Annotated in this window: 320 protein-coding genes, 4 tRNA genes, 2 pseudogenes and 1 riboswitch (1 of these 327 cut by a window edge); of the genes and pseudogenes, 181 read left to right on the top strand and 145 right to left on the bottom strand. The window is 70.4% G+C overall.

Features of this window, described 5'->3' with window-relative positions:
• From C4V41_RS29720 to C4V41_RS29675, 11 genes and pseudogenes are all read right to left on the bottom strand, one after another.
• Positions 1-407 (bottom strand): annotated as a pseudogene (locus tag C4V41_RS29720) (hypothetical protein); the annotation flags it as partial.
• Positions 408-885: 478 nt separating this feature from the next.
• A complete protein-coding gene (locus tag C4V41_RS29715; protein ID WP_103959238.1) occupies positions 886-2,469 on the bottom strand; it encodes a trypsin-like serine peptidase in 1,584 nt (527 codons plus the stop codon).
• A gap of 1,017 nt (positions 2,470-3,486) precedes the next feature.
• On the bottom strand, positions 3,487-3,669 hold the full coding sequence (locus tag C4V41_RS66185; RefSeq protein ID WP_407670073.1) for an HNH endonuclease: 183 nt from the start codon (positions 3,667-3,669) through the stop codon (positions 3,487-3,489).
• Positions 3,582-4,259, bottom strand: coding sequence for a group II intron reverse transcriptase/maturase (locus C4V41_RS29710; RefSeq protein WP_200824301.1), 678 nt, complete (start codon positions 4,257-4,259; stop codon positions 3,582-3,584). The genes C4V41_RS66185 and C4V41_RS29710 overlap by 88 nt, the downstream gene beginning before the upstream one ends.
• Positions 4,256-4,486, bottom strand: a complete 231-nt coding sequence (locus C4V41_RS66180) for a reverse transcriptase N-terminal domain-containing protein (RefSeq protein ID WP_407670072.1) — start codon at positions 4,484-4,486, stop codon at positions 4,256-4,258. Before C4V41_RS66180 ends, C4V41_RS29710 begins: the two co-directional genes overlap by 4 nt.
• 1,726 nt (positions 4,487-6,212) lie before the next feature.
• On the bottom strand, positions 6,213-6,719 hold the full coding sequence (locus tag C4V41_RS60895) for a hypothetical protein (RefSeq protein WP_146103823.1): 507 nt from the start codon (positions 6,717-6,719) through the stop codon (positions 6,213-6,215).
• A gap of 12 nt (positions 6,720-6,731) precedes the next feature.
• The gene (locus tag C4V41_RS29695) at positions 6,732-9,575 is read right to left on the bottom strand and encodes an RHS repeat-associated core domain-containing protein (RefSeq protein WP_146103822.1); all 2,844 of its coding nucleotides are present in this window, start codon (positions 9,573-9,575) and stop codon (positions 6,732-6,734) included.
• A gap of 303 nt (positions 9,576-9,878) precedes the next feature.
• Positions 9,879-10,316 carry a transposase gene (locus C4V41_RS29690; RefSeq protein ID WP_103959236.1) on the bottom strand — a complete coding sequence of 146 codons (438 nt, stop codon included), beginning with the start codon at positions 10,314-10,316 and terminating at the stop codon, positions 9,879-9,881.
• Positions 10,317-10,752: 436 nt separating this feature from the next.
• Positions 10,753-11,916: a trypsin-like serine peptidase gene (locus C4V41_RS29685; RefSeq protein ID WP_103959235.1), complete on the bottom strand. Its 1,164-nt coding sequence runs from the start codon at positions 11,914-11,916 to the stop codon at positions 10,753-10,755.
• Between the two features lie 197 nt (positions 11,917-12,113).
• Positions 12,114-13,205: a trypsin-like serine peptidase gene (locus C4V41_RS29680; RefSeq protein WP_103959234.1), complete on the bottom strand. Its 1,092-nt coding sequence runs from the start codon at positions 13,203-13,205 to the stop codon at positions 12,114-12,116.
• A 335-nt stretch (positions 13,206-13,540) separates the two neighbouring features.
• Positions 13,541-14,665 carry a trypsin-like serine peptidase gene (locus C4V41_RS29675; RefSeq protein ID WP_103959233.1) on the bottom strand — a complete coding sequence of 375 codons (1,125 nt, stop codon included), beginning with the start codon at positions 14,663-14,665 and terminating at the stop codon, positions 13,541-13,543.
• A 283-nt stretch (positions 14,666-14,948) separates the two neighbouring features.
• Here C4V41_RS29675 and C4V41_RS29670 point away from each other — a divergent pair, with 283 nt between their 5' ends.
• From C4V41_RS29670 to C4V41_RS29645, 6 genes are all read left to right on the top strand, one after another.
• Positions 14,949-16,385, top strand: a complete 1,437-nt coding sequence (locus C4V41_RS29670) for an acetyl-CoA synthetase (protein ID WP_103959232.1) — start codon at positions 14,949-14,951, stop codon at positions 16,383-16,385.
• A gap of 96 nt (positions 16,386-16,481) precedes the next feature.
• A complete protein-coding gene (locus C4V41_RS29665) occupies positions 16,482-16,748 on the top strand; it encodes a hypothetical protein (protein ID WP_146103821.1) in 267 nt (88 codons plus the stop codon).
• Positions 16,735-17,163 (top strand): type II toxin-antitoxin system VapC family toxin, encoded by a 429-nt coding sequence (locus C4V41_RS29660; protein WP_103959230.1) that lies wholly within the window; start codon positions 16,735-16,737, stop codon positions 17,161-17,163. Before C4V41_RS29665 ends, C4V41_RS29660 begins: the two co-directional genes overlap by 14 nt.
• Before the next feature lie 45 nt (positions 17,164-17,208).
• Complete coding sequence (locus C4V41_RS29655) at positions 17,209-18,090, top strand: hypothetical protein (protein ID WP_103959229.1); 882 nt, start codon at positions 17,209-17,211, stop codon at positions 18,088-18,090.
• 9 nt (positions 18,091-18,099) lie between these two features.
• Positions 18,100-19,056 carry a zinc-binding dehydrogenase gene (locus C4V41_RS29650; protein WP_103959228.1) on the top strand — a complete coding sequence of 319 codons (957 nt, stop codon included), beginning with the start codon at positions 18,100-18,102 and terminating at the stop codon, positions 19,054-19,056.
• Between the two features lie 76 nt (positions 19,057-19,132).
• On the top strand, positions 19,133-19,990 hold the full coding sequence (locus C4V41_RS29645; RefSeq protein WP_103959227.1) for an oxygenase MpaB family protein: 858 nt from the start codon (positions 19,133-19,135) through the stop codon (positions 19,988-19,990).
• A gap of 9 nt (positions 19,991-19,999) precedes the next feature.
• Here C4V41_RS29645 and C4V41_RS29640 read toward each other — a convergent pair whose 3' ends face one another.
• From C4V41_RS29640 to C4V41_RS29620, 5 genes are all read right to left on the bottom strand, one after another.
• Positions 20,000-20,737: a PadR family transcriptional regulator gene (locus C4V41_RS29640; RefSeq protein ID WP_103959226.1), complete on the bottom strand. Its 738-nt coding sequence runs from the start codon at positions 20,735-20,737 to the stop codon at positions 20,000-20,002.
• Positions 20,734-21,537, bottom strand: coding sequence for a DUF4097 family beta strand repeat-containing protein (locus C4V41_RS29635; protein WP_103959225.1), 804 nt, complete (start codon positions 21,535-21,537; stop codon positions 20,734-20,736). The genes C4V41_RS29640 and C4V41_RS29635 overlap by 4 nt, the downstream gene beginning before the upstream one ends.
• Positions 21,538-21,638: 101 nt before the next feature.
• Positions 21,639-21,818 carry a DUF6104 family protein gene (locus C4V41_RS29630; protein WP_103959224.1) on the bottom strand — a complete coding sequence of 60 codons (180 nt, stop codon included), beginning with the start codon at positions 21,816-21,818 and terminating at the stop codon, positions 21,639-21,641.
• Between the two features lie 104 nt (positions 21,819-21,922).
• Positions 21,923-25,564, bottom strand: a complete 3,642-nt coding sequence (locus C4V41_RS29625) for a multifunctional oxoglutarate decarboxylase/oxoglutarate dehydrogenase thiamine pyrophosphate-binding subunit/dihydrolipoyllysine-residue succinyltransferase subunit (protein WP_103959280.1) — start codon at positions 25,562-25,564, stop codon at positions 21,923-21,925.
• Between the two features lie 204 nt (positions 25,565-25,768).
• Positions 25,769-26,413: a B3/B4 domain-containing protein gene (locus C4V41_RS29620; RefSeq protein ID WP_103959223.1), complete on the bottom strand. Its 645-nt coding sequence runs from the start codon at positions 26,411-26,413 to the stop codon at positions 25,769-25,771.
• 73 nt (positions 26,414-26,486) lie between these two features.
• Here C4V41_RS29620 and C4V41_RS29615 point away from each other — a divergent pair, with 73 nt between their 5' ends.
• Both C4V41_RS29615 and C4V41_RS29610 read left to right on the top strand, forming a co-directional pair.
• On the top strand, positions 26,487-27,050 hold the full coding sequence (locus tag C4V41_RS29615; protein WP_103959222.1) for a winged helix-turn-helix domain-containing protein: 564 nt from the start codon (positions 26,487-26,489) through the stop codon (positions 27,048-27,050).
• A complete protein-coding gene (locus C4V41_RS29610; RefSeq protein ID WP_103959221.1) occupies positions 27,047-28,324 on the top strand; it encodes an MFS transporter in 1,278 nt (425 codons plus the stop codon). Before C4V41_RS29615 ends, C4V41_RS29610 begins: the two co-directional genes overlap by 4 nt.
• Here C4V41_RS29610 and C4V41_RS29605 read toward each other — a convergent pair.
• Positions 28,272-29,117 carry a glutathione S-transferase family protein gene (locus tag C4V41_RS29605; RefSeq protein WP_103959220.1) on the bottom strand — a complete coding sequence of 282 codons (846 nt, stop codon included), beginning with the start codon at positions 29,115-29,117 and terminating at the stop codon, positions 28,272-28,274. The genes C4V41_RS29610 and C4V41_RS29605 overlap by 53 nt on opposite strands.
• A 46-nt stretch (positions 29,118-29,163) precedes the next feature.
• On the opposite strand from C4V41_RS29605, the gene C4V41_RS29600 reads away from it, so the two are divergent.
• Together C4V41_RS29600 and C4V41_RS29595 are read left to right on the top strand one after the other, a co-directional pair.
• Positions 29,164-30,219 (top strand): MBL fold metallo-hydrolase, encoded by a 1,056-nt coding sequence (locus tag C4V41_RS29600; protein ID WP_103959219.1) that lies wholly within the window; start codon positions 29,164-29,166, stop codon positions 30,217-30,219.
• Positions 30,220-30,266: 47 nt separating this feature from the next.
• Positions 30,267-31,139 carry an SDR family oxidoreductase gene (locus tag C4V41_RS29595; protein WP_103959279.1) on the top strand — a complete coding sequence of 291 codons (873 nt, stop codon included), beginning with the start codon at positions 30,267-30,269 and terminating at the stop codon, positions 31,137-31,139.
• On the opposite strand, the gene C4V41_RS29590 is transcribed toward C4V41_RS29595, so the two are convergent.
• Complete coding sequence (locus C4V41_RS29590) at positions 31,045-31,593, bottom strand: alpha/beta hydrolase (protein WP_407670071.1); 549 nt, start codon at positions 31,591-31,593, stop codon at positions 31,045-31,047. The genes C4V41_RS29595 and C4V41_RS29590 overlap by 95 nt on opposite strands.
• A gap of 280 nt (positions 31,594-31,873) precedes the next feature.
• Here C4V41_RS29590 and C4V41_RS29585 point away from each other — a divergent pair, with 280 nt between their 5' ends.
• From C4V41_RS29585 to C4V41_RS29560, 6 genes are read left to right on the top strand one after another with little or no spacing between them, the layout of a single operon-like run.
• Positions 31,874-33,034: an ROK family transcriptional regulator gene (locus C4V41_RS29585; protein ID WP_103959217.1), complete on the top strand. Its 1,161-nt coding sequence runs from the start codon at positions 31,874-31,876 to the stop codon at positions 33,032-33,034.
• A 12-nt stretch (positions 33,035-33,046) separates the two neighbouring features.
• A complete protein-coding gene (locus tag C4V41_RS29580) occupies positions 33,047-34,531 on the top strand; it encodes a sugar ABC transporter ATP-binding protein (RefSeq protein ID WP_103959216.1) in 1,485 nt (494 codons plus the stop codon).
• Positions 34,531-35,538: an ABC transporter permease gene (locus C4V41_RS29575; protein WP_103959215.1), complete on the top strand. Its 1,008-nt coding sequence runs from the start codon at positions 34,531-34,533 to the stop codon at positions 35,536-35,538. The genes C4V41_RS29580 and C4V41_RS29575 overlap by 1 nt, the downstream gene beginning before the upstream one ends.
• Positions 35,535-36,581, top strand: a complete 1,047-nt coding sequence (locus C4V41_RS29570) for a substrate-binding domain-containing protein (RefSeq protein WP_103959214.1) — start codon at positions 35,535-35,537, stop codon at positions 36,579-36,581. Before C4V41_RS29575 ends, C4V41_RS29570 begins: the two co-directional genes overlap by 4 nt.
• 17 nt (positions 36,582-36,598) lie before the next feature.
• Positions 36,599-37,750 (top strand): Gfo/Idh/MocA family protein, encoded by a 1,152-nt coding sequence (locus C4V41_RS29565; protein WP_103959213.1) that lies wholly within the window; start codon positions 36,599-36,601, stop codon positions 37,748-37,750.
• Entirely contained in the window at positions 37,747-38,754 is a 1,008-nt protein-coding gene (locus C4V41_RS29560; protein WP_103959212.1) for a sugar phosphate isomerase/epimerase family protein, read from the top strand. The genes C4V41_RS29565 and C4V41_RS29560 overlap by 4 nt, the downstream gene beginning before the upstream one ends.
• Positions 38,755-39,177: 423 nt before the next feature.
• On the opposite strand, the gene C4V41_RS29555 is transcribed toward C4V41_RS29560, so the two are convergent.
• The 3 genes from C4V41_RS29555 to C4V41_RS29545 form a co-directional block, all read right to left on the bottom strand.
• Positions 39,178-39,924: a DUF1772 domain-containing protein gene (locus C4V41_RS29555; protein WP_103959211.1), complete on the bottom strand. Its 747-nt coding sequence runs from the start codon at positions 39,922-39,924 to the stop codon at positions 39,178-39,180.
• A 120-nt stretch (positions 39,925-40,044) separates the two neighbouring features.
• Positions 40,045-41,670 carry an FAD-dependent monooxygenase gene (locus tag C4V41_RS29550; RefSeq protein ID WP_146103820.1) on the bottom strand — a complete coding sequence of 542 codons (1,626 nt, stop codon included), beginning with the start codon at positions 41,668-41,670 and terminating at the stop codon, positions 40,045-40,047.
• An 83-nt stretch (positions 41,671-41,753) separates the two neighbouring features.
• Positions 41,754-42,371, bottom strand: coding sequence for a TetR/AcrR family transcriptional regulator (locus C4V41_RS29545; RefSeq protein ID WP_103959209.1), 618 nt, complete (start codon positions 42,369-42,371; stop codon positions 41,754-41,756).
• Between the two features lie 96 nt (positions 42,372-42,467).
• Here C4V41_RS29545 and C4V41_RS29540 point away from each other — a divergent pair, with 96 nt between their 5' ends.
• Positions 42,468-42,836, top strand: coding sequence for a DoxX family protein (locus tag C4V41_RS29540; protein WP_103959208.1), 369 nt, complete (start codon positions 42,468-42,470; stop codon positions 42,834-42,836).
• Positions 42,837-42,867: 31 nt separating this feature from the next.
• Here the strand turns inward: C4V41_RS29540 and C4V41_RS29535 are convergent, their stop codons facing one another.
• The 4 genes from C4V41_RS29535 to C4V41_RS29520 are packed head-to-tail and all read right to left on the bottom strand — an operon-like array spanning position 42,868 to position 47,081.
• Positions 42,868-45,285: a DUF7824 domain-containing protein gene (locus tag C4V41_RS29535; RefSeq protein WP_103959207.1), complete on the bottom strand. Its 2,418-nt coding sequence runs from the start codon at positions 45,283-45,285 to the stop codon at positions 42,868-42,870.
• Between the two features lie 43 nt (positions 45,286-45,328).
• Positions 45,329-46,414 carry a zinc-binding dehydrogenase gene (locus C4V41_RS29530; protein WP_103959206.1) on the bottom strand — a complete coding sequence of 362 codons (1,086 nt, stop codon included), beginning with the start codon at positions 46,412-46,414 and terminating at the stop codon, positions 45,329-45,331.
• Positions 46,415-46,440: 26 nt separating this feature from the next.
• On the bottom strand, positions 46,441-46,632 hold the full coding sequence (locus C4V41_RS29525) for a ferredoxin (RefSeq protein WP_103959205.1): 192 nt from the start codon (positions 46,630-46,632) through the stop codon (positions 46,441-46,443).
• Positions 46,629-47,081 (bottom strand): pyridoxamine 5'-phosphate oxidase family protein, encoded by a 453-nt coding sequence (locus C4V41_RS29520; protein WP_200824300.1) that lies wholly within the window; start codon positions 47,079-47,081, stop codon positions 46,629-46,631. Before C4V41_RS29520 ends, C4V41_RS29525 begins: the two co-directional genes overlap by 4 nt.
• A 74-nt stretch (positions 47,082-47,155) precedes the next feature.
• Between C4V41_RS29520 and C4V41_RS29515 the strand changes: the two genes are divergently transcribed.
• Positions 47,156-47,797 carry a class I SAM-dependent methyltransferase gene (locus tag C4V41_RS29515; RefSeq protein WP_103959203.1) on the top strand — a complete coding sequence of 214 codons (642 nt, stop codon included), beginning with the start codon at positions 47,156-47,158 and terminating at the stop codon, positions 47,795-47,797.
• Here the strand turns inward: C4V41_RS29515 and C4V41_RS29510 are convergent.
• The 4 genes from C4V41_RS29510 to C4V41_RS29495 form a co-directional block, all read right to left on the bottom strand.
• On the bottom strand, positions 47,794-48,789 hold the full coding sequence (locus C4V41_RS29510; RefSeq protein ID WP_235030448.1) for a DUF1702 family protein: 996 nt from the start codon (positions 48,787-48,789) through the stop codon (positions 47,794-47,796). The two genes, C4V41_RS29515 and C4V41_RS29510, sit on opposite strands and share 4 nt — an antisense overlap.
• A 116-nt stretch (positions 48,790-48,905) precedes the next feature.
• Positions 48,906-49,964 (bottom strand): glycoside hydrolase family 15 protein, encoded by a 1,059-nt coding sequence (locus tag C4V41_RS29505; RefSeq protein WP_103959201.1) that lies wholly within the window; start codon positions 49,962-49,964, stop codon positions 48,906-48,908.
• The gene (locus C4V41_RS29500) at positions 49,961-50,671 is read right to left on the bottom strand and encodes a class I SAM-dependent methyltransferase (RefSeq protein WP_200824299.1); all 711 of its coding nucleotides are present in this window, start codon (positions 50,669-50,671) and stop codon (positions 49,961-49,963) included. The genes C4V41_RS29505 and C4V41_RS29500 overlap by 4 nt, the downstream gene beginning before the upstream one ends.
• A gap of 3 nt (positions 50,672-50,674) precedes the next feature.
• Positions 50,675-51,937 carry a glycosyltransferase family 4 protein gene (locus C4V41_RS29495; protein WP_235030447.1) on the bottom strand — a complete coding sequence of 421 codons (1,263 nt, stop codon included), beginning with the start codon at positions 51,935-51,937 and terminating at the stop codon, positions 50,675-50,677.
• Between the two features lie 257 nt (positions 51,938-52,194).
• On the opposite strand from C4V41_RS29495, the gene C4V41_RS29490 reads away from it, so the two are divergent.
• Complete coding sequence (locus tag C4V41_RS29490; RefSeq protein WP_103959200.1) at positions 52,195-53,217, top strand: GDP-mannose 4,6-dehydratase; 1,023 nt, start codon at positions 52,195-52,197, stop codon at positions 53,215-53,217.
• Between the two features lie 230 nt (positions 53,218-53,447).
• A pseudogene (locus C4V41_RS66175) lies at positions 53,448-54,164 on the top strand (hypothetical protein); the annotation flags it as partial.
• Positions 54,165-54,754: 590 nt separating this feature from the next.
• Here the strand turns inward: C4V41_RS66175 and C4V41_RS29480 are convergent.
• The gene (locus C4V41_RS29480; protein ID WP_200824298.1) at positions 54,755-55,939 is read right to left on the bottom strand and encodes a cytochrome P450; all 1,185 of its coding nucleotides are present in this window, start codon (positions 55,937-55,939) and stop codon (positions 54,755-54,757) included.
• 1,596 nt (positions 55,940-57,535) lie between these two features.
• Between C4V41_RS29480 and C4V41_RS29470 the strand changes: the two genes are divergently transcribed.
• The 7 genes from C4V41_RS29470 to C4V41_RS29440 are packed head-to-tail and all read left to right on the top strand — an operon-like array spanning position 57,536 to position 64,860.
• Positions 57,536-58,381, top strand: a complete 846-nt coding sequence (locus C4V41_RS29470) for a fumarylacetoacetate hydrolase family protein (protein ID WP_103959197.1) — start codon at positions 57,536-57,538, stop codon at positions 58,379-58,381.
• Positions 58,378-59,685 carry an L-fuconate dehydratase gene (locus C4V41_RS29465; RefSeq protein WP_103959196.1) on the top strand — a complete coding sequence of 436 codons (1,308 nt, stop codon included), beginning with the start codon at positions 58,378-58,380 and terminating at the stop codon, positions 59,683-59,685. Before C4V41_RS29470 ends, C4V41_RS29465 begins: the two co-directional genes overlap by 4 nt.
• Positions 59,682-60,416, top strand: coding sequence for an SDR family NAD(P)-dependent oxidoreductase (locus tag C4V41_RS29460; RefSeq protein ID WP_103959195.1), 735 nt, complete (start codon positions 59,682-59,684; stop codon positions 60,414-60,416). The genes C4V41_RS29465 and C4V41_RS29460 overlap by 4 nt, the downstream gene beginning before the upstream one ends.
• Positions 60,417-60,431: 15 nt before the next feature.
• The gene (locus C4V41_RS29455; RefSeq protein WP_103959194.1) at positions 60,432-61,457 is read left to right on the top strand and encodes a sugar ABC transporter substrate-binding protein; all 1,026 of its coding nucleotides are present in this window, start codon (positions 60,432-60,434) and stop codon (positions 61,455-61,457) included.
• A complete protein-coding gene (locus C4V41_RS29450) occupies positions 61,458-62,936 on the top strand; it encodes a sugar ABC transporter ATP-binding protein (protein ID WP_103959193.1) in 1,479 nt (492 codons plus the stop codon).
• Positions 62,933-63,922, top strand: coding sequence for an ABC transporter permease (locus C4V41_RS29445; protein WP_235030446.1), 990 nt, complete (start codon positions 62,933-62,935; stop codon positions 63,920-63,922). The genes C4V41_RS29450 and C4V41_RS29445 overlap by 4 nt, the downstream gene beginning before the upstream one ends.
• Positions 63,922-64,860, top strand: a complete 939-nt coding sequence (locus tag C4V41_RS29440) for an aldo/keto reductase (RefSeq protein WP_103959192.1) — start codon at positions 63,922-63,924, stop codon at positions 64,858-64,860. The genes C4V41_RS29445 and C4V41_RS29440 overlap by 1 nt, the downstream gene beginning before the upstream one ends.
• Before the next feature lie 83 nt (positions 64,861-64,943).
• Here the strand turns inward: C4V41_RS29440 and C4V41_RS29435 are convergent, their stop codons facing one another.
• Genes C4V41_RS29435 through C4V41_RS29425 form a run of 3 tightly spaced genes read right to left on the bottom strand, consistent with a single transcriptional unit; the run spans position 64,944 to position 67,404 of the window.
• Positions 64,944-65,399 carry a GNAT family N-acetyltransferase gene (locus C4V41_RS29435; protein ID WP_103959191.1) on the bottom strand — a complete coding sequence of 152 codons (456 nt, stop codon included), beginning with the start codon at positions 65,397-65,399 and terminating at the stop codon, positions 64,944-64,946.
• Positions 65,400-65,429: 30 nt separating this feature from the next.
• Complete coding sequence (locus tag C4V41_RS29430) at positions 65,430-66,377, bottom strand: DNA polymerase ligase N-terminal domain-containing protein (protein ID WP_103959190.1); 948 nt, start codon at positions 66,375-66,377, stop codon at positions 65,430-65,432.
• A 10-nt stretch (positions 66,378-66,387) separates the two neighbouring features.
• Positions 66,388-67,404, bottom strand: coding sequence for a LacI family DNA-binding transcriptional regulator (locus C4V41_RS29425; RefSeq protein WP_103959189.1), 1,017 nt, complete (start codon positions 67,402-67,404; stop codon positions 66,388-66,390).
• An 81-nt stretch (positions 67,405-67,485) separates the two neighbouring features.
• Here C4V41_RS29425 and arfA point away from each other — a divergent pair, with 81 nt between their 5' ends.
• Positions 67,486-68,985 (top strand): arabinosylfuranosidase ArfA, encoded by a 1,500-nt coding sequence (gene arfA, locus C4V41_RS29420; protein ID WP_103959188.1) that lies wholly within the window; start codon positions 67,486-67,488, stop codon positions 68,983-68,985.
• Between the two features lie 220 nt (positions 68,986-69,205).
• On the opposite strand, the gene C4V41_RS29415 is transcribed toward arfA, so the two are convergent.
• The 5 genes from C4V41_RS29415 to C4V41_RS29395 all read right to left on the bottom strand — a co-directional run bounded on the left by C4V41_RS29415 (position 69,206) and on the right by C4V41_RS29395 (position 73,817).
• The gene (locus C4V41_RS29415; RefSeq protein ID WP_103959187.1) at positions 69,206-69,886 is read right to left on the bottom strand and encodes a FadR/GntR family transcriptional regulator; all 681 of its coding nucleotides are present in this window, start codon (positions 69,884-69,886) and stop codon (positions 69,206-69,208) included.
• Between the two features lie 25 nt (positions 69,887-69,911).
• Entirely contained in the window at positions 69,912-70,934 is a 1,023-nt protein-coding gene (locus C4V41_RS29410; protein WP_103959186.1) for an MBL fold metallo-hydrolase, read from the bottom strand.
• Between the two features lie 67 nt (positions 70,935-71,001).
• Positions 71,002-72,117 carry a steroid 3-ketoacyl-CoA thiolase gene (locus C4V41_RS29405; protein WP_103959185.1) on the bottom strand — a complete coding sequence of 372 codons (1,116 nt, stop codon included), beginning with the start codon at positions 72,115-72,117 and terminating at the stop codon, positions 71,002-71,004.
• Positions 72,118-72,159: 42 nt separating this feature from the next.
• On the bottom strand, positions 72,160-73,152 hold the full coding sequence (locus C4V41_RS29400; protein WP_103959184.1) for a sigma-70 family RNA polymerase sigma factor: 993 nt from the start codon (positions 73,150-73,152) through the stop codon (positions 72,160-72,162).
• A gap of 68 nt (positions 73,153-73,220) precedes the next feature.
• Positions 73,221-73,817, bottom strand: coding sequence for a TetR family transcriptional regulator (locus C4V41_RS29395; RefSeq protein WP_103959183.1), 597 nt, complete (start codon positions 73,815-73,817; stop codon positions 73,221-73,223).
• 241 nt (positions 73,818-74,058) lie between these two features.
• Here C4V41_RS29395 and C4V41_RS29390 point away from each other — a divergent pair, with 241 nt between their 5' ends.
• The 6 genes from C4V41_RS29390 to C4V41_RS29365 are packed head-to-tail and all read left to right on the top strand — an operon-like array spanning position 74,059 to position 80,248.
• Complete coding sequence (locus tag C4V41_RS29390) at positions 74,059-75,645, top strand: AMP-binding protein (RefSeq protein ID WP_103959182.1); 1,587 nt, start codon at positions 74,059-74,061, stop codon at positions 75,643-75,645.
• Between the two features lies 1 nt (position 75,646).
• A complete protein-coding gene (locus tag C4V41_RS29385) occupies positions 75,647-76,612 on the top strand; it encodes an acyl-CoA dehydrogenase family protein (protein WP_103959181.1) in 966 nt (321 codons plus the stop codon).
• Complete coding sequence (locus tag C4V41_RS29380) at positions 76,612-77,766, top strand: acyl-CoA dehydrogenase family protein (protein ID WP_103959180.1); 1,155 nt, start codon at positions 76,612-76,614, stop codon at positions 77,764-77,766. Before C4V41_RS29385 ends, C4V41_RS29380 begins: the two co-directional genes overlap by 1 nt.
• A complete protein-coding gene (locus C4V41_RS29375) occupies positions 77,763-78,695 on the top strand; it encodes a bifunctional MaoC family dehydratase N-terminal/OB-fold nucleic acid binding domain-containing protein (RefSeq protein ID WP_235030445.1) in 933 nt (310 codons plus the stop codon). Before C4V41_RS29380 ends, C4V41_RS29375 begins: the two co-directional genes overlap by 4 nt.
• Positions 78,695-79,078 carry a MaoC family dehydratase gene (locus C4V41_RS29370; protein ID WP_103959179.1) on the top strand — a complete coding sequence of 128 codons (384 nt, stop codon included), beginning with the start codon at positions 78,695-78,697 and terminating at the stop codon, positions 79,076-79,078. The genes C4V41_RS29375 and C4V41_RS29370 overlap by 1 nt, the downstream gene beginning before the upstream one ends.
• Before the next feature lie 3 nt (positions 79,079-79,081).
• Complete coding sequence (locus C4V41_RS29365) at positions 79,082-80,248, top strand: lipid-transfer protein (protein ID WP_103959178.1); 1,167 nt, start codon at positions 79,082-79,084, stop codon at positions 80,246-80,248.
• On the opposite strand, the gene C4V41_RS65415 is transcribed toward C4V41_RS29365, so the two are convergent.
• A complete protein-coding gene (locus tag C4V41_RS65415) occupies positions 80,245-80,370 on the bottom strand; it encodes a hypothetical protein (protein ID WP_268808681.1) in 126 nt (41 codons plus the stop codon). The genes C4V41_RS29365 and C4V41_RS65415 overlap by 4 nt on opposite strands.
• 106 nt (positions 80,371-80,476) lie before the next feature.
• Between C4V41_RS65415 and C4V41_RS29360 the strand changes: the two genes are divergently transcribed.
• The gene (locus C4V41_RS29360; RefSeq protein ID WP_103959177.1) at positions 80,477-81,358 is read left to right on the top strand and encodes a sigma-70 family RNA polymerase sigma factor; all 882 of its coding nucleotides are present in this window, start codon (positions 80,477-80,479) and stop codon (positions 81,356-81,358) included.
• A gap of 21 nt (positions 81,359-81,379) precedes the next feature.
• Here the strand turns inward: C4V41_RS29360 and C4V41_RS29355 are convergent, their stop codons facing one another.
• Entirely contained in the window at positions 81,380-83,047 is a 1,668-nt protein-coding gene (locus C4V41_RS29355) for an RNA polymerase sigma factor (protein ID WP_146103819.1), read from the bottom strand.
• 294 nt (positions 83,048-83,341) lie between these two features.
• On the opposite strand from C4V41_RS29355, the gene C4V41_RS29350 reads away from it, so the two are divergent.
• The 5 genes from C4V41_RS29350 to C4V41_RS29330 are packed head-to-tail and all read left to right on the top strand — an operon-like array spanning position 83,342 to position 87,292.
• The gene (locus C4V41_RS29350) at positions 83,342-84,397 is read left to right on the top strand and encodes an ABC transporter ATP-binding protein (RefSeq protein ID WP_103959175.1); all 1,056 of its coding nucleotides are present in this window, start codon (positions 83,342-83,344) and stop codon (positions 84,395-84,397) included.
• Entirely contained in the window at positions 84,390-85,070 is a 681-nt protein-coding gene (locus C4V41_RS29345) for an ABC transporter permease (protein ID WP_103959174.1), read from the top strand. The genes C4V41_RS29350 and C4V41_RS29345 overlap by 8 nt, the downstream gene beginning before the upstream one ends.
• 28 nt (positions 85,071-85,098) lie before the next feature.
• Positions 85,099-85,791 carry an ABC transporter permease gene (locus C4V41_RS29340; protein ID WP_103959173.1) on the top strand — a complete coding sequence of 231 codons (693 nt, stop codon included), beginning with the start codon at positions 85,099-85,101 and terminating at the stop codon, positions 85,789-85,791.
• Between the two features lie 39 nt (positions 85,792-85,830).
• On the top strand, positions 85,831-86,763 hold the full coding sequence (locus C4V41_RS29335; RefSeq protein WP_103959172.1) for an ABC transporter substrate-binding protein: 933 nt from the start codon (positions 85,831-85,833) through the stop codon (positions 86,761-86,763).
• 49 nt (positions 86,764-86,812) lie between these two features.
• Positions 86,813-87,292: a flavin reductase family protein gene (locus C4V41_RS29330; RefSeq protein WP_200824297.1), complete on the top strand. Its 480-nt coding sequence runs from the start codon at positions 86,813-86,815 to the stop codon at positions 87,290-87,292.
• A gap of 71 nt (positions 87,293-87,363) precedes the next feature.
• Here the strand turns inward: C4V41_RS29330 and sppA are convergent, their stop codons facing one another.
• On the bottom strand, positions 87,364-89,061 hold the full coding sequence (sppA, locus tag C4V41_RS29325) for a signal peptide peptidase SppA (RefSeq protein ID WP_103959171.1): 1,698 nt from the start codon (positions 89,059-89,061) through the stop codon (positions 87,364-87,366).
• A gap of 84 nt (positions 89,062-89,145) precedes the next feature.
• On the opposite strand from sppA, the gene C4V41_RS29320 reads away from it, so the two are divergent.
• Entirely contained in the window at positions 89,146-90,585 is a 1,440-nt protein-coding gene (locus C4V41_RS29320; protein WP_103959170.1) for an AAA family ATPase, read from the top strand.
• On the opposite strand, the gene C4V41_RS29315 is transcribed toward C4V41_RS29320, so the two are convergent.
• Positions 90,576-91,580, bottom strand: coding sequence for an NAD(P)-dependent alcohol dehydrogenase (locus tag C4V41_RS29315; RefSeq protein WP_103959169.1), 1,005 nt, complete (start codon positions 91,578-91,580; stop codon positions 90,576-90,578). The two genes, C4V41_RS29320 and C4V41_RS29315, sit on opposite strands and share 10 nt — an antisense overlap.
• A 156-nt stretch (positions 91,581-91,736) precedes the next feature.
• On the opposite strand from C4V41_RS29315, the gene C4V41_RS29310 reads away from it, so the two are divergent.
• Positions 91,737-92,462: a DUF2306 domain-containing protein gene (locus C4V41_RS29310; RefSeq protein WP_103959168.1), complete on the top strand. Its 726-nt coding sequence runs from the start codon at positions 91,737-91,739 to the stop codon at positions 92,460-92,462.
• Here the strand turns inward: C4V41_RS29310 and C4V41_RS29305 are convergent.
• The 7 genes from C4V41_RS29305 to C4V41_RS29275 form a co-directional block, all read right to left on the bottom strand.
• On the bottom strand, positions 92,352-93,038 hold the full coding sequence (locus C4V41_RS29305) for a response regulator (RefSeq protein WP_103959167.1): 687 nt from the start codon (positions 93,036-93,038) through the stop codon (positions 92,352-92,354). The genes C4V41_RS29310 and C4V41_RS29305 overlap by 111 nt on opposite strands.
• Positions 93,035-94,174 carry a sensor histidine kinase gene (locus C4V41_RS29300; protein ID WP_103959166.1) on the bottom strand — a complete coding sequence of 380 codons (1,140 nt, stop codon included), beginning with the start codon at positions 94,172-94,174 and terminating at the stop codon, positions 93,035-93,037. Before C4V41_RS29300 ends, C4V41_RS29305 begins: the two co-directional genes overlap by 4 nt.
• A gap of 83 nt (positions 94,175-94,257) precedes the next feature.
• Positions 94,258-95,613, bottom strand: coding sequence for a S8 family peptidase (locus C4V41_RS29295; RefSeq protein ID WP_103959165.1), 1,356 nt, complete (start codon positions 95,611-95,613; stop codon positions 94,258-94,260).
• Positions 95,614-95,790: 177 nt separating this feature from the next.
• On the bottom strand, positions 95,791-97,182 hold the full coding sequence (locus tag C4V41_RS29290; protein WP_160150421.1) for a S8 family peptidase: 1,392 nt from the start codon (positions 97,180-97,182) through the stop codon (positions 95,791-95,793).
• Between the two features lie 194 nt (positions 97,183-97,376).
• Positions 97,377-99,296 (bottom strand): S8 family peptidase, encoded by a 1,920-nt coding sequence (locus C4V41_RS29285; RefSeq protein WP_146103818.1) that lies wholly within the window; start codon positions 99,294-99,296, stop codon positions 97,377-97,379.
• A 97-nt stretch (positions 99,297-99,393) separates the two neighbouring features.
• On the bottom strand, positions 99,394-101,556 hold the full coding sequence (glgB, locus tag C4V41_RS29280; protein WP_103959162.1) for a 1,4-alpha-glucan branching protein GlgB: 2,163 nt from the start codon (positions 101,554-101,556) through the stop codon (positions 99,394-99,396).
• A 118-nt stretch (positions 101,557-101,674) separates the two neighbouring features.
• Positions 101,675-104,767 (bottom strand): BTAD domain-containing putative transcriptional regulator, encoded by a 3,093-nt coding sequence (locus tag C4V41_RS29275; RefSeq protein ID WP_103959161.1) that lies wholly within the window; start codon positions 104,765-104,767, stop codon positions 101,675-101,677.
• A gap of 86 nt (positions 104,768-104,853) precedes the next feature.
• Here C4V41_RS29275 and C4V41_RS29270 point away from each other — a divergent pair, with 86 nt between their 5' ends.
• Positions 104,854-105,705, top strand: a complete 852-nt coding sequence (locus C4V41_RS29270) for an NAD(P)-dependent oxidoreductase (protein ID WP_103959160.1) — start codon at positions 104,854-104,856, stop codon at positions 105,703-105,705.
• 45 nt (positions 105,706-105,750) lie between these two features.
• Here the strand turns inward: C4V41_RS29270 and C4V41_RS29265 are convergent, their stop codons facing one another.
• The 3 genes from C4V41_RS29265 to C4V41_RS29255 form a co-directional block, all read right to left on the bottom strand.
• Positions 105,751-107,082, bottom strand: coding sequence for a maltokinase N-terminal cap-like domain-containing protein (locus C4V41_RS29265; RefSeq protein ID WP_103959159.1), 1,332 nt, complete (start codon positions 107,080-107,082; stop codon positions 105,751-105,753).
• A gap of 3 nt (positions 107,083-107,085) precedes the next feature.
• Complete coding sequence (treS, locus tag C4V41_RS29260) at positions 107,086-108,786, bottom strand: maltose alpha-D-glucosyltransferase (protein WP_103959158.1); 1,701 nt, start codon at positions 108,784-108,786, stop codon at positions 107,086-107,088.
• Positions 108,787-108,857: 71 nt separating this feature from the next.
• A complete protein-coding gene (locus C4V41_RS29255) occupies positions 108,858-110,984 on the bottom strand; it encodes an alpha-1,4-glucan--maltose-1-phosphate maltosyltransferase (protein WP_103959157.1) in 2,127 nt (708 codons plus the stop codon).
• A 245-nt stretch (positions 110,985-111,229) separates the two neighbouring features.
• Here C4V41_RS29255 and glgP point away from each other — a divergent pair, with 245 nt between their 5' ends.
• Both glgP and C4V41_RS29245 read left to right on the top strand, forming a co-directional pair.
• Positions 111,230-113,812, top strand: a complete 2,583-nt coding sequence (gene glgP, locus C4V41_RS29250; protein WP_103959156.1) for an alpha-glucan family phosphorylase — start codon at positions 111,230-111,232, stop codon at positions 113,810-113,812.
• 60 nt (positions 113,813-113,872) lie between these two features.
• Positions 113,873-114,769: a MurR/RpiR family transcriptional regulator gene (locus tag C4V41_RS29245; RefSeq protein WP_103959155.1), complete on the top strand. Its 897-nt coding sequence runs from the start codon at positions 113,873-113,875 to the stop codon at positions 114,767-114,769.
• Here the strand turns inward: C4V41_RS29245 and C4V41_RS29240 are convergent.
• The 3 genes from C4V41_RS29240 to C4V41_RS29230 form a co-directional block, all read right to left on the bottom strand.
• Positions 114,732-116,648, bottom strand: a complete 1,917-nt coding sequence (locus C4V41_RS29240; RefSeq protein WP_103959154.1) for an N-acetylmuramoyl-L-alanine amidase — start codon at positions 116,646-116,648, stop codon at positions 114,732-114,734. The genes C4V41_RS29245 and C4V41_RS29240 overlap by 38 nt on opposite strands.
• A gap of 85 nt (positions 116,649-116,733) precedes the next feature.
• Positions 116,734-118,482, bottom strand: a complete 1,749-nt coding sequence (locus C4V41_RS29235; protein ID WP_103959153.1) for an ABC transporter ATP-binding protein — start codon at positions 118,480-118,482, stop codon at positions 116,734-116,736.
• Positions 118,479-120,257 (bottom strand): ABC transporter transmembrane domain-containing protein, encoded by a 1,779-nt coding sequence (locus tag C4V41_RS29230; protein WP_103959273.1) that lies wholly within the window; start codon positions 120,255-120,257, stop codon positions 118,479-118,481. Before C4V41_RS29230 ends, C4V41_RS29235 begins: the two co-directional genes overlap by 4 nt.
• A gap of 117 nt (positions 120,258-120,374) precedes the next feature.
• Between C4V41_RS29230 and C4V41_RS29225 the strand changes: the two genes are divergently transcribed.
• Positions 120,375-121,148 carry a class I SAM-dependent methyltransferase gene (locus C4V41_RS29225; protein ID WP_160150420.1) on the top strand — a complete coding sequence of 258 codons (774 nt, stop codon included), beginning with the start codon at positions 120,375-120,377 and terminating at the stop codon, positions 121,146-121,148.
• On the opposite strand, the gene C4V41_RS29220 is transcribed toward C4V41_RS29225, so the two are convergent.
• Complete coding sequence (locus C4V41_RS29220) at positions 121,132-122,109, bottom strand: zinc-binding dehydrogenase (RefSeq protein ID WP_103959151.1); 978 nt, start codon at positions 122,107-122,109, stop codon at positions 121,132-121,134. The two genes, C4V41_RS29225 and C4V41_RS29220, sit on opposite strands and share 17 nt — an antisense overlap.
• Before the next feature lie 61 nt (positions 122,110-122,170).
• Positions 122,171-123,112 carry a zinc-binding dehydrogenase gene (locus C4V41_RS29215; RefSeq protein WP_103959150.1) on the bottom strand — a complete coding sequence of 314 codons (942 nt, stop codon included), beginning with the start codon at positions 123,110-123,112 and terminating at the stop codon, positions 122,171-122,173.
• Between the two features lie 96 nt (positions 123,113-123,208).
• On the opposite strand from C4V41_RS29215, the gene C4V41_RS29210 reads away from it, so the two are divergent.
• The 6 genes from C4V41_RS29210 to C4V41_RS29185 all read left to right on the top strand — a co-directional run bounded on the left by C4V41_RS29210 (position 123,209) and on the right by C4V41_RS29185 (position 127,306).
• Positions 123,209-123,832, top strand: a complete 624-nt coding sequence (locus tag C4V41_RS29210; RefSeq protein WP_103959149.1) for a TetR/AcrR family transcriptional regulator — start codon at positions 123,209-123,211, stop codon at positions 123,830-123,832.
• A 124-nt stretch (positions 123,833-123,956) separates the two neighbouring features.
• On the top strand, positions 123,957-124,643 hold the full coding sequence (locus tag C4V41_RS29205) for a GntR family transcriptional regulator (protein WP_103959148.1): 687 nt from the start codon (positions 123,957-123,959) through the stop codon (positions 124,641-124,643).
• Entirely contained in the window at positions 124,640-125,434 is a 795-nt protein-coding gene (locus C4V41_RS29200; protein ID WP_103959147.1) for a hydroxypyruvate isomerase family protein, read from the top strand. Before C4V41_RS29205 ends, C4V41_RS29200 begins: the two co-directional genes overlap by 4 nt.
• A complete protein-coding gene (locus C4V41_RS29195; RefSeq protein ID WP_103959146.1) occupies positions 125,431-126,309 on the top strand; it encodes a 2-hydroxy-3-oxopropionate reductase in 879 nt (292 codons plus the stop codon). The genes C4V41_RS29200 and C4V41_RS29195 overlap by 4 nt, the downstream gene beginning before the upstream one ends.
• A 132-nt stretch (positions 126,310-126,441) precedes the next feature.
• Positions 126,442-127,062, top strand: coding sequence for an HNH endonuclease family protein (locus C4V41_RS29190; protein WP_200824295.1), 621 nt, complete (start codon positions 126,442-126,444; stop codon positions 127,060-127,062).
• Complete coding sequence (locus C4V41_RS29185; RefSeq protein WP_103959144.1) at positions 127,055-127,306, top strand: hypothetical protein; 252 nt, start codon at positions 127,055-127,057, stop codon at positions 127,304-127,306. Before C4V41_RS29190 ends, C4V41_RS29185 begins: the two co-directional genes overlap by 8 nt.
• 33 nt (positions 127,307-127,339) lie before the next feature.
• On the opposite strand, the gene C4V41_RS29180 is transcribed toward C4V41_RS29185, so the two are convergent.
• Positions 127,340-127,744: an SbtR family transcriptional regulator gene (locus C4V41_RS29180; RefSeq protein ID WP_327537476.1), complete on the bottom strand. Its 405-nt coding sequence runs from the start codon at positions 127,742-127,744 to the stop codon at positions 127,340-127,342.
• Positions 127,745-127,927: 183 nt separating this feature from the next.
• On the opposite strand from C4V41_RS29180, the gene C4V41_RS29175 reads away from it, so the two are divergent.
• On the top strand, positions 127,928-128,368 hold the full coding sequence (locus C4V41_RS29175; protein ID WP_103959142.1) for a PaaI family thioesterase: 441 nt from the start codon (positions 127,928-127,930) through the stop codon (positions 128,366-128,368).
• Positions 128,369-128,391: 23 nt separating this feature from the next.
• Here C4V41_RS29175 and C4V41_RS62050 read toward each other — a convergent pair whose 3' ends face one another.
• Positions 128,392-128,652 carry a hypothetical protein gene (locus C4V41_RS62050; protein ID WP_160150419.1) on the bottom strand — a complete coding sequence of 87 codons (261 nt, stop codon included), beginning with the start codon at positions 128,650-128,652 and terminating at the stop codon, positions 128,392-128,394.
• A gap of 490 nt (positions 128,653-129,142) precedes the next feature.
• The gene (locus C4V41_RS29170) at positions 129,143-129,553 is read right to left on the bottom strand and encodes a hypothetical protein (RefSeq protein ID WP_103959141.1); all 411 of its coding nucleotides are present in this window, start codon (positions 129,551-129,553) and stop codon (positions 129,143-129,145) included.
• An 85-nt stretch (positions 129,554-129,638) separates the two neighbouring features.
• Between C4V41_RS29170 and C4V41_RS29165 the strand changes: the two genes are divergently transcribed.
• Positions 129,639-130,334 carry a helix-turn-helix transcriptional regulator gene (locus C4V41_RS29165; RefSeq protein ID WP_103959140.1) on the top strand — a complete coding sequence of 232 codons (696 nt, stop codon included), beginning with the start codon at positions 129,639-129,641 and terminating at the stop codon, positions 130,332-130,334.
• Between the two features lies 1 nt (position 130,335).
• Here C4V41_RS29165 and C4V41_RS29160 read toward each other — a convergent pair whose 3' ends face one another.
• A complete protein-coding gene (locus tag C4V41_RS29160; RefSeq protein ID WP_103959139.1) occupies positions 130,336-130,620 on the bottom strand; it encodes a hypothetical protein in 285 nt (94 codons plus the stop codon).
• 89 nt (positions 130,621-130,709) lie between these two features.
• Between C4V41_RS29160 and C4V41_RS29155 the strand changes: the two genes are divergently transcribed.
• From C4V41_RS29155 to C4V41_RS29100, 12 genes are all read left to right on the top strand, one after another.
• Positions 130,710-131,483: an enoyl-CoA hydratase/isomerase family protein gene (locus C4V41_RS29155; RefSeq protein WP_103959138.1), complete on the top strand. Its 774-nt coding sequence runs from the start codon at positions 130,710-130,712 to the stop codon at positions 131,481-131,483.
• A 225-nt stretch (positions 131,484-131,708) separates the two neighbouring features.
• A complete protein-coding gene (locus C4V41_RS29150; RefSeq protein WP_103959137.1) occupies positions 131,709-132,047 on the top strand; it encodes a hypothetical protein in 339 nt (112 codons plus the stop codon).
• A complete protein-coding gene (locus C4V41_RS29145; protein ID WP_235030444.1) occupies positions 132,044-133,246 on the top strand; it encodes a DUF6395 domain-containing protein in 1,203 nt (400 codons plus the stop codon). The genes C4V41_RS29150 and C4V41_RS29145 overlap by 4 nt, the downstream gene beginning before the upstream one ends.
• Before the next feature lie 10 nt (positions 133,247-133,256).
• Positions 133,257-134,099 (top strand): M55 family metallopeptidase, encoded by an 843-nt coding sequence (locus C4V41_RS29140; protein ID WP_103959272.1) that lies wholly within the window; start codon positions 133,257-133,259, stop codon positions 134,097-134,099.
• A gap of 13 nt (positions 134,100-134,112) precedes the next feature.
• Positions 134,113-135,663 (top strand): flavin monoamine oxidase family protein, encoded by a 1,551-nt coding sequence (locus C4V41_RS29135; protein WP_235030443.1) that lies wholly within the window; start codon positions 134,113-134,115, stop codon positions 135,661-135,663.
• Positions 135,664-135,723: 60 nt separating this feature from the next.
• Complete coding sequence (locus C4V41_RS29130) at positions 135,724-136,236, top strand: YbaK/EbsC family protein (RefSeq protein ID WP_103959135.1); 513 nt, start codon at positions 135,724-135,726, stop codon at positions 136,234-136,236.
• 131 nt (positions 136,237-136,367) lie between these two features.
• On the top strand, positions 136,368-138,368 hold the full coding sequence (locus C4V41_RS63180) for a serine/threonine-protein kinase (RefSeq protein WP_200824294.1): 2,001 nt from the start codon (positions 136,368-136,370) through the stop codon (positions 138,366-138,368).
• Between the two features lie 16 nt (positions 138,369-138,384).
• Positions 138,385-140,187, top strand: coding sequence for a serine/threonine-protein kinase (locus C4V41_RS29120; protein ID WP_103959134.1), 1,803 nt, complete (start codon positions 138,385-138,387; stop codon positions 140,185-140,187).
• Positions 140,188-140,222: 35 nt separating this feature from the next.
• Positions 140,223-141,488, top strand: coding sequence for a serine/threonine-protein kinase (locus C4V41_RS29115; protein ID WP_103959133.1), 1,266 nt, complete (start codon positions 140,223-140,225; stop codon positions 141,486-141,488).
• Positions 141,489-141,683: 195 nt separating this feature from the next.
• Positions 141,684-142,463 (top strand): electron transfer flavoprotein subunit beta/FixA family protein, encoded by a 780-nt coding sequence (locus C4V41_RS29110; RefSeq protein WP_103959132.1) that lies wholly within the window; start codon positions 141,684-141,686, stop codon positions 142,461-142,463.
• 19 nt (positions 142,464-142,482) lie between these two features.
• Entirely contained in the window at positions 142,483-143,436 is a 954-nt protein-coding gene (locus C4V41_RS29105) for an electron transfer flavoprotein subunit alpha/FixB family protein (RefSeq protein ID WP_103959131.1), read from the top strand.
• 199 nt (positions 143,437-143,635) lie between these two features.
• The gene (locus C4V41_RS29100) at positions 143,636-144,496 is read left to right on the top strand and encodes a phosphotransferase (protein WP_103959130.1); all 861 of its coding nucleotides are present in this window, start codon (positions 143,636-143,638) and stop codon (positions 144,494-144,496) included.
• 85 nt (positions 144,497-144,581) lie between these two features.
• Here the strand turns inward: C4V41_RS29100 and C4V41_RS62045 are convergent, their stop codons facing one another.
• Positions 144,582-145,229 (bottom strand): hypothetical protein, encoded by a 648-nt coding sequence (locus C4V41_RS62045; RefSeq protein ID WP_160150418.1) that lies wholly within the window; start codon positions 145,227-145,229, stop codon positions 144,582-144,584.
• Positions 145,230-145,709: 480 nt separating this feature from the next.
• Here C4V41_RS62045 and C4V41_RS29090 point away from each other — a divergent pair, with 480 nt between their 5' ends.
• Entirely contained in the window at positions 145,710-146,606 is an 897-nt protein-coding gene (locus tag C4V41_RS29090) for an alpha/beta hydrolase (RefSeq protein ID WP_235030442.1), read from the top strand.
• Between the two features lie 24 nt (positions 146,607-146,630).
• Here C4V41_RS29090 and C4V41_RS29085 read toward each other — a convergent pair whose 3' ends face one another.
• From C4V41_RS29085 to C4V41_RS29055, 7 genes are all read right to left on the bottom strand, one after another.
• Positions 146,631-148,052: a sensor histidine kinase gene (locus tag C4V41_RS29085; protein ID WP_103959129.1), complete on the bottom strand. Its 1,422-nt coding sequence runs from the start codon at positions 148,050-148,052 to the stop codon at positions 146,631-146,633.
• On the bottom strand, positions 148,049-148,744 hold the full coding sequence (locus tag C4V41_RS29080; RefSeq protein WP_103959128.1) for a response regulator transcription factor: 696 nt from the start codon (positions 148,742-148,744) through the stop codon (positions 148,049-148,051). Before C4V41_RS29080 ends, C4V41_RS29085 begins: the two co-directional genes overlap by 4 nt.
• Before the next feature lie 28 nt (positions 148,745-148,772).
• The gene (locus tag C4V41_RS29075; protein ID WP_103959127.1) at positions 148,773-149,537 is read right to left on the bottom strand and encodes an ABC transporter permease; all 765 of its coding nucleotides are present in this window, start codon (positions 149,535-149,537) and stop codon (positions 148,773-148,775) included.
• On the bottom strand, positions 149,534-150,433 hold the full coding sequence (locus tag C4V41_RS29070; RefSeq protein WP_103959126.1) for an ABC transporter ATP-binding protein: 900 nt from the start codon (positions 150,431-150,433) through the stop codon (positions 149,534-149,536). The genes C4V41_RS29075 and C4V41_RS29070 overlap by 4 nt, the downstream gene beginning before the upstream one ends.
• Positions 150,434-150,552: 119 nt before the next feature.
• On the bottom strand, positions 150,553-151,047 hold the full coding sequence (locus tag C4V41_RS29065; RefSeq protein WP_103959125.1) for an HIT family protein: 495 nt from the start codon (positions 151,045-151,047) through the stop codon (positions 150,553-150,555).
• 16 nt (positions 151,048-151,063) lie between these two features.
• Positions 151,064-152,254 (bottom strand): MFS transporter, encoded by a 1,191-nt coding sequence (locus tag C4V41_RS29060; protein ID WP_103959124.1) that lies wholly within the window; start codon positions 152,252-152,254, stop codon positions 151,064-151,066.
• A 180-nt stretch (positions 152,255-152,434) separates the two neighbouring features.
• Complete coding sequence (locus C4V41_RS29055; RefSeq protein ID WP_103959123.1) at positions 152,435-152,947, bottom strand: TetR/AcrR family transcriptional regulator; 513 nt, start codon at positions 152,945-152,947, stop codon at positions 152,435-152,437.
• A gap of 53 nt (positions 152,948-153,000) precedes the next feature.
• Between C4V41_RS29055 and C4V41_RS29050 the strand changes: the two genes are divergently transcribed.
• On the top strand, positions 153,001-154,164 hold the full coding sequence (locus tag C4V41_RS29050) for a cysteine desulfurase family protein (RefSeq protein WP_103959122.1): 1,164 nt from the start codon (positions 153,001-153,003) through the stop codon (positions 154,162-154,164).
• 9 nt (positions 154,165-154,173) lie between these two features.
• Here the strand turns inward: C4V41_RS29050 and C4V41_RS29045 are convergent, their stop codons facing one another.
• Positions 154,174-155,253 carry a DUF695 domain-containing protein gene (locus tag C4V41_RS29045; protein ID WP_235030441.1) on the bottom strand — a complete coding sequence of 360 codons (1,080 nt, stop codon included), beginning with the start codon at positions 155,251-155,253 and terminating at the stop codon, positions 154,174-154,176.
• 39 nt (positions 155,254-155,292) lie between these two features.
• Here C4V41_RS29045 and mnmA point away from each other — a divergent pair, with 39 nt between their 5' ends.
• A complete protein-coding gene (gene mnmA, locus C4V41_RS29040) occupies positions 155,293-156,354 on the top strand; it encodes a tRNA 2-thiouridine(34) synthase MnmA (protein WP_200824292.1) in 1,062 nt (353 codons plus the stop codon).
• Positions 156,355-156,360: 6 nt separating this feature from the next.
• Here the strand turns inward: mnmA and C4V41_RS29035 are convergent, their stop codons facing one another.
• A complete protein-coding gene (locus C4V41_RS29035) occupies positions 156,361-156,993 on the bottom strand; it encodes an MBL fold metallo-hydrolase (RefSeq protein ID WP_103959120.1) in 633 nt (210 codons plus the stop codon).
• 23 nt (positions 156,994-157,016) lie between these two features.
• Here C4V41_RS29035 and C4V41_RS29030 point away from each other — a divergent pair, with 23 nt between their 5' ends.
• The 6 genes from C4V41_RS29030 to gatB all read left to right on the top strand — a co-directional run bounded on the left by C4V41_RS29030 (position 157,017) and on the right by gatB (position 166,109).
• The gene (locus C4V41_RS29030) at positions 157,017-157,997 is read left to right on the top strand and encodes a methionine synthase (protein WP_103959119.1); all 981 of its coding nucleotides are present in this window, start codon (positions 157,017-157,019) and stop codon (positions 157,995-157,997) included.
• Between the two features lie 64 nt (positions 157,998-158,061).
• On the top strand, positions 158,062-160,233 hold the full coding sequence (gene ligA / locus C4V41_RS29025) for an NAD-dependent DNA ligase LigA (RefSeq protein ID WP_103959118.1): 2,172 nt from the start codon (positions 158,062-158,064) through the stop codon (positions 160,231-160,233).
• Positions 160,234-160,440: 207 nt separating this feature from the next.
• Positions 160,441-162,513 (top strand): putative bifunctional diguanylate cyclase/phosphodiesterase, encoded by a 2,073-nt coding sequence (locus tag C4V41_RS29020; RefSeq protein ID WP_103959117.1) that lies wholly within the window; start codon positions 160,441-160,443, stop codon positions 162,511-162,513.
• Between the two features lie 188 nt (positions 162,514-162,701).
• Positions 162,702-163,001 carry an Asp-tRNA(Asn)/Glu-tRNA(Gln) amidotransferase subunit GatC gene (gene gatC, locus C4V41_RS29015; RefSeq protein WP_101787882.1) on the top strand — a complete coding sequence of 100 codons (300 nt, stop codon included), beginning with the start codon at positions 162,702-162,704 and terminating at the stop codon, positions 162,999-163,001.
• A complete protein-coding gene (gene gatA, locus C4V41_RS29010; protein ID WP_103959116.1) occupies positions 162,998-164,488 on the top strand; it encodes an Asp-tRNA(Asn)/Glu-tRNA(Gln) amidotransferase subunit GatA in 1,491 nt (496 codons plus the stop codon). The genes gatC and gatA overlap by 4 nt, the downstream gene beginning before the upstream one ends.
• Positions 164,489-164,603: 115 nt before the next feature.
• Positions 164,604-166,109, top strand: a complete 1,506-nt coding sequence (gatB, locus tag C4V41_RS29005; protein WP_103959115.1) for an Asp-tRNA(Asn)/Glu-tRNA(Gln) amidotransferase subunit GatB — start codon at positions 164,604-164,606, stop codon at positions 166,107-166,109.
• Between the two features lie 81 nt (positions 166,110-166,190).
• Here the strand turns inward: gatB and C4V41_RS29000 are convergent, their stop codons facing one another.
• The 3 genes from C4V41_RS29000 to C4V41_RS28990 are packed head-to-tail and all read right to left on the bottom strand — an operon-like array spanning position 166,191 to position 169,155.
• Positions 166,191-167,714 (bottom strand): tripartite tricarboxylate transporter permease, encoded by a 1,524-nt coding sequence (locus C4V41_RS29000; RefSeq protein ID WP_103959114.1) that lies wholly within the window; start codon positions 167,712-167,714, stop codon positions 166,191-166,193.
• A complete protein-coding gene (locus C4V41_RS28995) occupies positions 167,711-168,190 on the bottom strand; it encodes a tripartite tricarboxylate transporter TctB family protein (protein ID WP_103959113.1) in 480 nt (159 codons plus the stop codon). The genes C4V41_RS29000 and C4V41_RS28995 overlap by 4 nt, the downstream gene beginning before the upstream one ends.
• Positions 168,190-169,155 carry a tripartite tricarboxylate transporter substrate binding protein gene (locus tag C4V41_RS28990; protein ID WP_200824291.1) on the bottom strand — a complete coding sequence of 322 codons (966 nt, stop codon included), beginning with the start codon at positions 169,153-169,155 and terminating at the stop codon, positions 168,190-168,192. Before C4V41_RS28990 ends, C4V41_RS28995 begins: the two co-directional genes overlap by 1 nt.
• Positions 169,156-169,291: 136 nt before the next feature.
• On the opposite strand from C4V41_RS28990, the gene C4V41_RS28985 reads away from it, so the two are divergent.
• The 3 genes from C4V41_RS28985 (at position 169,292) to C4V41_RS28975 (ending at position 173,618) form a co-directional block, all read left to right on the top strand.
• Positions 169,292-170,863, top strand: coding sequence for a sensor histidine kinase (locus tag C4V41_RS28985; RefSeq protein ID WP_103959112.1), 1,572 nt, complete (start codon positions 169,292-169,294; stop codon positions 170,861-170,863).
• Entirely contained in the window at positions 170,860-171,516 is a 657-nt protein-coding gene (locus C4V41_RS28980) for a response regulator (RefSeq protein WP_103959111.1), read from the top strand. The genes C4V41_RS28985 and C4V41_RS28980 overlap by 4 nt, the downstream gene beginning before the upstream one ends.
• A 92-nt stretch (positions 171,517-171,608) precedes the next feature.
• Complete coding sequence (locus C4V41_RS28975) at positions 171,609-173,618, top strand: VanW family protein (RefSeq protein WP_103959110.1); 2,010 nt, start codon at positions 171,609-171,611, stop codon at positions 173,616-173,618.
• A 78-nt stretch (positions 173,619-173,696) separates the two neighbouring features.
• On the opposite strand, the gene C4V41_RS28970 is transcribed toward C4V41_RS28975, so the two are convergent.
• Entirely contained in the window at positions 173,697-174,740 is a 1,044-nt protein-coding gene (locus C4V41_RS28970; RefSeq protein WP_103959109.1) for a PQQ-dependent sugar dehydrogenase, read from the bottom strand.
• 38 nt (positions 174,741-174,778) lie between these two features.
• On the opposite strand from C4V41_RS28970, the gene C4V41_RS28965 reads away from it, so the two are divergent.
• The 12 genes from C4V41_RS28965 to map all read left to right on the top strand — a co-directional run bounded on the left by C4V41_RS28965 (position 174,779) and on the right by map (position 186,960).
• Positions 174,779-175,687, top strand: a complete 909-nt coding sequence (locus tag C4V41_RS28965; protein ID WP_103959108.1) for a 2-hydroxyacid dehydrogenase — start codon at positions 174,779-174,781, stop codon at positions 175,685-175,687.
• Between the two features lie 236 nt (positions 175,688-175,923).
• The gene (locus C4V41_RS28960; RefSeq protein WP_235030440.1) at positions 175,924-178,539 is read left to right on the top strand and encodes a putative bifunctional diguanylate cyclase/phosphodiesterase; all 2,616 of its coding nucleotides are present in this window, start codon (positions 175,924-175,926) and stop codon (positions 178,537-178,539) included.
• 204 nt (positions 178,540-178,743) lie between these two features.
• A complete protein-coding gene (locus C4V41_RS28955) occupies positions 178,744-180,483 on the top strand; it encodes an acetolactate synthase large subunit (protein ID WP_103959107.1) in 1,740 nt (579 codons plus the stop codon).
• The gene (gene ilvN / locus C4V41_RS28950; RefSeq protein WP_103959106.1) at positions 180,476-181,000 is read left to right on the top strand and encodes an acetolactate synthase small subunit; all 525 of its coding nucleotides are present in this window, start codon (positions 180,476-180,478) and stop codon (positions 180,998-181,000) included. The genes C4V41_RS28955 and ilvN overlap by 8 nt, the downstream gene beginning before the upstream one ends.
• Positions 181,001-181,023: 23 nt before the next feature.
• On the top strand, positions 181,024-182,007 hold the full coding sequence (gene ilvC / locus C4V41_RS28945) for a ketol-acid reductoisomerase (protein WP_103959266.1): 984 nt from the start codon (positions 181,024-181,026) through the stop codon (positions 182,005-182,007).
• A gap of 82 nt (positions 182,008-182,089) precedes the next feature.
• Entirely contained in the window at positions 182,090-182,662 is a 573-nt protein-coding gene (locus tag C4V41_RS28940) for a PadR family transcriptional regulator (protein WP_103959105.1), read from the top strand.
• A gap of 69 nt (positions 182,663-182,731) precedes the next feature.
• Positions 182,732-183,691, top strand: coding sequence for an NAD(P)-dependent alcohol dehydrogenase (locus tag C4V41_RS28935; RefSeq protein WP_103959104.1), 960 nt, complete (start codon positions 182,732-182,734; stop codon positions 183,689-183,691).
• Between the two features lie 45 nt (positions 183,692-183,736).
• Positions 183,737-184,549, top strand: a complete 813-nt coding sequence (locus tag C4V41_RS28930; RefSeq protein ID WP_103959103.1) for a class I SAM-dependent methyltransferase — start codon at positions 183,737-183,739, stop codon at positions 184,547-184,549.
• Positions 184,546-184,857 (top strand): HIT family protein, encoded by a 312-nt coding sequence (locus C4V41_RS28925; RefSeq protein WP_103959102.1) that lies wholly within the window; start codon positions 184,546-184,548, stop codon positions 184,855-184,857. Before C4V41_RS28930 ends, C4V41_RS28925 begins: the two co-directional genes overlap by 4 nt.
• A gap of 10 nt (positions 184,858-184,867) precedes the next feature.
• Positions 184,868-185,389: a PadR family transcriptional regulator gene (locus C4V41_RS28920; protein WP_103959101.1), complete on the top strand. Its 522-nt coding sequence runs from the start codon at positions 184,868-184,870 to the stop codon at positions 185,387-185,389.
• Positions 185,386-186,111 carry a siderophore-interacting protein gene (locus C4V41_RS28915; protein WP_103959100.1) on the top strand — a complete coding sequence of 242 codons (726 nt, stop codon included), beginning with the start codon at positions 185,386-185,388 and terminating at the stop codon, positions 186,109-186,111. The genes C4V41_RS28920 and C4V41_RS28915 overlap by 4 nt, the downstream gene beginning before the upstream one ends.
• An 81-nt stretch (positions 186,112-186,192) precedes the next feature.
• Positions 186,193-186,960: a type I methionyl aminopeptidase gene (gene map / locus C4V41_RS28910; protein ID WP_103959099.1), complete on the top strand. Its 768-nt coding sequence runs from the start codon at positions 186,193-186,195 to the stop codon at positions 186,958-186,960.
• Here map and C4V41_RS28905 read toward each other — a convergent pair.
• Positions 186,941-188,176: an acyltransferase family protein gene (locus C4V41_RS28905; RefSeq protein WP_103959098.1), complete on the bottom strand. Its 1,236-nt coding sequence runs from the start codon at positions 188,174-188,176 to the stop codon at positions 186,941-186,943. The two genes, map and C4V41_RS28905, sit on opposite strands and share 20 nt — an antisense overlap.
• Before the next feature lie 265 nt (positions 188,177-188,441).
• On the opposite strand from C4V41_RS28905, the gene C4V41_RS28900 reads away from it, so the two are divergent.
• Positions 188,442-188,672, top strand: coding sequence for a hypothetical protein (locus C4V41_RS28900; protein ID WP_103959097.1), 231 nt, complete (start codon positions 188,442-188,444; stop codon positions 188,670-188,672).
• A gap of 43 nt (positions 188,673-188,715) precedes the next feature.
• On the opposite strand, the gene C4V41_RS28895 is transcribed toward C4V41_RS28900, so the two are convergent.
• A complete protein-coding gene (locus C4V41_RS28895) occupies positions 188,716-189,645 on the bottom strand; it encodes an adenosine deaminase (RefSeq protein ID WP_103959096.1) in 930 nt (309 codons plus the stop codon).
• An 88-nt stretch (positions 189,646-189,733) separates the two neighbouring features.
• Here C4V41_RS28895 and C4V41_RS28890 point away from each other — a divergent pair, with 88 nt between their 5' ends.
• Positions 189,734-190,915: a PucR family transcriptional regulator gene (locus C4V41_RS28890; RefSeq protein ID WP_103959095.1), complete on the top strand. Its 1,182-nt coding sequence runs from the start codon at positions 189,734-189,736 to the stop codon at positions 190,913-190,915.
• Here C4V41_RS28890 and C4V41_RS28885 read toward each other — a convergent pair.
• Complete coding sequence (locus C4V41_RS28885; RefSeq protein ID WP_103959094.1) at positions 190,880-192,061, bottom strand: metal-dependent hydrolase family protein; 1,182 nt, start codon at positions 192,059-192,061, stop codon at positions 190,880-190,882. The genes C4V41_RS28890 and C4V41_RS28885 overlap by 36 nt on opposite strands.
• Positions 192,062-192,279: 218 nt before the next feature.
• Here C4V41_RS28885 and C4V41_RS28880 point away from each other — a divergent pair, with 218 nt between their 5' ends.
• Genes C4V41_RS28880 through C4V41_RS28860 form a run of 5 tightly spaced genes read left to right on the top strand, consistent with a single transcriptional unit; the run spans position 192,280 to position 196,559 of the window.
• On the top strand, positions 192,280-193,335 hold the full coding sequence (locus C4V41_RS28880; RefSeq protein WP_103959093.1) for an ABC transporter substrate-binding protein: 1,056 nt from the start codon (positions 192,280-192,282) through the stop codon (positions 193,333-193,335).
• Positions 193,332-194,084, top strand: coding sequence for an ABC transporter ATP-binding protein (locus C4V41_RS28875; protein ID WP_103959092.1), 753 nt, complete (start codon positions 193,332-193,334; stop codon positions 194,082-194,084). Before C4V41_RS28880 ends, C4V41_RS28875 begins: the two co-directional genes overlap by 4 nt.
• The gene (locus C4V41_RS28870) at positions 194,081-194,830 is read left to right on the top strand and encodes an ABC transporter permease (RefSeq protein ID WP_103959091.1); all 750 of its coding nucleotides are present in this window, start codon (positions 194,081-194,083) and stop codon (positions 194,828-194,830) included. The genes C4V41_RS28875 and C4V41_RS28870 overlap by 4 nt, the downstream gene beginning before the upstream one ends.
• On the top strand, positions 194,827-195,606 hold the full coding sequence (locus tag C4V41_RS28865) for an ABC transporter permease (RefSeq protein WP_103959090.1): 780 nt from the start codon (positions 194,827-194,829) through the stop codon (positions 195,604-195,606). The genes C4V41_RS28870 and C4V41_RS28865 overlap by 4 nt, the downstream gene beginning before the upstream one ends.
• 47 nt (positions 195,607-195,653) lie before the next feature.
• Positions 195,654-196,559 (top strand): hypothetical protein, encoded by a 906-nt coding sequence (locus C4V41_RS28860; protein ID WP_103959089.1) that lies wholly within the window; start codon positions 195,654-195,656, stop codon positions 196,557-196,559.
• 220 nt (positions 196,560-196,779) lie between these two features.
• On the opposite strand, the gene C4V41_RS28855 is transcribed toward C4V41_RS28860, so the two are convergent.
• The 3 genes from C4V41_RS28855 to C4V41_RS28845 all read right to left on the bottom strand — a co-directional run bounded on the left by C4V41_RS28855 (position 196,780) and on the right by C4V41_RS28845 (position 199,988).
• Positions 196,780-197,610: a CAP domain-containing protein gene (locus tag C4V41_RS28855; protein WP_200824288.1), complete on the bottom strand. Its 831-nt coding sequence runs from the start codon at positions 197,608-197,610 to the stop codon at positions 196,780-196,782.
• A 193-nt stretch (positions 197,611-197,803) separates the two neighbouring features.
• The gene (dacB, locus tag C4V41_RS28850) at positions 197,804-199,348 is read right to left on the bottom strand and encodes a D-alanyl-D-alanine carboxypeptidase/D-alanyl-D-alanine endopeptidase (protein ID WP_103959088.1); all 1,545 of its coding nucleotides are present in this window, start codon (positions 199,346-199,348) and stop codon (positions 197,804-197,806) included.
• A 91-nt stretch (positions 199,349-199,439) separates the two neighbouring features.
• Positions 199,440-199,988: a DUF1707 and FHA domain-containing protein gene (locus C4V41_RS28845; protein ID WP_103959087.1), complete on the bottom strand. Its 549-nt coding sequence runs from the start codon at positions 199,986-199,988 to the stop codon at positions 199,440-199,442.
• Positions 199,989-200,076: 88 nt separating this feature from the next.
• On the opposite strand from C4V41_RS28845, the gene C4V41_RS28840 reads away from it, so the two are divergent.
• From C4V41_RS28840 to C4V41_RS28830, 3 genes are read left to right on the top strand one after another with little or no spacing between them, the layout of a single operon-like run.
• Entirely contained in the window at positions 200,077-200,586 is a 510-nt protein-coding gene (locus tag C4V41_RS28840; protein WP_103959086.1) for a PadR family transcriptional regulator, read from the top strand.
• Entirely contained in the window at positions 200,583-201,263 is a 681-nt protein-coding gene (locus C4V41_RS28835) for an ABC transporter ATP-binding protein (protein WP_103959085.1), read from the top strand. Before C4V41_RS28840 ends, C4V41_RS28835 begins: the two co-directional genes overlap by 4 nt.
• Positions 201,260-203,809 carry an FtsX-like permease family protein gene (locus C4V41_RS28830; protein WP_103959084.1) on the top strand — a complete coding sequence of 850 codons (2,550 nt, stop codon included), beginning with the start codon at positions 201,260-201,262 and terminating at the stop codon, positions 203,807-203,809. Before C4V41_RS28835 ends, C4V41_RS28830 begins: the two co-directional genes overlap by 4 nt.
• Here the strand turns inward: C4V41_RS28830 and C4V41_RS28825 are convergent.
• Both C4V41_RS28825 and C4V41_RS28820 read right to left on the bottom strand, forming a co-directional pair.
• Positions 203,769-205,130 (bottom strand): MFS transporter, encoded by a 1,362-nt coding sequence (locus C4V41_RS28825; protein ID WP_103959083.1) that lies wholly within the window; start codon positions 205,128-205,130, stop codon positions 203,769-203,771. The genes C4V41_RS28830 and C4V41_RS28825 overlap by 41 nt on opposite strands.
• Before the next feature lie 61 nt (positions 205,131-205,191).
• Positions 205,192-206,046 (bottom strand): hypothetical protein, encoded by an 855-nt coding sequence (locus C4V41_RS28820; protein WP_103959082.1) that lies wholly within the window; start codon positions 206,044-206,046, stop codon positions 205,192-205,194.
• A gap of 241 nt (positions 206,047-206,287) precedes the next feature.
• On the opposite strand from C4V41_RS28820, the gene serA reads away from it, so the two are divergent.
• Positions 206,288-207,877, top strand: a complete 1,590-nt coding sequence (serA, locus tag C4V41_RS28815) for a phosphoglycerate dehydrogenase (protein ID WP_103959081.1) — start codon at positions 206,288-206,290, stop codon at positions 207,875-207,877.
• A 436-nt stretch (positions 207,878-208,313) separates the two neighbouring features.
• Here serA and C4V41_RS28810 read toward each other — a convergent pair whose 3' ends face one another.
• Both C4V41_RS28810 and C4V41_RS28805 read right to left on the bottom strand, forming a co-directional pair.
• Positions 208,314-209,120, bottom strand: a complete 807-nt coding sequence (locus tag C4V41_RS28810) for a class I SAM-dependent methyltransferase (protein WP_103959080.1) — start codon at positions 209,118-209,120, stop codon at positions 208,314-208,316.
• A 61-nt stretch (positions 209,121-209,181) separates the two neighbouring features.
• Positions 209,182-209,634, bottom strand: a complete 453-nt coding sequence (locus tag C4V41_RS28805) for a C40 family peptidase (RefSeq protein ID WP_103959079.1) — start codon at positions 209,632-209,634, stop codon at positions 209,182-209,184.
• Between the two features lie 129 nt (positions 209,635-209,763).
• Positions 209,764-209,905: riboswitch (cyclic di-AMP (ydaO/yuaA leader) on the bottom strand.
• Positions 209,906-210,004: 99 nt separating this feature from the next.
• Between C4V41_RS28805 and C4V41_RS28800 the strand changes: the two genes are divergently transcribed.
• From C4V41_RS28800 to cimA, 4 genes are all read left to right on the top strand, one after another.
• Positions 210,005-211,051: a 3-isopropylmalate dehydrogenase gene (locus C4V41_RS28800; protein WP_103959078.1), complete on the top strand. Its 1,047-nt coding sequence runs from the start codon at positions 210,005-210,007 to the stop codon at positions 211,049-211,051.
• 223 nt (positions 211,052-211,274) lie between these two features.
• Positions 211,275-212,372 carry a branched-chain amino acid aminotransferase gene (locus tag C4V41_RS28795; protein ID WP_103959077.1) on the top strand — a complete coding sequence of 366 codons (1,098 nt, stop codon included), beginning with the start codon at positions 211,275-211,277 and terminating at the stop codon, positions 212,370-212,372.
• Between the two features lie 103 nt (positions 212,373-212,475).
• The gene (locus C4V41_RS28790; protein WP_103959076.1) at positions 212,476-213,120 is read left to right on the top strand and encodes a DsbA family protein; all 645 of its coding nucleotides are present in this window, start codon (positions 212,476-212,478) and stop codon (positions 213,118-213,120) included.
• Between the two features lie 231 nt (positions 213,121-213,351).
• Complete coding sequence (gene cimA, locus C4V41_RS28785; protein WP_103959075.1) at positions 213,352-214,929, top strand: citramalate synthase; 1,578 nt, start codon at positions 213,352-213,354, stop codon at positions 214,927-214,929.
• 30 nt (positions 214,930-214,959) lie between these two features.
• On the opposite strand, the gene C4V41_RS28780 is transcribed toward cimA, so the two are convergent.
• Positions 214,960-216,552 carry a heparinase II/III domain-containing protein gene (locus tag C4V41_RS28780; RefSeq protein ID WP_103959074.1) on the bottom strand — a complete coding sequence of 531 codons (1,593 nt, stop codon included), beginning with the start codon at positions 216,550-216,552 and terminating at the stop codon, positions 214,960-214,962.
• Positions 216,553-216,754: 202 nt separating this feature from the next.
• On the opposite strand from C4V41_RS28780, the gene C4V41_RS28775 reads away from it, so the two are divergent.
• The gene (locus tag C4V41_RS28775; RefSeq protein WP_103959264.1) at positions 216,755-217,354 is read left to right on the top strand and encodes an HD domain-containing protein; all 600 of its coding nucleotides are present in this window, start codon (positions 216,755-216,757) and stop codon (positions 217,352-217,354) included.
• Between the two features lie 8 nt (positions 217,355-217,362).
• Here the strand turns inward: C4V41_RS28775 and C4V41_RS28770 are convergent, their stop codons facing one another.
• Both C4V41_RS28770 and C4V41_RS28765 read right to left on the bottom strand, forming a co-directional pair.
• Positions 217,363-218,580, bottom strand: a complete 1,218-nt coding sequence (locus tag C4V41_RS28770; RefSeq protein WP_103959073.1) for an MFS transporter — start codon at positions 218,578-218,580, stop codon at positions 217,363-217,365.
• 77 nt (positions 218,581-218,657) lie between these two features.
• Positions 218,658-218,996, bottom strand: coding sequence for an antibiotic biosynthesis monooxygenase family protein (locus C4V41_RS28765; protein WP_103959072.1), 339 nt, complete (start codon positions 218,994-218,996; stop codon positions 218,658-218,660).
• 127 nt (positions 218,997-219,123) lie between these two features.
• Here C4V41_RS28765 and C4V41_RS28760 point away from each other — a divergent pair, with 127 nt between their 5' ends.
• A complete protein-coding gene (locus C4V41_RS28760) occupies positions 219,124-219,900 on the top strand; it encodes a fumarylacetoacetate hydrolase family protein (RefSeq protein ID WP_103959071.1) in 777 nt (258 codons plus the stop codon).
• Positions 219,893-221,266 carry a glutamate--tRNA ligase gene (gltX, locus tag C4V41_RS28755; RefSeq protein WP_103959070.1) on the top strand — a complete coding sequence of 458 codons (1,374 nt, stop codon included), beginning with the start codon at positions 219,893-219,895 and terminating at the stop codon, positions 221,264-221,266. The genes C4V41_RS28760 and gltX overlap by 8 nt, the downstream gene beginning before the upstream one ends.
• Here the strand turns inward: gltX and C4V41_RS28750 are convergent.
• Positions 221,160-222,419, bottom strand: coding sequence for an MATE family efflux transporter (locus C4V41_RS28750; RefSeq protein WP_103959069.1), 1,260 nt, complete (start codon positions 222,417-222,419; stop codon positions 221,160-221,162). The two genes, gltX and C4V41_RS28750, sit on opposite strands and share 107 nt — an antisense overlap.
• A gap of 56 nt (positions 222,420-222,475) precedes the next feature.
• On the opposite strand from C4V41_RS28750, the gene C4V41_RS28745 reads away from it, so the two are divergent.
• Positions 222,476-223,021 (top strand): PadR family transcriptional regulator, encoded by a 546-nt coding sequence (locus C4V41_RS28745; protein WP_103959068.1) that lies wholly within the window; start codon positions 222,476-222,478, stop codon positions 223,019-223,021.
• Positions 223,022-223,061: 40 nt separating this feature from the next.
• Here the strand turns inward: C4V41_RS28745 and C4V41_RS28740 are convergent, their stop codons facing one another.
• Positions 223,062-225,032, bottom strand: coding sequence for a M3 family metallopeptidase (locus C4V41_RS28740; protein WP_103959067.1), 1,971 nt, complete (start codon positions 225,030-225,032; stop codon positions 223,062-223,064).
• 166 nt (positions 225,033-225,198) lie between these two features.
• Here C4V41_RS28740 and C4V41_RS28735 point away from each other — a divergent pair.
• Positions 225,199-225,270 (top strand) — tRNA-Gln (locus tag C4V41_RS28735).
• A 37-nt stretch (positions 225,271-225,307) separates the two neighbouring features.
• Here C4V41_RS28735 and C4V41_RS28730 read toward each other — a convergent pair.
• Complete coding sequence (locus tag C4V41_RS28730) at positions 225,308-226,234, bottom strand: alpha/beta fold hydrolase (RefSeq protein WP_103959066.1); 927 nt, start codon at positions 226,232-226,234, stop codon at positions 225,308-225,310.
• Positions 226,235-226,344: 110 nt separating this feature from the next.
• On the opposite strand from C4V41_RS28730, the gene C4V41_RS28725 reads away from it, so the two are divergent.
• The 5 genes from C4V41_RS28725 (at position 226,345) to C4V41_RS28705 (ending at position 229,152) form a co-directional block, all read left to right on the top strand.
• Complete coding sequence (locus tag C4V41_RS28725) at positions 226,345-227,646, top strand: sensor histidine kinase (protein ID WP_160150417.1); 1,302 nt, start codon at positions 226,345-226,347, stop codon at positions 227,644-227,646.
• Between the two features lie 22 nt (positions 227,647-227,668).
• Entirely contained in the window at positions 227,669-228,277 is a 609-nt protein-coding gene (locus C4V41_RS28720) for a response regulator (RefSeq protein WP_103959064.1), read from the top strand.
• Between the two features lie 48 nt (positions 228,278-228,325).
• Positions 228,326-228,904, top strand: coding sequence for a hypothetical protein (locus C4V41_RS28715; RefSeq protein ID WP_103959063.1), 579 nt, complete (start codon positions 228,326-228,328; stop codon positions 228,902-228,904).
• Positions 228,905-228,985: 81 nt separating this feature from the next.
• Positions 228,986-229,061: transfer RNA gene (locus tag C4V41_RS28710), tRNA-Glu, on the top strand.
• An 18-nt stretch (positions 229,062-229,079) separates the two neighbouring features.
• Positions 229,080-229,152 (top strand) — tRNA-Glu (locus tag C4V41_RS28705).
• A gap of 241 nt (positions 229,153-229,393) precedes the next feature.
• On the opposite strand, the gene C4V41_RS28700 is transcribed toward C4V41_RS28705, so the two are convergent.
• The gene (locus C4V41_RS28700; RefSeq protein ID WP_103959062.1) at positions 229,394-231,112 is read right to left on the bottom strand and encodes a hypothetical protein; all 1,719 of its coding nucleotides are present in this window, start codon (positions 231,110-231,112) and stop codon (positions 229,394-229,396) included.
• 58 nt (positions 231,113-231,170) lie between these two features.
• On the bottom strand, positions 231,171-231,887 hold the full coding sequence (locus C4V41_RS28695) for an IclR family transcriptional regulator (RefSeq protein ID WP_020543978.1): 717 nt from the start codon (positions 231,885-231,887) through the stop codon (positions 231,171-231,173).
• A gap of 62 nt (positions 231,888-231,949) precedes the next feature.
• On the opposite strand from C4V41_RS28695, the gene leuC reads away from it, so the two are divergent.
• The 4 genes from leuC to C4V41_RS28675 all read left to right on the top strand — a co-directional run bounded on the left by leuC (position 231,950) and on the right by C4V41_RS28675 (position 234,565).
• Positions 231,950-233,335 carry a 3-isopropylmalate dehydratase large subunit gene (gene leuC, locus C4V41_RS28690; protein WP_103959061.1) on the top strand — a complete coding sequence of 462 codons (1,386 nt, stop codon included), beginning with the start codon at positions 231,950-231,952 and terminating at the stop codon, positions 233,333-233,335.
• 13 nt (positions 233,336-233,348) lie between these two features.
• A complete protein-coding gene (leuD, locus tag C4V41_RS28685) occupies positions 233,349-233,936 on the top strand; it encodes a 3-isopropylmalate dehydratase small subunit (protein WP_103959060.1) in 588 nt (195 codons plus the stop codon).
• The gene (locus C4V41_RS28680) at positions 233,915-234,166 is read left to right on the top strand and encodes an SCO5555 family protein (protein ID WP_103959059.1); all 252 of its coding nucleotides are present in this window, start codon (positions 233,915-233,917) and stop codon (positions 234,164-234,166) included. The genes leuD and C4V41_RS28680 overlap by 22 nt, the downstream gene beginning before the upstream one ends.
• A 99-nt stretch (positions 234,167-234,265) precedes the next feature.
• Positions 234,266-234,565, top strand: coding sequence for an HU family DNA-binding protein (locus tag C4V41_RS28675; RefSeq protein ID WP_103959058.1), 300 nt, complete (start codon positions 234,266-234,268; stop codon positions 234,563-234,565).
• 47 nt (positions 234,566-234,612) lie between these two features.
• On the opposite strand, the gene C4V41_RS28670 is transcribed toward C4V41_RS28675, so the two are convergent.
• Entirely contained in the window at positions 234,613-234,819 is a 207-nt protein-coding gene (locus tag C4V41_RS28670; protein ID WP_103959057.1) for a hypothetical protein, read from the bottom strand.
• 54 nt (positions 234,820-234,873) lie between these two features.
• Between C4V41_RS28670 and C4V41_RS28665 the strand changes: the two genes are divergently transcribed.
• Positions 234,874-235,299 (top strand): MFS transporter, encoded by a 426-nt coding sequence (locus tag C4V41_RS28665; RefSeq protein WP_103959056.1) that lies wholly within the window; start codon positions 234,874-234,876, stop codon positions 235,297-235,299.
• Positions 235,300-235,302: 3 nt separating this feature from the next.
• Here C4V41_RS28665 and cofC read toward each other — a convergent pair whose 3' ends face one another.
• Entirely contained in the window at positions 235,303-235,938 is a 636-nt protein-coding gene (cofC, locus tag C4V41_RS28660) for a 2-phospho-L-lactate guanylyltransferase (protein ID WP_103959055.1), read from the bottom strand.
• A 188-nt stretch (positions 235,939-236,126) separates the two neighbouring features.
• Between cofC and C4V41_RS28655 the strand changes: the two genes are divergently transcribed.
• From C4V41_RS28655 to C4V41_RS28645, 3 genes are all read left to right on the top strand, one after another.
• Positions 236,127-236,729: a lysophospholipid acyltransferase family protein gene (locus C4V41_RS28655; RefSeq protein ID WP_235030439.1), complete on the top strand. Its 603-nt coding sequence runs from the start codon at positions 236,127-236,129 to the stop codon at positions 236,727-236,729.
• 4 nt (positions 236,730-236,733) lie between these two features.
• Positions 236,734-237,744, top strand: coding sequence for an NAD(P)H-dependent glycerol-3-phosphate dehydrogenase (locus tag C4V41_RS28650; RefSeq protein ID WP_103959054.1), 1,011 nt, complete (start codon positions 236,734-236,736; stop codon positions 237,742-237,744).
• Between the two features lie 64 nt (positions 237,745-237,808).
• The gene (locus C4V41_RS28645) at positions 237,809-238,903 is read left to right on the top strand and encodes a D-alanine--D-alanine ligase family protein (protein WP_103959053.1); all 1,095 of its coding nucleotides are present in this window, start codon (positions 237,809-237,811) and stop codon (positions 238,901-238,903) included.
• Between the two features lie 12 nt (positions 238,904-238,915).
• Here C4V41_RS28645 and C4V41_RS28640 read toward each other — a convergent pair whose 3' ends face one another.
• The gene (locus C4V41_RS28640; protein ID WP_103959052.1) at positions 238,916-239,335 is read right to left on the bottom strand and encodes a DUF3515 family protein; all 420 of its coding nucleotides are present in this window, start codon (positions 239,333-239,335) and stop codon (positions 238,916-238,918) included.
• A 13-nt stretch (positions 239,336-239,348) separates the two neighbouring features.
• Positions 239,349-239,582: an Lrp/AsnC family transcriptional regulator gene (locus C4V41_RS28635; protein WP_103959051.1), complete on the bottom strand. Its 234-nt coding sequence runs from the start codon at positions 239,580-239,582 to the stop codon at positions 239,349-239,351.
• A 68-nt stretch (positions 239,583-239,650) separates the two neighbouring features.
• Between C4V41_RS28635 and C4V41_RS28630 the strand changes: the two genes are divergently transcribed.
• The 3 genes from C4V41_RS28630 (at position 239,651) to thiD (ending at position 243,568) form a co-directional block, all read left to right on the top strand.
• Positions 239,651-240,598 carry a thiamine-phosphate kinase gene (locus C4V41_RS28630; RefSeq protein WP_103959262.1) on the top strand — a complete coding sequence of 316 codons (948 nt, stop codon included), beginning with the start codon at positions 239,651-239,653 and terminating at the stop codon, positions 240,596-240,598.
• An 836-nt stretch (positions 240,599-241,434) separates the two neighbouring features.
• Positions 241,435-242,757: a hypothetical protein gene (locus C4V41_RS62040; protein ID WP_160150416.1), complete on the top strand. Its 1,323-nt coding sequence runs from the start codon at positions 241,435-241,437 to the stop codon at positions 242,755-242,757.
• Between the two features lie 16 nt (positions 242,758-242,773).
• Complete coding sequence (gene thiD, locus C4V41_RS28615) at positions 242,774-243,568, top strand: bifunctional hydroxymethylpyrimidine kinase/phosphomethylpyrimidine kinase (RefSeq protein ID WP_103959049.1); 795 nt, start codon at positions 242,774-242,776, stop codon at positions 243,566-243,568.
• A 267-nt stretch (positions 243,569-243,835) separates the two neighbouring features.
• On the opposite strand, the gene rpmB is transcribed toward thiD, so the two are convergent.
• The gene (gene rpmB, locus C4V41_RS28610) at positions 243,836-244,021 is read right to left on the bottom strand and encodes a 50S ribosomal protein L28 (protein WP_103959048.1); all 186 of its coding nucleotides are present in this window, start codon (positions 244,019-244,021) and stop codon (positions 243,836-243,838) included.
• Between the two features lie 234 nt (positions 244,022-244,255).
• Here rpmB and C4V41_RS28605 point away from each other — a divergent pair, with 234 nt between their 5' ends.
• The 8 genes from C4V41_RS28605 (at position 244,256) to mutM (ending at position 252,357) form a co-directional block, all read left to right on the top strand.
• The gene (locus C4V41_RS28605) at positions 244,256-245,800 is read left to right on the top strand and encodes a DAK2 domain-containing protein (RefSeq protein WP_103959047.1); all 1,545 of its coding nucleotides are present in this window, start codon (positions 244,256-244,258) and stop codon (positions 245,798-245,800) included.
• A gap of 112 nt (positions 245,801-245,912) precedes the next feature.
• Positions 245,913-248,090, top strand: coding sequence for an ATP-dependent DNA helicase RecG (gene recG, locus C4V41_RS28600; RefSeq protein WP_103959046.1), 2,178 nt, complete (start codon positions 245,913-245,915; stop codon positions 248,088-248,090).
• 440 nt (positions 248,091-248,530) lie between these two features.
• A complete protein-coding gene (rsmD, locus tag C4V41_RS28595; RefSeq protein ID WP_103959045.1) occupies positions 248,531-249,097 on the top strand; it encodes a 16S rRNA (guanine(966)-N(2))-methyltransferase RsmD in 567 nt (188 codons plus the stop codon).
• Between the two features lie 14 nt (positions 249,098-249,111).
• Positions 249,112-249,588 (top strand): pantetheine-phosphate adenylyltransferase, encoded by a 477-nt coding sequence (coaD, locus tag C4V41_RS28590; RefSeq protein WP_103959044.1) that lies wholly within the window; start codon positions 249,112-249,114, stop codon positions 249,586-249,588.
• Between the two features lie 54 nt (positions 249,589-249,642).
• Positions 249,643-250,212, top strand: a complete 570-nt coding sequence (locus C4V41_RS28585) for a YceD family protein (RefSeq protein WP_103959043.1) — start codon at positions 249,643-249,645, stop codon at positions 250,210-250,212.
• Position 250,213: 1 nt separating this feature from the next.
• Positions 250,214-250,393, top strand: a complete 180-nt coding sequence (rpmF, locus tag C4V41_RS28580) for a 50S ribosomal protein L32 (RefSeq protein ID WP_033409409.1) — start codon at positions 250,214-250,216, stop codon at positions 250,391-250,393.
• A 258-nt stretch (positions 250,394-250,651) separates the two neighbouring features.
• Positions 250,652-251,371, top strand: coding sequence for a ribonuclease III (gene rnc, locus C4V41_RS28575; RefSeq protein WP_103959042.1), 720 nt, complete (start codon positions 250,652-250,654; stop codon positions 251,369-251,371).
• 140 nt (positions 251,372-251,511) lie between these two features.
• Positions 251,512-252,357, top strand: a complete 846-nt coding sequence (gene mutM, locus C4V41_RS28570) for a bifunctional DNA-formamidopyrimidine glycosylase/DNA-(apurinic or apyrimidinic site) lyase (protein ID WP_103959041.1) — start codon at positions 251,512-251,514, stop codon at positions 252,355-252,357.
• Here mutM and C4V41_RS28565 read toward each other — a convergent pair.
• On the bottom strand, positions 252,305-253,492 hold the full coding sequence (locus tag C4V41_RS28565) for an MFS transporter (protein WP_103959040.1): 1,188 nt from the start codon (positions 253,490-253,492) through the stop codon (positions 252,305-252,307). The genes mutM and C4V41_RS28565 overlap by 53 nt on opposite strands.
• Positions 253,493-253,584: 92 nt before the next feature.
• Here C4V41_RS28565 and C4V41_RS28560 point away from each other — a divergent pair, with 92 nt between their 5' ends.
• The 6 genes from C4V41_RS28560 to C4V41_RS28535 all read left to right on the top strand — a co-directional run bounded on the left by C4V41_RS28560 (position 253,585) and on the right by C4V41_RS28535 (position 262,224).
• A complete protein-coding gene (locus C4V41_RS28560) occupies positions 253,585-254,487 on the top strand; it encodes a LysR family transcriptional regulator (protein ID WP_103959039.1) in 903 nt (300 codons plus the stop codon).
• A gap of 12 nt (positions 254,488-254,499) precedes the next feature.
• Positions 254,500-254,778 carry an acylphosphatase gene (locus tag C4V41_RS28555; protein WP_103959038.1) on the top strand — a complete coding sequence of 93 codons (279 nt, stop codon included), beginning with the start codon at positions 254,500-254,502 and terminating at the stop codon, positions 254,776-254,778.
• A gap of 190 nt (positions 254,779-254,968) precedes the next feature.
• Positions 254,969-255,163: a hypothetical protein gene (locus tag C4V41_RS28550; protein ID WP_103959037.1), complete on the top strand. Its 195-nt coding sequence runs from the start codon at positions 254,969-254,971 to the stop codon at positions 255,161-255,163.
• Between the two features lie 176 nt (positions 255,164-255,339).
• Positions 255,340-259,023 (top strand): chromosome segregation protein SMC, encoded by a 3,684-nt coding sequence (gene smc, locus C4V41_RS28545; protein WP_103959036.1) that lies wholly within the window; start codon positions 255,340-255,342, stop codon positions 259,021-259,023.
• Positions 259,024-259,076: 53 nt separating this feature from the next.
• Positions 259,077-260,252: a signal recognition particle-docking protein FtsY gene (gene ftsY, locus C4V41_RS28540; RefSeq protein ID WP_103959035.1), complete on the top strand. Its 1,176-nt coding sequence runs from the start codon at positions 259,077-259,079 to the stop codon at positions 260,250-260,252.
• A gap of 295 nt (positions 260,253-260,547) precedes the next feature.
• The gene (locus tag C4V41_RS28535; protein ID WP_103959034.1) at positions 260,548-262,224 is read left to right on the top strand and encodes a tetratricopeptide repeat protein; all 1,677 of its coding nucleotides are present in this window, start codon (positions 260,548-260,550) and stop codon (positions 262,222-262,224) included.
• Positions 262,225-262,228: 4 nt separating this feature from the next.
• On the opposite strand, the gene C4V41_RS28530 is transcribed toward C4V41_RS28535, so the two are convergent.
• From C4V41_RS28530 to C4V41_RS28520, 3 genes are read right to left on the bottom strand one after another with little or no spacing between them, the layout of a single operon-like run.
• On the bottom strand, positions 262,229-263,032 hold the full coding sequence (locus C4V41_RS28530; RefSeq protein ID WP_160150415.1) for an ABC transporter ATP-binding protein: 804 nt from the start codon (positions 263,030-263,032) through the stop codon (positions 262,229-262,231).
• A complete protein-coding gene (locus C4V41_RS28525) occupies positions 263,029-264,072 on the bottom strand; it encodes a FecCD family ABC transporter permease (RefSeq protein WP_103959032.1) in 1,044 nt (347 codons plus the stop codon). The genes C4V41_RS28530 and C4V41_RS28525 overlap by 4 nt, the downstream gene beginning before the upstream one ends.
• Positions 264,072-265,106, bottom strand: coding sequence for a FecCD family ABC transporter permease (locus C4V41_RS28520; protein WP_235030437.1), 1,035 nt, complete (start codon positions 265,104-265,106; stop codon positions 264,072-264,074). Before C4V41_RS28520 ends, C4V41_RS28525 begins: the two co-directional genes overlap by 1 nt.
• Before the next feature lie 99 nt (positions 265,107-265,205).
• On the opposite strand from C4V41_RS28520, the gene C4V41_RS28515 reads away from it, so the two are divergent.
• A complete protein-coding gene (locus C4V41_RS28515) occupies positions 265,206-266,171 on the top strand; it encodes an ABC transporter substrate-binding protein (protein ID WP_103959030.1) in 966 nt (321 codons plus the stop codon).
• Between the two features lies 1 nt (position 266,172).
• Here the strand turns inward: C4V41_RS28515 and C4V41_RS28510 are convergent, their stop codons facing one another.
• Positions 266,173-267,246, bottom strand: coding sequence for a PLP-dependent cysteine synthase family protein (locus C4V41_RS28510; RefSeq protein ID WP_103959261.1), 1,074 nt, complete (start codon positions 267,244-267,246; stop codon positions 266,173-266,175).
• Between the two features lie 248 nt (positions 267,247-267,494).
• On the opposite strand from C4V41_RS28510, the gene C4V41_RS28505 reads away from it, so the two are divergent.
• On the top strand, positions 267,495-268,082 hold the full coding sequence (locus C4V41_RS28505) for a sigma-70 family RNA polymerase sigma factor (protein ID WP_200824284.1): 588 nt from the start codon (positions 267,495-267,497) through the stop codon (positions 268,080-268,082).
• Here C4V41_RS28505 and C4V41_RS28500 read toward each other — a convergent pair.
• Both C4V41_RS28500 and C4V41_RS28495 read right to left on the bottom strand, forming a co-directional pair.
• Positions 268,079-268,987 (bottom strand): sensor histidine kinase, encoded by a 909-nt coding sequence (locus tag C4V41_RS28500; RefSeq protein WP_160150414.1) that lies wholly within the window; start codon positions 268,985-268,987, stop codon positions 268,079-268,081. The two genes, C4V41_RS28505 and C4V41_RS28500, sit on opposite strands and share 4 nt — an antisense overlap.
• Positions 268,988-269,041: 54 nt before the next feature.
• Complete coding sequence (locus C4V41_RS28495; RefSeq protein ID WP_103959027.1) at positions 269,042-269,881, bottom strand: DMT family transporter; 840 nt, start codon at positions 269,879-269,881, stop codon at positions 269,042-269,044.
• Between the two features lie 89 nt (positions 269,882-269,970).
• Between C4V41_RS28495 and C4V41_RS28490 the strand changes: the two genes are divergently transcribed.
• From C4V41_RS28490 to C4V41_RS28475, 4 genes are all read left to right on the top strand, one after another.
• A complete protein-coding gene (locus tag C4V41_RS28490; RefSeq protein WP_103959026.1) occupies positions 269,971-270,546 on the top strand; it encodes a helix-turn-helix domain-containing protein in 576 nt (191 codons plus the stop codon).
• 216 nt (positions 270,547-270,762) lie between these two features.
• Entirely contained in the window at positions 270,763-271,068 is a 306-nt protein-coding gene (locus C4V41_RS28485; RefSeq protein ID WP_103959025.1) for a hypothetical protein, read from the top strand.
• 30 nt (positions 271,069-271,098) lie between these two features.
• Positions 271,099-271,893, top strand: coding sequence for a polysaccharide deacetylase family protein (locus C4V41_RS28480; protein WP_235030436.1), 795 nt, complete (start codon positions 271,099-271,101; stop codon positions 271,891-271,893).
• Positions 271,894-271,929: 36 nt separating this feature from the next.
• The gene (locus C4V41_RS28475; RefSeq protein WP_103959023.1) at positions 271,930-272,580 is read left to right on the top strand and encodes a DUF2461 domain-containing protein; all 651 of its coding nucleotides are present in this window, start codon (positions 271,930-271,932) and stop codon (positions 272,578-272,580) included.
• Between the two features lie 4 nt (positions 272,581-272,584).
• Here the strand turns inward: C4V41_RS28475 and C4V41_RS28470 are convergent, their stop codons facing one another.
• The 3 genes from C4V41_RS28470 to C4V41_RS28460 all read right to left on the bottom strand — a co-directional run bounded on the left by C4V41_RS28470 (position 272,585) and on the right by C4V41_RS28460 (position 277,540).
• On the bottom strand, positions 272,585-275,095 hold the full coding sequence (locus tag C4V41_RS28470) for a hypothetical protein (RefSeq protein ID WP_103959022.1): 2,511 nt from the start codon (positions 275,093-275,095) through the stop codon (positions 272,585-272,587).
• A 249-nt stretch (positions 275,096-275,344) separates the two neighbouring features.
• Complete coding sequence (typA, locus tag C4V41_RS28465) at positions 275,345-277,195, bottom strand: translational GTPase TypA (protein WP_103959021.1); 1,851 nt, start codon at positions 277,193-277,195, stop codon at positions 275,345-275,347.
• Positions 277,196-277,300: 105 nt separating this feature from the next.
• Positions 277,301-277,540, bottom strand: a complete 240-nt coding sequence (locus C4V41_RS28460; protein ID WP_103959020.1) for a hypothetical protein — start codon at positions 277,538-277,540, stop codon at positions 277,301-277,303.
• A gap of 240 nt (positions 277,541-277,780) precedes the next feature.
• Here C4V41_RS28460 and C4V41_RS28455 point away from each other — a divergent pair, with 240 nt between their 5' ends.
• The 5 genes from C4V41_RS28455 (at position 277,781) to C4V41_RS28435 (ending at position 284,778) form a co-directional block, all read left to right on the top strand.
• Entirely contained in the window at positions 277,781-278,503 is a 723-nt protein-coding gene (locus C4V41_RS28455) for an AMP-binding protein (protein WP_160150413.1), read from the top strand.
• A 52-nt stretch (positions 278,504-278,555) separates the two neighbouring features.
• Positions 278,556-281,015: an ATP-binding protein gene (locus tag C4V41_RS28450; RefSeq protein ID WP_146103814.1), complete on the top strand. Its 2,460-nt coding sequence runs from the start codon at positions 278,556-278,558 to the stop codon at positions 281,013-281,015.
• Between the two features lie 67 nt (positions 281,016-281,082).
• Complete coding sequence (locus C4V41_RS28445; RefSeq protein WP_160150412.1) at positions 281,083-281,451, top strand: AMP-binding protein; 369 nt, start codon at positions 281,083-281,085, stop codon at positions 281,449-281,451.
• Between the two features lie 134 nt (positions 281,452-281,585).
• A complete protein-coding gene (locus C4V41_RS28440; RefSeq protein WP_103959016.1) occupies positions 281,586-284,015 on the top strand; it encodes a LuxR C-terminal-related transcriptional regulator in 2,430 nt (809 codons plus the stop codon).
• A gap of 10 nt (positions 284,016-284,025) precedes the next feature.
• Entirely contained in the window at positions 284,026-284,778 is a 753-nt protein-coding gene (locus C4V41_RS28435; protein WP_235030435.1) for an alpha/beta hydrolase, read from the top strand.
• Between the two features lie 243 nt (positions 284,779-285,021).
• Here the strand turns inward: C4V41_RS28435 and C4V41_RS28430 are convergent, their stop codons facing one another.
• Positions 285,022-286,455, bottom strand: a complete 1,434-nt coding sequence (locus tag C4V41_RS28430) for an aldehyde dehydrogenase (protein WP_103959015.1) — start codon at positions 286,453-286,455, stop codon at positions 285,022-285,024.
• Positions 286,456-286,579: 124 nt separating this feature from the next.
• Positions 286,580-289,612, bottom strand: a complete 3,033-nt coding sequence (locus C4V41_RS28425; RefSeq protein ID WP_235030434.1) for a M14 family metallopeptidase — start codon at positions 289,610-289,612, stop codon at positions 286,580-286,582.
• A 204-nt stretch (positions 289,613-289,816) separates the two neighbouring features.
• Between C4V41_RS28425 and C4V41_RS28420 the strand changes: the two genes are divergently transcribed.
• Positions 289,817-290,713: a hypothetical protein gene (locus C4V41_RS28420; protein ID WP_103959014.1), complete on the top strand. Its 897-nt coding sequence runs from the start codon at positions 289,817-289,819 to the stop codon at positions 290,711-290,713.
• Here the strand turns inward: C4V41_RS28420 and C4V41_RS28415 are convergent.
• Positions 290,695-292,008, bottom strand: coding sequence for a GH1 family beta-glucosidase (locus tag C4V41_RS28415; protein ID WP_103959013.1), 1,314 nt, complete (start codon positions 292,006-292,008; stop codon positions 290,695-290,697). The genes C4V41_RS28420 and C4V41_RS28415 overlap by 19 nt on opposite strands.
• A 91-nt stretch (positions 292,009-292,099) precedes the next feature.
• Between C4V41_RS28415 and C4V41_RS28410 the strand changes: the two genes are divergently transcribed.
• On the top strand, positions 292,100-292,738 hold the full coding sequence (locus C4V41_RS28410; protein ID WP_103959012.1) for a TetR/AcrR family transcriptional regulator: 639 nt from the start codon (positions 292,100-292,102) through the stop codon (positions 292,736-292,738).
• A 323-nt stretch (positions 292,739-293,061) separates the two neighbouring features.
• Here the strand turns inward: C4V41_RS28410 and C4V41_RS28405 are convergent, their stop codons facing one another.
• Positions 293,062-293,985, bottom strand: coding sequence for an aldo/keto reductase (locus tag C4V41_RS28405; RefSeq protein WP_103959011.1), 924 nt, complete (start codon positions 293,983-293,985; stop codon positions 293,062-293,064).
• Positions 293,986-294,077: 92 nt separating this feature from the next.
• Between C4V41_RS28405 and C4V41_RS28400 the strand changes: the two genes are divergently transcribed.
• Entirely contained in the window at positions 294,078-294,437 is a 360-nt protein-coding gene (locus tag C4V41_RS28400) for a MerR family transcriptional regulator (RefSeq protein ID WP_103959010.1), read from the top strand.
• Positions 294,438-294,472: 35 nt separating this feature from the next.
• Entirely contained in the window at positions 294,473-295,930 is a 1,458-nt protein-coding gene (locus tag C4V41_RS28395; protein WP_235030433.1) for a penicillin-binding transpeptidase domain-containing protein, read from the top strand.
• 119 nt (positions 295,931-296,049) lie between these two features.
• Here C4V41_RS28395 and C4V41_RS28390 read toward each other — a convergent pair whose 3' ends face one another.
• Entirely contained in the window at positions 296,050-297,912 is a 1,863-nt protein-coding gene (locus tag C4V41_RS28390) for an ABC transporter ATP-binding protein (protein ID WP_103959009.1), read from the bottom strand.
• Positions 297,913-297,995: 83 nt separating this feature from the next.
• Here C4V41_RS28390 and C4V41_RS28385 point away from each other — a divergent pair, with 83 nt between their 5' ends.
• The 5 genes from C4V41_RS28385 (at position 297,996) to C4V41_RS28365 (ending at position 304,692) form a co-directional block, all read left to right on the top strand.
• Complete coding sequence (locus C4V41_RS28385; protein ID WP_103959008.1) at positions 297,996-300,350, top strand: ATP-binding protein; 2,355 nt, start codon at positions 297,996-297,998, stop codon at positions 300,348-300,350.
• Between the two features lie 338 nt (positions 300,351-300,688).
• Positions 300,689-301,462, top strand: a complete 774-nt coding sequence (locus C4V41_RS28380) for an AMP-binding protein (RefSeq protein ID WP_160150411.1) — start codon at positions 300,689-300,691, stop codon at positions 301,460-301,462.
• Positions 301,463-301,588: 126 nt separating this feature from the next.
• Positions 301,589-302,890 carry an ABC transporter substrate-binding protein gene (locus tag C4V41_RS28375; protein WP_103959006.1) on the top strand — a complete coding sequence of 434 codons (1,302 nt, stop codon included), beginning with the start codon at positions 301,589-301,591 and terminating at the stop codon, positions 302,888-302,890.
• A 57-nt stretch (positions 302,891-302,947) separates the two neighbouring features.
• Complete coding sequence (locus C4V41_RS28370; protein ID WP_103959005.1) at positions 302,948-303,835, top strand: carbohydrate ABC transporter permease; 888 nt, start codon at positions 302,948-302,950, stop codon at positions 303,833-303,835.
• A complete protein-coding gene (locus C4V41_RS28365) occupies positions 303,832-304,692 on the top strand; it encodes a carbohydrate ABC transporter permease (protein WP_103959004.1) in 861 nt (286 codons plus the stop codon). Before C4V41_RS28370 ends, C4V41_RS28365 begins: the two co-directional genes overlap by 4 nt.
• An 18-nt stretch (positions 304,693-304,710) precedes the next feature.
• Here the strand turns inward: C4V41_RS28365 and C4V41_RS28360 are convergent, their stop codons facing one another.
• From C4V41_RS28360 to C4V41_RS28320, 9 genes are all read right to left on the bottom strand, one after another.
• Positions 304,711-305,715: a 2-hydroxyacid dehydrogenase gene (locus C4V41_RS28360; RefSeq protein WP_103959003.1), complete on the bottom strand. Its 1,005-nt coding sequence runs from the start codon at positions 305,713-305,715 to the stop codon at positions 304,711-304,713.
• Positions 305,712-306,326, bottom strand: a complete 615-nt coding sequence (locus tag C4V41_RS28355) for a histidine phosphatase family protein (RefSeq protein ID WP_103959002.1) — start codon at positions 306,324-306,326, stop codon at positions 305,712-305,714. Before C4V41_RS28355 ends, C4V41_RS28360 begins: the two co-directional genes overlap by 4 nt.
• Positions 306,323-307,747 carry an FGGY-family carbohydrate kinase gene (locus C4V41_RS28350; protein WP_103959001.1) on the bottom strand — a complete coding sequence of 475 codons (1,425 nt, stop codon included), beginning with the start codon at positions 307,745-307,747 and terminating at the stop codon, positions 306,323-306,325. Before C4V41_RS28350 ends, C4V41_RS28355 begins: the two co-directional genes overlap by 4 nt.
• Positions 307,744-309,219 (bottom strand): FGGY-family carbohydrate kinase, encoded by a 1,476-nt coding sequence (locus tag C4V41_RS28345; RefSeq protein WP_103959000.1) that lies wholly within the window; start codon positions 309,217-309,219, stop codon positions 307,744-307,746. The genes C4V41_RS28350 and C4V41_RS28345 overlap by 4 nt, the downstream gene beginning before the upstream one ends.
• Positions 309,219-310,451, bottom strand: a complete 1,233-nt coding sequence (locus C4V41_RS28340) for a sugar ABC transporter permease (protein WP_103958999.1) — start codon at positions 310,449-310,451, stop codon at positions 309,219-309,221. The genes C4V41_RS28345 and C4V41_RS28340 overlap by 1 nt, the downstream gene beginning before the upstream one ends.
• Positions 310,448-311,206, bottom strand: coding sequence for an ATP-binding cassette domain-containing protein (locus C4V41_RS28335; RefSeq protein ID WP_103958998.1), 759 nt, complete (start codon positions 311,204-311,206; stop codon positions 310,448-310,450). Before C4V41_RS28335 ends, C4V41_RS28340 begins: the two co-directional genes overlap by 4 nt.
• Before the next feature lie 10 nt (positions 311,207-311,216).
• Positions 311,217-312,305, bottom strand: coding sequence for an ABC transporter substrate-binding protein (locus tag C4V41_RS28330; protein ID WP_200824282.1), 1,089 nt, complete (start codon positions 312,303-312,305; stop codon positions 311,217-311,219).
• 126 nt (positions 312,306-312,431) lie between these two features.
• Complete coding sequence (locus C4V41_RS28325) at positions 312,432-313,400, bottom strand: sugar-binding transcriptional regulator (protein WP_103958996.1); 969 nt, start codon at positions 313,398-313,400, stop codon at positions 312,432-312,434.
• Positions 313,401-313,467: 67 nt separating this feature from the next.
• The gene (locus tag C4V41_RS28320; protein ID WP_235030431.1) at positions 313,468-314,445 is read right to left on the bottom strand and encodes a winged helix-turn-helix domain-containing protein; all 978 of its coding nucleotides are present in this window, start codon (positions 314,443-314,445) and stop codon (positions 313,468-313,470) included.
• A 59-nt stretch (positions 314,446-314,504) separates the two neighbouring features.
• Here C4V41_RS28320 and C4V41_RS28315 point away from each other — a divergent pair, with 59 nt between their 5' ends.
• Positions 314,505-315,692, top strand: coding sequence for an MFS transporter (locus C4V41_RS28315; protein ID WP_235030430.1), 1,188 nt, complete (start codon positions 314,505-314,507; stop codon positions 315,690-315,692).
• Here the strand turns inward: C4V41_RS28315 and C4V41_RS28310 are convergent.
• Positions 315,663-316,667: a LacI family DNA-binding transcriptional regulator gene (locus C4V41_RS28310; protein WP_407670064.1), complete on the bottom strand. Its 1,005-nt coding sequence runs from the start codon at positions 316,665-316,667 to the stop codon at positions 315,663-315,665. The two genes, C4V41_RS28315 and C4V41_RS28310, sit on opposite strands and share 30 nt — an antisense overlap.
• A gap of 68 nt (positions 316,668-316,735) precedes the next feature.
• Here C4V41_RS28310 and C4V41_RS28305 point away from each other — a divergent pair, with 68 nt between their 5' ends.
• Both C4V41_RS28305 and C4V41_RS28300 read left to right on the top strand, forming a co-directional pair.
• A complete protein-coding gene (locus C4V41_RS28305) occupies positions 316,736-317,908 on the top strand; it encodes a CynX/NimT family MFS transporter (protein ID WP_103958993.1) in 1,173 nt (390 codons plus the stop codon).
• Positions 317,909-317,921: 13 nt separating this feature from the next.
• Positions 317,922-318,596: a (2Fe-2S)-binding protein gene (locus C4V41_RS28300; RefSeq protein WP_103958992.1), complete on the top strand. Its 675-nt coding sequence runs from the start codon at positions 317,922-317,924 to the stop codon at positions 318,594-318,596.
• On the opposite strand, the gene C4V41_RS28295 is transcribed toward C4V41_RS28300, so the two are convergent.
• Both C4V41_RS28295 and C4V41_RS28290 read right to left on the bottom strand, forming a co-directional pair.
• Positions 318,559-319,098: a cysteine dioxygenase gene (locus C4V41_RS28295; RefSeq protein WP_103958991.1), complete on the bottom strand. Its 540-nt coding sequence runs from the start codon at positions 319,096-319,098 to the stop codon at positions 318,559-318,561. The genes C4V41_RS28300 and C4V41_RS28295 overlap by 38 nt on opposite strands.
• Entirely contained in the window at positions 319,095-319,955 is an 861-nt protein-coding gene (locus C4V41_RS28290; protein WP_103958990.1) for an amidohydrolase family protein, read from the bottom strand. The genes C4V41_RS28295 and C4V41_RS28290 overlap by 4 nt, the downstream gene beginning before the upstream one ends.
• Positions 319,956-320,147: 192 nt before the next feature.
• Between C4V41_RS28290 and C4V41_RS28285 the strand changes: the two genes are divergently transcribed.
• A complete protein-coding gene (locus tag C4V41_RS28285; RefSeq protein ID WP_103958989.1) occupies positions 320,148-321,137 on the top strand; it encodes a LacI family DNA-binding transcriptional regulator in 990 nt (329 codons plus the stop codon).
• Positions 321,138-321,150: 13 nt separating this feature from the next.
• On the opposite strand, the gene C4V41_RS28280 is transcribed toward C4V41_RS28285, so the two are convergent.
• Together C4V41_RS28280 and C4V41_RS28275 are read right to left on the bottom strand one after the other, a co-directional pair.
• The gene (locus tag C4V41_RS28280) at positions 321,151-322,503 is read right to left on the bottom strand and encodes an aromatic amino acid ammonia-lyase (protein WP_160150410.1); all 1,353 of its coding nucleotides are present in this window, start codon (positions 322,501-322,503) and stop codon (positions 321,151-321,153) included.
• 7 nt (positions 322,504-322,510) lie between these two features.
• Entirely contained in the window at positions 322,511-322,891 is a 381-nt protein-coding gene (locus tag C4V41_RS28275; RefSeq protein WP_103958987.1) for a phage holin family protein, read from the bottom strand.
• A 119-nt stretch (positions 322,892-323,010) separates the two neighbouring features.
• Here C4V41_RS28275 and C4V41_RS28270 point away from each other — a divergent pair, with 119 nt between their 5' ends.
• Positions 323,011-323,286 (top strand): hypothetical protein, encoded by a 276-nt coding sequence (locus C4V41_RS28270; RefSeq protein ID WP_103958986.1) that lies wholly within the window; start codon positions 323,011-323,013, stop codon positions 323,284-323,286.
• Positions 323,287-323,310: 24 nt separating this feature from the next.
• Here the strand turns inward: C4V41_RS28270 and C4V41_RS28265 are convergent, their stop codons facing one another.
• Together C4V41_RS28265 and C4V41_RS28260 are read right to left on the bottom strand one after the other, a co-directional pair.
• Positions 323,311-324,087, bottom strand: coding sequence for an FAD:protein FMN transferase (locus C4V41_RS28265; RefSeq protein WP_103958985.1), 777 nt, complete (start codon positions 324,085-324,087; stop codon positions 323,311-323,313).
• A 49-nt stretch (positions 324,088-324,136) separates the two neighbouring features.
• A complete protein-coding gene (locus C4V41_RS28260) occupies positions 324,137-324,838 on the bottom strand; it encodes a ferredoxin reductase domain-containing protein (RefSeq protein WP_146103813.1) in 702 nt (233 codons plus the stop codon).
• 52 nt (positions 324,839-324,890) lie between these two features.
• Here C4V41_RS28260 and C4V41_RS28255 point away from each other — a divergent pair, with 52 nt between their 5' ends.
• The 3 genes from C4V41_RS28255 to C4V41_RS28245 all read left to right on the top strand — a co-directional run bounded on the left by C4V41_RS28255 (position 324,891) and on the right by C4V41_RS28245 (position 326,592).
• A complete protein-coding gene (locus C4V41_RS28255; RefSeq protein WP_103958983.1) occupies positions 324,891-325,283 on the top strand; it encodes an OsmC family protein in 393 nt (130 codons plus the stop codon).
• A 251-nt stretch (positions 325,284-325,534) separates the two neighbouring features.
• On the top strand, positions 325,535-326,461 hold the full coding sequence (locus tag C4V41_RS28250) for a nucleoside hydrolase (protein WP_200824281.1): 927 nt from the start codon (positions 325,535-325,537) through the stop codon (positions 326,459-326,461).
• A gap of 54 nt (positions 326,462-326,515) precedes the next feature.
• A tRNA-Lys gene (locus C4V41_RS28245) sits at positions 326,516-326,592 on the top strand.
• Positions 326,593-326,639: 47 nt separating this feature from the next.
• Here the strand turns inward: C4V41_RS28245 and C4V41_RS28240 are convergent.
• The 3 genes from C4V41_RS28240 to C4V41_RS28230 form a co-directional block, all read right to left on the bottom strand.
• Positions 326,640-326,972, bottom strand: coding sequence for a hypothetical protein (locus C4V41_RS28240; protein ID WP_200824280.1), 333 nt, complete (start codon positions 326,970-326,972; stop codon positions 326,640-326,642).
• A 69-nt stretch (positions 326,973-327,041) separates the two neighbouring features.
• Positions 327,042-327,470: a nucleoside deaminase gene (locus C4V41_RS28235; protein ID WP_103958981.1), complete on the bottom strand. Its 429-nt coding sequence runs from the start codon at positions 327,468-327,470 to the stop codon at positions 327,042-327,044.
• 11 nt (positions 327,471-327,481) lie between these two features.
• Complete coding sequence (locus tag C4V41_RS28230; RefSeq protein ID WP_103958980.1) at positions 327,482-328,342, bottom strand: DUF4429 domain-containing protein; 861 nt, start codon at positions 328,340-328,342, stop codon at positions 327,482-327,484.
• 62 nt (positions 328,343-328,404) lie between these two features.
• Between C4V41_RS28230 and C4V41_RS28225 the strand changes: the two genes are divergently transcribed.
• A complete protein-coding gene (locus C4V41_RS28225) occupies positions 328,405-328,986 on the top strand; it encodes an HD domain-containing protein (protein ID WP_103958979.1) in 582 nt (193 codons plus the stop codon).
• On the opposite strand, the gene C4V41_RS28220 is transcribed toward C4V41_RS28225, so the two are convergent.
• Positions 328,983-329,693 (bottom strand): FadR/GntR family transcriptional regulator, encoded by a 711-nt coding sequence (locus C4V41_RS28220; RefSeq protein ID WP_103958978.1) that lies wholly within the window; start codon positions 329,691-329,693, stop codon positions 328,983-328,985. The two genes, C4V41_RS28225 and C4V41_RS28220, sit on opposite strands and share 4 nt — an antisense overlap.
• Positions 329,694-329,829: 136 nt before the next feature.
• Here C4V41_RS28220 and C4V41_RS28215 point away from each other — a divergent pair, with 136 nt between their 5' ends.
• The 5 genes from C4V41_RS28215 to C4V41_RS28195 are packed head-to-tail and all read left to right on the top strand — an operon-like array spanning position 329,830 to position 336,262.
• Entirely contained in the window at positions 329,830-331,434 is a 1,605-nt protein-coding gene (locus C4V41_RS28215; RefSeq protein WP_235030428.1) for an ABC transporter substrate-binding protein, read from the top strand.
• Positions 331,431-332,390 (top strand): ABC transporter permease, encoded by a 960-nt coding sequence (locus C4V41_RS28210; RefSeq protein ID WP_103958976.1) that lies wholly within the window; start codon positions 331,431-331,433, stop codon positions 332,388-332,390. The genes C4V41_RS28215 and C4V41_RS28210 overlap by 4 nt, the downstream gene beginning before the upstream one ends.
• A complete protein-coding gene (locus tag C4V41_RS28205; RefSeq protein ID WP_103958975.1) occupies positions 332,387-334,324 on the top strand; it encodes a dipeptide/oligopeptide/nickel ABC transporter permease/ATP-binding protein in 1,938 nt (645 codons plus the stop codon). Before C4V41_RS28210 ends, C4V41_RS28205 begins: the two co-directional genes overlap by 4 nt.
• The gene (locus tag C4V41_RS28200) at positions 334,317-335,306 is read left to right on the top strand and encodes an oligopeptide/dipeptide ABC transporter ATP-binding protein (protein ID WP_103958974.1); all 990 of its coding nucleotides are present in this window, start codon (positions 334,317-334,319) and stop codon (positions 335,304-335,306) included. The genes C4V41_RS28205 and C4V41_RS28200 overlap by 8 nt, the downstream gene beginning before the upstream one ends.
• The gene (locus C4V41_RS28195) at positions 335,303-336,262 is read left to right on the top strand and encodes a dihydrodipicolinate synthase family protein (RefSeq protein ID WP_103958973.1); all 960 of its coding nucleotides are present in this window, start codon (positions 335,303-335,305) and stop codon (positions 336,260-336,262) included. The genes C4V41_RS28200 and C4V41_RS28195 overlap by 4 nt, the downstream gene beginning before the upstream one ends.
• On the opposite strand, the gene C4V41_RS28190 is transcribed toward C4V41_RS28195, so the two are convergent.
• Both C4V41_RS28190 and C4V41_RS28185 read right to left on the bottom strand, forming a co-directional pair.
• A complete protein-coding gene (locus C4V41_RS28190; RefSeq protein ID WP_103959255.1) occupies positions 336,263-336,520 on the bottom strand; it encodes a DUF1876 domain-containing protein in 258 nt (85 codons plus the stop codon).
• 52 nt (positions 336,521-336,572) lie between these two features.
• Positions 336,573-338,225, bottom strand: a complete 1,653-nt coding sequence (locus C4V41_RS28185; protein WP_103958972.1) for a catalase — start codon at positions 338,223-338,225, stop codon at positions 336,573-336,575.
• A 126-nt stretch (positions 338,226-338,351) separates the two neighbouring features.
• Here C4V41_RS28185 and C4V41_RS28180 point away from each other — a divergent pair, with 126 nt between their 5' ends.
• Entirely contained in the window at positions 338,352-339,005 is a 654-nt protein-coding gene (locus C4V41_RS28180; protein ID WP_200824279.1) for a hemerythrin domain-containing protein, read from the top strand.
• Here C4V41_RS28180 and C4V41_RS28175 read toward each other — a convergent pair.
• The 6 genes from C4V41_RS28175 to C4V41_RS28150 form a co-directional block, all read right to left on the bottom strand.
• Positions 339,002-340,036, bottom strand: a complete 1,035-nt coding sequence (locus tag C4V41_RS28175) for a hypothetical protein (protein ID WP_103958970.1) — start codon at positions 340,034-340,036, stop codon at positions 339,002-339,004. The two genes, C4V41_RS28180 and C4V41_RS28175, sit on opposite strands and share 4 nt — an antisense overlap.
• Before the next feature lie 200 nt (positions 340,037-340,236).
• The gene (locus C4V41_RS28170; protein ID WP_103958969.1) at positions 340,237-341,181 is read right to left on the bottom strand and encodes a sugar kinase; all 945 of its coding nucleotides are present in this window, start codon (positions 341,179-341,181) and stop codon (positions 340,237-340,239) included.
• Positions 341,178-341,933 (bottom strand): IclR family transcriptional regulator, encoded by a 756-nt coding sequence (locus C4V41_RS28165; protein ID WP_235030427.1) that lies wholly within the window; start codon positions 341,931-341,933, stop codon positions 341,178-341,180. The genes C4V41_RS28170 and C4V41_RS28165 overlap by 4 nt, the downstream gene beginning before the upstream one ends.
• Positions 341,934-341,988: 55 nt before the next feature.
• Positions 341,989-343,089 (bottom strand): winged helix DNA-binding domain-containing protein, encoded by a 1,101-nt coding sequence (locus C4V41_RS28160; RefSeq protein WP_103958967.1) that lies wholly within the window; start codon positions 343,087-343,089, stop codon positions 341,989-341,991.
• An 82-nt stretch (positions 343,090-343,171) separates the two neighbouring features.
• The gene (locus C4V41_RS28155) at positions 343,172-344,755 is read right to left on the bottom strand and encodes a clostripain-related cysteine peptidase (RefSeq protein WP_146103812.1); all 1,584 of its coding nucleotides are present in this window, start codon (positions 344,753-344,755) and stop codon (positions 343,172-343,174) included.
• On the bottom strand, positions 344,725-345,714 hold the full coding sequence (locus C4V41_RS28150) for a hypothetical protein (protein ID WP_103958965.1): 990 nt from the start codon (positions 345,712-345,714) through the stop codon (positions 344,725-344,727). The genes C4V41_RS28155 and C4V41_RS28150 overlap by 31 nt, the downstream gene beginning before the upstream one ends.
• A 211-nt stretch (positions 345,715-345,925) precedes the next feature.
• Here C4V41_RS28150 and C4V41_RS62035 point away from each other — a divergent pair, with 211 nt between their 5' ends.
• The 6 genes from C4V41_RS62035 to C4V41_RS28120 are packed head-to-tail and all read left to right on the top strand — an operon-like array spanning position 345,926 to position 356,564.
• Positions 345,926-348,700 carry a helix-turn-helix transcriptional regulator gene (locus tag C4V41_RS62035; protein WP_160150409.1) on the top strand — a complete coding sequence of 925 codons (2,775 nt, stop codon included), beginning with the start codon at positions 345,926-345,928 and terminating at the stop codon, positions 348,698-348,700.
• A 21-nt stretch (positions 348,701-348,721) separates the two neighbouring features.
• On the top strand, positions 348,722-351,919 hold the full coding sequence (locus C4V41_RS65410) for a BTAD domain-containing putative transcriptional regulator (protein WP_103958963.1): 3,198 nt from the start codon (positions 348,722-348,724) through the stop codon (positions 351,917-351,919).
• Positions 351,920-351,945: 26 nt separating this feature from the next.
• Positions 351,946-352,968: a LacI family DNA-binding transcriptional regulator gene (locus tag C4V41_RS28135; RefSeq protein WP_103958962.1), complete on the top strand. Its 1,023-nt coding sequence runs from the start codon at positions 351,946-351,948 to the stop codon at positions 352,966-352,968.
• A gap of 33 nt (positions 352,969-353,001) precedes the next feature.
• Positions 353,002-354,003: a hydroxyacid dehydrogenase gene (locus C4V41_RS28130; RefSeq protein ID WP_200824278.1), complete on the top strand. Its 1,002-nt coding sequence runs from the start codon at positions 353,002-353,004 to the stop codon at positions 354,001-354,003.
• Between the two features lie 39 nt (positions 354,004-354,042).
• A complete protein-coding gene (locus tag C4V41_RS64405) occupies positions 354,043-355,941 on the top strand; it encodes a serine/threonine-protein kinase (RefSeq protein ID WP_235030426.1) in 1,899 nt (632 codons plus the stop codon).
• A gap of 29 nt (positions 355,942-355,970) precedes the next feature.
• On the top strand, positions 355,971-356,564 hold the full coding sequence (locus tag C4V41_RS28120; protein ID WP_235030425.1) for a GNAT family N-acetyltransferase: 594 nt from the start codon (positions 355,971-355,973) through the stop codon (positions 356,562-356,564).
• 162 nt (positions 356,565-356,726) lie between these two features.
• On the opposite strand, the gene C4V41_RS28115 is transcribed toward C4V41_RS28120, so the two are convergent.
• The 4 genes from C4V41_RS28115 to C4V41_RS28100 all read right to left on the bottom strand — a co-directional run.
• A complete protein-coding gene (locus C4V41_RS28115; protein ID WP_103958960.1) occupies positions 356,727-357,383 on the bottom strand; it encodes a hemerythrin domain-containing protein in 657 nt (218 codons plus the stop codon).
• 59 nt (positions 357,384-357,442) lie between these two features.
• Positions 357,443-361,135, bottom strand: coding sequence for a protein kinase domain-containing protein (locus C4V41_RS65405; protein ID WP_103958959.1), 3,693 nt, complete (start codon positions 361,133-361,135; stop codon positions 357,443-357,445).
• A gap of 91 nt (positions 361,136-361,226) precedes the next feature.
• Complete coding sequence (locus tag C4V41_RS28105) at positions 361,227-361,781, bottom strand: GNAT family N-acetyltransferase (RefSeq protein ID WP_103958958.1); 555 nt, start codon at positions 361,779-361,781, stop codon at positions 361,227-361,229.
• Between the two features lie 12 nt (positions 361,782-361,793).
• Positions 361,794-362,069 carry the 3' portion of a shikimate kinase gene (locus C4V41_RS28100; RefSeq protein WP_235030424.1) on the bottom strand. The gene runs 234 nt beyond the window's last position, so only the last 276 of its 510 coding nucleotides appear in the window; its start codon lies beyond the right edge, outside the window — the gene reads right to left on this strand; the stop codon is at positions 361,794-361,796.

Genomic DNA, 362,069 nt, shown 5'->3' with positions numbered 1-362,069 from the left:
TACTGCGACTGGATCGAGGTGCCGGAGCACCAGTAGAGCTTGCCGTCACGGCCCTCGAAGAAGACCTTGCCGATGGTCTTCGGCAGGTTCACGTTCTGAACCTTGACGGTGACCTTCTTCTCCTCGCCGATGGGAGCGGTGGAGCCCGGCTTGGTGTCCGCGCTGTAGCCACCCCCACTCTTGATCTTGGAGACCTCGAGGGCGTCGGGGTTGAAGGCCACGGCGCCGCGGAGCGCCGCGTTGTTGGACTTGGTCCAGAAGTCCACGACCTCGGCGGCCTGCGCCGCGGTCTTGGCCAGCGGGTCGGTCGCAACGGTGTCGTCGGCCTGAGCGGTGCCAGCCAGGCCGGCGGCCAGCAGACCAGTGGCCAGAACGGCGCCACCGGCCGGGAGCAGAATGCGCTTCACGGTAACTCCAACTTCCTTGCGCTGTCGTGGAACGCCTCTTGCGTCCCATGCGTCAGTAAAGGGTTGACCGAAACCTACACCGGAGATCGACAACGCTGGACGCCACTTCGGACTGAAAAAACGCGATAAGACGGGCGTGATCGTTTCGTGATGTTTGGGAGAAGGCGTACGGGGGCTGGGCGAAGCTTCGATTGTCGCCGTTTGCCCTGATCAACATAAGGAAGTGGTTAATGGGGCAGGTGGGGCCGATAGGATGGGCCGAGCAAGCGCTTGGTATAGATGTGCCGTAGATCACATCGGCGCGATGGCACCGTCCGTGGATCTTGTGCGTCTAACGCCCGTACATTCGTAGGACGTTCGGTGTAATCGGCGGGACATGCCGGGAAAAGCTGAAGGGCCCGGCGGGATGCCGAGCCCTTCGCTCACCGTGAAACGTACGGTCTAGGACCGCGCGCTATCCTCCGTCGCTGTATTCGTCTTAGACGACCTTGCCGGACCACGCGGCCGCAGCGGCCTTGTAGACGGTGTTGGTCTCGCCGTCGAAGTAAGGCGAGGAGATGTAGTCAACGCGGCCGTTGCCGTCCTGGTCGTTGAAGGTGCTCGTGACACCGTTCACGTAGCCGAGACGCTTGGCGTTGCTGTACTTGGACAGCCACGGGCCACCGTCGGCGCCTTCGGTCATGGCGCACTTGAGGGCGACGTGCTCCTCGATCTTCTTGGCGGCGGAACCGACCAGCTTCTTCGTCGTGTTGCCGTAGCACCACTTCGGAGTCACGCCGGTGTAGTTCTTGTTGCCATCGGGGTGCGCGGCGGCCGGGTAGCCGAACGCGCGGATGGGCTTGCCGGTGGGCTGGTTCCAGGAGAAGCCCTGGCCGCCCACGTTGTCGCCCAGGCGACCGGCGTCCTTCACCGCGACGTCGCCGCCGGTGTAGATGAAGAACGAGTCGTGGTAGTACTTGGTCGTCTTGGAGACCTTGAACCACTGGACCACGTAGTACTGGCGCAGCCAGTAGTCGCCCAGGTCGTCCTTGAAGACCTTGCCCTTGACCTTGCCGGCGGCCTTGTCGTCGAGCAGCTGCTTGTACTGGGCCTCGGTGAGCGGCGTGCTCTTGACCGCGCCGCGGTCACCGTTCTTCCACTTGGCCGGGTCGGTGTTGGCGGCCGGAGCCTGGTTCCACTGGAGCTCGGTGACCTCGACCTTGTCGACGGTCGGAACGGCGTCCTTGAAGTTGCCGCCCGAAGCCTCCTCCGTGGTCTTGGTCTCGGCGCGGAAGCCGCCGTTGGGGCCGTACTTGTCGAGCCCCTCCTCGTACTGCTGCTCGGCGGTCTTGCCACCGGGGATGTCCTTGAGCTCGGTGCTCTTGACTTCCTTCTTGCCCTCGTACTTGTCGTACTCGGACTTGAGGACCTGCTTGCCCTCGACCTTGTTGGCGGTCACCGACACGCCGTTGTACACGGTCACGAACGCGTAGTCGCGGTCGTAGTCCTCGTACACGTCGAAGTCGTAGTGGGTGTACGCCGTCTTACCGACGTAGATGCCCCACGGGGACTTGCCCTGGTAGTAGCCCGGAACGAAGACCCACTTGCCCATGACATCGGTGTTGTTGGCCGTGTCGTACACGCAGTGGCCGGCCGTGGCGACCAGGTTGCGGTACTTGGACTGGATCGAAGTGGCGGAGCACCACTTCTTCTCGCCCTTGCTGTTGATGAAGAACACCTTGCCGATGGTCTTCGGCATGTTGACGTTCTGCGCCTTGGCGGTGGTCTTCTTCTCTTCGCCGATCGGAGCGGTCGAGCCCGGCTTGGTGTCCGAGCTGTAGCCGCCCTTGCTCTGCAGCTTGGCGACGTCAGCCTTGTCCCAGACGTTGGACTCGGTGGCGGCCTTGAGGGCGGCACCGTTGTTCTCCGCCCAGAAGTCGGCGATGGCCTTGGCGTTGGCCGCGCTCGCCGCCATGTTGTCCTTGGCGACGTCGCTGTCGGCCTGAGCGGTGCCGGCGAGGCCGGCAGCCAGAAGGCCGGTAGCCAGGATGGCGCCACCGGCGGGGATGAGGATGCGCTTCAAGGGAACTGCTCCTTGCTCTGTCGTGGGTCGCAACTCGCGTCCCATGCGTCAGTAAAGGGATGGCAAGGAACATAGCGTGCCGATCTCCGCAGGTGGAACCCGGTTTGGGCTTTCCGGAAGGCGCCGTTACCGCCGTGACCGTCCTGTTATCTGTCAGAGACGTTCGCGGCGCGTGATCGGGAAGTTACGTTTTCGCAGGGCAGGGATGGGTTGTTGCTGTCGGGGCCAAAGTGCCGTTAGAGGCCCGCCACATACCGTCACGGCGAAAACGTGACTTAGATCACAGGAACCGGATTGGGCTCTGATCCGTCTAAATCCGCCTGATCTTCACAGGAGATCTTCAGGTTCGGGTCTTGGGCGCTTTGAATCGGGAGATCGGGGTTCTTCAAAGTTAAGCGGTTGCGCCATGAGGTGCTGTGTTACGAGTGGAGGTGAGAGACCTCTGCCTTTGGCCTGTCGCAGCAGGTTGATGGAGTTGAGGGCAGCCTGATCCGGGTGGTGCCGGGGAGGGTGGGAGCAGCCCTGACCAAGCCGGGGCGTGTCAGCACTGCCAGATGGTGCGGGTCCGGCGAACGAGACGGAGAGGAGTTCGCGAGGAACCGGCGTTTCTGGCGGATCTGGGCCGGGTGCGGTGCGTACCCGTTCTGTGGGGCGGGGAACTCCCGGGATGGTCTCCGTTTGCTGTCCGGGAGGCCATGGGGAAGGACTGCGGCGTACCTGTGGCGATGCCGCTGGGACACAGTCGGGCTCCTCCTTCGTCGAGCGAAACGCAGTGAGGTAATCCCAGCAGGCAGATCGGGGCAATGAGGAGCAGTTCGTCACCGACGTGGAGGTGTCGTCGTTCCCCTGAGATGGGCGTGGAGTCCTCGATAGGAACGGATCGTTCACATACGGTCACCATCGAAGGACTCCAGTGAGGTGGGCCGTCGGCGAGGTGCCCATGGGGCGGGGTCCTTTTCCGACGGCCTCCTCCCGAACCCGCCGTGCGAGCTTTCCCCGCAACGGGCTCTCCAGTGATCATTCCGTGAGTGATGCGGGTGGGTATCGATGGATGTGGGCGTGGCAGAGACCGCAGACCACCAGGGTCTTGCGGCGTCGTTTTGCCATGATGTTCATCCAGTCGGGGCGGGGCGGTCCCGGCTTGCCGAGGTCGGTGAGCTTGTGGACGTGGTGGACCTGGGCTGGTTCACGTTTCCGCAGAGCTCGCGTCTGCCTGCAAGGAGACGCGTGATGAGTTCCTTGCGGCGGATCTGTCCCGGGCCGGGTGGACGGTCGATGAGGACCGCCATGCGCTGCCGCTTGAGTGGAATGCCGCCGAACCGTGCGACCAGTGGTTTCCTGCCGTTCCCTCGGTCGATGCTGACCTGTATGCAGGTGCGTGGCCCGTGGGGTGTCGGGATCTTGTCCCTGTAGCGGCGGGCCGTCTTCGACACCGTGGATCGGTGCTTGGCGGCCAGCGTTTTCAGCAGCGAGGTCTGCATGACCCAGCGCAATCGGTTGAGTCGGTGGACGTCGCCGGCCAGCAGGTAGTACTGGACGATGCCCCGGTACTGCGCACCGTAGGTGCTGATGATCGTGTGGTCGTCGAAATTCATCAGCTCGGTGCGCCGCTCGGGATTGCCGTGCTGGAGATAGGGGGCGCTTGCGGCCTTGATCACCGATTTGGGCACACGCAATCGAACGATGCCGTTGACCGCGCGGCGCCCGCGGGTGAGCCTTTGGTCACCGTGTTGGACGGTGATCTCATAACCGAGGAATTTCGCCGCGCCGGTTCGGGCGTGGGTGATCATTGTCTTGGCCTGGTTGAGTTCCAGTTTGAGGTCGTCGTGCAGGAACCTGGCCAGGCGTTGCTTGATCTCCTCGGCTTCGGCCTTGGGTCCGGTGAACCCGAGTTCGCACGAGAACGGAGCATCAGCTTCTGTAAGTTGCGGACCTTCTTCAGGTCCCCTGCCTCGCTCGCCGTGAAGATCCGCTGCCGCAGCCGCCGTACGTCGTCTCCGGCCTGCCGCCAATCCACGGCGTCCCAGTCCAGGACCTCGTCCTCAGGTCCGTTCACCACTGTGGTGTCCAACTTGTCCCTCGGTTCGGGCGTCTTCGGTCATCTGCTCTTCACAGGCTCACCCGACCCACGTCAGCTCCCTTTCGGGCCGGGCAGCAGCCCGTATCCGACCAGTTATGCGCGGACCATCCGGCGGAGGTGCCGGTCGTGCGGTCCCCGGTTTCCTGTCGCCTTTCGGCTGTCGGCGTTCGCTTCTTGGGTCGTCCTGCACCCGCTGGGGAATTGAGCCTTCCTCACGGTCGGCCGACCGGCGATCAGATCACCGGACCCCAACGGGGTTGTCATGTTGCGCATGAGCAAGCTGCGACCGGGCAGGGCGTCCTCTTTACCCCGGGGACGGTGGTGCGCTCCCGACCGGCGAATATCCCCCGGCCGGCACCCGCCGCTCTCCTGCGGCCAGTCCCTGCAACCCCGCTAAAACATCCCATCGGCGGGGGTAACCGTCACGAGGCGTCCACAAGGCTTCACCACATTCACCCATCACCCTGGCACGACCGGCTGCCGCACCGGAACCGGGGAGGCAGCGGTCAACTGCTCCCCGCCGGTCTTCTCCTCGCCCGCGATCCCTGGATGGAACAAGGGCCGCTTCGGCTTTTGCCCCCGGCTTCGCACCCCGCAGTTACCCGCGACGCACGCCGAGGCGGAGACAGGCCAACGCGCACTGGCCTGGGTACTACACCCTCGACATCAGCCGAGCCTCCAACGATGCCTCCCACTTGATCTCATGCACCCTCATGTCGCACGTACTCCATCGTCGCCACCAACATCGGCCGCATGTGGGGCATCGCCGGCTCCCACCACCCGCAATGGCTCGATGCCCTGGCCCGCGCCCACGCCGTCGTCGAAGACCGCGTCCGCGCCGGCAAAGCGATGGGCCTGCGCAACCTGCCCAGCAAGAACTGGACCGTCAACTCCGGCTGGATGCTGGCCGCCAACCTCGGCCACGACCTGGACTGCTGGCTACGCCTGCTCACCCTGCACGACCAAGCCGATCTGGCCCGCGCCGAACCCGACACCATGCGCTACCGGCCTGCCCGCCCGGCTGGCCGCCCACGCCCGCCGCCGCCATCTGCGCATCGAACGCACCTGGCCCTGGGCCCAGGCGTTCGTCCGGGCCTGGCAGCGCCTCACCGACCTGCCCGCTCTCGCCTGAAAGCCGAGCCCCGACCGCCAACGATCCAGGAAGGAGCCCCATCCGGGCCCGTGGAACCCGGCGTCCCCGCAGCGTCATGCGATGGCCCCGCCCCAACCGCACCGGGGACATTACGGGCGAACCGCGGAGTCGTTCACACAACTCAGCTCACTGAAGAATCGAGGCTAATCCCTGATAGGGCCGTCATCACCGAATGGCTGTTTCGCTCTACGACCACTGCGCCGCTTCCGACCTGCTGAACTCGAATGACTGGCCACCAACGTCGAGGCCTGATGGCCGAAGTCCTCGCCTTACTCCGCACCGGCATGACCAACGTCGGCTCCGAGGGCAGCAACCGCATCATCAAGACAACCGTGCGCGCCGCCCACGGCTTTCGCAGCCCAAAACCAGCGTCTATGGACCCCGCTGCACTACAACTTTGGCAGAGTTGCGGCTGCCTCAACCCCGCCTTGTTCTCAAAGAGCAGGATATTGAGGAAAACTGCATCATCATTCCCGACCCGGCGTGCCAACAGGTCGGGTTCGGCATGATTTAAACATCCGTTCGCCGTAGGCTTAAGGTAACTAGGGAGTCGGGGAAACGTGCAGTCGCCTTTGCTTGCCTTAAGGCTTTTTGTACTTTGTCTCCATGTAAAGAAAGCGAGTCTTCATCGGGTATCTCAAGCGAGAGTAAATGGTTCGGCCATTGCTTCGATTTCATTTGTATTACTGTAGAGGAAATCTCGGCTGTGGTCTCCCAGTTCTCTGACTGCAAGGCTCGAGATAGCTCAACGACGGCCTTGCTGGGATCAGCAGTATTTGATGCAATGATCAAATACTTTGTGACGATCACTGAATCGGACTCTGTGAATCGAGTCTCTGTTCGAGCGGTAACCGAACCGATCTCCTGGATCTGGAGAATCGCTCCCGGGTCTGTTTCTAGTGGCTTGGCTGCCCAAAACCATCCGACTGCTAGGCTCGCCGTGCCATAAAGAAAGCTAATGGCTGCGACGACGAGGGCTGTCGAGAGAGCCAGCGATCTGCCACTGATCTGTGACATCGTCCACCTCCTCTACTGCCATGAATTATAGTCCGACGCAGGTTCCTTGCAAGACGTGCTGCTCACGCAGTCCCAATACTCGTTCGCTGCGCTCCTTACCCAACCATATATGGCATTCCATCGCTTCTGTGCTTCTGCGGTAGGAGCTGGTCCGCCACTTCTCCATTTCGCAAAATCGGTTGGTTTAACGCCATAGGCTACAGCGGCTTCCCAGTCATTTATGTGTCGGGTTGTGTTTTCTTTCCCATTTCGATGCGGGCCGCCGGGAACTTTAATGGTCTTCTTCAAGTATCGCATATAAGCGGCAGCGAGTCGGACTGCCATCCGAGTGTCATGGTTTAGGATACCGCCGATTGCGCGATTGCTGAGATTCTTTCCCATATCCCCGTAGTACTCTTTCATCATCTCCCTGGCGGTGCCGATCTGCATTTGACCGATTCCCAAAGAAGTCCAGTCCTGCCAGCCTTCCTTTTCTCCGACAGCATCGCCCGGATATCCACCTGTTGGCTCCCAGTGCGACATCTCGTAAATGAGGACGGCTGCTAAGGCATTTCGGTCGATGCCGTGTTCTTTTGCCGCCTCGTTAATAATGGTTTTCAACTTGATGAGGCGCTTGTACTTGGTGTAATAGCCGTACCGCTGATCCGTCGAGGAATCCCTCGTTGTATAAGCGGCATAGTTCCGGCTTCCCGGCTTGATACCCTTTGACCGCTTGAGGGTTCCAGAATAATTTTCTTGACTCATAAGCTTGAAGCCAGCCAGCCGAGGATCGTTAGGATTTCTCCTTGCGGCGTTTTCCATAGCTTCGATGCTAGCTAGCCCTCCTGCTGCCACCCAGTTGAAGGCCAGGTCATCATTGGTCAGAAGCGGCGACCATTTTGTCATGTATTCGTTTTGGACCTTCTCGCTGGCGAACCAGAAGTTGGGCTGATCGACGAGTCGCCCGTTGGGCATGACCTTCCAGCCCAGCCTTGCCAGTTCGTCCTGTGAGAATCCAGGGTTCCATTCGATCTGCTGGATCCAGGTTGGGTCGATGACTTCAGCGCTATCGCAGGACCAGATGTCGCAAGCGATGGCGCCGCCTCCGATGTCTTCTCGGAATCCGCTTCCGCCACCGAACATGATGCCGTACTGAGCGTAAATCTCGCTCACGGATTTGCTGCCGACGCCTGGCGTGTAGGACGCGTTTCCGGCGATTGAGCCGCCGTTGATGACGGTGGCGTGGCCGGTGGGGTCGGTGCCGATGAGAGGGGAGGCGTTGGCGTAGGTGTAGCGGTTGGCCTGGACCGAGGGGTTCGGGTTCAGGGTTGCGGTATCGCGGCTGCTGAAGGTGCTGGTGTCCGGCTGGTACCAGCGGGCGTGCATGTTGACCTTGCCGGTGTCCGGGTCGGTGTATTCGCCTTGGTAACCGAGGTTTGTTTTGGTGCCGGTCTGGGCGATGGCGGTGCCGAAGGGGTCGTAGGCGGTAGAGGTCTGCAGGTTTGCGGTGAAGGTGGCAACCAGGTCGCCGTGCAGGTCACTGAGCGTTGCGGCCGCCGCACCCGCGCCTTCCTGGAGGCTGAGCAGGCCGCCGTTGATGTCGCGCGAGTACTTCGCCTGGACGGCGCCGCTGCTGTCGGTGATGGCGGCAAGGTCGTTGCCTAGGCCGGAGTAGGCGAAGGACTGCTTGGCGGTGCCGCGGATCCGGGTGGTCATCCGGCCGATCGCGTCGTAGCTGTAGAGGCTGTCGCCGTCGGCGATGAGCTGGTCGAAAGCGTTGAAGGTGTAGTTGGTGGTGGTGCCGGCCTTGGTCTGGGTGGCCAGGGTGCCACGTGGTGTGTAGGTGTAGTCGGTGCCGTCGCCTGAGGTCAGGCGGTTGCGCTCGTCGTAGGCGAACGTCTTGTTGCCGGCCTTGGTGCGGTTGCCGGAGGCGTCCCATTCATAGGCGGTCACTGCGCCACCGGGGGCGGTCCAAGAGGTGAGGCGGCCGGCGTGGTCGTAGCCGTAGGTGTTGGTGCCTGCGCCGGCGGTGCCGGCTGTGGTCTTGGTGGTGAGGTTGTTGTCCTTGTCCCAGCCATAGGTGATCTTGGCGAGTTGGGTGCCGGAGCCGTTCTGCAGGGTCTGGCCGGTGATCCGGTCCATGTTGTCGTAGTCGATGGTCTGGGTGCTGGCTTGGCCGCTGGTGGCGGTAATGGTCTTCAGGCGGCTGGCCGGGTCGTAGCCGTAGGTGAGGGTGCGGTTGGTGAGCGGGTCGGTGGTGGTTTCGAGGCGGTTGGCGCCGTCCCAGGTGAATGTCGCGGTGCCGGCGGCGTCGATGCGCTGGGCGAGATTACCGCCATCGTCGTAGCCGTAGGCGGTCTCCTGAGCGGTACCGCGGGAGATCTTCAGCGGCAGGCTGCGGTCGTTGTAGTCCACGGTCAGATCGCCGGCAGTGGTGAGGCGGCTTGCCAGGTCGTAGCCGAAAGCGCGCTCAGATGCTGCGGCGCCGCCACCCGCGCCGGTCTCCTTGGTGAGGCGGCCGAGGTGGTCGAAGGTGCGGTCGATGCGCACTTCGCCAGGCTGGATCGTGGCCTTCTGGTTGCCCGCCGCGTCGTAGATGTGGGTCCAGGTGCGGTCGGCCGCGTTGGGGTGGGCGGTCGTAGCCGGTTCGGTCACGGTTTCGGCCAGGCCGAGGCTGTTGTAGCTGGTCCAGGTGGCGTTACCGCGACCATCTGTGAGACGGGTACGGGTGCCGGTGGCGTCGTAGCCGAACGTGGTGGTGATCGACTCGCTGCCGGAGACCGGCTCGATGAGTGAGGTGGCGCGGTTCAGCGCGTCGAAGGTCTGCTTGGTGACATGTCCCTCAGGAGACGTGACGCTGGTCGGGTTTCCAGCCACGTCGAAGCCGTATCCGTAGGTTCGGAGCACCGTGGTGGCGCGGGGTGCGGGCAGCTTTAGAAGTCACCTAACGGGATGGTTGCGCACCCGCTATAGGGTAGCGATGCGGGGTATTTGAGTAGGCCGACGAGATAATGCGATGCGGTGGGCATGACGTGACTTTAAGGTATTTGCGAGCCCTCTGAGTCAGATGGTGGTGCGTGCAGGACCTTGAACCAAGGCCTTGCAGGCTGCGGCGCCGGAACCCTCGTTCTCGGTTCCGGCGCCGTTGGGTTGCGTTTTCGGGTCGGTGGTGCGGTGGCTCTAGTAGATCCGTGGCTGGACGGTATGGCCCAGGAGGGCCTGCAGGCTCGCCAGCACCGCGACGTCCTTGATCTGGAGTGCGAAGGGTGTTGGCGTGGTGCGATTCGCGGGGGATGCGCGGAGATGCATCCGGGCGGCACCGATGCTGACAGGGTCGTCGCCGAGTATGCGTCCGGCGTTCTCTCCGCCCGTCTGCAGTGCGATGGCCAGGGCCTGCCAGGTGCCGGTGGCGGCCCAGTGGCGGTGGCGTCTATATATGGTCACCCAGCAGCCGAACCTGTCGGGGAGTTCGCGCCAGCGCACCCCGGTTCTGGCCTGGTAGAGCATTCCATTGATCAGTGTCCGGTCGTCCGTATCGCGACCGGGACGCCTGCCGGCCGAGGGGAGCAGCGGCGCCACTCTTTCCCACTCGGCGTTCGTCAGATCACCACGATGCATGCGCTCATCGTGACAAGGTAACCACTGTCTGTCAGTAGTTCCAATAAAGATCTTCTTGGAGTCGCGATCGGACAGGCCGCTGGGCTCGGTCGTTGGCTAGGGATGCTGAGGGGAAAGTTCCTCTCGGGGCGCGGGAGGGCTGGGTGCCTCGCTCCAGGCGAAGCCCCCAGGAAGAACGTCCGAGCGACCAGCGAGGCCCACTTGGGGTGGGCATTCGTCGGCCCACCGTGTAGCCAGGCAACGGGCGGGCCATCAGGCGAGCGGAGCGAGCGGGCTTGTCATCGGGGTCGAAGGGGTGGAGCCCCTGGGGAGCGCTGTCTGAGCCTGTAATGGCGCGTAGCGCCCCCAAATGCGAAGTCCTTGCAGTGGGGGTGGGGAAGCCAGAAGGCGAGAGCCTCGGGCATCCCGAGGCCCTCGCCTGCTCCCCTGGGGAGGCTTACTTGTAGAGCTCGCCCCGCGGGCCGACGATCTTGCCGGACCAGACGTTCTTGGCCGCGTTGTAGACCGACGCCGTCTCACCGTCGAAGTACGGGGACGTGATGTAGTCGATGCGGTCGTTGCCGTCCTGGTCGGCGAAGGTGCTCGTCGTGCCGTTGACGTACCCGAGGCGCTTGCCGTTGTTGTAGTTCATGAGCCACGGCCCACCGTCATAGCCGGGGGTCACGGCGCACTTGAGGCCGATGTGCTCCTCGATCTTGAGCCAGGGGGCGCCGACCGCCTTGGCCGTGGTCTTGCCGTAGCAGTGCTTCGGGGTCACGCCGCTGTACGGCTTGTTGCCGTCGGGGTGCGGGGCCGACGGGTAGCCGAAGGCGCGGACCGTCTTGCCGGTGGCCTGGTTCCAGGCGAAGCCCTGGCCGCCGACGTTGTCGCCGAGCCGTCCCGCGTCCTTGGACAGCAGGATGTAGTGGCGGCCGCCCCACGAGCGCTTCGGGCCGGTGAAGCCCGCGTACTCACGAGGGGTGACGCGCTTGACGCCGTTCGAGGTGATGCCGTTGTAGACGGTGACGAACGCGTAGTCGCGGTCGTAGTCCTCGTAGGTGTCGAAGTCGTAGTGGGTGAAGGCCTGCTTGCCCACGTAGATGCCCCACGGAGCCTTGCCCTGGTAGTAGCCGGGGACGAAGACCCAGTTGTCCATGGTGGGGGAGTTGCTGTCCGTGTCGTACACGCAGTGGCCGGCGGTGGAGACCAGGTTGCGGTAGTTCGACTGGATCGCGGTGCCCGAGCACCAGCGGAACTTGCCGGAGCCGTCGACGAAGAAGACCTTGCCGATCGTCTTCGGGAGGTTGACGTTCTGCGCGCTGCCGCCGGACTTCGACTCGCCGGTCGGCGCGGTGGTGCCGGGGCGTCCGTCGGGGCTGTAACCGCCCTTGGAGACGACCTTCCTGACTTCTTTCGAGTCCCACGTGTACTGCGTCGCCTGACGCAGCGCGGCGCCGTTCGAGGCGAGCCAGAACGAGGCGACGGACACGGCCTGGGACGTGTTGCGGGCCATCGGGTCATTGGCGACGTCGCCGTCGGCCTGCGCCGTGCCGGACAGGCCGGTGGCGAGCAGACCGGTGGCCAGGACGGCTCCGCCGGCGGGAAGAAGGATTCGCTTCACAGTAACTCCAGGTTGCGCTGACATGAGGCGCCTCGTGCACCTCCAAAACTCAGCAAACGGACAGCCCGGAACTTACAGTGTTGACCATGTACGTGTGAATTTCGGGTAGATCATGTCAACGTTCCAAAGGGGCGCTGTGACCGTACCGAGATGTGAAAGCGGCTGATCACGCGCAGTGATCACCTGGTTGCTATGACTTACGTCACACTTGTGATCGTGGTGAGCGCTGCGGCGTGTCGGTAGATCTCGCCGGCCGTGGTGTCGAAGTACGGCGAGGACACCGCGTTGATGCGCGTGTTGGTGCCGGGGTTCCATGTCAGGCTGTTGACGCCGTTGAGGCTGCCGAGCCTGCTGGACTTGTTCCAGCCGATCACCCACGGGCCGCCGCTGGCGCCCTCGGTGAAGTCGCACGGCGTGAGTTCGACGCCCTTCTGCACGTCGCGGGCGGGGGCGACGGTGAACCGGGTGGTGCGCTCCGGGCACTCGCGCAGCGTCTTGCCGTCGAACGGGGTCGTGCGGTCGGGCTGCGCGCCCGCCGGATAGCCGTAGGCGGCCACCGTGTACGTCCCCGGCTTCTTGTTCAGCTCGATCCCGAGCCCGCCCACGTTGTCCTGGAGCCGGCCGACGTCCTTCATGACGAAGCCGCCGTCCCTGGCGACCCAGGTGAAACCGCGGTGCACGGTCACGAACGCGTAGTCGTAGTCGTAGTCGCCCTTGCCCGACCAGTCCTCGTGCAGGTTGATCGAGGCGCCCACGTAGATGCCCTCGGGCGTCTCACCGTTGGGGCCGGGGTTGGGGACGAAGATCCAGTATTCGGCGGCCTTGGCCTGGCGCGGGTCGTACGCGCAATGTCCGGCCGTGGCGACCACGCTGCGGTTCCTGGCCGCGACCGAGGCGGCGGAGCACCAGAACTCCTTGCCGCCGATCCGGAAGAAGACCTTGCCCATGGTGGCGGCCGTGGCGCCCTTGCGCGGCGGCACGGGGGCGACGCCCTGCGCGGCGGTCGCCCGCTTGATCGCGGCGACGGGCACGCCGGGCGCCGAGGTGGCGGCGGCCGACGAGGTCGGCGTGGCGGCACCGGGCGTGGCCGGGCTGTAGGTGTCGCTGTTCTTGAGGCGGTCGGGCTTCCAGTAGTCGGCGACCCGCTTGACGTCGCTGAGGGACTTGGTCAGCGGGATGGGGTAGACCTTGCTGGCGGGCGCGGCGTGGGCGATCCCCGTGAAGGCAGGCAGCACCAGCAGCGCGCCGCCGAGGGCGGCGGCCACGATGCGCCTGACGCGGGGGATCATGAAATGCCTTTCTAGGGGTTGTAAGGGTGGATTTTTCCAGATGTGCGGACTGTAATGCAGCTCGGATAGAGATTCGTTACCTAGTCAGGGTGCACGGTGAACTATAAGGATGCCGTCAGCCGCGCACTCCCGATACGCGCAAATGATCATTAGTCGCGCATGTTTCCGCAGGTCGGGGCTGGGTTCGGCGATCGTCCGTACGCGCAGAATTGCACGCATTCGACGGGCTTTCGGCGCGCTCCAAGTGGTGTACGCCACTCGCGCCGCCCATCCATTTGACCACTGGGGAAGGCCCCGGATCCCTGGGAGCCGGGGCCTCACCGGTGTCGGCTCGATCAGCGCTTGTTGCCGGTCCAGCGGTTGGCCGCGGCCTTGTAGACCTTGTAGGTGTCACCGTTGAAGTACGGCGACGAGATGTGGTCGAAGCGGTCGTTGCCGTCGGTGTCCCACGCGACGCTGTTGACGCCGACCAGATAGCCGGTGCGCGAGGCGCTCTTGTAGTTCCAGATGAACGGCCCGCCACTCGCGCCCGCGGTGAAGGAGCACTTGAAGCCGATGTGCTCCTGGAGGTTGTACTTCGCGGACTCCGGCATCGACTTGGTCTTGCCGTAGCAGAACTTCATCGTGCGGCCGGTGTACGGCCTGTCGCCGTCGGGGTGCTCGCCGGCCGGGTAGCCGAACGAGAACACGTTCAGCTTCGTGCTCCGGTTCCACGCGAAGCCCTGGCCGCCGACGTTGTCGCCGAGCCGGCCGACGTTCTTGACCGTCCAGCGCCAGTCGCGGTGGTCCTTCTTCCAGTCGACCTTGATGCCGTTGTAGACGTTGACGAACGCGTAGTCGAAGTCGTAGTCCTCCTTCACCACGAAATCGTCGTGGGCGTTGAAGGTCTTCGCCGCGTAGATGCCGTAGGGGGCCTTTCCGGTCCACGGCTTGTCGCCGTCCCAGTACGACGGAATGAAGATCCAGTTGTCGTAGAAGGTGTTCTTCTTGGTGTCGTAGACGCAGTGGGCGGAGGTCGCCACGAGGTTGCGGTACTTGCTCTGCACCGAACTCGCCGAGCAGTAACGCCAGTTTCTCCGCTCGCGCGGGTCCGTCCTCGGCAGCGTGAAGAACACGCGGCCGACCGTGTTCGGCAGATTGACGTGCTTGCTCTTCTTGGCCTTGGTCTTCTCCCCGCCGATCGGCGGAACGAGGCCGGCCGGTCCGTCGGGGGTGTCGTTGGTGGCCTTCTTGACGCCCTTGGTGGACATGTCGAGGCCGTCGTCGTAGTCGGTCGCCTGGGCGATGCGGTCCGGCGTCCAGAACTGGATCGCCTGCTCCGCGGGGGTCGCCGCGTTCTTGGAAACCACGTCGGGGGATGCCGTCGCGCTCGCCGCGGTGCCGCTGATGGTTCCCAGGGCCAGCCCGATGGCCACGAGGCCGGACAGTGGGATCGCGATGCGCCTTGCTCGGGAATACATGGAGCTCCTTTCGGCTTTCGGCGGCCCAGAGCGGGGTACTGCGCCCCGGTGGGCCAGGAAAACGATCGAAACGCTAATGAATGGCCCGATGTGGTGTCCGGTAAACGACGTGAAAAAGCATGAGCCGGTTCCGTTCCGTTATAGAAATAGCGAAATCGCATGTATGACTGATCGGCATCCGCGCAGGTGGGGGCCGTGTTCAAATTTCTCCGGCAACACCGGTAACGGCAATTATCAAACGCCACTTCTTATCAACCGAACGTTGTTCTGGTTAGATGGGTGCATGGATCCTCGCACCCCCTGCCTCATTGGCATCGCGCAACGCACCATTCGCGAGCAGCCCGGTCCTGAACCGCTCGATCTGTGGGAGGAGGTGGCGCGCGCGGCGGCGGCCGACGCGCGGCTTCCCGTCGAGCGGCTCGGCTCGATCCAGGTCGTCTACACCGACTCCTGGCAGTACGACTCGCCCGTCGGCCGCCTCGCCGAGCGCCTCGGGGCGACGCCGCGTCACCGCGCCTACTCCAAGGTCTCCGGTACGGCTCCGCAACTGCTCATCGGTGCCGCGGCGGCCGCGATCGCGGCGGGTGAGCTGGAGTCGGCGCTGGTCGTGGGGGCCGAGGCGCTGGCGACGCGGAGGGCGTACCGGATGGCGGGGGAGCACGTGCCGTGGAGCCACCCCGCCGTGCCCAAGCCGCCCTACGGGTGGGAGCGGCCGCCGCATCCCGCCGCGCTGGCCCATGGGCTGTTCCTGCCGGCGCACACCTATCCGATCATGGAGACGGCGCGGCGCGCCTCGCTCGGCGTCGGGGTCGAGGAGGAGATGCGCGAACGGGGCCGGATGATGGCGCCGATGACGGAGGTGGCGGCGGCGAACCCGTACGCGTGGCGCAGGACCGCCCGCACCCCGGACGAGCTCGTCAACGGCGACCGCTTCGTCGGCTGGCCCTACACCAGGAACACGGTGGCCGTGCTGGAGGTGGACCAGGCGGCGGCCGTCGTCCTGGCCTCCTCGCGGCTGGCCGACCGGCTGGGGGTGCCGCAGGAGGGGCGGGTGTACCTGCGCGGGTGGGCGTACGCGGAGGACACCTGGGAGGTGGCGGCGCGGCCGCGGCTCGGCTCGTCGCCGGCCATCGCCGCGGCGGCGGAGGGCGCCTTCAAACGGTCCGGGCTGGGGCTCGGCGACATGGACGCGCTGGACCTGTACAGCTGCTTCGCGATCGCGCTGCGGCAGGCGTGCGACGCCATCGGGCTCGACCCGCTGGACCGGCGCGGGCTCACGGTCACCGGCGGGCTGCCCTACGCGGGCGGGCCGGCCAGCGACTACGTGCTGCACTCGACGGCCACCATGGCGGGGCTGCTGCGGGCACAGTCGGGGCACGGGCTGGTGAGCGGGGTGGGGATGCACCTGACCAAGCACACGTACGCGGTGTGGTCGAGCGACCCGGGCGGCCGGCTGGGCAGCGCCGCGCCGGTGTTCGTCTCGGAGGAGGTGCCGCTGGTCGGGGCTTGTGAGGGGGTGGGGGTGGTCGCGGGGTACACGGTCGCGCACGGGCGGGACGGGGCGGCGGAGCGGGGGGTTCTTGTGGTCGAGGTGGCCGGAGGGCGGGCTTATGCGGTGGTGGAGGAGGGCGAGCTGCTGATCGACGCCGAGGGGCGGGAGTTGGTGGGGCAGGAGGTACGGGTGAGGTCGGATGGGAAGGTCAATGTGGCCACATGGTGAGGTAAAAACTGTGCGAACTCTGTGACTTCTTGACTACTCTCCGGTGTTGACATTTTTATGTCGGCGACGGACGCTGGAGTCATGCGGAGGACAACGGTGCGCATCGACGAGACGCTCCTCAACGAGGCGAAGGCGTACGCGGCCAAGAACGGACGCAGTCTCAACTCAGTCATGGAGGATGCCTTGCGACAACTACTCAACAGGTCCATGGAGGTGGCCGTGCGGCCCCGCGTGGAACTGATCACTTCTGCCGCTCACCCTGGGTTCCAGGCACAGGTTCAGGAGCGTCTCGACGCCGGGGAGAAGCTGGAGCACATCGCTGCGGACTTCGTCGACGAGGAGCTACGCGATGCTGCTTGCTGACGTCAATGTCCTGATCAACGCCTTCCGCCACGAGTCGATCGCCCACAGTCGTTGCCATGCCGTCATAGATGACATGGTGAACGGCGAGTCCGGCTACGCCGTGAGCGACTTCGTCATCAACGGCTTCATCCGAATGGTCACCAACCCGCGCGTGTACAAGGACCCCGACACTCTCGAACGAGCTCTGATCTTCGCCGACAGCTATCGTAACCAGCCGCACGCGACGGTGGTCACCGCCGAGGCGAGGCACTGGGAGATCTTCACCCGGTTGAGCCGGGAAGCCGATGCGACGGGCAAGCTCATCCCCGATGCCTATCTCGCCGCGCTCGCCATCGAGCACGGTTGTGAATTTGTGACCTGCGACAAGGATTTCGCCCGGTTCCGGGGCTTGCGCTGGCGGTCGCCGCTCAACTGAACTGGGTTCAAGGGCGCAAGCCGGCACTACTCGGCTAGGAACGTCGTGGCTGACCAGTTCGACGTCATCGAGGCAGGCGAGCGCGGCCGTCGCCGGTGGGTCGGGCTGGTGGTGGTTCTGGCGCTCCTGCTGATCCCCCTTGTCAGCCTGCTCACCAGTCGGGACCCCGAGCCGGAGTCGGCACCCGCGAGGCCGACTCCCGCGCCCATCGGGTCGCTGACCAGGCTCAACAACGCGCCCAACCTGCTCAACCCGCACGTCAAGGCCAAGAACGGCGACGAGGTCGTCAAGGTCGTGTTTCCGCACGGGGTGCGGGCCGAGGTGCGGTATCCGGCCGAGCTGGAGCTGGACGAGCTGGGAGTGCGGCCGTTCCAGGGGGCCTACATCGATGGGATCTATCGGCAGTTCGTGGCACCGTACGGGGGCGAGGTCGAGATCACCCGGGGCGGCAAGCCGATCAGGAACTACGCCTCCAACGTCAGCCTCTGGCCCCGTCAGGCGGGCAGCGGTTCCTATGGGCAGGTGCTGCTGTTCGAGTTCGGGAAGTGGCGGCTGGCGATGTACGACCGGGGGCTGGGCCTGACGTTCGAGCAGCGCGTCGACCTGGCGAAGAACCTGAAGGGCACCGTCACCAAGGACGGCTTCCTGGTGTTGTCGGCCGGTGGAAGGACGCGGCTCACCAAGCCGGGCGACGTCGGGGAGGGAGAGGCGATCGGGCCGCAGCTCTGGTTCGGCGGCGGGGCCGGCGAGATGATCGCGCTCGTGCCCACGCCCGACTGCAAGAAGTGGGCCGGGATGCCCGGGGTGATCGAAGGGCGCGGCCGGCCCGCCGACTCGGTGTGCCGGGACAACGTGCTGATCGCCGTCACCGGGCCCGCGGCGTTCCGGAGGGAAGCGCTCAAGAGCATCCGGGTGACCCTGAAGTAAGGTGCGGCCATGTTCGCCGTAACCGCCACACAGACAGATCCCGACAACCCTCTCGCCGGCCTGACGCTCGGCGAGCGTCCGGAGCCCAAGGTGCCGGACGGATGGACGACCGTCTCGGTGCGGGCGGCCGCGCTCAACCACCATGACCTGTGGACGCTCAAAGGCGTCGGCATCAGGCAGGACCGCCTGCCGATCGTGCTCGGCTGCGACGCCGCCGGGGTGGACGAGGACGGCAACGAGGTCATCGTGCACTCCGTGATCGGTACGGGCGCCGACGAGACGCTCGACCCCAAGCGCACCCTGCTGTCGGAGACGTACGACGGCACGTTCGCCGAACGTGTGGCCGTGCCGCGCCGCAACCTCGTGCCCAAGCCCGCCGCGCTCAGTTTCGAGCACGCCGCCTGCCTGCCGACGGCGTGGCTGACCGCGTACCGCATGCTGTTCGACAAGGCCGGGCTCCAGCCCGGCGCCACCGTGCTGGTGCAGGGCGCCGGCGGGGGCGTCGCCACCGCGCTCATCGCGCTCGGCCGGGCCGGCGGCTACCGGGTATGGGCGACCAGCCGCTCCGAGAGCAAGCGCGAACGAGCCCGGCGGCTCGGCGCCGACCAGGTCTTCGAGCCGGGCGCGCGGCTGCCCGAGCGGGTGGACGCGGTCATGGAGACCGTCGGACAGGCCACCTGGAGCCACTCGCTCAAGTCGCTCAAGCCGGGCGGGCGCGTCGTCGTCAGCGGTGCCACCAGCGGCGCGGTCCCGCCGGCCGACCTGAACCGGGTCTTCTTCCTGCAGTTGTCCGTGGTCGGGTCGACGATGGGGACGCGCGAGCAGCTCCAGCGGCTGGCCGTCTTCATGGAGCAGACGGGGGTACGGCCCGAGATCGACCGGGCGCTGCCGCTCGCGGACGCGCGGGACGGCTTCGCCGCCATGGCCGAAGGGGAGATCTTCGGAAAGGTCGTCTTTACCGGCTGAATAAGTGAAGGGTTACTTCTGGCGCACCCGGGTGATACAAGAAGAGTGGGGTTGTATCACCCGGGAGGTCGTCGTCATGAACGTTGAGCCCTTCGGCCCAGGTTCGATGCACTGGGACACCGCCGGCGAATACCGCAACCTGCTCGTGGCCGGGAGCGCGCTGATCCTGCAGACGATGCATCCGGCGGTCGGCGCGGCGGTCGCCGAGCACTCCACGTACAAGGCCGATCCCTGGGGGCGGCTCAACCGCACGCTCGCCTCCGTGCAGAAATGGGTGTACGGCGGCGCCGAGGGCCCGGCCGAGGGCGAGCGGCTGCGGCGGTTGCACAAGCCGATCAGCGGGGTGGACGAACAGGGCAGGCCCTACCACGCCCTGAACGGGGAGGCGTGGGCCTGGGTGCATCTGTCGTTGTTCGAGCGCTTCATCGCGCTCAACCGCTGTTTCGGCACCCCGTTCACCCGCGAGCAGGAGCGGCGGCTCTACGCCGAGTCACGTCAGCTCGGGGCGATCCTGCAGGTGCCGGAGCGGGAGCTGCCGGGCGACCTGGAGGCGTTCTGGGCCTATTTCGACCGCATGGTGGCCGACCGGCTGGAGGCGCACCCGACCGCGCTCGACGTGCTGTCCGTCATGCGCGGCACCCCGGCGCCGCCCGGACTACCGGCGCCGCTGCGCCGGTTGTGGGCACCGGTGGGGGTGGGGTCGGGGGAGTTCAACCACTTCGTCACCGTCGGCACCCTGCCGCCCGCCGTACGCGAGAAGCTGGGCCTGCGCTGGACGGCGCGGGAGGAGCGGCGGCTGCGGCACCTCGGGCACGCCGTCGCGATGCTGACACCGCGCCTGCCGGAGCGCCTGCGCTACATGCCCATCGCCTACCACGCCCGCAAGGCCGCCCGCAGCGCCCGCCGCCCCCAACGCCGGCTCCGTTCGGCCTGAGAGAGCCCGTCAGCGTTCGAGGATGTCGCGGATCCGGCGGCTCGCGTCGTCGAGGGCCGTCCGCAGCTCGGCGAGCTTCTCCGGAGTCAGCCGGGCCTCCGACGCCTCCTGGCGAGCCTCGGCCACGAAGTCGGCCAGGAGTTCGCCCAGCTCGGCGTCCAGCTCGGGCCGGTTGGGCGGCCCGCCGAGCGTGGCCCACACCTCCGACCAGATCCGCCGCCACTCCTTGCTGAGCCGCTCACCCTCGTCCTGCCAGTGGTAGGCGTGCTCCGACCACTGCCGCTTCTGCTGCTCGGTGAGCCGCTTGAGGTCTTCCTTCTGCTTCTTCCCGAAGCGCCGGGACTCCTCGCCGGTCTCCTTGCGGACGTCTTTGGCCATCCGCGTCAGCTCGTCGCGCAGTGACTTGACCGTGTCGCGCACATCCTCCTTGACCTCGCGGGCGATGTCGCGCACCGAGGCGGAGATCTCCTGCTCCAGGTCGTCGAGCTCGTCGAGCCGGGCGTTCAGCTCCTCGCGGCCCTTGTCGGTGATCGAGAACACCTTCTTGCCGTCGACCACCTCGTGGGTCACCAGGCCCTCCTCCTCCAGGCGGGCCAGACGCGGGTAGATCGTGCCGGGAGAGGGCGAGTAGACGCCGAGAAAACGATCCTGGAGCAGCCGGATGACCTCGTAGCCGTGGCGCGGGCTCTCCTCCAGCAACTTGAGCAGGTACAGCCGGAGCCGGCCGTGACCGAAGACAGGGCTCATTCCTTCTCTCCCTTGAGCAGCGCGACCTCACCGGAGACCGTGATGGCCGAGACCGAGGCCATGCCGCCACCCAGCCGCCCCGACATTGACTTGATGCCGGGGCCGCCGGCGTTGGACAGCTCGTCGAAGGCGCTGACGAGCCGTCCTGAGGTGGATCTGAGGCTGACGTCCGTCTCCACGTTCTCTGGGAGCCTGACCAGGATGTCACCCGAGACGCTGTTGAACGTCACATGACCCGTCGGCCGCAGCGTGAGATCGGCCGTGATGCGGCCGGAAATGGTGTTGGCCCGCAACCGGCGCGGGCTGCCGTCGGCCACGGTCAGGTCGCCGGAGACGCTCTTGAAGGCCAGGTCGCCGTCCATGGCGCGGCTCTCGACGGGGGCGGAGACGGTCGAAGCGCTCACGGAGCCGCTCACGCCGTCGAGCACGATCTCCCCGGACACGCTTCTGACCTGCGTCTCCTTCTCGAACCCGGCCACGACCGCGGGCGCCGAGACCACCCCGGCGTTGACCGCGCAGCCCTTGGGGACGGTGATCGTCAGCACCGTCCTGCGCCGGTCGCGCCGCAGCCAGCCGAGCACGCCGTCCCAGGTGAGGTCCTTGTAGGAGACGGTGAGCTCTCTGGCCTCCTCGTCGTACGTCACCAGCAGCGGCGAGGCGGACTCGATCTCGGCCACCTCCAGCGTGGGCGGCCCGTCGCTGGCCAGCACGTCGAGGCGGCCGGCGACGATGCGTACGTCGAGCGACGCCACATCCCCGAACGTGAGCTGCTCTGGCTCCTCGATCGTCCACTGCTGCATGCTTCCCCCGCCCTCCTGGCGACATGTTCCTCTATAAACACGATATGTCGTGATTAGTGAAAACTCAAGATGTATCGCGTTTCGCAAGGGGGTGGCGAGCGTTACTCGTCCTCGTCGTCGTCCAGGCGCGCCAGCCAGGTGGCCAGCCGCTCGATCGGGGTCTCGAACTCGGGGTTGAGATCGACGAACTCACGCAGCCGCTCGCCGAGCCAGAGCAGGCTGACCTCTTCCTCGCCCCGCCGCGAGACCAGCTCCTCGATCCCCCGATCGGTGAAGTACATCGTTTTCCCCTTCTCGCCGGGGCACCTCGCCCCGCCTGACTTTAGCCTGGTTGAAACAGCAGTGAGCCCCCGGCCAGGAGGCCGGGGGCTCACCGAAGAGAGGCTCAGCCGAAGATCTGGTGCAGGATCTCCTCGAGCTCCGTGTCGTGCGAGTTGTGCGACCCCGTCGCCGGGGAACTGTTAGGCGTGCGCGACACCCGGCGCAGCGGCCGCCCGCCCAGCATCTGCGGGTCCTCCGCCAGCTTGAGCGTCAGGTAGGGCCACGGCCCCATGTTGACCGGCTCGTCCTGGGCCCAGATCAGCTCCGCCTGGCCGCTGTAACGCGCCAGCTCGGTGGCCAATTCCTCGCCCGGGAACGGGTAGAGCCGTTCGAGCCGCACGATCGCGACGTCGTCACGGTTGTTCTTGTCGCGGTAGGCGGCCAGGTCGTAGTAGAGCCTGCCCGAGGTGAGCACGACCTTGGAGACCCTGTCCTGGGCGGCGGTGGTGTCACCGATGACGGGCTGGAAGGCCCCCGAGGTGAAGTCGACCGCCTTGGACGTGGCCGCCTTGTGCCGCAGCAGCGACTTGGGCGTGAAGACCACCAGCGGCTTGTGCCGCTCCGACTCCACCTGCCAGCGCAGCAGGTGGAAGTAGTTGGCCGGCGTGCTGGGCTGCGCGACCGTCATGTTGTCGAGCGCGCAGACCTGCAGGAACCGCTCGATGCGGGCCGAGGAGTGGTCGGGGCCCTGGCCCTCGAAACCGTGCGGCAGCAGCAGCACGACCGAGGACTTCTGGCCCCACTTCTGCTCGCCCGACGAGATGAACTCGTCGATGATCGTCTGAGCGCCGTTGACGAAGTCGCCGAACTGCGCCTCCCACGCGACCAGGGCGTCGGGCCGCACGACGCTGTAGCCGTACTCGAAGCCCAGCGCCGCGAACTCGCTGAGCAGCGAGTCGTAGACGTAGAACTTCGTGGTGCCCTGGTTGAACGTCTTGAGCGGCGTGTGGTCGGCGCCGGTCATCCGGTCCACCAGGACGGCGTGGCGCTGCGTGAACGTGCCGCGCCGGGAGTCCTGGCCGACCAGGCGCACCGGGTGGCCGTCCATGAGCAGCGAGCCGTAGGCCAGCGTCTCACCCATCGCCCAGTCGATCGCGTCCTGCTCGACCATCTGGCCACGGCGCTGCAGCACCGGCGCCAGGCGCGGGTGCGGCGTGAAGCCGTCGGGCAGGTTGAGCTGGGTGTCCACGATGCGCTTGAGCGTCTCGTGGGTGATCGCGGTCGGCGTGTCCTCGTGGGACCACTTGACGACCTCGGTGTGCGGCACCCGCATCGCACCCGCTTCGAGCGGCTTCTTCGCCGCCTCGCGGGTCTCGGTGAACGCCTGCTCCAGCTTGGCCTGGTAGTCGCGCAGCGCCTGCTCGGCCTCTTCGACCGTGATGTCGCCGCGGCCGATCAGGGCCTCGGTGTAGAGCTTGCGGGTCGAGCGCTTGGCGTCGATGAGGTCGTACATCAGCGGCTGGGTGAAGGCCGGGTTGTCGCCCTCGTTGTGACCGCGGCGGCGGTAGCAGATGAGGTCGATGACGATGTCCTTGCGGAACGCCTGGCGGTATTCGTAGGCCAGCTCGCCCACGCGGACCACGGCCTCGGGGTCGTCGCCGTTGACGTGGAAGATCGGCGCCTGGATCATCCGCGCCACGTCGGTCGCGTAGACCGAGGAGCGGGACGAGGCGGGCGAGGTCGTGAAGCCGACCTGGTTGTTGACCACCACGTGCACGGTGCCGCCGGTGCGGTAGCCGCGCAGCTGCGACAGGTTGAGCGTCTCGGCCACGACACCCTGGCCGGCGAAGGCCGCGTCACCGTGGATGAGGACGGGAAGGACCGTGAAGCCCTCCTCGCCGCGCTCCAGGAGGTCCTGCTTGGCGCGGACGACGCCCTCCAGCACCGGGTTGACCGCCTCCAGGTGGGAGGGGTTGGCCACCACGGACGCGGTGATCGTCTTGCCGCTCGGCGCGGTGAACTCGCCGGTCGCGCCGAGGTGGTATTTCACGTCGCCCGAGCCGTGCGCCGTGCGCGGGTCGATGTTGCCCTCGAACTCGCCGAAGATCTGGGCGTAGGACTTGCCCACGATGTTGGCCAGCACGTTGAGGCGGCCGCGGTGGGCCATGCCGATGACGACCTCGTCGAGGTCCTCGTCGGCGGCGTCGCTGATCACCGAGTCGAGCAGCGGGATCAGGGACTCGCCGCCCTCCAGCGAGAAGCGCTTCTGGCCGACGAACTTCGTCTGCAGGAACGTCTCGAACGCCTCGGCGGTGTTGAGCCGCGACAGGATGTTGAGCTGCTCGTCGCGCTCGGGCGACTTGTGCGGCTTCTCCACCCGCGCCTGGATCCAGGCCCGCTCCTCGGGGTTCTGGATGTGCATGTACTCGATGCCGATGGTGCGGCAGTAGGAGTCGCGCAGCACGCCCAGGATCTCGCGCAGCTTCATCAGCGGCCGGCCGCCGAAACCGCCGGTGGCGAACTCGCGCTCCAGGTCCCACAGCGTCAGGCCGTGCGACTGGATGTCGAGGTCGGGGTGCTTGCGCTGCTTGTATTCGAGCGGGTCGGTCTCGGCCATCAGGTGGCCGCGCACGCGGTAGGCGTGGATCAGCTCGATCACGCGAGCCGACTTCGCCACGTCGTCGTCGTGCGAGGCCGAGATGTCCTGGACCCAGCGGACCGGCTCGTACGGGATCCGCAGCGCCTCGAAGATCTCGTCGTAGAAGCCGTCCTCGCCGAGCAGCAACCGGTGGATCTGGCGCAGGAAGTCGCCCGACTGGGCGCCCTGAATGATCCGGTGGTCGTAGGTGCTGGTCAGCGTCATGACCTTGGAGACGGCCAGCCGCGAGAGCGTGTCCGGGGACGCGCCCTGGTATTCGGCCGGGTATTCCATCGCGCCGACGCCGATGATCGTGCCCTGACCGGGCATGAGGCGCGGCACCGAGTGCACGGTGCCGATCGTGCCGGGGTTGGTCAGCGAGATCGTGGTGCCGGAGAAGTCGTCGACGCCGAGCTTGCCCGCCCGCGCCTTGCGCACGACCTCCTCATAGGCGATCCAGAACTGCCGGAAGTCCATCTCCTCGGCGCCCTTGATGGAGGGCACGAGCAGCTGGCGCTCGCCGTTGCTCTTCTGGACGTCGATCGCCAGGCCGAAGCCCACGTGCTCGGGCTTGACCAGGGTCGGCTTGCCGTCGACCTCGGTGAAGGAGTAGTTCATCTCCGGCATCGCCCGCAGCGCCTTGACGATCGCGAAACCGATCAGGTGCGTGAAGGAGATCTTGCCGCCACGGCCCCGCTTGAGGTGATTGTTGATCACGATGCGGTTGTCGATGAGCAGCTTGGCCGGAATGGCCCGGACACTGGTCGCCGTCGGCACGGTCAGCGACAGGTCCATGTTGGCGGCCGTACGGGCCGCCGCGCCACGCAGCTTGACCTCTTCGGCGCCCTTGGGCACCGGCGTGGCCGGCTGCTTCGGCTTCTCGGCCGCGGGCGGCGCCTTTGGCGGCGCCTGCGGGGGTGCAGGGGGGGCGGTCACAGTGCCGTTCGCCGCCTCCCTGACCGGGGCCCGGCCCGGTCCGTAGTCAGGGTTGTAGTCAGCGAAGAAGTTCCACCAGGCCTTGTCGACAGACTCGGGATCTTGGAGGTACTTCTGGTACAGCTCGTCGACAAGCCACTCGTTCTGACCAAAGCTTGCCAGCGGGTTTGTCCGCGACGACTCAGACGACACGGCGGAAATCGCCCTCTTCCGCAGATCGGCGTTGATGTTAGAGAACCTGTCCAAGGCTACTCGCCCGGACTGGCAGCGCGCGCCGAAGGGCACGTGCCGCCTCGCACGATCCTCTCAGGAGCGCGCAAAGAGGTCACGCCCCCCTCGTCAATCCGGGTGGTGCAGCAATTATTACGCTTTGGTATCAACACTGCCGGAGCAGGTTTATTTCCCGCCGGACACCAGGCGACTGGCGATCCGCACCTCAGGGGACAACTCGGACAGGAGGTCGGCCAGCTCCTCGCCCGCCTGCTTCAGCTCCTCCAGCGACATCGGCTCCAGCCGCTCCAGAAGGAAGATCGCGTTGGTGGTCTCCTCGGTGAGGCGGGTGCGCACGACCTGGCGCCAGTTCCACCTGCGACAGGTGACGCCGACGTCGTCGCGCCAGATCACCTCGCCGGGCTCCGGCTGCCCGAGCGCCTCCTCCGACGGCTCGTCGCCGGCGGCCCTGACCAGCCGCGCGGGGCCGACGTAGCGGTCGAGGTCCTCGCCGCCGATGGGCAGCGCGTGCTTGACGCTGATCGAGTTGTACGCGTCCACCACCTGATTGATCTCCGGCAGCGGCATCCGCCGGGTGAGGGCGTCGACCGACGGCCTGGTGCGCTGCGGTTTGGCCCCGAACGCCTTGTACGCCTCCTTCCAGGCGTCGATCTTGTCCCCCTGGATCTCCTGCGCCGAGGCCTCGGCCAGCCACACGCGGGACCGGTCGTCCGTGGGCCCGTTGCGCAGGCCGTGGGCGGTCATGATCAGCACCGCGAAGTCGGGTCGCAGCGCGAAGACGGCGTCGTCCACCGAGATGTCGTCAAGCATTCCCCCAGTCTATTGAGGACCAATCCGCAAAATTCCCTTTGCAAAATTGCCTTTGCGGTCTACCGTGAGCAACATGGAGGAATACCGGATCGGCGATCCGCAGGTGCTCAAGGTGGTCGCCCACCCGCTGCGGGTCCGGCTGCTCGGCCTGCTGCGCACCGACGGCCCCGCGACCGCCAGCGAGCTGGGCAGGAAGGTGGGCGAGAGCTCCGGCTCGACCAGCTACCACCTGCGCATCCTGTTCAAGTACGGCTTCGTCGAGGAGGACTCCGAGCAGCGTGACGGCCGCGAACGCCGCTGGCGCTCCCGCTACCGCTACACCTCGTGGGACGCCGGCAAGCTGTCCGGCACCGGCGAGGGACGTGAGGCCGTCAAGATCATGCACCTGCGCCAGGCCGAGATGGTGGGCCGGGTGCTAGAGGAGTTCGACCTCGCCGACTGGCCGCGTGAGTGGGTGGAGGTCGCGGGGATGAGCGACGACCTGCTCGTGCTGCCGCCGGCCGCGCTGAAGGAGTTCGAGGAGCGGGCCGGGGAGCTGCTGCGCGACCTCGCCGCCCGCTACGCCGATCATCCCGACGCCAGGAAGGTGCACCTCTGGTACGGCGCCGTCCCGCGTTCACGGACGGAGGACTCATGACCGCGCGCTCCGCGTTACGGCGCTACATGCTCGTCAGCTTCCTGACCTGGCTGCCACCCGGCCTCATGATGGCCGCCATGGTCCTGTTGATGGCCGGGCGAGGTCTCGGCCTGGGTCAGATCGGCCTGGCGGTGACCGTGTTCTCGATCGTGACCATCGGCCTGGAGCTGCCCACCGGCGGGCTGGCCGACGTCGTGGGGCGGCGCGTGGTGCTGGCGGCCTCGGCCGCGTTCACCGTGGCGGGGCTCGTGCTGATGAGCGTGTCCACGACGTTCGCGATGTTCCTGATGAGCGGGATCCTGAAGGGCGTGGCCAGGGCACTGTCCAGCGGCCCGGCCGCCTCCTGGTACGTCGACACGCTCCACGACCTGGAGGGCCCCGGCGCCGACCTCAAGCCGGGCCTGGCCAGGGGCGGCGCGATGGAGTCCGTGGCCCTGTGCGGCGGCGTGCTGGCGGGCGGCGCCCTGCCGCTCCTGGTGTCGCCCTCGCTGATCTTCCCGCTGGCGGCGCCGCCCCTGGCGGGCGCGGTGGCGGCGGCGGTCCTGCTGGTCGTGGTGGTGTTCGCGCTGCCGGAGCCGCGGCACGCCCATCGCTCGCTGGCGAGCGTGCTGCGCGAGGTGCCGGCGACGGTGGCCGCGGGTGTGCGGCTGGCCACGGGCGGCGCCACGCTGCGCCGGCTCATGGCGGCCGCGGCGGCGTCGGGCGTGGTCCTGATCAGCATCGAGCTGCTCACCCCCGGCCGGCTGGCCGAGCTGGCGGGCACGGCCGAGCGCGGCAGCCTGGCCTACGCCGTGGTCGCGGCGCTGGGGTTCGCCGGCAGCGCGACCGGAAGCGCGCTCGCGCCCCGTGTGGCGCGTCTGGCCGGCGGCTCGGCCAGGGGAGCGATCGCGGGCACCGTGCTGACCGCGCTCTCCGTCGGGATGCTGGCCGCGACGTCGGAGCTGAACGGCCCGGCCGGGCTGGTGAGCGCCGGTCTGGCCTACGTCCTGCTGTTCGTCGGCGGCGCGGTGACGGGGCTGCTGTGCCTGGAGATGACCCACAAGGCGGTCACCGCCGCCGAGCGCACGACCGTCACCTCGACGAGCTCGCTCTCCCTGCAGGCCGGCGGGATCGTGGCCAACCTGACCCTCGGCACCCTGGCCGGCCAGGCGGGCCTTGCCGCCGCCTGGACGATCGCGGCCGTGGTGATGCTGTCGTCGGCCCTGCTGTTCGTGCGGATGCCTACAGGCTCCAGTCGAGCTCAGGTCCTACCGGCACGATCCGGCTCGGGTTGATGTTGGTCTGGGTGAGGTAGTAATGGCGCTTGATCTGGTCGAAGTCGGTGGTCTCGCGGAAGGCCGGGATGGCATAGAGACGGCGCGCGTACGCCCACAGGGCCGGATGGTCCGTGAGCCGCCGTACCGAACACTTGAAGTGCGCGTAGTAGACCGCGTCGAACCTGGCCAGGGTCGTGTAGAGGCGCACGTCACTGTCGGTGAGCGTGTCGAAGAGGAACTCCGACTCGGCCAGCCGCACCTCCAGGAGGCCGAGGGTGGTGAAGACGCGCGCCACCGCCTCCTCGTACACCTGCTGGTCGCGGGAGAAGCCCGCCTCGTAGACCGCGTTGTTGAGGCCGTGGTAGAGGCGGTCGTTCATGATGTCGATGTCGGGGCGCAGGCGTTCCGGATAGAGGTTGGGTGAGGTGCCCCACGACGTCTCCAGATCGAGGGTGATCCGGGGGAAGTCGTTGGTGACGATCCGTTCGTCCCTGGTGTCCCACACGCACGGCACGGTGTAGCGGCCCGTGTAGCCGGGGTCGGTCGCGTGGTAGAGCTCCGACAGGTATTCGGGGTCGCCGCCGGGGATCCGCCAGCCCTTCTCGTCGCGAATCGGGTCGACGATCGTGACGTCCAGCAGGTCTTCCAGGCCGAGGAGCGCCCGGACGATCAGTACGCGCTGTGCCCAAGGGCAGGCGTAGGAGGCGTAGACCCGGTAGCGGCCGGGTTCGGGAGGGCCGAGCCGCTCCGTGAAACGGTTCGGCTGGCGGACGAAGCGGCCATCGTCTGAGATCTCACGTCTCAGCTTCATGACCCCTAGTAGAACACGATTCTAGCCCGGAACTATATTCGGGTACGTGAACTTCGCAGTGACCCCGGCCAACGTGGCGCAGCGGGAGGCGTGGACCGGCGGAACGATCCCGGACGTCGAACGCGTACGCCCAGGGCTGTGGTCGATCCCGGTGCCCATCCCGATCAACCCCCTCCGTTACGTCCTCGTCTACGCCCTCGAACTCCCCGGCGGCGTGGCGATCATCGACGCCGGCTGGAACACCGACGAGGCGTACGACGCCCTCGTCGCCGGCCTGGGCGTGGCCGGGTACACGATCACCGACGTCAAGGGCGTCCTCGTCACCCACATCCACCCCGACCACTACGGCCTGGCCGGCCGCATCCGCGAGATGTCGGGCGCCTGGATCGCGCTGCACCCCGCCGACGCGCGCCTGGTCCGCGAGCGCTACGACGACGCGGCCATCGACTCCCTGATCGAACGGGAGCGCGCGCTGCTGCGCCGCTGCGGCGTCCCGCCGCTGACGCTGGACGAGCTGGCCGGGGCCTCGATGATGATCCGGCACATGGTCTCGATGGCCAAGCCCGACCTGCTGGTCGAGGACGGCGACGAGCTCGACCTGCCCGGCTGGGACCTGCGCGCGATCTGGACTCCCGGCCACTCGCCGGGGCACCTGTGCTTCGTCTCGCCCTCGCGCAAGGTGCTGTTCTCCGGCGACCACGTGCTGGCCAAGATCACGCCCATCGTGGCCGTGCACCCGCAGTCGGGGCCGAACCCGCTGGCCGACTACCTCGACTCGCTGGCCGCCGTACGCGGGCTGGAGGTGGAGGAGGTGCTGCCCGCGCACGAGTACCGGTTCCTGGAGCTGGCCGGGCGGGTGGATCGCGTGCTGGCCCACCACGACGAGCGGCTGGCGGAGATCGAGCAGGTCGTGGGCGCCGCCGACGGGGTCGACTGCTGGGCCGTGGCCACCCGGCTCACCTGGTCGCGGCCGTGGGAGAAGATCCAGCCGTTCATGCGGCGCTCGGCCAACAACGAGACGCTGGCGCACCTGGTCTGGCTGGAGGCCAAGGGACGGGTGCGCCGGGTCGTCGGCGAGCCCGACCTCTGGTACCCCGCCTGAGTTATCGTTGCCTCACTAGAATGTTGTTCTCCTTCGTGGGAGGTTCGATGCTTCGGTTCGATGACAGGGTCGCGATCATCACGGGGGCGGGGCACGGCCTCGGCAGGTCGCACGCGCTGCTGCTGGCCGAGCGGGGCGCCAAGGTCGTCGTCAACGACCTCGGGGGTGCGCTCGACGGCTCGGGCGCCTCGGCGGGGCCCGCCGCCGAGGTGGCCGACCTCATCACGAAGAACGGCGGCCAGGCCATCGCCAACGCCGACAACGTCGCCACGCCCGAGGGCGCCAGGGCCATCGTGCGGGCCGCCGCCGACGCGTTCGGCCGGGTGGACATCGTCGTCAACAACGCCGGCATCCTGCGGGACAAGTCGTTCGGCAAGATGACGGCGGAGGACTTCGACGGGGTGCTGGCGGTGCACGTACGCGGCTCCTACCTGGTCAGCCAGGCCGCCTACCCGTTCATGAAGGAGGCCGGCTACGGGCGCATCGTCAACACCTCCAGCCCGGCGGGCCTGTTCGGCAACTTCGGCCAGGCCAACTACTCCACCGCCAAGATGGGCCTCGTGGGCCTGACCAAGACGCTCGGCATCGAGGGGGCCCGCAACGGCATCAAGGCCAACGCCATCGCGCCCATCGCCTGGACCCGGATGACGGAGGCGCTGCTGCCGGCGGAGTTCGAGGCCAAGTTCACGCCGGAGCGGGTAAGCGCGCTGGTGGCCTACCTCGGGCACGAGTCGTGCGAGGCCAGCGGCGAGGTCTTCACCGTCGGGGGCGGGCGGGTGGCGCGGGTGTTCGTGGCGGAGGGGCCGGGCTGGAAGACCGACGACCTCACGCCCGAGGCGATCGCCGACAACTGGGAGACGGTGATGGCCGAGCAGCCTTACGTGCTGACGGCGTCCGACTCGATGAAGGCGATGCTCTAAGGCTTTTCGCTCCCACCGCCGGGCACACCACCTCGGCGGTGGGGACCTTCCTGTCCAGCAGGTACGCCTCCACCGCCTGATTGACGCAGCGCACGCCCGATCCGTACGCGGTGTGCGACCCGCCCTCGTACGTCACCAGGGCGGAGCCGGGAAAGCCGGACCGGAGCTGCGTGACCGCCACGTAGGGGACCACGGTGTCGCCGGTCGTGCCCACGATCATGATCGGCGAGGGCGGCCTGCGCGGACCGCTCAGCCACAGATCACCGGCGACCGTGTCCCAGCCCTGGCATTGGAGCTCGTTCCACGCCGCCCAGTTGCCGAAGATCGGCGCCTTCTTGCGGACCACCCTCGCCTGCGCCTCGACGAGCTCCGGCGTCGGCCGCGATGAGGTGTCGTTGCAGGTGATCGCTCTATAGGCGTCCCAGGAGAAGGCCCCGGACCGCTCGAGCGCCATGGCCGCCGCGTAGAGAGCCCGGCCGTCGCGGGCGAAAGCACCACCCGTGTGAGGGGAGAGCGGGGGCTGGCCCCACCACAGCAGAACGGAGACGATCGGGGTCGGCAGGACGACCAGGAGAGCACGACGGATCAAGGCAGGTTCCCCAGGCCGCAACAAGCACCGAAATGTGCCGAAATCTAAGCACAAACCGGTCTTTGTTCGATCTTCGGCGGAAGTTGGGCGAGTTTGGTCGATTCCCGCTCTTGATTTGCCGCATCGGTGATCTTACTGTTTCGACATGACCCCCCAGCCGGGCTCGGCCGGCGACGTGCTGACGCTGATCAGCGCGGGCTCGGCGACGACCCGTTCCGATCTGGCGAGGCTCACGGGCCTGGCCAGGTCCACGATCTCCCAGCGCGTCGACGCGCTGATCGAACGTGGCCTGGTCGAGGAGACCGAGAGCGGCGAGTCCACCGGTGGCCGGCCACCACGGCAGTTGCGCCTGCACACCGAGGACCACGCCTTCGCCGGCGTCGATCTGGGTGCCACGCACTGCCGGGTCGCCCTGATGGACATCTCCGGCAACGTGCTGGCCGAGTGCGAGGACGGGCTGCTGATCGGCGAGGGGCCCGAACAGGTGCTCGCGCACGTCAGCCAGCGGCTCGACCACCTGCTCGACCAGGTGGGACGGCCCCGGGTGGCGCTGCGCGCGGTGGGGATCGGGGTGCCGGGCCCGGTGGAGTTCGCCACCGGACGGCCGAACAATCCGCCGATCATGCCGGGCTGGAACGACTACCCCATCCCCGAATACTTCGGCGGCGGGGTCGAGGTCCTGGTCGACAACGACGTCAACGTCATGGCGCTGGGGGAGCACCGCAACGCCTTCCCCGGCACCAGCCACCTGCTGTTCGTCAAGGTCGGCACCGGCATCGGCTGCGGGATCATGGCCGAGGGCAAACTGCACAGGGGCGCCCAGGGTTCGGCCGGCGACATCGGGCACATCCGGGTCAGCGGCCACGAGGACGCCGGCTGCCGGTGTGGCAACAGCGCCTGCCTGGAGGCCGTGGCCGGCGGGGCCGCGATCGCGCGCCGGCTGACCGAGCTGGGCCTCGCGGCCGAGTCGGGGGCCGACGTCGTGGCGCTCGTACAGTCGGGCAACACCCAGGCGCTGCGGCTGGTCAGAGAGGCCGGCCGGCTCATCGGAGAGGTGCTGGCGAGCCTGGTCAACTTCTTCAACCCCGAGGTCATCGTCATCGGCGGCGCGTTGTCGCGGGTGCACGAACATCTGCTGGCCGGCATCAGGGAGACGGTCTACCGCCGGTCGCTGCCGCTGGCCACGCACCATCTGTCGATCACGCGGAGCCGTACCGGCATCAACGCGGCCGCGCTCGGCGCGGGGATCCTCGCGATCGAGCACTATCTGTCACCCGACAACATCAACCGCATCGTCAACGCCTGAAAGGGACTCCCGATGCTGGTCATGAAGGGCATCGTCAAGCAGTTCCCCGGCGTGCGCGCGCTCGACGGGGTCGATCTGGACGTACGGGCCGGCGAGGTGCACTGCCTGCTCGGCCAGAACGGCGCCGGCAAGTCCACCCTGATCAAGGTGCTGGCCGGAGTCCACCAACCGGACGAGGGCACGATCGTCTTCAACGAGACGGAAGTACGCCCGAACAGCCCCATCGACGCCATCAAGCTGGGTTTCGCCACCATCTACCAGGAACTGGACCTGGTCGACGGGCTCAGCGTGGCCGAGAACATCTTTCTCGGCCACGAGCACGCCCGCTTCGGCTTCGTCAACAGGGCGGCCGCCCGGCGCGCCGCCCGGGAGGTGCTGGAGCGCCTCGGTCACGGCGAGATCCGTCCGTCGATCGAGGTCGGACGGCTGTCGCCGGCCGCCAAGCAGGTGGTCTCGATGGCCCGCGCGCTCTCCCACGACGCGCGCCTGATCATCATGGACGAGCCGTCTGCCGCCCTCGCCCACGACGAGGTCGCCAACCTCTTCCGCATCATCCGCGAGCTCACCGCCCAGGGCGTGGCCGTCGTCTACATCTCGCATCGCCTGGAGGAGATCCGCGAGATCGGCGACCGCGTCACCGTACTGAAGGACGGCCGCACGGTCGCGGTCGGCCTGCCCGCCCGCGACACCCCCACCACCCAGATCGTCTCCCTCATGACCGGCAGGAACGTCGAGTACGTGTTCCCGCCCCGTGGCGGGCGCACGCTGGGCGAGGAGGTGCTCCGCGTCGAGGGGCTGAGCGCCAAGGGGGTCTTCGCCGACGTCTCGTTCTCCGTGCGGGCGGGCGAGATCGTGGGCCTGGCCGGCCTCGTCGGCTCGGGCCGCTCGGAGATCCTCGAAGCCGTGTACGGCGCCCGCCCGGCCACCGGCCGCGTCCTGCTCGACGGCAAGCCGGTACGCCGTGGCGTCGTCAGCACCGTCAGGCGCGGCATGGGCCTGGCCCCCGAGGAGCGCAAGGCCCAGGCCCTGCTCCTCGACCAGAGCATCACGGCCAACATCACGCTGGGCAGCCTGCCGGAGTTCGCCAGGTTCGGCTGGATCGACCGCAAGCGCGAACGCGACGAGGCCAGGCGGCTGTCGGAAATGCTGGACATCCGGCCACCCGACACCGAACGTCCGATCAGAAACCTTTCCGGGGGCAACCAGCAGAAGGCCGTCCTCGCCCGCTGGCTGCTCGGCAGCCGCAAGCTGCTCCTGCTCGACGAGCCCACCCGAGGGGTGGACGTCGGCGCCAGGGCCGAGCTCTACGCCGTGATCCACGACCTGGCCGAGCAGGGCATCGGCGTGCTGCTGGTCTCCAGCGAGGTGCCGGAGGTGCTCGGCCTGGCCGACCGGGTGCTGGTGCTGCGCGAGGGATCGGTCATTCACGAGGGCGACGCCACCGAGCTGGACGAGCACCGCGTACTCGACATGATCATGAATGGGAGGGCGGCGTGATGAGCGAGCCCACAACGGACCGGGCCGCGGGGAAGGCGGCCGCCCCGGCGCTGCCCGCGTTCCGAGGGGTCAGCGAGATGCGACATCTCGGGCTCCTCGGAGCGCTGGCGCTGCTGATCGTCGTCGGCCTGGTCACCCGTCCGGAGAACTTCGCCACCGCCTCCAACCTGGTCAGCATCCTGTCCCTGGCCGCCACCATCGGCGTGATCACGGTCGGGGCCACGTTCGTGATCATCGGCGGCGGCATCGACCTGTCGGTGGGCGCCGTCATGGCGCTGGCCTCGGTCTGGGCGACGACGCTGGCCACACAGTCGTACGGGCCGGTGGTGATGGTGATCTGCGCGATCCTCGTCGGCACCGGGGCGGGGCTGGTCAACGGGTTACTGATCTCGTACGGGCGGCTGGTGCCGTTCATCGCCACCCTGGCCATGCTCGTCGCCGCCCGCGGGCTGGCGCAGCGCATGTCCGACCGCAAGACGCAGCTCATCCAGAGCGAGAACTCCTCCCTCGTCGAGCTGTCCACCACGCGCCTGCTCGGCGTCCCGCTGCTGGTCTACATCTTCGCGCTGGTCGTGGTGCTCGGCTGGATCGTGCTCAACCGCACGACGTTCGGGCGGCGCACGTACGCGGTCGGCGGCAACCCCGAGGCGGCCCGGCTGGCCGGCATCGACGTACGCAAGCACACGATGCTGCTCTACGCGCTGTCGGGGCTGTGCTGCGGCATCGCGGCCGTCCTGATCATGGCCCGCACCACGACCGGTTCGTCCACCCACGGCGACCTGTACGAACTCGACGCCATCGCCGCCGTGATCATCGGCGGCACGCTCCTCACCGGGGGGCGTGGCACGATCGTGGGCTCGATCCTGGGCCTGCTGATCTTCACCCTCATCACCAACCTCTTCATTCTCAACGGGCTCAACACCAGCGACCAGCTGATCGCCAAGGGCCTGATCATCGTCGTCGCCGTCCTTCTCCAGCGGCGGAACCTGAAGGAGAGAGCACCATGAGTGACAACGTCGCGCGCAGGGGATTCCTCGTCGGCGGGGCCGTACTCTTAGCGGCTGGCTGCACCAGCAACGAGCCGGCGGCCGCACCGACGTCCGCGGCCGCGGCGCCCGCTCCGGCGCCCAGCGGCAACGACCAGCCGGGCACGAAGGTCGTGATCGGCTTCTCGGCGCCGGCCGCCGACCACGGCTGGATCGCGGCCATTGCCAAGAACGCCGAAAGCGCCGCGAAGCAGTACACCGACGTCGATTTCAAGCCCGTGGAGCCCACGAACGACATCAACCAGCAGATCTCCGCGGTCGAGTCGCTGATCGCGGCCAAGGTGAACGCGCTGGTCATCCTGCCCAACGACGGTCAGCAGCTCAACCAGGTCGCGCTGCAGGCCACCCAGGCGGGGATCCCGGTCATCAACCTCGACCGCATCTTCCCCGACAAGCTGGCGTACCGGACCTGGATCGGCGGCGACAACTACGGCATGGGCGTGGCCGCCGGCCACTACATCGGCAAGCAGCTCAAGGACAAGGACGTGTCGAACCCGGTGATCGTCGAGATCCAGGGCATCGCCACGCTGCCGCTGACACAGGACCGCAGCAAGGGCTTCGCCGACGCGCTGAAGACGTACGGATTCAGCGTGACGGCCAAGCAGGACGCCAAGTTCACCGTCGAGACCGGCAACCAGGTGGCCACGTCGCTGCTCCAGGCACACAAGAAGATCGACGCGCTCTGGAACCACGACGACGACCAGGGCGTCGGCGTGCTGGCCGCGATCAAGGAGGCCAGCAGGACCGAGTTCATCATGGTCGGCGGGGCCGGTTCGCTGAACGCGATGAAGGAGATCCAGTCCGGCTCCTCGGTGTTGAAGGCCACGGTCACCTACAGCCCGACCATGGCCTCCTCGGCGATCAAGCTCGCGCGTCTGATAGCACAGGGGAAGGGCATGAGCGATCTGGTGGAAAACCAGGTTCCCCAGTCGATCACGCTCGCGTCCGAGACCATTACCAAGGACAACGTCGAGAAGTACCTGGCGCTCGGCTTCGAATCCTGATCCTGATCGGGGGTTGCATGTCAGACAGAACCACCATCGGCGTGGGCATGGTCGGCTACGCCTTCATGGGCCGTGTCCACTCCCAAGCCTGGCGGAGCGTGGGGGCCTTCTTCGACCTGCCGGTGACACCGCGGATGGCGGTGCTCTCCGGCAGGTCGAAGGAGCGTACCGAAGCCGCCGCCGCGCAGCTCGGCTGGGCCGATATCGAGACGGACTGGAGAGAGCTGGTCAAGCGTGACGACGTGCAGATCGTCGACATCTGCACGCCTGGCGACTCCCACGCCGAGATCGCCATCGCCGCGCTGCAGGCCGGCAAACATGTGCTCTGCGAGAAACCGCTGGCCAACACCGTCGCCGAGGCTCAGGCCATGGTGGCGGCCGCGGCGGCGGCGCCGGGCAAGAGCATGGTGGCCTTCAACTACCGGCGGGTGCCCGCGATTGCGCTCGCCCGCCGGTACGTCGAAGAGGGACGACTCGGTGAGATCCGGCACGTACGCGCGCAGTACCTGCAGGACTGGATCGTCGACCCCGAGTTCCCGCTGGTCTGGCGGCTGCAGAAGGACAAGGCCGGAGCCGGCGCGCTCGGCGACATCGGCTCGCACATCGTGGACGCCGCCCAGTTCGTCACCGGGCAGAACGTGGTGGGCGTCTCGGCGCTGACCGAGACGTTCATCAAGGAACGTCCGCTGGCGTCCGAGTCGGCCGGCCTGGGCGCGACCGCGTCCGCCGAGAAGGGCACCGTCACCGTCGACGACGCGGCGCTGTTCATCGGCCGGCTGTCGGGCGGCGCGGTGGCCTCGTTCGAGGCCACCCGGTTCGCCAACGGGCGCAAGAACGCGATGCGCATCGAGATCAACGGCTCGCTCGGCAGCCTGGCGTTCGACTTCGAGGCCATGAACGAACTGTGGTTCAGCGCCAACGGCGGCGGATTCGAGCGGATCCTGGTCACCGAACCCGACCACCCGTACGTCGGCGCCTGGTGGCCACCCGGCCACGGTCTCGGCTACGAGCACACCTTCACCCACGAGATCAGGGACTTCCTGGAAGCGGTCGCCACCGGAGCCGACCCCACGCCGTCGTTCGCCGACGGGCTGCGCGTGCAGCGGGTGCTGGAGGCGGTCGAGCGCAGCGCGGCTGAGGGCAGCCGCTACACGAACGTGGAGGACTGATGCGACCGGTCACGCTGTTCACGGGACAGTGGGCGGACCTGCCCTTCGAGGAGGTCTGCCGGCTGGCGGCCGAATGGGGCTACGACGGCCTGGAGATCGCCTGCTCGGGCGACCACTTCGACGTCGCCCAGGCGGTGGCGGATCCGTCCTACGTGGATCAGAAGCGCGCCCAGCTCGACAAACACGGCCTGAAGGTGTGGACCATCTCCAACCACCTCGTCGGCCAGGCGGTCTGTGACCACCCGATCGACGAGCGCCACAAGGCCATCCTCCCGGCCCGCATCTGGGGCTCGGGCGACCCCGAGTCGGTACGCCAGGCGGCCGCCGAGGACATGAAGAACACCGCCCGCGCCGCGGCCCTGCTGGGCGTGGACACCGTGGTGGGCTTCACGGGCTCGTCGATCTGGCACACGGTGGCCATGTTCCCGCCGGTGCCCGCCTCGATGGTGGAGGCCGGCTACCAGGACTTCGCGGACCGGTGGAACCCGATCCTCGACGTCTTCGACGAGGTCGGCGTCCGCTTCGCCCACGAGATCCACCCGAGCGAGATCGCCTACGACTACCACACGACCGTGCGCACCCTGGAGGCCATCGGCCACCGGCCCGCGTTCGGCCTCAACTGGGACCCGTCCCACATGGTCTGGCAGGACCTGGACCCGGTGGCGTTCATCCTGGACTTCAAGGACCGCATCTACCACGTCGACTGCAAGGACACCCGCGTCCGCGTCGGCGACGGCCGCAAGGGCCGCCTGTCGTCGCACCTGCCGTGGGCGGACATGCGGCGGGGCTGGGACTTCGTCTCGACCGGGCGCGGCGACGTGCCCTGGGAAGACTGCTTCCGGGCGCTGAACTCGATCGGGTACGAAGGTCCGATCTCGATCGAGTGGGAGGACGCGGGCATGGACCGCCTCGACGGGGCCAAGGAGGCCCTGGGCTACATCCGCAAGCTCAACTCCATCACCCCACCCACCACCGCCTTCGACGCCGCCTTCTCCACCACGTAGCGGGGCCTGCACGCAGGGCCTTCCATCGATCAGCGCTTCGCGCACGAAGTTCCAGACAGCGCCTCCCAGGGGGCTCCGCCCCCCTCGCCCCCCCGAAGGGCGAGGTCCTCGCGACGGGGGGCGCTGGCGCGCCTATGAGCCTCGGGCCGCGTCCTGTGGGGGCCCGCCCCCGGCGATCGCGCACCCCGATGTGGGCCGGCGGGCGAAAAGCCGTCCAAAGACCTTTGGGAGTGTCGATTCGACGCCACGAGCCGGACTTCGAGGGGCCTCCCGGCATCCTGTGACCGGGGGCCGGACCGGCTGAGGGCGCCCCGTGAGCCCCCGCCGGACCGTGAGCGGCCTCGATCGGGCCTGGCCGTCACGTCGTCGCGCGGGACGAGGCCGACGTGATCGTGGCGCGCTGGATCGGGTCGTGCTGCGGGGTCAGTCGTCGAAGTGGTCCCATTCGTCCCACAGGTACCACTGCAGTTCGTGGTCCCACGGCTCCCAGTAGATCTCGTCGTAGGGCTCCCAGTCGCCGGGGTCGTGCAGGGCCGCGGTGGGTGTGGTGGTCTCCGCCAGGGCCGGGGCGGTGAACAGGGCCGTGGCCCCCAGGGCGAGCAGGGGTATGAGTCGGCGCACCTGCGTGTTCCTTTCCGTGAGGTGATCGCTACTAGCTGTAGCAGAGCGGGAAGGCGCCGGAGGTGGTGCCGCGCCGGGTCGGCGGCGGGTTCGGGTGGCCAGGATGACCAGGGCGAATGCGGTGAGGGCGGTGAGCGTCCGCAGGGTGTGGAAGGTCTCCCAACGCCGCAGGATGTCCTCGTACCCGGCCGTGGGGGTGGTGGTGGCCCAGCGCCGGATGTGGGCGTGCAGAGGGATGTTGCCGAAGACCGTGATCAGGAGTGTGGCCAGGGCCGACGAGGCCGCTCCGGCGGCCAGGCGGCGGGGCGTTCCGCCGGAGGTGAGGGCCAGGGCGATCGTGGACAGGATGGCCAGGGCCATCGCCGTCTGCATGACCGGCTCGTTGACCCGCATCATCGCCGTGTGGAACGTCAGGCGCACTTCGAGCGGCACGACGCCGAAGGTCGGGACGACGTTCGCCGCGCCGTACCCGAACGCGCCCGCGAGCAGCCCGGTGACCAGCGTCGCGAAGGCATGGAGAGAGGCGGGTGGCTTCCGAGTGGCTTTCATGAACTGAGATGGTCTCCCGCGCGGGGGGTCCCGGTCGTCATGTGAGGGAAGACATCTGCGCCTACGCCCCTGGGAGGTGTCTAAGACGAGCCTGCTCTCAACCGCCCCGGAAGAGGGATGTCACGGGCGGGCGCCCAAGGCGCGGAAGTAGTCGTTCACGGGTGTGAAGTCGACGCTGTCTCCGCGAAAGCCGACGTACTTGTCCGGGCGGATCAGGTACAGGCTGGGGCGGCGCACGCCGTAGCGGTTGTGCGCCTCGCTGCGCAGGTCGGCGAAGACCCCGTCCATAGGGTCGTGCGGCAGGTGGCCGCGGGTGATGACATGGACCTCGCCGTGCCCGGCCATCGCCTCGTGCGCGGAGGCCCGCCAGGCGGCCAGGGTGGCCGAGTCCGTCGTGTCCGCCGCGAACAGGACGAGATGGTGGCCCGGTGTCCGGAGGATGTGCCGGAGCGCCACCGGTCCCTCACGGGTCTCCATGTAGGCGTCCCGTACCAGCTCGCCGGCCTCCGGTCCGGCGCAGGCGACGTCGCTCCATGCCCTGGCTTGTGATTCGTGCCAGCGTTCGAAGACGAGGTCACTGTCGCGGTAATGGACGAGGTGCTCGCCGAAGGCGTTCGACAGCCGCTGCTGTACGGGATTGAGCCGGCCGAACAGGCGCAGCGCGTGCCGTCTGACTCTGCGGGCGACCAGCGTGCTGCCGGTGGCGGCCTTCGTGGTGGCCGAGGTCGCCTCGACCACGGATTTGACCACAGGCCATCGTTCGGCCTCATAACTGTCCAGGAGGGACTCCTCGGCACGCCCGGTGGCGACGAGCGCGAGTTTCCAGCCCAGGTTGTAGGCGTCCTGCATGCCCGTGTTCATGCCCTGGCCGCCCACCGGGCTGTGACTGTGCGCGGCGTCGCCGGCCAGGAGGACCCGGCCTTGCCGAAGGCGGTCGGCCAGGCTCTCACGGGCCACGAACGACGAACTCCACTGCAGATCGCGTACGTGAGAGTCCAGAGGGGTGCGTTCGGCGACGTAGGCGGCGAAGTCGTCCAGCCCTGGAGTCCGTGGCGGCCGGTCGTCCGGCGTGCTGGCCAGGATACGCCAGTAGCCCCCGACCATGGGGAAGACGGCCACGAGGCCGGACTTGCCGAAATAGACGTGGAAGCGGTCGCGCGTGAGCGGCCAGTCCGCGACGACGTCGCCCAGGATGAACCCTCGCTTGAGGTCGGTTCTCTTGCGGGTGATTCCCGCCGTCTCGCGTACGGTGCTATGGGCGCCGTCGGCGCCGATCAGCCAGCGGGTCTCGCACCGTTCGCCGTGTCCGTCCTCGTGGCCGAGTTCCACGCTGACGCTGTGCTCGCCGGCCTGCTGCCCGACCAGGCGGGTGCCCCATTCGATGGTTACTCCGAGTTCCTCGGCGCGCTCGCGCAGCAGCGCGACCGTCTGCCATTGCGGGATGCACAGGTCCAGCGGGAACGGGGAGTCAACGGCCGTCACGTCCATCTCGGCCAGGGCCGTGGTGCCTTGGTAGAAGTTCAGCGTGTGAAGGGCGACGCCTCGTTCGATGGCGGCTTGGGCCAGTCCGAGATCGTCCAGCATTTCCAGCGATCTCGCCACGATCGACACCGCTCGGCTCTCCCGGTGGTCGGCGCGCCCGGCGTCGATGATGCGGGGGATCACTCCCCGCCGTGCCAGGTCGATGGCCAGCACCAGGCCGGTCGGCCCCGCGCCGACGATGAGAATGTCCGCTTTCGTCGTCACAAGCTCTCCTATTTAGAACGAATGATCGTTCTCTTTAGAAGAGCACAGGTGGCCCGCGGCCGTCAAGAGCGAATGTTCGTTCTCTATTGGGTGGCTTGCGCGGGCGCCGACATCAGGGCTCGCATGCCGTTCCTGAAGGCCGTCGAATCCGCGTGGCCGTATACCGCGCGGCGCACCAGGAACCCGTCGACCAGGGCCATCAGGACATCGGCCACGTGCTCGGCGGGGACGTCGGCGGGAAGCAGCCCGCGCTGCTGATGCCGCGCCACGAGGCCACCGACCACGCCGCGGGCCTCCGCCATGACCTCCTTCAGTTTCGTGCGCAGCGACGGCGATCGCAGCGCCTCCGCCCAGACCTGGACCAGGAACTGGGCCGACTCCAGTGAGCCGGACAGCGGCGGGCGATCGACCGCCAGCACGAGATCGACGATGTTGTCCAGATCCGGCGGCCGCGCGCCGTCGTCCGCCTCGTCCGCCTCGAACGCCGACGCGAGCTCGGCGAGAGCCTCGGCGGCGGTCGCCGCGATGATGTCGTCCTTGCTCTTGAAGTAGCGGTAGACGGCCCCGGCCGACAGTTCGGCCTCGGTCAGCACGTCCTGCATGGACGTGGCGTGGAAGCCGTTGCGGATGAAGCGGCGCCGGGCGGCGTCCAGGATCTGGCGGCGGCGGGCTTCGAGGTGCTCCTTGGGCATGCGTGCCATGGGACCTCAACGTAGAACGAACATTCGTACTTGACAACTTCGCCGCTCCTCTCTTAGAAAAGGAATGTTCGTTCTCTTTCTGGGAAAGGTCGTCTCATGGCGTTCGCCGCCAACACATTGAGCGCTCTGGTCGCTCTCGTCTTTCTGCTCGCCGGCGCCCAGAAGGTCTTGCTTCGGGATCCCGTGACGGCCAACCTGCTCAGGCTCGGCGTTGGTTCGACGATGACCCGGGCGATCGGCGCCCTGGAGATCGCCGGCGCGCTCGGGCTCGCGGCCGGTCTCTGGCTCAGGCCGCTGGCCATCACGGCCGCGGCCGGTCTCACGTCGCTGCTGGTCGGCGCAGTGGGATTCCACCTCCGCGCCCGCGACTTCACGCACCGGCGCCACCGCTCCCACGCCGTGGCGCCCGTGGTGCTGGCCGCGGTCACCGGAACGACCACGGCCTTGTTGCTCGCGACTTCCTGAGCGGCGTGGCCGGCACCGACATGTGAGGGAACTACGCCTCTGGGCGTACCTGGCGCAGGAGGCGGCGGGACTCCTGGACGAGTCTGCTCGAACCGCCCCGGGCGGCGATCGCCGCCACGTCGGGGAGGTCGGCTCTGGCCCGGGTCAGCGTCGCCGCGGTGGTGGCGGTGGCCAGGAGGTCGGCGAGGCCGGCGCGGGGGCGATCGCCGTCGGCGGGCAGCAGGCCCGGCAGGAGCCACGTGATCAGCTCCCATACCGTCTCGTGCGCGCCGGCCTGGGCGGCTTCGGTGAGGACCGAGGCGGCGCGGTTGAGCTTGACGTAGCCGGCCTCCGTCAGCGTCGCCAGCGCCTCGGCCAGCTCCGCGATCGGGACCTGGTCGCGGGCGGTGAGGATGAGCAGCGTGTCGGTGGCGGCCGCCCTCCCGCCGGGGGTGATGTGGCTCATGCAGAAGGCGAGGGCCCAGGCCATGCCGTGCCCGATCGGCCCGTCGGCGTGTGCCAGTTCGGGCAGCAACTCGTAGCCGGTGCTGCTTGATTCCATGACGTACGGCAGTTGGCAGGCGAGGTGGAAGGCCAGGAGCTCACGGTGTGACGGTGTGACGAGCGATGTCCAGAGAAGGAAGGGGCGGCCGGGTTCGCTGGTGAACAGGGTGTGGAACGGCTCCGGCAGGGTGACGTCGAGGCCGAGGTCGCGCCACGGGAAGCCGCCGACGCCCTTGCGGGGGCGCCGCTCGTTGGTGACGTGGAAGTCGGGCAGCCCGCCGTCGCGCATCCAGGTGGCGCAGGTCCTGCCCGCCTCTGAGGTCAGCTTGTCCGCCCGGGCCAGGGTCTGGTCGTCGATCTCGCGGGGGAGCCGGAGCAGAGCCTGCGTGAGGTCGGCGGGTAGCGCCTCCAGGCCGGCGGCCTCCAGGCGGTCGAATCGGTCGAGGAGCACGGTGGGATCGACGTGGCCGGTGCCGCGTGTGGGCGTGGCGAGCAGGAGGGGGTAGGTGGTGCCTTCCTCGAAGGCGGTGGCCAGTTCGATCGCGCGATGTTCGTAGAGGTGATCGAACGTGTCGTCGACGACCAGGCGGCGGCGTTGTCTGCTGCGCGCGGGCGAGAAGAACGCCGCGAAGGCGCGTTGGAGGGCTGTGTACGGCGCCCATTGGGCATCGGAGACCTTGACGCCGGGGCGTAGGGCTTCACGCAGGGTCTCCGGCTCGCGGTGAGACCATTCGGCCAGCCCGGCCAGCACCCGTTCGAAGCCGTGGGCGTCGTGGCCTCGGAGGAGGGCGGACAGGTCGCGGGCGAGGTCGGCCGGGGAGGTGATGGGCGGGGGCATCTCCGGGGGCGGGGGCGCGGTCAGGGCCGGGGCGGTGGTCGTTTCGTCGGTGGGCACGTGGCCGTACGCGGTCGTGATCTGTTCGCGGAGCTCGGCGGGTAGGCCGGTGGCGCTCTGCCTGATCGCCTCGCGGGCGGGTTCGCCGGCTCGGGGGGCGAGCTTGACGGCCAGGCGGACGGCGCGGGTCTGCAGGGTGAGGGCGTCCTGCGTGAGGAGCGCGGACATGGCGCGTAACACGCCGTCCACCCGTTCAGGGCGTACGGACTCGCCGGCCCAGGAGATGGCCGCCCCCAGCAGCTTCTTCTCGCGCCGGAACGACAGTGCCTCCAGGGCCTCGACGAACGACGCGTCGTCCAGGCGTCCGGCGCCGTCCAGGAGCCGTAACCGTGCCAGGGCCAGGGCGGCCACCGCGCCGGGGGCGGAGGGTATGAGGCTTACGTAGTCCTTGGCGTGTGCGGCGGTTTCGTCGAGATCGGGGTCCAGGCGGTCGTGCAGGGTCGCCAGGGCGGTCAGGCCGGCCGGGCCGTCGCGCAGGAGCCGGCCGATGGCGCCGTCGATCACGGTGGTGCGGTCGAGCAGGCCGTTCTCGACGAGCTTGATGATCGTGCCGACCTGCCACTCGATGACCTCGCCGAGGCCGTCGATCTCGAACAGGGGGTCGCGGGCGGCCGTCAGTGGGCCGAGGGCGCGTAGCCAGCCGACCTTGAAGCCGTCGTCGCCGGGTGGTTCGATGCCGCTTTCGCGGACGAGTGCGGCGGCCACCTCCCAGTGCTCCAAGCCCGGCGGACGGACGCGGGCCGCGATGCGGCGGGCCGCGTCCTGCCGCCACTCCTTGGGGCGTCGCCGCAGCAGGGCGAGCACCTCGTCCGGGGCCGGCGCCCGGGTGAAGTCGCGTCTGAACAGCCACGCCGTCACCGCCGCCGGGCCGCTCATGCAGCCGGCGCCCGCGACCAGCAGCGGTGCGAACCGGTCTTGGTGGGTCCACCAGGGCGTCAGGCCGCGCAGGTAGCCGGGCAGCTCGGCGGCGACCGCCTGGCGGCCGGGCTCGTCGAGCCCGGCGACCAGGTCGTGGACGCCGGTCGTGTGGCCGGCCTCGATCAGGGGGAGCAGGTGGGCCCACGCGTTCATGCGGGAACCCTAGCCATGCCCGCCGACAAAGCGGCCCGAGCGGTCAGTCCATGAGGACGATCTGGCGGAGCACCTCGCCGCCCTTCAAAGCCTCCACGGCGTCGTTCAGGTCGGCCAGGCGGATGCGGGAGCTGATCATCGATTCGAGGTCCAGCTTGCCGGCCTTGTGGAGCTTGGCGAAGTAGGGGAAGTCGTGCCGGACGTCGGCTTCGCCGTACAGGCTGGACAGCAGGTTCTTGCCCTCGAACAGCAGGCTGAAGGCGGAGATCGACACCATGTCGTCCATCGCGCCCGCCCCGACCACGATGACGTCGCCGCCCTGGCGGGTGAGCTGCCAGGCGCTCTGGATCGTGGCGGACTTGCCGACCACCTCGAAGCCGTAGTCGAAGCCGGCGCCGCCGGTGAGCTCGTTGAGGGCGTCGGGGGTCTGCTCGGGCGTCACCGCGTGGGTCGCGCCGACCTTCTTGGCCAGCTCGTGCTTGGACTCCAGCGGGTCCACCGCGAGGATGGTCCTGGCGCCGGAGACGCGCGCGCCCTGGATGACCGACAGGCCGACGCCGCCGCAGCCGATCACCACGACCGTCGAGCCAGGGCGTACTTTGGCGGTGTTGATCGCGGCGCCCACGCCGGTCGTGATGCCGCAGCCGATCAGGGCGGCGGCCTCCCAGGACACGTCTTCGTCGATCTTGATCGCGCCCTGCCAGGGCACGATGATCTCTTCCGCCCAGGTGCCGCAGCCGGCCATCCCGAACACCGTCGATCCGTCCCCGAGCCGGAAGTTGCCCTTGGTGAAGCCCTCGATGACGTACTTCATGCACAGGTACGGCTGGCCCCCCACGCACAGCTCGCAGTCCTGGCAGGCCGGCCGCCAGTTGATGACGACGTGGTCGCCCGGCTTGACGGAGACGACCTGCTCGCCCACCTCGACGACCTCGCCGGCGCCCTCGTGGCCCAGGATGAGCGGCACGGGTTGCGGCAGCACGCCCGTCATGGCCGACAGGTCCGAGTGGCAGACGCCCGTCGCCCTGATCCGCACGCGCACGTCCGCCGGGCCGACGGGAGCCAGGGTGACGTCGTCGCGGATGTCGAGCTTGTCGTTGCCTACAGCGTGCAGGATCGCGGCGCGCATGTGGGGTTCCTCCTCGTGCCTGGGGGCTATTCCTCGAGGGAAAGGGCTGCTTTGGGACAGGACCTGACCGCGTGGCGGACGCGGTCCTGCTGGTCGGGCGGGGGTTCGGGCAGCAGAATGTGGAGCTGGTCGTCGTCGTCGAGTTCGAACACCTCGGGTGCGAGCCCCATGCACACGGCGTTGGCCTCGCAGACCAGCTCGTCCACCTTGACCTTCATGTGAGCCTCCTGTGGTCCCATGAGACCACTTTGGTGCGCTCGACGACGTACGCAACCCGCTTGAGACCGGTTTTCTCGACATAGGGGCGGAGCAGTTCGTCCGGTACGCCGGGAGTCATCCTGCGGGCGATCATCAGGCCGATGGCCATGACCTGGTCGCGGTCGTCCACCTGCCGCACTTTGCCGTACACCAGGACGCCCCGCAGCTCGTTGTAGTCCTCGCCGGCCTCGATCAGGCAGCTCACGCGAGGGTCGCGGGTCAGGTTGCGGGTCTTCTGCGCTTTGCCGTAGGTCCAGAAGGCGATGCGTCCCTCGTCCAGCCCGTAGAACATCGTCACCAGATGCGGCGTTCCGTCCGCGTTGATGGTGGCCAGCTGCAGCTTGCGTGAGCCCTCCAGGAACGCCGTGACCTCGTCGTCCGACATCGTGATGCGAGCGCGCTGATTCACGCTGCCAAGTAGAACAGGTTGCAGAACGGCCCGGCAAGAGTCCGCTGGAATGTTATTCGGTTCGGCTAGGGTTCATGCCTATGACGATGCCGTCAGAGCTGCTCTACGCAGCGAAGCACGCCAAGGGATTCATGCCGCCCGCCGAGGGTCTGGCCTTGTACGAGACGGCCTGCCGCTACGGCAAACTCGGCCCGATCTGCGAGATCGGCACCTACTGCGGCAAGTCCGCCATCTATCTCGGCGCCGCGGCCAGACAGGCCGGATCCGTGGTCGTCACGGTGGACCACCACCGGGGCTCCGAGGAGATCCAGCCGGGCTGGGCGCACCACGATCCGACGCTGGTGGACCCCCGGTTCGGCAAGATGGACTCGCTGCCGACGTTCCGCACCACGATCGCGGCCGCCGGGCTGGAAGAGGAGGTGATCGCGATCGTCGGGAGGTCGGAGCGGGTGGCCGGGCTCTGGAACAGGCCGCTGGGCATGCTGTTCATCGACGGCGGTCACTCCGAGGAGCCGGTGACGCGCGACTACGAGGGCTGGGCGCCGCACGTCATGACCGGCGGCGCGCTCGTCTTCCACGACGTCTATCCGGATCCGGCCACGGGCGGGCAGGCGCCGTACCACGTCTATCAGCGGGCGGTCGCGTCGGGCGCCTTCGGCGAGGTGGCCGTGGAGGGCTCACTGCGGGTTCTGGAACGCGTGGGACCAGGCATCTAGAGCCGGTGGCGGCGGGTCCAGGAGCGGCGGGTCTGTGACTGCCAGTTCTGGAAGTCCTCGTGCGTGTGCGCCTCGTGCCCGAGCGCGATGAGCGCCTGGTCCGTCCACGAGGCCGCCTCCTCGGGCTCGGCCCCCGCCAGGATCGGCACGGCCTGCGCCACGTGGTCGGGCAGTTCGCCCGACCGCAGCCGGGCGGTCACGGCGAACGCGCACCCCTGCGCCAGGTGCGCCCTGAACCCGTCCGCCCCCGCGTGTTCGGTCAGCCACCACAGCTCGTCGGCCTCGGCCCCGCCCGTGTACGTCGCCGCGAACCCGATCCCGCTCCACAGGTCCGCCCGCCGCCCCGCCGGATATCCACAGATGCGGGCGGCGGCGTCGTCGGGCGAGGCGCAGTCGTGATACCAGAGGAGCCGCCCCAGCCCCTGGTCGAACACCGCGCAGTGCGCCCGCGTCAGCAGATCGGGCATCGTGCGCTCGCCCACCATGCGATCGGCCCTGGCCAGGCTCCACTGGAACCCGAACCCGTCCACCGCCAGCCACCGCAGCAGCGGGTGCGCCCGCCGCGCGCCCCAGACCGGGCGCAGCCGCAGCAGCGCGTACCCGCGCCCGGCGCCGAGGTAGGCGGCGTGGCGGTGATGCTGGGCGGGGCCGGCAAGTAGCTCGTGAAGGCGCCGGCCCCGAGTCAGAGTGAGGAGATCGAGTACGGTGCAGGCGGCGGCCGCGCCTTCGTAGCCGAAGGGGCGCTGCGCTTCCGGAATCTCCTCGATCTTCTCCACTTCACGCGACATAGCCGCGTTGAAGCCGAAAACATACGACTTTTCGGCATTCGTGAAGACCGTCCGAGTAGCTCCGCCCCTGAGCCGGAACCTGCGCCGGCTCAGATCGGACTCCAGCGGATCCTTGGCCAGGAACCTCCGCAGCCCTCTCGCAGGTGACAGTGTCGGCTCAGTCCTGACCTGGTCCAAGAACGAAGTTGTTCCCGTGTCGCCCACGCTTCCCCCGAAGACGCCTCGTACGTCACTCAGAAGCTAGTAAGCGCCATGCGCCGGTCATCGGCGGCGCACCGGATTTCCCGGCAAAGAACCCGCAAAAGCCCTTGTGCGCCGGATCAGTGGCCTTCGGCCGAGGCGCGCAGCCCCGTGTCGGCGGCGCACCCGCACACGTCCGGGTCGAACACGGACGTACCCGCGAGATCCCTGAACAGCCCCGCCCCCGCCGAGAACCCGGACAGCGCGTCGGCCGCCAGAATCGTGGCGGCGGCGGTGTAGCCGGAGCGCTCGTGGGGGAAGTGCTTGCGGTTGGCGAACTGCCAGCCGGTCCAGTACGAGCCGTCCTCGTGCCGTAGGTGCTGCATGTCGGCGAACAGCGCGACGGCCCGCTCCCGGTCGCCCAGGGCGTCCAGCGCCAGCACCAGCTCGCACGTCTCGGCCCCCGTCACCCACGGCTGGTCGGACACGCAGCGGATGCCGAGCCCCGGCACCACGAACGTGGCCCACTCGCGTTCCAGCAGCTCGAACGCCTGCCGGCCGCGTACCGCGCCGCCGAGCACCGGGTAGTACCAGTCCATGGAGTAGCGGCTCTTGTCCGCGAACGCCTCGGGGTGCGACGTCAGCACGTGGGCCAGCCGGTCGGCGGCCAGCTCCCAGTGCGGCTGCGGGTCGCCCAGGTGCTCGGCCAGCAGCACGCCGCAGCGCAGGCCCTGGTGGATGGAGGAGCAGCCGGTGAGCAGCGCGTACGCCGAGGGCCTGCCCAGCGCGTCGCGCTCCCACACGATCTCGCCCCGCTCGGTCTGCAGCCCCGCCACGTAGTCGAGCGCGGCCTTGACCATCGGCCAGCTCTCCTCGGTGAAGCGCTGGTCGCCGGTGACGAGGTGGTGGTGCCAGATGCCGGCGGCGATGTAGGCGGCGTGGTTGGTCTCGCCGCCCAGTTCGGTGGGCACACCGTCGACCAGCTTCATCGGCCAGGAGCCGTCGGCGCGCTGGTGGCGGGCCAGCCAGGCGTAACCACGGCGCACCGGCTCACCGAGGCCCGCGACGGACATCGCCATCAGGCACTCGATGTGGTTCCAGGCGTCGACGTGCCCCTCCGGCCACGGCACGCCGCCGTCGTCCTGCTGGATCGCCGCGATGGACTCGGCCGTTCGTACGACCTCCTCGCGGGAGATCATGGCTTCTTGACGTACAGGACCACGCTCTTGCCGATGACCGGGTTGAGCAGGGCCTCGGCGATCCGGGTCGCGGCCGGGCGCTTCATGATGTCCCAGACCAGCAGCTCGTGGTACGCCTTCGCGAGCGGATGGTCGTCGTTGTTGACCCCCACCGCGCACTTGATCCACCAGTAGGGCGCGTGCAGGCCGTGAGCGTGGTGGTGCGGGCCGATCTCGAAGCCGATGGACTTCAGCTTGGCCGACAGCTCGGCCAGCGTGTAGATGCGGACGTGGCCGCCGGGAGCGGTGTGGTAGTCCTCGTCCAGGGCCCAGCAGATCCGCTCGGGCAGGAAGCTCGGCACGGTGATCGCCGCCGTGCCACCGGACTTGAGCACGCGGAAGAGCTCGCGCATGGCCGCCATGTCGTCGGGGATGTGCTCCAGCACCTCGGCCGCGATGACCCGGTCGAAGGTGCCGTCCTCGAACGGCATGTCCAGCGCCGTGCCCTGGACCGTCTCGCCGGTGGCGTCCGGCGGCACCTCGCCCGCCTTGTCCATCGCCGCGAACATGGCCGCCACGCTGTCCAGCTCCGCCTGGTCCATGTCGAACGCGGTCACGTTCCCGCCCCGGCGCAGCACCTCGAAGGCGTGCCTGCCGCCGCCGCAGCCCAGGTCGAGCACGCGAGTGCCGGGGCCCACGGGAAGGCGGGCGAAGTCCACGGTCAGCACTGGTCAGCCTCTCCTTTTATGGTTCTCGATGGCCTCGTGGTACGCCTCGACGGTCTTCTTGGCCACGACACGCCAGGTGTAGCGCTCCATGACGCGGTCGTATCCGGCCTTGCCCACGCGCTCGCGCTCCTCGGGGGAGTCGTGCAGGCGGCGCAGCACCGTGGCCAGCTCCTCGGCGTCGCCCGGCGGCACCTGTACGGCGGCGTCGCCCACGACCTCGGGCAGCGCGCCCGTACGGCTGGCGACCAGGGGCGTGCCGCAGGCCATGTGCTCGACGGCGGGCAGCGAGAAGCCCTCATAGAGCGAGGGCACGACGGAGATCTCCGAGGTGGCGATCAGCTCGCCCAGCTCGTCGTCGGAGATGCCGTGCACGAAACGCACGCGGTCCTGCAGGGACAGCTCCTGGACGAGCTGCTCGGTGGGGCCGCCGGGGGTGGGCTTGCTGACGACGGTGAGGTGCACGTCGCGTTCGGTGGCCAGCTTCGCCACGGCGCGCAGCAGCGTCGCGACGCCCTTCATGGGGGAGTCGGCGCTGGCCACGGCCACGATCGAGCCCCGGCGCTTCGGCTTGTCCGGGCGCGGGTGGAAGTAGCGGGTGTCCACGCCGAGCGGGATCAGGCGCATGTTGGCCTGGGGGACGTTGAAGTCGCGGTGGATGTCGGCCAGCGACGACTCGCTGACGGTCAGGATGGGGCTCAGGCGGGGCGCGACGCGGGACTGCATCTTCACGAACCCGTACCAGCGGCGCATGCTCAGCTTCTTGCCGCCCTTGGCGGCCTCCAGCTCGATGCGGCGGTCCACGCTGATGGGGTGGTGGATGGTGCCGACGACGGGGAACATCTTCTGGATGCCGAGGAGGCCGTACCCGAGGGTCTGGTTGTCCTGGACGACGTCGAAGTCGCCGACGCGCTTCTTGAGCTCGCGGTGGGCGCGCAGCGTGAACGTCAGCGGCTCGGGGAACCCGGCGGTCCACATCGTGCCGACTTCGAGCCAGTCGATCCAGTCGCGGTATTCGTGCAGCTTGGGCGTTCTGAACGGGTCTTCGTCGCGGTAGAGGTCGAGGCTGGGCACCTCGCGCAGGATGACGCCCTCGTCCAGCTCGGGATACGGCTGGCCGGAGAACACCTCGACGTGGTGACCGAGCGCGACCAGCTCGCGGCTGAGGTGGCGGAGATAGACCCCCTGGCCTCCGCAGGTGGGCTTGCTGCGGTAGGACAGCAGCGCGATCCGCAGCGTTCCGGACCCCCGCAGCGTTGGCTCCTGCACGGACACCCCTTTCTCCGCCGGTAGGGCCCTGAGCCGGGCGTGTACCGTGAAAGATGACCTTAGTCCGAGAAGGCTACCATTCGGTAGGTCGGCTGGAATTGTTCACAACGACCGCTAAAGGCCGTGCCAACTGCGACGTTGCTGCAACCGAGCGTGGTTCGGTGGAACGTGTTCTAGCTGGCGTGATGCCCTATCGAGGCGCTTAGCTGTACATTCCCGTCTCAAAGGGATGGGGTAAGCGATCGTTGGAGGACCCCTTGGCCAGGCGCGCTCTGATCACCGGCATCACCGGCCAGGACGGTTCCTATTTGGCGGAGCATCTGCTCGACCAGGGGTACGAGGTCTGGGGGCTGGCACGCGGCCAGGCGAACCCGCGCGTGTCCCGGATGCGGAAGCTGCTCGCGGACGTGCAGGTGGTGCGCGGGGACCTGCTGGACCAGGGGTCGCTCATCTCGGCTGTGGAGCGGGTGCAGCCGGACGAGGTGTACAACCTGGGGGCGATCTCGTTCGTGCCCATGTCGTGGGAGCAGGCGGAGCTCACGGCCGAGGTGACCGGGATGGGCGTGCTGCGGATGCTTGAGGCGATTCGCGTGTGCTCGGGCGTGTCGCGGGGTGGTGGAGGGTCGGCGTCAATCCGCTTTTATCAGGCTTCGTCCTCCGAGATGTTCGGTCAGGTGAGCGAGACGCCGCAGACCGAGCGCACCGCGTTCCATCCGCGCTCGCCGTACGGGGTGGCCAAGGCTTATGGGCACTTCCTCACGCAGAACTACCGGGAGTCGTACGGGATGTTCGCGGTGTCCGGAATCCTGTTCAACCACGAGTCGCCGCGCCGCGGGGCCGAGTTCGTCACCAGGAAGGTGTCGCTCGGGGTGGCCAGGATCAAGCTGGGGCTGGCCACGGAGCTGCGGCTGGGCAACCTGGAGGCGCGCCGCGACTGGGGGTTCGCGGGCGACTACGTCAAGGCCATGCACCTGATGCTGCGGGCGGCCAACCCCGAGGACTATGTGATCGGGACCGGGCGGATGAAGTCGGTCAGGGAGCTGGTGGAGGCGGCGTTCACGGCGGCGGGGCTGGACTGGGAGCAGTACGTCGTGACCGACCAGGCGCTGCACCGGCCGGCGGAGGTGGACCTGCTGTGCGCGGACCCGAAGAAGGCGCGGGTGCAGTTGGGCTGGGAACCTCGCGTCTCGTTCGACGAACTGGTCGCTCTGATGGTCGAAAGCGACCTCCGCCTCCTCTCCGAAGGCGGCGACCCCGATCAGGACAGCTCCTGGCCCTAAAACATCATCATCCGTTACGCGCTGCCGTGGCCTGCCACCCGCCGTCGCGGGCTCGCCTCTGTCCAGGGAAACGGCCTCTGACCGTTCAGTGGCGCACCACCGCTACGGGCGCACTGTTGGCCCCGCCGCGTGGTCTTGCCTTGACCCACCTCCTGTGGATAACCGGCCCCCATCCACAGAACCCCATTCGGCGCACCCCCGCTCCCCGCTACCGGCGCACCCTGAGCGGCATGACCCAGCACCCCCGCCCCACCCCACCCGCCACGACTGACGAGCATCATGGGCCCACCATGTCCACCGAGCCCTCGCCCCTGCTTTTGGTCGAGCGGGCCAGGCGGGTGACCCAAGGAGTTCTCCAGGCCGTCGTCTGCGGGCGGACGGCGGCGCACATGTGGGGCCTGGAGATCGGTGCCACCGCCGAGCCCGGCTGGCCCATCGAGCTGACCGCCCCAGCCCACCTGGCCCTCCCCAACTGCGTCACCTACCTGGCGCCACTTCCCCGCGACGACATCACCCTCCACCGAGGCATCCGCCTGACGACGAGGGAGCGCACCGCCCTCGACTGCGCTCGCCGGCTGCCGCGCCTGGAAGCCGTGGCGATCCTCGACCAGTTCGCCCGCCGGGGCGTCGACCTGGAGGCCCTGTGGCACCGCCCGCTCAACTCGTGGACCCTGCGCGACACTCTCAGCCTCGCCGACCGCGGAGCCGCCTCACCCAGGGAGAGCTGGCTCCGGGTCATCCTCGTCGAGGGCGGCCTGCCCAGACCCACCACCCAGATCCGGGTCGACCTGGGCGAAGACCGCTTCGCCTACCTCGACCTGGGCTGGGAGGAGTTCAAGGTCGCGGTCGAGTACGACGGCCAGGAACACCACACCTCGCCGGCGGACCGGCAACACGACGCCGACCGCCGAGACGAGCTCCGGCGAAAGGGCTGGCGCGTGATCGCCGTCCGCCGAGACGTCATCCCCGCCCAAACCGCCGACCTACTGGAGCACGTGGCGAACGCCTTGATCGAACGCGGCTGGCGCCCAGCCCCGGAAGTCACAAAACGCATCCTCACCCGCATCCGCGCCGCCCGCCGCAAATCCCGCCACCGCTTACCCACCCCCCGTTCGCGGCCCCGAACGGGACAGAACCGCAGGCCCACGCCGTTCGGTTTCAGCCCGTTCGGGCCCCACGTTGTCGGCTGGGCGGGCTTGTGCCGTTCGGACCGACGCCGTTCGGACCGACGCCGGCTCGGACCGACGCCGGCTCGGGCCGACGCCGGCTCGGGCCGACGCCGGTTCGGGCCGACACCGGTTCGAGTCCACGCTATTCGGGCCTGCGCCGTCCAGGATCACGCGGTCAGGATCACGCGGTCAGGACCACGCCGGTGGGGCTTGCCCGGCCCAGCGCAGTCCATGCCCAGCCCGTGCCCAGCTCAGCCCAGCCCGTGCCCAGCCCAGCCCGTGCCCAGCCCAGCCCAGCCCGTGCCCTGCCCAGCCTTTACTCGCCCCCTGCCCTGTCCGCTCGGGGCAGTGCCCGGTCCTCCCAGAGGTCAGCCGATGGTGATCGGTAGTTCCTTGATGCCGTTGATGAAGTTCGAGCGCAGTCGCCGGGCCGGGCCCGTTTGGCGGAGGCGGGGGTGGCGGCGGGCCAGTTGTTCGAAGAGGATGCGGAGTTCCAGTTTGGCCAGGTGGTTACCGAGACAGAAGTGGGCACCGCCGCCGCCGAAGCCGATGTGCGGGTTCGGGTCGCGGCCGATGTCGAAGACCTCGGCGTCCGGGAAGACCGTGGTGTCGCGGTTGGCGGAGGAGTAGAAGACCACGACCTTGTCGTCGGCCTTGATCTGCTGCCCGCCCAGCACCTGGTCGGTCGTCGACGTACGGCGGAACAGGTTGACCGGCGAGACCCAGCGGACGATCTCGTCAGAGGCCGTCTTCGCCATGGTCGGGTCGGCCACCAGGCGGTCCCACTGGTCCGGGTGCTCGAAGAGCGCGAGCATGCCGCCGGAGGCCGCGTTGCGGGTGGTCTCGTTGCCGGCCACCACCAGGAGGAGGACGAACAGGTCGAACTCGTTCTCGTCGAGGGTCTCGCCGTGCTCGTCCGGCTGCAGGAGCTTGGTGACGATGTCGTTCTTCGGGTTCGCCCTGCGCTGGGCGGCGAGCTGGTTGGCGTAGGCGTAGACCTCCATGGCGGCGTTCGAACCCTCTTCTGGGCTGGCCGAGTAGTCGGGGTCCTGGGCGCCGATCATGCGGTTCGACCAGTTGAACACCTTGTCGCGGTCGGACACGGGCGCGCCGAGCAGTTCGCAGATCACGTAGAGGGGGAGGGGTGCGGCGATCTCGGTGACGAAGTCGACCTCGCCGGTCAGCTTGTCGAGGAGGTCGTCGCAGATGTCGCGGATGTGCTGTTCGAGGGCCCCGATCGTGCGCGGGGTGAAGCCCCGGTTGACCAGGGAGCGCCGCCTCGTGTGCTCCGGCGGGTCCTGGTTGAGCATCATGAGGCGCTGCAGCGCGATCTGGTCCTCGCTCAGATCCTCGAAGAGGGCGAGCTTCTTGTGGGAGGAGAACAGGTCCGAGTGCCGGGACACGTGGACGACGTCCTCGTACCTGGAGACGGCCCAGAAGCCAGGCTCGCCCTCGTGCCAGTGGACGGGGCTGTTCGCGCGCAACCAGGCGAGCTGGTCGTGGGGTGGTCCAGCGGTCGCGTATAGGTCCCTGTCAACAAGGTCGATGTGCACGCGGGTCACCTCTTGATCAAGCGCTTGGTTAAATTGTATTGAAACGTGTTCTATTACGTCACTGTACGGTCGTCAAGGAGGGGAATGGATCGTTCCTGATAGTTGGGTCCAATGGGTGGGCTGCGGGCGTGCGGTGGTGGGTGGCGATAAACGCCGGTATGTGGCACTTGACGGCAATGAACCGCAGGTCAACGAGCCAACTCCACTTCGCTCACTCCACCCCGCCCGACTTCGGCCTGCTCGACGCCCCTCTGTCCGACGCCACTCTGTCCGGCCTCGGGTCGCCTCCCTTCGGGTCGCCTCCCTTCGGGTCGCCTCCCTTTGGGTCGCCTCCCTTCGGGTCTGCTCGGCTCCACTGGCTCGGCTCCACTGGCTCGGCTCCACTGGCTCGGCCTCGGCCTGCTCGACTCCGCCTCGCCCGACTTCGGCTGGCTCAACTCAGGTTTGCTCGACGCCACCCTGCTCGACGCCACCCCGCCCGACTTCGGCCTGTCCGGCCTCCGGCCCTCTGGCTCCGGCCCCCTGGCTCCGCCCTACTGGCTTCGGTCGGCCCGGCTCCGCCCTGTCCGACCTCGGCGTGCCCGGCTCCCCTCTGTCCGGCTCCCCTCTGTCCGACGCCCCTCTGTCTGGCGTCGGCCTGTCTGGCGTCGGCCTGTCTGGCGTCGGCCTGTCTGGCGTCGGCCTGTCTGGCGTCGGCCTGTCTGGCGTCGGCCTGTCCGGCCTCGGGCTGTCTGGCCTCCGGCCCTCTGGCTCTGTCCTACTGGCGTCGGCCGGCTTGGCTTCGGTCGGCTCGGCTCCGCCCCTGTCCGAGTTTGGCCTGTCCGGCCTCGGGCCTGCACGGCTCCCCTCTGTCCGACGCCCCTCTGTCTGGCGTCGGCCTGCTCGGCTTTAGGCCGTTCGGCCTCGCCTCGCCTCGCCTCGCCTCGCCTTGCCTGGCTTCGGCTCGCTCGGCTCAGGTCTGCTCAATTCTGGGCGCCGACGGTTTCCGTCCGGTCTGCCCGGCGCAGGGCCGACGCCGGGCCTCGGCTCCCATGGCCTGGCTCCGATGGTCCGGGGGTCGGGGCGCCTGGCTCCAATGGTCGGGTGCCGAGGTGCCGAGGTGCCGGGGTGTCGGGGTGTCGGGGTGGCGAGGTGCCGGGGTGGCGAGGTGCCGGGGTGGCGAGGTGCCGGGTGTTGGGGTGCTGGGTGTTGGGGTGCTGAGGTGGCGGGGTGCCGCAGTGCCAGGGTTGCGGGGGTTCGGGGGTCCGGGGTGGTGGGGTCCAAGGTGGCGAGGTGCCGAGGTGCGGGGGGCTTGGGGGGCTGGGTTCTGGGGAGGCGTGGGTGTTTGTGTGGGTGGGAGGGCTGGGGCTGCTGTGAAGGGTGCGGGGGAGATTCAGGGCGGGGGTTACGTCCGATGTATATGCGGGAAAAGTTTTGGCGGCGCCACCGTAGTGGTGGGGGCGGTTAATTGGGTTCACAGGGGGCGTACTTCGCTTATGGGGGTATTGCGAGGCGGCGGATCCGAGGTAAGCGCGTCGGCGGGCCTTGACACACTCCACCTGGGCGCACGAGCATCGGGAGACGAGACATCCGATGTATAAAGATGAAGGATGCGGTGTGAAGCTGCTGCGAGTAGGACCTGTCGGCCAGGAACGACCGGTGGTGCTGGATGATGCCGGTGACCTGCGCGACATCGGAGAGCCCGAGATCGACGGGGCTTTCCTCGCCTCCGGGGGAGTGGCGCGCGTCCGCGACGCGCTCCAGCGTGGTGCCCTGCCCGTGGTCGAGGCCGAAGGGGTGCGGATCGGGGCGCCGATCGCGCGGCCCGGGAAGATCGTGTGCATTGGCCTGAACTACAGCGATCACGCCGCCGAGTCTGGCGCCGAGGTGCCGGCCGAGCCCGTCGTGTTCATGAAGGCCGCCAACACCATGGTCGGCCCGTACGACGAGGTGCTCGTGCCCCGTAACAGCGTGAAGACCGACTGGGAGGTCGAGCTGGCCATCGTCATCGGCCAGGAGGCGCGCTACCTGGGCAGCCGGGAGGAGGCGCTCGGCGTGATCGCCGGGTACGCCATCTCCAATGACGTCTCCGAGCGGGAGTTCCAGCTTGAGCGGGGCGGTCAATGGGACAAGGGCAAGTCGTGTGAGACGTTCAACCCGCTCGGCCCGTGGCTGGTGACGGCGGACGAGGTGGGTGATCCGCAGAACCTGCCGCTGCGCCTCTGGGTGAACGGTGAGCTCCGCCAGGACGGTGACACCAAGAACATGATCTTCGATGTGGCGGAGATCGTGCGTTATCTGAGCCGGTTCATGGTGCTGGAGCCCGGTGACGTGATCAACACCGGCACCCCGGCCGGGGTCGCGATGGGCATGCCGGGGCAGCCCTACCTGCGTGCGGGTGACGTGGTGGAGCTGGAGATCGAAGGACTGGGCCGGCAGAAGCAGACGGTGGGGCAGGCATGACGCAAACGGGAGCGCCGGCGTACCGGATCGTCGGGATGGAGACGCACGACGTGCGTTTTCCGACCTCGCGGGAGCTCGACGGCTCCGACGCGATGAACCCCGACCCCGACTACTCGGCCGCCTACGTCGTGCTCAAGACCGACGACGGGCACGAGGGGCACGGGTTCGCGTTCACCATCGGGCGCGGGAACGACATCCAGACCGCGGCCATCAGCGCCCTTGAGTCTTACGTGCTCGGCAAGGACGTCGAGGACCTCGGCGCGCTCTACCGTGACATGGTCAACGACTCGCAACTGCGCTGGCTGGGGCCGGAGAAGGGCGTCATGCACATGGCGATCTCCGCCGTGGTCAACGCCCTGTGGGACCTCAAGGCCAAGCGGGCGGGCCAGCCGTTGTGGCGGTTGTTGTCCGAGATGTCGCCCGAGGAGATCGTCGATCTCATCGACTTCCGTTATCTGAGCGACGCGCTGACCAAGGACGAGGCCCTCCAGATCCTGAAGGCGGCAGAAGGGGGCAAGGCGGGGCGGATCGAGCAGCTCATCGAGAGCGGCTACCCCGCCTACACGACGTCGCCGGGCTGGCTCGGATACGACGACGAGAAGTTGCGGCGGCTCTGCAAGGAGGCCCTCGACCAGGGGTTCGGGCAGATCAAACTCAAGGTCGGCGCCGATCTGGAGGACGACAGGCGCCGGTTCAGGGTGGCCCGCGAGGTGTGCGGGGCCGACTTCCCGATCGCGATCGACGCCAACCAGCGCTGGGACGTCGGCTCGGGCATCGAGTGGATCAACGGGCTGCGGGAGTTCAACCCGCACTGGGTGGAGGAGCCGACCAGCCCCGACGACGTGCTCGGCCACGCCGCCATCGCCCGGGGCATCGCGCCCATCGCGGTGGCCACGGGTGAGCACGTACAGAACCGGATCGTGTTCAAGCAGCTCCTGCAGGCCGAGGCGATCTCGTACGTGCAGATCGACTCCGCCCGCGTCGGCGGCGTCAACGAGAACCTGGCGATCCTTCTGCTCGCGGCGAAGTTCGGCGTGCCGGTGTGCCCGCACGCGGGTGGCGTCGGGCTGTGCGAGCTGGTGCAGCACCTGTCGATGTTCGACTTCGTGGCGGTCACCGGGACGATGGAGGGACGGGTGATCGAGTACGTGGACCACCTCCACGAGCACTTCACCGACCCGGTCGTCATCAAGAACGGCCGCTACGTCGCCCCGTCCGCACCCGGCTTCAGCGCCGAGATGCACGCGGAGTCGATCGCCGCCCACACCTTCCCCGGCGGCGAGGTCTGGAAGGACGAGGCATGAGTCTGAAAGCGATCGTGACCGGCGGCGGATCCGGCATCGGCCTGGCGGCGGCCACCGCGCTCGCCCAGCGCGGCATGACCGTCGCCTGCCTCGACCTCAACCCGCCCGGCGAGCCCTTCATCGGCATCAAGGCCGACGTCACCGACGACGCGAGCGTGCGGGCGGCGGTGGCCGAGGCGGCCGAGCGGCTGGGCGGCATCGACGTGGTGGTCAACAACGCCGGCATCGGCGCGCAGGGCACCATCGAGGACAACCCGGACAGCGAGTGGCACAAGGTGTTCGACGTCAACGTGCTCGGGATGGTACGGGTCGCGCGGGCCGCGCTGCCGTACCTGCGGAGGTCCGAGCACGCCGCCATCGTGAACACGTGCTCGATCGCGGCCACCGCCGGGCTGCCGCAGCGGGCGCTCTACAGCACGACGAAGGGCGCGGTGCTGTCGCTGACGCTCGCCATGGCCGCGGACCACATCCGTGAGGGCATCCGGGTCAACTGCGTCAACCCGGGCACCGCGGACACCCCGTGGGTCGGCCGGCTGCTCGACTCGTCTGACGACCCCGAGGCGGAGCGGGCCGCGCTGAACGCCAGGCAGCCGATGGGCCGCCTGGTCAGCGCGGAGGAGGTCGCGGCGGCGATCGCCTACCTCGCGAGCCCCGAGGCCGGTGCGACCACCGGGACCGCGCTCGCGGTCGACGGTGGCATGCAGGGGCTCAGGCTCCGGCCAACCAATTAAGGAAGGTAACCCCCCATGAAGTTCGGACGGGCGGTCGCGGGAGCGGCCCTCTTAGCGGTCGTCACCGCGTGTGGCTCTGGAACGACGACGACGGAAGGAGGAAGCGGCGGCGGGAAGATCGGCATCGACCACCCGAGGGCCGACTCCGACTTCTGGAACTCCTACATCAAGTACGTCCCCCAGATGGCCGGCGAGCTCAAGGTGGACCTCATGCCCGCCACGAACTCGCAGAACGACGTGGCCAAGCTGGTCAACAACGTGCAGGCGCTGACCGGTCAGGGCGCCAAGGTGATCGTCATGGCCCCGCAGGACACCGGAGCCATCGCCAACACGCTGACGCAGCTTGAGAACAAGAAGATCCCCGTCGTCACCGTCGACACCCGTCCGGACAAGGGGAAGGTCTACATGGTCGTACGCGCCGACAACCGCGCGTACGGCACCAAGGCGTGCGAGTTCCTCGGCGAGAAACTCGGCGGCAAGGGCAAGGTCGTGCAGCTCCAGGGCGCGCTCAGCTCGATCAACGGCCGTGACAGGTCGGAGGCGTTCCTGGAGTGCATGAAGAGCAAGTTCCCCGGCGTCACGGTGTTCAGCGAGCCGACCGAGTGGGAGGGCAGCAAGGCGGCCTCCATGCTGCAGACCCGCCTGGAGCAGAACCCGGATATCAAGGGCATCTATATGCACGCCGGGGGCGTCCACCTGGCCCCGACGCTGCAGGTGCTCAAGCAGAAGGGCCTGCTGGTCCCGCCGAGCGACGACAAGCACGTCTTCGTGATCTCGAACGACGGCATCCCGCAGGAGTTCGAGGCGATCCGCAAGGGCGACATCGACGCCACGGTGTCGCAGCCGGCCGACCTGTACGCCAAGTACGCCCTCTTCTACGCCAAGGCCGCGGCGGAGGGCAAGACGTTCCAGGCGGGCCCCACCGATCACGACAGCACGATCATCCAGCTTCCGAACGGCCTGGAGGACCAGCTCCCCGCGCCCCTCGTGACCAAGGAGAACGTGGACGACAAGGCGCTCTGGGGCAACCAGGTCAAATAGATGAACCTTCACGTCGAAGCCAGAAACGTGGTCAAGCGCTTCGGCCCGACCACCGCGCTCAACGGCGCGGAGATCGCGATCGCCGAGGGCGAGACCCACGCGCTCGTCGGCAGGAACGGCGCGGGGAAGTCCACCCTGGTGTCGATCCTGACCGGGCTCCAGCGGCCGGACGAGGGCGAGGTGCGGTTCTCGGGAGAGGCGGCGCCCGCCCTCGCCGACCGCGACGCCTGGCGGCAGCGCGTCGCCTGCGTCTACCAGAAGTCCACGATCATCCCGGCGCTGACGGTCGCCGAGAACCTCTTTCTCAACCGGCAGTCGGCCGGGGGCACGATCAACTGGCGGGCGCTGCGGGCCAGGGCGCGTGAGGTGCTGGACACGTACGAGGTGGACGTGGACGCGCAGGCGCTGGCCGGCGACCTGAGCGTCGAGCAGCGCCAGCTCGTGGAGATCGCCCGCGCGCTGTCGTTCGGCACCAGGTTCATCATCCTCGACGAGCCGACCGCGCGGCTCGACGGCCCGGCCATCGAGCGGCTGTTCACCCGCATGCGGTCGCTGCGCGAGCAGGGCGTCACGATGATGTACATCTCCCACCATCTCGACGAGGTGTACGAGATCTGCCAGAGCGTCACGGTGTTCCGCGACGCCCGGCACATCGTCACCAGGCCGGTCGCCGACCTGCCGCACGACGAGCTGGTCGCCGCGATGACGGGGGAGGCCACGCAGGCGTACGAGTCCCGCTCCCGGACCCCCCGCGACGCGGTGGTGCTGTCGGGGGCGGGCCTCACACTGGCCGGTCGCTACGCAAATATCGATATTTCCGTTAAATCGGGCGAGGTCGTCGGCCTGGCGGGCTCCGCCAGCAGCGGCAAGGTCGGCCTGGCCGAGACCCTCGTCGGCCTGCGGAAGGCCGACCGGGGCACGGTCACCGTCAACGGCACCCGCGTCAGGCCCGGCGACGTGCCCGCCGCGATGCGGGCCGGACTCGGATTCGTCCCCGAGGACCGCCACCACGAGGGTTTCGTCCCGATGCTCTCGGTGGGCGAGAACGCCACGTTCCCGATCGCCCGCAAGCTCGGCCGGTACGGACTGGTCTTCCCGGCCAGACGCCGCACCAAGGCCGAAGAAATGATCAAAAATCTGGACATCAAGACGGAAGGGGCTGATCAGCCCGTCAGCGACCTGTCCGGGGGCAACGCGCAGAAGGTCGTCTTCGCCCGCGCGCTCGTCGACGACCCCACGGTGCTGGTCGTGATCAACCCGACCGCGGGCGTCGACGTCAAGGCCAAGCAGGCCCTGCTCGGCGCGGTGGAGGACGCGGTCGGGCGGGGAGCGGGGGCCGTGGTGGTCTCCGACGAGCTCGATGACCTGCGGATCTGCGACAGGGTGCTGGTGATGTTCCACGGCAGGGTCGTGAAGGACGTGCCCCGCGGCTGGACCGACCACGAGCTCGTGGCCGTGATGGAAGGCATAGAAGAGTGACCACATTGACGGCGCCCGCGCCCCGCATGCGCCTGGCCAGGTTCCGTGACCTGACGCTCGTGCCGGTGATCGTGATCCTGCTGGTCGTGGGCGCGTTCCTGGACCCGACCTTCCTGACGCCGGGCAACCTGACGAACGTGCTCCAGCAGCAGGCGGCGATCTCGCTGCTCGTCCTGGCCGAGGCGATGATCCTGATCGCCGGCAAGTTCGACCTCTCGCTGGAGTCCACGGTCGGCACCGCGCCCGCCATCGCGGTGATGCTGGTGATCCCGGTGGCGGCGGGCGGGTTCGGCATCGGGCTGCCCGGGGCGCTGGTGATCCCGTTCGCGCTGCTGATCGGGGCGGCCATCGGCGCGTTCAACGGCTTCCTGATCATCAGGTTCCAGCTCTCGGCGTTCATCGTCACGCTGGCCATGCTGATCATCGTGCACGGCTTCCTGCAGGGGCCGACCGAGGGCAAGACGCTGTTCGAGCTGCCCGAGTCGATCCTCTACCTGGGCAGCGCGCTGTGGCTGGGCCTGCCCGCCGCCATCTGGATCGCCGGCGTACTGTTCGCGGCCGGCATCTTCGGCCTCGGCTACCTCAGGCTCGGCCGCTCCCTCTACGCGATCGGCGGCAACACCGACGCCGCCCGCGCCGCCGGCATCCGGGTCGACCGCGTGCTCTACGGCGTGTTCATCATGGGCGGGACGCTGGCCGCGCTCGCCGGAATCCTGGAGACCGGACGCCTCGGGGCGATCGGCAACAACCAGGGCGTCGGCTGGATCTTCATGGTGTTCGCGGCGGCCGTCATCGGCGGCGTGAGCATGGACGGCGGCAAGGGCACGATCCTCGGCGCGCTCACCGGCGTCCTCGTCATCGGCCTGGTACAGAACATCCTCACCCTCATCGGCGTCTCCGGCTTCTGGCAACCGGTCATCTACGGCGGGATCATCCTCGTCGCACTGATGATCAGCCGAATAGCCGGCGGAAAGGCTCAAGACTGATGGAACGCATCCAACTGCCCCGCCACGGCTTCGGCGGCGCACCGATCGGCAACCTGTTCGAGGAGGTCGCGGAGGAACGGGCGCGCGCCACCATCGACGCCGCCTGGGACCAGGGCGTGCGCCTGTACGACACCGCGCCCCACTACGGCCTGGGCCTGTCCGAACGCCGGTTGGGCGCGGCGCTCACCGGCCGTTCCGGCTACGTGCTGTCCACGAAGGTCGGCCGCCTGCTGGTGCCCGCCTCCTCCGGCGGGGCGCGGGACGGCGAGGGCTTCGACGTGCCCGCCGACCTGGTGCGGCAGTGGGACTTCTCGCGCGACGGCGTACGCAGGTCGCTGGAGGAGTCCCTGGCCAGGCTCGGGCTGCCGGCCATCGACATCGCGCTCATCCACGACCCGGACGAGCACGTGGACCAGGCGATCGTCGAGGCGTACGCGGCGCTGGCCCAGGTGCGCGCCGAGGGCGGCGTGCGCGCGATCGGCGTCGGGATGAACCAGTGGCAGGTGCCGCTGCGCTTCATCCAGGAGACCGACATCGACGTGGTCATGCTCGCGGGCCGCTACACCCTGCTCGACCAGTCGGGCCTGCCGCTCCTGGACGAGTGCGTCAAGCGGGGCGTCCGGGTGCTGGCGGCCGGGGTCTTCAACAGCGGGCTGCTGGCCACGCCCGAGCCGGCGGGCACGTACAACTATGTGCCCGCGCCGGAACCGCTGCTGGAGAAGGCCCGGAGGATCGCGGGGGTCTGCGAGCGGCACGGCGTCTCGCTGCCGCAGGCCGCCATGGCCTTCCCGCTGCGCCACCCGGCGATCGCCACGGTCGTCATCGGCGCCCGCGCGCCCCAGGAGGTCACCACGAACGCCGCCCTGTGGTCCCGGCCGGTCCCGGACGAGCTGTGGGCGGAACTGGAGGCCGAGGGACTCCTGTCCGAGCGGGAGTAGGTGAGGCGGTCGGGCAGGCGTAGTGCGACGGCTCCGGCCGGGAGCAGGGCAGGCGTGGTGCGACGGCTCCGGCCGGGAGCGGGTCAGGCGGCCGGGCAGGCGTAGTGCGCCAGCCACAGGCCCGGGATCACCTCGGTCTGACCGGCCGGTACGAACCCGAGCCGCTCGTACAGCCTGCGCGCCGGCGTGTTGTCCCGCCCCGTGGACACCACCACCCGGCGCCCGGAGGCCCTGGCCATGACCTCCTTGACCAGGGCCCGCCCGATCCCGCGCCGCAGCGCCGCCGGATGCACGACGAGCCGGTTGAGGTCCACCTCACCGGCCGTCTCCTCCCACGCCACGGCCCCCACCAGCCGATCGTCCTCCATCGCTCCCAGCCAGAGCAGCGGCTGCGCGCGCAGCTCGGCGAGGCTCTCGTGCAGCGGCGGGATGCGGTCGTCACCGATGATCGCGGCCTCGACCGCGTAGGAGGCGCGCTGCAGGGCGAGCAACTCGCCCCCGAGCGGATCGCCGTCGGGTGAGATTCCAGTGATCAGCACGCCCTGAGTATCCCTCAGCCGGTGGAGCGGTCATGCGGGAATGAACAGCCACGCCTTCGACGACCCCGGCTCGTACGGCGAGTCCAGTCGTTTGGCCAGCACCCCCGGCAGCCCCTGCTCCCTGGCCGCCTGCCGGACCGGACCCGCCTCGCCGGGCCACGACGGTGCCGTCTGCCAGTGCGCGTTCGACAGCCCGAGCGCTTCCAGGGCCGCCCGTCGCGCCGTGTAGGGCTCCTCGACCAGGGAGCGGCCGTCGTCGTACAGGAGGTCGTAGAAGAGGAGAATCTCCGCGCCCCCGAGCGTCGCCAGCTCGCCGTCGAGCACCGCCGACCGGCTGCCGAACGACTCGGCCAGCTCGCGCAGCCACGGATGCTCCCTGGCCGCGTCCGTACGGCCGCCGTCGATGGGGACCAGCAGCCGCCGGCCGCCCCATGCGAACTCGAAGGCGTAGGCCGAGGGGTCCTTGGGGAGGCGGGCGCGTTCGGCCGGGAGCATCGGCTCCAGCGCCGGGAACGGGTCGCGGACCGCGTCGCCCATGCGGTGGATCATCCAGTTCTTGTCCCGCGTCCTGAACAGCACGAACCGGCCCGCGGACCGGTCGCCGCGCAGGACGAACTTGACCTCGCGATCCGACCACTTCTCCGTCTCGTACGTGCCGGTGTCCCAGATGGTCATGGTGCCGCCGCCGTACTCGCCCTTGGGGATCTCGCCGTGGAAGGTGAGGTACTCCATCGGGTGGTCCTCGGTGCGCACGGCCAGGTGATTGGTGCCGGGGTCGGCCGGCAGGCCCTTGGGGACGGCCCAGGAGACCAGGACGCCGTCGCGTTCCAGGCGCAGGTCCCAGTGCAGGGACCGCGCGTGGTGCTCCTGGATGACGAAGGCGTCGCCGCCGGGGGAGGCGGAGGGGGCGTCGGGGACGGGCTCAGGGGTACGTTTCGGGTCGCGTTTGCTCCGATATCGCTCAAGTTTGTCGGACACAGAACCGGTACTACCCGTTGGTGCTCTCCCGGATCACCAGCCGGTACGCCACATGAATCTCCCTGGCCTCCGCCTGCGAGCTCTTGGCCATGCGGTCGGCCAGCAGGTCGACGGCCTGGCGGGCGATCGCCTGCTTGTCGGGGGAGATGGTGGTGAGGGTCGGGGTGCCGTAGCGGCCGTCCTCGATGTCGTCGAAGCCCGCCAGCGCCACCTCCCCCGGCACGGAGTGGCCCCGCTCCAGCAGGGTACGCAGCGCGCCCAGCGCCAGCAGGTCGTTGAAGCAGAAGACCGCGTCCGGCATCGGCCCCGAGTCCAGCAGCGCGGCCATCGCGCGGGCCCCGTCCGCACGGTGGTACGCCTCCACGGGCACCACCAGCCGGTCGTCCCTGGGCAGCCCGGTCTCCTTCAGCGCCTGGCGATAGCCGGCCAGCCGCAGCCGGGACGTCTCCGCCACCGCGTCGTCCTGGGCCCCGATCGCGGCGATGCGGCGGCGGCCGAGCGAGGCCAGGTGCAGCGTGGCGTCCCTGGCGGCGGCCACGTTGTCCACCACGATGTGGTCGGCCGTCCCCCCGGACACCCGCTCGCCCAGCAGCACCATCGGCGTGTCGTCCACGCGCGCGGCCAGGTCGTCGGCCGTCAGGGCGAGCGGGCTGAAGATCAGGCCGTCGATCAGATGGGCGCGGAAGCCCTCGGCGACGAGCTGTTCGCGCTCCCGCGTGGCCCCGGTCTGGTCGATCAGCACGGTCAGCCCGCGCTCCTCCGCGCACGCGACCACGAAGTGGGCCAGCTCCGCGAAATAGGGGATGTCCAGTTCGGGGACCGCCAGGGCGATGATCCCGGTACGGCCCTGCCGCAGGTTCCTGGCCGACAGGTTGGGCCGGTAGTTGAGCTCCTTGATGGCCGCCTCGACCCGCGTACGCGTGGCCGGGGTTACGTGAACATAGCCGTTGACCACGTTGGAGACGGTCTTCACGGAGACGCCGGCCAGTCGGGCCACGTCCTTGAGGCCGACGCGAGATCTGTCCATGGCCACAAAGTGTATTAGTTGCTTTACAACGTTGAATACAACGATGTATAGATGGGCGAAGCCAATCAAGGAGGACTGTCCATGGGATCCGCCAAGCTCACCCTCGACCCCGCGTTCGAGGTCGGGCCGGTCGAACGGCGGCTGTTCGGATCGTTCGTCGAGCACATGGGGCGGTGCGTGTACACGGGCGTGTTCGAGCCCGGCCACCCCGAGGCCGACGGCGACGGGCTGCGCCGCGACGTCATCGAGCTGACGCGGGAGATGGGCGTCACCGCCGTGCGCTACCCGGGCGGCAACTTCGTCTCCAACTACGACTGGGAGGACGGCGTCGGACCGTCCGCCGACCGGCCCACCCGGCTCGACCTGGCCTGGCGGCAGATCGAGACGAACGCGTTCGGGCTCGGCGAGTTCATGACCTGGCTGCGCGAGGTGGACGCCGAGCCGGTGATGGCGGTCAACCTGGGTACGCGTGGCGTGCGGGCGGCTCGTGACCTGCTCGAATACACCAACTTCCCGGGCGGCACGCGCTGGTCGGATCTGCGGATCAAGCACGGGACGCGGGAGCCGTACGGCATCAAGGTCTGGTGCCTGGGCAACGAGATGGACGGTCCCTGGCAGATCGGCGGGAAGACCGCGGAGGAGTACGGCAGGCTCGCCCTGGAGACCGCCAAGGCCATGCGCCGGGTGGACCCGAGCATCGAGCTGGTGGCCTGCGGCAGCTCCAACCCGCACATGCCCACGTTCGGGTCCTGGGAGGCGACGGTGCTGGAGCACTGCTACGACCAGGTCGACTACATCTCCACGCACGCCTACTACGACGCCGTGGGCGGCGACCGGGCGAGCTTCCTGGCCTCGGCCGTGCAGATGGAGCGGCAGATCCACGACGTGATCTCCACCGCCGACCACGTGGCTGCCAAGCTCGGCAGTCGCAAGCGGCTCAAGCTCTCGTTCGACGAGTGGAACGTCTGGTCACAGAGCCTGTTCGGCGGCGAGCAGAGCCTCGACTGGGAGCAGGCGCCGCGCATCATCGAGGAGGACTACGACGTCGCGGGTGCGGCGGTGGTCGGCAGCCTGCTGATCACCCTGCTCAACAACGCCGACCGGGTGGGCATCGCCTGTCAGGCGCAGCTCGCCAATGTGATCGCTCCCATCCGTACCGAGCCGGGCGGCCCGGCCTGGCGGCAGACGATCTTCCACCCGTTCGCGCTCACGGCCGCCCACGCCCGCGGCCGGGTCCTGCGCGTCCAGGCCACGGCTCCGAACATGCCGACCGAGGAGTTCGGCGAGGTGCCCGTGCTGGCCGCCGCCGCGACGCTCGACGACGAGCGGCGGCTGTCGGTGTTCGCGGTGAACCGCGGGGACGAGCCGCTGCCGCTGGAGATCGACCTGCGCGGGCTGCCGAGGGGGACGGACATCTCCCACATCACGGTCGCCGACGCCGACACCGCCGCCCGCAACACCGAGCGGGAGCCGCGGCGCGTCGAGCCGCGCGCCCTCGACGGCGCGGTGATCGACGGTGACCGGCTCAAGGCCGTGCTGCCGCCGATCTCCTTCAACGTCCTCAAGGCGCAGCTCGGCTGACCTCTGACACTCCTTCCCGCCGCACTTCGGCGCGGTCCTTTCGAAGGGAAGGGGAGGCGGGGAGGCCGTAGGAGGGGAGGCCGGTTCGCCTTCGGCGGGCCGGCACGAGGCCGACCGGCACGAGGCCGACCGGTTCCAGAGGCCCGGCGGTCGCCGGGCCTCTGGCCGGTTCAGCGTTGGACGGCCTCTGGTGGTCGGTCCAGCGGCTGAAGGTCGCTGGTCAGTCCAGTTCCAGGGCTCTGCGCAGCCACGACTCCACGCCCGCCACGTGTACGGTCGCCCAGGCCCGCGCCACGTCGGCCTGCCGGGCGGCGATGGCCTCGTAGATCGCGGTGTGCTGCTCCCGCGTCTTCTCCATCGCCCCCTCCTGCGTGAGCCCCCGCCAGATGCGGGCCCGGGTGGTCGGGCCCGACAGGCTCTCGATGAACGAGCACAGCACGCTGTTGCCCGACCCCTGCGCGATCCGGTGGTGGAACTGCAGGTCGTTGGCCACCAGCTCCTCCACGGTGGGCCGCTCCGGCAGCGACTCCAGGATCACCCGCAGCGCGTCGATGTCCGCGTCGGTCATCAGCTCGGTCGCCATGGCGGTGGCGGCCGGCTCCAGGATGCGCCGGACCTCGAAGAACTGGATCACCGTGTCGTCGCGGTGCAGGTCGAGCACGAACGACATGGTGTCCAGCAGTAGCCGGGGCTCCAGGCTGGTGACATAGGTGCCGTCGCCCTGCCGGACGTCCAGCACGTTGATCAGCGACAACGCGCGTACGGCCTCCCGCAGCGAGTTGCGTGACAGGCCGAGTCGTTCGGCGAGGTCGGCCTCCTTTGGCAGCCGGTCCCCGGGGGCCAGCTCGCCGGAGACGATCATCTGCTTGATCTTGTCGATGGCCGCGTCGGTGACCGCCACGCTTCTCTCCCTAGACATCGGATGTCTAGGAGTCTAGAGCCTGAAAGCGAACGAGATCGACACCTGCGTGGCGGCGAATCGCGCCGCGGGCCTCCAGGGCGCGCAGGTGGGCCGCGGCCTCGCCGGCCGCCATGCCTCTCAGCACGGGGGACAAATCGTCCCATGGCTTGTTCCACGTCATCATCGCGGCGACCTCCCAGATGGTCAGCGGCTCGGGCCGCTGGGCCAGGAGGGCGCGCAGCCGTTCGAGCTTCTCCTCGTGATGGTGGCGGATCTGGGCGGCGCGCGCGGCCACATCGGGAAATATCCATTCATGGGCGGGCAGGGCGTCCAGCGGGCCCAACTCCTCGATCCGCTCCAGCGACTCCAGGAACTCGCCCAGCGGATCGACGTCGCTCCGGTCGTACGGATAGATCCCGATGTGCGGGGTGATGTCCGGCAGGACGTGGTCGCCGGTGAACAGCCGGTCGGCGTCCTCCAGGTGCAGGCAGATGTGGCCGGGCGTGTGTCCGGGGGTGTGCACGGCGCGCAGCTTGCGCCCCGGCAGGTCCACCAGGTCGCCGTCGCGCAGCTTGCGGTCCGGCAACGCCGGCGGAATGGGTCGCGAGCCCATCGCCTGCCTGGCCTCGCCCGGATCGGCGCCCGCCCGCCTCAGCATGTCGCTCTGGAAGTCGTCGTGCTGGTCGGCGGCGAAGTCGTTCATCAGCCTGACCAGCGCCGCGTCCTCCTCGTGCATGGCGATCCAGGCTCCGGACACGTCCCTGACCTGCCCGGCGAGCCCGGCGTGGTCGGGATGGAAATGAGTGACGACCACCCCGCTCACCGTGCTCACGTCGTGCCCGAGCGCCGCCAGCCCGCCGCTGAGCGCCTCCCAGGCGTCCGGATGGTTCCAGCCGGCGTCGACCAGCACAGGCCCCTTGGGCGACTCGACGGCGTAGACGATCGTGTATCCGAGCGGGTTGCCCGGGATCGGTACCGGCACGCTCCAAACCCCGCCGCCGAGGTCCTGCGGACGCTGCTCCGCGTACGGCCTGCGCCTGGTCTTCATGTAGCCCCCGATTTCGAGTGAGGTGTGCCGCGGGTAAGAGCGCCGCCCGCCGGGATCGAATACGTGTTCAGCCGATCCGTTCCAGAATCGTGGCCGTGGACAGCGCCCCGCCCGCGCACATCGTCACCAGCGCGGTGGCGGAGTCAGAGCGCTCCAGCTCGTGCAGCGCCGAGGTGATCAGCCGCGCGCCCGTGGCGCCCACGGGATGGCCGAGCGCGATCGCGCCGCCGTTGACGTTGACCCGGTCGAGGTCGGGCTCGTGCACGCTCGCCCACGACAGCACCACCGACGCGAACGCCTCGTTGACCTCGAATCTGTCCAGGTCGCCGATCGTCATGCCGGCCGCCGCCAGCACCCTGGCCGTCGCCTCCACGGGCCCGTCCAGGTGGTAGTACGGCTCCGCCCCGACCAGCGCCTGCGCCAGGATCCTGGCCCGGGGCCGCAGCCCGTGCCGCCGCGCCGCCGACTCGCTCATCACCAGCACGGCCGCGGCGCCGTCGGAGATCTGCGACGAGGTGCCGGCCGTGTGCAGGCCGTCGTTCAGCACCGGCTTGAGCCCGGCCAGGCCCTCGGCGGTGGTCTCGCGCAGCCCCTGGTCTTTGCGTACGTCGCCGACCGGCACGATCTCGCGCTCGAACCGCCCGTCGGCCCACGCCTTGGCCGCCAGCCGCTGGGACCGCGCCCCGAACCAGTCGAGCCGCTCTCGCGTCAGCCCGCGCCGCCGCGCGATCCGCTCGGCGGCGGTGAACTGGTCGGGCAGGTCGATGCTCCAGTCGTCCGGCCTGGGCTTGGCCGGGCGCACGTTGCTGCCCAGCGGCGCCCGGCTCATGACCTCGACCCCGCACCCGACGCCGGCCTCGATCACCCCCGCCGCGATCATGGCCGCCGCCAGGTGCACCGCCTGCTGCGAGGACCCGCACTGGGCGTCCACGGTGGTGACACCGGTCTGGTACGGCAGCCCGGCGTACAGCCACGAGTATCGCCCGACGTGCCCGCCCTGCTCGCCCGCCTGCGTCACGCACCCGGCGAACACCTGCTCCACGACCGCCGGATCGAGCCCGGAGCGCTCGACGAGCCCGGTCAGCGCCGTGGCCAGAACCTGTTGCGGTTTCAGCTCCGACAGCCGGCCGGCCCGCTTGCCGATCGGCGTGCGTACGGCTTCGACGATCACCGGTGTGCCCATGGTCGCCTCCAGAACGTTGCTCTGGCGCGACTGTAACGCGTTCTACTTTGCTGCGGAACCCTCCCAGGTCGCCGGAAGCTCGAACGTCTCGAACAGCTTCTCCTCGAAGAACATGCCGACATGGCTGATCTGCGTGCCGGAGAAGGTCAGCACCATCAGCGCGAACTGGCGATAGACCCCGTCGTCTCCCCGGAAGTAGACCGCGAAGGCGGGCTGCCCGTTCGCCGCGGTGGGCACCAGCTTGAGATCGCCGGGAGCCTCGGCCGGGCACTGCGTCCTGGTGAGCTCCGCGATCGTCTCGGGCCCCTGATACCAGCCCACGAACGGCGGCATCTCCCACACCGCGTCCTTGGTGAACAGGTGGACCAGGCCGTCGATGTCGTAGTTCTCGAAGGCCGCCACGTACCGGTCGAGTTGCTCCCGCTGCTCGTCCGACAGCGGTTCCACCGGGTCGTCGAGGCTCGGCGACACCTCGCTGAGCTGCGCGCGGGCCCGCTGCAGGATGCTGTTGACGGCCGCGACGGACGTGCCGACCGCCTCGGCCACCTCGGCGGCCTTCCACCTGAGCACGTCGCGCAGGATCAGCACCGCCCGCTGCCGGGGGGGCAGGTGCTGCAGCGCGGCGATGAGCGCGAGCCTGATGCTCTCGCGCTCGGTCACGATCGAGGCGGGGTCGTCGCCACCCGCGCCCGCCAGCGCGTCGGGCACCGGCTCCAGCCAGGGCACCTCGGTGTCCTGCACCAGGGGAGCGGTCGCCTCCAGGCTCGGCGCGCCCAGCCCGGTCGGCAACGGCCGCCGGCCGCGGCTGTCGAGCGCGGTCAGGCACGTGGTGGTGGCGATGCGGTAGAGCCACGTACGCAGCGAGGATCGCCCCTCGAACCCGTCGTAGGCCCGCCAGGCGCGCAGATAGGTCTCCTGGACTTGATCTTCGGCGTCGTGAACGGAGCCCATCATGCGATAGCAGTGCGCCAGTAGTTCGCGCCGCATCGGGTCAGCCAGCCGGAGGAAGTCCTCATTTGTCGGCTTGTCGGTCATACACCCCTGTATAGACTCCGCCACCGACAGATCGATGAGTTTTCTGCCACCCGCAGGACAATTCGTGGTCAGATATCGGCGAGCAGCCGCGCGGCGGCGGTCTCGATGCGGCGCTGGATCTGGTCATAGGTGCGCCGCCCGCGCAACATCTCCAGCAGTTCCTGCACCCACACGCTGGCCAGCGACCCGGCCAGGTCGAGTTGCTCCTCGCTCGCGTCGTCGACCGTCAGCCCGTCGGCCGAGACGCGCAGCAGCAGCCCCGTCATGCGGTCGCCGAACGGCGTCTGCACCTCGGCCATGATCAGCGACCGGATGAGGGCGTCGGCCAGCTCCGGCTCGCGCATGAGCCCCCGGGTCGCCCGCATCAGCACGTCGACCGCGCGGCTCGACGGGGTGGCGGCGCCGGGCGGGCGGCGCTCGATGCTGCTCTCCAGCAGATCGATCTCCTCGCCGACCACCGCCACGACCAGGTCCATCTTGGACGGAAAGTAGCGATAGAGCGTGCCGAGCGCCACGCCCGCGCGCTCGGCGACCGTGCGCATCTGCATGGCCTCGACCCCGCCGCGCGAGGCCAGCGCCGCCGCGGCCTGGACGATGCGCTTGCGGCGTTGGTGCTGGCTGCGCGTACGGACGCTGTGCCCGCCTGGCGCGGGGTGGTTGTCCATGGTCCCCTCGGTGTCGCTGGGGGGCGGGGGGATCGGCGCGTGCGTGCTACGCATAAGAACACGTTATCTGATTTCTCGATGACGCGGCTTGTTACTCACGGGTCACAAACCAGCCGTATTGGCCCATGTCTCCGGCGTTACACGCATAAATCATGACTAAGCCACTGGGCTCCCCACTGGACAGATATTAGAATCTGTTCTAGTTTGCGATTCGTCTGACCTAGCGCTTGCTGGAGGAGCGATGACCGCGGACACGCTCGCCTCCCTGCTCCTCGCGCGGGCCGAGGACGACCGCCCCGGGCTCGTGTTCGAGGACACGGTGTGGTCGTGGCGCGAGCACGTCGCGGCCTGCCGCTCCGCCGGGGCGTGGCTGTCCGCGCGCGGCACCGCCCTGCACGTGGGGGTGCTCGGCGAGAACGTTCCCGACCTGGTGTTCCTTTTGGGCGGCGCGGCGCTGGCGGGGCACGTGGTGGTCGCCCTCAACCCCACGCGCTCGATCGACGAGCTCGTCCACGACGCTCGCGCCACGGACGTGAGCCTCCTTCTGGCCGACGAGACCCACCTGGACGCCGCCCGGCGGGTGGCAGAGGCACTGGGCGTGGAGGTCCTGCCGCTCGCTCTGGAGCGGACGGCCCCCACCGCGCCCGAGCCACGGAAGCTCGTCATGCTGATCTTCACCTCGGGCACCTCCGGCCGCCCCCGCGCCGTGCGGATCACGCAGCGCAAGCTCGCCGTCCCCGGGACGAGCCTGGCGGCGCTGCTCACGCCGGACGACGTCGTCTACTGCTCGATGCCGCTGTTCCACTCCGGCGCCCTCATGGCCGCCTACGCCCCGGCCGTGGCCTCGGGGGCGGCGCTGGTGCTGCGCCGGCGGTTCTCGGCGTCGGGCCTGCTGCCCGACCTCAGACGGTACGGCTGCACGTACCTGCACTACGTCGGCAAGGCCCTCTCGTACGTCCTGGCCACCCCCGAACATCCGGACGACGCCCGCAACCCCCTGAAGATCGCGTTCGGGAACGAGGGCAGCGCGGTGGCGACCAGGAGGTTCGGGGAGCGGTTCGGCTGCCACGTGATCGACGCCTTCGGCTCCACCGAGACCGCCATCTCGCTCACCCCCGACCCCTCGGGACCGCCGGGATGCCTCGGCCGCCTGCCGGAGGGCGTCCGGATCCTCGACCCGGCCACCGGCCTGCCCTGCCCGCCCGGCCGCATCGAGCACGGCCGCCTGCTCAACCCGGAGGAGGCCGTCGGCGAGCTGGTCAACACCAGCGGGCTGGGGCTGTTCGACGGCTACTACAACGACCCGGAGGCGGACGCCGAGCGGATCAGGGACGGCGCGTTCTGGTCCGGCGACCTGGCCTACGCCGACCCCGCCGGGTACGTGTTCTTCGCCGGCCGGGGCACCGAACGCCTGCGCGTGGACGGCGAGAACCTGGCCGTCGCCCCCATCGAGGCCGCCCTGCGGGAGTTCGGCGGGGTGGTGGAGGCGGCGGTGTACCCGGTGCCCGACGCGGCGGCTGGTGACCAGGTCATGGCGGCGCTCGTGCTGGAGGGGGAGTTCGACCCGGCCGCGTTCACGGCGTTCCTGGCGTCCCGCCGCGATCTGGGCGCCAAAGCCATACCGCGATATATCCGCGTTTGTGGGGAGCTACCGCAAACGGCCTCGCACAAGGTCATCAAGCGGCACCTGGCCCGCGAGGCGTGGCGCACCGGCGACCCGGTCTGGTGGCGGACCCCCGCCGGGCTGCGGCCGTTGACGGGCGCGGACGTCAAGGGGATCGAGGAGGAGTTCGTACGGCACGGCAGGCACCACCTCTTGGAGACGTGAGATGGATTTCAACCTGGACGAAACCCAGCAGGACCTGCGGAAACTGGCGGCCGACGTCCTGACCAAAGAGGGCGGCGAGGAACGGCTCCGGCAGGCCGGGCTCCTGAGCGTGTGCGCCTCCGAGGAGGCGGGCGGCGCCGGGCTGGGGCCGGTCGAGATGGCCGTGGTGCTGCGGGAGGTGGGGGCGCGGGCGGCGCCGGTCGCGGCCCTGCCGACGCTGGTGAGCACGCTGACCCTGGCCCGCTATGGCACCCCTGACCAGCAGCGCCTGGAGTGCACGCTCGCGCTCCGCGAGCCCGGCCGCGCCCTGACCGAGGCCCCGCGGACGACCGCGACGCCCAAGGACGACGGATGGGTGTTGACCGGCCGCAAGGTCTCGGTGCCCCACCCGGGGACGGCGGTGCTGGTCACCGCCGACACCGGCCTGTTCCTGGTGGAGCGGGTGGCGGCGGCCCCCGAGTTCACCTCCACGGGCGAGCCCGCCGCCACGATCGTCCTGGACGGCACCCCGGCCGAGCGGATCGGAGGGCCCGAGGCGGTCACCGAGGCCCGGCGGCTGTTCACGGCCGCCGTCGCGGCCCAGGCGAGCGGGGTGCTGGCCGGCGCACTGGAGCTGACCACCGCCTACATCAAGCAGCGCAGGCAGTTCGGGCGGGCGCTGGCCGAGTTCCAGGCGGTGACCATGCAGATCGCCGACGTCTACATCGCCGGCCGGGCGCTGGACGTCGCCATGTGGTCGGCGGCCTGGCGGCTGGCCGAAGGGTTGCCGGCCGAGCAGGATCTGGCGCTGGCGGCGTACCACGTGGGTGAGGCCGTCAAGGCCCTCTACACCTGCCAGCACCTGCACGGCGGGCTCGGGCTCGACGTGACCTACCCGCTGCACCGCTACTTCGCGCAGGCCAAGCACCTGTCCCACCTGCTCGGCGGCGCCGACGCCCAGCTCGACCTGATCGGAGCGCTCGTCTGATGCTGATCGACCTCACCCCCGGCCAGCGCGCGCTCCGCGACGAGCTGCGCGAGTACTTCCAGGGCTGTCTCACCGACGAGGACCGCAGGAAGATCGCCGGGGATCCGTTCGGCGACGCGTACATGGAGCACTGCCGCCGCCTCGGCCGCGACGGCAAGCTCGGCCTCGGCTGGCCCAAGGAGTACGGCGGAGGCGGCTACGGCCCCCTGGAGCAGCAGATCTTCGCCAACGAGATCGCCCGCGCCGGCGTCCCGTACCCGATCATCACGGTGCAGACCGTCGGGCCCACCCTCATGCAGTACGGCACCAAGGAACAGAAGGAGCTCTTCCTGCCGCGCATCCTGGCCGGCGAGTGCCACTTCGCGATCGGCTACAGCGAGCCCGAGGCGGGCACCGACCTGGCCTCCCTGCGGACCACGGCGGTGCTCGACGGCGACCACTACGTCGTCAACGGCCAGAAGATCTTCACCAGCGGCGCCCACTACGCCCAGTACATCTGGCTGGCCGCCCGGACGAACCCCGAGGCCAAGAAGCACAAGGGCATCACCATGATGATCGCCTCCACGGAGGACCCCGGCTTCTCGTGGACCCCGATCGTCACCATGGACGGCCGCCACCACACGAACTCCACCTACTACTCCGACGTCCGCGTCCCCGTGAGCATGGTGGTCGGCGAGGTGGACCGTGGCTGGGACCTGATCGTCAACCAGCTCAACCACGAACGCGTCACGCTCGGCCCGGCCGGCAACCTCGGCGGCACCTACGACCGGTTCCTCGCCTGGGCCCGCCGCACCGGCCACATCGAGAACCCGGACGTACGGCGGGCGCTGGCCAGGGTGTGGGCGGCCTTCCGTACGAACGAACTGCTGAACTGGCAGGTGGCGGCCAACATGGACCTCGGCTGGCTGGGCGCCCCCGACGCGTCGGCCACCAAGATCTACGGCTCCGAGCGCATGCAGGAGGCCGGCCGCGTCGTCGGCGACGTCCTGGCCCGCTACGGCGACCCGTCCGACCCGGAGACCGCCGAGCTGCTCGAACGCGTGGACCACGGCGTGAAGGGCGCGGTGGTGCTGACGTTCGGCGGCGGGGTGAACGAGGTGCAGCGCGAGCTGATCGCCATGCTCGGCCTGAGCCTCCCGAGGCCGCCGCGATGACCGAGCCCTCCGCGATGACCGAGCCCTCCGCGATGACCGACGAAGAGCTGCACGAGCTGGCGGCCAAGCAGGTCGCGCTGGGCGAGATGCGCGGCGCCCCGGCCCCCGACCCCGTGAACGTCCCCATGATCAGGCACTGGCTGGACGCCATGGGCGACACGAACCCGGCCTACCTCGACCAGGGCGTGGCCCCGCCCGCGATGGCCCAGGTGTGGACCATGCAGGGCCTCCGCGCCCGGGGCAGAGAGCGTTCGCCGGTCGACGACCTCCTGAACGCGCTCGACGCCAACGGCTACACGGGCGTGGTGGCGACCAACTGCGAGCAGACCTACCACCGCTACGCGCGCGTCGGCGAGCGCCTGACCGCCGCCACCCGCTTGTCCGGCCTCACGGGCCCGAAGCGGACGGCGCTCGGCGTGGGCTTCTTCGCCACCTGGAACGTCACCTGGTACGACGAGGGCGACAAGCCGGTGGCCGAGATGCTCTTCCGGGTGCTGAAGTTCCGGCCGCCGGAGAAGAAGACGCTGCCGCCGTACCCGCTGCAGCCGGCGATCAACCAGGACACGGCGTACTTCTGGGAGGGCGTGAACCGGGGCGAGCTGCGCATCCAGTCCTGTGCCGACTGCGGCGAGCTGCGCCACCCGCCGGGCCCGCTGTGCCCCCACTGCCGCTCGGCCAACCGCTCCCACGTGGTCGCGAGCGGCGAGGGCACCCTCTTCAGCTACGTCGTCCACCACCACCCGCCGGTGCCCGGCCGTGAGACCCCGTTCGTGGTGGGCGTGGTGGAACTGCCGGAAGGCGTGCGGATCGTGGGGAACGTCGTGGACTGCCCGCCCGAGGAGGTCGGGATCGGGATGGCGTTGCGGGTGACGTACCAGCCCATGGACGACAAGTTGATCCTGCCGATGTGGATGCCGAGGGAGCCGTGATGAGCGAAGACGCGCTGCCGGAGCTGTCCATCGAGCTCACGCCCACCGTGGTCGTCTCCACGGCGCTGGCCACCATGGACTTCACCCCGGTGCACCACGACACCCAACTGGCCCGTGCCCAGGGGTCGAAGGACATCTTCCTCAACATCCTGACCACCATGGGCCTGGTCGAGCGCTATGTGACCGACTGGGCGGGCCCCGGGGCCGTCATCCGGTCGATCAACGTCAAGCTGGGCGTCCCCGCGTACGCGGGCGACCGCCTCAGCTTCAACGGGACCGTCGTGTCGCGCGAGGGCGGCCGGATCGCGGTCGAGGTGCGCGGCAAGGTGAGCCTGGGCGACCACGCCACCGGAACCGTGACCCTCACCCTTGAAGGAGAGTAAGGCGTGTCACTCCCGCGCACGGCCATCGCCGGCATCGGCGCCACCGAGTTCAGCAAGAAGTCAGGACGCTCCGAGCTGCGACTCGCCGCCGAGGCGGTGCTGGCGGCGCTGGACGACGCCGGACTGTCGCCCGGCGACGTGGACGGCATGGTCACCTACAGCCAGGACTCCAACCAGGAGATCGCCGTGGCCAGGGAGGCGGGCATCGGCGATCTGACGTTCTTCTCCAGGGTCGAGTACGGCGGCGGCGCGGCCTGCGGCACCGTCGCGCACGCGGCCATGGCCGTGGCCACCGGCATGGCGGACACGGTGGTCTGCTACCGCGCCTTCAACGAGCGCTCGGGCCGCCGCTTCGGCCAGCCGAACTCCCGGCTGACCGGCGAGCCCACCTCGCAGGGTCTGGAGATGAGCTGGCACGTGCCGTACGGGCTGATGACGCCCGCCGCCTGGGTGGCCATGTTCGCCCGGCGCTACATGCACGTCTACGACGCCACCTCCGAGGACTTCGGCCGGGTCGCGGTCGCCATGCGCAGGCACGCGGCCACCAACCCGGCCGCCTGGTTCTACCGGCGGCCCATCACGCTGGAGGAGCACCAGGCCTCCCGGTGGATCGTGGAGCCGCTGCACCTGCTCGACTGCTGCCAGGAGAGCGACGGCGCGGTGGCTCTGGTGGTGACCTCCGCCGAACGCGCCCGCGACCTGCGCAGATCACCCGCGGTGATCACAGCGGCGGCCCAGGGCTCGGCGTCCGGCCAGATGATGATGACCAGCTACTACCGCGATGACATGAGCGGACTGCCGGAGATGTCCGTCGTCGGCCGCCGCCTCTACGAGAGATCGAGGCTGACCCCCGCCGACATTCAGACGGCCATCCTGTACGACCACTTCACCCCGTTCGTCCTGGCCCAGTTGGAGGAGCTCGGCTTCTGCGGCCGCGGTGAGGCCCCCGGCTTCCTCAAGGACGGCGGTATCGAGCTGGACGGCCGCCTGCCCGTCAACCCGCACGGTGGCCAGCTCGGGGAGGCCTACATCCACGGCATGAACGGCATCGCCGAGGCCGTGCGCCAGATCAGGGGCACGGCCGCCAACCAGCTCACCGGCGTCACCAACGTCCTGGTGACGGCCGGCACCGGCGTGCCGACGAGCGGGCTGATCCTTTCGGCCGACTAGGGCTGCCAGGCGCCGGCCACCTGGCGGGTGGCGGCCTCGGTCAGGGCGCTCTTCTTCAGGCCACCGCCCTTGATCGGCCGCTGGAGCGCCTGCAACGCCCGCATGGCACCGGGCAGGACCATGCGGGCCGACCCATGCGTGCTTCCACCTTTTCCTGCATGAGATCGTCACATCGACCTGGTTCGTGAGGTCAGTGCTATGACGTGAGCCGACGAAGGAATGTGACAGATGGACGAGAACGAATCCCTGACCGGTGTCTTCGAGGCGCACCGCGGTCAGTTGCGCGCTGTCGCGTACCGGATGCTCGGCTCGGTGAGCGAGGCCGACGACGCGGTGCAGGAGGCGTGGATCAGGCTCGACCGCACCGACACGGGCGACGTGCGCAACATGGGCGGCTGGCTCACCACCGTCGTGGCCCGCATCTGTCTCAACATGCTGCGCTCCCGCCAGAGCCGGGGCGAGGAGCCGCTGGAGGAGCGGATGCCCGACCCGGTGGTCGGCGTCGCCGGCGGGGCCGATCCGGAGAACGAGACGCTCATGGCGGACTCGGTGGGGCTCGCGCTGCTGGTGGTGCTGCAGACGCTGGAGCCGACGGAGCGGCTGGCGTTCGTGCTGCACGACATGTTCGCCGTGCCCTTCGACGAGATCGCCCCCATCATCGACCGTACGCCGGCCGCCACCCGGCAGATCGCCAGCCGGGCCCGCCGCCGGGTGCGCGGCGCGGCCGTCGAGCCGGACACGGACCTGTCGCGGCAGTGGGAGGTCGTGGAGGCGTTCCTGGCGGCCTCCCGCGACGGTGACTTCGAGGCGCTGGTGGCGGTGCTGCACCCTGATGTCGTGCTCAGGACCGACTCCGGTCCCATGGCGTGGAGCGAGCTGCGCGGGGCGCTCACGGTGGCCAAGCAGGCGCTCATGTTCCGGCGGATGGCCGGGTTCGCGGCGCTGGTGCCGGTCAACGGCACGGCGGGCATGGTGAGCACGAAGGACGGACGGGTGCTGGCGGTCGGGGCGCTCACGGTCGCCGACGGCAGGATCGCGGCCATCGACATCCTGGCCGACCCGGCCCGCCTGGACCGGTACGACGCCGGGACCCTGACCGGCCGGGCATAGCGCGCCGGCCGGTCGGGCCCGTCAGCCGTTGAAGATCGGCATCGAGAAGAACACGATCATCGCGATCGCCACGCAGATCAGGAACCCGATCAGCTCCCAGGCCCAGTCGTAGTGGCGGTCCTTGCGGCGGCGTACTTTCTGGGGGCGCCGCGTCACCTCGGGGCGGCGCTTCGGCACGGGCCTGGCGCGCACCGGGCGCGGGGCCAGGAAGGAGTCGGTCGCCTGGCCCACCGGCTCGTCCGGCGGCTCCATGATGGCGATCTCGTCGTCCAGCTCCGGCAGCCGGTAGACCGGCTCGGCGGGCTTCGCCGGCTTCGCGGGCTTGGCCGGTTTCGCCGCCTTGGCGGGCTTGGGGGCCCTGGGCGGCTTGGGCGGCTGCGCGTAGCGGGGCCGGAACAGCGGCGCCGTCGACTCACGGGACGCCTGGGGCCGGGCCTCAGGGCGCGGCCGGACCGGGGACACCGGCGGTGGCTCGGGCCGCGGCTGATACGCGGCGGGGGCCTGGGGCGGGGGCGTCCGCGGCTGGAAGGCCCAGGACGTCTCCTGCTGAGGCTCGGAACGGGGGTCGGGGCGCGGCTCCGGCTCAGGGAACGGGCGGGGCGGGCCTCGGTGGACCAGGACGTCGCCCGTCATGTACGGGTCGGGCGCGTCGTAAGGCAGGATCACGTCGCCCGTCGCGAACGGCTCGGCCCCCGAAGGGTCCGGCTCGGACATGAAGAACGGCCGCTCCTGCGGCTTTCCAGAATCCTGGGGCTCCTCGTAGGACGGCGGAGCGCCCAGCGGAGCCTTGCGAGCGAATGGATCGGACCCGGATAAAGCGTCACTCAGTGGTACCGAGGAACCGAGCGGGTCCCTCCGCCTGGCGGCGGAGCCGAGCGGGTCTCTCAACGGCATGGACGAGTCCAGGTGGTCGCGGAATTTGGGCATCGGAGCCGTGGTCGCATCGTGAGGGGCGACCCGCGACGGGCTTGGCGGGGTCATGAGTTCGGCGGGGAAGATGACCGTGCTGGTGGCCGGGTCTGCCTCGGCCAGCGGCTGCGGCCAGATCGGCGGGCTGGGCCAGCGCGGCTTGACGAACAACGGCGCGGGAGGCGCCGTACGGGAACCCGCGAAGTGAATGCGCAGCGCGGCGGGCGGCTGCGGCCAGGGCAGGCGGCCGAGAACATCGCGCAGCGGCGCGATGCCCAGCGCGCCGTAGATGTCGGCCACCGGCTTGGGCACCCGGACGCCGGTCGAGGCCAGCTCCGTGCCCAGAGACTGCCTGAAGCGCTCGGCCGCCCCCACCAACAGCTCTTCGGCGGTGTCGGTGGCGACGTCGAGCACCCAGGCCAGCTCGGTCATGTCCAGCCCGCACACCGCGCACAGCATCAGCACCTCGCGCTGATGCGGCCGCAGGTCGCGCAGAGAGCGCTCGACGAGGGCCGTGGCGGGGTCGATCAGCGGATCGACGGCGGGGGGTGAGTAGACGATGTCGCGCCGGTGGATCTCGCGACGGGCGAACGCGTAGAGCGCGGCGCGGGGCGGCATGGCGGCGGGGACGCTGGTGAGCACGGTCACCAGGACGTCGGACGCTGAGCCGAGGTCGCCGAGCTGATCGGCGCAGTATGCGAACAGCGCGGCGGCGTAGTGGTCGTAGAGCCCTGCGATCACATCTGCGCGGGGACGCTGATCGGTGAGCGGCATTGACACGGGGCCGGATCCTCTTGCTCTGTGCGGACGCTGAGGGGGTGAGGGGTGAGCGTCAGGAGATTGTGGAGTGTCAGGTCAGGAGTTCGTGGGGCAATCATGCCAACTCACCTTGGTCCGGCGCACTACCAGATCCATATTTCATGTGAATCTCCCAGGTCAACTGAAGCGTTTAAGACAATCCCGGGGGGACAGGGCGGGATGAATCCCCGTAGTGTGTGCTGCACAGAGATCATGCGGCGGTCGTGGCACGGGGGCTGCGGCCCTGCCACGGAAGCCTGAAGCGAGAGTTCGCGCGTGATCACATTCGACGCTGTCACCAAACGCTATCCAGACGGAACCGTCGCCGTGGACCACCTCAGCCTTGAGGCGCCCACCGGCGAGATCACCGTGTTCGTCGGACCGTCCGGCTGCGGGAAGACGACGTCCCTGCGGATGATCAACCGCATGATCGACGCCACGGAAGGGCAGATCCTCCTGGACGGCAAGCCCGTCCAGGGCATCGATCCGCCGGCCCTGCGGCGCGGCATCGGCTACGTCATCCAGCAGGCCGGTCTCTTCCCGCACCGGAAGATCATCGACAACATCGCCACCGTGCCCTACCTGCTCGGCTGGGACAAGAAGAAGGCCCGCGACCGGGCCATGGAGCTGCTGGAGCGCGTCGGGCTCGACCCGGCCTTCGCGGGGCGTTACCCGTTCCAGCTCTCCGGCGGGCAGCAGCAGCGCGTGGGCGTGGCCAGGGCGCTGGCCGCCGACCCGCCCGTGCTGCTCATGGACGAGCCGTTCAGCGCCGTCGACCCGATCGTGCGGACGAGCCTGCAGGACGAGCTGCTCCGGCTGCAGAACGAGCTGAACAAGACCATCGTGTTCGTCACCCACGACATCGACGAGGCCATCAAGCTGGGCGACCGGGTGGCGGTGCTGCGGGTGGGCGGCAAGCTGGCGCAGCTCGCCGACCCCAAGACGCTGCTGGCCGAGCCGGCCGACGACTTCGTCAGGGAGTTCCTGGGGCACGACCGGGGGATCAGGCGGCTGCAGTTCGTCTCCACGGAGGGGCTGCGGCTGCGTACGGACCTGGTGGTCCGCGAGGGCTCGGGCGGCTCTTCCGAGCCGTGGCTGCTGGTGGCGGACGAGGGCGAGCGGCCCGTCGGCTGGCTGTCGCCGGAGCGGCCGGGGAAGCTGGAGCCGTACGGAACGTTCCTGCTGGGCCGTGACTCGATGCGCTCCGCCCTCGACGCGGCGCTGCTGTCGCCCTCCGGCTGCGCGGTGGCGGTGGACGAGGAGGGCAAGGTCGTCGGCGTGGCGACCCGGGAGGCCCTGGACGAGGCGCTGGCGGAGGCCGCAGATGGGTGATGGTCCCCCTTCCCTCTGGGAGTGGGTCGGGCGCAACTGGGACACCGGCCGGGTCGACAGCATCAGGAACCTGCTCACCGACCACCTGACGATGTCCCTGGTGCCGATCCTGGTCTCGCTGGTGATCGCGCTGCCGCTCGGCCTGGCCTGCGTGCGCTTCCGCTGGCTCTACCAGCCCACCTCCGGTCTGATGAACGTGATCTACGCGCTCCCGTCGCTGCCGGTCTTCATGCTGCTGATCTCGGTGACCGGGCTGTCGCAGACCACCGTGATCATCCCGCTGACCTTCTACGGCATGGCCGTGCTGATCCCGGCCGTGGTCGACGGCCTCAACTCGGTGCCCGACCACGTGCGTCAGTCGGCCGTCGCGATGGGGTTCACGCCGCTGCGCCGGCTGCTGGCCGTCGAGCTGCCGATCGCCGTGCCGGTGGTGCTGGCCGGGCTGCGGGTGGTCGCGGTCTCCAGCATCAGCCTGGTCAGCGTGGGTGCGCTGATCGGGCAGGGCGGGCTCGGCGGGCTGTTCACGCGGGCCTACCAGAACCCGTTCATGCCGCCGGTGGTCGTCGGCATCGTGCTGATCGTGGCGCTGGCGCTGATCGCCGACGGGCTGCTGGTCCTGGCGCAGCGCCTGCTCACCCCCTGGGTACGAGCGCGAAAGGGAGTGGCGTCATGACCGCGTACGCCGGCGGGGAGGCTGTGTCGTGGACTGGCTGACCTCGTTCTTCGCCTGGCTCGGCGAGTTCTTCGGCAACGGCGAGAACTGGTCGGGCCCGAGCGGCATCCCCGCGCGCCTGCTGGAACACCTGGAGTTCTCCGGGCTGGCGCTGCTGCTGGCCGTGCTGATCGCCGTGCCGCTGGGCCTGGCGATCGGCCACACGGGGCGCGGCGAGGTGCTGGTCGTCGTCACCGCGAACCTGGCCAGGGCGCTGCCCACGCTGGGGCTGCTGGTGATGTTCGTGCTGCTGCTGGGCACCGCCTCGATCTGGCCGGTGATCATTCCCCTGGTGCTGCTGTCGGTGCCGCCGATCCTGGTGAACACCTACGAGGGCATCAAGGCCGTCGATCCCGAGCTGCGCGACGCCGCGTACGGGATGGGCCTGCGCGGCGGGCAGGTGCTCGGGCGGGTGCTGGTGCCGGTTGCGCTGCCGCTGATCCTGCTCGGCTGCCGGTTGTCGGCGATCCAGGTCGTGGCCACGACGACGGTCGCCGCGTACACCGGGCTGGGCGGTCTCGGCCGGTATGTGATCGACGGTTTCGCCACGAAGGATTACGCGAGCGTTGTCGGGGGTTCTGTACTGATTGTGCTGTTCGCGCTGGTGGTGCAGATCTTGTTCACCCTGATCCAGAGGGTGACGGTCTCTCCGGGGGTGAGCCAGCGCCTCAAGGTCCGATAGTCTCCCGTATTACCTCCCGGCTTTGAAGGGAAATAGAAGATGAGACGCAAGTACGGCATCGCGGGGGCCTTCCTCACGGCGATGCTCGCGCTGGCCGCGTGCGGTGGCGGCGGCGGCACCACCGGGGGCAACCCGCTCGACACCACATCCGCGGTCCCCAGTGGTTCGGCTTCGGGCGGGGGCGGAGGCAAGGCCGTGATCGGCTCCTTCGACTTCGACGAGAGCGTGCTGCTCGCGTCGATCTACGCCCAGGCATTGGAGGCCAAGGGCGTACAGGTCGAGGAGAAGCCGCGCATCGGCAGCCGCGAGGCCGTCTACGACCAGGTCAAGGGCGGTGGGCTGACCATCGTGCCGGAGTACAACGGCAACCTGCTCGCCTTCATCGACCTGAAGGCCACCGCCGCGACCACGGAAGAGGTCAACGCGACGCTGAAGGAGAAGCTGCCGGCCGAGCTCGAAGTGCTCGACTCCTCGCCCGCCGAGGACAAGGACAGCCTGTCGGTCTCCAAGGACACCCAGACCAAGCAGTCGCTGACCTCGATCGAGGACCTGGCCAAGGTCTCCAAGACCATGGTCGTCGGCGGGCCGCCCGAGTTCAAGAAGCGGTGGGAGGCGCGGTTCAAGGAGGTCTACGGCCTGGAGTTCAAGGAGTGGAAGCCCACCGGGCCGACCACCGCCGACGCGCTCAAGGACGGCACGATCCAGGTCGGCAACGTGTTCACCACCGACCCGAAGATGACCGCCAACAACCTGGTGGCCCTGGAAGACCCCAAGAACATCTTCCCCGCCCAGAACGTGCTCCCGCTGCTGCACAAGGCGTCGGCGAACGACACGATCAGGACGACGCTCAACGGCGTCTCGGCGAAGCTGACCACCGAGTCGCTGCTGTCGATGATGCAGAAGATCTCCGTCAACAAGGACGAGCCCGCGGTCGTGGCCAAGGAATGGCTGACCAGCAACGGCTTGGGCTGATGGTGGAATCTCCGCTTTCCGCGAGGACCCCTTCCCGGGGGTTCTCGCGGTGAGCGAGTTCACGGAGGCGATGGCGCAGCTCGCGGCCGGCGTGGCGGTGGTGACCGTACGCGACGGGCGCGACGACCTCGGCACCACGGTGTCGGCGCTGATGTCCGTCTCCCTGGAGCCCCCGCTGGTGCTGGTCAGCCTGGCCAGCCGGGGCTACCTCAACGAGGTCCTGCTCCGGCAGGACCGCTGGGCGGCCTCCCTGCTGTCGTCGGGCCAGGCCGCCATCGCCAGCCGCTTCGCCACCGCGGGCCGGCCCAGCGCCCGCCTCCTGGTGGCCGGGGTTCCGCACCATCGGGGCGCGCGGACGGAGGCCCTGGTGGTGGAGGACGGGGTGGCCGCCATCGAGGCCGAGACCACCAAGGTGGTCCCGGCCGGCGATCACACCCTCTTCATCGCCACGGTCCTGTCCGTCGCGTACGTCAACCCGTCAGTCCAGCCTCTGGTACGACTCCGCGCCCGCTACCGCCCCATGGCCTAGCGTCGGTTTCGGTACGTGCTGAAGCGCCACATGCCCTTTTGGGCCGAAGCGCGGCGGAGCGGGAGACGGGCCTAGCGGATGGTGTACCACTCCGGCAGGATCAGCGGCCCGGCCGCGGGCAGTCCCAGCTCGGCCGACAGGCGCGCCAGCGGACCCCAGGAGTCCAGCCGGACCCGCGCCAGCGCGGCCGACTTGTCCTCGCTCGACTCCGGCCCGCGCAGGCGCTCCAGCGGGTTGAGCCGCGGAAAGGTGCGCACGGGCGCCTCGTCGCCCAGCCCGGCCCGCTTCCTGGCCAGCGCCAGCGCGTCCTCCAGGCCGCCCAGCTCGTCGACCAGGCCGTTGGCGTGGGCGTCGGCGCCGGTCCAGACGCGGCCGCGGGCCAGCTCGTGGGCCCGCTCCCTGGTCAGGTCGCGGCTGTCGGCGACCTTGCCCACGAAGTCATCGTAGATTCGGTCGAGCCAGGCGTTGATGCGCTCCCATTGTTCGGGGGAGAAGCTGCGGGACGTGGAAAACATCCCGGCATTAACCCCTTCAGCCACCAGTTCCGAATTTATCCCCAATTTGTCGAGCAATTCGGAAAAGACGGGCTTGCCGCCGTACACGCCGATGGAACCGGTCAGCGTGCCCGGCTGCGCCATGATCACATCGGCGGCCATCGACACGAAGTAGCCGCCGGAGGCCGCCAGGTCGCCCATGGAGACGATCACCGGCTTGACCTTGCGTGTCAGGACCACCTCGCGCCAGACCGTGTCGCTGGCGACGTACGAGCCGCCGGGGCTGTCGACCCGGAAGACGACGGCCTTGACGTGCTCGTCGCGCCGGGCCGCCCGGAGCGCGGCGCTGATCGTGTCGGAGCCCATGGCCCCGCCCCCGCCGAGCGGGCTCCGGCCGCTGCGACCCGACTTGATCATGCCAGCCCCGTGCACGAGCGCGACCGCGTCGGCCATCGGGTGCGGCAGCTTGCGCACGGCGGAGGCGCGGGCGTAGCGGGAGACGTACTGCAGGTGGGCGTCGCCGCCCGCGGACCCCTTGAGCTCGTCGTAGACCTCGTCCCGGTAGGCCAGCCTGTCGACCAGCCCGGCCTCCTTCGCCTCGGCGGCGGTGAACGGCCCCTGGTCGATCAGCTCCCGCACCTTGCCCGGATCCAGCCGGCGCCCGTCGGCGATGCCGGCGATCATCGTCTCGGTGACCGACTCCACGATGCGGCCCATGGACTCGCGGTGCGGCTCGGTCATGTGGTCCTGGGTGAAGGTGTTGACGGCGGTCTTGTACTCGTGCCGCTGCCCCGCCTCGAACCCCACCCCCAGCTTCGTCAGCGCCCCCTTGAGGAAGCGCTGCTCCAGCGCCACCCCGGTCAGCCCGACATCGCCACTCGGCTGCAGATAGACCCGCTCGAAGGCGGTGGCCAGGTAGTAGGGCACGGTGCCGCCGCCGAACTCGCCGAACGACTCGGCGAAAGCCACGGTGAGCTTCCCCGACGCCCGGAAGTGGATCACCGCCTGGCGCAACTCCTGCACCATGGCCAGCCCCAGCGGCTGCCCGCCGATCTTCACGACGAGCGCCTTGACCCGTGGGTCCTGCCTGGCCCGCTTGAGCCCCGACAGCACGTCGGCCAGGCGCGTCTTGCGCATGGACAGCAGGGCGGCGAGCGGATCCGCCGGCGGGCCCTCGGTGAGGCCCTCGGTGAGATCGAGCTCGAGTACCAGCGGGGCGGTGCGCCGCTGGCGAAGCTTACCGACGGTTTCGAAGATCGCCTTGCCTGCGTCCATAGAAGCCACCCTAAGCGACACAAATCGAAATGTGTGTAGGGGTATACAGCTAAGGTGTGTAGACCTTAGCTGTATAGTTCTACTATGAAATCCGTGGTCAAACCCACTCATGTCTTCGATCGTGACCGTGAGTGGGCGGGCCTGGTCCGGTTTGCGACCTCACCGAGCCCGGATGTGCGGCTCGGCGTCGTGAGCGGCAGGCGCAGACAGGGCAAGACCTTTCTGCTCGACGCGCTCGTCCGAGAGCTCGGCGGGTTCTTCTTCACCGCCACGGACGAGACGGAGAGCGAAGCGCTGGCCAGGTTCGGCCGGGCGCTGGCCGCACGGACCGGTGGCGGCCGCTACGCGTTCGCCAACTGGGACGAGGCGCTGGAGCGGCTGTACATCGACGTCCCCGAGGGGCTCATCGTGATCGACGAGTTCCCCTACCTGAGCAAGGCCTCCCCCTCGCTGCCCTCGCTGATCCAGTTCGCCCTCGATCCCCGCGGTTACGCGAGAGGCAAGAAGTCGCGCCTGCTGCTGTGCGGCTCGGCCATGGGAGTGATGGGCCGCCTGCTGGCGGGCAACGCCCCCTTGCGGGGGAGGGCGAGCCTGGAGCTGGTGGTCAAACCGCTGGACTACCGGGCCTCCGCCAGATTCTGGGGCATCGAGGATCCCCGCCTCGCGCTGCTGGTCCATTCCATCGTGGGGGGCACCCCGGCCTATCGGCGGGAGTTCGTGGCCGGCGACGCTCCGAACTCGTTGGACGACTTCGACGACTGGGTCCTGCGTACCGTGCTCAATCCGCAGATCCCGCTCTTCCGTGAGGCCCGATACCTGCTGGCGGAGGAGACGGACATTCGCGACACGGCCATCTACCACGCGGTGCTCGGCGCCATCGCTTCGGGGAACGCCACTCGCGGCGGCATCGCCAACCACATCGGCCGCAAGTCGCCGGACATCGGTCACCCCTTGGCGGTGCTGGAGGACTCGCAACTGATCGCCCGCGAGGCGGACGCGTTCAGGAAGGGCAAGTCCGTCTTCCACATCCGCGAGCCGCTGATCGTCTTCTACGAGGCGGTGATGCGCCGTGAGTGGACACGGCTGGAGCGCGGCATGCCCGAAGCCGCGTGGCACGACTCACGTGCCACGTTTCTGTCCCAGGTCGTCGGGCCCCACTTCGAGAGCGTCTGCAGGGAGTGGGCGATGTCCGCCGACGCCGAGGTGTTCGGCGAACTGCCCGGTGAGGTGGCGTCCGGTACGGTGGCCGACCCCCACAACCGGACACAGATCGAGGTGGACGTGGCGGTGCTCGCGCGGGAGGAGCATGGCCGGCCGCGGCGGGTGTTGTCCCTGGGAGAGGTCAAATGGGACAAGGTCATGGCCACCGGGCACGTGGAGCGGCTGCGGCGGGCCCGGGACCTGCTGTCGGTGAAGGGTTATGACACCAGCCGGACGGTGCTCGCCTGCTACAGCGGCGCCGGCTTCCAGGCGGACATCCCCGGGGACGTCCGGCTGGTCGGCATCGAGGAGCTCTACGCCTGAGAGGCCGGTCGGAAGGTGATGACGACCTTGCCCGCCGCGTGGCCTTCCTCCTGGTAGCGCATGGCCTCGGGCAGGTCCTCGAACGCGTACGTGCTGTCGATGACCGGGGTGAGCCGGCCGGCCTCGATGAGTTCGGTCAGGGCCAGCAGGTTGCGCCGGTTCTCCTTGCAGCCGATCACGTCGGCCAGCCGGATCTTCTGGGAGACGAACGGGGCCCTGGCCAAGGCGGCGAACACGGCGCCCGCCGGTTGGAGCCAGCGGCTGGGGGAGCCGCCGACCAGGACGTAGGCGCCCTTGCGCGTCAGGGCGCGGCGGCACTCCGCGAAGCGGCGGTCGCCCGCGACGTACAGGAGGACGTCGTAGCGGGAGCCGGTGCGGGTGAAGTCCTCCTTGGTGTAGTCGACGACCTCGTCCGCGCCGAGTGAGCGCATCAGGTCCAGGTTGCGGGTGCCGCACACGGCCGTGACGTGGGCCCCGTACGCCTTGGCGAGCTGGACGGCGAACGTGCCCACCCCGCCCGAGGCGCCGTTGACCAGCACTTTGTCGCCGGGGCGGACGCGGGCCTGGTCGCGCAGGGCGATCAGGGCGGTGTTGGCGGCCAGGGGCACCGCCGCGGCCTGCTCGAACGTCAGGTTCCCGGGTTTCGGGGCCAGCTCGGTCTCCGGGACGCAGGCGTACTCGCCGAAACCGCCGCCCTTGGGCATGGCGTACACCGCGTCGCCGGGGGAGAAGCGCGTCACGCCGTTGCCGACCGCCTCGACCTCGCCGGACAGGTCGGCGCCCAGGATCTTGATCTTGGGGCCGCGCAGGCCGGGGCCGCCGGCCATCAGGCGGGCGACGCGGGGCTCGCCGCGCATGAGATGCCAGTCCCAGGGCTGGACGGAGGTGGCACGCACCCGTACCAGCACCTCGCCGGGGCCGGGGGACGGCTTGGGGATGTCGGTGAGCTCCAGGGCGTCGGGTGAGCCGTACGAGCGTAGGACGAAGGCTTTCATGGTGTTCTCCTCCAGAGCGGCGGGGCTTCAGTTTGAGCGGGCTCCGGGCGGCGGCATAACAGCCGAAAGTACGACCTCTTGCCTGGCTTATCGGCTGGTGGAGGTCCGGCCGTTGTGCGGATGAGTCTTCAGCAAGGCGTCGGCACGATCGGCGGTATGAAGACGTGGGCAGGCCGGCTCGTACCGGCCGGGTTGATCGCGCTGAGCGCCGTCCCGCTGCTGGCCGGGGGCATCCGGCTGAACGAGCTGGCCGGGGGCGCGGAGGTCACGGCCGCGAACGCGCGGTTCTTCGCGGCGCCCCTTCCCGTGGTGGCGCACATCGCCGCCGTCACCCTCTACACCGTTCTGGGAGCCTTCCAGTTCGCGCCCCGGTTCCGGCGGCGCCGGCCGCGCTGGCATCGGGCCGCCGGGCGCGTGCTGGTCGCCGCCGGGCTGGTGACGGCGCTGTCGGGGATCTGGATGACGCTGTTCTCCGCCCTGCCCGCCGGGGACGACGGCCTGCTGACCGTGTTCCGGCTCGGGTTCGGGACGGCGATGGTGGTCTCGATCGTGCTGGGGTTCGTGGCGATCAGGCGCGGGGACGTGCGGCGGCATCGGGCCTGGATGACGCGGGCGTACGCGATCGGGCTGGGCGCCGGGTCGCAGTTCGTCGTCCAGCTCGTCTGGTACGTGGCCGCCGGCGCGCCGAACCACTTGGGGAGGGCGCTGCTCCTGGGGGCCGGGTGGACGGTCAACGTGGTGGTGGCCGAATGGATCATCCGCCGGCGGGGGTCAGGCTTTCAGCCGGTTGGTCTCGTAGGCCCACATGGCGATCTCGACCCGGTTCCTGACGCCCAGCTTGGTCATCAGGCTGGCGATGTGGCTCTTGACCGTGCTGAGTGAGATGTGCAGCTCGGCGGCGATCTCGCTGTTGGTCCGGCCGCGCGCCACGGTGGCGAGGATCTGCTCCTCCCGGTAGGTGAGGGACTCGATCGGCTGGGCCGGCGGCCCCGACGGGCCCGCGCCGGCGAAGGCGGACAGCAGCCGGGCGGTGATGCTCGGCGCGATCAGCGCGTCACCGTTGGCGGCGGCGCGGACGGCCTGGGCGAGCAGGTCCGGGCCCGCGTCCTTGAGCAGGAAGCCCCTGGCACCGGCCCGCAACGCGGCGTAGACGTACTCGTCGAGGTCGAACGTGGTGATCACGACGACGGCGATGGGCTGGTCGACGTCGGGGCCGGCGAGCCGGCGGGTGGCCTCGATGCCGTCGCAGCGCGGCATGCGGATGTCGAACAGGCACACGTCGGGCCGCAGGCGGCGGGCGAGCTCCACGGCCCGCTGCCCGTCGGCGGCCTCGCCGACGACCTCGATGCCCGGCTGGGCGTCGAGGATCATCCGCAGGCCGGTCCTCGCGATCTCCTGGTCGTCCGCGACGATCACCCGGATGCCGGTGTCGGTCGTCGAAAGGCCGGTGTCGGTCATGTGGTGACTCCCGTGCGGGGCAGTACGGCGGTTACGGTCCAGCCTCGGCCGGGGTTCGGGCCGGCCTCGCACGTGCCGCCGAGCAGGCCGGCGCGTTCGATCATGCCGATGAGCCCGTACCCGGGAATCGCGGCGGGGCGGGAGGCGGTGCTGTCGCCGTCGTCGCTCACCCGCAGGCGCACGGTGGTGTCGTCCGCGGCCACGCGGACCTCGATGCGGGTGGCGTGCCGGGCGTGCCGCCTGGCGTTGGTGACCGACTCCTGCGCGATGCGGTAGAGCGCGGCCCCGACCGTGGGCGGCAGGGCGGCGAGGTCGCCGGCGAGCTCGACGTCCACGGACGGCCCCTCGCGGCCCTGGACCGCGAGCTGTTCGAGGTCGGCGACGTGCGGGCTGGGTGCCAGCTCGGGGGGTTCGTCCCGGCGCAGGAGGCGGACCATGGCGCGCATCTCGGTGAGTGTGCGCGACGCCTCGGCCTCGATCACGCGCAGTGCCTCGACGGCGGCGTCGGGGCGCGTCACCGCGGTCGCGATGCCGGCCTGGGCGCGGATCGCCATCGCCGAGACGTGGTGGGCGACGGTGTCGTGCAGGTCGCGGGCGAGCTGTTCGCGTTCGAGCAGCTTGACCTGGTCGAGCTCGCGCATCCTGGCCCTGGCCCGGTAACGGAAGGTGCCGCCCAGGGCGATCGCCGCGAACACGACGGTGTACGCGCCGACGACGTCGGAGAGCACGAGGAGGCTGGAGAACGCCGCGACGAGCACCGCCCCGGCGATCAGCGCCACCCCGGCGGCCGCCTCCCGGCCGGATCCCCAGCGCGACAGCGAATAGAGGATCAGCAGCATGTACGCCAGCGAGCCCATCTCCGCCGGGTCGGCGCCCGTCGAAAGCTGGATCAGGCCGGTGACCACGACGGGGATGGTGAGGACGAGCAGCGGCCTGGTACGCCGCCACAACAGCGTCGGCAGCATGACCAGCGAATAGATCATCGACAACGGCCACCACTGGAGATCCTGCCGCAGGAACCCCTCCAGCAGGATGGCCGGCGTGAGCACGCCCACGAGCGCCCAGTCACGCCAGACCCGGCGAGGGGCGTCAGGGGGCCGGGGCTCGTCCCACACGGAGCGCAGAAGGCCGTGCACGTCATCATGGTACGAGGACAAGACCGACAAATGGAGCGGGCCCGCCCAGCGTCGCTGGACGGGCCCGATGCTAGCAGGACTTGCTAGAGGTTGCGGATCGCCGAACGGACGTCAATGCGCCGGTTCGTGACGTTGGCGCCGCCGCTCGGGTAGGTGATCACCTTGCCCGTGCTCTTCAGCGCGTTCACCAGCGTGTCCACCGTGGCGGTGGCGTTGCGCTGGTGCATCAGGGCGATGGCGCCCGCGACGTGCGGGGTGGCCATCGACGTGCCGTTCAGGGTCGCGTAGCCGTTGCCCGCGATGGCCGCGGTGATCGACACGCCCGGAGCGAACACGTCGAGCAGCGTGCCGCGGTTCGAGAAGGACGCCACCGCGTCCTGCTTGTCCGTGGCGCCCACGGCCACCGTGGTCGAGACACAGGCCGGCCAGGACACCCCGGCGGTGAAGCCGTTGTTGCCCGAGGCCACCACGGTCGCGGTGCCCTTGGCGATCAGCTTGTCGACCTCGGCCTTGAAGTCGGCGCCGTCGGTCGTGTCACAGTTGGTGCTGTACTGGCCGCCGCCCAGGCTCAGGTTCACCGAGGCGATGTTGAGCGTGTCGGCCAGGGACTCCACGTAGGCCATGCCGGCCAGGATCGAGGAGTCGTAGGCCAGGACGCAGACCGGACGGCCACCGCAGTAGAGCGTGTTCTCGAAGCGGCTGAACACCTGCACCGGAACGATCTTGGCCTGGGGCGCGACACCGTTGGCCGCGAAGTCGGCGGTTGCCTGGCCGGCCGCGATGCCCGCCACGTGGGTGCCGTGGTAGCACAGGCCGTACTGCGGCTGCGGCGCGTCCTCGGTGCAACCGGCCGTGTCGGAGCTGGCGGAGCCGGCGCCGATCTGGGCCTGAGTGCCGTTCGCGCACAGCGGCGTGGAACCGTCCAGCGGGTCGGCGGACGAGAAGCACGCCTCGCCCGTGATCCGAGTGCCGAAGGCGGGGTGGTCGCCGTCGATGCCGGTGTCCAGGATCGCGACCGCGGTGCCCGCGCCGGAGTAGCCCAGCTCCTGCACCTTGTCGGCGCCGATCAGGGGGACGCTCTGGACCAGGGTCGGCTCGTTGACCTTGTCCCTGCGGATCGAGACGACGTCCGACTCGGCGGCGATCTTCTCGAGCTCCGCCCGCGTGCCGCGGTAGACGAAGAAGTTCAGCTTGTCAGCCATCTCGGCGGACGGCTGCGCGACGACGTTCCTGCCCTGCTTGATCTCTTCCGCGCTCGTCTGCACGGACTTCACCTGAGCGGCTTCACGCACGCGGACGATGGCACGGTGCTCGCCGGTCGCCGTGATCGCGGGGTCGATCTTGGACTCGGGCTCGGCGGCGAGGGCGGGTGTGGCGATCAGCGCGGCCGACGTGGCGGCTAACGCGATGGCGCCGGCCAGCAGAGACGACAGTCTCAACCTGTTCCTCCGGTGATTCCAGGGGTTGGTGTCAGCAGAAGTGTAGTTATCGGACAACTGATGTCAGAGGGGGCAGAGTGGACCGTTATAACTTCTTGTTGTGGTAGGCGCCGTTATCGTTTCGTCATACGAAAGGCCGGGCCACCGGCCCGGCCTTTCAAGCGATCAGAGTGCTGGTCAAGTCCGTGGCGCCGGCGCGGCGCGGGTGGCGGTGGTGGCACGTTCCATGTCGATCCGCGCCGTGATCGTCGGCGTGCCGCCGGCGTCCACCTGGATGGGCCTGCCGGTGTCCCGCAGCCGCTGCAGGCTCTGCGCGACCGTGAAGTCCGGATACGCCTGCCGCATCAGCGCGAACGCCCCCGCCACGTGCGGCGCGGACATCGAGGTGCCGCTCTTCTCGCCATAGCCGTCGTCGGGCACCGAGGCGTTGATGCCCACCCCCGGCGCGAACAGGTCCAGCAGTGGCCCCCGGTTGGTGAACGAGGCCAGCGCGTCACTGTCGTCCGTGGCCCCCACCGTGACGGCCGTGGAGATGCAGGCGGGGGAGGAGACGCCGTTCTCGAAGCCGTTGTTGCCGGCCGCGACCACGGGAGCCACGCCCAGGCTCGCCAGCGTGTCGAACTCCGGCTTGACCGCCGCGGCGCTGGGGTCGGCGTCGCACGCCTCGACGAACGGGCCGCCGCCGCCCAGGCTCATGTTCACCGCCGCGACGTTGAACGTCCTGACGACCCGCGACACGTACTCCAGCGCCAGCTTCTGGTCGGAGGTGTAGCTGAGGAAGCAGGGCGCCCTGCTCCCGCCGATCGCGCACGTGAGCGGGTTGTCGATGCGGCTGAAGACCTGGATCGGCAGGATCCGGGCGGCGGGGGCGACGCCGTTCGCCGGCGCGCCCGTGGCCATCCTGCCCGCCGCGATGCCGGCCACGTGGGAGCCGTGCGAGCAGGCGTTCGCGGTGTTGACGACGCACTGCGCGGTCTCGGCGTCGGCCGCGCCCGCGCCCGTCTGGCTGGGCTGGTTGTTCGGGCAGAGCGAGACGCTGCCGTCGCTGGCGTCGGAGGAGGAGAAGCACGCCTCGTCCGCGATCCGGCCGCTGAAGAACGGATGGTCGCGGTCGATCCCCGTGTCGAGGACGGCGACCGTGGTGCCCGCACCGGTCCAGCCGGCCTGGTTGGCCTGGACGGAGCGGATCAGCGCGGTGCTGGCGTCGAGAAAGGGCATGCGCAGCTCGTCCTTGTAGACGGACTGGACGCGGGCGTCCTTCTTGAGCTTGTCCAGCGTCAGGCCGTCGACCTCGGCGACGAAGAAGTGCGGCGACTGCGCGGCCTCCAGCACCCGGGCCCCGTCGGAGGCCTGTTCGAGGTCGCTGGCCACATCCTGGACGTTCTGGCCTGGCTTGAGCTGGATGATCGAACGCACTCTGGTCTTCGCCGCGATCTCCGTGACGAGTGCGGGGCTGATGATCGGGTCGCCGGTGTCGGTGGTGTCGGCTTGGAGCGCCGGAGCCGCACTGAGCACGGCGGACGTCACGGCCAGCGTTGTGGCGCAGGCCAGGAGAGACCGTAGCCTCACATTTCCTCCCGGAGGCTGGAGCCGTGAAGCATCCATTGGGCTCCCGGCTTGCGTACAGCCGCATACATCCCCACGTGCGACAACTGTGATGTCAGTGACGTATGTGACCCAGGGAAACGTTGGAGGCTTTTTTACATTTAAGCGGCAGAAGAGAAAAGGCCGGTCGTGAGCGACCGGCCTTTTCGGATATTTAGCTATTTAACGGTCTTCAGGACGTTCTTCGTCGCCTTCTTCAGCGCCGCCGTGGAGGGCTTGCTGCTCATCCGCACCTTCTCGGCGGCGGTGAGCGTCGTGGTGCCGTTCGTGCCGCGCGCCCAGTTGAGCCAGCCCGTCAGCAGCGCGCTGTCGAGCTTCTTCTTGCCGGCCTTGCCGCCCTTCAGCACCCGGTACGCCGTACCCAGCGACGACGCCTTCGTCAGCTCGGGGAACACCTTGCTCGACTTGCTGATCAGCTTCAGGTAGCAGGTGAGCGTGGCGTCCGGGATCGTGCCGGTGCTGCGGTGGATCTCCACGGCCCACTTCTTGGCCGACAGCTTCTTGGCCTCCGTGCCGCGCGTGCAGACCGTGGCCGTGTTCGGGGTCGGCGACGGTGTCGGCGTCACGGTCACCGTGACCGTCACCGTGAGCGTGGGCAGCGGGACCGGGCTGGTGGACGACGTGGGCCGGGGGTCGGGGTCGGGCTCCGGGGTGGGGCCGCTGCCGTCGCCGGGGTCGGGCACGGGTTCGGTGTCGTCCGTCGGGTCCGGGTTCGGGACCTGCGTGATGGGCGGCTGCGGCGCCGCTCCGGCCAGGGCCGCCGCCAGGTCCAGGCGCGGCGTGGTGACCTGGGCGCCGTTGGCGTCGTACACGTACGGGCGGCCGGTGGTCTTGAGCGTGTTGACCAGGTCCGCCATCGGGGTGGTCGGCGAGGCCGCCTTCATCAGCGCCAGCGCGCCCGCCACGTGCGGCGTCGCCATCGAGGTGCCACTGTAGGTGGTCGTGGCGTTGTCCGGCACCGACGACACGATGTCCACGCCCGGCGCGAACAGGTCCACCAGCGCCCCGCGGTTGGAGAAGTCGGCCAGCCCGTCGGAGTTGTCGTTCGCCCCGACGGCCACCGCCGTGGAGATGCAGGCCGGGTACGACACCCCTTCGTAGAACTCGTTCCCCGCAGCGACCACGGTCGCGGTGCCCTTGGCCAGCAGGGCGTCGATCTTCGGCTTGAAGATCGCCGCGTCCGAGGTGGTGTCGCAGTCGTCCTCGAACAGCAGGCCGCCCAGGCTCAGGTTCACCGCGGCGACCGGCTGCTCCAGCGCGGTCACGTAGTCCATGGCCTGCCGCAGCGACGACTCGTACGCCAGCAGGCACGTCGGCTCGCCACAGGTGTCCTCGTCGTTGACCCGGCTGAACACCTGCACCGCCACGATGTTCGCGCCCGGCGCCACGCCTCCGCTGCCGGCCGCGATGCCCGCGACGTGGGTGCCGTGGTCGCACAGGTTCACGCCGCCCTCGACGCACTTGGCGGTGGTGGCGTCGGCGGCGTTGTCGCCGATCTGCTGCGGCCGGCCGTTCGCGCAGAGCGACTCGACGCCGGGCTCCACGGCGGAGAAGCACGCCTGGGCGATGATCCGGTTGCCGAACCACGGGTGGTCGGGGTCGATGCCGGTGTCGAGCACGGCCACGGCCTGCCCGGCGCCGGTGTGGTTGGCCGCGTGCGCCTTGTCGGCGCCGATCAGGGCGAGGTTGGGGCTGACGTCGGCGGGCGCGTACGTCCTGTCGCGGTGGATCGAGGAGACCCGCGGGTCCTCGGCCAGCTTGGCCAGCTCCTCCGCGGTGCCCTCCACGACCATGAACGACTGGCTCTGCGGCTGCAGCACCACGTCCACGCTCTCGGCGGCCGCCCGCCCCGCCACGGGGGCGTTCTGCGCGGGATCGGTCAGCTCGACGATGGCCCGCTCGGTGCCGCCGTCGACGCCTAAGCCCTCCTCGACCTTGGCCTGGGGGTCCCCGGTCGCCGGCGCGGTCTGGGACACGCTGGGCGAGGGGGTGGGCGTGGGATCGTCGGCGTGGGCCGGAGCCGATAACGGCAGCAGTAGCAGCGCGATCGAGCTCACGATCAGGGGGCGAAGTCGCACGCGTCCTCCGAGGGTGATGATCTCGGAGTTTAGGGCGATTTGCCCTATGCGCACAGGCCCCCTGGCCGTTTCTCACCGAACTTTCAGCGGGCGCACCTCAATCGTTCAGCGTGTTCCCCTCATGGGTGAGCCAGACGGCGCCGAGGGGCGGCACGCGCAGCGTCCCTGAATGGGGGAGCCCGTGCCACGGCTCGTCGCCGGCCTCGACCGTGCCCAGGTTGCCCACGCCGCTGCCCCAGTAGTCGTAGGCGTCGGTGTTGACGATCTCCGTCCAGTCGCCCGCGTAGGGGAGCCCGAGCCGGTAGTTCTCGTGCGGCCCGCCGCTGAAGTTGACCACGCACGCCACCGCCGACCCGTCATCGGCGTAGCGGACGAAGGAGAAGGTGTTGCCGGAGGCGTCGTCGGCGTCGATCCACCGGAACCCCTCGGGTTTGGCGTCCTGCTCCCACAGCGCGGGGGTCTCGCGGTAGACGCGGTTGAGGTCGCGTACGAGCCGCTGCACGCCCTGGTGACCGTCGAACTCCAGCACCCACCAGTCGAGCCCGCGCTCCTCCGACCACTCCGAGCCTTGGCCGAACTCGCCGCCCATGAACAGCAACTGCTTGCCCGGATGCGCCCACATGAACGCCAGCAACGCCCTGAGCTGCGCGAACCGCTGCCATTCGTCGCCCGGCATCTTGCCCAGCAGCGAGCCCTTGCCGTGCACGACCTCGTCGTGCGACAGGGGCAGCACGTAGTGCTCCGAGTACGCGTACAGCAGCGAGAACGTCATCTTGTGGTGGTGGTACTGCCGAAAGACCGGCTCGTGGCGCAGGTATTCGAGCGTGTCGTGCATCCAGCCCATGTTCCACTTGAACCCGAACCCGAGCCCGCCCAGGTGCACGGGCCGCGACACGCCCGGCCAGGCGGTCGACTCCTCGGCCACGGTCGAGATGCCGGGCGCCTCCCGGTAGCAGACGGAGTTCATCTCCTTGATGAACTCGACCGCGTCGAGGTTCTCCCTGCCGCCGTAGACGTTGGGCGTCCACTCGCCCTCGCGCCGCGAGTAGTCCAGGTAGAGCATCGAGGCCACCGCGTCCACCCGCAGCCCGTCGACGTGGAACTCGCGCAGCCAGTAGAGCGCGTTGGCGACCAGGAAGTTGCGCACCTCCCGGCGGCCGAAGTCGAAGACGTAGGTGCCCCAGTCGGGGTGCTCGCCCCTGGCCGGGTCGGCGTGTTCGTAGAGCGGCGTGCCGTCGAAGCGCGCCAGCGCCCAGTCGTCCATCGGGAAGTGGGCCGGCACCCAGTCGAGCACCACGCCGATGCCGCGCTGGTGCAGGCGGTCCACGAAGTGCCGGAACTCGTCGGGCGTGCCGAACCTGGCCGTCGGCGCGTAGTAGGAGGTCACCTGGTAGCCCCACGAGCCGCCGAACGGGTGCTCGGCCACCGGCAGCAGCTCGACGTGCGTGAACCCCATGTCGGCGACGTACTCGGAGAGCTGGTCGGCCAGCTCCAGATAGGACAGGCCCGGCCGCCACGACCCCAGGTGCACCTCGTAGGTGCTCATCGGCCCGCTCTGCGGCTGCCGCGTGGGCCGCTCGGCCATCCACGCGTCGTCGGCCCACGTGTAGTCGGACCGGTCCACCACGGAGGCCGTCAGCGGCGGCACCTCGGTCCGCCTGGCCATCGGGTCGGCCTTGTCGCGCCACACCCCGTCGGCGCCCAGGATCTGGTACTTGTACCGCTCGCCCGGCCCCAGCCCCGGCACGAACAGCTCCCACACCCCGGAACGGCCCAGCGAGCGCATCGGGTAGGCGGTGCCGTCCCAGTGGTTGAAGTCGCCGACGACCCTGATGCCGCGCGCGTTGGGCGCCCAGACGGAGAACGCGGTGCCGTCGACGTCCTGGTGCTCCATGACGCGGGCGCCGAGCGCCTCCCAGAGCCGTTCGTGGCGCCCCTCGCCGATGAGGTGCAGGTCCACTTCGCCGAGCGTGGGCCAGTGCCGATAGGGGTCGCGCAGCTCGTACGGCTCCGCGCCGGTGTACGTGACCCGCAGCGTGTAGTCGGGCACCTTGTCCAGCCCCGGGACCATGACCTCGAACACCCCGTGGGCCTGGTGCTTCATGTCGTGGGCGGTGCCGTCGTCGAGCACCACCCGCACCCGTTCGGCCATCGGGCGGAGCGTCCTGAAGACCACCCCGCCGGACACGGGGTGTGCTCCGAGCACGGAATGCGGATCGTGGTGCGCCCCACCCGCGAGGCGGTCGAGCTCTGTCCTCATCGGCATGCTCCCAACACTGCCCTATGGTGACCGTCCATCTCAGGCACTGCCCGCTTTCACCGAGACAATCACAGAAAGTGCAAAATCCCGGGTTCATCACAAGATGTTGCCGGGTGGCTTAACCGATCTTTGGCCCGATGTTGGCCTGCCGGAGGGCGTCGTCCAGGGAGAGGGCGGCGCCGCGCGACATGGCCGCCGCGAACCCGTCCCGTCCGCTCACTCTGGCCGTGATCCGGTCGACGTCGCCCCGTTCGCCGGGCGGCAGCGGCGCACCCACGGATTCCCTCAGGGCGGCGGCCTGGCCCAGCAGCAGCCCGGCCTCCTCATGCCGCCCCTCCAGGGCCCGCGCACCCGCCAGCCCCTCCAGCGCCAGCGCGATGGCCCGCGGATCACCGACCCTGCGGGCCGATGCCAAAGCCTCCGACTGCAGCTCCAGGGCCCCGGACGCGTCGCCGCGCTGCTCGGCGACGAACCCCAGCTCGGCCAGGATCAGCGCGGCGCCGGGATCACCCGCCACGTCCCTGACCCAGTCGAGCCACTCCCGCAGCCGCCGCTCGGCCTCCTCCAGCCGCCCCTGCCGCCGCGCCCCCAGCGCCAGGCCCAGCTCGGCGAACTCCTCGGCGGGACGGTTCGACTGGGCGACCGCCAGCCGTCTGGCCCGCTCGTGGTAGTCGTCGGCCCGCGCGTGGTCGCCGGTCAGCATGGCGATCCGGCCCAGCCGGGACAGCGCGTCGGACACCGCGCTCCACAGCCCGAGCTCCTCCGCCATCGCCAGCCCCTCCACCCGCAGGGCGGCGGCCCGCTCGTAGTCGCCGACGATCTCGGCCAGCGTGCTCAGGTTCTCCGAGGCCCGCATCTCGCCCCACCGGTCGCCGAGCTCCCTGAACAGCGCCAGCCCCTGCTCACCGTCCCGCCGCAGCGCCGCCAGGTCGCCGCGCATGGCCGCGTACCTGGCCAGGACGTTCAGCGCGGCCGCCGTGCCCCACCGGTCGCCCAGTTCCCTGAACGTGGCCAGCGCCGTCTCGACCAGCGCCCGGCTGGCCGACAGGTCGTCATAACCGAACAGGGCGAACCCGACGAACCACCGCGCCCTGGCCCGCTCCAGCGGCCCGTCAATGGCCTCGTACACCGTCGGGTCGGGAATCCGCGGCACCCCGGCCAGCATCCGAAGCCCGGCCGACCACGCCAGAGCCTGCCCCCGAGCCGACCTCTGCCCGGTGTCCTGGAGGGACAGGGCCGCCTCGAAGGCCCGCTGACCCTCGCCGAGCCTGCCGCGCAGCACCCAGTACCAGGCCATCGCGTTCACCAGCCGCAGCGCCTCGGCCGGGGCCTTCGCATGGATCGCCGTCTCCAGCGCCGCACGGAGGTTCGCGGCCTCGGCGTCCAGCAGGGCGAGCGCCTGCCGCTGCCCGGCTCCGCGCAGGGAAGGCTCCACCCGTTCGGCCAGGTCCGCGTAGTGGCGCAGGTGCCGCAGCCGCAGGCCGTCCAACTCGCCCGCCTCCGCCAGCCGCTCCTGACAGTAGACCGAGACCGACTCCAGCAACCGATAGCGCGGGCCGGGCGCCCGTACCACCAAGGAGCGGTCCACCAGGCGGGCCAGCGTGTCGAGCACGTCCACGCCCGCCTCCGCGCAGACCTCCTCGGCCGCCTCCAGCGTGCAGCCGTCGGCGTGGACGGCGAGTCGCCGCAGCACCACCCGCTCGTCCGCGCCGAGCAGCTCCCAGCTCCAGTCGATCATCGCCCGCAACGTCTGCTGCCTGGCCGGAGCCCCGCGCAGCCCGGAGGCGAGCAGCCGGAACCGGTCGTCCAGCCGGTCGGCGAGCTGGCGCGGGGTCAGCGCCCGCATCCTCGTGGCGGCCAGCTCCAGCGCGAGCGGAATGCCGTCCAGCCGCTCACAGATCTCCGCGACGGCGACGGCGGTGTCCCCGTCGGTGCGCGGTGGGAGATCGGCTCGCTTCGCGAACAGCTCCATCGCCGCCGCCCGGCCCAGCGGGGGGACGGTCCAGAGGCGCTCGCCCTCGATCCGCAGCGACTCCTGCCCGGTGGCCAGCACGCGCAGGCCCGGCGCGGCCCGCAGGAGCCGGGCGGTCAGTTCGGCGACCTGGTCCACCACGTGCTCGCAGTTGTCCAGCACCAGCAGCGTGCGCCCGGCCTGGAGCGCGGCGGGCAGCCGCGCCATGATGTCGGCGGGGACGTCGTCGCGCAGGCCCAGCACGCCCGCGATCACCTCGGCCACCTCCACCACCGGCGTCCCGGCCCGCAGGGCGGCCAGTTCCACCAGCCACACCCCGCCGTCGAAGCCCTCCAGCCCGGCCGCCGCGGCCAGCGCCAGCCGGGTCTTGCCCACGCCTCCGGGACCGGTGAGCGTGACGAGCCGGTCGGCGCGCAGCAGCGCGCGCACCTCGGTCACCGCCTCGTCCCGCCCGACCAGGCCGGTCAGCGGCGCGGGCAGGTTGGTGCGCGGCCGGGCGGGCGCGTCCAGGGCCGGGTCCTGCTCCAGGATCGCCTGGTGCAGCGCCGTCAGCTCGGGCCCCGGATCCAGCCCGAGCTCCTCGGCCAGCCGACGCCGCAGGTCCCCGTACGCGGCCAGCGCCTCGCTCTGCCGCCCCGACCGATAGAGAGCGCGTACGTACAGCGCCCGCAGCCGCTCCCGCAGCGGATGCCCGGCCACCAGCTCGGCCAGCTCGGCGGCGACCAGCCCGTGCTCGCCCAGCCCCAGCCGCGCGTCGGCCAGCTCCTCCGCCGCCACCAGCCGCTGCTCGTCCAGCCGGGCCACCGCCGCCCTGGCGAACGGCTCGTCGGCGAACTCCGCGTACGCGCCCCCGCGCCACAACCCCAGCGCCTCCCGCAGCAACGCGGCCCGCGCCCCGGGATCGTCGCTGCCCTGGGCCCGCCCGAGCAGCGCCTCGAACAGGTGCGCGTCCACGGACTCGGGCGCCACGCGCAGCACGTACCCGGGCGCCTGGTACACCACCAGCTCCCGCCCGCCCAGCACCCGGCGCAACTGCGACACCTTGACCCGCAGCGCGGCCAGGGCGTTCGCGGGCGGCCGGCCACCCCAGAGGTCCTCGATCAGCCGGTCGGCGGAGACGGGCCGCCCGGCGTGGATCAGCAGATCGGCGAGGAGCGCCCGGACCTTGACCTCGACCACCTGGACCGGCCGCCCGTCCGGCCCCCACACGGCCAGCGGCCCCAGCACCCCGAACCGCATCCGCCCCCCCATAAGCACGTCCGAATCAGACCATAACCGCCGCCCAGCAGGGTGAACGCATCACCTCATCCAGAAGGAATGCTGAAATGTCGGAAAACATTGCTGTGCTCGGCCTCGGACTCATGGGCACCGCCCTCGCCGAGAGCCTCCTGGCGGCCGGGCACCGCGTCACCGTGTGGAACCGTTCGCCCGCCAAGGCCGGCCCCCTGGTCGCCAAGGGCGCGACCCGCGCGGACACCCCCGCCCAGGCCGTCGCGGCGAACCCGCTGGTGATCGTCTGCCTGCTCGACTACCCGTCCTCGCGGGCGGTGCTGGAGGACGTGGAACTGGCGGGCAAGGTCGTCGCGAACCTCACCACCGGCCGGCCCGCCGAGGCCCGCGAGCTGGCGACCTGGGTGGCGGAGCGCGGCGGCGAATACCTGGACGGCGGCATCATGGCCGTGCCACAGATGATCGGCAGGCCGGGCGCGCTCATCCTCTACAGCGGCTCGGAGCGCTCCTTCGACCGGTACGAGCAGGCGTTCGCCGCCATGGCCGAGCCCCGTTTCACCGGCGCCGACCCCGGGATGGCGCCGCTGCTCGACCTGGCCATGCTGACCGGCATGTACGGCCAGATCGCCGGCTTCCTGGAGGCCGCCGCGCTGGTCACGTCGGCCAAGTATCCGCTCGGTGAGTTCACCTCGTCGCTGCTGGTCCCGTGGCTGAACGCGATGGCCGCCCTCCAGCCCGCGTGGGCCGAGAAGATCGAGTCAGGCGACCACGCCACCGAGGTCTCCAACCTGGAGGTCAACCGGGCGGGCATGGAGAACCTGGTGCGCGCCTTCCGCGAGCAGGGTGTCAAGCCGGACCTGCTGCTGCCCATGAAGACCGTCATCGACCAGCGCGCGGCCCGCGGGCTCGGCCACGAAGGACTGTCGGGCCTGGTCGAAGAGCTCTGAGAGAGCCGGGCCGGCCGGCGAGGCCGCTGGGCCTTCGACCGGCGCCTACACGGTACGCGGGCGGAACGCGGACAGCGGGATCCCGATCCAGGAGGGCCGGTTGCGGGCCTCGTAGACGACCTCGTACACGGCCTTGGACAGCTCGAACGCCCGCAGCAGCGCCGCGTCCGCCCGGGTGATCACGCCGCCGCCCTCCGCGTAGCCGTCGAGGAAGGCGGCGCGGTTGCGGTCGGCCCACTCCTGCGCGCGCGGCTCCAGCTCGTCGGCCCTGGAGTTGCCCACCAGCAGGTGCCTGGCCGCGTAGTCGAACGAGCGCAGCATCCCCGCCACGTCGCGCAGCGGCGACGACAGGGCCTTGCGCTCGGCCAGCGGCTGTCCCGGCTCGCCCTCGAAGTCCAGCACCACCCAGTCCATCGGCGTGCGCATCACCTGGCCCAGGTGGTAGTCGCCGTGAACCCGTTGCACAGGCACCTCGTGGGTGAGCAGCTCCACCTGGTGGTAAGCGTCCTCAACAGTGCTCACGTACTCCCGCAATTCGGGCACTTCGGCCACGGCCCGGCCCAGGCGGCGGCGGAAGCCCTCGGCCATGCGCTTGACCTCGTGGGGCTCGATGAGGCCCGTGGGGAAGGCGGCGGCCAGCTCGCGGTGCACCTGCGCGGTGGCGGTGCCGAGCCGCTCCGACTCGGCCGTGAAGTCGCCGCCCGCGTCGGTGGCGGACACGTCGGGCGGCAGGGCGTACAGGTCGCGGACGCTGGTCAGGGCGAGGTCCCAGCCGTCGTTGGCGTTCGACAGGTATTCCTGCATGATCGCGAGCGTCGTGTCCGTGCCGTCGAGGTCCGTCTCGATCCACCCGTACGGCTGCGCGATGTGGTGGGCGTTCCTGGCGGCCAGGGCGGTGACGACCTCCAGCTCGGGGTTGACCCCCGGGATGAGACGGCGGAACAGCTTGCAGATGTAGGCGTCCCCGTACACGAGCGAGGTGTTGGACTGCTCCGCGCCGAGCACGAGGCTGCGCGGCGAGGCGTCGATCTCGGCCCCGGGGACGTGGCGCATGCGCAGGCCGCTGCGGGTCTCGTCGTGGGCCATGCCGTCGAGCAGCCAGCCCGTACGGTCGGGGTCGTGGACGGCGTCGTAGAGGTGGACGTCGTCGATGGTGCCGATGAGGGCGTGTTTGAGACGGTCCGGCAGGTCGGTGCGCTCGCCCAGCAGGAGCTGGTAGCGCTCGCGCGAGCCCTCCTGCCAGACGGCGATGATCAGATGTCTCAGTCCGGGCGTCAGTTCGACGTCCGCGTCGATCGACAGCTCGTCGATCGGGCGCCCCTTGCCGCCGAACCAACGCTGGCGGCCGATCCATGCGACAAGGAGCTCGTCAAGCACGTCCTACTCCTCCTGGGTGATGGCCGGCGGGAGTGTGAACCAGTAGAACCCATGCCCTGGAAGCGTCAAAAGATACGGAAGTTCGCCAATTGCCGGAAATGGTACGCCGCCCATCGTCTCCACAGGGGAGACCCCGACGAATCTGCGCAGGTCAAGCTCGACCGGCTGAGGGAAGCGCGAGAGGTTGTTGACGCAGAGCATCCGGTCGTCGCCCAGCTCGCGTACGAACGCCAGCACGCTGGGGTTGGAGGAGTTGAGCTCTGCGTAACCGCCCAGCCCGAACACGGGGTGCCGCTTGCGGATCTCGATCATGCGGCGGGTCCAGTGCAGCAGCGAGCCCGCGTTCTTCTGCTGGGCCTCGACGTTGATGCCCTGGTAGCCGTAGATCGGGTCCATGATCACCGGCAGGTAGAGGCGGCCGGGGTCGCAGTCGGAGAACCCGGCGTTGCGGTCGGGGTCCCACTGCATGGGGGTGCGCACGCCGTCGCGGTCGCCGAGCCAGATGTTGTCGCCCATGCCGATCTCGTCGCCGTAGTAGAGCACCGGGGAGCCGGGCAGCGACAGGAGCAGGGCGGTGAACAGCTCGATCTGGTTGCGGTCGTTCTCCAGCAGGGGTGCCAGGCGGCGGCGGATGCCGACGTTGGCGCGCATGCGGGGGTCCTTGGCGTACTCGGTGTACATGTAGTCGCGTTCTTCGTCCGTGACCATTTCGAGCGTCAGCTCGTCGTGGTTGCGCAGGAAGATTCCCCACTGGCAGTGCTCCGGGATTTTCGGCGTCTGGGCCAGGATCTCGGAAATGGGGTAGCGCGATTCCCGGCGTACGGCCATGAAGATGCGGGGCATCAGCGGGAAATGGAAGGCCATGTGGCACTCGTCGCCGCCGCCGACGGGATCGCCGAAATACTCGACCACGTCGGACGGCCACTGGTTGGCCTCGGCGAGCAGCACCCGGTCCGGATAGAGGCGGTCCACGTCCGCCCTGATCCGCTTGAGGTATTCGTGCGTCCTCGGCAGGTTCTCGCAGTTGGTGCCCTCTTCCTCGAAGAGGTAGGGGACCGCGTCCAGCCGGAATCCGTCGATGCCCAGGTCCAGCCAGAACCGCAGCACCTCCAGCATGGCCTGCTGAACGTCCGGGTGCTCGTAGTTGAGGTCGGGCTGGTGGTGGAAGAAACGGTGCCAGTAGTACTGGCCGCGCACCGGGTCGTAGGTCCAGTTGGACGTCTCGGTGTCGATGAAGATGATCCGGGCGTCCTGATATTTCTCATCCGTCGACGACCACACGTAGAAGTCGCCGAACGGGCCCTCCGGATCGTGCCGCGACGCCTGGAACCAGGGGTGGGCGTCGCTGGTGTGGTTCATGACGAGGTCGGCGATGACACGCATGCCGCGTTTGTGCGCCTCGTCCACCAGCTTCACGAAGTCGCCGAGGTCTCCGAACTCGGGGAGGATCTTCATGAAGTCCGCGATGTCGTAGCCGCCGTCACGCAGGGGCGACTCGTACAGCGGCAGCAGCCAGAGGCAGTCCACCCCGAGCCACTGCAGGTAGTCGAGCTTGCTGATGAGGCCCTTGATGTCGCCGGTGCCGTCGCCGTTGGAGTCGGCGAAGCCCCTGATGAGGACCTCGTAGAACACCGCGCGCTTGTACCAGTAAGGATCGCGCGGCTTTTCCTCGTCAAAGGTGTTGGGAATGGGTGTGTAGCTCATGAGCCGCCCCTGAGGTGGCTCATGAAGGAGGCGCTTTCACACACGTTGAAGACTCCCCGCTGAATTCAGTTCTACCGTGGCGCGGCTCGGACGGTGAGGATATGGGCAGGCTGGATGTGGGGGTCGAGACGTACATAGTTGCGTTGCCTCCAGCGGTACGACTCGCCCGACAATTCGTCGTCGACGACGAACTCGGCGTTCCAGTCGAGGCCGATGGCGGGCAGGTCGAGATCTACCGTCGCCTCGTGGGTGTGGTGTGGATCCAGATTGATGACCGCCAGTACGACGTCGCCCATCCCGTGCCTTCGTGTGGCCGTGTCATAGGCGCCCGGAAGTCGTTTGGAGAAGCACACGATGTCCGGTTGGTCGACCCTGTGGAATCGTAGGTTACGCAATTCCTGCAGCGCCGGATGCGCTCTTCGGAACAAATTCAGGTGGGTGATGAAGGGAGCCAGGCTCCGGCCTTCGCGTTCGGCGGTAATCCAGTCACGAGGTTTGTACTGATATTTCTCGCTATCCAGGTATTCCTCGCTGCCCGGACGTACCGGTACGTTCTCCGCGAGCTCGTACCCGGAATAGACACCCCAGCTCGGCGCGGTCAGCGCGGCGAGCACGGCCCGGATCTTGAACGCCGGAACGCCGCCGTGCTGCAGGTACTCGTGCAGGATGTCCGGCGTGTTCACGAACAGGTTGGGCCGCAGGTAGCAGGAGGTCTCGTGGGAGAGCTCCGTGAGATAGGTCTCCACGTCGAACTTGGAGTTCTTCCACGTGAAGTACGTATACGACTGGTGGAAGCCCACCTTGGCCAGCATGCGCATCATGGCCGGCCGGGTGAACGCCTCCGACAGGAAGATCACGTCGGGATCGGTCTCGCGGATGTCGGCCAGCATCCGCTCCCAGAAGCCCACCGGCTTGGTGTGCGGGTTGTCCACCCGGAAGATCCGCACCCCGTGGGCCATCCAGTACCGGAGCACCCGCCTGACCTCGGCGTAGATCCCCTCGGGGTCCTTGTCGAAGTTGATCGGGTAGATGTCCTGATATTTCTTCGGCGGGTTCTCGGCGTACGCGATCGAGCCGTCGGCCCTGATCGTGAACCACTCGGGGTGCTCCTGCACCCAGGGGTGGTCGGGCGCGCACTGGAGCGCGAAGTCGAGGGCGATCTCCATGCCCAGCTCGCGGGTGCGGCCGACGAACTCGTCGAAGTCCTCGATCGTGCCCAGGTCGGGGTGCACGGCGTCGTGGCCGCCGTCCTCCGAGCCGATCGCCCACGGCGAGCCGGGCTCGTCCGGCTCCGGGCTGAGCGTGTTGTTGCGGCCTTTTCTGAACGTGGCGCCGATCGGGTGGATGGGCGGCAGGTAGACGACGTCGAAGCCCATCTTCGCGATGGCGGGCAGGCGTTTACCGGCTGTCTGGAAATTTCCGGACTTGGAGATGCCCAGCTCGTTGACGATCGCGCCTTCCGAGCGGGGGAAGAACTCGTACCAGGAGCCGTAGAGAGCCCTGCGCCGGTCGACCCTGATCTTGTGCGACTTGGACCTGGTGACCAGCTCGCGGAAGGGGTGCGCCTCCAGCAGGGCGGCGGTTTCGGGGAGCTGGGCGATCGACAGCCGCGCCCTGGGGTCCAGGGTCTCGTCACGCAGCGTGGCCGACACCGACAGCAGCGCCGCGCGGTGGCCACAGGCACTGTCGCCGTTGCCGTTCTGCTTCTTCTGCCCGTTGCCGTTCTTGGCGTGATCGGGCTTGGGCCGGCCGTTGGTCTTGGACTGTCCGTTGGTCTTGGGCTGGCCGTTGGCGCAGTCGGCCGTGCGCACGGCCTTGGCGGCCCGCTCGTACAGCCGGGCGCCCTCCTCGCACATGAGATCCACGTCCATGCCACGCGGAATCTTGATCTCGGCGTCGTGCAGCCACGTGTGGATCGGGTCGCTCCACGCCTCCACGCGGAACAGCCAGTCGCCTTCGGCCGGCAGACATACCTCGATCCCCCAGCGGTCGGTGCCGGGGGCGAGCTCGCGCATCGGTCTCAAGCGTCCGCGCTGCCCATCGGGCGCGGTGAGCACCACGCCCGCGGCCACGGCGTCGTGGCCCTCTCTGAAGACGGTCGCCGAGACCTCGAAGGTCTCGCCGGCGACCGCTTTGGCGGGCCACTGCCCGCAGTCGACGACGGGGGAGATGTCCGTGATGGGAATTCGTCCGATCATCGCATTCAAGAGGTTTGCGACGGCACTCCCGGTGCCGCCGGAGGCTTTCCCTGGCAGGAACGATCCTTGCATGTAAATTGTGGACAGCAGTGGATAGACCTCCCGTGTGTGTCTGTGGGAGAGGCCAACAATGAGGAAAGTTGCCCCAATAGTCCCTCTTCATGCTTGTTCCCGGAAGGGGTTTGAACGGGCTTGATGGGGGTGAAGGACTCAGAGGTCCCTCCTAGCCCGTAGGGTGCAGAAACGTGAGAGCTATCCGCCGTTTTACCGTCCGCACCGTCCTGCCCGCGGAGCTGGCCGCCCTCGGCGAGCTTGTCCACAATCTCCGCTGGTCCTGGCATCCGGAGACGATGGACCTCTTCGCGGAGGTCGACGCAGAGCTCTGGGAGCAGGTCGGCCACGATCCCGTGGCCCTGCTCGGGGCCGTCACGCCGGCCCGGCTCAATGAGCTGGCCGCCGACCGCCGATTCCTCCGCCGGCTCGCCGACGCGGCCGATGACCTGCGCGAATACATGACCTCACCGCGCTGGTACCAGACGCTGCCCGACGGGGCCCGGGCCATCGCGTACTTCTCCCCCGAATACGGCATCGCCGCCGCGCTGCCGCAGTATTCGGGCGGGCTCGGCATCCTCGCGGGCGACCACCTCAAAGCGGCCAGCGACCTCGGCGTGCCCATCCTCGCGGTGGGGCTGCTCTACCGGCACGGCTACTTCACTCAGTCGTTGTCGCCAGAGGGCTGGCAGCTCGAGCACTACCCGTCCCTCGACGCCGGCGGGCTGCCGCTGAGCCTGCTGAAGGACCCCGAGGGCACGCCCGTCAAGATCCGCCTGGCCCTGCCCGACGAGCGCGAGCTGCACGCGCAGGTGTGGGTGGCGCAGGTCGGCCGGGTGCCGCTGCTGCTGCTCGACTCCGACGTGGCCGAGAACGACACCGCCGCGAGAGACATCACCGACCGCCTCTACGGCGGCGGCACCGACCACCGGCTCCTGCAGGAGCTGCTGCTCGGCGTCGGCGGCGTCCGCGCGATCAGGGCCTACTGCAAGGCGACCGGCCACCCCGACCCCGAGGTCTTCCACACCAACGAGGGCCACGCCGGGTTCCTCGGCCTGGAGCGCATCAGAGAGCTGACCGAGGCGCGGCTGTCGTTCGACGAGGCGCTGGAGGCGGTGCGGGCGGGCACGGTGTTCACCACGCACACGCCCGTGCCCGCCGGGATCGACCGCTTCCCGGTGGACATGATCGAGCGCCAGTTCGGCGGCCCGCACGCCTGGCCGACCGTGCCGGTGGAGCGGATCCTCGCGCTGGGCGCGGAGTCCGACCCCGGCCGGTTCAACATGGCCGTCATGGGCATGCGGCTGGGCCAGCGCGTCAACGGCGTGTCCCAGTTGCACGGCCAGGTCAGCCGCGACATGTTCAAAGATCTTTGGCCCGGATTCGACCTGGCCGAGGTGCCGATCGGGTCGATCACCAACGGCGTGCACGCGCCCACCTGGGTCGGCAGGGAGCTCATGGAGCTGGCGGGGCGCGAGCTGCCCTCGCTGCTGGAGCGGGCCCGCGGCTGGGAGGGAATCCAGAAGATCTCCGACTCCGACATCTGGCAGATCAGGGGCATCCTGCGCCGGCGGCTGGTCGAAGGCGCCCGGATACGGCTGCGGAAGGCGTGGCGCGAACGCGGGGCCTCCGACGCCGAGCTCGGCTGGATCGACGACGCGCTCGACCCCGACGTGCTGACGATCGGGTTCGCCCGCCGGGTGCCGTCGTACAAGCGGCTCACGCTCATGCTGCGCGACGCCGAACGGCTGACCGAGCTGCTGCTCGACCCGGACAAGCCGGTCCAGATCGTGATCGCGGGCAAGGCGCACCCCGCCGACGAGGGCGGCAAGAAGCTGATCCAGCAGATCGTCAAGTTCGCCGACCAGGCGAACGTCCGGCACCGCATCGTGTTCCTGCCCGACTACGACATGTCGCTCGGGCAGCTCATGGTCCAGGGCTGCGACGTCTGGCTGAACAACCCGCTGCGCCCGCTGGAGGCGTCCGGCACGTCGGGGATGAAGTCCGCGCTCAACGGCGGGCTCAACCTGTCGATCCGCGACGGCTGGTGGGACGAGTGGTACGACGGCACCAACGGCTGGGCCATCCCCACCGCCGACGGCGTCACCAACCCCGACCGGCGCGACGACCTGGAGGCCGCCGCCCTCTACGACCTCATCGAGCACGAGGTCTCCGACCGGTTCTACGACCGGCCGGTGGACGGGCTGCCGCGGCGCTGGCTGGAGATGGTCAAGCACACGCTGGCCTCGCTCGGGCCCAAGGTGCTGGCCGGGCGCATGCTGCGCGACTACGTGGTCGACCTGTACAGCCCGGCCGCCGCCTCGGCCCGCGCGCTCTCCGCCGACTCCTACGCGCCGGCCAAGGCGTTCGCCGCGTGGCGGGTGCGGGTCACCAGGGCGTGGCCGGGGGTACGGGTCGAGCACGTCGAGGCGACGGGAGTGGGCGACACGCCCGAGGTCGGGGCCTCTATCGAGCTGCACGCCACCATCGCGCTGGGTGACCTGGAGCCCGACGACGTGCTGGTCGAGGCCGCGTACGGCAAGGTCGGGCCGCACGACGAGCTGACACGTCCCGCGTACGCGAAGCTGACCTCCGGATCGGTGGACGACGACGGGCGGGCCCACTACACCGGGGTGATCCCGCTCGACCGCACCGGGGCGTTCGGATACACGGTGCGGGTCATCCCGAACCACCCGCTGGTCGCCAATCCGGCCGAACTGGGGCTGATCGCCGTACCCGAGGAACCGGCCGGTATGACCAACGGCACATTGCGGTAGCTCCAAGACGGCGGGCCGGGCGCTGCTCGGCCGGACAAGGCAGGCGGCATAATCAGGACCGTGGACGAAAGCGGCAACGGCCTGCGGGCCGACACTCTGGTGGCCACGGTTCGCGGTGTGCTGCCGTCCTTGACGCCTGCCGCGCAGACCGTCGCCCGCCTCATCCTCGAGGACCCGGCGACGGTGGCCAGGAGCACCATCACGGAGCTCTCCGCCGCCTCAGGCACCAGCGAGGCGACGATCGTACGCACGGCGCGGCTGCTCGGTTTCGCCGGATATCCGCAGCTCAGGCTGGCCTTAGCGGCAGCCGCCGCGCAGCCCGACCGGCTGGTGCCCGGCGACCTGGCCCCGGACGACCCGCTGTCCGAGGTGATCCAGAAGGTGGCGCGGGCCGAGTCGGAGGCGATCAACGACACCGTCGCGCAGCTCACCTCCGAGCGGCTCGGCCTGGTGGTGGACGCCATCGTCGGGGCCCGGCGGATCGACGCCTACGGGGTCGGCGCCTCCGGGCTGGTCGCCGAGGACGTCGCGCAGAAGCTGCTGCGCATCGGGCTGTCCAGCCACGCCTTCCAGGACGCGCACCTGGCGCTGACCAGCGCTGTGCTGCTGAAGGAGGGCGACGTGGCGATCGGGATCAGCACGTCGGGCGAGACGCCCGACGTGATCGAGCCGCTGAGCCGGGCCAAGGAGGCGGGGGCGACCACGGTCGCCATCACCAACAACCCGCGCTCGTCCATCGCGGAGCTGGCCGAACACGTGCTGATCTCCGCCGGGCGCGAGACGGAGTTCCGTCCCGGCGCCCTGGCCAGCAGGATCAGCCAGCTCCTCGTCGTCGACTGCGTGTTCGTCGGCGTCGCCCAGCGCACGTTCGACTCCTCTCAGGAAGCCCTCGCGAGCACCAGGCGCGCCGTCAAGGAGTTCACACGTCGGACGTCACCAGCACGTCGTCAGCCTTGACGAACATGATCCGGTGGCCGAACTGGATCTGCAGATACTCGGTCTGACCGCGCACGACCTTGTGGTCGGCCAGGTTGAAGGTGACCGCGCGGTAATACTCGGTGGCCGCCTTGCCCGCGAGCGTGTACTTCTCGCCGGCCGAGAACGTGTACTGCAGCGGGGTCACCGCCTGGTACGGGATGCCCGGCGGGTACGCCGCCTGCTCCGGGTAGGCGCGGCCGTACACCGGGACGGTCGCCCTGCCCGGCTTCGGCGTGACCACGAGACCCTTCGACGGGATCGCCGTCGGCGCGCCGGCCGGGTTGTGGAACCACGCCTTCTGACCGAGGTACCAGATGGCCGTCCAGTCACCCTGGCGGCCGGCGAGGGCGAAGCGCTGGCCGGTGCTGGCGCGGGCGCTGTGGTCGTACACGCTGTAGAGCGATTCGCCCGTCGGGTGCTTGCCGATGTCCTTGACCAGCGGGGCGTCGGCGCGCGGCTCGGTGCGGAGCCAGACGGTGTGGGCGGGCAGCGGCGGGCAGGCCGCCTCCGGGTTCTTGCGGTCGCAGCCGTAGAAGTACGGCTTATTCGTGGCGAAGTCCGGCTTTATCATGACCGATCCGGCCCTGGCCCCGCCGAACGACTCCAGCGGCGCGCCCATCAGGTCGAAGTAGTGCGACCAGTCCCAGAACGGGCCCGGGTCCTCGTGCATGCCGCGCACGGTCGTCGGCAGCGTGCCCGGGACGTTGTCGTGGCCGATGATGTGGGCGCGGTCCAGCGGGACGTTGTGCCGCTGTGCCAGGTAGCGGACCAGGCGGGCCGAGGAGCGGTACATCGCCTCGGTGTACCAGGTGCCGCCCTCCGCCAGGAAGCCCTCATGCTCCAGGCCGATGGACTTGGCGTTGATGTACCAGTTGCCGGCCTGCCAGCCCACGTCCTTGGTCTTGATGTGCTGGGCGATGTGGCCGTCGGAGGAGCGGAGCGAGTAGTGCCAGCTCGCGCCGTAGTTGGGGTCCTGGTTGAGGCGGATGGAGGGCAGGAAATATCCCTCCATGTCGTGAATGATGATGTACTCGACCTTCTGGCTCTTCGGCCGGTCGGCCAGGTCGTAGTGGCCGTAGTCGTCCGGCGGCAGCTCCTGGTAGGCGGCCGGGATCCACTCGCACGAGATCGTCTCCGGGCACTCCACCCCGTCGGGGCGGGGTGGCGGACGGAGGCCGAGCTTGGCGAGCCAGGTCTCGGCCTTCTCGATGCCGGGTACGGCGGGCAGCGTGACCCGGTTCCCGTCGTCGGTCGTCCGGGCGATGCCCGTCTTGATCGTGGCGAAGACCTCGTCGGCGAAGAACTTGGCCGCACCGGCCTCGTCGGCGCCGGAGTACTTCGCGACGGCTCCGTACCACTGCCCGGGGTCGTCGCTCAGGGGCGCGCCCAGGCTCTTCTGGTAGTCGGCCAGCAGCGCCGCGCCGCCCCTGATGTTGGCGGCGTCGTTCGCGCGCAGCCGCTCGTGGCTCTCGCCGGTCAGCGACGCGGCGCGCTCCATGGTGCGCAGCGAGGCGGGGATCTCGGCGGGGGCCGGCTGGGCGGCCGGCGCGGGCTGCGGCCTGCTCTCGTCGCCGCGCGCGTCCTCCGTGTCCCCGTCGTGGTGGTTGGACGAGGTGAAGGCGGCGGCGTCGGTCAGGTGCATGGGCCCGAACCCGGCGTCGCTGGAGGGCTGCCCGGCGTGGGCGTCCCAGCGCGAGGTCAGGTAGGAGACGCCCAGCAGCACGCTGGCGGGCACCCGGAACTCCTTGGCGGCGGCGGCGAACGCCTGCTGCCGATCCGCGGGCCGCTCAGCGTGGGCTGCGCTTATATTGCTTAAGGGCAACAAGGCGACGATGGAGATCGCCAGTAGTCTGCGCATGAACCACTCCTCGGGGCTGGGGGCGCGTCGCAGCTCAGCGTCTCAACATTTTCCTTCGCAGGCGAGATCTTTGCGAAGATATTTTTCACTCCTTGACACCGTGCCAGGTGTGCCAGAGCGCCGCGTACGTGCCGTCCGCCGCGACCAGACTGTCATGCGTGCCCAGCTCCGTCAGCCGGCCGTCCTGCATCACCGCCACCCGGTCGGCGTCGTGGGCCGTCTGGAGCCGGTGCGCGATGGCGACGACGGTCCGGCCTTCCAGGACGGCGGCCAGGGCGCGCTCGGTGTGCCGGGCCGTGCTCGGGTCGAGCAGCGCGGTGGCCTCGTCGAGGATCAGCGTGTGGGGGTCGGCCAGCACGACGCGGGCCAGGGCGAGCTGCTGGGCCTGCGCGCCGTCCGGGCGGTGGGCGCCGTGGCCCAGGTCGGTGCCGAGACCGTCGGGGAGCTCGCCGACCCAGTCGGCACCTACGGCGGCCAGGGCCGCGCGCAGCTCCGCGTCGGTGGCTTCGGGGGCGGCGATGCGCAGATTGTCGCCTACGGTGCCGAGGAACACGTGGTGCTCCTGGGTGACCAGGATGACGCGCTCGCGCAGCCGGTCGGGGTCGAGGCCGGTCACGGGCACCCCGCCCACGGTGACGGAGCCGGTTCTGGGCGCGTCCATGCCCGCCAGCAGCCGGCCCAGCGTCGTCTTGCCCGCCCCTGACGGGCCGACGATCGCCAGGCGCTCGCCGGGACGGATGCTCAGGTCCACCCCGTGCAGCACGTCGGGGCCGCCGTCGTAGGCGTAGCGCACGCCGGCGACCTCCAGCCGGTCATCGGCCGGTACGGGCGGCGCCTCGGACGGGGCCGACCGCGGCGCCAGGGCCAGGCCCTCGACGCGGGCGAACGAGGCGGTGCTGCCCTGCAGGCGCTCCAGTTGTTCGAGAATCGTGTCCAGGGGCTGGGAGAGCTGGCGCAGGTAGAGGGCCGCGGCGACGACCGTGCCCAGCGTGACGGCGCTCGGGTCCCGCATCATCAGCGTGCCGCCCACCAGCAGGACGGCGACCACCGGCACGGAGTACGAGACGTCCACGATCGGGAACAGCACGCTGCGCAGGAACAGGGTGTGCAGCCGGGTGCGGCGGCACTCCTCGACCGCGTCGTGACAGCTCCTGAGCCGGCGGTGCTCCAGCCTGAGCGCCTCGACCGTGCGCGCGCCGCCGGTGGTGGCGGCCAGCTCCTCGGCCAGGGCTGAGTTGGCCGCGCCCTCCGCGAGGTACGCGGTGACCGCCCGGCGCAGGTACCAGCGGGAGGCGAACCAGATGCCGATGAGGCCGAGCAGGCCGCAGGCGCCGAGCAGGGGGTCGAGCACGAAGACCGCGCCCAGGATGAACAGGGCCTGGACGGCCGCGATGAGGACCTCCGGGCCGGCGTCGCGCAGCGTGACCCCCACCGCGGCCACGTCGGTGGTGCCGCGGGTGATCAGGTCGCCCGTACCGGCCCGCTCAACAGCCGAGACGGGCAGGGCGAGCGCGCGTTCGGTGAACTGCTCCCTGATACGGGCCAGGGTGCGCTCGCCGAAACGGTGGCCGACGTAGCTCGCGTAGCGGGACAGCAGGAGCCGGACCAGGGCGAAGACGAGCAGGGCCAGGGCCAGCCGGTCCACGGCGGCGACGCCCGCGCCCGACTTGACCTCGTCGATGATGCGGCCGAGCAGCCACGGTCCCGCCAGGCCCGCCGCGGCGGCCAGGGCGTTGAGCAGGATCATGACGGCGAAGGCGCGGCCGTCCAGGCGGATCAGCCGGAGCGCGGCGCGGCGGGTCCTGGCGGGCTCGGCCACCGGCAGGCTGGTCATCGGGCGGCCTCCTGAGGGGTGGGATCGTCCTGGTCGTCGTCTGTGCCGCGCGACACGAGCTCGCGGTAGCCCGGGTGGTCGCGCAGCAGGTCGTGGTGGTCGCCCGAGGCCGCGACGGTGCCGCCGACCAGGTAGTACACGGTGTCGGCCCGGCCCAGGACGAGGGGCGAGGTCGTGGTGACGACCGTGGTGCGGCCCGTCCTGGCGGCGGTCAGGCGGCTCGCGATGGTGGCCTCGGTGTGAGCGTCGACTGCGGAGGTGGGCTCGGCGGCCAGGAGGATCTCCGGGTCGGCCATCAGGGCCCGGGCCAGGCGCACGCGCTGCCGCTGGCCACCGGACAGGTTGCGGGCCTGCGGCGCGATGACCGAGTCCAGCCCGTCCGGCAGCGCCCGCACGATGTCCTCGGCCAGCGCGTCACGAACGGCCCGCGCGATCGCGGCGTCGAGGGAGTCGTCCCGGCGGCCACGGTCAGCGGCCGCGTCATCGCCGCCGGGGCTCCGGGCACCCGCGATCACGTCGCGGAGGGGGCCGGCGAACAGGTCGGCCTCGTTGTCGGCGACCAGGATCCGCTCGCGCAGGCGCGCCGGGTCGATGCCGGCCAGGGGGATCCCGCCCCAGGTGGCGGCCGACGCGGTGAAGCCGCCCAGCCGGTCGAGCACCGCCACCGCGTCCGCCGGCCGGGCGCTGACCAGCGCCGTCAGCCGTCCCGGTGCGATCTCGACGCCGGACTCCGGGTCGCGCAGGGGAGCGGGCGCGGCGGGAGCCGGGGCGTCCCCGCCGCCGGTCTCGGGCGTCAGGTTCAGGAGATGCACGACCCGGCGGGCGGCGACCAGGCCACGGCTGAGGTCGTAGCCGCCCTCGACGAAGAAGGAGACCGGCACCACCAGCACGGCCGCGTACCCGTACACCGCCACCAGCTCCCCGGTGGTGATGTCGCCCTGCGCGGCCATCCGCGCCGCCAGCCACGTCACCGCCCCCAGGAACAGCGTGGGCAGGCCCACCCCGAGCGCCTGGATCCAGCTCGTCACCGCGCCGACCCGATAGCCCTCGTCCCGGAGCTCCTGGGAGCCGCGCCGGTAGCGGCCGGCGTACACCTCCTTGCCGCCGATGCCGTTCAGCACCCGCAGCCCGCCCGCGATGTCGGCGAACCGCGCGGCGAGCGCGCCCTGCCGCGTCCGGTACGCCGTCTCGGCGCCGCTCAGCCGTCCCAGCAGCGGGCCGACGACGGCGACGAGCAGCGGCACCCCGAGCAGCACCACCACGGCGAGCAGCGGAGAGACCGACAGCAGCAGCCCGGCCACGACGATGTAGGCGAGGACCGCGCCGACGCCAGGGCCGGTGATGGTGAGCGTCTGGGCCATCATGGCGGCGTCGGAGAACCCGATCGTGACCACCTCGCCGGCCGTGACCCTGCGGGGCAGGGCCGCGCCGAGGCGGGTGGCCTGCAGGACCACGACCTGGACGGTACGGAACACGGCGTCCATCCGGACCCGCGTCATCGTCCGGTGCCGCATGATGGCCAGCCACGCGTTCAGCCCCCCGACCCCCAGCACCGCGCCGGCCCATCCGGCCAGCGCGGGCCAGTGCCCCGGCGCCAGCCCGTCGTCGATGGCCCGGGACAGGAAGTACGGCGGGAGCGTCAGGCACACCATCCAGGCGGTTCCCAGGAACGCCCCGGCCAGCACACGTCCGGGCTGGCTCGTGACCAGCCACCACATGTACCGCGCGGCGCTCCGACGATCAGGGGTTCCGGGATCAAAGATCCGATCCGTCATGTAATGCACCCTAGTGACCGTTCCTGGCGGTGTTCGGACCGGCCGGGGCGCCCGTGTCTGGACCGGCCGGGGCGCTCGTGTCTGGACCGGCCGGGGCGGTCGTGCGACGCTCAGGCGGTGCTGGACTACTACCGCGACCTGGCCACCGACTACCACTGGATCTTCCCCGACGAGATCGTGACCTTCCCCGGCGTGATCGGCGGCACCTCCGTCGAGAACGTCGAGCTGATCCAGGAGGCCGTGCGCGCCCTGCCGCCCGGCGCGGCCGTGCTCGACTGCGCGTGCGGCATCGGCACGGACGCCATGGCGCTGGCGCACGCGGGCTTCCAGGTGACGGCCACGGACGGCAGCCCCTCCATGGCGGCCGAGGCCAGGCGCCGGTTGCCGGCCGACGTGCAGGTGCTGGTCGCCCGCTGGGAGGAACTGCCGGTCGCGGGGCCGTACGAGCTGGTGCTGTGCCTGGGCAACTCCCTGGTGCACGCCGGCTCGCACGAGGCCATGGTGGCCGCGCTGTCCGGAATGCGACGGGTGCTGTCGCCCACGGGCACGCTGATCGTCGACTCCCGCAACTGGGAGCTGCTCTACCGCGAACGCCACCGCATCGTGACCAGTGAGCGACTGCGCGAGCGGGACGGCATGCGCTCCTGCTGGGTGTACGTCTGGAGCATCCCCGAGCGGTTCGGCGAGCCGTGCCTGGCCGAGATCGTGCTCCTTCTCGTGCGCCCGGACGGCGGCTTCACCCACCGGCGCTACCCCATCGAGTTCCAGCCGTTCACGCCCGCGCAGTTGAAGGACCGGCTCACCGAGGCCGGTTTCGAGATCACCGGCTCCTCCTACCACGCGGACCGGCAGCGGTACGCGTTCACCTGCCGGCCTACGGGACCAGGATGACCTTGCCCGTCGTCCGCCGGTCCTCCAGGGCGGCGTGCGCGTCCGCGGCCTGGGCCAGCGGGAACGTCTGCACGGCCGGCACCAGCCTGCCCTCGGCGGCCGCCGCCAGGGCCTTGACCTCGTACGCGGGCCGGTCCTCCGGCCGCCCGATCAGGATCATCAGGGCGTTGACCACGGTCAGGTTTCGCTGCTTGAGCGTCTCCGCGTCCGGCTCGGCGGGCTGCTGGGAGGCGTTGCCGATGCTGACGAACCGGCCGCCGTCGGCGAGCAGGTCGAACGCGGCCCGCGCCTTGCCGCCGCCCACGCCGTCGAGCACGGCGGTGACCTTGCGGCCGCCCAGCCGTTCGGCCAGGGCCCGCTCCCAGCCGGGCTCGTCGTAGTCGACGGCCAGGTCGGCGCCGAGTTCGCGGACGGCCGCCACCTTGGCGGGGCCGCCGGCGGCGCCGATCACCTGGGCGCCGAGGCCGCGGGCGTACTGGACGACCAGGCGGCCGACCCCGCCCGCGGCCGAGGTCACCAGGACGACGTCGGAGGAGGTCAGCTCGGCCACGTCCAGGAACGACAGGGCGGTGACGCCGGTGACGATCATGGCGACGGCCGTCTCGTAGCCCACGCCGGCGGGCAGCCGGTGCAGGGAGTCCACGTCGGCGACGGCGAGTTCGGCGTACCCGCCCGGCCGGCCGCCGGAGGTCACGACGCCGCGCCCGATCCAGGCGGGATCCACGCCGGGTCCCACGGCGTCCACCCGTCCGGCCACCTCGCCACCGAAGATCGACGGCAGCTCGGGCAGCGGCGGCAGCGTGTCACTCTTCACGCCCGCGCGCAGCCACGTCTCCACCAGGTGCACGCCGGCCGCCTTGACGGCGATGCGCACCTGGCCGGGGCCGGGCTCGGGGTCGGGGACGCTCTCGTAGCGCAGGTTCTCGGCGGGGCCGAAGGCGTGCAGGACGACGGCGTGCATGATGTTCTCCCAGGGGTCGCGGTCAACTCCTTCGAGCTTGCAACCTCAACTAAACTTGATGTCAAATCAGGTCCAGGACGGCCTTGCCGTGCAGGCGGCGTTCGCGCAGGGCGAGCACGGCCTCGTCGGCCTCCTTCCAGTCGCCCCGCCAGGAGATCCCCGGGTCGAGGTCGCCCGCGGCGACGCGCCCGGCGAGCCAGGTCAGGTCGGGGACGAGGTCCGTGCCGTCCAGCAGGTAGAAGGTGACGATCGAGCGCTCGTGCCGGCCGTTGTCGCCGAAGAGCGCGCCGAACGGGAACGTCTCCGGCTCACCCGTCCCGTGCCCGACGGCGACCAGCGTCCCGTACGGCGCCAGCCGCCCGAACGCCGCCACGAGCTGGGCGCCCCCGACGTTGTCCACCACTCCGTCCACTGGCCCGTCCACCGGCCCGTCCGCCAGCTCGGGGTGCGCGATCACCTCATGGGCGCCCAGTGCCCGCAGCGTCTCACCGTGCCGGTCCGGGTCACCGGTCGAGGCCAGGACGTGGGCGCCGCCGAGGCGCGCGAGCTGCACGGCGTACCGGCCGACGCCGCCGGTGGCCCCCGTCACCAGCACCCGCCTGCCCATCAGCGGCCCGATCCGGCGCAGCGCGCGCAGGGCGCTGGCGCCCGCCACCGGAATGGTGCTGATCGCCCCGGGATCGGCGCCCGCGGGGACGACGCCGAGCACGGCGGTGTTCACGGCCCGCAGCTCCGCCCAGGCGCCGTCCCAGCCGAGGGTGATCACCGGCGTCCCGGCGGGCGGGCCCGAGCCGTCGGCCGCCGCGCGCTCGACCACGCCCGCCGCGTCCCAGCCCGGCACCGTGCCGTCGGGAGCCTCCGCGACGAGGTGCATGACCTCGCCGAAGTTGAGCGACGTGGCGCTCACCCTGACCAGCGCCTGGTGCGGCGCGGGATCGGGATCGGGAGCCTCGCTCAGGCGGAGGCCGGAGGCGGTGGAGTGATCGACGAGCAGGGCACGCATGAGCGACACCTTTCAAGGAGGTAGTGGCTCCCTATTTATGCCACTGAGTGGCGAAAGCGTGCAAGTGGCGTTTGCCGCTGCGCTACGCTGATCGCCATGACCACAAGCTCACCGCTGCGCGAACGCAAGAAGCAGCGGACCCGGCAGGCGCTGATCGACACGGCCCTCGCCCTGTTCGGCGAGCGCGGCTTCGGCGGGGTCACCCTGGACGAGCTCTGTGACGAGGTGGAGGTGTCCAAGCGCACCTTCTTCCGCTATTTCGCCAGCAAGGAAGACGTCGCGATGGCGCCCCTCGAAGACATGTGGCGCGCCTTCCTCGAAGAGCTGAAGGAGGCGGAGGCCGACGGCCGGCGGCTGGTGGAGCTGATGGAGGCCAGCCTGCTGGCCGCGCTCGACCGGGTGGCCGACGAGGCGTGGGCGGGCCGGGCCCTGCTGAGCTATCGCCTCTCGGAGAGCGCCCCGTCGATCAACGCGCACAGCCTGCACTTCTGCGACAGCACCATGCGCGCGCTGCTGGAGGTCCTGCACGACCGGCTCGACCTGCCCGCCGACGCCCGCCCCCGCCTCGCGGGCGACATGCTGGTCGCCGCCTGGCACCACGCGCTCGACGGCTGGGCCCTCGGGCCGGGTGAGCCGGACAAACAGCAGCTCATCGCCCGGGTCCGCGACGCCATCGCCGCCCTTCCCGGCAGTCTCGCGCTGACCGCGAACCCCCGCTAATTAGCTCGCGACGTCGAGCCGCCGCCCGTTCCACGCCCTGTTTCGCTGTCATTGGCAAGTCCGCCGAGTATTGAGTGGACTAGTATACTTGTCTGACGATTTTGGCGATCTAGGGAGGAGTTCCGTGGACGGCCAGACCAGCTTTTCTCTCGGACCGTCATCTCTGACGGAGGCGCTCTACGAGTCCGTACGCAAGCGCATCGTCAACGGCGAGATCGCCCCAGGGGAGAAGCTCACCGAGATCCGCATCGCGAACGAATACAGTGTCGCCCGCCCGACCGCGAAGGCGTGCCTCGAACGGCTCACCGCCCTCGGGCTGCTACGCCGCACCACGCACAAGACCGCCGTCGTCCCGAAACTGGACGAGGAGGACATCCGCGACCTCTACTTCAGCCGTGAGACGGTCGAGCGCGCGGCCGTCGCGACGCTGGCCCGCACGGGCACGGTGCCCGTGGAGGCCGTGCGCGCGCAGGCGGCGATGAAGGCGGCGGCCGGCGACATGGCCTTCGCCAGCCAGGTCGAGGCCGACATCGCCTTCCACTCCGCGCTGGTCGCCGCCGTCGGCAGCCGCCGGCTGTCACGGATGCACGAGGTGATCCTCGGCGAGGTGCATCTCACGATGGGCCAGTTCCAGGCCCATCGCACCACACACCCGATGAACGTGGTGCACGAGCACGACGACATCCTCAAGGCCATCGGCGACGGCGACCCCGAGCGGGCCCAGCACCGTCTGGCCCACCATCTCGACCAGGCACAGAGCCGTCTGCTCGGCCAGCTCCGCCGCGAACGATCGGAAGAGGCCCCCACGTGACCAAGTGGACCGTCAACTGCTCCATCCTCTACACCGGCCTGCCCGTGCTCGAACGCCCGGCCGCGGCGGCGGCCGACGGGTTCACCGCCGTCGAGTTCTGGTGGCCGTGGCCGGTGGCGGTCCCCGCCGACCGTGACGTGGACGCGTTCGTGCGCGCGGTCGAGGAGGCGGGGGTCCGGCTCACCGGGCTCAACTTCTTCGCCGGTGACATGCCGGGCGGCGACCGCGGCCTGGTGTCGTGGCCCGGGCGGTCGGGCGAGCTGCTCGACAACATCCCCGTGGTCGCGGCCATCGGCGAACGCCTCGGCTGCCGGGCGTTCAACGCCCTCTACGGCAACCGGATCGAGGGCGTGGCCGCCGAGGAGCAGGACGACCTGGCCGCCGAGATGCTCGCGGCCTGCGCGCACGGTGTGCCGGGCACGGTGCTGATCGAGCCGGTCAGCGGCGCGCCCCGCTACCCCCTGCTGACCGCGGCCGACGCCGTGGCCGTGCTCGACCGGCTGGGTCACGTGCCCAATGTGGGGCTGCTGGCCGACTTCTACCACCTGGCGGTCAACGGCGACGACGTGGCCGCCGTCATCGAGCGGCACGCATCGCGCGTCGCTCACGTACAGATCGCCGACTCCCCGGGCAGGGGCGCCCCCGGTACGGGCGAGCTGCCGCTGCGGCAGTGGATCGACGACCTGCACGCCACCGGATATGACGGATATATCGGCCTCGAATACCGGTCGGAGGGCCCTGGCGCCTTCGACTGGCTGCCCCGGGCCGGCAGAGGAGGAATGTCCACGTGAGCACCATCGCCTTCATCGGCCTCGGCATCATGGGCGGCCCCATGGCCGTGCACCTGGTCAACGCCGGGCACACCGTGACCGGCTACAACCGCACGCCCGAGAAGGCCAAGCCGCTGGCGGCGGCCGGCGGCCGGGTGGCGGAGTCGATCGCCGGCGCCGTGCCGGGCGCGGAGGTCGTCGCGCTCATGGTGCCCGACTCCTCCGACGTCCAGGACGTGCTGACCGGTGACGACGGCGTGTTCGCGCACGCCGCCCCCGGCACGCTGATCATCGACTTCTCCTCGATCCGCCCCGACGTCACGCGCGAGCTGGCGGCGGAGGCATCCCGGCGCGGCCTGCGCTACCTCGACGCCCCCGTGTCGGGCGGGGAGGCGGGCGCCAGGAACGCGGCCCTGTCGATCATGGTGGGCGGCGACGGTGACGCCTTCGAGGCGGCCAGGCCCATTTTCGACGCGGTCGGCAAGACCGTGGTCCACGTCGGGCCGAGCGGCTCGGGGCAGACGGTCAAGGCCGCCAACCAGCTCATCGTGGCGGCGAACATCGAGGCGCTGGCCGAGGCCGTGGTGTTCCTGCGGGCGTACGGGGTCGATCTGGAGGCGGCGCTCGACGTGCTGGGCGGCGGCCTGGCCGGATCGGCCGTGCTGGCGCAGAAGCGCGCCAACATGCTGACCCACTCCTTCGAGCCCGGCTTCCGCGTCGAGCTGCACCACAAGGACATGGGCATCGTCACCTCGGCCGCCCGTGAGGCCGGTGTCGTGCTGCCGCTCGGCGCGCTGGTGGCCCAGCTCGTCGCGTCGGCGAACGCCACCGGCGACGGCGGGCTCGACCACTCGGCGCTGCTGCGCGGGGTGGAGCGCCTCTCCGGGACCGCGTAAACGGAGCTCCAATTCAGTCACTCCAAGTGACAGGACACGCCAGGGTCGATTACTCAGCGTGATTGCCGCTGTTAGTCGTTGGCCATGCTCTCATTGCGATCATGGCCTTCGTGCGCAGCGACGGCCGCGACCATGTCCTGCCTGGCCCTGGTTCCGGCCGCGAGCGCGACCGCCGTCTCCCCGGCGGAACTCCCGCCCGCCATGTCCGCCACGACCGCGTTCGTGCAGCTGCACGACCTGGTCGTCGCCGAACCACGCCCGATGACCGGCTACAGCCGGGCCCGCTTCTCGCACTGGTCCCAGCGCGGCCACGCCTGCGACACCCGCGAGCTGGTGCTGGAGCGCGACGGCACGGACGTCCAGCAGGACGAGCAGTGCCGCGCGATCTCGGGAACCTGGCACAGCGAGTACGACGGCAAGGACGTGGCCGACGCCTCCGCCCTCGACATCGACCACATGGTCCCGCTGGCCCAGGCGTGGCGCTCCGGCGCGAACACCTGGACCGACGCCCGGCGCAAGCAGTTCGCCAACGACATGGAGGGGCCGCAGCTCATCGCGGTCTCGGCCGCCTCGAACAGGTCGAAGGGCGACCAGTCGCCCGACCAGTGGCGGCCGCCGAGGCGCAACTACTGGTGCACCTACAGCCGGGCCTGGATCGACGTCAAGGCCCGCTACCAGCTCACGATCACCGAGGCCGAGCGGGACGCGCTGGAAAGGATGGTGCAGACCTGCAATGTCTCCGACGGTGAGTGACAGCAGCGTCGTCGCCGGTCCCGGCGGCGTGATGACGGCCGAGGCCGGCGTCGTCACCGGCGAGGTGACGGTGCGGACCGAGGTCGCGCACGACCGCGTGACGGTACGGATCCAGTACGTGGACGCCGACGAATGGTACGAGGTCGAGGGCAGCCCACTGGGCCCCGCCGACTCCGGGCCCCGGCTCCACCGGGAGATCGTCCAGGCCGTCCAACGCGGTCTGCCCGACGGCCTGAACACCTGAGAAGGAGGCCCCGGCACCCCGGGGCCTCCCGGCTCACACCCGCCTGATCAGCTCTTCGGCGGTCAGCGCCGTGCCCGGCGGCTCCGGCGCAGGATGGGCGCGCATGCCGGCCAGGACCAGCCGCACCGCGCGATCCCGCAGCTCCTCGCCCAGGCCGGCGGACAGCGTCGGCAGCCCCCTGACGAGCAGCCCGACGACCCCCAGCACATCACCCGAGCCCACGTCGGGACGGAGCGCGCCCTCCTTGTGAGCGGCGTCCACGATCCGGCCGAGCGCCTCCAGCAGGCGGGCACGTTTCGCGTCGATCTCCGGCGCCGGTGGCCCCGCCACCGCCTGCAGGACATCCAGCCGCAGCTCCGCGCAGTCGTGCGCGAACCGGCTGAGGGAGTCCCACGCCCATGTCTCTTCCGATCGCGCCTGCTCTGCCAGCGCGACCATGCGGTCCAATTCGTCGATGATCAGCTCCCGATTCTTGCTGGCGTCCGCTCTCACTTGGCCCGGCGCGCCCATACGGTCAGCCGCCTTCCCCTCGACATCGGTTCTCACAGCACCCTAACCAGAGATGTGCGGTCACCGGCTCGTCACGGGAAACTGTCGGTGGTGTCGCGTTCAATCGTCGTCATGGAAACCGAGACGCGCCAAGGCCCGTTCTGGGACACGATGGCGGGCCGGATCCCGCCGCCTCCGGCCGCCACGACGCTGGGCTGGGAGCTGCTGAGCATCGATCCCGAGCAGGGCACGATCGAGGTGGCGTTCCAGGCGGGTGAGAGCTTCGTCAACCCGGCCGGCGTGATCCAGGGCGGATTCCTGGCCGCGATGCTCGACGACACCCTGGGCCCCGCGCTGGTCGCGACGCTGCCGCCCGGCCGGTTCGCGCCCACGCTCGACCTGCACGTACAGTTCCTGCGCCCGGCCAGGCCGGGCCGGCTCGTGGGCCGGGGCAGGGTCGTGCGGCGCGGTCGCCAGGTGTGCTTCATGTCCGGCGAGCTGCTCGGCCCCGACGGGGAACCGGTGGCCGTCGCGACCGCGACGGCCCACATCCAGACGATCAAGTCGGACTGACGCGAGCACGGCGACCGGCATGATCACGCCCGGCCGACACGAGCGCGGCGACCGGCATGATCACGCCGGGCCGGCACGGCGTACGGCCGGCGCGGCAGCCCGAGCACCTGCACCAGTCCGGCGAGCACCCCCACCGGCACCGGCAGCGACGCCGCCGCGCCCGGCGGCAGCAGCCGGCCCAGTAAGACCGCGCCCGGCGAAGGCGAGGCTGGCGGCGACGACGGCGGGCTCACCATGCGGGCGCCGGACACCCGCGTGGGCCTGACGCCCGGCGCGCTCCACACCTACTTCCCCGACCGGGCCGCCATCCTGACGGCCCTCGCCGACCGGCTGCTCGGCGAAGCCGACCTGGGGTTGCTCGAAGACGAAAGCCGGCCGCCGGGTGAACGCATCGTGGCCTTCGCGCTCAACCTGCGCGAGATGCTGATGCGCCACCCGGCGGCTGTCCCCTCCATCCTCGGGGCGGCCTTCGGCGGGCCGGTGGCCCTGCGGGTGGGTGAGACGCTTCTGGCCGCGCTGCCCGACCCGCGCGCGTCGTACACGGTGATGGTGTTCGTGCTCGGCGCGATCGCGCTCGAAGTCGCCGAGGTGCACGGGCCGGTGCCGCCGGAGGCGGAGCGGATCGCCGCCCGCCGCGCCGCGCTCACGGTCGGTCGAGCGGGCCTTCCCGCGCACCCACGCCGCCGCCGCCTACGTCTCGACCGGCCAGTTCCGCTGGGGGCTGGAACGGGTCCTGGCGGGTCTGGCCTGAGGCTCTCGCGGGCGAGCGCGGGCCTAGCCGGTCTTCCGCGCGGTGGCCTGCGCTCCGGCGAGCCTGCCCAGCGCCAGGGCCCCGATCAGGAGGCCGAAGTCGCGCAGGGCGATGTCGTAGTGTCCCGGCAGGGTCAGCAGGTTGACGATGATCCCGGCCAGCCACAAGGCGACGACGTACGCGCCGATCCTGGGCGCGACCGCGACCAGCACGCCGGCCAGGATCTCGATCACGCCGACGATCCGCATGGCCATCACGGCGTCGCCGGGGACGATGTTGTTGATCCAGGGCGCGAGATAGATCGTCCAATCGACCATGAGATTGGTGAACTTGTCGAGCCCGAACAGGATCGGCGCGACCGTGAACGCGGTGCGGAGCAGCGCGAACGCTTGGTAGGAAGGGTTCTTCAGCTTGGTGGAAAGATCGGTGCTCATGGCACGGCTCCTAACGGATGTTATTTTGCACGTTAGAAAGCCGCCCCTGTAACGTCAAGAGTTCTATCCGTTAGAAAGGCCGATCGTGCGCGGATTCGAACAGAACATCACCGGCATCGGCGCTCTCGCCGAGCCCGTGCGCCTGGAGCTGTACCTGTTCGTGTGCGCCCAGCCCGGCCCTGTGAGCCGCGACCAGGCCGCGGAGGCCATCGGGATCGCCCGGCACAAGGCCAAGTTCCACCTCGACAAGATGGAGGCCGAGGGCCTGCTCGAAGCCGTCTACGCCCGGCTCAGCGGCAGGAAGGGCCCCGGCGCCGGGCGCAGCTCCAAGCTCTACCGGCGCGCGGCCCGCGAGTTCGCCGTCTCCCTGCCGAGCCGCGAATACCTGCTGGCCGGACGGCTGATGTCCGACGCCATCGCCGAGTCGGCCAGGACCGGCGAGCCCGTCATGGAGGCCCTGTACCGGGTGGCCGCCGAGCACGGCGCCACCATGGGCGAGGCCGCGATCGCCGCCGAGGGCCGCCCCGGCGACCCCGGGGCGGCCCTCGACCTGGCCGTCGGCGCGCTGGAGGAGCACGGCTACGAGCCGCGCGCCCTCGGCGACCGTACGATCATGGCCAACTGCCCCTTCCACGCCCTGGCGGAGGCGCAGACCGAGCTGGTCTGCCACATGAACCACGCGCTGATCTCCGGGCTGGTCGAGCGCCTGGCCCCGCCGAAGCTGGAGGCCAGGCTCGAACCGGGGGACAACCGCTGCTGCGTCAGCCTGGCCCTTCCCTGAATCAGCCCTGCCGGTCGAGGCGGAACGCGGGCTGGCCCGGTGAGCCCGGCTGCGCGTCCAGCGACTTGTCGTCGAGGATCGGCACCGCGTCCTCCGAGACGAACACCCGCACGTCCGCCTTCTCGACCACCTGGTCGCCCATTTGGGGCGTGTTCGCCAGCGTCACCTCCAGCGTCCCCGCCTCATCGGCCTTCGGCGCGATGCGCAGGCCCGCTTCGGCGGGTACGTCCTCGGTGACCAGCAGGTCGCGGATGGCGTCGACGGCGTTATCGGTCAATGTCAGCATGAAGATCCCTTTCTGTCCGTATATCACTCGCCTCCCCGACACCTCGGGCACCAAACACCTGGACCGGAGCGGGCTGTTAGGTTCGGGCCATGGGTGACTTTGTGAGCGTCGAGGTGGCCGACCAGATCGCCACGATCCGGATCGACCGTCCGAAGATGAACGCCATCAGCGGCCAGGTCCACCGGGAGATCGCCGAGGTGGCCGCCATCGTGGACGCCGACCCGCAGGTGCACGCGGTCATCCTGTACGGCGGCGCGCGGGTCTTCGCGGCCGGCGCCGACATCAAGGAGATGAGCGGCATGTCGTACGCCGACATGTCCCTCTATTGCGCCGCCCTCCAGGCCAGCCTCAACACGGTGGCCCGCATCGGCAAGCCGGTCATCGCCGCCATCACCGGCTACGCCCTGGGCGGCGGCTGCGAGCTCGCCCTGTGCGCCGACTTCCGGGTCGCGGGCGAGTCGGCCAAGCTGGGCCAGCCGGAGATCCAGCTCGGCGTCATCCCGGGCGCGGGCGGCACCCAGCGCCTGCCCCGGCTGATCGGCCCGGCCCGCGCCAAGGACCTCATCTTCAGCGGCCGCCACGTCGCCGCCGCCGAGGCGCTGGCGATGGGCCTGGTGGACCGCGTGGTGCCCGACGACCAGGTCTACACGGCCGCGCTCGAATGGGCGTCCACCTTCACCGGCGGCCCCGCGGTCGCCCTGCGCGCCGCCAAGCAGGCCGTCGACCAGGGCCTGGAGACCGACCTCGACACGGGCCTGGAGATCGAGCGCCTGCACTTCTCCGGCCTGTTCGCCACCGACGACGCCAAGGCCGGCATGCGGGCGTTCACGGACAAGACCAAGGCCACGTTCACCGGCCGCTGACCCGCCCCAAATCACCCCAGACGAACCGACCTGCCCGCCCCCACCCGCCGCAGCCGAACCGGCCTCGCAGCCTCCTTCTCGTCTTCAAAAGGACCGCGCCGAAGTGCGGCGGGACAGGACGAGAAGGGAAGTCCGGAAGAAGGGACGGGCGCCAGCAAAGTCAAGTCAACCCATTCGGTAAGGACCGTCCTAACCGCAATGGGTTTGCCACTATGGTGGCGTTTCATGATGCGCGTCCTGGTCCCCGCCCGGCTCAGAAAGGCCGTGCGTACGTGGTTCGACTCCCGCTACATTTCGATCACCGATCATCGCCAGGACATCAGGGACGCGCTCTGGGAGGTCCAGACCCTGCGGCGGGAGATGGCGACCCTGCACGGCGAGATGGAGCGACTCAAGAACGCCCGCCCCCCGGCCGTCGACAAGGCGAAGATCGACGACACCCACCGGCTCGCCCAGGAGACCGCCAAGGCCATGGACGGGGTGCTCCAGAACGAGGTCCTGGTCTGGCAGGCCATTGACGACCTGCGCGCCACCCGCCCAGGCCAGGGGCAATCGTGCGCGTGACCTGGACAGGCGCGAACCTCGCGTTCCGCCTCGACCCCGAGGACGAGATCACCGGCCATGCCTCCGACGAGCATCCGGTCAAGCTGGCCATCAACTCCTGCACCATCGGCGGGGTCCCCGGCGACGCCCACCCCGACCTGTTCGCCGTGGCGGCCTGGACGGTCGTGGCGCCCTGGACCAGGCGGCGGGTCACGTTCGACCGCGCCATCTCCGCCGACGTGGCGCAGGCCCTGCACGACGGCTGGGGGATCGAGGCCGGTCCTGTGGGCGCCGAGCCGCGCCCGGCGGGGAGCAGGCTCGCGATCTCCTACAGTGGCGGCGCCGACTCGGTGGCGGCGGCCACGATCTACCCGAACGCCCCGTTCGTACATTTCCGGCGGGTGGCCCACCCCCGGGTCCCCAACCGCTGGCCGCACTACCGCTCCGACGTGCTGGCCAAGCTCGCCGCCAAGACCGGCCGCGAGCTGACCACCGTCACCTCCGACCTGGAGTTCACGCTCGCCGAGCCGCGCCCCGGCTACCCGGAGCACCACGCGGTCGCGGCGGGCGCGCTGCTCCTCGCCGACCGGCTCGATCTCGGCGGCCTGGGCTTCGGCTACGAGCTCGGCTCCCGCTGGCTCGGCGGCGGCCGCTACCTGTGGCGCTACACCCCCGACAACCCCATGTGGGCCCCGCACGGCAGGTGGGGCCGGCTGTTCGCGGCGGCGGGCCTGCACATCGTGCTGCCCGTGGGCGGCGTCAGCGAGGCCGTCACCATGCGCCTGGCCCTCGACTCCGCACTCAAGGAGCAGGTGCGCTGGTGCCTGCGCGGCACCGACGGCCCCTGCCGTAACTGCGGCAAGTGCCTGTACAAGGAGCTCATCCAGGCCGCCGTCGAGCGCCGCCCGCTGAACACCCCCATCACCGCCGACCGCCCGGTAGCCCGCAAATACCTGAAGAAGCCGCCGTACGGGGGCCAGGAGATGATCCAGTACGGCCTCGCGCGCGTCCCCGGCATCGAGAACACGCTGTTCGGCCCGGTGCTCGGCTACTTCGACGACCTCACGGAGGAGTCGACGAGCTGGCTGGAGTACTGCTACCCCAGGGCGCTGGAGGAGATCCCCGCTCAATGGCGGGGCGAGGCGGCCGCGTACGTCGAGGCGAACGTCGGGATGATGACCCCGGACGAGGTACGGCGGGTGGAGACATGGGGCGCATGAGGAGGCCGTGGTGAAGGTTTACCTGTCGGTGGACATGGAGGGCGTGACGGGGCTGACCGACCCCGAGGAGATGCACGCCGGCAAACGCGGCTACGAGCGCGGCTGCGAGCTGATGACGGCCGACGCCAACGCCGCCGTCGATGGCGCGTTCGCGGCGGGCGCGACCTCCGTGCTGGTCAATGACGCCCACGGGTCCACGAAGAACCTCCGGATCGACCTGCTCGACCCCCGGGCCACCCTGATCAGGGGCCCCGGCAAGGCGCAGCGCATGGCGCAGGGGCTGGACGATTCGTTCCAGGCCGCGTGCTTCGTCGGTTACCACGCCCGCGCGGGCGTACCGCACGGCGTGCTGAACCACACCTGGATGGGCAAGGAGATCCAGAACGTCTACCTCAACGGCGAGCTGTGCGGTGAGACCAGGCTGGTCGCCGCGTGCGCCGGGTTCCACGGCGTGCCGGTCGCGGTGGTGACCGGGGATGAGGCCGTCGGCGACGAGGCGCGCGAGCTGCTCGGCGACGTCGAGACGGTGGCGGTGAAGAAGGGGATAGACAAGTTCTCGGCCGAGTTGCTGCCGCCGAGCGTGGCCCAGGAGCGCATCCGTGAGGCCACCACGCGGGCCCTTGGCCGGTTGAGCGACTTCACGCCTTATCGGGTGCCGGCGCCGTACACGCTGGGGGTGGAGTGGAACTCCACCGCGATCGCCGCCGCCGTCGCGCTGGTCCCCGGGGTGAAGGCGGCGGGCCCGCGGCACACGGAGTTCACCACGGATGATTTCCGCCAGATCATGGCGCTGTTCGGCATCTTCGCCACCATCGGCGGTCAGATCGCCTGCGGCAGCGGCCCGTACGGCTGAGTAGGGAGCGAAGGTGGACGGCGTGGCGCTGACCCGGCGGGGGTTGCTCGTCGGGATCGGGGCGGCGGGTGGCGCGGGGGCCATGTACGCCGCCATGGGCGCGCTCGGCCTGGCCCCCTCCGAGCAGGACAAGGGGTTCACGGCTCCGCGCACGGGCGACTTCACCTTGCGCGGCAAGGCGTCGGCCAAGGTCGTGATCCTGGGGGCGGGCGTCGCGGGGCTGACGGTGGCGTACGAGCTGGGCAAGGCCGGCTACGACTGCACGATCCTCGAAGCGCGGGCGAAGGCGGGCGGCCGCAACCTGACGTTGCGCGGCGGCGACCGCCTGGCCGAGCTGAACGGCCCCGCCCAGGACGTGAAGTTCGGCGAGGGCGTCTACTTCAACGCGGGCCCCGGCCGGATCGCCCCGTGGATGGTGACCCTCGACTACTGCCGCGAGCTGGGCGTACCGATCGAGACGTTCATCAACAACAACGCCGCCGCGTACGTCCACACCAACGGCCAGACGATGCGGGCCCGCACCGCCCGAGCCGACATGTACGGATATGTCGCCGAACTTCTCGCCAAAGCCACCAACCTCGGCGCCCTCGACAAGGCCATCACCAAGGACGACCAGGACCGCCTCCTGGAGTTCCTGCGGCGCTTCGGCGACCTCGGTCCCAAGCTGGAGTACGAAGGCTCCGACCGCCGCGGTTTCATGAAATATCCGGCCCTCGACACCGGCAGCCCCATCCCCGCCCCCGGCACCCTCCACCAGATCCTCGCCGCCGGCACCGGCCGCGCCATCACCAACGACTTCGGCTACGAGCAGGCCACCCCCATGTTCCAGCCAGTCGGCGGCATGGACGCGATCGTCACCAGGCTTGTCGAGGCCGTCGGCGCCGGCCGGATCACCACCGGCGCCAAGGTCACCAAGATCACCACCCTGGACGACGGCGTGGAGGTCGTCTGGACCGGCGGCAGCGTCAAGGCCGACTACTGCGTCGCCGCCCTCCCGCCGCACCTCCTCGCCAAGATCCCGAACAACCTCGGCGCCCCGGTCACCGCCGCGCTGAAGACCCCGGTCCCGGCGCCGGCCGGCAAGATCGGCTTAGAGTACGGCAAGCGCTGGTGGGAGCTGGAAGACCGCATCTACGGCGGCGTGACCGAGACCGACCTGGACATCACCCACATCTGGTACCCGTCGCACGGCTACCACTCCGAACGCGGCCTCCTCGTCGGCTACTACAACACCGAGCGCGACGCCGAACTCTACGGCGCCCTCACCCCCGAGGACCGGCGCCGCAGGGCCCTCACCCAGGGCAAGAAGATCCACGGCGAGAAATACCGCCAGAACCTCCTGTCCAGCACCTCGATCGCCTGGGAACGCCAGGAGCACATCCAGGGCGCCTGGGTGCGCTGGCCCTCCTTTGATTCGTCCTTCACTCTTCTGCAACGCCCCGCCGGAAGGGTCTACTTCGCGGGCGACTGGCTCACCCACCTGATCGCCTGGCAGGCGGGGGCCATGGAGTCCGCCCGCGGCGCCGTCACCCGGTTGCACCAGCGAGTCCTGCAGTCTCCGTGACGCCGCCCGCTACTCCCGGGACCGCAATAGGCTCCTGGGAGAAGCGATCGAGGAGATGGGATGACGTTGCACTGGGTGCCCGCGACCGAGCGGATCGACCTCCTGGCTGATCCGGTGGCGCACGTCGTGACGAATATGGGGGGTGTCGAGGTGACCGAGATCGACCCCGGCCTGGCCGACACGGCGGAGTTCTGCGAACGCTACGGCGTGACCCTCGATGAGTCCGCCAACTGCGTCGTCGTGGCGGCCAAGCGGGGCGGCGAGACGCGCTACGCCGCGTGCATGGTGCTCGCGACGATGAAGATCGATGTGAACGGCGTCGTGCGCAGGCACCTCGACGCCAGGAAGACGAGCTTCGCGCCCATGGCGGACGCGGTCGAGCTGACCGGCATGGAATACGGCGGCATCACGCCGCTGGGCCTGCCGGACGACTGGCCGATCCTCGTGGACACGCACGTCGCGGAGCATCCGAAGGTGGTGATCGGAAGTGGTGTGCGAAGGTCGAAGCTCGCCGTCTCCGGAGCCACGCTGGCCGGGCTGAAGAGGGCAGAGGTGCTCTCTCTCGCCGGCTGACCGAAATCGAAGCCGATTCGAGACCGTTGGATGGGAAACCGATGAGGCCGTTCTGGACGTTGTACGAGTGGGAATGTGGCCTCATGGTTCATCTCGTGGGCGGGGATTAAGCCGGTATGGTGCTTCATGCCATGAACGATGACCGACTAGGCCCTTACCGGCTGCTCAGGCGGCTCGGTGAAGGCGGGATGGGCGTTGTCCACCTTGCTGTCGACCCCCAGGGGCGGCAGGTGGCGGTCAAGGTCCTGCGCGGAGAGGTCGCCGGTGACGAGGTCGCCAGGCGGCGGCTTTCGCGCGAGGTCGAGACCATGCGCCGCGTGCGGAGCAAATTCATCGCCGAGGTGCTCGACGCCGATGTGACCGGTCATCGTCCGTACATCGTCACGCGTTACGTGCCCGGCCGTCCGCTCGACGAGATCGTCAAGGACGACGGGCCCCTCGACCTGCCGGCGCTGATCAAGGTCGCGCACGGGGTGGCGTCGGCGCTGGCCGTCGTGCACTCGGTGGGCGTGATCCACCGCGACCTCAAGCCCGGCAACGTGCTCATCCTCGACGGCGAGCCGGTGCTGATCGACTTCGGCATCGCGCAGGCCGTCGACGCGACCCGGCTCACGCAGACCGGCATGTTCATCGGCACGCCCGGCTACCTCGCGCCCGAGATCATCGAGGGCCAGGAGGCGGGCCCCGAGGTCGACATCCACGCCTGGGCGGGCACGCTGCTCTACGCCGGCACGGGCCAGCCGCCCTTCGGCAAGGGCACGCTGGAGATGATCTTCTACAACATCACCGCGGGCAAGGCCGACATCAGCGCGGCCCCCGCCGAGCTGCGGCCGCTGCTCAAGTCGGCGTTCCAGCGCAACCCGGCCAAGCGGCCCAAGGCGGCCGACCTGGCCGAGCAGACCGCCCGGATGCTGCCCAGGCCGCCGGCCGGCACGCCCGACGAGATCTCGACGGTGCCGCGCCCCGACGGGCCGCCGCCCTCCACCGAGTTCGCGGCCCCGCCACGGGTGACCGACAAGCCGTCCTATGACATCTCGACGCCGCCGGTGACGCCGAGGCGGCTGCTGGAGAACCAGGAGCCGCAGCCCGTCGCGCCGCCGCCGCAGCAGGACCAGCGGTTCGTCTCGCTCCTGCCCGACCAGCCCGACCCGTGGCCGACCCGCCGGGTGACGCAGGAGGAGCTGCGGCAGATCCAGCGTGAGTCGGGCGCCTATCCGCAGCAGCAGGCCCAGCCTCAGCCGCGGAGCAACGGGCCCGCGGCGCCGCGGCACGGTGAGACCGACGTGCCCACGAGGCGGGTGCGGCCTGACTCGCCCGACTACAACCGGCTGCACGCGCCGCCGCCGCACCCTGGGTCCGGGCCCAGCGCGGGCCGGATCGGCAACGGGCCCGACGGGGTCGAATACGGCCGGCCGAACCCGATTCCGGTGCAGCCGCCGCCGTACATCCCGGCGCAGCAGCACCACCAGCAGCTCGACCCGCGGACCAAGCGGGAGCCGTACATCCCGAGCGTGCAGCCGGGCAAGGTGCTGCAGCGGTCGCGGGCCTACGGCGTGGCGAGCTCGATGCTGCTGATCCTGATGATCGTGGCGGCCGTGATGGCGCCGGTGCTCGTGGCGGTCGTGGCGCTCCCGGTCGCGATCCTGCTGCGCGCCGCCGACATGGCACAGCCGCAGCTCACGGCCCGCCGGGCGGCGGGTGCGGCGGCGCTCGACGTGGTGCGCGTGTTCGCCCATCCGGCGGAGCTGGTCAAGTCGCTGGGCATCACGCTGGCGCTCGGCCTCTACGCGCTCATCCTCGGGCTGCCGGTCACGCTGCTGCTGACCGTGGTGGCCGGCATGAACCCGTCGTACGCCCTGGCCTGGGGCGCCGCGATCGCGCTCTGGACCGTCTGCGCAGGCCCCGGAGTGGAGGGACCTGGCAAACAAATGCGCAGAACGCTCTCATCGCTCGTACCCTCGAGAACAGCGGCGATGGTGATGGCGGGAGTTCTCGCGGCGGGTGCCGCGCTTTCGCTGATCCTCGCTTACGGCACGTTCGGGGACAATCCAAGGGGGGCCGTATGGACTCCGCTGAACGTCGATCCAGTGGTACAGCAGCTCGATGGGCTAGGGGGGAATTCCGGGGAATGACGCGGGGAAGGTGGCGATGAGCACCCAAGCACCAGAACGCCTCGGCCCTTATCGGCTGGTCAGGAAGATCGGTGAGGGCGGCATGGGGGTCGTCCACCTCGGTCTCGACGGTGAGGGCCGCGAGGTCGCCATCAAGGTCCTGCACCCCCATGTGGCCGCCGACCTGAAGGCGCGCGACCGGCTCACCCGCGAGGTCGAGACCATGCGCCGGGTACGCAGCCCGCACGTCGCCGAGGTGATCGACGCCGAGCTCGTGGGCGGTCAGCCGTACGTGGTGACCCGCTTCGCGCCCGGCCGCACCCTGGAGGAGACCGTCCTTTCCGAGGGCGCTCTGGAGGCCCGCGAGATCATCAGGCTGACCCAGGGGCTCTGCCAGGCGCTCGTGGCCATCCACGCGGCCGACGTGATCCACCGCGACTTCAAGCCGTCCAACGTCATGCTGGTCGACGGCGAGCCGCTGGTCATCGACTTCGGCATCGCCCACCTGGTGAACGCCACCCGGCTGACCCAGACCGGCATGTTCGTCGGCACGCCCGGCTATCTGGCGCCCGAGATCATCCGCGACTCCGAGATCACCCAGGCGGCCGACGTGCACGCGCTGGCCTCGACGGTGTTCTTCGCCGCGACCGGGGCGCCGCCGTTCGGCACGGGAACGTTCGAAGTCGTCTGCTTCAACATCATGGAAGGCCGGGCGCAGATCGACAAGGCGCCCGCGTGGCTGCGCGGCTGGCTCAGCCGGGCCCTGAACGTCGAGCCGTCGGCCCGGCCGGGCGCCCAGGAGCTGCTGCGGATGGCCAGGGCGCTCGATCCGTCGGTGACGACGTTCAACGAGACGGCCATCGACGGGCCGACGGGCACCAAGCGGCTGGGCAATCGGACGCGGGCCCTGGAGAACAACTACTCCGACCTGCTGCCGCCGGTCGAGTACGGCGCGCCCGCACCCGCGCCGGTGCGGCAGCCGCGCCGGGAGGAGCGGCCACGCCGGGAGGAGCGGCCGCCGCCGTATGTGCCGGCGCCGGTTTCCGCCAGGCCGCCGATGCCGCGTCCCGACCAGCGGGTGGCGGGCTATCCGGCGCCGCCGCCCACCTCGCCGTCGCAGGTCAGGCCGTACACTCCGCCGCCCGAGCCGCGCCAGTACACTCCGCCGGCCGAGCGGAAGAAATACCTGTTCGGCAGCCAGTTCGTCGGCCTGCTCCTGCTGGTCACGCTGGTGGCGGTGACCGTCATGATGCCGGTCATGGCGGGCGCGGTGGCCGTCGCGCTCGCGCTGGTGCTGCGCATCGGCGAATATCTCTTCGGCGACCTGGTCAAACGCCGCCAGGTACGCGGGAGCAGCGCCGCCGACCCGCTGCTGGCCCTGGTCGGCACGCCGTGGGCGCTGGTGAAGTCCGCGCTCGTAACGCTGGTCCACGTACCACTGGCGCTGCTGTTCGGCGTGTGCGTCTGGGGCGTGCTCCACTGGGCCGGGCAGATGAGCGTCAACGAGGCGGCCTCCTTCGGGGCGGGCGCCTTCGCCGCGGGCCTGTTCGTGCTGCCCGGCGGCGGCGCGCCGCGCAAGGCCGTCACCCGTACGCTCACCGGCGTGCTGCGCAGCCCTGGTGCGGCGCTGGTCGCGGTCGTGCTGGTGGGCACCGCGGCGCTGTTCGCGGTGATGTTCGCGCTGGGCCAGGACCCGGTGTGGTCGCCCTGGCGGGCGCCAGAGTCGGTGATCGACGATCTGGCGACCGACGCGAGACAGAGCACGGTCGGCCTGATCACCGGGTTGGTGGGCAGTCTGATGAACGGGCTCGGGCTGGGGTTCCTGAATCCCTGGGGCTGAGTGTCCCCGTCGTCGGCTAAGGGGAGAGATGAAGTATGAGCGAGCACCTCGGCCCATACGAGCTACTCTCCCGGCTCGGGGCCGGCGGATTCGGCGAGGTGCACCTGGCGCTGGACCCTGAGGGGCGCACGGTCGCGGTCAAGGTCCTGCACCCGCACGTGGCGGCCGACGGTGGCGCGCTGGCCCGGCTGGCGCGCGAGGTGGAGACCATGCGCATGGTCGGCGGGCCGCACGTGGCGGAGGTGCTGGACGCCTCGCTGCAGGGCACCAGGCCCTACCTGGTGACCCGCTACGTGCAGGGGCGCCCGCTCAGCGCCGTCCCCGTGCCCGTCGTCGAGCTGCGGCGGCTGGCCGCCGGTCTCGGCGACGCGCTGCTGGCCATGCACGAGTCCGGGGTGGTGCATCGCGACCTCAAGCCGGCCAACGTGATGATGACCGAGGGCGAGCCCGTGGTGATCGACTTCGGCATCGCCAGCGCGCTCGACTCGCTGTCCGTCACGGCCTCGGGCGCGGTGGTGGGCACGCCCGGCTATCTCGCTCCCGAGGTGCTCGAAGGGCGGGCCGCGGGGGTGGAGTCGGACGTGTTCTCGTTCGGGGCGACGCTGGCCTACGCGGCCACGGGGCGGCAGCCGTACGGGCAGGGGCCCGCGTCGGCGGTCGCCTATCGGGTCGTGCACCATCCGCCCGATCTGGAGGGCGTGCCGGAGTGGCTGGAGCCGTTGTTACGGGAGTGCCTGTCGACCGAACCGGGTGCGCGGCCGACGGCGGCGCAGATCTGCGCCAGGCTGGGCGTGGCGCCCGTGTCCCACGTACGCCGCGCCACCGTACGGCCTCAGGTGGCCGCGGACGTCCATGCCCGTGTTCGTGATCAGGCCCATGATCATGCCCATGTCCGAGCCGCCGCCGACGATATGAGCACCAGGGAGTGGCGGCCCGGCAGGGAGCAGCATCGGCGGTCGGTGGAGGCGTCCAGGGCCCGGCATCGGGAGAAGGTGCGCAGGCGCTGGCTGATCGGGTCCGGGCTGTTCGTGTCGCTGCTGGCGGCCGCCGCCAGGGTGCCTTTGCCCGAGGTCTCGTTGTTCCTGCTGGCGGCCTACTCGCTGGGGGTCGTCATCGACGCGGGGGTGGCGATGTTCTCGCGCAGCCCGTACCAGCGGAGCCGGTTGATCACGGACACGCTCTGCGTGGCCGGGGCGGTCGGGATCTGTTTCGGGCTGGCGGCGGCGTTCAGCACGTTCACGCTGGCGCTCTTCGCGGGTACGGCTCTGGTGGTGGGGGTCGTGTTCCTGCTGTCCGCGTAGGTGACCGAATAAAGTTCGGTATGGTGGTGGATGGGAGCGCGCCGGTTTGGGCGTAAGCTACCCATGGGTAACATAAGCGCGACAGACCCTCTGTCGGGAGCCCCGCGGGCACCTGGCAATCTGGACAGCATGCATTCGGCGCCCACCGCACCCGCGCGGGGGCGCACGCGAACTACGGGAGGTCGGCCACCGGCCATGAACATCGTCGTCTGCGTGAAGCAGGTCCCCGATACGGCGACCGAGCGCAAGCTGCGGTCCGATGACAACACGCTCGACCGCGCCGCCGCCGACGGCGTCGTCAACGAGCTCGACGAGTACGCGGTCGAGGAGGCGCTGAAGCTCAAGGAGGCCCACGGCGGTGAGGTGACCGTCCTCACCATGGGTCCCGGCAGGGCCACCGAGACGATCCGCAAGGCGCTGGCCATGGGCGCCGACAAGGCCGTCCACCTCAGCGACGACGCGCTGCACGGCTCCGACGCGCTCTCCACCTCGTACGCGATGGCGCAGGTGCTCAACAAGATCGGGTTCGACCTGGTCATCCTGGGCTCCGAGTCCACCGACGCGCGCACCGGCGTACTGGCCGCGATGCTGGCCGAGCGCCTCGGCACCCCGCAGCTCACGCTGGCCAACAAGGTCGAGGTCGAGGGCACCTCGATCAAGATCCAGCGGATCACCGACTACGGCTTCGACAAGGTCGAGGCCGCGCTGCCCGCCGTCGTGTCCGTGGTCGAGAAGATCAACGAGCCGCGCTACCCGTCCTTCAAGGGCATCATGGCGGCCAAGAAGAAGCCGGTCGAGACGCTGGCCATCGGCGACGCCTCCATCGACGCGTCCCAGGTGGGCCTGGCCGCCGCCTGGTCCGAGGTCGTCGACTTCGCCGCGGCCCCACCGCGCGCGGCCGGCACGATCGTCAAGGACGAGGGCGACGGTGGCGCGAACGCCGCCGACTACCTGGCGTCCAAGAAGTTCATCTGAGAACGGGGGTACTACGGAAATGTCGGAGATTCTCGTTCTCGTCGAGCAGGTCGAAGGCGAGGTCAAGAAGGTCACACTCGAACTGCTGACCCTGGCCCGCTCCCTCGGCTCGCCCGCGGCCGTCTGGGCCGGCCCCGGCCTCACCGCCGAGGCCAAGGCCAAGCTCACCGAATACGGCGCAGACAAGATCTACGTCGCCGCCTCCAGCGACATCGTGGACCACGTGGTCGCGCCCAAGGCCGAACTGCTCGCCCAGCTCGTCGCCGCCGCGTCCCCGGCCGCCGTCCTCGTGGCCGCCACGGCGGAGGGCAAGGAAGTCGCCGGCCGCCTGGCCGTCAAGACCGACTCCGGCGTCATCACCGACGCGGTGGGCCTCGGTGAGGGCTTCGTGGCCGACCAGTCCATCTTCGGTGGCGGCGTCAACGTGCACTCGAAGGTACGCAAGGGCACGCCCATCGTCGCCGTACGCCCCAACTCGACCGCCCCCGTGGCGTCGGCCGGGGCCGGGGCCGAGGAGGAGGTCTCGGTCACGCTGACCGACGCCGCCAAGGCCGCCCGCATCGTCGAGCGCGTCAAGCAGGAGAAGGGCGCCCGCCCCGAGCTGACGGAGGCCGCCATCGTGGTCTCCGGCGGTCGCGGCGTGGGCTCGGCCGAGAACTTCGTCATCATCGAAGGCCTGGCCGACGCTTTGGGCGCCGCGGTGGGCGCGTCACGCGCCGCCACGGACGCCGGCTGGTACCCCCACCAGTTCCAGGTGGGTCAGACGGGCAAGACGGTGTCGCCGCAGCTCTACATCGCGGCCGGCATCTCGGGGGCCATCCAGCACCGGGCGGGCATGCAGACGGCGAAGACGATCGTCGCCATCAACAAGGACCCTGAGGCTCCGATCTTCGAGCTGGCGGACTATGGCGTGGTGGGCGACCTCCACCAGGTGGTCCCGCAGCTGACCGAAGAGGTCAACAAGCGCAAGTAGCAGTCCTCGGAGCCCGGGGGTTTTCCGACCCCGGGCTCCCGTCGGGGCCTCAAACCCAGCTCAGCCCCGATTACGTCGTGCGGAAACCATCACCTGCCCACCGTTCACAGATGTCGCTGTGACAGGCGGCTTGGTATGGTGCCCCGATCGCACCGCCTGGAGAGCACGGCGGCGCTCAAGGGAGAGGGGTCATGCGACGATGCAGGCGTCAGAGGTCTCGCGTGCGGTGTCCGCGGCCATATCGACCGCCTCATCACTCGGCCTGACAGCCGACGACGCGATCGTTCTCAACAACTCGAACAAGCTCGCCCTCCGCCTGCTGCCCTGTGATGTCCTGGCCCGGGTGGCACCTGTGGCAGAGCAGGTCGCGCAGTTCGAAGTCGACCTCGCCCAGCGGCTCATCGAATCCGGATGCCCGATGGCCGCTCTCGAGCCCCGAGTGGAGCCACGCGTCCATGAGCGCGACGGCTTCGTGATCACGCTGTGGACCTACTACGAACCCGCGACACCACCTCAAGAGATCTCACCGGCTGACTACGCCCATGCGCTCGAGCGGTTGCACGCCGGCATGCGCAAGCTCGATGTCCCGACGCCGCACTACACGGATCGAGTCGAGGAGGCCCAGCAACTCGTGGCGAACCGCGACCTTACCCCGGAGCTCGCCGACGAGGACCGGGAACTGCTCGGTGACACGTTGCGAAACATGCGACGAGTGATCGGCGAGCGCGGCGCCTCCGAGCAACTGCTGCACGGCGAGCCGCACCCGGGCAACCTGCTCACCACGAAGAACGGGCCGCTGTTCATCGACCTTGAGACGTGTTGCCGCGGGCCTGTCGAATTCGACCTCGCCCACGCGCCCGAAGAGATCAGCGAGCACTATCCGGATGTCGATCAAGAGTTGCTGCGCGAGTGCCGGATCCTCATGCTGGCGATGATCACTGCGTGGCGCTGGGACCGAGGCGACCAACTCCCGGACGGGCGCAGGCTGGCCGCAGAGTGGCTCGGCCAGATCCGGGCAGAGCTCGATCGCCGGGCAATGGCTGATGGCGGGAGGTCGTAGCCGAGCCGGCCGCGAAAAGGCGAACTCACCTTCTGGCGCTCAGGTCAGTGTGTGGTCCGGGGTGTCCAGCCAGATCCGCCGGCCCTCAGGCGTGATCGTCATCCCGAATCGGTCCCGGCCGGGCTCGCCCCACGACACCCAGCGGAAGTAGGCGTCGGTGATCTCGTCCCACAGGGGCCCGGTTGGTGAGCGCTCGGGCGATCGCGTCGCGGAGGATGTCGCCCGGGGTGGTCACCTGGTCGGCCACCTCCCTGTACCGCCCGTACTGCAGGGGATCGTCGCGCCAGGCGCGCAGGGCGGCGAGGGTCGGCTCGCTGGTGTGCCGGCACGCGCGGTAGAGGCGCTCGGCGAGGTCGCTCGGCAGGCGAACGGAGATCCGCTCGGGCCAGGAGTGGCCGGCGGTTCCCAGCCATGGGCCCGACCGGGGCGCCGTCGGGGGCGGGGGCGGCCAGGAATGGTCCCATCCTCGGTCGGTGAGTTCGGCGCGTACGGCGTGCGTCATGAGGACGTCGATGGTGTCGCACAGTGCCCCTGCCTCGCGCAGTTCGCGCAGATGGGCGTGGGCCTCAGCTCGGATGGCGGCCCGTGTCTCGGCCGGCGCGCGTCCGGGGACCTTCCAGCGGGGGTCGGCCAGGAGGTGGCGCCGCTTCGCCTTCTCCTCGGTCATCCGGGCGGTGAGGCGCTCCCGTGTGCCCTGTGGGACGCCGGCGCTCATCCGGGTCACGTCTGCCATGATCCGATGATCGAGGCGAAGCTCAAATGCCGCAAATCGCGCACCGGTCGGCGGTTGACAAAGGGATCGTGGGGCGTTTGTAATGATCGGCGTGCCGTGTGACGCCAACCGGGAAGACGGGGGCGGGTGGGCGGCACCGTATTCAAGGGGATGATCGCCGTGGACTCACACGTCATAGGCCGCGCCTGAGCGCATAGCGCCCGCGCGTCACCCCTGAAGACCGGTCGCAGGCCGGTCGAGGACCCGTCAGCGCCGTTCCGGCCGACGGACATGTACGGATTCCGACGACTGAGGTCTGTCAACGGGCACGTACGGACTCCGACGGTTCGCCGACGGATACGTACGGACTCCGACGGACTCTGGCGTCCGATATCTGCCGCCATGGCGATCTTCGGGTGATGACGCGCGCCGATACGCCCGTAACTCACCAAACCGTAGCTTTCGCATGCCCGGTCACGCCCGGGCCGAAGGGATCATCTCTTGAACGTCACCCACCTCCCCGCCACCCCCCACGAACAGGACGCCGTCCGTACGCGGATGTCCGAGATCTTCTCCGACCCACCGGCGCTCCCGGCGGACGCCGGCCTTGACCCCGTCCTGCCGGAGACCGGTGAGGTCCCCGGCACCTGGGTCACCGCCGGCGGCCTGGCGATCGGCACGGGTGTCATCGTCTACGTGCACGGCGGCGGGTTCTCCTTCAGCAACCCGCCGATGGAACGGATCATGGCCTACCGCCTGTCCAAGGCCACCGGCCGGCCGGCGTTCGCCGTGGACTACCGGCTGGCGCCCGCCCACCCCTTCCCGGCCGCGATCGAGGACGTCGTGGCCGTCTACCGGAGCCTGCTCCGCCAAGGGGTACCGGCCGGGCGGATTCTGCTGGCCGGCGAGTCCGCCGGGGGCACGCTGATCCTGTCCGCGCTGCTGATGCTGGCCGAGGCCGGGGACCCCATGCCCGGGGGTGCCGTGTCGGTCTCGCCGGTCACCGACTTCGCCGCCGAGCCCGTCACCACCGGCGGGCGCGACTCGATCGACCCGTCGATCATGGGCTCGATCGCCACCCAGTACCTCGCCGGAGCCCGTCCCGACCAGGCGCCCCAGTCGCCCGTCTACGGCGACCTGTGCGGGCTCCCGCCGATCCTGCTGCCGGTCGGCGGCGACGAGGTGCTGCTCGGCGACGCCCGCCGCTTCGCCGAGGCCGCGGCGGCGGCCGGAACGCCGGTGGACCTCGACGTCTACGAGGGGATGCCGCACGCGTTCCACGCGGCCGTGCTGTTCGCCGAGGACGAGCACCTGCCCACCGCCAGGACGTTCCTGGGCCGGCTCACCGAGTGGGCCGCGAAGGGAGTCACCCTCAGCAGGGAGCCGGCCGGGTCTTAGCCGGAGCGGTGAAGCGGGCACCCGTCATTCGGGAAGGCTGGCGGTCGGAAGCCTGACCTCGAAGGACGTGCCCTGCCCCGGAGCGGAGCGCAGGTCCACGCGTCCCCCGTGCGCCGCGACGATGGACCGTACGATCGCCAGCCCCAGCCCCGCACCCCCGGTGGCCCGGGCCCGGGAGGAGTCGGGGCGGTAGAAGCGGTCGAACACCCGCTCCGCCTCCCCGGCCGTCAGCCCGGGCCCTTCGTCGGCGATGACCAGCACGGACTCGCCGCCGTCGGTCCCCACGCCGATTCGTACCGGGGTGCCGGCGGGGGTGTGGGCGATGGCGTTGCCGACCAGGTTGCTGACCACCTGCCGCAGCCGGTCCTCGTCCCCGAGCACGGGGGCGGTGGCGGCGGGGCCGTCGAAGGGGCCGGTGAAGGCGATGGGGCGGGACGGGTCGAGGGCGGTGAAGTCGTGGCGGGCGTCGGCGGCGAGGGTGCGCAGGTCCATCGGGGTGAGGTCGAGGCCGGGGCCGTCGCTCTCGTCCAGGCCGGCGAGCAGGAGCAGGTCGTCCACGAGCTTGGCCAGCCGGGCCGACTCCTGCTCGATGCGGGCCAGCGCGGGCGCGGCCTCCGTCCCGCCCATCCGGTACAGCTCGGAGAAGCCCTTGATGCCGAACAACGGGGTACGCAGCTCATGGCTGACGTCGGCGACGAACCTGCGCATGCGCGCCTCGGAGGCGGCCCTGGCCGCGACCCCCTGCTCGATCTGGGCGAGCATCTTGTTGAGGGAGAGGGCGAGGCTGCCGACCTCGGTGCCGGGGGTGGCCAGCTCGGGCACCCGCCTGGTCAGGTCGCCGTCCGCGATGGCCGCCGCCGTCTCCTCCACGCGGCGCAGCGGCGCGAGCCCGGCCCTGATCGCGAACCCGCCCGCCACCGCCAGCAGGGCGAGCAGGATCGTGCCGGCCACGAGGCAGGCCGCGCGCAGCCGGTCGACGGTCGAGTACATGCCCGCCAGCGACACCGCCGCGACCACGCCGGTCTGAGGGGTCCGCGCGGGCAGCGCGACCGCCCGCCACTCCTCGCCGTCCGCCCCCGGAACGGTGAACGGCCGCCCCGCGACGGCGGTGAGGTCGAGGCGCGGCAGGCGAGGTCCGGGCGGGTCGCCGAACTCGCGGGTCACGACGCCGTCGGAGCCGAGGTAGGCGGCATAGCCCTTCTGGATCAGGTCGAACTGGCCGGGCACGACGCCGGGCGTCTTCGCCTGCGCCGTCATCTTGGCCAGGAAGTCGGGCGGGATCGCCGCCAGGGCTCTGACCATGGGTTCGAGCTGCGCGTCCACGCGGGACAGGAGCTGGGACTCTAGCTGCCGCACCAGGACCGAGCTGATCACGGCCAGGCCGACGACCAGCAGCATGACCGTGATCGCCAGCAGCCGGGCGCGCAGGGACAGCCGGCGGATCATGATCGGGGCTTGCGCAGCAGGTAGCCGACGCCGTGGACGGTCTGGATCAGCGTGGGGTCGCCGAGCTTGCGGCGGAGATAGCTGACGTACGTGTCCACGATGCTCGTGTCACCGGCGAAGTCGTAACGCCACACGTGTTCCAGGATCTGCGACTTCGGCAGCACCCGGCCCGCGTTGAGCACCAGGTGGTGCAGGAGGCGGAACTCCGTGGGCGACAGGCGTACCGGATGTCCGGCCCTGGTCACCTGGTGGGCGTCGGGATCGACTTCGAGATCCCCGACGACCAGTGTGTGCTCGTCGGGGATCGCGCCCGTGCGGCGCAGGATGGCCCTGATGCGGGCCAGCAGCTCCTCCAGGTCGAACGGCTTGGTCACGTAGTCGTCGCCGCCGAGCCCGAGCCCGGTGATCTTGTCGGCCTTGGCGTCGCGCGCGGTCAGGAACAGGACGGGCACCGGGCCGGGACGCCCGCCGGCCCTGGGCAGGCCGCGCAGGCGGCGGATGACCTCGAACCCGTCGAGGTCGGGCAGCATGACGTCGAGCAGCACCAGGTCGGGCGGGTCGCGGCGGGCCGCCTCCAGCGCCTGGGCGCCGGTGTCGGCCGAGCTCACGGTGAAGCCCGCGAAGCGCAGGGTCGCCGACAGCAGCTCTTTGACGGTGGGCTCGTCGTCGACCACCAGCAGCCGTTCGCCCAAGTGAGGCACCTCCCGGTGTCGAGCCTAGTCAGGTGTCGCGGTTCTTGAACTGGACGAACGCTCCCACCAGCATGACCGCGACGAAGGCGATGAGCACCCCGAACGCCAGCACGGGCGGCAGCTCGGACGTGCCGGAGACCGCCTGGAAGGCCGCGGTGTTGGGCCAGTACGTGGACAGGATGTCGCGCAGGATGCCGGGGGCGGACGAGGCCAGGATGGGGATCAGGAGGAAGGCGGTGCTGATGTTCACGGCGGCGGCCGTACCGCGCAGGAGGAGGCCGAGCGTCAGCCCGAACAGCGCCAGCAGCGTGAACACGAGCGGCCCGAGCAGGAGTATGCGCAGGGCCTCGGGCGCGCCCGGCATGACGGACGGCGCCCCATGTGTCGCCAGCGTGATCTGACCGGCCGTGAACATCAGCCAGATCGCGGCCACGCTCACCGGCAGGGCGGTCAGCACGGTCATTATCGCCTTGGCGGCCACCAGGCGGCCGCGCCGGCCCACGGCGGCGACGCTGGCGCGCATCGTGCCGGAGCCGTACTCGGAGGAGGCCACCAGCGCGCCCAGCGCCGCGATCAGCAACTGGACGATGAACATCCCGCGCATGCCCTGGTCCAGCGGCTGGAAGTCCAGCCGTTCCTGCGGCGTGGCGGTGGCGTACTCGTTGGCGGCGGCGTTGCCGAACAGCCACCCGAACAGCCCCGCGACCGTGAAGGTCGCCACCGACAGCACCAGGGTGGCCCTGATGCTGCTGAACTTGGTCCACTCGGCTCTGAGCACTCCGGCGTCGATCATCGGGCCGCTCCGTACTCGACGGCGTCGCGGGTGAGCTCCATGAACGCCTCCTCCAGGGACGCGCGCCGCGGGGCCAGCTCATGCAGAGGTACGCCCTCCGCCGCGGCCAGCCGGCCCACGTCGGGCGCGGTCATGCCGCTGACCAGCAGCTCGCCCTCGTCGCCGAGCTTGACGTGGGCACCGGAGAGCTCCAGCCGGGCGGCGAAGGAGGTGGCCTCCGGCGTGCGTACCAAAACCACGGCCCCGGCCTCGGTGAACTCGGCGATCTCCGCCTCGGCGATGAGCCGGCCCTTGCCGATGACCACGAGGCGGTCCGCGGTCAGTGCCATCTCGCTCATCAGGTGGCTGGAGACCAGCACGGTACGGCCCTCGGTGGCCAGTTTCCTGATGAGCGTGCGGACCCACAGGACGCCCTCCGGATCGAGGCCGTTGACCGGCTCGTCCAGCAGCAGCACCGGCGGATCGCCGAGCAGCGCCGCGGCGATGCCCAGCCGCTGGCTCATGCCCAGCGAGAACCCGCCCGCCTTCCTGCCCGCCGCCTCCGACATCCCGACCAGGTGGAGCACCTCGTCCACGCGCGTGGACGGGATGCGGTTCGTCTGGGCCAGATAGAGCAGGTGCTTGTACGCGGTCCGCTGCGGGTGCACGGCCTGCGCCTCCAGCATCGAGCCGATGGTGCGCAGCGGGTGCGGCAGCTCGTGGTGCGCGCGGCCGTCGATCGTGGCCGTGCCCGCGGTGGGCAGGTCGAGGCCGAGGATCATCCGCATGGTCGTGGTCTTGCCGGCGCCGTTCGGGCCCAGGAAGCCGGTGACGAGGCCGGGCCGTACCGTGAAGGTGAGATCGTCGACGGCGAGTCGTTCGCCGTAGCGTTTGGTGAGTCCGGTCAGCTGGATCATGGGTCCAGCGTGGGGCGGCCGGTTGGAGGCGTTCTGAGGGGATCTGTGAGTTCTCTGTGAGCGCGGGCGCCGCCAGGTGGGGACCTGCGGCGCCGCCCGCGCCGATCCACAGAGAACTCTCAGAGGGCCACCCGGATGCGGGCCGCCATCTCCTCGGCCTGCTCCTGACTCCACGAGATCGTGCCGTTCTCGGACATGAGCGCGTAGAACTGCTGCTTCTCGTACGGGGTGCCCGGCGGCAGCGGGGCGACGTGCCAGTGCAGGTGGGAGTTGCCCTGCCGGCTCCCCAACGACAGCAGGTACGTGCGCTCCGACGGCACGACCGCCTCCACGGCCAGCGCCACCTTCCTGACCACGCGCATCAGGGCGAGGTAGTCGTCCTCGTCGAGATCGCGTACGGCGTGCTCGACATGCCGCTTCGGGCAGACCAGCACGTAACCGGGCACGGTGGGATAGTGCGTGAGAAAGGACAGGTGGTGATCGTCCTCATAGACGATCTGCTCGTGGGCGTAGGCCGGGTCTCCGGCGACGATGGCGCAGATGAAGCAGGGCCGCGACTTCACCAGCGCCTCATACGCCTGGATGTCGAAGGGGACGTTCCTTTCAAGATCCATATGGAGATCATGCCACTCAGGCGGCGGCCTCGGCGGGCTCGCGGACGGGGGGCAGGGTGCTGATCGCGGCCGGTTCGGCGCGCGGCAGCAGGCGGGCGGCGAGCGCGATCAGCACGCCCAGGACGACCGCGATCCCCAGTGCGGTACGCAGTGAGGTGGCGTCCGACAGGAAGCCGATGGCCACCGGCCCGAGCAGCAGGCCCGCGTACCCCATGGCGCCGGCCTGCGCGATCGCCGGCCCCGGGGTGTCGGTCGCCGTCCCCGCGAGCGACATCGTGAGCGGCGAGATCGTCGCCACTCCGAGCCCGACGAAGAACATCGCGGACAACGCCACCAGCGCCACCGGCGCCATCAGCACGACCGCGAAGAACGCGGCCGTGGCGGCGCCGGAGACGGTCAGCATGCCCCGCACGCCGAACCTGGTCCGCAACCGGTCACCGGTGAGCCTGGCGATCAGCATGCCGACCTCGAAGACCGGGTAGCCGAGCGCCGCCACCGCCTCGGGAGCGCCGAGCTCGTCGCGCATGTAGAGGCCGTTCCAGTCGGCGACCGTGCCCTCGACCATGAAGGCGAAGAACATGATGGCGCCGAGCAGGAACACGATCGGGGGCATGCGCCGCCTGGCCGCCGTCGCGGTGACGACCTCAGGGGGCTCGGGCAGGTACGTACGGCCGAGCGCCACCATGACCGGCAGCGAGACCAGGCCGATCAGCGCCACGTTGGCGGTGAACGGCAGGCCCACGGCGATCGCCAGGCTGCCCAGTGCGCCCGCCGAGATGGCGCCCACGCACCAGCCGGCGTGCATGCCGTTCATCAGCGGCCGCCCGTACGCCCGCTCGACGGCGGAGCCCTGGGCGTTCATGGCGACGTCAACGGCGCCGAAGGCCATGCCGAAGAGCGCCACGGCCACCAGCAGCAGCGGCAGGTCGGGGGCGAAGGCTACGCCGACGAGGGTGAGCGCCGTCAGTGGACCGCCCGCCCGCAGCACCGCCCTGCTGCCCACGCGGGCCATGATGCGGCGCATGGACTGCATGGTCACCAGCGCGCCCAGGCCCCACACCAGCAGGATCGTCCCGACCGTGGCCTCGGACAGGTCCAGCTTGTCGGTCAGGGCGGGGATGCGCACCGTCATCGTGCCCACCAGCAGGCCGGCCAGGATAAAGGTGAGGATCGCCCCGTAACGGGCACTCCTCAGCTCGCGGGTCATAAGTCCACACCTCACACAGGTTCATCATTTATGGGGATATTTCGGGCGTTGGTAGCGGCAGAGGTGCGCACACGCCAGGACCGCCCGCGCTTCAGCTCACGCGGGCAGACGTCGATGTTCGGCCGAAGCCAAGGGGAGTTCCCCGGCCGAAAGCCGGGGAAGGGTGGGGGAGCCGGAGGGTCAGGCGCTCGGTTTGATCAGTGCCCGGAGGCGGGTCTCCAGTGCCTGGAGGTCGCTCTCGGAGTTGAGCTCCGGGTCGTGGCTCGCCACGTCCCACAGCCCCTCACACGCCAGTCGCACGATCTGCGCCGCCAGCGGGTCCGGCTCTTCGGCCAGCCCTTCGCGATGCCATCGGGTCATCGCCTCGCGCAGCGGCGCGAGCAGGAAGAGGTTGCCCGACGCCCCCGTGACGACGGCCCATCGTCGCAACCGGCCCGACCGCACGGAGGTCAGCGTCGCTCCGAGATAGCGCTCGGTGTAGGTTTCTCCCGGCTGGGTGGCGAGAAGGTCGTCGAAGTCCTCGATCAGACGCTCCACCATGCCCTTGATCAGGGCTTCTTTGGAGCCGTAGTGATAGAGCAGGCCACCCTTGCTCACGCCCGCCCGGTCCGCCACGGCGGCCAGGGTGAGCGCGGCCGAACCCTGGTCGCAGAGGAGTTCCTCCGCCGCGTCCAAGAGCTCGTCCCTTCTCATGCCCCAACTGTACCGTCCGGACGGTACAGTCGCAAACGAGATACTCTGAGCGGGTGACCACTCCGTCGGCCTATCTCGATCATGCGGCGACCACCCCCATGCTGCCCGAAGCGATCGAGGCCATGACGGTGCAACTCGGCCGGGTCGGAAATGCTTCCTCCCTGCACGCGGCGGGTCGCCGGGTGCGCAGGGTGGTCGAGGAGTCGCGCGAGACGATCGCCGACGCGCTCGGCGCCCGGCCCAGCGAAGTGGTGTTCACCTCGGGCGGCACCGAGGCCGACAATCTCGCGATCAAGGGCCTCTACTGGGCGCGCCGGCCGCGCCGGCGCGTGCTGATCAGCTCGGTCGAGCACCACGCCGCGCTCGACCCGGCCCACTGGCTGGCCGGCAGCCAGGGCGCCGAGGTGGAGCTGCTGGCGGTCGACGGGCTCGGCCGGGTGCACCCCGACACGCTGCGGGCCGCCATCGAGCGCGACCCTGACGACGTGGCCATGGTCAGCGTCATGTGGGCCAACAACGAGGTCGGCACGATCCAGCCGATCAACGTGCTGGCCGCCATCGCCCACGACCACGGCATTCCGTTCCACACCGACGCGGTCCAGGCGCTCGGGCAACTGCCCGTGTCGTTCGCCGGGTCGGGGACCGACGCGCTCACGCTGACGGGGCACAAGGTCGGCGGCCCGATAGGGGCCGGGGCGCTGCTGCTGGCCAGGGGGCTGACGCCGGTCTCCGTGCAGCATGGCGGCGGCCAGGAGCGCGACGTGCGCTCGGGCACGCTCGACGCGCCCGCCATCGCGGGGCTCGCCGCCGCCGTCAGCACCGCCGTCCGCGAGCAGGAGGCCCTGGGCCGCCGCCTGACGGCGCTGCGCGACGAGCTCATCCAGCGGGTCCGCGCGGCGGTGCCCGACGTGGTGCTCAACGGCGACCCGGCCGACCGGCTGCCCGGCAACGCCCACTTCTCCTTCCCCGGCTGCGAAGGCGACGCGCTGCTCATGCTGCTCGACGCCAAGGGCGTGGAGTGCTCGACGGGCTCGGCCTGCTCGGCGGGCGTGTCGCAGCCGTCGCACGTGCTGCTGGCCATGGGCGCCGACGAGGCGGCGGCGCGGGGGTCGCTGAGGTTCACCCTGGGCCACACCTCGACGCGCGACGACGTGGACCGCCTGATGGAGGTCCTCCCCGCCGCCGTCGAACGCGCCCGCCGCGCCGGCCTGAGCTGATCCGCCGGGTCAGCTCAGGAACGGGGACACGGCGGTCCAGCCCGGGTCGGCGGAGACGTCGACCCGCGGCTCGCCCTCCTCCCAGCCCACGATCAGCTCCTTGGCGTGGATCGCGGCGTCGCCGGTCGGGTCGGCGTACACGTGGATGACCCGGTGCCCCTCCGTGCTCACGTGCGCGGCCAGCACGGCGTCGCCGCGCAGCTTGAGCAGCCGGGCGGCCAGGCGCTCCTCGAAGTCGCGCAGCGCCGCCAGCGAGTCGCCGACGGGCAGGCCGTTCTCGTCGCGGTGCGCGTACGGGAGTGTGATCGCGATGTGCTGGTCGAACAGCGGATGGTCCACCGGCCGCAGCGGATAGCGGGCCGTGGCGACCAGCGGCGCGCCACCGGCGGTCTGGCCTTCGAGCAGCAGCCACTCCTCCTCGGAGTGCCCGGCGGCCACGTCGGCGACCACGGCCGGCAGGTGCGCGGCGGCCACGGCGTCGATCGGCTGGAACGTGACCGCGGTGATTTCGCCCACCCACCGGGCCACGTCGTCCTCGCCGAGCAGCCAGTCGAGGGCCAGCAGCGTGGCCTCCATCCTGATGTCCTCGTCGAGGTCTTCGAAGATCGGATGGTAGGCGGCCACGTCGACTCTCGGCTGGTTGCGCGGCATGCGCAGGCCCAGCGTCAGCTTGTCGAGCGCGAACTCCAGCCCGCCCACGTCCAGCGTCAGGTCCATCGCCTGCGGGTTGGCCTGCCGCGACGGATGGAACTCCCACAGCAGGTCGGCGGGCGGCGCCGCGCCGGCCCAGCGGTGCGCGAGCGAGCGCAGCTCGGCGTCGCCCGCCGCCGTGACCACCAGGGCGTGGGCGGCGTTCCTGCCCGGCGCCACCTCCCAGACCAGCCCCGCGTCGATCGCGGCGACGGCGGGGGCGAGCCACTCCTCCAGCCCCTCGGCCTCGCCGGCGGCCACCAGCGAGTCGAGGCGCGGCCTGGTGTCCTGCCACCACGTCCAGAATCCGGCGATGGCCTCGTCCGGCCCGCCGGGCTCTTCCTCTGCTTCCTTGCGCCCGAATAGTCGCATGGCCGAATACTTCCAGACCCGGGCCATGGTCGCGCACTCCTGCGCGGACAGTACGCTGGAATGGTCATGGGATTGCGTGTGCTTGCCGCCATGTCGGGCGGCGTCGACTCCGCCGTGGCCGCCGCTCGGATCGCCGAGGCCGGTCACGAGGTCACTGGTGTCCACCTTGCCCTCTCCGCCAACCCCCAATCCCATCGCACGGGAGCCAGGGGCTGCTGCACGGTAGAGGACTCGCGGGACGCCCGCCGGGCCGCCGACGTGATCGGCATCCCCTTCTACATCTGGGACATGGCCGAGCGTTTCCAGCGCGACGTGGTCGAGGACTTCGTGGCCGAATACGCCGCGGGCCGCACGCCCAACCCGTGCCTGCGCTGCAACGAGAAGATCAAGTTCGCGGCGGTGCTCGACCGGGCGCTGGCCCTGGGCTTCGACGCGGTCGCCACCGGCCACCACGCCAAGCTGGTCGGCGGGGTGCTGTCCAGGAGCCCTGACCAGGGCAAGGACCAGTCCTACGTGCTCGGCGTGCTCACCCGCGAGCAGCTCGGCCACGCGATCTTCCCGCTGGGTGACTCGACCAAGGCCGAGGTGCGCGAGGAGGCCGCCAGGCGCGGCCTGACCGTCGCCGACAAGCCCGACAGCCACGACATCTGCTTCATCGCCGACGGCGACACGCGCGGCTTCCTGGCCGGGCGGCTCGGCGCGGCCGAGGGGCCCATCGTCGACCAGAGCGGCGACGTCGTGGGCAGCCACCAGGGCGCCCACGGGTTCACGGTGGGGCAGCGCAAGGGGCTGCGCATCGACCGCCCGGCCTCCGACGGCAGGCCGCGCTACGTGCTGTCGATCGAGCCGGTGTCCAACACGGTCACGGTCGGCCCGCGTTCGGCGCTGGAGGTCACCTCGATCACCTGCGTCCGGCCGGTCTGGAACGGGCCCTCGTCCCCGTCCGGTGACCTGACCGTGCAGCTCAGGGCGCATGGCGAGGTCTACGGGTGCCGCTACGACGAGACCGAGGGCGGGCTGCGCGTCGAGCTCGACCGCCCGGCCACCGGGGTGGCGGCGGGCCAGGCGGCCGTGCTCTACTCCGGCGCCACCGTGATCGGCTCGGCGACCATCGTCTCCGCCGCCTGAGGCTTTCTAAGCCAGGGTGGCCGACTCGCCGACCGTGAGCCTGCGGATGTCGGCGCCCTGCTTCTCCGCCTCCATCTTCAGCCAGTTGTCCACCAGGGACAGCCCGATGTCGCTGTAGAGAGCGTCATGAGTGGAAAAAGCCCGCGCCGGGCGGATCGTACGGAGATATTCCACCATTTCGCTGAGCTTCAGCCACGGCGCCCCGGTCGGCACCAGCAGCGTGTCCACCTCCGCCTCCGGCACCGTCAACGCGTCACCGGGGTAGAAGATCGCGTCATCGACCAGGAAACCGACGTTCTGGACGACAGGCACGTCGGGGTGGTTCTTGGCGTGCCACTCGCCGAACGCCTTCACCCGGAAACCGGCCGTCTCGAAGTCGTCGCCGTGCCGTACGACCTGCACCTTGCCCGGCACCTCGGTCAGCCCGGCGGCCACGCCCTCGCAGGTCCAGATCTCCAGCTCGGGTGAGGCGGCCTTCAGCAGGTCGACGTCCACGTGGTCGAAGTGCTCATGGGTGATGAGAACCGCGTCGGCGCCGTCGAGCACGGGCGACCTGGTGAACGTGCCCGGGTCGATGACGAGGACCTTGCCGTTCTTCTCCACGCGCACGCACGCGTGGTCGTATTTGGTGAGCTCCATTCGCCAGAGCCTACGCTTGCCCCATGTCAACGTGGGAAGCCACCGGGGTCGGGTCTCATCCGGGTGAGGATCATCTAGAGGCCATCAAGCTCGTGTTCGGGGAGGTGCCCGGGCTCCCCTACCTGCCCGAGCTGCCGGCCAGGGGCGTCGGGGCGGACATGGTGGGGCGGACGGCGGCGCTGCTCGTCGAGCTGCCCGTCGAGGTCCAGCCCTCGGGCTGGCGGCTGAGCGACCGGCCGGGGCGTGACCACCATCGGGCCGTCGAGCACCTGCGGCGTGATCTCGACGGGCTGGAGGAGATCGGTCACGACTACACGGGCCCCCTCAAGCTGCAGGTCTGCGGGCCGTGGACGCTGGCGAGCTCGATCGAGCTCAAATACGGGGACAAGATGCTCTCCGACCCGGGCGCCGTACGCGATCTGACCGCCTCGCTGGCCCAGGGCGTGGCCGACCACTGCGCCGAGGTGCGGCGGCGGCTGCCCGGGGTGACCGAGATCGTGCTGCAGCTCGACGAGCCCGGGCTGCCGGGGGTGCTGAACGGCACCGTGCCGACGGCCTCGGGGTTCGGGCGGCTGGCGGCGGTGGAGGAGTGGCGGGTCGAGGATTCGCTGCCGCTGTTCGGCCGGCCCGTGGTGCACTGCTGCGCGCCCGGGGTGCCCTTCGGCCTGCTGCGGCGGGCGGGGGCGCAGGGGGTGTCCGTGGACGCGGCCATGCTGCGGCGCAGGGACGAGGACGCGCTGGGGGAGCTGTTCGAGTCGGGGATGCCGCTGTTCATGGGCGTCGTGCCTGGCCGGGACACGCGGCTGCCGGACGCGAGCAGGATCGCCAGGCCCGCCGTGGAGCTGTGGCGGCGGCTCGGGTTCTCGCCCGACCGGCTGGCCTCCCAGGTCGTGCTGACGCCGGCCTGCGGGCTGGCCGGGGCGTCGCCGGCGTACGCGCGGGCGGCGCTGGCGGCCTGCGGGAAGGCCGCGCAGGTGCTCAGGGACGATCCGGCGAACGACTGAGACGTGTTCTCATCGGTGGTCGGCGGTAGCGTTTGCACAGGTTGTCGGACGGAAGGAGGCAGGCGTGACTGAGGTTGAGGGCGTGCCGGTGACCGCGCTCGAGCGGCATGCCGAGCTGAGCGAGCTGGTCGAGGACGCTCGCTGGAAGTATTACGTGCTCGACCAGCCCACGGTGAGCGACGCCCAGTTCGACGACTGGTTCAAGGAGCTGCTCGCGCTGGAGGAGGCGCATCCGTCGCTCCAGACGCCCGACTCGCCCACGCAGAAGGTGGGCGCGCCGGTTTCGGGCGACTTCGCGAAGGTTCAGCATCTGGCCAGGATGGAGAGCCTCGACAACGCCTTCGACGCCGACGGCATGGCCGCCTGGATGGTGCGGGCCGAGCGGCTGGCCGAGGGCGATCCGGGGCCCTACCTGTGCGAGTTGAAGATCGACGGGCTGGCGATCGCGCTGGTCTACCGCGACGGGAAGCTGGAGCGCGGCGCGACCCGGGGCGACGGGCGCACGGGTGACGACGTGACGGCCAACGTCCGGACGATCCAGGGCATCCCGCACCGGCTCACCGGCGACGACATCCCGAGCCTGGTCGAGGTGCGCGGCGAGGTCTACATCCCGGTCGAGGAGTTCCAGAAGCTCAACGAGCAGCTTGTCGAGCAGGGCAAGCCGCCGTTCGCCAACCCGCGCAACTCCGCGGCCGGCACCCTGCGGCAGAAGGATCCGCGCATCACGGCGCAGCGGCCGCTGCGGATGCTGGTGCACGGCATCGGCGTCTGGGAGGGCGCCGCCGAGCCGCGGGCGCAGTCGGAGGTCTACGACCGGCTGCGGGAGTTCGGGCTGCCGGTCAGCGACCTGTACAAGGTGGTGCCGGGGCAGGCGGAGATCAACGCGTTCATCGACCACTACCGGGTGCACCGGCACGACCCCGCCTATGAGATCGACGGGGTGGTGGTGAAGGTCGACGACTTCCGCACGCAGCGGGAGCTGGGGTCGACCTCGCGGGCGCCGCGGTGGGCGATCGCGTACAAGTATCCGCCGGAGGAGGTCAACACCAGGCTGCTCGACATCCAGGTGGGCGTCGGGCGGACCGGGCGGGTGACGCCGTACGGGGTGATGGAGCCGGTCGTGGTGGCGGGCTCGACGGTGGAGCGGGCCACGCTGCACAACGCCGCCATCGTGGTGAAGAAGGGCGTGTACATCGGCGACACGGTGGTGCTGCGCAAGGCGGGCGACGTCATCCCCGAGATCGTCGGGCCGGTCGCGGCGCTGCGCGACGGGTCCGAGCGCGAGTTCGTCATGCCCACCCACTGCCCGGAGTGCGGCACGGAGCTGGCGTACGAGCGGGAGGGCGACGCCGACCTGCGCTGCCCCAACGCGCGCGGCTGCCCCGCGCAGATCCGCGAGCGCATCTACTTCGCGGCCGGCCGGCGGGCGCTCGACATCGACGGGCTCGGCTACGTCGCGGCCACCGCGCTCACCCAGCCGCTCCCGCCCCAGCAGCCGGTGGTGCGCACCGAGGCCGACCTGTTCGACCTGACGCTGGAGCAGCTCATCCCGATCAAGTCGGTGGTCCGCGACAAGGACACCGGCCTGCCCAAGATCGACCCCAAGACGGGCGAGGAGAAGGTCGTCACCTTCTTCTCCAACATCGACGGCCAGCCCAGCCAGAACGCGCTGACCCTCCTCGACGAGCTGGCCCGGGCCAAGGAGGCGTCGCTGGCGCAGATCCTCGTCGCCCTGTCGATCCGCCATGTCGGCCCGCCCACCGCCCGCGACCTGGCCGACGCCCTGCGCTCCATCGAGGCCGTCATGAACGCCTCGGAGGAGGAGCTGGTCGCGGTCGAGGGCATCGGGCCCCGGGTGGCGGCCACGATCAAGGAGTGGTTCGAGGTCGACTGGCATCGGGAGATCATCGAGCGGTGGCGGGCCGCCGGGGTCCGGATGGAGGACGAGCCCGCGCCCGAGAAGGGGCCCCAGATTCTTGAAGGGCTGACGTTCGTGGTCACGGGCACCCTGGAGGGCTACACCCGTGACTCGGCGGCCGAGGCGCTGACCAGCAGGGGCGGCAAGGTGACGTCGTCGGTGTCGAAGAAGACCACGTTCCTGGTGGCGGGCGAGAACGCGGGGTCGAAATACGACAAGGCCGCGGATCTCGGCGTGCCCATCCTCGACGGGGCCGGTTTCGCGGTGCTGCTGGAGCAGGGCCCCGAGGCCGCCGCCGGGGCGGCGGTCACGCCCTAGCCTTCCTGTTCCCCTGGGGCCTGTCCGCTCGTCGCGGACGGGCCCTTTTTGTCGGGTACGCGGGTTCACAGCGTGCACGACTTGCTACCGAGGGTGCTTTTTGGGTATATGTCGGAAAGGAGAATTACGGACCGTACGCGCTTGGTTTCGCGAAGTGGGGTGAAGGTCGTACCCTCCCATAGTGACCTAATGGGGGTTCTGTTACCGATGACTGACCCAACCGACACCCGCGACACCGGCCCACGGGTCGGCACGCCGCTCTGGGCGTTCCTCGCGGGTATAACCGTGATCGGCTTCACCGCACTCGTGGTGGCCATGCTCAGGCTCGACGCGGTTCTGCTGGTCGAGATGGCCCGCACCCCGCTGTTCTGGGTGCTGGCCGTGCTGGTGATCCTGGGCGAGCTGCGGCCCGTGATGGTGTCCTCCGCGACCGCCGTGGGCGGCACCTATCCGTCCACCATGTTCACCTTCGCCGTGCTGCTGCACCTCGGGCTGCCCGTGGCCGTGCTCATGCAGGCCGTCGCGGTCACCATGAACGGCATCGTGACGCGCAGGTCCTGGCATCGGGTCATGTTCAACATCGCGCAGTCCACTCTCGCGCTGACCGCGGCGGCCGTGGTGCTGGGGACGTTCGGGATCGTGCCGAGCCCCGCCATGCCCTGGATGCCCACCGGGGCCCACCTGCTGCCGATCGCGCTGGCCGGCATCGCCTACTTCGCCACCAGGGCCACCCTCGTCTCCGGCGCCGTCGCGCTGCACGAGCGGCGCTCGATCATGCGCGTGATGAAGGTCACCGCGGGTCCGCAGAGCCTCGTCTACGCCGGGCTGCTGGGCCTGGCGCCCCTGGTCGTGGTGGTCATGAACCACTCGCCGGGGCTCGTACCCCTCTTCGTCGCACCCCTGGCCGCCGTCTACTTCACCGCCACGCTCTCCATGCGCCGCGACCACCAGGCCATGCACGACGAGCTGACCGGCCTGCCCAATCGCAAGATGCTCATCGTCAGCACCGAGGAGGCGCTGGCCGAGGCGCGCCAGGAGGAACGGGTCGGCCTGTTCCTGCTCGACCTCGACCGGTTCAAGGAGGTCAACGACACGATGGGCCACCCGGTGGGCGACCGGCTGCTGCAGATGGTCGCGCACCGGCTCACCCACTCCGTACGGCCCGGCGACGTGGTGGCGCGGCTGGGCGGCGACGAGTTCGCCGTGCTGCTCCCCTCGATCAGGGACGCCCACGCGGCCAGGGAGGTGGCGGCCCGGTTGCGGGCGGCGCTGACCGAGCCGGTGCGGCTGGAGGGCATGACCTTCGACATGGACGGGTCCGTCGGGATCGCGCTCTACCCGGACCACGCGCCCGACTTCGAACTGCTGCTGCAGCGGGCGGACGTGGCCATGTACCTGGCCAAGGAGGGGCGCACCGGGGTCGAGCTCTACCAGCCCGACAAGGACCGCAACTCCCCCGAACGCCTCAACCTCCTCGGCGACCTGCGCCGCGCCATCGACAACCGCGAGCTGCGCCTGCACTACCAGCCCAAGGTCAGCCTCGGCACCGGCACCGTGCAGGGGGTGGAGGCCCTGCTGCGCTGGCGCCATCCGGTACGCGGGCCGATCGCGCCGTCGGAGTTCGTGCCGCTGGCCGAGCAGTCGTACCTGATGCGGCAGTTGACCGCGTACGTGCTGGAGGCGGCGCTGGAGCAGGCCGCCCTGTGGTGGCACACCGGGCTGCGGGTGCAGATCTCGATCAACATCTCGGCCCGCGACCTGCTCGGCTCGGCGCTCCCGGAGCAGCTTGAGGTGGGCCTGGCCAGATACGGCCTGCCCCCCACCGCCATCCAACTGGAGGTCACCGAGCGCATCCTGACCGGCGACCAGGCCTACACCCAGGACACCATCAAGGCCCTGGCCACCCTCGGCGTCCCCCTGGCCCTCGACGACTTCGGCACCGGCTACTCCTCCCTGATCAGGCTCCAGCGCCTGGCGGTCTCCGAGGTCAAGATCGACGCCTCCTTCGTCCGCCGGATCGCCGAGTCGGAGGACGACGCCCGCATCGTCCGCTCCATCGTCGACCTGGTCCGCTCACTGGGGCTGCGCTCGGTGGCGGAGGGCGTGGAGTCGGACGAGGTCGCGATGCGGCTGGCGGAGATGGGCTGCGACGTGGGCCAGGGCTGGCTCTTCGGCCGCCCGCTGCCCGCCGCGGAGGCCACGATCTGGCTCCGGGACCACTCGGAGTCGGGGGACGAGGTCGAATTCGGCTACCAGCCCGAGGTCAGCCGCTCGGCGTAGCGTGACCGGACGCTCACAGAACTCCGCTTCCAGGAAATACGGTTCTCAGAAGCAGGGTGAGGGGATGTGCGTACGGTCGGGCTGGGTGATGTGTTGCGGGCGGGTTAACCGTTCGGGCCTGCTACGTCAAGCCCCCTAGGATGGCAGTGTCCACCAAGCACAACTCCACGAAACGGGTTCAACGACTCATGTCCGCCATAACCCGCGACGAGGTCGCACACCTGGCCCGGTTGTCCAGGCTGGCACTCACCGATGACGAGCTCGATCACTACGCCACCCAACTCGATGCGATCATCGAGTCGGTCGCGAAGGTGGCCGAGGTCGCCGCCGAGGACGTGCCGCCTTCGTCGCACGCGCTTCCGCTGACCAATGTCTTCCGTGCCGACGAGGTGCGCCAGTCCCTGACCCCCGAGCAGGCGCTCTCCGGAGCCCCCGCCGTCGAGGACGACCGCTTCCGGGTGCCGCGCATCCTCGGGGAGGAGGCATGAGTTTGATCCGTAAGACCGCCGCCGAGCTGGGGTCGATGATCGCCGGTGGCGAGGTGTCGGCCGCCGAGGTGGCCGAGGCGCATCTCGACCGCATGGCCGAGGTCGAGCCCAAGATCAAGGCGTTCCTGCACGTCGATCGCGAGACCACGCTGGAGCAGGCGCGGGCCGTCGACGCCCGGCTCAGGGCGGGTGAGCGGCTCGGGCCGCTGGCCGGCGTGCCGATCGCGCACAAGGACATCTTCACCACGCGCGACATGCCCACGACGGCCGCTTCCAAGATCCTCGAAGGATGGCGGCCGCCCTACGACGCGACCGTCACCGCGCGGCTGCGCGCGGCCGGGCTCGTCATCCTGGGCAAGACGAACCTCGACGAGTTCGCCATGGGCTCCTCCACCGAAAACTCCGCCTACCACGCGACCTGCAACCCGTGGGACCTGTCGCGGGTGCCCGGCGGCTCGTCGGGCGGCTCCAGCGCCGCCGTCGCCGCCTACGAGGCGCCGCTGTCCACGGGCACCGACACGGGTGGCTCGATCCGGCAGCCGGCCTCGGTCACCGGCATCGTGGGCATGAAGCCGACCTATGGTGGTTCGTCCCGCTACGGGCTGATCGCGTTCGCGAGCTCGCTCGACACGCCGGGGCCGTTCGCGCGCAACGTCCTCGACGCGGCGCTGCTGCACGAGGCCTTCTCCGGCTACGACCCGATGGACTCCACCTCCATCGACGCCCCCGTGCCGTCCGTGGTCGAGGCCGCCAAGAACCCCGACATCTCCGGCATGCGGATCGGCGTCGTCAAGGAGTTCGGCGGCGAGGGCTACCAGCCGGGCGTGCTGGCCCGCTACCACGAGGCCGTGCAACTGCTGGAGTCGCTCGGGGCCAAGGTCGTCGAGGTCTCCTGCCCGTCGTTCACGACGGCGCTGCCCGCCTACTACCTGATCGCGCCGTCGGAGGCCTCCTCCAACCTGGCGCGCTTCGACGCCATGCGCTACGGCCTGCGCGTCGGCGACGACGGCACCCGCAGCGCCGAGGAGGTCATGGCGCTGACCAGGGCGGCCGGCTTCGGTCCCGAGGTCAAGCGGCGCATCATGCTGGGCACGTACGCGCTGTCGAGCGGCTACTACGACGCCTACTACGGCCAGGCGCAGAAGGTGCGCACGGTCATCGCCCGCGAGTTCGAGGCCGCCTACCACCAGGTCGACGTCCTTGTTTCGCCGACGACGCCGACGACGGCGTTCCCGATCGGCGAGCGCGCGGACGACCCGATGGCGATGTACCTCGCCGACCTGTGCACCATCCCGTCCAACCTGGCGGGCAACGCCGCCATCTCGGTGCCGGTCGGCCTGGCCGACGAGGACGACCTGCCGGTCGGCCTGCAGATCATGGCCCCGGTCCTGGGCGACGACCGCTGCTACCGGGTGGGCGCGGCCGTGGAGCAGGCCCTGGAGAGCCGCTGGGGCGGCGGCCTGCTGTCCAAGGCGCCGGAGCTGTAGGAGCAGAGGGGAGCGGCGGCGTGCAGGTGCCGCCGTTCTCCGCCCCGGTCGGGACGTCCGCTGGATCGGCGTCCACAGGCCCTGAAACGCGAAGATCTGAACTAAGGACCTCACCATGACTGCCGGTACGCTCATGCCGTACGACGAAGCGCTCGATCGGTTCGAGCCGGTGCTCGGCCTCGAGACGCATGTCGAGCTGGGCACCAAGTCGAAGATGTTCTGCGGCTGCAAGACCGCCTTCGGCGCCCCGCCCAACTCGCAGGTCTGCCCGACCTGCCTGGCCTTCCCCGGGGCGTTGCCGGTGGCCAACGCCGCGGCCATCGAGTCGACGATCCGCATCGGCCTGGCGCTCAACTGCTCGATCGCCGAGTGGTGCCGGATGGCCCGGAAAAACTACTTCTATCCGGACATGCCGAAGAACTACCAGATCTCCCAGTACGACGAGCCGCTCTGCTTCGACGGCTACATCGACGTCGAGGTCAACGGCCAGACCGTGCGGATCGAGATCGAGCGGGTGCACCTGGAAGAAGACACCGGCAAGTCCACGCACATGGGTGGCGCGACCGGGCGGATCCACGGGGCCGACTACTCGATCGTCGACTACAACCGGGCCGGCATTCCGCTGGTCGAGATCGTGACCAAGCCCATCCCCGGCACCGACCGGCTCGCGCCCGAGGTGGCCAAGGCCTACGTGACCGAGCTGCGGGAGATCATGCGGTCGCTGGGCGTCTCCGACGTGCGGATGGAGGAGGGGTCGCTGCGGTGTGACGTCAACGTCTCGCTCATGCCGCGGGGCACCACCGAGTGGGGCACCCGTACGGAGACCAAGAACGTCAACTCCCTGCGCAGCGTCGAGCGGTCCGTACGAAGCGAGATCGAGCGCCAGGCGGCCATCCTGGCCCAGGGCGGCAAGATCTTCCAGGAGACCCGGCACTTCCACGAGGACACCGGCACCACCACGTCCGGCCGGTCCAAGGAGGAGGCGCAGGACTACCGCTACTTCCCCGAGCCTGACCTGGTGCCGATCGCGCCCGACACGGCGTGGGTGGCCGAGCTGAAGGCGGCCCTGCCCGAGCTGCCGTCGGTCAAGCGCAAGCGGCTGCAGGCCGAGTGGGGGCTGTCCGACCTCGACATGCAGGCCATGCACAACGCCGACGCGATCGACCTGGTCGAGGCCACGGTCGCGGCCGGCGCGCCGGCGGCCGACGCGCGCAAGTGGTGGATGGGCGAGCTGGCGCGGCGGGCCAACGAGACGGGCACGGCGCTGGCCGACCTGCCCATCACGCCCGAGCAGATCGCCAGGGTGACCGAGCTGGTGGCCTCCGGCGCGCTCAACGACAAGCTGGCGCGCGAGGTGCTGGAGGGCGTGCTGGCCGGCGAGGGCACGCCCGACGTGGTGGTCGAGCGGCGCGGGCTGCAGATCGTCAACGACGAGGGCGAGCTGTCGGCGATCATCGACCAGGTGCTGGCCGACAACGCCGACGCGGCCGAGAAGGTGCGCTCCGGGAAGATCGCCGCGGTGGGCGCCCTGGTGGGCGGCGTCATGCGGGCCAGCAAGGGCAAGGCCGACGCGGGCCGGGCCAGGCAGCTCATCCTGGAGAAGCTCGGCGTCACCGAATAACGTTCACGGCCCCGCCGATCCGGACATATCGGCGGGGCCGTGCCAAGAACCATTACCTTCGGTTCCCTCAAGCGGTTGCGGCTACTCCTCCCGCGGCGAACGTGACGAAGGCGTGACCCGACGCCTGGCCATGAGCTTCCTGAACAACGGCGTGAGCAGGGCCAGGAGCGCGAGCGCCAGCAGGACGGCGGCGATCGGGCTGCGGACGAGCACGCTCACGTCGCCCGCGCCGATGGCCAGCGCCCGGCGGAGCTGGATCTCCGCCATCGGGCCCAGGATCATGCCGATCACCGCGGGCGCGACGGGCAGGCCGAAACGCCGCATGGCGTAGCCGAGCAGGCCGAGCAGGTAGAGCACGAACAGGTCGACCACGGTGCCGTTCAGCGCGTAGACGCCGAGGGCGGCGAAGAGCACGATCCCGGAATACAGGTACGGCCGGGGCACCCGCAGCACCCTCGCCCACAGCGGGGCCAGCGGCAGGTTGAGCACCAGCAGCATCGCGTTGCCGATGAACAGCGACGCGATCATGCCCCACACCAGCGCCGGGTTGTGGTCGAAGAGCTGGGGGCCGGGCTGGAGGCCGTACTGCTGGAAGGCGGCCAGCAGGATCGCGGCCGTCGCCGACGTGGGCAGGCCCAGCGTGAGCAGCGGGACCAGGGTGCCGGCCGCCGAGGCGTTGTTGGCCGCCTCAGGACCCGCGACGCCCTCGATGGCCCCGTGACCGTACTCCTCCCGCGCCACACCGCGCGCCAGGCGCTTCTCGGCCGCGTACGACAGGAAGGTGGGGATCTCCGCCCCGCCGCCGGGCAGCGCGCCGAACGGGAAGCCCAGGGCGGTGCCGCGCAGCCAGGGGAACCAGGAGCGGCGCCAGTCCTCGCGGCCCATCCACGCCCGGCCGACGGGTACCACCTCGGGCGCCGCGTGGCGGAGCCGGGAGGCGACGTAGAGGGCCTCGCCGAGGGCGAAGAGGCCGACGGCGACGATCACCACGTCGATCCCGTCCAGCAACTGGGGGATGCCCAGCGTCAGGCGGGCCTGGCCGGTCTGCTGGTCGATGCCGACCAGGCCGATGACCAGGCCGAGGCCGAGCGAGGCCAGGCCGCGCACGATCGAGCGCGACATGACCGACGACACGGCCGTGAAGGCGAGGATCGCCAGGGCGAAGTAGTCCTCGGGGCCGAACGCGATCGCGAAGCCGACCACCGCCGGCGCGGCCACGACCAGGAGCCCGGTGGCGATGGTGCCGGCCACGAACGAGCCGATGGCGGCCGTGGCCAGCGCCTGGGCGGCCCGGCCCCGCCGCGCCATCTTGTTGCCCTCCAGCGCCGTGATCATCGACGAGGACTCGCCGGGCGTGTTGAGCAGGATGGAGGTGGTCGAGCCGCCGTACATGCCGCCGTAGTAGATCCCGGCGAACATGATGAACGCGCTGGCCGGCGGCACCGTGAACGTGATCGGCAGCAGCAGCGCCACGGTCATCGCGGGGCCGATGCCGGGCAGGACGCCGACCAGGGTGCCGAGGGTGACGCCGACGAGGGCGTACAGGAGGTTGACCGGGGTGAGCGCGGCGGCGAAACCGTCGATCAGCAACTGGAACGAGGTCATAGAGACAGCACCCCACCCGGCAGGGTCACGCCCAGGCCGTGCACGAACAGCACGTACGTCGCCACGCCCATGACCACCGCGATCCCGCCCGCGCGCAGCTTGTGCTCGGCGCCCAGCGCCACCGACAGGCCGAAGAACAGCAGGGTCGCGCCGACGATCCAGCCGAGCACGTTCAGGAGCGCCGCGAAGGCCAGGAAGATGCCGCTGACGAGCCCGACACTGCGCCAGTCGGTGGGCGCCTCGGTGTCCACGTCCTCGCTCTCCTCGGGGTCGCCATGGCCGCCGCGTACGACGTCCACCACGTAGAACAGGCCGATGAGCACCATGGCGCCGCCCACCAGCATGGGGAAGAAGCGCGGTCCGAGGCCGAGCTGGGAGGCCGCCGCGGAGACGTCGAGCGTCCCGATCACGACGAGCACGCCCAGCGCCAGCACCACGACCGCCAGCCCGAGCTCGGGCCGCCACCAGCGGGCCATCAGGAGACGAGCCCCATCTCAGCGATGATCGCCTTGACCCGGGTCTGCTCGGAGTTCAGGTAGTCGGCGAACTGCTGCCCGGTCTGGAAGGAGTCGATCCAGCCGTTCTTGGCCACCGCGTCCTTCCACGGCTGCGAGTCGTGCATCTTGGTGACCAGGTCGGTCAGCGACTTCTTGTCGGCGTCGGAGAGCCCGGCGGGGGCCACGAAGCCGCGCCAGTTGGCCAGCTCCACGTCCAGCCCGGCCTCCTTCAGCGTGGGGGCGTCCAGGTCGGGCAGCCGCTCGCCGGAGGTCACGCCCAGGGCGCGCAGCTTGCCGGACTTGACGTGCTCGGCGAACTCGCCGACGCCCGAGATGCCCGCGCTGACCTTGTTGCCGAGCAGCTCGTTGAGCGCCTCGCCGCCGCCGGAGTGGGCGATGTAGTTGACCTGCTTGGGGTCCACGCCCGCGGCCTTGGCCATCAGGCCGGCCACGATGTGGTCGGTGCCGCCCGCCGAGCCGCCCGAGATGGACACCTTCGCCGGGTCGGCCTTCCAGGCCGCCACCAGGTCGGCCAGCGACTTGTACGGCGACGCGGCCGGGACCACGACGATCTCGTACTCCTCGGTCAGCTTGGCGATCGGCGTGGTCTCGGCCAGCGTGACCTTGGACTTGTTCTGCTCGATGGCGCCCACCATGACCAGGCCCATGGTCATGAGCAGGTTGCCGTTGCCCTTTTCGCCGGCGAGCTGCGCCAGGCCGATGGTGCCGCCCGCGCCGGGCACGTTGAACACCTCGACCTTCCGCTTGGGGTCGGCCGTCTTGAGCGCCTGCTCGGCCGTACGGGAGGTCTGGTCCCAGCCGCCACCGGGCGCGGCCGGAGCCATGATGCGCAGCGAGGCGTTGGCGGTGCCGCCCGACTCGCCACAGCCCGTCAGCGCGCCGAGGGAGAGTGCCGCGAGGGCGGCGAATACGCGCAAGCGCATGATCACTCCAAGGGGGGATTTCACGTTTATGGAATTGGGATCGTGAAGTCCATCTCCGTCCGCGTCGAGCCTTTGCACGCTTGCCGTCGTAGTGGTCGTATTGGTCGCGACCTGGACGTGACCTCGATTTGTTTCCATGTGCAGCGTGAGACGGGTACGTGACGCCTCCCTCGGTACCCAGCTGTTCGTGTTCCAGATGGTGATCGTCCTGCTGGCCGTCGGAGGCACGGGAAGCGTGTGGGCCGACCACACGCGCGACCAGCTCGACTCGGCGTACGAGCAGCGGGCGCTGGCGATCGCGCAGTCGGTGGCCGGGCTGCCGCAGGTGCGCGAGGCGTTCAAGCTGACGCGCCCGGAGACCGTGCTGCAGCCGCTGGCCATGAGCGTGCAGCAGGAGACCGGCGCCGACTACGTCGTGATCGCCGACACCGACCAGAAGCGCTTCGCCCACCCGAACGCCGCCCTGATCGGCAAGCGCCTGTCCACCGACGGCACCTCGGTCCTGCGGACGGGCAGGAGCTGGGTCGGCACGGAGACCGGCACGATCGGCACCACGGTCAGGGGCAAGACCGCGATCCGCGACGAGTACGGCACCATCATCGGCCTCGTCTCCGTCGGCGTCCTGGAGACCACGGTCATCAGCCAGGTCTCCCGGGCACTGCCGCCGCTGATCTGGACCGCGCTGGCCGTGCTGCTGGCGGGGCTCGCGCTGGCGGCGCTGATCACCGCGCGGGTGCGCAGGCAGACGTTCGGCCTGGAGCCGCGCGAGATCGCCGCGCTGCTCGAACAGCGTGAGGGCGTGCTGCACGGCGTCAAGGAGGGCGTGCTCGCGCTCGACCTGGCCGGGCGGGTCACGCTGGTCAACGACGCCGCCCGCGAGCTGCTGGGGCACGTCGGTGAGGACCTCACCCAGATGCCGGTCTCCGAGCGGATGCGCGACGTGCTCAGCGGCGCCGACCCGGGCGAGGACCGCGTCGTGCTGCACGGCGACCGGGTGCTGGTGCTCAACCGCACCCCGGTCTCGGTACGCGGCCACCACCGCGGCTGGGTGGTCACCCTGCGGGACCGTACCGAGCTGGTCCGGCTGGCCCGCGAGCTCGACGACACCAGCAGCGCGACCGAGGCGCTGCGGGCCCAGGCGCACGAGTTCGCCAACCGCATGCACACCGTCGTCGGGCTGCTGGAGCTGGGCGAGCACGAGGCGGCCATCGGCTTCATCACCCGCACCACCAGTGGCGCCATCGCCACCGGCCTGCGCGAGCGCATTCAGGACCCCACGCTCGCCGCCCTGCTGCTGGCCAAGTCCGCCGAGGCGGCCGAGCGCGGGGCCCGGCTCGTGCTGTCGGAGGACTCATCGGTGCCCGGCGGCCTGCTCGGCGACCCGCAGGACGCGGTCCTGGTCGTCGGCAACCTGGTCGCCAACGCCATCGACGCCCTTGACGGCGCGGAGGGCACAATAGAGGTATCGGTACAGGCCGATGAGGACGGGCTGCGCGTGCGAGTCGGTGACTCGGGCCCCGGCATCGCCCCCGACCTGGTGGAAGAGGTCTTCAGGGAGGGCTTCACCACCAAGGCGGCTCACTCGGGCCCGCGCGGCCTGGGCCTGGCCCTGACCCGGCAGGCGTGCCTGCGCAGGGGCGGCTGGGTCCGCGTGGGCAACTCGGGCGGCGCCGTCTTCACGGCCCTGCTCCCCAGGGGGCGTTCATGATTCGCGTGGTCATCGTCGATGACGACTTCATGGTGGCCCGGATCCACAGTGGCTACGTGGCCAGGGTGCCCGGGTTCGAGGTCGTCGCCGTCGCGCACACCGGGGCCGACGCGCTCGCCGCCGTGGACGAGCTGCGGCCCGATCTCGTGCTGCTCGACATCTACCTGCCCGACATGTCGGGCCTGGATGTGCTCAATGCGCTCACCGGCGTGGACGTCCTCATGATCAGCGCCGCCCGCGACGTACCCACCGTCAGGGAGGCCATGCGCGGCGGCGCCGTCCACTACCTGATCAAGCCGTTCACCGCCGCCGCGCTGACCGAACGCCTGCAGCAGTACGCCGCCACCCGCAAACGCCTGACCGCCATCGGCCCCGAGGCCCGCCAGGACGACGTGGACCGCCTCTTCGGGACGCTCAAGATCGCCGCGCCCATGCCGAAAGGGTTGTCCGCGGCCACCTGCGCGCTGGTGGCCGATACCCTGCGGGAGGCGGGCCGAGACCTGTCGGCGGCCGAGGCGGCCGAGCTCACGGGCCTGTCGCGGGTGAGTGTCCGGCGCTATCTGGAATACCTGTGCACGGCGGGTCAGGCCGAGTTCCGGCCGCGCTATGGGACGGCCGGAAGGCCAGAACATCGCTACCGGTGGCTAGGTTGACACACTTCCGTAGCCATTTCCCGTGACATATGCGGATCCGCGTGCCTTACTGTTGCCTGAGACTTGGCTGCGGACCGGGAGGAGATTGAGGCGTGCGAAACGCCGGACCGATCGAATCACCGACCGACCCGTTCGCCTCGGTGCCATTACCCACGTCGGGCGTCTCCAAGAAGCCGCGCATCGAAGGGCTGCCCCCGGGCGTCTCCCGGGACATCTTCGGCCCTCCGGACAGGCAGGAACCCCGGCCGGCCCAAGGCCCGAGCGCCCCGGGCGGTCCTTCAGGCAATGGCGCGCTGCCTCCGGTCGCGCCCCCGGCGCAGCCGTGGCCGATGACGGGCAGAGACCCGTCGGTGTCACCCTCGCCGGTGTTCGGCCTGAACGGTCCGGCCGAGCGGCCGCCCCTCTACGAGCCCGAACCGCCCAGGCGGGGCCGTCTGCTGCCGGGCATCGTCGCGCTGGTGCTGCTGCTGGGGGCGCTGGCGTACGTGGTGCCGGCCGTCATGATGTCGGGATCGGTGCTGCGCGGCACGCACGTGGGCGGCGTCGACATCGGCGGCCTGACCGTGACGCAGGCGGCCGACAAGCTCCGCGCCGAGCTGGCCTCCAAGCTCAGCAAGCCGGTCACCGCCGACATCGGCGGCAAGAAGGAGACGATCCAGGCCGACGAGGCCGGGCTCGAACTGGACGTGGTCGGCACGATCGGCCAGGCCCCCAGCGGCTTTCCCAGCCCGATGGAAGTGTGGCGCGGCCTGACCGGCACGACCGAGCTCCCGCCCAAGATCAGTGTCGACTCCTCCCAGCTCACCAGGACCATCGAGGGCCTGGCGGAGGCGGCCGACAAGCCGGCGCACGAGGGCAAGGTGACCTTCACCGGGCTCCAGCCCAAGGCCCGCCAGCCCGAGGACGGCGTGCTGCTCGACCGGGAGGACGCCGTACGCCGCATCAGCGAGGCATTCCTTCAGGGCGGCGGCACCACGGTGGTGCTCACCGTCAGGCCCTCCAAGCCCGTCACCACCCCTGAGGCGGTCGAGACGGCGCTGGCCAAGGCCAAGGGGGCGGTCGCCGGGCCCATCACGCTGACCCTCGGCGACAAGCAGGCCCAGGTCACTCCGGCGATGATCGCGGCCAACCTGACGTTCAACTCCGACGGCGACGGCGGGCTCGCGCCCGAGTTCAACGCCAAGGCGGTGCTCGCCGGGCTGGAGAGCAGCCTGGTGGACGCCGCGCAGCAGCCGCGCGACGCCACGTACCAGATCGTGGACGGCAAGCCGGTCCTGGTGACCGCCCGTGCGGGGCGCGGAGTCAACGACAAGCTGCTGGCCAGGGACATGGAGAAGGTGTTCGACGGGAGCGGGAGCCGGACGATCCCGGTCCGGCTGGGCACCGTCGCGCCGGCCGTCGAGACCTCGCAGATCCAGGGGCTCGGCATCAAGGAAGAGGTGGGCGCGTTCACCACCTCGTTCGACCCCGGCCAGCCGCGGGTGAAGAACATCCAGCGGATGGCGCAGGAGATCGACGGATACGTGGTCAAGCCCGGCACGACGTTCTCCCTGAACGAGGTCGTCGGCGAGCGGACCGTCGAGGACGGCTACGTCGAGGCGGGGCAGATCGTCGGCGGCCGGATGGTGAACATCGTCGGCGGTGGCGGCTCCCAGTTCGCGACCACCCTGTACAACGCGGTGTTCTTCGGCGGGTTCGAGGACGTGGAGCACCAGCCGATGGACTACTACGCGCCGCGCTATCCGGCCGGGCGGGACGTGGCGCTGCTCTATCCGGACCTGGACCTGAAGTGGCGCAACGACTCCGAGTCCGGGGTGCTGATCAAGACGTCGTCCACCGAGACGTCGGTCACGGTCACGCTGTGGAGCACCAAGCGGTTCGACAAGATCGAGGCGGTCGAGTCGGAGCGGCGGGATCTCACCGACTTCCGGCGGGAGACCAGCTCGGCGGCCGGGTGCCTGCCGACGGTGGGGGAGCAGGGGTTCACGATCGATGTGACCCGGGTGTTCTTCAAGGATGGCAAGGTCGCGAAGAAGGACAAGAAGCTCACCACCAAATATCGGCCGCAGACCCAGATGACCTGCACCGCCGTCACCCGCTGAGGTCCTTTGAGGATCTCAGCGGGCGCCGTAGGGGGCTTCTGGAAACCCGGAGAACGACAGGGCCCTTCAGACGGGGCTTCAGGGGGTGACGGTCATGATGCGGTCGTCACCCTCGCGGGGTGAGCCTCTGCCGTCCTGGTTGCTGGTGCCGATCCACAGCGCGCCGTCAGGGGTCGCCGTGACCGCGCGGATGCGCCCGTAGCGGCCGGTGTAGTGGGCCACCGGGCGGCCGGCGGAGCCGTCGTCGCCCAGGGGCACCTGCCACAGGCGGGCGCCGCGCAGCGCGCCCACCCAGAGCGAGCCGTCCGCGTACGCCATCCCCGACGGCGACGCCTCGTCCGTGGACCAGGTCAGGATCGGGTTCACGAACCGCTGGTCGTCGCCGCGCCCCTCCACCACCGGCCACCCGTAGTTGGCGCCTGGCTCGATCCGGTTGACCTCGTCGAAGGAGTTGGCGCCGAACTCGGAGGCGTACAGGCGGCCGGCGGTGTCCCAGGCCAGGCCCTGGACGTTGCGGTGGCCGTAGCTGTAGACCAGCGTCCCGAACGGGTTGCCGGGCGCGGGCGCGCCGTCCATGGTCATGCGCAGGATCTTGCCCCCGAGCGAGTCGCGCTGCTGGGCCAGCTCGCGGTCGCCGGTCTCGCCCGTGGTGGCGTACAGGAAGCCGTCGGGCCCGAAGGCGAGCCTGCCGCCGTTGTGGATGCCGCCCTTCGGGATGCCCTGGACGAGCAGTTGCCGATCGGTGAGGGCGTCGCCCAGGAGCCGGTAGCGGACGATTCGGTTGTCCTCGGCGGCCGTGTGGTAAAGGAAAATTTGCTGATCCTTGACCGCGACCCCCATCAGGCCGCCCTCGCCGTCCGCCGCGACCCCCTCGATCGTGCCGATCCGGCGCACCTGGCCCGCCGGGCTCACCCGCAGCAGCCGGGCCGAGTCCCGCTCGGTGACCAGCGCGTCGCCGCCGGGCAGGAACGCGATCCCCCACGGCACGGACAAACCGGTCGCCACGTCCTCGGGGGCACTGGGGGCGGCCCCGGCTGGCACGGCGGCCGTCGGCAGCACCTCTCCGCCGCTGGAACACGCGGTGAGAGCGGCCATCAGCAAGATCGTCCAGAGTCTCCTCATGTGTTCCATACTTACCCTTCAGTCGTAAGGTTCTCGGCATGAAGATTTGGGTTCCGTCCGATTCGGTGGCCGATGTACTGTCCGACCTTCCTGGGGTTGAATGCACCGTCTATGACGGCACGTCCCCGATGCCGGACGGGGTCGAGGACGTCGAGGTGTGGATCCCGCCGCTGGTCACCGTGCCCGGCGTGCCGGAGACGCTGGCCAGGATGAGCTCGTTGCGGCTGGTGCAGACCGTGACGGCGGGGGTGGAGCCGTACCGGCCGCACATGCCCGGGAACGCGGTGCTCTGCAACGCGCGCGGCGTGCACGACGCCGGGACCGCCGAGTGGGCCGTCGGGGCGATGATCGCGGTGCTGCGGGAGTTTCCTGGGTTCACGGACGCGCAGCGCAGGGGCGAGTGGGCCTACCACCACACGGACGTGCTGGCCGACTCCACCGTGCTCATCGTCGGCTACGGCTCCATCGGCGCCGCGCTCGAACGGCGGCTCGAAGGCTTCGAGGTCGACGTCGTCCGCGTGGCCAGGAGCGCCCGCGACGGCGTGCACGGCATGGGCGAGCTGCCCAAGCTGCTGCCGGAGGCGGACGTCGTGGTGCTGCTCGTGCCCGCCACCGCCGACACCGCCGGGATGGTGGACGCCGCGTTCCTCGCGCGGATGAAGGACGGCGCCGTGCTCGTCAACGCCGCCAGGGGCGGGATCGTCGACACGGATTCGCTGATCGCGGAGCTCAAGAACGGTAGGCTACGCGCCGCACTGGATGTGACCGCGCCCGAGCCGCTGCCCGAGGGACACCCCCTTTGGAGCGCGCCAGGCGTGTTGATCACGCCGCACGTCGCGGGCAGCACCCCCGCGTCGGGGCGGCGCATGTTGCGCCTCATGAGGGCTCAGTTGGAGCGCTATTTGGCAGACGAAACGCTGGTCAACGTTATTACCGACTCGTACTGAGAGGATCCCGGAACGTGGCTGGTCCGTGACCTTCGGTGCGTACGGTTGCGTTTGCAGGGAGTTCCTGACTCACTGTCAAGGAGCTCTTGGCGGCAATTGGTCTGTCTGGTTATCAGATCGGTGACGACATCGGCGTTGTCACCACCCGCGCACCCACGACCGCACACACTGGCGAGGTGATCGACCGGACTTCGGCGGTCGCTGGTGCAGAGTTCGAGACGGGATGGGCAACGACTGTGATCCGCTGGCGTGATCCACGGGTGCCGCCGGTCGCCGCGGCGGCCGCAGGCGCGGTGGCGTTCGCCGCCGCCCTCATCGCGGAGCGTCCGGCCCTGCTCACCGGTGCGATCGCCGGAGGGCTCGCGGCGCTGGTCGCCGCCGGCTCCCTGCTGTTCGCCTCCGTGAAGAAGGCCGCGCATCGCCCGACGGCGATGGGCGCGCGCTGGATGGGCGGCGGCGCCGTGATCTGGGCCGCGGGCATGGCGCTGCGGCCGGTCGCCGAGAGCTTCGTGGTCAGCTTCGCCGACATGTTCGTCCTGCTCGGCACGGTCGTCACGGCCGCCGGCGCGTTGATCGCCGCCGACCGCAAGCTGCCGGCCAGAGTCGCCTTACGGCATATCACCGACGCCTACCTGTGCGCCGCCTCACTCTTCCTGATCGGCTGGGTGGTGGCGCTGCGGCACGTCTACGCCGAAAGCGCCGACCCGGCCGGATTCACCCTCGCCATGCTGCCGCCGATGATCACGCTGCTGGTGACCTGCGCCGTGATCCCGTCCGTGCTCACCAGCCGGGCGCCTTCCTGGCTGCTGGCCCTGGCGGGCGTGGGCGCGCTGGGCACCATGACCGTGGCGGGCCTGGGCGCGGCGGTGGCGCGGTTCGACGACGGCGACCCGCTGCTCTGGAGCGTCATGCTCGCGCCGGTCGCCCTCCTGATGCTGGCCGCCGTGCCCTGGGGGCCCCAGGCCAAGGGGGCGGGCCGCCCCGCGGTCGGGTCCGTGATCGGGCTGGTGCCGCTGGCGCTGGTCGCCGTGGCGGCGTGCACGCTGCCGTTCCGCCTGGCCGGCGGCCGTCCCGAGGAGCCGGTCACCGGCGTCGTCGTGGTCGCGGTCTCCGCGGTGCTGCTCCTGCTCGTCCGCCTGTTCGTGGTCTCGGCCTCCAACGTACGCCTGCGCGGCCTGGTCAAGCTGGGCCGCCGGCAGCTCATGGACCTGGCCGAGAGCACCGGCGACGTGGTGTTCACCTGCGACTACGAGGGCTTCGTCCGCGAGATCGGCGCCGGGGTCGAGGTCACCTACGGCTACCGCCCCGAGGAGCTGATCGGCGGGTCGATCTTCGACTACATCCACCCGGAGGACGTCCCCGGCATCCAGGCCGCCATGCGCGCGATGCACCTCGACGAGGAGGAGACCGCGCCCGGCGCCTGCCTGATCGCCTGCCGCGTGCGCGCGGCCGACGGCACCTGGCGTCCCACCGAGTCCGTCGCCACCCGCCACCTCGGCGGCGACGACCTCATGCTGGTGACGACCAGAGACGTCAGTGACGAGGAGGCGCTGCGCAACCAGGTCGCCCACCTGACCTTCCACGACGGCATCACCGGGCTGCCCAACCGCGCCTACTTCGAGGAGCGCACCCGCGAGGTGCTCTCGGGGCGCACGTCGGGCAACGTCGCGGTCATCTTCCTCGATCTCGACGGGTTCACCTCGGTCAACGACTCGGTCGGGCACGCCAGCGGCGACTACCTGCTCGGGCAGGCGGCCCGCAGGCTGCGCGGCGCCGTACGCGCCGAGGACACGCTGGCCCGGTGGGGCGGCGACGAGTTCGCCGTGCTCGTGGAGACCGGCGGTGAGGCGCAGATCGCGGTCGATCTGGCCGAGCGGCTGGTCGGCGCGGTCTCGCAGGAGCCGTTCCGGGTGGCCGACCGCGACGTGGCGCTGACCGCGAGCGTAGGTGTGGCCTTCGCCGAGGACGACATGCCGGCGGGCGACCTCATGCGCAACGCCGATGTGGCCATGGCGCGTTCCAAGGAGCTGGGCGGGCGGCGGGTCGAGGTGTTCGCCGCGCAGATGCACGCCGACGTGGTGCGCCGCCTGGAGCTGGCCGCCGACCTGCAGCGGGCGCTCATCGAGCAGCAGTTCGCGATCGAGTACCAGCCGGTGGTCGACCTGGCCACCTCGCGGGTGACCGCGGTCGAGGCGCTGGTGCGGTGGTGGCGCGGGTCGGTGTTCGTGCCGCCGGAGCAGTTCCTGGGCCCGGCCGAGGACACCGGGCTCATCGTGCCGCTGAGCGAGTGGATCCTGCGCGAGTCGTGCCGCGAGGTGGCCGCCTGGCGGGCCTCGTCCTGGGACATCGGCCTGTCGCTGAACCTGTCCGCGCGCCAGATCACCGCGCCCAGGTTCGTCGAGACCGTGGAGGAGGCGCTGGCCGAGAGCGGGCTGCCCGCCTCCGCGCTCACCCTTGAGGTGATCGAGGAGATGCTGGTCGAGGACGCCGAGGAGACCATCAAGCGGCTGTCCGAGCTGCGCGCCCTCGGGGTACGCCTGGCGATCGACGACTTCGGCACCGGCTACGCGTCGCTGGCGTTCCTCAGGCAGCTCCCCGTCGACATGATCAAGATCGACCCGTCGTTCGTGTCGGGGCTCGGCATGGACGACACGCTGACCCTGCTCACCCGCACCATCGTGCGGCTCGGGCACGACCTCGGGCTTATCGTGGTGGCCGAGGGGATCGAGCGGCCGGAACAGCTCGATCTGCTCAAGCAGATGGGCTGCACGAGGGGGCAGGGTTTCCTGGTGGCGCGGCCCATGGCGGCGCGCGGAGTCGACTCCCTGATGCGCACGAGTCTCACTGTTTGAGACTTGTGTCCACCAAGTTGACACTGGGGCGTTCAGAGCGGCTATGGTGTAAGCCATGCTTCGCAGTGAGATTCTCGTAGTACTTCGCCGGCGCGCAGGCCGATAGCGAAGCACGACGACCTGCGCGCCGCCCCAGACCCGCCACCTGGTGGGAAGGGGCCTTTTTTATGTCCTTAAGCGAGTAGCCACGCAAGGAACGAGCCGATGACCGAACGGATGACAGGTGCACAGGCCCTGGTGAGGGCCCTGGAGCATGTTGGAGTCGACACAGTGTTCGGGATCCCGGGCGGTGCCATTCTGCCGGCCTACGATCCTCTCTACGACTCGACCAAGGTCCGGCACGTGCTCGTACGGCACGAGCAGGGCGCGGGTCACGCGGCCGAGGGCTACGCGCAGGCCACGGGCAAGGTCGGGGTGTGCATGGCGACCAGCGGCCCGGGTGCGACCAACCTGGTGACGCCGATCGCCGACGCCTACATGGACTCGGTGCCGATCGTGGCCATCACCGGGCAGGTGCCCAGCGCGGCCATCGGCACGGACGCCTTTCAGGAAGCCGACATCTCCGGCATCACCATGCCGATCACGAAGCACAACTTCCTGATCACCGATCCCGCGGACATCCCCCGTACGATCATGGAGGCGTTCCACATCGCCTCCACCGGCCGCCCGGGCCCGGTCCTCGTGGACATCTCCAAGGACGCGCTGCAGTCCGAGACCACCTTCAGCTGGCCGCCGACCATGCAGCTCCCGGGCTACCGCCCGGTCACCAGGCCGCACAGCAAGCAGATCCGCGAGGCCGCCAAGCTCATCGCCGAGGCCAAGCGCCCCATCCTGTACGTCGGCGGCGGCGTCCACAAGGCCCGCGCCTCGGCCGAGCTGCTGCAGCTCGCCGAACTGACGAACATCCCCGTCGTCACCACCCTGATGGCGCGCGGCACGTTCCCCGACAGCCACCCCCAGCACATGGGCATGCCCGGGATGCACGGCAGCGTCTCGGCCGTCGGCTCGCTGCAGAAGTCGGACCTGATCATCGGCCTGGGCGTGCGGTTCGACGACCGGGTGACGGGCAATTTGTCATCCTTTGCGCCGTACGCGAAGATCGTTCACGCGGACATCGACCCGGCGGAGATCTCCAAGAACCGCCACGCCGACGTCCCGATCGTGGGCGACTGCAAGGAGGTCATCAGCGACCTCATCGCCGCCATCCAGGCCTCTGGCCAGCAGGGCGACTACGCCGACTGGTGGACGCAGCTCAACGGCTACCGCCAGACCTACCCGCTGGGCTACGAGGAGTTCGAGGACGGCTCGCTGGCCCCTCAGTACGTGATGCAGCGGCTGAGCGCCATCGCCGGCCCCGACGCCTACTACGTGGCCGGGGTCGGGCAGCACCAGATGTGGGCCTCGCAGTTCATCGACTACGAGCAGCCCGGCACGTTCATCAACTCCGGCGGCCTCGGCACGATGGGCTTCGCCGTCCCGGCCGCGATGGGCGCGAAGATGGGCCGTCCCGACGCCGTCGTGTGGGCCATCGACGGCGACGGCTGCTTCCAGATGACCAACCAGGAGCTGGCCACGTGCGCCCTTGAGGGTGTGCCGATCAAGATCGCCGTCATCAACAACGGTAATCTCGGCATGGTCCGCCAGTGGCAGACGCTCTTCTACGACCAGCGTTACTCCAACACGAACCTGCAGACGACGCGCCGGATCCCTGACTTCGTCAAACTGGCCGACGCCTATGGTTGTGTGGGCCTGCGATGTGAGCGGCCCGAGGACGTGGACGCCGTGATCAAGAAGGCCATGGAGATCAACGACGTTCCTGTCGTGGTCGACTTCGTCGTCCACCAGGACGCCATGGTCTGGCCCATGGTCGCGGCGGGCACCAGCAACGACGACATCAAGATCGCCCGTGACATGGCGCCGAAGTGGGAGAACGAGGATGAGTAGGCACACGCTGTCGGTGCTTGTCGAGAACAAGCCCGGTGTCCTGGCGCGCGTGTCGGCGCTGTTCAGCCGGCGGGGCTTCAACATCGACTCGCTGGCCGTCGGGCCCACCGAGCACGACGACATCTCCCGCATGACGATCGTGGTGAGTGTCGAGGAGCTACCGCTCGAACAGGTCACCAAGCAGCTCAACAAGCTGGTCAACGTGCTCAAGATCGTCGAGCTCGACCCGTCCCAGTCCGTGCAGCGCGAGCTGATGCTGATCAAGGTCAAGGCCGACTCCGAGAGCCGGTCGCACGTTCTGGAGCTCGTCCAGCTCTTCCGCGCCCGCTGCATCGACGTGGCGGCCGACGCCGTGACCATCGAGGTCACCGGCACTCCCGACAAGCTTGAGGCGTTCGTCAAGGTCCTTGAGCCGTTCGGGATCAAAGAACTCGTCCAATCGGGCATGGTGGCCATCGGCCGCGGCGCCCGCTCCATCACCGACCGGTCCCTCAGGGCACTGGACCGTACCGCCTGAAAGGTTTTGAGCAAGTGACCGAGATTTACTACGACGACCAGGCCGACCTGTCGATCATTCAGGGACGCCACGTGGCCGTGCTGGGGTACGGCAGCCAGGGCCACGCCCACGCGCTCTCCCTGCGTGACTCCGGCGTGGACGTGCGCGTCGGCCTGCCCGAGGGCTCCAAGAGCCGCGAGAAGGCCGAGAACGACGGCCTGCGCGTGGTCACCCCGGGCGAGGCCGTCGAGGAGGCCAACCTCACGATGATCCTGGCGCCGGACCACATCCAGCGTCACCTCTACTCCGAGCACGTGGCCCCCAACCTGGTCGAGGGCGACGCGCTGTTCTTCGGCCACGGCCTGAACATCCGCTACGGCCTCATCGAGGCCCCTGAGGGTGTCGACGTGTGCATGGTGGCCCCCAAGGGCCCCGGCCACCTCGTCCGCCGTCAGTTCGAGGCCGGGCGCGGCGTGCCGGTTCTCGTCGCCGTCGAGAAGGACGCCTCGGGCAAGGCGCTGGACCTGGCGCTCTCCTACGCCAAGGGCATCGGCGGCACCCGCGCCGGCGCGCTGCGCACCACGTTCAAGGAGGAGACCGAGACCGACCTGTTCGGTGAGCAGGCCGTGCTCTGCGGCGGTGTCTCCGAGCTGATCAAGGCCGGCTTCGACACCCTCATCGAGGCGGGCTACCAGCCCGAGGTCGCCTACTTCGAGTGCCTGCACGAGATGAAGCTCATCGTCGACCTCATGTACGAGGGCGGCATCTCGAAGATGTACTGGTCGGTCTCCGACACGGCCGAGTACGGCGGCTACACCCGTGGTCCGCGCATCATCAACGACGAGGCCCGCGCGGAGATGCGCCGCGTGCTGGCCGAGGTCCAGGACGGCACCTTCGCGCGCCAGCTCGTCGAGGAGTTCGACGGCGGCCAGAAGGAGTTCAGCCGCTACCGCGAGGAGCTGGCCGAGCAGCCGATCGAGAAGACGGGCGCCAAGCTCCGTCCGATGATGAGCTGGCTCAAGGCCTGAGCGTCTTCCCGCGAGGGACGGGGTTCGGCCCGTCCCTCGCGGTTTTTCCGCACAAACTAGTCAAACTTGAATAGGAGCGAAAGTGTCGGCGATCCGGTTGCTGGTCCTGGGCGCGGTGCGGCGGCATGGCCGGGCCCATGGCTATCAGGTGCGCAACGACCTGGAGTTCTGGGGCGCGGACGAGTGGTCGAACACCAAGCCGGGGTCGATCTACCACGCGCTCAAGCAGTTGGCGAAGCAGGGGCTGCTGCACGCGTACGAGACCGGGCCGAGCACGGCCGGGGGCCCGCCGCGCACCGAGTACGAGGTCACCGAGAAGGGCACGGCCGAGTATTTCTCGCTGCTGCGCGGCGCGCTGACCGCGCACGACAAGCTGGACCTGCTGTCGGCGGGCCTGGGCTTCATCGCCGACCTGACCAGGCAGGAGGCCCTCGACCTGCTGCGCCGGCGGGTCGCGAACCTGGAGGCGTGGCGGGCGGCGGCTGACCACGGGCGGAGCGACCTGGGGCACATCGGAGAGATCACGAACCTGTGGGTGCACTCGGCGGAGGCCGGCGCGGAGTGGACGCGGGGGCTGATCGGGCGGATCGAGGGCGGGGCGTACGCGTTCGCGGGTGAGGGCGGCGACCCCTTCCACGGGGTGCTCGCGGACTAGAGCCTCCGAGCATGGGATGCTACGCTTTTCATATGTCAGCATTTTCTTTCATATGTCAGAGGGGGCATCTTGAAGGCCAGCCGCTACCACGCGTACGGGCCGCCTGAGGTCATCCGGTTAGAAGAGACCGGCAAGCCCGAGGTGCGCGACGACGGGGTGCTGATCCGGGTCCGGGCGGCCTCGGTCAACCCGGGGGACTGGCACCTGCTGCGCGGGACGCCGTACGTCTTCCGGCTCGTGGCGGGGCTGACCCGGCCGAAGGTCCCCGGGCTGGGCAACGACCTGGCGGGGGAGGTCGAGGCGGTGGGCAAGGACGTCACGAGGTTCCAGCCGGGCGACGAGGTCTACGGCTGCGCGCCGGGCGCGTTCGCCGAATACGTCACCGTGGCCGAGACCGGGCCGCTGGCCAGGAAGCCGGCCGGGCTGACGTTCGAGCAGGCGGCGGCCGCGCCGACGTCGGCGCTCACCGCGCTGCAGGCCCTGCGCGACAAGGCCGGGGTCGGGGCGGGGTGGCGGGTGCTGGTCAACGGGGCGGCGGGCGGGATCGGCACGTTCGCGGTGCAGCTCGCCAAGGCGTACGGGGCCGAGGTGACGGGCGTGTGCAGCACCAGGAACGTGGAGCTGGTCCGCTCGCTCGGCGCCGACCACGTCGTCGACTACACCAAGGAGGACTTCACCCGCGCCGAGCGGCCCTATGACGTCATCCTCGACAACGTCGGCAACCGCTCCCTGGCGGACTGCAGACGCGCCCTCACCGCGACCGGGGCCTTCATCCCCAACAGCGGCTCCAGCGGCGTCATGGGCCGCATGCTCAAGGTGATGGTGGTGTCGAGGTTCACCCGCCAGAAGCTGATCACCTTCGTCGTACGCGAGAACGCCGCCGACCTCGACACCCTGCGCGACCTGTTCGAAGCGGGCAAGCTCACCCCGGTCATCGACCGGACCCATCCGCTGGCCGAGGTGCCGGAGGCCATCGGCCACCTCGAAGGCGGGCACGCCAGGGGCAAGGTCGTCATCACCGTCGGTTGAAAACCGATTGCCCCCGCGTGAGGCGAGTCGTGATCATGGGGTGCTGTGACGGACACCCGGCTCGTGCGGCGGCTCTTCGACGACCTCGCCTTCGAATACGACCAGCATCTCCCCTTCTTCGCGACCTACGGCCGCGAGCTCGTCGCCTGGTGCGGGTTACGGAAGGGGCAGAAGGTCCTGGACCTCGCGGCCGGGCGCGGCGCCATCACCGGCCCGGCGGCCAGGGCGGTCGGCGCCCAGGGTGAGGTGCTGGCGGTCGACAACGCGCCCAACATGCTGCGCGCACTCGTGGCCGACCTCGGTGACCTGCCACAGGTGTCCACCCGCGTCATGGACGTCCACGCGCTCGACCTGCCCGACGCCTCCTTCGACGTCGTGACCTGCGGATTCACGCTGCACTTCCTCGACGACCCGGCCCGGGTCCTCGCCGAGGCCCACCGCGTCCTGCGGCCCGGCGGCCTGCTGGCCTTCTCGGGGCCGGCGACGGGCCGCGCGCAGGCGCCGGCCGGCGAGGACGACGGGTGGGCCTTCTACGGCAGGCTCATGGCGGAGACGGGGCAGCGGACGAGCCGGTGCAACCCGTTCACCCCGCCGTCCCGGCCGCTACCGGAGCTGTGCGCGGAGGCCGGGTTCACCGGCGTCGAGGAGCACGACGCGCGGACGTGGTTCGCCTTCCGCGATCCGCAGCACCATTGGGACTGGAACATGTCGCACGGGTTCAGGGGGTTCGTCGAGTCGCTGGAGCCCGAGCTGGCCGAGGAGTTCAAGACCCGGATGTTCGAAGGGCTGGCCCGGTTGCACGCCGCCGGCGGCATCGTCGTCCAGTCCACCGTCGCCTTCACGAAGGTGTGGAAATGAGCTGCGTCTTCTGCCGGATCGTCCGGGGCGACGAGCCCGCGCAGGTCGTCCACGAGGACGAGCACACGGTCGCCTTCCTGAACCTCGTCCAGGCCACCAGGGGTCACACCCTGGTGGTCCCGCGCGCGCACCACCGCGACCTGGGGGACGTGCCGCTCGACGTGGCGGAGCGGGTCATGCGGACCTCGGCCGAGGTGGCCAGGCGGCTCACCGGCGCGCTGAAGGCGGCCGGTCGAGTCGCTCGCCGGGCTGGCGGAGATCATCCGCGCCTGGTGACCATATGTACTTTGCTATATCGTTCGATATAGCATCCGACTCATGATGAACGCGCGACGAAGCCCGGGCGGGCGCGGCCCCACAGGGCGCTTCTTCGGGCCGGGAGAGCTGCGCCTGGCCGTCCTCGCCCTGGTCGCCGAGCAGCCGGGGCATGGATACCAGGTCATGAGCCGCCTCGCCGACCGGTTCAACGGCACCTACGAGCCCAGCGCCGGCTCGATCTACCCGACCCTGCAACTGCTGGAGGACGAGGGCCTCGTCCGGGTCGAGCCCGAGGAGGGCCGCAAGGTCTACCACGTCACCGGCGAGGGCCGTCGCACGGCTGAGGAGCAGGCCGACGAGATCGAGCGGCTCTGGGGCCGCGCGGCCAGCAGGGGTGAGTGGGGCATGTTCCGCGAGCCCGAGGCCGCCGAGATCATCGGCCCCGCGCTGCGCCTGGTCAAGGCGGCGGTGAAGACGCTCGCCCACGCCCACGGGGACCCGCGGGTGGTCGAGCGGATCCAGGAGATCTTCGTGGCCGCCCGCCGCGAGATCGAGGAACTCGACCCGAAGGAGCGGCGATGACCCAGCGGACCGTGGCACGCAGGCTGTTCGACCGGATGTTCCTCACGGCGGAGGTCGTCGAGGTCGAGGAGATGGCCGTCGGCCTGCGCCGGATCAGGCTCGCCGGGGAGGCCCTGGCGGGCCTGAGGTGGACGCCCGGCCAGCACGTACGGCTGCTGTTTGGGCACGGCGGTCTGCTGGGCGGCGTCCTGCGCACCTACTCGATCTGGCACCACGACCCCGGCTGGGAGGCGATCGACCTGGTCGGCTACGACCACGGCGGCGACTCGCCCGGCGTCTCCTGGGTCAGGGCCGCCGCGCCCGGCCAGGAGGTCACCTTCATGCGCCCGGAGGGAGGCTTCGTGGTGCGGCCCGAGGCGGCCTACCACCTGTTCGCGGGCGAGGAGACGGCCTCGGTGGCGTTCGGGGCGATGCTGCGGGCGCTGCCGGCGGACGCGAGCGTGTACGGCGCGGTCGAGGCCGACCGGCCCGGCGGTCACCTGGACCTGCCCCGGGAACTGGTCAGGGTGTGCCGGGACGGCGCCTCGGCGGCGCGGTCGCAGGTGCTCGTGGACGCGGTCAGAGCGCTCGACCTGCCCGGCGAGCCCGGCGTGGCCTACCTGGCGGGGGAGGCGCGCACGATCCAGGCGATCCGCGCCCATCTGGTCGGCGAGCGCGGGTGGCACCGCAGGGACGTGCGGACGAAGCCCTTCTGGACGCCCGGGAGGAGAGGGATGGACTGAACCGGGTAGAGGGGCCCCCTTAGTCGACACGGCCATGATCCGTGATAATAATACCGGTATAGTTATCGACTAGGAGGGGCCGTGATCGAGCTCAAGTCAGCCGGTGAGATAGACGCGATGCGGGAGGCGGGCCGCATCGTGGCCGCCGTCCAGGCGGCGACGCGGGAGCGGGCCGCCGTGGGCGTGACGCTCAAGCAGTTGGACGAGGTGGCCAGGACGGTCATCGAGGAGGCGCGGGCGGGGGCGTCGTTCCTGGGCTATCACCCGTCGTTCGGGGCCATGCCGTACCCGGGCGTGATCTGCACCTCGGTGAACGGGGTCATGCTGCACGGGCTGCCGTCGCCGTACAGGCTGCGGGACGGCGACCTGATCAGCGTGGACTGCGCCGTCTTCGTCGACGGCTGGCACGCCGACGGCACCGTCAGCTTCGCGGTCGGCCACCCGCGCGAGGAGGACCTCAAGCTGATCAGGGCCGCCGAGGAGACCCTGGCCGCGGGCATCGAGGCGGCCAGGCCCGGCGGCCGGATGGGCGACATCGGCCACGCGATGTCCACGGTCGGGCGCGGCGCCGGCTACGGCATGCAGAACGACTTCGGCGGCCACGGCATCGGGCGGGCCATGCACGAGTCGCCGTTCGTGCCCAACGAGGCCCGCGCGGGGCGCGGGATGCGGCTGCGGCCCGGGCTGGTGATCGCGATCGAGCCCAGCCTGATGGCCGGGGGCGGCGACGGCTACTACATGGCCTCCGACGGCTGGTCGGTGTGCTCGGGCGACGGGAGCAGGAGCGTGCACGTCGAGCACACGGTGGCGATCACCGAGGACGGCCCGGTCATCCTGACCGTGCCGTAGGCTCGCGCATCCCGAACAGGAACCTGGTCACCCTGGTCCGGCGCACCAGCACGTCGTAGGCCGCCACGGTCAGGGCGAGCGAGAGCACGACGATCACCAGATATTCGACCAGGATCGGCGCTCGCCCGCCGACCACGAAGTAGGCGACGGCCACCACGATCGGCTGGTGCAGGATGTAGAGCGGGAGCACGGCGGCGGCCAGGTAGGTGGAGATCCGCCCGGGCGGCCTGGGTTCGAGTGATGGCTCGGATGATGGCCCGGCGGGGCGCGGGCGGTCGAGCAGGCCGAGGATCGCCACCAGCCAGCACCATCCGGCCAGGCCGTAGAGGGCCCGTACCCCGGCCGCGAGCGGGGTCAGGTCCGTGAACGCGTCCGCGCCGGGCGCGTCGCCCGCGATGATGAAACCGGGCACCCCCACCGCCATCAGCACGACGCCCGCGACGGCGGCGGGCAGCCGGTCGCGCCGCATCGCCGCGCGGAAGGCCCGGTCGGTGACGAAGAGGAAGCCGTACAGGAAGAAGATCAGGTACGCCCAGCGGCTCCAGCCGCCGAACGCCTCCTCCAGGCCCACCAGCGAGCAGACCAGCGCCACCGGCAGCCCGAGCAGCAGCAGCGCGCCCCGGGGCCGCGAGATCGCGGCCAGCCGGTCACGGAAGCGCCGCGCCCGGTCGCGCGGCACCCACCGCACGAGCGGCGCGAGCAGCAGCGAGAACGTGAGCAGCAGCACCACGAACCACAGGTGACCGGTCTCGAAGTATTCGCCCCGCAGGATGAACGGGAAGTCGCTCAGGTCCGGTCGCACCGCGAAGAACCTCGGCAGGAACTCCGGATAGGACTCGGTGTAGCCCGGATCGGCCCGCAGCCGCAGCCATTGGGGCACCGGGATGAGCGTCACCGTGGCGAACACCAGCGGCACGCCGAGCCGCAGCGACCGCTCCACGGCGAACCCGCCGGGCCCGCGCCGGCGCATCGAGTGCCAGGACCCCAGCCCGGCGATGAGGAACAGCAGCGGCATCGCCCAGATCACGCAGAGCGCGGCGATGATGAACGTGATCTCGGTCGTCTCCGCGTTCTTGACGTAGAAGTCGTCACGCGAGTCGAACACCAGCGACGCGTGGAAGAACACCAGCCCCACGACCACGAGAGCCCGCATCGCGTCCAGCTCGGGGCGCCGTTCTGGGGTGGTCTGTACGGAAGATCCGGTATGCGAGGTCATGATCTGCCTCCCCGTAATACGCACCAGTGTGACGCCGCGCGGGAGCGTGATCCATGGCAATGGACCGGTAAGGATCGAGGCGGCCGATTCTCCTGCCGGATGCACCTGATCGTCAAGTAGGACGATCTTCGTCCCCTGTTCCCCTTGGTGCTGTATTTCCGCAGGTAAAGAGCGAAAATATGGGTGTTTGTCGAACTTGGGCGGAGGGCAGATCTTCCTCCGATAGCTACGGAGAGTAGTCGAGAGTTATCAGAGGAGAATCGATATGAAGCGATCAGGGCTCATCCTGGCCGGACTCGTCGGCGGGATGGTCATGTTCGGTGGCTCCGCGCTCGCTGCGTCACCGGCGTACACCGGCATCCTGCCCGGCCCCAACCACGGTCACGACTCCGGCAAGGAGTTTGACTTCGGTGAGTGGAACAACTTCGGCGAGGACAACGACATCCTCGACCTCGACCTGCTGAACGAGCTCCTCAGCTCCGTTCTGAGCGGCTGACGAACGTCACTGAAGGGGCCTGCCCGTCGGGCAGGCCCCTTAACTATTGGTTCGCGTAGGCGAAGGACGCCTCGAAGGAGTTCTGGGCGATCCGGTCGAGCTGCGACTCGGTCATCCCCAACTCGTTCTTCACCGCCACGTAGTTGTCCTCCACGTAGCCGCCGAAGTAGGCCGGGTCGTCGGAGTTGACGGTCACGACCAGCCCTTCGTCCAGCATCGCGGGCAGGATGTGGTCGCGCAGCGACGGCACCGCCCGCAGCCGCACGTTCGACAGCGGGCACACGGTCAGCGGGATCCGCTCGGCCCGCAACCGGGCCACGAGCTGCGGATCCTCCATCGCCCTGATGCCGTGGTCGACCCGCTCGACGCGCAGGATGTCGAGCGCCTCCCACACGTAGTCGGGCCCGCCCTCCTCGCCCGCGTGCGCCACCCGGCGCAGCCCCTCCGCCGCGGCCATGTCGAAGACCCGCCGGAACAGCGACGGCGGATAGCCCACCTCGGCCGAGTCCAGCCCCACCCCGATGAACCGCTCCCGGTACGGCAGCGCCGCCCGCAGCACCTGCTCGGCATCCTCCGGCCCACGGTCGCGCAGGAAGCACAGGATCAGCGCGGCCGACAGGCCGGAGTCCTTCAGCGCCGCCGACAGCCCGCCGAACACCACGTCGAGCGGCACGCCCCTGCTCAGGTGGGCCTGCGGGTCGAAGAAGATCTCCGCGTGCCGCACCCCCTGCTCCGCGGCCCTGCGCAGGTAGGCGGCGGCCAGGTCGTAGAAGTCCTCCTCCGTGCGCAGCACGGCCATGTTCTCGTAGTAGACGTCCAGGAACGACTGCAGATTCGTGAAGGAGTAGCGCGCGCGGATGGCCTCCACGTCGAAGGTCGGCAGGTCGATCCGGTTACGCCTGGCCAGCTCGACGACGAGCTCGGGTTCCAGGGTGCCTTCGATGTGCAGATGGAGTTCCGCTTTAGGGCGCATGACATCGAGTAAACCCGACCCAGGAGGTTCGAGGTATCGTGCGAACCTCTGAATCTCAGGGCCTTGACCTGGCATAACATAAGATTTCATGAGGCTGGCGGAGCTGCTCGCACGCGACGACCTACGGCTGACGCTGGTGACCGGCGCCGAGTCGCTCGACCGCGAGATCCGGCGCGCGTACCCGACCGATCTGCCCGACCCCCGCCGCTACCTGCGCTCCGGCGACCTGGTGCTGACCAGCGGCGTCTGGTACGGCGAGCCGGCCGACTGCGAGCGCTTCGCCGACGCGCTGTGGGCCAGCGACGCCGCCGGCCTGGTCGTGGGACTGATCGTGCTCGGCGAGCTGCCGGCGGAGCTGGTCAAGGCGTGTGAGCGCAGGCGGCTGCCGCTGCTGCTGGCCGCCCCCGACCAGTCGTTCGGCACGATCACCGAGGTCGTCACCGCCGACGGGTTCGCCGCCGAGCAGCGACGGGGCGAACGGGTCAGGGCGCAGACCCTGCTCGACGTGCTGGGCCAGATCCCGCCCGGCGAGGTGTCGGCGCACCTGCGGCTGCTCGGCGCCGACCCCGGCCTGCCGACCGCGGCCATGGCGGTGGCGCGGACCGGCGGCCCCGAGCACGACCTGCCCGAGCTGCTGCACGAGGGCCTGGCGCGCAAGGGCCGTCACCTGATCGTCGGTGGCACGCCCGGCGAGGCGATCGTGCTGGTCAACGGCCGGGCCTCGCGCAAGAGCCTGGCCGACGAGCTGCGCGGGCTGATCGCGGAGCGGCCGGGGATGAGCATCGCGGCCGGGATCAGCGAGATGGCGGCCAGCGTCTCCCAGCTCGGCGAGGCCCTGGAGACGGCCAGGCGCGGCATGGAGTCCGCGCGCGGCGGCCCCGGGCCCGTGTCGATCATGTCGGTGGCCGACATCGACAGCTTCGACCTGCTGCTGGCCGCGCTGCCGGCGAGCGTGCGCAGGTCGTTCCGCGACCACCTGCTCGGGCCCGTGGCCGACTACGACGCGCGGCACGGCTCCGAGCTGCTGCGCACGCTCGACATCTTCCTGGAGACGTGCGGGTCCTGGCAGCGCACCGCCGACGAGCTCTACGTGCACGTCAACACCCTGCGCTACCGGATGCAGCGGATCGAGGAGCTCACCGGGCGGCGGATGACGTCGATGCGCGACCGCACGGACCTGTATCTCGCGCTGCGGTCAGGCGACGAGCCGCGCCCAGGGCAGGCGGCCCCGAGGTCAGGGCAGGTTGCCCGCGACGAGCCGGCCCCGTGACACCACGGCCACGATGTTCTCCGTGGCCAGGTCCTCGATGCGCTCCCACGGCCGGCCGCGCAGCACGATGAGGTCGGCGCCCAGACCGGGCGCGATCCGGCCCACGGGCATGCCGATCGAGTCGGCCGCGTCGGAGGTGGCCGCGCGCAGCGCCGACTCCGCGTCCATGCCGAGAATGCGCGTCATGTGCACCACCTCGGCGAGCTGGTCGCCGAACCGCACGTGGTGGCCGTTGGCGTCGGTGCCGAGCACGAACCGCACGCCCAGCGCCGCCGCCTGGGCGAGCAGCACGTCGCGGGTGGCGACCAGCTCGGCCGCCTTGGCCATGGCCTCCGGCGTGACCGGGACACGGCCGGCGGCGATGGCCTCGTTGATCAGCAGCGTCGGGGCCACGGGCGTGCCGCGGACGGCCAGTGCCTCGGCCAGGTCCCTGCTCATGAGCGTGCCGTGCTCGATGGAGTCCACGCCCTCCTCGACGGCCACCCGGATGCCGTCCTCGGAGTGGGCGTGCGAGGCGACCAGCATGCCGAGCGCGTGCGCCTCGTCCACGACGGCCCTGATCTCGTCGCGGGTGTAGTTGCGCCAGGCGTTCTTGTCGCCGATCGACAGCACGCCGCCGCTGGTGGTGATCTTGATGCCGTCCATGCCGGCGCGGGCCCACGTGCGCACCAGCTTGCGGCACTCGTCGGGCCCGTCGGCCGTCGGCTTCCTGCCGGGGAACGCCGGCGGCACGAACAGGTCGTTGTGCCCGGCGGTCATCCCGACGACGCCGTGCACCTGGAGGCGCGGCCCCGGCAGCACGCCGGCGTCGAAGGCCCGGCGCAGCGCGACCTGGGCCTCGTCGCCCGCCAGGTCGCGCAGGGTCGTTACGCCGTGCCGCATCGCCCGCTGGGCGTGGGCGGCGCCGTGCAGGACCTGCTCGTCCCTGGTGGTGACCAGCGGCCAGGTCGCGAAGTCGGGCGGGTCGCCTGGACCCGCGTAACCGACGAGGTGGACGTGCGTGTCCACCAGGCCGGGGAGCACGCACAGGTCGGTGTGAAGCTGCGCGGTGGCCGTGACCTCGGTGATCCGGTCGGGCTCCCAGCTCAGATCGACCGGGCCGCGATATTCGGTACCGTCCCAAAGGGGGATTCCGTCGAGTCTCATTTCAGGATCGACGCTACCGGAGCCTCTGGGCGGCTGGAGGGATCTACGGTCCTCGCGCGGCGCTCTCGTAGGGACCTACAGGGGTCGCCAGCGGTTTTCCCCGGTTCCCGGTTCGGTACGCACTTACCGGCCATGATGTCCTAAACCATCGTCACACGATGGTAATAATCGATAGATACCGTCCTGACCTGCATGTTCACGGCCGCTCAAGGAGAATTATGGCTACCTTCGACCGTCGCGCGTTCCTGCGGACAACAGGTCTGGCCGGTCTGGCGTTCGGTCTGGCCGCCTGTGGCGACAACGGCACCGCGTCCACGTCCACGTCGTCGCCGGGCGGCGGGTTCGGGTCGGTCAAGCTGCAGCTCTCCTGGAAGAAGAACGTCGAGTTCGCCGGCGAATACTTCGCCGACAGCAAGGGCTACTTCAAGGCGGCCGGGTTCACGCAGGTCGAGCTGCTGTCGGGCGGCGGCTCCGGCACCTCGGTCGAGTCGGGCCTGGCCACCGGCCGCTGCTGGGCGGGCCTGTCCGCGCCCACCATCACCGCCCCGGCCGTGCTGCAGGGCGCGCCGCTGAAGATCGTCGGCGCGACGTTCCAGAAGAACCCATTCGCGATCATCTCCCTGAACAAGAACCCGATCAAGGACGCCAAGGACCTCGTCGGTAAGAAGATCGGCGTCCAGGACTCCAACGAGCTGGTCTGGAACGCGCTGCTCAAGGCCAACGGGCTGGACGCGTCGAGCGTGACGCGGGTGCCGTTCCAGTCCGACCCGTCGATGCTCACCTCGGGACAGCTCGACGGGTACGTCGGCTTCGTCACCAGCGGGCCCGTACGGCTGCGGATGGGCGGCCACGACCCGGCGTACCTGCTGCTCGCCGACGCCGGCCTGCCGCTGGTCGCCGAGACGTTCACGGTCACGCAGGAGACCATCGACAACGAGCGCGACAAGCTCAAGGCGTTCCTGACCGCCGAGATCAAGGGCTGGAAGGACGCCATCGCCGATCCGGCCAAGTCCGCCGAGCTGGCCGCCACCGTCTACGGCAAGGACCAGAACCTCGACGTCAAGGAGCAGACGGAGGAGGCCAAGATGCAGAACGACCTCGTCGTCACCCCTGACGCCAAGGCCAACGGCCTGTTCACGATGACGCCCGAGCTGATCGCGCAGAACATCGAGTCGCTGGCCAAGGCCGGTCTGAACATCAAGGCCGAGCAGCTCTTCGACCTGACGATCCTGGACGAGATCTACAAGGCCGACCCGAGCCTGAAGCTGTCATGACCGGAATCGCCATCAGCGGGCTGAGCAAGACCTTCGGCAAGGGACTCACCGCCGTCGAAGGCGTGGATCTCCAGACGCCGAAGGGCTCGTTCCTGTCGCTGCTCGGCCCGTCCGGCTGCGGCAAGTCCACGGTGCTGCGCATTCTCGCCGGTCTGGAGCAGTCCACGACGGGCGAGATCCGGGTGAACGGCGAGACCCCAGAAGAGCTGCGCAGGAGCCACCACCTCGGCATCGCCTTCCAGGACTCGGCGCTGCTGGCCTGGCGCAGCGTCGCGGCCAACATCCGGCTGCCGCTGGAGGTGGCCGGGATCAGGCCGGAGCCCGGCGTGATCGACGACCTGATCAAGCTGGTCGGCCTCGAAGGCTTCGAGAAGGCCAGGCCCGCCGAGCTGTCCGGCGGCATGCGCCAGCGCGTGTCCATCGCCCGCGCGCTGGTGGTCAAGCCCAGCGTGCTGCTGCTGGACGAGCCGTTCGGCGCCCTGGACGACATGACCCGCCAGCGGCTCAACCTGGAGCTGCTGCGCATCTGGACGGAGAAGCCGGCCACGACGCTGATGGTCACGCACGGCATCAGCGAGGCCATCTTCCTGTCGGACGTGGTGGCCGTCATGAGCCCGCGCCCCGGCCGGATCGTCGAGCTGGTGGAGATCGGCCTGCCGCGCCCGCGTACCCCCGACATGATGCGCACGCCCGAGTTCCACGCCATCCACGACCACCTCAGCGACCTGCTGTTCGGGCACGGCGCATGAGGCGCGTCCAGGGGCTGCTCGGCGTCGTCGCCCTGTTCGGGCTCTGGTGGCTGCTGGCCGCGACGGTGTTCGCCGGCGGCGGCGCGGTGCCCACCCCCTGGGCGGTGCTCGCGTCCATGGGCGCGGACGGCTGGGCCTTCTACGGCCCCAACCTCTCGGCCACCCTGTCCGCCGGCGTCCAGGGTTTCCTCTGGGGCAACGGGCTCGCCATCGGTGTGGCCCTGCTGGTGCTGCTCGTGCCCAGGCTGGAGGCCGTCGCCACCCAGCTCGCGGTGATCAGCTACTGCATTCCGCTGCTCGCGATCGGCCCCATCGTGCTGGTCGTCTTCGGCGGCGACGCCACCGTGGTGTTCCTGGCCGCCATCTCGGTCTTCTTCACGACGCTCATCGGCGCCCTGCTCGGCCTGCGCTCCGCCGACCGGGCCGGCCTCGACCTCATCACCGTGTACGGCGGCGGCCGACTGGCCAGGCTCCGCTACGTACAGATCGTCTCCGCCCTGCCCAGCACGTTCGCCGGGCTGAAGATCTCGGCCCCGTCCGCGCTGCTCGGCGCGATCATCGGGGAATACCTCGGCAGCAACGACCAGGGACTCGGCGTCTCCCTGATGATCTCCCAGCAGCAGTTCCAGGTGCCGCGCACCTGGGGGCTCGCGCTCGTGGCCGGCCTCGTCGCCGGGCTCGGGTACGCGGTCGTCGCCCTCGTCGCCCGCCTGGTCACCCCCTGGTCGAGAGGCGAAACCCAGTGATCGGCCGTACCACCCTGCGGGTCGTCGGCCCTCTCGCGCCCTCCGTGGTCATCGTCGTGGCCGCGTGGTGGCTGGCGCTGGAGGCGTTCGGGATCAGCCCGCTCGTGGGCAAGCGCCCGCCGCAGGTCTGGGACTATCTGACCGCCTCGGAGGCCCACCGCGACGCCGTGTTCGGCGCGCTGGCCATCACGGTCAGGGACGCCGCCATCGGCTTCACCACCGGCATGGTCGGCGCGATGGTCGTGGCCGTCATGTTCGTGCTGTTCAGGACCGTCGAGCAGACGTTCATGCCGGTCGCCATGCTGCTGCGCTCGGTGCCGCTCGTGGTGATGACACCGCTGATCACGCTCGTCTTCGGCAGGGAGCTGCTGGGCGTGGCCGTCATCGGCGGCATCGTGGTGTTCTTCCCGGCCCTGGTCAACATCGCCTTCGGGCTGAGGTCCGCCTCGCCGCAGGCCACCGACCTGATCATGGCGTACGGCGGCAACCGGCTGACCGTGCTGCGCAAGGTGGCGGTGCCGACGGCGATGCCCGCGGTGTTCGCCTCGGCCCGGATCTCCGTGCCCGCCTCGATCATCGGCGCGCTGATCGCCGAGTGGCTGGCCACCGGGGAGGGCATCGGCGCGGAGATCCTGCGGGCGATCGGCGGGTTCCGCTATGACGAGGTGTGGGCGGACATCGTGGTGGTCACGGCCGTGTCCATCGTCGCGTACGCGGTCGTCGGCGTCGTCGAGTCGCTCGTCCTGGCCCGCTTCTCGGACCGTCCCCCCGGCTGAGGACGCTGAGTTGAGCCTGACACCGTGTCAGGCCGTTCAATGGCGGCATGCTCACCTACCAGGGTTCAGGACCCTACTGTTACGCCCATTCCCTGGCCATGCTGCTCGGGCCCGCCGCGCCGCCGGTCGCGGTGATCGAGACGCTGACGGGGTCGCCGTTCGGGATGCAGCTCGCCGGCGGCACCCGGCCGTACTTCGATCCCTACGCCTGGGATCCCGAGCTGGGGCTCGACGCCGCCATCGAGCTGCTCGGCCAGGAGTGCGAGCGCTCTTCCGGGGGTGCTCCCGGGGAGGCTCTGGAGCGGCTGCGGGCCGCCGTGGCGCGTGGTCCCGTGCTGGCCGGGCCGGTGGACATGGCGCTGCTGTCGTACACGCCGGGCGGGGCCGGTGACCACTACGTCGTGGTCCTCGCCGTGGAGGATGAGACCGTCGTCGTGCACGATCCGCACGGGCACCCCTTCGCCACGCTGCCGGTCGCGGACTTCCTGGCCGCCTGGCGGGGGGAGGCGGTGGAATACCTCACCACTCCATACGTGCTGCGGACCGGCTTCAGGCGGGTGCGGGAGACGTCCGTGCCCGAGGCGCTGCGCCGCTCGCTGCCCGCCGCCGCCCGCTGGCTGGACGGCCGGGACGACCTGCCGGTGCCGCCGGGGACGCTGGGCGGGGCCGCCGCGGCGCTGCGGCTGGCCGAGCTGGTCGAGGCCGGTCTCGACGAGGAGACGCGCGGGATGCTCGTGCACTTCGCGGTGCGGGTGGGCACCCGCCGGCTGGCCGACGCGGCCGGCTGCCTGGACTTCCTCGGCCTGACCGAGGCGGCCTCGGCCGCGGCCGGTCAGGCCCGCGTGCTGGGTGGGCTGCAACATCCGCTGGTCACGGGCGACGACACGGCCGCGGCGGCGGAACTGCGGCGGCTCGCCCCGGGCTACGACCGGCTGCGCGCGGCGCTGGGGTGACGCGGGCCCTGCCGCGGTGCCGGGTGACGCGGGTTCTGCCGTGGTGCCGGGTGACGCGGGCCCTGCCGTGGTGCTGGAGTGACGCGGACCCGGCCGCGGTCCTGTGTGCGGGGAGGCGCGGCCGGGTCCGCCCGGAGGGGAGCGTATGGGCGTGCGGTGGGAAACCGGCTCGGGGTGTGGCCGGTGAAGCCCGACGCTCCCTTGGTACGGGGGGAGTGCGCTAACGAGGGGTGCCGAAGTCCTGGGTCCAGGTCGGTCCCTTGGCGGCGTGCCCGACGCCGATGCGAGTGTAGGAGCAGTTCATGATGTTGGCCCGGTGACCGGGACTGTTGAGCCAGGCCCTGACCACGGAGGCGGCCGAGGGCTGGCCCTTGGCGATGTTCTCGCCGGCCGCGCGGAAGGCGAAGCCCGCCGCCCTGATGCGCTGGTCGAACGTGCGGCCGTCGCGCGACTCGTGCGAGAAGTAGTTGTTGGCCGCCATGTCAGCCGAGTGGCGTTCGGCGGCGAGGTGCAGCTTGGCGTCGTGGACGAGCGGGCGGCAGCCCTTGGCGAGCCTGGCCTGGTTGGTGAGCCGGACGACCGCGGTCTCGGGCGCGGAGGCGAATCCGGCGCCGGCCGACGCCGGGCGGCCGCACGACAGTCGTACCGGGCGTGACTGCTCGGCCCGGCCCTGCGAGTCGAGCGCGACCACGTAGTAGCGGCGCGCGGTGGGGGTGCAGCGCACTTTCGCGGTGAGCCGGGCGTTACTGACGACCTTGGAGCCGCTCTTGACGACGGGGTCGGTGCCGGACGCGGAGACCTTGATGCGCACCCTGAGCCGGGCCTGGTCCGAGCAGCCGGTCCGCGTCACGGTGCCGCGCACCACGCCGCCGGAGACGACCGGCCTGGCCGCGAGCACGCGGCACGCCTGCTGGACGGTGCCGGCTTGCTGGACGGTGCTCGCCTGCTCGGCGGCGGCGGTCAGGGTGGTGGCCGCCTGGGCGGTGGGCGCCGGGATGTTCAGGGTCGCCAGACAACCGAGACAGGCCCACGCCTGGAGCTGTTTGCGCATCCTGTCCTCCGATTCCGGGCTCGACACTGCGTCTCGAACCCGCATTCTGGCCCCCGCAAGTCGGCTATGTCCTGAAAAACCAACGGCTACCTGGAGCTCCAAGTAGCTGAATCGTAATCTGACCCGGCCTGAGCTCGGTAAACCATAACGGCCCCCTGGGCGTCAGGGGGCCGCCTGGTTCACGGGTGGGAGGTCAGCATTCGACAGGCTTCAACCAGGAACATTCCAGATCGCCCGCCTGCTCGGGGCTCCCGGCGCGGAGCCGGGAGACGTCGCCGGCCGCCGCGGTCCGCGAGAACTGGGCGAGGCGAACGGCGATCTTGTCCTCGATGTCCTTGGGCGAGCCCGACAGATACTGGTTCAGCATGATGGCGAAGATCAGCGGTTCACCGTCGGCGCTCGTGACGTAGCCGGACAGCGACGTGACACCGGTCAGCGAGCCGGTCTTGGCGTGCACGTTGTTCGCCGCGGGCGTGTTGCGCATCCGGCTGCGCAGGGTGCCGCCCACGAACCGGTCGGGGTTGCCGGCGATGGGCAGGGACTGGTACCAGGTGTCGTACCAGGGCTTGCTCCGTACGGCCGACAGGAGCTGCACGATCGAGCCCGGCGAGAAGCCGTCGCGGCGCGACAGCCCGGAGCCGTCCCGCATGTTGATCACCTGCACCCCGTTGGCCTTGGCGAAGTCGGTGCTGACCTTCAGGCCGGCCGACCAGCTGCCCTGGTTCGCGACCTTGCGGCCCATGGCCTTGGTGAGGATCTCGGCGTGGATGTTGTTGCTCAGCTTCATGAACGGCACCAGCAGCTCGCCCAGCGTCATCGACTCGTGCCTGGCCAGCTCCTTCGCCCCCGAGGGCGCGGCGCCCACGTCGGAAGGCCCGAGCACCTTGACGCCGTGCCTGGTCAGCGACGTGCGGAACAGCGAGGAGACGTAAGCGGTCGGGTCGTCGACGGCCACCCACTCCTGGTACGGGCCCGCCACCGTACCGGTGATCACCACCGTCCGCGTGCCGTGCTGCCGCTCGATGAGCACATCGGTCTGCGCGCCGACCGTGGCCCGATTGACGATCTTCAGGTAGCCGGTCTCCGGCGTCGTGGACACCTTGACCTTGTCACCGTCGGCCGCCACCGCCACGATCACCGAACCGGCGTCGTAGTCACGGTCGGGCGAGGCGGTCAGGGCCGAGATCGGCGCCGCGTAGTAGGCGGTCTCGTCGTCCCAGGACCAGTCGTTGCCCAGCCGCTGGGAGTCGAACCAGGTGTCGTCGGCCACCAGCCTCCCGGTGACGACCTTGATGCCCGCGGCGGCCACCTTGGCCGCCAGCGCGTCGTAGTCGCCGGCCAGCATGGTCGGGTCGCCGGTGCCGCGCAGCACCAGGTCGCCGGTCAGCACCGAGCCCACCTTGCGGCCGGTGTTCAGCACGGTGGTGGGGAAGCGGTAGTCGAGGCCGAGCGTCTCCGCCGCCGCGGCCGAGGTGAACAGCTTGGTGTTGGAGGCGGGGGTCAGGAGCTTGCCGGCGTCGGTGGCGTACAGCTCCTCGCCGGTCTGGGCGCTCTTGACCACGACGCCCGCCCTGGCGATCGTGAGCCGCGAGTCGCTGAGGATCTGGTTGATGTCCTGGTTGAGGTCGGCCACGCCCGTCGAGGGATCGAGCGCGATGGCGGGGGAGGAGGGACCGGACGCCCACGCGAGGGCCGCGACGAGCGCGCCCGCGACGAGGGAGGCTGAGGTGCGCCGCATGGGGTCTCCAGGTGACTGGGGGATCGCTTGTGAGCATGCGGCAGCCCAGAACACCTGTAATCCGCAAATATCCGTATTTATCGGGAAGGCGCTAGGTCGGCTGGCCCGCCGTCACCATGAAGCCGCAGTCCCCGAACGACACCTCGTCGCCCGACTTCACCCGGGCCGGCCCGACCAGCCGCCATCCGTTGAGCCGGGTGCCGTTGAGCGAGCCGAGATCCACCAGCATCCAGCCGCCGTCACCCTCGCGCCGCAGCTCGGCGTGCACCCGCGAGACCGTCAGGTCTGACAGCACGAGGTCGCAGGCCGAACCCCGGCCCACCACATAACGCAGCCGCTCGTCGCCGGGCAGGGCCAGCCGGGGCAGGCGCGGGCGCCGCCAGGCGGACTGCAGCCGGGTGGTGAACTCCGACACCGACGACACCGCGTCGGTGAGCCGCTGGCGGAGGGTGCTCCGCCGTGGCAGGTCGGCCACCAGCTCGTCGAGCTCGTGCTGGTTGCGCGCGCGCAGTGCCTGGTCGACCCGGCCCACGAAGGTGTCATGTGAGATCCGGCCCTCTACGGCGCGGTCCTTGAGCTCGTCGATCGCACGGTCACGTTCCCCATCTGAGGCGCGAAAGGGCGGATGCGTGGAGCTCATGTAGCGAGTATCGGCCCGAACCTCGCTCCGTGTCCAGAAAAGGGGGATCAGTTGCGAAGGGCATACTCGGTATGCATACTCAGTATCCATGTCGATCAGACACGGACTGCTCGCACTGCTGAGCAGCGGACCGCGGTACGGCTACCAGTTGCGGGTGGAATTCGAGTCGTCCACAGGGGCGACCTGGCCGCTGAACATCGGCCAGGTCTATACGACGCTCTCCCGCCTGGAGCGTGACGGCCTGGTCGCACCGGGTGGTGAGGACGACCAGGGTCGTGCGGTCTACACGATCACCGAGGCCGGTCGCGAGGAGTTGGGGCGATGGTTCAGCACCCCCGTCGCCCAGACCGACCGGCCTCGGGACGAGCTGGCCATCAAGATCGCGATGGCCGTGGCGGGGGAGGTGGACGTGGCCCGGGTCATCCAGACCCAGCGCGCGGCCACCATGCGCGCGCTGCAGGAGCTCACGAGGGCCAAACGGGCAGCTCCGGGGGAGCTCGCCCACCGGCTGGTCCTCGATTCATTGATCTTCAAGGCCGAGGCGGAGCAGCGCTGGCTGGACCACTGCGAGGCCGTTTCCAAGGAGAAGAAGTCATGACGGTGGTGAAGTTGCGGGAGGTCACCCGCGAGCACGGCCAGGCTCACGCGCTGCGCGGCGTGAGCCTGGAGGTCGCGGCGGGGGAACTGGTCGCGGTCATGGGCCCGTCGGGCTCGGGCAAGTCCACGCTGCTCAACCTGGCGGGCGGTCTCGACCGGCCCACCTCGGGCAGCGTGACGATCGACGGCGAGGACCTGGCCTCCGTCAAGGACCTGGCAGCGCTCAGGCGCGGCAGCGTCGGTTACGTCTTCCAGGATCTCAACCTGATCCCGTCCCTGACGGCCGCCGAGAACGTGATGCTGCCCAGGGAGCTCGACGGCGTACGGACCGGGCGGGCGCGCGCCGAGGCGCTGGCCGTCCTGACGGAGGTGGGCGCCGAGGAGATCGCCGACCGCTTCCCCGAGGAGCTGTCCGGCGGCCAGCGCCAGCGCGTGGCCATCGCCAGGGCGCTGATCGGCGAGCGGAAGCTGCTGCTGGCCGACGAGCCGACCGGCGCGCTCGACACGGCGACCGGCGACGAGATCCTGCAGTTGCTGCGCACGCGCTGCGACGACGGCGTGGCCGTGCTGCTGGTCACCCACGAGCCGCGCTACGCGGGCTGGGCCGACCGGGTGGTCTACCTGCGCGACGGCCTCATCGCGGAGTCGGGCGACGTGCGCCTGGAGAGCGCCAGATGAGCGCGTTCCGCGCCGCGCTGCGCCTCTCCCGCCGGGACAGCCTGCGGTCCAAGGGCCGCAGCGCGCTGATCATGGTCATGATCGGCCTGCCCGTCCTGGTCATCACGGCGATGCTCACGCTGAGCGCCACCACGAACCTGACATTACGCGAGCATCTGCCCGCCCAGGTGGGCTCGGTCGCCGACGCGGCCATCATGAGCCACATATACCGGACGCCCATCCGGCAGGACCCTTCCGGCTCGTACGGCGACCAGGACATGGTGCGCGAGCGGCCGCCCGCGTGGACGACCGCCGAGGTCACCAAGCTGGTCGGCGGCCGGCTGCTCCCGTTCTACGCGTGGTCCACCGAGGTCCGGCTGGCGGACGGCTTCGACCGGGTGGAGCTGCTGGAGATCGACCTGCGCGACCCGCTCACCAAGGGCCTGAGGACGCTCACCGAGGGCAGGCTTCCGGCCGCGGCGGGGGAGATCGCGGTCTCGCCCGCGCTGCTCGACCGCGGCGTACGGGTCGGCGACACGCTGAAGCTGAGCAGGCGCGGTGTCCCGAAGCGCGTGGTGGGCGTCGTCGAGCACCCGATCAGGCCGGGCTACATGGAGGTGGTGGGCCTGCTGGACGGGGTGCTGCCGAGCAAGACCGAGCCGCAGGGCAACGGCTGGCTCGCGCGCACCCCGGCCCCGGTGACCTGGGAGGACATGCGGCGGCTGAACCAGGCGGGACTCCGCGTGGCCTCCCGCGCCGTGATCGAGAGCCCGCGCGCACAGAAGGAGTACGACCGGAGCCCCAATCAGGACAACAAGTGGCGCTGGATGGCCATCACCGGGCTGCTCATCGTCACCGAGACGGTCCTGCTGGCCGGGCCCGCCTTCGCCGTCGGGCTGCGGCGGCGCAGGAGGGAGCTGGCCACCATCGCCGCGCAGGGCGGCTCGGCACGCCACCTCCGCGTGATCGTGCTGGCCGACGGCCTCGTTCTCGGCGGAGTGGCGGCCCTGGCCGGCGCCGTGCTCGGTGCCGGTGTGGGGCTGGCCGTGGTGTGGGTCGTGGCCCGGAACCTGGACTGGGGGTACAGCCCGGAGGTGCCATGGGCGCAGGCGCTCGGCGTCGCCGCGCTGGGCCTGCTCAGCGCGTTGGTGGCGGCCGTCGCGCCGGCGATCCAGGCCGCCCGGCAGAGCCCCGCCCAGGTGCTGGCGGGCCGGCCCGGCGAGGCGCGCGACCGCGCGGGCCGTCCGTTGCTCGGGATCGTGCTGGTGCCGGCCGGGGTGGGCCTGACGCTCTGGGTCTCGTACCGGAGCGAACTGGCCGTGGTGGCCGCGTCCACCGTGACCCTGTTCGGGCTGATCGCGCTGACACCCTGGCTCGTGGGCCGCACCGGGCGGCTGGCCGCGCGGCTGCCGCTGCCGGCGCGCCTGTCGGTCCGCGACGGCGCCCGCCACCGGGCACGTACGGCCTCGGCGGTGGCGGCCGTCATGGCGGCCACGATGGCCGCGGTCACCATGGGCCTCGGCTACAACAGCGAGTACGCCGAGCGCATGCGCGTCCACCGGAACGACGCCCCCGAGGGCACCTTGACCGTCAGGGCCACCGACATCGACGACCGGAGCTGGTCGGCGCTGCGCGCCGCGGTCGAGGAGCGGCTGCCGGGGGTGAGCCTGTCCGCTGGACAGGAGACCATCGGCGATGACGGGCGGAGCCTGGTGGCCGCGGTCGACACCTACGACGGGACCTGCTCCGGCAGGCGGTGCTCGGCCGAGGACGCGTTCTACTTCGACGTGCCGATCGGTGACGCCCGGTTGCTCGCCCTGTTCCAGAGGAGGCAGGATCCGCAGGCCGCGGCCGCACTCGCGGCGGGCAAGGCGGTGGTGTTCGACCCCCGGCTGATCAGGGACGGCAAGATCAGCGTGACCGTGGACCGGCTGGATGCCGGCAGAACCACCAGAGAGAAGCGGATCAGGGTGCCGGCCGTCCTGGCGACCCCGGCTGAGCCCAGGCAGGGCGGTGTCCTGCTGCCCCCCTCGGTCCTGACGGCGGCCGGGTACGAAGTGGCCGAGCGGCGGCTCTATGCCGCCTACGTCCCGGACGACGTGGAGCGCCTCGCCCGCGACCTGGCGAGTGTGAGCCCGCGCGCGGAGGTCACCCTGAACCGGGACGAAGCCGAGTTCCAGCTCGCCGTGTTCCTGGCGATGGCCCTGGTCGGTGCGCTGATCCTGGTGCTCGGCGGCACGTTCGCCGCCACCGGGCTGGCCGTCGCGGACATGCGCCGTGACCTCGACACCCTGTCGGCCGTGGGCGGCAGGCCGCTCACCCGCAGGCTCGTGGCGGCGGCCCAGGCCGCCTACATCGCGGGGCTCGGCGCGGTGACGGGCCTGGCCGGCGGCGCGGTCGCCGGCTCCGCCCTGGCCCAGACCATGCAGGGGATATCGTTCGAAGCCAGGGTCGCCGTGCCGTGGCTCTTCCTGGCCGCGCTGGTGCTGGGCCTGCCCCTGCTGGCGGCCCTGCTCGCGGGGTTGTTCACTCGGACGCGTCTGGTGCTGGCACGACGGGTGGGGTGAGGCGGTAGCGCAGCGTCATCAGCACGGAGGCGAAGATGATCAGCGCGGGGATCGTGGTCTGCCCGATGAGGACCGCGGTCACCGCGCTGTCCGGCTGCTCGACCGGCCGGCTCGGCTCCGACTCGATGAAGCCGCCCAGCGACAGGATGATCCCGAAGATCAGCGCCCCGAACGAGCTGACCCCGTTCTCGATGGCCGTCCACAGCCCGGTCAGCACGCCGGCCCGCCGTTTGCCCGTCTTCGCCGCGTCCACCGCGATCACGTCGGCCAGCATCGAGAACAGCAGTAGCTGAACCCCGGCGATCCCCACGCCGACCAGCAGGATCATCAGGTGGGCGTAGACGGAGCCGAAGATCGGGGTGGCCATGGTCGCCGCCGTGCCGCCGCCGAACAGCAGTGCGGCCAGCATCATCGCGCCGCGCTTGTCGAACCGCTTGGACAGCCACACCCACAGCGGCATCGTCAGCACCATCGGCCCGACCAGCGCGGCGAACAACGTCTGCGTGGCCTTGGGCGTGCCGATGGTGTAGGCGGCGAAGTACGGGGCCGCGGCCAGCATCATGCTGACCGCCAGCATCTGCGTGCAGGCCAGCGCGGTGATCCAGATGAACGCCGAGTTGCCCTTGATCGCGGCGAACTGCTCGCGCCACCCGCCCCGGTCCGCCTCGGGAGCGCCCGTCATGGGGGCGCGGGCGGTGCCGAAGAACGAGCCGAGCATCGAGACCAGCAGGATGGCCGCGATCGTCGCCGCCATCAGCCGGTAGCTGCCGAGCGTGCCATCATCGCCCTGGCTGGTGACGATGGCCGGCGCCAGCACGCCGCTGATCGCGGTGGCCGCGCCGATGAAGATCATCCGCCACTGCAGCAGCGACGTGCGCTCGTGGTAGTCGTGCGTCATCTCGCCCGGCATCGCCTTGTACGGCACCTCGAACAGCGCGTACGCCGTCGCCGTGGCCAGGAAGCACGCCCCCACGTAGAGAGCGGCGGGCACTCCCGTCAGCGGCGGCCCGGCGAACACCAGGAAGAACGCGATCGGCAGCGTGCAGGCCCCCGCCAGCAGCCAGGGGCGCCGCGGGCCCCAGCGCGACCGGGTCCGGTCCGACCAGCGACCCACCAGGGGGTTGACGATCAGGTCCCAGACCTTGGGCACGGTCACGACCACCCCGGCCAGCCACGCGGGCACGGCCATGAAGTTGGTCATGTAGTAGAGCAGGAGCAGCCCGGGCACGGCATTGACCGTGGAGGTGCAGAAGGAGCCCACTCCGTAGCCGAGGCGCACGCTTCTCGGGACGGTGGACGCGGTCACCGCCGGTGCGATCATGCCCCATATTGAAGCCGAGCGAGAGCTTGTTCGGTAGGGCCCACTTTCGCGGGCCCCGCCGTCAGTCGCTCACGTCGGCGCACACCACGTGAGCGCCGATCTCGACCATCCGCTGCTCGCTGCGTGAGTCGGCCACCCTCGCCATGAGGATGGGCGCCCCGGAGGCGGCGAACTGCGGCAGCCGGGCTCGTGTCAGCCGGTGCAGGTCGCGTACGACGTCCTCGGCCGCCGACATGTGCACCTTCACGTGCAGCATGATCCCCGGTGCCCCCGAAGCCGTGCGGGCCTCGGAGATCCAGACATGGTGCACGAGCGGGAAGTCCATCAGCAGGTACGCGATCGCCTGGCGCAGCGCCGGCAGGATCGGATGTGTACATCTCCGGTAACCCGGATCCACCTGCTGCATGGGCCCCGACAGGTGCGGCCTGGGCGCGGGCACCCACGGCAGCGCGGGCGCGTCCGTGCTCGGCGGCGCCACCTGGGCCAGCGCGGCACCGCGCGACACGGTGGCCATGGCGCCCGTCGCGTAGGCGGCCGGCACCGCCCCGCTCATGACGGGCGTCGGCCCCGTGCGCGTCGAGGTGATGAAGCGCTGGAGATCGCCGATGGGCACGGCCGCGGCGGCTGGTCCGGCCGCGTCGATGACGATCTCCCGCACTCCGGTGACACGCTGGATGTCCAGGATGGTGTCGGCGTCACATGCCGATAGGGAATGACTGCCGCGGTGCCTGGCATAGGTGGCAGGACCGGTGTACCCGAGCAGAACCCGGTCACCGGCTTGGGTCGTCCCAAGGACGACGGAACGATCTGGTCGCACTGCCACCAGGACTCCACCGTCGGCGAGAGCGCCCAGCAGGCGATGTGGAGTGCCATGCTGGGCGAGCACGTCGGCAAGCGCAGGATTCCCGATGCTCATATGACGAACCATAGGTAGTCGGCCACGGCTTATCAGGCTAATGGCGAATAAATCTCCCGATCAAGACAAAGAAGCGTACGACCTGAATGAGTTTCGGCCCCGGTGGGTACGGCAGTCCCGTCTCACATCGTGGGTGTCTCGTGAACGCGTTCACAAGCGGTGGATAGACTCTGTGGGACCGCCGGGGGGGATCCGTGGACGTGTCCCCCTCAAGCCCGCCGTGCCCTAAGGATCCACACCAGTGAACAAGCCCGTCGTTCTGGTCGCAGAGGAGCTGTCCGAGGCTGGCCTCGCCGTACTCGGCGCTGATTTCGAGGTCCGCCACACCGACGGCGCCGACCGTTCTCAGCTTCTGCCCGCTCTCGCCGAGGTGGACGCGCTGATCGTGCGCTCCGCCACGCAGGTCGACGCCGAGGCCATCGCCGCGGCGCCCAAGCTGCGCGTGGTCGCCCGCGCCGGTGTCGGACTCGACAACGTCGACGTCGACGCGGCCACCAAGGCCGGCGTGATGGTCGTCAACGCGCCGACCTCCAACATCACCAGCGCCGCCGAGCAGACCGTCGCCCTCATCCTGGCCAGCGCGCGCAACACGGCCCAGGCCCACTCCGCGCTGAAGAACGGGGAGTGGAAGCGCTCCAAGTACACCGGTGTCGAGCTCGACGAGAAGGTCATCGGCATCCTCGGCCTGGGCAAGATCGGGCAGCTCGTGGCCCAGCGGCTGCTGCCGTTCGGCGTCGAGCTGATCGCGTACGACCCCTACCTGCCGCCGGCCCGGGCCGCGCAGATGGGCGTCAAGCTGCTCAGCCTCGAAGAGGTCCTCAAGCAGGCCGACTTCATCACCGTGCACCTGCCGAAGTCCAAGGAGACCCTCGGGCTCATCGGTGACCGGGAGCTGCACCAGGTCAAGCCGAGCGTCCGCATCATCAACGTGGCCCGCGGCGGCATCGTCGACGAGAGCGCGCTCTACTCGGCGATCAAGGAGGGCCGGGTCGCGGGAGCCGGCCTGGACGTGTTCGCCAAGGAGCCGTGCACCGACAGCCCGCTGTTCGAGCTGGACGAGGTCGTCGTCACGCCGCACCTGGGCGCCTCCACGCACGAGGCCCAGGAGAAGGCCGGCACGCAGGTCGCGCGGAGCGTGAAGCTGGCGCTGGCGGGCGAGTTCGTGCCGGACGCCGTCAACGTCCAGGGCGGCGTGGTGGCCGAGGACGTCAAGCCGGGCCTGCCGCTGGCCGAGAAGCTGGGCCGGGTGTTCACCGCGCTGGCCGGCGAGGTCGCCACCAAGCTCGACGTCGAGGTGCGCGGCGAGATCGCGGCCCAGGACGTGCGGGTCATCGAGCTGGCCGCGCTCAAGGGCGTGTTCTCCGACGTGGTCGAGGAGCAGGTCACCTACGTCAACGCGCCGCTGCTCGCCAAGGACCGCGGCATCTCCGTCGAGCTGGTGACCAGCGCCGACAGCCCCGACTGGCGCAACGTGGTCACCGTGCGCGGCGTGCTCGCCGACGGCCGCACCGTCTCGGTCTCGGGCACGCTGTCCGGGCCCCGCCAGATCACGAAGATCGTCGAGGTCAACGGCTACGAGATGGAGATCGAGCCGACGGCTCACCTCTGCTTCTTCACCTACACCGACCGTCCCGGCATCGTCGGCGTGGTCGGCCGTCTCCTCGGTGAGCACTCCATCAACATCGCCTCGATGCAGGTGGCCCGCGACACCAAGGGTGGCAAGGCGCTCATCGCGCTGACCGTCGACTCCGCGATCCCGGCCGAGGTGGTCGAGCAGATCGGCGGCGAGATCGGCGCCGAGAGCGGCCGCACCGTGGACCTGGAGGACTGACCCTCTTCGCGGTCAAGGGCCGTCACCTCCTGGTGGCGGCCCTTTCGCATGTCTCACGATGCGAGATGCTAGGACATCCAACGAGATTCCTCGGGTACTGTGACGGGTAATGCGCCAGGTTCTCGTACTCATTACCTGCCGCGGCGGGGCCTGTTAGGGCAGGTCGACGACTCGCCGCGGTGAGCGGCGTCGTGTCGGCCATCAAGTCCCTTCCGTCCGGTCCGTGACCCGGACCACGAGATCAGGCCCGGTCGGATTCGCGACCGGAGTCCGGCTTTTCAGCGAGATGCGCCCGCGAGATGAGATGAGTCACATGTACGAGATGTACGCCTTCAACCGTGCCGAGGACCAGCAGGACGAGGCCGCCGAGGCCGTCCAGACCGCGCTGGACCGCCGCGACAACGGCGGCGCCCCTCAGAACTCCAGCCGGTAGCCCTCAGAACTCCAGCCGGTAAAAAGCCGCCGACCGCTTCATCCCCGGCAGCGCCTTGACGATCCAGGCCGACATGCGGTGCGTCATCGACAGGTCCGCGAACCCGTCGATCTCGAACGCGCTCACCGCCGACACGCACCGCAGCCGCGGATGGATCGCCTCCAGCTCGGCCGGGCCCTCGACGCCCCAATGAACCGTGGCCCCGGCCTTCTGGACGGGCTTGTTGAGCTTCTGCAGGCGTAGCCCGGTCCGGCTCAGCGCGTCGAACACGAACTGGCCGCCGGGGAAGCGCTCCACGACGGCCCGCAGGAGCTCCGGCCCCTTGGCCGGGTCGAGGTAGTAGAGCAGGCCCTCGGCGATCACCAGCACGGGAGCGTCGTCGGGCACCCGCTCCAGCCAGTCGAGGTCCGTGGCCGACGAGCCGATCATGGCGTAGCCGGGCCGTCCGGGGAACAACCGCTCGCGCAGCTCGATGACCTCGGGATAGTCCAGGTCGTACCAGCGGATCGAGGGCGGCGGGTCCATCCGGAAGACGCGCGTGTCGAGGCCGCAGCCGGGCTGCAGCACGATCGCCTCGGGATGGCGGTCCAGGAACTCGCCGGCCCACCTGTCCATGAACCGGGCTCTGAGCGCGACGGCGTTCGCGCTGCCCGGGGTGATGCCCGTCTTCGTGAAGTCGTGATCGATCCGGCCGATCACCTCGGAGGCCATGCGGTCGCCGAGGATGGGGTGCGGGGATTTCGCGTCGAGTGCCTTGCCGTACAAGGTGGCGAGGAGTGTCGCCTTCTCTTCGGTGAGCGTGAGCCGCATGCCCTCCACGCTACGTCCGAGGACCGCGAGCGGCCCGCGACGGGGGCCGCTCGCGGTGTTCTCAGAGGGTGGCGGTGGGCATGTTCGGTGCGGGGGCCCGGCGCTTGTCGAGAATTTCGGCCCAGCGGCGGACACCCGAGGGGTCGGGGCGGACGGCGCCCACGAAGGCGCTCCTGCGCCATTCGGAGAGCCGTTCCTCCTTGACCACGTCACCGCTGCGTGGCGCGTGCACCATGTGCCCCGGCTTGGAGATCATCCCGACGTGACCCAGGTTGCTGAAGAAGGCCAGGTCGCCGGGTTTGAGGTCATTCCAGGCGATCTTCTTCGAGAACGCCCCGTACTGCTGGCGGGCGGTGCGCGGCAGGTCGATCCCCGCCGCCTCGTATGCCCTGAGCATGAGCCCCGAGCAGTCGTACCCGCTCTTGCTGGCGCCGCCCCAGACGTACGGCGTGCCGCGCTTGTCCATCGCGTAGGCGAGGGCGGTCTTCCACGCGGGGGTGGGGAGGTTCGCCACCCGGGCACGTTTGACGTCGTGTCCCGTCAGGGTGATGGTGGATTCGTCGGTGGCTGCCTGAGCGGCCGGGGTGGCCAGGATGAGCCCGGCGGCACCCGCCGCCAGGATTGTGGCGATGCGAGACAGAAGCCTGTCCTTCCATGCGGCCGACCGGGTTAGCTGACGGGCTCGGGCCTGGAAGTCGGCCCTACGGCGATGCCGATTCGCCCCATGGGGGGAGGTGGGTCCCCGGCTCCACGCAACGGCTGCGTGGATTAGGCCCGACGGACTCTAACGAAACGGTCAAAATGCCGCAAACCGCACAAAAGTAGACGTCCGACAAGTGAGATGATGTGTTCGTCAGTCGAGACGAGCCGGTAAGGTACCGCCCATGGAGTCGCGTAACATCCGCCTGGCCGTCATCCCTGGAGATGGCATTGGCACCGAGGTCGTAGCCGAAGGACTCAAGGTCCTGGAGGCGGTGGGCACGAAGATCGAGCCCACGCACTACGACCTGGGCGCCGCCCGTTACCACCGTACCGGGGAGACGCTGCCCGACGCGGTCCTCGACGAGCTGCGCGGCTACGACGCGATTCTGCTCGGCGCCATCGGCGACCCCAGCGTGCCGCCCGGCATCCTTGAGCGCGACCTGCTGCTCCGGCTCCGGTTCGAGTTCGACCACTACGTCAACCTGCGCCCGGTCAAGCTGTTCCCCGGCGTCGAGACCCCGCTGGCCGACACGCCGAACGAGAACATCGACATGATCGTCGTGCGTGAGGGCACCGAGGGCCTCTACGCGGGCACCGGTGGCGTCATGCGGCGCGGCACGCCGCACGAGATCGCCACGCAGGAGTCGCTCAACACCGCCCACGGCGTCGAGCGCGTGGTGCGTTACGCGTTCGAGAAGGCCAAGACGCGGCCGCGCAAGAAGCTGACCCTCGTCCACAAGACCAACGTCCTCACCTACGCCGGTGACCTGTGGCAGCGCACGGTCAACCGCGTGGCCGAGGAATACCCCGAGGTCACGACCGACTACAGCCACATCGACGCGGCCTCGATGTTCTTCGTCAGCCAGCCCGAGCGGTTCGACGTCGTCGTCACCGACAACCTGTTCGGCGACATCATCACCGACCTCGGCGCGGCCATCGCGGGCGGCATCGGCCTGGCCGCGAGCGGCAACATCAACCCCGAGCGCACCACGCCGAGCATGTTCGAGCCGGTCCACGGCAGTGCCCCCGACATCGCCGGCCAGGGCAAGGCCGACCCCACCGCGACGATCCTGTCCGTCGCCATGCTCCTCGACCACCTCGGCCTGCGCACCGAGGCGGCCAAGGTGGAGCAGGCGGTGGCCGACGACATCGTGGAGCGCCTGACCGGCTGGGCCAGCCGTACCACTCACGAGATCGGTGACGACATCACCGCGCGAGTATCCGGCTAGGGCCGCCTAGCTCCGAACGCGCCTGGCGGTCCGAAGAGGACTGCCAGGCGCTTTTTCGCGTCCAAAAGGGCTAATCACCCCATTGGCCGATTGCCATCCCATATAGCGAGACAATAGGAAGTACGGACTGCCCCCGGGGCACGACCGCGGACCACAGCGGGTCCGCCGACAATGGGCAGATTCCGGTAGATTTCGGTAGATCGCAGAGAGAAGGACCGCCGTCATGACCATCGCTCAGAAGCTCAGCTTCGACGTGCAGCTATCCGACCACGCTCGCACCGCGGCCGAGCGGGAGCAGGTGCTGGCGAACCCCGGCTTCGGGCAGTCCTTCACGGATCACATGATCTCGATCGACTACACCGAGGGCGAGGGCTGGCACGACGCCCGGCTCCTGCCCTACGGGCCGCTCTCGCTCGACCCGGCGACCTCGGTCTTCCACTACGCGCAGGAGCTGTTCGAGGGCCTCAAGGCCTACCGGCAGGCCGACGGCTCGATCGTGACGTTCCGCCCGTACGAGAACGCCGCCCGCTTCAACCGCTCGGCGCTGCGCATGGCCATGCCGGAACTGCCCGAGGCGACGTTCGTCGACTCGCTCGAACTCCTCGTCGAGACCGACAAGGACTGGGTGCCCACGACCGAGGGCCACAGCCTCTACCTGCGCCCCTTCATGATCGCCACCCAGGCGGGGCTGGGCGTCAACTACCCGTCGAAGACCTACAAGTACATGGTCATCGCCTCGCCGGCGGCCTCCTACTTCACCGGCGGCATCAAGCCGGTCTCCGTCTGGCTGTCCACCGAGTACACGCGGGCCGCCCCTGGCGGCACCGGCTTCGCCAAGTGCGGCGGCAACTACGCGGCGGCGTTCGTGGCGCAGCGCCAGGCCGTCGAGAACGGCTGCGACCAGGTGGTGTGGCTGGACGCGGGCGAGCACAAGTACGTCGAGGAGATGGGCGGGATGAACCTGTTCTTCGTCTTCGGCGACAAGCTCGTCACCCCCGCGCTGACCGGCACGCTGCTGCCCGGCATCACCAGGGAGTCGATCCTGGAGCTGGCCGGCGACCTGGGCCTGGAGACCGAGGAGCGGCTCGTCTCGGTCGAGGAGTGGCAGTCCGCGAGCGAGTCGGGCGAGCTGACGGAGGTGTTCGCGTGCGGCACGGCGGCGGTGGTGACGCCCGTGGGCACGGTCAAGGGCGCCGACCGCTCCTGGACCGTCGCCGACGGCACCCCCGGCCCCGTGACCATGCGGGTGCGCGAGGAGCTGGTCGGCATCCAGTACGGCGCCCGCCCCGACGCCCACAACTGGATCCACAAGATCGTCTGACCGGACTCCCCCGTGTGGCGGCAGCCGAGGAGGAATGCCGCCATACGGGCATTGGTTGCGTTTCGGGTAGGGTCTGCGCGATCAATGAGGTGAGAGTGGGCTGATGATGAAGCGGTTGCTGGCGGTCGCGCTGGCGTGCGTGGCGGTCGCCGTACTCGGGGTGCTGGCGTTCTCCGAGCCGGGCACGTCCTTGGAAGGGGTGAAACTGGCCCGCCAGACGGACGGCTCCATGGTGCTGGCCGACCGGGGGAGCGACGCTCCCGTGCTGGACGTCTACGAGGACTTCGACTGTCCCATCTGCAAGGACATGCACTCCAAGGTCGACGCCACGATCCAGAAGCTGGCCAGGGAGGGCAAGGTCAAGGTCGTCTTCCACACCGTGACGATCTTCCGCGACGAGCCCATGCGTTCCAACTCCGTCCGCGCCGCCGCGGCCGCCCGCTGTGTGCCGGAGGCGAACTGGCTGGCGTTCAGGGACGCGGTGTACGCGATGCAGCCCGCCCCGCACGGCTCGGCCTCCGGGTTCACCGTCGAGGAGCTGAGCGCGGCCGCCAGGAAGGCCGGAGCGGCGGTGGACGCGTGCGTGGCGTCGCAGTCGTACGCCAAGGCACACCTCGAAGAGACCGCCAAGATCCCCCTGGAGGGCACCCCGACCGTGCTGCTCGACGGGCAGATGCTCGGCAACGAGGCGTTCGACCCCGCGGCGCTGGAGCGCGCCATCACGGGAGGCGACGGAGTCGAGGTGTAACCCCGGTGTCGAGGCCAGGTGTCCCACAAGATGAGACCCGTGTGCCAGATGGTGATTCCATGTGGCACACTGAGTGGCATCATGTTTAACAGTCTGCTCATTATCGGCAGGCGCGCTGGCTGACAAAGGACACCGCCAGCGCGCAGACCTCTCACGTCCGTGAGGGGTCTTTTTGTTTTCCCGAACTGTTTCCCGAGGACCTTCATCCTTCTTCCAGAGAGAAGAGAATTCATGGCCGACGACCGCTTCCACGTATACGACACGACTCTGCGAGATGGCGCACAGCAAGAGGGACTCAACCTCACGGTCGCCGACAAGCTCGCCGTCGCGCGTCACCTGGACGGCCTGGGCGTCGGCTTCATCGAAGGGGGCTGGCCGGGCGCCAACCCCAAGGACACAGAGTTCTTCAGGCGGGCTCGAACAGAGCTCGACCTGAAGCACGCGCAACTAGCCGCGTTCGGCGCGACCCGCCGGGCCGGTGTGCAGGCAGCCGACGACCCTCTGGTAGCCGCTTTGCGCGAATCCGGCGCGCCGGTCGTGACCCTTGTCGCCAAGAGCCACGACCGGCACGTGGAGCTGGCCCTCCGCACGACTCTCCAGGAGAACCTCGCGATGATCCGCGACACGGTCTCTCATCTTCGTGCGGAGGGGCAGCGAGTCTTCCTCGATGCCGAGCACTTCTTCGACGGTTACAAGTCCAACCCAGCCTACGCGCTGGAGGTCCTGCGGACCGCCGCCGAGGCCGGGGCCGACGTCATCGCCCTGTGCGACACGAACGGCGGCATGCTCCCCGACGAGCTCGCCGAGATCGTCCAGGAGGCCGTACGCACCAGCGCCCGCGTCGGCATCCACTGCCACGACGACACGGGCTGCGCCGTGGCCAACACGCTGGCGGCGGTCAAGGCCGGGGCCACACACGTCCAGGGCTGCGCCAACGGCTACGGCGAGCGCTCGGGCAACGCCAACCTCTTCACGGTCGTGGCCAACCTGCAGCTCAAGCGGGGCTTCGACCTGGTGCCGACGGGGGCGCTGGCCGACATGACCCGCATCGCGCACGCGATCACCGAGGTCACCAACGTCACCCCCAACTCCCACGCGCCCTACGTCGGCACGTCCGCCTTCGCCCACAAGGCCGGCCTGCACGCCAGCGCCATCAAGGTCGACCCCAACCTCTACCAGCACATCGACCCGGCGCAGGTGGGCAACGACATGCGCATGCTGGTCTCCGACATGGCCGGCCGGGCCTCGGTGGAGCTCAAGGGCCGCGAGCTGGGCTACGAGCTGACCCCCGAGCACACCAAGACGCTGGTCGAGCGGGTCAAGGACCTGGAGGCCAGGGGCTACACGTTCGAGGCCGCCGACGCCTCCTTCGAACTGCTGCTGCGCGACACCGTCCAGGGCGAGCGCAAGCGTCACTTCGAGGTCGAGTCCTGGCGCGTCATCGTGGAGCGCACGAAGGGCGGCGAGCTGGTCAGCGAGGCCACGGTCAAGCTGCACGCCAAGGGCGAGCGCATCGTGGCCACGGGCGAGGGCAACGGCCCCGTCAACGCCCTCGACAAGGCCGTCCGCCAGGCCCTGGAGCAGCTCTATCCCGAGCTGGCCAACCTGGAGCTGGTCGACTACAAGGTCCGCATCCTCGAAGGCACGCACGGCACGGACGCCATCACCCGCGTCCTCATCACCTCCAGCGACGACACGGCCGAGTGGGCCACGGTCGGCGTGGCCGAGAACATCATCGACGCCTCGTGGCAGGCCCTGGAGCAGGCGGTGACCTACGGCCTGCTGAAGGCCGGGCGCGACTGCTCGTAGGTCGTGGCTTGGAACAGGCCTCGTAGCGGCTTAGAACAAGTCGGCCGGGAAGGACACGCCCTCCACCGTGACCTTCCCGCCCGAGCACGTCACCTTGGGCGAGTCCGTCCCCGGCACGATCACCGTCAGCAGCGACTTGGCGGCCGGCGACACGACGACGTTGGTGGCCTGCTTCGCCAGATACGTGGGCGACACCCAGCCCAGCTTCCCGCCCCGCTCCACCCGCTGGCCGCCGACCCGGTCGCACGACGAGAGCTGCAGCAGGGTGACCTTGAACTTGCCGTCGCCCAGCACCACCTTGCCGCCGCCGCTGGAGATCACCTTGAACGACGGGGCGAAGCGCCACACGTTCTCGATCTTCTTTCCGCCCGACGCCGTGTCCAGCACCGCCATCAGGTCCTCGCCATGGTTGACCAGCACCGACCTGGTCCTGCTCACGCCGTACGCCTTGTCGGTCACCTGGAACGACTGCCGGTCCTTGCCGTAGTCCGTCTTGACGAGCCGGCTGGCGGTCCTCGGCTTGAACCGCGCGCCCACGACCGTCGGCACGTTGTGCGCCTCCGGCGAGAGCGTCCAGTAGCGGTAGGAGCTCTTCTCGTAGGAGTGGAACCCGCCGTCCACCAGGATGTCCCGGCCCCGCGCGAAATAGGTCACGCCCAGGTGGTCCTCGTGGCCGTGGAACTTCATCCCGGGCCCGAACCTGATCGAGTAGTACGCCGCCGAGTCCGGCTTGTCCCACGCCGTGCGGCCGAACACATAACCGGCCCGGTATGCCTTGACCTCGTCCTTCGGCGTCCCGGCGTCCATCTTGGGCTCGGTGTCGGCGCTGCCGTCGCCGATGGGCACCATGTAGCCGTTGGGCATGGTCGCGTGGGCGATGAAGTCCTTGAGCGCCTCGGTCCTGGCGGCGATCTCGCCGGGCACCTTGCGGCCGCACGCCTTCATGTTGGTCATCGCGACCTGTAGCCGGCCGTACACGTAGACCGCGTACCTCGGGGCCTGCTCCATCAGCGCGCCCTGCGCGTCGACGTCGAGCTTGACGGTGCCGGTCAGGCGGCGGGAGGCCAGGCTCGCCCAGTCCTCGCGGCCGTACCTGCAGCCGATGCCCATGAGCGCGATGTCCTGGTCGATGCCGTGGTTGTGGCCCTTCTTGTACAGGCGCGCGTCCGACAGCAGCTTGGCGTGCACGGCCAGGCTGTCCTTCAGCCAGCCCGCGTTGACGTGCCGGCTCAGGCAGAGCAGCGGCTGCGTGCGCAGCGAGACCGGGTGGTCCTTCCAGACATAGGGCCGCGTGCCGCGGGCGCCGTACCTGTTGGCGGACACCCAGTCCTGGGCGATCTCCGTGGCGCGGTCCAGATAACGCTTCTCGCCGGTGTTCTCGTACTCGACGACGAGAGTGCCCATCCAGCGCAGCGACTGGAAGACGAACTCCCAAGACCTGTTCTTGTACGGGCTCGCGTTCCAGTTGATCTTCTTGCCCAGCTGGTACGCCGGCAGCCCCACCAGCGAGATCTCGCCCTTCATCACGTCCGAGGCCGTCGGCGTGCCGGGCAGCCAGTCACCCTGGCACTCCGCGGTCCTGGTGACCTTGTCGTTGTCGAGGGCGTGCGCTGCGGGGCTCACGGATGCGCCGAGTGCGAGCGTGAGGCATAGAGGTATCGCGAGCCGGCGCACGCCAGTTCCTTTCGGGACAAAAGTTGAAGGCGGGACATGCTTTCGGAATCTCGATCAACTGGTCAAGTTGAGTTCCCGATTCGTTAGCGGGCCGATGCGGCACCGGCGCCCCGGCTGGCCAGGGGCGTACCGCCGGGACATGCTGGAGTCCGTGAGAATCGACGACCTCGTCATCCCGGACACACCCGCCTGCCGTGGCGCGCTCGAAGTGGCGGCCCAGTACCACTCGCCGTCCCTGCTGAACCACTCCGTCCGCGCCTACCTGTGGGCGGCCGCGTACGCCCAGGTCAACGCCATCGACTTCGACGCCGAGCTGCTCTACGTGTCGTCGATGCTGCACGACATCGGGCTGGTCGCGGAGTTCGACAGCCACACGGTGCCGTACGAGGAGGCGGGCGGCCACGTGGCCTGGGCCTTCTGCGCCGGGGCCGGCTGGTCGCCGGAGCGGCGGCAGCGGGCCTGTGAGGTGGTCGTCCGCCACATGTGGGAGGAGGTGCCGCTGGAGGAGGACGCGGAGGGGCACCTGCTGGAGCTGTCCACCGGCATGGACATCTCGGGCCGCAGGACGGACGAGATCCCCGCCGGCCTGCGGCAGGAGGTGCTGGAGCGACACCCCCGGCTGGAGATCGCCAAAGAGTTCGCCACGTGCGTGTCGGAGCAGGGCGCGCGCAAGCCGGAGAGCTTCGCCGGCCGGTTCGTCCGCGGCGGCATCCTCGACCGCATCGCGGGCAATCCGCTCGACCGGCTCTGAACCGGTCCTCAAGCGCCGGGCGCGGCCACGGCGCCGGGTGGCAGGCGGCGGGACAGGCGGAGCAGGGCGAGCGCGGCCAGACCCACCAGGACGGCCAGCGTCACCCACAACATCGCCGGCGCCGCGCCGAGGATCGCGGAGAACCCGGCGGGCGCGACGACCGCCGCCACCGCCCAGGTCTGCTGGTAGATCGCCAGGTAGCGGCCCCGGAGCGCGGGCGGTGCGGCGGCGGCCGCGAGGGCCCAGCCGGGCGTGGTGTGCGTCAGCTCGCCGAGGGTGAGGACGAGCGTGGCCACCAGCAGCCCGGCGACGCGGGCGGGCCCGGCGGGAAGCAGCGCCGTGGCGGCGTACGCGGCGCAGGCCAGCATCATGATCAGGCCGCTGAGCGCCATGGCGTGCGTACGGCGTGAGTGACGCTGCCACCGCCGCACCGGGAGCTGGCCCGCCGCCACGAGGACCGTGTTGATCGCGTACAGGACGCCCAGGAGCGCGGGCGAGACACCGAGCACCGTGACCGCGTACACCGGCATGGCGACCGGCAGGATCACGTGGATCAGCGTGTACGCCTGCTCCGCCACCACCAGGCCGACGAAGGGCCGGTCGGCGAACACCTCCCGGTAGCCTCCAGGCCGCCCGGGCGGAGCGGCCGGTGCCCGCCGGCCCGACAGCACCAGGCACGCGGTCGCCACGGCGAAGCTGGCCGCGTTCACCAGCGCGATGATCGCGAACCCCGTGGCGCCGGCGATGGATACCACCCCGGCCGACAGCAGGCCGCCCAGGCCGAAGGCGGCGTTCCTGGCGGTCGCGATCAGCGTGTACAGCCGGTCCCTGGCCGCGCCCTCCGCCAGGACGGAGATATAGCTGCCCGAGGCCGGGTAGTAGGCGCGGTCCCCGACGGCGACCACCGCGGCGACCGCGATCAGGGACACGAACCCGTCCACGAGGGGATAGGCGGCGAACGCCACCGCCCGCAGCACGTACGTGGCCATCAGGACACGGCGCGCGTCGAACCTGTCGATGAGGATCCCGGCCACCGGGTTGGCGGCCAGCCCCACGACCGCCGCCACGGTGACCCCCAGCCCGACGGTCGTCATGGGCAGGCCGGTCACCTCGTGGATGAACAGCAGGGTCAGGGGCAGGTAGAGCCCGTTGCCGAGCGCGTCGACGAACATCCCGACCAGAAAGGGACGCGCGCCCACCACGCGAGTGGTGGAGGTGGAGACCATCCGACCAGTGTCGTCAGGTGCCCCCGCCGCCAGATCGGCCGATGGTCGCAGGGCGAGATCGGCCCATGGTCCTAGGGCTACGCCTTGGGAGCGGCCGATTCGGCGACCTCGAAGGACCACACCTCGGAGCCCGTGGCCGCCGGTCCCTGGCCGTGCCCGTGACCCTGCGCGCCCTGGGCGGCCTGCGCGTGCCCGCGCTGGAAGGCCTGCCCCTGCTGCCACGTCTGGAAGTCCTCCTCGCTGCGCCAGCGGGTGTAGACGAGGTAGCGATCCGTGCCCTCGACCGGCCGCAGCAGCTCGAACCACTCGAACCCGTCGGCCGACTCCACCATCCCCGCCCGGTTGGCGAAGCGCCGTTCGAGCTCCTCGCGCATCTCGGCGGGCACGCTCAGGACGTTGATCTTCACGACGGACAACGGAGACCCCTCTCGTGTGGAAAGTGCGGGCTCCAGGCTAACGCGGCCACCGCCCGCCCCCCAGGTGCCGTCCACGCCACGCGAGAAATTGGGCGGACCCTTCCGGCGGCGGCGATAGCCTTGGCGGGTGCGTATTGCGAGGTTCTCCACAGGCGAAGGCGTCACGTTCGGCGTGGTCGAGGGCGGTCCCGGTGAGGAGTTCATCTCCGCGATCTCCGGCCACCCGTTCGGACAGGTCCAGTTCACCGGCGAACGTTTCCCGCTGTCCCAGGTGAAGCTGCTGGCCCCGATGCTGCCGAGCAAGGTCGTCGCCATCGGCAGAAACTACGCCGAGCACGCGGCCGAGCTGGGCAACGAGGTGCCCGACGAGCCGCTCATCTTCATGAAGCCGTCCACGACGGTGATCGGCCACGGCGAGCACATCGCCTATCCCACATCGCTGTCCGACCGCGTCGACTACGAGGGCGAGCTGGCCGTGGTGATCGGCAGGCTCTGCCGGGAGGTGCCGGTCGAGCGGGTCAAGGACGTCATCTTCGGCTACACCTGCGCCAACGACGTCACCGCCCGCGACCTGCAGAAGAAGGACGTGCAGTTCACCCGCGCCAAGGGGTTCGACACGTTCTGCCCGCTGGGGCCGTGGATCCAGACCGACCTCGACGCGAGCGATCTGGCGCTGACGACCACGGTCAACGGCGAGATCCGGCAGAGCGGACGCACGAGCCAGCTCGTCAACGACATCCCCGCGCTGGTGGCCTATGTCAGCGCGGTCATGACGCTGATCCCCGGCGATGTCATCCTGACCGGCACCCCGGCGGGCGTCGGCCCGCTCGAGATCGGTGACGAGGTCAGCGTCGGCATCGAAGGCATCGGCACACTCACGAACAAGGTGGTCTCCCGTGACTGACGTACGGGTGCGGTTCGCCCCGTCACCAACCGGCATGTTCCACGTGGGCAGCGCCCGCGCCGCGCTGTTCAACTGGGCGGTCGCCGAACGGTCCGAGGGGCGGTTCATCCTGCGCATCGAGGACACCGATGCCACCCGCAACCGGCCCGAGTGGACCGAGGGCATCATCTCGGCGCTCGACTGGATCGGCATCAACGGCACCAACCCGGTGTTCGAGGGCCCCTACTTCCAGTCGGCCTACGAGCCGCAGCACCGCGAGGCGGTGGCCAAGCTGCTGGCCGACGGCCTGGCCTACTACTGCGACTGCACCCGCGAGCAGGTCCAGGAGCGCACCGGCTCCAAGGAGAAGGGCTACGACGGCCACTGCCGCGAGCGCGGGCTCACCGCGGGCGCGGTCCGCTTCCGCACGCCCGACGACGGCGCCACGGTGGTCAACGACCTGGTGCGCGGCAAGGTGGAGTTCCCGAACAACGCGCAGGAAGACTTCGTGATCGCGCGCAGCGACGGGTCTCCCCTCTACGTGCTGGCCAACGCCGTCGACGACATCACGCAGGGCATCACGCACGTGGCGCGCGGGGAGGAGCACCTGCCCAACGCCGCCCGCCAGGAGCTGCTCTGGCCCGCGCTGGGCGCGACCCCGCCGGTCTGGGCGCACCTGCCGGTGATCGTCAACGAGCAGCGCAAGAAGCTGTCCAAGCGGCGCGACAAGGTGGCGCTGGAGGACTACCGCGCGGAGGGCTACCTTCCCGAGGCCATCGTCAACTACCTCATGCTGCTCGGCTGGGGCCCCGGCGAGGACCGCGAGATCCTGCCGTGGTCGGAGATGGTGCAGCTCTTCCGGTTCGAGGACGTCAACCCGTCCAACGCCTTCTTCGACGAGAAGAAGCTGCGGGCCTTCAACGGCGAATACATCCGGGCGCTGCCGCTGGAGACGTTCGAGGAGCGCTGCGCGCCCTACCTCGACGACTCCTGGGACCGCGAGCTGTTCAGCAAGGTCGCCGAGCTGGCCCAGACCCGCATCTCGGTGCTGTCGGAGATCCGGCAGAACGTCGACTTCCTCTTCCTCGAAGAGCCGGTCTTCGACCAGGCGTCCTGGGACAAGGCGATGAAGAACGCGCCCGAGGAGATCCTGACCGGCTTCCTGGAGCGCGTCGAGTCCGTCAACTGGGACCCCGAGTCGCTCAAGCAGGCTCTGGAGGAGGTCGGCACGGCCCACGGGCTCAAGCTCGGCAAGGCCCAGGCTCCGGTCCGCGTGGCGATCACCGGCCGGACGGTGGGCCTTCCGCTGTTCGAGTCGATCGAGGTGCTGGGCCGCGAGCGGGCTCAAGACCGCCTGCGCGCCGCACTGTCACGCCTGCGAGGCTGACGGCCGCCCCGGCGGCCATCGACAGCCACACCCCGGTCAGGCCGAGCCACGCGCTCAGCACGTACGCGAGGGGCAGTTGCACCGCGAAACCCGCCAGCGTGGCGGCGAGCAGGCGACTGCCCCTTCCGCTCGCCTGGAGCACCCCGCCGGCGGCGATCAGCCCGCCGAAGGGCACCAGGTAGAGCGTCATCCACCGCAGGAACTCCACGGCCACGGCCGGATCGCCGGTGAACAGCCCGGCGACCGGCGCGGCCACCACGTTGAGCACGATCGCGACCGCCGCGCCCGACCCGAGTCCGAGCAGCAGCGGCGACCCGGTGGCCTCGGCCCGGGCGGTACGGATCATCGCGGCCTGCCGTAGCGCGTAGAACGCCATCACCCCGGCCAGCATGATCTTCTGCCCGATCCCGTAGCCGGCCACCGCCGCCGTGCCGTACCCGGCCACGATCTCGACCAGCGCCATCCCCACCAGGGCACGAGCCAGGAAATCTCCGGATATCGGCAGCCCGGCCCTGACCACCTCACCGGTCACCAGGCGCCGGCCCGCCGGGGGCTCCTGGCCGCCCAGCCCGGTCACGGACCGCAGGGCGATCGCGAGCGTGATCGCCCGCGCGACCACCGTGGCCACCGCCGCCCCCTGCACGCCCATGTCGAGTCCGTAGATGAACACCGGGTCCAGCACGATCACCAGCCCGTTGCAGAGGAGCGCGTGGCGCATGGGCGACCTCGTGTCCCCCCGTCCTTTCAGGATCCCGTCCACGACGGTCTGGGCGAAGTAGACGGGCAGCCCGCCCAGCGAGACCAGCAGGAACCCGGCCGTCAGCGCGGGCGCGTCGGTGAACAGCGCCGCCAGCGGCTCACGCAGCAGCACCCCCGGCACGGCGATGGCGGCGGAGAGACCGAGCCACAGCAGCCGGCCCGTCCTGATCACAGGCCCCAGCGGCTCTCGCCCGTCGCGCCGCCCGACCAGCACGGTGACGCCCGTCGGCACGGCCAGGAACAGCCCGTACGCCAGGTATTCGACCGTCGTGCCCACCGTGACCGCCGCGATCGCCGCCTCGCCGAGGCCGGAGACCCAGAGCAGGTCGATCACGCCCACCGCGACCACGGCGGTGAGCAACTCCACGTAGATGGGCAGGGCCAGCCGGATCATGACAATACCTCGTTTCGATATATATCGTTTAGAGGTATAGCGTTACGATGCACCCCATGGCAAGCGGCGGTGACCTGACCCTCACCATCCTGGGATTCCTCAACGAGAGCCCGATGCACGGCTACGAGCTCAAGTCCCGCCTCGCCGCCCTGACCGGCCACCTGCGCCCGGTCAGCGACGGCGCGCTCTACCCGGCGATCTCCAGGCTGGAGGCGAAGGGCCTGCTCGAACGGCACGAGGAGGAGGGGGCGGCGGCCGCGCGCAGGCAGGTGCTGACGATCACCGCCGGCGGTCGCGAGGAGCTGCTACGCCGCCTGCGCGACCCGGCCGACCTCGACATCAGCGACCAGGCCCGGTTCTTCGCGCTCCTGGCGTTCCTGTCGGCGCTGCCCGACCCGGCCGACCAGGCGGCGGTGCTCGGTCGCAGGCTGGCCTTCCTGGAGGCGCCCGCGAGCTTCTTCCACGAGGGCGGCCGGCCGGTGCGGATCAAGGACGAGCCCGACCCGTACCGGCGCGGCATGCTCGTGGTCGCCCGGGCGTCGAGCCGGGCCGAGAAAGAATGGCTCCACCAGAGAATCGAGGAACTGAACGTCCCGCGATAGTCCACGTTCGCGCAGTGGGCCACCGAGCAGGCTGGAGACTTCAGATGAGGCCGCGCCGGGCGAGCAGCGGCTGGATGCTCGCCTCACGCCCCCGGAAGTTGCGGAAGGCGGTCAGCGGGTCGAGGCTGCCGCCGAGCGAGAGCAGCTCCCGCCGGAAGTGGTCACCGTTCGCCCTGGTGAGCCCGCCGTTCTCCTTGAACCACTCCACGCTCTCCGCGTCGAGCACCTCGCTCCAGATGTAGGAGTAGTAGCCGGCGCTGTAGCCGCCCGCGAAGATGTGCTGGAAGTAGTTGGTCCGGTAACGCGGCCTGACCGGCGGGAAGGCGATCTGGGCGGCCTCCAGCGCGGTGGCCTCGAACGCCTCGGGGTCGCTCACCGTCTCCCCGGGCGCCAGCTTGTGCCAGGACCAGTCGAGCAGCGTCGCGGCCAGATATTCGACGGTCTTGAAGCCCTGGTTGAACTTCTCGGCCGCCTGCAGCTTCTCCACCAGCTCGGCCGGCATCGGCTCGCCGGTCTCGTGGTGCTTGGCGTAGTTGGCCAGCACCTCGGGCCAGGTCACCCACATCTCGTTGACCTGCGACGGGTATTCGACGAAGTCACGCGGCACGCTGGTGCCGGACACGCGCGGGTAGCGCACCTGCGAGAACAGCCCGTGCAGCGCGTGGCCGAACTCGTGGAAGGCCGTGTTCACCTCGTCGTACGTCAGCAGCGTCGGCCCCGAGGCGGGCTTGGTGACGTTGAGGTTGTTCATCACGACCGGCCGCAGCGCGAACAGGAACGACTGGTCGACCAGGTTGTTCATCCACGCGCCGCCGCGCTTGCCCGCCCTGGCGTAGGGGTCGAGCACGAACAGCCCGAGCCGGGTCTCGTCCTCGTTGAACACCTCGAACACGGTCACGTCAGGGTGATATCCACCCAGATCGGGCCGCTCGGCGAAGGTGACGCCGTACAGCTTGGTGGCCGCGAAGAACACGCCGTCGCGGAAGACCCGGTTCAGCTCGAAGTACGGCCGCATCGCCGCGCCGTCGAAGTCGTAGCGGGCCTGCCGCACCTTCTCCGAGTAGTACGACCAGTCCCACGGCTCGATCGCGAACCCGGCCTGCTCGGCGAGCGCCTCGGCCTCCTTCTTCGCGTTGCGCACGGCGGGGCCGACGAGCTGGCCGAGCATCTCCTCGACCGCCTCGACGCTCTTGGCCGTCTGGTCGGCCACCGAGTAGGCGGCGTGGCTGGGGAACCCGAGCAGCGCCGCCCGCTCGGCCCGCAGCGCCGCCATCCTGGCCGCGCGCTCGAAGTTGCCCGGCGCCCGGCCCACGCTCAGCTCGTAGAGGCGGCGGCGTACGTCGCGGTCCGTGAGCTGCGCCAAGGCCGGCTGGGCGGTGTAGTTGAGCAGCGGCAGGACGTATGTGCCGTCGTCCTGGCGCAGCGAGTCGACCCTGGCCGCGTCGAGGCCGTCGAGCTCCTTCGGGTCGTGCACCACCAGCGCCGACTCGGTGGACGCCTTCAGCAGGCTCTGCGCGAACTCCGTCGAGAGCTTCGACAGCTCCTCGTTGAGCGCGCGCAGCCGGTCCTGCTCCGGCTCCGACAGGTCGGCGCCCGCCCTGATGAAGTCGTCCCGGTACTTCTCCAGCAGCCAGGACTCCTCGGGGCCCTCCGCGGTGACCTGCTTGATCCGGGCCCACAGCGCCCGGTTGAGCCGGATCGCGTCGTTGTGCCTGGTGAGCTGGGGAGAGATCTGTTTCTCGATCTCCATGACGCCGTCGCTCGAATTGGACGAGGCGATGCTGAAGAAGACCGTGGCCGTGCGGTCGAGGACCCGCCCCGACCGCTCGAGTCCGGCGATCGTGTTGTCGAACGTCGGCGGCTCGGTGCTGTTCGCGATCGCGTCGACCTCGGCCAGTTGCACGGCCATGCCGCGCTCGAACGCGGGCAGGTAGTGCTCCTCGCGGACGTCGGCGAAAGGCGGCAGCTCGTATGGCAGCTCGCTAGGGGCGAAGAACGGATTCTCGGCCAACGGTTGGGCTCCTCCACGTGGTGTTTTGTCCTCTTCAGCTTGGCACGGCCGGACGCCTGCCGGGGGTGGTGGAGGACCGGTTCGGCAATCGTTTTGGTCTTAGCCCCCGAGCTGGGCTATTCTTTCGGACGTCGCCAAGCGCACTCCGCGAAGGAGTCCAGGGCGGTGGGGTATGGTGTAATTGGCAGCACGACTGATTCTGGTTCAGTTAGTCTAGGTTCGAGTCCTGGTACCCCAGCATTGAGCGGATATCTCCCCCGGAGATGTCCGTTTTTTCATTTCGCCAGCCGGTGCAGAATTTCCGTGATCCGCGCATAGGCCTTGGCCGTCGGCGCGTGCGACGCCTCCACCGTGAAGACCCTGAACTTGTTGCCCGGCGTGGCCGCGTCCGCCTCCCTGATCATCCGGTCCTGCAGCGCGATCGGGAGCACCATGTCGCGCGAATGCCTGATGTACACCCGCGGCACCCGCCCCCACGCCTGCGCGCGCCCCCGGGCGTCGGCGCTCGACACCTGCAGGCTCTCGTCCGGCAGCAGCGAGTTCAGCATGGCGAGCAGCTCTCCGTCGGTCCCGTCGGCCATGTACGCCGCCTTGGCCGCCTTGAGGAACTTCTCGTCGTTCGTCCGCCAGTTGACCCGGATCGCCTTGAGCACCCGGGGGTCGCCGACCAGGCCCGACACGATGCTGGTCGCCAGGCTCGCCTTCCCCTCCGGGGTCTCCAGGTACGCGGCCGGCGAACTCAGCTTCGTACAGCAGTAGGCGGCGTCGTAGACCAGCAGATCGACCAGATCAGGCACGGCGTCGGCCACCTTCGTGATCGTCGATCCGCCCAGACTGCCGCCCACCAGGATCACCGGGCCGTGCTCGGCCGCGCGGCGCACGGCCTTCTCGGTGGCCTCGACATAGTCGTCCAGCGTCACGCCGGACACGGGGGAGGGGATCGTGGCCAGCTTCGCCAGGTCCTGCGGCGCCTGGTAGGCGCGGTGGAACTGCTCCTCGGGCCCGTGCCCCGGCAGGCCCACGCCCAGGGCGCGGTGGCCGCGCAACGTCAGCTCCGGATCGGCCGTGGCCACCCCGTTCGAGCCGGTCACGAAGAGGAAGGTGGTCACCTCCTTCCGCTTGGCGGCGAACGAGGTGGTGGCGGCCCCGGCGCCTGCGACGGCGGCGAGCTGGAAGGCGGTTCTGCGGGTCGGTTCGTTCATGCCTCGATGTTCGCCGAGGTCACGAAGGCGGCACATCGCCCGCCCGGCTGGAGATCCGGTCGATGGCGGGCATCCACCGATCGGTTGATGTCCGTGCCAGGCTTGGCTTCATGAGCTGGATCGACGGCCGCGAGCGCTGGGTCTTCGCGGCGTACGCGTACGGGCTGCTCGCGATCTCCTCGACGGCGGCCACGATCACCGGCACCCCGGCCTCCACCGGCCCGGCCGCGCCCCAGCCGGATGTGCCCAGCCCGGACCTGTCCTGGTCGGACATGTCATGGCCGGACGTGCCGTGGCCCGCGCTCGCCCTGGCCGCCGCCCTCTGGCTGGCGCCCGTCCCATGGCTGTACCCGCGCCGCGACACGCGCCGGGCGCTCGTCATCGGCCACTACCTGGCCCTGCTGGCCCTCGCCACGGCGCTGGCCGTTCAGAGCACCGCCTTCGTGGTGTTCGCCTCGGTCGGCTACCCGCTGGCCATCGCCATGCTCCCGGCCCGGCTGGTCATGGCCGGCGTGACCCTCACCGCCGTCGCCAGTGTGGCCTCCCAGGCGGGCCCGGGAGCCCAGGCCACCCTGTTCAGCGTGATCGCCGGCGTCGCCGGCCCCCTGGTCCTGGCCGGCTGGTACGTCGCCGCCGAACACGACAAACGCCGCCGCCTGGTCGAACGACTGCGCGCCGCCATGGACGAGAACGCCGACCTGCACGCCAGACTCCTCGACCAGGCCAGGAACGCCGGCGTCCAGGACGAACGACACCGCATGGCCGGCGAGATCCACGACACGCTGGCCCAGGACCTGGTCGCCCTGATCGGCCAACTCGACGCCGCCACCCGCACGGCCCAGCACGATGCCCAGCACGATGCCCAACGCGATGCCCAACGTGATCCCCGGAACGAACCTCTTCGGCTCCATCTCGACCGGGCGGCCGAGCTGGCCCGTCGTGGGCTGTCCGAGGTCCGCAGGTCGGTGCACGCGCTGCGCCCCGAACCCCTGGAGGACGCGCGGCTGCCGGAGGCGCTCGGCCGGATGGCCCGCTCCTGGGCCGACGCCGCGGGCGTGGACCTCCGGGTCGAGATCACCGGCACGCCCGTCGCACTGTCGGCCGACGTGGAGACCGCCCTGTTCCGGGTCGCCCAAGAGGCCCTGGCCAACGTCGCCAAACACGCCAGAGCCACCAGGACGGCCCTGACTCTCTCGTACACGGACGAAACCATCCTCCTCGACGTCCGAGACGACGGAACCGGTTTCGCCCCGCAGAAGCCCGCTGACGGCTTCGGGCTGGACGGCATGCGGCAACGGGTACGCGGCCTCGGCGGCACCCTGGACATCGAGTCGGCCCCCGGCCACGGCACGGCCATCGCCGCGGCCGTACCCGCGGTCCCGGCGGACGGCGGCGATCATGAGAGGCTGTGACCACGCCGACAGGGAGGGACCGATGCGGCTCCTGATCGCCGACGATCACCCGATCGTGCGCGACGGCCTGCGCGCGGCCCTCAGCGGCGAGCCCGGCCTGGAGGTCGTCGGCGAGGCGGCCGACGGGGAGGAGGCCGTGCGCCTGGCCGCCGAGCTCCGGCCCGACGTCATCCTCATGGACCTGCGCATGCCCGGCCTCGACGGGATGAGCGCCATCCGCCGCCTGCGCGGCACCGGGCCCCGGGTGCTGGTGCTGACCACGTTCGACACCGACGTCCTGCCCGCGCTGGAGGCGGGCGCCAGCGGCTACCTGCTGAAGGACGCCCCGGCGGAGGAACTGATCCGCGCCGTCCACGCCACCCACCGGGGCGAGACCGTCCTCGCCCCCGCCGTCGCCGGCCGCCTGGCCGAACACCTGCGCAGGCCCGCCAGAGGGCGGCTGAGCAAGCGCGAGCTGGAGGTGCTGCGCCTGGTGGCGGGGGGAGCGACCAACAGGCAGGCGGCGGCCGAGCTGTTCATCAGCGAGGCCAGCGTCAAGACGCACCTGCTGCACATCTACGCCAAACTCGACGTCCGCGACCGCGCCGCCGCCGTCGGCGAGGCCTACCGCCGCGGCCTCCTCGCCGAATGACCCCGCCCTGTGCTGATCTGGGCCATCGGGTAGAGTCCGGCCCCACTCATGGCTGAATTTCGTATTCGCGCGGGCACCTTCCCGCGCTTCCTCGCCCCGTTCATCGCCCCGCTCGTCCTGTTCTTCGCCGTCTGCCTCCTGCTCGGCGCGATCTTCACCGGCAGCACCCCGGGCGGCATCGCCGTCGGCGCGCTCGCGACCGCGGCCCTCGTCGCCGTGCTCGCCGCCAAATACCGCCGTCTGACCACCGGCACCGTCGCCCGCTTCTCCGCCGACGGCGTCGAGCTGACCGACTCGCACGGCTTCCGCGTCAATCTCCGCTGGCCCGACATCACCAGGATCGACGTCGTGGACACCCAGCTCGCCAATCCCCGCCGCGTCGGCCGTCCCGGCGGGGCGCGGGCGGGAGTGCGGCCGCTCCGCTCCGCCGGCCTCATCGGCTGGGGCGAGCGCGTCGTGCCGCCCAGGATTCCCGGCTGGATGCGGGAGCGCCTGTCCCGCGTCCCCGTCGACCCCGCCTCGGGGAGGCCGGAGGTGTCGATCCCGCTCGGGGAGTTCGATCCGCTGTGGGAACGCGGCCCGATGGGCGACTGGGTACGCCGCCACAGGCCCGATCTGATGGGCTGATAAGCGGTTTGGTGTGGTCTTCCGGGTGCGGTAGAGTTACCTGCGTTGCCGGGGAGGCCCGGCAAAACAGCTTGTGGACAGGGTCCCGTCGTCTAGTGGCCCAGGACGCCGCCCTCTCAAGGCGGTAGCGCCGGTTCGAATCCGGTCGGGACTACCACTGCCACAAGCTCGCGAAGGTCCCGTCGTCTAGTGGCCCAGGACGCCGCCCTCTCAAGGCGGTAGCGCCGGTTCGAATCCGGTCGGGACTACGTCTTCACCCATCGCTCCGGAGCTCACCGCCCGGAGCGTTTCGCTTTTCCGCCCCGAAACACGGCCCACGTAGCGCACGTAACGGCGCCCGGCCGGTGAACCGGAGGAGCGTTTCCCTGGACGGGGCCCGGCCCCGGTCGGCGGGTGGGGCCGGCCGCCTGTGAACGTAAAAGAGCGAAAGCCCGGCACCGTAGCGAAAAGAGAAGCCCCCGCCGAGCAGCGGCGGGGGCTTCCGTGGAGTCAGGCCGATCCGGCCGAACGGGCCTTGAACAGCGCCCGGCGGGCCGTCTTCGCGATCTGCTTGTCCGGGTGGACCTGCGAGATCAGATCCAGCAGCTCCTCCACATGCGCGTGCGGGATCTTCCAGATCACTTCCAGCAGGCTGTTCACCATGTCCGGCCCGATGTCGCGCAGGCTGCTCACGAACTCCGAACGCCCCAGCCCCGCCGAGATCGTCCACATGTCCAGGATCAGCCAGTGCGTGTCGTCCTGCGTGGGCTCCGGCGCGCCCTCGATGCCGAGCTGGCTCAGATGCGTGGCCGCGTACGGCCGCAGCGACGGCTGTTTGAGCGCCGCCTGCCAGGCCGGCGTGGCGGCGTCGCCCAGCGTGCCGACCACGCTCGCCGCCTGCACCCTGATCAGCGCGTCGCTCTCGTCTTCGGCCGCCGCCTCCAGCAGCTCCTCGGCCGCCTTGGCGGGCTCGCGGAGTCGCATCCAGGCCGCGAACTCCGCGTCGGCCTCCTCCTCGGGCAGCTCGGCGCTCAGCGCCAGCAGCTCGTGAGCGCTCATGGATTCGATCGCGGGCCTGGCGTCCACCTCGATGTCGGCGTCGTCGACCAGGTGGACGACGCCCTCGGTGCCGAGCGGCGTGAGGCTCAGGGTGCGGCCCTGGACCTCGACCATGCCGTAGCCGATCAGCCAGTCGATCGCGGGCGCCAGCGGGTCGCCCGCCGCCTCCCACGCGTCGCCGCCCAGCTCGTCGAGGTCGGCGGCCGCCTCGGACAGCTCCCGCGCCAGCTCGTCGAGATCGCGCGAGCCGCCCGCCAGCAGCAGCCGGACCAGCAGGCCCCGCGTCAGGCCCGCCAGGGCCATCGTGAGGTCCTCGTCGTCCAGCTCCGGGTCGCCGTAGTCGACCGAGTGCAGCCCGAGCATCCAGGCGTCGAGCACGTCCTCGTCGTCGTCGAACGGCCACTCCGCCGTGTCGTCCTGGACCGCCACCGTGCTGCCGTCGCCCGGTTCGAGGAACTCCAGGTCGACGGCCAGGTTCCAGATGTTCCACAACTGGGGTACGGCCTCGGCGATGGGACCGTCGGTCTCCGGCCTGGGCAGCCCGGTCGCGGTCAGCGCCTCCTCGACCTCGGCGTCGGTGAGCAGTGTGTCCTCGCCCACCCGCCGGCCCGAGCCCACCCACACGGCCAGGTCGCGCGCCTTGGCGATGAGCGGCACCTCGCGGGCGGCCGTGGCCAGCTCGGTGTCCGGCCGCAGCCGGATCGTGTCGAGCTCGGCCAGCTCGTCGGCGAACTGTTCGAAGTCGCCCAGGTCGCCGGTCTCATCCTCCTCGTCGTCGCCCTCGGAATCTTCGAGGAGTTCCTCCATGAGGTCGACGAACTCGTCCTCGACGTCGTCGAGTTCGGCCTGCAGATCGGCGAGGGAGTCGGAGCCCTGCGCCAGCCTGCCCGTCTGGGAGAGGAACGTCAGGTACGCGTCCACGGCCGGGAGCATCCCGTCCGCGGCGGCGTCGGGATCCTCCACGACCTTGGGCATGCGGTCGAGCAGCAGGTTGCGCAGGTCGGCACGCTTCCACGTGCCGAGATCCTGCGAGAAGGCGAGACGGTGCCACAGTGCGGCGGGCCCCACGAGCTCGGGGTCACTTCCGGGCGCGTTCGAACGCGCCCACAGGATGAACTCTTCGAGCAGGGGTCGCAGCTCAGTGGCGGCTACCTCGATGCGATCTGTCACGCACTCAGGCTAGTGCGCCGACGCGGCACTCGGCTCCCCAAATACATCCTTTTGCTGATCATGACGTGCGACGCATCGCCTCCGTGATGCGTTCCGCGGCCGCCATCACGGGTACGGCGTGGAGCCGCCCGGGGGCCCGCGTCAGCCGTTCGATGGGCCCGGAGACGGACACGGCCGCGATCACCTTGCCACCACTGCCCCTTATCGGCGCGGAGACGCTGGCCACCCCCTGCTCGCGTTCGCCCACGCTGTGCGCCCAGCCCCGGCGCCGCACCGACGCCAGGGTGGCGGCGGTGAACTTGGCGCCGCGCAACCCGCGGTGCAGCCGGTCGGGCTCCTCCCACGCCAGCAGGATCTGCGCCGCGGACCCCGCCGTCATCGGCAGCGCCGAACCGACGGGCACCGTGTCGCGCAAGCCGCTCGCCCGCTCCGCCGCCGCCACACAGACGCGCTCGTCGCCCTGGCGGCGGTAGAGTTGCGCACTCTCCCCGGTCAGGTCCCTCAACTGCATCAGGACGGGCGAGGCCACCGCCAGCAGCCGGTCCTCGCCGGCCGCGGTGGACAACTCGGACAGCCGTGGGCCCAAGACGAACCTGCCCTGTGTGTCGCGACTCACGATGCGGTGGTGCTCGAGAGCGACGGCAAGCCGGTGGGCAGTGGGTCGGGCCAGGCCGGTGGCCTGAACGAGCTGCGCCAGTGAAGCGGGTCCCGCTTCCAGCGCATTGAGTACCAGAACTGCCTTGTCCAGTACTCCGACTCCGCTAGAGTTGTCCATACACCGATACTGCAGTCTCGACATATGAGAAAGCAAGTCGGAGGAATCTCAAGGAGGAGATCATGGGCCGCACACTGGCCGAGAAGGTCTGGGAGCAACACGTAGTCCGGCGCGCCGAGGGCGAACCGGACCTGCTCTACATCGACCTGCACCTCATCCACGAGGTGACCAGCCCGCAGGCGTTCGACGGGCTCCGTCTCGCCGGCCGGAAGGTTCGGCGGCCCGACCTCACGATCGCGACCGAGGACCACAACGTCCCGACCGTGCTCGGCCCGATCTCCGACCCCGTGTCCAAGACGCAGGTCGAGACCCTCCGCAAGAACGCCGCCGAGTTCGGCATCAGGCTCCATCCGATGGGCGACGCCGGCCAGGGCGTGGTCCACATCATCGGCCCGCAGTTCGGCCTGACCCAGCCGGGCATGACGATCGTCTGCGGCGACTCCCACACCTCGACGCACGGCGCGTTCGGCGGCATCGCGTTCGGCATCGGCACCTCCGAGGTCGAGCACGTGCTGGCCACGCAGACGCTGCCCGCGTACCGGCCGAAGACGATGGCCATCGAGGTCTCCGGCGAGCTGCCCGCGGGCGTCACGGCCAAGGACCTGATCCTGGCGATCATCGCCAAGATCGGCACCGGCGGCGGCCAGGGCTACATCGTCGAATACCGTGGCGAGGCCGTGCGCAAGCTCTCCATGGAGGGCCGCATGACGGTCTGCAACATGTCGATCGAGGCGGGCGCCCGCGCCGGCATGATCGCGCCGGACGAGACCACGTTCGACTACCTGAAAGGCCGCCCGCACGCGCCGGAGGGCGAGGCGTGGGACCAGGCCGTCGAATACTGGAAGTCGCTGCGCAGCGACGACGACGCCGTGTTCGACAAGGTCGTGGAGATCGACGCCACGACCTTGACGCCGTTCGTGACGTGGGGCACCAACCCGGGCCAGGGCCTGCCGCTGGGCGAGACCGTCCCCGCCCCCGACTCCTTCGCCGACCCGGTCGAGCGCTCGGCCGCCGAGCGCGCCCTGGAGTACATGGGCCTGACCGCCGGCACGCCGCTGCGTGAGATCGAGGTGGACACCGTCTTCGTCGGCTCGTGCACCAACGGCCGCATCGAGGACCTGCGCTCGGCCGCCGAGATCCTGCGCGGCCGCCACGTCAAGACCCGCACGCTGATCGTGCCCGGCTCGATGCTGGTCAAGCTGCAGGCCGAGCAGGAGGGCCTGCACGAGGTGTTCAAGGCCGCGGGCGCCGAGTGGCGCGAGGCCGGCTGCTCGATGTGCCTGGGCATGAACCCCGACACCCTCGCGCCCGGCGAGCGCAGCGCCTCCACCTCCAACCGCAACTTCGAGGGCCGCCAGGGCAAGGGTGGCCGCACCCACCTGGTGTCGCCGCAGGTCGCCGCCGCGACCGCCGTCACCGGCCGCCTGACCGCCCCCGCAGACCTGTAAGGACACGAAACCGATGGACGCCTTCACCACCCACACCGGTACGGCGGTGCCGCTGCGCCGCAGCAACGTCGACACCGACCAGATCATCCCGGCCGTCTGGCTCAAGCAGGTCAGCCGCACCGGCTTCGAGAAGGGCCTGTTCGCCGCCTGGCGCGAGGACCCGACCTTCGTCCTCAACGACCCCTCCTACGAGGGCGGCTCGATCCTCGTCTCGGGTCCCGACTTCGGCACCGGCTCCTCCCGCGAGCACGCCGTATGGGCACTGCAGCAGTACGGCTTCCGCGTCGTGATCGCCGCCCGCTTCGGCGACATCTTCCGCAACAACTCCACCAAGATGGGCCTGCTCCCGGTCATCCTGCCCGGCGACGAGGTCGAGGCCCTGCAGGCCGCCGTCGAGGCCGACCCGAAGCTGGAGATCACCGTCGACCTGGCCGAACGCCAGGTCCGCTGGGCCGGCGAGACCGTCGCGTTCGAGATCGACGACTACACCCGCTGGCGGCTCATGGAGGGGCTCGACGACATCGGGCTGACCCTGCGTCACGCCGAGGATGTGGCCACGTACGAGAATGGTCGGCAGCCATGGCTGCCGACGACCGTCTAGAAGACGACGAACTGGCGCGGCGGTTGCGCGAGGCGCACCGCCGCGTCCGCCTGCTGCCCGCCACCGGAGACGCCGGCGAGAAGGAACGCGTCGCGCGCCGCTACCTCGCCATCTGCGATCTGGCCAAGCGGGATCCCGAAAGGGCGGCCGTCCGGCTGGAGGCGTTTCTGGAGGCCCTTGACCGGCCGCTCGACACGCCACGCGAGGGCGAAAACACGCACGGTGATTGAGTTCCCCCGCGATCCCGCCTACTTTCAAGCGCGTAAGGGGTTTCTACGTCGAAGTCGTGAGCTGGAACCCCGAGCCGTAACTGGGGGAGCAGGACTTTCATGAACAAGCGAGAACTCGTCGACGCCATCGCGGATCGGGTGGGCGACAGGAAGACGGGCACCGAGGCCGTAAATGCGGTCATCGAGGCCATCCAGAAGGCCGTCGCCGCCGGCGACAAGGTCTCGATCACAGGCTTCGGGGCGTTCGAGATGGTGCACAAGCCCGCCCGCACCGCCCGCAATCCGTCGACCGGCGCGGAAATCAACGTCGCGGAGAGCTGGGCGCCCAAGTTCCGGCCCGGTTCCGATTTCAAGGACCTGGTCAACGAGGGCGGCAAGAAAATAGGTAAGAAGAAGTAAATCCAGCGGACCAGCACGCCCGGGCCACGGCCCGGGCGTTCCGCATTTCAGGCGTCCGGCACGGGAAAGGTGGACAAGGTGATGTAGGTGATTTCCCCGCCGGACGCCACGAGATTGACCCGCTGACCCGAACGCAGCAGCCGCAGCGGGCCGGCGTCGAAGGCGGAGGTGCCGAACGCGAGGACGCTTCCGTCGTCGAGAAAGACGGTGCCCGAGCGCGTGGTCTCGTCGAAGCTGCGTACGGTCGCCTGCACGCGACCAGAGTAATCGGTTGCCGGCCGGCGCGGCGAGCACGCAGGATCACCGGCATGGGCCCGCGGGGCGATTTCCGGCGCTTCGTCTGGGCGAACGGCGTCACCCAGATCGGCACCCAGGTCACGATCGTCGCCCTGCCGCTGACCGCCGTGCTCACGCTGCACGCCGGCGCCCTCCAGCTCGGCCTGCTGTCCGCCGTCCAGACGGCCGCGTTCCTAGTGGTGGGGCTGCCCGCCGGGGTCTGGGTGGACCGGTGGCGGCGCCGTCCGATCCTGGTCTGGTCCGACCTGGTCAGGGGCGTGGCGCTGCTGAGCGTCCCGGCCGCCGCCTGGCAGGGGGCGCTGGGCCTGCCCCACCTGTACGCGGTCGCGCTGGTGCTGGGCGTGGGCAGCGTGTTCTTCGACATCGCCCAGATGAGCCTCGGCCTGTCCTACCTCGCCGTCGTCACCGCCCCCGCCATCAAGAGAACGACCGGATGAGGGTCAGGCGTCCGGCCACAGTTCGCGTACGACCGCCGCCGTGTGCGCGCCCAGCCCCAGCGCGATGGCCGCGCGCAGGTCGTCGGGCGTGTCCACGTCGCGCCTGACCGAGTCGATCCCCGGCACGCACAGCTCCTTCGCCCCACCGGCCAGGTGTTTGGCCCGCGACTCCCCGCCGAACCGCGGCGCGAACGGGACCCCCGGCCGTACCCCGTAAAAGGTCGTCCCCACGTCGAGCGCGTCCGGCACGAACGACTGGTCGAACTCGGCCGCGGCCGCCAGCGCCAGCCCCAGCTCGGCCGGCCGCAGCGCGGGCAGGTCGGCCTGCAGCGCCCCCACCGCGTCGCCGGGCGCCAGTCGCGTGGCGTGCGCGGCACCCGTACGCAGGGCGGTGTTCAGCCCGCGATCGGGGTCGGGCACCACGTCGGCGCCCAGCGCGCCCAGCGGCCCCGCGGCGGCGGGGTCGGCCGTGACCACGATCACCCGCGCGACCAGCGGGCAGCCCAGCGCCGCCGCCACCGTGTCACTCGCCACGGCGACGGCCAGCCTGGTGCGGTGCGGGCCCGTCGCGGCGGCCAGCCGCGTCTTCGCCGCGACCAGCGTCTTCACCGGAATGACCAGTGACCAGCGGTTGCTCATAGGCTTAAGCATCGCGCCTCGACATCCCAAGCGGCCAACCGGGAGACTTGGGGCGCAGCCCGCACCTGCTGGAGGAGACCATGAGCCGCCCCACGCGACCATCGCGTTTCTGGGAAACCCTGGCAGTAGTCATCGTGAAACCCCTGTCGCGGCTCCTGGTCAAGAGAGATTGGCGCAACGGGGATCGCATGCCCCGCACCGGCGGCGTGATCATCGCCGCCAACCATCTCTCCTGGGCCGACCCCATCCTGCTCACGCACTTCCTCTACAACAACGGCCGCTGGCCGGTCATTCTCGCCAAGTCCGCGCTGTTCAAGGTGCCCCTCCTGGGCAAGGCCGTGCGGGGGCTGCTGGCCATCCCCGTCGACCGCGACAGCAGCGAGGCCGCCAGGTCGCTGCGCGTCTCGGCGGAGCGGCTCGACGACGGCTGCGCGATCCTGTTCTACCCGGAGGGCACGTGCACCCGCGATCCAGGACTGTGGCCCATGGTGGGCAAGACGGGCGTGGCGCGGCTGGCGCTGGAGAGCGGCGCGCGGGTGATCCCGGTGGCACACTGGGGGGCTCAGGAGCTGCTGCCGTACGGAGAGAAGAAGCCCAGGCTGTTCCCCCGCAAGACGTTCCACGTGACCGTGGGGCCGCCGGTGGACCTGTCGAAATACGCGGGCAAGTCACCGCACGCCGACGTGCTGCGCGAGGCGACGGCCGACATCATGGCGGCGATCACCGCTCAGCTCGCCGAGCTCCGGGGCGAGAGGGCCCCGGAGACTCCCTACGATCCCGCTGGACGGTGATGGCATGACGAAGGTTGCCGTATTCGGTACGGGCATGTGGGGCACCACGTTCGCCATGATCCTGGCGGAGGCGGGCAACGAGGTCACGCTGTGGGGGCGCAGGCCGGAGCTGGTCGAGGCGATCGACCGCGACCACGTCAATCCCGACTACCTGCCCGACCTGCGACTTCCGGCCACGATGCGGGCCACGACCGACCCCGAGCGGGCGCTCCACGGGGCCGACTTCGTGGTGCTGGCCGTGCCGTCGCAGCAACTGCGGCCCAACCTGGCCGCCTGGCGCCCGTACATCCCCAAGGACGCCGTCCTGGTCAGCCTCATGAAGGGCGTCGAGCTGGGCACGACCAAACGGATGAGCGAGGTGATCCGCGAGGTGGCCGAGGTGCCCGAGGAGCGCGTCGCGGTCGTCTCCGGCCCCAACCTGGCCAAGGAGATCGCCCAGCGCCAGCCCGCCGCCACCGTGGTGGCCTGCACCGACGAGTCGGTCGCCGAGCGGCTCCAGGCGATCTGCCACCTGCCGCCGTGGTTCCGCCCGTACACCAACCCCGACGTGGTCGGGGTCGAGCTCGGCGGCGCCGTCAAGAACGTGATCGCGCTGGCCGTGGGTGTCTCCGCGGGCATGGGCATGGGCGACAACGTCAGCGCCATGCTCATCACCAGGGGGCTGGCCGAGATCTCCCGGCTGGGCGCCGCGCTCGGGGCCGACCCGCACACGTTCGCGGGGCTCGCCGGCATGGGCGACCTCGTGGCCACGTGTACGTCACCGCTGTCCCGCAACCGTACCTTCGGCGAGAACCTCGGCAGGGGCATGACCCTGGAGGAGGTCGTGGCCGCCACCAGGCAGACCGCCGAGGGCGTGAAATCCTGCGAGTCCGTCCTTGAGCTGGCCAGAAAGCACGACGTGGAGATGCCGATCACCGAGGTCGTCGTCGGGGTCGTCCACGACGGGGTGTCACCGGCCGAGGCGGGCATGTTGCTCATGTCCCGTTCCCCCAAACCGGAGCGTTACGGGCTGTGAGAATGACCCGGCTCCGGCGTGCTCGGCTCGCTGTGACCCGGACACCCCGGTAGATTCGGACACCATGAGCAAGCCACGCGTCGCCGTCGTTTTCGGAGGCCGCAATTCCGAGCATGCCGTGTCCCTGATGGGCGCGGGCAGCGTTCTGGATGCGATCGACAGGAGCAAGTACGAGGTGATCCCCATCGGGATCGCCCAGGACGGCAGGTGGGTGCTGGCCGCTTCCGACCAGCGGTACGCCATCGAGGCCGGCGAGCTGCCGGTCGTCGACACCACGGGAGCGGCGCTGGCGCTGCCCTCCGGCGGCAACGCGCTGGTGGCCTACGACCCCGGCAGCATCCCGGTGGAGCTGGGCGAGGTCGACGTGGTGTTCCCCGTGATGCACGGGCCGTTCGCCGAGGACGGCACCATCCAGGGGCTGCTGGAGATGGCCGGCGTGCGTTACGTCGGCTCCGGCGTGCTGGCCAGCGCCGTCGGCATGGACAAGGCCCACATGAAGACCGTCATGGCCGCCGAGGGGCTGCCGACGGGCCGCTACGTGGTCGTACGCGACCGCGACTGGCGGCTCAACCGCGACCGCGTGCTCAAGGAGGCCGGGGAGCTCGGCTACCCGGTGTTCGTCAAGCCGGCCAGGGCGGGCTCGTCGCAGGGCATCTCCAAGGCCACGGACCAGTCGGAGCTGGAGGCGGCCGTCGAGTTCGCCAGGCAGCACGACCCCAAGGTGCTCATCGAGGCCGCGATCGCCGGCCGCGAGATCGAGTGCGCGGTCCTGCAGTCGCCGGGCGACGAGCCGGCCGTCGCGTCGCTGCCCGGCGAGGTGCGGGTCGAGGGCGGCCAGGACTTCTTCGACTTCGAGGCGAAGTACTACCCCGACCAGATGTCGCTCACCGTGCCCGCCGACATCCCCGAGGAGACGGCCGAGGAGCTGCGGGCGATGGCCGTGCGCGCGTTCGACGCCCTCGACTGCGAGGGGCTCGCGCGGGTGGACTTCTTCTACACGCCCGACGGCAAGCTGGTCTTCAACGAGATCAACACCATGCCCGGCTTCACGTCGCTGTCGGTGGCGCCGCAGCTCTGGGCGGCCTCGGGGGTGTCCTATCCGGCGCTGGTCGACCGGCTCGTCCAGCTCGCCCTGTCGCGGTCGCCCGGCCTTCGATGAGGGGCCCGTGCGTCACCCGATCTGGGCGACCGGCTTCGACAGGTCGGCGAGCACCTCGGCGGCGACGTGCTCGCCGCCTACCGTGACCTCCACGTACGCGGTGTCGGTGACGGCGGTGAACAACGCGGGCTTTTCCGGATCGGCGAACCAGCCCACGCCGCTGATCTCCTGGAGCCGGTCGGTGGGCGCCATCCTGGCGGGCCGGGGCACGCCGCAGCGCACCGCGATGGTGCCCGCACCCCAGATGGCGACATATGGCGACTCGGGCGTGGATGTGCTGCGCTCGTCACCGTCCAGCGTCCTGGGCAGCAGGGTGGCGAGCTTGTCGCAGGCCGCCACCGCCTCGCCCTGCGGAACGGGCGGTTCGACCTGGATGGTGCCGCCGCAACCGGCGAGGCCAAGGAGAACGAGCAGGACGGCGGCGGCACGCATGCGACGACTACCTTCAAATATGGACGATCGGACACGTCAGCGTACGGGTGATGCCCTCCACCGCCTGAATCTGGGCCACGACGAGCTTGCCCAGCTCATCGACGTTGTTGGCCTCAGCGCGCACGATGACGTCGTAGGGCCCCGTCACGTCTTCGGCCTGCGTGACCCCGGGAATCCCGGCGATCTCACGGGCCACGGCGGCGGCCTTGCCGACCTCGGTCTGGATAAGGATGTAGGCCTGCACCATAACGTCCTCCCGGGCGATTGGATCACGCCGAATGGCCACCGTACCCTGTGTGCGTCAGGAGGTGCGTCATCACAGTCGGAGATCTCGGCGAATTCGGTGTGGTAAGTCGGATTACCGGACGTCTGCCCCAGGGTGCGGCGGTAATCCTCGGTCCGGGTGATGACGCCGCCATCCTCAGCGCGCCCGACGGGCGCGTGGTGGTCTCGACGGACCTGCTGCTCGAAGGCCGGCATTTCCGCCGCGACTGGTCCAGCGGCTACGACGTGGGCCGCAAGGCCGCGGCTCAGAACCTGGCCGACGTGGCCGCCATGGGCGCGACGCCGACGTCCATCGTGGTGGGGCTCGGCATCCCGGCCGACCTGCCCCTGGAGTGGCTCGACACGCTGACCGACGGGTTCGCCGACGAGTGCGCGGCGGTCGGGGCGAGCGTGGCCGGGGGTGACATCACCCGCTGCGACCTGGTCGTCATCGGGGTGACCGCGCTGGGCGACCTCGGTGGCCGGGCGCCGGTGCGGCGCTGTTTCGCCAGGCCGGGGCATGTGGTGGCGGTGGCGGGCCGGCTCGGCTACTCCGCCGCCGGCTGGGCGCTGCTGGAGGCCGGCGCGCCGGTGGACTCCGCGCCGCTGCGCGCGGCCGTGGAGGGGCATCGCAGGCCCTGTCCTCCGTACGCGTCCGGGCCGCAGGCGGCCGAGCTGGGCGCGAGCGCGATGCTGGACGTGAGCGACGGCCTGCTGCAGGACCTGGGTCACATCGCCGAGGACAGCGGCGTACGGATCGAGCTGGATCCCCAGGCGTTCGCGGTGGCGGAGCCGGTGGCGGCGGCGGCCAAGGAACTCGGGGCCGATCCGCTGGAGTGGGTGCTCACGGGTGGCGAGGATCACGCTCTGGCGGCGACATTTCCGGCGGGGGTACGGTTGCCGGCGCCGTGGCAGATCGTCGGCCGGGTGGTCGAGGGTGACGGGGTCATGGTGTATGGGCGTGAAATTGGGCAACGCGGGTGGGATCACTTTGGGTGATGAGTTGTCCCGATTTAAGTGATATTTTCCCGATTTGGGGTACGACTAGCGGGATTGCTGTGACAGCGGTGTAGTAAAGGTGTTATGAAGATTGGCGGCCACTGTAACCGGAAGAAAGGGCAGCCATGGGCCGCCACGGCACAGGTGGATCCGATGACGGGGATGAACGGGGGAACGGTAGCGCTTTCTGGGGACCTGACGAGCAGGCAGAGCCGCCAGGCTGGCCCTCGCTGCCCGATCAGCCCGAGGTGACAGGCCAGTGGGCTCCCATGCCACGGCGTACCGACGGGCCGCAGCCGCGTGCCCCGCGATCGGAGCCGTACGAGGTCACCGGGGCCTTCGCGCTGCCCAACGACTCCGCCACCGGCTTCCCACCGGCCAATGACCCCGCGGGTGCCTTCACGCCACCGCCGGGGCGGAGAGGTGAGGAGGCGGCTCCGTTCGAGACGACGGGCGCCTTCGCCCGCCCGCCCGAGTGGGACCCTTCGCCCGGCTCGGGCCCCTTTGACGGCCCTGGCCCTGCCAGTGGCCCCTTCAACGGTCCACCCGACCAGACGGCCGTCTTCGGCGGCCCTGGCGGCATGCCCGGCCCCGGTGGTCCTGGCGGCCCCGGTGGCATGCCCGGTCCCGGTGGTCCCGGTGGGCCTGGCGGTATGCCGGGTCCTGGTGGTCCTGGTGGCATGCCCGGTCCCGGTGGCCCCGGCGGCATGTCCGGCCCTGGCGGGCCTGGTGGGCCTGGCGGGATGCCAGGCCCAGGCAGGACGCTCGGCCCGGATGGGCGGCCGACGCCTGACGCGCCGGGTGGCCTGGGACAGCCGGGTCCCTTCGATGGCCCGTTGAACCAGACCGCCTTCTTCGACCGGCCGGACTCCTTCGACGACGCCGGCGGGTTCGACGGACCTGGGGATCGCCCGGGAGCCTTCAACGGACCTGGGGATCGTCCAGGAGCCTTCAACGGGCCGGCCGACCGTCCGGGACCTTTCGATGGACCGGGACCTTTCGATCGTCCTGGACCCGGACCGGGTGACCGTCCTGGGCCTTTCGACGGACCGGGGCCCTTCGACGGGTCCGGGCCGTTCGGCGTACAGGGCGATTCTCGTGAGCCCTTCGACGGGCCCTCGGACCGTACCGCCAGATTCGACGCGCCCGCCGGACCGCCGGAGCCGGGCGACATCAAGGTGGCCGGCGAGCCGACGGCCGTTCAGCAGGCCCCGGCCTGGGCGAACGCCGAGACCGGCTTCCTCGACTCCGGCTGGTCGTCCGACACCGACGCCGACGAGCCCAAGGGCCGTCGCGGCCGCCGCAAGGGCGGGCGTGGCGGCGGTGGCGGAGACGACGACGTGCTCGCCGCGCCCGTGGGCGGCGGCAAGGGCCGCGTCGCGCTGCTCTCGGTCGCGGCCGTGGCCGTCGTCTTGGGCGGCACCGTGGCGGGCGTCAAGTTCATGAGCTCGTCGGGCGAAGCCGCCAAGTGCCAAGGTACGTCCTGCGCCGCCGTACAGGCTCCCAGCTCCCAGCAGGCCCCCGATCCCTCGGAGGAGCCCGTCGAGGAGGAGTCGGAGGCCGCGCCGGAGGAGGAGCCGACGGAGGAGGAGAAGACCGAGCCCTCGGTGACTCCGACGCCCACGGCCTCGTACAGCGTGCGGACCCCGCGCCGCACCACCTCGGCCACGCCGACGCCCACCAGGACCAAGGTGAAGGCGTCCGCGAAGCCGACGAAGGAGCCGACGGACGAGCCGCTGGCCGAAGAGGAGGTCACGGAGTCGCCGAGCCCGGAGGCGTCGACCATCGACGACTCCGACACCGGCGTCCCGCCGACGGTCATCCCCGACCCCACCGGCACGTTAGAGTCGGGCCCCAGCGGGGGCTCGGTGAACGTCCAGCAGAAGATCACGCAGCGCCTGACCACCTACAAGGCCGACTTGCAGCTCTCGAACACCTCCCAGCAGGAGCTGGCGAGTCCGACGATCTCCGTGCCGGTCGACGGCAAGGTGATGGACGTGGACGGCGCCGAATGGACCCAGGACGGCGACCTGCTGATCCTGGACCTGTCGGAGTCGCTGGCGGCCGGGGGGTCGGTCGACGTCTCGTTCACGGCCACCGGGCAGGGCTCCAAGGCGCAGAACTGCGGGCTGGTCAGCGGGGAGTGCGCCGTCAGCTGAGTGGTTGGATGGGGGCATGACGGTTTCGACCCCTCCACGCGTGCTCACCGTCGCCGGCTCCGACTCCGGCGGCGGTGCGGGCATCCAGGCCGACCTGAAGACCATGCTGGCCATGGGCGTCCATGGCATGAGCGTGATCGCCGCCGTCACGGCGCAAAACTCGCTCGGCGTCCAGGGCTACTGGGAGCTGCCGCCCGAGGCCGTGCGGGCGCAGCTCGACTCCGTGCTCGGCGACATCGGGGCACAGGCGGTGAAGACCGGCATGCTGGCCTCGCCCGCGCTGGTGGAGACGGTCGCCGAGGTGCTCGCCGGTTACGCCGCGCCCCTGGTCGTGGACCCGGTCGGGGTGTCCAAGCACGGCGATTCGCTGCTGGCGCCCGAGGCCGTGGAGACGATGCGGACGCGGCTGCTGCCCGTGGCCACCGTGGTGACGCCGAACCTGTGGGAGGTCGAGCAGCTCACCTCGGTGAAGGTGGAGGACGAGAGCGGGCTCAGGAGGGCGGCGGATGCCGTCCTGGAGCTGGGGCCCAGGTGGGCGCTGATCAAGGGCGGCCACCTGCCCGGGGCGCCGATCGACCTGCTCACGGACGGCACCAACGAATACCGCTACGCCGCCGAACGCCTGGACAACCGGCACACCCACGGCACCGGCTGCACCCTGGCCTCCGCGATCGCCTCCCGCCTGGCGCTGGGCGATGACGTACCGGCGGCGGTGGGCGGCGCCAAGGACTATGTGACGGGCGCGATCGCCCGCGGCTTCCCCCTGGGCGGCGGCATCGGCCCAGTGGACCACGCCTGGCGCTGGCGCTGATCCCGCCCCTCCCCGCCGCTGACCCCAAAGCGGCCCCCATTGGTGCGATTCCGACACCGATCCCCTGAGACGCCCTCTGAGGCCCCGGAAGGCGGGCTCCATGAGGGCTGCGAGGCCGAAACGGAGGGACCTCGGGGCCGGCGGGGCCTCAGGAGGCGAAGGCCCTTGAGGACCGAGCCGGGCAGGCCGAGCCGGGCAGCAAGGTCTCCAAGATGGCGTAAGCCCGTCACTCCGGGTGGAGCGACGGGCTTACGCGGAAGTGGGAACTTAGCGGGAGACCTTGCCCGCCTTGATGCACGAGGTGCACACGTTCAGCTTCTTCGGCGTGCCACCGATGACCGCGCGAACCGTCTGGATGTTGGGGTTCCAACGACGGCGGGTGCGGCGGTGAGAGTGGGACACGTTGTTGCCGAAGGTCGGCCCCTTGCGGCAGACATCGCAGACGGAAGCCACGGTATCGCTCCTTTAAACAGTCGATATAGCCCTGTCCGCTGATGCTTTCCGGGCGGTGGGCATGCCGGGACAACCGGCCAGCCAGACGAGAATATCCGATCCACCCCGATGGACGCGAACCAGCGCAGCTGGACCGAGACCCGGGCAGGGATATTCTCCTCCAACAACGGTAGCGCATCCGGACCGGGAGGTCGGTCGGAGCCGGTTGATCGGGGACGAAGTCGGAGGGCGCAGATGAAGATCCTCGATCCACCCGCCGTGCGACGCTGGGCCCGCCTGGCGGCCGACGCGCTCGGCCAGGCCAGGACGGAGATCGACGCGCTCAACGTGTTCCCGGTCGCCGACGGTGACACCGGCACCAACCTGCACCTGACGATGTTGTCCGCGGCCGAGGCGGTCGAGTCGCTGCCCGAGGACGTCGACGCGGCCGTGGTGTGGCAGACGCTCTCGTACGGGGCCCTGGTGGGCGCGCGCGGCAACTCCGGGGTGATCGTCAGCCAGGCGCTGCGCGGCCTCGCCGAAGTGCTCAAGGATGGCCCCGACCTGCGCGCCGGGCTGCTCAGGGCGGCCCTGCTGGCCAGGGAGGCGGTGGCCAGGCCGGTCGAGGGCACGGTGCTGAGCGTGCTGGAGTCGGCGGCGCGGGCGGTGCAGGAGGTGGACGGCGACCTGCCGGAGGTGGCGCGGCAGGCGGCGGGGGAGGCGCGGGCGGCGCTGCGCCGTACCCCTGACCAGCTTGAGGTGCTGGCCCGCAGCGGCGTGGTGGACGCGGGCGGCGCGGGCGCGGCGATCGTGCTGGAGACCCTGGCCGCGGTGGTCACCGGCGCCCACATAGCTCATTACGACGTGCCGCCGCCGACCGCGCGGGTGTCGCCGATGACGGAGGTGGGGGCGGGCTACGAGGTGATGTACCTGCTGGACGCCGATGACCGGGCGGTGGCCGGGCTGCGGGCGGAGCTCGACGCGATGGGCGACTCGCTGGTCGTGGTCGGCGGCGACGGCCTGTGGAACGTGCACGTCCACGTGGCCGAGGCGGGTCCCGCCGTGGAGGCCGGGCTGCGGGCCGGGCGGCCGCACCGGATCAAGATCACGTATCTGGCGGAGCGCACCCATCGGGGCAGCGCGGGCCGGGGCGTGGTGGCGGTGGCCGCGGGTGCGGGCATCGCGGCGCTGTTCGAGGAGTGCGGCGCGGTCGTCGTACGCCGTGAGCCCGGCACCCGCCCCGCCCTCCCCGCCCTGCTCGCCGCCATCAGGCAGGCGGGCAACGAGGTCGCGGTCCTGCCCAATGACGAGGGCGTCAGGTCGGTCGCCGCCGCCGCGGCGGAGGTCGCCCGCGAGGACGGCGTGGTGGTCAGCGTGCTGCCCACGAAGGCGACCGTGCAGGGGCTGGCGGCGCTGGCCGTGCACGACCCGCTGCGGCGCTTCGACGACGACGTGGTGGCGATGACGGACGCGGCCGGGCACACGCGGTACGGGCACGTGACGGTGGCCGACCGGGAGGCGTTCACGAGCGCCGGGGTGTGCCGGCCCGGAGACGTCCTGGGCATGATCGACGGCGACGTGGCGGTGATCGGTGGCTCGGTCGAAAGCGTGGCGGTCCTGGTCGTGGACCGGATGGTGGCGGGCGGCGGCGAACTGGTCACGCTGGTCACGGGCGCCCTGGCCCCGGACGGCCTGGCCGCCCACGTCGAGGAGCATCTGGTACGTACGCGCCCCGACGTGGACCTGGCCGTGTACGACGGCGAACAGGGCGGCTACCCGCTCCTGATCGGCGTGGAGTGAACACGGCCGGGAAGCCCCAGCCTGATCGGCGTGGAGTGAACGCGGGCCGGAAAGGCCGCGAGATGTGTCTCGGCGGGATTCCTGTCGGCCGCAGGCGGTAGAACTTATTGCCGTGAGCCGTTTCGACGAGCCCCTGACGAAGGCGCTCGACCCGAAGACCGCCAAGCTCCTGCACTCTGTGCTCGACCTGGAGACGGTCGGCGACCTGCTGCGCCACTACCCGCGCCGCTACGCCGAGCGCGGCGAGCTGACCTCGCTCGACGCGCTGGAGGTCGACGAGCACGTCACCGTGGTGGGCGAGGTGACCAGAGCCATGCGCAAACCCATGCGCAACCGGGGCGGCACCTGGCTGGAGGCCGAGGTCGTCGACGGCAACGGCAACAAGATCTATCTGGCGTTCTTCGGCAAGGGCTCCCACGTCGCCGAGTCGCGTCTCAAGCCGGGCCGGCGGGGCATGTTCGCGGGCAAGGTGGGGCTGTTCGGGGCGCGGGCCAAGCCGCGCTGGCAGCTCTCGCACCCCGAGTTCGAGCTGTTCGAGGAGAGCGAGGACGGCGCGGAGGAGTTCGCGGCCGCCCCGGTGCCGATCTATCCGGCGGGCAAGGACCTCACGCCGTGGGTGATCAGGCGCGCGATCGGCGTGGTGCTCGACACGCTCGGCCCCCTCGACGACCCGCTGCCCGCCGGCCTGCGGGCCCGCCACGGTCTGCAGGATCTCGGTGAGGCGCTGGAGGGCATCCACCGGCCGAAGGACTTCGCCGAGATGGGGCGGGCGCGCAAGCGGCTGAAGTTCGACGAGGCGTTCGTGCTGCAGTCGGTGCTGCTCCAGCGGCGTCAGGCCGCCACCGCCTGGCCCGCCAAGGCCCGGCCGAGGCGCGACGACGGGATGCTGGCCGACTTCGACACGCGGCTGCCGTTCTCGCTGACCGAGGGGCAGGCGACGGTGGGCGAGGAGATCGCCGCCGACCTGGCGCTCGAACACCCGATGCACCGGCTGCTGCAGGGCGAGGTCGGCGCGGGCAAGACGGTGGTGGCGCTGCGGGCCATGCTGCAGGTGGTCGACGCGGGCGGCCAGGCGGTGCTGCTGGCGCCCACGGAGGTGCTGGCCCAGCAGCATCACCGCTCGATCGGCAACATGCTGGGCGACCTGGCGCAGGGCGGCATGTTCGGGGGCACGGCGGTCACGCTGCTGACCGGTTCGATGGGCGCGGCCGCCCGCCGCGTGGCCCTGCTCGACGCGGCCTCCGGCACGGCGGGCATCGTCGTCGGCACCCATGCGCTGCTGCAGGAGCACGTCCAGTTCGCCGACCTGGGGCTGGTCGTGGTGGACGAGCAGCACCGGTTCGGGGTGGAGCAGCGCGACGCCCTGCGTGAGAAGGGCGGCGGTGGCCGGCCGCATGTCCTGGTCATGACGGCCACCCCCATTCCTCGTACGGTCGCCATGACGGTCTTCGGCGACCTGGAGGTCTCGACGTTGTCCCAGCTCCCGTCGGGCCGCGCCCCCATCACCACCCACGTCGTCCCGGCCGCCGAGAAGCCCCACTACCTGGAGCGCACCTGGCAGCGAGTCAGGGAGGAGGTGGGTCTCGGCCGGCAGGCCTACATCGTCTGCCCCCGCATCGGCGACCTCGAAGGCGACGAGGGCGACCTGGCCGCGGTGACCAAGGACGACGACCGCCGCCCGCCGCTCGCCGTCCTGGACGTGGCCGAGCTGCTGAGAGAGGGCCCCTTCCACGACCTGCGCGTCGGCACGCTGCACGGCAAGCTGCCGCCGGAGGAGAAGGACGCGATCATGCGCTCGTTCACGCGCGGCGAGCTCGACGTCCTGGTGGCCACGACGGTCATCGAGGTGGGCGTCGACGTCCCCAACTCCTCCGTCATGATCATCATGGACGCCGACCGCTTCGGCGTCTCCCAGCTCCACCAGCTCAGAGGCCGCGTCGGCCGGGGCGGCCTGCCCGGCCTGTGCCTTCTGGTCTCGGACTTCTCGGAGGGCACCCCCGCCCGCGCCCGCCTGGACGCGGTGGCGGCGACCCTGGACGGCTTCGAGCTGTCGCGGGTGGACCTGGAGCAACGCCGCGAAGGCGACGTCCTGGGCGCCGCCCAGTCGGGCAAGCGCTCGTCCCTGAAGCTCCTGCAACTCCTCAGAGACGAGGACGTCATCGCCACCGCCCGGGAAGAGGCGGCGGCCCTCCTGAGGGAGGACCCGGACCTGACGTCCCATGAGGGCCTGAGCGCGGAGATCAACAGGCTCCTGGCGGACGAACGAGCGGAATACCTGGAAAAGACGTAAAAGGTCAGCTGAGGGCTCGCGTAGCGGTGCTCAGCCGGTGAAGGGTCAGAGGCCGTTTCCTGGAGGGCCCTCAGCCGGAGTGCGGCGGGTGGCGGGCCACGGCGGCGCGTAACGGATGGAAAGGCTCGGCCGGAGCGCGGCGCGCAGCGGATGGAAAAGGCTCTCAGCCGGAGTGCGGCGCGTAAGAGACAAAGATCCCAGCCGCGGGGACGGCCTCCCCCCGAATGCCGTCCCCGGCTGGGCCCACCCTCGGGTCAGGTGCCGAGGGAACCGGCGTGCGGAAGGGCTCACGATCACGCCGGTCGGCCTTCACGTGGGTCACCTTGAAGGCCGCAGACTCATCATGTGCGCCCCGCCGCCCGATGCCAATCACCCTTGCGCACTCAAGGCAGACACTTGTCCACTCTTGACCTGCGTGAACATGCGGAACAATGGGTCACATGACGCGGATCATCGCAGGCACGGCCGGTGGGCGGCGTTTGGCCGTGCCGCCGGGGCGCGGAACGAGGCCGACCAGCGACAGGGCACGAGAAGGGATCTTCTTGACCCTCGACTCCCTGTACGGACTCCACGACGCCCGGCTCCTCGACCTGTACGCCGGTTCCGGGGCCATCGGCCTGGAGGCCCTGTCGCGGGGAGCGGCCGAGGCCGCGCTCGTCGAGTCCGACCCCAAGGCCGTGCGCACGATCAAGGCCAACGTACGGGAGCTCGGCCTCGGCGGCGCCCTCGTGGTGGCCGACAAGGTCGAGCGCCTGCTCGCCAAAACGCCTGATCAGCCGTACGACATCGTGTTCGCGGACCCGCCCTACGCCGTCTCCGACGGTGAGGTCGAACACGTTCTGGGGCTCCTGCGCGACAACGGCTGGCTGGTTGGTGAGGCGTTGGTGGCATTCGAGAGGGAAAGCAGGGGAAAGCCCCTGATGTGGCCTGAAGGGTACGTTGAGGAGAGGGTCCGTCGTTATGGCGAAGCATCCGTTTGGTACGGTCGCGCCGCCGGGAACCCGTAGACCTGGGAGGCGTCTTGCGCCGCGTAGTCTGCCCGGGGTCGTTCGACCCCATCACCAATGGACATCTCGACATCATCGGCCGCGCAGCGCGGCTGTACGACGAGGTGACCGTGGCCGTTCTCATCAACGTCGAGAAAAGCAGCCTGTTCACGGTGGACGAACGGATTGACATCCTGCAGACCGTGACCAAGGAGTATCCGCAGGTGAAGGTGCGGAAGTTCCACGGCCTGCTGGTCGACTTCTGCAGACAGAACGACATCCCCGCCATCGTCAAGGGCATCAGGGTGGTCAGCGACTTCGACTACGAGTTGCAGATGGCGCAGCTCAACTACCGTTTGTCGGGGGTCGAGACGCTGTTCATGCCCACGAACCCCGAATACTCGTTCCTGTCCTCGTCCAGGGTGAAGGAGATCGCCCGATATGGCGGGGACGTCTCGGGTTTGGTGCCCGACCTGGTCCACAAGCTGCTCATAGAGCGGCTCAGGGGCTGAGCGCGACCTGCTATCCTTTCATTTCGGCCTTGTACGACGGCGATCGTTTTCGCCATGCCTAGCGAGAGCAGGATGACTCAGCACCTCGACCCCCGCTCCCCTTGGGTGATCTCCACTCACGATCTGGGAAAGCGGCCCGGGACGATGCGGCGGATGACCCTGTCCCTCCCGGCACCGGCGGATCTCGGCGTCGACATGATCGGTGTCCCCAAGGACGCCGAAGTCGAGCTGGATCTCCGGCTTGAAGCAGTGATGGAAGGCGTGCTCGTCACAGGCACGGCGCAGACCCCGCTCGCCGGGGAGTGCGCGCGGTGTCTTGACCCGGTCACCTCGGAGATCGAGGTCGACCTGCAGGAGCTGTTCTTCTACTCCGACGAGGACGCCTCGGAGGAGGATTCGCTGCTCGACGGTGAGCTGTTCGACCTCGAGCCGACGTTCCGCGACGCGGTGGTGCTCGCACTGCCGCTGAGTCCCGTGTGCCGCGAGGAATGCGAAGGGCTCTGCGTGGAGTGCGGGGTCAAGCTGGCCGAGGCCGGCGACGATCACCGGCACGAGAAGATCGACGCTCGCTGGGCGTCGTTGCAAGGTCTGATTTCCGACAAAGATAACGATCAGGAGAAGTGACGTGGCCGTCCCGAAGCGAAAGATGTCGCGGAGCAACACCCGCGCCCGTCGCTCCCAGTGGAAGACGACTGCTGTCGCCCTGGTGAGCTGCCCGCAGTGCCGTTCGCCCAAGCAGCCGCACATCGCGTGCCCCACCTGCGGCACCTACAACCGTCGTCAGGTCATCGAGCCGTCCGCCTGATCCGGCTGGCGGGAAGCCCGCCGGATCCACGGCGAGGGGTTTCTCATTCAGCAGTTGACGTGATGCCGACCGGGTGCAATTGTGCCTCGGTCGGCGTTACCGTCTCAGAAGCGTGCGGCGGCGGTTCGCCCGCGGCCGTGGTGGACGCCGGGGCTACGCGTTACCCCGACGCCCACCACGTTTTCGGGCATCATTCGCAGCCGACGCGCCATGTGAAGATGTCCGAGGAGGAAGCACGTGGGCGCAGGTCCTAAGCCGGTGGCCGTCGAGGTCGCCAAAGACGAGCTGGAGCGGGTTCTGGCGGTCGGCCTGGACTCCGACATTCTCGAGCGGGCGCTGACGCACCGCTCCTACGCGTACGAGAACGGCGGCCTGCCCACCAACGAGCGCCTGGAGTTCCTCGGCGACTCGGTGCTGGGCCTGGTGGTCACCGACACCCTCTACCGCAACCACCCCGACCTGCCGGAAGGCCAGCTCGCGAAGCTGCGCGCCGCGGTCGTCAACATGCGGGCGCTGGCCGACGTGGCCAGAGGTCTCGGCCTGGGCCGCTTCCTGCGGCTGGGCAGGGGCGAGGAGGGCACGGGCGGGCGCGACAAGTCCTCCATCCTGGCCGACACCCTTGAGGCGCTGATCGGCGCGATCTACGTCGACAAGGGCCTCGACGAGGCGTTCCGGGTCGTCCACCTGCTGTTCGACCCGCTGATCGTGCGCTCGGCCTCGCTCGGCGCCGGGCTCGACTGGAAGACCTCGCTGCAGGAGCTCACCGCCTCCGAGGCGCTCGGCGTGCCCGAATACCACGTCGAGGAGAGTGGCCCCGACCACGCCAAGTCGTTCACGGCCATGGTGCGGGTCGGCGGCGAGTCCTACGGCTCGGGCACCGGCCGCAGCAAGAAGGAGGCCGAGCAGCAGGCGGCCGAGGCGGCGTGGACCCGGATCAGGGCCCGCAGGGAGCAGCGCGAGAGCCAGCCCGCAGGCTGAGGCCGACGCCGTCACACCGACCCCGGAACGGCCCGAAGCGGGTCAAGGCGATCCGACGCCGGGAAGCCGGGACGGGCCTTCCGGTGTTGTCCAAAAGGTGAGATTTAGGTTGCCTGAGCGTTCAGAGAACGAGGTCCGAAGTGCCTGAGTTGCCGGAGGTCGAGGTCGTCAGGCGCGGCCTCGCGCAATGGGTGCTCGGCCGCGAGATCGCCTCGGCCGAAGTGCTGCACCCCCGCGCCATCAGGCGCCACGTCCCCGGCGCCGACGAGTTCACCGCGCGCCTCAAGGGCCGCACGGTGCTGTCGGCGGAGCGCCGCGGCAAATATCTGTGGCTCCCGCTGTCGGGCGACGACGAGGCCCTCCTCGCCCACCTGGGCATGAGCGGCCAGCTCCTTGTGGTCGACCAGGACTCGCCGCTGGAGAAGCACCTCCGGGTTCTCCTCCGCTTCGAGGACGGCGGCCCCGACCTGCGCTTCGTCGACCAGCGCACGTTCGGCCACGTGATGCTCACCACCCTGGTGGACGGCGTGCCGGCACCGATCGCGCACATCGCCCCCGACCCGTTCGAGGCGGCGTTCGACGAGGCCGAGTTCACCCGCAGGCTCAGGGCCAAGCGGACCGAGATCAAGCGGGCGCTGCTCGACCAGTCCCTGATCAGCGGCGTCGGCAACATCTACGCCGACGAGGCCCTGTGGATCGCGCGGCTGCACTGGACCCGTGCCACGCACACGCTCACCCGTCCCAAGGTGGCCGAACTGCTCACGGCCGTGCGCACGGTCATGGGCGCCGCCCTGCGACAGGGCGGCACCTCGTTCGACAGCCTGTACGTGAACGTCAACGGCGAGAGCGGCTACTTCGAGCGCTCGCTGGAGGTCTACGGCCGCCGTGACCTGCCCTGTTCCCGCTGCGGCAGCGCGATCAGGCGTGAGGCGTTCATGAACCGGTCGTCGTACTCCTGCCCCAAATGCCAGCGACAGCCGCGCTGAGCACCGCCAGCCCGGCGCCCAGCCACATCACCGCGGTGATCGACACGCCGTCCACGATCCGGCCGCCGGCGAACGAGCCGAGCGCGATGGAGACGTTGAAGGCGCCGACGAACAGCGCCGTGCCCAGCTCACCGCCGCCCGAGCGCATGATCCAGAGCTGCAGGGTCACCCCGACGCCGCCGTAGCCGAGGCCCCACACCACGAGCACGGCCAGGGGCAGCCCGACCAGCGGCAGCGCCGCCGTGGCCACCGCCATGAGCCCGGCCAGGATCATCAGGACGGCCCGGGGGTTCCGCGCCGCCCGCGCGCCGGCCGCGAAGTTGCCCGCCACGCCCGCGGCCCCGTACAGCAGGAGTGCCGTGCCGACCAGGGCGGGACCGGCGTGTGAGACCTGCTCCAGGAACGGGCGGAGGTAGGTGTAGGCGGCGAAGTGGCCGGAGACGATCAGGACGGTCAGCACGAGCACGACCTTGAGCGGCCCTGAGAGCCACGCGAAGCGCCCGGCCTGCCCCGACCCTGCCACAGGGCCCGGGCGCTCCTCAGAAGGGCCAGGGAGGGGCGGCAGCGTCACCGCCAGCAGCACGAGCAGGGCCAGCGCCACCACCCCCATGGCCGCGAACGCGCTGCGCCACCCCGCGAACGACGAGACGAACGTCGCCGCCGGCACCCCCAGCACCGACGCCACCGACACCCCGGCCAAGATGATCGACGTGGCCCGCCCCACGGACGGCCCGGGCACAAGCCGCGTCCCCAGGCCCGCCGCGAAGGCCCAGAAACCGCCGATGCTCACCCCGGTCAGCACCCGGGCGGCCAGCATGACGGGGTGGTTCGGGGCGAGCGCGGCCGCCAGGTTCGCCACCGCCAGCAACGCCATCAGCCCGAGCAGGATGACGCGCCGGTCCAGGCGGCGCGCGGTCAGTGCCAGTACGGGCGCGGAGACCGCGGCGACCAGCCCGGGGGCGGACATGGTCAGGCCCGCCGTCCCCGCCGAGACGCCGAGGTCGGCGGCGATCGAGGTCAGCAGGCCGACGGGCAGCATCTCGCTGGTCACGATGGTGAAGGTGCCCACCGCGACCGAGGTCACGGCGAGCCAGCGCGCCGGTGTGGCGGTGGAAATGTCGGTCATGGTCGTCATGTCGTTCAGCCTCCGGCCGGACCGGTGGCGGGAACAATGACGAAGGCCGAAGGCTTGGTTTAGGTGGGCTAAGCGATGCGCCGGAGGTGGGGATGGAATTCAGGGAGCTGGAGTGCTTCATCGTGCTGAGCGAGGAGCTGCACTTCGCGCGGACGGCCGACCGGCTCTACCTGTCGCCGGGGCGGGTGAGCCAGCTCATGCGCTCGCTGGAGACCAGGATCGGCGGCCGGCTCTTCAACCGGACCAGCAGGCGCGTACGCCTCACGCCACTCGGCGAACGTTTCCTGGCCGACCTGCGGCCCTCCTACGACGGCCTGGCCGGCGCCGTGAGCAGGGCCAAGGCGGCGGCCCGCGAGGTGACGGGGGCGATCAGGGTCGGGTTCCTGGCCACGCCGACCGACGTCGTCACGGGCAGCGTACGCGCCTTCGAGCGCCTCAATCCCGGCGCCGAGGCCGAGCTGGTGGAGATCCCCCTGTCCGACCCCTTCGGCAAGCTGCGCGCCGGTCAGGTGGACATCGCGTTCACGCTGCTGCCGATCGACGAGCCCGACCTGGCGACGGGCGAGGCCCTGAACTCCGTCTCCCATCAGCTCGGCCTGTCCGTCCGGCACCCGCTGGCCGGCCGGGCGGGCATCGGCGTCGAGGAGCTGGCGTCCGTACCGCTGATCGGGCTGGACGGGCCGGCCCCGCGCTCGTGGCACGAGCGAATCGCACCGTCCGTAACCCCTTCCGGACGGTCCATATCCAGCGCCGGTAGGGTGGCCACCACCCAGGAGGGCCTGACGCAGGTGGCGCTCGACCGGGGCGGCATGCTGTTCTGCACGCCCACGGCGGCCCAGCACGTCCGTCCGGACATCAGCTTCGTTCCCGTCGCCGGGCTGCCCGCCTCCATCTTCGGCCTGGCCTGGGTGCGATCCGCGGAGACGGCCGCCATCCTGGCCTTCAACGAGGCGGCGGCCGGTCAGGCGGCGGTGGAGAAAGCCCTGGTGGCGTGAGCAGGAGATGAAATGACGGAGAACACCCGCGTGACGGCCTGGGTACGGGGCAGGGTCCAGGGTGTGGGCTTCCGATGGTGGACCCGGGCGCGTGCCCTGGAGCTCGGTCTCGCGGGGTGGGCGCGCAACACCGCGGACGGCCGGGTGGAGGTGGTCGCGGAGGGATCACGCGAGGCGTGCGTCAAGCTGCTGGAGCTGCTCAAAGGTTGCGACACGCCGGGCAGAGTGGATGGAGTAGTAGAACGCTGGAGCGAACCCCGAGGTAGTTTGGGCGGGTTTGTGGAGCGGTAGTCCCTTTCGTCAAACCGCCCAAATAGGGTATAGTTGTATGTCGGGAGTGCCTACCAGTGGGGCTCAGCGGTTCGTTCGACTTGACCGCCCACACTGCCGGTGCGACTCTTGTTAGGTACCACGCGCACCCCTCCCGCGGAATAGAAGTGCGCGAACCAGTCTGGTCACTCAGCGTGGAGGACCCTTTACCATGGCGAAGGCTCTACTCGGCCACGTCGGCGGTCCTGACCCTCGAATGGTCTCCGAAATGCGCCGCCTGCAGCAGCGTATCCGGGACCTGGAGGCAGAACTCATCCGACTTCAGGCCACCAACGACGCTCTTGCAGCGCAAACCCGCGAAGAAGCGCTAAGTCGCATGCAGGAGCGCGAGCCGGCACTCACCTGAGAGTGATCGGAGCGCTAGACCCCAGGGACGTCTCGGAGAGGCGTCCCTTGTTATTTTCCCCTTTACGGAAAGCTTCCTTTGCCCTGTTCGGCGTGGTGCCGACTGCACGTGCCCACGTGGGGCAGTAAGGACCAGTAGGCTCTTGCGGAAGTCCGTTCAGGAGAAGGGGGCCGCGCTTGTATTTGAAGACCCTCACCCTGCGCGGCTTCAAGTCCTTCGCCTCCGCGACCGCCCTGCGTTTCGAACCGGGCATCACCTGCGTCGTCGGCCCCAACGGCTCCGGAAAGTCCAACGTCGTCGACGCCCTGGCCTGGGTCATGGGCGAACACAGCGCCAAGTCGCTGCGCGGCGGCAAGATGGAGGACGTCATCTTCGCCGGCACCTCCTCCCGGCCGCCGCTCGGCCGCGCCGAGGTGACGCTGACCATCGACAACACCGACGGCGCGCTGCCGATCGACTACACCGAGGTCACGATCAGCCGGCTGATGTTCAGGTCGGGGCAGAGCGAATACGCCATCAACGGCGACACCTGCCGCCTGCTCGACATCCAGGAGCTGCTGTCCGACTCCGGCATCGGCCGCGAGATGCACGTGATCGTCGGCCAGGGCCAGCTCGACGCCGTGCTGCACGCGGGGCCAGAAGACCGTCGGGCGTTCATCGAAGAGGCCGCCGGCGTGCTCAAGCACCGCAAGCGCAAGGAAAAGGCGCTGCGCAAGCTCGACGCCATGCAGGCCAACCTGACCCGCGTCCAAGACCTCGCCACCGAGCTGCGCCGCCAGCTCAAGCCGCTGGGCCGCCAGGCCGAGATCGCCCGCAAGGCCGCCGTCATCCAGGCCGACCTGCGTGACGCCAGGCTGCGGCTGCTGGCCGACGACGTGTGCATCCTGCGGACGACGCTGGAGCGCGAGGCCGCCGACGAGGCCGCGATCACGGCCAGGCGCCACCAGGTGGAGACCGAGCTGGCCGAGGGGCAGCAGCGCGAGGCCGCGCTGGAGAGCGCCGAGGCCGAGGCCCAGCCGCGGCTGACGGCCGCGCAGGAGACCTACTTCAGGCTCTCCTCCCTGCGTGAGCGCATCACCGGCCTGGAGCAGCTCGCCGCCGAGCGCCACCGGCACGCCGTCGACGCCGCCTCCATCGAGCGCAGGGGCCGCGACCCCGAAGATCTCGAACGCGAGGCCGCCGAGGCGCGCGAGCAGGAGCTGATCCTGCGGGCCGAGCTGGAGCAGGCGCAGGAGCTGCTGGAGGACGCCGTCCAGCAGCGGGCCGAGTCTGAGGGCGAGCTGAGCGCCGAGGAGCAGCGGCTCGCGATGGCCGCCAGGGCCGCCGCCGACCGCCGCGAGGGGCTGGCCAAGCTGAGCGGCCAGGTGGGTTCCGTACGCAGCCGCGCCAAGGCCGCCGAAGACGAGATCGGGCGCCTGCGGCAGGCCGTGGCCGACGCGGGCGAGCGCGAGCGGCAGGCCAGGCAGGACCTGGAGACGCAGCGGCTGGAGGAGCCCGCCGTCGATCCGGTGCTCGCCGAAGAGCTGGCCACCGCGCAGGCCGTGGTCGAGGAGGCCAGGGCGGTCGCCGACGAAGCCAGAGCGGTCGCCGAGGAGGCCAAGTCCGGCCTCGACGCGCCGCGCGCCGCGCTGCAGTCCGCCAAGGCCGGCGTCGGCGGCGCCCGCGCGGCCGACCAGGAGGCCCAGCGCGCGGTCGCGGCCCTGGCCGCCCGGCGCGACGCCCTGGAGCTGGGCCTGGCCAAGGGCGACGGCGGCGCCGCGCTGCTGGACGCGGACCTGGCCGGGGTGCTGGGCCCGCTGGCGGCCTCGATGCGGGTCACGCCGGGGGCCGAGCCGGCGGTCGCGGCCGTGCTGGGTCCCGTCGCGGAGGCGATCGCGGTCAAGACCCTGGACACCGCCGTGGAGGCCATCGACCTGCTCCGCACCCGGGACGCGGGCCAGGCGACCCTCCTGGTGGCGCTCGGCGCCGACGAGCCGGCGGAGCGCCCGGGCGGGGCGGCTCCCGGCGGCGGGCGCTGGGCGGCCGACCTGGTCACGGTGCCCGACCACCTGAGGCAGGCCCTCGATCACGTGCTGGCGGGCGTCGTCGTGGTGGACGATCTGGACACCGCGCGCACGGTCGTCGAGAGCCACCCCCACCTGCGGGCCGTCACGACGGCGGGTGACCTGGTCGGGGCGCACCTGACGAGCGGCGGCTCGGCGGGCGGCACCTCGGTGCTGCAGGTCAGGGCCGCGTTCGACCAGGCCGTCAGAGACCTGGAGGAGGCGGAGGCCAAGGCCGAGGCGACCGCCGAAGGGATGGACGAGGCGATCGCCCTGGAGCAGTCCGCCCAGGCGGCGCTGGAGGCCGCGCAGGCCCACGTCAGCGAGGCCCAGACCGCCGTCACCACCGCCCAGGCCGGCGTGAGCGCCGCCCAGGGCACGCTCGACCAGGTCAGGGGCCGCCAGCGGGAGGCCGACCAGCGCAACGCCGCCGCGGCCAGGCGGCTGGCCCAGCTTGAGGCCGCCGCCAACGCGGCCCGCGACGAGGCCGAGCGGCTCGCCGTGAGCGTCACCAAGGCCGAGGAGGCCCGTACCGAAGGGCTGGAGGAGCTGGCCGAGCTGGAGATCCGGCTGGCCGAGGCCGAATACGCGCAGGAGCTGGAGTCCGAGCCCACCACCGACCTCCGCGACGACCTGGCGAGCGCCTGCGAGGCCGCCAGGCAGCGCGAGATGGAGACCCGCCTGCAGGTGCGCACCGCGGAGGAGCGCGTCAAGGGCGTCGAGGGGCGGGCCGACGGCCTGCTCAGGGCCGCCAGGCGGGAGCGCGACGAACGCGCGCAGGCCGCCGCCGCGCGCGCCAGGCGCAGGCGGCAGGCCGCCGTCGCCGAGGCCGTCAGCAAGGGCGCCAAGCAGGTGCTCAGGGCGCTCGCGACGTCCGTCCAGCTCGCCGCCAGGGAGCGCGACGAGGCCGACCTGGCCAGGGTGGCGATCGACGCCGAGCTCAAGCAGGTACGCCTGCGCGTCCGCGAGCTGGGCCAGGAGCTCGACAAGCTGGTCAACCGGGTGCACGGCAGCGAGGTGGCCAGGACCGAGCAGCGGCTGCGGCTGGAGCAGATGGAGGAGCGGGCGCTGGAGGAATATGGCGTCGAGGTCGAGACGCTGCTCTCCGAATACGGGCCCGAGGCGACGGTTCCGGGAGACCCGCCGGTGCCGTACGTGCGCGAGGAGCAGGAGAAGCGGGCCAAGGCCGCCGAGCGGCAGATGAACCAGCTCGGCAAGGTCAACCCGCTCGCCCTGGAGGAGTTCGCGGCGCTGGAGGAGCGGCACGCCTTCCTCAACTCCCAGCTCGAAGACCTCAAGAAGACCCGGCGCGACCTGATGACCGTGGTCAAGGAGGTCGACGACCGGGTGGAGCAGATGTTCGCCTCGGCGTACGAGGACGTGGCCCGCGAGTTCGAGCAGATCTTCACCAGGGTCTTCCCCGGCGGCGACGGCCGGCTGATCCTCACCGACCCCTCCGACATGCTGACCACCGGCATCGAGGTCGAGGCCAGGCCGCCGGGCAAGAAGGTCAAGCGGCTGTCGCTGCTGTCGGGCGGGGAGCGGTCGCTGACCGCGGTGGCGTTCCTGATCTCGATCTTCAAGGCGCGGCCGTCGCCGTTCTACGTGATGGACGAGGTCGAGGCCGCGCTCGACGACACGAACACGCAGCGGCTGCTGAGGTTGTTCGAGGAGCTGAGGCAGAGCTCACAGCTCATCGTGATCACCCACAACAAGCGCACGATGGAGATCGCCGACGCGCTCTACGGCGTGTCGATGCGCGGTGACGGCGTGACACAGGTGGTCAGCCAGCGGCTAAGAGAGCGCGAATCGGCCTGATCGGTGTGGCCCTGGGCGTGACCATACGGGTCGATCTGGAAAACTGACATCTTGTGGATGGTTATCTCGGCGTCATCGTGATCGTGGCCGTCGTCGCCCTGCTGGCGGCCGGCGGTCTCTTCCTGCTGTTCAGGCCGGGTCGCAAGGCCCCGCCGGTCAAGCCGCCCGAGGCCCCCACGCTTCCCGAGGAGACGGAGAAGCGGCCCGCCGCGGCGGACGAGGAGGGCGAGGGCGCGACCACCACGCTGCCGCCGCCGGTCAAGCCCGCCGAGCCGCTCGTCAAGGAGCCCGAGGTCGAGGTTCCGCCGCCGTCCGCGGGCCGGATGGTGCGGCTGCGCGAGCGGCTGGCCCGCTCGCAGAGCGCGCTCGGGCGCGGGCTGCTCGAACTGCTCTCCCGCGACCGCCTCGACGACGAGGTGTGGGACGAGATCGAGGAGCGCCTGATCACGGCCGACGTCGGCGTCGCGCCGACGCAGGCGATCGTCGAGGAGCTGCGCACCAAGGTCAAGGTGCTGGGCAGCCGCACCCCCGCCGAGGTGCGCAACCTGCTGCGCGAGCAGCTCCTGGCGCAGATCAACCCCGATCTCGACCGCACGCTGCACGTCCAGAAGCACGGCGAGCGGCCCGCGGTCGTGCTCGTCGTGGGCGTCAACGGCACCGGCAAGACCACCACCACCGGCAAGCTCGCCCGCGTCCTCATCGGCGACGGCAAGCACGTCGTGCTCGGCGCCGCCGACACCTTCCGCGCCGCCGCCGCCGACCAGCTCCAGACCTGGGGCGAGCGGGTGGGCGCCGAGACCGTGCGCGGCCCCGAGGGCGGCGACCCGGCCTCCGTGGCCTTCGACGCCGTCGTCAAGGGCATCGACCAGAAGGTCGACGTGGTCATCATCGACACGGCCGGCCGCCTGCACACCAAGACCGGCCTGATGGACGAGCTGGGCAAGGTCAAGCGGGTCATCGAGAAGAAGGCCACGGTCGACGAGGTGCTGCTCGTCCTCGACGCCACCACCGGTCAGAACGGCATGCGCCAGGCCCAGGTGTTCGCCGAGGTGGTCAACATCACCGGCATCGCGCTGACCAAGCTCGACGGCACCGCCAAGGGCGGCATCGTGATCTCGGTGCAGCGGGAGCTGGGGGTTCCGGTCAAGCTCGCGGGGCTGGGCGAGGGGTCCGACGACCTGGCGCCGTTCGATCCCGAGGTGTTCGTGGACGCCATCCTGGGTGAGTGATCCCGTTTACGGTCGCACCGTAATCGGCGCGACACTGCCCGTTACCAGATAGGTCTTGATCCGTCACTTTCTGTTGTGTTGCCATGTTCCGGTCATCATTGATGGCCCGGGTCCGCAATGCACGTGAAAGGACGCCATGAAGAAGATCGTCGTCCACAGGCCAGGCACCGTGAAGCCGATCGCCGCCGCTGCGCCGAGGCACATTCCCTAGCAGCCTGGCCCTAGCAGCCTGGCCCAAGCAGCCTGGGCCGGCGTCCCGCCGGACGCCGGCCGTGCCGGACGGAAGAGGCAGCGCGTGGACACGATCATCCTCGACGCGGACCGCCGCATCGGCGGCCCCTACACCCTCGGCGCCGGGCTCCTCGCCCGGTTGGTGCCGGTCGCGCTCGGGCGCTGGCCGGACCTGGTCGCCGCCCACGACATCGAGATCCGGACGGCCGCGCCGGAGCTGCGCGCGTCCGTGCCCGCCCGGCGGCGTTCGCTGGCCGACGAGCTGCCCAGGGGGCAGCGCATCCTCGTGCCCGGTGCCCGCCGCAGCCTCAGGATCGCCAACGGGCTGGCCGAGTTCGTCCGTGACCACCTGACTCGTTCCGGGCCGCTCACCCTGATCGTCGGGAACGCCGGCGAGGCCGATCCCACCGACGCGGAGCTGGTGACCGTGCTGCGGCGCAGGCTCAAGCCCGGTCTCCTGCGGATCGAGGAGGGCCCGTCGGCGCCCGGCACCGGGCCGCTGCACGCCGACTTCGATCGCTACCGCGACGAGGGTTTCCACCACGCCATGGCCGAGTCGGGTCTGGAGACGCTGCGCGGGCTGGCGTACGAGGACGATCCTGAGCACTGGCAGCGGCTCCTGCAGCGGGTCGCGGCGGCGCTGGAGGCCATCGGGCGCGAGGACGAGGCCCGCGAGCTGTACGACCGGGGCCGGCGCGAGAGCACCGACCCCAAACACCGCGCCACCATGGCCTACGCCACCGCCATGATCCTCGTACGCCACCACGACCGCGCCCGCCGCGACCCCGACCAGGCCCTGGCCTGGATCAACGAGGCGATCACGATCACGTCCATGCTGCCCGACGCCCGGGAGCGGGCCTTCCACCTGGGGTTCGACCTCAACGGCAAGGCCCTGGTGGAGCTGCGCAGGGGCCGACGCGAGGCCGCCGCGGAGCTGGTGCACCAGGCCATCGAGCTGGCCGAGACGCACCTGCGCGGCGAGCATCCGGTGCACAAGCTGGTGCTGTACGCCAACCGCGGCCAACTGCTGGCCATGGCGGGGGAGCGGGAGGCGGCGCTGGCCGACCTCACGCGGGCCATCGAGACCGACCCCGGCTACCCCGACCACTACCTCGACCGCGGTAACCTGCTGCACGAGCTGGGCCGATCGGCGGAGGCGCTGGCCGATTACGAGACGGTCATGCGGCTCAGCCCACCCTTCCCCGAGGCGTACTACAACCGGGCCGAGCTCCGTTACGCCGCCGGTGACCTCGAAGGCGCCCGCGCGGACCTGGATCACACGCTGGAGCTGGACCCGGAGTTCGCGCCCGCGTACGTGAACCGGTGCGGCCTGCACGCGGCCGCCGGCGACCACGTACGCGCCCGGCGGGACGTGGAGCGCGGCCTGGAGCACGCGCCGCACGACCCCTTCCTGCTGTGCGTGCTCGGGCAGGTGGAGCTGGCCGAGATGCGCTACCCGGAGGCGCGGATGGCCTTCGACCGGGCGCTGGAGCTGGATCCCGACCTGGTGGCCGCCTGGGCGGGGCGGGCCGAGCTGGCCTTCGAGCGCGGCGACCAGGAGGCGGCGGTGGCCGACCTGACGCGGGCGCTCAAGCTGGAGGAGACGGCGGAGCTGCTGTTCAACAGGTCGCTGGCCTACCGGGAGGCGGGGCTGACCCGGCAGGCACGGCAGGACCTGCTCCGGGCCGCCGAGCTGGCCCCGGACGACGCCGACATCAGGCGGGCGCTCACCGAAGGGTGAATCGTCAGGATCGCGGTGTTCCTGAGTGCGAGCGCGTCCCGATCGGGACCACCAGGGGAGTCCCGGCCACCGGGTCGGCGATGACCTTGGCGTCCAGCTCGAACACCTCCCGCAGCAGCTCCTCGGTCAGCACCTCGTGCGGGGTGCCCGAGGCGATGACCCGGCCGGCGCGCATGGCCACCAGCCGGTCGGCGTAGCGGGCGGCCAGGTTGAGGTCGTGCAGGACCATGACGACCGTGCGGCCGGCCTCCTGGTGCAGGTGCCGTACGAGCTCCAGGACCTCCACCTGGTGCGCCAGGTCCAGGAACGTCGTGGGCTCGTCGAGGAGCAGCAGGTCCGTGCCCTGGGCCAGGGCCATGGAGATCCACGCCCGCTGCCGCTGCCCGCCGGACAGCTCGTCCAGCGGCCGTTCGGCCAGGTCGGCCAGGCCCGTCATGTCGAGGGCGGCCGCGACCGCGCCCTCGTCGTCGGAGGACCACTGCCGGTACCAGGTCTGGTGCGGGTGCCGTCCCCTGGCCACCAGGTCGGCCACGGTCAGGCCCTCCGGGGCGGTGGGCGCCTGGGGGAGCACGCCGAGGATCTTGGCCACCTCGCGGGTGGGGATCTTGTCGATGCGCTTGCCATCCAGCAGCACCTCGCCGCCCTGTGGCTTGAGCAGGCGGCCCAGGGCGCGCAGCAGCGTGGACTTGCCGCAGCCGTTCGGGCCGATGATGGTGGTCACGGTGCCCGCCTCGATGCCCAGGTCGAGCCCGTCGACGACCAGGCGGTCGCCGTACCCGAGCTTGACGTCGGCGGCCTGCAGTCTCACTTTCGCGACCTCCAGATGAGGTGGATCAGGTAGGGGGCGCCCAGCACGGCGGTGACGATGCCGACCGGCAGTTCGATCGGGGAGAACGTGGTCCTGGCGATCAGGTCGGCGGCCGTGGTGAGCGCGCCGCCGATGACAGCCGAGCAGAGTATCGGCGGTTGTCCCGAGCGGGCCAGCCGGAGCGCGATCTGCGGCGAGGCCAGCGCCACGAACGCGATCGGGCCCGCGGAGGCGGTGGCGACGGCGGCCAGCAGCACGGCGGCCAGGATCATCAGGGCGCGCGACAGGTTCATGCGGAGGCCGAGCGCGGTGACCGTGTCGTCGCCGAAGCGCAGGGCGTCGAGCGAGCGGGTGCCGAGCAGGGTCAGCGGCACCAGGACGATCAGGGCCAGCGCCGTGGGTGTCACGTGCTCCCAGCCGCGGCCGTTGAGTGAGCCGCTGATCCAGACCATGGCGCGGCCGGTGTCGTTGACGTCGCCGACGGTCAGGAGCCAGAACTTGACGTTGGTGAACACGGCGGCCACGCCGATGCCGACCAGGACGAGCCGGTAGCCGTCCAGTCCGCGCCGCCAGGCCAGGCCGTACACGATGGCCGCCCCTATCAGGCCGCCGAGCAGGGCCAGGGCCGGGATGCCGAGGGTCGAGAGCAGGCCGCTGGCACCGCCGTACATGCTGCCGCTGGCCACCACCCCGGCCACGACCGTGACCGAGGCGCCGGTGGTGACGCCGAGGATCTCGGGGCTGGCCAGGGGGTTGCGCGCGATCGACTGGATGATGGCGCCCGACAGCGCGAGCGCGGCGCCGACCAGGGCGCCGGTGAGCGCGCGGGGCAGGCGCAGCTCCATGATGACGAAGTGGGCCGGGCTGTTGACGTCGAACGTGCCCGCGACCACCTCCGCCAGGCTCATCCGGAGGTCTCCGATGCGCATGTTCAGGGCCATGAGCAGGGCGAGCAGGACGAGGCCGGTGAGGGTCACGGCGACGGCGCGCGGGCGTACCTGCCAGGACAGGCCGCCGACGCGCAGAGGGAGAGTGGTCATCACAGGCGTACGGGCTTCCTGCGGCGGACGAGGGCGACGAAGAACGGCGCGCCGATCAGCGCGAGCACCACGCCCACCTCCAGCTCGCCCGGCGGGGCGACCACGCGGCCGATCACGTCGGAGAACAGCAGCAGCGCCGCGCCGACCAGCCCCGAGTACGGCAGCAGCCAGCGGTGGTCGGTGCCCGACAGGGGGCGGGCCAGGTGCGGCACGATCAGCCCGACGAACGCCAGCGAGCCGCACGCGGCGACCGACGCGCCTGACAGCAGGGTGACGGCGGCGACGCCGATGGTCCGGGTCATGGCGATGTTCTGGCCGAGGCTGCGGGCCACGTCCTCGCCCAGCGAGAGCGCGTTCAGCCCGGGGGCGTTGATCATCGCCAGCACCAGTCCCACCAGGATGAACGGCAGCACCTGCCAGACCACGTCGGCGCCCCTGGCGGCGATGGAACCCGCCTGCCAGAAGCGGAACACGTCCATGGCCTGCTCGTCGAGGAGCACGATGGCGGAGGTCAGGGCGTACAGGAAGGCGCTCACGGCGGTGCCGGCGAGCGCCAGCGTGACCGGCGTCGGCCCGCCCCTGCCGCCCACCATGCCCAGGGCGAACACCGCCACGCTCGCCACCAGCGCGCCGGCCAGCCCGAACCAGATGTAGACGAGCAGGCTGGAGGCGCCGAACAGGACGATCGAGGCCACCATCGCGAACGCCGCCCCCTGCGTGACCCCGAGCAGTCCAGGGTCGGCGAGCGGGTTGCGGGTGTGGCCCTGCATGAGGGCGCCCGCGACGCCGAGCGCGACCCCGGCCAGGATGCCGAGGACGGTCCTGGGGACGCGGAGTGAGCGGATGACGATGTCGTTCTCGGTGCCGGTCGGGGCCGTGAGCGCGTGCCAGGCGTCGGTGAGCGGCACGGACTTGGAGCCGATCGTGATGCTCAGCACCACCGCGACGAGGACGGCGGCCAAGAGCGCGCACAGGACGCCGAGGCGGCGGGCACGGATGCCATGAAGGCGTGGGGCGATGGCGGTTGCGCTCACCCATGTCCTCCTCGCTATCGCCCGATCCTGCTGAAGTATGCCAGCTTAGGCTGGGCTAACCTAATTTAGGTTTGCCTTATTTACCGTGAAAGGGATGCGATGAGACCGTTGCGCGTGCTAGTCGGCGCTCTTCTCCTGGCGGGAGCGGCCGCCTGCGGCTCGACCGCCACTCCGGCCGCCGAGCCCGCTTCGGCGGCCCCGTTCAGAACCATCAAGCACGCGATGGGCGAAACGGTCATTCCAGCGCAGCCCAAGCGGGTGGTGGCGCTCGACCAGAGCTTCGTGGACGCGGTGCTCACGCTGGAGACGCCGGTCGTCGGATACACGACGTACCGGTCGATCGACGACAAACTGCCCGACTACCTCGGGACGGTGGCCCAGCAGTACGGCAAGGAGGCCACCCCTGTCGGCACGCTGGAGCAGCCGAGCCTGGAGAAGGTGATGGCGCTCAAACCCGACCTGATCGTCTCGGCGAAGGTGCGCCACGAGGCCCTGTACGACAAGCTCTCCAAGATCGCGCCCACCGTCTTCACCGAGACCACCGGCGCCATCTGGAAGGACAACCTCCGCCTCATGGGCCAGGCCCTGGGCAAGGAGGCCCTCGCGGACAGCACGCTCAAGGCGTTCGAGGAGCGGGCCGGCAAGATCGGCGCCGCCATCAAGGAGAAGGACGGGAAACTGCCCACGATCTCGGTCGTGCGCTTCGCGGGCGAGCCCACGGTCCGGCTGTACGTGGAGAAGTCCTACTCCGGCGCGGTGCTCAAGGACGTCGGCTTCCCGCGCCCCGAGGACCAGCCGGTCGCCAAGGACGCGATCGCGGTGGACGTGAGCCAGGAGCGCATCGCGGACCTGGACGCCGACCACATCTTCGTCGCCACCTACCCGGACCCGACGACGGAGGACCCGAAGAAGAAGTTCACGGGCAACCCGTTGTGGGGCCAGCTCAAGGGGGAGAAGCACGAGGTCAGCGACCTGACGTGGATGAGCGCGGTGGGCATCCAGGGGGCGCACGCGATGCTGGACGACCTGGCCGGCCAGTTCGGGGTCGACCCGGCCAAACTCTGACCTAGGCGGGCAGGAAGGTGCGGAGTTCTGCCAGGTGGGGGGTGATGTCCAGGCCGTTGGTCTCGAGCCATCGCGGGTTCCCGTACGTGCCCTTGTAGCGGTCGCCGCTGTCGCAGATCAGGGTGACGATGCTGCCCTGCCGGCCCGCTTCGCGCAGTTCCTGGATGAGGTCCACGCAGGCCGCCATGTTCGTGCCCGTCGAGCCGCCCACGTCCAGGCCCGTCACCTCGCGGGTCCAGTGCATGGCGGCGATCGAGCGGGCGTCGGGGACGGCGATCATGCGGTCGATGACCGCCGGGTGGAACGAGGGTTCGACCCGGGGGCGGCCGATGCCCTCGATGCGGGAGCCGGGGGCCGTGACCGTGGTGTCGCCCGAGACCCAGCTCGGGTAGAAGGCCGAGCCCTCCGGGTCCACGACGGCCAGGCGGGTGGGGTGGCGGCGGTAGCGGATGTAGCGGCCGATGGTGGAGGAGGTGCCGCCGGTGCCGGCGCCGACGACGATCCAGGCCGGCTCCGGGTGGGGCTCCAAGGACATCTGGGAATAGATGGACTCGGCGATGTTGTTGTTCCCGCGCCAGTCGGTGGCCCGCTCGGCATAGGTGAACTGGTCCATGAAGTGGCCGCCGGTCTCGGCCGCCAGGCGGTGAGATTCGTCATAGATCGCGCCGGGGTCGGCCACCAGGTGACACTTCCCGCCGTAGAACTCGATCAGGTGGATCTTCTCCTGCGACGTGGCCGCGGGCATGACGGCGATGAAGGGCAGGCCGAGCAGGCGGGCGAAGTACGCCTCGCTGACGGCCGTGGAGCCGCTCGACGCCTCGACGACCGTCGTGGCGGGGCCGATCCAGCCGTTGGCCAGGCCGTACAGAAAAAGTGATCTAGCCAACCGGTGTTTCAGTGAACCAGTGGGGTGCACTGACTCGTCTTTCAAGTAGAGGTTTACTCCCCAATGCGAGGGCAGCGGAAAGACGTGCAGATGTGTGTCGCAACTCCGGTTGGCGTCGGCCTCGACCTTGCGTATGGCCTCAGCCACCCAGCGGCGTGTACCCGTGTCAGGCCGATCGACGAAAATCATCCTCATACGCTATCCCATGTGACTCTGGCCACTATTGCTGTGATATTGGATGGGTAGTGTTATGATAATGAGACTTGTCCGGCCGTGGACGTGACCACGCACGCCGCGAGCAGATGGACGGAAACCCCTTCTGACCTAGGCGGAACCTCACTAACGCGTCCCTTACGAGGGATTTGCGAAGATGGAACCGCTGTCAGGCGGCTTGTGCCGAAACGGGGGATAGCGCAAGGGGGAATGAATTGATCACGATGACTGATGAGCAGCGTCAGGACTGGTTCGAACGCGACGTCGTCCCTGTGACGTCGCAACTTTTCGCCTCCGCCATGCGCCTGACCCGTAACGCCGCGGACGCGGAGGATCTGGTGCAGGAGACGGTGGCGAAGGCGTACACGTCCTACCACCAGTTCCGCGAGGGCACGAACCTCAAGGCCTGGCTGCACCGCATTCTGACGAACAACTTCATCAACGACTATCGCAAGAAGCAGCGTTCGCCGAAGTTGTCGGCCGCCGAGGACATCGAGGACTGGCAGTTGCACGCCGCCGAGTCCCACAGCTCGACCGGGTTGCGGTCGGCTGAGAACGAGGCACTCGACCGGTTGCCGGACAGCGTGGTGATGAACGCCCTGCGCTCCCTGCCGGAGGACTTCCGCGTGGCCGTCTACCTGGCGGACGTCGAGGGGTTCGCGTACAAGGAGATCGCCGATCGCATGGGCACGCCCATCGGCACCGTCATGTCGCGGTTGCACCGCGGGCGGCGCCAGTTGCGAGGGATGCTGGAGGAGTACGCCCGCGAGGAGGGCGCCGTCCGTCTCCCCGCCCAGCGTGCCGCGGCCTAGGACTCCATGGATAAGTGAAGGCGGACGCGTAACACGCCGCCTTCCGCGCGCAGCTCCACGAGATCGCAGAGTTGCCGGCTGATCCAGAGCCCGTATCCCCGAGGGGATTCGGGCTCCGGTGGTATATAGCCGGGTAAGGGGTCGTCCAGGGCGCCGCCGGGGTCGGCGATCTCGCAGACCAGCTCTCCGCCGTGGACCCACATCGTGATCGTGCCGTAGCCGGCGCCGTGCTCGATGCTGTTCGCGGCGATCTCGGACACGCTGATCACCAGTGAGGTGATGAGGTTGCGGTCCATGCCCGCCGCCCTGGCGTAGTCGCCGACGCTCTGGCGCAGCCGTTTGAGCTCCCTGCCGGTGAAGCGGACCGTCTTCGCGTCCCGGCCGGGGGCGGGGAGCGGGGAGCGGTCGCCGTTCAGGACGAGCTCGTGGGGTTCGACGAAGCCGGCGCTGGTGGCCTCGCCGTCCAGGCCGAGCAGGACGGGGTGGTTGACCGGGCCGAATTCGAGCACGTGCGGGGGGACTTTGCGCAGGTCGTACAGGCATAACATGATCGCCGCCGTCGCGTGGAGCGCGGCGTTGACCACGGACTCGTAGCGGATGAGCTCCCTGATCTCCCGCTCGCTCCTGCCCGTCCAGCTCGGCTCGCCGATCACGAGGGTACGGCGGCCGCGCGTGTAGTCGTGATAGGCGGCCAGCGTGCGATAAGGGTGGCCGTACCAGGCGGCCGAGGTCCGGCTGTCGATGTGCCCCGCGTCGGCGCCCAGGGCGTCGGCCAGCAGGGCGAGTTTCGGCGCGCACGTGATGACCAGGACGTGCCTGCCCTCGTCCAGCGCGGAGCGCACGCGTGGCACGACCAGACTCAGAAAAGCCTCATCCGAGTCGTAGGGCACCGCGACGTGCTTCAACGACTCACCATCGGAACGTGCCCGCTCAGGGCGCACGGGCGAAACGTAGCAAGGCTAGAGATGCTGCGCAACGGCTATGAGGGCCACCGCTACGAGCGCGCAGGCCACACCCGCGACCTGTACGGCCCGCAACCGTTCCCCCAGCACCCGGTTGGCCAGCAGCAGGGTGCTCGCGGGGTAGAGGGAGACCAGCACGGCGACCAGGCTGAGCAGGCCGTCCTGCTGGGCCAGCAGGTAGAGCACGTTGGCCGCCATGTCCAGCACACCCGCCGCCAGGATGATGTGCAGCGAGCCGGGGCCCGGCTTGAGCGCGCGCCGCGTGACCAGGGCCAGCAGGGCCACCAGCGTCACCGACGACAGCCGCGCGCCCATCAGGGGCCACAGGCCGCCCTCGTGCGGGGCCATGGCGAGCAGGATGAAGAAGCCGCCGAACCCGGCCCCGGCGGCCAGCGAGATGAGCACCGACGACAGCGAGGCCCGGCCGCCGCCGGACCGGTCCTGGCTGACCAGCAGCACCGAGCCGAGCGCCAGCGCCACGCCCACCAGGGCCCAGGGCGCCGGTCGCTCGCCCGTGGCCAGCCCGTACATCACGGGCAGCGCCGCCGAGGTGACGGCGGTCGTCGGGGCGACCACGGACATGACGCCCGTGGCCAGCGCCCGGTAGAACAGCACCAGCCCCGCCGCCCCCGACATGCCGGCGGCCAGGCCCCAGGCGAGCGCGTGCTGGCTGAACACGCCAGGCAGCAGCGGCAGCAGGCCGAGGATCAGCGCCAGGCCGGCGGTCTGGGAGAGCACGACGACCGACAGCACCTGGGACCGTCGTGTGGCCAGGCCGCCGAAGAAGTCCGCCGTGCCGTACACGAGGGCGCACATGGTCGCCAGGATCACCGTCATCGAGGGGGCTCCAGTTCAATGGACTGAACTATTAGTACAACACACAGGGTACATTCCACTGCAAATGGGATTCACTACACTGCACTCTCATGGAAGACCCGGAGCTGATCACCCAGGCCATCGCCAACAACGTCCGTGCCCAGCGCGGGCATCGCGGCCTGACGCTGGACGCGCTGGCCGCCAGGTCGGGCGTGAGCCGGGGCATGCTCGTCCAGGTGGAGCAGGGCCGGACGAACCCGAGCATCTCCACCCTCACCCGCATCGCCTCCGCCCTCGGCGTCACCGTGGCCAGGCTCGTCGAGGTCTCCGACGTGCCGGTCGTGCGGGTGGTGGACAAGGCGGACGTGGTCACGTTCAAGCAGGGGAACACGCAGGCGCGGCTGCTGGTCGGCGCGGACGATCCGATGATCCTCGAACTGTGGGACTGGCGGCTGGCGCCCGGCGAGCACTACGACGGCGACGCCCACCCGCCCGGCACCCGCGAGATGCTCACCGTGCTGGACGGGGAGTTGACGATCACGGTGTACGGGAAGAGTCATGTGATCGGCAAAGATGATGCCGTGCTGTTCACCGCCGATCGGCCCCATCGCTACGCGAACAGGGGCAAGGAGGAACTGAGATTCGTGATGGTGGTCGCCGAGCCCCGCGAGACGCATGACCAATAACCCGGAACGCGCCCCGGATCACCCGGTGGAGTTTCATGATTACTCCATGTCTTGGACGGCTGACGCCCGTTGTTGGGTACATCCCTTGTGTACGGTGACCGCCTCCAGCGGCCATCCCGGCTTGCGATATATGCGCCTACGGTCGGCCTTCCGCAGCGGTCCACCGCGGGTCGCGACGTTGTGCACCTACGGCGAGCGGTCGGCAGGGGGTGGCGTGTGAGTGAGGCCCGAGCGGCGACGGAGAAGCTCCAGGTGGAGCTCCATGGTCTGGGCGTCACCAGCGCGTACGAGGTGGGCGACGACGCGACCATCTCGGTGTGGATAGGCCTGGTCGTGCACTATAGGGATGGGTTTTACCGCTGGCAGGAAGGACCTGTGAAACGTCGGCATCTGGGTACGGATCCGGTCGGATGTGCCATGCGCGTGGCGCGCCGCTACCAGGAATTGCAGGCGGATATCCCACTCTGGTGGGACGACCTGGCCAGGGAACTGCGGGGGGAACCGGTCCAGGACTATCCGTAGGCCCCCGCATGCGGCGTTTCGGGGGGAAGCATGCGTGTGTGGGCCTTGCCGCTGGCCCTGCTCGCCCTGGCGAGCTGTGTCACCCAGTCGGTGCCGCGCCGTCCGGAGCAGGCCATGGCACCGATCGTGCCCGCCAGACCGGTCGTCGTCGATCCGGTCATCCTGGCCAGGCGACTGGCGTCCATGCAGGCGGGCTGGCCGCGCAGCCGCGCATTCGACTGCGCGCGGCTCAAGTGCGTGGCCCTGACCTTCGACGACGGCCCCGGCGAGCACACGCTGCGGCTGCTCGACCTGCTGCGCAGCCGTGACGTCAGGGCCACGTTCTTCGTGGTCGGGCAGATGGTGGCCGCCGACAAGGGCGGCCACACGACCCGGCGCATCGTGCACGACGGGCACGAGATCGGTAACCACTCCTGGAGCCATCCGGCGCTCGCCGGGCTGTCGCACGAGGAGCTGAAACACCAGCTCAAGCACACCGAGAACATCGTGCGGAAGCTGACGGGGGTGCGGATGCGGGTGATGCGGCCGCCGTACGGGGCGACGGACCACGAGGTCGCCGCCGAGACGCGCCGCGAGGGCCTGGCCCAGATCCTGTGGAACGTCGACACGCTGGACTGGCGGGACCGGGTGGCCACGACCGTCGCCAAACGGGCGGGGGAGGCCAAACCGGGGTCGATCGTCCTGCTGCACGACATCCACCGCAGCACCGTGGACGCCGTGCCGGCCATGCTCGACAAGCTCGGCGGGAAGGGCTACACGTTCGTCACGGTCTCGGAGCTGTACGGCAAGACGCCCGCGCCGGGCCGGACGTACACCGAGCGATGACGGTCTTTGTCGGAGGCACATGGCACCCTTGTCCGCATGGGTTTCACCGGCTTCCCCGACGAGGCGTTCCTCTACTACGAGGGGCTCGAGGCGGACAATTCGAAGGCTTATTTCGCACAGCACAAACAGCTCTACGAGGAGGCGGTGCGGGCGCCCATGCTGGCGCTCATCGACGAGCTGGCAGGGGAGTTCGGGCAGGCCCAGCTCTTCCGGCCCTACCGGGACGTCCGCTTCGCCAAGGACAAGTCGCCGTACAAGACGCATCAGGGCGCGTTCATCGACCACGAGCCCGGGATCGGGCTCTACGTGGAGCTCAGCGCGGCGGGGCTGTTCACGGCGGGCGGCATCTACACGCAGGCCCCCGACCAGGTGGCCCGCTTCCGCGCGGCCGTGGACGAGGACCTGACGGGCAAGCCGCTGGAGGCCGTCACCGACGCGCTGGCGGCGGCGGGCTACGAGCTGGGCGGGGAGCGGCTGAAGACCAAGCCGAGGGGGTTCGACGTGGAGCATCCGCGCATCGAGCTGCTGCGGCACAAGTCGCTGTACGCGGGCATGCGGTTCGAGCCGCAGGAGTGGGTGCACACGGCGGAGGTGCGCGACCGGGTGGCGGAGACGTGGCGCGCCTTCGGGCCGCTGATCGAGTGGCTCACGACCCACGTGCGCGGCAGCGAGCTGCCCCGCCGCTGAGAGGTCACCTCTGGGTGGTGGTGACCTGGTCACCCTTGAGGATGCGGTCCACGGTCTGGCCCGCCGCCGAGGTCGCCGCCGTCGTGCCCGCCGCCAGGACCAGCGCCAGCGTCGGCGCCGCCAGGCTGCGGATGCTGCGCAGATTGCGGACCCGCGTCCACGGCTCGCCGGCCAGATGCATGGTCCGCCATTCCCAGAACAGCCCCAGACCGATACAGACCATCATCACCTGCCCCACCACGATGCCCACCACCTGCACCTTGTCGAAGGGCCCGATGTCGGGTTCGGCCAGCGTCGACAGATAGCCCGACAGCTCCGTCATCAGCGCCGCCGCGGTGAGGTGGAGCGCCTTGGTCATCGGCTGGGTGCCGCGGATGCGCGGGTAGAAGAAGCCGAACAGGAAGCCGAAGGCGGGCAGCGTGATCAGGTAGCGGCCGTCGAAGATGAAGCTGGTCAGGTCTACACCCTCGGGCCAGCCGTACACCAGGGCGAACGGCAGGCTCAGCAGCAGGCTGACGGTGAAGGCGTGCACGCCGTTGTGCCAGGGCGTGCACCCGGCCGCCGTGGCGAACGCGGTCTCCGGATGGCGGCCGTGCCGGTTCAGCGCCGCCTCCAGGATGGTGCGCTGCTGCTCGAAGTCGTTCATCGACAGGTCGCCCGCCCCGATCCGGCCCCGCCCGATGCGGTAGAGCTCCTGTTCGGAGATGAGCAGCAGTCGCTTGTGCAGGGCGGCCCTGACGAGCTGCCGGTGCTCCTCCTGTGTGACGGGCTCGGCGATGGCCGGGCGCGGGCCCGCGAGCAGCCAGCGGGCGGTCGCCCAGGCCACGATCGAGGAGATCGCCAGCAGCGGCAGTGGCACGTCGATGTCGGCGAGCGTCGTACTGCCGCTGGGGGTGATGTAGAGCACCATCAATACGGTGATCATGGTGGACTCCACGACCGGGTCGTCGATCGCGGAGAGCCGGCCGCCGAGCCGCCGCAGCCGCAGCACCAGCAGCACGAACATGAGCAGCAGCAGCCCCAGCACCCCGCGCACCAGCGGCGTGAGCGAAAGGCTGCCGATCGTCGGCTCGTCCTCCGGCACGGCCAGGCTCCACGACCCCGCGTCCAGCCACTCGGTCGGCCAGCCCTGTACCAGCAGGCTGATGAGCACGGCGCCCGCCACGGCCCCGCGTTTCCACTGCTTGGTCGCCACGGCCACGGCGGAGATCGGGATCAGGGCCCAGCTCAGGGCCAGCACCAGCCGGGCGCTGTCGGGCGGATAGACCTCGGTCAGCAGCGCCCGCAGCCACAGCGCCAGCGCCAGCAGCCCGATCGCGGCCTCGGCCGACAGCACCGCGAGCCGGACGATCACCGGCCTGACCCCGAGGTCCACGCTGAACGCGATCGCCGACCCGGCCGCCGCGATCGCGGCCACCGCGCCGCAGAGCAGCAGGGACCGGCCGGAGAGCTGCCCGTGCAGCCACGACCAGCTCAGCATGCCGAGCCCGACGAGCAGGCCGAGCCCGGTCACGATCAGCAGGTCACGGGTGTTCCACGGCGGGCTGGTGGGCAGCACCCGCCCGGCGTGCCGCAGCATGAGGGCGGGCACGGCCACGAACATGACCACGTACGTCACCGCCGACCAGTCCGGCGCGAACAGCGGGATCAGCAGCGTGGGCGCCGCCAGGGCAAGTCCGACCACCAGTTCCCTGTTGGCGCGCCGGTCCCACCAGGAGCGGCCGAGCGAGCGCAGCAGGAAGATGACCAGGGCGATCGCGGTGAGCACGCCGAGCGCGGTGGCCCAGGAGAAGTCCTCCTCCACGACGACGTCGGCGAACCCGTACGAATCCGGCGCCAGCGTCATGCTCACCGGATACGCCCCGATGGTGAACTCGAGCCGCTCCTCCCGCTCGCGCTCCGGCGTGATCCCCTCCAGCCGCAGCACCGTCCACGCGCCGGGCAGCACCGCGATCGACCGCCCGGTGACGATCAGCGGGAACGCGTTGGGCGCGTTGAAGTTCAGCTTCAGCAACTCGTCCCGCTGGAGCTGGCGCAGCAGGGTCACCGTGAACCTGGCCGTGGTGCGCTGCTCGTCGGAGATCAGGACCGGCGCGAGGCGCGTGGTGGGCGCCAGGCCGGGACCGTCCACCTTGATCGCGCCGAACGCGGCGTCGATGACCTGCTGGAGCGTGCCGGGGAAGCCGCCACCCTGGCGTAACGCCTCGATGAGCGGATCCTTGGCGCTCATCTCGAGCCGGTGCAGGACGGTCACCTTGACCTGGCGCTGCCGGGGGTCCAGCCGTCCCTCAGGCACCCGTTCCAGGTCGTCGCCGGCGGCGCCGGTGACCAGCACCTCGGTGGTCGCCTTGCGGGCCCAGCCCACGAGGGGATCGGCGCGGGCGGCGGCGGCCACCCACGGGTTGGGCGCCGCGGTGCCCTTGGGCGGTGCAGGACCCGCTACCGGCCTGGCTGCGACGGTGCACCAAACGATCGCCCCCAACGACACCAGCGCCAGCCCGAACGCGATTGCCATTCGGAGCTTTCCCACAATTTGGATGATTCTCCGGCATGCGCGTTTGTTCTATCTCGTAGGGTCACGGTGTGATTACAGCTGCTCCCATTACAACTTTTCTTTACGGCGTGACCCGGGAGAGTCCATCAATCGCACGTGGCGAAGCCGGGACGCTGACTGCCCGTGCTTACGCGAACTGCCCGCACATACACGAAAGCCGCGCTCTGCCCGCGAAAAGCGAGCAAAACGCGGCCGGTGTGCAAGGAAATGTCAGGTGCGCTTGGCGCGGGCGGCGGCGCGGCCACGGGTCGCGGCGTCGAGCACGACCTTGCGGATGCGCACGTGCTCCGGAGTGATCTCCACGCACTCGTCCTCGCGGATGAACTCCAGCGCCTGCTCCAGCGACAGGACGCGCGGCGGGATCACCTTCTCCGTCTCCTCACTGGTGGAGGAGCGCATGTTGGTGAGCTTCTTCTCCTTGGTGATGTTGACGTCCATGTCGTCGGAGCGCGAGTTCTCGCCGACGATCATGCCCTCGTAGACCTCGGTGGTCGGCGAGACGAACAGCGTGCCGCGCTCCTGCAGGTTGAGCATCGCGAACGCGGTCACCGGGCCCGACCGGTCGGCCACCAGCGAACCGTTGTTACGGGTGCGCAGCTCGCCGAACCACGGCTCGTAGGAGTCGAACACGTGGTGCACCAGGCCGGTGCCGCGGGTCTCGGTCAGGAATTCGGTACGGAAGCCGATCAGGCCGCGGGCCGGCACCACGAACTCCATCCGGATCCAGCCGGTGCCGTGGTTGGTCATGTGCTCCATGCGGCCCTTGCGCACGGCCAGTAGCTGGGTGACCGCGCCGAGGTATTCCTCGGGGCAGTCGACCGTCAGCCGCTCGACGGGCTCGTGCACCTTGCCGTCGATGGTCTTGGTGACCACCTGCGGCTTGCCGACGGTCAGCTCGTAGCCCTCGCGGCGCATCTGCTCGACCAGGATGGCCAGCGCCAGCTCGCCACGGCCCTGGACCTCCCAGGCGTCGGGGCGGTCGGTCGGCAGCACGCGCAGCGAGACGTTGCCGACGAGCTCCTTCTCCAGGCGGTCCTTGACCATGCGGGCGGTGACCTTCGAGCCCTTGACCTTGCCCACCAAGGGCGAGGTGTTGGTGCCGATGGTCATCGAGATGGCCGGCTCGTCGACCGTGATCAGCGGCAGCGGGCGCGGGTCCTCGGGGTCGGCCAGCGTCTCGCCGATCATGATCTCGGGGATGCCGGCGATGGCGATGATGTCGCCGGGCCCGGCCTCCTCGGCCGGCTTGCGCTCAAGGGCCTCGGTCATGAGCAGCTCGGTGATCTTGACCCGCTGGATCGACCCGTCGGTGCGGCACCAGGCCACCTGCTGGCCCTTGCGCATGACGCCCTGGTGGATCCGGCACAGCGCGATCCGGCCCAGGTAGGACGAGGCGTCGAGGTTGGTGACGTGGGCCTGCAGCGGCGCGCTCGGGTCGTAGGTCGGGGCCGGGATCGTCGACTTGATGATGTCGAACAGCGGCTCCAGGTCCGCCGACTCGGGCATGCCGCCGTCGGCGGGACGCTCCATGCCGGCCCGGCCGGCCTTGGCGGAGGCGTAGACGATCGGGAAGTCGATCTGCTCCTCGGTGGCGTCGAGGTCCATGAAGAGCTCGTAGACCTCGTCGACGACCTCCTTGATGCGGGCGTCGGGGCGGTCGACCTTGTTGATGCACAGGATGACCGGCATCTTGGCCGACAGCGCCTTGCGCAGCACGAACCGGGTCTGCGGCAGCGGGCCCTCGGAGGCGTCCACCAGCAGCACGACGCCGTCGACCATCGACAGGCCGCGCTCGACCTCGCCGCCGAAGTCGGCGTGGCCGGGGGTGTCGATGATGTTGATGGTCATGCCGCCGTGCTTGACCGCGGTGTTCTTGGCGAGAATGGTGATGCCCTTCTCGCGCTCTAGGTCGTTGGAGTCCATGACGCGGTCATCGACATCCTGGTTGGCGCGGAATGCCCCGGACTGCCAGAGCATGGCGTCGACCAGCGTGGTCTTGCCATGGTCGACGTGCGCGATGATCGCGATGTTCCGCAGGTCGTCGCGGCTGTTCAAAGGCATGATGACGTCTCGCTCTGTGTCGTGGGGGCGGCCGCGCGAAGTCGCGACCTCATAAGTCTAGTTGATCCCCTCTCATGGCAGGAGCGGGACGAGGTGGCGGCGAGCCTAAGCGTGGGCGTCGTCGTCGTTAAGGAGGGGGATCGCGCCGCCGGGAACGAGCACGAACGACAGTACGACGCGGACGAAGGTCTCGGCCACCTCGGCGTCGCCCACATGGGCGGCCAGACAGGGCTCCGCCCCCACCGTGAGCAGCGGCAGGATGGTCTCGGGCTCGGTCGCGAGCGGCCGGCCCAGCAGCGGATGGCCGCGCACCAGCCGTAAGGTGATCGCGAACCCCTCGGGCACCTGATCCGCCCGGGCCGGCGGCGGCGCCGGCGCCTGCTCGAAAGCTTTCAGAAATCGCCTCAGCTCGCGCAGGCTGACCGCCTCGATCGGCTCACTTTTGCGGGCGAAGCGCCGATGGACGGTGACGCGGGCCGGCCCCGCGCGCCGGGCCCTCTTCTACATAGCCGGTTGCACAATTGTGCGCATGGCAAGGCCGCGCCGGATCCTTAGATTGACGGCATGACCTGGACAGAGCTGGTTATGGCTGCGGCACCGATTCAGGCCGACCAGCCGGCGGTGAGCGATGTCAGGACAGGTGAGGTGCTGTCCTACGCGGCGTTCGCGAGACGGGTCACCAGGGCGGCGGCCGGGCTGCGCCGCGAGGGCCTGCGCTACGGCGAGCACGTGCTGGTCAACGTCCCGCTCGGCGCGACGCTGCCGGTGGCGGTGCACGCCGTGGCCTGGGCCGGTGGGGTCGCGGTGCTCGCGACCTCCGGGGTGGCCCGCATCATGATCAGCCACGGCGCCTACGACCCCGTCACGTGCAAGGTGGAGCAGGTCTTCTCGTTCAAGCCGGTCCCGGGCGCCCGGCCGTTCGCCGAACTGATGTCCGAGGGCCCCCTGGAGTTCGGGCCGCTGGCGGGCCCGGCGGCCACGCTCGACGGCGAGCGCCTGTTCGACAACGACGAGCTGGCGACCGACCTGCGCAGGCTGGCCAACCGGGTCGTCTTCACCAGGGACGACGTGGTGATCAACGCGGTGAGCGAGCCCTTCCGCGGCCTGCGGGTCATCGATTTAGCGATGACGACCGGCGCCCACGTCGTGGTCGCCCACGAGCCCAGCCTGATCGGCTGCCGAGTGCTGGCCGCCGAGCGCCGCGCCACCGTCGTCGTCGCCCCATATGAGCTGGCCAAGAGGCTGGTGGGCGATCCGATCCTGCGCGTCATCGACGAAAGGGCGGTCGTAAGCTCGCTTGCTCTGTGAAAAGTGCGACACTGTGGGAGAGTGTGATCCTTCCGCGACGCAGGGTGACCACATGTCAGACTCCCCCCGGCACAACCTTCCAGCAGAGCCCAACCGGTTCGTGGGGCGCGAGCGCGACCTCGACGACCTGCGCAACCTGTTCGGTGAGACGCGTGTGGTGACGTTGTGCGGGGTCGGCGGCATCGGCAAGACACGGCTGGCCCTGCGGCTGGCGGCGGGGCTGGTGGCGTCATACCCCGACGGCGTCTGGCTGGTCGAGCTGGCCAGGTTCGGCCGTCCCGAGCTCGTCGAGCAGGAGATCGCCCGCGTGCTGGGCGTGCGCGAGGAGCCTGGCCGGCCGCTGTTCGACACCGTGGCCGCCCGGCTGCGCGACCTGCGCTGCCTGCTGCTGCTGGACAACTGCGAGCACCTGGTCGACCGGTGCGCGGAGGTGACCGCGGCGCTGATCGCGGCCTGCCCGCGGCTGAGCGTGCTGGCCACCAGCAGAGAGCCGCTGCGCATCGCCAGCGAGCTGATCTGGCGGGTGCCGCCGCTCGACCTGCCCGACAGGGCCATGCCCGACGCCGAGTCGATGCTGCTGTTCGACGACCGGGGGGCTCCCGACACCGAGTCCGTGGAGCTGTTCCTTGACCGCGCGGCGGCCGCGGGCACCCGGCTGGGGCCCGAGAGCCTGCCCGACGTGGTGCGGCTGTGCCGGGCGCTCGACGGGCTGCCGCTGGCGCTGGAGCTGGCCGCCGCCCGCACCAGCCTGCTCAGCCCCGGCCAGATCGCCGACCGCATAGACGACCGTTTCTCGCTGCTCACCACCGGCGGCCGCACCGCGCCCGTCCGGCAGCGCACCCTGCTGGCGGCCGTCGAGTGGAGCTACGACCTGCTGGCGGCGAAGGAGCAGGTGCTGGTGCGGCGGCTGTCGGTGTTCGCCGGTGATTTCGACCTCGATCTGGCCGAGCAGGTCTGCGCCGAGCGGCCCATCGCCAGGGCGGAGATCGTCGACCTGCTCGGCGGCCTGGTCGACAAGTCCCTCGTGCTCTGCGACGAGGGCCGCAGCCGCTACTGGCTGCTGGAGACCATCAGGCGTTACGCGGTCGAGCGCCTCGACCAGGCCGGTGAGCGGGAGGTGCTGCGCGAGCGGCACCTCCACGTGCTCTGCGAGCTGCAGGAGCGCCATTTCGTGACCGAGATGGTGGAGCCGGGGGTGCCGTGGGAGCGCCGGCTGGAGGCGCTGAGCGCGAGCAAGCGCCTCCTCGACGACCAGCGGGTGGCGCTCGACTGGGCCGTCGAGTCCGGCAACGTGCCGCTGGGCCTGCGCCTGTGCGCGACGAGCACGGGGCTGCTGCCCATCGGGGGCAACCTGACGGAGATCGTGGCCTGGATCGAACGCCTGCTCTCCCTCGACCTCGACCACGTGCCGCCGGAGCAGATCGCGCACGCCAAGGCCTACCTCGCCTACGGGCTGGAGGCGCGTGACGAGCTGAGCCGCTCGCTGGAGGTGGCCGGGCAGAGCCTGGCCGGGATGTCGCCGTCGGCCGCGTTCCCGCGCTGCGTCATGCACAGCCTCATGGTCGTGGTGCTGCTCCGCATGGGCCGGGCCGACCAGGCGCTGCACCACGCGGAGGAGGGCCTGGCCCTGGCCACCGCCTCCGGCGACGCCTGGAACCAGGCGGCGGGGCTGGCCGGGCTGTCGGCGGTCGCCCTGACCAGGGGCCGGCTGCGCGAGGCGCAGCGGCACGGCGAGGAGGCGCTGGCGCGGGCGCGCGAGCACGGCCACCGCTGGATGATGGCGAGGTCGGCCGGTCAGCTCGGCGCGGTGGCCGAGGCCCGCGGCGACCTGGTGACCGCCCAGGCGCAATACGAGATGGCCGTGCCCTGGCTGCGGGAGTTGGGCGGCGACCAGGAGCTGGCGCGCTGCCTGGCCAGGATCGGCAGGGTGGCGGCGATGCTGCACGAGTTCGGCGTCGCGCGGGAGCGGCTGGCCGACAGCCTCGCGCTGGCCAGGGAGACCGGGCAGCGGCAGGGGGTGGCCCGCTGCCTGGTGGGGCTGTCGGTGCTGGCGGAATACGAAGGCGACCTTGAGGGCGCCGTGCTGGCGGCCGCGGCGGCGGCCACGCTGCGTGAGGCGATCGGGCAACATTCGGCCACGATCAGGATCGAGGAGCTGCTCGGCCGGGCCCGCACCAAGCTGGGCGACGGCCGTACCGTGTCGTTGTGGGCGCGGGGGCGGGCGATGAGCCCCGACGACGCCGCCCGCCGGGTGCTGGCGGGCGAGGCGGTGCCGGGCGAGCGGCCGGCGCCGGGGCCGCGGACGGCCGAGCCGGTCAAGCACTCGCTGCTGACCGCCCGCGAGCTGGAGATCGCCCATCTGCTGACCAGGGGGTTGTCCAACCGGGCGATCGCGGAGGAGCTGGTGATCAGCCCCGCGACGGTGGCCCGGCATATCGCCAACATCATGGAGAAACTCGGATACACCTCACGGGCGCAGATCGCGGTGTGGGCCGCGGAGCATCCCCTCTAGCTTCTGCATAGGGATCTGCATATTCCGCCCCATGTGTGCACGAGATGCCCTCCCTACCGTGGGCGACATGGATGAGCGCATCGTGATGGTGGATTCATGCACGGGCCTGAAGCTCACCGAGGAGCAACTGGACGAAAGGTCCGCGATCGCGACCGTCCACCTGCGGCGCCGGGGCGTGCGCACAGGTGACACCGTGCTCATCTGCCTGCCCGTGGGGCCCGATCTGCTGGTGGCCACCGACGCGGTCATCGCCGCGGGCGGGGTCGCCTGGCCGCTGCCCGCCGATCTCGACGAGGGCACGTTCATCGATCGCATCCAGGAGAGCGGCGCCCGCGTGATGATCTCCAACGTCCGGCAGGCGCTGGAGGCGGCCGACGAGTCGCGCGTTCGGGTCGTCCTGAGCGTCGCAGACCTCAGCGCCTCACAGTCGTCCTGAGCGTCGCAGACCTCAGCGCCTCACATTCGTATCCGACCAGTCGCTAACTCTGCACGGAAAGTGATCGCATCGGGTCCCGCGGCGGGAGAGACTGAGCGCGAAGGTGATCCTCCCGCGACCACTTTGGGCCCTCTATGACCGCAGACGTGCAGCACAACCTCCCGGCTGAGCCCAACCGTTTCGTCGGCCGCGCGCGCGACGTGGCCGAGCTCGGCGCGCTGGTGCGCGAGGAGCGCGTGATCACGCTGAGCGGCGTCGGCGGCATCGGCAAGACCCGGCTGTCGCTGCGGGTTGCGGCCCAGGCGCTGCCCTGGTTCGCCGACGGGGTGTGGCTGGTGGAGCTGGGCCGTGTCGCCGACCCGGCGCTGGTGCCGGGCGAGCTGGCCGCCGTGCTCGGGGTGCGCGACGAGGTTCCCGGGCGGCTGCTCGACGGCCTGCGCGTACGCCTGCGCGAGGCCGGCGCGCTCATCGTGCTGGACAACTGCGAGCACCTGGTCGAGCCCTGCGCCGAGCTGGTGACCGAGCTTCTCGCCGACTGCCCTGACCTGCGTTTCCTGCTCACCAGCCGCGAGCCGCTGCGCATCCGGGGCGAGCTGGTCTGGCGGGTGCCGCCCCTGGAGCTGCCCGACGCCCGGCATCCCGACGCCGAGTCCGTGCTGCTGTTCGTGGAACGTTCCGTGGCGGCCGGGGCGCGTGGGGTGAGCGGGAGCATGGCCGACGTCGCCCGCCTGTGCCGCGCGCTCGACGGCGTGCCGCTGGCGCTGGAGCTGGCGGCGGCCCGCACGAGCCTGCTGAGCCCCGGGCGCATCGCCGACCGTCTCGGTGACCGGTTCAGGCTGCTCACCAACGGCGACCGTACGGCCCCCGCCCGGCAGCGCACCCTCCTCGCCACGGTGGAGTGGAGCCACGACCTGCTCAAACCCAAGGAGCGGGTGCTGCTGCGCCGGCTGTCGGTGTTCGCCGGGCTGTTCGACCTCGGGCTGGCCGAGCGGGTGTGCGCCGACGGCGGGATCCTGCGCAAGGCCGAGCTGCTCGACCTGCTCGGCGGCCTGGTGGACAAGTCGCTGGTGCTGCACCAGGACGCGGCGGGCCGCTACCGGCTGCTGGAGACGATCCGCCAATACGCCGCCGACCGCCTGGCCGAGGCCGGTGAGGCGGACCGGCTGCGTGACCGGCACCTGCGGATCGTCTGCGACGAGATGGAGCGCTGCTACAAGGGCGGCTCGCTCGACCACCGGATGCCGTGGCCGGAGCGGTTCGCCTACTTCACCAGGGGGCGCGGGCTGCTCGACGACTGCCGGATCGCGGTGGACCGGGCGGTGGAGTCGCGCGACCCGGTGCACGGGCTGCGCCTGGCCCGCGCCGCCCTGGCCGTCCTCGCCGTCCGCGGCGACCTGCGCGAGAGCGTCGGCTGGCACGAGCGGCTGCTCGCGCTCGACCTGTCGGAGGTGCCCGCCGACCTGGTCGCGGTGGCCAAGGGGGCGCTGGCGTACGGGCTGGAGCTCGATGACGAGCTGGAGCGCGCCGAGGAGCTCATCGTGCAGGGTGTCGAGGAGCAGAAGAAGCACCCGTACACGCACTGGCTCGGCATCACCTACAGCGTGGCGCTGACCGTGTTCTTCCGCACCGGGCAGAGCGAGAAGGCGCTGCGCTACCTCGAAGAGCTGGAGGCGGCGGCGACCGCCCACGACGACCTGTTCAACCTGGCCACCGTCCGGATCGCGCAGCTCAACCTGGCGCTGTTCCACGGCCGGCTGCGCCAGGCGCAGCGCCGCGGCGAGGAGGCGCTGGCCCTGGCCAGGCGCTCGGGGCACCACTGGACGCTGGCCAGGGCCCTGACCCATCTCGGGGCGGTCGCCGAGGCGGCGGGCGACCTGGAGGCGGCCGGCACCCACCACGCCTGCGCGCTGCCGCTGCTGGAGTCCATGGACAACCGCGTCGAGCTGGCCCGCTGCCGGGCCCAGATGGGACGGGTGGCGGCCGGGCTGCACGACTACGCCGCCGCCAAGGAGCACGTGGCCGCCGGCCTGGAGCTGAGCAGGCAGACGGGGCAGCGCAGGGGCATCGTGCGCGCGCTCATGACCCTGTCCGCGCTGGCCAGGGCCCAGGGCGACCTGGAGGGCGCGGTGCTGGCCGGCGCGGCCGCCACCGCCCTGCGGGAGTCGATCGGCCAGTTCGGGACGCCTGGGCGCGTACAGGAGCTGCTGTCGCTGGCCAGGACGAAGCTCGGCGAGGGCCGGGTGACGCTGCTGTGGGCCAGGGGCATGGAGTGGCCGCCTGAAGAGGTGGCCAGGCGGGTGCTCGGCGGCGAGAGCGGCCACGCGCCGCTGCCGCCGCCGCTCGGTCCGGGCCCTCGCCACACCGGGCTGACGAGCCGCGAGCAGGAGGTCGCGGCGCTGCTCACGCGCGGGCTGAGCAACCGGACCATCGCCCAGGAGCTGGTGATCAGCCCGGCCACCGTGGCCCGGCACATCGCCAACGTGATGGACAAACTGGGCTTCGACTCCCGCGCGCAGATCGCGGTGTGGGCGGCCGGGCGCGGGATGGAAGCCGAGCGACCATAAGCTCGTCCCCATGCCGTACGCGCCCCATTTCCCCGTCATGCTCAGAACCGATGACGGGGTCCGCATCGATGCCGCCCACACCCCTTCCACCCATACCGGCCTGGGCATCGTGATGGCGCATGGCTTCACCGGCTCGTGGCGGGACCGTACCGCGCGGCGGATCGTGCACGTGCTGAGCGGGTACGGCGGCGTGCTCGCGTTCGACTTCCGTGGCCACGGCCGCTCCGGGGGCGAGTCCACGGTGGGCGACTCCGAGATCCTCGACCTGGACGCCGTCGTCCGGCACGCCCGCCGGATCGGCTACACCCGGCTCGCGGTCGTGGGCTTCTCCATGGGGGCGGCGGTGGCCGTCCGGCACGCGGGGCTGCTCGCCGGGGTGGACGCGGTGGTGGCGGTGAGCGGCCCGGCCCGCTGGTACTACCGGGGCACCAAGCCCATGCGCCAGGTGCACTGGGCGATCGAGCGCCCGTTCGGCCGGTGGGCGGCCAGGATGGCCAAGCGCACCCGGATCGCGCGCGGCGAGTGGGATCCCGTGCCGATGCCGCCCCACGAGGCCGCGGCGCTGATCTCTCCGGTGCCGCTGCTGATCGTGCACGGCGACGAGGACGCGTTCTTCCCGCTGGACCACGCGCACCAGTTGTACGCCGGCGCGCGCGAGCCGAAGGAGCTCTGGATCGAGCCCGGATACGGTCACGCGGAGACCGCGGCGACCCCCGAACTCATCCGCCGAATCGGCAAATGGATCTCCTCGAACCTTTCCTGAGTAATACACGTCTACCTATGGCGTAAGGAAGGAAACCGCCGGGAGAAAGTCCCTGGGGAAGGAAACCGCCTATGCGGTGGACGTGGGACATACTTCTGTAGTCAGGCGATCGCGCATGGTGGCTCGCAGCCGGCGAGCCTGGGGTGCGAGATCGGCACCTAGCGTTGCGGGGGCGCGCTGGGTGCCTCGCCCGGCAGGCGAAGGGCCTCGCGGTCGACCGCGGGGCCCTTCGCGCATGTGCTGCTAACCGAGGCGGGCGATCGACTTGTACTCGAGGTAGCCGTTCAGGCCCTCGGGGCCGAGTTCGCGGCCGATGCCGCTGGCCTTGTAGCCGCCGAAGGGCGCGTTGGTCTCCAGCATGAAGCAGTTGACGCCGTAGGTGCCGGTGCGCACCTGGCGAGCCACGTCCATGCCGCGCTCGGTGTCGCCCGTCCACACCGTGCCGGCCAGGCCGTAGTCGCTGTCGTTGGCGATCCGTACGGCGTCCGCCTCGTCCTCGTACGGGATCACCGCCAGCACCGGCCCGAAGATCTCCTCCCTGGCGATGCGCATGTCGTTGGAGACCCCGGAGAAGACGGTGGGCGAGACGTACCAGCCGCGGTCGTGCGGCCGCTCCAGGCCGCCGACGACGACCTTGGCGCCCTCCTCCATGCCGATCTTGATGTACGCCTCGACCCGGTCCTGCTGCCGCTTGGCCACCAGCGGCCCGATGCCGGTCCCCGGGTCGGCGGGGTCGCCGACGGACTGCCCGGTCACCATGCCCGCGACCGCGTCCACGACCTCGTCGTAGCGGTGGCGCGAGGCCAGGATGCGGGTCTGGGCCACGCACGCCTGGCCGTTGTTCATGAGGGAGGCCATGGACAGGAAGCCCATGCTGGCGGCCAGGTCGGCGTCGTCGAGGATGATCGCGGCCGACTTGCCGCCCAGCTCCAGGCTGACCCGCTTGAGCTGCTCGCCGCAGATGGCCCCGATGCGGCGGCCGGCGGCCGTCGAGCCGGTGAAGGCCACCTTGTCCACGCCCGCGTGCGAGATCAGGTGCTCGCCGACCTCGCGGCCCGCGACCACGATGTTGAGCACGCCCGCCGGCAGCCCGGCCTCGGCCGCCCACTCGGCCAGCAGGTACGCGTCCAGCGGCGTCTCAGGCGCCGGCTTGAGCACGACCGTGCACCCGGCCAGCAGCGCGGGCGCGAGCTTGGTCATCGTGACGAACTGCGGGACGTTCCACGGCACCACGGCCGCCACCACGCCCACCGGCTCCCTGCGCACGGTGACCGGGCCGAACAGCCCGGGCCGCTGCTCCTCCTGCTCGAACGTCTTGCCCAGTTCGGCGTAGTACTGCAGCATGCCGAGCGGCTGCGGCGCCTGCGCGAGGTTGGAGAACGTGATCGGCGAGCCCATCTCCTCGGTGATGAGCCGCGCCATCTCGCCCTGGCGCTCGTTGTAGATCGCGGCCAGCCTGCCGATCACCTCGGCCCGCTCGGCGAACGTCATCCGCGGCCACGGCCCCTGGTCGAACGCCTGCCTGGCGGCCGCCACCGCGCGTTCCATGTCCTCGGCCGTGCCCTCCGGCACCCGGCCGACGACCTCCTCGGTGTGCGGGGAGACGACGTCTATGGTCCCGGTGCCCGCCGGGGCCACCCATTCGCCCCCGATGAACAGCTTGTCGTGCTGGCGCATGTCGTGAGCCTCCTGCTTGACCGAATGCTTGCTTGCTTCCGCCATGCCACAAGGTGACCGAACCATGTTCTGTCCGCACACGCAAGAGGGGCGCGGCGCCGGGCGCCACGCCCCTCGTCAAGGGTCAGCGAGGATCGCCGAGCAGGTGCCGCATGGACCGCTTGACCAGGTCCGTACGCGCCGCCTGACCGGTTACGCTCTCGACGCCGAAGCCGAGGTAGACGGTGTCCTTGGTGACGATGCCGCCGCCCTCCTCGAAGATCTGGTCCGTACGGAACCAGTTGTTGACCGACGGCGACGAGCCCGCGGGCGGGTTGCCGACGGTCCAGCCGCCCAGGTCGGTCTCGAACGAGGTCGTCTCCGCCGCCGCGCCGTCCAGCGTCACGGCGAAGTCGTCGAGGAAGACGCCCGCGCCCTGGGTGGCCCAGTCACTGATGTAGGAGATGGACAGTTCGACCTGCTTGCCCGCGTACGGGGTCAGGTCGATCTTCCACTGCTGCCAGCCGCCCGAGTTGCCCGAGGCCGCGTTCCAGGCGCCGGAGGAACCGGTCGGCTCGCAGTTCACGCCCTGGTAGCGCTGGGTGAACGGGTGGATCACGCGCCAGCCGCCGCTGTTGGCGGTCAGGCAACTGTCGCCGGTCTCCTGGGTGGTGTGCCCGTTGGCGTCCGGCAGCGTGGTCCAGTCGTCGCCGCCCGCCGTGCGCGCCTCGACCGTCAGGAAGTCCCAGCCGGCCTCGGTGTCGTACGACGTCCAGAACGACAGGTCGCCGCTCGACTTCCCGGTCAGGTTGATCGTCTTCGTCAGCCGCTTCCACGAGACGTCGGCGATGCCGCTGTAGACGTCCCAGGAGCCCGTGTGCGGGTCGAACGGGCCGCCCGGGCGTACCCACTTGACCTGAGCCGAACTCGCGAACAGCGGGAACTGGGTGGCCGGCAGGATGGCCGAGGTGGCCACGAACGAGTTGGTGTGGCTCGGCTCGATCGTGGCGCCGAAGCCCTCGAACCTGCCGCCGTTGCCTTCCAGGGCATATGGCTGACCGGTGTCGTGGTCGGTACCCGCGTCGTCGAAGAAGACGTAGGCGCCCAGGTAGTACTGCTGGAAGTCGTTGAACACCGGGATGCACGGCGGGTCGTCGGCGACCGTGCATTCGGGGTTCAGGGGCTGGTCGGGCTCGTAGTAGTAGGCGCCGTTGTTGTTCGCCGCGAACGACGGATACTTGCCCGCGTGCAGCAGCTTGCCGCCCTCGTTCAGGTAGTCGCGCACGGCCAGCTCGGTGTCCACACCGCCCTTGGACGTGGTGCCCGGCACCTGACCGGTCGTCCTCGGGATGATGTCGTCGCCGGTCTCCCAGACGACCGCGCGGTAGTGGCTGAGCACGCCGAGCGGGTGCGGGGCCTTACGGCCCATCTTGTCCATGTCGTACACGTCCGAGGTGTAGCCGGCGGCCTTGAGCGCGTCGGCGTACTCGTCGGCGTACTTGGCCTCGGCCACGCCCTGCGCCGGGCTGATGCCGGTGACGTCCTCGGTGGCCAGGACCAGCACGTCACCGCCGATGTCGGAGGCGACCGTGTAGGTGAAGTCGGCGCTGTCCGGCCTGCCGTACGAGCTGAACCAGACCTTGACCCTGTCACCCGGCTTCGTGCCGGTGATCTTGCCCCGGAGGCGGTGGTAGTAGCGGTCGTAGCCGGCGCCGTACCGCTCGCCGCCCTTCCACTCCTGGTTGCTGATCAGGTAGCCCTTCTCGGGGCCGCCGTTGACCTGGTAGTTCAGGAACACCCGGCCGAGACTGCGCTTGGCGTTGACCTGGACGACCTGCTCCTTGCCGTGGCTGACCTCGAACGGGTCGATCACGAAGTCGGGCGTCTTGTTGCCCAGGTGGCTGACCGGCTCCGACGGGTTCGCCGCGGACTTGCCCACGTCGAGCGCGAACGGTATGCCCTTCTCGAACTCGGCCTGCACCAGCGCCTCGTTGTCGGGGAAGACGAAGCCGCAGCCGTCGCAGCCTTCGTTGAGCTCGGGCGTCCACGACAGCGTGCCGTACTGGAAGTGGGCCTGGTCGTTGGTGTCGCCGTTGGTGGTGTACAGCTCGGCGCCGAGGTCGGGGTCGAAGCCCGGGATGGCGGGGTTGACGTCGTCGCCGCTGAGCGCCTCGTAGATCGGGTTGTCGGCGGTCTCCGTGGCGATCTGCACGCCCATGGGGTAGAGCAGCAGCGGGCCGTACGAGTGGTAGTTGAGCTGCATCTCGAACCCGACGCGCTTGAGCAGGCCGTCCATCGCCCTCGTCTCGGGCTCGCTGGCCGGGCCCGTGCCGCGGTAGGTGTCACTGCTCGGGATGCTCGACGAGCCTTCCTCGTCGTAGTGGAAGTTCGTGGGGAAGTTCCGGTTCGGGTCGACGCCGTCGCCGCCGGTGATCCGCCCGTCGCCGTTGTTGTCGCGCAGGTTCTTGCGCCACAGGCGGTTGCCGTCGGTGAAGGTGAAGTCGTATCCGTCCGGGTTGGCCACCGGTACGAACCACAGCTCGGTCTTGTCGAGCAGGTCCTTGAGCGTGGTCCTGTTCGCGAGCACGTACTTCAGCAGCCGCATGTCCACTTCTGTGGCGATCCACTCGCGGGCGTGCTGGGTGGCCGAGTAGAGGGTCGAGGGCTTGGCGCCGTCGGGCGACTTCGCCGCGTTCGTGGTGACCTTGGCCGCCAGGATGTCCTGGCCGCGCAGGGTTTTGCCGATCGACTGGAGCTTGACGATGTCCTTGTTGGCGTTCGCGATCGCCTTGAGCTGGTCGGCGATGCCCCCGGCCTCGGAGTAGGACTTGAAGACCGTGTAACCGGCGGCCGCCTGCGCCCTGGCCGCCTCAAGCTGGCTCTGGCCCTGCGGGTTGCGTACGGGCTCCGGCTTGTAGCCGAGCTTCCGCAACGCGTCGAGGTCCGTCTGGGCGGCGGTCAGCTCGACGTGCTCCTTGCCGCCCTTGGACTGCTGCTGGACGACGTCGAAGCCCTTCTCCCTGAGTGTCTGCCCGGTGCCCGGCGGGCTGTCGAGCTCGTACAGCTCGATGCGGTCGCGGGGCGGCAGGGGATCGATGGACGCCTGTGCGGACGTGGCCACCAAGGACGTGCCTAAGCCGAGGATGACGGCCGCGGCGAGGGTCAGTGATCGAGACAAAGGTCAGCCCCTTCGCGGAGACGGAATCGATCGCCATCCCAGACCTTTGGAGCGATCTATACAAGACCCAAATTTTTAGGTCCGCCTTAACTCGGACAAATCCATAGAAAACTCGCCAAAGGTGCACCAGTTCGGTCGTTCAGATGACAGAGATCAAGATCATCTTCTATAGTTTCGGTCCGTCTATGTGGGGAGGGGGCGCGTGTGAGGATCCGGCGGGTCGCCGTTCTTGTCGCCGTTCTCTCCGGGCTGCTCGGGCTCTACTCGCCCGCGCCTGTCATGGCCGATCCCGGCCCGGCTGAGCTGCGCAAACTCACCAGGCAGGCGAAGCAGTTGAGCGACCGCTACCGGGGTCAGATCCAGCTACTCGAAGAGATCAGGATCCAGGCGAAGAAGGCCACCGACACCTCGGGCGATCTGCAGGCCCAGCTCAAGGCCGCCCAGTCCGAGGTGGCCAGGATCGCGCAGACCTCCTACATGGTGGGGCCGATCGACGGCATGCAGCTCATGGCGCCCAACGCCGACCCGTACCAGGTGCTGGGGCAGGCCGCGAACATGACGTACATGGCCCAGGAGCGCACCAAGCGGGTCGAGAGCATCCAGAAGCTGATCGACGAGTCCAAAGAGGCGAAGCTCAACGCCAACGAGAAGATCGAGAAGCTGCGCAAAGAGATCAAGGCCATGGAGGCCAAGCGCAAAGAGGTCGACCGCCTGCTCAACAAGTTCGGCTTCCAGCAGCCGGGCGGCGCCGAGGGCCTGACGCCCCGCCTGATCTCGGTGCGCGCGGCGATCATGGCGAACTTCCCGATGAGGTACGGCGTCGGCTGCCTGCGCCCCGGCGACCCCGGCGAGCACGGCAAGGGCCGGGCCTGCGACTTCATGATGTCCAGAGGCGGCACCATGGCCGCGGGGGCCGACGCCGCCAACGGCGACGCGCTGGCCGCCTGGCTGATCAAGAACGGGCCGCGGCTCGGCGTGATGTACATCATCTGGAAGCAGCGCTACTACGACATCCGCTCAGGCGGTGGCTGGGACCCGATGTCGAACCGCGGCGGGGTGACCGCCAACCACTACGACCACGTTCACGTCTCGGTGTTCTGACGCGCCAGATGGTCCCTGAACCAGTGGTAGGACCGCTTCGGGGTACGGCGCTGCGTGGCGAAGTCCACGTGGACCAGGCCGAAACGCTGGTGGTAGCCCTCGGCCCACTCGAAGTTGTCCAGCAGTGACCAGGCGAAGTAGCCGCGTACGTCCACGCCTTCGGCCATGGCCCGCCGCATCGCGCCGAGGTGGCCGTCCAGGAAGGCGATGCGGGCGGTGTCGTCGATGGTGCCGTCCTCCTGTGGGACGTCGTCCTGGGAGCAGCCGTTCTCGGTGATCAGGATCGGGGGGAGGGCGGCGCCGTACCGGGACTTGAGGCCGGTCAGCAGCTCGCGCAGGCCGTCGGGGACGACCGGCCAGCCGAAGGCCGTGGTGGGGTGGCCGGTGATGCTGGCGTCGGTGAACGGCAGGGCGTCGTCGGTGGGGGCGGCGATGCGGGTGGGGTTGTAGTAGTTGATCCCCAGGGCGTCCACGGGTGTGGAGATGGTCGCCAGGTCCCCGTCCCGGAGGAAGTCGAGCTCGGTCGCATAAGCCGACAAGTCCGGATATTTGCCTAGAAGGACGGGATCGTTGAACAGGCGGTTGTGCAGGATGTCGTAGGCGTCGGCCGCCCGCAGGTCGGGCTCCTCCTGGGAGGCCGGCCAGACGGGGGTGCAGTTGTTGGTGAGCGCCACCTGGCTCGCGCCGGCCGACCTGAGCGCCTGGACGGCCAGGCCGTGGCCGAGCAACTGGTGGTGGGCGGCGGGGAGGGCGTCCGTCAGCATGAGCCGGCCGGGCGCGTGGATCCCCATCGCGTAGCCGTACGCCATGTGGACGAATGGCTCGTTCAGTGTGATCCACAGCGGCACCCGGTCGGCCAGCCTGGCCGCGACCGTGGCCGCGTAGTCGGCGAAGGCGGCGGCGGTGTCACGGTTCAGCCAGCCGCCACGATCCTCCAGGGCCTGGGGCAGGTCCCAGTGGAACAACGTCGGCACCGGCTGGATCCCCGCCGCCAGCAGGGCGTCGGCCAGCCGGTCGTAGAAGTCCAGGCCCCGGTCGTTGACCTCGCCCGTGCCCGTGGGCAGCACGCGTGGCCAGGCGATCGAGAAGCGGTAGGCGTTCACGCCGAGACCGGACATCAGGGCGATGTCCTCGCGCCAGCGGTGGTAGTGGTCGCAGGCCACGTCCCCGGTGTGCCCGTCCCTGGTGCGGCCGGGCTCGTGGGCGAAGGCGTCCCAGATGGAGACGCCCCTGCCGTCCTCGCGGACGGCGCCTTCGATCTGGTACGCGGCCGTGGCCGTACCCCATAGGAACATCCCGGGCTCCTCACCAATATGCGAGCATTCCTCATGTTATGACCTGGAAACTCACCCGCTCAACCACGCGGCGATACGCAAGGATGGAGGCATGACCAGTACGTTGCGCCGCCGTCCCGCCCAGCGACGGAGCGTCGAGCGGGTGGAGCGGATGCTCGACGAGTGCGCGCACCTGCTCGACGAGGTCGGCTACGAGGCGTTGACCACGAAAGAGGTCGCGCGCCGGGCCGAGGTGCCGATCGGCACGTTCTACCAGTTCTTCCACGACAAGCAGGGGTTGGTCCGGGCGCTGGCGCGGCGCAACCTCGAGGCGTTCCTCGAACGGATCATCCAGCGCATCCCGCAGGCCGACCTCGGGCACTGGACCGACCTGGTCGACCTCGCCATCGACGAGTTCGTCGACATGAAACGCACGCTGCCCGGATTCGCGGTGGTGGACTTCGGCGAGGTGCTGGCCGCCCCCGGCGGGCCCGCCGTCGAGGGCAGTCAGCGGGCGCTCGACGAGACGCAGGAGAACAACGTCGTCGTCGCCGAACGGCTGCGCGCCCTGACCCTCGAACTCCTGGACGCCCCCGTGGGCCCGGGGCTCGACCGGGCGCTGGTGGTGGCGGTCGAGGCCACGGACGCGGTGCTCAAACTGGCCTTCCGGGCCGATCCTGGTGGGGATCGGGAGCTGATCGCGGAATGCAAACAACTCGTCCGCCGCTACCTGGCCGACCACCTGCCTTAGCCCCCTTGCCGGCCCTTCCACCCTTCCCCGCCGCACTCCGGCGAGGTCCCTTTGGAAGAGGGGGACCGCTGGCGCGGGCGGGGAAGAGCGCGCTGGCGGAAAGCGCCGCCGCAGGGCGGATCCGATGGACGCGCCGCCCGGGCTGCCCGCTCGGATGTGGCGGCGGGGTGGTCCGCTGAGAGGTGATGGTGAGCAGCCCGCCGGGAGGCGACGGTGCGAGGTGCGCGAGTGGAAGGTGGCGGTCGAGACGGCGGTGGGAGCCGAGCTCGGTGGCGAGTCCATAGGGCGGGGGGTGAGCCCGGTGGAGGTCCGGGGTGGTGAGGTTAGGCGGGGGTGTTGAGGCGGGTGTGGAGGTCTGAGTCCAGCTTGAGGTCTGTGGCGGCGATGGCCTCCTCCAACTGCTCCATCGTGGACACCCCCACGATCGGGACGATTCCGTCGGCCAGGAGCCAGGCCAGGACGACCTGGTTCGGGGTGGCACCCAGTTCCTTGGCGACCTCGTGCAGGACGGCCAGGCGGCGGGTCGTGCCGGGGTGGTCGTAGATGTCGGGGATCGGGCGGTCGGCCCGCGTGTAGGCGCCGAACATCAGCGTGTTGTACGCCCACAGCGTCAGGTCGGGCTCGGCGGCCAGGTAGTCGAGCATGTCGTCCGAGGTCAGCGTGTGCCCGCCCTCCGCCGGCCGGGTGTTCGGGCGCGGCCGCAGGTACGTGTGACGGAGCTGGACGTAGGTGTAGGGCATCCACCCGCGCGCCGCCGAGAGGTTTCTGGCCCGCTCCAGCCGCCAGGCGGCGATGTTGCTGGCGCCGATGGCCCGCACCTTGCCCGCCCCCGCCAGCGCGTCGAACGCCCCCAAAGTCTCCTCCAGCGGCGTGGACCGGTCTTCGATGTGCGACCAATACACATCGATGTAGTCCGTCCGCAATCTCTTCAGGCTGCCTTCCGCGCCCTTGGCGATGGTCGTGGCGGACAGCCCCTCCGCCGAGTCCAAAGTGGTGTCGCCGGGGACGGTGGGCCGGGCGCCCACCTTCGTACTGATGAAGACCTCGTCCCGGTTGCCACGGGCGGCCAGCCACGCGCCGATGGCCAGCTCGCTCTCGTCCCCCGAGCGGCCCTCCACCCAGAACGGGTAGTTGTTGGCCGTGTCGAGCATCGTGCCGCCCGCCTCCTGGAACCGGTCCAGGATGGCGAAGGTCTCCTGCATGCCGACGGTCGTGCCGAACGGAATCGTGCCGAGTGCGATGTTCATGGAGCCGACTCTGAGAGCTGGAGCGCACTCCATGTCAAGCCCCCGCGAACCGGGTTGACCTGGAGTGGGCTCCAGGTGCGATCCTAGGGAGCGTGAGCGTGTACACACCCGCGGAAGTGGTCGAAGAGACCGGCTTCAGCATCGACACCCTGCGCTACTACGAGAAGATCGGCCTGCTGGAGCGCATCGACCGCAACGCGGCCGGTCAGCGCAGGTTCAGCAAGGAAGACGTGGGCTGGCTCGGCATGGTCCGCTGCCTGCGCGACACGGGGATGCCCATCGCCACGATGCTGCGCTTCGCCGAGCTGGTGCGCGCGGGCGACCACACGATCCCCGACCGCATCAGGCTCCTGGAGGAGCACGACCGGCAGGTCCAGGGCCAGATCGACAACCTCGCCGAGCGCCAGCGCTACATCAACAACAAGATCTCCTACTACCGGAGCGTCCTCTAGCCTCTCCTTTGCCGCCCGCTTGTTAGACCAAGATCATGGCGGTATCGAGGGCGAGGCGGATCAACGTGCCGCTCAGCCGCGTGGCCAGGCTCTGCGCGGCGATGCTGTTCGTGCTGCTGGCGCACGTCACACTCGTCCAGGCCTTCGGCTCGTACGAGCTCAACGCCGACCGCAGGAACGAACGGCCGCTCATCTCCAGGTACGGCCACCCGCGCGGCGACATCCTCACCTACGACGGCACGCCCATCGCCACCAGCCGGCCGAACGGCGCCGGCCCGTACCGGTTCAGGCGCGTCTACAAGGCCGGGGAGCAGTACGCGGCCGTCACCGGACATGTGTCGCTGCACCGCTCGACGGGCATCGAGCAGGCCCAGGAGGCGGTGCTGTCGGGCGAGGACCCCAAGGTCAAGGTCAGGTCGCTGGTCAGGGACGGGCACGTCGAGGGGGCCGACGTCCGGCTGACGATCAGCGATCGGGCGCAGTGGGCGGCCTACCAGAGCCTCAAGACGACCGGGATTCCCGGGGCGGCGGTGGCCATCAACCCGGCGACCGGGGCGATCCTGGCGCTGACCAGCTACCCGGCGTACGACCCGAACGCCCTGGCCACCTTCGACCGCGAGCGGCTGGCCGAGACGCTGAGGGAGCTGCGCCACGCACCGTCGCAGCCCCTGCTCAACCGGGCGCTGAACCAGCTCTATCCGCCCGGGGCCACGTTCAAGCTGGTCACGGCGGCGGCGGCGCTGGCGTCGGGCGAGTACACGCCGTCCGCCCTGGTGGACGCGCCCGCCCGGCTGCAACTGCCGGGAACGCCCACTTACCTCCAGAACTCGGGCGGTACGGCCTGCGGGAACGCCCGGCCGTCGCTCACGTACGCGTTCCAGGTGTCGTGCAACACGGCGTTCGCCAACATCGGGCTGCAGCTCGGGCAGGACCTGCTGCGGGACCAGGCGGAGGCGTTCGGCTTCAACGCGGCCCACCTGACGATCCCGCTGGCCACGGCGTCGAGCCGCTACCCCCTGGCCATGGACCGGCCCCAGACCGCCCTGTCGGCCATCGGGCACCACGAGAACCGGGTGACGCCGCTGATGGTCGCCATGCTGTCGGCGGCGGTGGCCAACAACGGGGTGCTGATGCGGCCGTACCTGGTGGAGGAGGTCCGGCTGCCGGACGGCTCGATCATCAACCGCGCCGGCCCGGTGCCCTACCGTACGGCGATGTCACCGGCGCTGGCACGCTATCTGGCGGAGATGATGACCACGGTGACGCACGCCGGGGGCACGGGGGCGGGGGCGGCCATCCCTGGGGTGGCGGTCGCGGCCAGAACGGCCACGTCGGCGGACGTGCCGGGGCTGGGCGAGCATGCCCTGGTAACGGCCTTCGCCCCGGCGGACGCACCCGAGGTGGCGGTGGGGGTGGTCCTGGAACGGCCGGGGGACCGGGCGAACGAGGTGGCCCCGATCGCCCGGGCGATCATCGAAGCGGTCCTGTCCTAGGCCAGGGTTCTGTCCTCGGTGCTGTCCCACTGGCGACTCCACGACTCCCAACCGGCCTCTCAGCTCCACCGCTCCCTCGTCTCCCAAGAGACCTCGCCGAAGTGCGGCCCCCACCGGGCCTAGCGGTAGGCGGTGGCCTGGAGGGTGTAGAGGTCGGCGTAGAGGCCGCCGTGGGCCATCAGGGTGTCGTGGTCGCCCTGTTCGGTGATTTTGCCGTGGTCCAGGACGTAGATGCGGTCGGCGTACCGGACGCTGGCCAGGCGGTGGGTGATCAGCAGGACGGTGCGGCCGTCGGAGTGGTCGCGGATGCGCTGGAAGAGGGCGTGTTCGGCGCGGGCGTCGAGGGCGGCGGTGGGTTCGTCGCAGATGAGCAGGGCCGCGTCGCGGTGGAAGCCGCGGGCGACGGCGATGCGCTGCCATTGGCCGCCGGACAGCTCGTGGCCGTCTTTGAAGCGGCGGTCGAGCAGGGTGCGGTAGCCGTGGGGCAGGTCGGCGATGACCTCGTCGGCGCCCGCGACGGTGGCGGCGGCGTGCAGGGCGGCTTCGCCCTTGTCGGTGCCCATGGTGATGTTGTAGCGGGCGGTGAGCGGCCAGCGGGTGTGGTCCTGGGCGATGACGGCGGTGCGCAGGCGCAGGTGGTCGGGGTCGACGTGGGCCAGGTCGGTGTCGTCCCAGCGGATGGTGCCGCTGTCGGGCTGGTAGAGGCCGGACAGGATCTTGGCGAGGGTGGTCTTGCCGGAGCCGTTCTCGCCGACGAAGGCGATGACGTCGCCGTGGTCGATGCGCAGGGAGACCTCGCGCAGGGCGGGGTGGTCGGCGCCGGGGTAGGTGAAGGTGATCGCCTCGGCGGTGATGCGGTCGAAGCGGTCGGGCATGGGAATGGGGCGGGAACTCGGCAGGCGGGTCTCGGCGTCGGCGCAGAAGTGCAGGAAGTCGGTGAAGTAGAGGCCCTCTTCGTAGAGGCGGTTGGTGGCGTACATGAGGTTGGCCAGGGAGTTCTGAGCGGAGCGGATGGCCAGCACCGCGGTGCCCGCCACCGCCAGGGGGATGGCGGCGATGGCCAGCAGGACGCCGAGGGCCACGTAGACGAGGCCGGCGCCGAGGCCGCCGAGTGCCTCGCCGACGAGCCCGGCCACCGTCTGGCGTCTGGCCAGGCCGAGCATGACGTCCTGCTCCGCCTTCGCCACCGCGTCGTACATGCGCAGCAGGAACCCGCGCATCGTGAACGAGCGGACCTCCGCGGCCGGGTCTCGGTCGGCCAGGAGCTCGGCGATGATCCATTTGCGGCGGTTGGCGGGGATAAGGGCGTAGAGGGTGGCGTAACGCATCTTGGCGCTGCGCACCATGGCCCAGGCGTCGGGGAGCACGGCCAGCAGGAGCAGCGGCAGCAGCACCGGGTGCAGGACGCTGAGCACGCCGGCCACGGCGGCGATGCCGACGGCGGCGGTGACCACGTCGATGGCGGAGGTCACCACCGAGTCGGCCATCGCGACCCCGCGCAACCTGGCGCGCTGCAGGGAGTCGTGGAACTCCGGGTCGTCGTAGGACACCAGGTCGACCTGGCTGGTCAGGCCGTAGAGGCGCTCCTCGGTCAGCCGGGTGACCTGGGGGTCGAGGCGCGACTGGGCCCAGCCGGCGCCCGCCTGGGTGACCGTGCGCAGCGCCGCCGCCGCGCCGACCAGGGCGAGGCTGGGCAGCGCCGCCACCACCCGGTCGGGCGTCGGGCCCTCGGAGAACAGCGCGGTGAGCACGCCGGTCGTGGCGAGCAGACCGAACGCGGTGAACACCCCGCCGAGCAGGTTGAGCACGATCGTCGCCACGGTGTCGCGGGGGCTCGCGCGCCAGGCCATGCGCATCGCCTGACTCACGAGGGACGGCAGGCGCCGGGCGATGGTCAGGAACCCGACCTCGGCCAGCTTGTCGGTGTGGGCGTGCCAGTCGGAGAAGGAGATCTCCCCGAGTTCGAGCGGCTCATCGGCCATGTTTTGAGTGTGCCCACGGGTACTGACAGTTCTCCATCGAATATGTCTGGGCGCGCGGCGTAGTTGATGACACACTCACAGTGATGCTGCGATCCGCCGACTTGAGCAACCTCCCGGCCGAGCCGAACGCGTTCGTGGGCCGGGAGTCCGATGTGGATGAGCTCGTCCACCTGATGCGCGTTTCGCGTGCCGTGACCCTGTGCGGGGCGGGCGGCATCGGGAAGACCCGGCTGGCCCTGCGGCTGGCCACCCGGGTCGCCTCCGCGCATCCTGGTGGCGTGTTCCTGGTCGAGCTGGCCGATCTGGAGAAGGGCGAGCTCAACGGGCACGTCGCCGCCGCGCTCGGCATCGCGGGCGACCTGGCCGAGACGATCGGCGGCCGGCGGGTGCTCCTGCTGCTCGACAACTGCGAGCGGGTGATCGGCGAGTGCGCCGAGCTCTGCCGCGACCTGCTCGGCGCCTGCCCGGGGGTGAGCGTGCTCGCCACCAGCCGCGAGCCGCTGCGCGTGCCGGGCGAGACGGTGTGGCGGGTGCCGCCGCTCTCGGTGCGGGGCGAGGAGAGCGAGGCGGTGCGGCTGTTCGTGGCCAGGGCCACGGCCGCCCGGCCCGCGTTCGAGCTGACCGCCGAGACGCGGCCGCTGGTCGCGGAGCTGTGCCGGGCGCTCGACGGGCTGCCGCTGGCGATCGAGCTGGCCGCCGCCCTGGTCAGGGTCCTGTCCGTGGGGCAGCTCGCGGAGCGGCTCGACGACAGGTTCCGGCTGCTGGCGGGCGGCGCCCGTACGGCCCCCGCCCGGCACCGCACGCTGCGGGCCGCCGTGGACTGGAGCTACCGGCTGCTCACCCCGCAGGAACGACTGCTGCTGCGCCGTACGGCCGCCTTCCGCTCCTCCTGGACCCTGGACCTGGCCGAATGGGTCTGCTCGGGCCCCGGGCTGGCGGAGGAGGAGGTGCTGCCCAGGCTCTGCGACCTGGTGGACAAGTCCCTGGTCGCCCTCGACAGCGAGGTCGCCGGCCAGGCGCGCTACCGGCTGCTGGAGACCGTCCGCGACTACGCGCTCGAACAGCTCGCCGAGTCCGGTGAGGAGGCCGAGCTGCGGCGCCGGCACCTGACGGCGCTGGGCCGGATGGCGGGCCGGTTCAAGGAGGTGCTGGCGCCGGGCACGCGCACGTCGTGGCCCGTGGTCGAGCGCTACGTCAACCTCTTCGACGCCCTCAAGGCCGAGGTGTGCTCGGCCTGCGACTGGTCGATCGCCATCGGCCTGCCGGAGACCGCGCTGCGGATGCTGACCGACATCCGTTTCCTGCTGATCGGCAGCGGCCGCAAGCTCGACATGGCCGAGCGCCTCGACCGGCTGCTGGCCCTCGACTCCCCGCAGGTGCCGTGGGGGCTGCGCGGGCAGGCCACGATCCTGCGCGCCGAGCTGGCGCTGGCCGCCGGCGACCTGGAGCCGGCCACCCGCTACGCCCGCACCGGGCTCGACCTGTGCACCGCCGCCAAGGACGTCTACGGCGAGGCCGTCGGCATGGTCGTGCTCGCCCAGCTCACCGGCGAGCAGGACACGCTGACCCGCGCCCTGGAGACCGCCAGGCGGTCGGGCGACCTCGTCCTGGAGTCGATGGCCCAGGGCACGAAGGCGCGCTTCGGCCTGCACCAGGGCCGTCTGCACGAGGCGCGGCGCGCGTTCGAGGAGGTCCTGGCGATCAGCGAGGAGCTCGACAACCACTACGGGCAGACCTCCAGCCACATCGGGCTGGCCCAGGTGGCCCGGCGCTCGGGCGATCTGGTGAGCGCCAAGCGGCACTACGAGTCGGGGCTGGCGCTGCTGCGCCGTGTGGACGCCAGGCAGCACACCGTGAGCTGCCTGGCCGGGCTCGGCCGGGTGGCGCTGGACCAGGGCGACCTGGTGGAGGCCAGGGCCAGGCTGACCGAGGCGCTGGTGCTCAGCCGCGACGCGGGCCTGCGGGCCGGCATCGCCAGGCGGCTGGAGGCGTGGGCCGACCTGGTCGCGGCCGAGGGCGACCAGCGGCGCGCGGTGCTGCTGGCGGCGGCCTCGGTGGCGCTGAGCGGGCGCCGGCCCGACGCGCGCACCGAGGAGGTGCTGCGGCCGGCGCGCGACGCGCTCGGCGAGGTCGTGGTCGGCCTGCTGTGGGCCGAGGGCGGCAACCTGACCGCCGACCAGGCGGTGGCCTGCGCGCTCGACGGCGCGCTGCCCGAGCCGCCCGCCGAGCCGATCGTCCCGGTGGGGCAGGAGAGCCGGCTCACGGCCAGGGAACGGGAGATCGCCGAGCTGATCGCCCGCGGGCTCAGCAACCGGGCGATCGCCGAGGAACTCGTCATCAGCCCGGCCACCGCCGCCCGCCACGTGGCCAACATCCTGTCCAAGCTGGGCTTCTCCACGCGTACACAGATCGCCGCATGGGTGATCGGCGGGCGCTGAGGCGGCACCTCTCTACACATCGCCGCGCGGGCCCGCTTACATCTTCGAATGGCCATGTCAGCGCATGTGCCACCCCGCCCCGCACACCTACCGTTACATCGGGTGATCGGCCGGACCGTGCGTTCCTCGCCCCTCGCGTCGGGGGCGCCGCGGCCGATTCGCCGGGGACGTCACGCGTCCACGCGGAGCCGGGCCTCCTCGGAGGGGTGGGGGCCCGGTTCCGGGCGCGTGACCGCGGGCCCGAGTCGCGCAGGGCTCGGGCCCGCCCGCGCGAATGCACAGCCGCCTACATACATCGGTGGATGCTGGGCCGCGCCGGCGGTCGTACGTTGGCGGGCATGAAACCCACCGCGTCGACCACCGGCACCGTGATCCACGAGGTGTTCCGCCGGGCCTACGAGCGCGGCGACCGTCCCGCGCTGATCGACCTGCGGGGCGGTCACGTCTACGGCTACCGCCGATTGGTGACCGAGGTGACCAGGGCGGCGTCCGGGCTCGTGCGCAGGGGAGCCCGGCGCGACCAGGTGGTGGGTGTGCACGTCTCCACGGCGGGCGCCCAGACGCTGGCGGTGCACACGGTGGTGGCGGCCGGCGGGGTGGCGGCGCCGATCGATCCGGGGATGGGCGCGTACGAGATGGCCGCGTGGCTGAAGGAGTGCGACGCGCGCCTGCTGATCACCACGCCGGACCTGGCGGAGACGGCGGTCCTGGCGGCCGAGGAGTCCCGGGTGCGGCAGATCGTCTCGCTCGGCGCGGCGCCCGACACCATCGACTTCCGCACCCTGCTCACGCTGACGCCCACGGCGCTGCCCGCGCTCGACGCCAAGCGCCAGGACTGCCTGCTGCTGGCCGACGGCCGGCGCCTGTCGCACGCCGGCCTGCTGGGGCGGATGGCGGAGCTCGACCTGCCGGTGCGCCTGGCCGAGACCGACGTCGTGCTGAGCACGTGGCCACCCTGCGCCGGGGGAGACCTGGTCGCGCTGGTCGGCCTGGTCGTGTCGAAGGGCGCGCTGCTGGTCACCGCCGGTGGCGGCGACCTTCCCGGCACCGGCCACGACTTCAGCGTGACGGTGGTGACGGGCCCGGACGGATCCCTCGAACGCGTCGGATAAGCCGGAATATGCGGAGCTGTTACCGCCGATGCCTTGACGAAGAACGGCGGAAAGTGGGTTGATAGCCGTTGTTGACAACGTTGTCAAAATCACCTACTTCGGGGGGCTTCGAAGGGATGGTGTGCGATGCGACGGTGGTTAGCGACCGCCTCGATCATGATGGTCAGCGTGCTGGGCCTGGTCGCCTGTGGTGGCGGAGGCGGAGGCACCCAAGCCTCGCAGTCGCCCGCAGCGAGCGGCGGCGGTGGCAAACAGCAGGTTGAGGTCTTCTCCTGGTGGACGGGCCCTGGCGAGGCCGACGGTCTCAAGGCGATGAGACAGATCTTCGAGCAGCAGAATCCGAACCTCACCTTCTTCGACGCCGCGGTGGCGGGCGGTTCCGGCGACAAGGCCAAGGCGCTGCTGCAGTCGAAGCTCCAGGCCAGCACGCCGCCCGACACCTTCCAGGGTCACGCGGGCGCCGAGCTGCAGGGCTACATCAAGGCGGGCAACCTGGAGGACCTGACCTCACTCTACGACGAGCTGAAGCTCAAGGACGTCTTCCCCGCGCAGCTCGTCGAGCAGATCAGCGTCGAGGGCAAGATCTACTCCGTGCCGGTGAACATCCACCGCTCGAACGTCCTGTGGTTCAACCCGGCGGTGCTCAAGGACGCCGGGGTGGCCGCGGCGCCCAAGACGATCGAGGAGTTCATCGCGGCCCTGGAGAAGGTCAAGGCCAAGGGCAAGATCCCGCTGTCCATCGGGTCCGAGTGGACGGTCACCCACCTCATGGAGAGCGTGCTGCTCGGCTCTCTCGGCACGGACGCGTACAACGCGCTGTTCAAGCCGGGCGCCGACTGGAACAGCGCGCAGGTGACCACGGCGCTGCAGAACTTCGCCAAGATCATGACGTACGCGGGCGACCCGCAGGACGACTGGCAACCGGCGGCCAAGCAGGTGGCCGACGGTGACGCGGCGTTCAACATCATGGGCGACTGGGCGTACGGCTACTTCCACAACCCGCCCGAGGGCGGCCTGGGCAAGACCTCGAAGGCCGACTTCGACTGGGCGCCCTCGCCCGGCACCGAGGGCACGTACCTGTGGCTGTCCGACAGCTTCACCCTGCCCAAGGGCGCGAAGAACCGTGAAGGCGCCATGGCCTGGCTGAAGGTCGCGGCCAGCAAGGAGGGCCAGGACGCCTTCAACCCGAAGAAGGGCTCCATTCCCGCCCGTAAGGACGCCGACCAGGCGCTCTACACCGACTATCTGGCCGACGCGCTGAAGGACTGGTCGAGCAACAAGCTCGCCGGGTCGATCCAGCACGGCGTGTCGGTGAACCAGCCTTGGCTGGCCTCGATCAACGAGGCGGTCGGGCTGTTCATCGGCAGCAAGGACGTCAAGGCCCTGCAGCAGGGGCTGTCCGACGCGGCCAAGGCCAACGCTCAATAACTCGGTTACGCGGGGTACGGCGGGCGCCCGGCGCGCCCGCCGTACCAGCGGGAGGGAATGCTTGTGAGGCGGGCACGCACGTGGCTGCCCGGACTGCTCCTCGTCACGCCGTCGATCATCCTGATCGGCGTCTTCGTGTACGGCATGCTCGGCTGGAACTTCCGGGTGGCCATGACCGACCAGCACGATGCCGTGTCCGAGGGCAAGTTCGTGGGGCTGCAGAACTTCATCGACATCTGGGACCAGCCCCGCTGGCACCTGTCGGTGAACCACGCGATCGTGTTCACGGTCGTGTTCGTGCTGGGGGCGCTGCTGCTCGGCTGGCTGCTGGCGTTCCTCATGGAGAAGGGGATCAGGGGCGAGGGGACCTTCCGGGCGATCTACCTGTTCCCGATGGCGATCTCGTTCGTGGCCACCGGCATCGTGTGGCGGTGGCTGATGAACTCGGGGACGGGGGAGCGGGCGGTCGGGCTGAACCGGCTGCTCGACTGGTTCGGGCTGCCACAGTGGCAGTGGTTCAGGGACCAGGACTGGGGGATGGCGGCGATGGCGCTGCCGGCCATCTGGCAGATGTCCGGATATGTCATGGCACTCTTCCTGGCGGGCTTCCGTGGCGTGCCGGAGGAACTGCGCGAGGCGGCGCGGGTGGACGGCTGCACCGAATGGGGCGTCTACCGGCACGTGGTGCTGCCGCTGCTGCGGCCGGTCACCCTGTCGGCGCTGATCATCCTGGGGCACATCTCGCTCAAGGTGTTCGACCTGATCGTGGCGGTGTCCGGGAAGCAGATCATCACGGACGTGCCCGCGGTGTTCATGTGGGTGGCGGTGTTCGACTCCAACGACCCGGCCAAGGGGGCCACGATCGCCTCGTACATCGTGCTCAGTGTGGCGATCTTCGTGATCCCGTACCTGATCTGGTCGGTACGGAAGGAGAAGCGCTCATGACGGCGGTGGCCGGGCGCAAGGGGACGGTCTTCACCTGGACGCGGTTCGTGCTGCTGCTCCTGTTCGTGTTCGTCTTCCTCATCCCGATCTACGTGCTGCTGGCCACCAGCTTCAAGCCGCTCACCGAGGCGGACCCGGGACAGGCGTGGAACCTGCCGCGGACCTGGACGGTCGAGGCGTGGCGGGTGGCCTGGGAGAAGCTGGCCCCCGGCCTGTGGAACAGCGTGCTGCTGGCGGTTCCCGGGTCGCTGCTGTCGTGCGCGCTGGGGTCCATGAACGGCTACGTGCTGTCCAAATGGCGCTTTCCGGGGGCGGACCTGCTGTTCACGCTGTTCCTGTTCGGCATGTTCATCCCGTACCAGGGGGTGATGATCCCGCTGGTGCAGCTGCTCGTCTGGGTGGACCAGCAGGCCGGGCTGCAGGGCGTCTTCTACGGCGGCATCCCGGGGCTGGTGCTGGCCCACGTCGTGTACGGCATCCCGATCTGCACGCTGATCTTCCGCAACTACTACGTGACGATTCCCGACGAGCTGATCGAGGCGTCGCGGGTGGACGGCGCGGGGATGTTGCGGGCGTACTGGTCGGTGGTGCTGCCGGTGTCCGCGCCGGCGATCGCGGTGGTGATCATCTGGCAGTTCACCTCGCTCTGGAACGACTTCCTGTTCGCCGTCTTCCTCACCGGGCCGACGAGCTGGCCCACGACCGTGATGCTGAACAACATCGCGGGCGCGCAGGCCACCCCGTACAGCCAGCAGATGGCGGCGGCCATTCTGGCGTCGATCCCGACGATGGTGATCTACGTGCTCCTCGGGCGGTTCTTCATGCGCGGGCTGATGGCGGGCGCGCTCAAGGGGTAACCCTCAAGGAGTGGCCCCTCAAGGAGTGGCAACGTGGTGGAGTGGCTCGCCGCGCACGTAGCGGGCCACGTCCGCGGCCACGATCGAGGCCGCCTTCATCGCCGTCTCCTTGCTGGCCCCGGCCAGGTGCGGGGTCATGATCAGGTTGGGCGTGGTGAGCAGGCGTGAGCCCTGGGGGATCGGCTCCTCGGGGAAGACGTCCATCGCGGCGCCGAACAACTGGCCCGAGTCCAGGGCGTCGCAGAGGGCGTCGTAGTCGAGCAGCGCGCCCCTGGCGCAGTTGACCAGGACCGAGCCCCTGGGCATGGCGGCGATCTCGGCGGCGCCGATCATGCCGGCGGTCTCGGGGGTGGCGCGGGCGTGCAGGGAGACGAAACGGGAGCGTTCGAGCAGCTCGGGCAGGTCCACGCGGCCGGGTACGTCGACGTACGGGTCGTGGACGAGGACCTCCGCGCCGAAGCCCGCCAGCATGCGGGCCACGCGGCGGCCGATGGCGCCGTAGCCGACCAGGCCGACGGTGTTGCCCTCCAGCTCGGGCCCGACGTTGTCGTACTTGTAGTAGTCGCCCCGCCACACGCCCCCGGCCAGGTCGGCGTGCGTCTGCGGGATGCGGCGGGTGGCGGCCAGCAGCATGGCGAGCGTGTGCTCGGCGGTGGCCACCGCGTTGCGGCCGGGCGCGAACGTCACCGCGACCCCCGCCTGCGCCGCCGCCTCCAGGTTGGCGTTCACGGGCCCGCCCCGGCTCACGCAGAACAGCCGCAGGTCGGGTGAGGCGTCCAGGACGCGCTTGGTCAAAGGGGCCATCTGGGTCACGCAGATCTCGACGCCGCGCAGGGCCTCGATCAGCTCGCCCTCCACGTCGGACGCCTCGTCCACCTCGCCCACCCGCCCGAACGGCTCCACCGGCCAGGGCAGGGTCAGCTCGCTGATGTCCACCTCGCCGGGGACCTCGCGCCTGAGCGCGTCGATGAGCAGGCGGTTCTGTACGAAGTGATCGCCTGCGGCGAGGACTCGGGTGGTCAACGAACGGCTCCAATCGGGGAGTTGTACTGCAACATCGCGATCCGCCCGGCGCGCAGGCGCAGTTCGGTGAGGGCACAGTTGTCCAGGCGCGGGAACAGCCGCCGGTACTCGCCGAGCGGCACCCCGATGAGCCGGCACAGGGCGAGCCTGATGGCGGTCGTGTGGGCGACCACCAGCACGCGGCCGGTCGGGTGCTCGGCGGCGATGTCCTCCAGGGCGGCCACGAAACGCTCGGCCGCCTCGTACGGGTCCTCGCCGCCCGGCAGTGGGCTCCCGGCGGGATCGGCCTCGAAGGCGGCCCTGGCCTCGGGGAAGCGGGCCTTCATCTCGGCGGCGGTGAGCCCGTCGGCCTGCCCGAAGTCCAGCTCGACCAGCCGCGCGTCCACCTGAACCGGCAGACTCGCCTCTTTGGCGGCGGTTTCGGCGGTGATGCGGGCCCGGCTCAGCGTGGACGACCAGACGGCCTCCAGGCCCGCCCCCGCGGCCCAGCCGGCCAGTCGCACGGCCTGGGCGTGGCCGCGCGGGGTGAGCTCGATGTCGCTGAGCCCGGCGTAGCGGTTCTCGGCGTGCCAGACGGTCTCGCCGTGGCGGACGAGCACGAGGTCGGTCATGGGGCGCTCCTCTCGCGGGCGTGTTCCGCGGCGGTCGCGGTGAGCCAGCCGCGCCGTTCCAGCTCGGTGACGAAGGCCAGGTAGGGCTCGCTCAGATCGGCTCCTGACGGGTCGATCACGGCCCGGGTCCTGATCATGCGGGCCGGGTCACCGCCCGCCAGGACGGCCATGCCCAGCGCGGGTTCGGCGTTCTCCCGCAGCGTCACAGGACGTCCCAGGACGTCGGCCCTGAGCTGTGTCCAGTACGCGCTGCGGGTGGCGCCGCCGGTCAGAATGATCTCACCGTCCACGGGGGCGCCGAGAAGGTCGAGGTAGTCGAAGCAGAGCCGCTCCACGAAGGCCGCGCCGAGCAGGATGGCGGCATAGCGCTCAACGTCGTCGGCCGGCTCCCCGAGTGTGAAGGTCTCGGCGTCCGGCGCGGCGAACGGAAACCGCTCACCCCGCGACACCAAGGGATACGTGACGGCCGACGAAGGAGGACGGGCGGCGGCCCGCTCGCTCAGCTCGGCGAGGTCGCGACCGGGGAGGTCACGGGTCAGGGCGCCGGCGCCGGTGCTGGAGGCGCCGCCGGGCAGCCAGGAGCCGTCCGGGGCGCGATGGGAGTAGACGACGCCCAGCGGGTCGTCGATGAGCTCCTTCGTCACGCCCTTCAGCACCAGCGTCGTGCCGAGCACCGAGTTCCAGCTCCCGACCCGCTGCGCCCCCGCGCCGAGCTGGGCCGCGCAGCCGTCCGTGGTCCCGGCGACGACCGGGGTGCCCTCGGGGATGCCGGTCTCCCCGGCCGCCGCCGCGCACACCTCGCCCAGCCGGGCCCCCGGCCGTACGACCTCGGGCAGGAGGCCGGAAGGCACCCCCAGCGCGTCGAACACCTCCGCCGGCCAGCGCTCCTCGATCAGGTCCACGCCGGTCTTGAGCGCGTTGCTCAGGTCGGTGGCCACCTCGCGCCCCACCAGGCGGCGGTTGACGAAGTCGCTCTGGTGGGCCAGCCGCGCCCCCGCAGGGGCGTCGCGCAGCAGCCACAGCAGCTTCGGCAGCGCCCAGTTGGGCTGCATGCGCCGGTAGCCGAGCCGCTCCCACACGAGCGCGCCCGCCTCGTTGGCACGGGAGGCGTCCGCGCGCCGGTCGTCGTACATGAGAGCGGGCGTCAGCGGACGTCCTGAAGGGTCGGTGAGCAGGACCGTTCCAGATGTCGCGTCCACCGCGACGCCCTCGACCCGCTCGGTGGCGGGCACGTCGCGCAGGGCCTCGCGGGTGGCCGCGGCCAGCTCACGCCACCACTGCTCGGGGTCCTGCTCGTGGCGCGGACCGTCGCGGTGGCTGGTCAGCGGACGGCTGCCGGTGCCGAGCACCCGCCCGTCGCCGGCCACGGCCAGCGCCCGCACGCTCTGCGTCCCGAGGTCGATGCCGATCCACACGCTCATGTACGACTCCGCAGGTCACCGAGTAGGGGCCAGGTGCCCGCGGTGTTCGCGCGCAGGGTCAGAAAGTCCTCGAACAAGCGGTCATAGAACGCCCGCCGCGCCGGATCGGGCTCGACCGCGTCGCGCAGGCGTACGTGCTCGGCCGCCGCGGCCGCGATGGACGCAGCGCGGCCCGTGGCCGCCAGCCCCACCAGGTACGCCCCCCGCGCCCCCACCTCCGCGTCCGCGGAACGGCGCACGGGCAGCCCGGTGACGTCGGCGATCAGCCCGAGCCAGGTCGCGCTGGCCGAGCCGCCCCCGCACACCCGCAGCTCGGTGGGCGCGGCCCCGGTGGCCGCCAGGCAGTCGCGGATGACCATCGTCAGCCCTTCGAGCACCGCCCTGGCGACGTGCTCGCGGCCGTGCTCGAACGACATGCCCAGCAGCGCGCCCCTGGCCAGGGGATCGGAGAACGGCGCCCGCTCACCGGCCGGCGACAGGTACGGCAGGAACGCCAGCCCGCCCGCCCCCGGCTCGCTCAGCATGGCCAGCTCACCGAGTTCGGCGGGGTCCGACAGCCCCAGCAGGCCGCACGTCCACCGCACCACCTCGGTGCCCGCGAACGTGGGGAAGGCCCGCAGGTAGCCGCCGGGCAGCGCGATCGTGATGCCGATCGGGTCGCCCTCCAGGTCGGGGGACTCGACGACGACCTCGGTGCACAGCGTGGTGCCGAGGATGCCGCACGCCTGCCCGGCCGCCACCGCGCCCGCGCCCAGCGCCGTCGCGGCGATGTCGTAGGGGGCCATCACCACCGGGGTTCCGGCGGGCAGGCCCAGCGTGGCGGCGGCGTCCGGGGTCAGCTCGGCGACGGGGCAGGACCGCGCCGGGGGCAGCAGCCGCTCGGCCCACTCCAGATCGAACAGGCCGAGCAGTTCCCGCGAGTAGGCCCGCGCCCGCAGGTCCATGAACGGCGCGGAGGCGTCGGACTCGTCGGCCACCGCCTCCCCGGTCATCCGGGCGAAGATCCAGCCGCCGCAGGTCAGCATGGCGCTGGAGCGGTCGAGCCGGTCGGGGTCGTGCGCGCGCAGCCAGGTCAGGATGGCGTGCGGCAGCCCGGAGGCGGCCGACGAGCCGTTGAGCCGGAAGGCCGTCGCCGCGAGCCCTGATCGGGTCCAGGCGTCCACCGTGGCGGCCGCTCTGGCGTCGTTCCAGAGGATGGCCGGGCCGGTCGGCGCGCCGTCGGCGTCGATCAGCCAGCAGCCGTCGCCCTGGGCGGTGACCGCCACGAACTCGACACCGTCGGCTTGGGCCGAGACCTCGCGCACGGTGGCGGCGACCGCGTCCCATACCGCGGTCATGTCCTGCTCGGCGTGGCCGGGCGCGGGCCTGGACACGACGGTGTCGCGCCGGGCGATCGCCGATTCGGCGCCCGTGGCGTCGTACAGGACCGCCTTGATGACCGTGGTTCCCGCGTCCACGCAGATGATCGCCATCAGGCCCTGCCGTGGGAGGTCCTCGACCGGCGCGACACGGAGTCGACGATGACGGCGAGCAGCAGCACCGCCCCGGTGACCACGAACCTGATCGAGGAGTCGAGGTTGAGCAGGGTCAGGCCGCTGGAGATCGACTGGATCACGATGATGCCGAGCAGCGCGCCGAACGCGGTGCCGCGCCCGCCGAACAGGCTCGTCCCGCCGATCACGGCCGCCGCGATGGCGTTGAGGTTGACGTCGCCCGCGCCGCTGCTCTGGTTGGCCGCCGCCAGCCGGGCCGCGGCCAGGATGCCGCCGACCGCGGCGAACGTCGAGCAGAGCACGAACACGGAGGTGTAGATCGCCCTGACGTTGATGCCGGCCCGGCGCGCGGCCTCCTCGTTGCCGCCGACGGCGTAGACCGCGCGGCCCCACTTCGTCCGCGACAGCAGGTAGTGCATGATCAGCACCAGCGCCACGAAGAAGACGAACATCCAGCCGACGCCGCGCGTCTGGCCGAGATACCAGACCACGAACGCCAGCACCACCAGCAGCGCCACGCTCCGCAGCGCCAGCGTCGACACGCTCCTGGCGGAAAGACCAGCCTTGCGCCGCTCTTGAGCGTGCAGGAAGCCGCTGGCGAACAGCCAGACCGCCGCGATCACCGCGAACGTGTACGACAACCACGCCGGTACGAAGTCGAGCTGCGCGAAGTTCACCAGCCCCGAGTCGAACGGCAGGTTGATCGAGCCCTTGGTGCCCAGCACGTACAACTGGAGCCCGAGGAAGGCCAGCAGCCCGGCCAGCGTGATCACGAAGCTGGGGACGCCGAACCGGTTGAAGAGCTGCCCGTACAGCCACCCGATCACCGCGCCCATGAGGACCGCGGCTCCGATGGCCAGCCAGACCGGCAGCCCCTCGCCCACGAACAGCACCGCGAGCACCGCCCCCGACAGCCCGCTGACCGAGCCGACGGACAGGTCGATCTGGCCCACCAGCAGCACGCACACGATGCCGAGCGCGATGACGCCGACGGCGGCGGACTCCAGCGTGAGGTTCACCAGGTTCGCGCTGGACAGGAAGATCGGGTTGAGGATCTGGAAGACCGACCAGATGACGATCAGCCCCACGACGACCGGGATGACGCCCAGGTCACCGCCGCGGGCCCGCTCGACGACGTCGGCGACCGCGCCGCGCAGCCCGTCACGGTTCTTCAGCCGCTCGTCCTGGCGGTCGGTGGCGATGGTACTCACGACTGTCCCTTCTGGGCCCGCCTGGACACCGCGTTGTCGGTGGCGCCGGTGATGGCGGCGATGATGTCCTCGGTGGATACCTGCCCCACGTCGAACACGCCGTTGTTGCGGCCGAGCCGCAGCACCGCCACGGTGTCGGCGACGGCCTTCACGTCCGCCATGTTGTGGCTGATCATGATGACGCCCAGGCCGTTCTCGCGCAGCCGCTCGACCAGGTTGAGCACCTCGGCCGTCTGGGCCACGCCGAGCGCGGCGGTGGGCTCGTCGAGGATGATGACCTTGGGGTCGCCGAGCAGCGACCTCGCGATGGCCACCGTCTGCCGCTGACCGCCCGACAGCGCCGCGACCGGCACCCGTACGCTGGGGATCTTCGCGGAGAGCTGGCGGAGCAGCTCCCACGAGCGGGTCTCCATGGCCACGTCGTTCAGCCGTAGCGGGCGGATCTCCTGGCCGAGGAACAGGTTCTGGATGACGTTCAGGTTCTCGCAGAGCGCCAGGTCCTGGAAGACCGTGGCGATGCCGAGCTTGTGGGCGGCGGCCGGGGTGGGGATGTCGACCGCCCGCCCCTCGAACGTGATCGTGCCCGCGTCCGGCGGGTGCACGCCCGACAGGATCTTGACCAGCGTGGACTTGCCCGCGCCGTTGTCTCCGACGATGGCGACGACCTGGCCGGCGGCGACGTCGAGCTCGATGTCGGTGAGCGCGGCCACCGCGCCGAAGGTCTTGTTGATCCCGCGCAGGGACAGGACGGTCATCCGCGCACTCCTACTTGATGCCGAGCTCTTCGCAGCCCTTGGCGTACTCGCCCGTGCACACGTCGGCGGCCTTCATGATGCCGCTGTCGAACAGGACCTCCTTGATGTTCTCCTTGGTCACGACCGTGGGGACGAACAACTCGGACGGCGTGTTGTACAGCGTGCTCTTGCCCGCGGGCTTCTTGCCCTGCATGAATGCGTACGCCGTCGTCGCCGACGCCTCGGCGACGATCTTGATGGGCTTGGAGATCGTGTTGTACTGGTCGCCCGCGATGATCCGCTGCGCGGCGGCGACCTCGGCGTCGTTGCCGGTGACCGGCGGCACCTTGACCCCGGCGGCCTTGAACGCGGCGATCGTGCCGCCGCCGGTGCCGTCGTTGGCCGCGACCACGCCGACGATCTGGTCCTTGAACTGGGTGATCTGGCCGCTGACCCAGGTCTGGGCCTTCTCCGGCTGCCAGTCGGGGGTGTCGTACTCGGCCAGCAGCTTGAACCCGCTCGGGTCCACCGCGCTGTGGATGCCCTTCTTGATCAGCCCGGCCGCCGCGTCCGTGGGCGAGCCGTTGACCTGCAGGATCCCGCCCTCGGCCTTCTCGGCCTTGAGGTGGTCCACCAGGGACTGGGCGATCATGGAGCCGATCTTCTCGTTGTCGAACGAGATGTAGTAGTCGGCGGGCGTGGCCGGAATCGGCCGGTCGTAGGCGATGACCGGGACCTGCTGCGACTGGGCCGTCTTGACGATGGTGGCCGCGGCGGCGGAGTCGACCGGGTCGAGCACGATGGCCTTGACGCCCTGGGCGAGCGCGGAGTTGGCCTGTTGCTGCTGCTTGGCCGCGTCGGAGTCGGCGTTCTGGTAGATGACCTCGCAGCTCGGGCAGAGCTGCTTCATCTTGGCCTCGAAAAGGGGCTTGTCCTGCAGCTCGTACCGGGTCGACGCGAGGTCGGGCATCAGGAAGGCGACCTTGGCGTTCTCCACGTCGCCGGCGCCACTGGCGGTCGCGCCGGTGGCTCCGGAGCCTGAGCCGCACGCGGCCAGGACCGAGCCTGCGAGCACTGCCACTGCGGCGAACGCGGAGGTCCGCATCTGAGCTCTGTTCACGGGTGTTTCCTTTGGTTTCTTTGACGCTCGCTGCCCCCGAGACAGGGACGTGCCCTCACAGGAAGGCACATCCTGTGGTGCGGCTCACGTTAGCGCGCGCCCAGAAACTTTGTCCAGCACAGATGTTCAGAGCTGGTGAGCGGCCGCCACCAGGCCCTCCGCCGTGGGCGTGTCCGTGACGAGCTGGTTGAAGTAGCCGCCCCTGGCCCCGGCGACGATCGAGAGCACCTTCTCGGCGCCGACCGCGACGGCGATCGTGTGCGGGATGCCGCGCAGCTCCTCCGGCTTCGGCGCCACCAGGCGCTCGCTGCCCGGATAGGTCACCGGGGCGCCGTCGCGGTCGTAGACCCGCATGCACACGTCGCCCACGGCCCGGCGCAGGCTCTCGGTGTCGCGCGGCATGAAGGCGGGCACCATCTGGCGCATCAGCGGCGCGGAGCCCACGCCGACGATGGCGCACTTGGCGTGCGCCCACAGGTCCATGACGCGGCGTACGGACGGCTCGTGCTGCAGCGAGTAGAACAGCTCGGGACCGGGCAGCGCGGGGGCGTAGAGGTAGGCGGGCACGCCGCCGGCGCGTTCGGCCAGGATGCGGGTGGTCTCGTTGGTCTGGAACCAGGGCTGCGGCTCCTCCTGGCCGCCCACGGCGGGCGCGATGGTGACGCCCGGATATTGCCCGAGGCCCTCGCGGGCGCACTCGTAGACCGTGGTGCCCGAGGAGACGAGCACGACGTCGCCCGACCGCAGGCCGACCCCGGCCAGCGCCCTGGTCACACCCGGGGCCAGCCACGGGCCCAGCGCCGGGCCGCTGACCCTGGGGACCAGGTAGACGCGCGCCAGGTTGAGGGCCTGCGCCACCTCGGCGGCCAGCGGGCCGTCCTCCAGCGTGGCGGGGCGGTGCACCTTGATCTCGACGATGCCCTGCTTGCGGGCCTCGGTGAGCAACCGGCTCACGGTGGCCCTGCTGACGCCCAGCCGTTTGGCGATGTCGCCCTGGGTGGCGTCCTCCATGTAGTACTGCTGGGCCGCCGCGTACATCAGCTCATGGGGGAACCTGGCCTGCTGCGCATCGGGTGCGACGTCGGCGGCGTTCATGCGCGTGCTCCTGTGAACAAATTTGCTGAACTGATGCGCAAGTGACTATACCTTCGTGCCCTACAGGCTAGCCGTTGATCAAGGCGTCGCCGAGAGGCGTGCGGGCGTACAGGACGCTGCGGCCCGTGCGGGTGCCCGCGATCAGCCCCGTTCCGCGCAGCGCCGCGACGTGTTCGCCCGTGGTGCCCAGGCTCTGCCCGAGCAGGGCGGCGAGCTGGGTGGTCGTGGCGGGCTCGGCCAGCTCGGCGAGGATGCGGGCGCGGCTGCGGCCGATCAGCCTGGCCAGGCCGGCGTCGGGGGCGGCCGTCGCGGCCGCGAGACCCCTGGCGGGATAGATGAGCGCGTACGGCCAGGCGTCCCCCAGGTACGCGCCGATCTTCTCCATGAACGCCGAGGGCAGGAAGAGCAGGCCCTTGCCGCCGAGCCGGTGCACCCCGGCCAGCGAGGTCAGCCCCACCTCGATGTGGCCCGTCGCCCGCCAGTGGACGCGCGGGTTGAGGTCGTCCAGGGCCGCCTGCCAGCCGTAGATCGCGAGCTGGCCCGCGCGGTGGACGATGTCGCGCTGCAGCACGGCGCGCAGACGTGGCCAGTCGTGGGAGAGGATCTCCGTCCAGAGCGCCTGGTAGGCCGCCGCCAGCAGGTCCACGACGTCGGGGCCGAGCAGGAAGTCCCTGGTCGCGGGCGGCACCTGGGGACGCTGCGCGAGGACCTGGGTGATCTCGGCGTGCGCCTGCGCCAGCGGGGTCGCGCGCATGGCGGCGATCTCGGCCTCGAACGGCACGTCCACGGCGGTGGGCGGCGGGGCGATGAAGTCGACGTTGGAGGCGCCCACGTTGCCGCTGATCGCGGCCGCGGCCCGCAGCACGGGGTGCCGTCTCACCAGCCCCTCGTACGTCTCGCGCCACCGCGCCACCCACGGGCCGTGCACGCCCGCCCGGTAGCGGCCCGCGAGCACCCACTGCGCGTGCATGGTCTCGATCAGCGGCGAGATGGCGAATCTGCTCGCCATCAGGTCCTGAGGGACGACCTCGATCGTCACCGGCATGTTTCGGTTATATCCGAAGGAATCGCGAGTGTCCGAGGCGGGCCCGCACCATCGCAGTCGTGAAGAGCGCGACGTTCGGCGAGGTGTTCGCCGTCAAGGAGTTCCGGGTGCTGTTCGGCAGCTTCGCGCTGCTGGTCGGCGGGGACATGATCAAGATGCTGGCGCTGTCCGTGCTGGTGTACGCGCGGACCGGCTCCCCGGGGCTGTCGGCGGCGGCGTACATGGCGGGGTGGCTGCCCTACATCTTCGGCGGGCTGTTCCTGCTCTCGCTGGCCGACCGGGTGCCGCCGCGGGCGCTCATGGTGGTGGGCGAGCTGGTGCGGGCGGTGACCTGCCTGCTGCTGGCGTACGCGGGGCTGCCGGTGTGGGCGATGCTGGCGCTGGTGCTGGCCACCGGGCTGTTCTCGCCGGTGTTCTTCGCGGCGCGGGCGGCGATGTTGCCCGAGGTGCTGCCCGGGGACGCGTTCGTGCTGGGGCGGTCGCTGCTCAACGTGGCCTCGGCGGGCGCGCAGGTCGCCGGGCTGGCCGTCGGGGGCGCGTTCCTGGCCTTCGCGGGGCCGTCCGGGGCGCTGGCCGCCACCGCCGGGCTGTCCCTGGTCGCGGCGCTGGTGCTGCGGGCCGGGCTGCCGTACCGGGCGGCCAGGGGCGTGGCCCGGCAGGGTGCGGTACGGGAGACGCTGCGGGTGAACCGGCGGCTGCTGGCCGACGGGCGGGTGCGCGGGCTGCTGCTGGCGCAGTGGCTGCCGTGCGTGTGCCTGGCGGGGGCGGAGGCGATGGTGGTGCCCTACCTCGGCGGCCAGGGGCAGGCCGGGGTCGTGCTGGCGGCGGCGGCCGTCGGGATGGCGGCCGGGGAGTTCGCGGTGGGGCGGTTCGCGGCGCCGGAGCTGCGGGAGCGGCTGTCGTTGCCGCTGGCGGTGGCGCTCGGGGTGCCGTGGCTGGGGTTCGTGGCCATGCCGGGGATCGGCTGGGCGGCCGTGCTGGCGGGGGTGTCCACCGCTGGGCTGGCGTACCAGCTCGGGTTGCAGCGGCGGTTCGTGGACGCGGTGCCCGAGGCGGTGCGGGGGCAGGCGTTCGGGCTGCAGTCCGCGGGGCTGATGACGGGGCAGGCCGCCGGGGCGGCCATGGTGGGGGCGCTCGGGGAGGTGGTCGCGCCCGGGTACGCGATCGCGGTGGCGGGCGGGGCGGGGGTCCTGATCGCGCTCGCCCTGGCCCGCACCCTACGGCCGGAGCCCGTACGTGTCGTCTGAGGGGACCTCGCCCGAGCCGCGCGGGATGAGGCGGACCGGGAGCTCGATGTGCTCCGGTGGGCCCGCGTCGCCGCGCAGGCGGCGGAAGAGCAGCTCGGCGGCCACCCGGCCCATCCAGGACGGGTCCTGTGCGATCACGCTCACCCCGGGGGCGAGCAGGTCGGCCAGCTCGAAGTCGTCGAACCCCACCAGTGCCGCCCGCCGGCCCGCGAGCGCCCGCAGGGTGGTGACGGTGTAGCGGCCGTTGCCGGTGAACAGCGCCGTCGGCGGGTCGTCCAGGGCGAACATGCGGGCCAGGTCGCCGCGTACCGACTCCAGGGACGGCGGCCGCATCGACACCAGCCGTTCGTCGTAGAGGCCGCCCAGCTCGGCCCGGTATCCGCGCAGCCGCTCGGACGCCGTGAAGATCGCCGGATGGTCGCCGAGGAAGGCGATCCTGCGGTGGCCGTGGGTCAGCAGGTGGCGGACCGCCTGCCCGGCCCCGCCCGCGTTGTCGGTCAGCACCGTGTCCACGTCGAGCCCCGCCCCCGGCGGCCGGTCCGCGAAGACCACGGGTGTGCCGGCCTCCAGCTCGGGCCCCAGGTAGGTGTGGTCGTCGCCGGCCGGCACCACGATCAGGCCGTCGACCCGGCGCGCGCAGAACGTCTCGACCAGCTCGCGCTCCCTGCCGGGCTCCTCGCCGGACGAGCCGCTCAGCAGCAGGCAGCCGTGGTCGATGACGACCGCCTCCACGGCCCGGCTCAGCCCGGCGTAGAACGGGTCGGCCACGTCCTCGATGACCAGCCCGATCGTGGCGGTCCTGCCCCTGCGCAGCACCCTTGCGCTCTCGTTGCGGCTGTAGCCCAGCCGGTCGATGGCCGTGCGCACCCGCTCGGCGGTGGCCGGGTGCACGCCGGGCTCACCGTTCACGACGCGCGAGACGGTCTTGAGCGCCACGCCCGCCGCCGAGGCGACGTCCTTCATCGTCGGTCTCACGCCAGGATCATTTCCTACTCGGGAGGGGCAGACAACGTTGTCAAGGGCTTATGCGAGAGTGGTCCTCTATGTCGCTCCGATCAGCCGTGCTCGTGGCGGGGTTCGTCCTGGCCGCGCTCAACCTGCGTCCGGCCATCGCGGGCGTCTCCCCGCTCCTCGACGAGATCATGAACGACGTCGGCCTCTCACCCGCCGGCGGCGGCGCGATCACCACGGTCATGGTGGTCTGCCTGGGCGTTTTCGGGCCGCTCGCGCCGCTGCTCGCGCGCCGGATCGGCCTCGACCGCACGCTGCTGGCGGGCCTGCTGGTGATCGCGACGGGCGTCGTGCTGCGCGTCCTCGACGGCGCTCCTGTGCTCTACCTGGGCTCCGCGCTGGCCGCCATCGCGATCGCCGTCATGAACGTCGCCATGCCCGGCGTCGTCAAACAGCATTTCCCGGCCAAGGTCAACCTCATGACCGGCGTGTACGTCTCCGCCGTCGTGGGCGGCGCCACCATCTCCTCCGCCCTGGTGATCCCGATCGAGCGCGTCACCGGCTACGACTGGCGCGGCGTCTCGGCGCTGCTGGCCGTGCCCGCGCTGCTGGCCGCCCTGCTCTGGTTGCCCCAGGCGCTGCGTGAACGGGAGGGCGCGCAGAACGGGCCCAGGCCGTTCGGTATGGTGCTGCGCAGCCGCGTCACCTGGTACATCACCGCGCTCATGGGCCTGCAGTCGCTGACCTTCTACGTCATGCTGGCCTGGCTCCCGACGATCTACCTGGAGGCCGGCCTGCCCGCCGACCAGGCGGGCTACCTGCTCAGCCTGACGAACCTGGTCCAGGTCGGCACCTCGCTGGCGGTCCCCGTGCTGGCCGGGCGGCGGGCCTCGCAGGTGCCGTACGTGGTGGGCGCGGGCGTGCTGACCGTGCTCGGCTACCTGGGCGTGCTGCTGGCCCCGACGACCGTCCCGTGGTTGTGGATGATCGTGCTCGGGGTCGGGCAGGGGGCCTCGTTCGCGCTGGCGCTGCTGATCATCGCGCTGCGCCCGGCCGATCCCACCACGGTGACCGCGCTCTCGGCCGTGGCCCAGTCCGTCGGATACGTGATCGCGGCGCTGGGGCCGCTGCTGTTCGGGTTCCTGCGGCAGGTCTCCGGTGGCTGGTCGGTGCCGCTGATGGCCGGGCTCGGGGTGCTGGTCGCGCAGCTCGTGGCCGGCTGGTTCGCCGGACGTCCTGCTACCTTAGGTAAACCTAACCTTTGAGAGGGGTGCCAGCGTGCTGACCGAGACGCTCCAGCGGGTCGCCGACGGGCGGGGCGGGGTGCTGGGGGTCGAGCCCGGCCTGGTCATCGAGCCCGACGAGAGCTGGACGCCGGTCCGCGAGCTGGTGCTGGAGCCGTACACGGCGCTGGAGCGGCTGGTCGACGAGACGGCCGGGCGCTGGAACGCGCCACGGCACGTCGGCGCGGCGCTGTTCTGGAAGACGTACGGATACTGGCACACGCTGCCGATGGCGCTCGGGTGGGCGCTGGACGGGCGGGTGCCGATGATGCGGCTGGACGACACCTACGTCAAGGAGTCCGACGCCGGGGTGACGATCGCGGCCACCCGCGTGAGCTGGGGGACAGGCGCCCCGGCGATCCGCGAGGTGCTCATCGAGGCGCAGCTTCCCCTGGTCAGGGTGCTCGGCTCGATGGCCAAGGTGGGCGAGCGCACCCTGTGGGGGTCCACGGCGGAGGCGTTCGCCCACCCGCTGACCTCGATCGTGCGGGCCGACTACATGAAGCTGCTGGCGGAGCTGGGCCGGCCGGTCGACGGGCTGGTCGAGCCCGCCGGCGACGCCTACTTCCGCAGGACCTGCTGTCTCTGGATCACCCTGCCCGACGCCGAGCCCTGCGGAAGTTGCTGCGTGCTCAGGCCACCGAGCCGATCGGGTCGTCCATCGGCCTGAGCTCGTCGGCGTAGCTCACCGAGACGCGGCGCATGACGCCGGTTCCGTCGATCGAATACTGCCCGAGCCGCCACAGCGGCGGCGAGTAGGCGTGGATCGAGACGCTGCCGTCCACCGCGCCGGTGAGCCGGTGGATGTGGTCGGGCCCGAAGGAGAACGACTGCCCCTCCGGCACGACGGTCTCCAGGTGCTCGCCGCCGATGCGCGGGTTGCACTCCTTCAGCGCGCCCTGCACGACGTGGACGGCGCCGGAGGAGAGGTCGTGGTCGTGCCAGCCCGTGTCGTCCTCGGGGCGCCAGCAGAGCAGCCAGACGTCCACGTACGAGTCCCGGTAGAGCGAGGCGTAGTGGCGGCCGCCGTCCTCGGGGAACTCCACCAGCTCGCGCCACTCCTCAGGGCGGGCGGCCAGGTCGTTCACCAGGTCACGCAGCTCACGCCGATCCAGCGCCCGCTCGGGAAGCCGGGCACAGGTGCCCCCGCCCTGGATCTGTTCAGTGCTCACGTACGAGTCTCCTTTCCGGCAAGCAATCGACGGGGGTTGACGACCCTGATGGCGTGGCCGGCGGCCGTACCGAGTCCAGGGTCGGGTGCGGTGGCATAGGGGGCGTCGGAGCCGTTGACGACGACGTCGATGCCCAGCTCGCGGACGATCGCGTCGATCGCGCGCGGGCCGTACGAGGAGGTCTCCACGAAGAAGTTCCTGTCGACCTGGCCGCGTCCGTTGCCGCCTCGGGCGATCAGGCGCTCGGAGTGCAGCGGCGCCAGCCCGGCCAGCAGCGCGAAGCAGACGCGCAACCTCGGATGGCGCGGCCGCACGACCGCGTGGAAGTAGTGCCAGGCGGCGTGCATCTGCTGCACGTACGGCACCACCGCCGGCCACCACGGCGGCGTCCCCTCAGCAGGGGCGGCCGGCCCCGGATGCACGAACAGCGGCAGGTCTGCCGCCGTCAGCACCTCCAGGAGCCGGTCGTCGGGCGCCGCCGTCGCGGGGATCTGCAGGCCGGCGAACCCGCGAGCGAGATCCTTGGCCAGGCGGCCGGGGTCGGGTTCGCTGTGGCAGGTCGAGGCCCAGGCCCCGAAGGGCTCGCCCAGCGCCAGCGCGCCCTCGTGGTGGGCGTCGATGAGCGGCCAGCACTCCTCGGGCGGCAGGAACTCGATGCCCAGCGGGCTCGACAGCGACACCAGTGCCAGGTCGAGGCCGGTGGTGTCGCGCCCCTCGTGGTCGGCGGGATCGACCTCGTACGGCGGTTCGCCGTCGAGGATCAGCGTCCAGCCGTCGAGAAAGGGCGGCGAGGTGCGGGCGCGCAGAGCGTCGACGAACGAACGCGTCCACAGGTGCTGATGCACATCGATGCTCACGGGTCTCACCTCTCCCCCTATTTCCTACTCACATTACATGTAAACCTGTGGCGGCTGTGACATTGAACTTGTGAACCGTTTCAGTGATACGGTTCAGTGAACCGCTTCACATCGTTATTGTCAACGGCCGCCCCCATGACAAGCCGTTGGCAAGGCTCCGCTTCCGTCGGTGGAACGCAATAGGCTGGTCGAATGCCTCGGAAGAGAGCGACGATCCGTGAGGTGGCACAGGCCACGGGGCTGTCCCCGGCGGCCGTCTCCTACGCGCTGCGCGGCCTGCAGGTGTCGGAGGAGACCATGCAGCGCGTGCGCGCCGCGGCGGCCGAGCTCGGCTACGAGGCCGACCCCATCGCCAGAGCCCTGGCCAGCGGACGCACCGGGATGATCGGCCTGCTGTGCGGGTCGCTGGAGGATCTGTGGCAGCAGTCCCTGGCGGTCGGCATCAGCAGGGGCCTGCGGGAGAAGGACCGTTACGCGCTGATCCTCGACGCGGTGGGCGACCCGGCCCGGGAGCGGGCCCTGGCCCAGCAGCTCCGTGACCAGCGTGTCGACGGCCTGATCGTGCAGTCGATCGACCCGGCGGCGGAGTTCTGGCCCGAGCTGTGCGAGTCGGTGCCGGTGGTCGCGATCGGCGACTCGATCTCGGGCACGGCCGGGGAGGTCGTCTTCGACAACCGCACCGGGGTGACGCTCGCGCTGGAGCACCTGCGGGCCCAGGGCCACCGCAGCATCGCCGTGCTCACCCCGACCCAGGACAGCACGCCCGACCGCCCGGCCGACGTGCACGTCACGGCCGAGGCCGACCGGCTGGGGCTGGACATCGAGGTCGCCACCGCGCCGCACGGGCTGGCCGGGGCCACCGCCGCCGCCCACGAGCTGCTGTCGGGGGAGAAGCCGAGCGCCGTGTTCTGCTTCGCCGACTCGATCGCCTACGGGGTCTACGCGGCGGCGCAGGAGCTGGGGCTGTCGGTGCCCGATGACGTCTCCGTCATGGGTTACGACGACCATCCGATGTCGGGGCTGCTCACGCCGGGGCTCAGCACGGTCGACTGGGACATCGACGGGATCGTGCGGGCGGCGGTGCGGCTCATCTCGGCGGCGGCCGACGGGGGTGTGCGGCGCCGCCGGGTGGTGCAGAAGCCGACCCTCCGGCAGCGCGGCTCGGTCGCCCAGGTGTCCTGACGTGTCCTGACCTCTACTCCTCCCTGCGGAGGGCGCGGAGGGAGTCGTTCAGGGCGTCGGTGAGGGGGCCGTCCGGGGTGGGCGGCCCGAGTGCGCGGAGGGCGGCGGTGCGTTCGCAGGCCAGGATGAGTTCGAGAGGCTCCAGGCTGCGCAAGGTGTGGCGGGCGGCCTGGGTGGCGAAGCCGGCGTGGTCCTCGGTGCCCCGGGAGATCACCGCCGTGCCCGTCGTCACCGGGGTCGCGAGGTGGCGCAGCTCGGCCAGGGCGTCCTGGGCGACATATTCCAGGATCAGTGCCCCTGAGCCGCCGGGGCGGTCGGAGAGGAACGGCAGGCGGCCGGTGTAGGCCGGGTCCATGAGGCTGGCCAGGCGGGCCGTGCTGAGCTGGGCCGTCTGCACGAGCGCGGCCCGCAGCGCGTCGAGGGCCAGGGCGACGGGGGCCGAGTGGAAGTTGCCGTTGTGCCAGGCAAGGTCGCCGGCGATGAGGGGGTTCTCGGTGGCGGAGTTGAGGTCGGTCTCGATCGTGGCCATGGCCCGGTTGAGGAGGTCGAGGGTGGCGCCGTGGACCTGGGCGAGGGCGCGGTAGCCGTACGGGTCCTGGACGCGGGAGACGCCCTCCCTGGCGAGCAGGCCGCGCAGGCGTGCGGCCACGACGGCCTGTCCGGGGTGCGGGCGAGCCTCCTGTACGGCGGCGGCCAGCGGTTCGGCGGAGGCGTCCACGGCGGTGAACGAGACGGCGGCCACGTCGATGGCGGCTTCGAGCAGGAGCCGCAGACGGTGACAGGCGAGCGCGGCATCGGCCAGCGTGGCGGCCCCGGAGCTGATGAACGGCAACGAGTCACTCGCGGCCAGCGCGAACAGGGGCGGCGGCACGGAGGCGCCGGGGCGGTCGGTTGCGGGGCCGGGGTCGTGGTGCCAGGGGAGTTCGCCCAGGAGGCACAGGGCCGTGGCGGAGAGGGCGGTGAGGTCGCCGGTGCCGATGGCGCCGTAGGCGTGCAGGGGCGGGGTGTGGCCGGTGTTGATCGCGTCGGCGAGCACCGGGCAGACCGCCGGGTCGATGCCGGACCCGCCCGCGAGGAGCTGGTTGAGCCGGACCACGAGCATCGCCCTGGCGCGGGCGGGCTCGACGGGCGGCCCGGCCCCGCACACATGGCTGCGCAGCAGGTCGAGGCCCAGGCCGGGCGGTTCGAAGGTGACGTCCTTGTTGGCGCCCACCCCGGTGCTCTGCCCGTACACCGGGCCGGTCAGTTGCTGGGCGGTGACCCACGCGGCCCGGGCCCGATCGAGAGAGGTGATCGTGACCCGGGCCCCGTCGTACGCGACCTCGTGAACCTGCGCGCAGGTCAGGCCGGCGCCGTCGAGCTCCACAGAGATGTCAGTCGTTGTCGGGGATGAACAGGCCGAGCAGCCAGCTCACCACGCTGACGATGATCGCGCCCCAGAACGCGGCCGGATAGAAATTGTCGACATGGAAGGGTATGTCCAGCTCACCGGCGATCCAGCTGGTCAGCAGCAACATGCCCGCGTTGATCACGAGGAGGAACAATCCGAGCGTCAGCACGATGATCGCGCAGCCCAGCGCCTTCACGATGGGCTTGACGATGGCGTTGATGACGCCGAAGATCAGCGCGACGAGGAGCAGGACGCCCCAGTATCTGGCCGAGTTGGTGGGTGCGTTGACGTCGATGCCATCGATGAACTGAATGGCCACCCACAGGGCCACTGCCGCCGCGATCGTTCTGATGATGAATCTCACGCTGAATGATCCTCCCACTTCACATAGGCGCAGTCACTACGATGCCCGCCGGTCACTCCAGGTAGTCACCGGTTATCGTCGGCCCTATGGGGAAGGGGCGTGCAAAGGGAGGGAGTGTGATGGACGAGAACGGGCTCGAGTCGCTGCCGGCCGACGAGTTGCACGATCGGGCGGTACGTTACGCCGTACGCCATGGGGACCTGGGGTTCCTGTGGGATCTGCTCAAGGTGATCCCGGCGGCCGAGGCCGCCAGCGGACACTCCAGCGAGAGCGCCAACGACCTCAGCAAGGTCTCCGCGCTGCTCAGTGATGCCATCGCGGCGGGCGAGGGCAAGCTGGGAGAGGCGCTGCGCCCGATCTACATCGAATATCTGCGCAAACATCCCGACGCCTGACCGCCCGGGCCCGCCGCGTGGGGATCACCCCGCCAGGCGGGCCTCGGTGCCGCTGTAGCCGGCGAAGCCGGGCGTGCTGATCTCCTGCCCGTCACGGGTGATGATCATCGTCTGGTACGGCCCCTCCTCGGCCAGATCGGCCGCGAACCGCTTGGCCAGGATGGGCCCCATGGCGTAGATGGCGGTGGAATAGGCGTCGGCGACGCCCAGGTCGGGACCGATCACGGTGACCGAGCCGAGCCCCTTCTGGACCTCCCCCGTACGCGGGTCGACGATGGGCGTGGCGCCCGAGGTGGCGATGCCCAGGTCGTGAGCGAAGACGACCTTGCGCACCAGGTCGGTGCGGGGGTCGCGGATCCCGACCCGCCAGCGCTTGCCGGGGGCGGCCGAGCCGCGCATCCTGATGTCGCCCCCCGCGGTGATGCGGTGGTCGCCGGCGCCCGCGTTGCACAGGGCGCGGGACAGGCGCTCCAGCGCCCAGCCCTTGATATATCCGGACGGGTCGATCACGCCGTTGATGCGTGACTCGAACCAGCCGCCGGTGGCCTCGCTGAGTTCGTCACAGCGGTGCAGGACCTCGATGAGCTCGGGGATCTGCCGGATCGTCTGGCCGCGGTTGAGCCGCCCGATCTGGCTGTCCTCCTTCACCGGGCTGAAGGTGTCCTCCACCCACCTCAGCCAGGAGAACGCGTCGTCCAGCAGAGGAGTCATCTCGCGGGCCGGCAGGGCCGTGCGGATGTCCACGCTGACCGGCATGCCCATGACCATCTCGACACGGGCGCTTCCGGGGAAAGTCGTCACCTTGCCTCCTTGTCCGGACCCACCGTTGCAGACAGGGCGTAATGCGGACCTAAACCTTTTGCCGGGATTTGAAACGAATCTGTGATCTCGGGACGGCAAGGCGTGACAACGCGCCGCCAACGTACCGCTTGAACTGCCGTGGGCCGGCCACCACGACCTCGCGGTCGGCGATGTCAGGAATTTCACGACTCAGGCCGGAGGCGCTCACGCGCTCCTTCGCGCGCGGGTCGTGCTCGTCGCCCACGACGAGGATGAGACCGTAACGGGCCTCCAGGTCGCGCAGCTCGTCGGTGACCCGCGCGGTGCGGTAGACGGCCACGGTGTCCGTCTCGCCGGCCAGTCGTTCGCGCAGCGAGCCCGGGTCGAGCCCGGCGGCGATCAGCAGGGCCGGCCTGGTCGTGTGGGGGACCCGGTGGCTCCAGACGGCCATCACGGCCGCCATCGCGTACAGGATGAGTGAGCCCGCCCGGCTCAGCTCGGTCACGTAGGCGGTCGAGCTGAACTGGTGTGCCACCAGCAGCGCGCCCGCCAGGTAGCCGCCGAGCCGCAGCCGCTGCCTGGCCTCCTCGGTCCGCAGGTAGTCGGCGGCCTTGACGCTGAGGAAGCCGAGCGCCACGAGCAGCGCCGCCGCCGCGTAGGCGGTCGGACTCCATGGATAGCCGAAGCCGGGCTGGATCGCACCGAACTCGGCCACCGCGACCCCGGACCAGAAGAGGACGGGGCCCTGATCAGCTTTCACCTCGCTAGCCATGTCACCCACGATCCTGAATGAACATGAGAGGTTTCTGAGTAGGGTCTGAAACATGGCTAACGTGCGTGTTGAGCGGACTGATGACGGCGGATTCCGGGCCACGAACGCCCGCGGCGCCGAGGTACGGATGGGGGGCGGCGACGAGGACGGCGTGTTCACCCCCGTCGAGTTGCTGCTGGCGGCGGTGGGCGGGTGCAACATCGTGACCGTCGAGCCGCTCACCGCCAAGCGCGGGCACCGGCTGGTACGCCTGGCGATGACGGTCGGGGCGGAGAAGGTCGAGTCGAACAAGCTGGGGCCGGTGACGATCACGTACGACGTGGAGCTGCCGTCCGAGGAGGCCGACGAGGTGTTCCGGGCGGTGGCCGGGCGGGTGCACGAGAAGTACTGCACGGTGAGCAGATCTCTGGAGGACGGCACCGAGGTTCGTCTCGAACTTCCGTAGGTGGATTAAACAGATATTCGACCGCGTTATGACGCGACCGTTGCATTCGTCTCGGTAGCGTTGGAGCAGGTCAGGAGCACTCCACCCTGACCGGTAGACCTTCACCGATGCGGACGCGGAGGGGGACCGCGGTTCGCGAGTGCGGGACCGCCGGCGCTTTTGGGGGAAAGCGCCGGCCCGGACCGCCAACGATCGGGCCGGGCAGTTTTGGGGGAACTGCCCGGCCCGATTCATGCGTATCCTCCCTGTTTGTGAAGAAAGTTCTTATCGACTGTGACCCCGGTATCGACGACGCGCTCGCCTTGGCCCTGGCCGCCGGGTCCGCCGACTTCCTCGACGTCGTGGGCGTCACCACGGTGGGCGGCAACGTCGATCTCTCCCTGACCACGGCGAACGCGCTGGCGCTGCGCGAGTTCCTCGGCATGGGAGACGTACCGGTGACGCCGGGCAGCGCGGGCGCCCTGCTGCGGCAGACCGTCAGAGCCGCTCACGTGCACGGGGCCGGCGGGCTCGGGGACGTCGTCCTGCCCGCCCCTGAGCGGGGGGCGTCGCCGGGGCACGCGGTCGATCACATCATCGAGACGCTGAAGGCCGACCCGGGCGAGATCACGCTGGTGGCCGTCGGGCCGCTGACCAACCTGGCCCTCGCCGTACGCAGGGAGCCCCGCGTCGTCGAGTGGGCCCGCGACCTGGTCATCATGGGCGGCTCCTACACCCGTGGCAACCACAACCCGGCGGCCGAGTTCAACATGCTGGCCGACCCCGAGGCGGCCGCCGTGGTCTTCGAGGCCGGGTGGACGGTGACGATGCTGGGCCTCGACGTGACGCTGTCGGCGGTGGTGACGGCCGACGTGCTGGAGCGGATGCGGGGGCTCGGCCGGCTGTCGGAGCTGCTGGTGCCGGCCGCGCGGTTCTACGGGGTCGTGACGGCGGAGGGCGGGCCGGCCATCCATGACGCGTGCGCGGTGGCGTACGTGCTGGACCCGTCGTTGTTCACCTGCGTGCCGGCCGTGGTGGACGTGGAGACGATGGGGCAGTTCACCCGGGGCATGACCGTGACGGACTTCAAGCTGCGCGACCGCCGGCCGAACGCGCTCGTGGCGACGTCCGTGGACGTGGAGCGGTTCTGGGACGTGGTGCTGGGCGCGTACGGGAAGCTCGCCGCGCGGCTGGGCTGAGGGTTCGGGCGGCGGCTCGGGCACTGTGCGGCGGCTGATAGAGTTTCTTCTGTTGCGCCGCTAGCTCAGTTGGTTAGAGCAGCTGACTCTTAATCAGCGGGTCCGGGGTTCGAGTCCCTGGCGGCGCACCACCACGAAAACGGGCACCGTCCAATCGGACGGTGCCCGTTTCGGTGTTTCAGGCCGGTCGTTCGTCCACGCCGACGGCGCCGACGCCGCTGGTGAAGATGCCGGCGCAGTAGCCCTGCGACTCCCCGTAGCCGCCCGGCGGAAGCGTCACCCACTCGCCGACCGCGTCGGGGGCGCGGCCGCAGACGACCACGGCCCGGAAGATCCAGGTCTGGCCCGTGGGGTTGCTGCAGGCGGCGATGCCGAGGTCACGGTCGTTGGCGTGCACGAAGGTGTCGCAGTCGAGGATCGTGGCCGCCGCCGCGGCGGGTGTGGCCGGGATGGCCGACATGAGCACGAGCGAGCCGGCCACCGCCGCGGCGATACGCGTTCCCCTGGACATTGCGCCTCCTGCACCTGAGCTTGAACGCTACTTTCCGCAGTCGATCGTATGCGGAAGGTAGCGGCTTGCCTAGGTGTAGTAGCCCTCCACCGGAACCCGGGCCTCGTCGTAGAGCGCGGGGCCCTCCGACGGCGCGTCGGTGAAGCCGGTGCCGGGCGGCTTGAGGCCGTTGAGCTGGTCGCCGGACAGGGCGTAGACCACCCGGCCGAGGCCCGAGCGGGCGATGGCCCCGGCGCACATCCCGCAGGGCTGGCAGCTCGTGTACATCGTGGTCGTGGCCGCCACCTCCGGTTCGAGCTCGCGCGCCGCCCAGCGGGCCAGCTTCAGCTCGGGGTGGGCGGTGATGTCCCGGTCGGTGAGCGAGGAGTTGCGCTCCTCGGCCAGGATCGTGCCGTCGGGCGCGGCCAGCAGCGAGCCGAACGGCGGGTTGCCGCCGGTGCGGGCCTCCGCGGCCAGCTCGATGGCCCGGCGCAGGAGCTTCTCCTCGGTCTGTGTCACGTCTTGATTCCTCAGGATTCCTGTAGGCGGCGGATCATGGCCTGCTTGGCCAGGGCGAACTCTTCGTCGGTCAGTACGCCGGAGCGGTGTAACTGCCCCAGCTCGGTCAGGCGGCGCAGGACCGCGTCGTGCACGTCGTCGGCGGCCGGCCCCGGTGGCGGCGGCAGCTCGGGCACCTCGCGCGGCAGCCGGGCCAGCACCGCCGCGGCGACCAGGGCCGTGGCGCCGCCGAAGCGCTGGATGCCCCACGACACGCAGTGCGGGTCCTTCTGCGGAGGTTTGGCCGGGCCCTCGCCCTTGACGCGGAAGCGCAGCGTGCCGTAGCCCATGCCGGACTGCGGCTTCCACTCCACGCCGGTCACCTCGGAGAGCGGGAACTCCTGCGGGCCGGCCTTGTCCTTCTCCGTGCTCGCGAACCCGGTCCACTCCAGCCGCACCCGCTCGCCGTCGAAGATCGCCGTGCCGTCGCCGGCCGTGGCCGAGATGGGCACATCGGGGACGGGCAGCAGGTAGTCGTCGCAGGCGGCGCTGGGCGTCTGGTAGACGAGCAGGGTGTCGCGGATGTCGTCGGCGAAGTATTCGGCGGCCCCCGTGCGGTTCTTCGGCACGGCCAGCCGGTAGGGGTCGGCGGGCGGCCCCAGCGTGCCCGCGACGACGTCGGACAGGGCGTCGGCTCCCCTGCGGAGCCGGAGGCGGAGATGGCCGCCCTTGCGGGCGGGCTCGAACGTCACACCCGCGATGGCCTCCAGCGGGATCGGCACTTCGCCCAGCGTCCTGCGCAGTTCGTGGACCTCCTTGTCGCTCCCGGGGACGATACGGAGCATTTCCCCATTGAACGTCCACGACCCATCGGGGACGGCGATCTCGGCCATATTCTCAGCCTAGGACACGCTCGGGGGCACGCCGAAGACGAGAACGCAGATAGAGGAGCGCAATGGAGATCTTCACGAGCTGGCCGTCGTGGGCGCACGCTGAGGGCCCACTGGGCCAGGCGCTTCCGACGCCCACCGTGGACGCCCTGCGCGAGGCGGTCGCCTTCGCCCGGCGGCAGCATGGGGTGCAGCAGCGGCCCACCGGGCGGCCGTACGTGGAGCACCTGCTGGAGGCGCTGGAGGTGGCCGTGGCCGGCGCCCGGCTGGACGACAGAGACCTGCTGATCGCGATCGTGCTGCACGACGTGGTGGAGGACACGCCGTGCACCGAGGCGGAGGTCGGCAAGCGGTTCGGTCCCCGCGTGGCCGCGCTCGTGCGGTGGGTGAGCAAGCCGCCGGGCGGCCGGAAGGCCGACTACCTGGCCTCGCTGGCCAAGGCGCCGCCGCAGGCCGTGCTGGTCAAGCTGGCCGACCGGACGAGCAACGTCCAGGAGTTGCAGCGGATGCCGTGGCGGTTCCAGCGGCGCTACTACCTGGAGACGGTCGCGCACATCATGCCGCTGGCCGCGGCCCATCCGTGGTTCGCGCAGTGGTTCGGGGAGTGGCGGGCGCGGTGGCGAAGGGTGGAGCGCTGGCCTGACTAGCCCTCGATGCGGGCGACGCGGTTGCGTACGCCCTCGAAGTGCGCCTGTACGGCGGCCACCGCGGCGGCGCGGTCGCCCTTGAGCACGGCGCTGTAGATGTCGCGGTGCCGTCTGGCCACGTCGGCCGCGGACTCGTCGGGGGTGCCGAGGGCGTCGCGGAGCTGGAAGTAGACGTCCCAGAAGGCGCCGAGCAGTTGGCTGACCAGGGGGTTGCCGAGCGGGCGGTAGAGGAGGTCGTGGAAGAGGCGGTCGGTCTCGGGGGAGACCAGGCCGGCCTGCGCCTCGCTCTCCATCCTGGCCATGACGTCGCCGACCGGCGTCAGGTCGGCCCCGGGGCCCAGCTCGATCAGGCGCTGCACGAGGCCGCTCTCCAGGATCTCGCGGATCTCCACCAGGTGGGCCAGGTGGTGGGCGCCGTTCTGGAGGGTGATGCGGCTGTGGAAGGTCAGCTCGTCCACTAATCCCGCGAGCGACATCCGGCCCACGAACATGCCGAAGCCGTGGCGGATGTCGACGATGCCGACCGCCTGCAGCGCCTTCAGTGCCTCTCTGATGGAGTTGCGGCTGACCTGCAGCTCCTCCATCAGCTCCGATTCGGTGGGCAGAGGGTCTCCGGCCACCAGTCCGCGCCGGACGATGAGGTCCTTGACGCCCTCCTGGGCCTCGGCGGCACGGCTGGGGCGCGCCGGACGCGGCACTGTGGTCATGAAAAATCCTTTCGTCCTAGGTAACAATCCGGAAATCTTCCGTTGACCTCAAGAGGGGGTGGCGTTTAGCGTCCACGTTACGCACAAGATAGGACATGGGATGTCCCACGTTCTACCCCCCTTTCAGGAGGCATCCGTGAGCTCTGAGTTCAGTCGCCGCGACTTCCTGCGTTACAGCGGGGCCACCGGGGCGGCGGCGTTCATCGCGGCCACGCTCTCCGCTTGCTCTGGCGGCCCGGCATCGACCGGTTCGGTCGGGGCCGGTTCCAACAAGGACCTGATCACGGCCGTGATCGGGTACGGCAACGACCAGAGCTGGGACCCGACGCAGACCGCCTCGGCCTTCGCCATGGCCGGGATCAACCACATCTACGAGGGGTTGCTCGACACCGACCCCATCACGCGTGAGCCCTATCCGGCGCTGGCCACCGCGCTGCCGTCCGACCTGAACGCGACCTCCTGGAAGTTCACGCTCAGGGACGGCGCCAAGTGGCACGACGGGCAGCCGGTCACCGCCGACGACGTGGTCTTCACCTTCGAGCGGATCCTGGGCCCGGACAACGTCCTGACCGGCAACTTCTTCAAGTCCTGGCTGCAGGAGGTGAAGAAGGTGGACGACAAGACCGTGGAGCTGGTGTTCAAGTTCCCGTTCCCCGACGCCGCGCCGCGCCTGACCATCGCGAAGATCATGCCGAAGCACGTCTTCAGCCAGGCCGGGGCCTGGGACCAGGCCAAGGGCGGCAAGACCGTGGGGTCGGGGCCGTACAAGCAGGTGGCGCACAACCCCAAGTCCAACACCTCGTTCGAGGCGTTCGACGGCTACAACGGCCCGCGGCCCGCCGCGGTCAAGAAGATGAACTGGCTGACGATCGTGGACGCCGCCGCCCGGGTGGCCAAGATCTCCGGTGGCTCGGCCGAGGCGCAGATCGCCGACAACATCCCGTACGCCAACGTCGAGCAGCTCAAGCAGCAGGGCCTGACGGTCGAGGGCGGCAAGGGCATGAACCACATGTTCCTGATGTTCAACACCGGCACCAAGCCCTTCGACGACATCCGCGTACGCCAGGCGCTGCACTACGCGATCGACAAGCAGAAGATGATCGACGTGGCGCTCAAGGGCCACGGCACGGCCTCCAGCTCCTTCCTCAACGAGGGTCACCCCGACCACAAGCGGGCCTCGGTCGTCTACGACTACGACCCCGAGAAGGCGAAGGCGCTGCTCAAGGAGGCGGGCGTCACCGATCTGACGATCAACCTGATGGCCGTCAACGTGAGCTGGATCGCGGACTGCCTGCCCACCATCGCCTCCTCCTGGGAGGCCATCGGCGTCAAGACGACGCTGGAGCCGCAGGACACGGCCGCGCTGTTCGCCAAGATGGACCAGTTCCAGGACTACCAGGCGGTCGCCGCGGCCTCGAACCCCAACCAGTTCGGCATGGACGCCGACCTGATCCTGCACTACAACTACGTGCCCGGCGGGCTGTGGATGAAGTACGCGCATTGGGACGGCACCAAGGACGCCGAGAAGCTGTTCGCGATGATGGACGAGGCCGGTAAGGAGACGGACGAGGCCAAGAAGACCGGACTTATCCACAAATATCTGGACTTTGTGGCTGAGCAGGCCATCCTCTACCCCGTCGTCCACAACGAGCTCATGACCGCCTGGGACCCGAAGAAGATCTCCGGCATCCGCGCCCAGCCCTACCCGGGCATCAACCTGCTGCAGGCCAAGAGGACATGACGCTGGTAGCCAGGATGCTGCTGCGGCGGCTCCTCATCCTGATCCCGCTGCTGCTCGGCGTGGTCGCGTTCGTGTTCATCGTGATGCGCTTCTCCAGCAGCAAGCCGGAGTACGCCTACTTCCAGGGCGCGAACCCGACCCCCGAGCAGATCCGCCAGTTCCAGCTCGAAAACGGCCTGCTGGACCCGCTCCCCGTCCGCTACGTCCGCTTCGTCGCGGACCTGGCGCAGGGCGACCTGGGCACCAGCGTGCTCACCAAGAAGCCGGTGATCGAGTCCGTGACGACCGCGCTGCCGCTGACGCTGCAGCTCACGTTCCTGGGCCTGGCCGTGGCGGTGGTGCTCTCGCTGGTGTTCGGCGTGACGGCGGCGCTGTTCCGCGACCGCTGGCCCGACCAGGCGATCCGCATGGTGTCGCTGATCGGGGTGGCCGCACCGGCGTTCTGGCTGGCGTTGCTGATGATCCAGTGGCTGGCGGTCGGGGAGGGTCTCTTCCCGACCGGCGGCTACATCAACCCGGCCGACTCCGTGTCCGGCTGGCTGCTGTCGATGACACTGCCCGCCCTGTCGTTGTCGCTGCCGATCGCCGCCCAGCTCACCCGCATCATCCGGACGTCGATGGTGGAGGAGCTGGACCGCGACTACGTACGCACCGCGATCGGCAGCGGGCTGCCGATGATCGTGGTCGTCGGCCGGAACGTGCTGCGCAACGCCCTGATCAACCCGCTGACCGTGCTCGGTCTGCGGATCGGCTACCTGATCGGCGGCACCGTGGTCATCGAGACGATCTACGGCCTGCCCGGCATGGGCCAGCTCATGATCAACGCGGTCCGCGACGGCGACCCGGCCGTCGTCCAGGGCGTCGTGCTCACCATCGCCGTCGGGTTCATGGTCGTCAACCTCGTCGTGGACGTCCTCTACCTGCTGGTCAACCCCCGCCTCAGGAGTGCGGCATGAGACGTGGACTGACAGAGCGCCTGTCCCGGCCCGGCCTCGGGTTCCGCAGGCTGAAGCCGATGTCGTGGGTGTCGGTCGGCATCCTCGTGGTGGTCGTGCTGGCCGCGCTGCTGGCGCCGTGGATCGCGCCGCAGTCGCCGTACTTCCAGGAGGCCGCCGGCGGCGGCCCGTCCGCCGCGCACTGGATGGGCCTCGACAGCGCCAACCGCGACATCCTGTCCAGGCTCCTGTACGGCGCCCGCTGGTCGCTGATCATCGGCCTCGGCGCCACCGGGCTCGCCCTGGTCGCCGGGGCGATCGTCGGCGCGGTCGCGGCCACGTCGCGCAAGGTCGTGGACGAGACCCTCATGCGCGTGCTCGACGTGATCATGGCCTTCCCCGGCATCGCGCTGGCCGCCGTGCTCGTCGCCGTGTTCGGCGGCAGCATCCCGGTGCTGGTCATGGCCATGGCCTTCCTCTACATGCCGTCCGTGGCCCGGGTCGTCCGGGCCAACGTGATCGCCCAGTACGGTGAGGACTACGTCGCGGCCGAACGCGTCATCGGCGCCAGAACCCCGCACATCATCGTCAAGCACGTCGCGATCAACTGCGCCGCGCCGGTGCTGGTGTTCTGCACGGTGATGGTGGCCGACGCGATCGTGTTCGAGGCGTCGCTGTCGTTCATCGGCGCCGGCGTACGCCCCCCGAACCCCTCCTGGGGCAGCGTCATCGCCGACGGCAAGAACCTCGTCCTGCTCGGCGGCTGGTGGGCCACGGTCTTCCCCGGCCTGCTGATCCTGATCACCGTGCTCGCCCTGAACATCCTGTCCGAGGGCATCTCCGACGCCTGGGCCGCCCCGGCCGCCCGTAAGGCGACGGTGCGCAAGGGCGACGCCTTCGAGCAGGCCAAGCCCGGGTCCGGCGAGGTCGTCGAGCTGCCCGGCCTGGCCGAGGCCGCCCGCCGGCTGGCCGAACGGGCCCGCCCGCTGCCCCAGGGCCCGCCCATCCTGTCGGTCGAACGGTTGCGGATCGGGTTCGCCGAGGGCGTCGACATCGTGGACGGCATCGGCTTCGAGGTGCGCCCCGGCGAGGTGCTCGGCCTGGTCGGCGAGTCCGGCTGCGGCAAGTCGCTGACCGCGCTGACCATCATGGGCCTGCAGCCCCGCGACGCCCGTGTCAGCGGACACGTCCGCTTCGACCAGCGGGAGCTGCTGACTGAGTCGCGCGCCGCCCGCCGCCGGCTGCTCGGGCACGAGATGGCGATGATCTACCAGGACGCCCTGTCCTCGCTGAACCCGGCCATGACCATCAAGGCCCAGCTCAAGCAGCTCACCCGGCGCGGAGGGCGGCGCAGCCCCACCGAACTGCTCGAACTCGTCGGGCTCGACGCGCGGCGCACGCTGACGTCGTACCCGCACGAGTTGTCGGGCGGGCAGCGGCAGCGGGTGCTGATCGCGATGGCGCTGTCGCGCGACCCCAAGCTGATCGTCGCCGACGAGCCCACCACGGCGCTGGACGTGACCGTCCAGGCGCAGGTCATCGAGCTGCTGCTGCGGCTGCGCGAGGAGCTGGGGTTCGCGCTGATCCTCGTCTCGCACGACCTCGCGCTGGTGGCGGACGTGACCGACCGCGTGGTCGTCATGTACGGCGGCCAGATCGTCGAGACCGGCGTCACCGCGACCCTGGTCGGATCGCCCGCCCACCACTACGCCCGCGGCCTGCTCGGCTCCGTGCTGTCGCTGGAGTCGGGGGCCGAGCGGCTCACGCAGATCCGCGGCGTGGTGCCGGCGCCGGCGGACTTCCCGCCCGGCTGCCGGTTCGCCGACCGGTGCCCGATGGCCACGGACGTGTGCCGTACCGAGACGCCCGTGCTGGAAGGGGACGCCGCTCATTCCGTGGCCTGCCACCATCCGGCCCCGAAGACGAGCGATGTGAGGAGCGAGCAGCGTGCTTGAGCTGAAGGACGTGCACGTCGTGCACAAGGCCCGCTCCGGCGGGCTGTTCTCACGGGACCGCGTGTACGCGCTGACCGAGGCGAACCTCACGATCAGCGCCGGCGAGACCGTCGGCATCGTGGGCGAGTCGGGCTGCGGCAAGTCCACGCTGGCCAAGGTACTGGTCGGCCTGCAGAAGCCGACCGCCGGCACCGTCACCTACCGGGGCCGGGACATGTGGGGGCTCAAGGAGTCCGAGCGGCGCGCCCTGGTCGGGTCGAACGTGGGGATGATCTTCCAGGATCCGTCCACGGCGCTCAACCGGCGCCTGCCCATCCGGCAGGTGCTGCGCGACCCGCTCAACGTGCACGGCCGCGGCACCCCCGCCGAGCGCGACGCCCGCGTACGCGAGCTGCTCGACCTGGTCGGCCTGCCGTCGAGCGCGGCCGACGCGCTGCCCAGCCAGTTGTCCGGCGGCCAGCGGCAGCGGGTGGCGATCGCCAGGGCGCTCGCCCTGGAGCCCGGCCTGGTGGTGGCCGACGAGCCGACCAGCGCCCTCGACGTGTCGGTACGCGCGCAGATCCTCAACCTGCTCCTCGACCTGAAGGAGCGGCTGGGGCTGGCGCTGGTGTTCGTCTCGCACGACATCCAGACCGTGCGCAGGATGAGCGACCGCGTGGTGACCATGTATCTGGGCAGAATCGTGGAGCAGACGCCGGCCCAGGCGGTGCCGCTGGGGGCGCGGCACCCTTACACGCGGGCGCTGTTCTCGGCCACGCCCGGGCTGATCTCGCCGATCAACCCGATTCCGCTGGTGGGGGCCGTGCCCTCGGCCACCAGGCCGCCGAGCGGGTGCCCGTTCCGCACGCGGTGCTGGCGGGCGGACGACGACTGTGCCGCCGAGATGCCCGCCGCTCGGACGGACGACGACCATCTCTTCCACTGCCATCACCCGGTGGCGGCGGGAGCGACAGACATTGAACTGATCCAGGAGCGCGTATGACGACTTCTAACGTCGCCGAGTCCGCGACGACTTCTAACGTCGCCGAGTCCGCGATGCTGTCCGGCGTCATCCCCCCGGTTTGCACCCCGATGACCCCCGACTACGAGGTGGACACCGCTTCGATGACGCGGCTGGTCGATCACCTGATCGACGGCGGCGTGGACGCGCTGTTCGTGCTGGGGTCGTCGTCGGAGGTGGCGTACCTGACGGACGCGCAGCGGCGGACGGTGCTGGACACCGTGGTCGGGCACGTGGGCGGGCAGGTGCCGGTGCTGGCCGGGGTGATCGACATGACGACGCCCCGGGTGCTCGAACACGCCCGGGTCGCGGTCGAGGCCGGGGTGTCGGGGCTGGTGGCGACGGCGCCGTTCTACACGCGTACGCATCCCGGGGAGATCAGGACGCACTTCCGTACGCTGGCGGCGCGGGCCGGGCTGCCGGTCTACGCCTATGACCTGCCGGTGTCCGTACACACCAAGCTGAGCGCGGACCTGCTGCTCGGGCTGGCCGCCGAGGGCGCGCTGGCCGGGGTCAAGGACTCCAGCGGTGACGACGGCGGCCTGCGGCAGGTCATCCTGGGCCGCGAGGCGCCGTTCAGCGTGCTCACCGGGTCCGAGGTGACCGTGGACTCGGCGCTGTGGATGGGCGCCGACGGCGTGGTGCCCGGGCTCGGCAACGTGGACCCGCAGGGGTACGTCGAGCTGTACCGCTGCGCCGCGCGCGGCGACTGGGAGGCGGCCAGGGCCGAGCAGGAGCGCCTGGTCCGGCTGTTCGAGATCGTCCACGTCGGTGGCACACGGATGGGCGGCAGCTCGTCCGGCCTCGGGGCGTTCAAGGCCGCGCTGCACCTGCGCGGCGTCATCGACTGCCCGATCACCGCGCTGCCGCAGACCCCGCTGAACGATGACGAGGTCGGCCGGATCGGCAAACTCCTCGCCACCGCCGGGCTGCTCTGACTACGCGGGACTGGCCATTTGGGCGACGTCTTGCGCGCCGTCCTCGATCAGCTTGGACGCCAGGTCCGACAGCGCCCGCCCGACGGCCAGCTCGTCCCCGATGCCGGGAACGGGCCGGTCGTCCGGGTTGCGGCGGGCGTGGGCCACGCTCTCGTGCCGCTTGCCGTCCGGTGTGAACAGCACCGCCGTGGCCGTGGTCACCGCGTCGTCATCGTCCTCGCTGATCCAGATCTGAATGTTCCACTGCTTGTACTCCATGACGACCACCTCCTACCTCCGAGCCTCCTCCCGGGAGGCCCGGAGGTAAAGGTCAGTGCTCGGCGCGCGTGTTGGGCACGCAATGGGTCATCTTCAGGCCCTCGACGTCGCGGGGGCCGTTCCTGCCGAGCTTGTCGAGCCGGTCACGGTCCTCCTCGGTGAGTTCCTGGTTCTTCAGCGGCTCCAGATGCGACACGTCGTCCGGCGTGAGGCTCAGCCCCTCGCCCACGCGCAGCCCCAGGTCGTCCTCGACCAGCAGGAAGTGCCAGACCATGCGCTCCTGGATGGCCCGGTCGCACTGCTTGAGCGCGGAGACGAAGTTGTGCACCAGGTCGTCGCGCTCCCACTCCTCCATCAGCAGGTAACGCTGGCCGGCCTGTTTGTAGTCGTTCGTGCGCGGGATCCGCTTGCGGGTGAGCCGGCCCTCCACCACCGGGCCGACCTCGTCGGAGTGCGAATAGCCGGCCTCGCGCAGCCCGCCGCGCAACGACGGCTCGTAGTTGATGTGCGGGTTCTCCCCGGCCGAGTCGACGAAGTACGTCATCTGGCCGTCGCGCTGGTTGGTCCTGATGTCGGCGTTCTTGGCCTGGTTGACCGGGAGCTGCAGGTAGTTCGGGCCGACCCGGTAGCGCTGGGTGTCGCTGTAGGAGAACGTCCGGCCGACCAGCATCTTGTCGTCGGAGAAGTCGAGCCCGTCCACGAGCACGCCGGTGCCGAAGGACGCCTGCTCGTTCTCGGCGAACTGGTTTTGCACGTTGCGGTCGAGCACCAGCCGGCCGACCGGCAGGGCCGGGAACTCGTTCTCCGGCCACACCTTCGTGTCGTCCAGCGGGTCGAAGTCCAGCTCGGGGTGCTCGTCGTCGGTCATGATCTGGACCAGCAACTCCCACTCGGGATAGTCGCCGCGCTCGATGGCCTCGTACAGGTCCTTGGTCGCGTGGCCCAGGTCGTTCGCCTGGACGACCGCGGCGTCCGCCTCGGTCATGCTGCGGACGCCCTGCTTGGGCATCCAGTGATATTTCACCAGATGCGACTCGCCCTGCGCGTTGACCCACCGGTAGGTGTTCACGCCGAACCCCTGCATGTGCCGGTAGTCGGCGGGGATGCCGCGCGGGCTGAACAGGTTGACGATCATGTGCATGGCCTCCGGCGTCTGCGACATGAAGTCGAAGATCCGGTTCGGGTCCTGCCGGAACGTCACGGGGTCCGGTTTGAGGGAGTGGATGACGTCGGGGAACTTGATGGCGTCCCTGATGAAGAAGACGGCCAGGTTGTTGCCCACGAGGTCCCAGTTGCCGTCCTCGGTGTAGAACTTGATCGCGAAGCCGCGCGGGTCACGGGCGGTCTCCGCGGAGTCGCGGCCGCCGATCACCGTGGAGAAGCGCAGGGCGACGTCGGTACGCTTGCCCGCCTCCTGGAACAGCTTGGCCCGGGTGTAGCGGCCGATCGGCTCGTCGCCGAGCTTGCCGTACGCCTCGAAATAGCCGTAGCTGAGCGCGCCCCTGGCGTGCACCACGCGCTCGGGGATGCGCTCCCGGTCGAAGTGGCTGATCTTCTCCAGGAACTGGTAGTTCTCCAGCGTCGCCGGCCCGCGGGGGCCGATCGTGCGCTGGTTCTGGTTGTCGTGGACAGGGTGCCCTTGCCGGTTGGTGAGCACCTCACGGTTGTCGTCGGGATGAGATCCCCTACCGGAAACGTCTGTCATCGCGCGCTCCTTCCCCCGGACGAGATCTTCCCCGCCTGCCCTCAAGACCCGAACGGAAACGGGCAAAGATCCGGGTTGCACTGAGACGCAACCATTTGGCAATCGGCGGCCCGCACCCTGTAGCCCGTGACTAATGACGACAGACCCGCCGTCTGGGAGATGGTGGTCGTACATCGCGTGTTCCGCCGCGAGCTCAAACTCGCCCCGGAGCTCATCCGCCGGGTGGCCCCCGGCGACACGGCGCGCGCCGCCACGCTGGCCTCGTGGATCAAGGAGATCCTCGACGGCCTGCACCACCACCACGAGGGCGAGGACAAGCTGCTCTGGCCGCTGCTCCTGGACCGGGTGACGTTCGAGGCCGACCTGGTCAACACCATGGAGGCCCAGCACGAGAGCGTGGCGGGGCACATTGAGGCCCTGAGCGAGCTGCTCCCCGCCTGGCGGGACGGCGCGGCCGCCAAGGCGGGGGAGCAGGTGGCCGACACCCTCGACCGCCTGTACGAGGACCTCGTGATCCACCTCGACCAGGAGGAGGAGAAGATCCTGCCCCTGGTGTCCCAGCACCTGACCAAGGAGGAGTGGGACCGGCTCGGTGAGTACGGCCGCTCCCACCTGTCCAAGGACCGGCTGCTCATCCAGCTCGGCGCGCTGCTGGAGGACGCCACCGACTGGGAGCGTCAGGCGTTCCTGGGCCTGCTGCCGCTGCCCGCCCGGGTCATGTGGACGCTGCTGGGCAAGCGCCAGTACCGCAAAGAGGTCGCCCGGGTGCGGGGCGTCTAGTTTCCTTCCGGGGTGAGTCTGGCCGTCCAGGCGGCCGCCTCGTCCGCCGGGAGGATCCGCTTGAGACGTACGGTGGCGCGCATCATCGGGTAGCGGCGGCCCGGGCTCCACGACCGCTCGTACGGGGGCGGGTCGAGCACGACGACCCGTACTCTGTCCAGGAACGGGATGTGGGCGGGCAGACCCTCGTTCCAGATCCACTTGCCGTAGGCGTCCACCAGGTTGAACTGGCCGCGCACCGGCTCCGTGCCGGGCGGGCCCGCCGTGGCGGCCAGCACCCATTCCGGCTCGGGGCGTACCCCTTCGATCAGTCCTTCGGCGGCCGGGCCGCTCACCGCGTCGGCCAGCAGCGTGTGGAGCTGGAAGTTGTCGCCGACGCCGCCGATGACGACCTCGTAGCCGCGGCCGGTCTCGCGGTGCAGCACGATCAGGTGCTCGTCTTCGAGTACGGCCAGCACACCGGCCAGCCACTCCAGGTCGCCGCGGTCGTCCAGCACGGCCGACATGGCGGCGACCAGGCGTTCGCGGCCGGGGAGCTCGGCGCGTACCCGGGCTGAGAGCTGCAGGATGGACAGGACCGGCATGCTCGCCATGTGCGTGAGCGCCCAGGCGTCGGCCAGCTCGAACGCGTCGCCCTCGGTCAGGCCGGTGAGCTGGGTGGCGGTGTCGGCGACCCAGCCCGGGTCGTCGTCATCGGGCTCGGGCGGCTCCTGGCCCGTCGCCTCCCGCCACGCCACGGCGAACCTGGCCGCCCGCTCCAGGTTCTCGGTCAGCCCGCGGACGAGGGGCTCGGCCAGCGGCATCGGATCGGCCCCGCGCTCGGCCAGCGCACCGGCCAGAATGCCCAGCCGGACACCTATGCCGGGCGGGACGCGGGCGAAGATCTCGCTGAGCGCGACCGCCGCCCGCGACAGGGTCTCCTCATCGACCCCTTCGGTGGCGGCGTAGAAACGCGGCACGGTCGCGAAGAGCCGATCGGCGTCACGCGCTTCGGCCGCCTGGAACAGTTCGTCGAGATATCGGTCGAGCATCCCGGCAGGCTACGACATTTCCCGCTTCTCCGACGCGCTCGGCTTGCCCGTCCTGGTGCGGAACCGGCCGGACGCCACGGCGGCGCCGCCCTCGGGGCCAGCCCGTCCAGGTGCGCGGCCGGCCGGACCCTCTTGCCCCGGGGGTTTCCAAGGGGCCTCCGCCAGAGTGCGGTGGGGTGGAAGGGACGGGGAGGTGGAGGTCAGCGGTTGACTCCGTCGGCCGGGTGGGTGAGGAGGGTGAGGTCGGCGCGGCGGGGGAGGCTTTCCCAGTCGCCCTGCGAGGTCACCGCGAACGCGCCCGCCGCGCACGCCGTCCCGAGGCGCCGGTCCGGGTCGGCGCCCGCGAGCCAGTCCGCCAGCCAGCCCGCCGCGAACGCGTCGCCCGCGCCCACCGAGTCGACCTCCGTCACCCGGTACGGCGCCGCCCGCCGCACCACGCCCCCCGACAGCTCCATGGCCCCCTCGGCGCCGAACTTGACCAGGACGTGCTTCGGCCCGAGCGCCGCCAGGGCCTTGGCCAGGGCTTCGGCACCCGCGGCGTCGGCGATCAGCCGGCCCTCGGCCTCCGTGGCGAACAGGACGTCCACGTCCCCGACCGTCTCCCGGAGCCACGACCCGGCCTCGGCGGGCGTCCACAGGGCTTTGCGGTAGTTGACGTCGAGCGAGACCATGACCCCGGCGGTCCGGGCGACGGCGATCGCCTCCCGTACGGCCTCACGGGCGGAGGCCGAGAGCGCCGGGGTGATCGCCGAGACGTGCAGGACCCGGGCCGACCGGATGAGGCCGGGGTCGAGGTCGGTGGCGGTCAGGCGGGAGCCCGCGCTGTCCTTGCGGTAGTAGCGCACGTCGATGAGGTCGGCCGTGCGCCTGCCCTTGATCATCAGGCCGGTCGGCGCATCGGGGTCGGAGAGGGCGCGTACGTCCACGCCCTCGCCCGCCAGGGTCGCGCGGATCAGGTCGCCGAACTCGTCGGCCCCCACCCTGCCGATCCAGGTGGCGCGGTGGCCGAGCCGGGCCACGCCGATCGCGACGTTCGACTCGGCGCCGCCCAGGCCCAGGTCGAAGTCGCGGGCGAAGCGCAGCGGCCCGGTACGGCGGGCGGCGAACAGCGCCATGGTCTCACCAAAGGTCACCAGCTCGGTCATCGGTTCTGACTGCCCAGCTCTCTTGAGATCCGTGTCGCCGCCCCCGCCACCAGCGGCCCCAGCTCGCGCACCCGCGCGGCGGTGATCCGCGAGGTGAGGCCGGAGACGGAGATGGCGGCCGTGACGGCGTCGTCGTGGTTGAAGATCGGCGCCGCGACGCAGCGCACCTCGGGTTCGTTCTCGCGGTCGTCCACCGCGTACCCCCTGCGCCGGATGCCCGCCAGTTCGGCGCGCAGCCGCGCGGAGTCGATGATCGTGTGCTTGGTCCTGGCCTCCAGGGCCAGCCCGGCGAGGGCCTCCTCGGGTTGCCAGGCCAGGATCGCCTTGCCCACCGCGGTCGAGTGGACGGGGCCGCGGCTGCCGATGCGCGAGGCCATGCGCACGTTGGCCTCGTTCTCCACCTTGTCGATGTAGACGACGTGCGGCGGGTCGTAGACGGCCAGGTGCACGGTCTCGCGCACCTCGCTCATCAGCCGGTGCGACTCCTCGGCGGCCACGGCGCGCAGGTCGAGCGTGGCCAGGTAGGACTGCCCGAGCCGGAGCGTGCCGTGCCCCAGCCGGTAGGCCCCGGTGCTGCGGTCGCGGTCGAGCAGCCGGGCCTCGACGAGCGGCGCGGTCAGCCGCAGCACCGTGCTCTTCGACAGGCCCACGGCCTCGGCGAGCTGGGTGAGCGACAGGCCCGAGTGCTCGCGTACGTGGTCGAGCACGGCCAGGGCGCGCCTGAGCGAGGCTGACTGGTTGCGTTCCGGCACGAGCCCCAACATACCGGCGAAAGCGGTATGCAACATGTTGTTGTGCAGTGCAAAACTAGGACTTGGACGGGCGGTCGAACACGGCGATGTCGTGCTTGTCGTCCGGGGCCAGGAACTCCAGCAGCCGCCTGCCCTCCTCCTCGACCTCGTCCATGACGGAGATCGGCACCCAGGGGTGCACGTTGAGGGTGGAGGTGCCCTTGGCGCGGGTGACCGTCCAGTCGCCGGCCGTGACGCCGTCCACCAGGATGGTGCGCGGCTGCACGTTGGTGCCCATGAAGCCCTGGAGGGCGGCCAGCCCCGCCTCGGTGATGACCCTGGAGCGGTCGGCGTGCGACAGGAAGAGGTTGTCGAAGTCGTACATGAGGCGGACCGGCGCGGGAGTGTCCTCGCCGGGGCGTACGGCGTCGGGCAGGTCGTAGATGACCTTGCCGTTCTCGTCCCTGAACCTGACCAGGTCCATCCCCTCCACGACCTCGCCGAGCCGCGTCAGCCCCGACCACGTCTGCACGTCCATCACCGACGCGGGCCCGAACGCCGCCAGATAGCGCCGCACCAGCTCGGCGGCCGTCATCGGCGGCACCTCGAAGCCCAGCCACGACTCCGCGCTCGTGTGCGCGACCGGCCCGCTCCTGCCCCACAGGCCGCGCGGTGGCACCTGCACCAGCGGCACCAGCCAGCGCACCCCCTGGCCCAGCGCGTGCGGGTCGTTGTCCGGCCACCGCTCGGCCAGCGCCCGCCCCAGGTCGGCGAACGTCATGGGCCGCTCCTCCAGCAGCGCCCGCCCGGTCGCCGCCAGCTCGTCGAGGTCCACCCCCGCGAGCTGCTTGCCGAACGTCGACCGGGTCCCGCGCCCGTTGACGATCTCCAGCAGCGGCCGCATGGCCAGGCAGTCGCGGGCGCTGACCAGGTGGATGGTGGCGCGCTGCAGCGCGATGCGGACCAGCGCGCGCGAGGCCAGCAGGTCGGAGGCGTCGGCGGCCTTGAAGCCCTCGATGCGGTTCCACAGGCCGGTGTACCAGGTGTGCGGGGTCTGCGCCTGCAGCCCGCCCACGTGCTCCACGACCTCGACGACGGGACGGCCGGTGCGGCGCAGCAGGAGCTGGCGGTCCAGGGTGGCCCGGTTGAGCGCCCTGCGGCTGATGAGGGGATTCATGAGACCAAGGTAGGGGCTATTGCGGCCGGTCCCGGGCCGCAATAGCCCCAGCGGTGCCGGCGGATCGCCGGCGTGTGGTCTTCTAACGCCTGATGGTACGCGCGTTTCCGTACTCTCTGAGGAATTCGTCCCACTCGGTGTGCTGGGCGATCTGGAGGTCACCGTAGTAGCGCGAGATGGTGCGCTCCATCGGGAAGTACGCGCTCAGCCCGCCGCAGCCGTCCACCTTGTCGCCCTGGTGCGCCTCGTGGATCACGAAGCCGCCGGGGTTGTGGATGGCCAGCAGCTTGTCGGCCACCGAGGCGAGCGTCGGGTCCGTCCGCGAGTCGGCGACCAGAGCCAGGCAGAGCGTACGCAGGTCCACCAGCGACCGGTCGTAGTGGAAGCGCGTCGCGACCGACTGGACGCTGTCCACGACCGACCGGTTCATGTGCACCTGCCGCCGCAGGCAGCCGGCGAGCGTCTCGAACTCGCGCATGAACTCCTCGATCCGCGTCGCGTCGACCGCGCACTGCGTCACGGTCTGGCGCGCGGTGCGGTAGCTCCGCAGATACTCCTCGACCACGATCCGCCCCAGCTCCCGCGCGTCCATGCGCGGGTTGGCCGCCATGGCGGACAGGATCTCGGTGTACGGCCAGCCGTCGTTGGGTTCGAGCTCCTCCGAGCCGACGACGACGCCCGCGTGCTCGCGGATCTCGTAGCAGACCTCGAGGTTGCTCATCAGGCAGGCGTCCATGCCCACCAGGTCGATCGGCCTGCCGAGATCCTCGTGCACCTGCCGCAGGACGTTGCGCAGCTCGATGGTGTCGAGCGAGTGCAGCGTGCCGTCGTCACTGGCGATCGCGCGCTCCTGCCCGCCCGGCAGCTTGAGCACCTCGCTCAGCGACGTCGTGAACACGGCCTTGGCGATCTCGGGCGTCTCCGCCAGCCTGGCCAGCTCGGAGAAGGCGGGCTCGCCGTCGGACACGGCCATGCGCGGGGCGCGCCGCACGTAGCCGGTCTCCACGTCGTGCCGGACCGTACGGCCTCTGACCTGGGTGTAGATCTGGTCGAGGTCGTCGGGGGTCCAGCCGCCGCCGTGGTTCCAGAGCACCAGCGCGTACCTCCTGGCGGGCGCGCGCTTGACGGCCCAGCGGACGAAGTCCACGACCGTCTGCGGATGACCGGAGTCGACGCGCGGCGGCAGCTCCTCGATCATGTCGGGCGCGCCGCCGGGGCCGACCTCCATGCGCTGGGCCCGGCCGCCGGCGTCCTGCCGCTTGACGAAGACGGTGACCCGCACGCCGTTGTACGACGGCACGGCGCGCAGCTCCTCCAGGTCGCGTCCCGCGGCGTCGGACAGGTTGTTGTTGCCCGCCATGTAGATCATGACGTTCCACTCGGCCGGATCGTTCGAGTGCGCCACGCGTCCGGGGGCCGGGCTCTGCGAAGTGCGCCCGAGCGCCCGCCACGTGCTCGGACCCGCGACGCCGTCGGCGGGCAGGCCCTCGCGCTGCTGGAGGCTGAGCAGGGCTCCGTAGGTGGCGCCGCCGAAGTACCCGTCGGCCTGTACGCGGTAGCCGCGGGCGCGCAGCAGCTCCTGGAGCCGCCGGACCTCTTCTCCTCTGCTGCCGAGCCGCAGCGTGGGCCCGGCCATCAGTCGGCGGCCCAGTGGAAGGTGAAGCACTTGCCGTCCGGTGAGAGGTCACCGGTCGGGAGGACGTACATCGGGGTGTGGATGCCGAACATCTTGGCCTTCCACAGCACGATGGTGCCGCCGGTCTGCACGGACCTGGACTCGAAGGTGGCGTGCATGTCCCCGTTGGTCTCGACGAAGCAGATCTGCCGGTCGCCGTCGTCGGTGACCTGGACGCCCTTCCACCACAGGCCGTGGGGGGCCATGCTGACGCGTACCTCGGTGGTGCCGGGCGGCGCGGGGGTCTCGGTCAGGTAGACGACGTCGCCGTCGCGCAGCCGGTGCGCGTTGACGAGGTCGTTCCTGCTGATCCTGATGAGCTGGAGCGGGCCGCGGCCGGGCATGCGCTCGTACCGGACGGGCGAGCGCTGGTCGCCGTGCGTGATGGCGAGCAGCTCGGGGAGCTGCGCGATGATCGCGGGCAGCGTGGCCTGCAGGATGGGACCGAAGAAGCGCTGGTTGAGCTCGCGGTCGGTGATGCGTACGGGGTGCTCGGCCCGCATGCCGCGCATGTTCTGCAGCAGGCCGGGGAGCACCTGCGTCATGATCGGCGTGATGGTGCCGACGAGCTGCGGCACGAACTGCAGGAAGCGGTCCTCCTCGTTCTGGTCGGTGTCCGCCTTGGGCGGGCCGAAGGAGAGCAGCTGCTCCACCAGCGGCGGGATGATGGCCTGGACGACCGGCATCAGGACGGCCGCGACGTCCATGAATGACCGGTCGGCCGCGAGCTGGGCGTAGGTGTCCGGAGTGACGTACCGCTGCTGCTGGTACTCCACGGGCCGGTGCTCCATCCGCGGCCCCATCGGCAGCGTTTGCAGTTGTTGCGGACGTGCGCCGAACTGGTCCGCTGCCTGGTGGGTCAGCTGGAGGCCCTGGAGGATCGTGGGGAACAGCACGTTGAGAATCCGTGCCTCCGTTCCCCGCTGCTCCTCTGCGATGTAGGACGGCATGATGTTCTCCCGGCGTTTTGGGGCATTCGTCCACGCTGGACGCTATGGAGGGGCCCCGCCGCGAGCATCAGGGAACGCCCTGGGGATTACCCCGGGGGGTTTCCCTAATGACGTAAAGAGCTGACTCGGGTCAATCGGACACTGGACGGTCGCCGGACCAAGGCCCACGATGAACCTTGGTCAGGGGAATCCTGGCCGGGGGGTGAGTCCGATGGCAGCCCGCGCCTTACGCAACGGACCCGAGCGCTCCCGCGACGAACAGTTCGTCGGCCGGTGCCGTGAGCTGGCGGTCCTCCACGCCCAACTGGGCCGTGTCTGTGAGGGCCGCTCCAGTCTGGTGGTGCTGGAGGGGCCGGCGGGGATCGGCAAGACCGCCCTGGCCGGGGAGTTCCTGTGCGCGATCGAGAACGCGGTGGTGCTGGAGGTCAGCGGGGACGACGGGGAGTCGGAGCTGGCGTACGGGGTGCTGGGGCAACTGGCGGCGCAGGCGCAGCCGGTGCCGGACGCGCTCACCGTGGGGCCAGGCGCCTCCGCGCGGGTCGATCCGCTGGTGGCCGGGGCGGCGCTGCTGGAGCTGCTGGCCGAGCTGCAGCGCAGCACGCCCGTGGTGATCGCCATCGACGGGGCGGACTGGGCGGATCTGCCCTCGTTGCAGGCGCTGACGTTCGCGCTGCGGCGGCTGCGTACCGACCGGGTGCTGGCCATCCTGATCGCCAGGGAGAGCGATCACCCCAGGCTGCCCGACGGGTTGCGGCGGCTTCTGCGCGGCGGCAACGCGCTCCGGCTGCCGCTCGGCGGGCTGGCCGCCCGTGAGCTGCAGACGCTGAGCGCCCGGCTGGGCCCGGTACGGCTGACGCCGCAGGCGGCCGAGCGGCTGCACGAGCACACCAAGGGCGTGCCCCTGCACGCGCGGGCGCTGCTGCAGCAGGTACGGGCCGAGACGCTGGCCGACGTGGACGCGCCGCTGCCCGCGCCCCGGGCGTACACGACGCTGGTGCTGGAGCGGCTCGCGCAGTGCGGCCCCGCGGCGCAGCGGCTGCTGACGGCGGCCGCCGTGCTCGGGACGTCCGCGCCGCTGCACCTGGTGGCCCGCATGGCCGAGCTGGCCGAACCCCTGCACCTGGTCGCCCGGATGGCCGAACTCGCCGAGCCGCTGCCCGCCCTGGAGCAGGCGACCGGCGCCGGGCTGCTCGTGGAGTGGCGCACGGGCGCGGGCGTCTCCGTGGGGTTCCCCAATCCGCTGGTCAGGGCCGCCATCTACCACGATCTCGGGCCCGCCACCCGCCGCCGCATGCACCTGCTGGCCGCCGACGTCGTCGACGACGTGGTGCACCGCCTGCACCACCGGCTCGCGGCCGCCGACCAGGTGGACGACGAGCTGGTACGCGAGGTCGCCAGGGTCGGCAGGCGGCAGGCGGCGGCCGGCCGCTGGTCGAGCGCGTGCGGCTGCCTGACGCGGGCCGTGCAGCTCACACGTGAGGGACCCGGCAGGGACCGGCTGATCGCCGAGGCCGTGGAGGCGCTCCTGGCGGCCGGCCGGCCCGGGGACGCCGCGACCCTGGCCGGTCAGGTGACACCGGGGTCCGACCCTGGGGTCCGCGACTATGCGCTGGGGTCGGTGTCCCTGGTGGCGGGCCGGGTGCGCGAGGCGGTCGGGCAACTGGACAACGCCTGGTCGCACGCCAAGGAGGATCCCCGCCTGGCCGCCGGCATCGCCGCCCGCCACGCCATGGCGGCCCTGCTCACCGGCCACGGCCCCGGCGCCACCCGCTGGGCGCGGCGGGGCGAAGGGGAGCTGGTGCGGTTCGCGGAGCTGGTGGGGCTGGGGCTGGCCGGGCAGAGCGACGAGGGACTGGCGCTGTCGGGGGAGCTGCCGGTGCCGGGCCAGTGCGACAGCGCGGAGCTGGACGCGCTGCTCGGCCGCGGGGTGCTGCGGCTGTGGGCCGACGACCTGGCCGGGGCGCAGAACGACCTGCTCGGCCTGCTCACCGCCAGCCCGGATCGGGCCGCCTCCTTCCAGGTGCTGGTGGCGATCGCGCTGGCCCAGGCCGAATACCGGCTCGGCCGGTGGGACGAGGCCGCCGGGCACGCCGAGGTCGGCGCCTCGACGGCGGACGACTTCGGCCAGGCGTGGCTGGCGAGCTACGCCCACGCCGTGGCCGCCCTCGTCCCTGCCGCCCGGGGTGAGTGGGACCGCGCCGTCACCCACGTGCGCGCCGCCCGCGCCACCTGCTCGCCCGACAACACCTCCGCCCTCGTCTGTACGGCAGGCGCCGACGCCCTGGTGGCCACCGCCCGCGGCGACCACGACGCCGTCATCACCGCGCTCACCCCGCTCACCAGGACGAACCTGTCCGAGGAGCCGGCCGTCGTGCTCTGGCGCACGCTCCTGGCCGACGCGCTGATCAACGGCGGCAGGCTGGACGAGGCCGAGGCGGTCCTCGTGCCCTGCGAGCTGCTGGCCCTGGACAGGGAGCGGCGCAGCGTCCTGGCCGCCGTCGCCCGGGTCAGGGCCGGGCTGTACGCGGCCAGGCACGAGCCGGTCGAGGCGGAGACCGGCTACCAGGCGGCCATGGAGCACGCGGCCAAGATCGACATGCCGTTCGAGGAGGCCAGGATCCAGCTCGCGTACGGCACCTTCCTGCGTCGCAGGGGGCGCAGGTCGGCCGCCGCCGAGCAGCTCGAAGCGGCCCAGCTCACGCTGTCGAGGCTGGGGGCGCTGCCGTACCTGGAGCAGTGCGACCTGGAGCTGGCCGCGAGCGGGCGGGCGGTGCTGCTGCCGCAGGACACCGCCCGGCTGGGCCTGACGCCGCAGGAGCACACGGTGGCGGTGCTGATCAGCAGGGGGCTGACCAACCGGCAGGCGGCGCGCAAGCTGGTGCTGAGCGTCAAGACCGTCGAATACCACCTGAGCCACATCTACACCAAACTCGGCATCACCTCACGGACGGCGCTGATCGGGCGGCTCAGCGATCTCGGCGATTGAGTGCCGTACGGTGTTGCCATCGTGCTGACCTTCCGCGTGCTCGGGCCGCTCGCCGCACACCTCGACGGCGAGCCGGTCGCGCTGGGCCGGCCCCGCCAGCGTTCGGTGCTCGCCCGCCTGCTGGCCGCCGGTGGCCAGGTGGTGCCGGTCGACCGCCTCATCGACGACCTCTACGCGGGCGAGGTGCCGCCCAAGGCGCTGGCGGCCGTCCAGTCCTACGTCTCCAACCTGCGCCGCGCCCTGGAGCCGGGCCGGTCCCCGCGCGCCCAGGCCGGGGTGCTCGTCACCCAGCCGCCCGGCTACGCGCTGCGCCTGGAGGCCGGCGCGGTGGACGCCTGGCGGTTCGAGGCCCTGGCCGGCGACCCGGACGCCGGGCACGAACGGCTGGCCGAGGCGCTCGCGCTCTGGCACGGCCCCGCCTACCAGGAGTTCGCCGGCGCCCACTGGGCCGACGCCGAGGCGAGCCGGCTGGAGGAGCTGCGGCTGTCCACGGTCGAGCGGCACGCCGGGGCGGTCATCAGGATCGGCGGGGCGGCGCGGGCCGTACCGGAGCTGGAGCGCCTGGCCGCCGAGCACCCGCTGCGCGAAGGCGCGTGGGCGCTGCTGGCCAGGGCGCTCTACCGGTGCGGCCGGCAGGGCGAGGCTCTCGGCGCGCTGCGCCGGGCCCGCGCGCACCTCGCCGAGGAGCTCGGCGTCGATCCCGGGCCCGAGCTGCGGCGGCTGGAGGCGGACATCCTGGCCCAGGCCGCCCACCTGAGCGAGGCCGCGCCGCCGCCCACCCCGGTCCCCAGGCCCACCGCGGCCGGTCAGCCGTACGTCGGCAGGCGCGCCGAACTCGACGCCGTGACCGGCCTCGACGGCGGCGCCGTGCTGGTCAGCGGCGAGCCCGGCGCGGGCAAGACGGCGTTCATGGAGCAGGTACGCGGCACCCTCGAACCCCAGGGCTGGGCCGTCGGCTGGGGCCGCTGCCCCGAATACGAGGGCGCGCCGCCCGGCTGGGCCTGGGCCGAGCTGCTCAGGCAACTGGCCGCCCGCTTCCCGCCGGGCGAACCGGAGGCCCTCGCGCCGCTGCTGTCCGACACCCCGGTACGCGGCGACGTGCCGGGCGCCAGGTTCCGGCTGCGCCGGGCCGTCGGGGCGTTCGTCACCTCGATCGGTCGCCCCCTGCTGCTCGTCCTCGACGACCTGCACCGGGCCGACGCCGAGACCCTGGCCATTCTCACCCACGTGATCGGCGAGGCCGCCGGGCTGCCGGTCCTGGTCGTGGTCAGCTACCGGCACACCGAGCCGAACGACCACCTCGCCGACGCCCTGGCCGCCATCGCCGCCCGCGAGCCGCTGCGCGTGGAGCTGAACGGCCTGGCCGCGCCCGAGGTCGGCGAGCTGATCAGCGTCACCTGCGGCCGCCCCGCCGCGCCCGAGACGGTCGCAGAGGTGGCCGAGCGCACCGGCGGCAACCCGTTCTTCGTCAGGGAGACCGCGCGGCTGCTCGACTCCGAGGGCGTGGTCGCGCTCCCGGCGGGGGTGCGCGACGTGCTGCGCCGCCGCGTGGCCAGGCTGCCCGCGCAGGCCCAGACGATCCTGCGGCACGGCGCCGTCATCGGCCGCGAGAGCGACGTCGACGTGCTGACCGTCGTCAGCGGCGCCGACGAGGAGGCCGTCCTGTCCGCCATCGAGGCCGGGCTGGTCACCGGGCTGCTGGTCGAGCCGGAGGCCGGGCGGCTGCGCTTCGCCCATGCGCTGATCCGCGACACCCTGTACGACGACCTGTCCCGCATCCGCCGCGCCCGCCTGCACCTGCGCGTCGCCAGGGCCATCGAGGAGCACGACCCCGGCGACGTGGCCGCGCTCGCCCACCACTACACCGCCTCCGCCGCCGACCCCGTCAAGGCCGTGCGCTACACCAGGCTCGCCGCCGAGCAGGCCGAGCGCCGCTTCGCCCACCACGAGGCCGCCGCGCTCTGGCGGCAGGCGCTCGACACCTCCACCGGCGGTGTGCGCGAGCGCCTCGACCTCACGCTGTCGCTGGTGTCCGCGCTGGCCAACACCGGCCGGCTGGGCACGGCCAGGGCCCACAGGGAGAGCGCCGTACGCGACGTGCTGCCCATGGACGATCCCCACCTGCTGGCCCAGGTGATCGTCTCGTTCGACGTGCCGACCTTCTGGAGCAACCGGGAATACGGCACCCTCGACTCCCGCCTGGTCCAGGCCATCGAGGAGGCGCTCGACCGGCTCCCGGCCGGCGACGGCAGGACCCGCTGCCGGCTCCTGACCGCGCTCGGCTACGAGCTGGAGGGCGAGCCGGACGAGCGCGGCTACCTCGCCTCCCAGGAGGCCGTCGCGATGGCCCGCCGGCTCGGCGACCGCCACCTGCTCGTGCTCGCGCTCAACGGCCGCCTGCACCAGAGCTTCCGCTACGGCGGCAGCCCAGAGCGCGAGCGCATCGGCGCCGAGCTGCTGACCCTGTCGGGCTCCGACGTGACCGTCGAGGCGCTCGGCCACCTCGTCCTCATGCAGGCCGCGATCAACCGCGCCGACCTCGCCGAATCCGACCGGCACGCCGCCCGGGCCGCGCACCTGGCCCGCCTGTACGACCTGCCGCTCACCCTGGCCGTGACCGGCTTCTACGACGGCCTGCGGGCCGCGCTGGCCGGCGACCACGCGGGCGCCGAGACCCACTACCGCGCCGCCGCCGAGCTGGCCGGGCGGCTGGGCATGTGGCAGCACGAGGCCGGCATCCATCTGCTGTCCCGCTACGGCCTCCACCTGATGCGCGGCGATCTGAGCCCCCTGGTGCCCGAGGTGGAACCCTTCACGTCCATGGGCACGTGGCAGGAGCAGGCGCGCGAGCTGTACGCGCTGGCGCTCTGCCACGCCGGGCGGGCCGAAGAGGCGCGGGCCCTGGTGCCCGCCGAGCCACGGCCGATCCGGCGCGACTACTTCTGGCACGTGCTGACGGTCGTCCGCGGGCTGCTCGGCGTCGCGATCGGGGACCGGGGGCGGGCGGAGGCGGCGTACGAGGCGTTGCTGCCGTTCTCGGCCGAGCCCGTGGGCAGCACCGGTTACCTGGCGATCTGGCCGACGGCGCAGGTGCTCGGGGAACTGGCCGCGTACCTGGGGCGGCCGGCCGAGCCGCACTTCCGCGAGGCGCTGGCGGTCGGCGAACGGGCGGGTGTCCGGCTGTGGATCGACGCCGCCCGTGATCGAATGAGCGATTAACGATCGCCTTGGTGTGAGGAGCGTCCGTGTCCGTTCAGCAGCGTCACCGGCTCATCCTGCGCCGGCTCCGCGACCGCGGCTCCGCGCGGCTGGCCGATCTGGCCAGGGAACTGGGCGTCTCCGCCGTCACCCTGCGCAGGGACGTCGAGCACCTCGCCGGGCAGGGGCTGCTGACCAGGGTGCACGGCGGCATCACGCTGCCCGGCGGCGGGGCCGCCGCCGTCACTTCGCCGACCATCGGCATGGTCGTCCCCACCGCGCACTACTACTACCCGGCCGTGATCAAGGGCGCCCAGGAGCAGGCGGCCAGGCTGGGGGCCAGGCTCGTGCTGGGCATCTCCCACTACGCGGACGCCGAGGACCGGGCCCAGGTGCGCCAGCTCGTCGCCGACGGCATCGACGGCCTGCTGCTCACGCCGAGCAGGCACCCCGACGGGTCGCACGACGCGTGGCTCGCCGGGCTGCGCGTGCCCACGGTGCTGGTGGAGCGGCGGGCCGAAGCCGGGCCCGCCGCCACGCTCGACGCGGTGGCCTCCGACCACGCCCACGGCGCCTACCTGGCCGTACGCCATCTGGCCGAGCTGGGCCACCGCAGGCTCGCGCTCGCCGCCTTCCCCAGCCCCACCGCGCCCCGGATCCGGGCCGGCCTGCCGGTCGCCGCCGCCGCGCTGGGCCTGGAGCCGCCTGTGGAGATCGTCATCGACCGGGAACGCCCGGAGGAGCTGGTCGCCGGGGTGCTGCGCCTGGTGCGCGACGGCGGCGTGACAGGGCTGCTCGTCCACAACGACGAGGACGCGCTCTTCCTGGTCAGGCGGCTGATCGCGGCCGGGGTCGAGCTGCCGGGCGACCTGTCGCTGATCGCCTACGACGACGAGGTGGCCGCGTTCTGCGTGCCGTCGCTCACCGCCGTGGCGCCGCCCAAGGAGGAGGTCGGCCGCTGCGCGGTGGACCTGCTGGTCGCCCGCATCTCCCAGGGTGCCGGCGCGGTCGGCCGGCACGTCGCCCTGCTGCCCGAGCTCCGGGTGCGGGAGTCGACCGCTTCGTTATGATCGAAATGAACGGATTGTGATACGGGGGAACACATGATCAACGCTCGGCCGAAGACCCTGCTCGCCATGGGGCCGGACGTCGCCGCCCGCCTCATCGTCGGCGAGGCGCGCGACCGCCTGGTCTCGATCGCCGACGTGGACCCCGATCTGGTGGCCGCCGACTTCACCGACCCGGCCGTGGCGGCGGCGCTGGCCGAGGCGGAGGTGCTGGTCACGAGCTGGTACTGCCCGCCCATCACCGAGGACGTGCTGGCCAGGGCGCCCCGGCTGCGGGCGATCGTGCACGCGGCCGGCACCGTCAAGCACCACGTGACCGAGGCGTGCTGGCGGCGCGGCCTGGCCGTCTCGTCGGCGGCGGCGGCCAACGCCGAGCCCGTGGCCGAGTACACGCTGGCCTCGATCCTGTTCGCCGGCAAGCGGGTGCTGGACATCGCCAGGGTCTACCGCGAGGAGCGGGCGCGGGTGGATCTGGAGGCCCGGTTTCCCGGGTTCGGTAACTACCGGCGTACGGTCGGGATCATCGGGGCGTCCAAGATCGGGCGGCGGGTGATCGAGCTGCTGCGGCCGTTCGAGCTGGAGGTGCTGGTGGCGGACCCGTACCTGAGCGAGAACCTGGGGGTGGCGCACGTCGAGCTGGACGAGCTGTTCGAGCGGAGCGACGTGGTGAGCCTGCACGCGCCCGAGCTGCCCGAGACCCGGCACCTCGTCGACGCCGCCCGCCTGGCGCGCATGCGCGACGGCGCGACGCTCATCAACACCGCCCGCGGCTCGCTCGTCGACCAGGACGCCCTCATCGCCGAACTGTCTTCGGGACGGCTGTACGCGGTCATTGACGTCACCGAGCCCGACCTCCTGCCGCCCGGCTCGCCTCTCTACGACCTGCCCAACGTGCTGCTCACCCCGCACATCGCCGGATCGCTCGGCGGCGAGCTGGCCCGCATCACCCACCTGGCCCTCGACGAGCTCGCCCGCCACGCCCAGGGCCTGCCCTTCGCGCACGGCGTCGCGGCGGAGGCCCTGGCCACCAGCGCCTGATGATGACGGGGACACCACGTCGGGCCTACGCTGCTCTGCATGCGCAAACGGGTGATCGACGACCGCTTCGAACTGATGGAGCGGCTCGGCGGCGGGGGCATGGGCCTGGTGTGGCGGGCCTGGGACGTGGCCCTGCACCGTGAGGTGGCGCTCAAGGAGGTACGCCCTCCCGACCCCCTGATGGACGAGCAGGACCCGGCGGGCGCCCGTGAGCTGCGGGCCCGGGTGCTGCGCGAGGCGCGCGCCCTGGCCCGGCTGAACCATCCGCACGTCGCCACCATTCACCACATCGTGGACCCGGGCGAGCAGGCGTACCCATGGATCGTCATGGAGCTGGTCTCCGGCGGGTCGCTGCAGGACCGCATCCAGCGCGGCCCCATGCCGCCGCAGGAGGTGGCGCGGCTCGGGCGCGAGGTCTTATCGGCCCTGCGGGCGGCGCACGCGGTCGGGATCCAGCACCGCGACGTCAAGCCCGCCAACGTCCTGCTGCGCGAGGACGGGCGGTCGGTGCTGACCGACTTCGGCATCGCGGCGGTGCGGGAGTCGACCAGCCTGACGGCGACGGGGTCGTTCATCGGGTCGCCCGAGTACATGGCGCCCGAACGCATCAACGGCGTCGAAGGCGATCCGGCCTCCGACCTGTGGTCGCTCGGCATGATGCTGTACGTGGCGGTGGAGGGGCGGCATCCGCTGCGCAGGAGCACGACGCTGGCGACGCTGGCGGCCGTCCTCAACCAGGAGGTGCCACCGCCGGAGCGCGCCGGGGCGCTCGGACCGGTGCTCCGCGCCCTCCTCAACCGGGACGTCGCGGCCCGGCCGGACGCCGAGACGCTGGACCGGATGCTGGCGGCCGCGACCACGGACCAGAGCTTCACCCCGGGCCCTGCCCCCGCGACCCCGGACCAGAGCTTCACCCCAGGCCCTGCCCCCGCGACCCCGCCCGGCCCTTCCAGCCACTCCGGCCCCTCGTCCTACCCCGGTTCCTCCTCCCACGCCGGCCCGTCGGCCCATCCCGGCTCCCCTTCGGCTCCCTCCGGCCCGTCGTCCTACCCCGGCTCTTCCTCCCCCTATTCAGGGCCGTCCGCTCCCGGAGGGCCGGGAACGGTCCCGCCCGCTCACTCGGGCCCGTACTCGGGGTCGCCGGGTCAGACCGGGCCGTCCGCCCGGCCCGGGGCGGTCGGTGGCGGTAACACCGTGCCGCCCGGTTACGGGTCGCAGCCGCCTCCGTGGGGTGGGAAGCCGGTTCCGGAGTCGGGGACGCTGAACACGCGCCGCTCCCGCCGCCGCAAGGGCCTGGCCGGGGCGGCGGTGGCGATCGCGGCGGCGCTGTCCGTGACGGCCGTCGTGGTGGTGGGCGTGCTGGTGTGGCGCTTCCTGCCGCTGATGGATCCCAACGCCGGTGAACAGATCGCGGTGACGTTCCGCCCCGGCGAGGGCGGCGAGCAGTCCCGCGAGCAGACCGGCGAGCCGACCGAGAAGGAGAGCACCGCTCCGAAGAACCTGCTCACCCCGGCCGGCATGCGAGCCATGATCGCCAAGATCAAGCCGGTCATCGGCGGCACCAAGGTCGTCAAGATGGTCGTGTACCCCGACTACGCCTCCTTCGACGCCCCGCTCAAGAAGGACCCGGAGCTGTACGACAGCTACTCCTACCGGGACGGCGCCGTCAGCCGCACATCGACCGGCGGCGAGGTCGACACCCCTCTGGTGGACCTGGCCAAGTTCAACTGGAACGCCGTCCCGGGCCTGCTCAAGAAGGCGGACAAGGACCTCGGCGTCCCCAAGCCCACCACCCGCTACCTGATCGTGGACCCCGACTACGCCTTCGCCTCCACGCGTCAGGTGCTGCTCGTCTACGTCTCCGACGAATATCGGCGGGGCGGCTATCTGGTCGCCCACCCCAAGGGCAACGTCCTCAAGCTGTACCCCAACGACTAGTGCTCTGACCGCATGGGTTCGCCGGGTCGGTGGCCGATGAAAAGCGATTGCCTCGGGACCAGGGCTCATGTTGGCTGGTCGGCATGCCTGACCTGCGTACCGATCGCCTCGTCTTGCGCCGATGGCGTGACTCCGACCTTGAATCGTGGGCGGCGATGAATGCCGACCCCGAAGTCCGGGAGCACCTGGGCGACCTGCTCACCCGCGAACAGAGCGATGCCTCCGTGTCGCGATTTCAGGCCGAGTTCGACCAGCGAGGCTACGGGTGGTGGGCGGTTGAGGTGGCGGCCAGGGGTGAGTTCATCGGCTTCGCGGGCTTGGATGAGGTGGACGACCACATGCCGTTCACGGGAGTGGAGATCGGCTGGCGGCTCGCCCGCTCGGCCTGGGGCCAGGGCTACGCCACCGAGGCCGCGCTGACCGTCCTGGCGCACGGCTTCGACGCCCTTGAGCTTCCTGAGATCCTCGCCGTCACAACGGCCACCAACCTTCGTTCCCAGGCGGTGATGCGCCGGATCGGCATGACCCGCGACCCGGCCGACGACTTCGACGACCCCACCGAGCCCGAAGGGCCACTGCGTCCGAACGTGCTGTACCGCATCACCCGTACCGCGAGGACCTGACCCTGACCCGCCGCAGGCGGTCCGGCTACCCCACGTCCGGCCCGCGCCCCTTCGCCCGCCACAGGTCGACCGGCCGCACCACCTCCGGTCCCTTCTCGGTTTCTCCAAGGGACCCTGGCCGAAGTACGGGGCGGGGAAGTTGTGGTGGCGGGCGGAAGTGGGTTAGCCGAAGGCTGCGCGTTCGTGGCGGGTGTAGCGGCCTCGGGAGAGGGTGACCAGCAGGCGCAGTGGCGCGCCCGCGCCCGCCAGCAGCCGGGCGGCCTCGTCCGCCGTGGCGTGCCGGAGCAGCCACGGCGCCGTGAACGTGAGCTGGCCGAACGATGCCCGCCTGGCCACCTGCCGCTCCGCCCACGCGTAGGCGTCGTAGGGAACGAACCGGGAGATGATCGGGAACAGCCGGGACTCCTCCTCGTCGATGTGCTCGTCGAGCAGGTCGAGCAGCTCTCCAAGAGCCCGGGCGAGCGACCGCCGGTCCCCGCCGAGGGCGGCGCGGCACTGGTCGAGGACGGGGCCGAGGGCCTCGTGGTCGTCGGTGTACGGGCTGAGGTCCACGGCCCGTCCCGCCGTCCGCTCCACGATCGGCCAGAGGACGTCGTCCTCGTTCGCGTGGTGGTGGTGCACCTCGACCAGGATCGAGGCCGCGTACCGGCGCGCCGCCCGCTCCCGGTGGCCGGTCAGCGGCCCGTCCCCGCCCAGCAGGCCGGTCAGGCGGCGCAGGTCGGTGAGCATGGCGCGGTGGATGACGTACATGGACGTGAGGTCCGGCTCGCGCTCTCCGTCGTTGCGGGGCGATACGTCCGGGATCTGTACGGTTCTCATGCGGCCAGCATGAGCGAGCCCACTTTTCGTCCTCTGGTCGCCGACTTGGCGCGGGCGGGTCAGCAGACGTCCTGGTAGCCGGTCTCCGGGATCAGCCGGGTCCACTCCGCCTTGCTCAGCGGCCCACCAGCCCTGGCGCACACCTCCTGCGCCGTCAGCGCCGGATCGACCGGGCTCTCCCGTACGGTGCCGTCGAGCGCCACGCCCCGTAGCCGCCTGCCGTCCTGGCTGAAGGCCAGCCCGGCGGCCCACGACCCGATCTGGCCGACCTCGCGCTGCGTCCCCGTGTCCCAGAGCGACGTACGGGTGGCGTCGATGGCCAGCAGGTCGCCCTTGGGCGAGAAGCGCAGTTCGTCCACCGGGTCCGCGCCTGTCTCGATCGTGCCGAGCGGGCGGCGCTCGCGTACGTCCCAGAGCAGCACCCGGCCGGTCTCCAGCCCGAACGCCAGCCTGTCGCCGTCGGGGGAGAAGGCCAGCGCGGTCGGGGCGGCCCCGCCGTTGGCGCGGGCGGCCAGGTCGAGCGGGGTGATCACGCCGGTGCGCAGGTCGAGCAGGTTCGCGCCGGCGGCCAGCGTCGAGCCGTCGGGGCTGAAGGCCAGCGCCAGATCGCCCGCCCCCTCGTACGCCTTGATCCGGCGCCCCTCCTGTACGTCCCACGTCTCCAGGGTCTTGCCCCGTGCGGTGGCCAGCGTGCGGCCGTCGGGGGAGAGCGCCACGGCGAGTACGTCGCCGCCCGGCTCGATGGCGGCGATCTGCCTGCCGCCCGCCACCTCCCACACGGTCACCGGGTCGCCCGCGACGGCCAGCAGCCGGCCGGCCGCGTCGAAGGCCAGGTCACCGGCGGCGGCGATGCGTCCGAGCTGCTTGCGCTCCACGGTGTCGGTGATCTCGATCGCGTCACCGACCTCCTTGGCGACGACCCGGCCGTTGCCGGAGAAGGCGGCGGTGTGACCCTCCTCGGACGGGACGGGCAGTCCGGAGACGTCGAGCGAGACGACGGAGCCGGTGCCGCTCAGGTAGCGCAGCGCGCGTCCGTCGGCCGAAAACGACAGGCCGTGGCCGGGGTCCTTGAGGGGGTAGGCGCCGGCGAGGCGGCGTTCGGCCACGTTCCAGACGCGTACCTCGCCCTGGCCGGGGAGGGCGAGCAGGCTGCCGTCGGGGCTGAAGACGAGCGGGCCGGCCGCCGCGCCCGGCACCGCCTCCAGCCCGTCCACGACCTCCACGCCCCACACCCCGCTCCCGCGCTCCTTCGCATCGGCTTCGGGGTCGCGGGCGCCCGTTTTGGCAGTCTTCACGCCGCCATCCGCCCGGAAGACGCGCCCTCGCTCAGGCTTGGCGCTCGCCGAAGCCCGCGCCGGGCCGGACAGGACGTCCGGGCCCTGCGCCGGACCCTGCGCCGGACCCGGCTGAGCGTCCGTACCCTTCGCGGGCTGAGCGCCCGGGCCCTGGGACGCGACGGTGCTGGGGCCCGGTTGCGAGGCGCCCGCGCTGGGATTCGGCTGGGACGCGACAGCGCTGGGCTTGGACGCGGTGCTGGGGCCGGGCTGCGACGCGGTGCTGGGGCCAGGTCGCGACGCGACGGTACTCGGGCCCGGCTGGGACGCGACGGGGCCGGGCTGGGGCGCGGCCGTGCCGGGGGGATGGAGGGCGGGGGGGTCGTCCGCGCGGAGGACCTCGGCCCCCCGGCGGGCGGCGCCCGGCCGTTCGGCCGCCACGAGCGTGACCCCGTCGCGTCCCGCCACCGCCAGCGTGGCCCCGTCAGGGCTGAAGGACAGGGCCGGGGCCGCCGCGTCCGCGCCGGTCAGCGGCTGGACCTCCACGACCCCCGTCCGGGTCCGAGGTGAAAGGTCCCACAGCTCGACCCGCCCGTTCAGCCCGGACAGGGCCGCCCTGGACCCGTCGCGGGAGAGCGCCACCTTCCGGTCGGCCACGTCGAAGAGCACCTTCACCCCCCGGTACACCCGGGTCCGGTTTCCCCGGCTGATGGCGTAGGCGGTCCCGGCGGCCGGCACCCGCCCGGTGGTCACGTCGAACGGCCGGCCGTCGCCACCCTCCGCGAACCGCCCGTCGTCGCTCAGCGCCATGGCCCCGGCCGGCAGTGTGTACGACGACGTCCGCTTCCCGGCCGCCACGTCCCAGACCGTGACCGTCCCGGTGTCCCATTTGACCAGCTCGTCCCCGCGCAGCAGGTAACGAGCCCGCTGGTCGGGGGCCGGATCGGTGAACACGCCCAGCTCCGGCTGCACAAGAGAGGCCTGCAACGCGGCCCGCGCCTCCACCACCGGGGACAGCCGCCACGCGGCCACGCTCAGCCGCATCGCCGTACGCGGATCGGCGGCCCGCATCGCCTCCGCCCTGGCGGCCACGGCACGCGCGTCGGCCTCGATGAGCCGGCCGCGCAGCTCGTTCTGGCCGTGCACGGACACCACGGACATGGTCACCGCGACCGCCAGCACCGCCCCGACCGTCGCCAGCGAGGGGACGAACAGCTTCCTGCGCTGCTTGGACAGGGTCACGCTGTCGTTGATGAAGTCGCGTTCGAGCTGGTTGAGCCGCAGGTGCCGGCGCTTGGTGGCGGCCCAGCCGAGCGCCGTGTCCAGCGCCTGACCGCGATAGAGGTGGCTGCGGCCGCGCCGGTGCTCCGACCAGTGCCTGGCCGCCTCGCGGATGCCGCGGTGCACCTCCATGCCGTCGCGCTCCTCGGCGACCCAGCCGCGCAGTCGGGGCCAGGCCCGGTAGAGGGCGGCGCTGGCCGGGGCCACCCGGTTGTCGCTGACGGCGACGAGCTTGCCCACGGCGGTCTCGACGGCGGGCACGCGGACGCTGCGGCGTACGAGGAGACCGGCCTCCATGAGCGGGTCGAGCACGTCGCCCTCGTCATGCGGGCTGTCGCCGTCGAGCAGGCGCAGCAGCAGCCCCGGCACCTCCTGCTGGCGGGCGGGCGTGAGCGACTGGTAGACCTCCTCGGCCACCTCGCCCAGCGACCTCGGCCCCGTGTATTCCTCGGGCGGGCTCAGCTCGGCGCCGCCCTCGATCACCAGCTCGGCCACCGGGGGCCGGTCGGCGGGGTCCTTGGCCAGCGCGCGCCCGACCGGCTCGCGCAGCGGCTCGGGCAGCAGGCTCAGGTCGGGGTCGGTGGTCAGCAGCCGGCGCATGACCCCGCCGGGGCTGTCGCCGCGGAACGGGTCGCGCCCGGTGGCCGCGAACAGCACCACCGCGCCCCACGCGAACACGTCGGCCGCCGCCTCGGGCACCTGCCCGGTCAGGACCTCCGGAGCCTGGTAGGTGTGCGTCCCGCCCACGGTTCCGCCCACGGGCAGCCCCAGCTCGATCACCTTGGGACCACCGGCGGCCAGCAGCACGCTCTCCGGGTTCAGCCCCCGATGCGTCAGCCCGGCCGCGTGCAGCGCGCGCAGCGCGGACGCCAGCGCGCCGGCCAGCGCCACCAGCTCGGCGCCCGCGTAGGGCCCGTGCAGCTCGACGGCGCACCGCAGATCGGGCCCGTCCACGTATTCGCTCACGACGTAGGGCACGCCCTTGTCGGAGCCGACGGCGACCACCTCGGCGAGGTGGCGGCAGGTCACCTGCTCGAAGCTGCGCCCGACCTCACCCCGCGGCACCGTGACCGCGTATCTGCGCCCGTCATCGTCGTAAGCGTCGTAGACGACGCCGCGCCCGCCCGCGCCGAGCCTGGCCGCCAGCCAAAAGCCGCCAAGCCTCTCGGGGTCACCGGGCACCAAGCGCAACGTCACTGATGCTTAGATGCACGACACCGCCCATAAGTTGTCCGGAATGACGCCACAGGTCCCCCGCGCGCCTCGGGGGACCCATGCGTCATGATCATTATGCCAGGCTTCCCCATCGAGCCTGCCATTCCGGTCGAAGGATGGACATGAGCACCGCGTCGTGCCATTCGCCGTCCCATCGCAGGGCGTCGCGCTCGACACCCTCCTCGACGAAGCCGATCTTCTTGTAGACGTGCCGCGCCCGCTCGTTGAAGGCGTAGACGGCCAGCTTGACGCGGTGCAGCGGCGTCGTGCCGAACGCGTGGCCGAGCACCAGGCCGATGGCCTCGGTGCCGTAGCCCTTGCCGAACACGCGCGCGCCGACCAGCGCGATGCGCAGGTTGCAGGACAGGTTGTCGGTGTCGAGTTCGTTGAGCACGACCTCGCCCACGTAGTCGTCGTCCGCCATGATCGCCAGATCGAGGCGTTCGGTGTGCTCGCCGCGGGTGGCGTACCACCGGCGGGCGTGCTCGGGTTCGACGTGGCCGTGCGAGCCCGTCAGCCGGTGCACCTCGGGGTCGGAGATCAGCTCGATGAGGCCGTCGGCGTGCTCCGGGCCGGCCGGGCGGAGCGTCACGCGCTCGCCCTTCAAGGTGGGTTTCTCGGCGAACATCTCCCCTGGCTATCAGCCCCGCTCGCCGGTCGGCAATCCCCATTCCCTGAGGACCGCGTCGCGTACCTGCTCGGGACGGAGCACGCCGACGTCGCAGACCAGGTCGGCCACCTCGCGGAAGTACGGCTCACGCCGGGCCCGCATGGCGTGCGGGTCGAAGTCGGGGCGGTGGTCGCTGGAGCGCATCCGCTCGGCCAGCACCTCGTCGGCCGCGTCCACCCAGACCACGAACGCGTCGCGGAACGCCGCGCGCACCTTGGGATCCTCGATCGTGCTGGCCGCCGCCGC

Source organism: Nonomuraea solani (assembly GCF_900108335.1).
GTDB classification, from domain to species: Bacteria; Actinomycetota; Actinomycetes; order Streptosporangiales; family Streptosporangiaceae; genus Nonomuraea; species Nonomuraea solani.
The sequence above is the reverse complement of the archived record's forward strand: the minus strand, read 5'-3'. Positions and strand labels throughout refer to the sequence as shown.

Excerpts from the sequence above, each read along its gene's own strand:
- C4V41_RS28925 (WP_103959102.1), top strand. The coding sequence starts at position 184,546 with ATGAGCTGCGTCTTCTGCCGGATCGTCCGGGGCGACGAGCCCGCGCAG.
- C4V41_RS28395 (WP_235030433.1), top strand. The coding sequence starts at position 294,473 with ATGGCGGTATCGAGGGCGAGGCGGATCAACGTGCCGCTCAGCCGCGTG.
- C4V41_RS29590 (WP_407670071.1), bottom strand. The coding sequence starts at position 31,593 with ATGGCGCTCGAGCGGTCCGGGGCCTTCTCCTGGGACGCCTATAGAGCG.
- C4V41_RS29450 (WP_103959193.1), top strand. The coding sequence starts at position 61,458 with ATGAACCTTCACGTCGAAGCCAGAAACGTGGTCAAGCGCTTCGGCCCG.
- C4V41_RS28955 (WP_103959107.1), top strand. The coding sequence starts at position 178,744 with ATGACCGAACGGATGACAGGTGCACAGGCCCTGGTGAGGGCCCTGGAG.
- C4V41_RS28490 (WP_103959026.1), top strand. The coding sequence starts at position 269,971 with ATGGAAGACCCGGAGCTGATCACCCAGGCCATCGCCAACAACGTCCGT.
- C4V41_RS28750 (WP_103959069.1), bottom strand. The coding sequence starts at position 222,419 with ATGATCCGGCTGGCCCTGCCCATCTACGTGGAGTTGCTCACCGCCGTG.
- C4V41_RS29155 (WP_103959138.1), top strand. The coding sequence starts at position 130,710 with ATGGGTGACTTTGTGAGCGTCGAGGTGGCCGACCAGATCGCCACGATC.
- glgB (WP_103959162.1), bottom strand. The coding sequence starts at position 101,556 with ATGAGGACAGAGCTCGACCGCCTCGCGGGTGGGGCGCACCACGATCCG.
- C4V41_RS28920 (WP_103959101.1), top strand. The coding sequence starts at position 184,868 with ATGATGAACGCGCGACGAAGCCCGGGCGGGCGCGGCCCCACAGGGCGC.
- C4V41_RS28565 (WP_103959040.1), bottom strand. The coding sequence starts at position 253,492 with ATGACGACCATGACCGACATTTCCACCGCCACACCGGCGCGCTGGCTC.
- C4V41_RS28855 (WP_200824288.1), bottom strand. The coding sequence starts at position 197,610 with ATGCGCAAACAGCTCCAGGCGTGGGCCTGTCTCGGTTGTCTGGCGACC.
- C4V41_RS28860 (WP_103959089.1), top strand. The coding sequence starts at position 195,654 with ATGCTCACCTACCAGGGTTCAGGACCCTACTGTTACGCCCATTCCCTG.
- C4V41_RS29115 (WP_103959133.1), top strand. The coding sequence starts at position 140,223 with ATGAGCGAGCACCTCGGCCCATACGAGCTACTCTCCCGGCTCGGGGCC.
- C4V41_RS29370 (WP_103959179.1), top strand. The coding sequence starts at position 78,695 with ATGAGCGAAGACGCGCTGCCGGAGCTGTCCATCGAGCTCACGCCCACC.
- C4V41_RS29305 (WP_103959167.1), bottom strand. The coding sequence starts at position 93,038 with ATGACCGACACCGGCCTTTCGACGACCGACACCGGCATCCGGGTGATC.
- C4V41_RS29030 (WP_103959119.1), top strand. The coding sequence starts at position 157,017 with ATGTCAACGTGGGAAGCCACCGGGGTCGGGTCTCATCCGGGTGAGGAT.
- C4V41_RS29425 (WP_103959189.1), bottom strand. The coding sequence starts at position 67,404 with ATGGACAGATCTCGCGTCGGCCTCAAGGACGTGGCCCGACTGGCCGGC.
- cofC (WP_103959055.1), bottom strand. The coding sequence starts at position 235,938 with ATGAGCAACCGCTGGTCACTGGTCATTCCGGTGAAGACGCTGGTCGCG.
- C4V41_RS28240 (WP_200824280.1), bottom strand. The coding sequence starts at position 326,972 with ATGTCCAGGGGAACGCGTATCGCCGCGGCGGTGGCCGGCTCGCTCGTG.
- C4V41_RS28515 (WP_103959030.1), top strand. The coding sequence starts at position 265,206 with ATGAGACCGTTGCGCGTGCTAGTCGGCGCTCTTCTCCTGGCGGGAGCG.
- C4V41_RS28905 (WP_103959098.1), bottom strand. The coding sequence starts at position 188,176 with ATGACCTCGCATACCGGATCTTCCGTACAGACCACCCCAGAACGGCGC.
- gatC (WP_101787882.1), top strand. The coding sequence starts at position 162,702 with ATGTCCGCCATAACCCGCGACGAGGTCGCACACCTGGCCCGGTTGTCC.
- C4V41_RS29150 (WP_103959137.1), top strand. The coding sequence starts at position 131,709 with ATGATGCGCGTCCTGGTCCCCGCCCGGCTCAGAAAGGCCGTGCGTACG.
- C4V41_RS29055 (WP_103959123.1), bottom strand. The coding sequence starts at position 152,947 with ATGAGAAGGGACGAGCTCTTGGACGCGGCGGAGGAACTCCTCTGCGAC.
- C4V41_RS29565 (WP_103959213.1), top strand. The coding sequence starts at position 36,599 with ATGTCAGACAGAACCACCATCGGCGTGGGCATGGTCGGCTACGCCTTC.
- C4V41_RS29395 (WP_103959183.1), bottom strand. The coding sequence starts at position 73,817 with ATGGACAACCACCCCGCGCCAGGCGGGCACAGCGTCCGTACGCGCAGC.
- C4V41_RS64405 (WP_235030426.1), top strand. The coding sequence starts at position 354,043 with ATGCGCAAACGGGTGATCGACGACCGCTTCGAACTGATGGAGCGGCTC.
- C4V41_RS29170 (WP_103959141.1), bottom strand. The coding sequence starts at position 129,553 with ATGAGCACCGATCTTTCCACCAAGCTGAAGAACCCTTCCTACCAAGCG.
- C4V41_RS28380 (WP_160150411.1), top strand. The coding sequence starts at position 300,689 with ATGAAACCCACCGCGTCGACCACCGGCACCGTGATCCACGAGGTGTTC.
- C4V41_RS28900 (WP_103959097.1), top strand. The coding sequence starts at position 188,442 with ATGAAGCGATCAGGGCTCATCCTGGCCGGACTCGTCGGCGGGATGGTC.
- C4V41_RS29465 (WP_103959196.1), top strand. The coding sequence starts at position 58,378 with ATGACGCAAACGGGAGCGCCGGCGTACCGGATCGTCGGGATGGAGACG.
- C4V41_RS29410 (WP_103959186.1), bottom strand. The coding sequence starts at position 70,934 with ATGAAGACCAGGCGCAGGCCGTACGCGGAGCAGCGTCCGCAGGACCTC.
- C4V41_RS28655 (WP_235030439.1), top strand. The coding sequence starts at position 236,127 with ATGCCCCGCACCGGCGGCGTGATCATCGCCGCCAACCATCTCTCCTGG.
- C4V41_RS29620 (WP_103959223.1), bottom strand. The coding sequence starts at position 26,413 with ATGCTTGACGACATCTCGGTGGACGACGCCGTCTTCGCGCTGCGACCC.
- C4V41_RS29650 (WP_103959228.1), top strand. The coding sequence starts at position 18,100 with ATGTTCGCCGTAACCGCCACACAGACAGATCCCGACAACCCTCTCGCC.
- C4V41_RS28430 (WP_103959015.1), bottom strand. The coding sequence starts at position 286,455 with ATGCGCCAGCACGACAAGCTGTTCATCGGGGGCGAATGGGTGGCCCCG.
- C4V41_RS62045 (WP_160150418.1), bottom strand. The coding sequence starts at position 145,229 with ATGGCAGACGTGACCCGGATGAGCGCCGGCGTCCCACAGGGCACACGG.
- C4V41_RS29645 (WP_103959227.1), top strand. The coding sequence starts at position 19,133 with ATGAACGTTGAGCCCTTCGGCCCAGGTTCGATGCACTGGGACACCGCC.
- C4V41_RS28285 (WP_103958989.1), top strand. The coding sequence starts at position 320,148 with ATGCCTCGGAAGAGAGCGACGATCCGTGAGGTGGCACAGGCCACGGGG.
- C4V41_RS28800 (WP_103959078.1), top strand. The coding sequence starts at position 210,005 with ATGGAGTCGCGTAACATCCGCCTGGCCGTCATCCCTGGAGATGGCATT.
- C4V41_RS29120 (WP_103959134.1), top strand. The coding sequence starts at position 138,385 with ATGAGCACCCAAGCACCAGAACGCCTCGGCCCTTATCGGCTGGTCAGG.
- C4V41_RS29390 (WP_103959182.1), top strand. The coding sequence starts at position 74,059 with ATGACCGCGGACACGCTCGCCTCCCTGCTCCTCGCGCGGGCCGAGGAC.
- C4V41_RS28480 (WP_235030436.1), top strand. The coding sequence starts at position 271,099 with ATGCGTGTGTGGGCCTTGCCGCTGGCCCTGCTCGCCCTGGCGAGCTGT.
- C4V41_RS29530 (WP_103959206.1), bottom strand. The coding sequence starts at position 46,414 with ATGCGCGCCGCGATCCTGCACGCTGTAGGCAACGACAAGCTCGACATC.
- C4V41_RS29515 (WP_103959203.1), top strand. The coding sequence starts at position 47,156 with ATGCCTATGACGATGCCGTCAGAGCTGCTCTACGCAGCGAAGCACGCC.
- C4V41_RS28790 (WP_103959076.1), top strand. The coding sequence starts at position 212,476 with ATGATGAAGCGGTTGCTGGCGGTCGCGCTGGCGTGCGTGGCGGTCGCC.
- C4V41_RS29175 (WP_103959142.1), top strand. The coding sequence starts at position 127,928 with ATGGAAACCGAGACGCGCCAAGGCCCGTTCTGGGACACGATGGCGGGC.
- C4V41_RS29020 (WP_103959117.1), top strand. The coding sequence starts at position 160,441 with ATGACTGACCCAACCGACACCCGCGACACCGGCCCACGGGTCGGCACG.
- C4V41_RS60895 (WP_146103823.1), bottom strand. The coding sequence starts at position 6,719 with ATGTCACAGATCAGTGGCAGATCGCTGGCTCTCTCGACAGCCCTCGTC.
- C4V41_RS29215 (WP_103959150.1), bottom strand. The coding sequence starts at position 123,112 with ATGCGTGCCCTGCTCGTCGATCACTCCACCGCCTCCGGCCTCCGCCTG.
- C4V41_RS28525 (WP_103959032.1), bottom strand. The coding sequence starts at position 264,072 with ATGACCACTCTCCCTCTGCGCGTCGGCGGCCTGTCCTGGCAGGTACGC.
- C4V41_RS28440 (WP_103959016.1), top strand. The coding sequence starts at position 281,586 with ATGACCGCAGACGTGCAGCACAACCTCCCGGCTGAGCCCAACCGTTTC.
- C4V41_RS29075 (WP_103959127.1), bottom strand. The coding sequence starts at position 149,537 with ATGATCGACGCCGGAGTGCTCAGAGCCGAGTGGACCAAGTTCAGCAGC.
- C4V41_RS65415 (WP_268808681.1), bottom strand. The coding sequence starts at position 80,370 with ATGGTCCTGCCCGGTGCCATGCGGGCGTTGCAGGCGCTCCAGCGGCCG.
- C4V41_RS28335 (WP_103958998.1), bottom strand. The coding sequence starts at position 311,206 with ATGACCGTCCTGTCCCTGCGCGGGATCAACAAGACCTTCGGCGCGGTG.
- C4V41_RS29045 (WP_235030441.1), bottom strand. The coding sequence starts at position 155,253 with ATGGCCCGGGTCTGGAAGTATTCGGCCATGCGACTATTCGGGCGCAAG.
- C4V41_RS28770 (WP_103959073.1), bottom strand. The coding sequence starts at position 218,580 with ATGGTCTCCACCTCCACCACTCGCGTGGTGGGCGCGCGTCCCTTTCTG.
- C4V41_RS29060 (WP_103959124.1), bottom strand. The coding sequence starts at position 152,254 with ATGACCCGCGAGCTGAGGAGTGCCCGTTACGGGGCGATCCTCACCTTT.
- C4V41_RS28305 (WP_103958993.1), top strand. The coding sequence starts at position 316,736 with ATGTCGCTCCGATCAGCCGTGCTCGTGGCGGGGTTCGTCCTGGCCGCG.
- C4V41_RS29335 (WP_103959172.1), top strand. The coding sequence starts at position 85,831 with ATGAGACGCAAGTACGGCATCGCGGGGGCCTTCCTCACGGCGATGCTC.
- C4V41_RS28720 (WP_103959064.1), top strand. The coding sequence starts at position 227,669 with ATGCGGCTCCTGATCGCCGACGATCACCCGATCGTGCGCGACGGCCTG.
- C4V41_RS29670 (WP_103959232.1), top strand. The coding sequence starts at position 14,949 with ATGGATCCTCGCACCCCCTGCCTCATTGGCATCGCGCAACGCACCATT.
- C4V41_RS29240 (WP_103959154.1), bottom strand. The coding sequence starts at position 116,648 with ATGCGCAGACTACTGGCGATCTCCATCGTCGCCTTGTTGCCCTTAAGC.
- C4V41_RS29110 (WP_103959132.1), top strand. The coding sequence starts at position 141,684 with ATGAACATCGTCGTCTGCGTGAAGCAGGTCCCCGATACGGCGACCGAG.
- C4V41_RS28355 (WP_103959002.1), bottom strand. The coding sequence starts at position 306,326 with ATGACCGACCTCGTGCTCGTCCGCCACGGCGAGACCGTCTGGCACGCC.
- C4V41_RS29275 (WP_103959161.1), bottom strand. The coding sequence starts at position 104,767 with ATGCGGTTCGGGGTGCTGGGGCCGCTGGCCGTGTGGGGGCCGGACGGG.
- C4V41_RS28965 (WP_103959108.1), top strand. The coding sequence starts at position 174,779 with ATGAAGATTTGGGTTCCGTCCGATTCGGTGGCCGATGTACTGTCCGAC.
- C4V41_RS28115 (WP_103958960.1), bottom strand. The coding sequence starts at position 357,383 with ATGAGAACCGTACAGATCCCGGACGTATCGCCCCGCAACGACGGAGAG.
- C4V41_RS29545 (WP_103959209.1), bottom strand. The coding sequence starts at position 42,371 with ATGGCACGCATGCCCAAGGAGCACCTCGAAGCCCGCCGCCGCCAGATC.
- C4V41_RS28190 (WP_103959255.1), bottom strand. The coding sequence starts at position 336,520 with ATGGAGTACAAGCAGTGGAACATTCAGATCTGGATCAGCGAGGACGAT.
- C4V41_RS28555 (WP_103959038.1), top strand. The coding sequence starts at position 254,500 with ATGACGGAGAACACCCGCGTGACGGCCTGGGTACGGGGCAGGGTCCAG.
- C4V41_RS29595 (WP_103959279.1), top strand. The coding sequence starts at position 30,267 with ATGCTTCGGTTCGATGACAGGGTCGCGATCATCACGGGGGCGGGGCAC.
- C4V41_RS28835 (WP_103959085.1), top strand. The coding sequence starts at position 200,583 with ATGACGGTGGTGAAGTTGCGGGAGGTCACCCGCGAGCACGGCCAGGCT.
- C4V41_RS28820 (WP_103959082.1), bottom strand. The coding sequence starts at position 206,046 with ATGAGCATCGGGAATCCTGCGCTTGCCGACGTGCTCGCCCAGCATGGC.
- C4V41_RS28370 (WP_103959005.1), top strand. The coding sequence starts at position 302,948 with ATGCTTGTGAGGCGGGCACGCACGTGGCTGCCCGGACTGCTCCTCGTC.
- C4V41_RS29180 (WP_327537476.1), bottom strand. The coding sequence starts at position 127,744 with ATGGTCGCGCTGGCAGAGCAGGCGCGATCGGAAGAGACATGGGCGTGG.
- C4V41_RS28230 (WP_103958980.1), bottom strand. The coding sequence starts at position 328,342 with ATGGCCGAGATCGCCGTCCCCGATGGGTCGTGGACGTTCAATGGGGAA.
- typA (WP_103959021.1), bottom strand. The coding sequence starts at position 277,195 with ATGCCTTTGAACAGCCGCGACGACCTGCGGAACATCGCGATCATCGCG.
- gatB (WP_103959115.1), top strand. The coding sequence starts at position 164,604 with ATGACTGCCGGTACGCTCATGCCGTACGACGAAGCGCTCGATCGGTTC.
- C4V41_RS28445 (WP_160150412.1), top strand. The coding sequence starts at position 281,083 with ATGGATGAGCGCATCGTGATGGTGGATTCATGCACGGGCCTGAAGCTC.
- treS (WP_103959158.1), bottom strand. The coding sequence starts at position 108,786 with ATGAGCTACACACCCATTCCCAACACCTTTGACGAGGAAAAGCCGCGC.
- C4V41_RS29375 (WP_235030445.1), top strand. The coding sequence starts at position 77,763 with ATGACCGAGCCCTCCGCGATGACCGAGCCCTCCGCGATGACCGACGAA.
- C4V41_RS28345 (WP_103959000.1), bottom strand. The coding sequence starts at position 309,219 with ATGGCGATCATCTGCGTGGACGCGGGAACCACGGTCATCAAGGCGGTC.
- C4V41_RS28405 (WP_103959011.1), bottom strand. The coding sequence starts at position 293,985 with ATGAACATCGCACTCGGCACGATTCCGTTCGGCACGACCGTCGGCATG.
- C4V41_RS28680 (WP_103959059.1), top strand. The coding sequence starts at position 233,915 with ATGGCTGCCGACGACCGTCTAGAAGACGACGAACTGGCGCGGCGGTTG.
- C4V41_RS28985 (WP_103959112.1), top strand. The coding sequence starts at position 169,292 with ATGTGCAGCGTGAGACGGGTACGTGACGCCTCCCTCGGTACCCAGCTG.
- C4V41_RS28970 (WP_103959109.1), bottom strand. The coding sequence starts at position 174,740 with ATGAGGAGACTCTGGACGATCTTGCTGATGGCCGCTCTCACCGCGTGT.
- C4V41_RS29230 (WP_103959273.1), bottom strand. The coding sequence starts at position 120,257 with ATGACGGATCGGATCTTTGATCCCGGAACCCCTGATCGTCGGAGCGCC.
- mnmA (WP_200824292.1), top strand. The coding sequence starts at position 155,293 with ATGGGATTGCGTGTGCTTGCCGCCATGTCGGGCGGCGTCGACTCCGCC.
- C4V41_RS29255 (WP_103959157.1), bottom strand. The coding sequence starts at position 110,984 with ATGATCGGACGAATTCCCATCACGGACATCTCCCCCGTCGTCGACTGC.
- C4V41_RS29640 (WP_103959226.1), bottom strand. The coding sequence starts at position 20,737 with ATGAGCCCTGTCTTCGGTCACGGCCGGCTCCGGCTGTACCTGCTCAAG.
- C4V41_RS29555 (WP_103959211.1), bottom strand. The coding sequence starts at position 39,924 with ATGAAAGCCACTCGGAAGCCACCCGCCTCTCTCCATGCCTTCGCGACG.
- C4V41_RS29105 (WP_103959131.1), top strand. The coding sequence starts at position 142,483 with ATGTCGGAGATTCTCGTTCTCGTCGAGCAGGTCGAAGGCGAGGTCAAG.
- arfA (WP_103959188.1), top strand. The coding sequence starts at position 67,486 with ATGGGATCCGCCAAGCTCACCCTCGACCCCGCGTTCGAGGTCGGGCCG.
- C4V41_RS28585 (WP_103959043.1), top strand. The coding sequence starts at position 249,643 with ATGCCTAGCGAGAGCAGGATGACTCAGCACCTCGACCCCCGCTCCCCT.
- C4V41_RS28995 (WP_103959113.1), bottom strand. The coding sequence starts at position 168,190 with ATGGCCCGCTGGTGGCGGCCCGAGCTCGGGCTGGCGGTCGTGGTGCTG.
- C4V41_RS28225 (WP_103958979.1), top strand. The coding sequence starts at position 328,405 with ATGGAGATCTTCACGAGCTGGCCGTCGTGGGCGCACGCTGAGGGCCCA.
- C4V41_RS29380 (WP_103959180.1), top strand. The coding sequence starts at position 76,612 with ATGCTGATCGACCTCACCCCCGGCCAGCGCGCGCTCCGCGACGAGCTG.
- C4V41_RS28185 (WP_103958972.1), bottom strand. The coding sequence starts at position 338,225 with ATGACAGACGTTTCCGGTAGGGGATCTCATCCCGACGACAACCGTGAG.
- C4V41_RS28650 (WP_103959054.1), top strand. The coding sequence starts at position 236,734 with ATGACGAAGGTTGCCGTATTCGGTACGGGCATGTGGGGCACCACGTTC.
- C4V41_RS28890 (WP_103959095.1), top strand. The coding sequence starts at position 189,734 with ATGAGGCTGGCGGAGCTGCTCGCACGCGACGACCTACGGCTGACGCTG.
- leuC (WP_103959061.1), top strand. The coding sequence starts at position 231,950 with ATGGGCCGCACACTGGCCGAGAAGGTCTGGGAGCAACACGTAGTCCGG.
- C4V41_RS29525 (WP_103959205.1), bottom strand. The coding sequence starts at position 46,632 with ATGAAGGTCAAGGTGGACGAGCTGGTCTGCGAGGCCAACGCCGTGTGC.
- C4V41_RS29385 (WP_103959181.1), top strand. The coding sequence starts at position 75,647 with ATGGATTTCAACCTGGACGAAACCCAGCAGGACCTGCGGAAACTGGCG.
- C4V41_RS28730 (WP_103959066.1), bottom strand. The coding sequence starts at position 226,234 with ATGAACGAACCGACCCGCAGAACCGCCTTCCAGCTCGCCGCCGTCGCA.
- C4V41_RS28130 (WP_200824278.1), top strand. The coding sequence starts at position 353,002 with ATGATCAACGCTCGGCCGAAGACCCTGCTCGCCATGGGGCCGGACGTC.
- C4V41_RS29400 (WP_103959184.1), bottom strand. The coding sequence starts at position 73,152 with ATGACCGACAAGCCGACAAATGAGGACTTCCTCCGGCTGGCTGACCCG.
- C4V41_RS29660 (WP_103959230.1), top strand. The coding sequence starts at position 16,735 with ATGCTGCTTGCTGACGTCAATGTCCTGATCAACGCCTTCCGCCACGAG.
- C4V41_RS28385 (WP_103959008.1), top strand. The coding sequence starts at position 297,996 with ATGCTGCGATCCGCCGACTTGAGCAACCTCCCGGCCGAGCCGAACGCG.
- cimA (WP_103959075.1), top strand. The coding sequence starts at position 213,352 with ATGGCCGACGACCGCTTCCACGTATACGACACGACTCTGCGAGATGGC.
- C4V41_RS29160 (WP_103959139.1), bottom strand. The coding sequence starts at position 130,620 with ATGCTGACATTGACCGATAACGCCGTCGACGCCATCCGCGACCTGCTG.
- C4V41_RS28365 (WP_103959004.1), top strand. The coding sequence starts at position 303,832 with ATGACGGCGGTGGCCGGGCGCAAGGGGACGGTCTTCACCTGGACGCGG.
- C4V41_RS29690 (WP_103959236.1), bottom strand. The coding sequence starts at position 10,316 with ATGCATCGTGGTGATCTGACGAACGCCGAGTGGGAAAGAGTGGCGCCG.
- C4V41_RS28505 (WP_200824284.1), top strand. The coding sequence starts at position 267,495 with ATGACTGATGAGCAGCGTCAGGACTGGTTCGAACGCGACGTCGTCCCT.
- C4V41_RS29070 (WP_103959126.1), bottom strand. The coding sequence starts at position 150,433 with ATGATCCAGCTGACCGGACTCACCAAACGCTACGGCGAACGACTCGCC.
- C4V41_RS28810 (WP_103959080.1), bottom strand. The coding sequence starts at position 209,120 with ATGCGGCTCACGCTCACCGAAGAGAAGGCGACACTCCTCGCCACCTTG.
- C4V41_RS28495 (WP_103959027.1), bottom strand. The coding sequence starts at position 269,881 with ATGACGGTGATCCTGGCGACCATGTGCGCCCTCGTGTACGGCACGGCG.
- C4V41_RS28320 (WP_235030431.1), bottom strand. The coding sequence starts at position 314,445 with ATGCCGGTGACGATCGAGGTCGTCCCTCAGGACCTGATGGCGAGCAGA.
- C4V41_RS28470 (WP_103959022.1), bottom strand. The coding sequence starts at position 275,095 with ATGGCAATCGCGTTCGGGCTGGCGCTGGTGTCGTTGGGGGCGATCGTT.
- C4V41_RS29315 (WP_103959169.1), bottom strand. The coding sequence starts at position 91,580 with ATGAAAGCCTTCGTCCTACGCTCGTACGGCTCACCCGACGCCCTGGAG.
- C4V41_RS28645 (WP_103959053.1), top strand. The coding sequence starts at position 237,809 with ATGAGCAAGCCACGCGTCGCCGTCGTTTTCGGAGGCCGCAATTCCGAG.
- C4V41_RS28695 (WP_020543978.1), bottom strand. The coding sequence starts at position 231,887 with ATGGACAACTCTAGCGGAGTCGGAGTACTGGACAAGGCAGTTCTGGTA.
- C4V41_RS29035 (WP_103959120.1), bottom strand. The coding sequence starts at position 156,993 with ATGGAGCTCACCAAATACGACCACGCGTGCGTGCGCGTGGAGAAGAAC.
- C4V41_RS28270 (WP_103958986.1), top strand. The coding sequence starts at position 323,011 with ATGGACGAGAACGGGCTCGAGTCGCTGCCGGCCGACGAGTTGCACGAT.
- leuD (WP_103959060.1), top strand. The coding sequence starts at position 233,349 with ATGGACGCCTTCACCACCCACACCGGTACGGCGGTGCCGCTGCGCCGC.
- C4V41_RS62035 (WP_160150409.1), top strand. The coding sequence starts at position 345,926 with ATGGCAGCCCGCGCCTTACGCAACGGACCCGAGCGCTCCCGCGACGAA.
- C4V41_RS29575 (WP_103959215.1), top strand. The coding sequence starts at position 34,531 with ATGAGCGAGCCCACAACGGACCGGGCCGCGGGGAAGGCGGCCGCCCCG.
- C4V41_RS29710 (WP_200824301.1), bottom strand. The coding sequence starts at position 4,259 with ATGATCACCCACGCCCGAACCGGCGCGGCGAAATTCCTCGGTTATGAG.
- C4V41_RS28325 (WP_103958996.1), bottom strand. The coding sequence starts at position 313,400 with ATGAACGCCGCCGACGTCGCACCCGATGCGCAGCAGGCCAGGTTCCCC.
- C4V41_RS28255 (WP_103958983.1), top strand. The coding sequence starts at position 324,891 with ATGGCTAACGTGCGTGTTGAGCGGACTGATGACGGCGGATTCCGGGCC.
- C4V41_RS29000 (WP_103959114.1), bottom strand. The coding sequence starts at position 167,714 with ATGACCTCGTTCCAGTTGCTGATCGACGGTTTCGCCGCCGCGCTCACC.
- ilvN (WP_103959106.1), top strand. The coding sequence starts at position 180,476 with ATGAGTAGGCACACGCTGTCGGTGCTTGTCGAGAACAAGCCCGGTGTC.
- C4V41_RS29460 (WP_103959195.1), top strand. The coding sequence starts at position 59,682 with ATGAGTCTGAAAGCGATCGTGACCGGCGGCGGATCCGGCATCGGCCTG.
- dacB (WP_103959088.1), bottom strand. The coding sequence starts at position 199,348 with ATGCGGCGCACCTCAGCCTCCCTCGTCGCGGGCGCGCTCGTCGCGGCC.
- C4V41_RS28450 (WP_146103814.1), top strand. The coding sequence starts at position 278,556 with ATGTCAGACTCCCCCCGGCACAACCTTCCAGCAGAGCCCAACCGGTTC.
- C4V41_RS29100 (WP_103959130.1), top strand. The coding sequence starts at position 143,636 with ATGCAGGCGTCAGAGGTCTCGCGTGCGGTGTCCGCGGCCATATCGACC.
- C4V41_RS28105 (WP_103958958.1), bottom strand. The coding sequence starts at position 361,781 with ATGTTCGCCGAGAAACCCACCTTGAAGGGCGAGCGCGTGACGCTCCGC.
- C4V41_RS29635 (WP_103959225.1), bottom strand. The coding sequence starts at position 21,537 with ATGCAGCAGTGGACGATCGAGGAGCCAGAGCAGCTCACGTTCGGGGAT.
- C4V41_RS28825 (WP_103959083.1), bottom strand. The coding sequence starts at position 205,130 with ATGATCGCACCGGCGGTGACCGCGTCCACCGTCCCGAGAAGCGTGCGC.
- C4V41_RS28745 (WP_103959068.1), top strand. The coding sequence starts at position 222,476 with ATGGCAAGCGGCGGTGACCTGACCCTCACCATCCTGGGATTCCTCAAC.
- C4V41_RS28205 (WP_103958975.1), top strand. The coding sequence starts at position 332,387 with ATGAGACGTGGACTGACAGAGCGCCTGTCCCGGCCCGGCCTCGGGTTC.
- C4V41_RS28880 (WP_103959093.1), top strand. The coding sequence starts at position 192,280 with ATGGCTACCTTCGACCGTCGCGCGTTCCTGCGGACAACAGGTCTGGCC.
- C4V41_RS29190 (WP_200824295.1), top strand. The coding sequence starts at position 126,442 with ATGTCCTGCCTGGCCCTGGTTCCGGCCGCGAGCGCGACCGCCGTCTCC.
- C4V41_RS29270 (WP_103959160.1), top strand. The coding sequence starts at position 104,854 with ATGTCGGAAAACATTGCTGTGCTCGGCCTCGGACTCATGGGCACCGCC.
- C4V41_RS29235 (WP_103959153.1), bottom strand. The coding sequence starts at position 118,482 with ATGACCAGCCTGCCGGTGGCCGAGCCCGCCAGGACCCGCCGCGCCGCG.
- C4V41_RS29540 (WP_103959208.1), top strand. The coding sequence starts at position 42,468 with ATGGCGTTCGCCGCCAACACATTGAGCGCTCTGGTCGCTCTCGTCTTT.
- C4V41_RS29615 (WP_103959222.1), top strand. The coding sequence starts at position 26,487 with ATGGAGGAATACCGGATCGGCGATCCGCAGGTGCTCAAGGTGGTCGCC.
- C4V41_RS28375 (WP_103959006.1), top strand. The coding sequence starts at position 301,589 with ATGCGACGGTGGTTAGCGACCGCCTCGATCATGATGGTCAGCGTGCTG.
- C4V41_RS28170 (WP_103958969.1), bottom strand. The coding sequence starts at position 341,181 with ATGACCGAGCTGGTGACCTTTGGTGAGACCATGGCGCTGTTCGCCGCC.
- C4V41_RS28675 (WP_103959058.1), top strand. The coding sequence starts at position 234,266 with ATGAACAAGCGAGAACTCGTCGACGCCATCGCGGATCGGGTGGGCGAC.
- rsmD (WP_103959045.1), top strand. The coding sequence starts at position 248,531 with ATGACGCGGATCATCGCAGGCACGGCCGGTGGGCGGCGTTTGGCCGTG.
- C4V41_RS28605 (WP_103959047.1), top strand. The coding sequence starts at position 244,256 with ATGAAGATCCTCGATCCACCCGCCGTGCGACGCTGGGCCCGCCTGGCG.
- C4V41_RS29610 (WP_103959221.1), top strand. The coding sequence starts at position 27,047 with ATGACCGCGCGCTCCGCGTTACGGCGCTACATGCTCGTCAGCTTCCTG.
- C4V41_RS28175 (WP_103958970.1), bottom strand. The coding sequence starts at position 340,036 with ATGCTCGACCGATATCTCGACGAACTGTTCCAGGCGGCCGAAGCGCGT.
- C4V41_RS28915 (WP_103959100.1), top strand. The coding sequence starts at position 185,386 with ATGACCCAGCGGACCGTGGCACGCAGGCTGTTCGACCGGATGTTCCTC.
- C4V41_RS28715 (WP_103959063.1), top strand. The coding sequence starts at position 228,326 with ATGGCTGAATTTCGTATTCGCGCGGGCACCTTCCCGCGCTTCCTCGCC.
- C4V41_RS28640 (WP_103959052.1), bottom strand. The coding sequence starts at position 239,335 with ATGCGTGCCGCCGCCGTCCTGCTCGTTCTCCTTGGCCTCGCCGGTTGC.
- C4V41_RS28160 (WP_103958967.1), bottom strand. The coding sequence starts at position 343,089 with ATGAATCCCCTCATCAGCCGCAGGGCGCTCAACCGGGCCACCCTGGAC.
- C4V41_RS28895 (WP_103959096.1), bottom strand. The coding sequence starts at position 189,645 with ATGCGCCCTAAAGCGGAACTCCATCTGCACATCGAAGGCACCCTGGAA.
- C4V41_RS28550 (WP_103959037.1), top strand. The coding sequence starts at position 254,969 with ATGGCGAAGGCTCTACTCGGCCACGTCGGCGGTCCTGACCCTCGAATG.
- C4V41_RS29605 (WP_103959220.1), bottom strand. The coding sequence starts at position 29,117 with ATGAAGCTGAGACGTGAGATCTCAGACGATGGCCGCTTCGTCCGCCAG.
- C4V41_RS29440 (WP_103959192.1), top strand. The coding sequence starts at position 63,922 with ATGGAACGCATCCAACTGCCCCGCCACGGCTTCGGCGGCGCACCGATC.
- thiD (WP_103959049.1), top strand. The coding sequence starts at position 242,774 with ATGACGGTTTCGACCCCTCCACGCGTGCTCACCGTCGCCGGCTCCGAC.
- C4V41_RS29310 (WP_103959168.1), top strand. The coding sequence starts at position 91,737 with ATGAAGACGTGGGCAGGCCGGCTCGTACCGGCCGGGTTGATCGCGCTG.
- C4V41_RS28870 (WP_103959091.1), top strand. The coding sequence starts at position 194,081 with ATGAGGCGCGTCCAGGGGCTGCTCGGCGTCGTCGCCCTGTTCGGGCTC.
- C4V41_RS28510 (WP_103959261.1), bottom strand. The coding sequence starts at position 267,246 with ATGATTTTCGTCGATCGGCCTGACACGGGTACACGCCGCTGGGTGGCT.
- C4V41_RS28415 (WP_103959013.1), bottom strand. The coding sequence starts at position 292,008 with ATGTTCCTATGGGGTACGGCCACGGCCGCGTACCAGATCGAAGGCGCC.
- C4V41_RS29585 (WP_103959217.1), top strand. The coding sequence starts at position 31,874 with ATGACCCCCCAGCCGGGCTCGGCCGGCGACGTGCTGACGCTGATCAGC.
- C4V41_RS29570 (WP_103959214.1), top strand. The coding sequence starts at position 35,535 with ATGAGTGACAACGTCGCGCGCAGGGGATTCCTCGTCGGCGGGGCCGTA.
- C4V41_RS28725 (WP_160150417.1), top strand. The coding sequence starts at position 226,345 with ATGAGCTGGATCGACGGCCGCGAGCGCTGGGTCTTCGCGGCGTACGCG.
- C4V41_RS28260 (WP_146103813.1), bottom strand. The coding sequence starts at position 324,838 with ATGGCTAGCGAGGTGAAAGCTGATCAGGGCCCCGTCCTCTTCTGGTCC.
- gatA (WP_103959116.1), top strand. The coding sequence starts at position 162,998 with ATGAGTTTGATCCGTAAGACCGCCGCCGAGCTGGGGTCGATGATCGCC.
- C4V41_RS29580 (WP_103959216.1), top strand. The coding sequence starts at position 33,047 with ATGCTGGTCATGAAGGGCATCGTCAAGCAGTTCCCCGGCGTGCGCGCG.
- C4V41_RS28875 (WP_103959092.1), top strand. The coding sequence starts at position 193,332 with ATGACCGGAATCGCCATCAGCGGGCTGAGCAAGACCTTCGGCAAGGGA.
- C4V41_RS63180 (WP_200824294.1), top strand. The coding sequence starts at position 136,368 with ATGAACGATGACCGACTAGGCCCTTACCGGCTGCTCAGGCGGCTCGGT.
- C4V41_RS28845 (WP_103959087.1), bottom strand. The coding sequence starts at position 199,988 with ATGAGCTCCACGCATCCGCCCTTTCGCGCCTCAGATGGGGAACGTGAC.
- C4V41_RS29630 (WP_103959224.1), bottom strand. The coding sequence starts at position 21,818 with ATGTACTTCACCGATCGGGGGATCGAGGAGCTGGTCTCGCGGCGGGGC.
- C4V41_RS28195 (WP_103958973.1), top strand. The coding sequence starts at position 335,303 with ATGACGACTTCTAACGTCGCCGAGTCCGCGACGACTTCTAACGTCGCC.
- C4V41_RS28980 (WP_103959111.1), top strand. The coding sequence starts at position 170,860 with ATGATTCGCGTGGTCATCGTCGATGACGACTTCATGGTGGCCCGGATC.
- C4V41_RS29505 (WP_103959201.1), bottom strand. The coding sequence starts at position 49,964 with ATGATCTCCCGCGAGGAGGTCGTACGAACGGCCGAGTCCATCGCGGCG.
- C4V41_RS28560 (WP_103959039.1), top strand. The coding sequence starts at position 253,585 with ATGGAATTCAGGGAGCTGGAGTGCTTCATCGTGCTGAGCGAGGAGCTG.
- C4V41_RS29320 (WP_103959170.1), top strand. The coding sequence starts at position 89,146 with ATGAAATCCGTGGTCAAACCCACTCATGTCTTCGATCGTGACCGTGAG.
- C4V41_RS28390 (WP_103959009.1), bottom strand. The coding sequence starts at position 297,912 with ATGGCCGATGAGCCGCTCGAACTCGGGGAGATCTCCTTCTCCGACTGG.
- C4V41_RS29130 (WP_103959135.1), top strand. The coding sequence starts at position 135,724 with ATGACGTTGCACTGGGTGCCCGCGACCGAGCGGATCGACCTCCTGGCT.
- C4V41_RS28795 (WP_103959077.1), top strand. The coding sequence starts at position 211,275 with ATGACCATCGCTCAGAAGCTCAGCTTCGACGTGCAGCTATCCGACCAC.
- C4V41_RS28220 (WP_103958978.1), bottom strand. The coding sequence starts at position 329,693 with ATGACCACAGTGCCGCGTCCGGCGCGCCCCAGCCGTGCCGCCGAGGCC.
- C4V41_RS29535 (WP_103959207.1), bottom strand. The coding sequence starts at position 45,285 with ATGAACGCGTGGGCCCACCTGCTCCCCCTGATCGAGGCCGGCCACACG.
- C4V41_RS28150 (WP_103958965.1), bottom strand. The coding sequence starts at position 345,714 with ATGCCGTCCTACATCGCAGAGGAGCAGCGGGGAACGGAGGCACGGATT.
- C4V41_RS29220 (WP_103959151.1), bottom strand. The coding sequence starts at position 122,109 with ATGCACGCCGTCGTCCTGCACGCCTTCGGCCCCGCCGAGAACCTGCGC.
- C4V41_RS28885 (WP_103959094.1), bottom strand. The coding sequence starts at position 192,061 with ATGAGACTCGACGGAATCCCCCTTTGGGACGGTACCGAATATCGCGGC.
- C4V41_RS28210 (WP_103958976.1), top strand. The coding sequence starts at position 331,431 with ATGACGCTGGTAGCCAGGATGCTGCTGCGGCGGCTCCTCATCCTGATC.
- C4V41_RS29360 (WP_103959177.1), top strand. The coding sequence starts at position 80,477 with ATGGACGAGAACGAATCCCTGACCGGTGTCTTCGAGGCGCACCGCGGT.
- C4V41_RS28435 (WP_235030435.1), top strand. The coding sequence starts at position 284,026 with ATGCCGTACGCGCCCCATTTCCCCGTCATGCTCAGAACCGATGACGGG.
- C4V41_RS28840 (WP_103959086.1), top strand. The coding sequence starts at position 200,077 with ATGTCGATCAGACACGGACTGCTCGCACTGCTGAGCAGCGGACCGCGG.
- C4V41_RS28990 (WP_200824291.1), bottom strand. The coding sequence starts at position 169,155 with ATGCGCTTGCGCGTATTCGCCGCCCTCGCGGCACTCTCCCTCGGCGCG.
- C4V41_RS28665 (WP_103959056.1), top strand. The coding sequence starts at position 234,874 with ATGGGCCCGCGGGGCGATTTCCGGCGCTTCGTCTGGGCGAACGGCGTC.
- C4V41_RS29455 (WP_103959194.1), top strand. The coding sequence starts at position 60,432 with ATGAAGTTCGGACGGGCGGTCGCGGGAGCGGCCCTCTTAGCGGTCGTC.
- C4V41_RS29210 (WP_103959149.1), top strand. The coding sequence starts at position 123,209 with ATGACCACAAGCTCACCGCTGCGCGAACGCAAGAAGCAGCGGACCCGG.
- C4V41_RS29675 (WP_103959233.1), bottom strand. The coding sequence starts at position 14,665 with ATGTATTCCCGAGCAAGGCGCATCGCGATCCCACTGTCCGGCCTCGTG.
- sppA (WP_103959171.1), bottom strand. The coding sequence starts at position 89,061 with ATGGACGCAGGCAAGGCGATCTTCGAAACCGTCGGTAAGCTTCGCCAG.
- C4V41_RS29085 (WP_103959129.1), bottom strand. The coding sequence starts at position 148,052 with ATGATCCGCCGGCTGTCCCTGCGCGCCCGGCTGCTGGCGATCACGGTC.
- C4V41_RS28410 (WP_103959012.1), top strand. The coding sequence starts at position 292,100 with ATGACCAGTACGTTGCGCCGCCGTCCCGCCCAGCGACGGAGCGTCGAG.
- C4V41_RS29345 (WP_103959174.1), top strand. The coding sequence starts at position 84,390 with ATGGGTGATGGTCCCCCTTCCCTCTGGGAGTGGGTCGGGCGCAACTGG.
- C4V41_RS28635 (WP_103959051.1), bottom strand. The coding sequence starts at position 239,582 with ATGGTGCAGGCCTACATCCTTATCCAGACCGAGGTCGGCAAGGCCGCC.
- C4V41_RS28350 (WP_103959001.1), bottom strand. The coding sequence starts at position 307,747 with ATGAGCGTGTGGATCGGCATCGACCTCGGGACGCAGAGCGTGCGGGCG.
- C4V41_RS28830 (WP_103959084.1), top strand. The coding sequence starts at position 201,260 with ATGAGCGCGTTCCGCGCCGCGCTGCGCCTCTCCCGCCGGGACAGCCTG.
- C4V41_RS29680 (WP_103959234.1), bottom strand. The coding sequence starts at position 13,205 with ATGATCCCCCGCGTCAGGCGCATCGTGGCCGCCGCCCTCGGCGGCGCG.
- C4V41_RS28455 (WP_160150413.1), top strand. The coding sequence starts at position 277,781 with ATGGCTGCGGCACCGATTCAGGCCGACCAGCCGGCGGTGAGCGATGTC.
- C4V41_RS29065 (WP_103959125.1), bottom strand. The coding sequence starts at position 151,047 with ATGGATCTTGAAAGGAACGTCCCCTTCGACATCCAGGCGTATGAGGCG.
- C4V41_RS28475 (WP_103959023.1), top strand. The coding sequence starts at position 271,930 with ATGGGTTTCACCGGCTTCCCCGACGAGGCGTTCCTCTACTACGAGGGG.
- C4V41_RS29405 (WP_103959185.1), bottom strand. The coding sequence starts at position 72,117 with ATGGGCACACCGGTGATCGTCGAAGCCGTACGCACGCCGATCGGCAAG.